This window comes from Lentzea sp. NPDC037011 (assembly GCF_055607425.1).
The window spans coordinates 282318-734633 of record NZ_JBVJRT010000002.1 but is presented as its reverse complement, the minus strand read 5'-3'; the positions used below and the strand labels follow the sequence as shown (position 1 = coordinate 734633).

Sequence of the window (452316 nt, the reverse complement as noted above, 5' to 3'; positions counted from 1 at the left end):
CAGCGGCGCGGCACCGGGCGGCAGCAGCGACCCCGTCCCCCGGCCCGTCGCACCGCGTCCGTGCGGCACCGTCGCCACAACCCACGCCGTGACGGCGACCGACACCACGGCGAACGCCGCCCAGGCGAGCCGCCAGTCGTCCAGCAGGACCAGCGCGACCGGTCCGGACAGCAGCACGCCCACGCCGGTGCCCGCGTTCACCACCGACTGCGCGCGGTCCTGGCGCGCCGCGTCGACCGTGCGGGCGATCGCCTCGGCCAGCGGCGGCGACGCCAGACCGGTGCTCACCCCGGCGACCAGGACACCGGCCGCGAGCAGCACGCCGTTCGCCGAGACGGCGACGAGCGCGGTGCCGGCGGCGGCGAACACCCCCGCGCCCACCGCCACCGGCCGCGGACCGTACCGGTTGGTCAGCAGGAACCCGGCGACGACCGCGATCCCGTAGCCGGCGTAGCTGCCCGCGCCGATGACGCCGAGCAGCGTGGAGCCCAGCGCGAACTGCTGCTGGAACGCGGGCGCGAACAGGCCGTAGGCGAACCTGGCGAACCCGTAGCACACCCCGACGAGTGCCGTGCCCGCACAGATCAACCCCACCTGCCGCCTGTCCACGATCCTCCCTTGGTAGAACGTCAGTTCTACTCCTAGACTAACGGCGTGGCCCCTTCAGCGCGAGAACGCATCCTCGTCGCCGCCTCCGAGCTGTTCTACGGCGACGGCATCGCGAACACCGGCGTGGACGCCGTGGTGGACCGCGCCGGGGTCGCGCTCGGCTCGGTGTACAAGAACTTCGGCGGCAAGGACGGCCTGGTCGAGGCCTACCTGCGCCGCCGGGACCACCTGTGGCGCGCGACCTGGGAACGGGTGGCCGCCGACGCCGCGACACCGCTGGACCGGGTGCTGTCGGTGTTCGACGCCCTGCTGCTGTGGTGCCGCGACCAGGGCGCCGACCAGGGCTGCGCGCACGTCGCCGGGCTGGTGCAGTTGCCGGCCGGACATCCGGCGGTCGAGGTGGCCCTCGCGCACAAGAACCACCTGGTGCGCCGCCTGGCCGAGCTGGCGGCGGGTCTTCCGGCGGTGGACGAGGTCGTCGCGGACGTGGCGATCGTCTACGAGGGCGTTCTCGTGCGGATGCAGCTCGGGGCCGATCCGGAGAAGGTCATCCCGCGGGCCCGGAAGCTGGCGGAGACGGCGATTCTTTCTCGTTAGAACTCTCGTTCTAGTTCGGGTCGGCGTAGTTGCAGATTTCCACGAGGTTGCCGTCCGGGTCGCGCACGTAGACGCTGCGCATCTGCCCGAGGGCCCCGTCGCGCTCCCCCGGCCCCTCCTCGACGGGAACGCCGTGGGCGGCGAGGGTCGCGAGCACCTCGTCGAGCGGGTCCTCGGTGACGAAGCACAGGTCGGCGCTGCCGGGCACGACGTGGCGGGCCTTGGGTTCGAACTCGTGGCCTGCCTCGTGCAGGTTGATCTTGCTGTGGCCGAAGGCGAGCGCCTTGCGGTCCTCGCCGAAGGTCATCTCCCGCATGCCGAGCACGGTCACGTAGAAGTCGAGCGTGGCCCGCAGGTCGGTGACGGTGAGGACGAGGTGGTCGAGCCGGTCGATGCGCATCACCCCAGTCTGCCGGTTCGCGGCGTTCAAGGAGGTCCTCGCCGAGGTCGCGCGGACCTGCCGCCACTGAGCGGGCGTTGCCGGCCCTGTGCCGGGTCAGGTGACCGCTCCGCCGGGAACAGCAGGGGGCGGCGGTGGTTGCGATAGGGGTTCGCGTCGTTGCGGTACGGGTTTCCCGGATCGGCGTACCGGTCTTTCCCGGTGCCCTCCACCGACGTGAAATTACGTGGTGGCCTGGACGGATGTCGTTCGTAGCGTGGTGAGAGCGCGGGTTGTCTCCGCGTTCTCCCCTGCGAATGAAGGACATGACAGCTCATGGCGAGATGGAAAACCTCAGCGGGTGTGATCGGCTGTGTGATCGCCGCGGCCGGGTCGGCTCTCGTGCTCGCGACGCCGGCGTCGTCGGCGCCTTCGGCCCCCGTCCTCAACGCCGGGTCCGCCGATGCGGTGCCCGGCAGGTACATCGTGGTGCTCAAGGGCACCGCGACCGCGCAGGGCACGGCCTCGGCTGCCTCGTCGGTGGTCCAACGGCACGGCGGTCGCACCCGGCACGTCTTCGACGCGGTGGTCGGTGGCTTCTCCGTGTCGATGTCGCCGGAGCAGGCCGCGCGCACGGCGGCGGACCCGGCCGTCGAGCGGGTGCAGCAGGTCGTGCGCATGCAGGTGCTCGACACCCAGCAGAGCCCGCCGAACTGGGGTGACGACCGCATCGACCAGCGCGACCTGCCGCTGGACAGCAAGTTCACCTATCCCGCCAACGGCGGGGAGGGCGTGCGCGTGTACGTCCTCGACTCCGGCATCAACGCGAACCACCAGGACTTCACCGGCCGGATCGCGGCGGGTTACGACTTCGTCGACAACGACTCCACGCCGCAGGACTGCAACGGTCACGGCACGCACGTCGCCGGCACGGCCGCCGGAACGCGGTACGGCGTGGCCAAGAAGGCCACGATCGTGCCGCTGAAGGTGCTCGACTGCGGTGGGAGCGCCTACGACGACGACCTCATCGCCGCCGCGAACTGGGTGGTGCGCAACGGGTCCGGGCCCGGCGTCGTCAACTACAGCATCGGCTGCCGTCAGCGGTGCCCCAGCAACCCCGCGCTCGAGAACGCCGTCACCGGTGTCGTCAACAGCGGCGTGCAGTGGGTCATGGCGGCGGGCAACTCCAACGACGACGCCTGCCAGTACAGCCCGCAGCACCTGCGGGCGCCGATCACCGTCGGCAACAGCAACCGTTCCGACGCCCGCCGTTCGGACAGCAACTACGGCACCTGCCTGGACATCTTCGCCCCGGGAACGGACATCGTGTCCGCGGCGTACAACAGCAACACCGGCTCCGCCACCATGTCCGGCACGTCGATGGCGTCGCCGCACGTGGCGGGCGTCGCGGCACTGCACCTCGCGCAGAACCCGTCGGCCACCCCGGCGCAGGTGCGCGATGCGCTGGTGAACAACGGTTCCACCGGCAAGCTCAGCGGCATCAACACGGGCTCGCCGAACGTGCTGCTGTACTCCGGCTACCTCAACGGCACCCAGCCCGGTGGGGTCACCGTGGCGAACCCCGGTGACAAGACCGCGACGGTCGGCCAGTCGTTCCAGCTGAACAACAGCGCGAGCGGCGGGTCCTCCCCGTACACCTGGTCGGCCACCGGTCTGCCCGCCGGCCTGTCGATCAGCTCGACGTCCGGTTCGATCACCGGCACGCCGACCACCGCCGGCACGGCGAACGTCACCGTGACCGCTCGCGACAGCGCGGGCAAGACCGGTTCGGCGTCGTTCCGCATCGTCGTCGGCACCACCGGCGGCGGTACCTGCCCGGCCGTGACCAACTCGAACAGCGGCCAGATCCTCGACTACTACACCACGCAGAGCGCCATCACGATCACCTGCTCCGGTGCGGCGTCGGCCACCTCGACGGTCGCGGTGGACATCACCCACACCTACATCGGTGACCTGCGGGTGTACCTGACCGCACCGGACGGCACCACCTACCAGCTGCACAACCAGACCGGTGGCGACACGGACAACCTGGTGCGCACCTACACGGCGAACCTGTCCAGCGAGTCCCGTGCGGGCCGCTGGCTGCTGAACGTCTACGACGGCGGTCCCGGCGACACCGGAACGCTCAACCGGTGGACCCTGACGCTCTGACCTGAGCGAACGGTCCCCGCGCAGGAACAGGGGTGCCCGGCGGTCACCACCGCCGGGTACCCCTGGCTTCGTCTCAGCCCCGGCCGATGAGGTGGTCGTTGTCCCGCAAGGACTGCCGGGTCACCCCCAGTTTGCGCAACACCTTGGCGACGTGTTGCTCGACCGTGCGCGGCGACAGGAAGAGGACGTCCGCTATCTCGTTGTTGCTGCTGCCCGCGGCCACCAGCCGGGCCACCTCGCGCTCACGAGGTGACAGGTCAGAGCCATAACCCCGGCGACCGGCACGCGAAGGGGTCGCCCTGACCCCGAACTCCCGCAGCAGGTGCCGGCAGCGGGCGGAGTCGTAGGTGGCGCCCAGTGCCTCGTAGTCGTCGATGGTCCGGGTGAACGCCCGCACCGCTGCCGCCGGGTCGCCGGCGAGCAGGGAGGTGTCGGCACGCTCCCGTGCCCCGACGGCCAAGTACGACGCACCCATCTCCTCGTACGCGCGCGCTGCAGCGGTGTGGTGCTCGATCGACGACCGACCGCCGTGGTCGGCGAGCGCGCCGTGACAACTGTGCAACGCGGCCACGGCGAGCGGCGCGTCCATCCCGCTCACCCCGTCCGTCAAGTCCCGCACGACGGCCTCGGCGTCGGCGACCCGGTCCGCCGCCAGGTAGGCGTCCACGGCAGAGGGTGCGACCTCTCCCGCCCACGCCCACACGCCCTTGCGGCGCAGCAGCGCCATGCCCGCGTCCGCCTCGATCCCCGCACGCTCCACGTCACCGTCGCGCAGCGCGATCCGGACCAGACCGGCGGCGCAGCCGAGCGCGACCGGCGCGAACGCGTTGCGCGGAGTGCGGACGTGGGTACCGGTGAAGTGAGCGACGGCCGCCGCCCGCTCGCCGCGGGCCAGCGCGTGCAGGCCGAGCACCATGTTCAGCTCGTCGGTGATCGCGGCGAGCTCGTGGTACTCGGCCAGCAGGGCCCGCGCCCTGGCCGCCAGACCGTCCCAGGCTCCCGTGAACCAGTCGAGGACCAGCGCGGTGCTCCGCGCTCCGCTCAGCACGTACAGGCTGCCGGTCTCCTCCGCCGCCCGGATTCCCGTCCGCAGGTACCGGCGGGCGTCGCCGAACATGCCGATCGTGGTCATCGCGTCGGCCAGGTTGCAGTGGACCCGGGCGACCTGGCGGTGTTCGGCCATCGTCCGGCCCGTCTCCGGCACCGCCGTCAACCGGTCGCGGACCCCGGCGTCGCCGATGACGACCAGCGAGCCGATCACGTTGGCCAGCAACGACATCCGCATCGCGGGGTCGGCGCTGCGGTCGATCGCCTCGTCGGCCTTGCGCAGCCACGGCCTGAGCTCGGTGAGCGGGGTGTCCCCGATGAACGGCTGGGACAGCATGCTCATCGCCCTGGCCGCGAGGTCCGGCCGGCCGGCGAGCTCACCGACGGCGATCTCCATCTGCGCGCGCGCCTTCGCGACACCTTCCTCCTGCTTGACGAAGAGCATCGCCAGCAGCATGCGCACCTCGCCGCGCGCACCCTCGGACAACCTCGGGTCGACCAGCAGCTTCTCCAGCGCCTCCGCCGGGCCGTACGAGTCGAGCCCGAGCGCCGAGACCTCACCGAGCTTCGTCCCCAGCCGGTCCACCTCGGCACCGGACAGCCACGGCTCGGCCAGCAGGCGCCGCAGCAGCGGGATCGCCGCGGACGCGTCGGACAGCACGAGCGCCTGGTCGGCGGCGGCCTCGCCGTAGCGCAGCCAGTCCTCGCGCCGCCCCACCCTCCTGCAGTGCTCGGCCAACTGCACCAACGGCGGCCGGTCGAGCCCGGCGAGCACCACCACCGCGCGCTCGTGCAGCTCGTACCGCTCCAGCACCCCCACCGCGCGGTAGACGGCCTGCCGGGCCAGCGTGTGCCGGAACTCCAGGACCCCGGCGCCGCCGTCGTGCAGCAACGTGCTCGCCAGCGCCTCGGTGGCGGCGGCACGTACCGCGCTCCCGTCCAGTCCGGCGACCTCGCCGATGAGGTGGACCGTCGCCGGCACGGCCAGGACGGCCGCCGCGCGCACGAACTGCCCGGCCTCCGCGGGCAACGCACCCAGCCGCTCCGCCGCGGACTCCAGCAACAGCGCCGGAACCTCGCCACCGCTCGTCAGCCGCCGCACGGCCGCGCTGTTCGCCACCACCTCGTCCGAGCCGCCGCGCAACGAGCGCAGGACCTCCTCGACGACGAGCGGCAGCCCCGCGGTGTGCCCGTGCAGCTCCGCGGTGAACTCATCGCTCACCTCGTCCGTCTCCAGCGCGGCCGCGGCGAGCGCGGCCACCTCGTCCACGGTCAGCGGGGCAGGCCTCACCAGTTCCGTCGTCACGCCCGGCCCAGGCCGGTACGCCGTGCCCAGCGGCATCGCGGTGGGCAGGTCCTCACGCCGGTAGGTCACCACCACCGCCAACCCCGCGGGCGGGTCGGCCATCAGGAACCGGAGCAGCTGCAGCGTCCCGTCGTCGGCCCAGTGCAGGTCTTCGACCACCAGCACGGTGTCCCCCAGCGCCACCAGCACCGCGCGGATCGCCCGGAACAGCAGGTGCCGGTCGAACGAGTGGCTGCCGTTCACTGTCACCGGCTCCGGCAGCACGTCGGCCAGTTCGGGCAGCGCCTCCCGCAGGGCCGCCGTCACCGGGCTCAGCGGCCCGCACCGCTCGATCCGCGCGCGGCACCGGCCGAGCGCCTCCAGCACCGGCCCCAGGATGAACGGCTCGCGCAACTGCTGGCAGTGTCCCGTCAGGACGGTGCGCCCAGCGGCCTCCTCCGACGCGAGCAGCTCACGCACGAGCCGGCTCTTGCCGATCCCCGCTTCCCCCTCCACCTGCACCAGCGCGGGCAGGTTGCGCAGCGCGCGGTCCATCACCTCGAGCTCGTCGCGGCGGCCGACGAACACCGAGCTGTCCCGCACGACCAGAGACCGGACCAGGACCCCGTCCCTCCTCTCGGCGGCGAAGACGGGCTCGCTGCCTTCGAATGGGCCAACAGGGTACGTGACGTGCGAAGAAGACGTAAGGGACGACTTCGAACCGGCGGCGGACCTCTCCTGCAGCGAGGAGTGAACTGGGCGGCGCCTGCTCACCGCGCCCGCGGTCGCGGTTGACGCCTGCGCTCAGGCGTCGAACGAACGGCGGGCCGCTTCGATCTCCCGCAGGTGCTTCGTCGTCCACGCGCACATGGCGTCGACGGTCTGGCGCAGCTCCCGGCCCGGTTCCGTCAGCGCGTAGTCGACCCGCGGCGGCACGGTCGGGTGCACGAACCGCGACACCAGCCCGTTGCGCTCCAGCAGCCGCAGGTTCTGCGTGAGCATCTTGTGGCTGATCCCGTCGACCAGGGCGCGCAGCTCCGTGAACCGCCGGGTCTCGTCACCGATCGCCTCGATGATCAGCAGCGCCCACTTGTTGGCGACGTCGGAGAAGATCTCGCGCGCCAGCGAGTCAGCGCGGGCCAGGTCCGCGTCCTGCGGCAGCGTGAACTGCTTGCTCACCTTTAGGTTCCCCAGTCACGATAAAGTGCGTTCTTCCAGGTCAGCGTTCACTCTCCTATGGTTTCCCAGTAACCACAAGAGAGCGAGAACCTGAACATGATCACCCTGGTCAACCCCGACGGCCTGCCGCAGATCGACGTCTACCACCAGGTGGCGGTGGCGAGCGGGAGGACGGTGCACGTCGCCGGGCAGGTCGCCTGGGACGCCGGGCCCGACCTGGCCGAGCAGGTCGCGCAGGCCTACCTCAACGTCCACACGGCGCTGCGGAGCGTCGGCGCGACGTTCGACGACCTCGTCAAGGTCACCGTGTACGTCGTGGACTGGACGCCGGACAAGATGCCGCAGCTGCTCGAAGGCATCGCGAGGGCGGCTGCGGAGGCGGGCAGCACGCCCCGGCCGCCGGCCACGCTCATCGGCGTCCAGGCGCTGGACGTGCCGGAGCACCTGGTCGAGATCGAGGCCACGGCGGTCATCGACTGATCCACCGGTGGTCACCGGCGGAGGGTGACCGCCAGCGCCACCGCGGCGGTCAGGGCGATGACCCCGCTCACCACCAGCTGGTTGAGCCACACGACGGAGTTCCAGTCGGAGTCGCGCAGCAGCGCCGCCACTACCAGGGCGAGGGCCAGTGCGATCGTGATCTGGCGCAGCAGCGGCACGTCCAGCGGCGCCATCGCGCGGACCATGCCGAGCAGCATGACCAGCACCGCGAGGCCCATGGACACCCAGTAGGGCTCGAAGGCGTTCACCGCCGCGTCGAAGTGCAGGACCGGTGGCGCCGCGATCAACCACACACCGGCCAGGAACGCGGTGACGCCTGCCCTGCTCTCGACGGTCCGCCCGCGCGCATCCCCCACGCGAACGATTCTCACCTCTTGGCGGCGCTGAGGGAATACCCGTGCGGGATGTGCAGGACCTGTGCAGGTTCGGTGAAAGGGCCGCGCACAACGGGCAACCGCGCGCCGGGCGCGTTCTACCGTCGGGCATGGACACCGTGGACGTGCTCGTCGTGGGCGCGGGACTGGCCGGTCTGCGCACCGCCCGCCTGCTCGCCGAGGCCGGGTTGGACGTGGCCGTGTGCGAACGGCGCGGCGACCTCGGCACCGGCATCCGCACCACCGGCATCTTCGTGCGGCGCACGCTGGAGGACTTCGACCTGCCGCACCTGGGGCCGGCGGTGCGCAGGGTGGTGCTGTACCCGCCGAGCCTGACCAGGCCGGTGGAGCTCGTCAGCGGTCGTGACGAGTTCCGCGTCGGGCACATGGAGGGCGTGTACGCGCAGGCGGTCGAGGACGCCCGGCGGGCCGGTGCGCAGGTCACCCTCAACGCCGGCTACCCGGCGAAGGCCGTGAAGGCGCGGTTCACGATCGGTGCGGACGGGGCGCGGTCGACGGTCGCGCGGCAGCTCGGGCTCGACGTCAACCGCACGATGATCACCGGTGTCGAGGAGGTCTACCCGGTCGCTCCCGGCGGGACGCCGACGTTCCACTGCGTGCTCGACCCGCGGCTCGCGCCCGGCTACCTGGCCTGGGTGATCGACGACGGCGAGCACGCCCACGTCGGGCTCGCCGGCCGCGCCGACCGGTTCACCGCGCCGCTGCCCCGGCTGCTGCGCAGGTTCAAGGACGGCTTTCCCACCCCCACACCCACCGGCCCGGTCCGGCGGCGCGGCGGGCCGATCCCGGTGGGCGGGGTGCTGCGCCGGATCGTCAGCACCGAGGGGTTGCTGGTCGGGGACGCGGCGGGGGCGGTGTCGCCGTTGACCGCGGGCGGGCTCGACCCGTGCATGCGGATGTCGGAGCTGGCGGCGTCGGTCACGGCCGACTACCTGCGCAGCGGCAACCGGTACGTGCTGGAGCACTATGACGGGGCGGGGCTGCGGCGCCGGTACGTGGCGCGCGGGGCCATGCGGCGGGGGTTGTCGCTGGTGCGGGCGCCCGGTGTGGCGGAGGCCGCGTTCAGCGGGCTGCGGACGTGGCTGGGACGGGCGGTGGCGGCCAGGATCATGTTCACCTGACCGCCACCGCCCCTGCCGTCAGGCCGTGAGCAGCGTCAGGCCGTAGACCCGCAGGATCTCGTTGACCGGCTGGAACCACGTGCGACCGCCGCTCGCGCAGTTGCCGTAGCCGCCGGACGTCACGCCCTGGGCCTGGTCACCGGTGATGAACGAGCCGCCGGAGTCGCCCGGCTCCGCGCACACCGACGTGCCGACCATCTCGTAGACCGCGCCCTGCTGGTAGTTCACGGTCTCGTTGCGGCCCTGCACCACACCGCAGTGCCAGTGCGTGGTCGAGCCAGAGCGGCACACGGACGTGCCGGGCGGGGCCTCCCACGAACCGCGCACCAGGGCGTCGCTCACCTGGCCCCAGCCGAGCACGACCGGCACGTTCCACCAGCCGCCGCCGGTGCGCACCCAGCCGTGGTCGTCGGTGGGGAACGACGAGCCGACGAACTCGCCCTGCCAGGAGCGGTCCCAGCCGTGGACGTTCCAGGCGCCGACGTTGCAGTGCCCGGCCGTCACGTAGCCGCCGTGCACGGAGAACCCGATCGAGCACCGGACGTTGCCGGTGTAGAACGGGTCACCGCCGACGGTTCCGGCGGCGAACGTCTGCGGCTGCCGGACGCCGTCGCGCTGGACCACGACGTCCTTCGGCAGTGCGGAGACGTCCGCAGCGGGCTCGGCCTCGACGACGACCGTGCCGCTCGGCACGTCGACCCTCCACGACGCGATGCCGGGCGGGATCTTGCCGGACTTCGACATCCGGTCGATGTCGTTCTTCACCGCGGTCAGCGACGCGAGCGACTTCGCCCGCAGCACCGGTGTCGCACCGGTGGCCCGCACGGCGTCGGCCTTCGCCGGGTCGGTGACGGCGACGTTCAGCTTGCCGTCGGCGAACCAGCTGCCGCCGTAGGCGTCACCGGCCGCCGCCTGCGCGGACGGGTCGATGCGCAGCGCGGTCTTCTCCTGGCCGATCCGCGTCACCGCCTCGGCCTTGCTGATGCCGAAGTCGCGGCTCATGGCGTCGACGACCTCGGCGGAGGCCACGGCGGCGGGGACGACGATGGTGCTGAGTACGAGAGCTGATACGGAAACAACGCGCAGCAACACTTTTCCTCCTAGGGTGCCCAGGGTGAGGTGGCGGCCCAGCTGACGTCCTCGGCATAACCTGCAGGGTTGTCGTAGACGTGTGCGCCGCCGCTCGATGCGACCCAAACCTCCTCTGCGTAGTGCCTGATGTTGGTGCCGAGCTCGTTGAACGACTCCAGTCGCACGCCGCCCCGCCCCGGCTGGGCGCAGAACGTCGCGTCGCGGCGGAACAGGTCGGTGTTGTCGTTCGTGCCGAGCTGGACGCGGAAGTCGGCGTGCCTCAGGAACTGGTTGGGGAAGTTGCGGGCCTCCAGCGAGTAGCACGACGGGTCGGCGAGACCGCGCCGGACCACGAACGTCGCGTCCGCCTTGAGCACCGCGTCGCTGCCGCCGGCGACGACGTCCGTGCGGGCCAGGCCGTCCCGGTGCCGCAGGTAGCGGTCGGTGAAGCCGGGCGTGGTCACCCGGAACGACCGGGCCTGGTCCAGCGGCAAGTCCGCGCCGCTGCGCCACAGCGCACCCGCCACCGCCCACGTGGTGTCCGCGGCGAACGAGCTCGCGGTGTCCCACGGGTTCGGGCCGCCGGAACGCGCCAGGTAGACGTTCTCGCCGTAGTGCCGGATGAACGCACCGCGCTGGTTGTACGACTCCAGCGCGGTGCCGCCGGAACCCGCGCGGGCGCAGAACGTCGCGTCGCCCGCGGCCGGGTTCGCCGCCGTGCCGATCCGCGCGCCGCTGTGCCGCAGGTACCGGCCGGGGAAGTTGCGCGACTCGAACGACAGGCACGAGGCGTCCGCGAGACCGGGCCGCGCGAAGAACGTGGCGTCCAGGCGGTCCAGGTCGGAGGACGGCACGTCGGTGCGCGCCAGGCCGTCGCGGTGGCGCAGGTAGCGGTCGGTGTGGCCGGAGGTGGTGACCCGCAACGAGACCACGTCGTCCGGGCCGACCGCCGTGCCGTTCGCGATCGCCAGGACGCGCAGGTTGATCTCGCGCACCCGTGCCTCGGTCATCTTCAGCACCTGGCGGTCGTAGGTGTAGAAGCCGTTGACCTCGTTCTCCACGTCGTACGGTTCGGTGTAGACCGAGCCGGACAGGCCGCGCGTGTGCACCATGCGGGCGACCTGCTTGGTGATCTCCACGTACCGCGTGGTCAGCGACGTCTCGTCCGGGTACAGGGCGCCGTAGGCGAACCCGCGGCCGGGCTGCCACTCGTGACCGGTGATCCGGCGGCCGAGACCGCCGAACTCGCCGAGCACCGCCACCCGGCGCGCGTCGGGTGTCCTGGTGGCCGTGGTGATCTGGTAGTGGTGGTCGTCGATGACGTCGCCGTTGCCGGGGTCCGGGTCGGAGACGCAGCAGTTGGCGCCGGAGTTGTGGTTGACGAGCCTGGTGCCGTCGATCGACCGCACCAGGTCGGTGATGCGGCCGGCGTCGTACTCGCCCCAGCCCTCGTTGAACGGCACCCACTGCACGATCGACGTGATGCCCTTGAGCTGGTCGATCACCCGGCGCAGCTCGGACTCGAACGCGGTGTGGCCGTTCGGGACCTCGTCGACGGCGTCGAGCGACGGCATGTCCTGCCACACCAGCAGGCCCAGCCGGTCGGCGTGGTAGAACCAGCGGGCCGGCTCGACCTTGATGTGCTTGCGGACCATGTTGAACCCCAGTGCCTTCTGGCGTTCGAGGTCCCACCGCAGGGCCGCGTCGGTCGGGGCGGTGTAGATGCCGTCGGGCCAGTAGCCCTGGTCGAGCGTGCCGAGCTGGAACACGAACTTCCCGTTGAGCAACGGCCGCATGACACCGCCGACCAGCGCCTTGCCGAGCGAGCGCATGCCGAAGTAGCCGGTGACCGCGTCACCGCTGCTCGACGTCACCCGCAGGTCGTAGAGGAACGGGTCGTCCGGCGACCACAGCCGCGCGTTCGGCACCGGGACCCGCAGGCGCGCACCGGTCTGCCCGGTCGCCGTGCCCACGACCTGACCGCCGCTGAGCACCTGGGCGGTCACGGTCTGGCCCGCGGTGCCCTGCACGACCAGGTCGAGCGCGCCGCCGGGCACGTCCGGTGTGGTGTCGAGGCGGGTGATGTGCTGCGCCCGCACGGGTTCCAGCCAGACGGTCTGCCAGATCCCGGACGCGGCGGTGTAGAAGATGCCGTCCGGGGTGCGGCGCTGCTTGCCGATCGGGTAGCGGCTGCCGTCGACCGGCGAGTGCACGCCGACGACGACCTCGTTGCTGCCCGCGCGCAGGGCGGGCGTGATGTCGAACGAGAACGCGTCGAAGCCACCGGTGTGCGTGCCGACCTGGGTGCCGTTGACCCAGACCCTGGTCTCCCAGGTGACCGCGCCGAAGTTGAGCTTCACCCTGCGACCGTCCCAGGTGGACGGAATGGCGAAGGTCCGGCGGTAGAACATGGTGTCCTCGTGCCGTTTGATGCCCGACAGGGCGGACTCGACCGGGTACGGCACGAGGACCCCTTCGGCCAGCGGCCTGCCGAAGGGCGGTGAGCTGAGGTCGGGAGCACCCGTGAACTCCCAGACCCCGTTGAGGTTCTGCCACTCCTGCCGGACCAGCTGCGGTCGCGGGTACTCGGGCAGGGCGTTGGCCGGTGACACCTGGCTGGTCCACGGTGTCGTGAGAGGTGCGGGTTTCGGTTGCCACTCGGCGGCCTGCGCGGCCGTCGGTGTGACGGTTGTTGCTGCGACGAGGAATCCGACCAATACGCCCAGGACGCGTCTGGTCATGGCTCTCCTATCTCCGGAGTGTTCGTTGCAGGACGACGACGATGAGCAGGAAGACGCCGCTGACGACGGACTGGAAGTTGCTGTCGAGCGTGCCGATCTGGTTGATGACGTTCTGGATCACCGTGCGCAGGCCGACACCGATCATGGTGCCGAGCACGGTGCCCGCGCCGCCGGTCAGCAGCGTGCCGCCGATGACGACCACGGAGATCGCGTCCAGCTCGGTGCCGACGCCGATGACCGTGACACCGGACTGCAGGTAGGCGGCGGTGAGCGCGCCGGCCAGACCCGACAGCACGCCGCTCATGGTGTAGACGAGGACCTTGGTGCGCGCGACGGGGACGCCCATCAAGATCGCCGAGGACTCCGCGCCGCCGGTGGCGAACACGTTCTGGCCGAAGTTGGTGCGGTTGAGCAGCAGACCGCCGAGCGCGGCCAGCACGAGCGCGATGAACACCGGGTGTCCGAAGCCGAACACCGTGCCGCGGCCCAGCTCGACGAACGCCGAGTCCGGTGCGATCCGGTAGGTCGTCGCCCCCTCGTCGGTGATCACCAGCAGCAGGCCGCGGGCGAACAGCAGCGAGGCCAGCGTGACGATGAACGGCGCCATGCTCGTGCGGGCGATGAGCAGGCCGTTGACCACGCCGATGAGCCCGCAGACCAGCAACGGCAGCAGCAGGGCGCCGAAGAAGCCCCACTGCGAGCCGTACGCCGCGAGCACGCCGCCCAGCGCGTAGAGCGAGCCGACGGACAGGTCGATGCCGCCGGTGATGATCACGAACGTCATGCCGATCGCGATCACCGCCAGGAACGAGCCCTGCAACGCGAGGTCGCGGACGTTGTCGAGGCTGCCGAAGCGCGGGAACACCAGCCACGCCACGACGACCATCAGCACGAGCGCGACGGCCGCGCCCTGGCGTTGCAGGACCTTCGTGCGGGCGGAGGCGAGGGTGGTCGTCATCGGCGCTCCCTCGCGACGTAGACGGCGGCCACGATGATCGCGGCCTGGATCATCTGCGCGATGGAGTCGGGCAGGTCGTGCTTGATCAGGGTGGCCCGCACGAGCTGCATCAGCACCACGCCCATGACCGTGCCGAGGACGCGGACCTTCCCGCCGGTCAACGGGGTTCCGCCGACGACGACGGCGGTGATCGCGGACAGCTCCATCAGCAGGCCGATGTCGGCGGGGTCGCTCGCGGCGAGCCGGGACGTGGCGAGCACGCCCGCGACGGCGGCGAGCACGCCGGTGATCGCGTAGACCCCGACCAGCACCCGGCTGACCGGCAGCCCCGCCAGGTGCGCGGCCCTGCGGTTGCCGCCGACCGCGACGAGCTGGCGCCCGAACGTGGTGCGGTTGACCAGTCCCGCCACGAGGACCGCGAGGACGACGGCGACGAGCACGCTGATCGGCAGGCCGAACACGTCGTCGGTGCCCAGCGCCAGGAACGCCGGGTCGTGCAGCTGGACCAGCTGACCGTTGGCGATCACCAGGGCGAGACCGCGCCCGGCGACCAGCAGCGCGAGCGTCGCCACGATGGGCTGGATGCCCACCCGTGCGACCAGGAAGCCGTTGAACCCGCCCGCCGCCAGGCCGACCGCGAGCGCGATCAGGACGGCGGGCACCGGGCCGTACCCCAGGTACAGCGGGATGAGCGCGGCGGCCAGTGCCATGACCGCGCCGACGGACAGGTCGACGCCCTCGGTGCCGATCACCAGTGCCATGCCCAGCGCGACGACCAGCACCGGCGCGGCCTGGACCAGCTGGGTGCGGAAGTTGCCCGCGGTCAGGAAGTTCGCCGTGAACAGCACGTTGAACAGCAGCAGGGCGGCAACGGCGACGTGGACACCGTTGTCCTGGAGCCAGCGCGTCCTAGTGGCGGTCAGCGTCATCGGTCACCTCCGCCGGTTCCGCCGCGATGGCCGCGAGGACGTGCTCGCGGGTCAGCTCACCGCCGGTCAGCTCGCCCGCGACGTGGCCGTCGCGCAGCACGACGAGCCGGTCGGCGCCGTCGAGCAGCTCGTCCAGCTCGGAGCTGATCAGCAGCACCGCGAGTCCCTCCTTCGCCAGCTCGTCGATCAGCGCCTGCACCTCGGCCTTGGCGCCGACGTCGATGCCGCGGGTGGGCTCGTCGAGCAGCAACACTCTCGGTTCCGCGCAGAGCCAGCGGGCCAGCAGCACCTTCTGCTGGTTGCCGCCGGACAGCTCGGCGACCCGCTGCTCCGGGCTGGAGACCTTGATGCGCAGCCGCGTGATGAACAGGTCCACGATCCGGTCCTGCTTCGCCCGGCTGACCAGGCCGAACCGGCTGAGTCCCGGCAGCGCGGCCAGCACGATGTTCTCCCGCACGGACAGGTGCGGGATGATCCCCTCGGCCTTGCGGTCCTCGGCGAGCATGCTGATGCCGGCGCGCATCGCGGCCTTGACGTTGCCGCGCGGCACGGGCTTCCCGCCGACGAGCACGGTGCCGTGCTGGGTGGGGATGGCGCCGATGATCGCCTTCGCGGTCTCCGTGCGGCCGGAGCCGAGCAACCCGGCCAGTCCCACCACCTCCCCCGGCCTGATGGTCACGTTCACCCCGTTGAGCCTGGGCCTGCTGGTCAGGTCGCTCGCCTCCAGGACGGGCTCCTTCCCGGCGTGGTGGTCCTCGCCGAACGCCGTCGTCCCACCCGCTCTGATGTCGCTGACCGATCGGCCGAGCATGAGCGACACCAGCTCGATCCTGGGCAGGTCGGCCAGTGGTCCGCTGTGGACCTTCCGGCCGTCGCGCAGCACCGTGACGGTGTCGCAGAGCCGGTACAGCTCGTCCATGCGGTGGCTGACGTAGACGATCGCGATGCCGCGCTCGTGCAGCCGTTCCACGACCGCGAACAGCGTCTCCACCTCGCGCGGCTCGAGCGACGACGTGGGCTCGTCCATGATCACGACGTCCGCGTCGGCCTCGACCGCGCGGGCCAGTGCGACCATCTGCTGCTCACCGACCGACAGCGAACCCAGCGGCTGCGCCACGTCGGCGGTGATCCCGTAACCGCTCAAGATCCGCCGCGCGTCGGCGATGGCCTTCGCGCGGTCGATCAGACCCAACCGCGTGCGCGGCTCGCGGCCGAGGAACAGGTTGCCGGCCACGCTCATCAGCGGGATGAGGTTGACCTCCTGGTAGATCGTGGAGATGCGACCGGCACGCCGGACCTCGCCGCCGTCGGGCTGGTGGATGCCGGTCAGCACCTTGATGAGCGTCGACTTGCCGGCGCCGTTCTCCCCCACCAGGGCGTGGATCGAGCCCCGGTGGAGGGTGAAGTCGACGCCGTCGAGCGCCTTGACGCCCGCGAACGCCTTCGTGACGCCCGCGACCTCGATGACGGGTTCAGTAGGCATTGGCGAGCTTCTGCGCGGCGTTGGTGGCGTCGTACTCGTCGTCGGAGATCACGATGTTCTGCGGGATCTCCTGGCCGGCCGCGAACTTCTCCAGCGTGTCGAACGCGAGCGGGCCGAAGCGCGGGTTGGACTCGACCACGGCGGTGTAGCTGCCGTCCGCGATGAGCTGCACGGCGGTGCGCGTGCCGTCGACCGACACGATCTTCACGTCCTTGCCCGGCTGCTTGCCCGCGGCCTTGAGCGCGGTCACGGCACCGACGCCCATCTCGTCGTTCTCCGCGTAGACGGCGGTGATGTCCGGGTTGCTCTGGATCAGCTGCTCCATCACGGCCTGGCCCTTGGAGCGGTCGAACTCACCGGTCTGCTCGGCGACGACGGTCAGCCCGGTGCCGGCGATGCCGTCCTTGAAGCCCTTGGTGCGGTCGACCGTGACGTTGTTGCCCGACGCGCCGAGCAGGATCGCGACCTTGCCGTTGCCGCCGGTCGCCTTGAGCATCGCCTGGGCCGCCCGCTTGCCCTGCTCGACGAAGTCGGAGCCGATGAACGTGAGGTAGTCGGTGCAGGGTTGCGACGTCACCTTGCGGTCGATCGTCACCACCGGCACCTTCTTGGCCTTCGCCGCGTCGAACGCGGGCTGCAGACCGTCGGAGTTCAGCGGTGCCACGATCAGCAGCTTCGCGCCGCGGTCCAGCAACGACTTGATGTCGCTGATCTGCTTGTTGAGGTCGCTCTGCGCGTTCGTGGTGAGCAGCTCGGCTCCGCGCTCGGCCGCCTCGTCCTTGATCGACTGGGTCTCGGCGGTGCGGAACGGGTTCGCCTCCTTCTCCGACTGCGAGAAGCCGACGACCGCGCCCTTGAGCTCGACCTGCGGGTACCCGGTCCTGTCCCGGCCGCAGCCGGGGCCGCCGCTCTGGTTCGCGGCGGCGCTCGCGGCCGGCCCACCGCTGGTCGTCGTCTGCTGGCCCTCCCTGGCCGTGCAGCTCGCGAGGAGCGCCACGGCGGCGAGGGCGATCGGCAGGGTGCGACTGAGGGACATCGTTGGCTCTCCTACGCGGTGCGGGTGCGTGGTCGCGCTCTCAGGGGCTAGATTTGCATCGTTGTTCCAACGATGTAAAGACCGCGGACTTCCCGGTACCTTTCCCGGTACCTCTTCAGGAGGCTGAGTTGGCCACGCTCAAGGACGTCGCGCGCCTGGCAGGCGTGTCGGTGAAGACCGTCTCGAACGTGGTCAACGGCTACTCGTTCGTCAAACCCGACAACCGCCGCCGGGTGGAGGAGGCGCTGGCCGCCACCGGCTACCGCCCCAACCTCGGCGCCCGCAACCTGCGCCGCGGCCGCACCGGCTTCATCGGCCTGGTGCTGCCGGAGCTCTCCATCCCCTACTTCGCCGAGCTCGCCGGCCTGGTGATCGCCGCCGCCCAGGAGCACGAGTGGAACGTGCTGATCGAGCAGACCTTCGGCACGCTGGCCGGCGAACGCGCGGCGCTGGAGGCACTGGGCCCGCACCTGGTCGACGCGGCGATCGTGAGCCCGGAGGCGGTCAGCGACTTCCAGCTGGAGGTCCCGACGGTGCTGCTCGGCGAGCACGAGGTGGACGTGCCGATCTCCCGCGTGGGCATCGACAACGTGCTCGCCGCCTCCACCGCCGTGCGGCACCTGATCTCGCTGGGCCGCACCCGCATCGCCGCGATCGGCGCCCACCCGCAGCGCGGCACGGCGGCGCTGCGCCTGGAGGGCTACCGGACCGCCCTGGAGGTGGAGGGCATCGAGTTCGACCCGGCCCTGGTCGTGCCGGCGTTGAACTACCACCGCGCGGACGGCGCGGCGGCGATGAACTCGTTGCTGGACCTGGAGAACCCGCCGGACGCGGTGTTCTGCTTCAACGACCTGCTGGCCGCCGGCGCCATGCGGGCCGCCGCGGAGCGGTTCGTGCGGGTGCCGCAGGACCTGGCCGTGGTCGGGTTCGACAACAACGAGGAGAGCGCTTACAGCTCGCCCTCGCTGACGTCGGTCGCACCGGACAAGGGCGCTATCGCCCGTGCCGCGGTGGACCTGCTGCACCGGCGGGTGGGTGCGGACGCCGTGACGGTCGAGAACGTGCAGACACCGTTCTCGTTGCGAGTGCGGGAGAGCACGGCGTCGTGAGGCCCGCCGTGCCGGTGCTCGCTACGGCCGCGCGTAGGCCTCGTAGGCCTTCCGGTCGAACAGCACGAACCGCACCAGCTCCACCGGCGCGTCCCTGACCGCCGCCAGCGCGATCTCCGCCGCCGACTCCACCGGCCAGCCGTAGATGCCCGTCGAGATCGCCGGGAACGCGACCGACACCGCCCCGAGCTCCGCCGCGACCCGCAGCGAGTTGCGGTGGCAGTCGGCGAGCAGCTCGGAGCGGTCCTCGGTGGCCGACCACACCGGGCCGACCGTGTGGACGACCCAGCGCGCGGGCAGGCGCCCCGCCGTGGTGGCCACCGCCTGACCGGTCTTGAGGCCGCCGCCGTAGTGGCCGGCGCGCAGTGCGCGGCACTCGGCGAGGATCTCCGGACCACCTCGGCGGTGGATCGCGCCGTCCACTCCCCCGCCGCCGAGCAGGGAGGAGTTGGCGGCGTTCACGACCACGTCGACGTGCTGTTCGGTGATGTCGCCCTGGACGAACTCGACGGTGCTCATCCTCAGATCATGACAGCGGGCACGTCGAGACGTCGGCCGGGCGCGGGAGGGTCGCCGAAGCGGGTGGCGTGACGCCGTCGAGCCAGCGTTCCAGCGCCACGAACGCCGAGCGGTGGCACGGGGCCAGCGGGCGCAGGCGGTCGGGGTAGGCGTCCACCAGGCCGTCGACGTGGGTGCCCTGCTCGACGCGGAAGTAGCGGTGCAGGCGGTCCGGGGTCATCGCGGCGTAGACGTCGGAGTCCTGGGAGATGGGCAGCAGCACGTCGTGGGTGCCGTGGACCGTGATCAGCGGGCGGTGGATCTTGCCGGTCAGGGCGACCGGGGCGATGGCGGGGCCGGCGATGCGCCGGCGTGCGGCGTAGTCGTAGTCGGCGTCGCAGGCCGGGGTGCCGGACGCGCAGAACGGGGTGCCCGCTTCGAGAGCGCCGTCGAAGGACGGGTCGAACTCCTCGCGGTAGATGCGCTGGGTCAGGTCCCAGTAGTAGCGGTGGTGGTAGTCCCACAGGAACTCCGTGCCCGCGGGGAAGCCCGCGGCGACGATGGCGGCGTGGGCCTGCGGGTCACCGGCCAGGTAGGCGGGATAGGCCCTCAGCACCGGCGGCAGGAACGTCAGCGGGTTCGGCCCCTTGACCGTCCACAGCGTGCCCTCCCAGTCGACGCCGCCGTCGTAGAGGTGCGGGCGGTTCTCCAGCTGCCAGCGCACGAGGTAGCCGCCGTTGGAGATGCCGGTGGCGATGGTGCGCCTGGCGGGGCGGCCGTACCGCTGCGCGACGACGGACTTGGCGGCGATGGTGAGCTGGGTGAGGCGGTGGTTCCACTCGGCCATGCCGTCGCGGTAGAACTGCGCGCCGGTGTTGCCCTTGTCGGTGGCGGCGAAGGCGTAGCCGCGGGCGAGGACCCAGTCGGAGATGGCCCTGTCGTTGGCGTACTGCTCCCGCACACCGGGTGAGCCGGCGACGACCAGGCCGCCGTTCCAGCGGTCGGGCAGCCTCACCACGAACTGCGAGTCGTGGTTCCAGCCGTGGTTGGTGTTGGTGCGCGAGCTGTCCGGGAAGTAGCCGTCGACCTGGATGCCGGCGACGGGGGTGGGAGCCGGCAGCGCGGCGCTGGTCAGACCTGCCCAGTCGGCGGGGTCGGTGATGCCCCCCGCCGTGCTGAGGTCGGCCAGCCTGACCAGTTGCTGGTGTTCGGCGCCGGGGACGTGCAGCGCCGGGGCCGGTACGAGCAGCGACGCGACGAGCGCCAGGGGCAGCAACATAGCTGGTCAAACTAGCTGCGGCCGGTCCTCGGCGACATGGTTGCCTCCCACACAAGCCCGGCTTTGAAAGTGGTGAAGCCGAACAGGTCGAGCACCCGCCGCACCCGCGGCTGGGCGCGGCGCAGGGTGAGGTCCTTGCCGTTGTGGTTCGCCGCGCACAACAGCAGGAGCAGGATGCGCAGCCCGCTGGCGGACAGGAACGTCACCTCGGCCAGGTCGATCGTCACGCTCTCCACGGCGCCGTCGGCGATCCCGGGCAGCACCGCGGCGAAGAACTCGTCACAGGTGGTCACGTCGACCTCGCCCCGGCAGGTCGCGACGAAGTGCGCGCCCGTGCGGCTGGTGCTGATCGCGAACGGGCTCGGTTCACAGGCTTCTGCGGACATCGGTCCTCCTCCCGCACCACTGCACCGCAGCGGCGGGTGCGGCGCTAGCAGCGGAAGCGAAGGCGCCGACTGCCAAAACGAAGGACGTCAGCCCGACCTCAGCGTCTGCGACGGCGACACCCCGTACGCGGACCGGTAGTGCGCCGCGAAGACACTCGGCCGTGCATACCCCCACCTGGCGGCGATCTCGGTGACCGTGCCCTGCCGCCGCTGCAGGTCGAGGTGGGCCTGCGCGAGCCGCACCCGCCGGACGTACGCCGTGGGCGTGGTGTCGAGGTGCCGCCGGAAGGCGAGCTGGATCGCCCGGAGCGACACGCGGGCCGCACGTGCGATGTCGGCGGCGGTGATGTCCTTCTCCGCCTCGGACTCGATGTACGCGATGGCGCGTTTCAGCGCGTGCGGACGGGGCTGGCCCGGCCCGTAGTCCACGAGGGAGACGTTCGGGAACGTCGCGAGGGTGGTCGCGATGAGCAGGCGTGTCGCGTTCTCCACGACGAGCGGTTCGTCCTCGAACGCCGGCAGCACCTCGTCGCGCAGGTGCACGCACGTCGACCGCCACGCCGCCGCGGCCCGCGCCGACACCGCCGTGCAGCTGGTGAACCGCACGCCACCGGCGAACCGGTCGACCACGGCCCGGTCCACGACCACGAGCGTGGCCTTCGGGTCCTCGGCCACGACGGAGTACGGGAACTCGGGCTGCCCGGTCAGCAGCAGGTGCCCCGGCAGCACGTTCTGGTAGTCACCGCTCGTGCGGTACCGCGCCCGCCCACCGTCGAGGTACCCGAAGATGTAGGCGTTCTGCGGCCCGCTGGTGGCCTCGAAGCCGATGGAGCTGTCGATGACGTCGAACCGGACCGGCCCGAACCGGCGGGAGCGCAACCGCAGCCACGACCGCCCATCGCCGCCGTGGATGCGCATCTTGCCGTAGGCGACGCTGAGGGCCGCCTGCATCTCGTCCAGATCTGTCAGCTCGACGACCTGTTCCACGCGCTGAACAATCCTCGCCCGCGCCGGTCGTGTCCATGACCCGCCCGGATGCCGGCGCTGGTGCTTCGAACGCAACGCCCGGCGACTGAACGGACCAGCGGGCGACGCGGTGCGCGACAGCGGCCGCGCTCAGGCGGCGGCGAGGACGGCTGCGATCTCGTTCAGCAGCACGGACTTCCGGCTGTTCGGCAGGAACGAGGCCAGCACGGCGTTCTCGGCCAGCCGCGCGACCTCCGCGCGATTGAGGTCCACTGTGGACGCCACGGCCAGGTGCTCGCCCTCCAGCGTGGCACCGAAGAACGGCGGGTCGTCGGTGTTGAGCGTGACCACGAGCCCGGCGTCGAGCATCCGCCGCACGGGGTGCCGGTCGATCGACGCGACCTGCCGCGTGCGCACGGTGGAGGTCGGGCACACCTCCAGCGGAATGCCCCTGCGCACCAGGTGCTCGACGAGGGCCGGGACCTCGACGCAGCTCGTGCCGTGCCCGATCCGCTCGGCCCTCAGGTCGCGCACGGCCGACCAGACCGTCTCCGGGCAGGTGGTCTCGCCGGCGTGCGGGACGCTGTGCGGCCCGGCTTCCACCGCGGCGGCGAAGAACGGCACGAACTGGGCGCGGCCGACACCGGCCTCGGGACCGCCGAGGCCGAACGACACGAGCCCCTCCGGCCGTTCCCCGAGCGCCACGGCCAGCGTCTCCCTGGCCGCGACGAGGCCCTTCTCGCCGGGGACGTCGAAGCACCAGGCCAGTTCCACGCCGAGCGCGGCGGCCTCGGCCCGGCCGGAGTCGAGCCCGGTGAGCAGCTCGTCCAGCGGCATGCCGTCCACCAGGTGGTTGTGGGGCGTGACGGTGACCTCGGCGTACGGGGCGTTCTGCGCCGCGAGCGACCGGGCCAGGCCGACGACGAGGGTGTGGACGTCGTGGCGGTCGGTCAGCATCGACTGGACGGCCCAGTAGACCTTCAGGAAGTGGTCGAAGTCGCGGAACGCGTAGAAGCGCTCCAGTTCGGCGCGCTCGGTGGGCACGCCGGCGGCCGGGTGGCGCCGGGCGAGCGCGAGGACGGTGTCGAGGTCGGCCGACCCGACGAGGTGGACGTGCAGCTCCACTTTGGGCAGGGCGTGGACGAACGAGCGCATGGCGAAGCTCCCCGGTGTGAGGTGAGAAGGGTGTCGGGAGAACGCGTGCGACTCAGGGAGCGAGGTCGCCGCGTTCGGTGTCAGCGCCGTAGAGCGGCAGCTTGAAGTCCGGCACGCGCTCCACGCCAGCGGATCACGCGGGAATCCGGTGGCCTCGCGACGACGCCGGCTGGCACGCTGGCCCGCGTGGAGATCGAGGACGTGCACGAGATCTTGGACGTGCTGCGCGGCCTTGACGTGTGGATCGGCGGCGGCTGGGGGATCGACGCGCTGGTCGGCCGGCGGACGCGGCCGCACGGCGACCTCGACCTGATGCACCGCGAGGAGCAGGAACCGGCCCTGCTCGCCGCGCTGACGGCGGCCGGGTTCGCCGAGACGCTGTCATGGCGCCCGGTGCGGTTCGTCGTGCGGGACGCGGCCGGCCGGGAGATCGACCTGCACCCGTTGCGGTTCAACGCCGACGGCAGTGCCACGCAGGCCTCGCTGACACCGGGCGAGCCGTTCCGCTACCCGGCGGGCTGCTTCGTCACCGGCTCGATCGGCGGGCGGGTGGTGCCGTGCCTGTCCGCTGCGCAGCAGGTGCACTTCCACAGGGGTTACGAGCCGCGCGAACGGGACCTGCACGACCTGGAGCTGCTCAGGGTGGCGTTCGGCGACGTCGGCTGAGACCGGAACACCACCGGGAGGTCCACATCAGACCGGACGGCGCTGGTCGCACGGGCCGGGACCGCCCTCGACGCGACCCGGCAGCTCACGCGGACATGGCCTCCGCTTTGATCTGCTCGAACTGCGCCGCCATGGCCGCGGACAGCGCCTGGGCCGCGGACAGCGGGCGGACCATGACGGTGAACTCGTCGATCAGGCCGTCGGCGTTGAGGTGCAGGAAGTCGCAGCCCTGGATCTCCCTGCCGTCGACTTCGGCGCGGAACACCAGCGCGGAGTTCTCGCCGTCGACGATCTCGCGTTCGTAGCGGAAGTTCTCGAAGACCCGCAGGACGCCGCGCAGGATCGCCGCGGTCAGCGGCTTGCCGGGGTACGGGGAGAACGCGACGGGGCTCGTGAACACCACGTCGTCGGCCAGGCAGGCCGCCATGGCGTCGGTGTCGCGGGCCTCGACGGCCGCTCGGAAAGCCTTCATGAACGGCACCGTACCCCGGACGGCGTGGTTCACGTGCGCGCACGGGCGAGTGAGGTTGAATCGAACGCATGAACGGGATGTCCGCGTTGCAGGAGGCATTGGCAGAGCCCGCGGCGCAGGCGCGCGACCGGTTCGCGGGACGGCTCAACGGTTATCTCGACGGATCCGGCGTGGTGCACGCGGTGCGGTTGCAGGGGTGGCTCGGGCTGGAGGTGCCCGGTCCCGGTTGTCACGTCGGGACCGGCAGCTGGGACTTCACCCGGTTCAAGCCGACCACCTCGCCGGTCTCGTGCGGGCGGTGCCGGTCGGCGGGGCTGCTCGCGAGCTCGTTCACCGGCGGGCCGCACCAGCAGGTGCTGGACCTGGACGGGATCTGAGCGGCGCGGGGCTCACCCGCAGGCGTCGCGGTTGCGCAGGATCATGCCGGTGACCGCGGTCATGCCGAGGCGTTCGTAGTACGGCCGCAGCTCCTCGTCGCAGACGAGGTCGATCGAGTACAGGTGCGCGCCCTCGGCCACGACCCGGCGCACCAGCTCGGCACCGATCCCCCGGCCCTGGTGCTGCGGCAGCACCTCCAGCCACGGGACGAACCCGGTCAGCACGCCGTCGCTGATCAGGTTCACGAAGCCGGCGACCTGCCGGTCCACGCGTGCGACGACGGCACGGTAGCTGCCGCGCAGCACCGCGAGGTGCTGCGCGGGGCTCGGCGGCTTCGGCCAGCCGGCGAAGAACCCCGTCAGGTCGGCTTCGGTCAGATCTTCGACGTCGGTGCTGTACGTGATCACGACAGCAGCCTGCCACCGCGCCGATCAGAAACGTTCACCCGATGCCGGTGGCTCGTGCGCGAATTCCACGCGAAAACCTTCGGAACAGGTCCGGTTTCTGCCCGTTCCGTCTTGATTGGCATACCTGCCCCGACGTGCCAGAAAACGGTTGCAGCCCGAATTCCGGATTACTGATCCCTTTAGGTCGTTATGGTCTCAAGCGGCAGTTTCGGTTCTTTGACATTTTTCTTTACACAGTCCTGAGCTGCAGATATGATGCAGAAAAGGGACGACAACCACCCGTCTGGCGGAATGATGAGCCGTTGGCGTACTGAGACACGTGCTAGCCGACTGACATTTGTCGTCCCTATCCTCTATTTGCACACGCCGCACCTGAGGTGATCTGCGCAGTCGGGGAGGAAGAGTGTGGAGCGTCGGATTCTCGAAGAGCTCGCGGACGGGGTGGCGCCGGACAGCGCAGGCCCCCAGTGGGCCCTGCACGGCCGGACGGCGGAGGTCGGCCGCGTCGAGCTGCTGATGCGCGAGAGCGCCGAGCAGCAGCGGGCGCACGTCGTCGTGCTGGAGTCCGGCGCGGGAACCGGCAAGACACGGCTGCTGCTGGAGCTGATGTCGGCCGCGGCCAGGCGCGGCTTCGCGGTCGTCAACGGTGCGGCGGAGCAGACCGGTCACGGCAGGGCCGTCACCCTGGTCAACGCGCGCGGCGGGCGGGCGGAGGAAGACCGGGTCGGCGTGCTCGCCGGGCGGTTCGAGGCCCAGCTCGCCGGTCACCTGCGGCGCGGACCGGTGCTGGTGGCCGTGGACGACGCGCAGTGGACCGACTCCACGCTGCTGCAGGCACTGGGGGCCGTGATGTCCAAACTGGACAAGGCGCCGGTGCTGTGGCTCTTCGCCGTGCACACCGACCACGCCGAGTCCCCCAACGGGGTCGCGTTGCGGGTGCTGGCGCGCAGGCACCGCACCGAGTGGCTCGGGCCGTTGCCGCCGCTGAGCGGTGCGGCGGTCGCGGGCATCGCGGGCGACCTGCTCGACGCGACGCCGAGCGACGACCTGGTGGCGTTGTGCGAGAGCGTCGGCGGCACCCCGCAGGCGGTCGTCGACCTGGTGCTCGACCTGCGCCGCGAGGGCTGCGTGGTGGCCGGCGACCACGTGGCGCGGCTCGTGGGCGGGCCGTGGGCGACAGGGGTCTCCGCGGCGGTCGAGGCCGAGCCGGACGCACCGCTGCCGCGGCCGTTCGTGCGGCTGGCGCAGGCGCGGCTGTGGGAGCTCTCCACCCGCGCGCAGGAGGTGCTGCAGGTCGCCGCCGTACTGGGCAGCAGGTTCACGCCGCAGGACCTGGCCGAGATGCTCGGCGAACGCCCCGCACAGCTCCTGGGGCCGTTGCAGGAGGCGCTGGCCGCGGGGCTGATCGGCAGCGAGGCCGACGAGTTCGTGTTCCACCGCGAGCCGGTGTGGCGCGCGGTCCTCGGCACCGTGCCCGAGCTGCTGCGCTCGATGCTGCACCACCAGGCCGCCACGATGCTGCTGGCCCGCCCGCGCGCCAGGGCCGAGGCGGCCGCGGTGCACCTGGTGCACTGCACGGTGCCCGGCGACACCGCGGCGATCGCCACGATCCGCGAGGCGGCGCACCGGATGCTCGCCTCCTCGCCGCAGGCGGCGTCGGCCCTCGCGACCCGCGGGCTGCGGATCGCGACCCCCGGCAGCGCCGACCACGCGGCGCTGGCCACCACCGCCACGGCCGCGCTGGTCCGGCTCGGGTGCCTGAGCGAAGCCGTGGACCTGGCCTGCGAGCAGCTGGGCGAGCACCTGCACGGCGGTCCCGAGTTCACCCGGCCGTTGCGGACCTGGCTCGCCACGGCGTTGCTGCTGCGCGGCGACACCACGGCCGCCTACGACCTGTCGAACCAGGCCGTGTCGGTCACCCGGCCGGGCACGGACCTGCGCGACCCCGCCACCGAGCCGTGCCCGGAGCTGCTGCTGCTCAACGCGTTGTCGCACAACGACCAGAGCAAGGTCACGCTCGTCGCGGACCGGGTGCTCGACCTGCCGGAGCCGCACAGCGACGACGTCCGGGCCGCCGCTCTCAACGTGCGGGCGATGTCGCGCTGGCGGGAGGGCCGGCTCGACGCGGCGATCAGCGCCGTCGACGAGGCGGTGCGGCTGCGCGGCCCGCTCACCCGCGCGTGGCAGTGCGATCCGCTGTGGACCAGGGCGTGGCTGCTCACCAGGGTCCGCAAGCTCGACGAGGCGCTCGCCGCCGCCGAGACCGCCCGCGCGGCCATCAACGCCGAGCACAACGGCGTGCTCAGCCCGGTCCCGCTCGCCCTGCGCGCCACGATCCTGCTCGCCAAGGGCGAGCTGGCGGCGGCGGAAGCGGACGCGCGCGCCGGGCTGGCGGCCTCCGAACGCGCGGAGATGCCGTTGTACCAACCGCAGCTGCGCGCGGTGCTGGTGATCTCGGCGCTGCGCCGCGGTGATCTGGCCATGGCGGCGGACAGCCTGCGGCGGCTGGAGGAACGCGCACCGGCCGAGCGCGCGCAACCGTGGACGGCGCTCATCCGCGTGCTCGCCGCCGTGGTCACCTCCGCACGCCGTGGCGCGCACGCCGCCATGGACGAGCTGCGCGGGGCGATCACGGACACCGAGCAGTGCCGCCAGATCCTGCTGGAGGACCCGTCGATGACGGCGTGGGCGGTCCGCACGGCGCTGTCCGCCGGTGAACGGCAGCTGGCCGGGAACGTCGTGACCGCCGCCGAGCGGATCGCGGCCGAGAACCCCGGCTTCGACACGGTCCTCGCGGCCGCACGGCACGGAAGAGCGTTGTACGACAACGATGTCAGCGCCCTGGCGGGTCTGGAGGACGGCTACGGCGACCCGTGGGCGGCGGCGTCGGTCATCGAGGACACCGGGACGTTGCTGCGCGAGCAGGACCGCGACCGCGCCATCGCCGGGCTGAACCGGGCGATGGCCGCCTACGACGAGCTGGGAGCGGAGTGGGACTCGGCCCGCGTGCGGCGCAAGCTGCGCAGGCTGGGCGTGCGGCGGCGGCACTGGAACCACGAGGCGCGGCCGGAGACGGGCTGGGACAGCCTCACCAGCACCGAGGCGAAGGTGGCCCGGCTGGTGGCGCAGGGGCTGACCAACCGGCAGGTGGCGAGCGAGATGTTCGTGTCGCCGCACACCGTCGGGTTCCACCTGCGGCAGATCTACCGCAAGCTCTCCATCCAGTCGCGCGTGGACCTCGCCCGCATCGCGCCCTAGAGGCGCCTGCGGGGGGTGTCGAAGCGTCGAATCCCACGCCGGCCACAGCCGGGTGGCCCGCGTCGAACGGGGCTTCGACACCGCGGTTGCCCTGATGGGGATACGGACGCGCAGGCGGTCCGGTTCACTGTGGACCGGTCCGTGTGCACGTTCTCACCTGGGGCCGATCGGAGGTCCTCCCCCCGCGTTCCGGCCACTATTCTGCCTGCATGGCCCTGCCTTCCGCTCCTCTGCGCCGTGCGCGCTGCGGAGCTGTCGGCGTGACCACGGGCGCCTTGGCCGTCCTCGCGCACTCCAGCGCCGATGGCCACCTGCCCGATGCCGGGCTGGTCTTCTCCCTCGTCGCGTTGCTGACGTGGGCGGTGGGCGGGCTGGCACGGCACGAGCTCACACCGGCGCGGCTGCTGGCGCTCGTCGGCGGCGGGCAGCTCGCGATGCACCTCGTGCTGGAGCTCGCCTCGTCCCGGCACGACCACGTCAGCGCCGGGTACGTCAGCGCCGAACGCATGACCGCGGCCCACGTCGTGGCCACGGCGGTCGTCGTCGGCGCGCTGGCGGTCGCCGAGCGCACGGTCCTCGGGCTGGCGCGCACGCTCGCATCGCTGCTGCCCCGCAAGCTGACGCCGTTCGTGGCGACGGCTCCCCTCTCCGTGCCCGTGTACCGGCACGTCCCGGCCGCCCCGGTGGTCCTGGACGTGCTGTCGTGGCGCGGTCCCCCGGCTGAACAGGCCTGACTCCCCCTCATCCCCGAGGCCGGCGCGCTCGTGCGCCGGCCGGTGCCTGTTCACGCCCACTTGGAGCTCTGCCATGTCCACCACGGAAACACCGCCGGCCACCGCGCCCGCGAACAGGACCTCGTTCGCCTGGCGCGGACTGTTCCTGCGCCTGCACTTCTACGCCGGCGTGCTCGTCGGCCCGTTCATCCTCGTCGCCGCGCTGACCGGTGTCCTCTACGCGCTGACCCCGCAGCTGGAGTCGTGGGTCTACTCGGACCAGCTGCGCGTTCCCGCGTCCGCGCAACAGCTCCCGTTGTCCGAACAGGTCAGCGCGGCGATGGCGACCGCGCCCGCCGGTGACCTCGTCGCGGTACGCCCGGCCGCCGAACCCGGTGACACGACCCGCGTGCTGTTCGCCGAGGAGGGCCTGGGCGAGTCCGAGCGCCGCGCCGTCTTCGTCGACCCCGGCACCGGGAAGGTGACCGGCGACCTCGTCGTCTACGGGTCCAGCGGCGTGCTGCCGTTGCGCACCACGCTCGACCAGCTGCACCGCAACCTGGCGCTCGGCGAGCCCGGCCGCCTCTACAGCGAGCTGGCCGCCTCCTGGCTGTGGGTGATCGCGCTGGGCGGTCTCGTCCTGTGGCTCACGCGGGCCCGCGGCAGCAAGCGCATCCGCAAGCACGGCCTGCTCGGCGTGTGGGTGCTGGCGGGCGCGCTGTTCCTGTCCGCGACCGGTCTCACCTGGTCGGCCTACGCCGGCGAGAACATCGGCACGCTGCGCGAGGCGTTCGGCTGGTCCACCCCGGCGTTGCAGGTCCCCGGCGGTGGTGAGCACTCCGGTCACGGCGAGCACACCGAGGCGCCGGCCGCCGACCCCGCGGACGTCGACGCCGTCCTGGCCACCGCGCGCGGGTGGGGCATCGACGCGGGCCAGGTCGAGATCGGGCTGCCCGCGGAGGGCGTGTGGAAGGTCACCGAGATCGAGAAGGGCCTCGCGAGCCACGGCGACGCGGTGGCCGTGCGGGACGGCTCGGTCGTGAGCTCGGTGCGGTTCGCCGACTTCCCGTTCATGGCGAAGATGACGCGGTGGGGCATCGATGCGCACATGGGCGTGCTGTTCGGCTGGCCCAACCAGCTGCTCCTGCTGCTGCTCGGCGGCGGGCTCGTCGCGCTGGTGGTCATGGGCTACCGGATGTGGTGGAAGCGCAGGCCGACCCGCGGGTTCGGCCGCCCGACGCCGCGCGGGCAGTGGCGCAAGGCGCCGCCGGTGGCACTCGTGGCGCTCGGCGTGGGCGCGGTCGTGGTCGGGTGGTTCGCGCCGTTGCTCGGGATCAGCCTCGTGGCGTTCCTCGTGGTGGACGCGCTGCTCGGGTTGCGGGGCGAGGAGAAGACCGCGGCGAGCTGACCCGCGGGACGGTGTGGTGCGCACCGGCACCACACCGTCCACAGTGGACAAGGCTTGCTTGATCTGGACATTTGCGGCATATTTGTCCCCAGGTGCGCCGGGAAGCCTGGTCGGCCCGCACGTCACAGCAGGTGGCGGCGGAGAGCTGACGAGGGGTGCGCACGATGACTCTGATCCCGCACGCCGTCCCCCTGAGCAACGACCCGCAGGTCGTGCGCGCGCTGGCCGGGCGCTGGCGGCGGACCCGGACGTTGCTGCTGTTCTCCGCGGGTGTGCTGCCCGCCGCGATCGGTGTCGTGTGCGTCGTGCTGGCCGGGATGACGTCGGCCGGGCAGCGGATCATGCCGTGGTGGTCGGCGATCCCGGCGGTGGCGGCGGCCGCGTGCGCCTGGGCGTTGCTGTCGTGGTTGCGGCGCAACGGGTTGAGCGACCCGCACTCGTGGTTGCCCGCGACCACGCTGATGACCGGGGCGCAGGTGGTGCTCGGCGTGCTGCCGGGGTCGGGGATCGCGTTGCGGCTCAGCCCTGGTGCGGCGGTCGCGGTGAAGGCGCTGTGCGCGGCGGGTGTGCTCGGGGCGGGCTCGGCCGGATGGCTGGCGCGGCTGGCGAAGCGGTCGTTGCTCGCGACACCGGTCGTGGAGCTCGGCGCGACGGCGTTCCCGCTCGTGCTGGCCGGTGGCGGGACGCGGGTCGTGATCGGCACCGACCGGGTCGACTGGCGGGCAGCGGGAGTCGACGCCGGAGTGGCGTTCGCCCGGATCGACGAGGTCACCGCGCGGGACGACGCGCTCGTGCTGCGGACGGCGTCCGGGACGTGGACGGTCCCGGTGCCGGACCCGGTGGGCGCGCGGGACCTGCTGCTGCGGCGGATGGCGTGGTGGCGGGAGCAGACCGAGGCGGCCGCGCAGCAGGAACGCGAGCGGTACCACGAGCTGTTGCGCGACCTCGGCGCGGTCGTCGGACGCGCGTCGACCGGACCCGTCAGCGTCACCGTGGACGCGAACGGTGTCACCACCGGCATCGCGCTCGACCCGGCCGCACGCGACCAGGACCCCGACGTGTTGTCGGCGTTGCTGATGGCGTGCATCGGCAAGGCACGCGCGGATGCCCGCAAACGGGTGCAGGACCTCGTGCTCGACCACGCCGCGTGACCCACCGGAAGTCGGTTGTCCTCCACGCCGGCGTCTCCGTACGTTCACGTCGACAACGGGAGATGGGGGCGACGCACCATGCGCAGACGTGACTTCCTCGCAGCGGCGGCCGGTGTTGCGGTCGTGGCGGCCAACCCGGCGAGCGCGTGGGCCGCGACGCGGCAGCGGCCGGGCGCCTCGCACCTGCCCGACCTCCACCTCGGCGACTTCCCCGTGGTGGCACAGGTCAAGGCCCGCAAGGCGCTCGAGCACCTGCGGGTGCTGAGCGACCGGATCGGCCCGCGCATCGGCGGCACCGCCTCCGAGCACCAGGCGCGCGACTACCTCGTGAAGGTGCTCAGGCAGCTGCGGTACCAGGTGACCACGCAGCCGTTCACCGTGCCGGACAAGTACCTCGCCGACGTCGTGGTGGACCGCGCGCGCTGGCAGGCGGGCGCGTCCCGGTTCGGCGCGCTCGGCGTCACGGTCACGGCACCGGTCGCCGACGTCGGCGACGGCAGCGCGTTGCCCGACCTGACCGGCAAGATCGCGCTGTTCGTCAACGCCCCCACCGGTTCCGCGCCGACGCTGGCCGCGATCGAGAAGGGCGCGGTCGCCGTCCTGCTCGGCCGCGTCTCGACGACCGCGAGCAAGCTGAGCGCGTTCTCCCCCACCCTCACCCAGAACGTCGCCGTGCCGGTGGTCGGTCTCGCCCAGGTGCACACCGAACGCCTGCGCGGCAGCACGGCCGAGCTGACGATCACCACGACCCACCACGCGAACCTGACGTCCTACAACGTGATCGCCGAACGCCCGGCCACGTTCCCGTGGCGCGACAACGGGGTCGTGATGGTCACCGCGCACTACGACAGCGTTCCGGGCTCGCCGGGCGCCAACGACGACGGCAGCGGCACGGTGCTGTGCCTGGAGCTCGCGCGGGTGCTGCGCCACCTGCCGACGAGCAGGACGCTGCGCTTCGCGTTGTGGGGCTCGGAGGAACAGGGCCTGCTCGGCTCCCGCCACTACGTCTCGCAGCTCACGCCGGAGGAGATCGCCCGCATCTCGGGCGTGTTCCAGAACGACATGGTCGCCACCAGCCACGACCCGGCCACGGCGTACTGGCTGCTGTCCGTCGACGGCGCCGACAACAACACCACGCGCGAGGTCCGCGCCGCCGCTCAGCGACTCGGCTACGACCCGCGCGTGCACGGCCCGGTGGCCCGCGGGTCCAGCGACCACGTGCCGTTCCACGAGAAGGGCATGGCGTCGGCGAACTTCAGCTGGCGCGGCGAGGGCGGTCCGCAGCTGCTGGAGCCGATCTACCACACGCCGGAGGACACGATCGCGGCCAACGTGAGCCTCGAACGCCTCCAGGTGTCGATGGAGCTGGTCGGCGCGGCGGCATACCGGCTCGCCACGCAGCGCTGAACGGTCCCGCCGCTGAGGCGGCACGGGGGCGCGCACCTCACGCCGGGGTGCGCGCCCGCGGTCATCCGCTCGGAACGGTCAGCCCGGTGGGCGTCCGCTCGCGCAGCCAGGCCGCGAACTCGTCGGCGGGCAGCGGGCGGCTCAGGCAGTAGCCCTGCACGATGTCGCACCCCAGCGCGGCCAGCGCGGACCAGGTCTCCTCGTCCTCCACGCCCTCGGCCACGACCTCGAGCTCCAGGTTGTGCGCGAGGCCGAGCAGCGAGCGGGTGATCGCCCCGCTGCTGGGGTCGGTGCGCATGTTCGTGGTGAACGACCGGTCGATCTTCATCTCGTGCACCGGCATCGTGCGCAGGTAGGCGATCGACGAGTAGCCGGTGCCGAAGTCGTCGATGGACAGCCGCACGCCGAGCTCGCGCAGCCGGCCGAGCACCTCGGTGGCGCGGTGCGGGTCGGCGATGATGGCGCTCTCGGTGATCTCCAGGGTGAGCGCGCCCGGCCGGCGGTCGTGCCGTGCGAGCAGGTCGAGGACCTGGTCGGGGAACGTGAGGTCGTGCAGGCACTGGGCGCCGACGTTGACCGAGACCGGCACCTCCTGCCCGGCCGCGTGCCACCGCCGGCACTGGTCGAGCGCGTGGTCGAGGACGTAGCGGGTGAGCGGTTCGATCAGGCCGGTCTCCTCGGCAGCGGGGATGAACCGGTCGGGGCCGAGCAGGCCCAGCCGCGGGTGCTGCCAGCGGCACAGCACCTCGGCGCCGCAGATCGTGCCGCTGCGCACGTCGGCCTTCGGCTGGTAGTGCAGCACCAGCTCGCGCTGGTCGATCGCCCGGCGCAGGTCGCTGATCACGGTCAGCTGGGCGGCGCTGTGCTCGTCCAGGCCCGGTTCGTAGGCCGTGGTGCCCAGGCGGTTGCGCTTGGCCGCGTACATGGCGATGTCAGCGTGTTTGAGCAGGTCGTGCGCGTCGGTCGAGTCGCTCGGGTACAGGGCGACGCCGATGCTGCAGCCGACCTCCACCGACAGGCCGTCGAGGTCGACGGCCTCCTCCAGGGCCCGGTGCACCTTGCCCGCCACGGCCAGCGCGTTCGCCGTGCTGCCGACGGCGGGCAGCAGCACCGCGAACTCGTCGCCGCCCAGCCGCGCCACGGTGTCGTCCCCGCGCACGGCGCTCGTCAGCCGGGTCGCGACGTGCTGGAGCAACCGGTCGCCGAACGCGTGGCCGAGGGTGTCGTTGATCGGTTTGAAGCGGTTGAGGTCGATCAGGAACAACCCGAGCGGGTCACCGGAGACCGCTGCCCTGCTGATCGCCTGTTCGGTCCGCTGCGTCAGCAACGTGCGGTTGGCGAGGCCGGTCAGCGCGTCGTGCGAGGCCTCGTGCTCGCTCTTCGCGGCCTGGCGCAGGATCTTGCGGCGGTGGCCGAGCAGCACGACCGCGCAGAGCGCGACCAGCCCCAGGTCGACCACGAACGCGACCAGCGCCGCGATCCGCAGCTGCCCGTTGTGGTGTTCGGCGTGCTTGAGGTACTCGGAGGTCTCCAGGCGCTTGAGCTGCACCACGGTCGAGAGCTGTTTGCGCAGCGAGACGACGGTGAGCTCGGCCTGGTCGGCCTTCAGCGCGGCACCGGTCGCGTCACCGCCGTCACCCAGGGCCACGACGTCGCGCAGCAGCGTCGTGTAGTCGCCGTACAGGTCGCCGACGATCCCGGCGGCGCGCACGTCGGCCGCGCCGCCGTTGTCGCCCAGCCACCGCAGGCTCTCCCCCGCCGCACCGGCCGCGCTGACCAGCGGCTGCCGCATCACCGGCGTGCCGGAGCGCAGGTAGTCGGACATGGCGTGGTCGGCCACGTCGACGTTCTGCACGACCTGGCCCCAGCGGTCGCTGGTCTCGTTGAGCTCGTGCAGGTGCGCGGCGGCGCGCTGGGCGCTCAGGCTCATCCACAGCGCGATCCCCGCGAGCGTGGCCAGGCCGATCACCAGGCTCACGACCGTCGTGTGCGCGGTCGTGCGGGCCTCGACCCAGGTGGACAGCATCACCGCGCCTCACGATCGGAACTCGTGCGAAGTGCTCATTGGTACGCAGCCAAAGGATGGCACGCAACCCGCGGACGGTGCTTTCCGGACCACTGGCGGTGATCGGCACCGACCCACTACCGTCTGGCGCTCGGCACACCCGACGATGGGGCTCACCAATGCTTTCGCCTGCCCGTGCCCTGCCGGCAGCGGTTCTCACCCTCGCACTGGTGGTGAGCGGGTGCACGACCGGGCAGACGTCCGATGATCCGCCGACCATCGGTTTCCTGTCGCAGAACACCTCGCGCGACTTCTCCCGCGAGATGAGCGACGGGTTCACCGCGGGCGCGCAGCTGGTCGGTGGCGTGCGGACCGAGACCACCGGCCCGGCCACGCACGACGGCCTGCGCCAGGTCGAGCTGCTCAGGGACCTCGCCACGCGGGCCAGGGGCGGCATCGGGGTGTCCGCGGTGGCACCGGAGCTGCTCGCGGGGCCGATGGCGCGGCTGGTCGAGCAGGACATCCCGGTGATCGCGGTCGCCGGCGGCCAGATCGCGCCGGGCGCCGACGTCGAGCTGCTCATCGAGAACGACAGCTACGACATGGGCCAGCTGCTCGCCGACGCCGCCGTGGAGCGGCTCCCGCCCGACGCCGCGGGCACCGTGGTGATCGGCAGCAACTCCCCCGCGATGCCCGCGCTGGACCAGCGGTCGGCCGGCATGCGGGCCCGGCTCACCGAACGGCTGCCGAAGCTGCGGGTGATGGGTCCGCTCGACACCGGCAGGGACGCGCAGGCGAACCTCGCGACCTGGCAGCGGGTCGTGGACGCGAACCCGGACGCGCTCGCGTTCCTCGGCGCCGGCGACGTCGACGCGGTGAACCTCGCCGCCGTTCACGCCGCCAGGGGCGCGCGGTGGCTGGCCGGTGCGTTCAGCGTGGACCCGAAGGCGCTGCAGGGCGTCAAGGACGGGCACCTGTTCGCGTCGGTGTCGGCGGAGCACTTCGTGAAGGGCGCGGTGGCCGGCTGGCTGCTCGCCGCGCACGCGAAGAACGGCCGCCCGCTGCCGGAAGGCTGGTTCGTGGCGCCGGGGCTGCTGGTGACGCGGGCCAACGTGGACCAGATCATCGCCCGCCAGTCGAGTCCCGAGGCGCGGCTCGACGCGGCACGGCCCCAGGTGGAGGCGTTGACCGCCCACGCCGAACGGCACATCCGGCCGCTGCACGAGGCTCGGTGAGCGGGGCACGCCGGCTGGACCAGGCGCGGTAAGCGCCTTCCACCGCCTGGTCCAGCGGCCGCGGCAGCACGGTGACAGGGGCGGAAGTCCCAGGTGAGCATGACTCGTCCGAGTCCCAGCCCTGGAGGTCCCATGATCAACCGCAGGACGCTCACCAAGTCCCTGGGTGCCGCACTCGCCATGTCCGCGACGGCTTCCGCGACGGGTTCCGCGACGGCAGCGGCCACCGAGCCGGCGACAACACCCGCCGGCCCCGGCCCGCACCGGGGCCGCCTGCTGATCAGGGGCGGCGCGGTGGTCACCGTCGACCCCGCGCTCGGCGTGCTGCCCCGCGGTGACGTGCTCGTCGAGAACGGCCGGATCGCCGCGGTCGGCCTCGGCCTGAAGGCACCGGACGCGCAGGTCGTCGACGCGACCGGCATGATCGTCGCGCCGGGGTTCGTCAACACCCACCACCACATGTGGAGCGCGCTGGGCCGCAACTTCGTGGCCGACGGCTTCCCGTACTTCGCGGCGAAGCGGGCCACGTCGGCGCTGTACGAACCGGCCGACCACTACCGCAGCGTGCTGCTCGGGCTCGCCGAGCTGGCGAACGCGGGCGTCACCACCGTCCACAACTGGTGCAACAACACGCGTTCCCCCGCGCACGCCGACGCCGAGCTGCGGGCGCACCGCGACGGGCTGCTGCGCGCTCGGTTCTCCTACGGCCACGTGGACCAGATGCCGCGGGACGTGCCGGTGGACCTGACCGACGTGGACCGCGTGCGGCAGCAGTACTTCGCGGGTGGCACCGCGTTCGACGGGCGCGTGCACCTCGGGGTCAGCGTGCGCGGGCTGTCGCAGAGCGATGAGAGCGCTTTCTTCGCCGACATGGACGCGGTGCTGGGCCGCGGGCTGCCGGTGTCGGTGCACGCGGGCCAGTCGCCGCCGCGGATCGTGGACGCCGCCGACTACGAGCGGCGCGGGTGGCTGGGGCCGAAGACGTTGCTGTGCCACTACGTCACGGCGCTCGACAGCGACATCGAGGTCCTGGTGCGCACCGCCACGCCGCTGAGCTGGGCGCCGCACTCGGAGTTCCGCCTCGGCGCGGCCGGTGACCCGAGGGCGGCGCTGCTGCGCATGAACGCGGCCGGGCTGCCGGTGTCGCTGTCGTCGGACGCCACGTCCATCGCGCCGCCGGACCCGTTCGAGACGATGCGGGTGGCCTGGACGACGGGAATCCCGTGGCAGGGCACGCCCACCGCGGACCTGCCGGAGATCGGGTTCCGCCGGGTGATCGAGATGGCGACGGTCAACGGCGCCCGCGCGCTGGGCCTGGGCGACGTCACCGGGTCGATCACCGTCGGCAAGCGCGCCGACCTCGTCCTGGTGCGCACCACCGACGTCAACATCGCGCCGGGTGGGCTGCCCGAGACCGCGCTCGTGCAGTCGGCCACACCCGCCAACGTGGACACCGTGCTCGTCGACGGGGAGTTCGTGAAGCGCGGCGGCCGGTTGGCCGGTTACGACGTGGACCGGATCGTGCGCGACGCCACGGCCTCGTCGCTGCGGATTCGCGCGGCGGCGGGCGGGGTGCTCACGCCTCCCGCCGGCTGACGCGGGGGCACGGAGGCGTTCACAGGGCGAGCACGGCGCGGGTGAACGCCTCCGGTGCGGACGTACCGAACCGCGGACCGATTCCGGTATGCGAACGGAATGAGCCATGAATAGCGAGAACGGTTTCCCCGCCGGACTCAGGAAGCCCGGCGGAGAAACCGTTCAGGTGTTCAGATTCGTGAAAAGGTCGGTCAGCGCTGCAGCGTCAGCACACCCGGCCGGTACGGCAGCTTGCCGTAGTCGCCACCCGAGCTCGGGTTGCGGCCCTGGTACAGCAGCTGCAGGTTGCAGGGGTCGATCGTCTTGGTCTGGTCGGGGTTGGTGCGGATCAGGTCACCGTGGCTGATGTCGTTGGTCCAGGTGGCACCGCTGTTCGCCTTGCCGGCGAACGGACGGCTCTCGGTGGCCGCCTGCGGCGTCCAGGAACCGCTGAGGCTGCTGGAGGTGAACGACCGGAAGTAGCGGCCGTTGGCACCGATCGCCTCGACGATCATCAGGTACTGGTTCTGGCCCTGGACCTTGTAGACCTCGGGCGCCTCGAACAGGTTGTTCGTCGTGTCGCTCATGACGGTCGTGTAGGAGGAGCCGAAGCTGCCGGGGAAGTTCCCGATGGGCATGACCTGGCGGTAGATCTTGCCGTTGTCGCCGGCGAAGAACAGGTACATGTTCTGGCCGTCACCGATGAGCGTCTGGTCGATGGGTCCCGTGCCGGAGCCGCTGATGCTCGCCGTGGAGAGCACCTGCGGCGACGACCACCCGTTCGGGTTGGTGGGGTCGCTCGACGTCCGGTAGGTGAACGCGGTGCCGCCCCACTGGTAGGCGAGCACCCAGATGTTCTTCGGGGCGAAGTAGATCAGCGTGGGCGCGACGGTGCCGGAGTTCATCGCGTTCTGGCTCGCCGACCCCATGTCCGACCAGTTGGTGAACGGGGTGAAGTTCATCGAGCCCCAGCTGGTCCCGGTGTCGTGCGTGGTGCTGTAGACCAAGTGCTTGCCGTTGATCATGACGTGGGTGAAGTCCTTGAGGGACACCCAGCCCTGCCGCGGCTGCGCCAGCGCGCCGGTCGAGGACCAGCGGTAGGTCGACGGCAGGGAGCACTGGCCGGGGTTGTTGCTCGTCGTGGTGGTGGGGCCGGTGTCGCCACCGACGCGCACGAGCTGCCACTGCTGGTTGGTGCCGCCCCAGTCGCTGTACTGCACGACGTTGCCGCCGTCGGCGGTGGAGGCGCCCTGGACCTCGACGGCCTTGCCGCTGTTGCGGTTGATCAGCCGCACGTGGCCGCCGTCGGAGTCCGCGAGGCGGAACTGCTGGTTGGTGCCGTTGAGGTCCGACCACTGGACGACGTTGCCGCCGTCCGCGGTCGAGAAGTTGTGGACGTCGAGCACCTTGCTCGACAGGCGGGACTTCACCCGGTAGTAGCCGTCGCCGGAGTCGACGAACTGCCACTGCTGCTGGTTGCCGTCGTTGCGGCTCCACTGGGTGATGCGCGCGCCGTCACCGGTGGCGAGGTTGTAGACGTCCAGCGCCTTGCCGCTGTTGCGGTTGACCAGCACGTACCAGGCGGTGGTGTCGACGGTCGCAGCCGACACGGGCGCCGCGTTGACCGCCACCAGCAACCCGCCGAGCAGCACGCCGATCACGGCGGTGACGCCGGCGGCACGGCGCCTGCGGGTCTGGGGAAGTGCGGTGGGCGGGTGATGGTCTGTCCTGACCACGGGCGTGCTCCTCTTCGTCGAGGTGTGGGCGAACTGCGGCACGGGCAACGTCCGAGCGACCTCTTGCGCCGAGTGGTCATCGCGCGCCCTGTGATGAAAGTGCCTCTATGTGAGCGTTCGACAATTCGACGACGACCCCGGAGACCGGGCTGTCTTCACCGCACATGTCGAACGCACACAGCAAACTCTGAGGCACGATCTGCGACTGGTCAAGAACCAATGTGAACGCTAACACGATCAAGCCCGCCACATCCTGCTGCTTTTAGCGGAAGCTAAAAGAACCCGCATTTCTTTAGCTTCCGTTAAAAGCGCGGAACCGCGAGGTGCGCGCAATTGCGCGGTGGCTACGCGCCCGCACCGCCGTCGACCGGCACCAGCGCACCGGTCACCATCGCGGCCCGGTCGCTCAGCAGCCACGCCGCCACCTCGGCGACCTCACGGGGCTGCGCCATCCGGCCCACCGGGATCGTGGCGGTGAGCTGCTCGACGACGCCGGGGGTCGCCGCCTCCCACTCGTCGATCATCGCCGTCTCGGTGCCACCGGGCGTGATGCCGTTGACCCGGATGCCCTCCCGGCCCCACGTCACGGCCGCGCTCTCGGTGAGGCTGTTGAGCGCGCGCTTCATGGCGCCGTAGGCGGGCAGCACGGGGTTCGCGCGGCGGCTGCCGATGCTGGAGGTGTTCACGATCGCGCCGCCGCCGTTCTTGCGCATGAGGGCGGCTTCGGCGGTCATCGCGGTCCAGTGGCCGCGGAAGTTGACCACGAACTGCTCGTCGATCGTCTCGTCGCTGGTCGTGTCGAGCGGGCCGGGCTGCTGCACCACCGCACCGTTGTTGAAGGCGCCGTCGAGCCGTCCGTGCAGCTGCTCGACCCGGTCGACGGCGGCGCGGATGCTGTCGCGGTCGGCGAGGTCCACCACGACCGCGTCGGCGACACCGCCCTCGGCGCGGATGCCGGTGACGACGCGGTCCAGGGCGTCGGCTCCGCGGGCGGCCAGCACGACGGCGGCACCCTCACGGGAGAACAGCCGGGCCGCTGCCTCGCCGATGCCGCGGCTGGCGCCGGTGATGAGCACGACCTTGCCGGTGAGCAGCCCGGCCGGAGTGGTGTCGGAGTTCGTCATGGCTCCAGCGTCGGGCCGCCCGCGCGCCGGAGGCAGGCACAGGCTGTACCACCCTGGGCCCGTTCGCGGCGCGGATACTCGGGGCATGGACAAGCAGCAGCTCGGCACGTTCCTGCGCAGCCGGCGCGCCCGGCTCCGGCCGCAGGACGTCGGTCTCCCGTCCGGCCCGCGCCGCAGGACCGCGGGCCTGCGGCGCGAGGAGGTGGCGGTGCTCGCGCACATCTCCACCGAGTACTACGTCCGCCTGGAGCAGGGACGGGCCCCGCGCCCGTCGGCCGAGGTGCTCGCCGGGATCGCGGGCGCGCTGCGGCTGACCGGCGCCGAGTCCGACCACCTGCACGTCCTCGCGGGCACCGCGCCCAGCCGCACGGCGGTGCACCGGCGCGACGTCCGGCCGAGCGTCCTCGCGTTGCTCGACCGGCTGCCGCAGACGGCCGGGATGGTGGTCTCGGCGGCGTTCGAGGTGCTCGCGTGCAACGACCTGATGGCCGCGCTGATGGAGGACTTCCGCGTCCTGGCCCCGCGGGACCGCAACCTCGCGCGCCGCGCGTTCCTCACACCGGGGCCCGCGCTGTACGGGGTCTCCGACGCGACGGAGTTCCGCCACCACGTCGTCATGCAGCTGCGCGCCACCCTCGCCCGGTACCCGGCCGACGTGGTGATCTCCGATCTGGTCGGTGAGCTGTGCGAGGGCAGCGCCGAGTTCGCGCGGCGGTGGGAACGCCACGACGTGCAGTCGCCGACCGTGCTCAGCAAGAGCTTCCGGCACCCGCTGGTCGGGAGGATCACCGTCGACTGCGACTCGCTGGCGCTCACCGACAGCGACCAGCACCTCGTGCTCTACAGCGCACCGGCCGGGTCACCCGACGCCGAGGCGCTGGCGCTGCTGAACGTGGTGGCGGCACAGGGTTTCGACACCAGCGACAGGGCCTGACCGGTCACAGCCTGCGGACCCGGCCGAGCCACGCCGCCAGCTCGACGGGCCCGTGCGCGGGCAGGCCGCGCTGCACGGCCACCGCGGAGATCTGCTCGGTGATGAACCCCTGGTAGCTCGCGGCCTCGACGCTCTCGACCACCCAGCCGTCGGTGAACGCCGCGGGGATCACGCCCTCGCCGATGCTGGAGCTCAGCCCCGGCGCGGCGTTGGAGTGGGCGAGGATGTGCACGAGCGCGCCGGGGTTCGTCAGCGAGTGCAGCACCTGTGCGTACGCCTGTGCGTGGTCCGAGTCGCCGTAGGCGCCGAACCCGTGGAACAGCGCCACGTCCACGACCGTGTCGAACCCGCCCGACAGGAACGGGTGGTCCTGCGGCCGCAGCATGTTCGCGACCTCGAACCGCGCCTCGGGCACGCCGCGTTCGGCCGCGGTGCGGCGGGCGTAGGCGATGGCGCTCGGGGACAGGTCGACGCCGAGGGAGTCGTAGCCGAGCTTCGTGAAGAGGGTGGTGTGCTCACCGGAGCCGCAGCCCGGTTCGAGGACGCGGCCGCGGACCAGGCCCTGCCGCTCCAGCTCGACGATCGCGGGCTGCGGCCCGCCGATGAGCCACGGCGCGGTCCCCTCGTCGTACATGAAGTTCCAGTACTCGGGGTCCGTGAAGCCGCGGGACTCGTCGGTCTTCTCGCTCTGTGTCATGGGCACAGTCTGATGAGCAGGACGGACCGGGAACACCAGGTGGAAACGATCCCACGCGGTTGCGCAGCATGGACCCCGCGCGGGGTCAGACCGCGGACCGCACGCGGGTCAGCACGGTGTCGAGGTGGTCCACCACGCCCTGCACCGACGACGGGTCCGCGACCGCGGCGACGTGCCCGTCCGGCCGGACCAGCACCAGCAGCGGGCCGTTCACCTGGTACCCGCGGTGGGCGGCCTCCTCCTCCGGCGGGATGACGTGGGTGGTGATCGCGGCGGTGTACCGGTCGTCGAGCCGTGCGGCCAGCCCGTCGGTGTCGAGGCCCTGCGCGCCGAACAGCAGCACGTGGTACCCGGCGCCGTGGGTCAGGTCCAGCACGCTGCTCGCCCCGTCCGGGGTGGGCCGGATCTCGGCGTACGGCGCGCGGTCGCCCGGCCGCAGCGGCCCGGTGCCGGGGCCGACCGCGGCCGAGCCCCGGTAGCTGATCCACAGCTGCGAGAACATGTGGAAGAACATCCGGCGGATCGGCGCCAGCCGGGACACCACGCCGACCACGCGGGTCGCCACGTGCGTGCGCATCCACACCGCCACCGCGCTGTTCCCGGTCTCCAGCTTGAACCCGAGGTCGGTGCGCTTGAGGACGGTCCGCGCGATGGGGCGGCGTTCCGACTCGTAGGTGTCGAGCAGCGACTCGGGCGCCTCGCCGTTGACGACCTGCGCGAGCTTCCAGGCGAGGTTGACCGCGTCGCCGACACCGAGGTTGAGGCCCTGGCCACCGGCCGGGTTGTGGATGTGCGCGGCGTCGCCCGCGAGGAACACGTTGCCGACGCGGAACTTCGAGGCGATCCGGCTGTGGAACCGGAACATCGACGCCCACACGACGTCCTTGAGCCGGGCGTCGACCTTGAAGTAGTTCTCGAACCACTGCTGCAGGTCCGCGGGCGGCAGCGGCGCGTAGGCCTCGTGCGTGGGGTTCTTCTGCGCAGGCGCCTGGCTCAGCTCCGGCGGCACCACGCCGAAGAGCCGGCAGCGCCCGGACGCCAGCGGCAGGATGCCGACGAAACCGCCGCGGGTCAGGTTGAGCCGCATCCCCCGCACGCCCAGGTCGACGTCGAGCGTGACGTCGGCGAGCATGCCCGCCTGGGCGTAGGTCTCGCCGTCGAACGACTGGCCGACGAGCCCGCGCACCACGCTGCTCGCCCCGTCCGCGCCGACCAGCCAGCGAGCCGTGATCGTGCGCCCCTGCACGGTGGTCACGGCGACCTCGGTGCCGGAGTCGGCCAGGTCCGCCACGGCGGTGTTCCACTCGACCTCGACGTGGTGCTCCTTCAACGCCTCCACGAGCACCCGCTCGGTCTCGAACTGCTCCAGCGCGAGCGCGTAGGGGAACCGGGTCTGGTCCGCGCTGCCCTCACCGGCGAGCGGCATGTCGCCCACGTGCCGGCCGGCCTCGTGGATCGCGACGTCGGTGATGGGCAGGCCGCGGGCGACGGCCGCCTCCGCGACCCCGAGCCGGTCGAAGTGCTCCAGGGTGCGGGCGTGCACGATCGCGGCACGCGCCTGTTCCACCGGGCCCGACCCGGCGTCGACCACCCGCACCCGCACGCCGTGCTGGGCGAGCATGAGGGCGGCGCAGAGACCGGTCGGTCCCGCGCCCGCCACCAGGACGTCGCAGTCGCGTTCGTCGCGCATCGGCTTCCTCGTTCACGTCGGCGAATGTGCGATCGCAGTATTGCGAGCTGCGCGGACGCACCACATCGCCCGCCGTGGAACGGGATCGGGGGGCCACCCTGCGCGAGCGCGCAGGTTCTCCGGCAGGTCCTTATCAGCGGACCGCCCGACGTCCGATGGTGGAGGCCGTCACGTCGTGGACCGCCGGAAGTCGAGGAACCTCAATGAGCGCCCCGGAAGCGTACTTTGATGACCTGGCCGAGCTCTACGAGCGGTTCACGGTGATCCGTGACGCCGCCACGAGCCCGGTGCGGTCGTGGCTCGTCGAGCAGCTGCCGGGAGGTCGCCGCGCGCTCGACGCCGGGTGCGGCAGCGGCAACAACTGCGGCCTGCTCGCGAGCCGGTACGACGAGGTGGTCGGCGTCGACCTGTCGCAGAAGATGCTCGACATCGCGGCCACCAAGCGGACGCGGGTGCCGGTGCGCTACGAGTGCCGCAACGCCGTCGACCTCACGCCCGAGCGCGACGGGCAGTTCGACCTGGTGATGTCGGTCAACGCGGTGTTCCACATGGGACCCGCCGACGAGGTGCTGCCCGTGCTGCGCGCCCTCGTCGCCCCCGGCGGCCGGCTCGTGGTGGTCGACGTGACCCAGCCCGACGGTGCCGCGGCGCCGAGCGAGCAGAGCGCCTACGCGTTCGAGACCGGCAAGATCATCTACGACGTGTCCGGTGACGTCGACGCCGCGTGCGACTCGGTGCGGATGATGCTGCACCCGCGCTGGCTGGAGATGAGCGCCGCCGCGATGCCGCTCACGGACACGGAGTTCCGCCTGCAGTACGAGAAGGCGCTGCCCGGCGTGCGGATCACGAAGGACCTCATCCCGACGATGAGCGCGGTCGTCTGGGACAACGCATGAGCGTCTTCGACCTGCCCCGCCTGCACTTCGCGGGCTCCGCCGTCACCCGCCTGCCCACCGGGCCGCGCGCGGGGTGGCTGGACTTGGAGAGCAACCGGGCCATCGACGCCGACGGCGTGTTCGACACCGACCGCCCGGTGCAGGACTACTACGACTTCCTGGGCGAGTCGAAGGGCCACAACTTCGAGGGCAACGGCCACTTCTGGGTCGACGCGGAGGTCGTCGGCACGGAGCTGGCCGCCGGTGAGGTGGGCGCGGACGACCTCGTCGTCGGCCGGCAGCTCGACTTCTGGGGCCACTTCTGCGACTACACGGCGGGCACGGCGAACCGCTCGCGGGTCTTCGACGTCGACCCCGCCTCCAACTGGACCACCACGCTGATGGTCGGCCAGCTCGCACTCGGCCGGTCGGGGCGCTCGCACGACGTCCCGTATCTGGTGACCGGTGACGTGAACGGCCTGTGCCCGCCGCGCTGGAACCAGTTCCACACCGTGCTGCACCAGTTCGTGGTGGACAAGACCGAGGGCCTGCACTGGCTCGACGGCGCAGCGGACTCCCCCGCGCTCGCCCGGTTGCGCGCGGTGGCCGAGGACGACGCCGACGGCCTCGTGGTGCAGTTCTCGATCACCGACATGAAGCCCACCGGGGTGGGCCAGCCGGACGTCTGGCGGCTGCGCGGGACGATCGCGCCCTGGCGCCGCCACGAGCTGCGCACCTCCCCCGCCGGACGGCTGCTCACCGCGCGCACCACCGGGTCCGCGCTGCCCAACGCCTCCGTGCACCTCACCGAATCGCACGTCACCGCGAATTTGGTCACCGCGTGGTCGCGGACCGGCCTGGAGGTGCGCACGGCGTCGGGCACGCTGCTCGCCACGATTCCCCCCGCCGAGGACGCGCGCACGTCCGGCGTGGTCGTGGTGTCCAGGGTGGACGGTGGCACCGGCGACCCGGCCGAGCCGCTGGTGCTCACCGCGCCCGACGGCACCGTCCTGTCCCGCGAGGAGGAGGTCGTCGTCGAGTCCGACGAGGCCGCGCTGTTCCTGGAGCACGAGAACACCGGGACCGGCGAGGACCACGCGGTCGAGATCCCGGTCCGCTCCTACGTGCGCGGCGCACCGGCCCGCGTCGACCGCATCCACGTCGAGCAGCACGTCAACCCGGCCGCGCTGCCGTTGGCGCAGGACCGCGACACCGCGCAGCTCGTCGCGTTCCTGCCGGCCGGCCAGTCCGAGTACCGGCCCGACCTGGTGCTCTCGACCGACGAGCACGGTCGCAGCACCATCACGCTCAAGGGCGTGCGCGGCGGTGCGACGAGGGTGCTGCTGCGCCCGGAGACCACGCCGGAACCGCGCGGCACCACGGCGGCCGAGCGCTACGACAACAACGACGAGCAGGGCTACTGGTCGGCGGTCGGGTCCGTGGCCGTGCGGGTGCTGCCGGACCACTGGCACCTCGACGACCTGCCCGACGAGGAGATCACCTTCCCCACGCTGTACCGGGAGGCGCTCGCCTACTACGAGCTGCAGTACTCGTTCATGCGCTCGGAGGTGCTGAGCCTCGCCGACGAGTTCAAGGTCGAGCCCTACGCCCGGCTGATCTGGCACGTGTCCGCGCCCGAGCACAAGGGCAAGACGTTCTACATGCCGCCGACGCGGGACATGAGCGCGCCGCAGATCCGCCTGATGCTGCGCTACCTGCTCGCCGACGACGACCGGCGGCAGACACCGCCGACCTTCGTACCCCAGCAGCGCAAGCTCGGCACCATCACGACCAAGGACCAGCTGCTGCACGCGCTCCACCAAGCCGCGGCGATCGAGCTGGCCACCATGGTCCAGTACCTCTACGCGGCCTACAGCGTGCCCACGCACGGTGCCGGCCGGAAGCTGGTCGAACGCGGTGAGTGGACCGAGGAGCACCTGCTCACCGCGTGCGGCGAGGGCACCGAGACGTGGAACAACGGCATCCGCGGCAGCCTGATGTCCGTCGCCCGCGAGGAGATGATGCACTTCCTCGCGATCAACAACATCCTGATGGCGATGGGCCGGCCGTTCCACCTGCCCAAGCTCGACTTCGGCACGTTCAACAGCCAGGTGTGCGTGCCGCTGGAGTTCTCGCTGGAGCCGTTGAACCTCGCGAGCGTGCAGCGGTTCGTGGCACTGGAACAGCCGCACGACCTGATCGACGACATCGAGGGCAACGACTCCGCGGTCCTGCGCGCGGACGGCGAGCCCTACCAGTACGGGTCGCTGAGCGAGCTGTACGCGGCGATCCGCGAGGGCGTCCAGGCCGTTCCCGGCGTGTTCCTGGTGAAGAAGGGCCGCGGCGGCGGTGCGCACCACCTGTTCATGCGCGAGTCGGTGAACGCGGTGCACCCGGACTACCAGCTGGAGGTCGACGACGTCGCGAGCGCCGTGTTCGCCATCGACTTCGTCACCGAGCACGGCGAGGGCGGGCACATCCCCTCGACGCTGCCGGAGGAGGAGTCGCACTTCGACACGTTCCTGCGGATCTCGGAGCTGCTGATCGCGGAACGCGCGAAGGGCCCCAACGGCCGCAAGATCCCGTGGAACCCGGCCTACCCGGTGATGCGCAACCCCACGCTGAAGCCCGGCAACCCGGCGATGGACCACATCACCCACGAGCCGGCCCGCATCGCGGTGAAGGCGTTCAACCGGTCGTACTTCCTCGCGATGCAGCTGATGGTGCAGCACTTCGGCTACAGCCCGGACAAGTCGCTGCGCCGCTCGCGGCTGATGAACTGGTCGCTGGACATCATGACCGGTGTGCTGCGGCCGCTGGGCGAGCTGGTCGTCACGCTGCCGTCCGGGCGGCCCGGCCGCACCGCGGGACCGTCGTTCGAGCTCGACTCCACCCCGGAGTACATCTCCCGGCCCGACGTCGCTGTCGAGTGGATGGCCCGCGAGTTCCACGAGGTGGCCGACCTCGCCCGCAAGTGCGTCGGCTTCGGCCTCACCCCGACCGTCGCCGACCTGCTCGCCTTCATCGGCGACTCGTTGCGCACCATGGACCTGAAGGACCTGTGATGGCCGAGACGACGACCGTGTGCATCGCGGGCGGAGGCCCGGCCGGTGCCGTGCTCGGGCTGCTGCTCGCCCGGTCCGGTGTGGACGTCGTGGTGCTGGAGAAGCACGCCGACTTCCACCGTGACTTCCGCGGTGACACCGTGCACCCCGCCACGTTGCAGATCCTCGACGAGCTCGGCCTGATCGAGAGGTTCCACGAGCTGCCGCACCAGAAGGTCAGCACGATCGGCGTGGTGCAGGACGGCAAGCGGATCGACATCGCCGACTTCCGCCGGCTCCGGGTCCCCTACCCGTACATGGCCTTCGTGCCGCAGTGGGACTTCCTGGACCTCATCACCGCAGAGGCCAAGCGGTACCCGGGGTTCCGGTTGCTGATGAAGACCGAGGCGCTGGGCGTGGTGCGGTGCGACGGCCGGGTGGCGGGCCTGCGCGTGCGCGGCCCCGAGGGCGAGCGGGAGATCCGCTCGACGCTCGTGGTCGCGGCCGACGGGCGGCACTCGGTGATCAGGCGGGACGCGGGGTTCGAGCCCACGCTGATCGGCCGCTCGCTCGACGTCATCTTCTTCCGGATCTCCCGCAGGGACACCGATCCGGACGAGGGCATCTGCGTGCGGATCGGCAACGGCAAGATCTTCGGCGCCACCGACCGCCGCACCTACTGGCAGATGTCCTACGAGACGTCCACCGGCGGCATGGACAGGGTGCGCCGCGAAGGCCTCGACAAGTTCCGCGCGGACCTCGCCGAGCTGGTGCCGTTCCTCGCCGACCGGGCGCACGAGGTGTCCTCCCTGGACCAGCTGAGCCCGCTGGAGGCGCGGATCGACCGGCTGGAGCGCTGGCACGAGCCCGGTCTGCTGTTCATCGGCGACGCCGCGCACGCCATGTCCCCGGTCGCGGGCTTCGGCGTGAACCTCGCCGTGCAGGACGCGGTCGCCACCGCCAACATCCTCACGGAGGCGTTGCTGCGCAAGCAGAACGGAGAGCCCTTCGACGACGGGCTGCTCGCGCGGGTGCGCAAACGACGCAAACGCGCCGTCGCGTTGTCGCAGGGACTGCAGCGCGCCACCCAGAAGTTCGGCATCGACGAGGCGCTCGACGGGTCGGGCCAGCCGCCCGCCCCGAAGGTCTTCGAGAAGCTCGGCGTCGCCCAATGGCTGATGAGCCGCGTCATCGGGCTCGGATTCCGGCCAGAACACGTTCGCACCCAAGCCGCAGCGCCGGAGGAGACCGCCCGATGACCGCACCGGGAATGCCACCGCAGGCACGGATGATGCAGATGATCACCGGGTACTGGGTCACCCAGATCGTGCACGCCGTCGCCGACCTCAAGCTCGCCGACCACCTCGCCGACGGTCCGCTGACCGGCGCGGAGATCGCGGAGCTGATCGGCGTCGACGCGGGCACGACCACCAGGTTGCTGCGCGCCTGCGCAGCACAGGGGCTCGTGACCTACGACAACGGGAAGTTCCTCAGCACCCCGTTGCTGGAGACGCTGCGCGAAGGGGCGCCGGGGTCGTTCCGCGACATCGCGATCGTGCACGGCTCACCGGGGCACTGGCTGTCCTGGGGCCGGTTCCCGGACGCCGTGCGCGCCGGCGAGCCGCAGACCGGTGCCGCGCTGGGCAGTGACATCTGGACCTACTTCCAGGCGAACCCGCGGGAGTGGGAACGGTTCTCCAGCTCCATGTCCGAGCTGACCGACGGGCTGTCGCGGGAGATCGGCGACCTGCTCGACACCACCGGTCTGACCACGGCGGTCGACGTCGGCGGCGCGAACGGCGCGTTGCTGCACCCGCTGCTGAGGGCGAACCCGGAGCTGCGGGGCGTCGTCTTCGACCTGCCGACGGTGGAGCCGACCGCGGTGGCCGAGGCGGAGAAGGCCGGTCTCGCCGACCGCTGCACGTTCGCCGGCGGCTCGTTCTTCGACGCCGTCCCGGAGGGCGACCTGTTCCTGCTCAAGGCCGTCCTGCACAACTGGGACGACGACGCGTGCGTCGAGATCCTCACCAACTGCCGCAGGGCGTTGCGCCCCGGCGGCCGGGTGGTCGTCGTCGAGATGCCGCTCGGGCCGATGGGCGAACCGGGCTTCGCCCCGCTGCTCGACCTCGGGATGCTCGCCGTCAACTCCGGCCGCGAGCGCGACCTCGACCACTACGACGCGTTGCTGCGGCGGTCGGGCCTGCGCCGGGTCGAGGTCACGCCGACCTCGTCACCGCAGAGCCTGATCCACGCCGTCGCCCAGTAACCACGAACCGGAGGACTGACCGAAGATGTTGAAGAACGTAGTTGTCGTCGGTGGCGGCACGGCCGGCTGGATGACCGCCTCCTACCTCACGGCCGCCTTCGGCGACCGGGTCGACGTCACGCTCGTCGAGTCGGCCCGCGTCGGCTCGATCGGCGTGGGCGAGGCGACGTTCAGCACGGTCCGGCACTTCTTCGAGTACCTCGGCCTGGAGGAGAAGGAGTGGATGCCCGCGTGCAACGCGACCTACAAGCTCGCCATCCGGTTCGAGAACTGGCGTGAGCCCGGACACCACTTCTACCACCCGTTCGAGCGGCAGCGCGTCGTGGACGGCTTCCCGCTGACGGACTGGTGGCTGCGCGAGCGGAAGTCGGACCGCTTCGACAAGGACTGCTTCCTGGTCGGCACGCTGTGCGACGACCTGAAGTCGCCGCGGCACCTCGACGGCGAGCTGTTCGAGGGCGGCTTGGGCGAGCGCAGCACGTACCGCACGACCCTTGCCGAGCAGACCACGCAGTTCCCGTACGCCTACCACTTCGACGCCACGCTGGTCGCGAACTACCTGCGCGACTACGCGGTCGCGCGGGGTGTGAAGCACGTGCTGGACGACGTGCAGGACGTGGCGCTGGACGACCGCGGCTGGATCAGCCACGTCGTCACCAGGGACAACGGGAACCTCACCGGCGACCTGTTCATCGACTGCACCGGTTTCCGCAGCCTGTTGCTGGGCAAGGCGTTGCAGGAGCCGTTCGAGTCCTACCAGTCCTCGCTGCCCAACGACAGCGCGGTCGCGTTGCGCGTGCCGCAGGACATGGAGAACCGCGGGCTGCGGCCGTGCACGACAGCCACCGCGCAGGAGGCGGGCTGGATCTGGACGATCCCGCTGTTCGACCGCATCGGCACGGGTTACGTCTACGCCAGCGACTACACCACGCCCGAGGAGGCCGAGCGGACGCTGCGCGCGTTCGTCGGCCCGGCCGCGCAGGACGCCGAGGCCAACCACATCAGGATGCGCATCGGCCGCAGCCGCCGCCACTGGGTGAACAACTGCGTCGCGATCGGGCTGTCCAGCGGGTTCGTCGAGCCGCTGGAGTCCACCGGCATCTTCTTCATCCAGCACGGCATCGAGCAGCTGGTGAAGCACTTCCCGGACGCGCGCTGGGACGACGGCCTGCGCACCGCCTACAACAGGCTGGTCAACAACGTGATGGACGGCGTGCGCGAGTTCCTCGTCGTGCACTACTACGCCGCCAAGCGCCAGGACAACCAGTACTGGAAGGACACCAAGACCCGGCCGCTGCCCGACGGGCTGGCCGAGCGGCTGGAGCGCTGGCAGACCCGGTTGCCGGACAACGAGTCCGTGTTCCCGCACTACCACGGGTTCGAGTCCTACTCCTACGTGTGCATGCTGCTCGGCCTGGGCGGGCTTCCGCTGAAGTCCTCCCCCGCGCTGGGCCTGATGGACCCGTCGTCGGCCCAGCACGAGCTCAAGCTCGTCGCGGAACAGGCCGCGGAGCTCGCACGGACGTTGCCCACGCAGTACGAGTACTTCGCGCAGCTGCACCAGGCGAGGTGACGGCGGTGGTGCAGAACGGGATCCACCTGCTCGTGCTGCTGGCCGCGGTGTTCGCGGTCGCGTGGCTGGGCCGACGCCTCGCGCGGCTGCTGCGGATGCCCACCGTGGTCGGGGAGATCGCGCTGAGCATCCTGCTCGGACCGGTGCTGCTGGCCGCGTTCGGCAGGGGCGTGTTCACCGCCGTGCTGCCCGCGGCCGTCACCGGTCCGCTGAAGCAGGTCGGTGAGGCGGGGCTGGTGCTGTTCCTCGTCGGCGTCGTGCACCACCTCGACCGGGGTGCGGGCGGGTGGCGCGGCCGGGCGCTGGGCCGGATCAGCCTCGGTGCGTTCGCGGTGCCGCTGCTGACCGGTCTCGTCTTCGCCGCCTGGGCGGTCTGGCTGGCACCAGCGGACGTGCGCGGCACCGCACCGGCCACCGCGCTGGTGATCATGCTCGCGGTCGCCATGTCCGTGACCGCGGTGCCGGTGCTGGCGCGCATCCTGGAGGAGCGCTCGGACCTGGGGCGTGCCTCGGCGCTGTCGATGATGGCGTCGGTGCTGATCGACACGCCGGCGTGGTTGCTGCTGACCGTCGCGCTCGGGCTCGCCGCCGGTGGTCTCGGCGGCGTGTGGCTCGCGTTCGCGACCATCGCCGCCGGCGGGCTCGTCGCGTGGGCCGGGCACCGGGCGCTCGGCTCGGCACCGGCCGAGGCGTTCGCCGCCGCACGGCCGCGCACGACCGCGCTCGTCCTCGCCGTCGTGGCGCTCGGTGCGGGAACGGCGGTGCACTCGCTCGGTCTCACGGCCATCTTCGGCGCGTTCCTCGTCGGTCTCACGGTGCCGGGGACCGAGGCGTGGTCGCGGGTCGTCACGCTGGTCAGCGGCGTGGGCCGGGCGTTCGTGCCGGTGTTCTTCGTGGTGGCCGGCGCGACGCTGTCCACCAGCGGGGTCTCCGCGTTCCCGTGGGTCGGCGTGGTGCTGGCGGTCGTGCTCGGCGTCGCGGGCAAGGTCGGCGGCGGGTACGCCGGTGCGCGCTGGGGCGGCGAGGACCGGGTCACCGCTCTGCGGGTGGGCGTGCTGGTGAACACCCGCGGGCTGACCGAGATCGTGGTGCTGCAGGTCGGTTTCACCGCCGGCCTGCTCACGCCCGGCCTGTTCGTCGCCCTGCTGGTGATGGCGCTGGTGACCACCGCGCTCACCGGCCCGCTGCTCGACCTCGTCACCCGGCGGGTCGGCGCGGCCCGAGAGGAGGTCCCGTTGTGAGCACCCAGTTCCGCTCGCTGATGGCGGCGTTCCCGACCGGTGTCGCGGTGGTGACCGCCTTCGACCGGGACGGCACGCCGTGGGGCATGACGGTGTCGTCGTTGTCGAGCGTGTCGCTGGACCCGCCGACGTTGCTGGTGTGTCTGCGGTACCTCAGCCCGACGCTGGACGCGTTGGTGCACAACGGTTCCTTCAGCGTGAACCTGCTGCACGACGGTGCCAGGCCGGCTGCGGAGCTGTTCTCGTCGGGCGACCCGTCGCGGTTCGAGCGGATCTCCTGGGAACGCCCGGAGTCCGTCGGCGGGCCGCACCTGGTCGACGACGCGCACGCCGCGGCGGACTGCGAGGTCGACCACATGCACCGCACCGGCACGCACGTGGTGGTGTTCGGCAGGGTGGCGCGGGTCGTGCACCGGTCGGCCGCGCAGCCGCTGCTCTACGGCCTGCGGCAGTACGCCTCCTGGCCGCAGATGGCGTGAGGAAGGGCCCCTGCCGCGGCAGGGGCCCTTCCTCGTCGTGCGTCAGTACGAGCCGAGCAGCCACTCCGCGGTCACCCGGATCGCCGGGGCCTGCCAGTGCGCGTCGACCGGCGGGCTGATCTCGACCAGCCGGCTCGGGCAGGTGAGCGCCTCCACCGCGGTGCGCGACGAGGACACCGGCACCGCGGTCGGGCCGGTGCCGTGCACGACGAGGGTCGGGGCGGTGACCACCGGCAGCACGCCGCGCGGCTGCAACCAGAAGACCTCGTTCAGCATCGCCCTGCCGACGACGAACGTGTCGGAGACCCGCAGGTGCCCGTCGGCGAGCAGCGCGCGTGCCGCCTCCTCGCCCAGGAAACCGCGCGACCACGCGGGGTGGGCGTCGGCGAAGTGCTCCTGGTAGTCGATGAGCGGGTTGTACAGCACGACCTTCGCGACCTCGTCACCGCGCCGTGCGGCGTACCCGGCGGCGACACCGCCGGTCAGACCGGTCGCGACGAGCGCGGCCGGACCCGCACCCACGTGGTCGCGCAGGTGTGCCAGCGCGGCGCTGATGACGTTGAGCAGACCGGACAGGCTGAGCTCCTGCTGGGTGCCCTCGCTGGCGCCGTGGCCGGGCAGGTCGACGCGCAGGGTGGCGACGCCGAGCTGGGCCAGTTCGGTGGCGAGCCGCAGGTAGAACCCGCCCTGGTCGCGGTCGGAGCCCTCGCCGTGCAGCAGCAGGGCCGTGCACCGCAGCTCTCCGGCGGGCAGGACGGTGGTCGCGGCCAACCGCAGGCCGTCGTGTCCGCGCACAGTGGTCGTGCGCTGGTCGAGATCAGCGGTGCGCACTGGCATGCCAGGCCTCCTCACGAGAGTTTGCCCCAGTGTCGGCGGTGGACGGAGCACCGCGCGCCCGTGACCGCGGAAACCGTTGTGTCGTGCGGTATGAACGGGTGAGGCCGGGGTGCGCTGGGGGATGTGGGGCCGTCCGCGGGAGCGCGACGATTCAGCCATGAGTCCGGTGCACACGAACGTACTGTCGGGCGTACCCCACTGGCAGCAGCGGCCCAAGCGCGTCACCGTGCTCGGCGCGGGGGTCGCCGGCCTGGTCGCGGCGCACGAGCTGGAGCGGCTGGGCCACAGCGTCCAGGTCCTGGAGGCACGGCTCGCGGTCGGCGGCCGGGTGCGCACGCACGGTTTCGTCGGCAGGGGCCCGCTCGCCGAGCTGGGTGCCATGCGCATCCCCGCCTCGCACCACCGGACCATGCAGTGGATCGACCTGCTCGGGTTGAGCGACCGGGTGCGGCAGTTCCGCACGCTGTTCTCCGACGACGCCAGCTACCTGGAGACCCGCTCCGGGCACTTCCGGGTGCGCGAGGCCACGAAGGTGCTGGTCGAGGAGTTCCGCGAGGGCCTGCCGCCCGGCGAGTACCGGGAGGAGTCCGTGCTCGCGGCGGCCTGGCTGACCGCCAGCGTCAACGCCGTCGCGCCCGGCGCGTTCCGCACCACCGTGCACAGCGACCTGAACCTCGAGCTGCTGGACCTGCTCGACGGCATCGACGTGCGGCCGTTCCTCGCGAGCACCGGCGGGGTGGAGCGGGTCGACGTCAACCGGTTCTTCGCGGGCAACCCGAAGTTCGCCGCGCGCAGCCGGCTCGCGCACTTCTTCGACGACATCACCGTCGAGACGTCCTCCGCGCTGTTCCGGCTGGAGGGCGGCATGGACCAGATCCCCGTGCGGCTGGCCGAACGCCTGCGCGGCCCGGTGCACCGCGGCCGCGAGGTGGTCGGCCTGCACGTGCGCCCGGACGGCGTGGTCGTGGAGACCCGGCGCGGCCTCGACGTCGTCGCGAGCCAGTGCGACTACGTGCTGTGCACCGTGCCGTTCTCGGTGGTGCGGCGGATGCGGCTGAGCGGGCTCGACGACGACAAGCTCGCGACCGTGCACGACATGCAGTACTGGCCGGCCACCAAGGTCGCCGTGCACTGCCGGGAACCGTTCTGGGAGAGCGACGGCATCAGCGGCGGCGGCTCGTTCACCGGCGGCCTGGTCCGCCAGACCTACTACCCGCCGGTCGAGAGCGACCCGCGGCTCGGCGCGGCCCTGCTCGCCAGCTACACCATCGGCCCTGACGCGGACGCGCTGGGGCAACTGCCCGCACAGCAACGCGAACGCGTGGTGCTGGACGAGCTGAGCCGCATCCACCCCGAGCTCAAGGCGCCGGGGATGGTGCTCGACGTGGTGACCCAGGCGTGGGGCGAGGACTTCTCCAGCATGGGCGCCGCGTCGGTGCGCTGGAGCAAGGACGTCGCGACCTCCGAGGAGGAACGGGCGCTGGCGGCCGCACCGCAGGGCACGCTGTTCTTCGCCGGTGAGCACTGCTCCACCTACCCGGCCTGGATCGAGGGCGCGATCGAGTCCGGTCTGGCCGCGGCGCAGGAGATCCACGCGGCCACCCCGCTCGAACGCCCGCTGGCGGCGTCCGGCTACCGCCGCATGCGCGGTGGTGCGGCATGAACGACGGCACGAGCCACGACGCGAACCGCGGCATGAACGACGGAACGGACCACGGCGTGAGCCGCGGCATGAACGACGGCACGAACCGCGGCGCGCACCACGGCATGAGCCACAGCACGAACATCGAGGAGAACACCGTGCTCGACACCGAGGTCGTCATCGTCGGCGGCGGTCCGACCGGCATGGCCACCGCGCTGGAGCTGCGGTCCCGCGGCGTGGACTTCGTCCTCGTGGAGGCCGGTGACGGCAGTGTCAGCCACCCCAAGGTCTCCAGCATCGGGCCGCGGTCCATGGAGTTCTTCCGCCGCTGGGGCATCGCCGACGACATCCGCCACTCGGGCTGGCCGGAGGACCACCCGCTGGACTGCGTGTGGACCACCCGCATCGGCGGCCACGAGCTGTTCCGGCTGGACCGCCACACGATGGGCACCCGCCCCGACTTCCGGCACACCCCGGAACCGGACGCGATCTGCCCGCAGCACTGGCTCGGTCCGTTGCTGCGCAAGGCGGTCGGCGTGCACCCGGACGGACCGGTGCGGATGAGCACGCGGCTGGAGTCGTTCACCCAGGACCCGGCCGGTGTGCTCGCGGTGCTGAGCGACGGCACCTCGGTGCGGTCGCGGTACCTGATCGCGTGCGACGGCGCGAGCTCGCCGATCCGCAAGCAGCTCGGGATCGCCGCCCCGCCGGTGCACGACACGCTCGTGTTCCGCAACATCCTGTTCCAGGCGCCGGAACTGCGTGAGCGGCTGGGGTCCGCGGTCGCGAACTTCTACTACCTGATGATCTCCTCGGCGCTGCGGTTCCCGGTCCGCGCGCTGGACGGGCGCGGGCTGTACCGGCTGACCGTCGGCCTGCAGGGGTCGCCGGAGTCGACGCAGGACGCCGAGACGCTGGTGCGCACGGCGATCGCGTTCGACACGCCGGTGGAGGTGTTGTCCGACAACGAATGGCACCTCGTGCACCGGGTGGCGGAGAACTTCCGCTCCGGGCGCGTCTTCCTCGTCGGCGACTCGGCGCACACGCTGTCGCCGTCGGGCGGTTTCGGCATGAACACCGGCATCTGCGGTGCCGCCGACCTCGGCTGGAAGCTCGCAGCGGAACTGCGCGGCTGGGCCGGACCGGGTCTGCTCGACAGCTACGCGCTGGAACGTCAGCCCGTGGCGTTCGAGGGACTGGAGGAGGCCAACCGCAACCTGGAACGGGCGATGCGGCGCGAGGTCCCGCCCTTCCTGAACGACGACACCCCGCAGGGCGCGGCGATGCGGGCGAAGATCAGCGAGGGCCTTCAGCGCGGCGGCGTGGCCCGCGAGTTCGACGCGCCGGAGATCCACCTCGGCTTCACCTACGCCGGGTCACCGCTCGTGATCGACGACCCCACGGCCGAGAACGTCGAGGACCGCAGGCCCAACACCCGGCCGGGTTCCCGCGCACCGCACGCGTGGGTGAAGGAGTCGATGTCCACATTGGACCTGTTCGGGGACGGGTTCGTGCTCGTGCACTTCGCAGACTCCGACCGGCTCGGCGAGTTCACGGCGGCGTTCGAGTCGCGCGGAATCCCGTTCAGCGCGGTGCGGCTGGACCAGCCGGAGATCGCGCAGGCCTACGAGCGGCCGTTCGTCCTGGTGCGGCCGGACGGGCACGTGGCGTGGCGCGGCACCGAGCTGCCCGCGGACGCCGGTTCCGTGGCGGACGTCGTGCGCGGAGGTGCGCGGTGAAGCCGTTCTCGTTGCGGGACTGGTCGGACGCCGACCTGCGCGACCCGTTCCCGGTGTTCGCGCGGTACCTGGCCGCCGGACCCGTGCACTTCGCGGACGGCACCTGCTACGTGTTCGGCCACGACGCCGCCGTGCAGGTGCTGACCTCCTCCGCGTTCGGCCGCCGGTCCCCCTCGGGCGGTGGCAGTCCGGTGACGCGGTCGTCGGCGTTGCGCACGATGGTCGAGAACTGGCTGGTGTTCCTCGACCCGCCGCGGCACACCGAGCTGAGGTCGGTGCTGACCAAGGAGTTCTCGCCCTCGGTCGTCACGAACCTCCGGCCGCGGATCGCCGCCATCGCCGAAGAGCTCCTGGCCGGCCTGCCGATGACGTTCGACCTGGTGGAGCGGTTCGCAGCCCCGCTGCCGATCCTGGTGATCTCCGAGCTGCTCGGCGTACCGCGCGCGGACTGGGGGTGGCTGCGCGCGATGGCCGTCGACCTCCAGCAGGCCAGCAGCGTCCGCGCGGCGGCCAACCCGGACGCGCACGCCGTCGCCGACCGCGCCGCCCAGGAGCTGCGCGACTACTTCCTGACACAGGTGGAGAAACGCCGGTCCGACCCCGGCGACGACCTGGTGTCGTTGATGGTGTCGGCCCAGACGCGCGGCGAACCGCTGTCGTCGGACGAGATCGTCGGCACCTGCGTGCACCTGATGACCGCCGGGCACGAGACGACGACCAACGTCCTGGCCAAGTCCGTGCTGGCACTGGCCGCCCGCCCGGCCGCGCTGGCCGAGCTGCGCCGCGGCGTGACCCCGGCGGCCGTCGAGGAGCTGGTCCGGTTCGACCCGCCCGTGCAGGCGGTCGGCCGCTGGGCCCACGAGGACGCCGTCGTCGCGGGCTACCCCATCCCCGCCGGCGCCAAGGTGATGGTGGTGCTCGGTGCGGCCAACCGCGACCCCGCACGGTTCACCGCACCCGACTCGCTGCTGTTCGACCGCCCCGGCGGCCGCAACACCGGCTTCGGCCTCGGCATCCACTACTGCCTCGGCGCCACCCTCGCCCGCGCCGAGCTGGAGATCGGCCTCGGCCTGCTCCTGCCCGCGCTGGGCGGCTTCAGCACGGGCGAGGTGGAGTTCCCACACGACATCGTGTTCCACGGCCCGCACCGCGTGGTCGTGACGCGGCGCGGCTGATCACCTCCTGCGGCCGGCGACCAGGGCGGCGCCGGCCAGCAGGGTCAGCACGCCGAAGGCGATGGTGACGGCGATGCCGAGGCCGAGGACCTGCGAGCCCACGTTGCCGATCAGGAAGAAGACGAGTGCGGTCCAGAGCAGGGCACGGGTCGCGCTGTTGTTCGTTCGGGTGTTCGTCATGCCGGAAACGCTAGTGACCAGGGGGTTCCGCGAGGATCCCGCCAGCTGCCGGGTTCGGGGTGGAGCAGGCTCCACCTCACCCCGGCTGCCGGAGCAACCTGCGCCCCCACACCACCCCGGCCGCCGCCAGCACCAGCCAGGCCGCCCCGGCAGCGACCGACCGCGGTGAGCCGAGGTCGAGCACGGCGTCACCGAGGAACGCGGCCACCAGCGTCGTGGGCACCAGCCCGATCGCGGTGCCCAGCCCGAACGACACCGGCCGCACCGCCGTGACGCCGGCGCCGTAGTTCGACGCGGCGAACGGCACGACGGGCAGCAGCCGCAGCACGACCGTGGCCGCGAGCCCGTTCGTGGCGAACACCTCGTCCAGCACCCGCAACCGCCCGCTGCCCAGCCTGCGCGCCACCGCCTCGCGTCCCAGCAGGCGACCGGCCCAGAAGGAGATCAGGGCACCCGCGGTGAACGCGACGACCGCCAGCGCCGCACCGGTGACGACCCCGAACAGCAGCCCGGACACCGTGGCCAGGACGGGTTTGGGGAAGAACAGCGGCGTGCCGAGTGCTCCGAACGCCAGGAACGCGAGCGGTGCCCACGGGCCCAGCGCCCGCATCGACGTGCGCAGCTCGGCCACGTCGGGCAGGTCGGTCAGCGCGGCGGTGACGACGAGGGCGACGACCAGGACCGCCAGCACCAGGGCACGCACGTCACGCATGGAGGCTCTTCTCACCCGGTGCCGATCTCCTCGTCGGTCAGCCCGGCCACCACGGCCTCGGCCGGCGCGACCAGCTGCTCCTGCCCGACCGGCGACATGGCCCAACTGTGTCAGAACGTCCAGACCGCGTGCCTGCCCGGGCCCACGACCAGCGTGGAGTTGCCGATGCGCTCCTCGTGCCGCGCGACGCCGCGGTTCAGCGCGAACTCGATCCGCTTGAGCCCGGTCTGGCCCATCCGCACCTTGTCGAACCGCATGGTGGTGCCGCCGCGCGACGCCGTGACGCCACCGGCGTCGGCCTTGAGCTTGAACCCGCCTGCCCGCAGCAGCGGCACGGTGCTCGCGAAGTCCCGTTCGGTGACGGCGAGCCGGACGAACGTGATGTCGCGCATCAGGCGGTCGCGGTAGTTGTCCGGCAGGTAGCGCTCGCGGCCGACGTCACCGGGGTAGCGGGCGGGCTGGGTCTGGCCGCGCGGGTCGGCGAAGTACTCGTCGCGGTACTCCATCGCCCACGCACCGAAGCGGTCGTACTGCTCGAAGCCGAGCACCGCGTCGAACCACGGCACCGGCACGTGGTCGCCGAAGTCGCGGGTCTGCACGAACTCGAACGGCGGCACACCGGAGGCGGCCAGGCGGGAGCGCACGGCCGTGATGTCGCCGTCGTGCTCGGTCGACAGGCCCAGGCCCGCCGAGCCGAGCAGGCCGTCCTGGCCGGGGACGTCGCCGACGCCGAAGATCTCCAGGTAGGTCTCGCGGCCGCGCAGGTAGCGGCCGGTCCACACCTCACCGCCCGCGCCGGTCGTGGTGCGGACCTCGAAGTCGGCGAACGCCCTCAGGTAGGCGGAGTGCTCGACCGCGTCGGCCGTGACGCGGTCGTAGGTGCCCCACGCGTGGTTGTAGAAGAGCAGCTGCCGCTCCCCCGCCTGTGCGGTCCCGCCGGACACCACCGCGAGCAGTGCGGCCAAGATCATGGATACCGTGCGCCGAATCCCCATGGTGGGATCGTAGGAAGACCCGCTCGACCCGGACTCAAGTCAAACCAAGGGGGAACAGTTGCCGGACGCCAGCTGGCCGGTCCTCGCTCCGCTGCTCCAGGCCGCGACCGCGGGACGTGACCTGCTCGACGACACCCTCCGCCGCCTCGGGCCGGACGCGGTCACCGCGGCGCTGCTGGCCGAGATCGGCGAGGTGGAGCACGACGTCCGCCTGGACCTGCACTTCGACGGCGTCACGACGAGCCACCTGCGCACCGGCGCCGACCTCGTCGTCTCCCTGGACCTCGCCGACGCCGTCCGCACCCTCTACGGCACCGAGCGGCGGTGGCCGAGCCTCGCGGTCAGCACCCCCTCCGCCGGGCTCGACGAGGGCGGCGTGGGCGCGTGGTTCCGCGGCCGCCGCGACTACCCGGCGGCCGTCGAGGCGGTGCTCACAGCGCTGCGCCCGCCGCAGGAGGACCTCGGCGCGCTGGCCGTGCGGTTCGGCTCGGACAAGTGGGGCGACCTGCACTGGTACACCCAGCACTACGAACGCCACTTCGCCCGCCTGCGCACCGAACCGGTGCGGGTGCTGGAGATCGGCATCGGCGGCTACGACGACCCGGACAGCGGCGGTGCCTCGCTGCGGATGTGGCAGCGCTACTTCCGGCGCGGCCTGGTCCACGGCCTCGACATCACGGCGAAACCCGGTGTGACCGGCCCGCGGATCACGACCGTGCAGGGCGACCAGTCCGACGCGGCGTTCCTCGACGCGCTGGGCACGCGGCTCGGCCCGTTCGACGTGGTGATCGACGACGGCAGCCACCTCAACGACCACGTGCGGACGTCGTTCCACGCCCTGTTCCCGCACGTGCGCGCCGGCGGGCTGTACGTGGTCGAGGACCTGCAGACCGCGTACTGGCCGAGCTGGGGCGGCGCTCCCGACGGCGGCGCCGGCACGTCGATCGGGATGCTGAAGTCCTTCGTGGACGGCCTGAACCTGGCCGAGGTGGCCGACCCGCGGGTGAACGGCGGGTACGTGCAGCGCAACATCAGCGGGATCTCGTTCCACCACAACATCGCGTTCGTCGAGAAAGGACTCAACGCGGAAGAGGGCGGTCCGGAGTTCCTGCGGACGCTCTGCTGACCGACGGCGGGTGCCACGCGCTTCGGCGTGCTCACCGGCGGGTGCCAGCGCCGGTCGGCCCGCAGCACCTGGTGCACCAGCACCACGTCCGGGCGGGCACGGGTGCGGCCCACCGGTGCTCCGGTTGCAGCGCCTCCACCACCCGGAGCACCCGCCAGGACAGGTCCTGGCGGGTGAGGTCCACCCCGGTGCCGGGTACGGCGTGCAGCCACACCGCCTGCCGGGCCACTCCTCCGCCGCCGCGTTCGGCGACGGTCCTGGCGAGCCGCTCCAGCCGGTCGACGAACAGCCCGCCGCCGTCCGTCAGCTGTCCCCGATGTGCCCTCAGCGCGATCCGGCGCGCCTTCGCGATCCCCACCGGGACAGTGAACCCCGGATCACGGGATCCAGTGGTTGCCGCTCACCGTGATCATCACCTGCAGCTGGATGCTCGCGCCGAAGTAGGTGTCGGTGTTGATCGGCGTGGCGAGCATCTTGGCCCACAGCGCGTCCAGCCACGCCTGGCTGCCGGGGTCCGTGGTGGCCGCGACCGCGAACGGCGCCACGAACGCCGCGTCGCTGCCGCTGTTGATCTGCGTGCCGTTGAGCTGGTAGCCGATCGCGATCCTGCCGGGGTCGCCACCGGTCTTGCTCTTGATCCACGAGTTGAGCTTGCGGGCCGCTGCCAGCGACTTCGCGTCACCGGTCAGCGCCGCGTCCGCGCCGATGCGCCACGGGTCGCGGCACGCGTTGTACCAGTACTTGCCGTCGGTCGCCGCCTCCTCCAGCATCTCGCCGACGGCGGGCTTGGCCGTGGAGTTCGTGTCCTGCACGAAGTCCGGCAGCAGACCGGTGCCCGCCGCGTAGTTGGCCTGCAGGTTCGCGATCAGGTCCTGGTGCTTCGCGCGGATCGTGTCCCACGCCGCGTCACCGGTCGCTTTGCGGAACGCCCGGAAGTGGTCACTCATCCAGTCCGACGACCGGGAGCCGTAGTACTGCCTGCTGTTGCCCGAGGTGGACCAGTCGCCCATGAGCAGCAGGTTCGTGTTCGGGTTGACCAGGCTCTTCTTGATGGCGCCGATGTTCTTCAGCGCGATCTGCCGGTAGTTGTAGGTGCCCGCGCTGCCCCACTGCCGATCGGCGAGCAGCAGGCCGTAGGCGGTGTCCATGTCGCCGTCGGTCGCGCTGTCGCTGCCGTTGACGCTGCGGCAGGCGGTGTCCTGTTCGGACGCGAGCAGGTCGGGGTTGTTCGCCGACGGGTGCGCGAGCTTGTACTTCAGCAGGCCGTCGAAGATCTTCTTCGCGTCCGGGTCGGCGCCGGCCATGGTCGCGGTGATGACCATGCCGTAGCCCTGGGCCTCGGCCACGTACGGGAACGCCGCGTCCGGCGAGATGACCTGGTACCAGCCGTTGCCGCAGTTCTGCTTCACGAACGCCGACTTCCAGCGCTGGTAGTAGTCGACGATCTTCGCGTCCAGCGCCGACGTGCTGCCGGAGGGCCGCAGCACCCCGGCCGCGTACGGGGTCTGCCTGCTGCCGAACGGGTAGCCGAGCCCGGACGACGGCGGTGACGTGGTGGTGGTGGTGGTCGGCGGTGTCGTCGGCGGGGTGGTGCCGTCCGCGCTGCCGTAGACCTCCAGCTCCCACAACGAGTAGCCGTACGCCGTGCCGCGGGCCGTGCCGTAGACCCGCACGTACCGGCCGGAGCCGGACACGGTCAGGTCGTCGGTGCCGCCGTCACCGGAGCTCGTCGAGTAGACGTCGCTCCACGCCGAGCCGTCCGGTGAGGTCTGCACGCGGTACGCCCTGGCGTACGCGGCCTCCCAGCTCAGCCTGACCCGGCTGATGGCGTGGGTGGAGCCGAGGTCGACCCGCAACCACTCCGGGTCGTGCCCCTCCACCGACGCCCAGCGGGTCGACGTGCTGCCGTCGACCGCCTTCGCCGCCTCGAACCCGGTCCCCTCGGTCGAGGAGGCCAGCACCGCCTTGCCGCGGGAGACCAGCGGGTCCGCCGCCGACGCACTGGTCACCCCCGCGATGAGGAGACCGAGCACGAGCCCGACCGCCCCGACTGCCGTCGTCGTCCTGCCGCCCACGACCGCCTCCAGCAAATGGTTAACAAAGCTGACAATGCGAGTGGTTGGCGACGCTAGGCAGGTCAGCGGCCTCGGACAAGGGTCGGGACCGGTTGTTGCGCGTTCGGACAGTGCTCAGCACCGGGCGCCCGGCCTCTGGTGCCCAAGTCCCAGACCCGCCGCCCTTCGACGCCCGGCCCCAGACGCCCGACCGCCGAGCAGCCGACTCCGAACGTCCGGCCCCGGACGCTCAGCCCGCCCAGACCGCCCGCACGGCTTCGGCGACCGACTCCGCCTGGGCGTACCCCGCCTCGGCCGCGGGTCGCCGCCGGGCCGGGTCCAGCAGGTTCTTCCCGATCGCCGCGAGCGCCGCGGCGTCGGGGCTGAGCACGATCGACGGCACGCCCAGCCGCTCGGCCTGCGCCTGCGGGGTCGCCGCCTTCGACATGGCCCGCGCCAGCGGCGCCACCACGACCACCCGCTCGCACCCGGCGGCGAGGTCCACGTTGGCCACCGACCGCATCCCGCCGTCCATGTACCGGCGGCCACCGATCGTGACCGGCGGCCACACCAGCGGCACCGCGCAGGAGGAGGCCACCGCGTCCACCAGCGGCACCCCGCTGTCCCGGTCGAAGGCGACGAACCGGCCGTCGGCGGTGTCCACGGCGGTCACCTTCAACGCGCGTTCGGGCCACTCCCTGGTGGACAGCCGGCTCTCGAACACCGCGCGCCGCGACTCCTCCGACGGCGTCGACGCGCGCAGCGCCGCCCTGCCCAGCCGGGCGCGTTTGACCGCGCCGGAACCGGGTAGCGCGTGGGAAAGCGCGTACCGCGCGATCATCCAGCCGGTCAGCCTCGCCGGCAGCTCCCCGTCCGGCGGCAGCAGCTGGCTCGCGTACAGCTCGTCCGGCGCGACCCCTCCGGCCAGCTGGGTGGCGACGACCGAACCGGCCGACGTCCCCACGAGCAGGTCCGCCGCCGCCAGGTCGATCCCCCGCTCGGCGAGGCCGTGCAGAAGTCCTGTCTCCCAAGCGATCCCGGTGACACCGCCACCGCCGAGCACCAACGCGCGTCCGCCAGTCATCCGACCATCTTATTTGGTGGGACGGTTTCCTGACCCGTGGTCGGCCACGGTAGACTTCCGGCGATGTCGAGAAGCGCTGCAACGGGCCTCGCGGCCTGCCACGCTCGGCGTCGAGTCACCACGCAACAAGGGCGCTTCCGACTACTCGGGAGCGCGCGTGAGTGATCTCAGGGCCCTGCTGAACCAGCGGATCGCAGTCCTCGACGGGGCCTGGGGCACGATGTTCCAGCAGGCGGGTCTCACGCCGGCGGACTACCGCGGCACCGAGTTCGGCGACCACCACATGGACGTCACCGGCGACCCGGACCTGCTCAACCTCACCCGCCCCGACCTGGTGCTCGACGTGCACCGGCAGTACCTCGCGGCGGGCGCGGACATCACGACGACGAACACGTTCACCGCCACCTCGATCGGCCAGGCCGACTACGGGCTGCAGGACCGGGTGCGCGACATGAACCTCGCCGGCGCCCGGCTCGCGCGGCAGGCGGCGGAGGAGTTCGGCGGGAGGTTCGTGGCCGGCTCGGTCGGCCCGCTCAACGTCACGCTCAGCCTGTCGCCCAAGGTCGAGGACCCCGCCTACCGGGCCGTCAGCTACCAGCAGGTCGAGGACTCCTACGCCGAGCAGATCGCGGCGCTGCGCGACGGCGGCGTCGACCTGCTGCTCATCGAGACGATCTTCGACACGCTCAACTGCAAGGCCGCCATCACCGCCGCCCGCAAGGTCGCCCCCGAGCTGCCGCTGTGGATCTCGGTGACGATCGTCGACCTGAGCGGCCGGACCCTGTCCGGGCAGACCGTCGAGGCGTTCTGGAGCTCGGTCGAGCACGCGGAGCCGCTGGTCGTGGGCGTGAACTGCTCGCTGGGCGCCGCCGAGATGCGCCCGCACGTGGCCGAGCTCGCGCAGAAGGCCGGCACGTTCGTGGCCTCGCACCCCAACGCCGGCCTGCCCAACGCGTTCGGCGGCTACGACGAGACGCCTGAGCAGACCGCGGCCCTGCTCGGCGAGTTCGCGCGGGCGGGCATCGTCAACGTCGTCGGCGGCTGCTGCGGCACCTCCCCCGACCACATCAGGGCCATCGCCGGCGCCGTGCGGGACCAGGCGCCGCGCGCGGTGCCCGAGGCGCGTCACACCACCCGCTTCAGCGGCCTGGAGACGTTCGAGATCGGCGCCGACACCGGGTTCGTCATGATCGGTGAGCGCACGAACGTCACCGGCTCGGCGAAGTTCCGCAGGCTGATCGAGGCCGACGACCACCAGTCGGCCCTCGCGGTGGCGCTGGACCAGGTCCGCGGCGGCGCGAACCTCCTCGACGTGAACATGGACGCCGACCTGCTCGACGGTGAGCAGGCGATGACGACGTTCCTGAACCTCATCGCCACCGAGCCGGAGATCGCGCGGATCCCGGTCATGATCGACAGCTCCCGCTGGGACGTGCTGCAGGCCGGTCTGCGGTGCGTGCAGGGCAAGGGCGTGGTCAACTCGATCAGCCTCAAGGAGGGCGAGGAGCCGTTCCTGGCGCAGGCCCGCGTCATCCGCGACTTCGGCGCCGGCGTCGTGGTCATGGCGTTCGACGAGCAGGGCCAGGCCGACACGACCGAGCGCAAGGTCGAGATCTGCGCCCGCGCCTACGACCTGCTCACCCGCGAGGCCGGCTTCCCAGCGCAGGACATCATCTTCGACCCGAACGTGCTCGCGGTCGCGACCGGCATCGAGGAGCACAACGGCTACGCCAGGGCGTTCATCGACGCCCTGCCGCTGATCAAGGAGCGCTGTCCGGGCGCGCGCACCAGCGGTGGCATCTCGAACCTGTCGTTCTCCTTCCGCGGCAACGACGTCGTCCGCGAGGCGATGCACTCCGCGTTCCTGTTCCACGCCGTCAAGGCGGGCCTGGACATGGGCATCGTCAACGCGGGCCAGCTCGTCGTCTACGAGGACATCCCCGCCGACCTGCTGGAGCTGGTCGAGGACGTCATCTTCAACCGCCGCGAGGACGCCACCGACCGGCTCGTCACGCACGCGGAGACGGTCAAGGGCCCCGGTCAGAAGCGCGTCGTCGACCTGTCGTGGCGCGAGGCCCCGGTCGCCAAGCGGCTGGAGCACGCGATCCTGCACGGCGTCGTCGACTTCGTCGAGGAGGACACCGAGGAGGCCCGCCAGGCCCTGCCCCGGCCGCTCGACGTGATCGAGGGCCCGCTGATGGACGGCATGAAGGTCGTCGGCGACCTGTTCGGCGCGGGCAAGATGTTCCTGCCGCAGGTGGTGAAGAGCGCGCGGGTGATGAAGCGCGCGGTCGCCTACCTGGAGCCGTTCATGGAGAACGAGCCGTCGTCGTCCGCGGGTGGCAATGGCAAGGTCGTGCTCGCCACCGTCAAGGGCGACGTGCACGACATCGGCAAGAACATCGTCGGAGTCGTGCTGGGCTGCAACAACTACGACGTCATCGACCTCGGCGTGATGGTGCCGGCCGCCAAGATCCTCGACACCGCGATCAAGGAGCACGCCGACGTCATCGGCCTGTCCGGGCTGATCACGCCGTCGCTGGACGAGATGGTCGCCGTGGCCGAGGAGATGCAGCGGCGCGGCATGAAGCTGCCGCTGCTGATCGGCGGCGCCACGACCTCCCGGCAGCACACCGCCGTGAAGATCGCCCCGGTCTACGACGAGCCGGTCGTGCACGTGCTGGACGCCTCACGGGTCGTCGGCGTGGTGTCCGACCTGCGCGACGACCGCCGCGGGCACGAGCTGAACCTCGCCAACCGCGCCGAGCAGGCCCGGTTGCGCGAGCAGCACGAGAACCGCAGGCAGGTGCCGCTGCTCGCCATCGCCGACGCGCGCGCCAACGCCGAGCGGGTCGACTTCTCCGAGCTGCCCGCCCCCGCGTTCACCGGCACCCGCGTGCTGACGCCGTCGGTGGCGGAGCTGCGCGAGTACGTCGACTGGACGTTCCTGTTCCTGGCCTGGGAGCTCAAGGGCAAGTTCCCGGCGATCCTGGAGCAGCCGGTCGCCCGCGAGCTCTACGACGACGCCACGGCGCTGCTCGACGAGATCATCGCGAACGACTCGTTCCAGCCGCGCGGTGTGCACGGCTTCTGGCCGGCGCACTCCGAGGGCGACGACATCGTCGTGGAGGTCGGCGCGGAGACCGTGACGTGGCCGATGCTGCGCCAGCAGACGCAGAAGCCGCTCTCCCGCCCGAACCGCTGCCTGGCCGACTACGTGGCGCCTCAGGGCGACCACGTCGGCGGGTTCGCGGTGACCGTGCTCGGCGCGGACGAGCTGGCCGCGACCTACGAGGCGAAGAACGACGACTACCGGGCGATCATGGTCAAGGCGCTGGCCGACCGGCTCGCCGAGGCGTTCGCCGAGTGGATCCACCTGCGGGCGCGCCGCGACTGGTTCGAGCCGGACGCGGCGCCCGAGCTCGCCGACCTGCACGCCGAGCGCTTCCGCGGCATCCGGCCCGCGCTGGGCTACCCGGCCTGCCCTGACCACACCGTCAAGCGCGAGCTGTTCGACCTGCTCGACGCCGGGCGGATCGGCGTGAGCCTCACCGAGTCGTTCGCCATGAACCCCGCCGCCAGCGTGAGCGGGATGATCTTCCAGCACCCGGAGGCGAAGTACTTCACCGTCGGGCGGCTGGGCCGCGACCAGGTCGAGGACTACGCACTGCGGCGCGGCCGGCCGGTGGCCGAGGTGGAGCAGTGGCTGCGCCCGAACCTGGGTTATGACCCGTCCTGACGGAAAGGCGCACCGGTAATGTGAAAGCGCTTCCCGTCCAGGAGTGCGCTGTCCCCATTTCACATCGGTCGAGGTAGCATCGGCCGCTCTGGAGATCAACCGTTCCGTCGGTCGAGCGAGCCCGAGGTCTGCGATGCGTACTGCGGGGCTGGTGGCGGGCCTGCTGGGCCTGGTGGCCGCCGGCACCGTCGCCACCACCGGCTGCGGTGCCGCCGCGAGCTCGTCGGCGTTGCCGCACGTCGGGTTCGTGGTCAAGCGCACGGGCGGGTCGTTCGCACAGGAGATGACCAGCGGGTTCCACGAGGGCGTCGGCCGGGTCGGCGGGGTGAGCGCGACCGTCACGGGACCCTCCGGCCACGACGGGCACAGGGAAGTCGAGTTGTTCCGGGATCTGTCACGGACGGCGAAAGGCGGTGTCGCCGTCGCCACGTCCGAACCCGCGCTGATGGCGCCGTCCATCACCGCGGCCTTGCGCGAACACCTCTCCGTCGTCGGTGTGGACATGCGACTCGGGTCGAGCTCCGGGGTGGGGCTCCACATCGGTAACGACAACTACGAGCTCGGCGAAAAGCTGGCTGACGAGTTGATGCGCCGATTGCCCTCGGACGCGACCGGTTCGGTGGTGCTGGGAAACGCCACTCCGGGACTGGCCGGGTTCGACGACCGGGCCGACGGAATCCGTGGGCGGTTCGCCGAGAAACTACCGGGAGTGCGGGTGCTGGGGCCGTTCGACACGCAGCGCGACGACGAGGCGAACCTCGACGCGTGGCGACGGCTCGCGGCGGCCAACCCCGGCGCACTGGCTTTCGTGGGGACCGGAGACTGCGACGGGTTCAACCTCGCCGCGATCAAGACCGAGAAGTCGGCGAGGTGGCTGGTGGGCGGGTTCGGGGTCGACCCTCGGACGTTGCAGGCGGTGCGGGACGGCGTCGTGGTGGCGTCGGTCTCGCCGGAGCACTACCTCAAGGGCGCGGTCGCCGGGTGGCTGCTCGCCCGGCAGGCCAGAGGCGGCGCGGAGTTACCCGAGGGGTGGGTGTTCACCCCGGGACTGGCGGTCACGACGGCGAACCTCGACGAGGTCCTGCACCGGCAGGAGTCGGAGCAGGCGCGCGAGCAGTGGTTCCGGCCCCAGCTCGACGCCTTCGTCGAGGACCCCGCGAGCTGGTTGCGACCGTTGGAGCAGGCACGGTGAGGCTTTGGGAGAGCCGCGCCACCGCACGGGTGGCGACGGTGGGGCTGACGGCCGGGCTGCTGGCACTGGCCGGGCTGGCGTTGTGGAGCAGCATCAGCGCGCAGATCACGACCGCGCAGGTGCGCCAGTTCAACGAGACCAGCGAGCGCTGGAGCCGGGTGCTCGAACACATCAACATCACCGACAACGCGCTGCGCGACCTGCAGCTCAAGCGCACCGAGCTGACCGTCGAGCCGTTGCGGAACTCGGTCGGCGCCGCCCGTGGCGAGCTGGAGTGGCTGCAGGCCAACGGCACCCCGTCGGACGTCGCGGTGGCCACGCGCCTGCTGCCGCTGTACGACACGACGACGGAGACGCTGCGCAAGGTGCTCGCCGGTGACGACCCCGCGCAGGTCGACCAGGCCGGGTTCGCGCACTCCTCGCTGCGCCGCCAGGTCTCCACGACGATCGGTGCCAAGCAGCTCGACACCACCGACTACCTGCGCGCGGCGGACGAGAAGAACACCCGGCTGCGGGTCGCGCAGATCGCGGCGTTCGCGCTGGACGCGTTCCTGGTGGGCCTGTTCGGCATGGTGCTGCTCGGCCACCGCCGCAAGATCCTGCGCCAGGCCGCGAAGAACGAGCACGAGGCGCACCACGACGCGTTGACCGGTCTCGCGAACCGGACGCTGCTCGCCCGCCGGATGGAGCAGGTCGTCGCCAAGGCGCACAAGAAGAACGAGCCGCTGGCGTTGCTGATCGTGGACCTCGACCGGTTCAAGGAGGTCAACGACTCGCTCGGGCACCACGTCGGTGACCTGCTGCTGCGCCAGGTGGCCAACCGGCTGTCGTGGGCGGTGCGCGACACCGACCTCGTGGCCCGCCTGGGCGGCGACGAGTTCGCGGTGCTGCTGCCCGGCGTCGGCTCGGCGGACAACGCGCGGATGGTCGCGGACAAGATCCTCACGGCGCTGGCGATGCCGGTGATCCTGGAGGGCCTGGAGCTGGAGATCGCGGGCAGCGTCGGCGTGGCGCTGTGCCCGAACGACTCCCTCGACGGCCACGAGCTGCTGCGGCACGCGGACATCGCGATGTACGCGGCCAAGCGCGACAAGTCCGGTGTGGCCGTGTACGACGCCCGCCTGCACGAGCGTGGCGCCTCGCAGCTCACGGCCGTGACGGAGCTGCGGCACGCGATCGACCGCGGTGAGCTGTTCCTGCACTACCAGCCCAAGGCGCTGGCCGACACGGGCGCGGTGTGCGGCGTCGAGGCGCTGGCGCGCTGGCAGCACCCGACCCGCGGCCTGGTGCGCCCGGACGAGTTCATCCCGGTCGCCGAGGAGAACGGCCTGATCGAGCCGCTGACCCGGTACGTGATCGACGCGGCGCTGCGCCAGTGCCGCACCTGGTCGGACGCGGGCTGGGAGGTGCCGGTGTCGGTGAACGTGGGCGCCGCCTGCCTGCTGCACACCGAGTTCCCCGGCGACGTGGCCGACCTGATCAAGCGCCACGGCCTGCCCGCACGGCTGCTGACGCTGGAGATCACCGAGTCTGCGATCATCTCCGACCCGGACCGCGCCGTGGACGTGCTGCGCGGCCTGACCGAGCTGGGCGTGCGGCTGTCGATCGACGACTTCGGCACCGGCTACTCGTCGATCTCCTACCTGCGCAGCATGCGGGTGCACGAGATGAAGCTCGACCGTTCGTTCGTCACGCACATGTGCACCGACGCCGGTGACTCGGCGATCGTGCACGCCCTGGTCGCCCTGGCCCGCAACTTCGGCCTGCAGGCCGTGGCGGAGGGCGTGGAGGACCAGGACACCTGGACGGCGCTGGCCGAGGCCGGCTGCGACGTGGTGCAGGGCTACTTCCTCAGCGAGCCGTTGCCCGCCGAGGACGTGGTGGCCTGGCTGGGCGACCGAGCCGCAGCCGCCCACGCTTAGCCCGCATCTGCGAGTATCACCAACTCAAGATCATCCAGCACTTTTCCACTACCAACCTGTTCGGTGTTCGACGAACGGGTTGGCAGTGGAAAAGTGCGGTTCGCGGGGTGGTTGGCGGTACTTGCAGATGCCGGTCAGGCGCGGGAGCGCCAGGTGTCGATCAACGGCTTCATGAAGTCGACGATCTGCGGCAGCTGCGGCGCGACCACGAGGTAGGCGACGGCGCGCAGAGCGGCGACGGCGTTGACGAACGCCAGCACGTCGGCGTCCAGCTCGCGGAGGCCGTGGGTGCGGGCGCCGCGGTTGTAGGCGGCTTCGAGGTCGGGGCCGAGGGAGGCGAGGTCCCACTCGACCGGCCCGTACGTGACGAGCTCGAAGTCGGAGAACAACGGGCCGGTCGTGCTCGCGAAGATGTTCGCGGGCGGGCAGTCGCCGTGGACCGGCTGCAGTTCTACGCCGGGAAAGCGCTTCTCGAACTCGGCCTGGGAACGCACCACCGGTTCGAGCTCCGCCCATTCACGCCGGGCGCGGTCGAGATCGGCCGCGTCGAGCAGGTCCGGGTGCTTTTCCAGGAGGCGGAGCGCATCGGTGATGAATGCGGGGTCCGTTGTTCCCAGGAATGGGAGCTCGCCCGGATATCCTTTCAGCGCCGCGTGCAGTTCGGCCGCCTTTTCCGAGTTCGCGACGTAATCCGGTTCGCCGCTCTTGTCCTCCGGGACGAACGGCCAGAACGTGATGGAGAACCCGTCGCGCTGCACGGGTTCGGCCGGCACGTCGGGGCTCGGCGGGATCACCGGGACGCCCTGGTCCGCGAGCCACCGCGCCACGTCCAGCTCGCGCCGCTGGCGGGCGCTGGTGGAGTCGAGGTCCTCGGTGTGCGGCAGGACGACCGGCACGCGGGCCACGACCGGGCTCGGTGCCAGGTGGACGACCACCGAGAACAGCTCGTAGAGCACCGCGGGCTCGGTCACGGTGAGGCCGAGGTCGCGCCCCGCCGCCACGGCCGCGTCCCTGGCCGCGGTGGTGCGCCGGGCGATGTCGTCGGGGGTCGCGAAGGCTGTCATGGCACGATCGTGTCACGACAGCCCGCGCGGCCGCAGATCATTTTCGCGTCCCTGGGAGGACCCGGTGCCCGACCGCCACCTGATCGACGTCCACGTCCTGCTGCTGCGCGCCGGGCAGGTCCTGCTCTCGCTGCGCAGGGACACCGACCCGCGCTTCGACGGGGTGTGGCACCTGCCGTCGGGCAAGCTCGACCGCGGCGAGTCGGTGCCGGCCGCCGCGGTCAGGGAGGCCCGCGAGGAGGTCGGTGTCGAGATCGACCCGGCCGACCTGCGGCACGTGCACACCGCGCACGTCACCGCGGCCGGTGTGGAACCGCGGCTAGGTCTGTTCTTCACGACCACGCGGTGGGCCGGGGAGCCGGTCAACCGCGAGCCCGGCAAGTGCTCGGCGCTGCGCTGGTTCGAGCTGGACGCGCTGCCGGAGGAGCTGATCGCCTACTCCGCCGCCGGAATCCGCGGTCACCTCGCCGGCACGCCGTTCAGCGTGCTCGGCTGGGATCAGTGACCGCAGCAGGCGTGGTCGGCCCACTCCGGTTCGTGCCACCAGTGCCTGTTCCGCGCTGACGGCAACGGCGGCAGCGCGTCGTCCGTCGCCGTCCGCTGCTGCGCCCGGTAGGGCTTGAGCAAGTCGGCGACGGTGTGCAGGCGCCCGCCCACCATCACCTGGCGCACGTCGGCCGCCGCCCTGATGTCCGCGAGCGGGTTGCCGGAGACGAACGCGATGTCGGCCGGGGCACCGGGCCGCAGCGACCCGATCGGCAGGCCCAGCCACGTCGCCGGGTTGCGGGTGGCGGTGATCAGCGCCTCCCGCGGTGTGAAGCCGAACTTGACCATGGCGCGCAGGTTCATGTGCGTGGCGGTGGCGGGCGCGTCGAGTGGCGCGTCGGTGCCGCAGATCACGAGGCCACCGCCGCGGTGCACGGCCAGCGCGAACTCGACCCAGCCGCGCAAGATGTGCAACGACGAGGAGGCACCACCGGTGTTCGCCTCGGCGAGGTAGCGCTCGTACTCCCACGGCGGGAACAGCACGCGGGTGCGTTCGTCCAGCACCAGCGACCTGTCCTCGGCGAACAGGGCGCGGTTGTGGAACAGGGTCGGGGTCATGGACATGCCGGTGCGGGTGAACAGCGCGACCACGTCCTGGTAGGCGCGGCCCTGCCGGGAGATCGTGTGCGAGTAGCCCAGGCGGTTGGTGGCGCCGACGTGCTCCATGCCGTTCATGCCGATGTTCGCGGCCGGGTAGAGGTAGTGCGACGACAACGGGACGCGGGACCGCTGCACGGCAGCGCGTTGCAGCTCGACGGGCAGCCGGACGTAGGTCTTGAGCATGTCGTAGTCGAGCTCGTGGGCGCGGCGCAGTTCGAGGTCGAGCTGGGCGCGCGACAGGGTCGGGCGCATGAAGTTGTAGTAGACGCGGGAACCGTCGACGGCCTCGCCGGTCGCGTAGAACCGGGGCCCGGTCAGGGTTCCTGCGGCGAGCGCCTCGCGGGTCTCGACCATCTGGTAGACCGGGTCACCGGGTGAGCGGACGGTGGTGATGCCGTAGGCGAGCCACACGTTGCCCTGGCGCGCTCCCCACGCCCGTCCGCGCAGGTGCCAGTGGTTGTGGGCGTCGATGAGGCCGGGGATGGCGGTCAGCGTGCTCGCGTCCACGTCGGCACGACCGCGGTGCGGGCGGACGTCCGCGATCCGGCCGTGGTCGACCACGAGGTCGACGTTCTCGCGCAGCTCGTGCGCCTCGCCGTCCCAGTAAGCCTTGACGTGCACGACTTCGCGCTCGGGTGAACGCTGCCTGCGCCAGGTGAGGCCGACCCGGACGGTGCTGGCCTTGCCGTCCAGTGTGGACTTCCGCAGGCGGCCGTTGTTGAGGTACACCAACGCGTCGTCACCGTGCCACGCCAGCGAGTCGGTGACCTCGCGGGTGACCTGCCGCGGCGTGCCGAGGAACCGGCCCTTGCCGTCGACGGCCACGACGAAGGCGAGGCTCTCGACGACGAACGCGAGGTGCCGGCCGTCGGGCGACCACACCGGGCCGTCGTCGCCGCGGGTCGCGATCGACCGGAACGGCATCGGCTCGGTGTACCGCAGCTCGCCGCTGACGAGGTCGACGGTGAGGACCTGGCTGGTGCCCTCGCGGAACCGCCGGGAGAACGGCTTCACCGCGGCCAGCGCGACCACCGTGCCGTCGGCGGACCAGGTGGGACGGCCGGGCTGGAACAGCGTCGGGGTGACCTGGCGGCGACCGGCCGCGTCGACCACCCACACCTGGCCGTCCTGGTCGACGTAGGCGACCTTGGTGCCGTCCGGGGAGAACCGGGGCGTGGTCTGCGCGTGCGGCGCGGGCGCGTGGGCCTCGTCGGCGCCGGTCCGCAGGTCCCGCACGCGCAGCTGGGCGATGCCGGTGCGGTCGCTCGCGTACAGCAGCCGGGTGCCGTCGGGCGAGAAGTCCGGGTCGGAGTCGAAGTACGCGCCGTCGGTCAGCTTCGTGGTGCGGCCGCCGGCCAGCAGGTGCAGCGCGTTCAGCGCCCGGAAGGCGATCTTCGTGCCGTCGCGCGACACGACCGGGCTCGCGATGCCCCTGACCTGGCCGCCGGTGGGGGTGCGCGCGCGGTGCTGCCGCGGGGTGCGCACGGGAACCGTTGCGCTGAAGGGGATGTCCTTCGTGGACCTGCCGTCGAACAGCCGGATCTTGCCGTCGGCGGTGTAGAGCACGCTGCCGCCGTCCCACAGCGGCGCGAACCCGAAGACGTCCTGCCCGGTGACGACGGCCCGGTCACCGAGCATCAGGTCGGCCTGGCCCGGTCGCATCAGCGTGTAGCTCGGCTGACCGCCCGGCCCGCAGCTCGCGCCGAACAGCTGCGCGCCCGCCGGTGCGGTGACCAGGCGTTCGCGGGTGCCGTCGAGCGCCACGGCGTCCACGGCCGCGTTGCCGACGGTGAAGACCAGCCGGCGGCCGTCGGGTGACCACTGCGGTGCGGCGGCCTCGTCCGGCAGGCCGGTGAGCTGGGTGACGGCACCGGAGGCGACGTCCAGCACGTGCACGCCGTAGCTGCCGCCCCTGTCGCTGGTGAACGCGATCTTCGTGCCGTCGGGCGAGAACGCGGGCTCGCGGTGGTCGTACCGGCCGCTGGTGAGCTGCCGGGGCGTGCTCCCGGCGAGGTCGGTGACGTAGAGGTGGTAGTTGCCGTCCCGGTAGGACTGGAACGCGATCCGGCCGCCCGGACCGAACGACGGCAGCGACGCGTCCTGCAGCTCGTCGGTCAGCCTGCGGGCGGTGCCACCGGTCGCGGGCAGCACCCAGATGGCGGTGACGAGGTCGATCGCGAGCCACCTGCCGTCCCGTGACCGGGTGACGGAGATGTTGGTGCCCTGGGTGAGCGTGACGACGGTGCCCGGTCCGGCCTGCGCCGCACCGGTGGTGGTGAGCGCGGGAGTGGCCGTGGCCAGGGCGGCGGCCTGGCCGGTGCGGGTCAGCAGCTCACGACGAGACAGGTCCATGCGTGGCACTCCCCCAGCGTTGACGCCCTGGAAGAACCACACTGCCACCGCACCGGGCCGGCACCATCCACCGATCGGCGGTCAGGCCACCGCCGTGTACACCAACGCGAGGATCGCGCTGGGGCAGCAGATCGTGACGAGACCGACCACCCCGTAGAACGGCTCCTTCTTGGTGATCATCGCCGCCAGCGCGGCGACCCCCACCCCGACAGTGATCAACAACAACGCCAGCACCAGGTACGACACGGTCCTCTTCCTTCGCAACGGGAGTTCGGGTCACAGGCACGCGGACGCGCGTGGCGGTGCCCGGCACGAAGGTGTGGCCGGTGTCGTGGAGGTCGTGGTGCCGCAGTCGACGTCGTCGCGCTGCGTCGGCGGTTCACCCGTCCCGCTGACGGCGGCGGGCCGCCACGCCCACCCGGTGTCCGGTGCGGCGGGCGTGGCGGTGGCACCGTGCGAGACCGACACCCTGCTGGGCAGGTGCCGGTCCCCCAGGTCCTGGTGCTCCCGCTGGGCGGGCAGCAGCGCCAGCAGCAGGGCGAGCAGCAGCGCCGGCGCGGCGCGGTTCACGGTGCGGTGGCCCCCGCCCGCCTGCGCGCGAAGAACTCCGCGACCGGCTCGACGTAGCGGGCCGCGATCGGGCCGATGACCGCCATCAGCAGCACGTACGCCGTGGACAGCGCCGCGAGCTGCGCGCTGACCATGCCGGAGGCCACCGCGAGACCGGCGATGACGATGGAGAACTCACCGCGGGCCACCAGTGCGGCACCCGCGCGGGCCCGGCCCATCGGCCCGACGCCCTGCCTGCGCGCCGCCCACCAGCCGGTCGCGAGCTTGGTCAGCGTCGTCACCACGGCCAGCGCCACGGCGACGCCGAGCACCGGCGGGATGGAGCGCGGGTCGGTGTTGAGGCCGAACACCACGAAGAACATGGCGGCGAAGAGGTCGCGCAACGGCTCCAGCAGGCGGGTGGCGTTCTCCGCGGTGGAGCCGGAGATCGCGATGCCGAGCAGGAACGCGCCGACCGCGGCCGACACCTGCAGCTGCGAGGCGACACCGGCGACGAGCAGCGCGGAGCCGAGCAGCTTGAGCAGGAACACCTCGTGGTCGGGGCTGTCGACGACGGCGGAGATGTAGCGCCCGTACTTCAGCGCCACGACGAGCACGACGGTGATGGCGAGCAACGAGATGCCGACGGAGGTGAGGCCGCCCAGGAAGCTGACACCGGCCAGCAGCGCCGTGAGCACCGGCAGGTAGACCGCCATGGCCAGGTCTTCGAAGACCAGCACCGACAGGACCACCGGTGTCTCGCGGTTGCCGAGCCGGCCGAGGTCGCCGAGGACCTTCGCGACGATGCCGGACGAGGAGATGTAGGTGACGCCGGCCATCGCGAGCGCGCCGACCGGTCCCCAGCCCAGCAGCAGCGCGACGACGGCGCCGGGGGTCGCGTTGAGGACGATGTCGAGCAGTCCGGCGGTCCAGGACTTCTTCAGCCCGGTCGTGAGCTCGGAGGCCGAGTACTCCAGCCCCAGGAACAACAACAGCAGCACCACGCCGATCTCACTGGCGAGGTGCGCGAACTCCTCGATGCCGTGCAGCGGGACGATGCCGCCCGCGCCGAACGCGAGGCCGCCGATCAGGTAGAGCGGGATGGGCGAGATGCCGAATCTCCAGGCCAGTCGCCCGAGCAGGCCCAGCCCGAAGAAGACCGCACCCAGTTCGATCAGCGCGATCGTGGTGTCGTGCACTGCGCTCAGCCGCCCGTCAGGATCTCGGCGGCGGTGTCGAGGCCGTCCGCGGTGCCCACGACGACAGCGAGGTCGCCGTTGGAGAACAGGAACTCCGGGCCCGGCGAGGGGTGCGCGGTGCCCTCCCGCACGACGGCGACGACCGACGCGCCGGTGCGGGTGCGCAGCGCGGTGTCGCCGAGCGTGCGGTGCGCGAACGCCGTGACCAGCAGCTGGCGCGTGGTGATGCCGGTGATGTCGCGGTGCTGCTTGCTCAGCTGCGTCACCAGCTGCGGCGCGCCGAGCAGCCCGGCGAGCGTGCCCGCCTCCTCCGGCGCGAGCGGGATCGAGGCGGCCGTCGCGTCCGGGTCGTCCTGTTTGGACAATATGAGCTCGAACTTGCCGTCGCGGTAGGAGATCACGCCGATCCGGCGGCCGGAGCGGATGCTGAAGTCCTGCCTGACCCCGATGCCGGGCAGGGGCGTCACTTCGACGTTCACTGGCGTGCTTCCTGACTTGGGTTCTTGGGTTTTCTAGGGTTCGATCAGCCCGGCGCGGATCGCGTACCGGGTGAGTTCGAGGCGGTCCTTGAGACCGAGCTTCTGCAGCAGGTTGGCGCGGTGGCGCTCGACCGTCTTGACGCTGATGAAGAGCAGGTCGCCGATCTCCTTCGACGAGTGGCCCTCCGCGACCAGCTTGAGGATCTCCTCCTCGCGGTCGGTGATCGCCCGCGACGGGATGCCGCCGCCGTCCTTGGCGCGGTCGAGGTAGTTGCGGATCAACGAGTTCACCGCGCCGGGGTAGAGGAACGGCTCGCCGCGCATCGCCGCCCGGCACGCCTCCACGAGGTCGCGGTCGGCCACCGACTTGAGCACGTACCCGGAGGCACCGGACTTGAGCGCCTCGAAGAAGTACTGCTCGTTGTCGTACATGGTGAGGATCAAGATCCGCAGGTCCGGCAGCAGCCGCGACAGCTCACGCGCGGCCTGCAACCCGGTGAGCCGCGGCATGGCGATGTCGAGGATCGCGAGGTCGGGCTTCTCGGCACGGGCCTTCGTGACGGCCTCCGCGCCGTCGCCGGCCTCGGCCACGACGGTCAGGTCGGGTTCGTTGTCCAGGATCAGCCGGACGCCGCGGCGCACCAGCGCGTGGTCGTCGGCCAGCAGGATGCGCGTCTTCACCTGGCCGGCACCACCAGACGCACCTCGGTGCCCCTGGCCAGGGCGGTGATCTCGACCTCGGCGTGCACGAGCAGCGCCCGCTCCCGCATGCCGCGGATGCCGGCGCCCTCCTCGGCGTCGCCGATGCCCCGCCCGTCGTCGCGGATGCGCAGCTCGACCCCGGCGGGGTGGTTCTGCAGCGCGAGCTCGACCGAGGTCGCGCCGGCGTGCCGGACGGTGTTGGTCAGCCCCTCCTGCGCCACCCGGTAGACCACCAGCTCGGTCTCGGCGTCGAGCTCGGGCAGGTCCTTCGCGAACCGCTTGGTGACCGTGAGCCCGGTGGTGATCTCCGCGGTCAACGCCTTGAGCGCGCTGACCAGCCCCAGCTCCTCCAGCACCCCCGGCCGCAGCCGCCGTGCGATGCGCCGGATCTCGTCGAGCGTGCTGCGGGTGGTCTCCTGCACCTGCCGCAGCTCCTCGCGCATGTGCGCGGGCGCCTGGTCGGCCACCCGCTTCAGCTCCAGCAGCACCACGGTCAACGACTGCCCCACCTCGTCGTGCAGTTCCTGCGCCACCCTCCTGCGTTCCGCCTCCTGCGCGCTGAGCGCCCGCGCCGAGCTGAACCCGCGTTCGGCCTCCAGCCGGTCGATCATCGCGTTGAACGTCGTGATCAGCTCCGCGATCTCCCCGTGCCCCTTGACGGTCAGTCGCGGCCCCGGTTTGAGCAGGTCGATCGTGGTCATGGCCTTGGTGAGCCGGTCCAGCGGCGCCAGCCCGACCCTGATCAGCACCGCGTTGGCGACCAGCATGGCCACGAGCCCGGCCCCGAGCACGACCATCTCCCCGGACACCGCCCGCGTCGACACCGTCACCGGGCTGAACGCCAGCACGGCCGTGGCGATGATCAGGACCAGGGCGTTGAGCAGGAAGATCCGCCCGAACAACGACACGCGCGCCGCCTTTCCGCGATCACTTCCCGCCACGCCTTGCGAGGCTGACGGGCGCACCCACCACGTGTCCATCCGTGGCAACACCCATGTTCGGCCTGCATGGGGGTCAGCGCTGGCCGGATCTGCGTGCCCGCCCGGATCGTTTTCCCCGGCAGCGCGGGAGAAGGTGGAGACGTCTCGACCGCACGGCGACGGGAGGCGGAGATGGAGACCACACGACGACCGCGCAGACCCGCACTGAAACGGGCCCCGAGGTGGACGCTGCTGGCCGTGGCGTTCTCGTCGGTGGCGACGGGGCTGGTGCTGCCGCACACGCTGCTGATCGCGGCCGGCCTGCTGCTGGCCGGGTGCGTGGCACTGCCCTAGCGGGCGCGCCGACACGAGGACCACGCCGGCGGAGGCCGCCGCTGTCAGGCAGAAGCTGACGGCGGCGGCCTGGTCTTCCCGGTCTCACCGGTTTTCCTGGTCTTGCTGGTCCGGGTCTATCCGGACGTGGGCTTGCTCAGAGGGCCAGCGCGCCTTCGATGCGCGCGAGCATCGCGTCCTCGGCGTCGACGACCACGCCGTCGGACTCGGCCACCTCGCGCGCGATCGTCAGCACCGCGGCGGGGAACGACCTCGCGTCCTCCGGCGAGCGCGTGGTGAGGATCTTCATCGAGCTGCGCAGCGCCTCGAGGACGACCGGCTCGACTTCCTCGTCGGTGCCGGCGGGCACGGACGGGCGGGCGGCGCCCATGACGAGGCGCAGGTCGGGCGACAGGTGCGACAGGGCGCGCAGGCCGGCGAACCGCTCCTCCAGGACGGGGCCGGGGTCGGCGTGGGAGACCAGCAGCATCGCGCCGTACACGGCGGTGCGCAGCGTGCGGCTCTCCTCGTCGGTGAAGAAGATCATGGCGTCCACTCCATGTCTTGTGATCAGGCGATTTCGGCGGTACTGGTACGAAGACTCGCCACCGCGCCGGTGGTTGCTCCCGGCGGCGAAACTGCGACGTGGCTCATCGGGCAGTTCTGCTCAGCGCGAAACCTCTCGTCACGCGGCGTACAAATGACACCTCCGGGCGTTGACATGAGTTGTCAGCCCAACCCCTGGAGGATCAGCGATGACGACCACCGTGGCCCGCCCCCGCATCACGGTACGGCGGGTGGTGTTCACGCTCGTCCTCCTCAGCGTCACGACGCTGCTGTTCTGGGTGCCGTTCGAGGGCCTGTTCGCGGCGTCGGCGCAGTGGCCGGGGCCGGTGCGGCCGATCGCGGCCGTCGTGTTCGCCGCGGCGGCGATCAGCATGATCGTGCTGTTCACCCGCAGGAACTCCGACCGCGCCGCGCGGATCTCGCACTTCCTGCTGGGGTTCGTGTGGATCGCGTTCGTCTGGACGCTGCTCACCGACGTGGTGCGGCTGGTGCTGGCGCTGGCCGGTGTGGAGAACCCGTTCCGCGCGCGGTTCATCGCCGTGCTGCTGGCGGTGCTCATCGTCGCCATGACGGCGTACGGCGTGCACGAGGCCATGCGGGTGCCGCGGGTCAAGCGCCAGGACGTGACGATCCCCCGCCTCGACCCGGCGTTCGACGGGCTGACCGTCGCCGTCGTCACCGACACCCACTACGGCGCGATCGACCGCGCGAAGTGGTCGCGGGGCATGGTCGACGCGGTCAACGAGCTGAACGCCGACGTGGCCGTGCACGTCGGTGACATCGCCGACGGCACCGCCGAGCAGCGCCTGGAGCAGGCGACGCCGCTGGGTGACGTCACGGCGGCGCACCGGTTCTACATCACCGGCAACCACGAGTACTACTCCAACGCCCAGGGCTGGATCGACCTCATGACCCGGCTGGGCTGGAAGGCGCTGCACAACGAGCACGTGGTGCTCGAACGCGGCGGTGCCCGCCTGGTGTTCGCGGGCATCGACGACATCACCGCCGACCACTCCGGCGAGCCCGGCCACGCCGCCGACCTCGCGCTCGCGTTGCGCGGCACCGAGGCCGGCGACCCGGTGGTGCTGCTCGCCCACCAGCCCTCCGAGATCCGCAAGGCCGTCGAGGCCGGCGTGGACCTGCAGCTGTCCGGTCACACCCACGGCGGGCAGATCTGGCCCTTCCACCACCTGGTGCGGTTGCAGCAGCCGGTGGTGGCGGGCCTGAGCCGGCACAGCGACCGCACGCAGCTCTACACCAGCCGCGGTGCCGGTTTCTGGGGCCCGCCGATGCGGGTGTTCGCACCGAGCGAGATCACCCTGCTGACGCTCAGGGCCGCATGAGGTGCCCGGTGTCGTTGAACCTGACCAGCCGCGGTGACCGGCCGGCCGTGTAGCGGATGACGGTGAGAGCGGCGTTGTCGTTGTCCAGCGTCAGCCACTGCTCGGGTGCGGCGTCGAGCGCGTCGCGGACGAGCCAGCTGATCAGGAACGCGTGCGTCACCACCAGCACCGGGCCGTCACCCGGCCGAGCGAAGCGGGTCTCGGCCTCGTGCGCGAGCGCGGGCCCGCGGGTGCGCTCGGACTCGGGGAACCGGTCGAAGAACTCGTCGTGGTCGGGGACGAAGTGCGGCACGAAGTCGTCGGCGGCCGCCTCGGCCCGGCAGGGCACCCCCAGCACCTCGGCGATGATCGACGCGGTTTCGGCTGCCCGCGGCAGCGGACCGTGGTGCACGGCGGCGAACCCGGTGCCCCGCAACCGTTCCGCGAGCAGCTCGGACTGCCTGCGCCCGTGCGCGGTGAGCCGCGTCTCGTCCTTCGTCGCCTCGCCGTGCCGGACCAGGTGGAGATCTCTCGTCACGACGTGCAGTGTGCCTTGACGGCACTTGCGGCGTGATGGGCGTATGTCGGTCCGCGGCGGTTCCAGTCCTGACCTCGGTTGAGGAGCTGCACCGTCAGGGTTCCGCTGCTCCGGAACCTGCCGGCGGTGACCCACTGCCCGCGCCGGTCGACCTGCTTGATCGCGAACGACGCGACCGGCGCGCCCCCGACCCCGTTGCGGTCATACACGAAGTACACGGTCGGGTTACCGCCGACGGCGGTCAGGTCCCCCTCGGGCACGTGCACCGACACCTCGCACGTGCCGGCGGCGGCGAACGTCCACATCGCGTAAGACGACGAGTCGTCCCGCCGCGCGTCACCCGACATCGGTACCGACACGAACGCCGACCCGCACCTGCCGTCGCCGTGTTCGACCCAGCCCCGCCGCCCGTCCCGGTAGGACCCGACGCTGCGGTAGCCCCCGCACCCCGGCCCCGACGTCACCGTCTTGGCACCGCTGGGCGCGCGCTCGACGGGAGGCGGCGGCGGAGCGGGCGGCGGCGTGGTCGTGGTCGGCACCAGCCCGAGCGCCGAGGAAGCGAACATCGGGTCCGTGCTCGCCGAGGACTCCACCGGCAGGTCCTCCGCGGGCGTGATCGCGCCGGGCAGGTAGCTGTGCGTGGGCATCGCCTCGGTCGGCGCACCGGGCTCGCTCAACCCCACGACCGCGATGCCGGCCACGACCAGCCCGGCGGCGGCGACGGCGATCACGACGAGCCGCCGCTTCACCGGCGGCGGCTTCTCCTCCGGCGCGGGCGCGGTCTCCTCCGCGAGGGCCCGACGTCCCTGTCCCCTTGCGCGAACAGCGGCGATCAACGCGGGATCGAGCATCACGTCGGTCGGGTCGTCGGGGTAGTCGGTCGGCACGCAGCGCAGTGTGCCAGCCGCACAACACCACCCGAACGCGTGGTTGTTTCACGAACGGGTCATTCGCGTTCAATCCACCGCACGCAGTAGCAGCCGCTCGCCGGTTCGGTCGACACGGTGTGCCGGGAGCGTTCCCGGCCGCTGTGCCGGGATCTTGGGCCGCGAGCCGTCCCACGTGCAGTCATCGGGTCGGCGAATCGCCGGGAAACGGTGGTGGGACGGGAGTCCGGTCACGGTCTGGACACACCTGAGGATCGCGCCGATCCCGCCGCGTTCCGCGGCAGGTCAGGTGTCGAGCGGCACCGGCGAGCAGTCGCGGAGCTCGCGGATCAACGCCGAAGCGACCACCCACCGGATCTCGTGGTCGTCGTAGGACAGGTTCACCGCTTTCACCGCCACAGGACCAGATGGGCCTGCCCGGTGCAAAGCGCCCCGGACACCGGCAACGGGAAAGGCACGCGCTCGAACAGCCACCGCGCCGCGCCGCAACGCCGGGCACAGCGAGAGCGAGGTCGAGACGCAGGGCACGCAGACGGGCGGGTCGACGCACGCGGCGCCGTCCGGCCAACCGGGCCAGTCGTCGCGGAAGTCCCGCAGCAGCCACAGGACGCCGTCGGCGTTCCGGTCCGCGGGCTCGCCGCACACCTGGCACAGCAGCATCCGCATCGCCCGCCGTTGCCGCAGCGGGTGCACCTTGCCGAACTCGGGCCGGCCCACCTCCCGGCGGAGTGCGGTGCGACCCCACAGCACGCCGCGGACATCGCGGTCGCCGATCAGCTCGTCCTGGTACCCGATGCCGCAACCGGGTCGTTCCACCACCCGGCACGGGAGGTCCGGCTCAGCGCTCCAGGCGGTGACGTACGGAACGATCATGGTCTTCACAGCGCCGAACGGTAGAGCTGCGCAGCGTGATCGGTTGTACAAAATGTGTGACCGCCGGCTCGCTACAGTGGCTGCCTGCGGAACCGACCCGGCGAGGTGGATGTGGAGCACATCGGTGCGCGTGTCCGGTACTGGCGGCTGAGGCGGCGGTTGGGGCGCAAGCAGTTCGCCGACATGGTCGGTCGTTCGGCGTCCTGGCTCGACAAGGTGGAGACGGGGGAACGCGGGCTGACCCGGCTCCCGGTGATCCAGCGCGTCGCCGAGGTGCTGGACCTCGACCCGGCCGTGCTGACCGACGACGTCCGCGACCGGCGTGCCCGGCGGTGCGTCGACGGTGGCGAGGTCCGCGCGATCCGCCAGGCCCTGGCGAACCACCCCGGGCTCCGCGGCCCGTCGGTGCCGGACCTGGCGGCGGTGGCGCGGCAGGCGACCTATCTCGACCACGCGTGGAGCATGTCCCGCTTCTCCGTCCTCTCCCGGCACCTGCCCGAGCTGATGGGCAGTGCCCAGGCGGCGGCGGACCTCGCGACCGGGGCCGACGAACCGGCCGCGCACCGGGTGCTGGTGACCGTGTACCGGTTGGCCTCGTCGATGCTGCTCAAGTTCGGCGACGACGACATCGCCTGGCTGGCCGCGGACCGCGCTCTGCACGTGGCGATGCGGACCGGGGACACCTGGTCGCTGGCCCGCGCGACCCGCAGCACCGCTCGTGCGATGACGGGTGTGCACGAGCAGGCGCAGGCGGTCGCGACGTTGCTGGCGATGGCGGACCGGATGCGCGGTGAGGTGAGCGCCGCCCCGGCGGACCTGTTGGCGCTGCACGGCATGCTGTACCTCGCTGCGTCGATCGTCGCGGCCGAGCGGGAGGACGCCGATCTTGCCCAGGACGTGCACGACGCCGCCCTGGCGGCCGCGCGGACGATGCGGCCGGAGCACAACGACCACGGGACGTGCTTCGGCGTGACCAACACGCAGATCCACCGCGTCTCGGCCCTGGTGCGGCTGCACGACTGCGGCCGAGCACTGGAGTTCGCCGCCACCATCAGCCCACGCGAGGTGAAGGCCTTGTCCGTCGAGCGCCAGGCCGGCTACCTGCTGGACCTCACCAGGGCGCACGCGGGTGTCGGGGACCACCGGCAGGCCGCGCGCCTGTTGGGCAAGGCCGAGCAGATCGCACCCGAAGAGGTCCGTTGCCGACCGTTGGCGCACGGCCTGCTCCGCGCACTGGTGAACCACACCTCGGGCGAACCGGCGAGGCTGGTGCGGCGGATGGCCGGCCGAGCGGGAGTCGAGGCATGAGCGCCCCGGTGCTCTACCTCGTGGTCTGCGGAGCCGGACCCGCTGACCACGTGGACCGCGTTGTCGAACTGGCGCAGGCCGAGGGGTGGGACGTGTGGTGCGTCGCCACACCGGCCGCCGTCGAGCACTTCCTCGACCTCGACGCCCTCGAAGCGTTGTGCGGCCACCCGGTGCGAACGGGTCACCAGCGGACAGGACAGCCGGCACTGCCCCCGGCGGCAGCGGTGGTCGTCGCTCCCGCCACCTACAACACGATCAACAAGTGGGCGAGCGGGATCGCGGACACCTACGTCCTCACCCAGCTCGCCGAGCTCACCGGTCTGGGCGTGCCGATCGCCGTGCTGCCGTTCGTGAACACGGCGCTCGCGAACAACCGCGCGTTCCACCGCAGCGTCGCGGAGCTGCGCGAGTCCGGCGTGACGGTGCTGTTCGGCGAGGGCGGCTTCGTGCCGCACCCGCCGCGAACCGGCGGCCAGGCCGTGGAGCGCTACCCGTGGAACGCGGCACTGGACGCGGTCAGGAGCGCACGTCACTCCTCATCCGCCCGGCCACCAGCAGCAACACCAGCCCGAGCACGCACATCCCGAGCGTGAACGCGTACACCGACCGGAACCCGATCCCCTGCGCCACCCCGAGCAGCGGCCCCGCGATCATGGTGCCCACGATCTGCGTGTTGCTGAACATCGTCGTGGTGTGACCGGGCCGGCCGGGGTCGAGGCTCTGGAAGTACGTGATCCCCACGCCCATGATCAGCGAGATGACCGTGGCGTGCAGCAGCTGCGCGGCCATCACCTGCCAGACGGAGTCAGCGACGAGCATGACTCCGTGGTAGCCCAACGAGATCGCGGCGCCGATGACGACCATCATGTGCAGCGACTTGCGGTTGGCCAGTGCGCCGAACCAGAGCATCATCGGGATCTCCAGCGCCGCGCACAGGCCCATCACCAGGCCCGCGTCGCCCGCGGTGCCCTCCAGGTTCGTGGTGACGAACAACGGCAGGCCGCTCACCGCCAGCGCGACGGAGCCCTGCAGGAACGTGAACGCCACCGAGACCACCGAGATGCGGCCGCGCGACGGGCCGGCGGGTGCCTCGTCCTCGACCACCTCCTGCGGGGTCTCGGCGGGCACGGGCAGGAACCAGGCGATCACGGCCACGCCGAGCTGCAGCGCGGCGGTCGAGGCGAACAGGCCGAACCAGCCGACCTTCGACACGAGCAGCGCGGCCACCGGCGGGCCGGCCACCCAGGCGACCGACAGCAGGGTGCGCAGGACGCTGACGACCATCGACGGGCCCTGCGAGACCGCGCGGCCGTAGGCGAACAGCTGTGGCAGCAGGGAGGAGGTGATCGCGATGAACAGCACCGAGGTGCCGAGCAGGAACCAGTAGTCGCGCGACACGGCGAACAGGCCGTAGCCGACCGCGCCCGCGACACCGCCCGCCACGAGCATGAACCGGCGCTGCACGCGGCCGTCGGACAGCCTGCCCATGACCGTGCTGGCGACCACCGACGCGATCGGTGAGGCCAGCAGGAAGAAGCCGAGCTGGAAGGGCGTGACCCCGATCTCGGAGGTCAGGAACAGCGAGCCGAACGGCAGCGCGAACGCCATCGACACACCGGTGACGACGCTGATCACCGCGAGCTGGAAGAAGGAACGGGACAGGAGCGGCGAGGGGGTTTTCTCGCTGATTGCCGTCACGAACGGATACTGCCTCCTGGCCGGTGAATCAGGAAACCAAATATCCCATTGTGCGGGCAACATCTCACACGACGACGACCGCGCCGTCGCGACGGTGATCTCCACCACCCCTGAGCAGGCCGGATCCGGTGCGCTGCACGACCTGGCAGCCGCCGAAGAACATGTTCGGCGCGCGGAAGAACGTCACCGGCAGTTCACTTTCCGGTCGAATTCCCGGTTCCACGTGGAGGTGGTCGCCGCTCAGGTGCAGGCGGGGTGCGTCGACCGCTTCCTGCGCGGGCATCCCGCGGTCCAGGACGTTCACGAGCACCTGCAGGATCGCGCCGCTGATGCGGCTGGACCCGGCGCTGCCGAGCACCAGTTCCACACCGTCGCGGCCGGTCACGACGGTCGGCGACATCATCGACGGCAGCCGGTCGCCGGGTGCGTGGCTGAAGAAGCCGTCGGGCGAGAGCTCCTCCTCGCCCATCATGTTGTTGAGGTGCACGCCGGCGATCGCGATGCCGGAGCCGGCGCCGTTCGTGGTCGTGACCGAGCACGCGGTGCCGTCGGCGTCCAGCACCGAGATGTGCGTGGTCGAGCCGAGCCGGTTGAGGGGCACCTTCGGCGTGGCCATCGCGCGGATCAGGTCGGCCTGCGACGGGTTGTCCGGCACCGTCTCCAGCATCTGCGCGAGCAACGCACCACCCGCGGCGGGCGGTGGGTTCGTGTGGACGTCACGGCCGCGGTGCCGCGCGTGCAACGGCTCGCGTTCGATGACCTCGTACGCCGCGAGGTCCGCCCTCGTGAGGTCACCGCCCGAGGAGCCGATGCGGTCGGCGATCGTGGCCGCGATGTCGCCGGTGTAGAACGGCTCGGCACCGTCCTGTCCCAGGCGCAGCAGGGACTCGGCGAGCTCGGGCTGCACGAGCAGCTCGCCTTCGGACAGCGCGGTGAGCCCCGCGCTGCGGGCCAGCGGCAACAGGATCGAGGTGACGTAGGCCTGGTAGCGGTTCACGCGGTGGCCCTCCCGCGCGTGCATCGCCGCCGTGGCCACGAGTTCGCTCAACGGCGCCGTGCCGTACCGGGCGGCGGCGGCCGCACCGGCGGGCATCCCGAACGCGGCGACCGACGACGGGCCGACGTGGAACTCCTGCTGGGCGTCGCCGAACCGGACCACGATCGGGTCGAGCGGCGCCCGCTCCGCCGTGGCGCCGCGACCGGGTGCCTGGGCGGAGAAGTCCAGCAGCACAGGGGGTTTCCCGGCCGGCGCGATCATCATGTACCCGGCCGCACCCAGACCCGTGAGCAGCGGCTCGGTCACGCACGACGTGAGCATCGCCGCGACGGCCGCGTCCACGGCGTTCCCACCGGCGCGCAGCAGCGCCGCACCTGCCTCTGCGGTGAGCGGGTGACCCGCCGCGATCGCTCCACGCACCGTTGTCGACCTCCACTGAAGAGACCGTCAACGGTAGCCCCGGTGGCGATCGCCGAGCCACCCGGCCCGGCGGGGCCGCTCACCGGATCGGTCGACGGGGTTGAAAGGCGGAGCAAAACGGGTAAATCGACAACCATGGACTGGATCACGAAGCTGATGGAGGCACTGGGCTCTCCCGGCGCGGGCCTCGCGGTCGCGCTGGAGAACGTCTTCCCGCCCGTGCCCAGCGAGGTGATCCTGCCGCTGGCCGGGTTCACCGCGGGGCAGGGCAAGATCTCGCTGGTCGCCGCGATCCTGTGGACCACGGCCGGCTCGGTCGTCGGCGCGCTCGTCCTCTACGGCCTGGGCGCGTGGCTCGGGCTGGAGCGGCTGCGCAAGGCGGCCGACAAGATCCCGTTCGTCACGGCGTCCGATGTGGACAAGTCCGACGCGTGGTTCGACAAGCACGGCAACAAGGCCGTGTTCCTCGGGCGCATGGTGCCGGTGGTGCGGAGCCTGGTCTCCATCCCGGCCGGGGTGTCCGGGATGCCGATCGTGAAGTTCACGGTCTACACGGCGGCGGGCAGCCTGCTGTGGAACACCGCCCTGATCCTCGCCGGGTACGCGCTGGGCGAGAACTACCAGCTCGTCGACCGCTACCTGGGGTGGGTGTCCACGGTGGTCATCGCGGCACTGGTCATCGCCATCGTGTGGTTCGTGGTCTCGCGGTCCAAGGCCCGCCGCTCGTAGAGCACCGACGCGACCGCGACCGCGAGGCCCGCCAGCGACAGCCCGACGCCGACCCACGCGGTGGACACGTAGCCCCAGCCCGCCGCGATGGCCAGGCCGCCGAGCCACGCGCCCGCGCCGTTCGCGACGTTGAGCGACGAGTGGTTGGACGACGAGGCCAGCACCGGCGCGTCCGGTGAGGCGTCCATCAGGCGGATCTGCAGGGCAGCGGCCAGGACCTGGATCACGAACCCGAGCAGGAACAGCAGCCCGAACAGGAACACCGGCATCGTCGCGGTGAAGCCGAACAGCACGAGGATCACGCAGACCGCGACCAGCCCGCCGAACACCGACCCCATCGCCGAGCGGTCCACGAACCGGCCGCCGAAGGTCGCGCCCAGGGTCATGCCCAGCCCGAACACCGCGAGCATCCACGGCACCACGCCCGCGGGCAGGCCCGCGACCTCGGTGGTCAGCGGCGCGACGTAGGAGTAGACGGCGAACATGCCGCCGAAGCCGATCATGCCGGTGAAGATCGCGAACCACACCGTCGGCCGGCGGAACGCCCTGACCTCGCCCTTCATCGACGCGCCCGCGTCCAGCGGCACCCGCGGCACCCACGCGGCGATCGCGAGCGCCGTCACCACGCCGATCACCGAGACCGACAGGTACGCGGTGCGCCAGCCGATCTGCTGGCCCGCCGCGGTGGCGAGCGGGACACCGACCAGGTTCGCCACGGTCAGCCCGACCATCACCCGTGCCACCGCCGTGCCGCGGCGTTCCGGTGCCACGAGCGTCGCGGCGACGACCGCCGCGATGCCGAAGAACGCGCCGTGCGGCAGTCCCGCGACGAAGCGGGAGAGCAGCAGCATGGTCTTGTCCTGCGCGACGACGGACAGGCCGTTGCCCAGCGCCACGGCGAGCATCAGGCCGATCAGCATGCCCTTGCGCGGCAGCTTGGCGCCGAGCACCGCGATCAGCGGTGCGCCGACCACGACACCGGCCGCGTACAGGCTGATGGCGTGCCCGGCCTCGTAGTCGGGGATGTCGAACGTGGCAGCGATCTGGGGCAGCAGCCCCATGGTCGCGAACTCGGTGGTGCCGATGCCGAACCCGCCGAGCGCGAGCGCGGTCATGGCGCGGGTGGTGTTCACATTCGCTCCTGATCAGGTGTCCGGTCGGCGCTGACGCAGGACGAATTAGTTAGCAGCAGGAACCATCCTACGGTTCTTCTGACGCGCTTCAGAAGCCTCGGGCCGGTGCCTCTGCTCACACGCGGCCCGCCTGCGGCGCGCAACCGAACGCGTCTGCCCGGTGTCCCTGTCCGCAGGGGAGATCACACCCGGGGGAAGACGAGATGAAGGCTCATTCGTGGCTGGACGCCGCGCCGGCGCCGACCAGCGACCGCCCGTTCACGGTGCGGCGCTCCAGCGCCATCGAGGTGACGGCGACCGCGAGACCGGCGACGGCGAGCAGCGCGCCGATCCAGTTCGGGGCGGTGTAGCCGAGCCCGCGTTCGATCGCGAGACCGCCGAGCCACGCACCACCGGCGTTGCCCAGGTTGAAGGCGGCGATGTTGGCCGCCGACGCGAGCGCGGGCGCGCCCCCGGCGGTCTGCATCACCCGCATCTGCAACGGCGGCACGGTGGCGAACCCGGCGGCACCGAACAGCACGATGGTGACCGCGGCGGCCCACTGCGAGTGCGCGGTGAACACGAACGCCGTCAGCACAGCGGCCAGCGCGACCAGGATGACCACCAGGCTCTTCAGCACCGACCGGTCCGCAGCCCGGCCGCCCAGCAGGTTGCCCGCGAACAGGCCGACGCCGAACAGCACCAGCAGCCACGTCACGGCACCGGAGGAGAACCCGGCCACCGACGTCATCATCGGTGCGATGTAGGTGAACGACGCGAACACGCCCGCGAACCCGAGCGCGGTCATCAGCAGCGCCAGCCAGACCTGCGGGTTGCGGAACACGGCCAGCTCACCGCGCAGGTCACCCGCCCGCGCCTGCTGCCGGGGCACCAGGAACGCGATCCCGAGCAGCCCGACCACGCCCAGCGCGGTGACCGCCCAGAACGTCGAGCGCCAGCCCAGCTCCTGCCCCAGCGCGGTGCCCAGCGGCACCCCCAGCACGTTCGCGACGGTCAGACCGGTGAACATCAACGCGATGGCGCTCGCCCTTCGGTGCGGTGCGACGAGGTCGGCGGCCACCACCGAGCCGACGCCGAAGAACGCGCCGTGCGCCAGCGCCGCCACCACCCGGCCGCTCATCAGCGCGCCGTAGCTCCCGGCCACCGCGGACAGCAGGTTGCCCGCGATGAACAGGACCATCAGCCCCAGCAGCATCTTCTTGCGCGGCAACCGGCCGCCCAGCACGGTCAGCAGCGGGGCGCCGACCACCACGCCGAGCGCGTAGCCGGAGATCAGCAGGCCCGCGGAGGGGATGGAGACGCCCAGGTCACCCGCCACCTCGGGCAGCAGCCCCATGATGACGAACTCGGTGGTGCCGATGGCGAAGGCGCTGATCGCGAGCGCGAGCAGAGCGACAGGCATGTCACACAGTCCTTGAAGTCGTAGGTTGTCCGCGTCAGCAATAGTTGCATACGCGGGCAATTGCAGGCGACTTCTGAACCGGTGAAGCCCATCACGCGACAAGGCCGGCCCTTGCGCGGGGACCGGCCTCGTCAGAGATGAGTTCAGATGCGCGGCACCTCGTTGAGCGTCCGGCCGTTCAGCGGCTGCACGGGACGGGCGTCACCCGCCGGGAACAGCGCCTGGAACCGGGCGATCGACGCGGCCGACACGGTCTGCTCGGCCGTGAGGTACCACTCGACGCCCTCGGTGAACGGCGCCGTGGTGAGCGAACCGGTGTAGTGCAGCGTGTGGTGGCTCGCGGGGAGCAACCGGTTGAGGTCGATCGGTGAGATGTCCACCGGCTCACCGCACTCCGGCGACAACGCCGACAGGACGGTGTCGACGGCCGAGCGTCCACCGGCCCGCAGCGGGACGCCGACGACGAGCAGCCTGCCCTCGGCACTGCGGTGCACCAGGTGCATCTCCAGCGGGTAGCGCCGGCCGGAGAACTGGTGCTCCGACGGCGTGTGGAAGTGGAACTGCACGAGGTCGTACCTCGTACCGGCGACGGTGACGTGACCGGCACCCGGCTCGACCCCCGCCTCCTCGGTCTCCTCGTGGTCGCGGACCGCACAGCCGTCCGCCTCGTCCGCGTCCTTGCGGACGTACTTCAACTCCAGCGCGGAGTGCCCGTAGGTCACGTCGAGCTTGGGCGCGTGCGGGTCGAGCCGGATCGCGCCGGGCGTGACGTTGACGGGACTCTGCCTCGGTGTCCCCGACTCGGCCGGGCCCGCCGCGAAGAACGACGTGGCGAGCACCAGCGACAGGAGAGCCGGAAGGGACCGTTTCAGGTTCATCGCGCCACAATTCACCCGATCGAGTGAAATGAGGAAGTGGAGTGTGTTCGCGCTCTCATTGAGACGTCTTTCGTTTTGGCGCAAAAATCGGACTTAACCCCCAATACGGGAGCATAACCGCAGGTGAACCGCTTCAGAAAGGCGCGGCAAACAATACAAAAGTCGGAATTCAAGAACTTCGGAGCTCCCGTTTACGGGCGCCCGTTTCGTTCCGATCGGGAGCAATTACCCAATGGTCACTATCGCCTACGACCGAACCAACGTCGACCGACTTTCTTTCAGTCAGCACTGAATCACTGAGCACATCGCTGTGAGCGAGGCGACCGGCTGGTCCCACCAGTACGCGCGCCGGGTCAGGGTGCGCTCTCGCGGGTGGCCGAGGCGTGCAGCGCGGGCACCACGTGCCGCAGCCGGTGCGGCGTGGCCGCACGCCATCAGTCCATCACCGGAACTCGTGCACCACTTCGATCTCGCCGACGATGTGCTCGTTGAACTCGGCCAGCTCCTCCGCGGGCACCCACAGCTCCAGGATCGTGCGCCCACCGGCCTGCTGCACCGGGTACCGCCGCAGGAAGCCGGTCTAGACGTGAAACCGGGTCACGTACCCGACCCCGCTGTGCGGCACGTTCCACTCGCGGGCGATCTTGACCGCGTACTCCTCGTTCAGCACGGGGTAGAAGATCGGCTGGTCGGGCAGGCGCGGCGGCCAGGCGCGCCAGCCGGACTCCCGGACGAGCTCCAGCTCCTCGGGTCCGGTCGGCCGCCACAGCGCAGTCGTGTTCACACCGGTGCGGCGGCACCGCGCCTCATCGGGTTCTCGGCAGGCGGACAGGTGTCCGCATCGTGCTCACCCCCACCGGGCACTACCCGCCGGCGCGGCAGTCGCCTGCCGGCCCCACCCGCAACCACCACGCGGCCAAGGCGCGCGCCTGTGCGGGAACACGGGTGTCGGCGTGCATCTCGCGGAGCAGGCACCGGTGCGCGTCCGTGCCGATGCTGTACACGAGACCGCGCAGGATGTCGTCGTCGAGCGGGGACGGCCGGTTCCGGAACAGCGCCGTCTGCGTCGCGACGATCGCCCGCCACACACCCTCGTCGAGCCGGCCGGGGCTGTGCGTGGAAGCCCATGCGGCGGCATGCCTGTTGCGGGCCGAGAGCGCGGGGTCGAGCAGCAGGGCGCGCACCAGGACGCGGTGGGTCGGCGCGCCCAGCTTGTTGAGCAGTCCCAAGCCCCGTTCGACCAGCAGCTCGTCGCGCAGGTCCCCTGCGGCGAGCCAGTCGGTGACCGCAGTGGCGAGCGGTTCCCGATAGGGCGTCGCGGTGATCAACGCGGTGGCGTAGAGCCGTGCGTCGGGGTTCTGGCGGAACATGGCCTCACCGACGAGCTCGGCCAGCACCTCGTCCACGCCGGGCTCCGCGGCCGCCGACCGGGCCTGGGCGGTGAGCGCGAGGTGGGCGCTGACCCGGTTGTCCACCACGGGCTCGGGGGTGTCGCGCAGTCGCAGCACGTGGCCGAGCTCCACGGCCATCGGGGTGACCAGCGGGTGGTCGTGCCCCTCGGCCAGCAGTGCGGTGGCCAGGTGCCGGAGCTCTGCGGTCTCGGTCACCGTGAAGTGCCCGCGCCGCACTTTGGCCACGGCCGCGAGCAACGCGCCGTGCAACGCCCGGACGCCGTCCGGGTCGCGCAGCTGGGCGAGCACGTACCGGCTCGCGCTCGGAAGAACGCTGTTGTCCAGCAACGAGATCGGCTCGATGCACACCGGCGTCGCCCGGTCGTCCGCCATGCCGGTGCAGATGTCGAGGGCGTGCGGTGCGCTCGCCCGGTGTTCGAGCAGTCGGCTCATGGCCTCCTGGCGGACGAGCCACTCCGTCTACTCCGCGATCACCAGTTCTCCCAGCAGGTTCTCGGCGATCGCGGCCCACAGGCGTGGCGGGTGCAGCAGCAGGTCCGGCCGGGCGGCGACCGCGCGGGTCAGGTCCCGCCAGTCCGTTCCCGCCATCGCGCCGGGGACGCACGCCCGGTCGAGGAGCTCGTTCAGTGCCGCGTCCGGCAGGTCACCACCTTCGGTGGTCGGCTGCTCGTCGTTCAGGAACCGGCGCGCTGCCTCGTTCGCCACGGTGAGCATCCGACCGGGAACCTGCAGAAGAGCTTCGTACCGGTGCAGGACCGTGCCGTCGGCGAAGGACTCGCCCTTCTCCCACCGGGTGATCTGCGACGGCGACAGCGCGCTTTTCCCGTCGGCGCGGAAAGCCCTGGCGAAGCTCCTCGCGGATCGGAACTCGTCCCGGCGGCCGAGAATTCTGTTCGTCCGCAGGAGCCACGCCTGTCTTCGTCGCGTGCGCCTACCGATCATTTCCGCAGTGTTGCACGGAAAATGCGTTCCACTCGGGGGAATCCGCCGGAAGACGCCGTGCCACCGGCCGGATCGCACCGGTGGCACGGCAGCGGCGAGATCAGCAGTGGCCCACCGACGGCTGGTGTGACACCACGCCCGAGCTCAGGTAGCCGACGTTCGCGCAGTAGGTCGCCTTGAACCACCGGTTGGACCCGAAACCGTTGGGACCACCGTCGATCCAGCAGTTGATGTCCACCCACTGGTCGTGGATCGTGACGATGAGTGCCGCGCCCAGGTTGGGGTCTTTGCGCAGGTTGCCCTCGTCGACGTACCCGCGCGCGGCGAGCGCCCCCGCGTCCGGGGTCGCCGACGCGACGCCCGCCGTGCCGCCGAGCAGTGCCGTCACCAGCAACGCCGAACCCAGCAGTTTTCCGATCATGTGTCCTCCCTCGTCCGGGCTTTGTCCGCCCGAGAACAAGTTATGAGGACCGCACGCCGGGAATGCCGACCGTTGCACGACAATTTCACCGTGCAACAGCAGCACTGGACAAAATCAAGTCACAAAGGCAAACAGAGGACAGATTCAGGACGTCACCTCAGCCGCGCATGCCCGCCGTCACCGGCTCGCCGAGCTCGTGTCCCAGCATCTCCTGCACCGCCAACGCGATCCGCTCCGACGGCGACCCGGTCCCGTACGGTGACGGGATCTCCCGCAGCGCCGCCCGGTGGGCCGGCACGTCGTCGAGCCACCGCAGCACCGACGTGCCGATGCGCGGACCCGGCGGCACGAGCGTGCCGAACGTGCCCTCGATCTCCGGGCGCTCGGTGCTGCGCCGCACCACGACCACGGGTCGCTTGAGGACGCTGACCTCCTCCTGGATGCCGCCCGAGTCCGACACGACGACCGCGGCGCCCTGGGCGAGGGCGAGGAACGCGCGGTACGGCTGCGGTTCCACGACGCGCAACGCGGGCAGCAGGCCGTCGAGGCCGAACGCGCCGATGCGCTGCGCGGTGCGCGGGTGCAGGGGCAGGACGACCGGCAGCGGCAGGCGACCCAGCTCGCGCAGGACGATCTCCAGGTTCGCGGCGTCGTCGACGTTCTCCGGGCGGTGGACCGTGGCCAGGACGTACCGGTCGCGCGTCACACCGGCGGTGGCCAGCGCGGTGCGCTCCTCCTCCGGTGACGGGAGTGCGTGGGCGAGGGCCTCGACGACGGTGTTGCCGGTGACGACGACCCGGCTGTCGGCCACGCCCTCGGCCAGCAGGTTGTGGCGGTTCAACGGGGTCGGGGCGCAGCACAGGTCGGAGAGGTGGTCGATGAGCACCCGGTTGTGCTCCTCGGGCATCGCGCGGTCGTAGCTGCGCAGGCCCGCCTCGACGTGCACCAGCGGCACGTCGCAGGCGTTGGCCGCCAACGCACCCGCCAGCGCGGAGGTCGTGTCGCCCTGCACCACCACGGCCGCGGGGCGCTGGCCGGCGAGCACCTCGTCGACGGCGGAGACCGCGCGGCCCAGCTGGTCACCGCGGCGCAGGCCGCCGAGGCACAGCTCGTGGAAGGCGCCCGGCTCCGGCACGTCCCGCCGGATCTGGGAGTACATCGAGCGGTCGTAGTGCTGACCGGTGTAGATCATGGTGCACGCGCTGCCGAGGTGGTCGACCAGTGGTGCCAGTTTGATCAGCTCTGGCCTGGTGCCGCACACGATCGTCACGGTGTTCGTTTCCCGCACGGCGGCAAAGTACTTCATCGATCTTGAAGAACTCGCCTCGTTCACCCGAAAGCGTTGCTTGGCGTATCGCTCGAAAGTGTTGCGGCACAGGGGTGTCTATTGTCGGCCCCCGTTCAGTGGCGTAACGCGTCTTCGCCGAAACCAACGGAGAGTCCTTCGTGTCCGGTCATCTGGCCCTTGCGGTGTCGACTGTGCTGTACGGGCTGGGGATAGTCGCCCAGACCGTCGCGGCGCGCAGGGCGGACCAGCGCGAGGGCACCGGCGTCGGGCTGCTCGCGCGGCTCGCCTCCGACCGCCTGTACCTGCTGGGGTTCACCGGTCAGGTGGGCGGGTTCCTGTTCGCGTTCCTGGCCCGCGCGGAGCTGCCGCTGTACCTGGTGCAGGCCGGGTCGTCGTGCGCGGTGGGGCTCGCGACGGTGATCGGCGTGCTGGCGCTGCGGTGGCGCATCAGGGCCGTGGAGGTCGCGGTGCTGGTGGTCATGGCGTGCGGCCTGCTGCTGCTCACGGGTGCGGCGGCGCCGTCGACGGCCCGCGAGCTCCCCCTGCTGCCCAGCGTCGTCGTGCTCGGGCTGCTCACGGTGGTGGTGCTGCCGCTGGCCCGCACGTGGAAGGCCGCGACGCCGGTGCTGGCCGGGCTCGCGTTCGCCGTGGTGGCGGTGGCGGCGCGGACCGTGGCCGGCAAGCCGGTGCTCGACGTGGTGCTGCACCCGTTGACGTGGGTGATGGTGCTGGCGGCGTTCGTGGGGCAGGCGTGCCTGGCGACGGCGTTGCAGCGCGGCTCGGCCACGTCCGCGGTGGCCTCGATGGACGCCACGACCGTGGTGCTCGGCTCCGTCGCCGGGCTCGCGCTCATGGGCGACCGGATCGCGCCGGGCCGGGAGTGGTGGGTCGGGCTTGGCGTGCTGCTGGTCGTCAGCGGTGTGCTGGTGCTCGGGTCCGCGGCACGCCCGGCGCCCGCGCTGGTCGGAGCCGAGCGGTGAAGCCCGTCGCCAGCGTGTCGCTGGACCTCGACAACCTCTGGGCGTACCTCAAGACCCACGGCGACCCGCGCTGGGAGCAGCGGCCCAGCTTCCTGCCCTCCGCGGTGCCCCGGCTGCTGGACGTCTTCGGCGAGCAGCGCCTGACCACCACCGTGTTCGTGGTCGGCGCGGACGCGGAACGCGAGGACGGCGCCGCGGCGGTCGCGGCGATCACGGCGGCGGGACACGAGGTCGCGAACCACTCCTTCCGGCACGAACCCTGGCTGCACCGCTACTCCCCCGCCGAGCTGGAGGCCGAGGTCGCGCGCGCGGAGGACGCGATCACGGCCGCCGGGGCACCGCGCCCGGTCGGCTTCCGCGGCCCCGGCTACAGCGTCACGCCGCAGCTGCTCGACCTGCTCGCCCGCCGCGGCTACCACTACGACGCGAGCGTGCTGCCCACGTGGATCGGACCGCTGGCGCGGGCGTACCACAACCGCACGGCGGGCTCGACCGACGGCGGCGCCGACCTGTTCGGCGGCTTCGGCCGGGTCAGGGCGCCGAACAAGGCCTACCGGTGGCGCGACGGGCTCGTCGAGCTGCCGGTGACGACGATGCCGTTGCTGCGCGTGCCGATCCACGGCGCGTACCTGTTGCAGCTGCACCAGCTCTCGCCACGGCTGGCGCGCGGTTACTTCCGCACCGCGCTGCGGTTGTGCCGTGCCCGCGGTGTGTCCCCGTCGTTGCTGCTGCACCCGACCGACGTGCTGACCGCCGCCGAGGCGCCGGGCATGGAGTTCTTCCCCGGCATGGCGGTGCCCGGCAGCGAGAAGGTCGCCCTGCTCGACTGGGTGCTGGCGTTGCTGCGCGAGCACTTCGACGTGGTCGGCACGGGTGAGCACGTCGCGCGCGTCGCGGCGACCGGGCTGCGGGAACGTGACCCGGTCGCATGCTGACCGTGCTGCTGCGGGTCCTGGCGTGCGGGACGGTGGCGCTCGCGCCGGTGGAGGGCTACCTGCTGCGGGTGCACGACCAGTCGGCCAAGGTGGTGCCCGCCGCGCTGATCGGCGTCTGGCTGGTCTCACTGGTGCGCGACCGGCGGCTGCCCGCACCGCACCCGCTGCACCTGCTGCTCGCGTTGCTGGCGGTGGTGCTGCTGGCGACGTCGGCGGTGCACGCGGCGGAGCCGTTCACGTTCGAGTACCTGGTGCGGTGGGCGCCTTTCCTGGTGGTCGCGGTGGTGCTCGCGGACGTCGCGGCGCGCGCGGTGCCGGTCAGGGAGCTGCTCGCCGCGGTCGTGGCCGGTGCGGTGGTGGCGGCGGCCGGCGGGCTGCTCAGCGTCGTGGGCGGCGAACTGCGGGCGACCGGGCCGCTGGAGGACCCCAACGACCTCGCGTTCTTCCTCGTGGCGGCGCTGCCGTTGCTGGTGGCGCTGCCGGCGGGGGGCCGGTTCCGGTTCGTGCCGCTCGTGCTGGGCGCGGTGCTCGCGGCCGGTGCGCTGGCGACGTTCTCCCGCGGTGGCGGCATCGCACTGGCCTGCGCGCTGGCATGGCTGGTGCTGCGGCGGGTGCTGCCGGTGCGCGCGGTCGTGGTCACCGCTGCCGTGACCGGCCTGGCGGCGCTGGTGTTCGCGCAGGTGGCGCACGCCGAGCTGGACCGGGCGTTGCAGGAGAAGAGCCACATCGCGGGCACGAACGCCGACACGCGGGTGCTGCGCTGGCAGGCGGCGGCGCGGATGCTCGCCGACGAGCCGGTGCTCGGCGTCGGACCCGGCGGGTTCCGCCAGCACTACGCGGCCGCGTCGCACAACGCGGAGATCGACGAGCAGACACCGGTGGCGCACAACCTCTTCCTCGAAGTGGCGGCCGAGCTGGGCCTGCCCGGGTTCGCGTTGCTCATCGCGGTGATCGCCGCCGGGTTCGTCGCGGCGGAACGCGCGGTACGGCTCGGCGCGGACCGGCGGCAGGTCGTGGCGGTGCAGGCGGCGCTGATCGCGGTGCTGGTCGCGTCGGTCTTCCTGTCCGAGCAGTACTACCTGCCGCTGTGGTCGCTGGTGGCGATCGCGGTGGCGCTGCACCAACGGGCTCGGGAGGGTCGATGCGCGTTCTCCACGTGATCAGCGAGATGGGCGCGGGCGGCGCGGAGGCGCTCGTGGCCGGGATGGCGGCGGCCGGACCGGACGTCGGCTGGGAGTCGGCGGTCGCGACCGCGGGCGGGTTCCGGGTGGCGGCGCTGTGCGACGCCGGTGTGCCGGTGTTCGACGTGCCACTGGCACGCCGGTCGGCGCTGGGCGTGGTGCGGGCGGCGTGGGCGGTCTCGGCGGCGGTGCGGCGGTTCCGGCCGGAGGTCGTGCTGGCGCACAACGTGTCCGCGAGCCTGGTGGCCCGGCTCGGTGCGCCGCGGACGCCGGTGGTGACGGTGTTCCACGGCGTGGCCGAGGCGGACGTCGCCGGTGCCGTGCGGGTGCTGCGGCGGGTGTCGGACCGGGTCGTCGCGGTGGCGGCGGCGTCGGCGGACCGGTTGCGCGCGGCCGGACTCGCCTCCGAGGTGGTCCCGAACGCGGTGTTCCCGTCGGCACCGGTCCACGACCGCGCCACCGTGCGCGCCGCGCTGGGCACCGCGCCGGACGTGCCGGTCGCCCTGTGCCCGGCCCGGCTGGAGCCGCAGAAGCGCCACGACGTGCTGCTCGACGCGTGGGCGTCGGTGGGCGGCGCGGCGGAGCTGTGGCTGGCCGGTGACGGCAGCCTGCGCGCCGAGCTGGAGGAGCACGCGGAGCGCGTCGGCGGCCGGGTGCGGTTCCTCGGCACCCGCACCGACGTGCGCGACCTGCTCGAAGCCGCCGACGTCACCGTGCTGACCAGCGACTGGGAGGGCATGCCGATCGCGCTGCTCGAGTCGCTGGCCGCGGGCCGGCCGGTGGTGGCGTCCGATGTGGACGGTGTGCGGGAGGTGCTGTCCGGCGGTGGCGGGGTCCTGGTGCCACGCCGCAGCCCGGCCGCGACCGCGAAGGCGCTGCGCGACCTGCTGCACTCCCCCCTCGCCCGCGAGGTCGCCACCGCGCGCGACGGGTCCGGTGACGCGCACGCGTTGATGAAGTCCTACGACGAGCTGCTTCGCACCGTGCTGGAGGCACGAAGAAGATGAGGGTTCCCCGAGCTGTTGTTGAAGGCGTGCTGGCCGCGGTCGTGGTCGGCGCACTCGTGTTCCTCGCCGTCGCCCTGCGCGACGGGGAGAGCGAGGGCAGGCTCGCCCTGCTCGCCACACCGTCCACTCCGGACAGCGCGCAGTTCGGCGAGGTCACCTCCCTGGCCACCCCCGCCGTCGTCCAGCTGGTCCGCAGCCCCTCCGTGCTGGACGCCGCGGCGCGCACGGCCGGTCTGCCCGCCGACCGCCTGGCCGGCGCGATCGCCGTCGAGCTGGTGCCCGCCTCCGGCGTCGTTCGCGTCTCGGTGCGCGCGGCGTCCCCGGAGCAGGCGGCGAAGGCGGTGTCGGCGGTCGCGCAGGCCGTGGTCGACGCGGACCTGCTGGCCCCCGCCGCCCGCTTCCGGCTGGTGGACCCGCGCCCGGAGACGACGGCGGTCACCCCGGACCTGCGGCTGGCCACGGGCCTGGCGCTGGTCGCCGCGGTGGTCGCGGGTGCCGCTGCGGCCGCGGTGCGGCGGTTGTGCGGGACCGGGAGCGTGGTGCGGCAGGTGCTCAGCACCGCCGGCGTGCGGCACCCGGTGGTGGTCGCGCACGACGGCGAGGCTGGTTTGACCGAACGTCTGACGGCGCTGTGCGTGGCGGCCGCACGGCCGGTGCGGGTGGTGCCGGTGGGCCCTGACCTGACCGCGCGCGCCGAGGAGCTGGCGCGGGCGTTGCCGGACAAGGCCTCCGAGCCCGCCGACGGCACGGCGGTGATCGCGGTGGCGGCGAACGACCGGATGCGCCGCGACGACCTCGCGACGGCGCTGGCGGTGCTGCCGGCGTCGGCCGTGGTGGTGGCGGTGGTGCTGGCGTGATGACGGTTCTGCGTCCGGGCCGCGCACCGGCCGTTCCGGCAGCCGGTGGTCGCGGCGCGGACCCGACGAAGCTGCCCGTGCACGCACCGGAGAACCCGGACGAGCCTCCCGGTCCCGGTGCGCGAGCGGGCCGGTTCGACACCCCTTCCACCACGGCGGTGCCCCAGTGATCACCACCACCAACCGGTCCGGCCTCGCCAAGACCGTCCTCGTCGCCCTGGTCGCACTGGCCGGCACAGCGAGCGCCGTCCGCGCACTCAGGCCCGCCTGGGAGGTCCCGCTCCCCACCGAGGCGAACCTGCCCGAAGAGCGCATGCAGGACTTCCGCGACGCGCTCTACTTCCCGATCCGGGAGTTCCTCGCCGGTGGCAACCCGTACGACCCGGCGGTGATGTTCGCGCACTGGCCGGTGCGGCAGAACTTCAACCTCTACCAGCCGTACCACCTGGTGCTGCACCTGCCGTTCGCGTTGCCGGACTACCGGGTCGGCGCGGTGGCGTTCGCGCTGGCGTGCCTGGTGCTGCTGGTCGGCCTCGCCGTCATGGCCGCCGGTCACGCCAGGCTCCCGCTGGTCGCGGGCACCGCGGTGGTCGCCACGCTGCTGGTCACGAGCCAGGTCGGCAAGGCGCAGATGTACGTCGGGCAGGTCAACCCGCTGATCGCCGTCGGCGCGGCCGGGGTGTTGCTGCTGCGCCGCTCCCACCCGTGCTGGGCCGCGGCGGCGCTCGCGCTGGCCTGGTTGAAGCCGCAGTTCGGGTTGCCGCTGGCACTGCTGGTGTTCGTGCGCGGGGACAGGAGGGTCGCGCTCACCGGTACCGCGGTCGCCGCCGCCGCCAGCCTTCCGGTCGCCACGCTCCTCGTGCTGCGGGACGGGCTCGGCGGGTTCCTCGACATCATCCAGCGCAACCTCGCGTGGGCCGGCAGCACCGGGTACGGCGCCGTCGACTCCGTGACAGCGCAGCGGATCGACCTGCCGGCGGTGTTCTTCCGCACCACGGGCTGGCTGCCGCCGGCGGCGGAGCTGGTCGCGCTCTGCGGGGTCCTCGCCGTCACGGCGGTGCTGGCGCGCAGGCTCGACCGGCGCGCGGACGGGGGTGCGGCAGCGGACGTGCTGACGTGCCTGGGGGTCGTCGTCGCACTGGTGCACCAGCCCGGTGACGTGCTCATCGCGGTTCCCGCGCTCGTCGCGCTCGCGGTCGTGTGCTGGCGGCGCAGGCAGGAGGCGCACTGGCGGTGGGCAGGGGCCGCGGCGCTGCTGCTCGCCGTGCCGTTCGCGCACCTGCACTTCGTCGACACCGCGGTCAAGGCCGCGCTCGGGGCACGGGCCGCCGTCACGCTCGACGGGGTCGCGGTGGTGGCCGCGTGGCTGGTGCTCGCGGTGTTCGCGGTCAGGCACACCCGGCGCGCGGCATGACCGACGTGGCGGTGCGGGGCTCGCTGTGGCTCTTCGCGGTCAACCTGGTGAGCAAGAGCAGCCAGGTCGTCGTCACGCTGGCGCTGGCGCTGTTCTTCAGCGAGGCGGAGCTGGGTGCGGTCGCGCTGGTCGTGTCGGTCGTCAACGTCGGCCAGGTGGTCCAGTCGATGGGCGTCTACGACATCATCAGCCGCACCGGACGCGACCCGCTCCTGACCGCGGGCACGGTGCTGACGATGAGCGTCGCGGCCGGGGCCGTCCTCGCCGTCACCGTCGTCGCCGCAGCCGACCCGATCGCCCGTGCGCTCGGCGCTCCGGAGGCGACCGGGATGCTGCGGCTCGCGGCGCTCACGCTGCCGTTCACGGCTGCGGGCGGTGTGCAGATGGCGTTGATGCACCGCGACCTCGACTTCCGCCGCCGCATGCTGCCGGACGCGGGGAGCATGCTGCTGGGCGCCGCGGTGACGGTCGCGCTGGCGGCACGGGGCACCGGGCCGAGCGCGTTCGTCCTCGGCCTGCTGTGCACCGCCGTCGCGCAACCCGTCCTCGCGGCCGTCGCCGGTGCCCGCATCCGGCCGGTCTGGGACGGCGCGGCGGCACGGGAGGCCGCGGGCTGGCTGGCGGTCGTGGGGCCCGGCGCGCTGATCGCCGTGCTGCTCGTCAACGTCGACTACCTCGCGATCGGGCACGTACTCGGTCAGGAGGCGGTCGGCGGGTACTCGCTCGCGTTCCGGATCGCCTGGGTGCCCTACATCGTGGTCGCGGTCGTGCTCGGCGGGGTGCTGTTCCCGATCTGCGCCGCGAAGGTCCGGAGTGGACGGTCCGGTGAGCTGCCGGAGGAGCTGCACCGGTTCACGACGGCGACGCTGGTGGTCACCGGCGGCCTCTACGTCGTGGTCGCCCTGAGCGCCGACGCGATCACGCTGCTCGGTGCGCAGTGGGCGGACGCCGCCGCGATCCTCGTCCTGCTCTGCGGCTACGGCCTCGGCCTCGGCCTGCTGCACGTCTGGTACCAGGTGGTCAGGGCCGCCGGGCACGCCCGCCAGTACCTCGCCCTCGAAGCCGCCCACCTCGGCACGCTGGTGACCGCGCTGGTCTTCACCACCCCGCACGGCCCGCAGGCCGTCGCCGTCACCCAGGTCGCCACGGTGTGGCTGCTGGTCCCCGCGACGTGGCTGGTGCTGCACCGCAACGGCCTCGCGGCCCCGCTCCCCCGGCTGGCCCGCACGGCCGCCGCGGTCGTCGCCGGCGCGCTCGTGAGCTTCGCGCTCAGCACCGTCCTGCCGGCCCCGGCGAGCGTCGCGGGCCTCGCCGCCACCGCCACCGCGCTGCTCGCCGGCTACTGCGCGGTGGTGCTGCCGTTGACCCGCACCGTCCTCATCGGACTCAAGGAGCGCACGTGAAGGTCGTCCACGTGACGCAGCCGGTCGAGGCCGGGGTCGCCGCCGTGGTGCTGGAGCTCGCCCGCGCCCAGCGCGACCGCGGCTGGGACGTCGGGATCGCCTGTCCCCCAGCCGGTTGGCTGGCCGACCAAGCCCACGCACACGGCATCCCGGTCCACTCGTGGCAGGCGACGCGACTGCCGGGTCCCGGTACCGCGCGGGAGCTGGTGTCCCTGCGCCGCACGCTCAACCGGCTCCGGCCGGACGCCGTCCACCTGCACAGCTCCAAGGCCGGGCTGGCCAGGCTGGTGCTGCGCGGCCGCGTCCCCACGCTGTTCCAGCCGCACCTGTGGTCCTTCCAGGTCGCCGGCGGGCTGCTGCGCACCGCGTGCCGCCGCTGGGAGGGGCTGGCGTCGCGCTGGACGGACCTCCTCGTCTGCGTCAGCGACGACGAGCTCGCCGCCGGTCGTGCCGCCGGGGTCACCGCACCGGCCGAGGTCGTGTGCAACGGCGTCGACACGCGGCGGCTGCACCCGCGCCACCACGACCACGACGTCCCGACCGCCGTGTGCGTCGGGCGCATCGCCCACCAGAAGGGGCAGGACCTGCTGCTGCGGGCCTGGCCGGAGGTGCTGCGGTCCGTTCCGGACGCCCGGTTGCTGCTCGTCGGCGACGGCCCGATGGCCGCCGGTCTGCGGGCCGCGCACCACCACCCGTCGGTGCACTGGCACGGCCACCGCGCCGTGGTCGCCGACTTCTACACCGAGGCTGACGTCGTCGTACTGCCCTCCCGTGCCGAGGGCATGGCCCTGGTGCCGCTGGAGGCCATGGCCTGCGGGCGTTCCGTCGTCGCGTTCGACGTCGAGGGTGTGCGGCAGAGCCTCGGTGACGCCGGGGAGGTCGTGCCCGCCGGGGACGTGGACGCACTGGCGCACGCGATTGCCCTGCGCCTCACCGACCGCGAGCTCGCCGCCGCGGAGGGGAAACGCGGCCGGGTCCGCGCCGAGAACCTGTTCGACCGCGAGCGCATGACCGACCGGATCGTGACGCTCACCGAGAAGCTGCTGTCCGGGAGAGGACGAGGATGACACGGATCGCCTACCTGCTCACACAGGACAGCGGTGGCCCGGTGGACGTGACGGTCCGGCTGGCCGCCGCGCTCGCCGGGTCCGGTGACGCGGAGGTCAGGGTGTTCGGACCGCGACCGCGGCGCGGCGCCGAGCTGGTCGACCCGCACTTCGAGGAGATCCTGGTCCCCAGCAAGGGGGACGTGCGCGCCGCACGGCAGGCGCGCGCCGCGATCAAGGCGTGGCGGCCGGACGTGGTGCACGCGCAGGACCGGCGGTCCGGGCTGGTGAGCGCGGGCCTCGCGACGGCGGGCACCAAGATCGTGCACACCTACCACGGGGTGCCCGACGACGTGGACGAGTCGTGGTTCCGGTGCGTGCGGGGCTCGACGCCGCCGTCGCACTACACCCGCGCCGTGCTCGCCGGTGACGCCGCGGTCGCGCGGGTCGTGCACCGGACGGTGGTGCCGGCCAGGGAGATGGGCCGGTTCCTGCGCGAACGCCTGTACGTGCCACCGCACCGCATGACCCACATCGACAACTGCGTCGACGTCGGTGAGGCGCACCCGCCGACGGCACCGGTGCGCAGGCTGATCTTCGTGGGGCTGCTGGTGGAGCGCAAGGGGCTGCTGACCCTGCTCGACGCGCTGGAGACCACCATGCCCGCCGACGCCACGCTCACGGTCGTCGGCGACGGTCCACAACGGACCCAGGCGGAGGGCCGGGTGACCCGGCGGGGGTTGCAGGACCGGGTGCGGTTCCTCGGTTTCCGCACGGACGTCCCCGACCTGCTGCGCGAGCACGACGCGCTGGTGCTGCCGTCCACGATGGAGCAGCAGCCGCTCGTCGTCGCCGAGGCGATGGCCGCGGGCAAGCCGGTGGTGGCCACGGACACCGGTGGTGTGGCGGACATGCTGGGCATCCCCGCCGTCGAGTGCCCGCGTCCCGGTGACGTGACCGCGTTGCAGCAGCGGCTCACCGAGCTGTTCGCCGACCCGGAGCCCGGCCGCACCGGCCAGGCCCTGGCCGCCAGGGCGCGCGAGCGGTTCACCGCCGAGGTGTGCGCCCGCCGCCACCTGGAGCTCTACCGCGGGCTCACCGCTTCTGCGCGTTGACGTAGACCGCCGCGTCCGCCGGAGGCAGGTCGATCTCCGGCGGCACCGGCTCGCCCCGCAGCGTCGCGAGGCCCTGCGGCGGGGTCATCCGCACCGCGGCCTTGGTCGGGTTCACCGCCACCCAGCCGTTGCTGAACCGGCGGGTCCACGCCCCGCTGGGCAACCGGTTCGCCGCTTCGACCGCCTCCCCCAGCCGCGCGTCCTGGTAGATCGACCAGTACGGGCTCTTGTAGCTGGGATCGGCCTGCGTCCAGCACGTGTGCGGGCTCGCGAGCAACGCGGCCGAGGCGTACCCGACGCGTTCCTCCTGGTCCGACTTCGTGTGCGTGATCAGCAGCAGCCACGACTCGCCGAGCGCGGCCTGGGCGCGCTGCTCCTTGAACTGGTTGCCCTTGAACGTGATCAGCTCGCCGGCGCCGTTGTCGCCGCGCAGGCCGAAGTTCTCCTCCATCGCACCGGCGTACCGGGAGTGCGCCGACCAGCGGCCGGGCGTCAGCTGCGACTCCGAGACGTTGGGCACCAGCATCTTCCCCGACTTCTCCAGCGCGGTGCCGGCGAGGTCGAGCAGACCGTCCAGGCCCTCGCGCAGCAACCGGTCAGTGGCCGCGGTGTCGGCCGTGCCCGCGATCACCGCGGGCGAGTAGTACCGCAGCGAGCTGAAGTCGTTGTCGGCCAGCACGCCGTCCCAGCCCTCGCGGGTCACCTCGGCGACGACCGCGTTCACCCAGGCCTGCTGGTACTCCCTGTTCCACACCGCCATCTGCCAGTGCTTGGGGTACCCGGCCCACTCGATGCGCTTGCCCGCCGTGTCGACCGCGAACCACGCGGGGTGCTGCTGCTGGGCGGCGTAGTACCCGATGCCGGTGGGCAGGTACTTGGAGTCGCGGTCGCCCTCCACCGCGCCGGGGTAGTTGCGGGTGCTGGCGAAGTCCTTGTAGACCAGCACCTTGATCTTCGGGTTGAGGTCGTGGAGGCGGCGCATGGCCGAGGTCTCCCACGCGTTGAGCACCACGACGTCGTAGTGCTTGGCCGCCTCGCGGATCTCCCAGGCGGCCGGCGAGTCGCCGATGCCGTACCACCAGGCGCACGGCGCGACCGGTTTCGGCGGCGGGCCGGTCGTGATCGGGTCGCTCGCCGCGGTCACCGAACAGGCCGTCGAGAACAGCACCAGCACAAGTGCGGTGAATCGGCGCATCAGCGATTTTTCCGGCAACACAACTCACCCGCCGTCATCAGTAGAATCCTCAGGTCGAGCCACAGCGACCAATTCGCGATGTAGTAGTTGTCGTATCGAGACCTGTCGGCGATCGAGGTGTCACCCCTCAACCCGTGAACCTGGGCAAGACCGGTGAGACCGGTCGGGACGCGGTGGCGCGCCCAATATAGCTCGTGAATGGCGGAGAACTCGCGAACGAAACCGGGACGCTCCGGGCGCGGCCCCACGACGCACATGTCGCCGCGCAGGACGTTCCACAGCTGGGGCAGCTCGTCGAGCGAGGTGCGGCGCAGGAACCGGCCGACCGGCCCGACCCGGGAGTCGCCCTCGACGGACCAGCGGACCTGGGAGTCGTCCTCACCGGACTGGCGGACGCTGCGGATCTTGTAGAGGACGAACGTCCGGTCGTCCATCCCCACCCTGACCTGCCGGAAGAACAGCGGGCGACCGCTTTCGACCAGCACGGCGAGCGCGCACAGGCCGATCACCGGGGACAGCACGACGAGCGCCACCGCGGCCAGCACGAGGTCGAGGACGCGCTTGACCCACCAGGTCGGGCGCCTGGTCGGGGACGTGCCCAGCCGCATCAGCGGGTAGCTGCGCAGCCGCTCGATGCCGGGGCCGTCGGGGTGCAGCTCGTACATCCGCGGCACCACGAGCGTGGAGCAGCCCAGCCGGTGGGCGGTGATGGCGGCCTCGACCAGGCGGGACTCGCGGGTGTGCGAGAACGCGAGGACGACCGTGCCCGCCCGCAGCCGCACGACGGCCTCCGCGAGGTCGCCGTCGATCACCTCCAGCGGCGGTCGCTGCTGGTCGGGGTCGGGACCCGCGTCGGCGAACGCGACCGGGCGCAGGCCGAACTGGGGGTGCTCCAGCATGGTCCTGGCGAGGTTCACGCCGACCGAGCCCGCGCCGACGATGATCGTGCGGTCGCAGCGGTCGAACCGCCGCCGGCACCACCGGCCGAACGCGAACACGCACCACCGCACCGGCTCGATGACCAGCGCGTACGTCATCATCGCCCACTGCGCGGCGCTGACGTCGGCCGCCGGTGCGGCACCGAGCAGACCGGCGCAGGTGAGCAGCGCGAAGGCCAGTGCCGTGCTCGCGGCGGAGCGGGGCAGGTCCTGCAGCCACGACAGCCACAGCCGCCTGCGGTAGAGCCGCCAGCCCGCCCTGATGCCCAGCACGGTCGCCGCGATGGCGGCGGTCCAGCGCCAGTCGACGCCGCGGTGCACGCACACCGCCGCCAGTGCCGTGCTGTCGGCCAGCACGAGCAGCACGGCCACCGCGTTCACCCGGCTGAGCAGGTCCCGCGAGCGGCGGCAGGGCGTTGCGGCCCGCCCCAGGGGCGGCCTTCCACGGTCAGCCGGCCGGACCTCGTCCGCCTGCGGTGGTGCGGCGGGAACGGCCACCGCCGAGAGTCGCCTCATGGAAGATCATCCGATCGATGGAGAGTGGACGGCACAGCGACACGAAAGAGTTAACGAGGGGCTTAAGTTCAGCTCTTCGGGTATCAAATTTCCCTCTTCGGTGTGCTGAGCGAATGCAATTGGTGAGCTTTCGGCGTACTACTGCCCTGGTCTACGCCAGGGGCGTCTCAAAAGCTTTAGCACGTCGTGTCAATAATTCATGGCACCAACCGCGAGCCACCGAAGTGGGGGCATTGAGTGAAAGTCGGCGAAAACGGCGTCCGGCAATCGGCCGGGCACGCGACGACGACCGTGCAGGTCGTGCAGCAGCCCGTCCGGCAGTCCGTGCAGACGGCCCAAGCCGCGCAGAACGACGCCCGGCCGTGCGGCGACGTGCACGTCGTGCTCCCCGCCTACAACGAGGCGGTCGCACTCCCGGCGCTGCTGCGGCGCATCGCCGGCGTCGAGCTGTCCGACCGGATCACGGTGTGGGTGGTCGACGACGGTTCCTCCGACGGCACCGGCGACTGCGTGGCGGGCGTCCGCGGCCTGGACGTCCGGCTGGTGCGCCACCCGGTGAACCTCGGCCTCGGCCAGGCCGTCCAGTCCGGGCTGCGTGCGGTGCTCGACGCGGCCGCGGCGGACGACGTCCTGGTCGTGATGGACGCCGACGACACGCACGACCCGCGACTGATCTCCCCGCTGCTCGGGGAGATCGCGGCCGGCGCGGACGTGGTGATCTGCTCGCGCTTCGTCGACGGCGGCGACGACTCGACCGCACCGCGCTTCCGCCGGTTCCTGTCCCGCGGCGCGCGCGTCGTGTTCGGCCGGGTGCTGCACTTCGACGGCATCCAGGACTTCACCAGCGGCTTCCGCGCCTACCGGGTGAGCCTGCTGCGCCGGGCCGCCGCGCACTGGGGCGAGCGGCTGGTCGAGGAACGCGGGTTCGCCTGCATGGTCGAGCTGCTGCTGAAGCTGCGCCACTGCGGGCCGGTGGTCAGCGAGATCCCGTTCCGGCTGCGCTACGACCGCAAGCCCGGCGCCAGCAAGCTCCGGCTCGGCCGGACGCTGACCCAGTACCTGTTGCTGCTCACGCGTGACCGCCTCGCGCCCGTGCCGTACCGGAAGCTCTGATGGCGACGCCAGTGCGCAACGTCGTCGTGATCGGCGGAGGCATCTGCGGCCTCGCCACCGCACACCGGCTCGTGCGGGCCGGCCTGCCGGTGACGGTGCTCGAGAGCAGCGACCAGCTCGGCGGGCTCGGCACGTTCTTCCCGTCGCGGGGCCGGTGGGTGGAACGCTTCTACCACTGCGTGATGCCGACCGACGACGCGTTGCTCGGCCTGTTGGACGACGTGGGCCTGCGCGAGAGCATCGGCTGGCGGCGCACCACCATGGGCATGGTCGTCGAGGGCGCGCACCACCCGTTCAACTCCGCGCTGGACCTGCTGCGGTTCCGGGCGCTGAGCCTGCCGGACCGGGTGCGCTTCGGCGTGGTCTCGCTGCTGCTGCGGCGGTTGGGCAAGGGCAAGGACCTCGACCGCCTGCGCACCGAGGACTGGCTGCGGGGGTTGTACGGCGACGCCGTGTGGAGCACGCTGCTCGCCCCGCTGTTCGGCGCCAAGTTCGGTTCGGCGTTCGGCGACGTGCCCGCGCTGTACCTGTGGCAGCGCCTGGGCCGGGAGAGCAACGACTCGGTGCGCGGCTACCCGGCCGGTGGCTACAAGAACGTGGTCGACGCGCTGCGCGGGTCCATTGAGGACGGTGGCGGTGTCGTGCGCACCTCGGCTCCCGTGGCCCGCGTGGAGACCAGGGGCGAGCGGGTGGTCGTGACGCTGGCCGACGGCGAGTCGCTGGTGGCGGACCACGCGGTCTCCACCGTTCCGCTGCCCGCGTTGCGCGGTATCGCCGACGAGGAGCTGGCCCGGCGGCTGCCCGACGTGCGGTTGCGCTACCAGGGCGTCGTGAACACGTTGTTCTTCCTGCGCAAGCCGTTGTCGGGGCACTACTGGGCGCCGGTGCTGCGCTCGGGCACCGACTTCGACGGCGTGATCGAGATGTCCGCGCTGGCGGGCACCGAACCCTACGACGGCCGCCACCTCGTGTACGTCATGCGCTACACCGACCGCGACTCCGCGCTGTACCGCGAGGACGAGACCTCGATCGCACGGCGGTGGACGGAGCAGCTGCTGGCCCTGCACCCCGGCCTGTCGCCGGCGGACGTCGACGAGGTGCGCACGTTCAAGGCGCCGTTCGTGGAACCGGTGTACCCGCTGGGCTACCTGACCGACCGGCCGGCCGTCGAGGTGCCCGGCACCCGGCTGCTGCTCGCCACAACCGCCCACGTCTACCCGAACGTCACCAGCTGGAACTCGAGCGTCGAGCTCGCGAACTCGGTGACCGACCGCCTCCTGCGCGCCGCCAGGAGGCCCACGCCCCAGGAGATCGACGCATGGTCAGCAGAATCGGCGCGGTGATCACCGCTCTCACGGTCACCGCAGCCACCCTCGTTTCCTCCCAGCAGGTCCACGCCGACTCCGCGCCGCTGCTGCCCGACCTGCGGCAGGCGCCGATCGGGTGCCCCGGCGGGTTCGCCGGCAACCCGGACACGTGCCGCGACTGGGACGTGTGCCTGGTCGAGGACGCCTCGAAGCCGCGCGGCAAGTGCGCTCGCGAGGGCGGCCGGATCGAGGCGGTGCGCCTGCGGTTCACCACGTCCATCGACAACGTCGGCGACGGTCCCCTGCTGCTGCACGCGCACCGCGACAGCACCGACGTGCCGACTATGAAGGTGCGCCAGTCGATCCAGTCCGGTGTGGATGGTTCGATCGCGCGCACGTACGCCGAGGCGCGGCGCGAGACCACCTCGAGCGCCTACTACGAACCGGCTGAGTCGCACCAGCACTGGCACCTGCTCAACTTCGAGTACTTCCAGCTGCGCAGGCCCGACGGCGGCGTGGTCGTGACCGACCGCAAGAACGGCTTCTGCATCGGCGACCGCTACGACGTCGTGGACGACCTGCCGCGGCGCCCGCTCGACCCGGCCACGCCGGAGGGCCAGCTGGCGGCCCGGCTCAACGGGCACATGTGCGAGCACCACAACCCGGCCGCGCAGGACGTCCTGTTCGGGATCTCCGTCGGCTCCGGCGACGACTACAAGCACCGGGTCGACTTCCAGTGGCTCGACCTCACGCACGTGCCGTCGGGTGTCTACGACGTGGTCAACGCCGCGAACTCCGACCGGGCGTTGCTGGAGAAGGACTACAGCAACAACACGTCGTCGATCGCGATCTCGCTGCAGTGGCCGCGCGGCGCGGTGCAGCCGCCCGCGACGATCACGTTCGCGCCGTCGGTGAAGCTGCTGCGCAGCTGTCCCGGCCGGGAGCGGTGCGCCGAGTCGAGGTAGTACCGGTTCGAATACCGAAACGGGGTGTCCGCGGTCGCGGGCACCCCGTTTCGCGTTTCTCGCGCGCTTTACCACACAACCAGTTAGCAGCGCAAACTACTCACTCTGCGAAACCGCGTTCACCACTAGCACATCGGCACTCCGAACACAATTCGCCAGTTCGCGCAACCGAACACTGTTCGAGAACTGCATTCGCGCTCACGTCAATAGTCCGAGCAGTGCAATTTTGATCACAGTGGAGAGTGCCACACGCAACCCCGTTGGACCTTGACCTGGGCATGTGGTGAGTTGAGAGAATTCACTTCGCATTCCACCCCGACCGGACTGTGCCCTGACCTGATTCCCCAGCCGATCAGGAGACCCTGTCTTGAGCACGGCAGACTTCACCCTGCGCGATTTCGCCGTTGGGCAACTGCAGAGCCTGTTGCGCGCTGTCGGATTAGCGGATTCGGCGCGCAGTTCGACGGCGTTGCTGGGTGACGCATTGGGACCCGGCGCACTGCGCCCGTTGTCCGCTGTTCCGTCGTGGCCGTCATCGGTCGCCGACGACCACACACCTGTTGAATTCTCGGTCGCTTTGGCCAGGAACGAACCGCCCGCGGTGCGGATGATCGTGGAGTCGCTCGCCGAACAGCCGGACAGCCGGGCCAACCTGACCGCGGCGCTGGCCGTGCTCGACCAGCTCGCCGCCCGGTACGACCTCGACCTGCGCCAGCTCGACCAGGTCCGCGACCTCTTCCTGCCGGAGGACCCGCAGGGCGCCTTCTCGTTCTGGTACTCGCTGATCGTCGGGGCCCACGCGGCACCGGCGATCAAGGTCTACCTCAACCCCGACGTGCGCGGCCCCGGACGCGGCACCGAGCTCGTCAGCGCGGCGCTGGACCGGCTCGGCCTCGGCCCCGCCTTCCCCGCCGTCGCCCGGCACGCCCTGCGCCGTGAGGGCCTGGACCGGTTCTCGTTCTTCGCCCTCGACCTGATGGACGACCACCGCGCGCGGGTGAAGACCTACGTCTCGCACGACTCCGCCGAGATCGCCGACGTCACGCACGCGGCGGCCGCGGTGCCCGGGGTGGACCTGGAGCTGCTGGCGGACGTCTGCGCGATCGCCGGTGCCGGCACCGGCCCGTTCACCCGGCGCCCGCTGATGTCGGCCTACAACTTCCTCGCCGGCGACACCGAACGGCCGGGCGGCTACTCGGTCTACATCCCGGTGCGCGACTACGTGCAGGACGACCTGGAAGCGTGCGAGCGGGTCCTCGCGATCATGACCAGGTGCGGCCTCGACCCGACGCCGTTCGTGCTGGCGCTGACGAGCATCGTGCGCAGGCCGCTGGGTGACGGCGTCGGCCTCATCGCCCACGTCTCGCTGCGCCTGGGTCGGCCGCGCCCCGGCGTCACGGTCTACCTGTCCTCCGAGGCGTACGACGTGACCCCTCCCCGAACCACAGCCATGTCGTCGTAGTGCCGCAGTACGAGGAAAGAAGGCAGTGTCGTGGAGCCGTACCGCATCAAGGTCGTCGAGCCCATCCCCATCACCACCCGCGACTACCGCGAGCGCCGCTACGCCGAGGCGGGGTACAACCAGTTCAACCTCACCGCCGACGACGTCACGATCGACCTGCTGAGCGACTCCGGCACCGGTGCGCTCTCGGCCGAGCAGCAGGCCGCGGGCATGCGTGGTGACGAGACCTACGCGGGCGCCCGGTCGTTCTTCCGGTTCCGCGAGGTGGCCGAGGAGCTGACCGGCTTCCCGCACATCTACCCGGTGCACCAGGGCCGTGCCGCCGAGCGGATCCTGTTCTCCGCGCTGCTCAAGCCCGGCCAGCTCTCCGTGGGCAACACCCACTTCGACACCACCCGCGCGAACGTGGAGCTCGTCGGCGGCGTGGTGCGCGACCTGCCCTGCCCGGCGGCGGCCGACCTCGACAGCGACGCGCCGTTCAAGGGCGACATCGACCTCGTCGCGCTGGAGGCGGTGCTGTCCGGGCCGGAGGACGTCGGCCTGGTGCTGATGACGATCACCAACAACGGCGGCGGCGGGCAGCCGGTGTCGATGGCGAACCTGGAGGCCGTCAGCGCGCTGTGCCGCCGGTTCGGGGTGCCGTTCTTCCTCGACGCGGCCCGGTTCGCCGAGAACGCGTGGCTGGTGACGCAGCGGGAGGAGAAGTACCGCGACCACAGCCCGCGCGACGTCGCGAAGCTCGCGTTCCGGCTCGCCGACGGGTGCGTGGTGAGCCTGAAGAAGGACGGCATCGTCCACATCGGAGGGATGCTCGCCCTCACCGACCCCGACCTGGCCGAGCAGTGCGAGCTGCTGCTGATCGCCACCGAGGGTTTCCGCACCTACGGCGGGCTTTCCGGTCGTGACCTGGACATGTGCGCGCAGGGCCTGATGGAGGTCACGCACCCGGCGTACCTCAAGGAGCGGGCCGAGGCCACCGCGTACCTGGCCGAGTGCGCGCGCCAGGCCGGTGTGGAGAGCGTGCGTCCCGCCGGTGTGCACGCGGTGTACCTCAACGCGGGCCGGTTGCTGCCGCACATCCCGTCGCACCGGTTCACCGGTCACGCGCTGGCCTCGGAGCTGTACCTGGCGGGCGGTGTGCGGTGCGCCGAGCTGGGGTCGCTGTACCTCGGTGAGATCGACGAGTCCGGTGAGCTGCTGACGCCGGCGCCGTTCGAGCTGGTGCGCCTCGCGATCCCGCGCCGCGTCTACACCCGCAGCCACCTGGAGTACGTCGCCGAGACGCTCGCCGGCATCGCCAAGGACCCCGAGTCGGTGCCCGGCTACCGCCTCACCGAGGCACCCGCCGTCCTGCGCCCGTTCCGCGCCCGCCTCGCCCAGGTCCGCTGACGCGAGAAGGCCCCTCGGGTCACCACCGAGGGGCCTTCCGGTCCTGCGCGAAGATCAGGCGGGCACGCCGATGCGGCTCATCGCGTGCTCGATCACCCGCACCAGCACCGCCTTCGACGACTCGCGGTCACGGGCGTCGCACAGCACCAACGGCACCGCGTCACCGACGTCGAGGGCGTGGCGCACCTCGGCCTCGGTGTAGGAGTAGCTGCCGTCGAAGCAGTTCACCGCGACCACGAACGGGATCTGGCGGCGTTCGAAGAAGTCGATCGCCGCGAACCCGGTCTCCAGCCTGCGGGTGTCGACCAGCACCACGGCACCGATCGCGCCGGAGGCCAGCTCGTCCCACATGAACCAGAACCGGTCCTGGCCCGGTGTGCCGAACAGGTACAGCACCAGCTCGGTGTTGATCGTGATGCGGCCGAAGTCCAGCGCGACCGTCGTCGTGTTCTTGCCCTCGACGCCGACGATGTCGTCGATCTCCTCACCCGCGGCGGTGAGGAGCTCCTCGGTGCGCAGCGGGGTGATCTCGCTGACCGACCCGACCAGCGTGGTCTTGCCCGCGCCGAACCCGCCGGCGACGACGATCTTGACGGCGACGGGGACGGCGAGGTCGTCGTCGCGCTGGTCAGATTGCACGGACACCATCCAGCACCTTCTGCAGTAGGTTCATGTCCATCGCGGTCGCCATCCGCGACGGGTCGCGGGTGATGACGTCTCCGCGCTGGATCAGGTCGCTCAGCAGCACCTTCACCACGACCAGCGGTGCGTGCAGGTACGCGGCGACCTCCGCGACGGACAACGGCTTGCGGCACAGCTTCATGATCTCGGTGTGCTCCACCGAGAGCGAGGCGGGGTCGTTCGAGGTGCGGATCGACCGCACCTGGGTCGTGAGGTGCAGATCGCCCCACACCGGCCGGGTGCGGCCGCTGACCAGCGCGTAGGGCCGGACGAGCGGGCCGGCCGCCTCGTCGTACCACCAGTCTCCCGAGTGGACGGTCATGACAACCCGAGTGCGCTGGGCAACGGGGTGCGCGGCGCGGTGGACAGGTAGCCGCCCACGCGCTTCACGAGCATGTTCATCTCGTAGGCGATCATGCCCATGTCCGCGTCCTCGTCACCGACGACGGCGAGGCAGGCGCCCTGCCCGGCCGCGGTGACGAACAGGTACGCGCGCTCCATCTCCACGATGGTCTGGCGCACCTGGCCGCCGCCGAAGTGCCGGCCGGTGCCGCGGGCGAGCGACTGGAACGCCGACGCCATGGCGGAGAGGTGGTCTGAGTCGTCCTTCGACAGCTCGGGCGAACGGGCCAGCAGCAGACCGTCAGCGGAGAGCACCACCGCGTGCCGAGCACCGACCACTCTGCTCACGAGGTCGTCCAGCAGCCAGTTGAGCTTGGCCTGCCCGCCGGTCATCTCTTCCATGGGAAATCGCCTTTCGCTTTCCGGAGTCCCAGTGCGCATCACGGTTCGAGGTCGTGGGGGTCCGCGGTCCTGGCGTCACGAGCGCCGCGCTGGAACGCGGACAGGCCGTCACGGGCGCGTTCGGCCCGTTCCTCGGCGTCGAACTCGGTGAAGTCGGGATCGGGACGCAGGTCGTCGGTCGCCAGCTGGGGCACGAGGTGCTGCTGCCGCTGCCGGCGCGGCAGCTGCGGCCGTTCGTCCTGGCGCACTTCGCCACCTCCCGCGGCGGTGTCGGTGTCGGTGGGCCAGCTCTCCGGCCGGGTGTGCGCGCGGGACAGCTCGGTGCCGTCGGTGCCGGTGACCGGCACGTGGCCCTTGGTCGAGGCGCCCGCCCAGAACTGGTCCAGCTCGGACCCCGACTCCGCCGGCGGGCGTGCCTGCGACGGCACGTGGGTCTCGGGGCGCACCTGCTGCACCTGCTGGCGGTAGGAGGGCCGGGGAAGCTGCGGCACGTCCGTGGTGTCGGCCGCGCCCGCGTCGCCCGCGAGCAGCTCGGCCGGGATGAGCACCAGCGCGATCGTGCCGCCGGAGGAGCACTCGCGCAGTTCGACCCGGATGCCGCGGCGCGCGGCGAGGCGTGCGACGACGAACAGGCCCAGGCGCGACTCACCACGCAGGCGCATCGCCTCGAAGTCGGGCGGCGCGGCCAGCATCTGGTTGTGCAGCTCGCGGTCCTCGGCCTTGATGCCCAGGCCTTGGTCCTCGATCTCCACGACGATGCCCTGCGGCACCTCGCTGGTGTGCACCTCGACCTGCGAGCGCGGCGGGGAGAACGAGGTGGCGTTGTCGACGAGCTCGGCGATCAGGTGGATCGTGTCGGCGACGGCGGCACCGGTGAGCGCCACCTCGGGCACCGGGTTCACCTTGACCCGCGCGTACTGCTCGGTCTCCGCGACGGCCGCGCGCACCACGTCGAGCATGCGCACGGGCTTGCGCCACTGCCGGCCCGGCTGCTCGCCGGTGAGGATGATCAGGTTCTCCGCGTTGCGGCGCGCGCGGGTGGCGAGGTGGTCGAGCTGGAAGAACGCGTCGAGCTGCTCGGGGTTCTCCTCCTCGTGCTGCAGCCGGTCCAGGATCTTCAGCTGGCGGTGCACCAGGCCCTGGTTGCGGCGCGCGATGTCGAGGAAGACCCGGTTGACGCCCTCACGGGTCTGGCTCTCCTTGACCGCCGCGGCGACGGCGGTGTACTGCGCGGCGTTGAACGCGTCGGCCACCTGGCCGATCTCGTCGTTGCCGTAGTCGAGCGAGGGGACCTCGGCGGCGACGTCGACGTGCTTGCCCTCGCGCAGCCGCTCGACGATGTCGGGCAGGCGCTCGTGGGCGAGCTTGAGCGAGTCGCTCTTCAGGCTGGTCAGGCGCACGATCAACGCCTTGTTGACCAGCCGGTTGGAGATGCGGACGGCGACGAAGATGCCGGCGATGACCGCGAGCAGGGCGACGAGGCTGCCGATGAGGACGGTGTTGAACTTGTTCTCGCCGTTCTCCAGCGCGACGTTCACGGCGCCGTTGGACTGCTCCTGCACCATCGTGGTGAGCTCGGTGGACACGGCGCGGCTGGCGGTCTCCCAGTCGGAGGCCCCGACGGAGTTGCCGATGGGCCGTTCCGCGTTCTGCAGCAGGCGGTTCTCCAGCGCGCCCAGCTGCTGCCAGGACGGGCTGGTGATCACGCGCTGGTAGTGGTCGCGCACCTCCTTCAGCGCGTTGGGCTCGATCGCGTTGAGCGACGAGCGGTACGCGCCGACGAGGTAGACGAACTCGCGGTGGTCCTCGGGCGTGAACCGGCCGGCGGTGAGCGCACCGGCGGCGACGGACCCGGCGCGCGACATCGAGTCGGCGGCCTGGAAGTACTGCACGGCGGCCAGGGCGCTCTGCACCGTGGGCGCGTCGGGGACGATGCGGGCCTGCGTGTTGTAGAGCGAGGCGCCCGCGTCGAGCACGCTGTTGTAGAAGCGGTAGACCTCGGCCTTGGACGCGGTGCCCGCCTCGATCACGGCACGCTGCTGCGGCAGCTGGTCCAGCAGCCCGTTGAGCCTGCCGATGCTGTCCACGACCTCCTGCGGCGCCTGGGCGGCGAGATCGGTGAACGCGGTCTTCATCGTGCTGAGGTCGGAGTCGGTTTCCAGCCACTGCTTCTGCAGTGCGGAACTACCCGAACCCGGCCGGCTCAGGTTCGTCATGCTGAGCTCGCGTTCCTTCTGCAGGGACGCGAACGACTGCACCGCCGGAATCGACGCGTCCCGCACACCCGAGGCGACCAGCCGCAGGTAGAGACCGTCGAACACGGTGTACGACGAGAACAGCACCCACATCACCAGAAGCACGATGCTGGGAACAACGACAACACCGGTGAGCCGGGACCGAATTGTCTTGTAATTTGTGTCAGGCACGTTCTTCAGCTTCACAACGCTCCACGACCACCTGAATTGGCGACGGAAAGATAGCACCGCGAGAACAGCACGACCAACCGTAGATGATCATGCATTGCGGTTGCCGAGCAGGGTACTCAGTCAACCGGCCACGGCGACACCCAGGTCCACGTGCGCATCTCAGCATACGGAGCAGCGCAAGGCTGGTCCGTCAGGAGCACGCCAAACACCGTTCGAGCAGAGAGAACGACACGAATTGCCGCGCCGCTTGACAGCGGGTTGACCGATTTGGATTCGCTGACAATGTGAACCGAATCACATGAACGAGCCTTCGGTTGTTTCGGAAATTCACAGCGCACATCTCGACGGCCGCACCGGTTTGTGCTAACCGAAGAACGCACCGCGGCCCGTTCGGGCAGCCCGCTGTCCGGTTGCACCGGGAAACCCGCGCGCACCAGCACCGGGACGCGCGCACACCGAGCAGGCACCGCTCGGCCTCGTCCCCAGGCAGCCGCGCGAGCACCGCGTCGTACAGCTCGGGCAGCACCGGCTCGGCAGCCGCGACCACTTCGCGCCCGAAGTCCCTCCGGCCCTCACCCGGCCCGGCGGTGGACCGAGACCGCGTAGTCGCCGCCGCGGAACTCGGCGCGGTCCCACGTCGCGTAGCGCTCGGCCAACTCCAGGCCCGCGTCCGCGCAGTGCCGGTCGTACTCGTCGGCCGAGTACCCGCGGTCGAGGCCGAACCCCGCGACGAGGACGGTGCCGACGTGCCGCGCGACCCCCGCGACCAGGGCGCCCTGCGTGCCGGGCGGGGTGAACAGCGGCACGTTGCCCGCCATCACCACCACGTCGAAGACCCGGCCGAGGTCCAGTGCGGCCAGATCGGACTCGACCCAGTCGATCTCCGGGGCCTTGGCGCGCGCCGTGGCCAGCATGGACGCGTCCACATCGGCACCGACGACCTCGATGCCGTGCCGGGCCAGCTCTATCCCGACCCGCCCGGTGCCGCACCCGGCGTCCAGCACGGACGTGGGCCCGTACGCCCGCACGAAGGTCGCTTCGCCGTGCACGTCCACTCCCGACGCGGCGAGCTCGTCGAACCTGGCCTGGTACTCCGCTCCGTTCCACACGGACCCGAGCCTAACCCTCGGATCGGCGGATACCGCGCGTGTGGGAGCGCTGCCAAGGTCGAGTGCATGACGCGCTTTCTGCTGGCAGTGGCGTTGGTCGTGGCCGCGGCCTCTCCCGCGCAGGCTGCTCCCGCCCGGTGGTTCGGGACCTGGGCCGCCGCACCGTCCTCCGCGGTCCCCGGCACGGAGAACGGCTACGCGAACCACTCGTTCCGCAACATCGTCCACGTGAGCGCGGGCGGTCGTGAGATCCGCGTGCGGCTGTCCAACGCCTACGGCCGCACACCGGTGCTGTTCGGGCAGGTCACCGTGGCGCTGGCGGCCGGACCGGACACCCCGTCCGCGCTGCCCGGCACCATGCGCACCCTCACGTGGGGCGGTGCGGCGTCCATCACCGCCCCGCCCGGTGCCGACGTGGTGAGCGACGGCGTGGCGCTGACCGTGCCCGCCGACTCCGACCTGCTGGTCTCGGTCTTCACGCCGGCGGCGGGCGGCCCGGTCACCCACCACCAGCTCACGATGCAGAACTCGTACCTGACCCGCGAGGGCAACCACACCGCCGCCGAGTCGGGCGCCGCCTACCGCGAGCGCACGACCGCCTGGCACTACGTCTCGGGCGTCGACGTGCGCTCGTCCACGTTGCGCGGCAGCGTGGTCGCACTGGGCGACTCCATCACCGACGGTGCGAACTCCACCTGGGGCGCCAACCTGCGCTGGCCCGACCAGCTCGCCGACCGCGTCAACACCCGCTACGGCATCGTGAACGCGGGCATCAGCGGCAACCGCCTGCTCCTCGACGGCGGCTCGGCCGGACCGAACGCCCTGGCCCGGCTGAACCGCGACGTGCTGACCCAGTCCGGCGTGCGCACGGTGATCGTGTTCGAGGGCATCAACGACATCCAGCAGACCCCGCACGAGACGAACCCGGAGAAGATCATCGCGGCCCTGCGGCAGATCGCCGCCCGCGCCCACGACCGCGGTCTGCGCGTGGTGGGCGCGACGATCACGCCGTTCAAGGGCTGGTACAGCTACACCCCCGAGCTCGAACAGGTGCGGCAGGCGGTCAACGCCCACATCCGCGGCAGCGCCGAGTTCGACGCGGTGGTGGACTTCGACGCGGTGGTCCGCGACCCGGCCGACCCGCAGCGGATCAGGCCGGAGTACGACGAGGGCGACCACCTGCACCCCGGTGACAAGGGGTTCGAGGCGATGGCACGGGCGGTGCGGGTGGCGGCGCTCTGAGCCACACGGCCCAGGGCGTGCTGATCTTCGACTGCTCGCGCACGGGGGTGGCTAAGCTCGCGGTGTGATCACTCCAGGGGGCCGTGAGCTGTGGGTGGACCTGAACGAGGTCGTCGCCCGTGACCACGGCGACGAGCGCACGGCGGCGTTGGAGGAGGTCGTGCGGCGCGCGGACGCCGCGGACGCACCGCGCGTGACCTTCCTGGCGCGCAGGGAGTTGGCGGCCGCGCACCAGACGGACGGGCGCTGGGACCTCGTGTACCCGTTGCTGGAGGAGTGCCTGCAGGAGCACGAGCACCGGCCGTGGCGGTTCGAGCGCGACGACGAGGCCGAGCTGCTGGAGTGGTACGCGTGGCTGGTCGAGGCCATGGTGGACTTCCCCGAGCGGGCGCTGTCGGAGATCCACGCGAGCGCGGCGGACCTGGAGCACCGGTTCCGGCAGCGGGACCTGCCGCTGGGCGACGTCTACCGGGCGCACCACGGGATCGCGGTGCACGTCGGCGACCTGGCGTGGGCGCGGGAGGCGTTCGCGCGGCAGGTCGCGGCGACCGCACCGGAGGACCCGTGGCTCGACGCCCACCAGATCGACCACCTGCTGGCGCTGGGTGACGAGGAGCAGGCGCTGCGGCTGGCTGAGCCGTTCCTGCGCGAGCCAGGGGTGTCCGACGAGCTGACGACGCGGGTGCGGCACCTGGTGCTGTTACCGCTGGCCCGTGCGGGCCGGTGGGAGGACGCGGCGCTCACGTTCCGGCGGCTCACGCGCGGGATGTCCGGCGAGTACTCGCGGTTGGAGGACCACGGCGGGATGGCGCAGTTCTGCGCGCTCACCGGCAACCTGAGCGAGGGCACGATCTGGCTCGGACCGGTGGAGGAGCTGGGCGAGCGCAAACGCCCACTGGCCACAATGGAGTACGCCGCCTCCGCCACCCTGCTCACCCGCCAGCTCGGCTGGATGGACACCGAACGCCGCCTGCGCGCGCTCGCGCAGGACCTGGCCGCGCGGTTCGACCGCCGCAACGCCACCACGGCGTGCGGCGACCGCGTCCGGCGCAAGCTCGAAGCAGAGCAGCTCGTCGACTTCCTGCCGCTGTACCCCACCAGCCGCCCGCCGCTCCCCGCGCCACCGCCGCGGCTGAGCGACGCCGAGCTGCTGCGCCGCTCCGAGCTGCACGACCTGCGCTGCGAACCCGACGAGGCGCGCGTGTGCCTGTCCCTGGTGGGCGACGACCTGCCGGAACCGCTGCGCGCCCAGCGCGACGAGCTCACCGCGAAGTTCTTCCAGAGCCCCGAGACCGGCACGGTCCTGCGCCGGGCCGCCCGCACGTACGAGGAGCACGGCGACCACCGGCGCGCGGAGCTCACCCGCTGCTGGATCGGCCTGTGGGTCGTGCACGAGGGCGACGTCGAGGGCGGGGTCGCCGCGGTGAGGGACGCCGTCGAGCGGCTCCACGAGGTGGGCGACGGCCAGGCGTGGGGCGAGTACTGGCTCGCGTACGTGCTGGCGGGCCAGAACGAGCACGAACAGGCGCTGGCCGCCGTCGAGCGGGGCAAGCGCCACGCCCACGACCCGCTCGCCCTGGGCACGCTGCAGGCCCTCGAAGCACAGCTCACCGGCCAGCCGCCGGTGGAGGCCTACGAGACGTTCGTGCGCAACGACGTGCCGGAGAAGGCCCTGGAGGCGCTGTACCTGCTGCCGGAGGACATCACGCGCACGGCACCGGAGCACCCCCGCGTCGCCGGCCACCTGAGCTACCTGCGGGCGCTGCGCACGATCAACGCCGGCATGCCGGAGCTCGCCGTCGACGACCTCAACGAGGCCGTGGGACAGGCCCAGCGCCGCAACAACGCCACCGTCGAGCAGTGGTTCCACCTGACGCACGCGAACTACGCCGCACGCCGCTACGAGGACGCCGTCGACGCCGGGCTCAAGGCCGTGGCGTGGCTCGACCACCTCAAGACCGAGGACGCGAGCTGGGAGCAGGCCGCCGACGAGACCCGGTTCCTGGTCGCACAGTGCTACCAGCTGCTCGGCGACCAGCCGGCCGCGGTCCGGGAGTACCGCGTGCTCGCGGCCGGTGACGGGCCGATGGCGGCGGCCGCGTTCGTGGCGGCCACCGCCTTGCTGGAGGCTTAAGGCCTGGGTCGAGGTCCGTGTTCGCGACAGCCGGGCGCTCGACACAGGCCCTAGCGCGCCATCCGGCGGTGCTGCAGGGCCACCTCCCCCGGTCGCGCGGCCCGGTCCAGGAACATCAGGCCGTCCATCCGGCAGGTGCAGGCGTTGCCCTCGCGGTCGTTCTGCGGGTAGCTGCCGCCGACCTTGAGGCCGCGCGGGTCGGTGGCCGACGCGACGTCCGGTTCGGGTTCGCCCTCCAGCCGCCACGGGTCGTCGGCCGTCACGTACCGACCGGCCAGCGGCTTCCCGTTGCGGTACAACGCCATCTCGCCGGTGTCGAAGTCGAACGTCGCCGCCAGGAACACCCATTCGCCCACGGGCAGCAGCTCCCGCCAGTCCGCCGACGCCGCGAACGTCTGCGAGGCACCGCCGTCGAGCCGGCGGGCCAGTGCGACCAGCTTCAGGGAGCCGTCCACGCTGATGAGCTCCAGCAACGCGCGCACCGCGTGGCCGTTCGAGTCACCGGACAGCACACCGGCGAGACCGATGGCGTCGTAGAGGTCGTCCGGGTCGGGGGTGTTCGAGTTCGGGGCCGGGTTCTGGCCCGTCATCTTCACCCAGCCCAGGATCGACGCCTCGCGGGCGCCGTTGAACGCCCGCAGCGACGGCACGCCGGACGCGCTGTAGAGGCCTGCCTTCCAGTCGTCGTTGCCGGCGGTCGCGGGGTTGACCTGCTTGAGCTGCACCGAGGTGCGCGAGCCGCGGTACGCCCCGTCGCGCACCCGCATGTCCGCGCCGCCGTTGACCAGCGACAGCGCGGTGCCCGAACGGCCGCGGTCCTGTTCCAGGGCAGCGTTCCCAGGTACCGGGTGCTCGAAGTCGTAGTGCGCCACCAGGTTCGGCGCCAGCGCGGGCAGCACGGACGGCGCAGCGGACGAGGCGGGTGCGGCGAGACCGGCCGCGAACACCGCCGCCACCACCAGGGTGAGCAGCCGCATCACCGCACCCCCTGACCGCGCACCAGGAGGTCGCGCAGCCGGCCGACGTTGTCGAAGGAGCCGAACCCGACCCGGCCGGACGTGAACGTCCGGTCCACAGCGGTCATCAGCGGGTACCGCGACCCGTCCAGGTACACCGCGATCTCCCCCGAGCCGGCGCAGTGCCGGACGCGGACGCGGTGCCACGCCGTGTCGGTGACCGCCGGGGCCGCGCCGACCGAACGCACGGCGTCCCACTGGTGGTCCAGGCGCACCCGGTCGGCGTTGTTCACCACGAAGATCCCGTTGTGCGGGTAGGTCCTGTTGTCCGACGACAGGTGTGCGTAGTAGAACTCCGTGTCCGAGCGGTACCCGAACACGATGACCACGTCCCGGTTCGGCTCCGCCACCGGCGTGTCCAGCCGCACGGAGGCGTCGACCTGCACCGAGCCGAACTCCGGTCCCCTGCTCAGCACCGCGTACTCGAACGGCCGCCGCGGACCGGGTCGCGCCGTGCCGGCCTGCGCCAGCACGACCTCGCGGCCGGGGAACTGCCACAGCGACGACGTCACCGGTGCCCACGAGTGCTCCGAGGTGGCGCCGGCGACGAGGTCGTGGCCGGTGGAGCAGGCGGCGAACGTGCGCGCGCCGGTCACCTTCCAGACCTTGCCGTTCGCCTTGGCCAGCACGTACAGCTCACCGGCCGCGTCCTGCCCGAACCGCAGGTCGACGCGGGGGTCACCGGCCAGCGCCTGCAACGTGGTCCGCTGCCCGCCGGAGTACACCGCCAGCTCGCGCGACTCGGCGAACGGCCGCCCTGCGCTCAACGCGCGTTCGTCGGCGGTGAACAGCAGGCCCTTCACGCCTTCGCCGTAGACGTACTTGCCGCGCAACGAGGGGATCTTCGCGCCGCGGTAGACGAACCCGCCCATCAACGCGTTGCCGCTGTCCGCGCACGGGCGCGTGGTGGAGGACCGGTTGTGGTCGAACCCGGTGACCGGGTAGGTGTAGCCGAACCGCGCGTCGTCGGCGGGCAGCGGGAACACGCCGCACGACGGGTCGCCGCGGCGGAACACCCACTGCGCCTCGCGTTCGCTCCAGCCGAGGTTCGCGCCCTTGCGGACCTCGTAGACGGCGTCGACGGCTTTTTCGCCGATGTGGCCCATGAACATCTTGTGCGTGCCGCCCGCGTCCCAGCTGAAGCGGTACGGGTCGCGCATGCCGTAGGCGTAGATCTCGCCCAGCGCGCCCGCCTTGCCCACGAACGGGTTCGAGCGCGGGATGCCGTAACGGCCGTTCGCGCCGTCGGTGCCGGCGGGGTCGATGCGCAGGATCTTGCCCTGCGGCAGCGAGAGGTCCTGCGGCACCGTCGTGGTGAAACCGATCCCGCCGTCACCGGAGGCCAGGTAGAGCAACCCGAAGTCCTCGTCCCGCGGGCGGGCGGTCGGGTTGAAGCCGATCTCCTGGAAGCCGTGGATGAACGAGGCGTAGCCGACCCGCAGGACCTCGCGGCGGGTGCCGGAGAAGACGTCGGCGCTCGGGTCCACCGCGGTCCACTCGGTGACCACGCCGTGGACCTGCGTCTCGCCGGAGGACGGCAGGTCGGGCTTCTTGCCGGTGAGCGCGGACCCGGTCTCGGTGTGCACGGTGAAGAACCTGCCGGTGCGCCGGAAGTCCGGGTGGAACGCGGCGAACCCGAACCCGCTGCCCAGGCCGCGGTGGTTGTGGAAGTCGGGTCCGACCGCGGCGGCCAGGTCCAGGTAGGCGTGCCGGGTGCCGCCGTCGAGCAGGTACAGCGTGCCGTTCATGTCCGGCACGAACAACCGGCCGGACCCGTCCGGCACCTCGCCGAGGTAGTTGATCCGGTTGTAGCGCTGCAACCGCGAGTCCGTCGGCGGCGGCACCGGTTGCGACGCGGGCAGCCGCGCGACCTCGGTGAGCTCCAGGCCGATCCCGGACTGGCCGGGCGTCGGCAGCGGGTCGGCGATCGGGGCGTCCTGGGCGGACGCGGTCGGGACGAGGAGCGATGACAGCAGGATCATCGGTGCGGCCAGCCGGAACAAGCGTCGGTACATCCCCACCACCCTGTGGGCCAGGCCGTGCCAGCACGGCGCGGAAAGCGCTTTCCAAGCAGTGCCTCCGGAATGTACCCAGCTAATAATGCCGGTACAACCCTCCTTCGGACCGGCTCGGTTCAGTCGTGTCCCGTCACAGCTCCCAGCAGCTCCCGGATGTGCGCGGTCGCCGACGCGAACTCCGGCCGGGCCATCGTGGCCGCGTAGTCCCGTTCGGCGGGCAGGCCGACCTCGACCACCTCCCGCACCAGCGCGGGCCGCCGCGTCAGCACGACCACCCGGTTCGCCAGGTACACCGCCTCGGCGATCGAGTGCGTCACCAGCAGCACCGTCGTCCCGGTCTCGCGCCACACCCGGTGCAGCTCCACGTTCATCTGCTCGCGGGTCAACGCGTCCAGCGCACCGAACGGTTCGTCCATCAGCAGCACGCGCGGCTGGTGCAGCAGAGCGCGGCACAACGCCACGCGCTGCTGCATGCCGCCGGACAGCTCGTGCGGGAGGGCGTTCTCGAAGCCGGTGAGACCGGTCATCTCGATCAGCTCGTCGGCCCGGCGACCGGCCTCCGCCGAACCCATGCCGCGCATCTCGGCCTGCAACAGGATGTTCCTGCGCGCGGACCGCCACTCCAGCAGCGCGGCCCGCTGGAACACGAACCCGATGTCGTGCCGGGGCCCGCGCACCTCCTCCCCCAGCAGCCGCACCGAGCCGGACGACGGCCGCAGCAGCCCCGAGACGAGCTTCAGCAGCGTCGACTTGCCGCAGCCGGACGGGCCGGCGATGGACACGAACTCGCCCGGTGCCACGTCGAGCGAGACCTGGTCGACCGCGGTGGTCTCCGCGCGCTTCGAGCGGAAGCGCACGGACACGGCGTTGATCGCGACGGCGCTCGTGGCGTTCAAGGTGGTGCTCATCCCTTCGGTGCCACGCTTTCCTCCCAGTACGCCGAGGGTTCCGACGCCTTGCCGATGATGCCGGTCTGCTGGAAGGTGTCGATGGTCTTCTTCCAGTCCTCCGCGGTGTTGACGCCCGGAGCCTTGCCCTTCGTGGCGTCGGTGTGCAGCAACGTCAGCGTGGTCTTGAACTGCTCCAGCACGACCGTCGGCGACGGCAGCTGCTCGGCGGCGCCCTTCATCGAGTCGGCGGCGGCCTGCGGGTCCTTCTCCGCGGCGGTCCACGCCTCCTGGGTGGCCTGGACCATCCTGCGCACCAGGTCGGAATCCTTGGCCAGCACCGACTTCGACGTGATCAGGCCGTTGCTGAAGTAGTTCAGGCCGAAGTCGGAGAACCGCAGGTAGGACACGTCCTTGCCGGCCTTCTCCCTGATCGTCGGACCCTGGTCGGAGGCGAACCCGAGCAGCACGTCGGTGCGGCCGGAGATGACCGCGGCCATCTTGCCAGCGGGGTCGATGTTCTGGATGGAGACGTCGGACTCCTGCAGGCCGTTCCGCTGGAGGAACGCGGGGAACGTCTTGGTCAGCGCGTCACCGGCGGTCGTCGCGACGGACCTGCCCCTGAGGTCGGCCGGCCCGCTGATGTTCTTCTCCGTGAAGAACTGCACCGAGGCGGGCGTGGTCTGCAGGTACACGCCGATGCTCCTGGCCGGCACGCCGTTCTCGACGGCGGTGGCGAGCGCCGAGGTGTCCGCCCAGCCGAAGTCGGTCTGCCCGGCGCCGGTGGCCTGCACGGTCTTGCCGGATCCCTGGCCCGCCTGGATCTTCAGCTTGATGCCGTGCTTCTCGAAGATCCCCTGCTGGAGCCCGTAGTAGAACGGCGCGTGCTCGCCGTAGGGGTACCAGTTGAGGGTCAGCGTGACCTCCTCCGCGCCACCACCGGCGGCGGAGTCGCCGCCACCGCCGCAGCCGGCCACCAGCAGCACCGCGGGAAGTAGGCCTGCGAGCACTTTCCTCATCGGTCAGCCTTTCGCGAGAAGGGTTGTGGTGACGGTGGAACCGCGCCGGCTGGCGTGCCACGGCAGCACCAGCCTCTCGGCGAGGTCGAGCAGGGCGAACAGCAGCACGCCGACGACCGACATCACGATCAGCCCCGCGAAGAGCATCGGGGTGTCCATGTTGCCGTTGGCCTGCAGGATCACGTAGCCGAGACCCTCGTTGGCGCCGACGAACTCGCCGACCACCGCGCCGGTGACGGCGAGCGTGATCGCGACCTTCAGCCCGGCGAACAGGTGCGGCAGCGCCGCCGGGAAGCGGATCTTCGCGAACGTCTTGAGCGGCCCGCCGCCCATGGTCGCGGCGAGCTCCAGCATCTCGATGTCGACGGACTTCAGGCCGGTGACCATCGAGATCACCACCGGGAAGAACGCCATCAGCACGGCCACGACCACCTTGGGCCCGAAGCCGAAACCGAGCCACACCACGAACAGCGGCGCGATCGCGATCTTCGGGATGACCTGCGCGAACAGCAGCACCGGGTAGACCGTGTTCTCGACGGTCCGCGAGTACACCATCGCCACGGCGACCAGCACGCCGACGACCGCGGCGATGACGAAGCCGGCGAGCGTCTCCCAGGTCGTGGTCAGCGTGTGCGGCCACAGGTAGGACCACCTGTCGACCAGCACCTCGGCCGTTCTGCCCGGTGAGGGCACGAGGTAGGGCTCGACCAGCTCCGCGGCGGTGACGAGCTGCCAGAGGAGCACGAAGGCCGCGATGAGCGCGACCGGGCGCCAGGCCCGCTCGACCACCCCACCCCGCCTGCGGTCCGCCGAAACCGTGTCCACGAGGCCTCCTAGGTCGGAAAGCGCTTTCCAGTACGCTATGGCCGGTTCGCGGACCGGTCAAGGTGGAGGTTCGACGAAGCTGAGCGACCCGCTGGCCGGACATGGCAGCCGGTCTGGGCGCCGAACGAGCCGGTGGTGCGCGCATCGGCGGCCGGCGTCCTGGCGCAGCAGGCCGGTCTCCCTGTCGTAGCGCGGACACCACACCGGAGACGGTCCATCACGGCGATCCGTTCGCGGTGCAGCTTCTTGAGGAACGTCCTGGCTTCCAGCCGCAGTCGTGCGTCCAAGTTGGACAACGGTTCGTCCGTCAGCAGCACCTCGGCCGACGCCGCCACCGCCCGTGCCGGTGCGGCCCGTTGCCGCCGGCCGCCGGAGCACGGCGGCCACGAGGTCCCGACAGGTGTCTCAGCGCCCTCTCAGCGGGCGGCTGCAAGGCTGCCGCTCGAAGGGGGTAGATCAACTGTGCAACTGCTGCTCGCGGCCGTCCTGGCCGCATCGACCCTGGTGACACCGCAGGTCACCGGCCCGTTCCCGGTGGGCGTGTTCGACGCCCACCTCACCGACACCCGCGCTGATCCGTGGCACCCGGACCAGCGCAGGGAGCTCATGGTCACGGTCACCTACCCGGCCCGCGCGAAGGGCGAGCGGGCGCCGTTCCTGTCCCCCGCCGTCGCTGCGGCGGCCGACCCGGTGCTCTCCAGCCCCGGCTACCTCGACGTCCCGGCGGGCACGGTCGACTGGGCCGGCACGCTGCGGCAGGCCAGGACGCGGGCGCCCGCGCTCCCCGGCCGGTTCCCGGTGGTGCTGTTCTCGCCGGGACTGCAGTCGCCGCGCGAGTTCTACGCGGGTGCCGCGGAGGACCTGGCCAGCCGCGGGTACGTCGTCGTCACGGTCTCGCACACGCACGAGTCGCTGGTCGTCGAGTTCCCGGACGGCCGCCTGGTGCCGAGCGAGGTCGGCGACGCCCGGCCGGAGACCATGAGGAAGGCGATCGACGCACGGGTCGCGGACATGCGGTTCGTGCTCAGCCGGCTGCCCGGCCTGCACCGGGGCGCGGACCTCGGCCGGGTCGGGATCGCCGGGCACTCCTACGGCGGCTACACGGCCGGCGAGACGATGGTGCGCGACCGCAGGTTCGACGCGGGCATCAACATCGACGGCGCCATGGAGCACAGCGGGTCGGGCCCGTACGCGCCGGGCGAGATCGTCACGAGGGGCGTCGACCGGCCGTTCCTGCTCTTCGGCGGTGACCTGCGCGAGCGCGAGCTCTCGCACGTCGACACGAGCCTGACCCGGTCGTGGGCGGACTTCTGGCCGAACCAGCGCGGCTGGAAGCGGGACGTGCACCTCGACGACGGCGCGCACCTCGGGTTCAGCGACCTGCAGTGGGCGGTTCCGCAGGTCGGGGCGGTCACGGCGGAGCGCAGGGCCGACCTGATCGGCACGATCGATCCCCGGGACTCGCTGAAGGCGCAGCGCGACCACGTGGCCGCGTTCTTCGACCTGCACCTGAAACACCGCGCCACCACGCTGTTCGACCGCGTGCGCCACCCGGGAGTCCGCCTCGTGGGCTGACGGCGGCGGTATGGTCTGGTCCAATGGCTGTCGAGTTCGCCGTCCTCGGACCACTGCTGGTCCGCGTCGACGGCAGGGAGCTTCCGCTGGGCGGGTTCACCCGCCGGGCGGTGCTCGGCTTCCTGCTGCTCAACGTCGGCCGGGTCGTGTCGGTCAGCGAGCTGACCGGGGCGCTGTGGCCGGACGACCCCCCGCCGACGGCGCGCGGGATCGTGCTGAACGCCGTGTCGGCGTTGCGCAAGGCGGGCCTGGACCTCGTCACCCGCAAGCCCGGCTACCTGCTGCGCGCGGAACCGGACCGCGTCGACCTGCACCGGTTCCGCGCCCTGCTGGGCGGCGCCGCCACCGCCGCGACACCGGAACGCGCTGCGACGCTGCTGCGCGACGCGCTGGCGCTGTGGCGCGGGCCGGTGCTCGCCGACCTGGTGGCGGACGGCGTCACCTGGCCCGCGCTGGTGGAGATCGCCCAGCTGCGCGAGGTCGCGGTGGAGGACCGGATCGACGCGGAGATCGCGTGCGGGCGGCACCGCGAGGTGGTCGCGGAGCTCGAGGCGCTGGTGCGCGACCACCCGCTGCGGGAACGGGTGCACGGCCTGCTGATGCTGGCCCTTTACCGCTCCGGCCGCCAGGCCGACGCGCTCGCCGTGTTCCGCCGGGCCCGCGACCGGTTCGCCGCGGAGCTCGGCATCGACCCGGGACCCGACCTGGTGGCGCTGGAGCAGGCGGTCCTCACGCAGGACCCGGCGCTCGCGCTGATCCCGGCCCCGGCGCCGGTCGTGCTGGAGCGCAAGAAGGTCAGCGTCCTGGTGACCCGGTTGGAGCTCGGCACCGACGAGGCGGCCGATGAACAGCTGGAGGTCCGCGGCGCCGACGTCCGCGACCTGGTCGAGGCCCTCGGCGGGGTCGTGGTGACGACGCTCGGGTCGACCCTCTGCGCCACCTTCGGCGCACCCGCCGGGAGTGAGGACGACGCGGCACGGGCGGTGCGCGCGGCGTTCGAGGTCGTCGGACGCCACCCCGCGGCCGCTGCCGTGTGCACCGGTCCCGCGCTGGTGACGTCGGGCGACCGGCTGGAGGTCAGCGGCACGTTGCTCGACGCGGGGCTCCGGCTGGTCGCCCTGGCCGCGGCGGGCGAGGTGCGGACCTGTCCCGCCACCGACCGGGCGCTCACCCCCGCGGGCGACGACGCGCCGTTCGTCGGGCGGTCGGCCGAGCTCGCGCGGTTGTGCGAGGCGTTCGACGAGGTGACGCGGACCCGGCGGCCCCGGCTCGTGACGCTGGTCGGCGAACCCGGTGCGGGCAAGTCGCGGCTGGTGCGCGAGTTCACGGCGGGGCGCCCCGCGCTGACCGGCCGCACGCCGCCGGTCAGCCACAACGACCCGCTGGCACCGCTCGCGGAGGTCGTGCGCGCCCACGCCGGCGTGTACGACACCGACTCGGCGGAGGCGGTCACCGCGAAGATCAGGACGATCAGCTCCGAACCGTGGCTCGTCGCGCAGCTGTCGGCGTTGCTCGGTGTCGGCCCGCAGGGCAGCGATGTGCTGATGGCGTGGCGCAGGCTGGTCGAACAGCTCGCGGCCGACCCGCTCGTGGTGGTCGTGGAGGACGCGCACCGGGCCGACGACCTGCTGCTGGACTTCCTGCACGGCCTGGCCGACACCGCCGACGACGTGCCGCTGCTGGTGCTCGTGACGGCCCGGCCGGAGCTGCTGGCCCGTCGCCCGTCCTGGGGCGGCGTCACGACGCTGGCCCCACTGTCCGAAGAGGACACCACGCTGCTGCTGAAGGTGCTGATGACCCGGCACGACGTGACGGCGGACCTGGACGAGCTGCTGCACCGGTCGGCGGGCAACCCGCTGTTCGCCGGGGAGTACGTGCGGATGCTGCGCGACGGCGCCGGGGACGCGTTGCCGGACACGGTGCAGACGGTGATCGGCGCGCGGCTGGACTCGTTGCCGCCGTTGGAGAAGGTCGTGCTGCAGGACGCGGCGGTGCTCGGTGCGACGGTGTGGCCGGGCGCCGTCGCCGCGGTCGCCGAACGCGCTGTAGAGGAGGTCACGCGGTCGCTGGAGGTGTTGCGGCAGCGGGATTTCCTGCACCGGCTGCCGGTCAGCAACGTCGTGGGCGAGGCCGAGTACGCGTTCAGCCACGTGCTGGTGCGCGACGTCGCCTACGACCGGGTGCCGCGCGGGTCCAAGGCGATGAAGCACTACCGCGCCGCGGAGTGGGTGCGCGCACTGCCGCTGGAGCACGTTCCGCTGCTGGCGCACCACTTCCAGGAGGCGGTGTGGCTGGCCGAGGCCTCCGGGCGGCCGTGCGACATCCTCGGCCGGCACGCGCGGGAGGCGTTGACCGAGACCGGTCGCAAGGCGGCGGCGCTCGCGGCCCGCGCCACGGCGACGCGGTGCTTCGAGGCCGCGCTCGCCGTCTGCCCGCCGGGCCACGGCGACCGCGCGGAACTGCTGACGTTGCTGGGAACCAGCCTGTCCGGGGACGGCGCCGGCACGGCGGAGCTCGCCGAGGCGGTCGAGCTGCACGTGGCCGCCGGCGACCTCGCCGGTGCCGCGGACGCGTCCAGGGCGGCGTGGCAGGCGTGCTGGAACCGCGGCGAGCACCGCGAGGCCGTGCGGCACCTGGACCGGGCGCTGGAGCTCCTGGCCGCGGCTGAGCCCGGTGAACGGGTGTGCGCCGTGCTGGCCCAGGCCGCGCACGCGCTCACGCTGGTGGGCCGCACCGACGAGGCGATCACCGCGGCACGGGCGGCGTTGACCGGGGCCACCGGCACCGAGCGCGCCATCGCGTGGGAGACGCTGGGGTTGTCGCGGGTGAAGAAGGGGGACGCGGCGGGGATCGACGACATGCGCCAGGCCGTGGCCGAACGGCAGGCGGCCGGTGTCTCCGCGAGCCTGTGCCTGTTCACCATGGGCACCGCGTACGCGATGCTCGGCGATGCGCGCGCACGACGTGCCGTGCGCGCGGAGGCACGGGCGGCGGCGTTGCGCCACGGCGACCGGCACACCCTGGCCTGGCTGGAGTCGTCGCGGTACGTCGAGCTGTTCTGGGACGGCGACCACGAGGCGGCGCTCGCGAACCTCGGCGAGTCGATCGCGGCCAGGCCGACCGAGCCGTTCTACCACGCGATCCGCGCGCGAATCCGGTTGCTGACCGGCGACCTGCCCGGTGCCCGCGCCGACGCCGCCCACGCGCTCGACCTGGCCCGCCGCAAGAACCACCCCGGCGAGCTGCAGCACCCGCTCGTGCTGGCCGCACGGCTCGCGCTGCTCGACGGCCGGCCCGCCGGAAAGTGGGTGGACGAGCTGCTCACCGTGCTGCCCGGCCACCAGATCACCGGGCCCATCGGCGCCGGTCTGCCGCTCGTGCTCGCCGCCACCGGGCACGGGCCGGAAAGCCTCGCCGGAGTCTCGTGGTCGCGGTGGCGCGACGCGGCGGAGGCGTTCCTGCGCGGCGACCGGGCCGCGGCGGTGCGCGAGTACGAGCGGATCGGCTCGGTGCCCGACGTCCGCGAACTGCGATGAGCCGCTGGTTATCGCACGGAAATAGCGTCCGGGTGTGCCCTTCACGCCGCGCTACTACCAGGCCAAGACCCAGCTGGTCGACCTGCTCGCCGAGCTGCCGGACGGCACACCGTTCCCGCCGGAGCGCGAGCTGGCGGAGCTCTACGGCATGTCGCGCACCACGATCCGCAAGGCGCTGGACGAACTGGTGCTGGAGGGCCGGCTCATCCGCAGGGCCGGCCGGCAGGGCACGGAGGTGGCGCCGCGCAGGCCGTTGCACCGGGTGAGCCTCGACGCGCTGGTCAACGACCTGGCGGCGCGCGAGTCGGTGGCGGTGCGCACGATCGGCGCGCAGGACGTGGTCAACGTCGAGGCGGTGCTGGTGCGCGGGGACGAGCCGATCGGGGTGCGATCGACGTTCCTGCGCGCCTCCCAGTACCCCGGTCTCGCCGAGCGCTACGACCACGAGGTGCCGCTGCGGCGGTTCCTCGCCGACCACTACCGCGTTCGGTTCGGCGACCTGCACCCGTGGTGCACGACCGCTCTCGCGACCCCGCGCGTCGCCGGTCTGCTCGGCGTGCGGTCGGCGACACCGCTGCTGTCGGTCGCGTGGATGGCGCACGACGTCCACGGCCGCGCCGTCGAACGGTCCTGGGTGGTGCTGCGCAGCGACCGGGCGCACCTGACGATGCACCTGCCGCGCACCGACCACGTGGTGCGCAGGTCGACGGCGTGACCCTCGTCAGCGCACGGTCGTGATGTCCGCCCACACCGTCTTGAACTCGGGGAACCGGTTGTGCCCCCACACCTGCGCCAGCCCGTTGACCAGCAACAAACCGCGTTGCCGCCGCCCGAGGAACCCCATCCGCCCCAGCTGCGGGAAGCGGCCGGGCGTGCCGTCCTCGACCTCCACCCGCACGACCTCGCGCTCGGGCAGGGACATGACCCGGACCCGGCGCGGTGGCGCTGCGTGGTGGTAGGCGTTGCTGACGAGCTCGGTGGCCACGACCATCACGTCGACCACCACGTTCTCATGCATCCCCAGAAGGAGGCGACGGACCTGCGCGCGCACGTCGGCGAGCGGCATCATCCCCTCCGGCAGGACGAGGTCCACGTGCTCGCTGGACCGTCCGATGACACCCATCAGCCTCTCCCCGCGCCCTGTTGCTTCAAGGCAGCGGGATCCGTACCCAAAGGCGCGACGATCGAAACCCACCGAACCGAACTCACTTCTCTTCCCTCGGGAGGTCGGCCCACACGACGGTGCCGCCGTGCGCCCTGTCCACACCCCACCGGTCGGACAACCGGGCCACCAGCACCAGGCCGTAGCCCCGCTGCGGCCGGCTGACCTTCCGCAACGGCGGCCGGGCCTGCGCGTCGTGGGTGATCTCGACCCGGATCTTGCCCGGTGAGAGGACGACCCGCAGGAACGACGGCTCGGAGGTGTACCGGTAGGCGTTGCTCACCAGCTCGTTCACGACCAGCAGCACGTCACCGACGCAGTTCTGGTCCTCGCCCATGAGCTCCAGCCGCACCCAGCGCCGAACGGTCGCGAGCGAGGGCCGCTGCCTGCCCAGCGGCAGGTGCGACACGTCGTCCGCTCGTGCTGCCTGGTCGTGCGCCAAACCGCTCCCCAAGGGTCACGTTGATCAGTTCTGCGCGGGTTACCCAAGTGCATCGGCGACCAAACCAGTGACTTGCACCCGATCTTCGAGGGTGCCGCCGGGACCGTTCCCACCACTACTCTGCGCACGTGATCCGTTACCTCATCGCGTTCGTGCTGGTCCTGCTCGCCGCGACGGGCACCGCCGGACCCGCGTCGGCCCACGCCGAACTCAAGAGCAGCACCCCGGCGGCGGGCGCCACGCTCGACGCCGCGCCCAAGCAGGTGGAGCTCGTCTTCAGCGACACCGTGAGCCTGCCGGAGGGCGACGCGGTCGTCATCACCGGACCGGACGGCGCAACGTGGCCGGTCACGCGGGCGGCCGCGGTCGGCAGCACCATCACCGCGACGGTCGACCCGGCCGCGGCGAAGTCCGGGGCGCACACCCTCACGTGGGCGGCGCAGGCCGACGACGGCGACGTCGTCCGGGGCACGGTCGCGTTCACGTTGAACGTCGTCGCGGTCACGACCTCGGCACCGGTCACGACCACCACGTCGGCCGCGGCGGCGTCGACCGCTCCCCCGGCGGCCTCGGCCGAGCAGGGCTCAGACGGGCTGCCCGCCTGGGTGTGGGTCGTGCTCGGGCTGGTCGTGGTGGTCGGCGCGCTCCTGCTGGTCCGCCGCCGCAAGCAGGCGTGAGCGCAGGAGGTCGCGTTCGGCCGGGTGCACGGCCAGGTCGAGCGCGGCCTCCAGCGCGGGACGCGGGTCGGCGCCCAGGCGGCCGAGCAGGTCCGCGCGCACCGCGTGGAACAGGTGGTACCGCTCCAGCCCCAGCTCGTCGACCAGCCGCAGCCCTTCCGCCGGGCCGGCGACCTCGGCGACCGCCACCGCGCGGTTCAGCGCCACCACCGGGCTCGGTGCGAGTGCCATCAGCTGGTCGTAGAGGGCCACGACCTGGGTCCAGTCGGTCGGCGGGTCGCTGTGCACGGCGTTGATGGCGGCCTGGACCTGGTACGAGCCTGGCTGGTTCCGGCGCAGGCACCGGCGCACGAGGTCCTGCCCCTCGTTGACCATGTCCGCGTCCCAGCGGGACCGGTCCTGGTCGGCCAGCAGCACCAGCCTGCCGTCCGCCAGCCTGGCCGCGCGCCGTGACCGGACCAGCAGCATCAACGCGAGCAGGCCCTGCGCCTCCGGCTCGTCCGGCATCAGCGAAGCCAGCACCCGGCAGAGCCGGACCGCCTCGTCGGCCAGCGCGCCCTCGCCGAGGTACCCCTCGGTGAAGACGAGGTAGAGGACGGCGAGCACGGCCGCGAGCCGTTCGGGCAGGTCGGCGTCGCGCGGCACCCGGTAGGGGATGCGGGCGGCGCGGATCTTGCCCTTCGCGCGCACGATCCGCTGCGCCATCGTGGTTTCCGGCACCAGGAACGCCCTGGCGATCTCACCGGTCGACAACCCGCCGAGCAGCTTCAGCGTCAGCGCCACCCGCGCCGGCAGGGCGAGCGACGGGTGGCAGCAGGTGAAGATCAGCCGCAGCCGGTCGTCGGGCACGGCACCCACGTCCTCCACCTCCGGTTCCCGCGGCACCAGTGCCGACTGCTTCTCCCGGCCCTTGGCCTCGCGGCGCAGCCGGTCGACGGCGCGGTTGCGGGCCGTGGTGATGATCCAGCCGGCCGGTGCGGGCGGCACGCCGTCGACCGGCCAGCGCGCGGCGGCCGTCGCGAAGGCGTCCTGCACCGCCTCCTCAGCGAGGTCGAGGTCGCCGAGGAACCGGGTCAGGACGGACACGGCGCGGCCGTACTCCGCGCGGAAGACCTCCTCGATCATCCGGACGCGACGGGCCGCACCTCGACCGCCAGCGGGCTCAGCACGGTGGCGAGCCGGCGCCCCCACTCCAGCGCCTCGTCCAGGTCGGCGGCGCTGATGACGGTGAACCCGCCGATGTGCTCCCTGCCCTCGGCGAACGGCCCGTCGGTCAGCAGCACGTCACCGTCCTTCGCCCGCAGCACGGTCGCGGTCGTCGGCGGGTGCAGACCGGCGGCGAACACCCACGCCCCGCGCGCCTTCATCTCCTCGTTGAGCGCGCCGAGGTCCCGCATGATCGACTGAAGCACCTCGGGGGGCGGGACCTCACCGTCGGGCTGGTAGATGCTGAGCAGGTACTGCTGCGTCATGGTGGACTCCTCTCGCCCTCCACACGAACGCGGGCGGCCCGATTCGACAGGGTGAGCCCATGATCCCCGCTCGACGCCCCGGACGGGGTGGTCACGGCGTGAGGGCCGCGACGCGCTCGTCGAGCTGCTCCTCGGTGGGCGCGCCGATGAGGAGCTCGACGGACCCGTCACCGCGGACGAACGCGAAGGTGGGCTGCGCGGTCACCCCGAACCGCTTCCACACCGCCCCGTCGAGGTCGGCGAGGTGCGGGAACCCGTCGAGCCGGTGGCCGGACACGAACTCCTTCATCGCGTCGAGCCGGTCCTCGGCCGCGACACCGACGAACTGCACCTCGTGGTGCTTGCCCGCGACCTTCGCGACGGTCGGCGCCTCGGCGTTGCAGGACGGGCACCACGGCGTCCAGAACCACAGCACCGCGGGGTTCCCGACGAGCTTGTCGCCGCGGAACTCGGCGCCCTCCAGCGTCGTGGCCGTGAACTGGAACTTCTCCGGCGCGGGCGGCGGCTGCGCGCAGCCCGCGAGCACCAGCACCGCGAGCAGGACTCCAAGGACGCGCACGGTCCTCACCTCCTGCCTGGGCCTACGGCCTCGCACCTCCTGCGGTTCAGCGGCAGGCCGCACGGAAAGCGGCGAATGTTGAAACGGACGAACAGCTCAGATGCCGATTGCGGCGATGTCGCGGAGGCAGCCCCGTTCCGGCACCGGGGATAGAGTTGCGAGGTGCCGGTCGAACAGTGGCTCGAAGCCATCCCTCCTCTGCTCGTGTACGCCATCGTGGGCCTCGTGATCGGCTTCGAGTCGCTCGGCATCCCGCTCCCCGGCGAGATCGTGCTGGTCACCGCGTCCCTGCTGGCCTCGCAGCACGATGAGCTGAGCCCGCTGTGGATCGGCGTGTGGGCGAGCGCGGGCGCCATCATCGGCGACAACTTCGGCTACCTCATCGGCCGCCGCGGCGGTCCGCGCCTGTTCGCGTGGATGGGCCGCAAGTTCCCCAAGCACTTCGGCGAGGCACAGCTCACCCACGCCCGCCGCGTGTTCCACAAACGCGGTGCCTGGGCGGTGTTCTTCGGTCGTTTCGTGGCACTGCTGCGCATTCTCGCCGGCCCGCTGGCCGGTTCCATGCACATGCCCTACGGGAAGTTCCTCGTCGCCAACGCCCTCGGCGGCGTCGTCTGGGCCGGCGGCACCACGGCGGCCGTGTACTACCTCGGCGTGGTGGCCGAGAAGTGGTTGAAGGGCTTCTCGTACGCGGGCCTGGCCATTGCCGTGGTGGCCGGCGTGGTGGGCACCGTCGTGATCAAGCGCCGCCTGGCCCGTGCCGCGGAGGAGCCCGCGGAAGAGGTCACCTCCGCCTGAGCCGTCCCCGGACGGCGCTCACCCGGTCTCCGCGTCCGGTTCGACCACGGTGCCCTCCAGGACCTCCGTTCCGTCCTCCCCCTCCGGCCACGCCTCGGGCGCCGGTCCGAAGGCCCGCCGCGCGGCTCGAACGGCCAGTGCGGCGACGGCGGCGTTGGCACCGCCGCCGATCACCGCGCCGATGCCGAACGGCGCCGCCCGGCCGAGCACGATGATCCCCTGCTTCGTGCCGTACTTGGTGACGAAGTTCTTGCCCAGCACCTTGTTGATCCGCAGCAGCGTCGCCGCCGGCACCTTGCCGACGAGCTGGCGCGCCCAGTGCTGACCGGTGCGCTCGGCGACCTTGCCGATCGTCTTCGACCCGGACTCGCCGAGCAGGACCCCCAGCACGAGCGTCCGGCGCCGTTCGACCTCCTCGACGCGCACCCCGTGCACCTCCGCGACGGAGAGCACGAACAGGGCGCTCAGCTCCAGCGACGAGAACGCCTCCCCCGCCGACAGCGCGATCGCGACCCCGGTCCCCACGGCGGGAGCGGCGGCGGCACCCCCGACCGCAGCACCGGTTCCGGCGAGGGCGCTGACGTACATCCGTTCCAGGGTGCGGACCACCTCCGCCGGGGTGGCCTCCGGGTTTCGCTGGCGGGCCCTGGCGATGTTCTTGCGCACCAGCGGTGCCTGCAGGCCGATGGCCTTGTCGAGCAGGCCGAGCACCGGGTTGCCCCGCTCGCCGGGGTCGGGAACCGGTCCTTCCGGGACGTCAGCGGACACGCCGAACTCCTTCACCTCGTCACGTTCGCGGGCAGTCTCGCACCGGCGCGGCCGGAACCGGTGCGGCACCGGAGGGCGACCTGCGGGTTCCCGGGAAACTGTCCAGAACCGGCGTCGAACAGGACACGGGCCGGGGTCTCGGCCGGGTTCGCCGGCCGATCCGCACGAACCTGGCGGAGCATCAGCTCGCCGACCTGCAGCCCGCCAGGTGGACCTGGACATCCATCCCTGCCGTTGTCCGGACCTGGTTGGCGGTTTCGGCGCTCTGGGACGGCGGAGCGGCATCGTGGGTGTCGAGGTCGTCGAGCTGTTGTCGGACGCGGTCGGCGTCGGCGTGACGGCCTTGGTCCCGGTACAGCTCCAGTGCCTCCCGCCACACCGTGCGGGCCTGCCCCTACCGGCCGAGGACGGCGTGGGGCTGGCCCACGTGGTCGAGGGTGTTCGCGACCTCGCAGGCGTCGCCGAGGCGGCGGCGCAGGGTGAGGGCGTGGTGGATCTTGGTCGACGGGCCGCCGCGTGACCGGCCGATAGCATGATCATCTGGTTCGGTCTGCCCGCCACACGACCCGCTCGCCCCCTGTGCGCGCAGGCGTGCGGCGGCGGGCACCGGCCGTGTGCTGATGGGCGCGCACGATGCTGGAGCCGACCGAGACCTCCCGGTCCAGCTCGTCGACCGCCTCCGCGATCACCCGCACCTTCGACACCGGCATCGTCAGGATGCCGTTGCGCGAGCACCGCCAGAACCGGTTGCACACCGTCTTCCACGGCCCGTACCGCTCCGGCAGATCACGCCACGACACAAGGTCAAAGCACGTCAGAGCAACCAGCTTTGAGGACGGGCCCCGGCACCCGTCTTCCCAGGGACTCCGTTTCGAGGGACCAGGATGTGCGCGCCAGGTGACGAACCGATCGGCGGCCTCCGCCGCGCCGCGGTGTGAGCCGCGCGTCCAGGTCACTCGGGCAGGAGCGCCAACTCCGCTTCGACGCGTTCTCGCATCGACTGGTTGACCGGTCCGTCCAACCGGGCGTGGGCAAACGTCAAGCACCTGCGTGCGCGGTCGACGTCGCCCACGTTGCGCCACGCGACGCCCTCGCTGAACGCCAGTTCTGCCTCACTCCGGTAGCGGGCCTGGTCGATGCCCGGCTGTGACCGCGCCGCGTGGTAGGACTCCGCCGCCTCTTCCCAGCGGTTCAGCCCGGCGAAGGAGTCACCCGTCAGCGCGAGCAGGTGCGCTTCCATCTTCGACACGAGGCCGTGGTTCGTCTGATCACTGCGATCCCTCGTTTCGACGAGCAACGCGCTGTGCAGCTCCAGAGCCTCCTGGAACTCACCCGCCGCCAGAAGCGACGTGCCGAACGACAGCGTCGCCCACAGGCGCTCCTCGAAGAAACCGAGGTCCTTCGACACGAGGTAGGCCTGTCTGCTGTGTTCGACGGCTTCGGCCGGCCGCCCCAGCGCTGCCGAGGTGAGCCCCAGTGCTGAATGCGACGCCAGGACCATCCTCCGGTGGTCGATCTCCCGGGAGAGAGCCAGTGCTTCGTGGAGCACGTTGAGCGCGCGGTCGCTTTCACCGGCGGACGCGTGCAGCGTCCAGCCCATCAGTGCGAGCATCTCGGCTTCTTTGACGCGGTCCCGGAGCGCTTGCGCCGCCTGGAGTCCGCACTCGAAGATCTTGTTCCAGCCGTACCCGTACTCCCGGCCGGGCATGTAGGTGTGCAACGACCAGACGAAGTCGTACACCTGTTCGTGCCAGCCCAGCTGCACGGCTTCCCTGCACACTTCGGACCACGTCGTGACGTTCTCCTCCAGCCAGTCCTCCGCTTCCCGCTGCGACCGGAACGGACAGTCTTCCGAGATCTCCCGCACGGTCGGGAGGAAGAGCCGGCCGGCGGCGGTGCCCAGGCTGAGGACATGGGCGTACAGCTCGTCGCGGAGCCGGTCTCGCTCCTCCTCCGGTTCCTCGTCGAGCCAGCACTCGTACGCGAACAGCCGGACCAGGTCGTGGAACTGAAGTCGAACGGGATCGCCGATGACGTTGATCAGCGACATCTCGACCAGCGAGTCCAGCACCGCGCCGATCTCGTCCGCCGGTGTGCCGGTCGCGACCGCGGCGAGGTCGTCGTCGAAGTGAGCGCCGGGAATGATGGCGAGACGCCGGAAAGCGGAGCGCTCACCTTCTCCCAGCCACTGGAGCGACGTCGCGAAAGCCGCCCGCACGTGCAGATCGCCCACCGACAACGAGTTCAGCCTCTTCCGCTGGTCCCGCATCTGTCCGACCAGGTAGGCGATCGACGAGAACCGCCGGGTGGCCAGTCGGTTGCCCACGATCCGCACGGCCAGCGGCAGGTTCCCGCAGAGGGAGACGAGCTCATCCGCTGCCTCCGGTTCGGATCGGACCACGTCATCGCCCACGATCGACGCGAGCAGGTCCACCGCGTTCGCCGTGGTCAGCATGTCGATCGGCAGCCGGTGCGCCGACTCCAGGCCCGCCAGGGCACGACGGCAGGTCACGATGGTCAAACTGTGCTCGCCGCTGGCCAGCAACGGCTTGACCTGAGCTTCGTCCATCGCGTTGTCCAGGATCAGCAGCACGCTTCGATCCCGCAACAAGGTGTGGAAGAGCGAGCTGCGTTCGCCTTGCGTCGGGGGTATGCGGCCCGGCGGCACCCCCAGCGACGTCAGCACGCGTTCAAGAGCGACGCTGGAGCTCATCGGCTGGTTGCCGACGCCACGCAGGTCCAGGGCAAGGGTGCCGTCCGAGAACCGGGACATCAGGTAGTCCGCGGCCGCGACCGCCAACGTGGTCTTGCCCACGCCCGGCGGGCCGGCGATCACCACGACGCCGCCCGCATCGGCCATCGTGGACAGGCTGCGGAGCTCGTCCTCTCTGCCCACCACGTTCGGCGTGACGGGCAACGCGTACAGCATCGCCCTGTTCTCCCCGTGCGCGGAGCGACGGCGCTTCTGCGTCGCCAGCACCACGAAGGACACCCGCTCGTCACCGGTCAGTCCGAGGGCGTCCGCCAGCAGTTCGGTCGAACGCTCCTGCGCGGCGGCCGCCCTTCCGTGCTCCAGGTCCCTCAGTGCCCGAACGCTCATGCCCGAAGCCAGGGCCAGCGCCGCTTGCGACAGTCCGGCTGCCGTCCGGTGGCGCAGGAGCGTCTGACCGAAGGTGGATTTCGACTGCGGACCGTGCGGTTCGCTCATGCGTGACAGTGCACCCCCGACCTCCGCCGGTGGCAAGCGTGCTCGCCGTGGAGCGACCACTTCGTTGCCGAGGCGGCGAGTGGGCGTTGAATCGCTCAACGCCCACCCGTCGGATCACGCCGTGTTCCACCGGCCCACCCGGATCCGGGCTCCACGCGGCTTCTGGAGCCGCTTCCCGCACGTGCTCGGGCAGGGTGGTGTGGGCGGTGTCCCTGGCGTAGCGGCGGATCAGGTCGTGCATGGCGTAGCGGCCGCCCGGCCGCCGTTGCAGCAGCGAGGCGTTCTCCAGCCCGTTCGGTGAGCCAGCGCAGGGACCAGGACAGCACGGTGGGCCCGGCGGTGCGCGCGGTGATCGACAACGCCAGCGGGTGGCCCCGCACAGCCCGATCAGCTCGTCCACCGCCTCGGGTTCGGCGACGACGCGGTCGGCGCCCGGGCGGGCGGCCAGCAGGGCGCGGGCCTCCTCGTGGGCAGGGCACCGAGGGGCAGGTGGCGGGCACCGTGCCGGTCGATCAGCGAGGCCAGCTTCTGGCGGCCGGTGACCAGCACGGTGCAGGTCGGCGAGCCGGGCAACAGGGGGTGACCTGGTCTCTGGTGGCGGCGTTGTCCAGCACGGTGAGCATCCGCCGCCTGGCCACCAGACTGCGGTAGAGCGCGGCTTGGGCGTGGAGGTCGGTGGGGATGCGGTTCGGGTCGACGTCCAGGGCGTCGAGGAACCCGCGCACCGCCACCGCCGGCTGCATCGGCTCGCCGGCGGGGCTGAAGCCGTGCAGGTCGACGAACAGCTGCCCGTCGGGAAACCGCTCCAGGTGCCGATATGCCCACGCCAGCGCGAGCCAGGTCTTGCCGATGCCCCCGGCCCCGCCGATCGCCGACACCACCAACACCTCTGCCGAGGGGGCCAGGGCCGCGGTCAGTTGGTCAAGCTCGGCGGCGCGTCCGACGAACCCCGAGGGAACGGCGGGCAACTGCCGCGGCATCGGCTGCCCCGGAACAGCAGGGTGAGGTGGTGGACGCCGCCGGTAACCGTGTGGGCCTGCCCTGCGCTCGAAACCGAGGTCGCGACCACCGTGTTCCGCACCTCGACGACGGGTGGCTGCTCACCCGGCGGGCCTGCCTCGCCGATGTCGTCTTCGTGTTGGTCCCGGACCGTCATGCCCCACCCCGGCACCACCTGGAAGACCCACGACGCCATGGACGATCATCCCGTCCGGTCTGGGATACCGGGACGGCACCACCCCTCGAACGCACCCGCCATGTACTTCCCAACTCCGCCACCACCTCCGCTGACCAGGTCCGAACACCGCCGTCTTCGCCCGGACAGGACAGTTCGCCAGCCGATCCGCAGGCACACCTTGTGGCTCCTTCGTCACTCGCGGTATGGTCTAGACCTTCACCGCCGCCGCGATGTAACGCACAACCCGCAACATCAAGGCAAAGGAAGTCACATGAAAATTCGACGCAGGGTCGCGGCCGCTGTGGCCGGTGTGGTCGCTGCACCGTTGCTCGTCGTGGCTCTCCCCACCGGCACGGCGTTCGCGCACGGGTACGTGTCCTCGCCCGCCAGCCGTCAGGCCCAGTGCGCCAGTGGCGTGGTCTCCTGCGGCAACATCAAGTACGAGCCGCAGTCGGTCGAGGGCCCGAAGGGGCTGCAGAGCTGCCACGCCAACCTGCCGCAGTTCGCCGAACTGAGCAACGACAGCAAGGGCTGGAAGGTGCACCAGACCGGTCGTTCGGTGACGTTCAACTGGACGTTCACCGCGCGGCACCGCACGCGGGACTACGACTACTTCGTGGACGGTCGCAAGGTGGCCACGTTCAGCGGCAACAACCAGCAGCCGCCGGCGAGCGTGCAGCACACGGTGAACGTGGGGTCGGCGGGCCGGCACAAGGTCCTCGCGGTGTGGAACATCGGCGACACCGCGATGGCGTTCTACTCCTGCATCGACATCAACGCGAGCTGAGCTAGTCGGTACGTGAGGTCCCCTTCCGCTCACGTACCAGCTTTTCGACGTTGAACGGCATCAGGTTCAAAGGCGGACCGGACAACGGTTTGCGCAGTGCGTCGAGGATGCGCGTGTTGATCGCTTCGATGATCGCGCGCGCGTCCTCGTCGGTGGGAGCCGTGAGCGCGCGTTCCTTCGCGCTCTCGGCTTCCTTGCGCAGCACGAGGGAAGGCGGCAGGCCCGCTGTCCCCTCCTCCTCGCGCACCTTCCGCTTGATCCACCAGTCCTCGTCGAGCGGTTCCCCCGCGCCGGGCAGCGGTTTGCCGGCGCTGGGCAGGCCGTCGAACTCGCCGCGCTCCTGGGCCTCGCGGATCTGGCGGTCGATCCACGACTCGAAGTCCATGCCGTGCGGTTTCCGTTGCGTCATGGGGAGAACCTCCTCGCTGCGGCCTCGATGGCGGCGACGAACGCGGGACTGCCCTTGTGGCCGCTGTCGTCCACGACGGTCAGCGTCGCATCCGGCCACGCCTCCGCCAACCGCCAGGCCGTGTCGGGTGGGCAGCTCAGGTCGCGGCGGCCGTGGATGATCTCACCGGGGATGCCGGTGAGCCGGTGCGCGTCGCCCAGCAGGTCGCCGACGAAGCCGTGGTTCGCGTAGTAGTGCGCGCAGATCCGCACCAGCGCGAGCATCTCGTCGGAGGGGCGGCCGGTCCAGCTGCCCTGCTTGCCGAAGTTCTCCAGCGACAGCACGGTGTCCTCCCACCGCGACCACTCGATCGCCGCCCGTTCCCGCACCGCGCGGTCGGGGTGCTCCATCAGGTCCGCGTAGGCGCGCACGACGTCCGGCGGATCGCCCGCGTGCGCGCTGAAGCGGGCCCACGCCTCCGGGAAGAACCGGGACGCGCCCCGGTACAGCCAGTCCAGCTCGCGCTGCGAGGACAGGCTCACCGCCACGAGGATCAGCTCGCTGACCCGGTCCGGGTGGCGCTGCGCGTAGGCGACGGCCAGCGTCACACCCCAGGAACCGCCGAACACCAGCCACTTCTCGATGCCGAGGTGCTCGCGCAGCCGTTCGACGTCGGCGATCAGGTGGTCGGTGGTGTTGACGCTCAGGTCCGTCGCCGGATCGCTCGCGTTCGGCGTGCTGCGGCCGCAACCGCGCTGGTCGAACAGGACCGTCTTGTAGTTGCCCGCGCTCAACACCTTGCGCGCGCCGACCGAGCAGCCCGACCCCGGTCCGCCGTGCAGGTACACGGCGGGTTTGGCGTCCGGCTCGCCGACGACCTCCCAGTAGAGCCGGTTGCCGTCGCCGACGTCGAGCAGGCCGTGGTCGAGGAGGTCCATGATCACGAGGCTACCGAGCCGTGCCGGCGCAGGGCGACCGCGACCCAGACCGCCACGAGCACGCCCGCGCCACCGGCCACGACGAACGTCAGCCGGGGTCCGGCCGCGTCGAGCAGCAGGCCGCCGCCGACGTACGACAGCGCCGCGGCGACGCCGATCCCGCCGTAGAAGTTGCCGAACACCCGGCCCGTCCGGTCGGCGGGCACCAGCCGTTGCAGCAGCGTGCTGTGCGCGACGTCCATGCCCGCGATGCCCAGCCCGCGCACCGCCTGCAGCGCGAACGCCGACGCGACGCCCCACGCCAGACCGGTGAGCAGGTTGCCCGCGCTGCTCAGCACGAACCCGGTGACGAGCAGCGCGACCATGCCCAGCCGCGCGGACCCCTTGGCGAGCAACGCGTACCCGGCGAGCAAGCCGGCGCCGACCGCGGCCAGCACCACGCTCGCCGCGCTGTCGGAGCTCCCGAAGACGTCCTTGGTGAGCTGGATGACCGCCACGTCGTCGATCGCGGTGCACGCCACGACTCCGCAGAAGCCCAGGAACACGATCCGCACCGTGCGGTTGTGCCAGATCTCGCGCAGCCCGGCACGGGCGTCGCCGAGGACCGTCTCCCCCGGTTCCGCCGGCACCACCAGCCGCGGCAGCCGCAGCAGCAACACCGCGGCCAGTGCGAAGGAGGCGGCGTCCACGAGCAGCACACCGCGGGTGTCGAGGAACGTCAGCAGCACGGCGGCGAGCAGCGGCCCGAGCACGTCCGCGCTGTTGGTGCCGAAGCCCAGCGCGGTGTTCGCGGGCCCGAGGTCCTCCTCCGCGACCAGGCTCGGCACCGCCGCCCGCGACGCCGGCAGGAAGACCTGCCCCAGCAGCGCCCGCAGCCCGACGAGCGCGAGCAGGACCGGCAACGGCGGCAGGGTGAACGCGATGACCGCCAGCAGCACGCACTGCGCGGCCTCGCAGCCGACCATGACCGTGCGCCGGTCGAAGCGGTCGCTCACGAGGCCGGTGAACGGGCTGAGCAACGACGGCGCGAAGTCCCCGACGAGCAGCAGGGCGGCGACCGCCAGCGCCTGCCCCAGCGCCGACTGGACGTGCAGCATCAGCGTGACCAGGCTCAGCGCGTCCCCGACAACGGAAACGACCCGTGCGGTGGTGAGCACGCGCAACGGGCCGTTGTCCTTCAAAAGCGTCAGCACATGGTCATCGTGCCAAGGCCGCGTCCAACTGGTCAGCCAATTTGTTCATGATCCCGGCGTAGGAGGTGTAGCTCAGCGGGGCGACCGCGTTCCACTCCACGAACCGGCCGGCCTGCACGGCGGGCAGTGCCTGGAAGACCGGGTGGCCCTCCTTCATCTTCTCCGGGTCGAGCACGTGCTGGCGGGTGTCCCACATGATCACGTGTTCCTTGTACGTGCCGACGTTCTCCCACGACAGCGACTGGAAGTAGCCGCCGCCCTCGGCGTCGGGCGTGGCCGGCGTGAGCAGCGGCAGGCCGAGCTCCTTCGCGTACCAGTCGAGATCGGGGTTGCGGGCCGGCACCGCGACGTAGAAGAGCTTCGGGTCGGCGCCGACCACCTGGATCTTCTGGTTCGCGGCCGTCATCTTGGCGCCGATGGCCTTCAACCGCTCGGCGGCCTTGGTGAACGCCTGCTCGTCGGCCTTCACCTTGGCCGAGTCGACGTCGGCGCCGAGGGACTGGGCCAGGTCGCGGAAGCGCTTGATGCCGTCCGGCAGCTGGATCTTCGACTGGCCGATGCCGACGGTCGGGGCGATCTTCGCGACCTTCTCCTCGAACTCGGCCGTGAGGTGCCAGAGCCCGCTGACCTCGGGGTAGTAGCCGGCGACGACGAGGTCGGCGTTCAGCGCGGCGAACTTCTCGATGTCGATCTCGCCGTAGCCGGGGCCGGTGATGTCGGTGACCTGGCTCGGGTCGATGCTGCCCGCCTCGGGGTCGGTGGTGCCGTCCGCGCGCTTGAGCGGGCCGAACGTGCCGACCACGTTGACGCCGTAGTCCTTCAGCGCGCCCGCGGCGGACACCTGTGCGACCACGCGCTCCGGCCGCTTCTCGGCGGTGACCTCCTTGCCCCGGTCGTCCTTGAACGACCACTGGCCCTGCTGCTGCTGCTGCTGCTCCGCGGGGGTGGTCCCACCACACCCGGCCACCAGTCCGAGCAAGAGCACCGCGGCGACTGTCCTGCGCACCTGTCCACCTCCTGAGTTTAGGCTTGCCTAACCTATCAAGCGCCCATGGAACCCGCGCAGGGGTGCCTGATCGGGTGGTGTTGGCGCCGAACCCGGCGCGTGGTGCCGGATCGGAGGGCGAGCACCTCTAGGTTGCGCGTCGTGTCCAAATACTCACGTATCGCAACCTCTGTTCTCGCGGCCGCCGGTGCCGCACTCGCGGCCGCGTCCCCCGCACTGGCCGACCCCGGTTCGATGTTCGGCCCGGACGTGCAGGTGCCCGAGAACCCCTGGAACCACAGCGCCGTGGCCGTGTGCGCGACGGACGTCCTGACCGCACCCGTGTTCGGCAGCTCGGTCGGAGAGGTGCTGAACCACTGCGGCAACGGCGCGGTCGTCGCCGAGATGCTGGATCACGCCCAGGGCTGAACCCGGTCGGCCCACCGGCCGTACGCCTCCTCAGAAGTTGTTCCCGACTCCTGAGGAGGCCGCGTGTCCGGCCGACGTGCTGCAAGGACCGCGAGGACGGCCGCTCTCGCCGCGGTGGTGGCCGCGACGGTGGTGTCGACGCCCTCCGCGCACGCCCAACCGGTCGCCGACGCGCTGAAGGCCTACACCGAGCTGACCCACCACGCCGAGGAGCTCACCCAGGACCACCTCAAGGCGCAGGTCGACCTGGCGGCGGCGAACACGCGGCTCGGCACCGCCACCGAGACCGAGAAGCAGGCGCTGACCGCGTCCGAGCAGTTCCGCGGCCAGGTGGACCTGCTGACCGAGGCGTCGTTCCAGGGAGCGCGGTTCAGCGACATCTCCGCGCTGCTGACCAGCACGTCCCAGCAGGACTTCCTGGAGCGCATGCAGGCCCTCAACATTCTCGCCGCGGAGAACAACGAGGCGGTGGCCCGGCTCGACGCCACGCTGACGGCGGCCGCGAAGGCCAGGGCCGGCGCGGCCTCGGCGGCCGAGGCGGCGACCGAGCTCGTCGCGGACGTGGCGGCCCGCAAGACCGCGATGGACCAGCAGGTGGCGACCGCGCGGGCCAAGTACCAGTCGCTGTCGAGGCCGCAGCAGGCGACGCTGGCCACCAAGGGTGACACCTCGGCGGTGCCGGTGCCCGCGGGTGCGGCCGGCACGGCGCTGAACTTCGCGCTGGCGCAGCGCGGCGAGCCGTACGTGTTCGGCGCAAACGGCCCCGACCAGTGGGACTGCTCCTCGCTGGTGCAGGCCGCCTACCGGGCCGCGAACGTCTCGATCCCGCGGGTCACCTACGACCAGGCGAAGGTGGGCCGCGCGGTGACGCGGGCGACCATCGCGCCGGGCGACCTCATCATCTACTACGCAGGTCAGTCGCACGTGGCGATGGCCGTGGACAGCGTCCGCGCGGTGCACGCGTCCACCGAGGGCGTTCCGGTCAAAATCGCCGACATCGACTCGATCGGTCCCATTTCGGTGATTCGCCGCGTCGTCGGGTGACGCGTCTCTCCACCCCGCGATAAGCCGACGTAGACGACTGTGAGAGCGTGCGTTCGCCGAACTGGTGAGGATCCGGTGGTAGACGAACACAAGGTCATTCCGTAACCTGTCCGAGACCTTCGGCCCAGCAGTTAACCCACTCGGGGCACACGCCAAGGTTGCCGCCTCACGCGCAGTAGTTCTCAGCGTGGCGGCTGCCAGGAAAAAGGAGGACCCGCGACGTGGTGTCGCAACCCTCACGCCGTACCGTGCGTGGAGCGATCGTGGCGGCTGCTGTCGTCGCCGCCGCACTGCCCACGGCCCCGGCCACCGCACAACCGACGGCCGCTGACGCGCTCAAGAAGTACAACGAGCTCAACGAGCAGGCGTCGCAGATCAACCAGGACCAGCTCAAGGCCCAGGACGACCTGAAGGCCAAGCAGGGCGAGCTGGACAAGGCGAAGAACGACCTCGTCGTCGCCAAGCAGGCGGAGGAAACCCTCCGCGGCCAGGTCGACCTGCTCACCGAGGCCTCGTTCGGCGGAGCCCGCTTCAACCAGCTCTCCGCGCTGCTCGTGAGCAACTCGCAGCAGGACTTCCTCAACCGCATGACGGCCATCAACATCCTGGCCACGGACAACGCGGAAGCCCTCAAGAAGCTCACCGACGCCGTCGAGGCCGCGGACGCCGCCACCAGGACGGCCAACGAGGCCACCGAGGCGTCGAAGAAGCTGCTCGCGGACATCGAGCAGAAGAAGGCCGCGCTCGCGAAGCAGATCGAGGAAGTGCGGGCTCAGTACAACCAGCTGAACACCGCGACCCAGAACGCCCTGAAGAGCAAGGGCGACATGTCGACCATCCTGGTCCCGGCCGGCACCGCCGGCAAGGCCCTGGAGTTCGCCCTCGCCCAGCGCGGTGAGCCCTACGTCTACGGCTCCAACGGCCCGGACTCGTGGGACTGCTCCTCGCTGATCCAGAAGGCCTACGCCTACGCGGGCGTGTCCATCGGCCGCACCAGCTACGCCCAGGCGGCAGCCGGTCGCCCGGTCTCGCGCAGCGAGGTCAAGGCGGGCGACATCATCGTCTACTACTCCAGCCAGTCCCACGTGGCCATGGCGATCGACAACGTGCGCGCCGTGCACGCGTCGACGGAGGGCCAGCCGGTGAAGATCGCCGACATCAACTCGATCGGCCCGGTCACCGGGATGCGCCGCATCGAGGGCTGACCAGGTTCTCCTCAACGCCCCCGTCCCGCTGCCCCGGGACGGGGGCGTTGTGCGTCCATCACCGCATCGGGTGCAGGAGCCGCGCTGACCCTGCGGTCCCGGCCGCACCGCACTACGGTCCGGGTGGCCGCCCGGACCCGGCGGCCTTCGCGTGCGAAGTGGAGCGTCGATGAACACTCTGGAAGCCGGCCAGGAGCTCACCACCGGCCAGCAGCTCACCACTGCCAACGGCTACTCCCTGACCCTCCAGTCCGACGGCAACCTGGTGCTGACGGAGAACAACGGCACCGTCTGGGCCAGCGGCACCAACGGCAGGGGCGCCGTGCGCGCCGCGCTGCAGGACGACGGCAACTTCGTGCTCTACAACGGTGACAACAACCCGGTGTGGGCCACCGACACCGCCGGCAACACCGGCTCGCGCCTCGTGCTGCAGGACGACCGCAACCTCGTCGTGGTCGGCGGCGACGGCAGCGCCAAGTGGGCCAGCGGCACGAACACCGACACGCCGCAGTCCACCCCGGCCGCCGCAGAGCCCGCCCCCGCCGCACCGGCCCCGGCCGAACAGGCCCCGCCGGCACCGGAGGTGCTCACCTACACCGTGCAGCCCGGCGACTCGCTGTGGGCGATCGCCGAGAGCTGGTACCGCGACGGCAACCGCTACACCGACGTCGCGGCCGCCAACGGCATCGAGAACCCCGACCTGATCCACCCCGGCCAGGTCCTGCGCATGCCCTGAGCTCCCGCGCACACGCGAACGGGCCGGTCCTCTCCTCGGAGGACCGGCCCGTTCGCGCACGTGGCGTCTACACGGAGGCGACCCCGTCCTCGGGCGCCTGGCGGGCAATCGCGAAGGCCGGGTTGCCCTCCTCGTCCTGCCGCACGTCGAGGACCTTGTCGTCCAGGAACTCCGCGGCGGCCGGCTCCATGATGACCTTGGCACCCGCGTCGGCGGTCACCACCTGGTCACCGTCCACCGGCTCGCTGAGGGAGAGCTCGAGCGCCGCCTGGCTGTCCTGCTCGGTGGCGAGAGCGAACCTCAGGCCGACGTCGTCGTTGGTGGTGGACTGTGAAGTCAGCTCGTTGATGACTTCCGCAGCCACCGGCGTCACTTCGAGCATGTCGGCCCCTTTGTCTGGAAACAACGAACGCGCCCCGTGTTCCCGGTGAGCACCTGCCTCAACCATCGGATGCCGATGGATGTGGAGAACGCGCAGGTAGAAGGCCCGAGATCGGTGGCGGGGCCAGGGCGGACGGGGCGAACGGGCGGATCGCCGGGCTCGGTGGGGCAATCGAGCGGATCAACCGCCAGGGTCCGGTGGACGGGCTCCGACGCGGACCGGTCGCAGCGGACAGCGCGGCCACCCGCGCCCAGCGCCCGCAGCACGGCACCCGCGCTCAACACTCCCCACGCGCCCAGCGCCCGCAGCACGGCACCCGCGCTCAACACTCCCCACGCGCCCAGCGTCCGAGCACGGCACCCGTACCCGGAACGCGCCGCCCGCGTCCCAGCACGTCGCCCGCAACCCGAACCCCGGCACGCCCACGCCCGCTCCCACCGCCCGCACCGGGCAGCCCAAGAGCCGAAACAGGCCCCTAAGCCACCCGGTGCGTCGCGGGACGAGCTGTCTCCTGCCGCACGTGGCCGCAGGCGGAGCAGACCCGCGGCACCGGCACGAGCTCGGCGACCAGCCGCCACGAGTCGGCGAAGCTCGGTGCCTGCACGCCCGGCACCAGGAGGCTGTCCAGCGACTCCTGGCGGCGGCGGCCCTTCTCGCGGCTGCGTTCCACGGGGTCGCGGCGGTGGGCCAGGGCGCGGGAGGCCGCGCGGGCGCGTTCGCCTTCCGTGCCCAGTTCGCGGGCGCGGCGCGGGGTGTTGAGCAGGGCGTTGCGGCGGTTCACGCGGAACCACTCGCCCAGCGTCATGCCCGGTAACGGCGGGCGGGCCAGGGTGCCGTCCGCCGTCCACGAGCGCAGGCGGGCGCGCAGGAACTCGTGCGCCACCTGCGAGCGGGAGCGGGGGCGGCCCTGGCGGGTGCCGTCGGGGTGCGTGTCGATCGCGGCGAGCACGGCGTCGACGGACCAGCCGGCGGCGAACCAGGGTTCGAGGGTGCGGCGGACCCAGTGGCGGTTCGCGTCGGGCCAGGAGGCGCGCACGCACAGCGACTCGACGGCGGTGGCCACGTCGGCGTCGGTGGCGGGGACCACGCGGCCGGGCCAGCGGCTGGGTTCGATCTGCATCTGGACTGACCTCCTGGAAGCACCGTGACGAACATCTGTTCGACAGTGTGCCACCGGGGTCTGACAAAAAACGACGTCCAACCGGTTGACCTGGGCAAACACCGGTCGACGCACGCCTGAACAGTGCACGATAGCCTGCGGAAATGACGCATCACGAGCCCCACGACGACGTCAGCGGCAACCGGATGAACTGGCTGCGCGCCGGGGTCCTGGGCGCGAACGACGGCATCGTCTCCACCGCCAGCCTGGTCGTGGGCGTCGCGGGCGCCACCGCGGACAGGACCCAGATCCTCGTCGCTGGCCTCGCCGGGCTGTTCGCGGGCGCGATGTCGATGGCCAGCGGCGAGTACGTCAGCGTCAGCAGCCAGCGCGACGCCGAACGCGCGTTGATCGCGCAGGAGAAGCGCGAGCTGCGGGACACGCCCGACGAGGAGCTGAAGGAGCTCGCGGGCATCTACCGGGACAAGGGCCTCGACGCCGAGACCGCCCGGCAGGTCGCCGAGCAGCTCACCGAGCACGACGCGCTGGCCGCGCACGCCGACGTCGAGCTCAAGATCGACCCCGACAACCTCACCAACCCGTGGACCGCCGCCATCGCCAGCTTCGTGAGCTTCACCATCGGCGCGCTGCTCCCCCTCATCGCCATCGCCACCACCTCACCGTCGCTGCGCGTGCCTGTGACGGTCATCGCCGCGATAGCCACCCTCGCGCTGACCGGCTACGTCAGCGCGCGCCTGAGCAACGCGCCGAAGCAGCGCGCTGTCCTGCGCAACGTCGTGGGCGGCCTGATCGCCATGGGCATCACCTACGCGGTCGGGGCGCTCGTGGGCCAAAGCATCGGATAGACCGAATGCGGGTACAGGTGCGCCATGAGTGAAGACAGGGGTAGCTACGCACCCGCCGACACCGACGACTTCGAGGCCCTCGACGAGGACAACCTCCAGAAGGACCCGCTGGAGGAGGGCATGGACCCGCCGGAGGGCTGGGCGGGGGCCGACCGGTACGGGACGACCGAGTACGAGCAGGCCCACCCCCGGCCGCTCGACGAACGCCTTCAAGAGGAACGGCGCGAGAACGACGAGACGGGTGCATGATCACAACATGAGCCTCGGCATCCCGGACCGGATCACGGCGTTGCTGTTCGACCTCGACGGTGTGCTCACGAGCACCGCGGTCCTGCACCGCAAGGCGTGGCGGCAGACCTTCGAGGACATGGGTCAGCCGTTCAGCGAGCAGGACTACCTCTCCTACGTGGACGGCAAGCCGCGCTACGACGGCGTCAGGAGCTTCCTGGCCTCGCGCGGGCTCACGCCGCCGGAGGAGGAGGTCCGCCGCATCGGTGACCGCAAGAACGACCTGGTGAACCACATCATCGACGAGGAGGGCATCACGCCCTACCCCGGTTCGGTGCGCTACCTGCAGAAGGCGCGCGAGGCCGGGCTGCCGATCGGGGTGGTCACGTCCTCGGCGAACGCCATGCGCGTGCTGCGCTCGGGCAACCTGCTGGACTACGTCGACGCGCTGGTGGACGGCAACGTCATCGCGGCGGACAACCTGCGCGGCAAACCGGAACCCGACTCCTTCGTCGAGGGCGCGAAGAGGTTGAAGACGGCACCGGAGCACGCCGCCGTCTTCGAGGACGCGCTCGCCGGTGTCGCGGCCGGGCGCAAGGGCGGGTTCGGGTTCGTCGTCGGCGTCGACCGCGGCAACCAGCGCGACGCCCTGCGCGAACACGGTGCCGACCAGGTGGTCGACGAGCTCGACGAGCTGCTGTCATGAGCTACGCGATCGAACCGTGGCAGTTGCGCTGGCAGGGCCTCGCGGTCGACCAGCTGCACCGGACCGAGTCGACGTTCGCCCTGGCCAACGGGCACATCGGCTTCCGGGGCACCCTCGACGAGGGTGAGCCGCGCGGTCTGCCGGGCACCTACCTCAACGGCTTCTACGAGGAGCACCCGCTGCCCTACGGCGAGGGCGGCTACGGCTACCCGGAGGCGGGCCAGACGGTCGTCAACGTCACCGACGGCAAGATCATCCGGTTGCTGGTCGAGGACGAGCCGCTGGACATGCGCTACGGCACCGCGCTGGAGCACGAGCGGACGCTGGACTTCCGCTCCGGCACGCTGCGCCGCCGCACGGTGTGGGAGTCCCCGACCGGCCGGAGGGTGGTGGTGCGCAGCGAGCGGCTGGTGTCGTTCACGCAACGCGCGGTCGCCGCCATCCGCTACGAGGTCGAGCCGGTGGACGACGTGCAGCTCGTCGTGCAGTCCGACCTGCTGGTCAACGAGCCCATCGAGAAGCGCACCAACGACCCCCGCGTCGCGGCCGCGCTGAACGCACCGCTGGTCGCGGACTTCGTCACGGCCGAGAAGGCCAGGGCGGTGCTCTGCCACCACACCAGGGAGTCCGGGCTGCGGATGGCCGCGGCGATGGACCACGAGGTCGACGCGGGCGGTGTGGACCCGCGCACGGACATCCGCGCCGAGGACGACCTGGCCCGGTTCACCGTCGCGGTCGACGTGGCCGGGGGCAGCAGCCTCAAGCTCACCAAGTACCTCGGCTACGGCTGGTCGGCGCAGCGGTCGACGCCCTCGCTGCGGGCGCAGGTCGAGGCCGCGCTCGCCGGTGCGCTGCAGACCGGCTGGACCGGGCTGCTGGCCGAGCAGAGGGCGTTCCTGGACGACTTCTGGGAGGTCGCCGACATCGAGCTCGACGGTGACGACGAGCTGCAGCAGGCGATCCGGTTCTCGCTGTTCCACATCCTGCAGGCCGGTGCCCGCGGGGAGACCCGCGCGATCCCGGGGAAGGGGCTGACCGGTCCCGGCTACGACGGGCACGCGTTCTGGGACACCGAGACGTTCGTGCTGCCGGTGCTCACCTACACCGTCCCGGACGCGGCCCGCGACGCCCTGCGGTGGCGACACTCCACGCTGGACAAGGCCCGCGACCGCGCGAAGGTGCTGGGGCTCGGAGGTGCCGCGTTCCCGTGGCGGTCCATCAACGGTGCCGAGTGCAGCGCGTACTGGCCGGCGGGCACGGCCGCGTTCCACGTCTCCGGCGACGTCGCCTACGCCACCCAGCAGTACCTCAACGCGACGAACGACGAGGACTTCGACCGGGAGGAGGCCGTCGAGATCCTCACCGAGACCGCACGGCTGTGGACCTCGCTCGGCCACCACGACCCGCACGACGGGTTCCGCATCGACGGCGTCACCGGTCCGGACGAGTACTCGGCGATCGTGGACAACAACGTCTACACGAACCTGATCGCCCAGCAGAACCTGCGTGCCGCCGCCGACGCCGCCGAACGGCACCCGGACCGGGCGGGGGCGAGCGAGGAGGAGATCGCCGAGTGGCGCAGGGCCGCGGACAAGATGGCGCTGCCCTACGACGAGATGCTCCAGGTCCACCCGCAGGCGGACAACTTCACCAAGCACGCCGAGTGGGACTTCGAGGGCACGCCGCAGGAGAAGTACCCGCTGCTGCTGCACTACCCGTACTTCGACCTGTACCGCAAGCAGGTGGTGAAGCAGGCGGACCTCGTGCTGGCGATGCACCTGCGCGGTGACGCGTTCACCGCGGAGGAGAAGGCCCGCAACTTCGCCTACTACGAGGCGCGGACCGTGCGGGACTCATCGCTGTCGGCCGGGACGCAGGCGGTGATCGCGGCCGAGGTCGGGCACCTGGACCTGGCGTTCGACTACCTGGTCGAGGCCGCGTTCACCGACCTGCACGACCTGCACGACAACGTCCACAACGGACTGCACATGGCCTCGCTGGCCGGTGCGTGGATGGCGCTGGTGGCTGGGTTCGGCGGCATGCGCGACCACGGCGGTGAATTGACGTTCGCACCGCGGATGCCCGCCGCGCTGCGCCGGTTCTCGTTCCGGATGTCGTTCCGGGGCACCAGGATCGGGGTCGAGGTGACCGAGACGGAGGCGACCTACCGGATCGTCGACGGCACCGAGCTGACGACGAGGCACCACGGGGAGCGGATCACGATCACCGAGGGCAACCCGGTGACGATGCCGCTCCCGCCGGCGCCGGAGCTGGAACGGCCGAAGGGCCCGTACGGCCGGGAGCCGCGCAGGGCGGCTCCCGGACAGCCGGGCACGGAGCGCTAGGGCAGTGGGGAGACCTGGTAGTGCGTGATCAGGTCTCCCCGCACCAGCACGCTCAGGTTCACCGCGACCGCCGGCCGGTCGGCGAACGAGAAGTCGACCGCGAGATAGCCGAGCGTCAGGTTCTCCGCCAGTTCTCGCGTTTCGAGGACCTCGTACTCGGCTTTCAGGCCGATCGGCTGGGAGTCGTAGTAGGCGGCGACCGCCTCACGTCCCACCCCGTAGGGCTTGAGGCCCTGGAAGATCGCGTCCTCGGTGAACAGCTCCGCCACGCGCTGCGGTTCGTGCGCGTCCACGGCGGCCTTCCACCGGTCCATGACGTCGATGAGGGCCATGTCAGTGCCCCGCGCTCTGACCGCCGTCGACGTGCAGGACCTCGCCGGTGACGAACCCGGCCTGTTCGAGGAACAGCACCGCGTCGACCACCTCGTCGACCTCGCCGATCCGCTTGACCGGGTGCAGCGAGGCCAGCGCCTCGTGGGTCTCCGGGGCGTGCATCGGCGTGCGGATGATGCCGAGCGCGACCGTGTTGAAGCGGATGTCGCGGGTGGCGTACTCGACCGCGAGCGACCTGGTGACGGCGTTGATGCCACCCTTGGTCAGCGACGCGAGTGCCGACGGCACGGCGGAAAGAGCGTGGTCGACCAGGGCGGTCGACACGTTCAGGACGTGCCCGCCGGTGGTTTCCATAGCGCTCACCGCGCTGCGCGTGATGTCGAAGAACCCGCGCAGGTTCGTGCCGAGCACGGTCTCGTAGTCCTCGTCGGTGTACTCGGTGAACGGCTTGGCGACGAAGACGCCCGCGTTGTTCACCAGGGTGTCGACGCGGCCGAACCGCGCCAGCGCTTCCCCGACGACCCGCGCGCCCTCCCCGGGTACCGCGAGGTCGGCGCGCACGGCCAGCACCTCGGGGTCGTCGGAGGCCTCGACGGACCGCGACACCGCGACCACCGAGTAGCCGAGCTTGCGATAAGCGGTCACCAACGCCGCACCGATTCCCTGCGACGCGCCCGTGATCACTGCGACCTTGCCGGTCATGTCCTCGCCCTTTCGCAGCGTGAGTGGAACTGACCAGCACAACAGCGGTTCCCGGCGGGCAATTTCGGCTTGGTGCGACCTGTTCCCTCTTGCCTGAGAGGCTCAGCCTACGAGCGTTCCGCGACGGTGGCGGAGTTGTTCTCAGTCCAGCTCCAGCACCACCTTGACGTCGCCGGGGCGTGACTCGAAGGCCTCCGCGCAGGACTCCAGCGGCACCCGCCTGGTGATCATCGCCGAGAGCCAGGCGTCGTCCGCCCGGTCGAGCACCGCGGAGGCCTCGCGGTAGTGCCGGACGTTCGAGTTGACCGTCCCGAACGTGATCCCGTTGCGCAGCACCAGGTCCCGGTTCGCCTGACCGAGGTCGACCGGTACCACCTCGGTCGAGGGCACCCCGGTCAGGCACACCAGCCGCCGTCCGAGCAACTGCGCCACCAGCTGCGGCGCACCGGTCGCCTCGATCACGACCTCGTGGTCGGGCAGCGTCCGGTGGTAGGTGGCGCCCAGCGACTCGACGAGGTCCGGCTTCGGGCCGTCCGAGGCGACGTCGAACACGTGCACGTCCAGCCCGCGCTGCACGCCGATCATGGCCGCCAGCAGCCCGATCGGACCGGCACCGGTGACCAGCACGCTGTCGAAGTCGAAGAACGCGAACCGCTCCAGCCGCTCCCACGCCTTGACCACCACCGACGCGGGTTCGAGCAGCACACCGGCCCGTGAGCTGACACCGACGGCGTACTGCGCCGGCACCGTCCACAAAGTAGCGCCGTAGCCGTCGATGCCGGTGATCCCGCGCTCGGTGTACCGGCCGTTGAGGCACATGTCGAACTCCCCGCGCGCACAGGGCGCGCACGGCACCGGGTCCGGCCTGCGCACCACGCCCACGACCAGCGAGCCGGGCGCGAAGCCGGGACCGCTGATCACCCTGCCCAGCGACTCGTGCCCGATCACCAGTTCGCCACCGGTGCCGAACTCGCCGCGGACGATCTCGCGGTCGGTCCCGCAGATCCCGATCGCCAGACCCTCGACCAGCAGCTCGTCCGGTCCCGGCACCGGGTCGGGGAGTTCGGTCAGCGACAGGGAGCCGGCTCGTGCGGGATCTACCGTGAGTGCGCGCATGAGATCCATTCTTGACATGCCGACCCGATCGCGCTGACCATGGGAGCGCTCTCACGCAACCCTGTCTGTGAGGAGATAGTCGATGCGCAAGCTCCTGCTGCTGGCGACATCGGCCCTGGTCGGGCTGACAACGTTGTCTGCACCTGCTCAAGCCGCTCCACCGAGCCTGCTCCCGCTCACCGTCCAGAACACCTCCGGTCGCGGCGACGCCGTGCACCTGTACGTGTTCGGCGAGATGGGCGGCCGGCTCGGGTACGTGAACGCGAACGGCCAGTTCACGGCCTGGTCCGGCGGGAGCATCCCGCCCTCGCCCGCGCCGGACGTCTCGATCCCCGGCCCCGCCAACGGGGCCAGCAAGACCCTGCAGATCCCGCTCAACCTCGCGGGCGGCCGGCTCTACATGTCCTTCCGCGACAAGCTCAAGTTCTCGCTGGTGCCGGGCGGCCTCGTGCAGCCGGCGCCGTGGGCGGCGGGTGACCCGAACCGCGACATCCTGTTCGACTGGAGCGAGTTCACCTACAACGGCGGCGGGCTGTGGCTCAACAGCTCGCAGGTGGACATGTTCAGCGTCCCGCACGCGGTCGAGGCGACCTCGCAGGCCGGCGCGACCAAGCGCACCGGCGTGCTGGTCAGCGGCGGCCGCAACCGGATCTTCGACCAGCACCAGCAGATGGGCGGTGACTGGTCGCGGTTGGTCCACACGCGGTCGGACGGCACCCGGCTGCGCGTGCTGAACCCGAGCAAGGGCCTCGACGCGGGCCTGTTCTCCAGCTCCTACTACGCGGGCTACGTCAGCAGCGCCTGGTCGACGTACCAGAACACGCCGCTGACCGTGGTGCCGTACCGGAACGAGCCGAACCGGAAGTTCACCGGCCGCACCAGCGGCGGGGTCCTGCGGTTCACGAACACCGCCGGCCAGCAGGTGGCGTCGTTCGAGCAGCCCTCGACGCGGGACGTCCTCAACTGCGACGGCCGGCTCGCCGCGCCCAACAACGACGTCGGCGCGATCTCCCGGTCGCTGTGCGCCGCGCTCAACCGCTCGACGCTCGGGTACCTGCACACCCAGCCGACCTACGACGCCGCCGAGTTCTACACCCGCGCGACGGCCAACCACTTCTCGAAGATCGTGCACCGGAACATGGTCGACGGGAAGGCCTACGGGTTCGCCTTCGACGACGTCGGCGCGTTCGAGTCGCTCGTTCACGAACCGAACCCGCGATCGGCCAAAATCACCCTGACAGCATTTTAAACCAAAGCTTTCTTGCTTTTGATCGACTTTCACTCCACTGTGTGAGGCGCCGTCGCCGCGGCTCTCACACAGTGGAGTCGTCGTGTGCGTACGGGTCCTGCTGGTCGAAGACGACGAGCGAATCCGCCAGGCGTTGCGCCTTGCGCTGGGAGACGAGGGATTCACCGTCGACGAGGCGTGTTCCGGCGAGGTGGCGTTGCGGCGCCTGGAATCCGAGTCGTTCGACGTGGTGCTGGTCGACCTGACCCTGCCCGGGGTGGACGGGCTGGAGGTCGTGCGCACCCTCCGCGGGCGCGGTGACCTGCCGATAATCGTCGTCACCGCGCGGACGGACGCCTGCGACGTGGTCGCCGGACTGGAGGCGGGCGCCGACGACTACGTGACGAAACCGTTGATGGGCGGCGTTCTCGCGGCCCGCATCCGCGCGTTGTTGCGGCGCCGCGGACCGGGGCGCGACACAGTTCGGGTGGGCGATCTGGAAATCCGTCCGCAGGAAGGTCTCGTGCACCGGGCGGGGGAACGCGTTCACCTCACGAGAACGGAATTCCGGCTGCTGCTGGAACTCGCTGGTGCGGCCGGCCGAATCGTCACCAGGGAACAGCTGCTGCACCGGGTGTGGGGATATGACTACTTCGGCGACACCCGCTTGCTCGACGTGCACATAAGGCGGTTGCGGCGCAAGGTCGAGGCGACCCCGGACGACCCGGCCCTGGTGCTCACGGTGCGCGGCGCCGGGTACCGGCTCCGTTCGTGAGGCTCACGCTGCGGTGGCGGGTGGCGCTGGCGTTCGGCTTCGGGCTGCTCGCGGTCACGAGCGTGCTCGCGTTCGCCACCTGGAACCTCGCCTGCGGCTACATGATGCGCCAGCGCGAGGCCTCCGCGACCCGCCAGGCCGAGGTGAACGTGCGGCTGGTCGAGCGCTCGCTCGCCTCCCCCGGCCTCGACGAGCTGCTGACCGGGCTCACCACCGGCCCCGACTCGACGATCCTGGTGATCACGCCGGGCGGTCTGGTGACCGCGGGCCGGCCGGTCGACCCCGGCCTGCTGCCGGTCGGGCTGGTGCGGCACCCGCCCGGTGGCGGGCGGATCACCGTGGACGGCCAGCCGATGCTCGCCGTGGTCCGCCCGGTCGCGGGCAACGCCGTGTACGTGGAGCTGTTCGGGCTGGAGCAGCTCGACCGCGCGTCCCGGTTCCTCAGCGCGGTGCTGATCGGCGGCACGGTCGCCTCGGCGCTGCTGGGGGCGGCGCTGGGGTCGTGGGCGTCGAAGCGGGCGCTCCGGCCGCTGGCGGAGCTCAGTTCGGCCGCGGGGCGGATCGCCGGTGGCGACCTCGGTGCCCGGTTGCCGGTGCGGGACGACCCGGACCTCGCGGCGCTGGCGGCGAAGTTCAACTCGACGGCGCACGCGCTGGAGCAGCGGGCGTTGCGGGACGCCCGGTTCGCCTCCGACGTGTCGCACGAGCTGCGGTCGCCGCTCACGACGATGGTGAACGCCGGTGCGGTGCTGCGACGGCGGCGCGAGCACCTGCCGGGCACGGCCGGGACGGCGCTGGAGCTGCTGACCTCGGAGGTGGACCGGTTCGCCCGGATGGTGGTGGACCTGCTGGAGATCTCGCGGGCCGACCAGACCGACGACCCGCGGCACGAGGAGATCGCGCTCGACGCGCTGGTGCGCAACGTGGCCGCGACGCGGGCCCCGGTGCCGGTGGAGCTCGAACCGGCGGTCGTGCTGGGTGACCGGCGGCGGCTCGACCGGGTGCTGACCAACCTGCTGGACAACGCGGACCGGCACGCGGGCGGAGCGGTGCTGGTGTCGGTGCGGCGGCACGGCGGGCACGTCCGGCTCGCCGTGGAGGACGAGGGGCCCGGTGTGCCGGAGCCGTTGCGCGAGCAGGTGTTCGAACGGTTCGCGCGAGGTGTGATGGCGGGCAGCAGGGGTGACGACACCGGCAGCGGGCTGGGGCTCGCGCTGGTCCGCGAGCACGTGCACCGGCTGGGCGGGCGGGTGTGGGTGGAGGACCGCGTGCCGGTCGGTGCGCGGTTCGTGGTGGAGCTGGTCTTACGGAGTTCTGACGGCTGACCGTTCGGGGCCGCCCGGACCCCCTGGCGGCCCTACCGTCGACACATGCGAGTACTGATCACCGGCGGGGCCGGGTTCATCGGGTCGCACGTCGCCGACGAGCTCACCTCCCAGGGCCACGACTGCGTCCTGCTGGACGCCCTGCTGCCCGAAGCGCACGGAGCCGCACCGGTGCTGGACCACGAGCTGGTCGTCGGCGACGTCGCCGACCCGGACGTGCTGCGACCACTGCTGTCCACAGTGGACGCGGTCTGCCACCAGGCCGCGATGGTCGGGCACGGGGTCGACCCGTTCGACGCGCCCTCCTACGCCCGGCACAACGACCTGGGCACGGCGGTGCTGCTGGCCGAGATGCACCGGGCCGGGGTGTCGCGGCTGGTGCTGGCGTCGTCGATGGTCGTCTACGGCGAGGGCCGGTACCGCTGCCTGACGCACGGGATCGTGCGCGGGGAGCGGTCGCCCGCCGACCTCGCCGCAGGCCGGTACGAGCCGAGGTGCGCCTGCGGTGACTTCCTGGTGCCCGAGCTGGTGCCGGAGGACGCGCCGCTGGACCCGCGCAGCACGTACGCGGCGACCAAGCTGGCCCAGGAGCACCTGGCGGCGGCGTGGGCGCGGCAGACCGGCGGCAGCGTGTGGGCGTTGCGCTACCACAACGTCTACGGCCCGCGGATGCCGCGCGACACCCCCTACGCCGGGGTGGCGTCGATCTTCCGGTCCGCGCTGCAGAACGGCCGCGCGCCGCGGGTGATGGAGGACGGCCGGCAGCGCAGGGACTTCGTGCACGTGACCGACGTGGCACGGGCGAACGTGCTGGCGCTCTCGTCGGCACGGCCGGGGTTCGAGGCCGTGAACGTCTGCTCGGGCACCATGCACACGATCGGCGACCTGGCGTTCGCGCTGGCCGACGCGTGCGACGGACCCGCCCCGCAGATCGTCGGTGGTGCCCGGCCCGGCGACGTGCGGCACGTCGTCGCCTCACCCGCGAAGGCGGCCGACGTGCTGGGGTTCGAGGCGTCCGTGCGGTTCGAGGACGGGGTGCGGGCGTTCGCTGCGGACCCGTTGCGGGCGGCGGTCACCAGTTCGTGAGCACGAGGTGGTTCACCGCGAGGGCCGTCAACGCCTGCGCGGTGAGCCACCTCCTGCGGTGGTCCAGCCTGGCCGCGCCGACCATGAGCCAGACGGCGAACGGCAGCCAGATGCGTTCGGTCTCGGCCTTGCTCAGCCCGGACAGGTCGGCGGCCAGGACCGCGATGCCGGCGGCGACGACCCACCTGTCCCTGCGCAGCCCCTGGATGCCGGCGGGGCCGAGCACGAGTGCGAGCGCGGCCAGGTTCGCCCAGACCCAGTACCAGTACGGCCGGACGTCGCCGATGCCCTGGTAGTAGCGGAGCTTGACGAGCTCGTAGCCGTCGAGCCACCAGAACCCGGCGAGCGCGAACGCCGCCACGACCGCGAGTGCGCCCGCGACCGCCCAGCCGATCCTGCGCCCTGCCGCCACGATCGCCAGCGGGGCGAGCAGCACCAGGCCGTAGGACAGGAACACGCACCAGCCGAGCACGACCCCGCCGAGCAGCGGCCACCGGGTGAGCAGGTAGAGGCCGACCGCGGCGACGCCCATGAACATGCCGTCCGCGGACGCGCCGACCCACACCGCACCGGGGAACAGCACGAGGTACGGCAGCACCGCGGTGTCGCCGAGGGCCTTGGGGATCGCGACGACGGCGAGCGAGCCGACGAGGACGCAGAAGAGGGAGGCGGCCGCTCCCCCGCCGAGCCCGATGCGGTCCAGCGCGACGAACGTGAGCAACGCGCCCGGTGGGTGGCCGGAGACGTGCGTGGTCCACGAGTCGGGCTGGAAGTCGGGGATGCGGTGGGCGAACTCGCGCACCATCGCCGGGACGTCCGTGATCTGGGGAACCTCGTGCAGGTACTCGTCCTCGGTGGTGAGCCGGGTGGTGAAGTGGTCCCAGCCGTCGACCATGGCCAGCGAGAGGGTGAACGCCACCGACGTCGCGTAGGCGATCGGGAGGGCGTGCCGGTGCCGGGCCAGCTCGGGTCCCTTCGCCACCACGAGGAAGGCGAGGAGGACCGCGGCGGGCGTGCCGGGTCCGACGTGGGGCCGCCAGTCGCCGAAGAGCGGCGCGGCGGAGGCGAAGAGCAGACCGGGGTGGTTCAGGTTGACCAGCAGTCCGGTGACGACGGCGGCGACGACGAGCAACCCGGCGACGAGGAGGCGCACCGCTCCCAACCTAGGGGGTCCCGGGCGGTGTCCGCCAAGGGCGCAAGACAACCGTAAGAACTCCTCCGCGCGTCACAATTCCGTAAGCACCACAACACTTTCCGCCGGTCCAGGATGGACCGCATGGATGTCGTCCTGCCCTGCCTCGACGAGGCCGCCGCACTGCCCGCCGTGCTGAGCTCCCTGCCTCCCGGACACCGCGCGATCGTCGTGGACAACGGCTCCGGTGACGGGTCTCCCGCCGTGGCCCGCGAGCTCGGCGCCCTGGTCGTGCACGAGCCCCGCCGCGGTTACGGGGCCGCCGTGCACACCGGGCTGCTGGCCGCCACCTCCGACCTCGTCGCGTTCGCCGACTGCGACGGCTCGCTGGACCTCGCCGAACTGCCGGCGATGGCCGCCCTGCTGCCGTCCTGCGATCTCGTCGTCGGCCGCCGGGTACCGGTGTCGGCGGGCGTGTGGCCGTGGCACGCCCGCGCCGGCAACGCCGTGATCGCCTCCCTGCTGCGCCGCCGCGGCCTCGCCGTGCACGACATCGCACCCCTGCGGGTGGTCAGGCGGGAAGCGTTGCTGGCGCTGGACGTGCGGGACCGCGCGTTCGGCTACCCACTGGAGCTCCTGGTCCGCGCGGCCGCCGCCGGGTGGCGGGTGCGCGAGGTCGACGTCGCCTACCGGCCGCGCGCCGCGGGGACGCGGTCGAAGGTGTCCGGCTCGGTGCGCGGCACGCTGCGGGCTGCGCGGGACATGGCGGGGGTGCTGCGATGAGGTTCTGCCTGCTGGTCATGGCGAAGTCCCCGGTGCCCGGCCAGGTCAAGACGCGCCTGTGCCCGCCGCTGACGCCCGAGCAGGCCGCGGAGGTGGCAGCGGCGGCGTTGCTCGACACGATCGACGCGGCCCTGGCGACTCCCGGCGCGGTGCCGGTGGTGGCGCTGGCCGGGGTGGTGCGGCGGGAGGACGTGCGGGACGCCCTGGGCGGGTGCGTGGTGGTCCCGCAACGCGGCCGGAGCTTCAACGAGAGGTTGGTGAACGCGCACGCGGACGTCGCGCGGTTCGAGCTGCCGGTGCTGCAGATCGGCATGGACACACCGCAGGTGACGCCGTCGTTGCTGGCGTCCGCGGCGGAGTTCGACGAGGCGGCGCTCGGATTCGCGCTCGACGGCGGCTGGTGGGCGCTGGGGTTGCGGGACCCGCTGCGGGCCTCGGTCCTGCTGGACGTGCCGATGTCACGGGACGACACCGGGGCGCGGACGCTGGAAGCGTTGCGGGGGATGAAGGTCGGCGCGCTGCCGCCGTTGTCCGATGTGGACACCGTGGCGGACGCGCTGACGGTGGCGGCGCAGGTGCCGGGGTCGCGGTTCGCGCGGGTCCTGGGGCGTCTCGGCGCGGCGTCGGCCTCGCGCGGCGCGGTGGTGGCGCGATGATGTTCGACCAGGCCCTCGACGGCCACCCCGGCTGGCTCGACCTGGCAGGCACCGCCCCGCGCCCGCTGCCGGTCGCCCGCTGGCACGCCGACGCGGACGACGGCGACGACGTCCTGCTCGACGCGTGCACCGGGCCCACCCTCGACGTCGGCTGCGGCCCCGGCCGGCTCGTCGCGGCACTGCTCGCGCGCAACGTCCAGGCGCTCGGCGTCGACGTGTCGCCCGTGGCCGTCCGGCGCACCACCGACCGCGGCGGTCTCGCCCTGCGGCGCGACGTGTTCGACCTGCTGCCCGGCGAGGGCCGCTGGCAGCACGTGCTGCTCGCCGACGGCAACATCGGCATCGGCGGCGACCCGGCCGCGCTCCTGCGGCGGGTCCGGCAGTTGCTGCGGACCGGCGGAACCGTCGTCGCCGAGGTCGAGACGCCCGGTTCCGGCCTCGCGCGGGGGCAGGCGCGGGTGCGGGCCGGCGGCGAGCCCGACCCGTGGTTCCCGTGGGCGTGGAGCGACGCCGACTCGGTGCCCGCGGACGGGTTCTTCCGGTTGTGGCACCGGGAACGGGCCGGCCGCTGGTTCGCCTGCTGGGAGCGGCTGTGAGGACCCCCGCCTTCCGGTCGCCCGCGCACCACACCGGTGTCACCAGCCGCGTCGGCACGTGGCTGGGCATCACGTTCGGCCTGTGCTTCGTCACCGGTCTGCTCAGCCACGGCGTGCAGCACGACTGGCCGTGGCCGACCCGCCCGGTCGACCTCTACCGGGTCACGCAGGGCGTGCACGTGCTGTCCGGCGTGGCCTCGATCCCGTTGCTGCTGGCCAAGCTGTGGTCGGTGTACCCGAAGCTGTTCGAGCGGCCGCTGGTCGCATCCGTGCCGCACGCGCTGGAGCGCGGCTCGATCCTCGTGCTGGTCGCGGCGTCGTTCTTCGAGGTCGTCACCGGGTTGTTCAACGCGGCGCAGAACTACCCGTGGTCGTTCTACTTCCCGGCCGCCCACTACGCGGTGGCGTGGATCGTGATCGGCTCGCTGCTCGTGCACATCGCGGTGAAGATTCCTCTCATCCGGCGTTCGCTCGAACCCGCTTCCGAGCACAGGACCGTCTTGTCCCGCCGGGCTTTCCTGCGCACGACCGCGCTCACCACCGGTGTCGCCGTGGTCGCGACAGCGGGTGTCACGGTGCCGTGGCTGCGCAAGGTCTCCGTGCTGGCTTGGCGTTCCGACGGCACGCTGCCGGTGAACCGGACCGCGCGGGCCGCGAACATCGTGGTGCCACCGGACTGGAAGCTCGAAGTCGGTGACCGCGCCTACTCGCTCGCCGAGCTGCGGGCCATGCCGCAGACCACCGTCGAGCTGCCCATCGCGTGTGTGGAGGGCTGGAGCCAGACCGCGACCTGGACCGGTGTCCGGGTGCGCGACCTGATCAGCGGCGGTGACGTCCGCGTCGAGTCGCTGGAGGAAGACGGGCTCTACCGGGCGACGACGCTGCCGGAGGCGTTCGCGCGGGACCCGCTGACCCTCCTCGCGTTGCGGCTCGACGGCGAGGAGCTCAGCCCCGACCACGGGTTCCCGTGCCGGCTCATCGCGCCCAACCGGCCGGGCGTGCTGCAGACCAAGTGGGTCACGTCCCTGGAGGTCCGGTGAGGACCGCGCTCGCCCTCGCCGGCATCGGACTCGGCGCGTGGGGTGCGTGGCTGCTGCTCCCCCAGGTCACCGCGGAGCTGCTCGCGTGGCTCGGCGGCGGTGTCGTGCTGCACGACCTCGTGATCGCCCCGCTGGTCGGTGCGTCCGGTCTCGTCGTCAAGCGCGCGTCGGTCGGCATCGGCCTGACGGTCTCCGGTGTGGTGCTGCTGATCGCGGTCCCGGTGCTGTGGCGGGAGCACAGCGGGCCGGTGAACCCGGGGCTGCACGACCGCGACTACCCCCTCGGAGTCGCGGTCGTGCTGGGCCTGGTCTGGGCGGCGGTGGCGCTACACGAGGTCTCGGCGCACCTTCAGCAGCGTTGCCGTGCCCGCGAAGAACACGACGTAGCCGGCGAGGAGCAGCGCGGCGGTGGGTCCGCCCAGGTCGGTCAGCACGCCGGGGGCACCGGTGCCGCCGACCGCACCGGCCAGGTTGCCGGCCGAGCCGCCGGGCAGGACCTCGGTCAGGTCGCCGACCGGGCCGAGCAGCGACCCGACGCCGCGCAGCAGGTTCTCGACGACGATCGCCCACATCAGCCCGAGCCCGACGGCCAGCGCGGGTCCCCTGGTGAGCACGCCGAGGAACACGCCGAAGGCCGTCCACATCGCGGCGATCAGCAGTGACGCGCCCAGCGCCTCCAGGGCACCGGTGCCCGGCAGGTTCCAGTCCCAGCCCTCCAGCGACGCCACGGTGACGGCCGCGCCGAGGTCGACGACGAACGTCAGCGCCACCAGGACGACCACGACGATCCCCAGCGCGCCCAGGGTGCCCGCCATCGCGGACACCCGGCGCGGACCGGCGGTCAGCGTGGTCTTCCAGGTGCCCCAGCCGTACCCGGAGCCGACCGCGAGCGCCGCCAGCACCAGGATGATCGCGCCGCCGAACATCGGCAGGCCGCGCACGACGGCGGCACCGACGTTCTCCGGCTGCATCGCGCTGACCAGCTGCTGCTGGGTGAGGTCGCGGGTGGTGGAGCCGCCGTTGAGGGCGAGGTAGTTGAACACGTAGCCGAACGTCAACGTCAGCACCAGCCAGAGGCCGACCAGCACCCACGTCGCCGGCCACTTCCACAGCCGCAGCAGCTCCGCCTTCACGCTGCCCATCACGCCGCTCCCGTCATCTCGAAGAAGACCTCTTCCAACGTCCGGCGCAGCGGCCGGACCTCCTGCACGTCCACGTCGGCGTGCACGAGCGCGCGCACCAGCGCCCCGGCGTCCGGCTCCCGCACGTGCAGCACGTCGCCGCGCAGCTCGCTGCCCTCGATGAGCACGTGCGCCTTCTCGATCGGGTCGGCCTTGACCAGCAGCACGCTGTCGCCGCGCAGCTGCTCGACCGTGCTCTCGGCGACGAGCTTGCCGTTCGCGATCACGCCGACCCGGTCGCAGATCTCCTCGACCTCGCCGAGCAGGTGGCTCGACAGCAGCACGGTCTGGCCCTGCGCGGACAGCGCGCGCACCAGGTCGCGCATGTCGGCCATGCCCGCCGGGTCCAGGCCGTTGGTGGGCTCGTCGAGGACCAGCAGTTCCGGCCGGCCGAGCAGGGCCGCGGCGACGCCGAGCCGTTGTTTCATGCCCAGCGAGTAGCGGCGGAACTTCTCGTTCGCGGCCGTGGTGAGGTCGACCTGGTCGAGTGCGGCCTCGACGTCGGCCCGGCTGGCTCCCCGGCGGGCCGCGTGCACCCGCAGGTTGTCGCGGCCGGACAGGTACGGGTAGAAACCCGGCCCCTCGATCAGCGACCCCACCTTCAGCAACGCCGCCGGGTCGCCCGGTGGCCGCCCGAGCACGGTCGCGGTGCCGCTCGTCGGCCGCACCAGGCCCAGCAGCATGCGGATCGTGGTCGTCTTGCCCGCGCCGTTGGGGCCGAGGAACCCGTAGACCTCGCCCCGCCGCACGGACAGACCGACCTCGTCCACCACGGCGCGGTCGCCGTAGCGCTTCGTCAGCTTCTCCGTCGTCACGATCATGCGGCCAAGCCTGTGCCTGGCAGAGACTCCGGTCGTCCGCTCCGGAGCGGCAGGAAGATACGCACATCTGCGTACGTCCCCGGTCGTATCGTCGGCGGCATGCGCATCAAGTGGCAGGACATCGCGCTGACCGCGGCGCTGGTGTTCTTCGGACTGGGCGGCACGCGGTTCGCCGCGCGGTGGCAGACCGGCTCGTTCGAGGTGGACGTCCTCGCGTACGTGCTGATCACCGTCGCGGCCGCCGGTCTGCTGCTCCGCTCGACCCGTCCGCTGTGGACGGTGGGGATCACCACCGCGGCCATCACGGCGTACCTGGCGATGGGGTACCCGTTCGGGCCGGTGCTGGTGAGCGGGGTCGCCGCGATGTACGCGGTGGCGGTGTACGCGCGGATCGAACTGGCCGCCGCGAGCGTCCTGGTGTACGCGCTGGCGATCCTGCCGTGGTGGAACGACTCGGTGACGTCGTGGATCACCTGGTCGGCGGGCTGGATCCTGCTGCCCGCCGCGGCCGGTGTGCTGATGCGGCTGCGCCGGCGGTCCGCTGTGGACGTTCGCGAGCGGGCCGTGATCTCGGAACGGCTGCGCCTGGCCCAGGAGGTGCACGACGTCGTGGGCCACGGCCTGTCGGTGATCGCGATGCAGGCCGGGGTGGCGCTGTACGTGCTGGACAGGGACCCGGTGAAGGCCCGCGCGTCGCTGGAGGCGATCCGCGCCACCTCGAAGGAGGCGCTGGAGGGCCTGCGGTCCGAACTGGACACCCTGCGCGGCTCGGCACCGTTGCGGCCCACCACCTCGCTGGCCGACCTGCCGGCGCTCGCGTCCCGGATGCGCGAGGCGGGCCTGGAGGTGTCGGTGGAGGCCGACGGGGTCGCCGTGCCCGGCACCTACGAGCTGGCCGCGTACCGGATCGTGCAGGAGTCGCTGACGAACGTGCTGCGGCACGCCTCCCCCGGCGTCACGGCCGCGGTGAAGGTGTACGAGGCGCGCGGTGTGCTCGTGGTCGAGGTGAGCGACACCGGCACGCCGGGACCGGTCGAGGAGGGCCACGGCATCACCGGAATGCGGTCGCGGGCCGAGGCGCTGGGTGGCACGCTGGAGATCCGCACGACGCACGGCTTCACGGTCGTCGCACGGATACCGTTGCCCGCATGATTCGCGTGGTGGTGGCCGACGACCAGGCCTTGGTGCGGATGGGGTTGCGGACGCTCATCGAGACCGAGGACGGCGTCCAGCTCGTCGGCGAGGCCGCGGACGGCCGCGAGGCGCTGGGGCTGATCCGGTCGCTCAAGCCGGACGTGGTGTTCCTCGACATCCGCATGCCGCTGATGGACGGCCTGGAGGTGCTGCGCCGTGTCTCCTCCGACCCCGCACTGGCCGAGGTCAAGATCGTCATGCTCACGACGTTCGACCTCGACGAGTACGTGTTCGAGGCGCTGCGCACCGGCGCGTCCGGGTTCCTCGTGAAGGACTCCGACCCCGCCGACCTGCTGCGCGCCGTGCACGTGGTCGCCGACGGCGGCTCGCTGCTGTCCCCGTCGGTCACGCGCAGGGTGATCGACCGGTTCGCCTCGGGCGCGAGCGCGCGACCCGTGCCGCACCTGGACAAGCTGACCGACCGCGAACGCGAGATCATGCGGCACGTCGCGTCCGGGGCGTCCAACGACGAGATCGCGGCTGTGCTGGTGATCTCCCCCGCAACGGTGCGCACGCACGTGTCGCGGGCGATGGTGAAGCTGGGGGCCCGTGACCGGGCCCAGCTCGTCGTGTTCGCCGTGCAGTCCGGCCTGACTTGAGCAGATTTCCAGCTGTTGTGCCTGTGACGCCCCAAGTCCCCGCCCCCTGCTTTGCCGGCGTCTGCAAGGAGGGGGCGGGCAAGGCTTCCGGCCCAAGTGCTCAGACGGCCGGTGGGCGGTCCTCGTACGGAGTGGACAGCACGACCGTCGTGCGGGTCGACACGTTCGCCGACTCGCGGATCTTCTGCAGCAGCTCCTCCAGCGCCACCGGCGAGGCCACCCGGACGCGCAGGACGTACGAGGCGTCCCCCGCGACCGAGTAGCAGGCCTCGATCTCCGGCAGGTGCTCCAGCCGCCTCGGGTAGTCGTCCGGCTCGGAGGGGTTGATCGGGAAGAGCGAGATGAACGCGGACATCGGCAACCCGACCTCCGCGCCGTCCAGCCGGGCCGCGTAGCCCTTCACGATGCCGCGCTGCTCCAGCCGCTTCACCCGCTGGTGCACCGCCGACACGCTCAGGCCGACGCGTTCGGCCAGGTCGGTGAAGCTGCAACGGCCGTCGGCCGCGAGCTCCTTCAGGATCGCTCTGTCGATCTGCTCGAGGGTCAAAGCACCACCAGCTCGTGAGGTCGGTTGTTGAAGGACTCCACGCCGTCCTCCGTCGCGACGACGATGTCCTCGATGCGGGCACCCCAGCGGCCGGGCAGGTAGATGCCGGGCTCGACGCTGAAGGCCATGCCCGCTTCGAGCGGCAGCGCGTTGCCGCTGACGATGTAGGGCTCCTCGTGCACGTCCAGGCCGATGCCGTGGCCGGTGCGGTGCACGAAGTACTCGCCGAAGCCCGCGTCGGTGATGACCTGGCGGGCCACGTCGTCGATCTGCTCGCAGGTCACACCCGGCTTGACCGCCTCGACGGCGGCCTTCTGCGCGGCCTGGAGGACGGCGTAGGTGTCCCACACGTCGTCGTGCTTCGGCTCACCCATGACGTACGTGCGGGTGGAGTCGGAGTTGTAGCCCTCGGCGACCGGGCCGCCGATGTCGATGACCACGACCTCGCCCGCTTCAATCACGCGGTCGGAGTCGCGGTGGTGCGGTGACGCGCCGTTCGGGCCGGAGCCGACGATCACGAAGTCCGCGACCGTGTGGCCCTCCTCCACGATGGCGGCGGCGATGTCCTTGGCCACCTCGCGCTCGGTGCGGCCGACGCGCAGGAACTCGCCCATGCGCGCATGCACCCGGTCGATCGCCTGACCGGCCTTGCGCAGCGCGGCGACCTCGCTCGCGTCCTTGCGCATGCGCAGCTCGCGGATGATCGGGCCGGCCAGCGACTGGGGCCCGCCGATGGCGTTGCCGAGCTTGATGGTGTGCAGGGCGGGCATCATGTCCGCCACGGCCGTGCGGTTGCCCTTGACCGCGGCCTTGACCAGCGCGTACGGGTCCTCGCCGTCGACCCAGGTGACGACCTCGACGCCGAGCTCGTCGGTCGGGATGCCCGCGTAGCCGGGCTGCTCCAGCTTCGGCACCACGAGCGTGGGCGTGCCGTCGACCGGCAGCGCGAGGCACGTGAGCCGCTCGAACGAGTCGCCACCGGCACCGATCAGGTACCGCAGGTCCGAGCCGGGCGAGATGAGGAGGGCGTCCACGCCCGCCTGCCGCGCGGCGGCGGAAGCGCGGTCGAGCCGCGCACGCAGCGCGGACACGTCGATGGGCCCGGTGATCGTTGCCATGGGCCGAAGCCTAGTAGCTTGTCGGGTTGTGAGCTCTCCCCTGGTGCTGCTCGACTCCGCGAGCCTCTACTTCCGGTCGTTCTACGCGCTGCCGGACTCGATGACCGCGCCCGACGGCACGCCGGTGAACGCCGTGCGCGGCTTCGTCGACACGATCGCCCGTGTCATCACCGACCGCGGCGCCGCCCGCCTGGTCGCGTGCCTGGACGCCGACTGGCGCCCGGAGTTCCGGGTGAAGGCGCTGCCCTCCTACAAGGCCCACCGCGTCGCTTCCGATGCCGGCGACGGGTCCGAGGAGGTGCCGGACATCCTCACGCCGCAGATCCCGATCATCCTCGACGTGCTGGACGCGGCCGGCATCTGCACCGGCGAGGCCACTGGCTACGAGGCCGACGACGTGATCGGCGCCCTCGCGCACCACGAGAAGAAGTCACCCGTCGAGGTCGTCACGGGCGACCGCGACATGTTCCAGGTCGTGCGTTCCGAACCGACGCCCGTGCACGTGCTGTACGTGGGCCGCGGCTGGAACAAGGTCGAGGTTCTCGGCCCCGAGGAGCTGGCCGCCAAGTACTCGCTGCCGGTCGAGAACGCCGGCTCCGCCTACGCCGACATGGCCGTGCTGCGCGGCGACCCCTCCGACGGCCTGCCGGGCGTGGCGGGCATCGGCGAGAAGACCGCGGCGAAGCTCATCACCGAGTTCGGCTCGCTCGACGCCGTCCTGAAGGCCGTGGCCGACCCGATGGACCGCAAGCTCACCACCAAGGCCCGCAACGCCCTGATCGCCGCCGAGGAGTACCTGGCGGCGGCACCGGTGGTCGTGCGCACGGCCCTGGACGCACCGGTGGTGCTGGACCGGTCCGACGAGGTGCCGCGGGTGCCCGCCGACCCCGAGCGGTTGCGGGAGCTGACGCAGCGCTGGGGCCTCGGCTCGTCGGTGCCGCGCCTGGTGAACGCGATGGAGCGGCGCGCCTAGAAGAACGTGCCGCAGTACGGGGCCCGCGCGACGGCGAACAGCGCGTCGGCCTCGGCCAGCTTCGTCCCGGTGAGCCAGCCCGTCGCGGCGAGCTGCGAGAACGTCGTGTCCCCGAAGTAGCACGCCCCCAGCAGGTCGACCGGCACCGTGACGTCCGCGGCCACGTCGACCCGCTCCACGCCGTCGGGCGTCACCCGGTAGCGGCCGTCGTTGGCGGGCAGCAGCCTGTCCCGCACCTCGACGACCACCGGGTCGGCGTGGCCGTACGTGCGGACGGCGAGCATGCGCGGCACGTCGGTCAGCCGCAGCCAGACCTCGTCGAACACGTCCTTGGTCCGCACCACGCGCGGGTCCTCGAACAGCCACGTCACCGGCTCGTCGAGCGGCACCTCGCACTCGATGTGGTCGACCAGGTCCAGCCGTGCCGCGTAGCGCCACAGGTCGCGCCACGCCGCGGGGGTGGCCGCCACGAAGTCGTGGATGGACAGCCGGTGCTTGAACTCCTCCTCCGTCTTCACGACGTAGGTCAGGAAACCGTCGTCACCGCCGGGTCCGGTGTGGACGACGGTGACCGAGTTCTCCGCGTCGCCCTTGCGGTCGCGGGCACGGGCCCACCAGCCGGTCCAGCGGCCGATCTGGCCGGGGCGGGTGAGGCCGAGGGTGGCGTGCAGCTCGGGCAGCAGCTCGTCGGCGGTGTCCTGGTCGAGCATCCGCACGCGACCGGTCGGCGTGCCGGGGACGACGGCTTTCCGCGCGTCGATCTCGACGAGGCGGACGCGACCGGCCAGGCCGTAGCCGAAGCGGCCGTAGATGCGTCCCTCGGAGGCGCGCAGGGTGGCGACGGGGTCGGGCAGCGTGGCGAGTTGTTCGCGCATCAACGCCGTCAGCACGCCACGGCGCGTGTGGTCGGCACGCACGCCCACGCGTGACACGGCGGCATGCGGGACCACGGCGCCGCCGGGCACCACGAGAGAGGAGCCGAACGACTGCGTGGTGCCGACCATCTCGTCACCGTCGAACGCGGCGAGCACGCGACCGGGCTCGTAGGACGCCTTGATGACCTCCCACTGCTCGTCGGTGGGCGGGCCCCAGTGCATGGCGCGGCGGAACACGCCGCTGTGGGTGCGGAACTGCGCTTCGTCGGTGAGCACACGGATCTCGGTCACGACCGCGATCGTGACCCAGCACGACCGCGGACGCACCTCAGTTTCCGCACCGGCCGCCGTGAACGCGGACCAACGCGAAGAAGACCTTCCCCCGGCAACGCCGTGGGAAGGTCTTCCGGAAACTTCCGCAGGTCAGCCGGTGGGCTGGCCGACCTCGTACTCGCCGTCCTCGGTCTTGACGACGATCTTGACCTTCTTGTCCTTGCCGCCGACCTGCACCTTGCACTCGAACGAGGTGTTGGGCTTGACCTCGTTCTCACCCGAGCAGGTCGCGCTGCCGACGTCGGAGATCTTGTACTCGTCCTTGAGGATCTGGACGATGCCGTTCTGCACCGAGGTGTTGTCGAAGACCTTCTTCTTGAAGAACGCCGGCGACACGAACCCGGTGAACAGCACACCGCCGACGATCAGCACGACGACGACCGCCGCGACCCAGATGGCCGCGCTGGACTTCTTCTTCTGCTGCACCGGCGGGCCGTAACCCGGCTGCTGGCCGTACGGGTTGGGCTGCTGACCGTACTGCTGCGCCTGCTGGCCGTACGGGTCCTGCGCCGGGTTGCCGTAGGGGTTCGACTGCGGGGCCCCCTGCGGCACGCCGTACTGCTGCGTCTGCTGCTGCGACGGGTCGAACCCGGGGTACGGCTGCTGCGGCTGGCCCTGCTGGGGCTGCTGCGGCTGGCCGTACGGGTTCTGAGCCGGGAAGCCGCCGGACGGGGTGCCGGGAGGGAAACCGCCACCGTAGGGCTGCTGCGGCTGCTGCGGCTGGCCCCAGGGCTGCTGCGGATCGTTCCCTCCGGACGGTCCGTACGGGCTGCTCATCTGTCGACCTCCGTGTGTACGACGTTGCGGCGCGATCCAACCACACCGTTGTGGTCAGTCTTCACTCCGACTCGCAAAACCTTTGTCAGGCGAACGTCACATCATCGCCACGACACCGCGCCGCAGCGCGTCGACCGCCTTCGAGGCGGCCGCCCCGACCGGGTCGCCCTTGCCGGACACGTCGCGGATCTGGTCGAGCAGGTCGATGACCTGCCGGCACCAGCGCACGAAGTCACCGGCGCCGAGCTCGTTGCCGCCCGCCTCCGCGGCGCTCAGCACCTTCTCCAGCGACTCGCCGCGCGCCCACCGGTACACCGGCCACGCGAAGCCGGGGTCCGGCTGGCGGGTGATGCGTTCGAGCTTGAGGCGGCGCTCGTCGTCCTCGATCTCCGCCCACAGCCGCACGGTCTTGAGCATCGCGTCCGCGACCGGGCCCTGCGGCAGCCGGGCCTCGACCGGACCGTCCCGCCGCGCCTCGTAGACCAGCGACGACACCACCGCCGCCAGCTCCTCTGGCTTGAGACCCTTCCACAGACCGTGGCGCAGGCACTCGGCGGCCAGCAGGTCCGACTCGCTGTAGAGCCTGGTCAGGCGCTTGCCGGCGGCCGTGACCTCGTCGACCTCGCTGAGGTAGCCGCGCTCGCGCAGCAACGCCCTGATCCGGTCGAACTGGCGGGCCAGCGAGTGCGTGGTCGCCGCGACCTTGCGCTCCAGCTGCTCGGTCTCGGCCAGCAGCCGGTGGTAGCGCTCCCCCCACCGGGCGTGGTCCTCGCGCTGGTCGCAGCCGTGGCACGGGTGCGCGCGCAGGGCCCGGCGCAGCGTCGCGAGCTCGGGGTCGTCGTCCGCGGTGGTCTTGCGGCGGCCGCGCGAGGGCACCGTGATGCCCGTGTTGCGGATCGTCGCGGCCAGGTCGCGCCGCGACTTCGGCGACCGCACGTCCACCTGCCTGGGCAGCCTCACGTGCCCCAGCACCTCGACCGGTGCCGGGAAGTCCGCCGACGTGAGCCGGCCCGACCAGCGGTCCTCGGTGACGACCAGCGGCCGCGCCTCGCCCAGCGGCTCGATGCCGGGGTCGATGACGACCGCGAGACCGGACCTGCGCCCCGACGGCACCGCGATCACATCGCCCTTGCGCAACGTCTCCAGCGACTTCGCCGTCTCGATCCGCCGCGCGTTCGTGTTCTGCTTCGCGAGCTGCTTCTCCCGGTCCGCGACCCGCCTGCGCAGCCCCGCGTACTCCGCGAAGTCGCCCAGGTGGCACGTCATGGACTCCGAGTAGCCCGCCAGCGCCTCCTTGTTGCGCTCGATCCGCCGCGCCAGGCCCACCACCGAGCGGTCGGCCTGGAACTGCGCGAACGACTGCTCCAGGATCTCGCGCGCGGCCGAGGCGCCTAGCTGCGACACCAGGTTGACGGCCATGTTGTAGCCGGGCCGGAACGACGAGCGCAGCGGGTACGTGCGCGTGGAGGCGAGCCCGCCGACCGCCTTCGGGTCGATGCCCGGCTGCCACACGACGACCGCGTGGCCCTCGACGTCGATGCCGCGGCGGCCCGCCCGGCCGGTCAGCTGCGTGTACTCGCCCGGCGTGAGGTCGACGTGCGCCTCGCCGTTGTACTTCACCAGCTTCTCGAGCACGACCGTGCGCGCCGGCATGTTGATGCCCAGCGCCAGCGTCTCGGTGGCGAACACGACCTTCACCAGGCCGCGGACGAACAGCTCCTCGACGGTCTCCTTGAACGCGGGCAGCAACCCGGCGTGGTGCGACGCGATGCCCCGCTCCAGCGCCTCCCGCCACTCCCAGAACCCGAGCACCATCAGGTCGGCCTCTGGCAGGTCGCGGGTCTTCTCGTCGATGATCCGGCGGACCTCCTCGGTCTCCTCCGGCGTGTTGAGCCGCAACCCGGCCCGCGCGGTCTGCGCGACCGCCGCGTCACACCCGGCCCGGCTGAACACGAACACGATCGCGGGCAGCAGGCTCGCGTTGTCGAGCCGTTGGATCATGTCGATGCGCGAGGGCGGCTTGAACCCGCTGCCGCGCGCCGGCCTGCCGGGACCACCGCCGCCACCGCGGTTGCGGCCGCGGCTGAACGGCACGTGGTAGCGCGCCAGCTCCTCGGTCTTGCGCAGCACCTGCGAGTTGATCCGCGCGTGCGTCTCGTCGCCCTCGAACAGGTCGAGCATCTGGTTGCCCACCAGCATGTGCTGCCACAGCGGCACCGGCCGGTGCTCGTCGACCACCACCGCCGTGTCGCCGCGCACCTCGACCAGCCACTCGCCGAACTCCTCGGCGTTGCTGACCGTCGCGGACAGGCCGACCACCTGCACGTGCTCCGGCAGGTGCAGGATGACCTCCTCCCACACCGGGCCGCGGAACCGGTCGGCGAGGTAGTGCACCTCGTCCATCACCACGTACGCGAGGCCGTCCAGAGTGGACGAACCCGAGTACAGCATGTTCCGCAGCACCTCCGTGGTCATCACCACGATCGGCGCGCCACCGTTGATGCTCGTGTCGCCCGTCAGCAGGCCGATGTTCTTCGCGCCGTAGCGCGCCGTGAGGTCGGCGAACTTCTGGTTCGACAGCGCCTTGATCGGGGTGGTGTAGAAGCACTTGCGGCCCTCGGTCAGCGCGAGGTGCACCGCGAACTCGCCCACGACGGTCTTGCCGGCACCGGTCGGGGCGCAGACGAGCACTCCGTGACCGTCCTCGAGGGCCTCGCAGGCCTGGCGCTGGAACGGGTCCAGCTCGAAGGAGATGACGGAGCCGAAGTCGGTCAGCTTGGGCCGCTGAGCGTTACGCCGTGACTGGGCGTAGGCCTCGGCCGGGGACCGCGAAGCACGTGACACCCCTCCAGGCTGTCACACACCACCGACAATTGCCGCCGAGATAGATTAACTTCAGCCCTCACTGAACCCATAAACCCCACTCCCTTCGCCAAGCCCACCGCAGTTCTTCCTGTCACGCGGGGGCCCCGCGTTCCCCTGTGGGTAACGCGGGGCCCCCGCGTGCGCCAGGAGAGTACGAAAGCTCCCCGCGTGCACTCAGAACGTGCGCTGGACGCGGTCGGCCACCAGCTTCACGAAGCGAGACGGGTCGGCCAGCTCGCCGCCCTCGGCCAGCAGGGCCAGGCCGTGCAGCAGCTCGGCCGTGTCGGTCAGCGAGTCGCGTTCACCCGCGGCGAACGCCCGGTGCAGGCCCTCGACCAGCGGGTGGGACGGGTTCAGCTCCAGGATCCGCTTGATCTTCGGCAGCTCCTGCCCCATCGCCTTGTACATCTTCTCCAGCGTGGGCGTGATGTCGTGCGCGTCGCCGACCACGCACGCCGGCGAGGTCGTGAGGCGCGAGGAGAGCCGGACCTCCTTGACGCTGTCCTCCAGCAGGCCCTGCAGCCACGTGAGCAGGTCGCCGAACTCCTCGGCCTTGGCCGCGGCCGCCGACTTCTCCTCCTCCGTCTCCAGGTCCACCTGGCCCTTGGCGACGGACTGGAACGGCTTGCCGTCGAAGGAGGGCACCGACTCCGGCCACATCTCGTCGATGCCGTCGGTGAGGATCAGCACCTCGTAGCCCTTGGCGCGCAACGCCTCCATGTGCGGCGAGTGCTCCACGGCGGCGCGGGACTCACCGTTCATGTAGTAGATGTGCTCCTGGCCCTCCTTCATCCGCGACACGTAGTCGGCGAGCGTGGTGGGCGCGTCGGCCGAGTGCGTGGACGCGAACGAGCAGATCTCCAGGATCGCGTCGCGGTTGTCGGCGTCGGCGAGCAGGCCCTCCTTGAGCGCCGCGCCGACCTCGCCCCACAGCTTGGCGTAGTCGTCGGGGCGGTTGCCCTGCAACGCCTTGATCGAGGACAGCACCTTCTTCACGAGCCGGCGGCGCATCAGCTGGATCTGGCGGTCCTGCTGCAGGATCTCCCGCGAGACGTTCAGCGACAGGTCCGCCGCGTCGACGACGCCCTTCACGAACCGCAGGTACTCGGGCATGAGCTCGCGGCAGTCGTCCATGATGAAGACGCGCTTGACGTAGAGCTGCACACCGCGCCTGGCGTCGCGCATGAACAGGTCCATCGGGGCCTGCGCGGGCAGGAACAGCAGCGCCTGGTACTCGAACGTGCCCTCCGCCTGCATGCGGATGGTCTCGAGCGGCGCGTTCCAGTCGTGGCTGATGTGCCGGTAGAACTCGGCGTACTCCTCCTCGGTCACCTCGGAGGCCGGGCGCGCCCACAGCGCCTTGCGGGAGTTGATCTCCTCACCGCCCAGGCGCACCGGCCAGGTGATGAAGTCGGAGTAGCGCTTGACGATCTCGCGGATCTTCGCCGGCTCGGTGTAGTCCGGCAGCTGGTCCTCGTCGTCGGACGGCTTCAGGTGCAACGTGACGGAGGTGCCCTGCGGCGCGTCGTCGACCTCGTCGATCGTGTAAGTGCTCTCGCCGGTCGACTCCCAGCGCACGCCCTTCTCGGCGTGCGGGTGCTTCGTCACCAGCGTGACCTTGTCGGCCACCATGAACGACGAGTAGAAGCCGATGCCGAACTGGCCGATCAGGTCCGAGGCGTTGCCGGACTGCTGTTCCTTGAGCTTGCCCAGGAACTCGGCGGTGCCGGACTTCGCGATCGTGCCGATCAACCGGACGACGTCCTCGCGCGTCATGCCGATGCCGTTGTCGCGCACGGTCAGCGTGCGCTCGGCGGGATCGGACTCGATGACGATGTGCAGGTCGTCGGTGTCGGCGACCATGTCCTTGTCGCGGAAGGACTCCAGCCGGAGCTTGTCCAGCGCGTCCGAGGCGTTCGACACCAGCTCGCGCAGGAACGTGTCCTTGTTCGAGTAGATCGAGTGGATCATCAGCTGCAGCAGCTGGCGAGCCTCGCTCTGGAACTCCAGGGTTTCCATACATCCCTACCGAAAAGATCAAAGCGGACCGAACAGCCCTATAAGTTAGCGACCCACGACGGTGAGCGCGTCGGGAACCGTCCGAACGGAGATGGGCAACGCCTCTTGACGCTCGCCGTCGGCGTACGCGACCCAGCCGTTGCCCCCGGCCAACGAGACCTCACGGGCGCGGAACGTGCGCACCGCCGGATGGTCGGTGTGCCGGCCCGTGCGCAACGTGGGCAGCATCCGCACCAGCATCGAGCGGCTCGCGCGTTCCACGACGGTCACGTCGAACAAGCCGTCGGCGGCGTCGGCGTCGGGGCACACCGGGATGCCGCCGCCGTAGTTCGGCGTGTTGCCCACCGCGACCAGCGTCGCGTCCAGCGAGAACGTCTCGGACTCGGTCGTGACCAGCAGCGGAGCCGACCGCAGTGACGCGAGCTCGGCCAGCACGGCGAGGTCGTAGCGGCGCGGGCCGGCGGGCCAGCGCATCACGTTCGCCCGCTCGTTCACCGCGGAGTCGAAGCCCGCGCACAGGACCGTGGCGAACCACTGGCCGGTGGACAGCCGACCGAGGTCGAGAGTCTTCTTCGTGCCGTGGACGACGTCCTCGACCGACCGGGACCCGATGGCGTTGGCCAGGTCGTTGCCGGTGCCCGCCGGGACGATCCCCAGTGCCGTGGACGTGCCCGCGCACGCCTGGATGCCCAGGTGGGCGGCACCGTCACCGCCCAGCACGACCAGCAGGTCGACGCCGTCGGCGACGGCTTGGCGCGCCAGCGCGAGCGTGCCCCCGGCGTCGTGGGCGACGAGCTGGCGCAGCTCGGAGACGTGCGGTCGCAACGCGGCGGCGGTAGACCCGGCGATCCGGGCCGCCCGCCCCTTGCCCGACGCGGGGCAGACCAGCAGGGCCGCCCGTGTCACGTGGCGTCGTCGTAGTTCACGCGCTTCGCGGGTTCCGAAGCGACCGCCTTCTGCCCGGCGCCCTTGTCGTCGGCGTCGTTGCCGTCGGCGTCGGACGGCGTGTAGTGGAACGGGGCCGCCTCGTTGTCGTCCAGCGCGTCCCAGCCGTCGGCCGCGCGCAGCCTGGCGGCGCGCCGGTCGTGGATCCTGGCGATCTGGATGGCCATCTCGAACAGCAGCGACAACGCGATCGCCAGCGCGATCATGGAGATCGGGTCGGTGCCCGGCGTCGCGATCGCGGCGAACACGAACAGGCCCATGAGCAGGCCGCGCCGCCACTTCGAGAGCGCCTCGTAGGTGATCACGCCCGCCCGGTTCAGCATCACGACCACGAGCGGCAGCTCGAAGCTGACGCCGAAGATGAAGAGCATCGTGATGATGAACGAGATGTACTTCTCACCGGTCAGCGCGGTGATGAAGTTGTCGCCACCGAAGCTGATCAGCACCTGCAGGCCCTGCGGCACGACCCAGTACGCGAGCACCGCGCCCGCCGCGAACAGCACGGCGGCGAACGAGACGAAGGTGCGCGCGAAGTTGCGCTCCTTCGCGTACAGGCCGGGCGTGATGAACGCCCAGAACTGGTAGAGCCAGAACGGGCTGAGCAGCACCGCACCCGCCGCCGCACCGACCTTGAGCCGGATCATGAAGACCTCGAACGGCTCGGTCTGCAGCAGCTTGCAGCCCTCCTCGCCGGGGAACTTGACCCGGTAGGGCTCGAGGTCGGGCTGGCAGTAGGGGCCGGTCATGATCTCGCCCAGCGACGGGACCGGCCCCAGCCGCACGTCGAACCAGATCCAGCCGAAGATGGCACCGATCGCGATGATCAGCATCGCCAGGCCGAGCCGGTGCCTCAGCTCGTACAGGTGATCCTTGAGCGACATGGTGCCGTCGGCGTTGGCTCGACGGCGCTTGGCGCGTTCCCGGCGCTCCGCGAACCACCGGAACGGACTTGCCACCTCGGTGACCGTCCTTACGAAGTCGGAGACCGGGGGAGGTCAGTTGATGTTGTTGGCCTTGTTCTGCGCGGTCTGCTCGATCGGGGGCGCCACCTGCGGCTGCTGCACGACGGGCTGAACGGGCTGAACGGGCTGCTGCACCTGCGGCTGGGCCGGCGGCAGCTGCTGGACGGGCTGCTGCACCACGGGCTGCTGCTGGACCGGCGTGTCGTCCGCGTCCTGGTCGCGCAGGCCCTTGGTCTCCGCCTTGAAGATCTTGGCCGACTTGCCGAGCGAACGGGCCATGTCGGGAAGCTTCTTCGCACCGAACAGCAGAATGATCACCACTGCGATGATGATCAGCTCGGTGGGTCCGAGGTTACCCATTGGTGATCCTCCTGTCTCCCCCGCCACGACGATCGTACGCGGGGTCGTCCCTGGTGGGGACCTGTTCCGTGCGCCGCCGCTCGGCGAGGGCCACCTTCAGCGCTGCTGATCGCGCCTTGAGCAGGCCCACTCCGTCGCCGACCCTGTCCCCCACCAGAGTGCGGGCACTGGCGAATCGACGCAAGGATCGGAGGACCAGCCTGCCGATCACGACGAGCACGATCAGGCCGAGGACGAGCAGCGCCAGGGTCGGTGTGTACGGCACGACCCCACGTTATACGGCTCAGGTGGACAGCAGGTGATCTGCCCGGCGCAATGCCTCCTCTGCCCGCCGGACCACCTCGGCCGCGAGCTCCGGCGGCTGTTCGACGTGCACGTCACCGCCCAGCCCGAGGAGCAGGCGAACCATCCACGACGGGTCGTCGTAGCGCATGAGGACACGCGTGCGGCCGTCGGAGATCTCCGCCGCGTGGTCCACCGGGTAGTACTCCGCCACCCAGTGCGCGTCCGGTTCGAGCAGGAGGACCGCGATCTTCTGGTTGTCCCTCGGCTGGAACAACCCCTCCGATGTGTCGGTGTGCTTGGCGTGCGGCGGTGGCACGCTCGCCTCGTCCAGGACCTCGACCCCGTCGATGCGGTCGAGCCGGAACAACCGCACGCCGAGCGCGGACCGGCACCACGCTTCGAGGTAGCCGCGGCCTTCCAGCAGCAACAGGCGCATCGGATCGACCACACGGTCGCTCATCGCGTCGTGCGACTGCGAGTAGTAACGGATGCGCACGGCCCGTTCGCGCTTCACGGCGTCCTGCACGGCCGCGCGGATCTCGGCGGTCTCCTCGCGCTCGAACGCCGCGAGCCCCACGACCATGCCCGCGGGCTGGGCCTTGCCGACCGCCGACTCGATCTTGGCCAGCGCCCGCTGCACGGCGTCGGTGTCGACGACGCCCGGGGTGTCCGCGAGCGCCCGCAGCGCCACGAGCAGCGACGACGCCTCCGCCGCGGTGAGCCGCAGCGGCCGGTTCATGCCCGCGTCGAAGCTGACGGTGATCGTCTCGCCCTCGAAGCTGAGGTCGATGAGGTCGCCGGGGCCGTAGCCGGGCAGCCCGCACATCCACAGCAGCTCGAGGTCCTTGCGCAGCTGCTTCGGGGTGATCCCGAAGTCGGCGGCGGCCTCCTTGACGGTGATCGCCGGCCGGTTGAGCAGGTACGGCACGAGTGCGAGCAGCCGCGGCAGCCGTTCGTTGGACGCGGTCACCGCGCTCCCTCCAGTGCACCCTGCAGCCGGTCGCGGACGCTCTTGGCGAGCACCTCGGGTTCCAGCACGACGACGTCGGGCCCGAACCCGGCCAGCCACTTGGCCGCCGAGTCGGGGAACTTCAGGTCGATCTCGACGACGTCGCCGCCGTCGCGGTGCTCCACGACCTTCGCGTGCCTGCGCACGCCCTGCGCCCTGCCCTTCGCGACCCAGATCCTGGCCGGCGCCGTCTCGTGCGGGTCGGCCTGGGTGCGGGCGATGAGGCTCATCAGGTCGGTGCCCTCCGGCACGGTGAACGCGCCGGGCCTGCCGACGGTCCTGACCTGCCCGACCACCCGTGACAGGCGGAAGCAGCGGGTGTCGCGGCGTTCGCGGTCCCAGCCGACGAGGTACCACTTGCCGCGCCACGCGACCACGCCCCACGGTTCGACCGTGCGCTCCTTCTGCCCGCCCGGCGGTGGCTTGCGGTAGTCGAACGCGACGGCCTGCCCCGCCTGCACCGCCTGCAGCAGCGGCGGGAACGCGGGCTCGTTGGCCCTGACCTTGGGCTCGACGGCCGCGGGCGCGTCCTGGTCGACGTCCACACCGGCCGCGCGCAGCTTGATCAGCGCACCGTGCACGGCACCCGTGAGCTGCGGTGAGTCCCACAGCCGTGCAGCCAGCGCGACGGCGGCGGCCTCGTCGGGTTCGAGGTCGATGTCGCCGAGCTCGTAGTCGCGGCGCGCGATCCGGTAGCCGTCCTCCGCGCCCTCGACGTTCGACTGGCGGCCCACCTCCAGCGGCACGCCCAGGTCCCGCAGCTCGGACTTGTCGCGTTCGAACATGCGGAAGAACGCCTCGTCCGTCGGCGCTTCGTGATAGCCGGGGACGATGGCGCGGATGCGCTCCGCTGTCAGGTACTGGCGGGTCGACAGCAGGCACAGCACCAGGTTGACAAGGCGTTCGGCGCGTGCGATGGCCACGGCAGTAACCCTAACCTCGCGCGTGCTGAAACCTAATCACCACCTGTCGTGAACGGTCCGCTCAGCACACTGCGCGCGTTGACCCGCACGTCACAGCAGTGTGCGCAACTCTCTTACGAGCTCGTCCGGCGCTTCCTCGGCCACGTGGTGCCCGGAGTCGATGGGCCGCACACGGACGTCGTCGGCCCATTCGCTCCAGATGCCCGGCAGGTCGTCGTAGAGGTCGCCCAGGTCGTCCTTGGTCGACCACAGCGCGAGCACCGGGCACGCGATCTTGCGCCCGTTGGCGAGGTCCTCGTCGTCGTGCGCGCGGTCGACCTCCAGCCCGGCCCGGTAGTCGCCGCACATGGCGTGCACGGTGTCGCGGTCGTTGATCGCGCGCTGGTAGTCCGCCCAGTTCTCGACCCCCATGGCCGCGGGCGTGTCCCGGTACCGCCCGCCGTACCAGAGGCCGGGGTCCTGGCTGATCATCGCGGCCGCGATGTCCTGCTGTGCGAGGAAGAACCAGTGGTACCAGGCCTGCGCGAACCGCGCGTCGCACCGCGCCAGGTGCGCCCCGACCGGCAGCCCGTCGAGCACCGCGAGCCGCGTGACCCGTTCGGGGTGGTCGAGCGCGAGCCGGATGGCCGCGGCCGCACCCCGGTCGTGCCCGACGACGGCGAACCGCTCGTGGCCGAGTTCGCGCATGAGCCGCACGAAGTCGCGGGCCATCGCCCGCTTCGAGTAGTCGCCGGGCTTGCTGGACTCGCCGTAGCCGCGCAGGTCCGGGCACACCACGGTGTGGTCGGCCGCGAGCTGCGGCGCGACCCGGTGCCACGTCGTGTGCGTGCGAGGGTGGCCGTGCAGCAGGAGGACCGGCGGCCCTGCACCACCGGTCCTCACCCGCAGCACTGCCTCGCCGACATCGATGCGGCGCAACGAGAATCCCTCGAACACGCGCCCTGGTTACCCCACCGCACCGCAAGCGGAAACTAGTTCCGCCCCACCCGTCCCTTCTCCCCCGCGGCCCAGCAGGCCCCGCCGACGCAGTCGACCGTGTCGAAGCTGCCCGCGTCGGCCACCCGCCAGCTCTTCCCGTCCCCGGACACGTCCGTCCCCGACGGACCGACCGCGACGAGCCCGTTGCCCCGGTAGGCGATCCCGGACCGGTACCCGACCGGAGCCGTCGTCCCGGCCTTCCAGCCGCGTCCGTCGTTGGTGGCGAACGCCGGCGTCGGATCCGTCGGCTTGAGGTAGTCGCCGCCGATCGCCACGCCCCGCCACGGCGTCTTGAACGCCACCGCGAACACCCCGGCCGCCTCCCCCGCCGGCAGCGGCACCTCATCCGCTCGCCACGACCTGCCGCCGTCGCGCGACTCCAGCACCCGTGCCTGCGCACCGCCGCCGGTGGCGATCCAGGCGTGGTTGCCCGCCGTCGTCACGCACTGCCCGGACGCGGCGAACGCGAACTCGCCCGGCAATGCGTCCGGCATGCCCTTGGGGTCGTTGACGTGCCACGACCGGCCGCCGTCCCACGTCCTGAGGACCCGGAACTTCCCGTCCACCGGGTCGCTCAACGCCAGCCCGCGGAACCGGTCGAAGAACGCCATGCAGTCGTAGAACGCCTTGGGGTCGGTGTTGCGGAACTCCTCCTGCCACGTCTTGCCGCCGTCGCTCGTGCGGTAGATCCGCGACGTCTCCCCTTCACCGATCGACAACGCCACCGCGGTGCGCGCGTCGAAGGCCTCGATGTCGCGGAAGTCCAGCGCGGCGGTGCCCGGCGGCGCGACGGACTCCCACGTCCGCCCGCCGTTCGTGGTGCGCAGGACGGTGCCCTTCGACCCGCTGACCCACGCGACCTGGCCGTTCACGGCGGACAGGCCGCGCAGCCGCACGTCGGTGCCGGTGGGGGTCAGCTTCCAGTAGGAGTCCGGGGCCGCTGCCGCGACCCCGGGCAGGAGCAGAAAAGCAGCGAGTGCCGCCGCGATGATCCTCATGCGACGGCACTCTGCCAGTTCTCACAACGCTGCTAAAGCGACGAGATGAGCCTTTCCACCCGCTCGTCCACCGCGCGGAACGGGTCCTTGCACAGCACGGTCCGCTGCGCCTGGTCGTTCAGCTTCAGGTGCACCCAGTCCACGGTGAAGTCACGTCCGGCGGCCTGCGCCGCGGCGATGAAGTCGCCGCGCAGCTTCGCGCGGGTGGTCTGCGGCGGGGTGTCCTTCGCGGCCTCGATCTCGCCGTCGTCGGTCACGCGTTCGACCTGGCCCTTGCGCTGGAGCAGGTCGAAGACGCCGCGGCCGCGCCGGATGTCGTGGTAGGCGAGGTCGAGCTGGGCGATGCGGGGGTTGGACAGGTCCATGTCGTGCTTGGCCATGTACCGCTCCATCAGGCGGTTCTTGATGGCCCAGTCGATCTCGCGGTCGATCTTGGAGAGGTCCTGCGACTCGACGGCGTCGAGGGTGCGGCCCCACAGTTCGAGGACGCGCTGCGCCATCGGGTCGGGAGAGCGCTTGGCGACGTGTTCGACGGCCTTCTCGTAGTACTCGCGCTGGATGTCGAGCGCGGAGGCCTCCTTGCCGCCGGCCAGGCGGACGGTGCGGCGGCCGGTCAGGTCGTGGGAGATCTCGCGGATGGCGCGGATCGGGTTGTCCAGGGAGAAGTCGCGGAACTGGACGCCCTGCTCGATCATCTCCAGCACCAGGTTGGCGCTGCCGACCTTGAGCAGCGTGGTGACCTCGGACATGTTCGAGTCGCCGACGATGACGTGCAGGCGCCGGTAGCGCTCGGCGTCGGCGTGCGGCTCGTCGCGGGTGTTGATGATCGGGCGGGACCGCGTGGTCGCGGACGACACGCCCTCCCAGATGTGCTCGGCGCGCTGCGAGAGGCAGTACACGGCGCCGCGCGGGGTCTGCAGGACCTTGCCGGCGCCGCAGATCAGCTGGCGGGTGACCAGGAACGGCAGCAGCACGTCCGCGATGCGGGAGAACTCGCCGGCCCGTGCGACCAGGTAGTTCTCGTGGCAGCCGTAGGAGTTGCCCGCCGAGTCGGTGTTGTTCTTGAACAGGAAGATGTCGCCGCCGATGCCCTCGTCGGCGAGCCTGCGCTCGGCGTCGACGAGCAGGTCCTCGAGGATCCGCTCCCCCGCCTTGTCGTGCGTGACGAGCTGGGCCAGGTCGTCGCACTCGGCCGTGGCGTACTCGGGGTGCGAGCCGACGTCGAGGTAGAGCCGGGAGCCGTTGCGCAGGAAGACGTTGGACGAACGCCCCCAGGACACGACCCGGCGGAACAAGTACCGCGCGACCTCGTCCGGGGACAGTCGACGCTGCCCGTGGAAGGTGCAGGTCACCCCGAACTCTGTCTCAATGCCGAAGATCCGCCGCTGCATCCCTCAACAGTAGGCGACGCGCAGGCGGAGGTGGGTGATCCGTTCGGGCGGCACGCCGGTTGCGGTTTAGTGTCAACAGCGTGTGGAAACGGGTCAGCGCTCTCGACAAGAAGCTCATGAGCTCCTCGGCCGGACTGCCTCCGAGCAGGCTCGACAGGGGTTTGAAGAGGCTTTCCAAAGCCGCGAACCACAGCCTGCTGTGGTTCGTCGTCGCGGGGATCCTGGCCACGGGCAAAGGGCCGCTCCGGCGTGGCGCGTTGCGCGGTCTCGCGGCCATCGCCGGCGCCTCTGCCAGCGCGAACTTGGTCGGGAAGTCACTTTTTCCGCGTCGCAGGCCCGCCGCTGACCTGATCTCGTTCGAACGCCGCCTGGCCAAACGGCCGACGTCGTCGTCCTTTCCTTCCGGGCACTCCGCGTCGGCGGCCGCTTTCGCCACCGCGGTGGCCCTGGAATCGCCCAAAGCAGGCGCGGTGGTGGCTCCGATCGCGGCGGCCGTGGCCTATTCACGCGTCCACACCGGCGTGCATTGGCCGACCGACGTCGTGGCCGGTGCGGCGGTCGGCGTGGGGGCCGCGTACCTGACGCGCCGCTGGTGGCCGCTCGGGATGAACGAGCCCGCGTCGGCCTACGAGCACGCCGACCTGACGTCGTTGCAGGAGGGCGACGGGCTGGTCGTCGTGGTCAACCCGCACTCGGGGGTCGGCCCCGACCCGACGCCGCAGATCACGGAGGAGTGGCCGAAGGCGCGGATCGTGGCGGTCGAGGAGCTCGACGACCTGCCGGACGCCAAGGCGCTGGGCGTGGCCGGGGGCGACGGGACGGTGGCCGCCGTGGCCGCGGTCGCCGCCGAGCGCGACCTGCCGATGGTGCTCATCCCCTCCGGCACGCTCAACCACTTCGCCCGCGACGTGGGCATCACCGGGCTGCACGACACGGCGCAGGCGGTGGCCGACGGCGTGGGCGTGCGGGTCGACCTGGCGCAGGTCAACGGCCAGTGGTTCGTGAACACGGCCTCGCTGGGTGGTTACCCGGACATGGTGCGGATCCGCGAGAAGACGGAGAAGCGCTGGGGCAAGTGGCCCGCGGCCGGCATGGCGCTGTTCCGCGTGCTGCAACGGGCCAAGCCGCTCGACATCACCATCAACGGCGAGGACCACCTCGTCTGGCTGCTGTTCGTGGGCAACGGCCCGTACCGGCCGAAGGGCTTCGCGCCCACGATGCGCCCGCGGCTGGACGACGGGCTGCTCGACGTCCGCTACGTCCGCGCGGACCGGAAGTACTCGCGGACCAGGTTCTTCCTGGGCGCCCTGCTCGGGGCGTTGGAGCACTCGCGCGTGTACAAGCACTTCGAGGTGGCGTCGTTGACCGTCGAGGTGCACGGCGCGCCCATCTCGATCGCGACGGACGGCGAGGTGCGCGAGCGGGCCAACCGCTTCGAGTTCCGCTCACGTCCGGCCGCACTGGGCATCTACCGCCCCTGATGTTCGACATTGTCGAACGCCCGCAGGTAGAGTGGGGTGCGTGCCCGGACCCATCCAGTCCATCCAGCGCGCGGCGGAGGTCCTCAAGCTGCTCGCCCACGGCGGCGCGCACCAGCTGAGCGTCGCGGAGATCTCGCGCGCGCTGGACCTCGCGAAACCGACGGTGCACGGCATCCTGCGGACGTTGCACGAGGTCGGGTTCGTCGAGCAGGAGGTCGAGGGCGGCAAGTACCGCCTGGGGGCCGCGCTGTTCCAGATCGGCACCTCCTACCTCGACGGCAACGAGCTGCGCGCCAAGGCGCTGAACTGGTCGGACACGCTGGCGATGCGAGCGCGCGAGGCGGTGCGCATCGGCGTGCCGCACGGCAGGCACGTGCTGGTCGTGCACCACGTGTTCCGCCCGGACAACAGCCGGCAGGCGCTCGACACCGGTGCGTTGCTGCCGTGGCACGCGACGGCGCTCGGCAAGGCGCTGGTGGCCTTCGGCGAGCGGCCGGAGGGTGAGCTGCAGCGGTTCACCCGGCACACGCTGGACGAGGAGGCGCTGTCCGCGGCACTGGAGCTGGTCCGCGACCGCGACTGGGCCTACGACCTGCACGAACTGGTCGAGGGCGAGGCGTCGGTGGCGGCCCCGATCCGCGACCGGCGCGGGGTGGTCGTCGGCGCGATCGGCGTGTCGGGACCGGTGGAGCGGCTGTGCGAGTCACCTGACCAGCCACCCCGCCTGGAGCTCGTGTCCTACGTACGTGAGGCAGCTCGCAGCGTGTCCAGGGAGCTGGGTGGCCTCTCCTGGTAGTACTGTGGAAGCGTTCGACAATGTCGAATGGTTCACACAGAGGAGTGTGCAACGTGGCTCACATCGCGGCGATCGACCAGGGCACGACGTCGTCCCGGTGCATCGTGTTCGACCAGTCCGGCGGGATCGTGTCGGTCGCCCAGCGCGAGCACCGGCAGATCTTCCCCAGGCCGGGCTGGGTGGAGCACGACGCGGCCGAGATCTGGGCGAACGTGCAGGCCGTCGTCCGCGACGCCCTCGCGCAGGCCTCCCTCACGCACTCCGACATCGTCGCCTTCGGCATCACGAACCAGCGCGAGACCACGGTCGTCTGGGACAGGGCGACCGGCGAGCCCGTGCACAACGCCGTCGTCTGGCAGGACACCCGCACGGACGCGCTGGTCAAGCGCCTCGGCGATCACGACCGGTTCCGCGAGCGCTCCGGTCTGCCGCCGGCCACCTACTTCTCCGGGCCGAAGCTGCGCTGGCTGCTCGACAACGTCGACGGCCTGCGCGGGAGGGCCGAGCGGGGCGAGGTCCTGTTCGGCACCATGGACACCTGGCTGATCTGGAACCTGACCGGCCACCACGTCACCGACGTGACGAACGCGTCGCGCACCATGCTGATGAACCTGGAGACCCTCGACTGGGACCCGGAGCTCGTCGCCGCGATGGACGTCCCGCGCGCGATGCTCCCGGAGATCCGGTCCTCCTCCGAGGTCTACGGCACCTACGAGGGCGTGCCCGTCGCGTCCGCGCTCGGCGACCAGCAGGCGGCGTTGTTCGGCCAGACCTGCTTCGCGCCCGGCGAGGGCAAGTGCACGTACGGCACGGGCGCGTTCCTGCTGCTCAACACCGGCGACGAGCCGGTGCGCAGCCAGAACGGCCTGCTGACCACGGTCGGCTACAAGATCGGCGCCGAACCGGCCGTGTACGCGCTGGAGGGCGCGGTCGCGGTGACCGGCGCGCTGGTGCAGTGGTTCCGCGACAAGGTCGGGCTGATCTCGTCGGCGGCGGAGATCGAGACGCTGGCGCGCACGGTGGACGACAACGGCGGCGCGTACTTCGTGCCCGCGTTCTCCGGGCTGTTCGCGCCGCACTGGCGTTCCGACGCGCGCGGTGTCATCGCCGGGCTGACGGGCTACATCTCGCGCGGGCACCTCGCACGCGCCGTGCTCGAAGCCTCGGCGTGGCAGACCCGCGAGGTCGTGGACGCGATGAACGCCGACTCCGGCGTGGACCTCACGACGTTGCGGGTCGACGGCGGCATGACGGCGAACAACCTGCTCATGCAGTTCCTCTCGGACGTGCTCGACGTGCCGGTGGTGCGCCCGATCGTCGCGGAGACGACGTGCCTGGGCGCGGCGTACGCGGCCGGTCTGGCCGTCGGCTACTGGAACAGCACCGACGAGCTGAGGGCCAACTGGCACAAGGCGGCCGAATGGGAGCCGTCGATGGAACCGGCGGCGCGGGACCGCGGCTACCGGAAGTGGAAGAAGGCGGTCGAGCGGACCGTCGGGTGGATGGACGAGGACGATGACTGACTCAACACAGCGGGCACGCGCCCGCGAAGAGCTGCAGCACGGCAAGTTCGACGTCGTCGTGATCGGCGGCGGCATCCTGGGCATCGCCACGACGTGGGCCGCGGCCCGCTCCGGCCTGCGCGTCGCCCTGGTGGAGAGCGGCGACTTCGCCGGCGCCACCTCGTCGGCTTCCTCCAAGCTCGTGCACGGCGGCCTGCGCTACCTCGCGATGGGCCCGTCGGCCGTGCCGATGGTGCACGAGAACCACAGGGAACGGCGTGCGCTGGGTGACCACCTCGCCCCGCACCTGGTGCGCCCGCTGCCGTTCCTCGTCCCCGTCTACAAGGGCGGCCCGCACAGCCGGTTCGTGCTGGGTGCGGGCGTCACGCTGTACTCCGCGCTGTCGGGCTTCGGCGACGGCATGGGGAAGGTGCTGTCGGCGCGCAGGGCAGCTGAGTGGGTGCCTGACCTGCGCGCCGACGGTCTGCGCGGCGCGGCGATGTACTACGACCACCAGATGAACGACAGCCGCGTGGCGATCACCGCCGCGCGCGCCGCCGCCGAGGCCGGTGCCGTGCTGCTCAACCACATCTCGGTCGTGGGCCTGCGCAAGACCGGCGCGAAGGTCACCGGTGTGGACCTGCGCGACCCGCTCGGTGAGTTCGGGGTGGACGCGAAGGTCGTCGTGAACGCGACCGGCCCGTGGCTCGACGTGCTGCGGCGCATGGAGGACCCCTCCGCCGACCCGTCGATCCGCCTGTCCAAGGGCTCGCACCTGGTGCTGAGGCAGACGTCGGAGTGGAAGGCCGCGCTGACGATCCCGGTCGACGACGTGCGCGTGTCGTTCGCGATCCCGTGGGAGGGCCACCTCCTGCTCGGCACGACCGACGAGGCCTACGAGGGCGACCCGGCGGCGGTCGCGTGCACCGACGCCGACGTCGACCAGATCCTCGGCGAGGCGGGCACCGCGGTCACGGGCCTGGACCGCTCGCGGATCGCGTACACGTTCGCGGGCCTGCGGGTCCTGCCCGGCGGTCCGGGCGACACCTCGCACGCCAAGCGCGAGACCGTGATCACCGCGGGGTCCGGCGGCATGATCAGCGTGGCCGGCGGCAAGTGGACGACGTTCCGCAAGATCGGCGCGACGGTCCTGGCCCGCGTGAACTCCGAACTGGGCCGCACCTTCGACGGCCCGCTGGACGGCGTGGCGCTGCCCGGTTCGGCATCACCGGAGACCGTCGGCTCGGTGCTGAACCACGCGTTCGACGCACTGCCCGACGACGTGGTCCGCCACCTCGCCACGCACTACGGCACGACGTCGCACGAGGTCGTCGCGCTCGGCCTGGAAAACCCGGCCCTGCTGGAGCGCGTGCACCCGGACGGCCCGGACATCTGGGCCCAGGTCGAGCACGCCCGCCGCACCGAGTGGGCCACCGAGGTCGACGACGTGCTGCGCCGCCGCACCACCGTGATGGTCCGCGGGCTCGACTCGCCGGAGGTCCGCACGCGGGTGTCGGAGCTGCTCGCCTCCTGAAGTCGCCGCGTCGCGTTCCACCCGGCCGTTCGAGTGCCGGGTGGAACGCGCCGGCATCACGGCTTGAGCGCGCGCACCACTCTGCGGCAGACGTGGACGCGCTCGAACCGCTGCCGCAGCTCGGCCTCCCGTTCGATCCGGGCGTGCAGGAACGCCCCGGCCGGCACCAGGCCGTGCCGCGCGGTCACCACCGTGCCGACCTCGTCCGCCGACGCGTGCACGTGCAGGTACCGGCTCGTCTCGGTGAAACCGTTGCGCGCGAACCACCTCAGCGCGGGTTCGTCCGACCGCGTCCACGCGTCCACCTCGGTGGCACCGCAGCGCACCAGCCGGCGCACCGCCTCGTCGAGCAGCGCGGTCGCGATTCCGCGGCCCCGGTGGTCCGGGTGCACCACGACCAGGTCGATCGTCGCCTCCGCGCCCTGCACCGACACGTCCAGCGCGCCGATGACGACGTTGTCGGAGCACACGACGAGCTCCAGGTCGGCACGTCTGCGCGCCGGCCACACGTCGTCGTAGTAGCTCGTGTCCAGCAGCCCCAGCACACGGCAGCGCAACCACGACGCCTCATCGGCGGGCTCGTAGTCCCGAACGCGCACACCTGGCTTAGTCGCGGGCTTGATAGGCGCCCCCAGCAACCTCACCACCCCAGGATTCCGGATGCGCGACCCGCGCGCACGTGAGTTTCGAGGTCACCGTTTGCCAGGGACATACCCGGTATGCACACTCGGTACGCATGTCGGTGAAACACGGTCTGCTGGCGTTGCTCGAACGCGGGCCCATGTACGGCTACCAGCTCCGGGCGGCGTTCGACTCCACCACCGGTGGCACGTGGCCCCTGAACATCGGGCAGGTCTACACGACGTTGTCCCGCCTGGAACGCGACGACCTGGTCGCCGCGCTGCCGGAGAACGACGGCCAGCGGCCGTACGAGCTCACCGCGCAGGGCCGCGACGAGGTGCGGCGGTGGTTCGGCACGCCGGTGCGGCGGGGTGACCGGCCGCGCGACGAGATGGCGATCAAGCTCGCGCTCGCGATCACCACGCCCGGCGTCGACGTGGCCGCGGTCGTCACGACCCAGCGCACCGCGACCACGCGCACGCTGCAGGAGTACACGCGGCTCAAGACGGGGCCGGGCGAGCTGCCGTGGCTGCTGGTGCTCGACGCGATGATCTTCCAGGCCGAAGCGGAGCTGCGCTGGCTCGACCACTGCGAGGCGAGCCTGCTCCGCTACCGGCCCCGGCCCGTGGCCGAGCCTGCGGACGTCGAGGTGCCGCGATGAGCATCCCTGAACGTGGGCTGCACCCGCACGTGGCCGAGCCCGCCCTGCTCGTCGTCCCGGCGTGCGCGGTGCTGGCCGCGGCCCTGTTCACGCGTTCCCGCCTGCCGGTCGAACACCGCGCCTAGGCTGCACCGATGACGACCTTCGCGATCGTGCACGGCGCGGGCGACGTGGGCTGGTCGTGGCACCTGGTGGCGCGAGCGCTCCAGGTCAGGGGCCACACCACCACCGCCCCCGACCTCCCCACCGAGGACGGGACGAAGGACCTGACGGATTGGGCCGCCGTCGTCACCGCCTCGGTGAGAGCGGCTCAGTCCGGTCCGGTCACGTCGGCCGCTTCGGACGTGGTGGTCGTCGGGCACTCCTTCGGCGGCCTGGTGGCCCCGCTGGTCGCAGCCGAGATCCACGCCCGAGCCCTCGTCCTGGTCACGGCGATGCTGCCGAAGCCCGGCGAGACCCCCGGCGACTGGTGGGCGAACACCGGGTACGCCGACAGCGGCCTGGACGACCAGTTCTGGCACGACGTCCCCACCCACCTGGCGCAGGAGTCACAACGGCGGGCCCGCGGCATGTCCGAGCACGCCATGGGCAAGCCGTGGCCGTCGGACGGCCTGCCGAGCATCCCCACGCACTTCGTGCTGTGCACCGAGGACCGGTTCTTCACGCCGGACTTCATGCGCAAGGTGGTCGCTGACCGGTTGGGGGCCGAGCCGGTGGAGTTGGCCGCGGGGCACTGCGCGCAGTTGAGCAAGCCGGAGGAGTTGGCCGGGTTGCTGGTGGAGCTGAGCGAGGCTTCGACCGCCTGACAACGCGGGTGTCGACGACGCAACGCTCGGCTCCAACCCCCGGTAGCACCGCGACGAGCAACGCACGCACCCCGATCTGGGCGCCATCGCCACAGCGCCGCCAGCAGGCGCCACCGTCAACCGCGCCCCCACCCCGCCCACAGCGAGAAGGCCCCCGGCGTCACCCGCCGGAGGCCTTCCACACCAAGCGAACCGCGGGGCTACTTCGGCTCGTCGTCCGACGAGGGCAGCTCCACGTCCGTCACGTCCTTGCCGTCCTTGGTCGGTGCCGGCATCAGCTGGTCCAGGGCCGGGCCCGCGATGCGGCGGAAGGCGCGGCGGGGGCGGGCGCGTTCCAGCACCGCCACCTCCAGCTTGGCCGCGGGGAGGACCTCGGCGGCGCCGTTGCCGGTGGACGAGGAGCCCGCCGACAGGGCCTTCACCGCCACGGGAACGGCTTCGGCCAGCGTCAGGCCGTCGGCGAACGACTCCTTCAACGCCGTGTTGGCGGCGTCGACCGTGCCGCCCATCACGATGTACTGCGGCTCGTCCACGATCGAACCGTCGTAGGTCAACCGGTACAGCGTGTCGGAGTCGGCGGAGTCGCCCACCTCCGCCACGCAGATCTCCACCTCGAAGGGCTTGATCTGCTCGGTGAAGTAGGTGCCGAGGGTCGTCGCGTAGACGTTCGCGAGGGACCGGGACGTCACGTCCCGCGGGTCGTTCTGGTACCCGCGCACGTCAGCGAACCGGATGCCCGCCTGGCGGAGGTTCTCGAACTCGCTGTACCGCCCGACGGCCGCGAAACCGATGCGGTCGTAGATCTCCGAGACCTTGTGCAGCGTGCTGGAGGGGTTCTCCGCGACGAACAGAATGCCGTCCGCGTACTTCAGCACGATGACGCTGCGACCCCTGGCGATGCCCTTGCGGGCGTACTCGGAGCGGTCGCGCATCACCTGCTCTGCCGATGCGTACAGCGGCATCGTCATGGGTGGTGCTCCTGACGTCGAACCTGATGGGGACTCAGCCTGCTGGGCGGGACCGGCGGCCTTCGACGACCGCGTCGGCGATCGTCTGGACCTGCGACTCCGGTACCTCGACGGCACCGTCGACACCGTTGATCGTGACCACGACCGGGTAGAGGCGGCGGACCGGGTCGGGGCCGCCGGTGGCCGAGTCGTCGTCGGCCGCGTCGTAGAGCGCCTCGATGACCACGCGGATAGCGCCGTCGACGTCCGCGTCCGGGTCGTAGAGCTTCTTCAGCGACGACTTCGCGAACAGCGAGCCGGAACCGACCGCCTGGTAGCCCTGCGACTCCTCGTAGCGGCCGCCGGTGACGTCGTAGGACACGATCCGGCCCGCGCGGTCAAGGTCGGTCGACGAGGTGTCGTACCCGGCGAACAGGGGCACCACGGCGAGGCCGGCCATGGCCGCGTCGAGGTTGCCCCTGATCATCGCCGAGAGGCGGTTCGCCTTGCCGTCGAGCGACAGCGGAACGCCTTCGATCTTCTCGTAGTGCCGCAGCTCGACCGTGTACAGCCGCACGATCTCGATCGCGATGCCCGCCGTGCCGGCGATGCCGACGGCGGAGTGGTCGTCGGTGACGAAGACCTTCTTCATGTCGCGCTGGGCGATCACGTTGCCCATCGTCGCGCGCCGGTCACCGGCGATCACGACGCCACCCTTGTAGGTGACGGCGACGATCGTCGTCCCGTGCGGGGCCTGGACGGTCCCCTCCGGGAGCTTCCTGGCGGAAGGCAGCATGTCCGGTGCCTGCGCCCGCAGGAAGTCCGTGAACGACGACGAGCCCGGCGTCAGGTACGCCGAAGGCAGCGCCGCGGCCGGGTAACGCCCGGTCGAGCTGTGGTCCATGTGTTGGTTGTTCTCCCGTCCCCGAGGTGGTCAACAGGCCGCGACGGCCTACTGACCGCCCTTCTGCACGTATGCGCGGACGAAGTCCTCCGCGTTCTCCTCCAGCACGTCGTCGATCTCGTCGAGGATCGCGTCCACGTCCTCGCCGAGCTTCTCGCGACGCTCCTGGCCGGCTCCTGCGGCGTCACCGGCGCCGTCGTCGCCGTCGCCACCGCCCTGGCGCTGCTTCTGTTCCTGGGACATCTCGGCCTCCCACTGACTCGCCTGACAAGAACACTACCCAGCGGCACCGACAAAAACTCTCAGCCACTCGGGTAGACGATCACCCGCGGGTCAGTGCATCGACCAGCTGCTCGGCGGTGTCCGAGGCCTCCAGGAGGGCTCCGACGTGCGCTTTCGTCCCGCGCAGCGGTTCGAGCGTCGGAATCCGCACGAGTGATTCGCGACCGAGGTCGAAGATCACCGAGTCCCACGACGCGGCCGCGACCGAGGTCGGGTAGCGCTCCAGGCACCGGCCGCGGAAGTACGCACGCGTGTCCTCCGGCGGCGTCGTGATGGCCGCGCGCACCTCCTCCTCGCTGACCAGGCGCTTCATCGAGCCGCGCGCGACCAGGCGGTTGTAGAGGCCCTTGTCCAGGCGCACGTCCGAGTACTGCAGGTCGACGAGGTTCAGCCGCGCGGAGCCCCAGGCGAGGCCGTCGCGCTGCCGGTAGCCCTCGAGCAGCCGCAGCTTGGCCACCCAGTCGAGCCGGTCGGCGCACAGCGACGGGTCCTTGGCCAGGTCGTTGAGGACCTCGCCCCAGATCCGCAGGACGTCGCGGTCGCCGGTGCCCTCCTTCTCGACGAACGCCGTCGCGCGCTCGAGGTAGGCGAACTGCAGGTCCAGGCCGGTGACCTTGCGGCCGCCGGTCAGCTCGACCTTCGTCTTGAGCGTCGGGTCGTGGCTGATCTGGTGCACCGCGCGCACCGGGTCGACCAGGCGCAGGTCGTCGAACCGCTGCCCGGCCTCGATCATGTCGAGCACCAGCGAGGTGGTGCCGCACTTGAGGTACGTGGAGTACTCGGCGAGGTTCGCGTCGCCGATGATGACGTGCAGGCGCCGGTACTTGTCCGCGTCGGCGTGCGGCTCGTCGCGGGTGTTGATGATGCCGCGCTTGAGCGTGGTCTCCAGGCCGACCTCGACCTCGATGTAGTCGGCGCGCTGGGAGAGCTGGTAGCCGGCCTCCTCGCCGGCGGCACCGATGCCGACGCGCCCGGACCCGGTCACGACCTGGCGCGACACGAAGAACGGCGTGAGGCCCGCGATGACGGCCGTGAACGGCGTCGAGCGCTGCATCAGGTAGTTCTCGTGCGTGCCGTACGACGCGCCCTTGCCGTCGACGTTGTTCTTGTACAGCTGCAGGCGGGGCTGACCGGGCACGGAGGCGGCCTTGATCGCGGCCTCCTCCATCACCCGCTCCCCCGCCTTGTCCCAGATCACCGCGTCGCGCGCGTTGGTGACCTCGGGCGCGGAGTACTCGGGGTGCGCGTGGTCCACGTAGAGCCGCGCACCGTTGGTGAGGATGACGTTCGCCGCGCCCAGGTCCTCGACGTCGGAGTCGGCCGGGTGGCCGCCCGGCGAGCCCAGGTCGAACCCGCGGGCGTCGCGCAGCGGCGACTCCACCTCGTAGTCCCAGCGCGCGCGCCTGGACCGCGGTATGTCCGCCGCCGCCGCGTACGCGAGCACCACCTGTGTCGAAGTGAGCACCGGGTTCGCGGTCGCGTCTCCCGGCACCGCGATGCCGTACTCGACCTCGGTTCCCATGATCCGCCGCATGCGCAACACCTTATGACCTGATCCCCGACAACAGCGTGAGGGGAGCTTCGCGTTGAAGCTCCCCCCAGCCTATTCACCCGGACGCCAATCCGGCGGCAGGTCGGATCCGCGAAGCGCCCCTGGACGGTCCGAACGCGGCCACGACGGCGAGCACGACTACCGCCAGCGCGCCGATGACCAGCGGCAACACCACGGACGCGGTCGGCAGGACGAGGGGAATCCCGATGGCCAGGATCGCGATCACCGCGTACCCGAACCCGAGCACGCCCCCTCCGACGACCCCGACGAGGGCCAGCACGACCGCTTCGGCGATCACCCCGCCCTGCAGTCCGCCGCGAGTGACGCCCAAGGCGCGCCGCAGTGCGAGCTCCTTGCGGCGCTCCTGGACGGAGATCGTGAGCGCGGTGCCGATGCCCGTCACGGCGACCGCCACGGACAGCCCGAGCAGCACCATCATCAGCACCGTGCCGAGGTGCATGTACCGGTCGGCCTCCGCGCGCTCGTCGGCGTCGGTCTGCACGATGACGGTCGGGTGGTCCGGCAGCGCGGCCTGCAGACCCGCCCGGAACTGCGCGGGGTCGGTGCCCGGCCGCAGCGCGACCAGCACCTTCTCCGCCGGTCCCGAGGTCAGGCCGCCGAGGACGGGCGTGTACCCGGTGAGCGTGCCGGGAACGGTCCCGACCACCTCGTAGCGCTTGCCGCCGGACTCGACGAACGGCCGGTCCTCCCAGTGCGGCGGCACGATCGCGGTGCCCGCGGTGAACCGCTCGGCACCGGGCACGTTCTGCGCCTTCAGCCACGCCTTGAACTCCTCCGGGTCGGCGCCGGACCCGTTCTCGGCCTTGTGCAGCACGACGTCGGCGGCCACGCCGTCCTGCGCGGGGATCGCCGGCAGCGGCCGCTCCCCCGCGTCGACCACGGTGGCGTCCGGCCGTTCCTCGTTGGCGAACGAGTAGGTCATCTCCTGCGCGGTGCCCAGCAGGACCAGGAAGAACGTCACCATCGAACTGGCCAGCAGCAACGGCAGCGCCACCGACGCCGACCGCTGCGGCATCCTGCGCACCTCGGCCCCGGCGAGCTTCCACTGCGTCCACCGCGCACCGCCGGCCTTGCCGAACAGTCGCGCGATGAACGGCACCGTGACCGGCCCGAGGATCCAGAACAGGCCCGTCACCGCGGCGATCGCGGAGAACGTGACAGCGAGGGGCGCCGCGGCCGTGCCCTTGGCCGCGATGGCCGCCAGCGCGAGGAACGCGGCACCACCGGTGAACAGAAGACCGAACACGAGCCGAAGCCGGCGCACGGACCGTGTCGGCATCTCGTTGTCGGCGTCGCGCAACGCGGCGAGGGGCGACACGCGGGCGGCGTTGATCGCGGGGCGGACGGCGGCGGCGACCGAGAGCACGGCGGCGACGACGACCCCGAGGACCACGTACCCGAGCGACGGCAGCAGCTCCGGGCTGAGCTCGACCGCGCCGAACAGCACGGAGATGCCGGTGACGTCGAACGTCCGCGCGAGCACCCACGCCATCGGCCCGCCCAGCAGCGCACCGCCGATGCCGGCCACCGCACCCGTCAGCAGCGCCTCGACCAGGCTCCTGCGCACCAGCGGCCCGCGCTGGGCGCCGATGCACCGCAGCAACGCCGTCTGCCGCTGGCGTTGCGCGTAGACCGCGCGGAACGTGGCGGCGGCGACGAACACGGCCGTCGCGAGGGCCAGGACGCTGAACGGCAGCAGGATGAACGTCAGGTCGTTGCCGATCTTGTCGGCGTCGGGTTCCGGGTCCCACACGGCGTAGGAGGCGCCGGCGGCGGTCTTGACGGCGTCGCGCGCCCCGCCGATGACCCACACCTGCTTGGTCAACGGCTGCGGGTCGAGCTGGCGCGCGAGGTCGGGACCGGCGACCAGGACGGGCCGCGCGTCGATCCCGCCCTTCTTCAGGACACCGCTGACGGTGACCTGGAGCGGTGTGCCGTCGGCGGCGGCCAGCGAGACCTCGTCACCGGGCTTCAGACCGCGCTCGTAGGCGGTGATCTTGTCGACGGCGACCTCGCCGCCGGCGGCGGGCTGCCTCCCCTCCGCCAGCGGCCAGCGCACCAGGTCCGGTTGCTGGACGTGCACCTCGGCCCGGTGCTGCCCGGCGCGGCCGTTCGCGTCCAGCAGGTCGGCCTGCGCCACCTGCACGGGGACCGCCCTGCCGACGGCGGAGAGCTTGGTCAGCAGGGCGTCGTCGAGCTTCGGGCGGTCCGCCTCGGCGACCGGGGTGGCGTCGTAGGGCTGCTGCCTGACCTCGACCACGTGCCCGACCGAGGACGGTGTGCCGGGTGCCCCCTCGTCGACCGACCTGGTGAGCGCGTCGCTCAGCACCAGGGCGGCCAGCAGGCAGGCCACGCCGACGACGAGCGCGACTCCGGGCAGCAGCGCGCGGCCCGGCCGGGCGCGGAACTCGGCGACGCCGAGCCGCAGGGAAGTGGACACGGATCCTCCTCGGTGACAACTGACGGTCACGAAGGTAGGAAGGGGGCCGATCAGCGGGCGTCGGACTGCGGTAGCAAGCTGGCGTACGACCACAGGAGGACACGGGGATGATCACCCTCTACGACGAGGACGCCAACCCGGTCGGGGAGGTCTCCCGCGCGCGGATGCGGGCGGAGAACCTCTGGCACGGCTGCGTCCTGATCTTCGTCCGCTCGCTCGACGGCTCCCGCGTGTACGTGCACCGCCGCACCGACACCAAGGACATCTTCCCCGGCCTGTACGACTGCTCGGCCGGCGGCGTGATCGACGCGGGCGAGGCGCCCGGCCCGGCCGCGGAACGCGAGCTCGCCGAGGAGCTCGGCGTCTCCGGCGTGCCGCTGAAGGAGCTCTTCCGCACCCGGTACGTCGACGACCGGACGCGCTACCACGCGTGGGTGTACGAGGTGAGCACCGACGGGCCGTTCACCCACCAGCCGGAGGAGGTGGCGTCGGGCGGGTGGATGGACCTCGGCGAGCTGCGCCGCAGGATCGACGACCCGGACTGGCCGCTGGTGCCCGACGCGCGGGCGATCAGCCGGGAGTGGCTGCGGACGCTAGTGCCAGGGGAGGGCTGAGCGGGTCGCCCAGTACTGCTCGGCCGGTTCGGACAGGTCGGGCAGCACGACCTCCACGGACATGGCCCTGGCGTTGGAGCGCAGCTGCTCCGGGCTCGCCGCACCGGACAGCACCACGTCCACCCACGGCTGCTGGGCGACCGCGGCCAGCGCCACGGCGTCCGTGCCGATGCCGAGCTCCTTCGCCTGCGCGACAACGGGTCCGGGTGCCTGCACGGCGAGCCGGCCGTTGGCCATGCCCTCCTTGATGACGACCTTGAGCCCGGCGGCGTGCGCTTCGCCCAGAGCGGCCGCCGCCGAGGTCTCCAGCACGTTCCAGGTGGACTGGACGGACGTGAAGATGCCGAGGTCGAGCGCCTTGCGGATGGCCTCGGCCTGGTTCGGTCCCGACGTGGAGAACCCGAGCGGGACACCGGTCGCGACCATCGCCTCCTGCAACGCCCGGTCGTCGAACAACGGGCTGTCGGCGGTCAGCGAGTGCACCTGGTAGAGGTCCACACGCGACAGCAGCGCGCGGGTCTCCTGCCACTGCTGGGAGAAGCGGGCGAGCGAGTGCTCCTTGACCTCGTGCACCTCGGCGTCGGCCCGCCAGTCCGCGGTGTAGGCATAGCCCCACTTGCTGGAGACGGTCACGTCGTCGTGGCCGGGCAGCCACTCGCTCAGGAACTGCTCGGACAGGCCGTAGGAGCGGGCCGCGTCGACCCACCTGATGCCGATCTCGTACGCCGCGTCGAGCACGAGGTGGCACTGCGCTCGCATGGCGTCCACGTCCCGCACCCGCGGCAGAGCGTCCTCACGACCGATGTTGATGTAGGCGGGACGACCGAGGGACGCGAGACCGAGTGCCAGCTGTGCCATGCCGACTACCGTAAAACGACCCCTGTCACGGCGAACGGCGGCCCCTGGGGACCGCCGTTCACCTGACCCGCCGGGGCCGGTCGAGCTCCGCCGATCAGAAGTCGTCGGCCGTGCGGAGGTGGTTGCGCACCCACTTGCCGGAGTCCTTCAGCGGCCCCTCGCCGGAGAAGCCGCTGCCCGAGCACGTGCCGCTCTTGAACACCGCGCCCGTGCGGTGGTCGTCGGAGAAGTTCCAGTTCGTCCAGGAGATCTTGGCCTCCTTCATGAACGCGATGAACTTGTTCGCCATGGTGAAGTCGTTGGGACCGTCACCGGAGGCCTCCTGCGAACCGAACTCGGTGACGAAGACCGGCACCTGGCTCGAGACCGTGCGCAACGCGTTGAGGTACGAGTCGCGGTGGTCCTTCGCGTAGAAGTGGAACGTGTACATCAGGTTCGAGGCGTTGACCTTGTTGCGGCTGACCTCGTTGATGTCGCGGCCGTCGGACAGGCCGAACGTCGACCAGCCGTGCGTGCCCACGAGCACGAGGCTGTCCGGGTCCTCCGCGCGGATCGTCGGGATGACGGCCTCCGCGTAGGACTTCACCCGCGACCACGTGACGCCGTTCGGCTCGTTCGCGATGTCGTAGATGATGTTCGTCTTGTCCTTGTGGCGCTGGGCGATCTCCTTGAAGAACGTCTTGGCGCGCGCGGTGTTGTGGTTCGGGTCGCCCGGCGAGAGCTGGTGCCAGTCGACCAGCGCGTAGAGGCCGCGCTTGGTGGCCTCCTCGATGTAGCCGTGCACCAGGTCGGTGAACTTCCGGGGGTTCGACTCGTAGCCGCCCTCCTGGACGTACATCGAGATGCGGAGGACGTCGGCCTTCCAGTCGTTGGCGAGCGCGTCCAGCGACGCGGTCTTGACGCACTGGGAGTACCACTGGATGCCGTGCGTGCTCATGCCGCGCAACTGGATCTGCTTGCCGTTCTTGTTGCACAGCTTGACGCCGCACACCTTCAGCTGGCCGTTGACCGCCGCGGGCGAGCCCGCGGGCAGCGCGGCGGCGGAAACGTCGGCGGCGGCCGAACTGCCCGCCGTCACACCGGTCAGGGGGAGCACGACTGCCGCGGCGAGCGCCACCACAGACTTCTGCCAAGCCATTCAGCGTCTCCTCTCGGACGGGCGGCGATTAGTTAGGTAAGTTTCCTTACCGATTAAAGGTATAGATGACCTTAAAGCCGCCCCAAGAGTGCGTCAAGCATCTTGTCGCAGAAGAGTCACAGTTCCGGTACCGAGAGTCACCAGTGCGTAAAGCACCAAAACTGCGACGGCGGCCGGCGCACTCAGCGGCGCGTCCTCGACGACACCCGCCACCTCCCACACCAGGTACGGCACCATCACCGCCGAAGCGTCGACGTTCCACGGCGGCGGCAGCATCGGCGTGATCGCGGGAATGCCCCAGAGCAGCACGCCGACGACCACGACCGCGACGGCCGTGGACCGCACGGCGAGTCCCAGACCGAGGCCGACCAGCCCCGTGACCAGGATCGACAGCACCGCCGCGCCCGCCCACGGCAGCACGTCGCCGAGGTCCTCCCACGGCGCGATCGGCGGCGGCCGGTCCCCCATGAACAACCGGCTGCTGCCGATGCTCAGCGCGAGCGCCGCGGTGCCGAGGACCACGGCCGCGGTGGCGACGAGGGCGGTCTTGGCGGCCAGCAGGCGCTTCCGGTCCGGCACGGCGGTCAGCGCGGTGAGCCGCGGGTCGGACGTCGCGACCAGGGCGCCGAGCGCGGCGACCAGGAACTGCGCGACCGGCGTGATCACCACGCTGCTGTCGGCGGAGGCGAACTTCGCCTGTTCCGCGGCCGGCGAGGCGTCGTAGTCCTGCACGATCAGCCACGACAGCACCGCCCCCGCGGCCAGCACCAGACCGAGCGCGATGACCAGCCCGTGCGACGACCTGACCGTCCGGAGCTTGATCCACTCGGCGGCGAACGCGTTCCTCACAGTCCCCTCCCGGAGGTGAGGTCGAGGTAGGCGTCCTCCAGCGAACCGTTGCGGGTCAACGCCTCCATCGGTGTCTCCGCCACCAGCCGTCCTCGTGCGACGATCACGACGTGGTCGGCGGTCAGCGCCATCTCGCTCATCAGGTGGCTGGAGACGAAGACCGTGCGGCCCTGCTCCGCGAGCGACCGCATGAGCTCGCGGATCCACCGCACGCCCTCGGGGTCGAGGCCGTTGACCGGCTCGTCGAACATCAGGACCTGCGGGTCGCCCAGCAACGCCGCCGCGACGCCGAGCCGTTGCTTCATGCCGAGCGACAGCGCCCGGATCCGCCTGTGCCGCACGCCGCCAAGGCCGACCTGCTCGACCAGCTCCTCGGCGCGGCGGTGGGGAATGCCGTTGCTCGCGGCGATCCAGCGCAGGTGGTCGAGCGCCCTGCGGCCGTGGTGGACCGCGGCCGGGTCGAGCAGCACGCCGACGTGCCGCAGCGGCCGGTCCAGCTCCGCGTACCTCCTGCCGCAGACCAGCGCCTCGCCCCTCGTGGGCCGGTCCAGGCCGACGACCATGCGCATGGCCGTGGACTTGCCGGCGCCGTTCGGGCCGAGGAAGCCCGTCACCAGTCCCGGCCGGACGGTGAACGACAGGTCGTCGACCGCCGTGGTGCCGCCGTATCTCTTCGTCAGGTTCCGCACCTCGATCATGCGGAGAAGAGTCGGCGGTCGCGCGCTCCACCGGATCGGACCGTGCTCCGATCTCCCGAATCGGACCGTGGTCCGAGGCGTGCGGTCCCGCGGGTCGTTACCTTCGGTCCCGTGATGGCGAAGCTGCACCTCTACCTGGTCGACGCGGCGGCCGCGCTGGTGATCTGGGTCCTCGTCGCCTACGCGATCCTCGAACCGCACCAGCACCCGTCGCCGTGGGTCGCGGTACCGGTGGCCGGGCTGGTCGCCGCTCCGGTGGCCGTGCGCCGGTGGTGGCCGGAGCTGTCACTGGCGGTGAGCACCGCGGCGATGGTGTTCTCGGTCATCAGCCGGGTGCTGCCGATCCCGGCGCTCGGCGCGCCGCTGGGCGCGGTCTGCTTCTGCCTGTACACGATGGCGGTCGACCGCGACCGGGTCTGGTCGCTGGGCGCGTTCCTGGTGGCGATCACCGCCACCGCCGTCGTCTCCGGCGGTGAGCCCGAGAACGTCCTGGTCGCGTTCGCCGCCCTGGGCGCGGTGTGGGCAATTGGCTACACCACCCGCCTGCGACGTTCGATGATCGAGCGGGAGGCGTCCCGGCAGGCCGAGCAGGCACTCGCCGACGAACGCCTGCGCATCGCCCGCGAGCTGCACGACGTGGTGGCGCACAACCTCTCGCTGATCGCCGTGCAGGCCGGCAACGCCGCACACGTGCGTTCACCCGAGCACGCGTACAGCGCGTTGCAGGTCATCTCCGAGACGAGCCGTGCGGCCCTGACCGAGATGCGGGGGCTGCTGGGCGTGCTGCGCTCCGACGCCGACCTGGCGCCCTCCCCCGGCCTCGACGGGCTGGCCGAGCTCGCCGACCGCGCCTCGCTCGCCGGGGTGCGCGTCGCGCTGGAGGTGACGGGCGGGACGGTCGTGCCGGAGGGGATCGCGCTGTCGGCGTACCGGATCGTGCAGGAGGCGCTGACCAACGTGGTGAAGCACGCGGCACCCGCGGCGTGCACGGTGCTGGTGCGGATCACGGCGGAGGCCGTGGTGGTCGACGTGGCCGACGACGGTCCCGGGGTGCGGGAGCTGGGGACAGGGCACGGGTTGGTCGGGATGAGGGAACGCGTGGCGGTGTACGGCGGGACGTTCAGCGCGGGACAACGCGAGGGTGGCGGGTTCCGGGTCCACGTGGAGCTGCCGATCCGATGACCAGCGTGCTGATCGTCGACGACCAGGCGTTGCTGCGCGCGAGCTTCCGGCTGCTCGTCGACAACGAACCCGGCCTGACCGCGGTGGGCGAGGCCGGCACCGGAGCCGAGGCCGTGGCGCTGGCCGCGTCCCTGCGACCGGACGTGGTGCTGATGGACATCCGCATGCCGGAGATGGACGGCATCGAGGCCACGCGGCTGCTGGACGGCCCGCGCGTGCTGGTGCTGACCACGTTCGACCTCGACGAGTACGTGTTCGGCGCCCTGCGCGCCGGTGCCTCGGGTTTCCTGCTGAAGGACACACCACCGGCCGAGCTGCTGGCAGCGATCCGCGTGGTGGCCTCCGGCGAGGCGCTGCTGTCGCCGTCTGTCACCCGGCAGCTGATCTCCGAGTTCGTGCGGCGGCCCTCGGCGCCACCGGTGCGCGGGCTGGAGGTGCTGACCGAACGCGAGAAGGAGGTGCTGCGGCTGATCGCGCGCGGGCTGTCGAACGCGGAGATCATGGCCGAGCTGCACGTCAGCACCGGCACGGTGAAGACGCACATCGGAAACCTGCTGGCGAAGCTGCACGCGCGGGACCGCGCGCAGCTGGTGATCGCGGCCTACGAGTCCGGCCTGGCCCGCTGACCTCTGCGATCCCTGCCTGGTTCGACTGGCGGCGAACAGGTTGGTGGTGGTCAACGGCGATTCGATCATGTGTTGGTGGTACTTGCAGATGCCTGAGCAGACAAGCGGGGAGGGGGTACCGGCACGTGGAAACGCCCCGGTCGCGAGGAGCGACCGGGGCGGTTCGGTTCGAAGCGGTGTTACAGGTACGTGCCGGTGTTCGTGGCCGTGTCGATCGCGCGGCCGGCGTCCTGGTTCTTCCCGGTGACGAGCGTGCGGATGTAGACGATCCGCTCGCCCTTCTTGCCCGAGATGCGCGCCCAGTCGTCCGGGTTCGTCGTGTTCGGCAGGTCCTCGTTCTCGGCGAACTCGTCGAGGATGGCGGCCTGCAGGTGCCGGACGGAGAGCCCGGGCTGCTTGGTGTCCAGCAGCGACTTGATCGCCGCCTTCTTCGCCCTGTCGACGATGTTCTGGATCATGGCGCCGGAGTTGAAGTCCCGGAAGTACAGGACCTCCTTGTCACCGTTGGCGTAGGTGACCTCCAGGAACCGGTTGTCCTCGGACTCCTCGTACATGCGCTCCACGGTGTGCTGCACCATGCCCTCGATGCAGGCCTTCGGGTCCCCGCCGAACTCGGCGAGGTCGTCGGCGTGCAGCGGGAGGTTCGGCGTCAGGTACTTGTTGAAGATGTCCTTCGCGCCCTCGGCGTCCGGCCGCTCGATCTTGATCTTCACATCGAGGCGGCCGGGGCGGAGGATCGCCGGGTCGATCATGTCCTCGCGGTTGGAGGCGCCGATGACGATGACGTTCTCCAGGCCCTCGACGCCGTCGATCTCGGCGAGGAGCTGGGGCACGATCGTCGTCTCGACGTCGGACGACACACCGGAACCGCGGGTGCGGAAGATCGAGTCCATCTCGTCGAAGAACACGATCACCGGGGTGCCGTCGGAGGCCTTCTCCCGAGCCCGCTGGAAGATCAGGCGGATGTGCCGCTCGGTCTCACCGACGAACTTGTTGAGGAGCTCCGGGCCCTTGATGTTGAGGAAGTACGACTTCGCCTGCTTGTCGGTCTCCCCGCGGATCTCGCGCACCTTCTTGGCGAGCGAGTTCGCGACGGCCTTGGCGATGAGCGTCTTGCCGCAGCCGGGAGGGCCGTAGAGCAGCACGCCCTTGGGCGGGCGCAGCTCGTACTCGCGGAACAGGTCGGCGTGCAGGAACGGCAGCTCCACCGCGTCGCGGATCTGCTCGATCTGCCGCGACAGACCGCCGATGTCGCTGTAGTCGATGTCCGGGACCTCTTCGAGCACGAGGTCCTCGACCTCGGCCTTGGGCACCCGCTCGTAGGCGAAGCCCGCCTTCGAGTCGACGAGCAGCGAGTCGCCGGGCTTGAGCGGCGCGTCGAGCAGCGGCTGGGCGAGCCAGACCACCCTCTCCTCGTCCGCGTGCCCCACGACCAGCGCCCGTGCGATCTGGTCCTCCCCGTCCTCGGAGAGCACCTCCCGCAGCGCGCAGACCTCACCCGACCGCTCGAACCCACCGGCCTCGACGACCGTGAGCGCCTCGTTGAGGCGCACCGACTGGCCGAAGGAGAGCTTCTCCGGCTCGACCGCCGGGGACACGGCGACCCGCATCCGGCGGCCGGACGTGAAGACGTCCACCGTCCCGTCGTCGAACCGCGCCATGAAGACGCCGTACCCGCTGGGCGGTTGCGCCAGCCGGTCGACCTCCTCACGCAGCGCGAGCAGTTGGCTTCGTGCTTCGCGGAGGGTGTCTATGAGCTTCGTGTTTCGCTCGGTCAGTTGGCTGACGCGTTCGGTCGCCTCCGCCAGCCGCTGCTCCAGCAGCCGCGCGTGGCGGGGGGACTCGGTCAGCTTGCGGCGCAACGACGCGATCTCGTCCTCGAGGAACCTGATCTGCGCGTTCAGCTCAGCAGAGTTGTTGCCATGGTTCAGCTCGCCACCCTCATCGGGTTGGCTGCCGGGATGACCGTGCTGCATGTCGGCACCCTCCTCCCGTGTACGTACCGATTACGGTACCGGCGATCACCGACAAAATGGGGTACTCACAACATCATCTTCGCTCGTGTGACGCAACGGTCCCGCCTCCAACAGAGGTCAACTGCTCCATCCCGGTGCCCGGTTCGCCCGGCTTCCCACTACCGTGCGTCCCGAAAACCAGCACCGGCCTTTCGTGTCGCGACACGCCCGCCGACCTGCGAGAAGTCCGACGGGGGGATGATCGGGACACCGACTCGGCTGCCCCATCCCCACGATGCGCGACCACCCTCAGACATTCGCAGGCACGCTTGGTACGGTTCACAGTTCGGCGACGAGCACGAACGTGTCGCGATCCCACCAGGTGGACCACGACGTGCCCCGTTCGGCGGTCACGCACCGCTACCCACCTCGTTCCCGTTCGTCGGAGGACCCCGCTCGAGCAGGGCTCCGGTGTGTTCAGCGGGCCTGCGGCCAACCGGGTGGTCTTGCCGGCGCAACCGGCGCATCACCCGACAGCGCAGTGCATCGCACTCGATTCCCGCCGGAGTGCCGCAATCGTTATCAGCCAGAACCTCCGCGTCACCCCGTCGCAACAGCGGGTGGCAGGGCTCCATGACGACGGACCGGTTCGCCGACGTGGCCTGTCCCGGCTTCCTCAAGGAGGGCGAGGGCGCGAGGCAACCCGCTCAGACCGCGCCCGGTGTGACCGTCGGCGAGGTGGCCGTGTCGGGTGAGACGGGTACCTTCGACCTGCGCATGGACGACCTGGTGAACGCCGAGGGTGAGAAGGGCTTCATCCTGTACGGCATGACGCTGCAGAAGAAGGACTCCGGCTGGCTCGTGTGCGGCAGGTCCGCGGTGGAGGAAAGCCGCTCCACCGGCTGACGCGTCGAACCCAGATTTCCACCTCAGCACCACATCATCCAGTTCGGGGGAGTTTCCGATGACCTACCCGCCGCAGCAGCCCGGTCCGTACGGGCAGCAGCCGCCGCAGCAGCCGGGTTACGGCCAGCAGCCGCAGCCCGGATACGGCCAGCCCCAGCCCGGCTACGGCCAGCAGCCCCCTCAGCCGGGCTACGGCGCGCCGCAGCCCGGTTACGGCCAGCCGCAGCAGGACCCGTTCGGCCCGCCCAGCGGCGGTTTCCAGCAGGGCCCCTACGGCCAGCAGCCCGGCCCGTACGGGCAGCAGCCCCAGCCCGGTTTCGGTGGCCCCGGCTACGGCGGCCCGCCGCCCAAGAAGAGCAAGACCGGCCTGATCATCGGCGTGGTCGCCGCGGTCGTCGTCGTGCTCGGCGGTGGCATCACGGCCGCCGTCCTGCTCTCCGGCAACGACTCGGACAACAACGCCAGCAGCACGTCCGACCCCGGCAGCAGCGACGGCAAGTCCGGTGACGACGACGCCGACGTCAAGAAGGTCGCCGAGGAGTACATCGCCGCGGCCAGCACCCGCAACGAGAGCAAGGCCAAGTCCTTGACCTGCAAGGCGGTGCTCGACGAGGCGGCGGCGCTGGAGAAGAACCTCACCGAGGAGCAGAAGAAGCTCGCGGAGGAGCTCAAGAAGCTGCCGGTGCCCAAGCTCACCTACAAGGGCGCCGACGTGTCCGGCGACACCGCGAAGGTGAAGATCAACAGCGTCTCGTCCTACAGCGGCCAGACGCAGGACCTGGACATCGACTACACGTTCAAGAAGGAGTCTGGCAAGTGGAAGTACTGCCAGCTCGTCAAGGACCTGAAGCTCCCCACGGCGCCGACCAAGTGACGTCGTGAGCGAAAGGGGGTCCCTCCGGCCGGAGGGACCCCCTTTCCGCTGTTCTCAGCCCTTGCTGGGGCGGCGCTGCGGCTTCGGCGCGGTCACGCCCTCCGCGAGCCGGCGGGTGGTCAGCAGGAACGCGGTGTGCGCGATCATCCGGTGCTCGGGGCGCACGGCGAGGCCCACGACGTGCCACGGCCGCACGAGCGTCTCCCACGCGTGCGGCTCGGTCCAGCACGTCATCTCGCGCAGCGCCTCGGTGATCACGGACAGCTGCGTCGTCGTCGCCACGTAGACGACCAGGACACCGCCCGGGATGAGGTTCTTCGCGACCGTGGGCAGGACCTCCCACGGCGACAGCATGTCGAGGATGACCCGGTCGACCTCGCCCTCGTGGTTCTTCACGTCGTCGACGGTGATCGACCAGTTGCCGGGCCGTTCGCCGAAGAACGTCTCCACGTTGCGGATGGCGTGGACCGCGTGGTCGTCGCGCACCTCGTAGGACTGAACGCTGCCCTTCTCCCCCACCGCGCGCAGCAGCGAGCACGACAGCGCGCCGGAACCCGCGCCCGCCTCCAGCACGCGCGCGCCCGGGAAGATGTCGCCGTACATGCAGATCTGCGCGGCGTCCTTCGGGTAGATGACCTGCGCCCCGCGCGGCATCGACAGCACGTAGTCCGGCAGCAGCGGGCGCAGCGCCAGGAAGTTCGTGCCGCCCACGGACTGCACGACCGACCCCTCCGGCTGCCCGATGAGCAGGTCGTGCGGGATGGCGCCGCGGTGGGTGTGGTACTCCTTGCCGGGTTCGAGGACGACCGTGTAGTGCCGCCCCTTGGGGTCGGTCAGCTGAACCCGGTCACCCGGCTGGAACGGTCCACTTGCGCTAATCACCGCGCAATGGTGTCAAACGCCCTTCTCAATGGCCGCACGCAGGTCCTCCCTGCGCAGCACACCGGCCGGGCGGCCCTCCAGGTCGACGACGAGGAACTGCCACGCTGCGGTGCCCTGGACGCGTTCCACGATCTCCTCGCCGGGCTCGTCGGCCAGCAGCACCGTCTCCGGCAGGATCGGCTCCGCCGCCTGCTCCGCGGGGGCGAACGGGCTCGCGGCGGCCAGCTTGCGCGCGGCTTCCGCGTCGAGCAGCCCGGCCGCGACGCCGTCGGCCCGCACCAGCACCACGCCCCGTCCTGCGCTGGTGCTCAGCGCGTCCGCCACCGGGCTCTCGGCCGGCAGCTGCAGCACCGGCAGGATCAGGTCGTCGAGGGTGACGCCGGCGGGCCAGGTGCGGCGCCGTTCGCCGGCGAGCTCGCTGCGTGCGCCAGCGACGACGACCCACGCCGTGAGCGCGCACACTCCGAAGCGCAGCCACCGGTCCTCCGCGCCTTCCGCGATGCCGTAGACCGCCCACAGGACGAGCGCGAACGCCACGACGAACCCGCCGACGACGGCGACCCGCGTGCCCGTCGCGCGCTGACCGGTCACGGCCCACACGCCCGCCCGCACGATCCGGCCGCCGTCGAGCGGGAGCCCCGGCAGGAGGTTGAACACGGCCACCGCGACGTTGGCGGCGGCGATCTGGGCCACCAGCAGCCAGATGACGTTGCTGGGCTCCATGACGAACGCGCCGATGCCGAAGAGCACGGCCAGCACGACCGACACGGCCGGGCCCGCCCCCGCGACAATGCCCTCGTGGCCGGGTTTGCCGGGGCTGCGCATGATCTCCGACAACCCGCCCAGCAGGTACAGCCGCAGCCTCCTGACGGGCAGGCCCAGTCGCAGTGCCGCGACGCAGTGGCCCAGCTCGTGTGCGAGCACGCTGAGGCCGAGGAAGATCGCGAAGAGCGTGGCGAGCAGCAGCCCGACCGCCGGGGGCGTGCCGGGGGCGAGGTCGTCCACGAGCGGCGCGTAGAACGCCACCACGATCGCCGAGCCGACCCACCACGACGGCGCGAGCAGCACCGGGATGCCCGCCACCCGGAACAGCAGCAGGCCGCCCTCCTTCTCGCTGATCCGCGCGGCCACGGGTGCACTGTAGAGGCAGCGGTGTGATCTCGCGGTGTACCGCGCCGGGGGGCGGCTGACCAGGGGGTGCCCGGAATTGTCAGACCCCTGTCCTAGGGTCAGGACCATGAGCACCACGTTGCGCAGGCCCGCGTTGTCGCCGTCGCGGGCAGGGGACTTCAAGCAGTGCCCGCTGCTCTACCGCTTCCGCGCGGTCGACCGCCTGCCGGAGCGGCCGACCAAGGCGCAGGTGCGCGGCACGGTCGTGCACGCGGTGCTGGAGGACCTGTTCGCACTGCCCGCCGCCGAGCGGGTGCCCGACCGCGCGCGGTCGATGATCGCGCCGGCGTGGGACCGGGTGAAGGCCGAGCGGCCCGAGTTCGCCACGCTCTTCGAGGTCCCCGGTGGTGAGGAGGAGGTGGAGTGGCTGGCGTCGGCCACGAAGCTGCTGGACGGCTACTTCGGCCTGGAGGACCCGCGCCGCCTGGAGCCGGAGTCGCGCGAGCTGCTGGTCGAGTCCGAGCTGCCCTCCGGCGTGCTGCTGCGCGGGTACATCGACCGGGTGGACGTGGCGCCGACGGGCGAGATCCGGGTGGTGGACTACAAGACCGGCGCAGCGCCGCGCGAGATCGGCGAGGCCAAGGCGTTGTTCCAGATGAAGTTCTACGCCCTGGTGCTGTGGCGGCTGCGCGGTGTGGTCCCCCGCCAGCTGCGCCTGATGTACCTCGCCGACCGCCAGGCCCTGGCCTACACGCCGGACGAGTCGGAGCTGGCCCGCTTCGAACGCACGCTGGAAGCCATCTGGCAGGCCATCATGCGCGCCGCGCCGACCGGCGACTTCCGCCCGTCGCCGAGCCGCCTGTGCGACTACTGCGACCACAAGGCGTTCTGCCCCGCGTTCGACGGCACCCCGCCGCCCTACCCCGGCTGGCCGGAGCCCGACGACACCGAACCCCTCCAGGACCGCGACTGATGCCCGCCTTCTACCTCCCGCTGGACGAGCACACCTACCGCTCGACCCCGCACACCGTCGGCCCGTGGGGCCCGGACAGCCAGCACCTCGGCCCGCCGTCCGCACTGCTCGTGCGGTCCCTGTCGGACACCGACCGGCTGCTGGCCCGCGTGACGTTCGAGGTCCTCGGCCCGGTCCCGGTGGCCGACCTCACCGTCACCACGGCGGTCGAGCGGCCCGGCCGCTCCGTGGAGCTGGCCTCCGCCACCCTGTCCCACAACGGCCGCGCGGCCCTCGTCGCCCGCGCCTGGCGCATCTCGACCTCCGACACCACCCCGGTGGCCGGCGGTTCCGGCGTCCCGCTGCCCCCGCCGTCGGCAGCGGTGCCGATGGAGGTCCCCGAGCACTGGGGCGGCGGCTACCTCTCCGCCGTCGAGTGGCTCTCCCTGTCCGGCGGCATCTTCACCCCCGGCGACGCCCTGGTGTGGGCCCGCCCCCTGGTCGACGTGGTCGAGGGCTCCCCCATCACCCCGCTGGAACGGCTGTTCGCCGTCGTCGACTCCTCCAGCGGTGTCTCGTCCCGCGTGGACATCCGCAAGTGGTACGCCATCAACACCGACCTGACCGTGCACCTGCACCGCCGTCCCGTCGGCGAGTGGGTCGGCCTGGACGCGCGCACCACGATCGGGCCGGACGGCGTCGGGGTGGCGACGAGCACCGTGCACGACGTGGAAGGGCCGGTGGGGGCGACGGCGCAGGCCCTGTTCGTGCGCGAACGCTGACTCGGCACGCAGTCTGCTGTGGACATCCCGAGGGCGTTGCTCTCGATACCCAGCGTGCGGATCTGCGTCTCGCTGGTGAGGGCCGGCACGAGCGCGACCAGGACGAGTGCGGCCGCCTTTCCCAGGTGGCGCAGACCAGAAGGCGCTCAGAAGTCGTCCCAACACACCGCGCCGTTGCACCAGGTGAAGTAGCTGCCAGCGGCTTTACGCCGTTCGTGCGTGCCGCGGGAACGGGGACGGGGCGTAGCGTCGGCGGGACTGTGAAGAGGTTCGCGAACCGGCGGGAGGCGGGCCGCGCCCTGGCCGCGCAGCTTGCGGAGCACACCTGGCACGACCCGCTCGTGCTGGGGCTGCCGCGCGGCGGTGTGCCGGTGGCGGCGGAGGTCGCGGACGTCCTCGGGGCCGAGCTGGACGTGGTGGTGGCGCGCAAGATCGGCGCGCCGGGGCACCCCGAGTACGGGGTCGGCGCGGTCGCGGTGGACAGCGCGCCGATCTACGACGCCGCGGTGCTCAGAGCGCTCGGGCTCACCGAGGAGCAGCTGGCCGCCGACTGCGACCGCGAACGGGCCGAGGCCGCGCGCAGGACCGCGCTGTACCGGCGGGACCGGCCGCCGCTCGTGGTCGAGGGGCGGGACGTGGTCGTGGTCGACGACGGGCTGGCCACCGGTGTCACCGCGCGGGCCGCCCTGCACTGGCTGGAGCGACGAGGGCCGAACCGCCTGGTGCTGGCCGTGCCGGTCGCCGCGAGGCAGTCGGTGCGCACGTTCAGCACGCCCGTGGTGGCGGTGCTCCTGCCGCGGCACCTCGGTGCGGTGAGCCGGTGGTACGACCGCTTCGAGCAGACCTCAGACGCCGAGGTCCTCGAAGTGCTGGACCACCGGGAACGGTGAGTAGAACCGGTGCAGCAGCTCCGACCATCGGGCGTAGGACGGGCCCTGGCGGAACCCGACCGTGTGCGCCTCGACCGACTCCCACTGCACCAGCAGCAGGTACCGGTTCGGGTCCTCCAGGCACCGCGACAGCCGCAGGCCGAGGAAGCCCGGCGAGGCGGAGATCAGCTCCCGCGCCTCGCCGAAGACCTCCTCGAACTCCGCCGCACGTCCGGGCAGGACGTCCAGCACGGCGTGCTCCAGGATCACAGGCGGCAGAACCGGATGTCCGAGGCCAGGATCGCCTTGGCGCCGATCGCGGCCAGCTCGTCCATGACCCGGTTCGCGTCGCGGCGGCGGACCATCGCCCGCACCGCGACCCAGTTCTCGTCGGCCAGCGGCGCGACCGTCGGCGACTCCAGGCCCGGCGTGAGGCTGATCGCCTCGTCCAGCAGCGTGCGCGGGCAGTCGTAGTCCAGCATCAGGTACTGCTGGGCGAACACGACGCCCTGCAGGCGGGCCTGCAGCTGCTTCTTGGCCGGCGAGAGCTCCGAGCCCGCGCGGTGCACGAGGACCGCCTCCGACTCGCAGATCGGCTCGCCGAACGCCACCAGGTCGTGCTGGCGCAGCGTGCGGCCGGAGCCCACGACGTCGGCGATCAGGTCGGCCACGCCGAGCTGGATGGAGATCTCGACCGCGCCGTCGAGGCGGATCACCGTGGCGTTGATGCCGCGGCGTTTGAGGTCGCGGCCGACCAGCTTCGGGTAGGCGGTGGCGAGCCGCTTGCCCTCCAGGTCCTCGACCGTCCAGTCGGTGCCCCGCGGGCCCGCGTAGCGGAAGGTGGACCCGCCGAAGCCCAGTGCCAGCAGCTCCTCGACGGAGGAGCCGTTGTCATCGGCGCCCGAGTCGGCGGCCAGGTCGCGGCCGGTGATGCCCAGGTCGAGGTCACCGGACGCCACGTAGATCGCGATGTCCTTGGGGCGCAAGAAGAAGAACTCGACCTCGTTGTTCGGGTCGAGCACGGTCAGGTCGCGCGGCTCGTGCCGCTGCCGGTAACCGGCCTCGGTCAGCATCGCGGAGGCGCGTTCGGCGAGCGCGCCCTTGTTCGGGACTGCTACGCGCAGCATCGGTCAGCTCTCCGTCAGAGGTACTTGTAGACGTCGTCGAGGGTCAGGCCGCGGCCCAGCATGATCACCTGGAGGCGGTACAGCAGCTGCGAGATCTCTTCCGCGAGCTTCTCGTCGGACTCGTACTCGGCGGCGATCCAGACCTCGCCCGCTTCCTCCAGGACCTTCTTGCCCTGCGCATGGACGCCGGCCTCAAGCGCAGCCACGGTGCCGGAACCCTCCGGCTTGGTGCGGGCTCGTTCGGTCAGTTCGGCGAACAGCGAGTCGAAGGTCTTCACGGGGGCACATCCTCCCACCTCCGGACGGGTGGTCCACACCGCGGTCACCTCTGTTCCAGCCCGTGGACGTGATCTGTCCTGCATGGACACCCAGTAGCGTGAATCTGTGTCGGAGTTCGCCGAAGTCCTCGCAGCGCTGCGCCAGGTGCGCGGCATCAACCCGTTCTTCGCGCTGGACGTGGGCCGTCCGGACGACTCGTGGCTGCCGGGGACGGCACTGCTCGAAGGCCCCGCCCTCAGGGAGACCATCGACGCGATCGCGGCCCGCTACAACGCCGCCGAGCCCCGCGTCGCCGCCAGCCTGTTCTTCCTCAGCTACACCGCGCGGCTGCTCAGCCCGCTCACCGCGACGGACCTGCCGATCGACGTGCGCCCGGAGAACCTGTGGTGGCAGCACCACCGCCGCAACGGCCTGAGCGTCCGCATCGACACCCCGCGGCTCGGCCCGCGCCCGGCGGAGGCGCTCGCACCGGTCGTGGAGGCGGTCCACGCGGTCGTGCCCGTGGCACGCGGTCTGCTGTGGGGCAACGCGATGTCGAACATCGCGGGCGCGCTGAAAATGGTGGTGCGAGCGGGTGCGCTGAGTGCGGAGGAAGCGGAGGAACGCGGCAACCGGCTCATGGCAGCGCCACCGTTCGAAGGTGCCGGGGAATTCGTCACCCTGCCCGACGAGGTCGCGTTCCTGCGCCGGTCGTGCTGCCTTTACTACCGCGTTGCCGCAGGTGGGAAGTGCGGGGACTGCCCTCTTGTGAAGTGATGAAGACGACAACTCTTATGGCCGGTTGTGCGTGAACCGCCGTTCACCTTACGGTGCACGCGCCGCAGTGACGGGAAGCCGGTGGAAATCCGGCGCGGTCCTCGCCACTGTGACCGGGAAGCGATCCCCGCCGAGCACGTCACTGGTCCCGCGAGGGGCTGGGAAGACGCGGGGGCAGCGTTGATCCGGGAGTCAGGAGACCGGCTGCGGCGCCGTAAGGAGTTTCACCTTCCACGAGGTATGGAGGAGCCCGTCATGACGAGCCCCGCAGCAAGCCTGTCCGCCGTCCGCGTGCCCAAGTGGGCCTTCGCCGTCTCACTGTTCGGCCTGATCGTCACCTACCTGGTCCTGCAGGAGAACGGCCTCGCTCTCGGTGCGAGCTCGGAGCTGCTGCACGAGTTCTTCCACGACGGCCGCCACGCCCTCGGCGTTCCCTGCCACTGATCCGCTGATCACGCAGATGACGACCACGTACAGGTCGATCGCACTGCGCGGACTCGCGGCCGGCGCCATCGCCGGTACCGCCTCCGCGCTCGTGCAGCTCCTGGTCACCGAGATCCCCATCCGCGCAGCACTGGCGGTCGAGGAGGCCCGCGCCCCCGCCGGTGACGGCCACTCCCACTCGCACGGCGAGGAGGGGCTGGTCAGCCGCGGCGTCCAGATCGCGGGCGGCATGCTCGGCGTGGTGATCGTCGGCATCGCCGTCGGCCTGGTGTTCGCCACGGCCTACGCGCTGTCGAAGCGCTGGTTCGCCGACCGCACGCCGTTCACCCGCAGCACCGCGTTCGGAGTCGCCGTGTTCGGTGCGGTGGCGCTGCTGCCGTGGCTGAAGTACCCGGCGAACCCGCCCGCGGTGGGCGACCCGGACACGGTGAACTACCGCACCGCGCTGTACCTGGGCGTGGTGGTGGCCGGTCTGGCGATCGTCTGGGGAGCGAGCTGGCTCGCCTCGGCACTGGCCGCGCAGCCGCACCCGGTCCGCGTGACCGCGGTGCTGCTCGCGGTCGTGGCGGCGGTGGCGGTGGTGCTGGTGGCGTTCCCCGCGCCGCCGGACACGATCCCGGCGGACATGCCGGTGGCCGTGCTGTGGCAGTTCCGCCTCAGCTCACTCGCCCAGCTGGCCACGCTCCACGTCGGTCTCGGCGTGGTGTTCGGCCTGCTGGTCGATCCGGCGACACGCCGGGCGAAGGCACCCGTCGCGGCTCTCTAAAGAGCGCGCAGCACTTCGAGGTCGACGCCGACGAGGGAGTCGCGGAACACCCGCCGCTCCCCCGCCGGCACCTCGACGTCACACGGCACGACCAGCACGGTGCACCCGGCCGCCACCGCAGAGGCGACACCGGTCGGCGAGTCCTCGACCGCCACGCACCCGGCCGCGTCCACGCCGAGCAACCGCGCCGCCTTCAGGTACGGCTCCGGCAGCGGCTTGTTCAGACCGTCCACCTCGTCGCCGCACACCGTCACGTCGAACAGGTCGCGGCCGATGGTGTCGAGCGCGACCTCGGTCAGCGACCGTTCGGTGGAGGTCACCAGCGCCATCGGCACGCCGGACGACCGCACCGCGCGCAGCGCCTCGGCAGCGCCCGGACGCCACGGCAGACCGGTGCGGAAGACCTCCTCGGTGCGGCGGGAGATCCACGCGGCGCCGTCGGCCATGTCGGCGTCGGTCGGTTCGATGCCGACGTCGGCGAACAGCAGGCGCATCGTCGTGGGGACGTTGCTGCCGACCATGCGTTCGCGGGTCTCCAGCGACAGGATCCCGCCGAGCTTCTCGGCGTACTCGTAGAGCGGGATGTCCCACAGCTTCTCGGAGTCCAGCAGCGTGCCGTCCATGTCCCACAGGACAGCTTGCGGGTCAGACATTGAAGTACTTCGCCTCCGGGTGGTGCGCCACGAAGGCGTCGGTGGACTGTTCCGGGTGGAGCTGGAGTTCCTCGGACAGCGTGACGCCGATGCGGGCCGGGTCGAGCAGGTCGACGACGCGCCGGCGGTCTTCCATCTCGGGGCAGGCGCCGTAGCCGAACGAGTACCGCGCGCCGCGGTAGCCGAGCTTGAAGTACTCCTCGACGGCGGCGGGGTCTTCCTGGGCCACTGACCCGCCCGCCGGCCACACGAGCTCCTCGCGCACGCGCTTGTGCCAGTACTCGGCCAGCGCTTCGGTGAGCTGGACCCCCAGTCCGTGGACCTCCAGGTACTCACGATACGCGTTCTTGCCGAACAGCTCGTTGGCGTAGTCGGCGATCGGCTGGCCCATCGTCACGAGGTGGAACGCGATGACGTCGACCTCACCCGACGAGCGGGCGCGCCAGAAGTCGGCCAGGCAGAGGCGCCGATCCCTCTTCTGGCGCGGAAAGCGGAACCGGAAGCGCTCCGGCGCGTCCGGGGAGGGCTCGGTCAGGATGACCAGGTCGTTGCCCTCGGACACGCACGGGAAGTAGCCGTAGACGACCGCGGCGTGGGCAAGAACACCTTCTGTCGCAAGGCGTTCCATCCAGTACCGCAGCCGTGGCCTGCCCTCGGTCTCGACGAGCTCCTCGTAGGTCGGGCCGCCGCCGCGCGTGCCTTTGAGGCCCCACTGGCCCATGAACGTCGCGCGCTCGTCCAGCAGCGCGCTGTAGTCCGCGACGGGAATGCCCTTCACCACGCGGCTGCCCCAGAACGGCGGCACCGGCACCGGGTTGTCGGTGGCCACGTCGGAACGACCGGTTCCCGCTTCTTCCTCTCCTGGCGCGGCTTTGCGGGCCGCGGCGATGCGCAGCGCACGTTCGCGGCGGGCCTTGCGCTCGGCGGCCTTCGCCTGGGCCTCCGGGTCGACCAGAGGGGTCTCTCCGCGTTTCGCCGCCATGATCGCGTCCATCAGGCGCAGGCCCTCGAACGCGTCGCGGGCGTAGCGGACGTCGCCCAGGTACATCTCGGTCAGGTCGTTCTCGACGTAGGCGCGGGTCAGCGCGGCGCCGCCGAGCAGCACCGGCCAGCGGGCCGCGACGCCCCTGGAGTTCATCTCCTCCAGGTTCTCCTTCATGACCACGGTCGACTTGACCAGCAGGCCGGACATGCCGATCGCGTCCGCGCGGTGCTGCTGCGCGGCCTCCAGGATGGCGTTGATCGGCTGCTTGATGCCGATGTTCACGACCTCGTAGCCGTTGTTGGACAGGATGATGTCGACGAGGTTCTTGCCGATGTCGTGCACGTCGCCCTTGACCGTGGCGAGCACGATGCGGCCCTTGCCGCCGTCGTCGGACCGTTCCATGTGCGGTTCGAGGTGCGCGACGGCGGTCTTCATGACCTCGGCGGACTGCAGCACGAACGGCAGCTGCATCTGGCCGGAGCCGAACAGCTCGCCGACGGTTTTCATGCCCGCCAGCAGCGTGTCGTTGATGATCTGCAACGCCGGGCGTTCGTCCAGTGCGAGGTCCAGGTCCGCTTCCAGGCCGTTGCGCTCGCCGTCGACGATCCGGCGCTCCAGCCGTTCGAACAACGGCAGCGCGGCCAGCTCCTCGGCGCGCGACGCGGAGTTCGACTTGGTGGTGACGCCCTCGAACAGCTCCATCAGCTTCTGCAGCGGGTCGTAGCCCTCGCGGCGGCGGTCGTGGACCAGGTCCAGCGCCACCGCGCGCTGCTCGTCGGGGATGCGCGCCATCGGCACGATCTTCGACGCGTGCACGATCGCCGTGTCGAGGCCCGCCTGCACGCACTCGTGCAGGAACACCGAGTTCAGCACCTGGCGCGCGGCCGGGTTGAGTCCGAAGGAGACGTTCGACAGGCCCAGCGTCGTCTGCACGTCCGGGTAGCGGCGCTTGAGCTCGCGGATCGCCTCGATCGTCTCGACCGCGTCGCGGCGGACCTCCTCCTGGCCGGTGGAGATCGGGAACGTCAGGCAGTCGACGATGATGTCGGAGCGGCGCAGGCCCCAGTTCGTCGTCAGGTCCTCGATCAACCGGGTGGCGACGCGGACCTTCCAGTCCCTGGTGCGCGCCTGGCCCTCCTCGTCGATGCACAGCGCCACGACCGCGGCACCGTGCTCGGACACCAGCCGCATGATCTTCTGGAACCGCGAGTCGGGCCCGTCGCCGTCCTCGTAGTTCACCGAGTTCACCGCGCACCGGCCGCCCAGGCACTCCAGGCCCGCTCGCAGCACGTCCGGCTCGGTGGAGTCGAGCACGACCGGCAACGTCGACGCGGTGGCCAGGCGGGACGCGAGCGCCCGCATGTCCGCCTCGCCGTCGCGGCCGACGTAGTCGACGCACAGGTCGATGAGGTGCGCGCCCTCGCGGGTCTGGTCTCGCGCGATCTCGATGCAGTCGTCCCACTTCTGGGCGAGCATCGCCTCCCGGAACGCCTTGGAGCCGTTGGCGTTCGTGCGCTCGCCGATCATCAGCACCGAGGCGTCCTGCTTGAACGGGACGGACTGGTACAGGGAGGACACCCCGGGCTCGGGACGCGGCCGGCGCGCGGGCGGGCCGAGGTCGCGCACGGCGGCGGCGACCTGGCGCAGGTGCTCCGCGGTCGTGCCGCAGCAGCCGCCCACGAGCCGGGTGCCGAACTCGGTGACGAACCCGGCCAGCGCACGGGCCAGCTCCTCCGGGGAGAGCGGGTAGACGGCGCCGTTCGGGCCGAGCTCGGGCAGGCCGGCGTTCGGCATCACCGACAGCGGGATGCGGGCGTGCTTGGCCAGCGTGCGCAGGTGCTCGCTCATCTCGGCGGGGCCGGTCGCGCAGTTGAGGCCGATCAGGTCGATGCCGAGCGGTTCCAGCGCGGTCAGCGCGGCACCGATCTCCGAGCCCAGCAGCATCGTGCCGGTCGTCTCGACGGTGACCTGGGCGATGATCGGGACCGTGCGGCCCTCCGCGGTCATCGCGCGCTTGGCGCCGACGACCGACGCCTTCGTCTGCAGCAGGTCCTGCGAGGTCTCGACGATGATCGCGTCCACGCCGCCGGCGAGCAGGCCGCGGCACTGCTCCACGTAGGCGTCGCGCAGCGTGGCGTACGGGGCGTGGCCCAGCGTCGGCAGCTTGGTGCCGGGGCCGACCGAGCCGAGCACGAACCGCGGCCGGTCGGGGGTGCTGAACTCGTCGGCCACCTCGCGGGCCAGTGCCGCGCCGCGTTCGGACAGGTGGTGGATCTGATCGGCGATGTCGTACTCGGCCAGGTTCGCGAGGTTCGCCCCGAACGTGTTGGTCTCGACGGCGTCCACGCCGACCTCGAGATAACCGCGGTGGACGGCCTTCACGACGTCCGGCCGGGTGACGTTCAAGATCTCGTTGCAGCCCTCGAGACCGGAGAAGTCGTCGAGCGAGAGGTCGGCGGCCTGGAGCATCGTGCCCATGGCGCCGTCGGCGACCACAACCCGGTTCACCAGCGCTTCGAGGAACGGCGAGGATCCACGATCAGGCATGGGCCAAGCCTACGATGACTTGGCTGGGGGAGGCCGTAGTCTGGCGCCGTGAACGATCCGTCCCAGGACTCCCCGACCCCCGCGAACCCGCGCGAACCGCTCACGAGCCCGATCATGGTCTGCGCTTTCGAGGGGTGGAACGACGCCGGCGATGCCGCGAGCACCGCCGTCGAGCACCTGCAACTCACCTGGGACGCCACCCCGCTCGCCGAGATCGACCCGGACGACTACTACGACTTCCAGGTGACGCGGCCCACGGTCCGCATGGTGGACGGTGTCACCCGAAGGGTCGACTGGCCGACGACGCGGCTCTCGGTGTGCCGGCCGCCCGGTTCTTCCGTCGACGTGGTCCTCGTGCACGGCATCGAGCCGAACATGAGGTGGCGCAAGTTCGCGGACGAGCTCCTCGGCCACATCGAGGTGCTCGGGGTGACGACCGTGGTGACGCTCGGCGCCCTGCTCATGGACACGCCGCACACCCGCCCCGTCCCGGTCACCGGAACCGCCTACGACGCGGACGCCGCCGAGAAGTTCGGCCTGGAGCACTCGAAGTACGAGGGCCCGACCGGCATCGTCGGCGTGTTCCAGGACGCGTGCGTGCGGGCCGGCATCCCGGCCATCTCGTTCTGGGCCGCCGTGCCGCACTACGTGTCGCAGCCGCCCTCCCCCAAGGCCACGCTCGCGCTGCTGCACCGGGTGGAGGAGGTCCTCGACATCGAGGTCCCGCTCGGCGCGCTGCCCGAACAGGCGGAGGAGTGGGAGCGGACCGTCTCCGAGATGGCCGACGAGGACGAGGACGTGCGCAACTACGTGCGTGCGCTGGAGGAGCGCGGCGACGCGGCCATGCAGATCACCGAGGCCTCCGGTGACGACATCGCGGCCGAGTTCGAGCGCTACCTGCGCCGTCGTGGCCGCGGCCCCGGCTGGCCGTCGACCGGTCCACGCTGACCTTCCGGGCGTCTGCAAGTACCACCAGCAGGGTGGTTGGTGGTACTTGCAGATGCCCTCAGCCGGGACGGCGGGGAAAGTTAGCACCCGGCAAGCATCTGTGCCGCCGGCCCGATTAGGGTGAACGGCGGAGGTGTCCGTGGGACGGTTGGCACGCGCCGGGTTGTACGCGGGCGCACTGATCGGGCCGTTCGGCGGCGCCGTCACCACGTCGGTCCTGCCCGAGATCGGCGGCAGCTTCGGCCGCTCGCCGGGTGCGGCGGCCTCGACGCTCACCTACTACCTCGTGCCGTTCGCGGTGCTGATGCTGGTGTCCGGCACGCTCGCGCAGCGCTGGGGACCGCAGCGCACGGTCCGGATCGCGTACGTCGCCTACGCCGTCACGTCCCTGCTGGCCGCGAGCGCGTGGACGTTCGAGGTGCTGCTGGCCTCGCGGGCGTTGCAGGGTGCGGCGAACTCGTTCACCACGCCGGTGCTGCTGGCCGTGATCGCCGCCTCGACCCCCAAGGAGAAGCTCGGGCGCGCGCTCGGCCTGTTCGGGTCGATGCAGGCGGCCGGGCAGACGTCGGCGCCGCTGGTGGGCGGGCTCAGCGCGGAGGTCGACTGGCGGCTGGCGTTCGTGGTGATCGCGGTCGTGGCGGCCGGGCTCGCCGTGCTGGGAGTGCCGCAGACCGACGCCGAACCGGAGCGGGACGCGAGCCTGCGCAGCGCGTTCGTGCCGAGCACGCTGCGGCCGGCGCTGATCGCGTTCATCGGCTGGGGTTGTCTGGGCGGGCTGTCGTTCCTCGTGGCGTTCCGGCTGGACGACGTGTTCGGGCTCGGCGCCGGTGAACGCGGGTTGTTGCTCACCGGGTTCGGCGTCGTCGGGTTCCTGACCGCCCGGCACATCGGCAGGGCGATCGACCGGTTCGGCGCGACCACCACCGTCGTCGTCGGCGCGACGCTCGGCGGTGGTCTCGTCGCCGCGGTCGGCACGGCCCCGCTGGCGGCGCTCGTGGTGGTCGCGTGGGCGCTGACCGGTGCGGCGGCGCAGGGCGTGCTGGTCAGCATCAACGCGCTGGTGCTGCAGAGCGACAACGCCAACAGGGGCGGCAGCGTCAGCGTCGTGCAGTCGCTGCGCTTCATGGGTGCCGCCGCGGCCCCGCTGGCGTTCGTCCCGCTCTACCAGGCCCACCCGCTCGCGGGCTTCCTCGTGCCCGCCGCGCTGCTGGTCGTCGTGCCCGCGGTCGTCACGTGGTCAGGTCGCGGCGCCGGAAGCCGGCGAAGCCCGCGGCCAGGAGCACCACCGCGACCGCGGTGAGCCACCCGAGCGGCTCGAAGGTGATGTCCGGGTACTTCGGGACGTGGGTGAACGGCGCGAGGTCGATCACCCACTGGTCGAGCCGCAGGGCCGGGCCGAGCAGCGTGAGCACCAGCGACACCGACACCACCGCCCAGCTCACGCCGGTGAGCTGCGGGAACACCCCGAACAGCGCCAGCGCCACGCCCGCGACCACCCAGGCCGCCGGGAGCTGGACCAGCGCGGTGCCGACCATGCGCGGCAGCACACCGCCCAGGTCGTCGGTCTGCACTCCGTAGACCAGGCCAAGCCCCAGGCCCGCCGCCACCAGCACGACCGCGCCGCCCACCAGGGCGAACACCGCGTGCGAGGCGACCCAGCCCGAGCGCGACACCGGGGTGGCGAGCAGTGGCTCCGCCCGGAGCGAGGTCTCCTCCGACCGCAGCCGCAGCACCGCCTGGACCAGGTAGATCGACGTGATCAGGCCCAGCAGCTGCGTGACGGTCGCGAAGAACGCGTCCACCATCGCGTCGGCACCGCCGATCTGCTGCACGACCTGCCCGAGCGCGGGGTTGTCCTGCACCATCTGCCCGACCGCCTGCGCGACGCTGCCGTAGATCACGCCCACGCCGGACAACGCGATCGACCAGCCGATCAGCGAGCCCCTCTGCAGCCGCCAGGCCAGGCCGAACGGGCTGCCGATCGTGCCGTGCGCCGGGCCGGGCCGCGCGGCCAGCAGGCCGAGCCCGACGTCGCGGCGGGTCACGACGTAGCTCGACAGGCCCACGAGCAGGACGAACGCCGCCAGCGGGAGCAGCAGCACCCAGAACCGGTCGTCGCCGAACGACCGCACGTGCTCGGTCCAGCCGATCGGCGAGAGCCAGGTCAGCCACTGCGGGCCCGACTCCCCCGCGGCGTCGCCGGCCGCGCGGAACAGGTAGGTGACGCCGAGGAAGCCGCCCGCGACCGCGTTCGACACGCGCGAGTTCTCCGACAGCTGGGCGGTCAGGGCGCTGACGCCGGTGAACACGAGGCCCACCGAAGCCGTCGACAGGCCGAACGCGAACGAGCCGGCCGCGTCGAGGTCCTTGCCGATCAGCGCGAGCGCTTGCAGGAGCCCGATCAGCAGGCTCGTGCCGCCCGCGACGACCACCGCGGCGGCCAGGGGCGCGTGCCGGCCGACGACCGTGGCGGCGATGAGCTCCGTGCGGCCTGCCTCTTCTTCTGCGCGCGTGTGGCGGGTGACGACCAGCATGGCCATGATCGCGACGAACAGGCCGGAGAACACGCCCCAGCGCCACACCACCAGGCCGCCCAGCGACGACCAGTCGTGCAACGGGCCGAGCATCGCGAGGAACGCGGAGTTGGCGTTCGCGGTGGCGCCGAGCAGCGCCCGCGACTCCTGCGAGGAGTACAGCTCCTCCAGCGCGGTGGTCGTCGAGTAGGTGACGCCGACCAGGAACAGCACCCAGACCGGCAGCAGCACCCGGTCGCGGCGCAACGCCAGCCGCACGAGCTGCCAGGTGCCGATCATTTGGCGTCCTCGTAGTGGCGCAGGAACAGCTCCTCCAGCGTGGGCGGCTGCGAGGTCAGGGTGCGCACGCCGGTGGACACCAGCTGCTTGAGGGCGAGGTCGAGCTTGTCCGAGTCGACCTCGAACCTCACCCGGTTGCCCTCGGCGACCAGGTCGTGCACGCCGTCGAGGTGCGCCAGGCCGTCGGGCGGGCCGGCGAGCTCCGCGGAGATCGAGGTGCGGGTCAGGTGCCGCAGGTCGGCGAGCGTGCCGGTCTCGACGACGTGCCCGTTGCGGATGATGCTCACCCGGTCGCACAGCGCCTCGACCTCGGCGAGGATGTGGCTCGACAGCAGCACGGTGCGGCCGCGCGCGCGTTCGTCGTTGATGCAGTCCTGGAAGACGGCCTCCATCAGCGGGTCGAGGCCCGAGGTCGGCTCGTCCAGGATCAGCAGCTCCACGTCGCTCGACAGCGCGGCGACCAGCGCGACCTTCTGCCGGTTGCCCTTGGAATAGGTGCGGCCCTTCTTGCGCGGGTCCAGCTCGAAGCGCTCCAGCAGCTCGGCGCGGCGGGCGGGGTTCAGCCCGCCGCGCAGGCGTCCGAGCAGGTCGATGACCTCGCCGCCGGTCAGGTTGGGCCAGAGGTTCACGTCGCCGGGGACGTAGGCGAGGCGGCGGTGCAGGGACGCGGTGTCCTTCCACGGGTCGCCGCCGAGCAGCCGCGCGGTGCCGGAATCGGCCCGCAGCAGGCCGAGGAGGATCCGGATCGTCGTCGACTTGCCGGAACCGTTGGGTCCCAGGAAGCCGTGCACCTCACCGGTCCGGACGTCCAGGTTCAGATCGTCCAGTGCACGCGTCGGGCCGAAGGTCTTCACCAGGCCCGACACGGATATCGCAGATGTCATGGCCGGTAAGCTACGCTTGTTTCACAACTTCGTGAAGTCCGTAAATTTTGCCCGATCGGCTGACGGAAGGGGATGATGCCGCGGTGACCAGGGTGACCCAGCGTGACCAGCAGGCGGTGAGCCAGTTCGTCGAACGGTTCGGCGCGATCCTGTCGGACACGGGCATGGCCCGCATGCCCGCACGGATACTCGCGGCGTTGCTCACGACCGACTCCGGCAAGCTCACCTCGGCCGAGATCGCCGACCTGCTGCAGATCAGCCCGGCGGCGGTGTCGGGCGCGGTGCGCTACCTGACCCAGGTCCGGATCGTGAGCCGCGAACGGGAGCCCGGCTCGCGCCGGGACGTGTACCGGATGCGCGACGACGTCTGGTACGAGGCGACGTTCCGCAAGGACCAGATGCTCGGGATGATCGACGAGGTGCTGTCGGAGGGCGTCACGGCGCTGGGCACGCACACCGACGCCGGGGCGCGGCTGGACGAGACCCGCGAGTTCTTCCGGTTCTGCCACGGCGAGCTCGGGTCGATGATCGAGCGCTGGAAGGCGCACCGCGAGAAGTGGATCGCCGACCGCGAGTCGTGAACGCGGAACGCCCGCGGGGACAGGGACCCGCGGGCGTTCTCAGCCGTGTGCCGGACGTCAGCCCGTGACCAGCGTCAGGTTGTACGCCGAGAGGATCTCGTTGACCGGCTGGAAGTAGGTCGTGCCGCCACTGGTGCAGTTGCCGGAGCCACCCGAGGTGACGCCCTGCGCCTGCGTGCCGCTGACCCACGAGCCACCCGAGTCACCGGGCTCCGCGCACACGTCGGTGCGCGTGAGGCCGCTGACCGAGCCCTCCTGGTAGTTCACCGTCTGGTTCTTGGCCGAGACCGTGCCGCAGTGCCAGCCCGTGGTGGAGCCGGAACGGCAGATCGACGCGCCGACCGCGGCCTCGGTGCTGCCGGAGACGACGACGTCGGCGCCGCCGTAGTGGTTCACCTTGGCCGTGGGCGTCCAGGACGAGTTGGCCTTGACCCACCCGTAGTCGTTGCCCGGGAAGGACGAGCCTTCGAACGCGCCGAGCGCGGTGCGGTCGGCACCGGCCACGGAGTCACCGGACGAGCCGCAGTGACCGGCGGTGACGAACCCGCCCTGCACCGCGAAGCCCACCGAGCAGCGACCGGCGTTGTTGATGTAGTACGCGTCACCGCCGCGGATGTCCTTGAGCAACCGCGGTGCCTCGTCGGTCTCGACGACCTTCGCGAGCGCGCCCGCCTTGGCCGCGAACGCCTGTGCGGCCTGCGCCTGGCCGCGCTTCGCGGTGACCGTGACGACGTTGGCCCTCGTGTCGACGAACCAGCCGGTGACCTCGGCCGGGGCCTTCTCCGCGTCCAGCTTCGCCTTGGCCGAGTCGAGGTCGCCGGCCGAGTTGGCCACCGTCCTCGGTTCGGCACCGAGCCGGCGCAGCCGCTGCGACTTGACCTCGTCGGTCACGCCCACGACGAGCTTGCCGGTGGCCGCGTCGAACCACGCGCCACCGAAGTCGTCACCGGCGAGACCCCGTGCGACGTGCTGCAGGACCGCGGCCGCGCTCTCCTGGCGCAGCCGATCCGCCGCCTGCCCAGCGGTGAGGCCGAGGTCGCGCTGCATCGCGGCCAAGAGGTCCGCCGACGGTTCCGGCGCGGCAACAGCGGCAGGGGATGCCGTCGCCGCGAAGGCACCCGCCAGGACGGCGACCGCCGCGAAGGCAATGCGCTTCATAGGCACTTCTCCTCATCTTTCGATCTCGTGCAGGGCCGGGAGTAACACCGGACCGGGCAGCGGCGATGAGGGGGATGGCTGTGCTGCAACACAGCTCGCACGACACCGGATGCATGGCGTCCCCAGGCGGCGAACTGCCCGATCAGTTCGTTCCTCCGTCCGGGTGACGCTATGTCGTGCTGCCTACCGGCCGGTAGGGCCGATCGACGGGTTGGACTTCGGCGGTCGAGTTGGTATAGGGAATTCAAATGCGCTCTCTCGGTCTATTTCCGTGACTGCGGGTGAGCGATTCGTCCGTTGACATGCACACGCAAAAACGTCAACAGTTGCGTCGTACCGGTCTATCCCTCTGACCTGCGGGTTTGGTCTAGCGTGCAGGACACCCTGTTCCCTGCACGAGGGAGAACCCTGCAATGCGAAGAGTCTTGGGTGCGGGACTCGCCGCCGCCGCTGCCGCATGTCTGGCCGCCGCCGTGGTTCCCACCGCTTCAGCTCAGGAAATCACCGGCACGATTCTCGGCGCCGACCGCGCCGACGTCGTCCAGGACAGCTACATCGTCTCGCTGAAGGCCGGCACGGCGTCGAGGGCCGCCGCTCCGGACCTGGCCGGTCGCTACGGCGGCAAGGTGCGCGACGTCTGGCAGCACGCGCTCAACGGCTTCTCGGTGAACATGACCGCGAAGCAGGCGGCACGCCTGGCAGCCGACCCGCGCGTCGCCTACGTCCAGCAGGACGCCCAGGTGCACATGCTCGACGTCCAGCAGAACCCGCCGTCATGGGGTCTGGACCGCGTCGACCAGCGCGACCTGCCGCTGAGCAACAGCTACCAGTACGACACCACCGCGTCGAACGTGACGGCGTACGTCATCGACACCGGTGTCCGCACCACCCACGCCACGTTCGGCGGCCGTGCCACCTGGGGCACCAACACCTCCGGTGACGGCAACAACAGCGACTGCAACGGCCACGGCACGCACGTCGCCGGCACCATCGCGGGCTCGCAGTACGGCCTCGCGAAGGCCGCCAAGGTCGTCGCCGTGAAGGTGCTCAACTGCCAGGGCTCCGGCACCACCGCCGGTGTCGTCAGCGGCATCGACTGGGTGACGGCGAACGCGGTGAAGCCCGCGGTCGCGAACATGTCGCTCGGCGGCGGCGCCGACTCCACCCTGGACGCGGCCGTGCGCCGTTCCATCGCTTCCGGCGTGACCTACGCGATCGCGTCCGGCAACTCGAACACCGACGCCTGCAGCACCTCGCCCGCCCGCGTCACCGAGGCGATCACGGTCAACGCGTCGACCAACACCGACGCGCGCGCCTCGTTCTCGAACTACGGCTCCTGCACGGACATCTACGCGCCGGGCCAGAACATCGTGTCGTCGTGGAACACCAACGACACCGCCACGAACAACATCTCCGGCACCTCGATGGCCACCCCGCACGTCGCGGGCGCGGTGGCCCTGTGGCTCGCCACGCACCCGACCGACTCCCCCGCCGCCGTCTGGGCGGGCCTGGACGCGGCCTCGACCCCCAACAAGATCACCAACGTCGGCGCCAACACCCCGAACAAGCTGCTCTACACGCTGTGGGGCGGCGGCCAGCCCGGCAACCCGGCGGTGACCAACCCCGGTGCGCAGACCTCCACGGTCGGCACCCCGGTGTCGCTGCAGCTCTCGGCCTCCGGCGGCACCCCGCCGTACACCTGGTCCGTGACCGGTCTCCCGGCCGGCCTGTCGGCGTCCTCCTCCGGCGCCATCTCCGGCACGCCGACCACCGCGGGCACCTCCTCGGTCACCGCGACCGTGACCGACTCGACCGGCAAGACCGGCTCGGCCACCTTCTCCTGGACCGTCAACGCCGTGGGCGGCAGCTGTGACGCCCGCACCAACTCCACCCCGGCCGCGATCCCGGACCTCGGCACGGTGACCAGCACCATCGTGGTCTCCGGCTGCGCGGGCAACGCCTCGGCCGGCTCGACCGTCAAGGTCGCCATCACCCACACCTACAAGGGCGACCTGGTCGTCGACCTGGTGGCGCCGGACGGCACCGTCGTGAACCTGCACAACCGCAGCGGCGGCTCGGCCGACAACATCAACGAGACCTACACCAAGGACCTGTCCGGTGAGGCCGCCAACGGCACCTGGACGCTGCGCGTGCGTGACGCGGCGTTCCTGGACACGGGCACGTTGACCAGCTGGACGCTCGACGTCTGAGCCTCGGCTGTGCGTTGAGGACCGCCTCCGGCATCCGTGCCGGGGGCGGTTCCTCGTTGCTGTGCCTTGCGCGAAGTCGGACGCTTCCGTGAAAGATGTGGGGTGCCCGTTCTCCGGGCACCCCACATCGCGTTGACGGCTCCCACAAGCGGCAGCAAGGGGGCTGTCGACCGAACTCGTCTGGACCGCAGCGAGACTCGGTGCCTTCGCCCGCGAAGGTGACCCCATCTTGACACCGCGCGACGCGCGAAGCGCAGTCGAGATCGTGGCCAAATCCGCGTCAAATCCTGGTCAGTCCGCCCACAGCTCGACCAGCGGGCTGATCAGTGCACATGGCGACGATCTGAGCGGTGGGCCCGGCCGGTGGGTCCAGAGCCGAAGAACACCGGGTCCCCGTGGGCTCCGCACCGAACATCGCCGCGCATCTTCGGTGAACAGCCCGAATGCCTTGCCGCGCGCTTCGGGCCAGCGGTACCAATCGAGCGGCATCCGGGAGACGGCAGCTCCCGGACGCCAGTTACGCCGATTCGTCCGGACCGCAACCCGAGAGAGTTGATTCGGTGATTCCCATCATCTGCGCGGTACCCCCGCCATTGCAGTCAGTGCTGCTCCGCGTCCGTCCCCCGGAGGTGCGGGACGCCGAGGCGGAAACGCGCCTCGTGCTCTCCCTGGCCCTCCTCGTCGCCATCACGGCCACGACCGCGATCTTCATCGAGAGGTCGTCGAAGGGCCGGGTGAGGTGAGTGGGCCAGAAGCGGCTGAAGCCGATCCGCGACGAGCACAGCCCGGCCGGCGTGGTGGCCGGGTTCCTGCGCGGCCTCTACACCGGCAACGCCGACCTGACGCTGACCCGGCTCGCGGCGGACACCGGCTATTCGCAGGCGTCGTTGTCCGAAGCCCTCAGCGGGAAGGTCATGCCCTCGCTCGATCTGGTCATCGCCTTCGTCGAGGGGTGCGGGCGGGACGACGCCGTGGTCGAGGCGGGGCACGTGTGGCGCCGGGAGAAGGCGCGCAGCCAGGGATCGACCCGGCCGCCGCGCCCGGAACGCGCCGACTCGTGGGAGAGCCTGCACGACGAGGTGGTGCTGCTGGCGCACGAGTCCGGCGTGTTCAGGGCCAAGGCGCTGTGCGACGCGGCAGCGGCGGCCGGGCACCCGATGACGCACACGTCCGCTCATCGCTGGCTGACGACGGCACGTCCACTCAGGCTGGACAGCCTGGACACGATCCTCAACGCCTGCAAGGTGCCGATGCGGCAGCGGGAACCGTGGGTGCGTGCGCACGACCGTGCCGCGGACAACGCGGGTGCGGTCCGGGCGTCCTTCCAGGGGACGGCCTGTCTTCCGGCCGGCTCGCTCAGCCACGAGGCGCTGGCCGAGGAGTTGCGGAGGATGCGGCGCGGGGCCGGTGTGCACGCACCCGACTTGAAGGACGCGGTCGGCCCGGTGCTGCGCGAGCTCTGCGACCTCACCGACTTCGACGGTGCGGAAGTGGTGCGCCGCAAGGTCGGCGAGTGGGTCCACTCAGTGGCGGGTGGGCTACCGGCCGACGTCCGCGTCACCGTCCTCACCGCCCTCGGTCTCAACCCGGACGCCCCGCACCGGGTGTTCCGGGAACGGGTCGAGTGGCTCGCGGCGCAGCAGGACCGCAGCCCCGGGACGTCCCGGCGCAGGATCGACGAGGCGCTGACCCGGATGGCCGAGGCCGCGGTCGCGGCGCCCCGGCCGGCGCTGATGACCTCCCGCGAGCACGCCTGGCACGTGCGCGCGTTCGAGGCCGTGCTCAGCCTGGACGGCACCACTCCGCGCTGCACCGAGAGCAGGACGATCGTGGCCGACCGCGACGGGCTGGACCGGATCACCTGGTCGCTCACGCTGCCGCGCAACGGTGACGACAGCCCCGGGGAGCTGGACGTGACGGTGCTGCACGGGGCACAGCTGTTGTCGAAGGAGCGGCCGTCGCCGCGGCGGTTCGTGCTGGGGCTCGGTCTGCCCCGCCGGCTGCGGTCCGGCGAGGTGCACGACTTCGTGTTGCAGGTCAGCGTGCCGAACGGCCGGCTGAGCCCCAGGTACGTGTTCTGGCCGGAGCGGAGGTGCGAGCGCTTCCGGCTCGTATCGCGGTTCGGCAGCCGGAAGCCCGCGGCCGTGTGGCGGGTCGACCACGTGTTCCACCGGGACGCCGACGAGATCGAGACCGGGCGGGACTACGTCTCCGTGGACGACGGCGGCGAGGTGCGGGCCGCTTTCGCCGAGCTGCAGGCGGGCCACGGTTACGGCATCAGGTGGGCCTGGTGAGGTGAGGGAAGACCGCACCGGACCACGGCCGTGCGGAACGAGCCGGTCATCGACCCTGGAGCCCAGGGCCGATGACCGGCTCGTCCGGCTAGAGCTCCACGCCCAGCAACGCATCCACGGCGGTGCGGATCTGCGACGGTCCGTGTGAGTCCGACCCGCCAACGGACAGCGCCTCGTCGGCCCACGCGTCGATGGCGGCCAACGCGCGCGGGGTGTCGAGGTCGTTGCCCAGGTGGTCGCGCAACCGGGTCACGGTGTCCACAGCGGACGGACCGGAGGACAGCGACACCGCGCTGCGCCACTTGTCGACACGGGCCAGGGCCTCGTCGAGCAGTGCGGAGGTCCACGGGCGGTCGGCGCGGTAGTGGCCGGCGAGCAGGGCCAGCCGGATCGCGTTCGGGTCGACCTTCTCCGCGCGCAGCTTGGAGACGAAGACCAGGTTGCCGCGGGACTTCGACATCTTCTCGCCGTCGAGGCCGATCATGCCCGCGTGCACGTAGTGGCGGGCGAACGGGTGCTCGCCGGTCTGGGCCTCCGCGTGCGCGGCCGAGTACTCGTGGTGCGGGTAGATCAGGTCGGAACCGCCGCCCTGCACGTCGATGCCCATGCCGAGGCGGTTGTGGGCGATGGCGCTGCACTCGATGTGCCAGCCGGGGCGGCCCTCGCCCAGCTCGGACGGCCAAGAGGGCTCGCCCTCGCGCTTCATCCGCCACAGCAGGGCGTCGAGGGGGTGCTTCTTGCCGGGGCGGTCCGGGTCGCCGCCGCGTTCGGCGAACAGCGCCCGCATCGTGTCCTCGGAGTAGTTCGACTCGTAGCCGAACCGGCCGGTGGCGTTGTGCTCGAAGTAGATGTCCGGGTACTCGTCGTCGTCCACGCGGTAGGCGTGGCCGTCGGCCACCAGCTTCGCGACGACCTCGACGATCTCCGGGATGGCTTCGACGATGCCGACGTAGTCCTGCGGCGGCAGGACGCGCAGGGCCTCCATGTCCTCGCGGAACAGGGCCGTCTCGCGCATGGCAAGGACGACCCAGTCGTCCTTGTCGCGCAGCGCGCGCTCCAGCAACGGGTCGTCGACGTCGGTGACGTTCTGGACGTAGTGCACGTTGTGGCCGTTGTCGAGCCAGATCCGGTGCACGAGGTCGAACGCCAGGTAGGTGGCGGCGTGGCCGAGGTGCGTCGCGTCGTACGGCGTGATGCCGCAGACGTACAACCTGGCGGTGTCTCCTGGCGCCGTCGGGCGCACTTCGCCCGTAGCCGTGTCGTACAGCCGCAGCGGGCGGGGGTCCCCCGGAACCCGCGGCACAGGAATGGATGACCAGGTTTGCATGCTTCCGACACTAACGCGTGCCGACGGGTGGAGTGCACTTTCCGGGTGTTGGGACGAGCACCCCGAACGGACCAGCACGGCCGGTCCGCCGCGACCGTGACCTGCGCCTAGGGGCGTACCGTGGGAGATCGGGGAATTCGCCGATGAGTGGAGGCGGGGTCTCATGGTCATCTTCGAAGTCCTCGGCGGACTCGTCACGCTCGGCGCCATCGGCCTCGCCATGAGCGCGCGCGTGATCAAGCAGTTCGAGCAGGGGCTCGTGTTCCGGTTCGGCCGGCTCCGGGAGGGCGTGCGCGGGCCGGGGCTGACGATGCTGGTGCCGGGCGTGGACCAGCTGCGCAAGGTCAACATGCAGATCGTCACGCTGCCCGTGCCCGCTCAGGACGGCATCACCCGCGACAACGTGACCGTGCGCGTGGACGCCGTCGTCTACTTCAAGGTGCAGGACCCGGCCAAGGCCGTCATCAACGTCGAGGACTACCGGTTCGCGATGCTGCAGGTCGCGCAGACGTCGCTGCGGTCGATCATCGGCAAGAGCGAGCTCGACGACCTGCTGTCCAACCGGGAGAACCTCAACCAGGGCCTGGAGCTGATGATCGACACGCCCGCGCTGTCGTGGGGCATCGACATCGACCGGGTCGAGATCAAGGACGTGGCGCTGCCGGAGAGCATGAAGCGCTCGATGTCGCGGCAGGCGGAGGCCGAACGCGAACGGCGGGCCCGCGTCATCACCGCGGACGGCGAGCTGCAGGCGTCGAAGAAGCTGTCCGAGGCCGCCGGCCGCATGCAGGAGACACCGGCGGCGCTCCAGCTGCGCCTGCTGCAGACCATCGTCGAGGTGGCCGCGGAGAAGAACTCCACGCTCGTGCTGCCGTTCCCCGTGGAGCTGCTGCGGTTCCTGGAGAAGAACACCGGCGAACCGCTCCCCCGCCGTTCGCCCGAGTGAGTTAACGGCGTAACGCCGCTGTCCCGCGAACGACGTCCGGGCAGGGGGTACGACCGACATGCGGGAGAAGGCCAGGGGCAGGTTCGTCGGCATCGGTGTCAGCTCCTACGAGCTGTTGCAGCCGTTGCAGCACGCCGTGAGCGACGTGCTGGAGCTGCGCGCGCTCCTGAAGGGCTACGAGGGCGAGCCGCTGGCGGACCCGACCGAGGCCGAGGTCCGCGCGCACATGCAGGCGGTGCGGCGCACCCCGCAGGACGGTGGCGCCCTGGTGGCGTTGTTCAGCGGCCACGCGGTGCCGGTCGCGGGCAAGCTCAGGCTGCTGGCCCGCGACAACGACGGCGGCGCCGACGGCATCGCGGTCGAGGACTTCGTGCTGTGGTGTGCGGCGTCGGGCGCGCACCAGGTGCTGGTGGTCGTCGACGCCTGCTACTCGGGCACCCAGCTGGACGAGGCGCTCGGCACGATCGCGGACATGCAGGAGCAGCTGCTCACCGGGCAGATGCACTGGGCGGGCGTGCTGGTGTCGTGCTCCGGCGTGGAGACGGCCCGCGACGGGCTGTTCGGCGGCCGGCTGCGCAGGCTGCTGCGCGGGGGCCCGAGCGCGGACTCCGACGTGTGGCGGTGGAGCGACCGCACGTCGCTCGTGGACGGCGGCACGGTGGGCACGGCGCTGCTGAACGCGTGGGACAGCGACGTGCAACGGCCGCGGTTCGTGCAGTACGGCTCGGCGCAGCCGATGCTCCCCAACCCCCTCTACGCGCCGAACACCGTGGTCAAGCACCTGCTGCTGGCCGCGCGCGGCGGTGACTCGGCCGACCACCGGTCGTGGTTCGCCGGCCGCACCGCCGAGGTCGACCGGGTCGTCGGCTGGGTCCGGTCGGGCGTGCCGGGGCTGCGGGTGGTCACCGGGTCGCCCGGCAGCGGCAAGTCGGCGGTCGTGGGCCGGGTCGTGAGCCTGTCCAACGCCGCCGAACGCGACCTGCTGCTCTCCGGCGGGCCGCCGTTCCGGCACGCCGACCCCGGTCAGGACTCGATCGACGCCGCCGTGCACGCCCGCGCGATGGACGCGGACCGGGTCGCCGACCTGCTCAGCCGCCAACTGGTCGCCGCGGGCCTGGTCCCGGCGCCCGAGGGACCGCGGCGCGGTGCCGCCGAGCTGGTGGGCGTGGTCAGCGCGCTCCCGGAGCCGCCGGTGCTCGTCGTCGACGGCCTGGACGAGGCGCGCGGCGAGTCGTTCTCGATCGCCACGTCGCTGCTGACCAAGCTCGCGCAGCACGCCGTCGTGGTGGTGTCGACGCGGCAGGCGCACCGGGTCGTGGGCGGCGCGCCGCTGCTGACCGAGCTGTCACCGGTGGAGGTGCTGGACCTCGACGACGCCGGCAGCGCCGCGGACGTCCGCGAGTACGTGCTGGCCCGGCTCGGTCCCACCGCTCCGCAGTCCACCGTGGACGAGCTGGCGCGGCTCCCGTTCCTGACCGCGTGGATGATCACCGACCAGCTGCTGTCCGACGGCGGCGCTGACCTCAGGCTGTCGCTGGTCGCCGCGTTCGACCGCGAGCTCGCGAAGGTCCCCGCCGCACGGCCGCTGCTGACGGCGCTGACGTGGAGCTACGGTGCCGGGTTCCCCGAGGAGGAGTGGCGCGCGGTCGCGGAGGCGTTGTCGGGCGAGCGGTTCGGCCGCGACGACATCACCGCGGTGCTCACCGAGCTGGGCCGCCACATCGTGCAGGACGGCGAGGAGGGTACGGCCGTCTTCAAGCTCACGCACCAGACGTTCGCCGACCACCTGCGGCCGCAGTTCACCCCCGGCCACGACCGGGTGTTCGCGCCGGGGGCGGAGAAGGTGGCGTGCGCGCTGATCCGGTTGTACCGGCAGCGGCTGGAGGCGGGCGTGCCGCCGGACGTGCCCGGCTACCTGTGGAAGTACGCGTGGCGGCACTGCGGGCACGCCGGCAACGAGGCGTTGAGCGCACTGCGCGAGCTGGCGACTGCGAACCGGATGCTGTTGCCGGACATCGCACTCGCGGCGACGGCGGCGGCGAACGAGCTGGCGCACTGGGGCCGCGGCGACGAGGCGGTCGAACCGCTGGAGGAGGCCGCGGCGCACTTCCGCGCGCTCGTGCCGGCGGCGCGGATGTACCTGGCAGACCTGGCGTTCGTGCTGAACCGGCTCGGCACCCGGTTCCGCGAGGCCGGCCGGCTGCAACAGGCCGTGGCGCCCGCCGAGGAGGCCGTGGTGCGCTACCGGGAGCTGGTCGCGGCGACCCCGACCACCGCGGAGACCCTGACGCACAAACGCCTCGCGCAGCGCATCGCGAAGACGACACCCCATCCCGGCGAGAACCAGACGTACGCGGCGCACCTCAGCGGTGCGCTGGTCGACCTGAGCGAGGTCTACGCGATGCTCGGGCGCCGCCACGAGGCGCTGTCGACCGCGCGCGACGCCGTGGCGGCGGTGGACGCGGACGCCCCGCTGGCGCGCGCGATGGTGTGCCTCGCGGCGCGGTGCAGCGACACCGGGCGGCGCTACGAGGCGATGCAGCGCTCCCGGCAGGCCGTCGAGCTGTACTGCGCGCTGGCGCAGACGAACCCGCTGCACCTGGCGGACCTGGTGACCGCGCTGGTGGAGCTGAGCCGCGACTACCTGTCGCTGGGCCGGCTGTCCGACGCCGACCGCACCACCCAGCAGGCGGCGGACATCAACGGCACGCTCGGCCGGCACGCGGCGTTCGAACCGCAGCTCGCCGACGCCGCGCTCGCGTTGAGCGTCGCCTACAGCATGGTCGGCCGCACCGAGGAGGCGCTGAGCTCGGCCCGCAAGGCCGCCGACCTCGCCGACGGGCTGCGCGTCCACGGCCAGGCCCTGCACAACCTGATGCGCCGCCAGCGCGACGCCGAGAAACCGCGCGAGGCGCTGGTGACCGGGCTGCGGACGGTCGAGGTGTGCCTGCTGCCCGAGCACGAGCACCGGCTGTCGACGCTCGCGGCGGCGCTGTTCACGCTCGACGTGGTCTGCGCGCGGCTGGGCCGGCCGGAGATCGTCGAGGAGGCCTGGGAACGGGTCGTGGCGCGGTTCACCGGACCGCACCTGGCGACGTTGCTGATGCTGCGCGCGGCAGCCACCACGGCGGGCGACCCGGCGGCGGCGACGTGGCTGTGCCAGGCGCTCACGCACGTCGGCCAGTCCCGGCAGGCGCTGCACGACGTGCACGACATCGCCCGCCGCCACCACGACTCCGCCCGCGCCTGCGGGCAGCCGTGGCCGTGGGACACGGCACCGGACTGGCTGACGGTGGACCGCGAGCTGCTCGCGACCGCCCGCCGGTGGGTGTTCGCGCGGTCGTACGCCGAGGAGCGCGCGGTCCTGCAGGCGCACCCCGAGCTGCTGTCGCCCGGCGCGGACGTCGCCGTCACCGAGGCGCTGTACGGCACCAGCCTGATCGAGGCGCAGGTAATCCAGTCGCGGCGGAGGACCGCGCAGGCGCAGGGCGTGGCACCGGCGTACCGGCCGTGGCTGCTCGCGAGCCTCGCCGACGAGTTCACCGACGCCGGCCCTGCCCGCCGCCGCGAGCTGCTCGCGACCCGGCGCGACGAGCTGCTCGACAAGGAGGTCCTGCGCACCGTGCGGGACAACCGGCCGGCGCACGCGTTGCTGCTGCTGGCGAGTGAGGACACCGAGGTGCTCGACCCCGTGCTGACCGCGCTGGAGGACCCGGCGCGGGTGGCGGAGGTCCTGCGCGGGCTGGCCGCGAGTGCGTCCCCGCAGGCGCTCACCCAGGCCGTCGTCGCGCTGGGGCCGCACCCGCTGGCCGCGCTCTACCGGGTGGTCGCGCGGGCCAGGGCCGGTGACGACCGGCTCGCGCTGCCCTCCCCGGACCGGCGCCTGGCGTGGATCCACGAGCTGACCTACCTGGTGCCCGCCGACCCGGCCCTGCTCACCCTCATCCGCAAGCTCGCCGAGGAGTCATCATGAGCGATCTCGTCGTCGTCCTGCCCGGCATCCTCGGCAGCACCCTGCGGGACGAGGACGGCATGGTCTGGGAGGTCTCCGGCAGGGCCGCGTTGCGCGCCGTGCTGTCGCTCGGCCGCAGCCTGCGGCGGCTGACGCTGCCGGAGGGGATCGGCGACGAGCACCCCGGCGACGGCGTGGAGCCGGTCGCGCTGATGGCCGACCTGCACGTCGTCCCCGGCATCTGGACGCCGTTGAAGGGCTACGACCGGCTCACGCGGCGCCTCGGCTCGCTCGGTCACACGGTCGAGAAGGGCACCCTGCTGCTCTTCGCCTACGACTGGCGGCTGTCGAACCGGTACAACGGCGCGCTGCTCGCCCGGCGCGTGGACGAGGCGCTGGACCGGCTCGGACCGGACGCGAAGGTCACCTTCGTGTGCCACTCGATGGGCGGGCTCGTCGCGCGGTGGTGCGTCGAGCAGTGCGGCCTGGCCGAGCGGACCGCGAAGCTGATCACCATCGGCACGCCCTACCGCGGCGCGGCGATGGCACTGGAACAGCTGGTCAACGGCGTGCGCAAGGGTCTCGGGCCGCTGGCGGCCGACCTGACCGGGTTCGCGCGGTCGTTGCCGTCGCTGCACCAGCTGCTGCCCGAGTACGCGTGCATCGAGTCGCCGGACGGCCTGCTCAAGACCACTGAGCTGACGTTGCCCGAGGTCGACACCAAGATGGTCGCGGACGCGATGGCGTTCCACGGCGCGTTGACCGACTCGTTCGCCGACAAGACGTACGCGATCCTCGGTGGCAAACAGCCCACGGCCACGACGGTGAAGATCGCCGACGGCAAGGTGACCTGCCTTCGGACCTATGAGGGCGAGGAGCTCTACGGCGACGCGACCGTGCCGATGGTCGGGGCCGCGCGCAAGGGGCTGGCGTTGTCGTCGAACACGCTGCACCGGGTGACCGAGCAGCACACGTCGTTGCAGGACAACGCGGCCGTGCTGGACATGGTGGAGTCGTTCCTGACCTCGAAGACGATCGTCCCCAGGAACGTGGTGGCCACCGAACCGCAGGTCAGCGTGCCAGACCTGGCATTGGTCGGCGAGGACCTGGAGGTCACCGTCGAGCTGCGCGACACGCCGGCCAGGGCGGTGAAGGTGGCGCTGCTGGACGAGAACGGCAAACAGGTCGAAGCACGCGTTCCGGCGATCTCCGAGACCATGACCGCGAAATTCGGTGAATTGGCCCCCGGCGCCTACTACGTGCAGGTCAGCGGCACCGCGGTGGGTGCTCCGGTGGTGCCGGTGACCTCGGCGGTGCTCGTCGCGGATTGCCGGGACGTCTGACCGGGAGGACGATTGTCCGGTCACGGAGGAGGCGCGATGACCACGATCAAGCCAACACCGGTAGTGCCCCATCCGGGTGCCGCGCGCGCCCGGCCGAAGGGGTCCTACTTCCTGTCGCTCTTCCGGACCACCGATCCCAAGCAGATCGGGATCATGTACCTGACCACGTCGTTCGTGTTCTTCCTGATCGGCGGCCTGATGGCGCTGCTGATGCGCGCCGAGCTGGGCCGGCCGGGACTGCAGTTCCTGTCGAACGAGCAGTACAACCAGCTGTTCACCATGCACGGCACGATCATGCTGCTGCTGTACGCGACGCCGATCCTGTTCGGGTTCGCGAACTTCATCCTGCCGCTGCAGATCGGCTCGCCGGACGTCGCGTTCCCGCGGCTGAACGCCTTCTCGTACTGGCTGTACCTGTTCGGCGGCATCATCGTGGTGCTCGGGTTCGTCACACCCGGTGGCGCGGCGGACTTCGGCTGGTTCGCCTACACGCCGCTGTCCTCGGCCGTGCACTCGCCGGGCGTCGGCGCTGACATGTGGATCATGGGTCTGGCGGTGTCCGGCCTGGGCACGATCCTCGGCGCGGTCAACATGACCACGACCGTGGTGTGCCTGCGGGCGCCGGGCATGACGATGTTCCGGATGCCGATCTTCACCTGGAACATCCTGGTGACGTCCGTGCTGATCCTGCTGGCGTTCCCGATCCTCACCGCGGCGCTGATGGGCCTGGCCGCCGACCGCCACCTCGGCGCGCACGTGTTCGACCCGGCCAACGGCGGCGTCATCCTGTGGCAGCACCTGTTCTGGTTCTTCGGCCACCCCGAGGTCTACATCGTCGCGCTGCCGTTCTTCGGGATCGTGACCGAGATCTTCCCGGTGTTCAGCCGCAAACCGCTGTTCGGCTACAAGGGCCTGGTGTTCGCGACGCTGGCCATCGCGATGCTGTCCGTGGCCGTGTGGGCGCACCACATGTACGCCACCGGTGCGGTGCTGCTGCCGTTCTTCGCGCTGATGACGTTCCTCATCGCGGTGCCGACCGGCATCAAGTTCTTCAACTGGGCGGGCACGATGTGGAAGGGGCAGCTGACGTTCGAGTCGCCGATGCTGTTCGGCATCGGGTTCCTCATCACGTTCCTGTTCGGCGGGCTGACCGGCGTGCTGCTGGCCTCACCGCCGATCGACTTCCACGTGTCCGACACGTACTTCGTGGTGGCGCACTTCCACTACGTGCTGTTCGGCACCATCGTGTTCGCCACCTACGCGGGCATCTACTTCTGGTTCCCGAAGATGACCGGGCGGATGCTCAACGAGTCGCTGGGCAAGCTGCACTTCTGGACGACGTTCCTCGGCTTCCACGGCACGTTCCTGGTGCAGCACTGGCTGGGCAACGAGGGCATGCCGCGCCGGTACGCCGACTACCTGCCGTCCGACGGCTTCACGTTCCTCAACACGTTCTCGACCATCAGCTCGTTCGTGCTCGGCGCGTCCGTGCTGCCGTTCGTGTGGAACGTCTTCCGCTCCTACCGCTACGGCGACCCGGCCCCGCAGGACGACCCGTGGGGCTACGGCAACTCGCTGGAGTGGGCCACGACCTCACCGCCGCCGCGGCACAACTTCACGGAGCTGCCGCGCATCCGTTCGGAGCGGCCCGCGTTCGAGCTGCACTACCCGCACATGGTCGAGCGGATGCGGGAGGAGGCGCACTTCTCGCTGACCCACCCGGGAAAGCACCGGGTGGGCCAGGACGAGGTGACCGAGAAGACGCTCGCCTCCACCCACCGCGAGGACGAGACCGGCTGATCAGCGCCGGCCGGGCAGCAGACCGGCCTCCAGGACGGCCTTGCCCAGCGGTGCGCCGAGCTCGACGTACCGCTGCCGTTCCGCGTCACCGAGCACGTCGTAGGCGGGTGCGTTCATGCGGTCGGTGTTGTCCTCGACGCGCTGGCGCAGCTCACGCCCCGCGTCGGTGAGCGCCTGCTCGGCCGTGACGAGCCCGCGCTCCCGCAGGACCTCCGCGGTCTGCGCCCACTGCTCCTGCGACCAGCCGCGGGTCTTGCGCAACGCCTCCCCCGACACCTCCCCCGACGCCGCGTGCAGCACCAGCGCCTCCAAACCAGTGAGCCCCTCCTGCAGCAGCGCCGCGAGGTGCCCGTCACCGCGGAACTCGCGCAGCAACGTCTGGGCGTGCCACAGCTGCAACAACGTGTCCTCCGGCCACGGCAGGCTCGCGTGCGCCGCGAACAACGTGCGCCCGAACGGCATCTCCGCCGACCGCTCGGCAGCCCGCCGGGCCAGCGCGGTGATCTCCGTGAGGTCCTCCGGCAGCACCGGCCGCAACGCCTCCTCCACGGCCTCCGTGCGCAGCTCGATCATCCGCGCCGGCGTGACCTTCTCCCACACCGCCGGGACGCAGGCCCGCACGAGCTCGGGGTTGAAGTTGTAGAAGGTGGCGATCACGACCTCGGCCGGCACGGGCCCGAGCGCCGCGGCCCGCGACGCGAAGTACCCGCCGGGCCGGTCGAGCCCGGCCTCGGTGTACCGCCGGGCCGCCTGGGGGGCGAAGTAGATCATCGCGTGCACGGCTTCGAGCGAGCGCCAGAGGTTCCTGATCATCCTCTCAACCTAGCCGCACGACGTGGAATTCCGGCGGGTGAGTTCGCGCTCACCGGACGGGGGTGGACGTGGCCCAGTGGGGGCTGGGCCGGTCGGGGCGGGGCCGGTCGGGGCTGGGCTGGGCCGGTCGGGGCAGGCCCGCTCGGCTGGCCCGGTCGGGGCGGGGCCGGTCGGGGCGGGGCCGGTCGGGGCGGGGCCGGTCGGGGCGGGGCCGGTCGGGGCGGGGCCGGTCGGGGCCGGTCGGGGCGGGGCCGCTCCGCTGGCCCGGTCCGCTGGCCCGCTCGGCTGGCCCGCTCGGCTGGGCCGGTCGGCTGGCCAGCGGCCGCCTAGCGGTGCCCAGTCGGCAGCGCAGCGGCAACCCGGCAGCTGCCCTGCGGCCGTCCGAAATTGTCAGACCCCTCTGCCAAGCTCAGCGACGTGGACCTCAAGACCTTCTGGCAGCTGATCGCCGACGCCCGCGCCGACGTGCCCGACCCGTCCGACTGCTGCGCCGTGGTCGCCGCCGCCAAGACGCGCCTGGCCGCACTCCCGCCCGCCGAGATCGTGTCGGCGCAGCAGGCGCTGTGGGACGTGATGGCCTTGTCGTACCGGAACCCCCTGTGGGCCGCGGCCTACGTGATCAACGGCGGCTGTTCCGACGACGGCTTCGACTACTTCCGCGGCTGGCTGCTCACCCAGGGCGAGGACGTCTACCACGCCGCCGCCACCTCCCCGGAGACCCTGGCCGACCTGCCCACCGTGGTCGCGGCCGCCGGGTCGGGCGACGAGTTCGAGTGCGAGGGCGCCCTGAGCATCGCCTGGGACGCCCACCTCACCGCCACCGGCATGCGCCTGCCGCAGGACGCGTTCACGATCCGCTACCCGGAGCTCGACCCGGACTGGTCGTTCGACTTCGACGACGAGGCCGAGATCGCCCGCCGCCTGCCCCGCCTGACGGCCCTCTACGGCTACTGACGACTGCTGAGCTCGCTGCGGGGTGCAGCGCCGACGATCAGGCGCCCACGCGGACACCACGAGGTGCACGACCTCGGCGCGCGCAGGCTCGGCGCGCGCGGGCTCGGCGCGCGCGGGCTCGGCCCGCGCGGGCATGGCGGCTGGCTTGCCGGGACGGTCAAACTCGGACCCGGTCGGCTGGCCTCAGCACCCCGGCTGGGCAGTCCGCGAAGCGCGACCGGTTCGGCTTCGACGGCCCGCCACGGCACCAACCCGGCCCACCACGGCACCACCCCGGCTCGGCGGCTCGGCGACTCAGCGGCCCGCCGCGTACCACGGCTTCGAGCAGCCCGCCGCAGCGTGCCGCGCGCCGTCGGTCTCGGCGGACGCAGCAGCGCCGCCGAGGCTCAGGTGGACTGCGTCCTGCCGTCGATGCCGCACGCGGTCGTGTGCGGCCTCGACGGCGGACCGTTCAGCGTCGGCGGCGGGAGGTCAGGTAGTCGCTGACCACCGCGGCGCCCAGGCCGTCCTCGTCGGCGGACACCACGCGGCCGCCGCCGCGGCGGGCCACGATGTCCACGAAGGCGGCCAGGCGGGGGTCGTCGCCCAGTTTGAAGACCGAGATCGTGGCGCCCAGGCGGGCCAGGGAGTCGACCTCGTTCAGGGTCTTCGTGAGGGTGCGGGGCAGGGGCGGGTAGTTGAACTCCGCGTCGCCCTCGGGTTCGAGGTGGGCGGTGGGTTCGCCGTCGGTCACCACCAGGACCACCGGCTGGGCGTCGGGGTGGCGGCGGACGTGGCGGCCCGCGAGCAGCAGGGCGTGGTGCAGGTTGGTGCCCTGTTCCCACACGCCTTCCAGCGCCGTGAGCTGGCCGATGTCGACGGCCTCCGCGTAGCGGCCGAACGTGACCAGTTGCAGGGCGTCCGTGCGGAAGCGGGTCTGGATCAGGTGGTGCAGGGCCAGTGCCGTGCGCTTCATCGGCACCCAGCGGCCGTCCTGCACCATCGACCAGGACGTGTCCACGCACAACGCGACCGCGGCACGGGAGCGGTGCTCGGTCTCGGCGACCTCCAGGTCCACCACGTCCAGCTTCATGGAGCCGGAGCGCAGCACGGAGTTGCGCAGCGTGCGCGGCACGTCCCACGGTTCGGTGTCGCCGAACTGCCACGGGCGGGTCGAGCCGATCAGCTCGCCCGCGGCGCCGGCGGACACCGTCTCGCGGGAGCCCTGGGAGGAGCGCAGCTGGTCGACGACGCCGCGCAGGGCGGTCTCGCCGAGGCGGCGCAGCGCCTTCGGGGTGAGCCGCAGGGAGCCGTCCGGGGCGCGTTCGAGGATGTTCTGCTGGCGCAGGGCCTTCTCCAGCTCGGCGAGCCGGCGGGCGTCGACGGAGGCCTCGGGGCCCAGCTGGCGTTCCAGCGCCTCCAGGTCGATGTCCTCCAGGCGGGCACCGGGGTAGGACTGGGCCAGCTGCTCGGCCAGCGCGTCCAGCTCGGCCAGGTCCGCCATCGCCTGCGCGCCCTCGCCGAGGCCGAGCGGGTCCTGGCCGCGGAACCGGGCGGAGGACGTCCAGTCCTCACCGGGGCGCAGGCGTTGCAGCAGCGAGTCCAGGGTGGACAGCTGCGAGCCGATGCCGCCGAAGGCCTGCTGGGACAACGCGGACAGCTCGGCGCGCTGCTCGTCGGTCATCGAGTTCATCATGCGCTGCGCGGCGGCGGACCGGGCGGCCAGCGCGTCGACCAGCTCGTCGACGGTGCGCGGGTTCTCCGGGAAGAAGTCGCCGTGCTTGCGCATGAACTCGTCGAACAGCCGCGGCGTGTCCGGTGAGCTCGCGGCGTGCGCGGTCAGCAGCTCGTTCAGGTCGCGCAACATGCGCTGGATGCGGCGCACGTCCTCCGAGTCGACGTTGGACAGCGCCTCCTTCATGCCGCGGAAGCGCTGGTCCAGCAGCTCGCGGCCGAGCAGGTCGCGGATCTGCTCGAACGCCTCGCGCGCCTCCTGGGAGCGCCAGTCGTAGTTCGACAGCTCCTGCACGGCCGCGGCGGTGCCCTGCGGCAGCGCGTCGAGCTGGGCCTCGCGGAACCGGGCGTCGTCGGACGGGTCGGGGAACAACGCCCGCCGCTCCGCCTCCAGCGCCTCGTCCAGCAGCCGCCGGACCTCCTGCAGCGTGCCGTCCAGCCGGTGCCGGCGCTGGATCGACGACCGCCGCTGCCACAGCCGCGACGTCATGTCGTCCAGGCCGCGGGTGCCGTCGACGCCGCGCCGCAGCAGCTCGCGCAGGGCGGCGTTGGGCGAGGCGCCCTCCATGATCTCGCGGCCGAGCTCGTCCACGGCCGCGCGCAGGTCCACGGGCGGCGCCAGCGGGTCCGCGCCGCCGCCCCAGCGTCCGTAGCGGTACCTCATCCGTACACCGAACGGTCGTCGTCGGAGGACGTGTCCTTGGACAGGTGCCGCGTCAGGTAGAGCGACTCGAGCGCCAGCTCCACGGCCGAGGCGATGCGGCCGGGCGGGTCCTTCGGGCCGGCGCCCAGCCGGGCGGCCACCTCGTGCAGCACCGGCAGCTCGGGCAGCGCCGCCAGCAGGTCGCCGGCGTGCACGCGGTCACCGGTGGCCACCGGGTGCCCGTCGGACACGGCCTCGGCCAGCGTCCGCAGGTTCAGCCCGGCCAGCCGGGCCCGCGCGGTGTCGGCGATCGAGCGGCGCAGCAGGTGGACCAGGACCTCGTCCTCCCGGCCCTCCTCCCCCGCCTCGAACTCCAGCTTGCCGCGCAGCACGTCCGGCACCGACTCCAGGTCGATCGGCCGGGCGATGGCCGGGGTCTCGCCGATCAGCGCGGACCGGCGCAGCGCGGAGGCCGCGACGGTCTCCGCCGCCGCGATGGCGAACCGCGCCGACACGCCGGAGCGCTGGTCGATCGACGACGACTCGCGCAGGTGCCGCACGAACCGGGCGATGATCTCCAGCAGGTGGTCTCCCACCTCGGCGACCAGCTCGGCCTCCTGGCGGACCATGTCGACCTCGGCGTCGACCTCCAGCGGGTAGTGCGTGCGCACCTCGGCGCCGAAGCGGTCCTTCAGCGGCGTGATGATGCGGCCGCGGTTGGTGTAGTCCTCCGGGTTCGCGGTGGCCACGAGCAGCACGTCCAGCGGCAGCCGCAGCGTGTAGCCGCGGACCTGGATGTCGCGCTCCTCCATGACGTTCAGCAGCGCGACCTGGATGCGTTCGGCCAGGTCGGGCAGCTCGTTGATGGCGATGATGCCGCGGTGGGCGCGCGGCAGCAGGCCGTAGTGGATCGTCTCCGGGTCGCCGAGCGACCGGCCCTCGGCCACCTTCACCGGGTCGACGTCGCCGACCAGGTCGCCGACCGAGGTGTCCGGCGTGGCGAGCTTCTCCGCGTACCGCTCGTCGCGGTGCCGCCACACCACCGGCAGGTCGTCACCGAGCTCGGCGGCCCGGCGGCGCGACTCCGGCGTGATCGGGTCGAGCGGGTGCTCGCCCAGCTCGGAGCCCTCGATCACGGGCGTCCACTCGTCCAGCAGCGACACGATCGTGCGCAGCAGGCGGGTCTTGCCCTGGCCGCGCTCGCCGAGCAGGACGACGTCGTGCCCGGCGAGCAGCGCCCGCTCCAGCTGCGGGAGCACCGTGCGGTCGAACCCGACGATGCCGGGCCACGGGTTGCGCCCCTCGCGCAGGGCGGCGAGCAGGTTCTCGCGGATCTCGGTCTTGACGCCGCGCGGCCGGTGCCCGGCGGCGCGCAGCTCGCCCGCCGTGCGGGCCTGGTTCTGGGTCACCCCGATGACGCTACGCAGCCCCACCGACAATTTCGACGTGGAGCGACTCCAGCCCCCTGCCGCACCGCCGCCTCCACGGCGTTGCGGGGGATGCGCGCCGGCGCCGGGTCGTGCGCCAGGGCTCCGTTGGAGCACAAGGAACCCGTGCCGAACACCCGTCCCCGTCCGGCTTCGGCAGGACCACCGGCTCAGCCCCGTGACCGTGGTCAGGTAAGCCCTGGGCGAACGCGACGGCATCCGGTGCCTGCGCGCGACTCCGCTGTTTTCCGAATCCTCCGGGTCCACGGCGCCGTCGTGCAGGAGAATGCGGGGCGCTATGAGCAACTGTGTCGATTTCAAGTGGGCCCCGTCCCCCGCCGACTGGCGGGCGAGCCTGCGCACGATGGTGCCGATGTTCCGGTGGGCGCCGTGGTTCGCGGTCGCGCTCGGCGGCTTCTCGCTGGTCCTGCTGTTCTTCTACGACGGGCTGGTGCCGGCCGCGGTCTTCGGCCTGGTGTGCGCGCTGGTGATCGGGTTCATGGAGCCGGTCGCGGTGTGGTGGCGGTTCTCGTCGGACGAGATGATCAGCAGGACCGTGGTGGGCAGCGCCGACGACCAGTCGTTCCGGATGGCCGTGGGCACCGCCGTGCGCGAGGAGCTCGACTGGGCGGAGCTGCCCGGCTGGACCGAGACGCGGCAGGGGTTCGTGCTGGAGACGCTCGACGAGGGGTCGGCGTCGCTGTCGGTGCCGCACCGGGCGTTCGCGTCCACGCAAGACGCCCAGTCGTTCCGCGACCTGCTCGAACAGCACATCGGACCCGCGAACTAGCCGAACCCGATCCGAGACCGGCTGCAGCGGACGGCGCCGGGCCACGTAATCTCGTCGCGTGTCCTGTGCAAGTGCCACGCTGGTCGTGTGGACGTCGGGATGGCTGCACGGTCTGGCCGCCGCCGACGACGTCCTCGACGCCCTGCACACGTGGGCCGAGCAGCACGAGGTGGTGGCCGACGACGACGGCACCGCCACGGCGCTCGACCTCCCCGGTCCCGACGAGGCCCCCGTGGGCCCCGCCCTGCTGCTGGCCTCCCTGCGGCGCGCGGGTGCGACCTCGGCGCGGCTCGTGCTGCCGGTGCCCGGTGACGTGCGCGGCCTGGGCGGCAAGGGGCCCCTCGCGATGTGCGCGCTGCGTTCCGGTGAGGCGCTCGTGATCCCGTCCGTGCACGTCGGGCTGGTGCCGAAGATCGTCGCGGACGGCGTGATGCGCTGGACGGTGTTCGACCTGCCCTCCTCCACGGGCCTGGAGCACATCCCGATCGGCGAGGCCGAGCAGGGGCTGGGCACGGCGCTGCGCGAGGCGACGGCGGCGCTGGCCGCGCTGGACGTCGCGAAGCACCGGCCGAACGTGCGCGAGGAGATCGCGGACCTGTCCGCCGCGAACTCCGCGCTGCCGTGGCCGGACGCGATGCCGCCGCGCTCGTTGCGGGTGCTGCAACGGGCCGCCGAAGTCGACGCGATCGTGTCGGTGGCCCGCTCGGACTCACCCGGTGGTGCGGTGTCGGCGTCGGCGATGACCGCGCGGACCGAGGCGTTGCGGCCGGTGTCCGAAGCGGTGCGGCGCGCGCGGTGCGCTGCCGTGGACGAAGCGGTGCGCGTGCTGGCCGACTCGGGCGCCGGGCGGCACTGACCCCGTTCCCCGTGCCTGCCCCCGCCACCGGTGCGAGGATGCGACGGGGGCGATGCGGGTGGACGCAGCACGACGAGTCGTGATCATCGCGTACAACGACGCGCAGATCCTCGACGTGGCGTGCCCGAGCGGCACGTTCGAGATCGCGAACGGCCACGGGGCCGCGCCGCCGTACCGGATCGAGCTGGCCACGGTGACGGGGCGGGACGTGCGCAGCTCGTCGGGGATCGCGCTGACCGGCGCACGGCGGCTGGCCTCGGTGACCGGGCGGATCGACACGATGCTGGTCGTCGGCGGGCACGGGACCCGCGACGCGATGGCCGACGACGGGATGCTGACGCAGGTGCGGCGCCTCGCACGGCACAGCCGGCGGGTCGCGTCGGTGTGCACCGGCGCGTTCGTGCTGGCCGCGGCCGGGCTGCTGGACGGCAGGAAGGTGACCACGCACTGGGCGTACGGCGACATCCTGGTCGAGCACTTCCCGCAGGTCACGGTGGACCTGGCACCGCTCTACGTCCAGGACGGCAACGTCTACACCTCCGCCGGGGTCACCAGCGCGCTGGACCTGACGCTCGCGCTGGTCGAGGACGACAACGGCCCCACCGTCGCCCGCCGGGTCGCCCGCGAACTGGTGACCTACCTCCAGCGCCCGGCCGACCAGGCTCAGCTCAGCATGTTCCTCGCCGCGCCCCCGCCGGGCGACCGGCTGGTGCGCGACCTGCTCGGGCACATCGCCGCGCACCCCGGGGAGGACCTGAGCCCGGCCGCGCTCGCGGCACGGGCCCAGATCAGCACACGGCACCTCACCAGGCTGTTCGCCACCCACGTCGGCACCACCCCCGCCCGCGCCGTGCGGGCCGCCCGCACCGAGGCCGCCGCCCACCTGGTGCGGGGCAGCGACCTGTCGCTGGCCGCGGTCGCGCGCCGGTGCGGGTTCGGGTCGGCGGAGGTGCTGCGGCAGGCGTTCCTCGACCACTACGGGATGACCGGGGACAGGATTCGCAGGATCGCGGACATGCCCGGCCCGCTCGACCGTGGTTCTCCCCAGACTCCTGAGCACGGAACCACGTGAGATCGAGGGGGAAACACCATGTTCGACAGGAAAGCGGCGGCCGTGCTCGGGATGGCGCTGATCAGCCTGCTGGGAACGACGGTGGCGAGCGTCCCGGCGTCGGCGGCGCCGTGCCGCAAACCGGTGAGCTCCGTGTCGGTGCACGGTCGCACGATCCACCTGTGGGTGTGCGACAACGGCTGGCACGGTCAGATCACCGGTGGGGCCACGGGTGACCCGGTCTGGCTGGACAGCGCCCGCAACACGGTGACGGGCTACCGGACCATCCCGTCCGGCGCCACGTCGGTGAACACCGGCACGGTCGGGCAGTACGGCGGACCGTGGCGGGCCTGCGGGCGCGCGTTCAACCGCCCGGAGATCGTCTGCACCGCACGCAACTGAACCGGGTCTCCGGCCGGTCCGAGGAGGGCCGGCCGGAGTCCGGCACTACTGGGCCTTGACGGGCCTCTTCGCCGGCTCGCAGCACAACGGCGCGCACGGGGCACCGTTCACCGTGCAGCCGGCTGAGGTGAACGACGACAGCTTGCGCACGGGAGCACCGGAGGTGTGCTCGGCCACCAGCTCCACGACGAGCTCGGCGAAGCGAGGGTCGGCGTTCGGGGTCGCCGCGCGGGCGAACTCCACGCCGAGCTCGGCGGCGCGGTCACGGGCCTCGGTGTCGAGGTCCCACACCACTTCGAGGTGGTCGGACACGAACCCGATCGGGCACACCACGACGCCGGTGACGCCCTTGGCGTGCAACGCGTCGATGTGGTCGACGATGTCGGGCTCCAGCCACGGGATCTGCGGCGGGCCGGACCGCGACTGCCACACCACGTCGTACTCGGTGACGCCCAGCTCGGCCGCGACCAGCCGGGACGCCTCGACGACCTGGCGGGAGTAGCGGTAGCCGCCCTCGGACGGCGGACCGGCGGCCTTGTCCGCGGACACCGGCACCGAGTGCGCGGTGAAGACGAGCCGGTACGGGCCGGTCAGCGACTCGGCGGCCGCGCGGACGCCGTCGGCGAAGGCGGAGATGAAGAGCGGGTGGTCGAAGAACTGGCGCAGCTTCACCAGTTCGGGGCCGTCCGGCACGGCCGCCAGTGCCCGCACGATGTCCTCGTCGTACTGGCGGCACGCGGAGTAGCCGCCGTACGCGCTCGTCGGGAACACCAGCGCACGCTGGACGCCGTCGGCCTTCATCTGCGCGACGGTGTCCTCGACCATCGGGTGCCAGTTGCGGTTGCCGAAGTAGATCGGCAGCTCGAAACCGGTGGCGCGCACGGCGTCGATCGCGTCGAGGTTCAGGCGGTTGATCGGTGACACGCCGCCGAAGTGCTGGTAGTGGGCCTCGACCTCGTCCAGCCGCTCCGGCGGCACGCCACGTCCGCGCACCACGTTCTCCAGGAAGGGACGGACGTCCTCAGGACCTTCCGGTCCGCCGAAGGAAAGCCAGAGCAGCGCATCGAAACTCACCGCTCCATCCAATCAGACGCCCGAACCCCCCACACGACGAGCAGCTGTGACGTCAGAGGCCGAGGAAGTGCACGCCGCCGTCGACGAACACCATCGAGCCCGTGGTGGCCGGGAACCAGTCGGACAGCAGGCCGCAGACCGACTTCGCGACGGGCGTCGGGTCGTCGACGTCCCACGACAGCGGCGCCTTCTCGCCCCACATCTTCTCCAGCTCGCCGAAGCCCGGGATGGACTTCGCGGCCATGGTGCGGACCGGGCCGGCGGAGATCAGGTTCACGCGGATGCCGTCCGGGCCGAGGTCCCGCGCCATGTAGCGGTTGATCGACTCGAACGCCGCCTTCGCCGCGCCCATCCAGTTGTAGGCGGGCCACGCCTGGCGGGCGTCGAAGTCGAGGCCGACGACCGACGAGCCGTGCGACAGCATCGGGCGCACGGCCTGCACCAGCGCCTTGTAGGAGTACGCCGAGACGTGCATCGCGACGGAGACGTCCTCCCACGGCGCGTCCATGAACGGCGCGCCGAGGCAGCTCTGCGGGGCGAACCCGATGGCGTGCACGACGCCGTCGAGGCCGTCGACGTGCTCACCGACGCGCTCGGCCAGCGTGTCGAGGTGCTCCTGGTTCTGCACGTCCAGCTCCACGACGGGCGCGGGCTTGGGCAGGCGCTGGGCGATGCGCTGCACGAGGCTCATCCGGCCGAACCCGGTCAGCACGACCTCGGCGCCCTGCTCCTGGGCGACGCGTGCGACGTGGAAGGCGATCGACGCGTCGGTGATCACACCGGTGATCAGCAGTCGCTTGCCTTCGAGCAGTCCGGTCACTTGATCCAACCCTTTCGCAGAAAGAAGAGAACGAAGAACGTCAGTGGCCCATGCCGAGGCCGCCGTCGACCGGCAGCACGGCACCGTTGATGTAGCCGGACTCGTTCGCGGCGAGGAACGTCACCGCGCGGGCGATCTCGTCGACGGCGCCGTAGCGACCGGCCGGGATCTGCTTGAGCGCCGCCTCGCGCACCGCCTCGGGCAGCTCGGCGGTCATGTCGGTGGTGATGAAGCCGGGGGCGATGACGTTCGCGGTGATGTTGCGCGAACCGAGCTCCAGCGCGATCGAGCGCGCCATGCCCACCATGCCCGCCTTGGACGCGGCGTAGTTGACCTGGCCCGCGCCGCCGGTGAGGCCCACGACCGACGAGATGAAGACGATGCGGCCGAACTTCTTGCGCAGCATGCCGCGCGAGGCGCGCTGGGCGAAGCGGAACGCGCCGGTGAGGTTGGCGTCGACGACGCTGGTGAACTGCTCCTCGCTCATGCGCAGCAACAGCGTGTCCTGGGTGATGCCGGCGTTGCAGACGAGCACCTCGACCGGACCGTGGGCGGCCTCGACCTCGGAGAACGCCGCGTCGATCTCCTCGGCGTTGGTCACGTCGCACTTCACGCCGAGCAGACCCTCGGGTGCGCCGGAGCCGCGGTGCGTGACGGCGACCTTGTCGCCCTGCGCCGCGAACGCCTGCGCGATGGCGAGGCCGATGCCGCGATTGCCCCCGGTGACCAGAACGGACCGACTCACTAGCTCTCCCTGCAATCGCCGCTGGTTGACCGGCTGAGGTTATCGGCTACCCGCAGGTAGCCCGGCATCGGCGGTTGAACCTCACACCACGGCGGGGCCGATCGGGGGCATGATCAGGTGATGCGGGCCTTCCTCGACCAACTGCGCCGCCACGTCGAGGGCGACGTGCTCGACGACCCGGCGAGCCGCGCCCTGTACTCGGCCGACGCGTCGAACTACCGCCACGTGCCGCGGGTGGTGGTCCGTCCGCGGACGACGGACGCCGTGGTCGCGGCCGTCGGGATCGCCGCGGAGCACCGCGTCCCGATCACCAGCCGCGGCGCGGGGACCTCGGTCGCGGGCAACGCCTGCGGTACCGGCCTGGTGATCGACTTCAGCCGCTACCTGAACGCCTTCGAGATCTCCGGCGACCGGGCGTTCGCGCAGCCGGGCGCGGTGCTCGACAAGATCAACGCGAGCGCCGGCGACCACCTGTTCGGCCCCGACCCGTCCACGCACTCGCGCTGCACGATCGGCGGGATGATCGGCAACAACGCCTGCGGCGCACACTCGGTGAAGTGGGGCAAGACCAGCGAGAACGTCCTGGACCTCGACGTGCTGACCGTCGACGGCCGCCGGTTCCGCAGCACGGACCCGCCCGCGCTCGCGCTGCCGTCGCACGACCCGGCGTGGTTCCCGCGGCTCAGCCGCCGGGTCAGCGGGTACGCGCTGGACGCGCCGACGCTCACCGGCCAGCTCGTCGGCACGGAGGGCACCTGCGTGGTGCTGCTCGGTGCGGAACTCAAGCTGGTCCGCCGCCCGGAGCGCCGGGTCCTCGTCGTGCTCGGCTTCGCGGACACCTACGAGGCCGCCGACCAGGTCACGCAGATCGAGGACGCGCTCGCGGTCGAGGGCCTGAACGAGGCACTGGTGAACAGCGTCCGCACCCGCCCCGACCTGCCGGAAGGCCGCAGCTGGCTGTTCGTCGAGGTCGAGGACCACCCCGAACGGGTCGCCGCGCTCACGAGGAGCTCGATGGTCGTCCACGACCCGGCGCACCAGCGGGCGCTGTGGCGCATCCGCGAGGACGGCGCCGGTCTCGCCACCCGCATGGCCGACGGCAGCGAGGCCTGGTCGGGCTGGGAGGACTCGGCCGTCCCGCCGGAACGCCTCGGCGCCTACCTGCGCGACCTCGACGCGTTGCTGACCGGGTACGGGCGGCGCGGCACCACCTACGGCCACTACGGCGAGGGCTGCATCCACGTCCGCATCGACTTCGACCTGGCCCGCGGCTACCGCGAGTTCCTCCAGGACGCCGCGGACCTGGTCGTGAGCCACGGCGGCAGCCTGTCCGGCGAGCACGGCGACGGCCAGGCCCGCTCCGAGCTGCTCTCCCGCATGTACCCGCCGGCGGCGATCCGGGCGTTCCGGGAGTTCAAGCACGCCTTCGACCCCGGCAACCTGCTCAACCCCGGCCGGATCGTGGAGCCGCTGAAGCTCGACGACGACCTGCGCGTCCTCGTCGCTCCCCCGCGCATCCCGACGCGCGCGGAGTTCGCGAGCGACACCCGCCGCTGCGTCGGCGTGGGCAAGTGCCTGAACACCAAGGGCGGCGTGATGTGCCCGAGCTACCGCGTCACCAGGGAGGAGAAGCACTCCACGCGCGGCCGCGCGCACCTGCTGTTCGAGATGCTCAACGGTGACGTGGTCAAGGGCGGCTGGCGGTCGCCGGAGGTGGCCGAGGCGCTGGACCTGTGCCTGGGCTGCAAGGGCTGCAAGCGCGACTGCCCGGTCGACGTGGACATGGCGAGCTACAAGGCGGAGTTCCTGCACGAGCACTACAGGGGCCGCCCGCGCCCGCGGTCGCACTACGCGATGGGCTGGTTGCCGACGTGGCTGCGGTACGGGCTGGTCAACCGGTTCACGGCGCGGTTCGGCCGGTTCGCGGGCCTCACCCCGGAACGCGAGCTGCCCACACCCACCACCCCCCTGCTGCGCAGGCTGCGCCCGCTCGGCGAGGGCGAGCCGGTGCTGCTGTTCCCCGACACGTTCACGAACTTCTTCGAGCCGGACATCGGCATCGACGCCGCGAACGTGCTGGCGCACCTGGGAAACCGGGTCGAGCTGCCGCCCTCGACCGTCTGCTGTGGACTGACCTGGCACTCGACCGGCCAGCTGCCGAAGGCCCGCAGGGTCGTCGAACGCACGGCACGCGCGCTGCACCCGTGGACGAGCCGCGGCGTCCCGGTGATCGGCCTGGAACCGAGCTGCACGGCGTTCCTCAAGGCCGAAGCCCCGAAGCTGTCGGACACCGAGGAGGTGCGCGCCCTCGCCGACGCCACCCGCACGTTCGCCGAGCACGTCGCACCGGCGCTGCCCGACCTGCCCGGCGACCGCGAGGCGGTCGTGCAGACCCACTGCCACCAGTACGCGGAGCTGGGTTTCGGACCGGACCGCACGGCGATGGAGAAGGCCGGGCTGCGACCCCGGGTCGTGGAGGGCTGCTGCGGCCTGGCCGGCAACTTCGGCTTCGAGCAGGGCCACTACGACGTGTCGATCGCCTGCGCCGAACAGGACCTGCTGCCCGCGCTGCGCGCGAACGAGGACGCGCTGGTGCTCGCGGACGGCTTCAGCTGCCGCACGCAGATCCGGCACACGACCGACCGCGAGCCGGTCCACCTCGCCACCGCGCTCGCGACCCGGCTGGGGCTCCGAGCGCTTCTCCACGGTCACTGAAAAGCATCGACATGCCCGCGAAACGGCCATCCCGGGCGATACTGCTCCCATGCGGGTGCTGTTGGTCGAGGACGACGACGGTGTCGCCGACGCCCTGGTGGAGGCACTGCGGGCGAACGGCCACCGGCCTGCCCGCGTGCGCAGGGGGTCCGACGCGCTGATCGCGCACCGCGACGCGGACGTGGTGCTGCTCGACCTCGGCCTGCCCGACCAGGACGGCCTGGAGGTGCTGCGCAAGCTCCGCAGGATCGACCCGGTGCCGGTGCTGGTGCTGACCGCGCGCGGGGACGAGCGGACCGTGGTGCGCGGGTTGCGGCTGGGCGCGGACGACTACCTGGTCAAGCCGGTGCGGCTGGCCGAGCTGCTGGCCCGCATCGACGCGGTGGCGCGGCGCAGTGCGGCGCGGTCGCAGGAGCAGGGCGACCTGGTGCGGGTGTCCGATGTGGAGATCGACCTGCAGAGCCGCCAGGTCGTGGTCGGCGGGCGGGAGATCTCGTTGACCACCAAGGAGTTCGACGTGCTGGCGGTGCTCGCGCGGCGGCCGGGCACGGCGGTGAGCCGCCAGCAGCTGATGGACGAGGTGTGGGGCAACGCGTTCGTGGCGGTGTCGCGGACGCTGGACGTGCACCTCACGCAGCTGCGCGCCAAGCTCGACCGGCCGGGGCTGCTGCACACCATCCGCGGTTTCGGCTACCGGCTCGGTGAGTAGATGCGGCAACGGCTGCTGGTGGTGCTGCTGCTGTTCTCGCTGTCGGCGGTGACCGCGTTCGCCGTACCGCTGCTGATGAGCACGGCCAGCGAGCGCACCCAGCGGTTCGTGATCGGCCGGACCGCCGACCTGGACCGGTTCGCGACCCTGCCGAACGACCTGGTGGTCGCGGAGGCGTTGCGCTACACCGAGGTCTACGGCGAGGAGGTCGTGGTCGTCGACGCCGCCGGGCGGCCGCTCGTCGAGTCCGGCATGGCGGTGGCCGACGTGTCCAGCCAGATCGACGCCGCGCTGCGCAACCAGCCGGCCGCGCCGGTGCGGACGGTGCTGCCCTGGAACGGCGGTGACGTGCTGTTCGCGCGACCGGTCGGCACCGGCACGAAGGTGGCGGGCGCGGTGGTGGTGCGCGCGTCCACCAGGGTGGCCGCGGCGGATGTCGCGCAGCGGTGGGCGCTGGTGCTCGCGGGGGCGTTGCTGGCGGCCTGCGCGTGCGTGTTGCTGGCGCTGGTCGTGGCGCGGTGGCTGCTGCGGCCGTTGAAGGAGCTCGACCGGGGTGTGCGGGCGGTCGCGGAGGGGCAGCGGCGCGCGCACGTCGCCGACACCGCGGGCCCGGCCGAGCTGCGGGCGTTGTCGGAGTCGTTCAACCGGATGTCCGACGCGGTGGCCGAGGCCGCCGACCAGCAGCGCCGGCTCATCGCGGACGCCTCGCACCAGCTGCGCAACCCGATGGCGGCGCTGCGGCTGCGGGTGGACATGCTGCCGGACAACGGTTCCCTGCTCACCGAGGTCGAGCGGCTGGAGTCGTTGCTGGACGGCCTGCTCGCGCTCGCGTCGGCCGAGAGCACCGCCACCGAACGGGCGGCGGGCGGGGTCGAGCCCGAGCTGGCCGACCTGCGGGCCGTGGCGCACGACCGGGTCGACGCGTGGCGGGCGGCGGCCGGGGCGGCGGGCGTGACGATCACCGTGGACGACCGCGCGCCGGGCCTGGTGCGGTGTGCCGTCTCGGACCTGGCGCAGGTGCTGGACGTGCTGCTGGACAACGCCATCAGGTACGGCGGCACCGAGGTGGCCGTGGTGTGCGACCGCGCGACTCTCACCGTGCGCGACAACGGTCCCGGTCTGTCCGAGGAGGACATCGAGCACGCGACCGAGCGGTTCTGGCGTGGTGGCGGCCCGCAGCGCGGCACCGGCCTCGGCCTGGCCATCGCCGAACGCATCGTGACCGCCCACGGCGGGGAGCTGCGGCTGCACACCGACGGTGGCCTGGTCGCGACCGTGGAGCTGCCGAAGGAGCCGCTGCTGTGAAGCGCCGGACCCTCCTGCTGGGCGCGCTGGCCCTCACCGCGTGCGGGACGAGCGAACCCAGCGGCACCATCCGCGTCGCGGGCGGCGAGCCCGGCGGGTTCTACAACGACTTCGCCGCCCTGCTGTCCCGCCTCGCCACCGGCTCGCTGACGATCACGCCGATCGAGACCGGCGGCAGCGCCGACAACCTGCGGCACCTGCGCGAGGGCACCGCCGACCTCGCGCTGACCCTGAGCGACAGCGCCCACCTGGAGCCCGGCCTGGTCGCGGTGGGCCGCGTCTACGAGAACTACCTCCAGCTCGTCGTGCTCGCCGACTCGCCGTACCGCAGCGCGGCCGACCTCGCCGGCCGGCCCGTGTCGCTGGGCGCCGCCGGGTCCGGCGCGGCGCTGCAGGGCGAACGGCTCGCGCTGGGCGTGCGGGAGGAGCACTACCCGCTGCGCAACGCCGTGGACGCGCTGAAGGCGGGCGAGATCGCGGCGCTGCTGTGGTCGGGCGGCGTGCCGACCCCGGAGCTCGACCGTGCGGAGGGGATCAGGCTGCTGCCGCTCGACGGGTTCCTGCCCCGGCTGCGGCAGAACCACGGCAAGGTCTACGAACGCGTGGACGTGCGCACGGGCGTCTACGACTCCCCCGTCGACATCCCGACGATCGGCACGCCGAACCTGCTGGTGTGCCGGCCCGACCTCGGCGCCGACCTCGCGGGGGCGGTGGTGCGGCTGCTGGTCGCGAACGCGGCGCGGCTGGTGCCGCAGCAGGCGCTCGGCACCCAGTACCTCGACGTGCGCAGTCTCATCGACACGGGCACGGTGCCGCTGCACGCCGGTGCCGCGGCGGAGTACCGGAGGATTCACGGATGATCATCACGATGGCGTCGGTCTCGCTGGACGGCTTCATGGAGGGACCCGGCCACGACATCAGCTGGCACCGGGTCGACGAGGAGCTGCACGGGCACTTCAACACCGAGCTGGCACGGATGAGCCGGTTCATCGACGGCCGCCGCAACCACGAGACGATGCTCGCGGCGTGGCCGCACACCGGCGAGCACCCCGAGTGGGCGCCGTCGATGCACGAGTTCGGCCGGATCTGGCGGGAGATGCCCAAGATCGTGTACTCGCGGACGCTCGACACCACCGCGTGGAACACCGTGGTGCGGCGGGAGGTCGACCCGGACGAGATCAGGGCGCTGCCCGGGGACAGCGTGGTCGGCGGCGCGCAGCTCGTGGGGACGTTCTTCGAGCACGACCTGGTCGACGAGGTCCGCCTGTACGTCAACCCGGTCGCGCTCGGCGCGGGCACGCCGTTCTTCACACGGCCGAAGACCCTGGCGCTCAAGAGCACCAGGGCCTTCGGGAACGGTGTGGTGGAGCTGGTCTACGGCCGGGGCTAGGGCAGTCTCTGGCCCAGCAGCAACGCCGCGGCGGCCGCGACCATCGCCGTCAGCGTGCCGAGCACCAGCCACGGCTTGGACGCGTCCGCCTGCTTCTTCTCGTAGCCGATCTGCTCGCCGAGCGTGTCGTACACCCGGCGCAGCTCCTCGGCGGAGGCGGCCTTGAAGAACTCGCCGCCGGAGATCTTCGCGATCTCCTTCATCGAGTCGTCGTCGACCGGCACGGCCTGCTGGCGGCCCTCGATGTCGACCACGCCGTCCTCGGTGCCGAACGAGATCGTGGAGATCGGGATACCGGCCTTCTTCGCGTCGTCCGCCGCGTCGAACGCCTTGCGGGTGCCGACCGTCTCCTTGCCGTCCGTCATCAGCACGATGCGGGCCGGAGGGGGCCCCTCGGCGCCTCCGACGACCTTGCCGAACGAGTCGATGGACGCCATCGCGGCGACCAGCGCGTCACCGGTCGCGGTCGACTGGGCGAGCTTGAGCCCGTCGATCGACTGCGACACGGCCGCGCGGTCGGTGGTGGGCGCGACCAGCACCGTCGCCGAGCCCGCGAACGAGATCAGGCCCAGGTTGATGCCCGGCGTGAGGCCTTCGGCGAACGACTTGGCCGCCACCTGCGCGGCCTCCAGCCGGGACGGCTTCACGTCGGTGGCCTTCATCGACAGCGACACGTCGACCACGAGCATCACGGTCGCCCGGTTGCGCGGGACCCGCTGCTCCGACGTCGGCCCGGCCAGCGCGACGGTCAGCAGCGCGAGCGCCGCCAGCAGGAACGCCGCCGGGACGTGCCGCGACCAGCGTTCCCGCTTGGGCGCGACCTTCTCCAGCAGCTCCAGGTTCGTGAACCGCAGCACGCGCTTGCGGCGCATGCGCTGGGCGAGCACGTACCCGGCCGCGAGCACACCGACGGCGACGAGCAGCAGGAACCACCACGGGGCGACGAAGTTCGAAAAGCTCATGCGACACCCCCAGACCAACGGCGCTTGCGCGCCACCACGAAGCGGACCGTGTCCGCGATCCAGTCGGAGTCGGTCCGCAGCACCAGGTGCCCGGCGCCCGCGCGGCGCAGCCCGGCGGCGACCTCGGCCCGGTGCTCGGCAGCCGCGGCGTTGAACTCCTTGCGCAGCAACGCCGACGCGGTCACCTCGCGCTGCCGGCCGGTCTCCGGGTCGGACAGCACGACGGTGCCGACCTCGGGCAGGTCGACGTCGCGCGGGTCGACGACCTCGATGGCCACCAGCTCGTGCCGTGCCGACAGCGCGCGCAGCGGCCGTTGCCACTCCATGCCGCCGAGGAAGTCGGAGATCACCACGATCAGCCCGCGCCGGCGCGGCGGGCGGCGCAGCTGCTCCAGCAACGCCGCCAGGTCGCCGCGGGTGCCCTCACTCGCACGCGGCGTCTCGGCGATCTTGCGGATCATGCCGCGGGCGTGCGCCAGGCCACCGCGCGCCGGGATGCGCACGTTCTCCGCACCCGTCGAGATCGCAGCACCGATCCGGTTGCCGCCACCGCGGGTCAGGTGCGCCACGGCGGCTGTCGCGGCAATCGCCAGGTCGCGCTTCTCGCAGGCCGCGGTGCCGAAGTCGAGCGACGGCGACAGGTCGACCGCCACCCACGTCTCCAGCTCGCGGTCGGCGACCGTCTCGCGGATGTGCGGCACGGTGGTGCGGGCGGTGACCGCCCAGTCCATCCGGCGCACGTCGTCACCGGGCTGGTAGGTCCGCGCCTCGCCCGGCTCGGTGCCCGGTCCCGGCACGAGACCGAGGTGGTTGCCCTGCAGCAGGCCGTCCAGGCGGCGCCGCACGTCGAGCTCCAGCATGCGCAGCGCGGCCTCCATGCGGCCGCCGTGCAGGACCGGGGGCGCCCACGAGGGGCGCTCGGCGGTGGCCTTGTCCTTGCTCACGGCCTACCAGCCGGAACCGGCTGCTGCGGGCGCGCGGACACCTGCGGCAGCGGCACGATCTGCAGCACGCGGGTGATGATGTGGTCGATCGGCACGCCGTCGGCCAGCGCGTCGTAGGACAGCACGAGGCGGTGGCGCAGCACGTCCGGCACGACGTCCACGACGTCCTGCGGCAGCACGTAGTCACGGCCGCGCACGAGCGCGAGGCCACGGGCGGCGGCGATGATGCCCAGCGACGCACGCGGCGAGGCACCGTAGGCGACCCAGCCGGCGACGTCGGTCAGGCCGTGCTCGGCCGGTGCGCGGGTCGCGATCACCAAGCGCACCACGTAGTCGACCAGTGCGTGGTGGACGAAGACGCGCGACGCCACGCCCTGCAGGCGCACCAGCTCCTCCGGCGAGAGGACCTGGTTCGGCGTGGGCGCCTCGACACCCATGCGGTAGACGATCTCGCGCTCTTCCTCGGCCGTGGGGTACTCGACCTGGATCTTGAACAGGAACCGGTCGCGCTGCGCCTCCGGCAGCGGGTACACGCCCTCGTTCTCGATCGGGTTCTGCGTCGCCAGCACCAGGAACGGGTTCGGCATCGGGAAGGTCTTGCCGCCGATGGACACGTGCCGCTCGGCCATGACCTCCAGCATCGCCGACTGGACCTTGGCCGGCGCGCGGTTGATCTCGTCGGCCAGCACGAAGTTGGCGACCACGGGGCCGAGCTCGACGTCAAACGCCTCGCTGGACTGGCGGTAGATGCGGGTGCCGAGGATGTCGGCGGGCACCAGGTCGGGCGTGAACTGCACCCGGCTGAACGAGCCGCCGACCACGCGCGCGAACGTCTCGACGGCGAGCGTCTTCGCGACACCCGGCACACCTTCGAGCAGCAGGTGGCCCTTGGCCAGCAGACCCACGAGCATCCGCTCGACGAGCCGGTCCTGGCCGACGATGACCCGCTTCACCTCGAACACGGTGCGTTCGAGCAGCTGGGCGTCACGAGCCGGGGTGACGGGCGCCGGTGCGTTCGGCGTTGCCTCGGCGGCGGGCTCGGTCACGGTGCGGGCCTCCATGTGGAACAGGGTTTTCCGATCGTGAGCAGTCTTGCTCACGGGCTGTTCATTGGGTGTGAAGGGTGTCCAGGTCATCGGGTGTGTCGACGTCACGCGCCTCACCGGGCAAAGCGGACACTTCCACCGGCGCGAGCTTGCGCAACGTCCGGCGCAGCGGCTGGTCGCGCGGGTCCTCCGGCAGGACTTCGCGCAGCTCGGCGGCGTTCCAGAAGCCGATCAGCCACTGCACGCGGTCGTCGGCGAGCACGGCGTTGCCGCCCGCCGCGCGCAGCCTGGCGATCGTGCCGGCGGTGAGGCCGGGCTGGTCGACGGCGAGCACGGCGACCCACTCCTCGGTCACGTGCGCGAGACCGGCGGCAAGCCCGGCCAGCGGCCCTCCGCCGGGTGGGTCCTCCCGGGCCCAGACGACGCCGGGCCGGTCTTTCTCCGGGCCCACAACGACGACCCGCGTCGCGTCGTCCACAACGGACAGCACGTGGTCGAGCAGTGTGGCGTCCCGGTAGGACAGCCCGGCCTTGTCGACGCCGCCGAGCCGTTCGCCCGTGCCGCCGGTGAGGATGATCGCCGCGTACGTCACGCGCGCCTCGCGATGTGCGCGGCGACGCCGTCCAGGAACAACCGCAGGCCGAAGTCGAAGTCGGCCCCGATGTCGTCGCCGTGGGCCACGTCGAACGCGCCGGCCTCGATGACCTCGGTGAGCGCGGGCATGGTGCGTGGGTCGACCACCGCGCGCAGCGCCTGCCCGTACTGGTCGGGGTTGCTCTGGAAGCCCTGGGACGGGGTGGTGGTCAGCCGCGCCTCGCCCTGCACGAACGTCGACAGGCCCATCACGACGCCGACCTTCTCCCCCGGCTCCAGCGGCGTGCCCCCGAGGGCGGTGAGCGCGCTGTCGAGCCAGGCGAGGTTCCCCGGGCCGACCGGCGGGCCGCTGATCGGGATCCGCAGGAACCACGGGCGCCTGCGGATCGCCCGGAGCAGCGCCCGTGCCCAGACCCCGAGCCTGTCGCGCCACTCGCCGTCGGGCAGCGGCGGCGGGTCCTCCATCGCCGCGTCCCACATCAGCGCGAGCAGCTCGTCCTTGCTCTTCACGTGGCGGTAGAGCGCCATCGTCGCGTTGCCCATCTCCTGCGCGACGCGCGCCATGGACACGGCGGCCAGCCCCTCGGCGTCCGCGATCGCGATGGCGGCTCGCGTGATGTCGGCGGCGTCGATGGTCGGCTTCCGCCCCCTCTTCATGCCCCTAGTCAAACAGATGCGTACGCCATACGCTCATTCAGGTTTTGCCGCACAGCGGCCGCGGTGTCGCGAACGGCTCGCGCCGAGGCCGATCCGGTTCACGATGAGGTCACCCGGTCGCCACGTCACCCCCGCCACTGTGCCAGCCTTGGCACCCGTGGAACTGTTCACGCTCGACGAGGCCCGTGCCGAGCTCACCCGCCTGCTGCCGGTGCTCGACGAGATCGTCCGGCTGCGCGCCGACGCGGCCGAGCTCGCGTCCGGCACCACGTCCCTGGGCGGTCTGCCGGAGTTCAAGGCGGCGCAGGCCCGGCTCGACGAGCTGATGGAGTCCGTGCAGCAGACCGGCGCCGAACTGAAGGGCTTCGCGCCGCTGCTGGTCGACTTCCCCTCGCAGCTCGACGGCGTGCCGGTGCTGCTGTGCTGGCTGGAGGGCGACCGGACGCTCGACTGGTACCACCGCGCCGACCTCGGGTTCGCCGGCCGCCGCCGACTCTGACCCCTGCTGGCCAAGGCATCTGCACGGGGCTGCGTGGTGACCGGATCGGTCCGCAGTGCGGCCGGGTCGTGCCTGGTTCGGCTGTGGCGGTCCGACGAGGCTGGTGGCATGAAGCGCGCATTGATCGTCATCGACGTCCAGGAGTCGTTCCGCCGGCGTCCCAGCTGGGCCGAGGTGTCCAACCCCGGCGTCGTGGGCCAGGTGAACCGGCTGGTCGACCTCGCCCGCGACTCCGGCGACCTGGTGGTGTGGGTGCTGCACTCCGAACCGGGCAGCGGTGACGTGTTCGACCCGGCGCTGGGGCACGTGCGGCTGATGGACGGGCTGAAGCCGCTCGACGACGAGCCGCTGCTGACCAAGACCTCGCACAACGCGTTCACCACGACCAACCTGCAGCAGACGCTGACCGCGCGGGGTGTGCGGGAGCTGCTGGTCAGCGGCATCCGCACCGAGCAGTGCTGCGAGACGACCACGCGGGTCGGCTCGGACCTCGGGTTCGACATGACGTTCGTGACGGACGCGACCGCGACCACGCCGTTGCCGCACTGGCGCACCGGGGCGGTGCTCGGCGTGCAGGAGGTCATCGAGCGCACCGAGTACGTCCTGGCGGGCCGGTTCGCGCGGATCTCGGACGTCGCTACGCTGACCGGATCGTGACCAGAGTCGTCTTCCTGCTCGTACCGGGAGTGCACCTGCTCGACCTCGCGGGGCCGGCGCAGGTGTTCTCCAGCGCGGCCGACTTCGGTGCCGGCTACGCACTGTCGTACGTCGGCGACTCGGTGTCGGTGCCGAGCCACCAGGGCGTGCCGCTGGGGGCGTCGACCGAGCTGCCCCCGCTGGGGGCGGACGACCTCCTGGTCGTGCCGGGATGGCGGTCGTCGACGTTGGTGGGCACCGGAGCGTTGAGTGCGCGCGCTCTGGCGTGGGTGCGCGCGCACCACGACAGCGGCGGCATGGTGGCGAGTGTGTGTGCCGGAGCCGATGCGCTCGGCCGTGCCGGACTGCTCGACGGCCGTCGTTGCACCACCCACCACGAACTGCAGGACGAGCTCGAACGCCGCTACCCCGCCGCACGGGTCGTGCGCGACGTTCTGTACGTGGAGGACAGTCGGGTCGTGACGTCGGCCGGCATCGCGAGCGGCATCGACCTCGCGCTGCACCTTGTCGCCGTGCGCAACGGTCCTTCCGTGGCCGCCGCCGTCGCACGCACGATGGTGGTTTACGCGCGCAGGAACGGCGACGACCACCAGGCGAGCGTGCTGCTGCGGTACCGATCCCACGTCAACGAGACCGTGCACCGCATCCAGGACGTCATCGAGACGCGTCTCGCCGATCGCCTTTCGTTGGCAGAACTGGCATTGCTGGCCGGATGCAGCGAACGGACGGTCACGCGCCTGTTCGGCCGCGCGACCGGCATGACCCCGTTGAAGTATCAACAGGCGTTGCGCGTCGAACGCGCCGAACACCTCATCGGCAAGGGCGCCACCGTGGAGGTCGCCGCGCGTTCGGTCGGCTTCGAGGACGCCCGGATGTTGCGCCGCCTGCGTTCGCGCTGAGCCGCACGCGTGCGCCCCGCCGAGGGTCGACAACCCCGCCTCACCTGGGCATAGTCTGCCGCCGTGACCACTCTCGCGAACCGCCCCAACACCGCGTTGCTCGTGATCGACGTGCAGAACGGCGTCGTGAACCACGCCCACGACCGCGACACGGTGGTGGGCAACGTGGCCACCCTCGTGGCCAAGGCCCGCGCGGCCGGCGTCGACGTGGTCTGGGTGCAGCACAGCAACCCCGAGCACATGTCGAAGGGCTCCGACGGCTGGCGGTTCGTCGCCGAGCTGGAGGTCGCCGACGGCGAACCGGTGGTGCACAAGGCCTACGCCGACTCGTTCGAGGCGACCGACCTCGAAGAGGTGTTGGCGGCCAAGGGGATCGGCCACGTGTTCGTGTCCGGCGCGCAGACCGACGAGTGCATCCGCTCCACCCTGCACGGCGCCCTGGTCCGCGGCTACGACGCCACCCTCGTGAGCGACGCCCACACCACCGAGGACCTGTCCGAGTGGGGCGCGCCCACACCGGACCTGGTCATCGCGCACACGAACCTCTACTGGGCCAACCACACCGCGCCGGGCCGCACAGCGGGCACGGTGAAGACCGAGGACGCGTTCACGTCGGCGTGAGCAGGTGGGAGCTCGGGCTGTAGTCGATCTTCCAGTCCTCGTACACGCCGCACTGGCCGCACGCGAGGCACCGCAGCCCGACGCTCACCCACCGCACCTCGCCGTCCGCCCGGCACGCCGCCCCGAGCACGGCGGCGAACTTCTCGCCGCCGCACGGGCACGCGCACTCCTGCGCCTCGTCGTCCTCCCAGTACTCCGCCGAGTCGGCCAGGAACGCCGCCGTGCCGCAGCCCAGGCACGTCCGCCGCACCGCGCACTCCTCGGTCAGCTGCACGCCGAACGCCCGGCCGCCGCACGCGCCGCACACCGACTCGACCACGTGCGTGACCTCGTACCCGCCCGCACGGAAGTCCCGGACGTACTCGTCGAGGGTCATGCCGCGAGCCGGTTGATCTCGTCGCTGCGCAGCACCCGCGTGGCCGGCCGCACGCCCTTCGCGAGCGCCACCAGCGCGCGCCCCAGCTGCTCGGTCGACGTCACGTGCTTCGGCGCGACCCTGGCCAGCACCGGGAACAACCACGAGGACCACGAGTAGACGTACCGGTAGATGCGCGTGCGCGAGGTGATCCCGTGGCGCGGCTGGATGAACCCCGGCCGCACCACGAACACCGGCCGGTCCAGCGCCAGCAGCTCGTTCTCGGTCCGGCCCTTCACCCGTGCCCACATCGTCTTGCTGCCGGCGTCCGCGCCTTCACCCGACACGTACACATACGTGCCACCAACAACACGGGCCGCCTCAAGCGCGTAGTCGTGCGTCACGGGCGTGTACTCCGCTTCGCTCAACCCGGCCGACGTCACACCCACGCAGTAGAAGCACGCGTCGGCGTCGGCCAGTTCGCCGGCGATCGGCGTGAGGTCGGCGAAGTCCGCGTGCACGACGTGCCGCAGCTTCGGTGACGCCACGTCCAACGGCGAGCGCCCGACCGTGACGACCTCACGCACCTCGGGGTCGAGGAGGCACTCCCGCAGCGCTCCCTGCCCCACCATCCCGGAACCGCCGAACACCACGATCTTCACGACGACAACCTAGCCCCGCACCGCCCTCACCGAGAAGCCGGCGAAGATCAGAGCAGCCGGGTCACGTACGGCATGATCCCGCCGTACCGCACCGGCGAGATCCGCACCACCGCACCGGAGTGCGGCGCCTCCACCATCATCCCGCCGCCGAGGTACAACGCCACGTGCGTGCCGCCGCCGGGTCCCCAGAAGATCATGTCGCCAGGAGCCATCTGCGACAGCGGCACCTTGCGGCCGGAGTTGTACTGGTAACCGCTGTAGTGCGGCAGGTACACGCCCGCGCCGGCGAAGGCGTACATCATCAGGCCGGAGCAGTCGAAGCCGATCTTGCGGTAGTCGCCGAAGGAGTCGGCCACGCCGCCGTCACGGACGCCGTAGGTGGGGCCGTAGTGGTTGCCGCCGCCCCACGCGTAAATGACGCCGCGTTGGGCCAATGCGCGGTTGATGACGGTTTGCACGCGTGAGACCGAGGGTGCGGCAACGGCAGCAGGGCGTGGTGCGGCGGCAGGGGCCGGAGCGGCAACGGCCGCGGCGGCAGCGGCTGCGGCGCGGCGGGCGTTCTCCTCCTCCTCGCGGTGCTTGGCGTCGATCCACTGGTCGTACTGGCGGCGCTGGGCTTCGAGGCCGGTGACCTCGCCGCGGGCGGCGAGCAGCTCGCGTTCGACGGCGTCCTTGTCGGACTGCAGCTCGGTGGTCGCGGTGGCCTGGGCCTCGTGCGCGGCCACGGCTTCCTGCTGGGCGGCCTCGGCCACGCGCTTGGCCTCGTCGGCGGCCGCCTGCTTCTCCTCGGCCTTGCGCAGGGCGGCGCGGGCGGTGGAGTCGAGGTTCGCCGCGGTGCCCTGGTCGCGCATGACCTGGTCGAGGGCGTTCAGGGAGGACGAGGAGACCGCTTCGAGCATCTGCGCACGGGCGAGGAGGTCCTCGGGGGACTTGGCGCCGAAGTACGCGGAGATCGAGCCGACCGTGCTGCGCTGCGCGTACGAGGCGGCGACGAACTCGTCGAGGGCGCGGCGCGAGTCCTCGACGGCGCGGGAGGCGGCGTCGGCCTGGGTGCGGGCGGAGGTGGCCTCGCGGCGGGCGGCCTCGGCCTCGGAGACGGCGGTCTCCAGGTCGACGCGGGCCTTGTTGGCGAGCTCGCGCTTGTAGGAGACCTGGTCGAGCAGCTCCTGCAGGCGGGCTTCCGCCTGGGTCAGGCGGCCGGTCAGCTCGCCGACCCGTGCCGCCTTCGCATCCGCCTGTGCGCGCGAGGCCGAGATCTCCGCGTCGCTCGGGTTCGGCGGAGGCGGGGGAACAGCGGCGGCCGTCCCCGTGAGGACGGCCGTCATCAGCACCGCGGCGGCGGAGAGTCGCGTCAGCATCCGGACATCACCTCCGACCGAATTAGACCAATCAGTCCCGGGTGGCGCATCTGGAACCGATGCACCGTCAGCCACTCGTGTCACAGTTGACCACGCAAGCGGTCCAATGGGGACGATCGGTTTGTCGGCGTGTCGTCAGTTCACGCCGCGGTCGCGCCCGGTCCAGTACGGTTCGCGGAGCTTGAACTTCTGGATCTTGCCGGTGGCCGTGCGCGGGATCGAGTCGCGGAACTCGACCGAGGTGGGGGCCTTGTAGCCGGCCAGGCGCTCCTTGCAGTGCCGGATCAGCTCGGCTTCGGTCACCTCCGCGGACCGCACGACGAGCGCCTTGATCGTTTCACCCCACCTCTCGTCGGGCACGCCGATCACGGCGACCTCGGCGACGGCCGGGTGGGAGAACAGGCAGTCCTCGACCTCGATCGACGACACGTTCTCGCCGCCGGTGATGATCACGTCCTTCTTGCGGTCGGAGATCGTCAGGTGGCCCTCGTCGTCGAAGTGGCCGCCGTCACCGGTGTGGAACCAGCCGTCCTCGATCGCCGCGGCGGTCGCGTCCGGGTTCTCCCAGTAGCCCTCCATGACCACATTGGACCGTGCGAGCACCTCGCCGGTGCCGGAGATCCGCAGCCGCGCGCCCAGCGCGGGCGCACCCGCCCGTGACTGCTTCTTCGCCTTCTCCTCGCCCTCCGGACCCGGCTGGGCGCGGTTGAACGTGAGCAGCGGCGCCGTCTCGGTCAGGCCGTAGATCTGCAGGAACTCCCAGCCGAGCTCCTCGGTCACCCGCTGGATCGTGCGCGACGGCGGCGGTGCGCCCGCGCAGACGATCCGCACGCGGTCACGGCCGGGGATCTCGCCGTCCCACGACGCCGCGGCGTCCAGCACGGCGTTCCACACGGCCGGCGCGCCGCACATCAGCGTGACGCCGTGGTCGCGGACCCGGCGCAGGATCTCCGCGCCGTCGACCTTGCGCAGCACGACCTGCGGCACGCCCAGGCCGGCCAGCCCGAACGGCATGCCCCAGCCGTTGCAGTGGAACATCGGCAGCACGTGCATGTACACGTCGCCTTCCCACGCACGGGTGTGCATGGCGAACGTGACGGCGTTCAGCCAGATGTTGCGATGGGTCAGCTGCACGCCCTTGGGCCGCGCGGTCGTGCCGGAGGTGTAGTTGATCGTGGCGGTCGCGTCCTCCGAGGGCGCGCTCCACGGCCGTGGCTCCACATCGAACCGCAGCAGCGACTCCGACTCCTCGCCGAGCGTGAACCGGTGCCGCGCGACCACGTCGTCCAGCTCCAGCTCGGGGTCGACGAACAACGCCGACGCGCCGCTGTGCTCGACGATGTACCTGACCTCGTCGGGGTGCAGGCGGAAGTTGACCGGCACGCAGATGCGGCCGCTGCCGGGCACCGCGTGCAGCAGCTCCAGCAGCCGCGCCGAGTTGTGGCTGACGACGGCGACGCGTTCGCCCTCGCCGACGCCCAGCTCGTCGAGCCCCGCCTGCCACGCGCGCACACGGGCCGCCATCCGTGCGTACGTCGTCGTCTCGACCGGTCCGGCCGGCTGGTCCGGCTCGTCGACGGTCGCCGTCGTGGCCCCGAACGCGAACGACGCCCGGTCCAGGAAGTCCGTCGTGATCAGCGGTACGCGCATGGTCCCGACCCTACGACCAGGTGCTCGGATCTCCCCAGGACGAGAACCGGCCTCCCCCGGATGGAGGAACGGAGCTGAGGTCGGGCAGCACCTCGCCGACCGGTTCGCGCACGACGACGGCGGCGAGGGAGTCGTACGGAGTCGGTTCGTCGTTGCAGATGACGACCCGCGCCCCGGCCTTCGCCGCGAGCGCCACCAGTCCCGCGGCGGGCTGCACGGACAGGGAGGTGCCGGCCACCAGCAGCAGGTCGCAGTCCAGTGCGGCGAGCCGGGCCCTGCGCAGCACCTCGCCGTCGAGCTCCTGCCCGAACGAGACGGTGGCGGACTTGAGGACTCCGCCGCAGCGCACGCACGCCGGTTCGGCCTCGCCGTCGGCGACGCGCTTCAACGCGTCGCGCATCGGGCCGGTGGCGCCGCAGTCGAGGCACACCGTGGCGTGCAGCGTGCCGTGCAGCTCCAGCACCCGGTGCGGGTCGGAGCCGGCTTTCTGGTGCAGGCCGTCGACGTTCTGCGTGACCACGGTGCGCAACCGGCCGGACCGTTCCAGTTCGACCAGCGCGCGGTGCGCGGCGTTCGGTGTGGCCGTCCACACGGGATGGTCGAGCCGCGAGCGCCACGTCCGCCTGCGCACCTCGGCGTCGGCGAGGTAGGAGGAGAGGGTGGCGCCCCGACCGGCGTCCGCGTCGCGCGCCCACACCCCGCCGGGATCGCGGAAGTCGGGGATGCCCGAGTCCGTGGAGACCCCGGCACCGGTCAGCACCGTGATCCGGTGGGCGGACGCGACCAGCGCCCGTGCCGCACTGCACGCGTCGGAGGCCATCGGGTCACACTAGTCCCGTGCGCAGCGCTGTGGGAGCCGCGATCGCGGCAGTGGGCTTGGTCACTCAGATCACCGGAACGTTCTTGCCCTGGCTCAAGTCGGGATCGACCACGAGGGACAGTTACCAGGTGCTCTCGCTCCGTGATCTCGCCGGGTTGGACGGGGTGGCGGGCGGCGTCGTGACGGGGGTGTGGGTCGGGCTGACCCCGCTGGCCGTACTGGCGATCGCCCTGCACGTGGTCCGATTTCGTCGAATCGCCGCATGCGCGGCGCTCCTCTTTGGCACGATCGGGGGAACCGTGGCCCTGGTTGCCACGGTCCAAGGGGACAGCAAGGGCGCATTGGTCGGCATCAGCACGACCGGACCCGTCGTCACCCTTGCCGGTGCTGTGCTGACGATCGTGGGGGCGATCACGGTGCTCACCTCGACCAGGCGCAGCGCAGTGATGACCTCAGGAGGGAACCGTGAGCTACCCGGGTAGCGGCGGACAGTGGCAGCCGCAGAACGATCCGTACGGGCAGCAGCACCAGCAGGGTGGTCATCCGCAGACCGGCCCGCAGGGCTACCCGCAACAGCAGCCGCAGCAGGGCGGTTTTCCGCAGACCGGGCCGCAGGGGTTCCCGCAGCAGGGCTACCCGCAGCAGCAGAACTTCCCGCAGCAGGGCTTTCCCCAGCAGGGTTTTCCCCAGCAGGGCTTCGACCAGCAGCCCTACGGCTACGCGCCGATGGGTGGCGAGCCGCCGAAGAAGAAGCGCACCGGCCTGGTGATCACGGCCGTGGTCGCGGTGCTGCTGCTCGTCGGCGGTGGCGTCACGTTCTTCGCGCTGCAGAAGTCGAACCCCGCGGCGAACGCGGGCAAGGACACGCCGGAGGTCGCGGCGAAGAACCTCGTCGAGCAGCTCGGCAGCGGTGACGTCGTCGGCATCATGGCCTCGCTCGCGCCCGCGGAGGCCGCGCTGTCGAAGGACTACCTGGACTCGATGACGAAGGAGATGAAGCGCCTCGAGATCCTCAAGCCCGACGCGGACCCGAACAAGATGTCGGGCGTCGAGTTCAAGAGCGAGAACATCAAGTTCGACGAGGCGGCGGCCGAGAAGGTCAACGACCACCTCACGATCAACAAACTGACCGAGGGCAAGATCACCATCACCTCGGACATCTCCAAGGTCCCGCTGACCGACAAGCTGATGGACGCCATCGGCGACAAGGTCAGCATGACCAAGTCGGAGACCAAGACCTACGACATCTCGGCCGAGGTCAAGAAGCGCGGCAAGCCGATCGGCATCGCGTCGATCAAGGTCGATGACAAGTGGTACCCGAGCGCCTTCTACACGATCGCCAACGCGGTCCTGGAGGAGGAGAAGCTCACCTGGCCGGCCAAGGGCATCGCGGCGCAGGGCGCGGGCTCGCCGGAGGACGCGGCGAAGCAGCTGGTCACCGCGGCGCTGGACGGCGACATGGAGAAGGTCATCGCCACGCTGCCGCCGGACGAGGCCGGTGTGCTGCACGACCTCGGCCCGGTGCTGCTGGACCAGATCGGCAGCGTGGACAAGACCGGCGCCAAGCTGAACGCGCTGGAGACCGACGTGAAGGACGTGGCCGGCGGCAAGCAGGTCACCGTCAAGAAGCTGTCGGTGACGGCGGAGGGCGAGACGCTCACCATCACGCGCGAGGGCGACTGCTACTCGGTCGACGTGCCCAAGCAGGGTGAGCAGAAGCTGTGCGCCGACCAGGTCACGGAGCTGCTGGAGCAGCAGGGCGGCGGCAAGAGCAAGATCCCGGCCGAGGCGGTCGAGGTCATCGGGCGCGTCGCCACGTCGGTCATGAAGACCGGTGTCGGCGTGGTGTCCACCGAGGTCGACGGCAAGTGGTACGTCAGCCCGGTCCGCTCGTACTACGAGGTGCTGCTGACGCTGTTCCGCGGCTTCGAGCCCAAGGACGTCGACGCGCTGATCGCGCTCATGAAGAAGTAGTTCCCGCTGGTCCGCCACGGCCCTGTCACGCGCAACAGCGACGTGACAGGGCCGTGGCAGTTCACGGGCCGAGTGTGGTCGCCATGGACACTCAGGTTCTGATCATCGGCGCCGGCCCGACCGGCCTCACCCTGGCACTCGACCTCGCCCGCCGCGGCGTCGGGTTCCGCATCGTCGACGCCTCCCCCGCACCGTTCGCGGGCTCCCGCGGCAAGGGCCTGCAGCCGCGGTCGATGGAGGTCTTCCACGACCTGGGCGTCATCGAGCCGATCCTCGCCGCCGGTCGGCTGCACATGACCATGCGCGCCTACAACGGCCGCGAGGTGCTGCGCGAGTGGGACGTCCACGAGGGCCGCCACCCGACGGCCGAACGCCCGTACGCGCGCACCATGCTCATCGCCCAGTTCCGGGTCGAGCAGGCGCTGCGCGAGGCCCTTCCCCAGGCGGTCGAGTACGGCACGGCGCTGACGTCGTTCACCCAGGACGACTCCGGTGTCACCGCGGTCGTCGGGTCGGAGACCGTGCGGGCCAGGTACCTCGTCGGGTGCGACGGCGGGAAGTCGTTCGTGCGCAAGCAACTCGGCGTGTCGTTCGTCGGCGAGACGCACGAGGACCAGCGGATGCTCGTGGGCGACGTCCGGCTCTCCGGCCTGGACCGCGACCACTGGCACAGCTGGGGCGGGCGCGCGGACAGGTGGCTCGCGCTGTGCCCGTTGCCCGACACCGACCTCTTCCAGTTCCAGGCCACCGGTGACGGCGAGCCGTCGCTGGAGCTGTACCGGCAGATCGTCCGCGAGCGCACCGGCCTGGACGACGTGGTGCTGCACGAGGCGACGTGGATGTCGTTGTACCGCACCAACATCCGCATGGTCGACCGGTTCCGCGTCGGCCGGGTGTTCCTCGCGGGCGACGCGGCGCACGTGCACTCCCCCGCCGGTGCGCAGGGCATGAACACCGGCATCCAGGACGCCTACAACCTGGGCTGGAAGCTCGGGATGGAGACGTTGCTCGACACCTACGAGTCCGAGCGCAAGCCGGTCGCGGAGTGGCTGCTCGGCATGACGACCAGGATCATGACGTCGGGCAACCCGTTCGAGCGCCGCGACGACGAGACGCTGCAGCTGTCGCTGTCGTACCGCACGACCGACGGCGAGGGACTGCAGGCCGGTGACCGGATGCCCGACGGGATGACCGACCAGGGCCGGATCTTCGACCTGCTGCGCGGCCCCGACTTCGTGACGCTGGACTTCCCCGGCGGCCCGGTGCTGGTGCGCCCAGACGGGTACGTCGCCGCGGTCGGGCGGTCAGCGGTCGACGCGTACTTCGGCGCGCACCCGGTCACGCAGCTGCACCACCGCCGGGTCGCTGCTCGGGCCGCCGCGTAGCCGTTCGGCCTCGGTCAGGGCGTCCGCCGCGGAACGGGCGTCGCCCTGGGCCAGCAGCCAGCCCGCGTACGTCTCCAGCACGCTGGCCCGCGCGGGCCCGTCCGCGCTGCCGCTGACCGTGTCGACCGCCCTCGCGTAGTGCTCACCCGCCTGGTCCAGGTGACCGAGGCGGGTGAGCGCCAGCCCGAGCCCGGCGTGGACGGTGGCGCGGAACTGGACCGCGTGCGCGTCGCCGGTGGCGGCCAGTGCCCTCCGGTAGAGCCGCACCGCCTCCTCGAAGTCGCCGCCGAAGAACGCCACCTCGCCGTGCGCCTGCGCGACCCGTCCCCGGTCGAGGTCGTGCACCGGGTGCACCTGCGCGAGGTCCTCCCGCGCACCGGCCAGGTCACCGATCCGCACCTTCAGCCGCGCCGTCTGCACCAGCACCGACATCGGCACCAGCACGCTCTCCGGGTCCCCCAGCTCGGCCGCCACCCGCCGCGCCTCCGACACCGCCTGGAACCCCTCGGCGTGCGCACCGCGGTTGATCAGCACCATGACCAGGCACGACAACCCGAACACGACCGCCCACCGGTCCCCCACGGCGCGGAACAGCCGCAACGCCTCCCGGTAGGCCCGCTCCGCCTCCGGCGCCGCACCCTCGCTGAACTCCCCGGCCACCACACCGCGGACGAGCGCGGAGAACGCCCGCATCCACTCGTCACCGGACCGCTCCAGCCGGTCCGCGAGCGCCGACATCCGCCCGCCCAGCTCCGCCTGCCCCCACACCTGTCCGCTGGTGAGCATCAACGCGCACAGCGCCGTCGGCACGTCCTGCTGCCACAACCGCTCGGCCGCGAGCGCCGCCTCCGGCGTGCCCAGTGCCGCGAGCACCTCCGACAGCGGGTCGCCGGGCACCAGCGGCGCCCACCGCCGGATCTCCTCGAACCGCTTGGTCATCACCAGCCAGTGCCAGGTGCGGGCGGCCACCATCCGCCGCGCCAGCCCCTGGTCGTGCCCGACCGCCCACGCCAGTGCCGCGTCGAGGTTGGCCCGTTCGGCGTCGAACACCTCCAGTGCCTCCAGCTGGCGCGGGCCGCGGAACAGCGGCTCGGTGCGCTCGGCCAGCTCGACGTAGTGGCGCGCGTGGGCGGCCTGGTCGGCCAGGCCCTGCTCCAGCGCGTACTCGCGGACGGTCTCCAGCAGCCGGTAGCGCTCGCCGGAGCGGACGACCAGCGACTTCTCGACGAGGGCGGACAGCAGGTCCTCGGTCGCCCAGAGGTCGCCTTCCGCCGAGCAGACCTCGTGCACCGCCGCGGCCGTCGCCCCGCCCACGAACACCGCGACCCGCGCCAGCAGCTCCCGCTCGTCCGGGTCCAGCAGCTCCCAGCTCCAGTCGACGACCGCCCGCAGCGTCCGGTGCCGCACCGGACCGGTCCGCGTCCCGCGGTCCAGCAGCCGCAGCCGGCTCCCGACGCGTGCCTCCAGCTGCCGGGCCGACAGCGACCGCGCCCGTGCCGCCGCCAGTTCCAGCGCCAGCGGGATTCCTTCCAGCGCAACGCACACACGCCGCACCACGGCCTGGTCCAGCGCCGCTCCGACCCGTGCCGAGAACAGCCGCACGGAGTGGTCGAGGTCCAGCGGTGCCACCGGGTGCACCACCTCGCCGGGGATGCCCAGCGGTTCCCGCGACGTCGCCAGCACCCGCACCCCCGGTGCCTCCGCCAGCAACCGCGCACACAGCGAAGCCGCCGCGTCCACCACGTGCTCGCAGTTGTCCAGCACCACCAGCGACGTGCCCAGCCGGTCGAACACCGGCATCGCCAGCGGGTTCGGGCCCAGCGCCGCGTCGAGTGCGGCCAGCGGGTCGGCCGTCGAGTCCAGCTCCACGAACCACGCCGAGGCGCAGGACGAAGCGTGTGCCAATGCGAGCCGCGTCTTGCCGACCCCGCCGAACCCGGTCAGCGTCACCAGCCGGTTCGCCGCCAGCAGCCCGCCGAGCGCGTCCAGGTCCTCGCCCCGGCCCACGAACGACCCCACCGGTGCCGGCAGGTTGCCGCGCACGCCGCGGTCCCGCAGCACCGCGAGGTGGGCCGCCGCCAGCGCTTCGCCGGGGTCCACGCCCAGCTCCTCCGCCAGCGCGGCGCGGACCCGTTCGTGCACGGCCAGCGCGTCCGAGCGCCGGCCCGCGGCGTGCAGGGCCAGCATCAGCCGCGCCTGCACGTCCTCGCGCAGCGGGTGAGCCGCCGCCAGCGCCTCCAGCCCGGTCAGGTCGTCGCGCAGCAACGCGAGCCGCACCGCCTCGTCGACCGCGAACGGCGCGTCCTCGAACGGGGCACCGCGCCACAGCGCCGCGTCGCGCGTGCGGAGGAACTCCTCGACGTCGGTGTCCGCTTCAAGCCGGTAGCCGCCCGCGTGCGAGGAGATCACGGACGCGCCGACCGCCCGCCGCAGCCGGGACACCAGCGACTGCAACGCGGCGGCGCCGTCGGCCGGTGGCTCGTCCGGCCACAGGTCCGCGATCAGCTGCTCGGCGGTGACCACCCGGCCCGGCTGCATCGCGAGCCGGATCAGCAGCCACCGCAACCGCTTGCCGCGCACCTCCACCGGCCCGTCGCCGCGGACGACGAGCGGTCCCAGCACGTCGACGCGCGTCACGCCCGCCGCACTCCCAGCGCGACCGCGCCCGCCACCAGCACCGCGCCGACCGCTCCCGCCCACAGCACCGACAGCGACACCTGGTTGTGCCCCAGCGCGTCGAGCACCCAGCCGAGCGGCGTGCCGCGGCCCAGCGGGTAGGTCAGGACGACCACGGTGAACACCGCGAGCACCGTCCGCCCGATCGCGTCGAACACCGGCCGCGCGAACATCAGGCCCACGCCGACGCCGAGCAACGCGACCGCCGTGTGCGCGCCGAGTCCCACCAGGAACTCGCCGACCGTGTACGGGTGCGGGTTCGTGACCACCGGCCACACCGCCGCCAGCACCGCCATCGCCACCGCGAACAGCACGGCCACCACCGCGACCGCGCCGAGCACCCGCGACCAGCCGCCGGCCGACACCACGGTGATCTCGCGCCGCACCACGTCCTCCGACGTAGCCACGACGACCGCCATCCACGCGCAGACGGGGTACAGCAACGCCGACGACCCCGAGTACGCCTCCAGCGGCTGCCCGGCGTCCGAGGAGAACAGCATCCCCATGACGCCGAGGAACACCAGCACCGGGGCCAGGAACCGCTGTCCCCGCAGCACGTCCGCCGCGAGGTACCGCACCAGCGAGGTCATCGCACGCTCCGCACCGAGCACCCGAGCCTCAGCGCCTCCGCCAGCACCGAGTCACTGCGGTCCGGTGCCACGACCACGCGCGCCGACGTCCCGCGCGACAGCACCGACCGCACGCCCTCCAGCGCCTCCAGCGCGGCCAGCCCCACGACCCGGCTCAGCTCGATCGTCACGTGGCCGCCCGCGAGGTCCACCCGCGTCGCGTCCGCGAGGTGTCCCTCGTGGTCGGACACCAGTGCCGTCCGCCCCCGCAGCAACTCCACCAGCTCCGCCGACGCCGCCGGGTCCAGGCCGCTCCACGGCTCGTCGAGCACCAGCACGTCGGAGGCGAGGAACGCCTGCGCGAGCGCCACCTTCTGCGCGTTGCCCTTCGACAGCGCGGACATCGGCGCGGTCAGCGAGCCGACGAACCCCAGCCGCTCCAGCACGTCGTTGGCCGCGGAACGCCGGACCCGTCCCATGTGCGCGAGGTAGGACGAGGCGGACATCCGGACGTCGGACGGGAACCGCTCCGGCACGTACCCGACCGACGCGGGCCGCACGACCCGTCCCGACGTCGGCCGCAGCACCCCCGCCGCGATCTTGAGCAGGGTGGACTTGCCGGTGCCGTTCGCGCCGGTCAGCACCACCAGCTCGGACACCTCCAGCGTGAGGTCGCGCAGCACCCAGGGCCCGCGCCCGTACCGCTGGGAAACCTGATCGAGGAGCACCACGCCAAGATAGCCACAGCCGGCACGGCGGCGTCGCCCTCCGCGCCGCGCGGGTGAGTTAGGACAACCTGGGTTGAAGCGGCTTACAGGACAAGCGTACTGTTTGGGGTCGAGGGGCAGTGGTCGACCGGTTGAGGAAGACTCTCCCCGTACCCGAACTGACCACCGCGCTGTCACCAGATGGAGTTGCACGTGACCAACAGCCTGGACAGCTTCGGCGCCCGCGGCACGCTCAACGTCGGCGACGCCTCGTACGAGGTGTTCCGGCTGAGCGCCGTGGAGGGCGCGGAGCGTCTGCCGTTCAGCCTGAAGATCCTGCTGGAGAACCTGCTGCGGACCGAGGACGGCGCGAACATCACCGCCGACCACGTGCGCGCTCTCGCCAACTGGGACCCCACCGCGGAGCCCGACACCGAGATCCAGTTCACGCCCGCGCGCGTCGTGATGCAGGACTTCACCGGCGTCCCCTGCGTCGTCGACCTCGCCACCATGCGCGAGGCCGTCACCCTTCTCGGCGGCGACGCCGAGAAGGTGAACCCGCTCGCGCCCGCCGAGCTCGTGATCGACCACTCGGTCATCGCCGACATCTTCGGCCGCCCGGACGCGTTCGAGCTGAACGTCGACCTGGAGTACGAGCGCAACCGCGAGCGCTACCAGTTCCTGCGCTGGGGCCAGACCGCGTTCGACGAGTTCAAGGTCGTCCCGCCCGGCACCGGCATCGTCCACCAGGTCAACATCGAGCACCTCGCTCGCGTCGTCATGGTCCGGGGCGGCCAGGCGTACCCGGACACGCTGGTCGGCACCGACTCGCACACCACGATGGTCAACGGCATCGGCGTGCTGGGCTGGGGCGTCGGCGGCATCGAGGCCGAGGCCGCGATGCTCGGCCAGCCGGTCTCCATGCTGATCCCGCGGGTCGTGGGCTTCAAGCTCTCCGGTGAGCTGCCCCCCGGCGCCACCGCCACCGACCTCGTGCTCACGATCACCGAGATGCTGCGCAAGCAGGGCGTCGTCGGCAAGTTCGTCGAGTTCTACGGCGAGGGCGTCGGCGCGGTGCCGCTCGCGAACCGCGCCACCATCGGCAACATGTCGCCGGAGTTCGGTTCCACGGTCGGCATCTTCCCGATCGACGGCGAGACCATCGACTACCTGCGCCTGACCGGCCGGTCCGAGGAGCAGATCGCGCTCGTCGAGGCCTACGCCAAGGAGCAGGGCCTCTGGCACGACCCGTCCCGCGAGCCGGTGTTCTCCGAGACGCTGGAGCTCGACCTGGCGACGGTCGTCCCGTCCATCGCCGGCCCGAAGCGCCCGCAGGACCGCATCGAGCTGACCTCCGCCAAGGAGGCGTTCCGCCAGGCACTGGGCGCCTACGTCGCGCACACCGACGGCCAGGAGCTGTCCGGCGTGGACGAGGCCGTCGACGACACGTTCCCGGCCAGCGACCCGATCGCCGTCCACGAGGGCGAGAACGGCTCCGGCACGCCGAAGGTGGTCCACACCGCCGCGGAGGGCGCCACCGGCCGGGTGTCGAACCCGGTCAAGGTCTCCCTCGACGGCAACGAGTTCGAGCTGGACCACGGCGCCGTCGCGATCGCCGCGATCACGTCGTGCACCAACACCTCGAACCCGTCCGTGATGCTCGGCGCGGCCCTGCTCGCGAAGAAGGCCGTCGAGCGCGGCCTCGAGCGCAAGCCGTGGGTCAAGACGACCCTGGCGCCGGGCTCGAAGGTCGTCATGGACTACTACGAGCGCGCCGGCCTCATGCCGTACCTGGAGAAGCTCGGCTTCCACCTGGTCGGCTACGGCTGCACCACCTGCATCGGCAACTCGGGCCCGCTGCAGGACGAGATCTCGGCGGGTGTGCAGGAGGGCGACCTCGCGGTCGTCTCGGTGCTGTCGGGCAACCGCAACTTCGAGGGCCGGATCAACCCGGACATCAAGATGAACTACCTCGCGTCGCCGCCGCTGGTCGTGGCGTACGCGCTGGCCGGTTCGATGGACAAGGACATCACCACCGAGCCGCTGGGCACGGACACCGAGGGCAAGCCGGTGTACCTGTCGGAGATCTGGCCGTCGCCGGCCGAGATCGCCGAGGTCATCTCGACCTCGATCTCCGCGGAGGGCTACACCAAGGGCTACACCAACGTGTTCTCCGGTGACGAGCGCTGGCAGTCGCTGCCCACGCCGACCGGCAACACGTTCGAGTGGGACGCCGAGTCCACCTACGTGCGCAAGCCCCCGTACTTCGAGGGCATGGAGATGGAGCCGAAGCCGGTCACCGACGTCGCGGGCGCCCGCGTCCTCGCGCTGCTGGGCGACTCGGTCACCACCGACCACATCTCCCCCGCCGGTTCGATCAAGGCCGACTCGCCCGCGGGCAAGTACCTGACCGAGCACGGCGTGGAGCGCAAGGACTTCAACTCCTACGGCTCCCGCCGCGGCAACCACGAGGTGATGATCCGCGGCACGTTCGCGAACATCCGTCTGCGCAACCTCCTGCTCGACGACGTCCAGGGCGGCTTCACCCGCAACTTCCTGGAGGCCGACGCCCCGCAGACCACCATCTACGACGCGTCGGTGGCCTACGCGGAGGCGGGCGTCCCGCTGGTCGTGCTGGCGGGCAAGGAGTACGGCTCCGGTTCGTCGCGCGACTGGGCGGCCAAGGGCACCTCGCTGCTCGGCGTCCGCACCGTCATCGCCGAGTCCTACGAGCGCATCCACCGCTCGAACCTGATCGGCATGGGCGTCCTGCCGCTGCAGTTCCCGGCCGGCGAGACCGCCGCGTCGCTGGGCCTCGACGGCACCGAGACGTTCGACTTCACCGGCATCACGGAGCTGAACAACGGCACCACGCCGTCGACGGTGCACGTGACCGCCACGAAGGCCGACGGCGCGAAGGTGGAGTTCGACGCGGTCGTCCGCATCGACACGCCCGGTGAGGCGGACTACTACCGCAACGGCGGCATCATGCAGTACGTGCTGCGCAAGATGGTCCGCAGCTAGGTTCTGCCGCCGGACCAAGACCGAAGGGCCGTTCACACCCCGGTGTGGGCGGCCCTTCGGTGTGCCGCCCGGACCGCACAGCGGTAACGGTGGCGCCCGGGAGTGCGATGCCAAGACACCCTGACACCCGCGGGAGACCTCACATGAGCCTGAGCGTGCTCGGCGACCTCAACTGGTTCGCCGTCGTCGTCGCCACCGTCGCGTACTACGGGCTGGGCGCGATCTGGTACGCCGAGTTCGCCTTCGGCAGGGCCTGGCGGCGGTCGCTGGGCTGGGACCTCACCCCGCCCGAGCGCATCGGCTCCAGCGTCTACACGATCCCGCTGGCCACCTGTTTCGCCGCGACGCTGGCGGTCGCGATGGTCGCCGCCGCGTCCGGTACCGACGACGTGCTGGAGGGCTTGCTGCTCGGCCTGGTCGTGGGTGTCGGTGTCGCGTTCCCGGTGATGTTCGTGGGCGGGGTGTTCGACACGACGAAGCCCGCCCCGAAGGCCTCGGTGGCCATCGGGGCGGGCTTCCACGTCATCGGCCTCGGGCTCGTCGGAGCGATCCTGGGCCTGTGGCGTTAGCGGCGCCAGAACAGGTGGTGCACCACACCGCTCGGGCTGGGCACCACGTCCAGGTGGTAGCGGTCGAGCAGCTCGTCGGGCGAGTCCCACAGCCGCAGCCCGTCCCCCAGGCTCACCGGGGACACGGCGACGTGCAGCGTGTCGACGAGACCCGCGTCGAGGAACCGGCGGATGGTCGTGACGCCGCCGCCGAGCCGGACGTCCTTGCCCTGTGCGGCCTCCCGCGCCTGCTCCAGCACCGCCGCCGGGTCACCGCCGACGAAGTGGAACGTGGTGTCCGAGAGCGTGATGGACGGCCGTTCGTGGTGGGTCAGGACGAACACCGGGGTGTGGAACGGCGGCTCGTCGCCCCACCAGCCCTGCCACTCGTGGTCGGTCCACGGTCCGCGCTGGTACCCGAACTTGTTGCGGCCCATGATCTCCGCGCCGATGTTGTTCGTGAAGTCGCGGGTGAGGTAGTCGTCCAGGCCGCGGCTGCCACCGGGCTCGGTGCGGTTGGGCCAGCTCGCCGTGGCGCCGGCCCAGCCGAACAGCTTCCCCGCGTCGGGTAGGCCGAACGGGTTGTCGAAGCTCTGGTGCTCACCGGCGGCGACCCCGTCGCTGGTGACGTTGAAGTTCTGCACTCGCAGCAGCTGTGCCACGTGTTCCTCCGAGTTGTGCCGACGTCGACCGGGTTGACTCGCCGAGCCGGCAGAACTCATCGCCTCGGGCGCTACCGACCGGCCTTGTGCAGCTCGCGCAACGCGCGCACGGACGTGACGGCGTAGTCGCGGTCCACGGCCTGCACGGCCATGATCGAGATGTACTCGTCCTCCGGCAGCTCCAGCCGGGCCCACGCGGCACCGTCGGGGAAGCTGATCGCCAGCACGTCACCCCACGCGAAGCGGTGCGACGTCACGACGTTGCGGATCTCGATGCCGGTGGCGTCGGCCCTGACCCGCGGCCGGGTCAGCAGCAGCACACCGCCGGCGAGCAAGAAGCCGAGCACGATCATGGCGACCTGGTCGGAGGTCCGGAAGATCACGCCGGTCGGGGTGTTGCCCAGCAGCAGGCCCACGACGGTGAACACGACCACCAGGCCGACCGCGCACGCCCACGCGACCTTGCGGATCTTCTTCGGGCGCAGCACCACGTCGGTCGCGGTCATCATTCGAAACCCCGCTCGGTCCAGGGCTGGCGCAGGCCGCGCAGCACCAGCGCGGTGTCGATCGCCGCCACGGTCGCCTCGTACCCCTTGTCCTCCACCGAGTCCGGCAGCCCGGCACGGGCCAGCGCCTGCTCCTCGGTGTCCGTCGTCAGCACGCCGTTGCCCACCGGCGTCGACTCGTCGAGCGCGACGCGGGTGAGCCCGTCGGTCACCGAGTCGCACACGTACTCGAAGTGCGGGGTGCCGCCGCGGATGACCACGCCCAGCGCGACCACCGCGTCGTGGTGGCGGGCCAGCTCCTGCACCACGACGGGGAGCTCGATCGCCCCCGCCACGCGCACGACGGTCGTGTCGGCGCAGCCCGCGTCCTCGGCGGCCCTGAGGGCGCGCTCGACGAGCTGGTCGGTGATCTTCGTGTGCCAGCGCGTCGCCGCGATCGCGACGCTCAGGCCCCTGCCGTCGAGCTTCGTCTGCTCAGGACGGCCCTCGCCGCTCATTCCTGGTCCTCCGTAGCGGAAACAACGGCCTCGTACTGCTCCAGCTGGGTCAGTTCGTGGCCCATCCGGTCGCGCTTGGTGCGCAGGTACCGCAGGTTCTCCGGGTTCGGGGAGATCGGCAGCGGCACCCGGTCGAGCACGCGCAGACCGTATCCGGCCTCCAGCCCGACGCGCTTGGCCGGGTTGTTCGTCAGCAGCCGCATGGACTTGATGCCGAGGTCCACGAGGATCTGCGCGCCCGTGCCGTAGTCGCGGGCGTCGGCGGGCAGGCCCTGCGCGAGGTTCGCGTCCACGGTGTCCGCACCCTGGTCCTGCAGCTGGTAGGCCTGCAGCTTGTGCATCAGGCCGATGCCGCGGCCCTCGTGCCCGCGCATGTACAACACGACACCGCGGCCCTGTGCGGCCACGGCCTCCATCGCCGCGTCGAGCTGCGGGCCGCAGTCGCAGCGCAGCGAGCCGAGCACGTCGCCGGTGAGGCACTCGGAGTGCACGCGCACCAGCACGTCCTCGCCGTCACCGATCTCGCCGTAGACGAGCGCGACGTGCTCGATGCCGTCGAGCAGGCTGTCGTAGCCGAAGGCGGTGAACACGCCGTGCGCGGTCGGGATGCGGGCCTCGGCGGCGCGCACGACCTGGGTCTCGACCCGGCGGCGGTACGCGATCAGGTCCGCGATGGTGATGATCGCCAGGTCGTGGTCGGCGGCGAAGACCTCGAGCTCGTCGCGGCGGGCCATGTCGCCCTCGTCCTTCTGCGACACGATCTCGCAGAGCACGCCCGCGGGAGAGAGCCCGGCCAGGCGTGCCAGGTCGACGGCGGCCTCGGTGTGACCGGGACGGCGCAGCACGCCACCGGCCTTGGCGCGCAACGGGACCACGTGGCCGGGCCGGTTGAAGTCGGTGGCCTTCGAGGTCGGGTCGGCGAGCAACCGGATCGTGCGGGCGCGGTCCGCGGCCGAGATGCCGGTGCTGACGCCCTCACGCGCGTCGACCGTGACCGTGTAGGCGGTGCCGCGCGCGTCCTGGTTCGTGTGGAACATCGGCGGCAGGTCGAGGCGTTCGCAGTCCTCCTCGGTCAGCGGCACGCAGATGTAGCCGGAGGTGTAGCGGACCATGAACGCGAGCAGCTCCGGCGTCGCCTTCTCGGCGGCGAAGATCAGGTCGCCCTCGTTCTCGCGGTCCTCGTCGTCCACGACGACCACGGGGCGGCCCGCCTTGACGTCGGCGACCGCCCGTTCGATGTCAGCGAAGTCGGTGTTCACTGGGTCTCCTCGCCCGCGATGGCCCGCAGGTGCGGGACGGCCAGTCGTTCAACGTACTTCGCCAGCACGTCGACCTCCAGGTTCACGGTGGAACCCGGCGACCGGTGCCCGAGCGTGGTCAGCTCCAGCGTGGTGGGGATGAGGCTCACCGTGAACTCGTCCTCGGCGACCGTGACGACGGTCAGCGACACGCCGTCGACCGTGATCGAGCCCTTCTCCACGACGTAGCGGGCGAGCTGGGGCGGCAGTCCGATGTGGACGACCTCCCAGTGCTCCGCCTTCTCCCGCGCGAGGATCGTGCCCGTGCCGTCGACGTGGCCCTGCACGATGTGGCCACCGAGGCGCTGGCCGACGGCGGCCGCGCGCTCCAGGTTGACCCGGTCGCCCTCTGCGACCTTCGCGAGGCTGCTGCGCACGAGGGTCTCGCGCATCACGTCGGCGGTGAACGTGCCGTTCTCCACCTCCACGACGGTGAGGCACACGCCGTTCACCGCGATGGAGTCGCCGTGCTTCGCGTCGCTCGTGACGATCGGCCCGGAGACGCGGATCCGCGCCGCGTCTGGCAGGTCCTGAACCGCGACCACGTGGCCGAGTTCCTCGACGATCCCGGTGAACACCGCTCCTCCTAAGTCTGCGGAACCGCGCTGATCCGCAAGTCTGGTCCGCTCATGGTGACGTCTTCCACGGTCAACCGGACAGCGTCCGTGATGGTCGACACGCCCGCGTCCACCACGGCCGCGGGCCCGCTGCCCAGCAGCGCGGGTGCGACGTAGGCGAGCACGCGGTCGACCCGCCCGGCGCGCAGGAACGCCCCCGCCACGGTCGGACCGCCCTCCAGCAGCACGTCCACCACACCCCTCGCCGCCAGCGCGCCCAGCACCTCGTCCGGGTCGTGCGTGCGCAGGTGCAGCGCGGTGTGCCGGAGCGCGGCACCGGCCGGCAGGTCGCTCATGCCCACGACCACCGGCAACGGCTGGTGGGGCAACAACATTCCGTCGGCGTCGCGAGCGGTCAGCGCGGGGTCGTCCGTGCGGACCGTGGTGGTGCCGACGACGATCGCGTCGAGCTTCGCGCGCAGGTCGTGGACCTCCTTGCGGGAGGTCTCGGAGCTGATCCAGCGGCTGGTGCCGTCCTGGGCGGCGATCCGGCCGTCCAGCGATGCCGCGTACTTCCACGTGACGTGCGGACGGCCCGTGCGCGCGTAGTGCAACCACGCGCGCAGCGGGCCCTTGCTGACCTCGTCGGCGAGAAGGCCGCTCTCGACCGTGACGCCGGCCTCGCGCAGCCGTTCCGCACCGCCCGCGGCCCTCGGGTTCGGGTCGGTGACGGCGTGGACGACGTGCTTGATGCCCGCCTCCAGCAGCGCTTCCGTGCACGGACCGGTGCGGCCGTGGTGTGCGCACGGTTCGAGTGTGACGACTGCGGTGCCACCGCGCGCCCTGGTTCCCGCGTCCTTGAGCGCCATCACCTCGGCGTGCGGTCCCCCGGCGGGTTGCGTGCCGCCGAACCCGACCGCCTTGCCGTGCTCGTCGAGCACGACGCAGCCCACGGGCGGGTTGGGGCTGGTGGTACCCCGCACCCGCTCGCTCTCCGCGACGGCGAGCGCCATCGCGTCCTCCGGCGTCACCGGACGCCGGCTGCCTGGGCGCGCAGTGCCTCGACGGCCTTGCCGGGGTCGGCGGCGTCGTACACGGCGGAACCCGCGACGAAGCAGTCCACACCGGCCTGCGCGGCCTGCTCGATGGTGTCGGCGTTGATGCCGCCGTCGATCTCCACGACCAGCTTCAGGTGGCCGGTGTCGACGAGCCGGCGCGCGGTCCTGACCTTGTCGAGGACCTCCGCCATGAACTTCTGGCCGCCGAAGCCGGGCTCGACCGACATGACCAGCAGCGTGTCGTAGTGCTTGAGGACCTCGACATAGGGCTCCAGCGGGGTGCCCGGCTTGATGCTCAGGCCTGCCTTGGCGCCGGCGGCCCTGAGGTTCTTGGCGAGCGCGACCGGGTCGGCGGCGGCCTCGACGTGGACGGTCACGTTGTGGGCGCCCGCCTCGGCGTACCCGATGGCCCAGCGGTCCGGGTCCTCGATCATCAGGTGGCAGTCGACCGGGATGTCGGTGACCTTCAGCAGCGACTTGACCACGGGCAGGCCCAGGGTCAGGTTCGGCACGAAGTGGTTGTCCATGACGTCGACGTGGATCCAGTCCGACGTGGGCACCGCGGCGAGCTCGTCGGCGAGCCGGGCGAAGTCGGCGGACAGGATGCTGGGGGCGATCATCGGCGTGTGGACCACGAGGGTGGAGTCTAGGTGTCCAGCAGGTCGAGCAACCTGCCGGGCGGCTCGTCTGAGACGACCACGACACCCGCTCGCGTGAGGGTGGTGACGTGCGTCTCCCACATCGGGTGACGGCGCTTGTCGGCGTTGGCCTGCGGCATGACGACGACCTTGCAGCCCTCGACGCCCATGGCCTCGTTCACCGCGGTCAGCGCCTGGTTGTCGCCGATGCCGAGGGCCAGCTTCGCCACCGAGTTCGCGCTGGCGGGGGCGAACACGAACGCGTCGGGCGTGGGGTAGGGCTTGGGCTGGCCGGGCAGCCGCGGGTGCCACCTGACCTCCAGGTCGGTGAGCTCCTGGAGCTTGCCGAGCTCCCCCGCCTCCTCGAACCACGGGACCACCGCCGGGGTGAACGTGATGGCGAGCCGCCAGCCCCGTGCGACCGCCGGTTCGGCGAGCCCGGTGCGGAACCAGGACTCCACACCACCGCAGGCGGAGGCGACCAGACCGAGCAACCCGCGTGTCGTCACGACCGCGATGGTAGGCGAGGCCCGGTCTGCCGGCGGCGGGCCAGCCGGGCCTGTCCCCTCGCCGCTGCAGGTGCGGGCGCCGGGTGTGCGCGGTGGGCAACCGGTTCGGCTCGCCGGCGCGGTTGCACGTGCTGAGGGCCTGAGGGCCCAAGGCCTGCCGGGGGCTTTCACTCGAACCGGTGAACCTCTGCTCGGTGCGCCCTCATGCCGGTCGACGGGGTCCGGAACTGTCGGACCCCGTCGCTAACGTCGTTCCCGAGCGCTCAGACAGGACGTCGCAGCACCGCGCAGAACATCGCGTCCGTTCCGTGCAGGTGCGGCCAGAGCTGGACGTGCGGCCCGTCCCCGAGATCCGGCATCTCGGGGAAGAGCGTCCGGGTGTCGAGCTGTTCCGCTCCGGTCCGCCGGGCGACGTCCGCCACCACCCCCACGGTCTCCGAGAGATGAGGTGAGCACACGACATAAGCCACGACTCCGCCAGGACGCACCAGCCGCAACGCCTCGGTGAGGAGCTCGCGCTGCAGTTTCGTGAGCTGGCCGACGTCGGCGGGCTGGCGCCGCCACCGCGCCTCCGGGCGCCGGCGCAGGGCACCGAGACCGGTGCAGGGCGCGTCGACGAGCACGCGGTCGAACGCCCCTTCGACGAAGTCGGTCTCGCGGCCGTCGGCCACCTCCACGGTGATCGGCAGGCCTGAGGTGATCTTGCGCACCAGCTCCGCGCGGTGGGGTGCCTTCTCGACGGCGATGAGCTCACCGCCTTCCAGGCCGACCAGTGCCGCGAGCAGCGCTGCCTTCCCTCCCGGGCCGGCACACAGGTCGAGCCACCGGTCGTCGGTGCCTTCCAGCGGCGCACGCGTCAGGGCCAGTGCGCAGAGCTGGCTGCCCTCGTCCTGCACGTTCGCCAGACGCTCGCGAACGGGTTCGAGGTCAGCCGGGTCTCCGGCCCCCGGCTCCAGGTGCACGCCGTAGGGCGAGTAGGGCGCCACGTCGCCGCCGGTGATGGCGGCGAGCTCGTCGGCGCTCACCTCGCCGGGGCGTGCCACCAGGTGCACGGCGGGCCGGGCGTCATCGGCCTCCAGCGCGCGCCGCAGGGAGTCGTCGCGGCTGCCCAGCGCCTCGGCGAAGGCCTGCGCGATCCACCGCGGGTGGGCGTGCGTGAACGCCAGGTTGCCGATCGGGTCGGTGTCCGGGTCGGGTGCGAGCTCGTCGACCCACGCCTGTTCGTCCTGCTCGGCAATCCGGCGCAGCACGGCGTTGACGAAGCCCGCGACGCCGGAGCCCAGCTCGGCGCGGACGAGGTCGACGGTGGACGCCACGGCCGCGTGCGACGGGATGCGCGTGCGCAGCAGCTGGTACGCGCCCAGCCGCAACGCGTCGAGCGCCGACCCGTCCACTTCGGACAGCGGCCGATCTGAGCACGCCTCGATGACGGCGTCGAGCAACCCGCGCGCCCGCGAGGCGCCGTAGGTGAGCTCGGTGGCCAGCGCCGCGTCGCGCCCGGTGATCCGCCGCTCCCGCAGGAGCTGCGGCAGCACCAGGTTCGCGTACGCGTCCCGCTGCCGCACCGCGCGCAACGTCTCCAGCGCCGCCAGCCGCGCCGGGTCCTCCACCGGCGGCCGCGCCGGTCCGGTGCGCCGCCGCGGCGGGTGCGGCCTGCGCGGCCCCGACGGCTTGGACGCTCCTCGCGAGTAGCCGGTCATGCGCTGCGCTCCATCAGTCCGGGCCTCATCACTTCGACTTCCCCTGCTCCGGCACGACCACCGCGCCGGCTTTCCGTGCCGACCCACAACCGATCGGACACACCACCAAACCCAAACCCCGCGGCACTTCCGGGTGTCAACGGACCCGCTGCACCGCGACGAACCGCTCCAGCCACGCCCCGCGCGGTCCACGCTCCGCGACCATCCGCCCCGCGCTCGCTCGCAACGCCGACGCGCCGCAGCCCCACGACGGCCGACGACCGCGCCCCGGCCGCCTCGACCCGCGCGGCAGAACCACCCGCGGCCTCCGCAGTCCGTTGCCCCGCACCGCGCCTGCTCTCCACATCGTGTCCGCTCACCACACCGCGCCGCGCGCTCATGCGATGCGCTCCCCGGCCTCGATGCGCACGCCGCGGGCCCAGTCGGTCGCCGCCATGCGCTTCTTGCCCTGCGCCTGCACCTCGCCCAGTGCCACGGCGGTGGTCGCGGTGCCAACGAGCACCCGCTTGCGTTCGACGACGATCTCGCCGGCGGGCAGCGTGACGTCGTCCACGGGCGTGACGGGTCCGAGCTTGAGCCGCTCGCCGCGGAACTCCGCCCACGGGCCGGGTTCGGGTGTGACCGCGCGGGCGAGCCGGTCCAGGGCTGCCGCAGGGGTGGTGAAGTCGAGGCGCGCGTCCTCGACGGTGATCTTCGGGGCGTACGTCACGCCGTCGGCGGGCTGCTCGACGGCGCGCAGGGTGCCGTCCTCGATGCCGTCCACTGTGGACAGCAGCAGGTGGGCGCCGGAGACGGAGAGCCGGCCCAGCAGGTCGCCGGAGGTGTCGCGGGGCTTGACCTTCTCGGTCACCACGCCGAAGACGGGGCCCGCGTCGAGCTCCTTGACGATGCGGAAGGTGGTGGCTCCGGTGATGTCGTCGCCGTTGCGCACGGCGGCCTGCACCGGGGCGGCACCGCGCCAGGCGGGCAGCACGGAGAAGTGGAGGTTGACCCAGCCGAGGCGCGGGACGTCGAGGGTGCGCTGCGGCAGCAGGGCGCCGTAGGCCACGACCGGGCAGAGGTCGGGTTCCAGCGCGCGCAGGCGGTCGAGGAAGTCGGGGTCGCCCGCCTTGGCCGGTGTCAGGACCTCGATGCCGTGCTCGTCGGCGAGGGCGCCGACCGGGGAGCGTTCCATCCGTCGGCCGCGGCCGACGGGGGCGTCCGGGCGGGTGACGACGGCGACGACGTCGTGGCGGGAGGAGTCGATGAAGGCGCGCAGCGAGGGAAGTGCCACCTCGGGCGTGCCTGCGAACACGAGGCGCATGGTCAGTTGGCCTTGCCGAAGAAGGGGTGCGGGCTCTGCTTCAGGGTGGGGACCGCGCCGTCGAACCACTCGGCCTGGCGGATCTCCCGCATCGCCTGCTTGCGGGTCTCGGCGTCGAGGCGGTCGAGGAACAGCACGCCGTCGAGGTGGTCGGTCTCGTGCTGGATGCAGCGGGCCAGGGTCTCGGTGCCCTCGACCTCGACCGGCTCACCGTGCATGTTCCAGCCCTTGGCCACGACGTGCAGGTGCCGGGTGCAGTTCCACGACATGCCGGGGATGGACAGGCAGCCCTCGTTGCCCTCCTGCAGCTCCTCGCCGACCACTTCCCAGGTGGGGTTGACGAGGTGGCCCGCGAAGCCGTCGCAGTGGTAGGTGAACACGCGCAGTCCCACACCGAGCTGCGGCGCGGCGAGCCCTGCTCCGCCCGCGTTCTGCATCGAGTCCCACAGGTCCTTGACCAGGGTGCGCAGTTCCTTGTCGAAGTCGGTGACCTCGACGGCGGGGGTGCGCAGCACGGGGTCGCCGAACAGACGGATGGGTTGGACGGTCACGCGGTGCTCCTCGTGGTGGACTGGCGGTCAGTCTACGAGGAACGCGGTCAGTGCTCGGCGGCGCTGCCGAGGAAGATCACGCCCACCAGCGCCACCAGGAGGTGGCCGGTGAACCGCAGCGCCGTCAGCACAGGACGGATCAGCGCCCTGAGGTCGAGGTGGGCCGCGATGGCGGTCGGGCGGTGGTGCACGGTGGTCGTCGTCATGGTGTCCACTGTGCCGTTCGCCCAGGTCAGCGGACATCGGCTGGCGGTATCGAGCCTTCCTCAGCCTGCGGTAGGAAGATCGGCGGCGACACTCGGCCGGGAGGTGGACACCTCCAGGTCATGAGGCTGATGCACCAGCGCTGCGAGGGGACGGCCGCGGTGGTCCGGGACGCGGACACCTCGGTTCTCCACCCGGACCCGCTCAGGTGATCATGGCTCCATGACCTGGACGGCACCCGAAGTCGAGATCCCGGCCGAACCCGTGCTCGGCCCCGAGCGAGCGGTGCTGGAGGCGGTCCTGGACCGCCACCGGGCGACGTTCCTGGCCAAGTGCGCGGGCCTCGCCGGCGCCGAGCTGGCCACGGCGTCGGCGCCGCCCTCGACGCTCACCCTGCTGGGGCTCATCCGGCACCTGACCGACGTCGAACGCGTCTGGTGCCGGGTCAGGGCCGACGGCCAGGACCTGGGCCCCCGCTACGCCTCGCAGGCCAACCCGGACGCCGCGTTCGACGACCTCGACCCGGAGCGCGCCGAGGCCGAGCACGCCGCGCTCGTCGAGGAGGTGGGGCTGGCCCGCCGGGCGGTCGCCGGCAAGGACCTCGACCACGTCTTCGTCCACGAGCGCCGGGGCGAGATGTCACTGCGCTGGCTGTACCTGCACCTCGTCGAGGAGTACGCGCAGCACAACGGCCACGCCGACCTGCTGCGCGAACGCATCGACGGCAGCACCTCGGAGTAGGTCCCGGGGTGCTGCCGTCGCGGGTGGAGCCGGTCAGCCGACCTTGACCACCCGAGCGGCACCACCGCCGCGGCGGGTCGGTTCGGCGACCGCGCGCCAGCGGCCGTCGGCGGCCCGTTCGACCGCCGTGGCCGCGCCGATCTCGGCGTTCTGGCTGAACCGGTGGCCGATGGCCTGCAGCCCCTGGGCGGGTGCGGCCGCGATGAACGCGGCCTCGGCGGGCGTCACGGCCGCGTTGCGCTGCGAGGCGCGCGGGGCGGCGACGGCGTCGAGCAGGGACAGCTTGCGGTCCAGCCGCGCGGTCAGGACCTGCGTGACCGTGGTGATGATCGTCGAACCACCGGGTGAGCCGACGGCGAGCACGACGCGGCCGTGGTCGAGCACGATGGTCGGCGCCATCGAGGACCGCGGGCGCTTGCCGGGGCCGGGCAGGTTCGGGTGCGGCACGCCGGGGGTCGGCGCGACGAACTCGAAGTCGGTGAGCTCGTTGTTCAGCAGGAACCCGCGGCCGGGCACGACGATGCCGCTGCCGCCCTCCGCCTCGATGGTGAGGGTGTAGGCGACGACGTTGCCCCAGCGGTCGGCGACGGTGAGGTGCGTGGTGCGCTCGGCGTCGTCGCGCAGGTCCGCGAGGCCCGCCGTGGCCTCGCACGGGGCGGGGTTGCGCGGGTCGGCGGCGGGCTGCGGTGCGGGCAGCACGGCGTCGGGCTTGATCAGGCACGCGCGCGAGTCGGCGAACCTCTGCGAGAGCAGGCCCTCGGTCGGCACGCGGGAGAACTTCGGGTCGCCGACCCAGCGCAGCCGGTCGGCGAACGCGAGCTTGGTCGACTCGATGAACCGGTGCAGGTACTCGACGTCCGAGGCCTTCGCGAGGTCCGTGGACTCCAGGATGTTCAGCGCCTCACCGACGGTCGTGCCACCGGACGACGGCGCGGCCATGCCGTAGACGTCGAGGCCGCGGTAGCGCGTGTGCGTGGGGTCGCGGCGTTCGACCTGGTAGCGGGTCAGGTCGGAGAGCTCCATGGCGCCGGCGCGGACGGTGCGGGTCGAGCCGGGCACGACCGGCGGCTGGCGCACGGCCTTGACCAGGTCACGGCCGACCGCGCCGCCGTAGAGGGAGGCGAGCTCGGTGCGGGCGAGCTCCCGGTAGGTGTCGGCGAGCTGCGGGTTGCGGAACGTCGACCCGACCGCCGGCGGCTGACCGCCGGGCAGGTAGAGGTCGCGCGTGGAGGTGAAGTCGGCGAACCGCGCCGCGTTGGAGGTGATCTGCTGGTTGAAGGTGCGGTCGACGACGAACCCGCGCCGGGCCAGCGCCTCCGCGGGCGCCATGGCCTCGCGCAGGTTCAGCGTGCCCCACCGGCGCAGCGCCTGCTGCCAGGTCTTGGGCGTCCCCGGCACGCCGACGGACAGGCCGCTGGTCATGGCCTCGGCGAACGGCAGCGGTGCGCCGTTCTCGACGAAGAGCTGGTCGGTGGCGGCACGCGGCGCGGTCTCACGTCCGTCCAAGGTGGACACCCGGCCGGTGCGCGCGTCGTAGTGGACGAAGAAACCACCGCCGCCGATGCCCGCGGAGAACGGGTCGGTCACACCGAGCGCGGCCGCGGTGGCGACGGCGGCGTCCACGGCGTTGCCGCCGCGGCGCAGCACGTCGACGCCGATCTGGGAGGCGTCCGGGTCGACGCTGGACACCGCGCCACCCCACCCCACCTGTTCTGGCACCCGCGGGGCGGGGTCCGCCGGGCCCGCGGCGAGTGCCGGTGCGGGCGCGACCAGCACGACGGAGAGCGATAGTGCGGCAACCGTTCGCAACATGCGCACTCTTCTACTCCGTTCCGGCCGGATGGCAACACCTTTTGAGAAAGGCCTAGGGTGCGGTGGTGTCGATCGACCTTGACCGCTTGCGAACCGATTTCACGACCGCCGACCTGGACGAGGCCGACCGCGAGGAGGCGCTGCGCCTCCTGCTGCGCGACCACCGGCCCCAGGACGCCGACCTGCTGCGCCACCTGCTCGTCCAGGAGACCGCCGCGCACCGCGAGGGCTGGGGCGTGAGCGAGGCCATGGGCCTGGCCGCGCTGCTGCTCGCCGAGTGCGGCCGCGAGGAGGACGTCTGGGCGCTGTGGGAGGCCAAGAACGCCTCCTTCGACACCATGGCGGGCCTGGACGGGTTCCTGCTGTTCCCGGCGGGCATCGCGGGCACGACCGCGCACGTGATCGCGTCCGAGGAGCACCCGGAGCGGCACGACCTGATGGCGTACATGTCCGAGTACCTGCAGTACGAGAAGCTGACCGACGAGGACGTCCGCGAGCACCTCGCCGGCCTGCGCTCCTACCACGAGGGCTGACCGCCGCGGTCCGCCGCGGTCCGCGGCAGACCGGTCAGAGCACCTCGATCGGGTCGAGCTTGATCCGCACCAGCTCCTGCTCCTTGCGGGCCGTCCGCACCGCCTGCGCCTTCGCGAGCACCGAGGCCAGCTCCCGCCCCTCGGCACGCGCGACCCGCACGAGCGCGCGTTCCTTCGTCTCGTCGTCGCCCAGCGGCACCGGTCCGAGCACCTCGCCGCTGGGCGGCAGCCTGAGCTCGTCCAGCAGCGCGTTCACCGCGTCCGGTGTGCCGTCGACCGTCGCCATCCGCACCGCCGGCGGGAAGCCCAGCTCGGCACGGGCGGCCAGCTCGGTCGACGCGTGCCACACCGGGTCCCACCGCACCAGCGCCTGCACCGGCGTCAACGCCGAGTCCGCGATCACCACCACCCGGCCGTTGCCCGGCCGCACCAGTCCCGCGGCCGTCATCCAGCGCCGCAGCGCCTCCTCCGACGCCCGCAGGTCGGCCCGGCCCAGCAACGCCCATCCGTCGAGCAGCAGCACCGCCCCGTAGCCGCCCTCGGCCACCGGCTCGGCCCCCGGCGTGGACACCACCAGCGACGGCCGTGACGGCACCGTGGCGAGCACCTCGTCCGCACCGCTCGTGCGCACCGGGTACCCCGGGAACGCCCGCCCGAGCTCCTCCGCCGTGCGCCTGGCCCCGATCACCTGTCCGCGCAACCGGCGGGACCCGCACGTCGGGCACCGGAACCCGGCCTCCGTCGCCGCGCACCACCGGCAGTAGGCGGGCCTGGGCTGCCCGTCGTGCGTGCCCCCCGGCAACGCCAGCGGCCCCGCGCACTTGCGGCACCGCGCCGGCCCCCGGCACTGCCCGCACGCCAGCGCCGGCACGTACCCCCGGCGCGGCACCTGGATGAGCACCGGCGAGTCGGCCAGCGCGAACCGGGCCGCCTCGAACGCGATGGACGGCAACCGCGCCGTGCGCGCCGCCGGGTCCTTCACGTCCTGCCAGTCGTTGTCGCCGACCGACACCACCCGCGGCGCGATGGCCCGCAACGTCTCCCGCGACGCCACGATCTCGTGCGCCCACCCGGTCTCCACCAGCAGCTGCGCCTCGGCCGTGCGGGCGAACCCGCCGATCAGCAACGCCGCGCCGGTCATGTGCGCGCGCTGCACCAGCACGTCCCGCACGTTCGGGTACGGCGCGCGCGGCTCGGTGTGCAGGTCGTCCCCGTCGTCCCACACCACCAGCAACCCGGGGTCGGCCACCGGCGCGAACGCCGTGGCCCGCGTGCCCACCACGACCCGCGCGACCCCCCGCCGCACCGCCAGCCACCGCTTGTACCGCTCCGACGGCCCCAGGTCCGCCGACAGCGTCACCACGCCCTCGATCAGCGCGCTGCACGCCTCGAACACCCGCGCCACGTCCCGGTGGTCCGGCACCACGATCACCACGCCGCGCCCGGTCGACGCCACCGACGCCGCCGCCTCGGCCAGCCGGGCCGGCCAGTCCTCCGACGGCAGCGCCTGCCACACCGCGTGCGCCGGCAACCCGCTGCGCAACGCCTCCAGGTACTTCGGCCCGCGCGGGTAGCGCGCCCACGCGTCGGCGGGCACCGGTGGCAGCGTGGACCGGACGGGCGCCGGGCGGGGGTGGTCGACCGGCTCGGCGTCGGGCTCGGTGGGCTGGGCGCCGGCGGATTGGGCACCGGTGGATTGGGCACCGGTCGGCTCAGGAGTCGTCGGCTCAGTTTCGGCGGCCTCGGCTTCGGCGGCCTCGGGACCAGCGGACTCGGTTTCGGCGGCATCGGTACCAGCGGACTCGGCTTCGGCGGCCTCGGACTGGGTGGGCTGGGAGCCGGCGGCCACGGAGCCCGCGTCCTCGGAGCCCGCGTCCTCGGAGCCCGCGTCCTCGGAGCCGGCGGGACGCTCGCCGGTGGCGTCAGCGGCAGCCGCCTCGGGGCCGTCGGGCTGATCGCCTTCAGCGACCGTCCCCACCCACGCCGGGTCCTGCGGCGACGGTGCCGGTTCCCCGGACGGCGCTGCCTCCGCGCGGGCGTGCCGGGGCGGGATCGCGAGCCGCAGCACGTCGATCATGCCGCCCGCGTACCGGTCGGCGACGGCGCGGGCCAGTGCCGCGATCTCAGGCGCCAGCACCGGTTCCGGCGAGATGACCTTCTCGATGAAGGCGAGCTTCTTCTCGTACTCGGTGCTGTCGACTCGCTCCAGCAGGTACCCGTCGACCACCTGCCCGGCGAACCGCACGCGCACACGACAGCCGGGGACCGCGGTGGTGTCCAGATCGGACGGAACCGCGTAGTCGAAGGGGCGGTCGAGGTGCGCCAGCGGCACGTCCACGACGATGCGCGCAACCGGCAGCGTGTCGGCGGGGACGCGCTCCCCGCGGCGTGCTCCGGTCTTCGTGCTCATGTCCACTGGTGTATCAGACGGGTCCGACACTCACGAACAGGGTGGCGAACGCCCGGGCGAGGACCTGCGCCGAGCTCAGCCGGAGATCGACTCCTGGCCGTTCTCGATGTGACCGCACAGCCGCCGGCGGAACCGCGGCTCCTCCTCCACCGCGACGGTCAGGTCGTACCAGCCGGAGTTCAGCGCGGTCAGCCACGGGATCACGTGCCGGTGACCGGGGCGCACGACGACCCGCCGTCGGCCCAGCACGAACGTCAGCCGCGAGCGCCCGGTGTTCTCGAACGTCAGCGTGAGCACACGGCTGTACCCGCGCACCGACGACGACACGCGCGCGGTGTCGGACGCAGCTCCGGTGAACTCGCGGCGGAACCCGTTCGGGCCCAGCAGCACCAGGTCGTGGTCTCCCGCCAGCTCCACCGACTCCGAGCGGGCGACGTCGAAGTGCTGCGGCAGCGCGAACTGGCCGGAGTACGGGTACAGCGCGAAGTGCACCGACGCCGTGCCCGCGTTCGACATCTCCAGCCGTGACCCGCGCAGTGATGCATCGGGCTGATACGGCAACGCGCGCGCACGGCGACGTCCTGCCTCCTGTTCCGGCATCTTCTGCTCGGACGGCGGCGCCGGCCGCCAGCGCGGTGTCGCGGGCGAGACCGGCGCGGGTTCGCCGACCTCCGGCCACGTCCGCCGCCGGTCGAAGTCGAACGCCGAGGTCAGGTCACCGGTCACGGTCCGGCGCCAGGCGGAGACCTCCTCCGAGCGCACCCCGGTCCACTTCTCCAGGAACTGCGTCATCGAGGTGTGGTCGAACACCTGCGAGCACACGTACCCGCCGACCGACCACGGCGAGACGACGGTCATCGGCACACGGGCGCCCAGTCCGAGCGGTTTGTCGCCCACGTACTCGTCGGTGACCGACAACGGCGGGCGCGGCGGCGGCACGTGGTCGAAGAAGCCGTCGTTCTCGTCGTAGGTGATGAACAGCACCGTCGACTCCCACACGTCCTGGTTCGACGCCAGCGCGTCCAGGACCTGGTAGGTGATCGAGGCCGACGCGGCGGGCGAGGACGCGCCGGGGTGTTCGGAGTCCACTGAGGACGGCACCAGGTACGACACCGCGGGCAACCGGCCGGAGCTCACGTCCGCGCGGAACGCCTCCCCCAGCCCGCCGGGCCGCACCCGCCGCAGTCCCCTGTCGTACAACGACTTCTCCGCCGGGGTCAGCTTCGACAGGTCGATCGCGCCGATCAGCGCGGGGTCGCCGGTGCCGTAGAGCTTGTCGAGCGACTTGAACCCCGCGGGCAGCACCTTGCGCGCGATCTCCTTGAACCGCGCGAAGAACTCCAGGTTGTTGTCCTGGAAGTTGTCGTGCTCCTGGTACACCCGCCACGACTTCCCCGCCGCCTCCAGGCGTTCCGGGTAGGTCGTCCACGTGTAGCCGGCGTGCGTGTCCTCGCTGTAGGCCGCGTTCCCGGTGGCGCGCGTGCCGTTCGGCTCGAAGCCGGTGTAGCCGGACATCCAGTAGTTGCGGTTCGGCGAGGTCGAGGACGGCACCGAGCAGTGGTAGGCGTCGCACAGCGTGAACGTGTCGGCGAGCTCGTAGTGGAACGGGATGTCCTGGCGCGTGTAGAACGCCATGGTGGCGCCGGTCTTGGCGGGCACCCAGTTGTCGTTCCAGCCGCCGCGCAGCGCCGAGTGGCCGCCGTTCCAGCTGTGGTCGAGGTCGCCGATGTACTGGACGTCGCGCCCGGAGGCGGCCTCGCGGACCGGGAACGGCAGCACCCCGCTCTGGTCGAACACGCCCTTCAGCGCGTTGCGGTCGGAGAACCCGCGCACGCCCCGCAGCGACCCGTAGTAGTGGTCGAACGAGCGGTTCTCCTGCATGAGCAGGACGACGTGCTTGATCGCCCGCAGCCCTCCCGAACGGGGTTCGCGGGCGAGCGCGGCGTACACCGACGGCGGCAGCAGCGTTCCGGAGGCGGCGGCGACGGCGGCGGCCATGAACCCGCGACGAGAGAGCGACATGAACGCAGTTTGTAGCTTCCCGACGTGAAGCGGAACCGTCCCGTACATGAACAACGCCGCCGCGGCCGCCGGTCACCACGCCGAGGCAGCCCGGCCGGGAGGCGGAAGTGTGCCCGAACGGGAACGGCCCGCTTCCCCTGAGGGCAGCGGGCCGTGCTCCGTTGGACGGCTCAGGCGCCGGCGGCGGCGCGCAGGGCCTCGGCGCGGTCGGTCGACTCCCAGGGGAGGTCGACGTCGGTGCGGCCGAAGTGGCCGTACGCGGCGGTCGGGGCGTAGATCGGGCGCAGCAGGTCGAGGTCGCGGATGATCGCGGCCGGGCGCAGGTCGAAGACCTCGGTGATGGCCTGCTGGATCTTCTGCGGGTCGACGGTCTCGGTGCCGAAGGTCTCCACGAACAGGCCCACCGGGGCGGCCTTGCCGATCGCGTAGGCGACCTGGACCTCCACGCGCGTGGCCAGGCCCGCGGCGACGGTGTTCTTCGCGACCCAGCGCATGGCGTAGGCGGCGGAGCGGTCGACCTTCGACGGGTCCTTGCCGGAGAACGCGCCACCACCGTGCCGCGCCATGCCGCCGTAGGTGTCGACGATGATCTTGCGGCCGGTCAGGCCCGCGTCACCCATCGGGCCGCCGATGACGAAGCGACCGGTCGGGTTCGTCAGCAGCCGCACGTCGGCGGTGTCGATGCCCAGCTCGGCGACCTCCGGCGCGACCACGTGAGTGCGCAGGTCGACACCCAGCAGCTTCTCCAGGTCGATGCCGTCGGCGTGCTGCGTGGAGATGACCACCGTGTCCAGGCGCACCGGCTGGTCACCGGCGTACTCGATGGTGACCTGCGTCTTGCCGTCCGGGCGCAGGTACGGAACCGTGCCGTCCTTGCGGACCGCGGTCAGCCGGCGCGACAGGCGGTGCGCCAGCGCGATCGGCAGCGGCATCAGCTCCGGGGTGTCGGTGCAGGCGTAGCCGAACATCAGGCCCTGGTCGCCCGCGCCCTGCTTGTCGATCTCGTCCGCGGCGCCCTCGACGCGCTCCTCGAACGCCGTGTCCACGCCCTGCGCGATGTCCGGGGACTGCGCGCCGATCGCCACGTTCACGCCGCACGAGTGGCCGTCGAAGCCCTTCGCCGAGGAGTCGTAGCCGATCTCCAGGATCTTCTCCCGCACGATCGTCGGGATGTCCGCGTAAGCCTCGGTCGTGACCTCACCCGCGACGTGCACCTGACCCGTCGTCACCAGCGTCTCCACCGCGACGCGGGACCGGGGGTCCTTGGCCAGCAACGCGTCCAGGATCGAGTCGCTGATCGCGTCGCAGATCTTGTCGGGGTGTCCCTCGGTCACCGACTCACTCGTGAACAGCCTGCTGCTGTGCTGGCTCACGGACACTCCTTCGTTGCGGGTTCGACTCCGGGAAATACTACTGAGACTCAGTCAAGCGAGCGCTAACCGCGTCCCACACCGTGGCAGCCACTTGCGCTTTCGGCCCGTGCGGGATAGGCGTCTCCGCGCCCTCGGCGGAGAGCAGCCACCCGGCGTTGTCGTCCTGCTCGAACGCCTTGCCGTCGCCGACCGCGTTCACCACCAGCAGGTCGCAGCCCTTGCGCCGCAGCTTGGCCCGGCCGTAGTCGAGCACGGACGTCGTCCCGTCACCGGTCTCCGCGGCGAACCCGACGATCACCTGGCCGTCCCGACGTGCGGAAACGAGCTCCACGAGGATGTCGGGGTTCTTCGCCAGCGAGATCGGGTCCGGGTCCGCGTCGGTTTTCTTGATCTTGTGTCCGGTCAGCGCGGCCGGGCGGAAGTCGGCGACCGCGGCGGCCATGACGACCACGTCCGCGTCACCGGCGATCTTGTGCATGGCGTCGCGCAGCTCCACGGCGGAGCCGACCCGGACCAGGTCGACACCGGCCGGGGTGGTCAGGTCCGCGGTGTTGCCGGCGACCAACGTCACTCGCGCACCGCGTTGCGCCGCCACCCGTGCGAGCGCGTAGCCCTGCTTGCCCGACGAGCGGTTGCCGATGAACCGCACCGGGTCGAGTGGTTCGCGGGTGCCACCGGCCGAGATCGCGACGTGCACGCCCTCCAGCGTCCGCCGCAGGGCGTCGCGCCGGGTGAGCAGCAGGCGGGCCAGCTCGACGATCTCCGCGGGGTCGGGCAGCCTGCCCTTGCCGGTGTCCTTGCCGGTGAGGCGGCCGCTCGCCGGTTCCGCGACGACGACACCGCGGCTGCGCAGCAGCGCCACGTTGTGCTGGGTGGCCGGGTGCTCCCACATCTCGGTGTGCATCGCGGGGACCAGCAGGACCGGGCAGCGCGCGGTCAGCAGGGTGTTCGTCAGCAGGTCGTCGGCCAGGCCGTGGGCTGCCTTCGCGATCAGGTTCGCCGTGGCGGGGGCCACGACCACCAGGTCGGCGTTCTGGCCGAGCTTGACGTGCGGCACCTCGTGCACGTCGTCGAACGGGTCCGCGGACACGACCTGCCCGGACAGCGCCTCGAACGTGGCGGCGCCGACGAACTTCAGCGCCCCCTCGGTGGGCACCACGCGCACGGAGTGCCCCGACTCGGTGAGCCGGCGCAGCACCTCACAGGCCTTGTACGCAGCGATGCCCCCGCCAACCCCGAGAACGATCCGGGGCTTTGCGGGGGCATCAGAGCCATTCACAGCGGAAGTCAAAAGCTCTCCTGAGAGGAACGACCGAGGAGGTCACGCCTCACGACGGAGGGACCCCGCTGGGGGTCCGGGGCGCAGCCCCGGCTGGGGTGTGGGGGCTCGGCCCCCACAAGACACTTCGAAGCGCGACGGCCTGCGCTTTCCGCAGGCACGCATCACCCCAGCGTCTTCGAACTCACTCGCCTTCGGTGTGCTCGAGCAAGCCGGCGTGGATCTCGCGGAGCGCGATCGACAGCGGCTTCTCACGCGGGCCCGGCTCGACGAGCGGGCCGACGTACTCGAGCAGGCCCTCGCCGAGCTGCGCGTAGTAGTCGTTGATCTGGCGGGCACGCTTCGCTGCGTAGATCACCAACGCGTACTTCGAGCTCACCTGCTCCAGCAGGTCGTCGATCGGCGGGTTGGTGATGCCCTCCGGGGAACCGGTCAGGTGACCGAGCTCGGTGTGGGTGATCACTCGTCAAACTCCTGAGATTCGTGGTCCGACCATCAAGGATAGCAAGTCGGCCGCGGCCGATTGCACGTCGGCGTTCACGACGACCTCGTCGAACTCTTTTTCGGCCGCCAGCTCCTCGCGGGCGATGGCCAGCCTGCGCTCGACGACCTCCGGGTGCTCGGTGCCCCGGCCGGTGAGCCGGTCCACCAGGTGCTCCCACGAAGGCGGGGCGAGCATCACGAGCTGGGCTTCCGGCATGGCCGCGCGGACCTGCCGCGCGCCCTGCAGTTCGATCTCCAGCAGGGCCGGTCGTCCGGCGGCCAGGGCCTCCTCGACCGGCTTGCGAAGCGTTCCGTAGCAGTTGCCGGCGAACTCCGCGTGTTCGAGGAACTCACCCGCGTCGACCATCTGCTGGAACTTCTCGCGGTCGACGAAGTGGTAGTGCACCCCGTCGGTCTCGCCCGGCCTCGGCTTCCTGGTGGTCGCCGAGACGCTGAAGTAGATGTCGGGCTGCTGCCTGCGCAGCTCCGCCAGGACGCTGGACTTGCCGACGCCCGACGGCCCGGACAAGACGGTGAGCCGGGGACGGGCAACGCCCGTCCCCGGCTCGAGGCCACTCACTCGCCGCTGAACTCGGTGAGGAGCGCCTTGCGCTGGCGGTCGCCCAGGCCACGCAGACGACGGCTCGGAGCGATCTCGAGACGCTCCATGATCTGCTGCGCACGCACCTTGCCGACGCCCGGGAGGGCCTCCAGCAGGGCGGACACCTTCATCTTGCCCAGGACCTCGTCGCTCTCGGCGGCCTTGAGCACGTCCGTCAGGGTCGTGCCGCCGCGCTTGAGGCGCTCCTTGAGCTCAGCCCGAGCGCGACGAGCGGCAGCAGCCTTCTCCAGCGCTGCGGCCCGCTGCTCCTCGGTAAGCTGGGGAAGAGCCACGATTTCCTCCGTGGTGTGGATTCTTTTCGGATCGGTGCCGCGACCGTACCGACCGCAATTGCCTGAGTACAACGTGACCCAGTCAGGTAAATCTTCAGCGGCCATCTGTGATGCGGCGGGTGGTAGTAGTACCAACACCCCCCGGCCGCCTGATCACCGCCACCGGCAACTCGTCGCACACCCACAGTGTGCTATGAGGCCGGTGACCAGCGGGGCAGCCGGTGGGCTGGACCCTACCAACACAAGTTTCCCCAGGTGAGCGCGCCACACCCCAAAAGACGTGGCGCGCCCCTCCTCAGAGGCTGTCCTGGACCCTCCGCACGGCGCTGACCAGCGACGATACGTCGGGTCCATGCTTGAGAACATCTCGTGAAGAAGTCGGCAGAACGCCGCGCATGTCGGACCCGAAGAGCCGTTTTAGATCAGCGACCGAGCCGCCCTGAGCACCGAAACCGGGTGCCAGAACCGGGCCGTTGAACCCGGAGAGGTCCACGTCCGTTTCACCGATCGTGGCACCCACGACGAGACCCACATCGCCGCACGGAGAAATGCCGGAATTCCGAGCCGTGGCGAAATCGATGATCGTCTGCGCCACCGTTCGCCCGTCCGGAGCAACCGCGCGCTGGACCTGTGCACCCTCCGGGTTCGAGGTGAGCGCCAGCACGAACACGCCCCGGTCGTTCGCCCGTGCCGTGTCGAGCGCCGGCTGCAGCGAGCCGAAGCCGAGGAACGGCGACACCGTCACCGCGTCCCCGGCCAGCGGCGAGCCCTCGGCCAGGTACGCCTCGGCGTACGCGGCCATGGTGGAGCCGATGTCGCCGCGCTTCGCGTCGACGAGCACCAGCGTGCCCGAGTCGCGCAGCTCGGCGATCACGCGCTCCAGCACGGCCACCCCGCGCGACCCGCAGGCCTCGAAGAACGCCGCCTGGGGCTTGACCACCGCCACCCGCCCGCCGAAGGCCTCGACGGCCGTCAGGGCGAACCGTTCGAGGCCCTCCGCCGACCGCGAGAGGCCCCACGCGTCGAGCAGCGCCGGGTGCGGGTCGATGCCCACGCACAGCGGCCCGTGCGCCTCGACGGCCTTCGTGAGCCGTTCGCCGAAGGTCATTTCCCACCCCGCAGCGACGCCTGGAGCGCCTGCAGGGGCTGGACCCCGATGTCACCGCGGATGAGCGCCTCGATGCCGTGCACGGCCGCGGCGGCGCCCTGGATCGTGGTGACGCACGGGATGTCCTTGGCCACGGCGGCGGTGCGGATCTCGTAGCCGTCGACGCGGGGACCGCTGTTGCCGTACGGCGTGTTGAAGATCATGTCGATCTCGCCGTTGAGGATCATGTCGACGACGTTGCCCTCGCCCTCGAAGTGCTTGCGCACCTCGGTGCACGGGATCCCGTTGCGCTTCAGCACCTCCGCGGTGCCGGCCGTGGCGAGGATCTGGAAGCCCAGGTCCGCCAGGCGCTTCACCGGGAAGATCATCGCGCGCTTGTCGCGGTTGGCGAACGACACGAAGACCTTGCCCGCGGTGGGGAGGGAGCCGTAGGAGGCCGTCTGCGACTTCGCGAACGCCTTGCCGAACGACGAGTCGATGCCCATGACCTCGCCGGTGGACTTCATCTCCGGGCCCAGCAACGAGTCCACGCCGTGGCCCTCGGGGGTGCGGAAGCGGTGGAACTGCATGACCGCCTCCTTCACCGCGACCGGTGCGTGCTCAGGCAGCCGGGCGCCGTCACCGGTGGCCGGCAGGATGCCCTCCTCGCGCAGCTCCGCGATCGTGGCGCCGAGCATGACCCGCGACGCGGCCTTGGCCATCGACACGGCGGTCGCCTTGGACACGAACGGCACCGTGCGCGACGCGCGCGGGTTCGCCTCCAGCACGTACAGCACGTCGTCCTTGAGCGCGTACTGGACGTTCAGCAGGCCGCGCACGCCGATGCCGCGGGCGATGGCCTCGGTGGAGCGGCGGACGTTCTCGATGTCGGAGGCGCCCAGGGTGATCGGCGGCAGCGCGCAGGAGGAGTCACCGGAGTGCACGCCGGCCTCCTCGATGTGCTCCATCACACCGCCGATGAACACCTCGTCGCCGTCGCACAGCGCGTCGACGTCGATCTCGATGGCGTCGTCGAGGAACCGGTCGACCAGCACCGGGTGCTCTGGCGTCACCTCGGTCGCGCGGGCGATGTAGCCCGACAGCGACTCCTCGTCGTAGACGATCTCCATGCCGCGGCCGCCGAGCACGTAGGAGGGGCGCACGAGGACCGGGTAGCCGATCTCGTCCGCGATCTCCTTGGCCTCGGCGAACGACGTGGCGGTGCCGAACTTCGGCGCGGGCAGGCCGGCCTCGGTCAGCACCTTGCCGAACTGGCCGCGGTCCTCCGCGAGGTGGATCGCCTCCGGCGTGGTGCCCACGACCGGCACACCGGCGTCGGCCAGGCGCTTCGCGAGGCCCAGCGGCGTCTGGCCGCCCAGCTGCACGATCACGCCGGCGACCTCGCCGGAGCGCTGCTCGGAGTGCACGACCTCCAGCACGTCCTCGAACGTCAGCGGCTCGAAGTAGAGGCGGTCGGAGGTGTCGTAGTCGGTCGACACCGTCTCCGGGTTGCAGTTGACCATCACGGTCTCGTACCCGGCCGCCCGCAGCGCCATCGCCGCGTGCACGCAGGAGTAGTCGAACTCGATGCCCTGGCCGATGCGGTTCGGGCCGGAGCCCAGGATCAGCACCTTGGGCTTCTCGCGCTGCTCGGCGACCTCGGACTCGGCGTCCGGGTCCAGCTCGTAGGCGCTGTAGTGGTACGGCGTCTCCGACTTGAACTCGGCCGCGCACGTGTCGACCGTCTTGTAGACCGGGCGCACGCCCAGACGGTGCCGCAGCGCGCGCACGCCGTCCTCACCGGCCAGCTCCGGCCGCAGCACGGAGATCTGCCGGTCCGACAGACCGGCGCGCTTCGCCTTGCGCAGCAACGACTCGTCGAGCACCGGTGCGTCGAGCAGCTCCTGGCGCAGCGTGCCGAGCCACGCGATCTGCTCGACGAACCAGGGGTCGATGCCCGACGCCCTGTGCACGTCCTCAATGGACGCACCGAGCCGCAGCGCGCGTTCGACGGTGTAGAGCCGGCCGTCGTGACCGCGCTCCAGCTGCTTGAGCGTGGAGTCGAGCGTGACGCCCTCGGGGTCGGGCTGGGTCCAGAAACCGACGGACTTGGTCTCCAGCGACCGCAGCGCCTTGCCCAGCGCCTCCACGAAGTTCCGGCCGATCGACATGGCCTCGCCGACGGACTTCATCGTCGTGGTCAGCGTCGGGTCGGCGCCGGGGAACTTCTCGAAGGCGAACCGCGGCGCCTTGACGACGACGTAGTCGAGCGTGGGCTCGAACGACGCCGGGGTCTCGCCGGTGATGTCGTTGGTGATCTCGTCGAGGGTGTAGCCGATGGCGAGCTTCGCGGCGATCTTGGCGATCGGGAAGCCGGTGGCCTTCGACGCCAGCGCCGAGGACCGCGACACGCGCGGGTTCATCTCGATGACGACCATGCGGCCGTTCTCGGGGTGGATGGCGAACTGGATGTTGCAGCCGCCGGTGTCGACGCCGACCTCGCGGATGACCTGGATGCCGACGTCGCGCATGTGCTGGTACTCGCGGTCGGTCAGCGTCATCGCGGGCGCGACCGTCACCGAGTCACCGGTGTGCACGCCCATCGGGTCGATGTTCTCGATCGAGCAGATGACCACGACGTTGTCGTTGCGGTCGCGCATGAGCTCGAGCTCGTACTCCTTCCACCCGAGCACGCTCTCCTCGATCAGCACCTCGGTGACCGGGGACTCCTCCAGGCCGATGGCCGCGAGGCGCTCCAGCTCCTCCGCGGTGTAGGCCATGCCGGAGCCCAGGCCGCCCATGGTGAACGACGGCCGGATGACGACCGGCAGGCCCAGCTCGGCGACGGTCTTGCGGACCTCGTCCATCGTGGTGCAGACGGCCGAGCGCGGGACCTCGGCGCCGATCTTGCGCACCAGGTCCTTGAAGATCTGCCGGTCCTCGCCGCGCTGGATGGCGTCGACGTTCGCGCCGATCAGCTCGACGTTGTACTTCTCCAGCACGCCGCGCTCGTGCAGCGCGATCGCCGTGTTCAGCGCGGTCTGGCCGCCCAGCGTCGCGAGGATCGCGTCCGGGCGTTCCTGCGCGATGACCTTCTCCACGAACTCGGCCGTGATCGGCTCGATGTAGGTGGCGTCGGCGAACTCGGGGTCGGTCATGATCGTCGCCGGGTTGGAGTTCACCAGGCTGACCCTGATGCCCTCCTCCCGCAGCACCCGGCACGCCTGGGTGCCGGAGTAGTCGAACTCGCAGGCCTGGCCGATGACGATCGGGCCGGAGCCGATGACCAGGATGTGCTTGAGATCAGTCCTCTTGGGCATGTCAGCGGCCGCCGTTCATCATGGTCACGAACTCGTCGAACAGGGGCGCGGCGTCGTGCGGACCGGCCGCGGCCTCGGGGTGGTACTGCACGGAGAACGCCGGTGCGTCGAGCAGCCGGACGCCCTCGACGGTGCCGTCGTTCGGGCAGTAGTGCGACAGCACGGCGCGGCCGAACTCCGAGGAGAACTCCTCGCCCGGCGTGCCCTCCAGCGCGAACCCGTGGTTCTGCGAGGTGATGGCGACCTTGCCGGTGGCCACGTCGATCACCGGGATGTTGATGCCGCGGTGGCCGTAGCGCATCTTGTAGGTCCCGCGGCCGACGGCGCGGCCGAGGATCTGGTTGCCGAAGCAGATGCCGAACAGCGGCAGCTCGCGGCCGAGCGCCTCCTTGGTCAGGGCGATGGCGTGGTCCTGCGTCGCCGGGTCGCCGGGGCCGTTGGAGAGGAAGAGACCGTCCGGGCTGACCTTGAGGATGTCCTCGAACGTGCTGGTCAGCGGCAGGACGTGCACCTCGATGCCGCGTGCGGCCATCATCCGCGGGGTGTTGGACTTGATGCCCAGGTCGAGCGCGGCGACGGTGAACTTCTTCTCGCCGATCGCCTCGACCACGTACGGCTTGTCGGTGGTGACGTCGACCGCGAGGTTCGCGCCGACCATCTGCGCGCTCGCCTTGACCTGCTCGACCATCGACGTGTCGTCGGTCAGCGCCGAGCCGGAGAACACACCGGCGCGCATCGCGCCCTGCTCGCGGATGTGGCGGGTCAGGGTGCGGGTGTCGAGGCCCGCGATGCCGACGACGCCCTGGTTCGCGAGCTCCTCGTCGAGACCGCGCCGGGAGCGCCAGTTCGACGGGGTGCGCGCGGGGTCGCGGACCACGTAGCCGGCCACCCAGATCTTCGTGGACTCGTCGTCCTCGTCGTTCCAGCCGGTGTTGCCGATCTGCGGCGCGGTCTGCACCACGATCTGGCGGTGGTAGGAGGGGTCGGTCAGGGTTTCCTGGTACCCGGTCATGGCCGTGGAGAACACGACCTCGCCGAGCGAGACGCCGGTCGCTCCGTACGCCTCACCGCGGAAGACGCGACCGTCTTCCAGCACCAATGCCGCGTTCGTCACGCCTTGCCCTCCGTGTTGATGGGGTCGTGGCCCAGAGCCGCGACCCACTCGTCGTAAACGTCCTTGTCGTCACCGCGGAACCCGGTGTCGAAGAGGTGGCCCTCGTTCTCCCACCGCAGCACCAGCAGGCCCTGCTCGCTGAACATGACCTTCCCGGCCAGTCCGCGGTCGGTGCGCGCGTCCCGGACGGACGCGGCGGGGATGAACAGCGGTGTGGCGCCGGTGCGTTCGATCGCGACGCCTTCCGGCACCAGGCTCAGCACGGCCTCCGCGCGGTGGCCGATGTCGCCGACCTGGATGCGGTCCTGCCAGTTGCCGGCGTTCGTCGTTCCGACGTAGACGCCCGTGGTCGTGAGCCTCGGCGTGCCGAGGGCCTGCGGCAGGGCGGGGAACGCGGGCAGGCCGGCCTGCTGGCGCTGGCGGCGCTTCCAGCCGTGCCACATGCCGTACACGCACAGCGCGAAGAACACGAGGACCGCCACGGAGAGGAGCACGCGGGTCATGGCGCAATCCTCCCCGCGAGTGCGGTCACGCGGCCACGCAAGATGGTGGCCGTCACCGCGCCGGGCAGCTCCATGCCCTCGAACGGGGTGTTGCCCGCGATGCTCGCGAGCTCCGCCCCGGTCACGGTCCACGTCGCGTCCGGGTCGACCAGCACCAGGTTCGCGGGCTCGCCGACCTCGATCGGACGGCCCTGGTCGGTCAGCCCGGCGATCTCGGCGGGCTTCTCGCTCATCACCCGCGCGACCCCGCGCCAGTCCAGCAGGCCGGTCTTCACCATCGTCTCGACGACGATGCCGAGCGCGGTCTGCAGGCCGAGCATGCCGGGGCGGGCGGCGGACCACTCGCAGTCCTTGTCCTGCACGGCGTGCGGGGCGTGGTCGGTGGCGACGCAGTCGATCGTGCCGTCGGCCAGCGCCTGGCGCAGCGCGTCCACGTCCGCCTGGGTGCGCAGCGGCGGGTTGACCTTGTTGACCGGGTCGTAGGTGCTCAGCCGGTCGTCGGTGAGGATCAGGTGGTGCGGGGTGACCTCGGCGCTGACCCTGGTGCCGCGGGCCTTGGCCCACTTCAGCACGTCGGCGGTGCCGGTGGTGCTGACGTGGCAGACGTGCAGCCTCGCGCCGACCTGCTGCGCGAGGATGCAGTCGCGCGCCACGATCGACTCCTCGGCGGCGGCGGGCCAGCCCTGCAGGCCGAGCCTGCTCGCGTTCTCGCCCTCGTGCGCCTGCGCGCCGACGGTGAGCTTCGGCTCCTCGGCGTGCTGGGCGATGACGGCACCGAGCGCCTTCGAGTACTCCAGCGCCCTGCGCATGATCAGCGGGTCGTGCACGCAGTGGCCGTCGTCGGAGAAGACGCGGACGTTCGCCTTGGACTTGGCCATCGTGCCGAGCTCGGCGAGCTTCTCGCCCCTGAGGCCGACGGTGACGGCGCCGACCGGGTGGACGTCGACCAGGCCGACCTCCTGGCCGCGGCGGGCGACGTGCTCGACGATGACGGCGTTGTCGGCGACCGGGTCGGTGTTGGCCATGGCGAAGACCGCCGTGTAGCCACCGAGAGCGGCGGCCCTGGAGCCCGTCTCGATGGTCTCGGTGTCCTCGCGGCCGGGTTCGCGCAGGTGGGTGTGCAGGTCGACGAAGCCGGGCAGCAGGACGGCGCCGTTGCCTTCGACGACCTCCGCGTTCTCGTCCGTGCCCTCGGCGATGACACCGTCACGGATCAAGATGTCACGCGGTTCCCCCTCGCCGTAGGGACGCACTCCCTTGAGCAGCAGGGGTTTCACGCGGTTTCCTCCTCGTGGGCAAGCAGGTGGTACAGCACGGCCATGCGCACGTGGACACCGTTGCGGACCTGCTCGGTGATGGCGGCCTGCGGGCTGTCGGCGACGACGGAGGCGATCTCCATGCCGCGCAGCATCGGGCCGGGGTGCAGCACGACGGCGTGCTCGGGCAGCAGCTTCAGGCGCCGCTCGTTGAGGCCGTAGGCGATCGAGTACTCGCGGGAGCTCGGGAAGAACCCGCCGGTCATGCGTTCGGCCTGCACGCGCAGCAGCATCACGGCGTCCTGCGAGGGCAGCTCGGCGTCGATCTCGTGCGACACCGCGACCGGCCACTTCTCCACGCCCGTGGGCAGCAGCGTGGGCGGGGCGACCAGCGTGACCTCGGCGCCGAGCGTGGTGAGCAGGTGCACGTTCGAGCGGGCGACCCGGCTGTGCAGCACGTCGCCGACGATCGCGACCCGGCGGCCGTCGAGGCTGCCGAGGCGGTCGCGCAACGTCGCCGCGTCGAGCAGCGCCTGCGTCGGGTGCTCGTGCATGCCGTCGCCGGCGTTCACCACGGACGTGCCGGTGTGCTTGAGCCAGCCCGCGAGCCGGTGCGCCGCGCCGGAGGCCGGGTGCCGCACGATCACGCAGTCGGCGCCCGCGGCCTGCAACGTCAGGGCGGTGTCGCGCAACGACTCGCCCTTGTTGACGCTGGAGCCGGAGCTGCTGACGTTGATCACGTCGGCGGACATCCACTTGCCGGCGATCTCGAAGCTCACGCGGGTGCGGGTGCTGTTCTCGTAGAACATCGTGATCACGGTGCGGCCGCGCAGCGTCGGCAGCTTGCGGACCTCGCGGCCGAGCAGCGCCTGCTTCAGCCGGTCCGCGGTGTCGAGGATCGCGATCGCCTGGTCGCGGTCGAGGCCGTCGGTGGAGAGCAGGTGCTTCACTTCAGCACCACTCCGTCGCGGCCGTCGAACTCCTCGAGCATCACGACGACGTCCTCGGTCTTCGACGTGGGCAGGTTCTTGCCGACGTAGTCCGCCCGGATCGGCAGCTCGCGGTGGCCGCGGTCGACCAGCACGGCGAGCTGCACCGCACGGGGACGGCCGTGGTCGCGCAGGGCGTCGAGCGCGGCGCGGATGGTGCGGCCGGAGAACAGGACGTCGTCCACGAGCACGACGAGCTTGTCGTCGATGCCGCCGTCGGGCAGCTTCGTCGTCTCCAGCGGCCGCGTGGGGCCGCGGCGCAGGTCGTCGCGGTAGAGCGTGATGTCGAGGGTGCCCTCGCCGACCGACTTGCCGCAGAACTCGGTGATCTTGGCGGCCAGCCGACGGGCGAGAGGGGCTCCCCTGGAGGGAATACCCATCAAGACGACATCGGGTGCGCTGGGTGCATCGAGAGCGGTCTTCTCGATGATCTGATGGGCCATTCGGGCGACAGTGCGCGCGACATCACCGGCCGAAAGGATCTCGCGATCCCCGGCCGGATCCGTCGCGCCACGTTGACGTGACGCCACGGCTGGACCTCCTTCCCCGCCTCACTGGACGGGTCCTTAAAGGACGTCGGACACCTAGTGACAACTAGGCTGACCTGCACCGTATCACCTGTGGACGGTCAACCATCCGAGTGGTGTCGCACGCGTGGCGAGCGTCTCGTCCTGAGATCAGCTTGACCTGCCGACCACGGCGAGTAATCATTACTCTGCGTATCGATCTAAGCCTCCCCGCAGCACCGCCGTACTGCTGACGGGGCGAATGAACGGAGAACCGCCACATGGGCGACTACGCCAAGGCGCTGGGGGCCAAGCTCCGCGCTATCCGCCAGCAGCAGGGTCTGTCCCTGCACGGCGTCGAGCAGAAGTCCGGCGGTCGCTGGAAGGCCGTGGTCGTCGGCTCCTACGAGCGCGGTGACCGCGCGGTGACCGTGCAGAAGCTGGCCGAGCTGGCCGACTTCTACGGGGTCCCCGTCGCCGAGCTCCTGCCGGAGGGCCGCGTGCCCTCGGGTGCCGAGCCGGCCACCAAGATCGTGATCAACCTCGAACGGCTGCAGCAGCTGCCGGTCGAGAAGGTCGGCCCGCTGGCCCGCTACGCCGCGACGATCCAGTCGCAGCGCGGCGACTACAACGGCAAGGTCCTCTCGATCCGCACCGAGGACCTCCGCTCGCTGGCGATCATCTACGACATGACCCCCGGCGAGCTCACCGAGCAGCTCATCGACTGGGGCGTGCTGCCTCCCGAGGCCCGTCCGGCCAAGGAAGACTGAGCACCCCAGGTCTTCACGCACAGTGGCTCCCGTGCCGTCCTGCTGGTCGCCCTCAGGACGGCGCGGGAGCCACTGCCGTTACTCCATCACTCGTTCGGGTGACAACGGCACCCGGTTCCGTCTCCGGTGCGTGATCACGCCGGGGGCACCAGCGCGGCGAGCTGCGCGCGGTCCTGGATGACGTGGATCGCGACGATCCGGTCGCCCTGGACCGTGAAGGCCATGAGCGAGAACAGCTCGCCGTCCACCACGTCGCGAAGCCGGCCTCGCCGCCGATGAGCACCTCGCGGATTCGCGCGGTGGCCGCGAGCCTGCGGAACGCGCTCGCCCGTCCCGCCACGGCACGCGCGCCGACCACGTCGAGACGGCCGGCCCGCAGCGTGACCTCGGGGTGCAGCACCGCGATCAGGCCTTCGAGGTCCCCCTCCGACGACGCCCGCAGGAACGCGTTCACGACCTCGCGCTGCCTGGGCACGTCGACGTCGGGCCGCGGCTTGCCCTGCACGCGCTTGCGCGCCCTGCTCGCCAGCTGCCGCGTGGCGGCGGGCGTCTTGCCGATCAACGGCGCGATGTCGTCGAACGGCACCGCGAACATGTCGTGCAGCACGAACGCGAGCCGTTCGTCGGGCTTGAGGGTGTCCAGCACGATCAGCATCGCGAGCCCGACCTGGTCCTTCGCGACCGCCCGCTGCTCCGGCTCCTCGGCGGCGTCGACCACCGGGTCCGGCATCTCGTGCGCGTGCTCGCGGCGGTCCCGCAGCATGTTCAGGCACACGCGGGCGACGACCGTGGTGAGCCAGCCCTGCGGGTTCTCGACCTCGGCGGTGTCGGCCCGCTGCACGCGCAGCCACGCCTCCTGCACCGCGTCGTCGGCCTCGGCGAACGACCCCAGCACCCGGTGGGCGACGGCGCGCAGCCGGGCGCGCTCCTGCTCGAACTGCGCGATCACGACTTCCCCCTGTGGCCGGTCCCCCGAGCGTAGTCCGGAAGATCCTCCCGGCGGGGCCCGTCCCGGCCGATGACATGCTGGTCCGGTGACCGCCGCTGACGCAGACCTCCTCACCGACCGCACGCCGCTGCCGGAAGGCCTCGACGCCCGGCTGCGCGACCACCTCACGTTCCTCGTCGAGGTGGACCGGCTGAAGACGGTGCTGCGCGCCTCCCCGCTCGCCGCGGCGGACCGGCGCGAGAACGACGCCGAGCACTCCTGGCACCTCGCGCTCATGGTGTTGGTGCTCGCCGAGTACGCCGACGAGCCGATCGACGTCGGGCACACGATCAAGCTCGTGGTGGTGCACGACCTCGTCGAGGTCTACGCGGGCGACACCCCGCTCTACGACACGGCGGCGGGCACCACCCAGGTCGAACGCGAGGAGGCCGCCGCCGACCGCCTGTTCGGCCTGCTGCCGGCGGACACGGGCACGGCGCTGCGGGCGTTGTGGGACGAGTTCGAGGCGCGGGCGACCCCGGAGACCCGGTTCGCGAAGGCCATGGACCGACTCCAACCCCTGTTGCTGAACTGGATGGCGCGGGGCGGCACCTGGCGCACCCCCGGCGTCACGGCGGACGACGTCCGGGCGCGCAAGGCGGTCATCGGTGAGGCGTCGACGGCGCTGTGGGACGCGGGGAAGCACATGATCGACGAGGGCGAGCGGCGCGGGTGGGCGCGCCGCAGCTCATGACGAGACGGCCGCCACGAACGCGCGCCAGGCCGAGGTGCTGAACGCCAGCACCTCGTCGGCGACGTTCTTCGAGTCGCGTATGCGCGCGTCGTGGGCGAACGAGACCTCCACGCACGCCCCCTCCGGCGTGCCGTTGCTGTAGGTGCTCTTACGCCAGGAGCGGTCCTGAGCCATCGAAGTCCCCTCGCGGTCGGCTGACGTACTCCGCCAGCTTGCTCCGCGATTGTTCCGCATCCAAGGCGACCTTTCCCAGGCGGTGGAAGGTGAGCCTGGTCCGGGCGATGGCAGCCGGGTCCTGGACGAACAGCTGCGCGAGATCGGTCTCGTTGTAGGCGAGCGGCGTGGCCTTCTCGAACTCGAACAGCCAGAGCCCCGCCGAGTTGGCCAGCACCTCCTCCGGCACGATCCGGATCAGCTGCGCGTTGAAGAGGAGCTGCAGGTACTGGTCCTCCATGACCTGGTCGTCGCCGACCTGCTGCTTCAACGCCAATTCATGGATGTAGAACATGCAAGTCGGCCGATCGTGGCGGCGCAGGACCGTCTGCCTGTCCTGTCGCACCTGCACGAGCCCGGCGATCTGCTGCTCGGTCGCGATCCCGGTCGCCCGGTACAGGTGCTCGGAGTAGGCCTCGGTCTGCAGAAGCCCCGGAACCGTCAGCAGGTCATAGGTGGTGATCGCGGTGGCCATCGCCTCCGCCATCGCGACCGTGCGCAGGTTCTCCGGCACTTGCACGATGTACTCGTCGAAGGCCGTGCGATAGCGCCGTTTGAAGTCCTCGTAGAAGTCGACGTCCTTGCGGCACAGCGTGAGGAACTGGACCAGGTCGATCTCGCTGGGCCGCGACTTGCCGTGCTCGATGGTGGACACCTTGCTGGGGTCCCAGCCGAGGCGCACGGCGAACGCGGCGGCGTTCAGCTTCGTCGAGGACTCGCGCAGCCGGCGCAGCTCGTCACCGAGGTCCCTGCTGTACGCGGTGGAAGTGGTGCTGTAAGCCATGCCGGGGACGCTATGGCGTGTTTTCCGGCCACGAAACTGGCTCGTTCGGGTGGAAATGAACGGCCGTCCTCGGGAGGACGGCCGTTCGCACGACTGCGAGTCCTAGAGAACCGCGCGCAACTGGTCGGCGATGACCGCGATCCGGCCGAGCACGCCGTTCACGAACCGCGGCGAGTCGTCGGTGGACAGGCCCTTGGCGAGCTCGACGGCCTCGTCGATCGCCACCGCGTCCGGCACGTCGGCCGCCCACAGCAGCTCGTACAGGCCGATCCGCAGCACCGCGCGGTCGACGGCGGGCATGCGCTGCAGCGTCCAGCCCTCGGCGTGTTCCGAGATCAGGTCGTCGATGCGCGTCCGGTGGGCGGTGACGCCCTCGACGAGCGTGACCGTGTAGTCGTTGACCGGGGGGACGTCCGGTGAGCCGACGCGTTCGGCCAGCAGCGTCACCGGGTCGGTGCCCAGCAGGTCGGCTTCGTAGAGGAAGTCGACCGCGCGCTTGCGGGCCTTGCTCCGAGCACCCATCAGGACTTGTCGCTGATGCGGCCGAGGTAGCGGCCGTCGCGGGTGTCGACCTTGATCTTCTCGCCGGTCGTGACGAACAGCGGGACCTGGATCTCGGCGCCGGTCTCCAGGCGAGCGGGCTTGGTGCCGCCGGTGGAGCGGTCGCCCTGCAGGCCGGGGTCGGTGTGCTCGATGACGAGCTCGACCGAGGTCGGGAGCTCGATGAACAGCGGCACGCCCTCGTGGACGGCCACGACCGCCTCCTGGTTCTCCAGCAGGAAGTCGGCGGCGTCGCCCACCGTCTCAGCCGGGACCGGGATCTGGTCGTAGGTGTCACCGTCCATGAAGATGAAGTCGGTGCCCTCCTTGTACAGGTAGGTCATGCCGCGCTTGTCCACGGTGGCCGTGTCGACCTTCGTGCCCGCGTTGAAGGTCTTGTCGACGACCTTCCCGGTCAGCACGTGCTTGAGGGTCGTGCGCACGAAGGCGCCACCCTTGCCGGGCTTGACGTGCTGGAACGCGGTGACGGTCCAGAGCTGGCCGTCGAGGTTCAGCACCAGGCCGTTCTTCAGGTCGTTCGTGGTGGCCACGGTGGGATTTCTCCTGTGTTGGGCTGGGCGTCAGACGACCACGAGTTCCTTCGTGGTCAGGGTGAGGAGCTCCGGTCCGCTTTCGCGCACCACGAGGGTGTCCTCGATGCGGACCCCGCCCTTCCCCGGCAAGTAGACGCCAGGCTCGACGGTGACCGCCATACCGGCCGAAAGTGTACCGGCACCCACCTTCGACAACGCCGGTGCCTCGTGGATCTCCAGCCCGACGCCGTGCCCGAGGCCGTGCAGGAAGTCCTCCCCGTGCCCGGCCTTCTCGATGACCTCCCGCGACGCGTGGTCGACCTCGCTGACCTCCGCACCCGGCTTGAGCGCGGTGCGCCCGGCCGCCTGCGAGCGCGCGACCAGGTCGTACAGGTCGCGCTGCCAGTCGGCGGGCTTGCCGAGCACCAGGGTGCGGGTCATGTCCGAGTGGTAGCCGTCGACGAGCGCGCCGAAGTCGAGCTTGATGAAGTCGCCCACGTGCAGCGTCGCGTCCGTCGGCGAGTGGTGCGGCACCGCCGAGTTCGCGCCGAACGCCACGATCGACGAGAACGACGGCCCCTCCGCACCGTGGTCGAGCATGCGGCTCTCCAGCTCACGCGCGACGTCGCGCTCGGTCCGCCCGGCCCGCAGCCCGCCGTGCCCGATCAACGCCGCCAGCGCCCGGTCCGCCGCCGCGCACGCCATCCGCAGCGCCTCGACCTCGGCGTCGTCCTTGACCAGCCGCAGCTTCTCGACCAGCCCGCCCGCCTTGACGAGCTCCGCCTTCTCCGCCGCCTGCGCGAGCCCGTCCAGCCCGTCGACCGTGACGTGGTGGCTCTCGAACCCGAGCCTGCCCTTCGCCCGCTTCGCGAGCGCGAGGTCGCACGGCCGTTCGGTCGACCGCTCCAGGTCCGGCACCTGCTTCGCCGACTGCGTGAGATAACGCCCATCGGTGCAGAAGACGGTCTTGTCGTCGCCGCTCGCGTCGACCAGGAGGGCGGCGTTCGACCCGGTGAACCCCGTCAGGTAGCGGACGTTGAGCAGGTTCGTCACGAGGAGCGCGTCCAGCTCCGCGTCCTGGAGCTGTCGGCGCAGTGCGGTTCGGCGAGCGGCGTAGGACGACATGCCTCGCAGCGTACGGCCAGTCCTAAGCTGTCCGCATGCGTCCTTGGATCGCCCGTGCGTTGTGGATGGGTCTGCTGCACGGAGCCGTGCAGACCGGCGTCGCCGCCGTCGCGGTCCGCAGCCCCGAGGCGACGGCGGTGGGCCCGATCGCCCTCGGTCTCCTGATCGTCGCGGCGGTCCTGTGGGGCGCGGTCGACGCGCTGCGCGAGCTCCCTTCACCCGGCATGCAGTGGTTCATCGCGGCACTGGTCGCCGGGCCGTTCGCCGGTGCCCTGGGCGTGATCGGGTCGGCGGTGCTGGTCGACCAGACCGGGCAGGAGGCGCTGTGGGTGGCGCTGACGGGTGGCGCCGCCTTCACGGCGCTGCTGATCCTGGCGCCGGCCGGGCTCGGGATGCTGCTGGGCGGGGTGCTGGCGCGGCGGTCCTCAGTCAGCGACTAGCTCGACCTCGAAGCCGTCCGCGTTTTCGAGGAACGCCGCGTAGTGGCCGGGTCCGCCGGCGTGGGGGTGCCGGTCCTCGAACAGGAGGTGCCAGCCGTGGTGCCGGGCTTCCTCGGTGAGGCGGTCGACGTTCGCCCTGTCACCCGCGTGCAGGGCCAGGTGGTTGAGGCCGGCTTTCATCCGATCGTGTGGCCCGGTGAGGGCCGGGGACTGCTCGGTGACCACGTAGGTGCGGCCGAGTTTCCAGCTCACGCCCGCTGACCAGCGTTGGTGCTCGGTCCAGCCGAGCTGCTGGAGGAGCCACCCGATCGTGGACTCGGCGCGGGCCAGATCAGGGACCCAGAGCTCGACGTGGTGCAGCATCGGTGGTCCTTCCGGGATCATGTGGACACATGCGCAACGACGTCACGGGCGATGTCCGCGACAACGGCGTGGTCTTGCAGGTTCGCGATGTCGGCGGGGACATCTTCATCGGTGTGCGCCGGCCGCGCCGGAGGCGGGTCGCGTGGGCGCAGGTGCTGCTGGTGATCTTGCTGGTCGCCGGGGAGCAGTACGCGTGGCAGGCCGCCGCCGACACGACGTTCCTCGCGGGAGAGGACATCCGGCCGCCCTGGGCTGCTGACGACCTGGTCTTCTCGCTGGTCGCGGACAAGCTCGCGACGTGCGCGGAAGAGGTGGTGGCCCGGCCGGCGAACTGCCCGCAACGCTCTGCCGCACCGATCACCGGCACCGTGGTGTGGACGCTGGTCGGCGACCCCCGCGACGGGATGCGGACCGTCTGGCACGACGGCGTGCTGAAGGTCTTCGGTGCCGCCGTGATGACGCTGTGGTTCCACGACGACCTGGACGTGGTGACCGTCGACTTCGTCACCGAGGTGCGCTGGCGTGGACGCGAGACCACGGCCGAGGACGTGGGACCGGTCGAGCCGGGCGTGTCCCCGGTCCCGCCCAGGCACGGGTTCGAGCTGGAACGCGGGCAGGTCGTCGCCGCCGTCGGGCGCAAGTTCGACCTGTGCACGGCCCCGCGGACCCTGCCGATGGAGGTGACCTGCCCCCGCGCAGCCGGCCCGACCCGCACACCGCCGCGCCACGACATCAGGTGGGTGCGCAACTCCGACCCCGTGGACAACGTGGACGTCCGCTACGACCACAGGTTCGGCCTCGTGATCGCGACGGGCGACTACTCCCTCTCCGCGCTGCCCCGCGACCTCGCCGGGCAGGCCGATCCCCAGCTCCCGCAGCTGCACAGCGGGAACTACGTGGCCTACCTGATGCGTGGACCTGACGGCACGGCGGTGGTGCTCGACCTGGAGCACCAGCCGTGAGCGGTCACCCCTGCTTGAGCGACAGCCAGCGCAGGGCCAGCAGGTAGCCCTCCACGCCGAGGCCCGCGATCACGCCGTTCGCCACCGCCGAGACCACGCTGTGGTGGCGGAACTCCTCGCGCTGGTGGATGTTCGAGATGTGCACCTCGACCAGGGGTGCGGTGAGCTGGGAGCAGGCGTCGCGGAGCGCGATGGAGTAGTGGGTCCAGGCGGCGCCGTTGAGGACGACCGGGGTGGCGGCGTCGGCGGCCTCGTGGAGCCACTCGACCATCTGGCCCTCGTGGTTGGTCTGGCGGACCTCGACGTCGAGGCCGAGGGTCTTGCCCTCGGTCTCGCACATCTCCACCAGGTCGGCGTGGGTGGTGCTGCCGTAGATCAGCGGCTCGCGGGTGCCCAGGCGGTTGAGGTTCGGGCCGTTGAGGACGAGGACCTTCACAGCAGCACCGTTCCGCCGGACTTGGGCTTCGGTTCCGCGGCGACCGCGGAGTAGGCGGCGGCGATCAGGGCCGGGTCCGGGCCTTCGAGGCGGCCGGGTTTCGCGAGGCCGTCGAGGACGACGAAGCGCAGGACGCCGGCCTTGTTCTTCTTGTCGACCTTCATGCCCTCCATGAGCTGCGGGAGGGCGTCGGGGTCGTAGGAGGTCGGGAGGCCGAGGGACTGCAGCACGGCGCGGTGGCGGTCGGCGGTCGCGTCGTCGAGGCGGCCGGCCAGGCGGGCCAGTTCGGCGGCGAAGACGAGGCCCACGCTGATGGCGGCGCCGTGGCGCCAGCGGTAGCGCTCGCGGCGTTCGATGGCGTGGCCGAGGGTGTGGCCGTAGTTCAGGATCTCGCGCAGGGAGGACTCGTGCAGGTCCGCGGAGACGACGTCGGCCTTGATCTGGATCTTGCGGCGGATCAGCTCGGCCAGCACGTCGCCGGTGGGGTCCAGGGCGGCCTGCGGGTCGGCCTCGATCAGGTCGAGGATGACCGGGTCGGCGATGAAGCCGCCCTTCACGATCTCGGCCATGCCCGCGATGAGCTCGTTGCGCGGCAACGTCTCCAGGGTGGCCAGGTCGACGAAGACGACCTCGGGCTCGTAGAACGTGCCCACCAGGTTCTTGCCGGCGTCGGTGTTGATGCCGGTCTTGCCGCCGACGGCGGCGTCGACCATGCCCAGCAGGGTGGTCGGGATGTTCACCAGACGCACGCCGCGCATCCACGTGGAGGCGACGAAGCCCGCGAGGTCGGTGACGGCGCCGCCGCCGAGGCCGACCACGACGTCGTTGCGGGACAGGCCGATCTTGCCCAGCACGTCCCAGCAGAAGCCGGCGACGGCGAGGTCCTTGCCGTCCTCGGCGTCAGGTACCTCGACGCGGTGCGCGTCGATGCCGGTCGCCTTCAGCTCGTCGACCAGCACTTCGGCCGTGGCGGCGAGGGTCGGCTGGTGCACGATCGCGACCTTGGCGGTGCCCTCCAGGTGCACGACGATCTCGCCCAGCAGACCGCGGCCGATCACCACGAGGTACGGCTTCTCGGCGTTGACCTCGACGGTCAGCGGCTCGGTCATTCCCCAACTCCCTTGATCACCGCGTCGGCCACCTGCTCCGGGTCGAGGGCGTCGGTGGCCACCTCGATCGTCGCGACCTCGCGGTACAGCGGCAGGCGCGCGTCGAGCAGCGCTTTGAACGTCGCGCGCGGGTTCACGCCGGACAGCAGCGGCCGCGCGGACGACAGCCCGGTGCGGCGCACCCCCTCGGCCATGCCCACGTTCAGGAACACGACGGTGTGCTCGCGCAGCCGCTCGCGGGTCGTGGCGGACAGCACCGCTCCCCCGCCCAGCGCCAGCACGCCCTCGTGCTCGGCCAGCGCCTTGGCGACCGCTTCCTCTTCGAGCGCGCGGAAGACGGGCTCGCCGTCGTCGGTGAAGATGTCCGAGATCGGCTTGCCGGCCGAGGCCACGACGTCGGCGTCGACGTCGCGGAACGGCAGGCCCAGCCGGGCAGCGAGCAGCTCGCTGATCGTGGTCTTGCCGGCTCCTGGCGGCCCGACCACGACGAACCTCGGGCTCACATGCCCTCCCAGCGGGCTTCCAGCGCCTTGAGGTAGGCGTGCGCGTTGCGGCGCGTCTCGTCGAGCGAGTCGCCGCCGAACTTCTCCAGCGCGGCCTCGGCCAGCACGAGCGCCATCACGGACTCCAGCACGACACCGGCCCGCGGCACCGCGCACACGTCCGAGCGCTGGTGGATCGCGACGGCGGGCTCACCGGTCCGCACGTCCACGGTGGACAGTGCACGCGGGACGGTCGAGATCGGCTTCATGGCCACGCGCGCCCGCAGGACCTCGCCGTTGGTGATGCCGCCTTCGAGGCCACCGGCCCGGTTCGACCGCCGCGTGACGCCGACCGGTCCGCTGCCGCGGTCGATCTCGTCGTGCGCCTGCGACCCCCAGCGGCGGGCGGAGGTGAAGCCGTCGCCGATCTCCACGCCCTTCATGGCCTGCACGCCCATCAGCGCGGCGGCGAGCCGCGCGTCGAGGCGGCGGTCCCAGTGCACGTGCGAGCCCAGGCCGGGTGGCAACCCGTACGCGAGCACCTCGATGACGCCGCCGACGGTGTCACCGGCCTCCTTGACGGCCTCGACCTCGGCCACCATCGCCTCGGTCCCGCGCGGGTCGAAGCACCGCGTCGGCGACTCGTCGATCGCCGCCAGGTCGTCCGGCGTCGGCAGCGCCGCGTCCGCGGGCGTCTCGGCCGTGCCGATGGACACCACGTGGCTGAGGATCTGCACGCCCAGCAGCTGCTGCAGGAACTGCCGCGCCACCGTGCCGAGCGCCGTGCGCGCCGCGGTCTCCCGCGCGCTCGCCCGCTCCAGCACCGGCCGGGCCTCGTCGAAGCCGAACTTCTGCATGCCGGGCAGGTCCGCGTGCCCCGGCCGCGGCCGGGTCAGGGCCTCGTTGCGGCCGGTGGGCTTGAGCAGGCTCTGGTCGACGGGGTCCGGGGACATGACCGTCTGCCACTTGGGCCACTCGGTGTTGCCGATGGTGACGGCGATCGGCCCGCCCTGGGTCCTGCCGTGGCGCACGCCGCCGAGGATCTCGACCTCGTCCTGCTCGAACCCCATCCGCGGCGAGCGACCGAACCCGAGCCTGCGCCGGCCCAGCTGGGCGACGAGGTCCTCGGTGGTCACCTCCACCCCGGCGGGCATGCCCTCCAGCACGGCGACGAGGGCGGGGCCGTGTGACTCTCCAGCGGTGATCCAGCGCAGCACGTTCACAATCCTTTCACAGCGTCGTCAACACCCAGGTGGCAGCCAGCAGTCCGGGCCCGTGCGGCACCCACCGGCTGCGGCGCACCGCCGCGAGCCCGAGCGTGATCGCGCAGGCCAGGATCGCCGCAGGTAAGAGCCCCGCCGGGCCGAGGGCCGCCCCGAGCCCGAACGCGAGCTTGACGTCGCCGCCGCCCATCACCGCCGGGCGCAGCCGCCGCACCGCGAGATGAGCGCCACCGAAGAGCACCGCTCCGAGCGCCGCCGCTCCCAGCCCGTGGAACTGCAGGGCGAGCAACGCGACGGCGAGCGGCACCGTCAGCACGTCCGGCAGCCGCTGACACCTGAGGTCGACCGCCGCGAGCACGACGCCGAACGCCGCGAGGACGTACGACGCGGGCGGCGCGTCGCTGAGATCGGCGACCGTCCACAGCACCCCGAGGACGAACGCGAGCAGGACCGTGGTCATGAGTCCACGGTCCTGCTCGTACGACCCGGCACCAAATCACGCCCGTCGTGAACGGTCCATCCACACCCCTGTTCTCAGGTCACGCGGGGGAGGTCAGCGGGACCAGTCGAACAGGGTGTCGTTCTCCACCACGTCGACGTCCACCGCCGGGTCGCCCAGCGCTTCCGCCGCCGCGTCCAGCGCGATGACCGGGCAGATCGGCGCGAACCCGGCGGCCTCGACCTCCGCCGGGTTCCACGTCACGATCCGCTGGCCGGCCCGCACCTGCTCGCCCTTGACGACGTGCAGCTCGAAGCCCTCGCCCTTGCGCTTGACGGTGTCGATCCCGAGGTGCACCAGCACCGCGGCACCGTCCGCACCGGCGACGACGAACGCGTGCGGGTGCAGCGTCACGACGGTGCCGTCGAGGGGTGACACGACGTCCGCGACACCGCGGACCGGTTCGACGGCCACGCCGGGGCCGACCATCGCCTGCGAGAAGACCGGGTCGGGGACGGCGGAGAGCGCGACCACGCGACCGGCGACGGGGCTGCCGACGCGGACGCTCACAGGAGGTCCTCGATGTCCGACGCGATGGTGTCCGCCTCGGGGCCGACGATGACCTGGACGACGTCGCCGGACTTGATCACGCCGTGGGCGCCGGTGGCCTTCAGGGCCGCCTCGTCGACGAGGGACCCGTCTTTGACCTCACAGCGGAGCCGGGTGATGCAGGGCTCGATCTCGATGATGTTGTCGGCTCCGCCCAGTGCGGCAAGGATCGCTTCCGGCCTGTTGTCAGCCACGTTCGTACCTCTCGTTCCCGTAACAGCGGTTGACACCAACTCTGTGCGCGGAGCATTCTCCCGCACCAACTGGTCTAGACCGGAAAGTACCACTAGCGAGGAGGTGAGCGGGTGCACGAGATCGTGGACGGGCCCAAGCCCAAGCACGCACAGCTGCGCGAGATCCTGCGTCGCCTCGCCGAGCACGACCTCGCGCCGGGCTCGCCCATCCCGTCCGAGCGCGACCTCGCCGACCGGTTCGGGGTCTCCCGCATCACGGTGCGGGCCGCGGTGGGGCAGCTGGTCGCGGAAGGCCTGCTCACGCGGGCGAAGGGGCGCGGCACGTTCACCGCTCAGCGGCGCTACGACCTGCAGCTGCACCTGACCTCGTTCACCTCGGACATGGTCACGCGCGGGCTGGAGCCGAGCACCGAGGTCATCAGCTGCGGTGAGGGCGTGCCCGGTGGCAAGGCGGCGCTCGGGCTCGACGCCGACGAGACCGCCTACCGGATCGTCCGGCTCCGCAGGGCCGACGGGGCGCCGCTGGCGCTCGAACGCGGCTGGTACAGCCCGCACGTGCTGCCCGAGCTCGACCGGTGCGACCTGTCCGGGTCGCTCTACGAGATCATCGCGGCCCGCTACGGGGTCCAGCTCGACCACGCGCGGCAGACCGTGTGGGCCGAGACCGCCGACGGGGACACCGCGAAGGCGCTCGAGGTCCGCAAGGGCAGCCCGCTGCTCGTGTTCCGCAGGGTCGCCAGCTCGCAGGGCCGGCCGACCGAAGACGTGACGTCCTGGTACCGGGGCGATCTCTACCAGGTGACCATGCAACTGGACCGGACCGTCCCGGGTTCCGGACCGAACTCCGCCAAGGGAGGTACCACATGAGCGCCAGCGCCCCAGAGGCGACCGGCGGTCGCGGGATCAAGGGCCTGGCGGGTGTGCAACGGTTCGGTCGCAGCCTCATGCTGCCGATCGCCTCGCTGCCCGCCGCCGCACTTCTCCTGCGTCTCGGCCAGCCCGACCTGCTCGGCAAGGACGGTCTGGGCTGGAACCAGGTCGCCGCCGTGATCGGCAACGCGGGCGACGCCCTGTTCGCCAACCTGCCGCTGCTGTTCGCGGTGGGTGTCGCCATCGGGTTCGCCCGTCGTGGTGACGGTTCGACCGCGCTCGCCGCCGTCGTCGGCTTCGTGGTCACCCAGGCCGTCTTCAAGGCGATGTCGCCGTTGGTGCTGGAGGTCGCGGCAGACCCCGCCAAGCAGCAGCAGATCAACTACTCGGTGCTGACCGGCATCGTGGTCGGTCTGATCTCCGCCGTGCTGTGGCAGAAGTACCACCGCATCAAGCTGCCCCCGTACCTCGCGTTCTTCGGTGGCCGCCGGTTCGTGCCGATCATCGTCGCGGGCGTCATGATCCCGGTCGCGGTCGTCATGGGCCTCATCTACCCGTGGTTCAACAAGGGCTTGCTCGCCATCGGCGAGTTCGTCTCCGGCAGCACGATCGTCGGTGCCGGCATCTACGGCACGGTCAACCGCCTGCTGATCCCGCTGGGCCTGCACCACATCCCGAACACGTTCGTGTGGCAGGTCTTCGGCGAGTACAAGGTCGGCGACGCCACCAAGACCGGTGACATCCAGCGGTTCTTCGCCGGTGACCCGACCGCGGGCACGTTCATGTCCGGCTTCTTCCCGATCTTCATGTTCGCGCTCCCCGCCGCGGCGCTGGCGATCATCCACACCGCACGGCCGTCGCAGAAGAAGATCATCGCCGGCATCATGGGCTCCGCGGCCCTCACCTCGTTCATCACGGGTGTCACCGAGCCGCTCGAGTTCGCGTTCATGTTCGTCGCCTGGCCGCTGTACGTCATCCACGCGGTCCTCACGGGCACCTCGCTCGCGATCACCAACGCGCTGGGTGTGAAGGACGGCTTCGGCTTCTCCGCCGGTGCGATCGACTACCTGCTCAACTTCAACATCGCGACGAGGCCGTTGCTGATCATCCCGATCGGTCTCGTGTACGCGGCGATCTACTACTTCCTGTTCCGGTGGGTCATCACCAAGTGGAACCTGAAGACGCCGGGACGCGATGATGACGAGTCGCCGGAGGCCGACGAGAGCGTCGTCGGCGGCAGCGGCGACACCGCGGTGCGCGAGAACGCGGCGGTGCGCGAGAGTGCGGCGGCGCGGGAGAACGCGGCGGCGCGGGAGAGCACGGCGGTGCGCGAGAAGCGCGCCCAGCGCGAGCAGTAACCAGGACAACCAGCTCTACCGGGAGGAACCATCATGGCCGAGCGACGGGTCACCGTGGCCAGCAAGGTCGGACTGCACGCCCGACCGGCCGCCCTGCTGGCGAAGGCCGCCGCCGACCAGCCGGTGCCGGTCACCATCCGCAAGGACGGCGGCGAAGCCGTGGAAGCGGCGAGTGTGCTGGGACTCATGACCCTCGGCGCCATGCACGGTGACGAGGTGGTGCTCAGCGCCGAGGGGGACGGAGCGGACGCTGCTCTGGACGCCATCGCGGAGCTGATCGCCACCGACCACGACGACTGAGCCGGCCGCGTCGGCCAGGTCGGAGGACCCGGGCCGTGAGCGGTCTGCCGGCAGCACCGGCAGGCCGCTCACGGCCCATCCGAAGTGCAGCACCACGAGCGCGGTGACCACGCCCGAGAGCGTCGAGGGCGTGGCCGCCGTCGCCACCAGCAGCCAGGCCCCGCCCGCGGCGACGGCGGGCGGCACGAGCAGTCCCGCGGTCCACCTGCGCAGCACCAGGAAGCCCAGGGTCGTGACCAGCAGCGTCGCACCGAGCGTGTCGCTGAACCGGTGCCAGCCCAGCGACACCGTCTCCGCGGCCACCGCTCCCGCGCCCAGCGCTCCCGGCACCGCCACGAGCAGCGCGAACCTCTTCGGCACCGCGAGCACGACCGCGACCACCGCCGCCACCGCCGCCGTCGTGTGCCCGCTCGGGAAGCTGTTGTGCACCAGCACCGCCTCGTCGTCCAGCGGCGGCCTGACCAGCACGTGCAGCTTCAGCACCTGCGCCAGCAGCACCGACCCGCCCAGCACGAGCAGCGGCGGGAACGACCTCCTGCGGGCGACGAGCACCACGAGCACGGCGGCCACGACGATCGCGATGTCCACGTCGGACGCCCACGACCGCTGCAGCGACAGTTCGGGCAACGCCGCGTTCTCCGCCTTCTGCCCGGACGACGTCCACACGAGCGCGAAGTACGTGATGAGGAATCCCAGCAAACTTCCGGCCATGCGTCCGATGCTGCGCAGGCCGGGCGATGGGAACGTCCCCGCAATGTCATGGTTGCGCTACAGAAGCGGCGCGGAACCCCCTGACCCGCGGATAATGGCGTCCGTGGCGATGGTCTTGCTGGTCGAGGACGACCCCGCGGTGCGCGAAGGGCTCGGTTTGGCGCTGCGCCGCCAGGGACACGACGTCCGCGCGGCCGTTACGGGCGAGGAGGGCGTGGAACGGCTCCGCGAGACCCGCCCCGACATCGTGGTCCTCGACATCATGCTGCCGGGCATCGACGGCTTCGAGACGTGCCGCCGGATGCGCGGCCAGGCCGAGGTCCCGATCATCGTGCTCACCGCGCGCGGCGACGACTTCGACGTGGTCGCGGGCCTGGAGGCGGGTGCGGACGACTACGTCGTGAAACCGGTCGAGCCGCGGGTGCTGGAGGCGCGGATCCGGGCGGTGCTGCGGCGGACGGTCTCCGAGCCGGCCAACGCCGAACGGCACGGCTCGCTGGTGATCGATCGGGCAGGCCTGGAGGTGCGCAAGGACGACGTGAAGGTCGCGCTGACGCCCACCGAGCTGAAGCTGGTGCTGGAGCTGTCCCGCACGCCCGGCCGGGTGCTGACCCGCCAGCAGATCCTCGAAGCCGTCTGGGAGCACGACTACCTCGGTGACTCGCGGCTGGTCGACGCGTGCGTGCAGCGGGTCAGGGCCAAGATCGAGGACGTGCCCTCCGAGCCCGCCTACATCCACACCGTCCGCGGCTTCGGCTACCGCTTCGGCCCTCGTTGACGTCGTGCGCGTGAAGTTCCTCCGCGGCCTCAAACCGCGCTTGATGGCCGCGTTCGCACTGCTGACGCTGCTGGGTGCGGTCGCCGCCGCCGGGTTGTCGTACGCCAACGCCCGCAGCCTGCTGCTCTCGGACGCGCAGGACGGGTTCATGAACCCGCTGGTCGAGGAGGTCCGCGACTACGCGCCCCGCGTGGCCGTGCCGCCGACCCAGCAGGACCTCGACGACATGGCGACGTACCTGCGCAGCTCCTCCGTGGTCGTGTACCAGGGGATGCGGTCGCGGTCCGGGAGCGCGCTGGACTTCGTGCCCGCCGAGCTGCGCGAGACGCTCAAGACCAGCAGGACCGTGCAGTGGCAACGGCGGACGGACCGCGCCGACCCGTACGTGGTGATCGGCATCCCGCTGCTGCAACCGTCCGGCGAACCCACGGGGGTCGAGGTGTGGGCGTACAGCTCGCTGGGCGGCCCGGCACGCGCGATCGACAGCTTCGCCCAGGCGGCGTGGCTCGGCGTGGCCCTGGTGCTGCCGCTGGCGCTCGGCCTGGCCCTGCTGACCGCCCAGGGGGTGCTGCGGCCGGTGCGGCGGCTGGGCGCGGCGGCACGGGCCCTGGGCGCGGGGCGGCTGGACACGCGCGTCGAGGAACGCGGCGCCGACGAGCTGACCGAGCTCGCGCGGACGTTCAACAGGGCAGCCGAACAGCTGGAGGCTTCCCAGGCGGCGTCCCGGCGGTTCGTGGCGGACGTGTCGCACGAGCTGCGCACACCGCTGACCGCGATGAACGCCGTGACGGGCGTGCTCGACGAGGACGCCGACGCGCTGCCGGAGGACACGGCGGTCGCGGCGCGGCTGGTGTCCGCGGAGACCCGCAAGCTGACCAGGCTGGTCAACGACCTGATGGAGATCTCCCGCTTCGACGAGGGCCGCAACGTGCTGGAGCTCGACGAGTGGGACATCGGCACCGCCGTCTCCGACAGCCTGGCCGCACGGGGCTGGACCTCGTCGGTGGAGGCGTCGCTGCCCGCCGGCGTGACGGGACGGGTGGACCGCCGTCGGCTCGACGTCGTCGTGGCCAACCTCGTCGGCAACGCCCTCAGGCACGGCAGCGCCCCCGTGACGGTGTCCGTGCGCCCCGGCGTGATCGAGGTGGCCGACAGCGGCCCCGGCATCCCACCGGATGCACTCCCCCACATCTTCGACCGCTTCTACAAGGCAGACACGGCCCGCTCCCGTTCCGAGGGCAGCGGGCTGGGATTGGCGATCGCATGGGAGAACGCGCGCCTGCACGGCGGCACGATCGAGGCCGCCAACGCGCCGTCCGGTGGCGCGGTCTTCACGTTGCGGCTGCCCTGGTGACGCTGGCCGGGTGCGGGGTGCGGCCGACGCCGGTGCTGCCGGGCCCGGCGGCACCGACGGTGTCCGTGCGCGAGATGACGGTCTACTTCGTGTCCTCCGACGGCACGGACCTGGTGCGGCGCACGCGGTCGCACACCGGGCACGTGGACAACACGACGGCGATCACGACGCTGATCGCGGGGCTGACCGACGAGGAGGCGAAGCTCGGGCTGCGGACGGAGGTGCCGAAGACGGCGCAGCCGGTGCTGACCGTCTCGAACCTCATCCTGCTGCCCACCGACATGCTGCCGTTGACGAGGCTGGCGGCCTACCAGCTGTTCTGCACGGCGTACGCGAACGGGGCGTCGGTGAACGGGCTGCCCAGCGGGTTCGACTGCCCCTAGGACCTAGGTCAGGTGGCCGTCGTACGGACCGGCCTTGGTGACCTCGGTGCCGCCGCGGAACACCAGCTGCAGGCCGTGCTCCGGTTCCCAGGCGCACTCGGCCTCGATCGACACGTACACCGGCCCGTCCTCGTCGTCGCGCAGCACGGTCGGCACGCTCCGGCTGAGGTCGACGTGCGCCCAGACGTCCGCGGGCTCGTCGATCGGCAGCAGGTCCTCCTCGGCCACGGCCTCGGCCCGCTCCCGGTAGTACTCGAACACCGCCGCTGCCGCCGCGTCCCTGGCGCGCTCGTCCAGTGCGAGGAAGGCGCGGACGGCCGCGTGCCACTCGTCCTTGCCGGGGTCGTCCTCGTACCACCCGTCGAGCCGCACCGGCGCCGTCGTTCCCAGCACCCGCACCGCGACCGGTGCGCTGATCAGGCCGTAGCCTTCGGTGTCCGCGGTGACCGGACCGAGACCGGGGATGTCCACCCCGTCGATGCTAGCGGTCAGGAACGGGCCGCGAGCTCCGCTGCCAGCGCCTTGCGCATCACGTCCCGCGGCGCCACCTCGCCGGTGAACTGCTCCACCTGCCCGAAGGCCTGGTGCAGCAACATGTCCAGGCCCGTCGCCAACGCCGTTCCGGCCCGTTCCACGGCCACCGCGACGGGCGTCGGCCACGGGTGGTAGATCACGTCCAGCACGAACGGCGCCTGTGCCAGCTCCGCCGCCAGCGCCGCGGTCGCCTCGGCCGGCACCGTCGACACCAGCACGTCCGACGCCGCCGCCAGCCCGCCCAGGTCCACTTCGGACAGCCGCAGCACGTCGACCGCCACACCGAGCCGGGCGGCGCACGCGACGGCCTCCCCCGCACGCGAAGGATCGCGCACCACCAGGGAGACCGACCGCACGCCCAGGTCGGACAGGCCCGCCAGCGCGGCCGTGGCCGTGCCGCCTGCACCGAGCACGACACCGCGCGTGCCGCCGGGGAAACCCTTCTCCCGCAACGCTCCCACGACACCGTCCACGTCGGTGCAGTCGGCGTGCCAGCCGGAGCCGGTGCGCACCAGCGTGTTCGCGGCACCGACGGCCACCGCGCGGTCGGTCACCGAGGACGCGAAGGCCAGCGCCGCGCGCTTCGTCGGCATCGTGCACGACAGGCCCACCCACTCCGGGCCCAGCGAGGACACCAGCGCGGGCACCCCGGCCTCGTCGCACTCGACACGGCCGTACTCCAGGTCGAGCCCGAGGAACGCATACGCCGCGTTGTGCAGGACCGGGGACAGCGAGTGGGTGATCGGAGACCCGATCACGGCCGCCCTGCGCACTAGTAGACGCCCTCTGCTCGCGCCTTCTGGTCCTTCACCTGGTGCTCCTGGTAGGTGACCGAGAAGCACGAGTCACCGTTCTTGTCGCACTTCACGAAGTACTCGAAGTTGCCGGGCTCCGGCTTGATCGCCGCCTGGACCGCCTCGACGCTCGGCGAGCCGATCGGGGTCGGCGGCAGACCGGGCGTGACGTAGGTGTTGTACGGGCCCGAGGCGTTGCGGTCGGAGTCCGACGTGCGGATGTGCGGCTGGTTGAGCTTGTAGTTGACCGTCGAGTCGAACTGCAGGGGCATCGGCTTCTTCAGCCGGTTGTAGATCACCTGCGACACCTTGCCGAAGTCCTTCTCGATGGCTTCCTTCTCGATCAGGGAGGCCATGACCAGCACCTGGTACGGGCGGAAGCCGGTGTTGACGGTGCCGCCGGGGATGCCGATGCTCTGGAGCTTCTGGGCGGAGGCGACGACGACGCTGCGGATCAGCTCGACCGCGGACGAACCGGGCTTGACCTGGTAGACGCCGCGCATGATCAGGCCTTCGAGGCGGAAGGCGGGCTCCGCGCGCTTCACATCGGTGACCGCCCAGTCGGGCACGCCCAGCGCGACCGGGTCGGTGGTCTCGGCGGCGGCGCGGATCTCCTCGGGCGTGAGGCACTTCTTCACGCCGTCCTTCTCCGTGCAGCTCGCGTCGGCGAGCTGGGAGAAGATGCCCTTGACGGTCTTGTCGCCGACCTTGATGTCCGCGAGCTTCACGCCGCCGATGATCTGCACGGCGGGCACGCGGGTCTTCGGGTCGATCATCTTCGCGACCGCGGTGGCGCCCGACATCTTCGTCTTCATCAGGTAGAAGCCGGGCTGGATGGTCGTCACGCGGGCGTCGTTCTTGCTGGCCTCGGTGAACGCGCGCGGCGAGGCGACGACGCCGCCCTCGTAGAGGCTCGTGGCGATGACGCTCACCACGTCACCGTCCTTCACCTCGACGATGGCGTCGGCCTCACCCGCGCCGGGGTAGTCCTCGAACGAGCCGATGCCGCGCAGCTCCCTGTAGCCGTAGTAGGCACCGCCCATGCCCACGGCGAGGATCAGCGCGACGACCAGCCACAGCACGGTCTTCTTGCGCTTCTTCGCCTTGCGGGCTGCGCTGTTGTCCCTCTTCGCGGCACGTCGTTCGTCGACGTCGCGATCGAACAACCCGAGATCGTCGCTCACGCCTCATCCTTTCGGGCGGATACCGCTCGTGCCCGTGCGTCCAGCCAAGACTGCAGGATCTCGACCGCGGCGGCCTGGTCGACCACGGCACGCTGCTTCTTGCCCTTCACACCGCGCTGCGCCAGCACCCGGCTCACCACGACGGTCGTCAGCCGTTCGTCGCTCAACCGGACCGGCACCGGGGCCACGCGCGCGGCCAAGGCGGCAGCGTACGCGGTCGCCGCCTCGGCTGCCGGACCGTGCCGACCGGCGAGGGTCTTCGGCAGGCCGACCACGACCTCGACCACGTCATGCTCGGCCACGAGACGTACGAGCTCCGTGAGGTCGGAGCCGCGCTTCTCGTCCCGCTGCAGGGTGACCAGCGGAGTCGCCAGGAACGCACCCGGATCGCTCAGGGACACTCCCACGCGAACCGATCCGACGTCGACGCCGAGCCTGCGACCCAGGCCCGGATCGTCGACGCCGGCGACGTCAGCGCTGCTCAAGCACCTTGTCCAGTTCGCCGGTGAGGGCCGCGATGGCCTCCTGGACGCCGGCCGGGTTCGTGCCGCCGCCCTGGGCGAGGTCCGGCTTGCCGCCACCGCGGGCGGCGATGGCCGGGCCGAACACCGGGACGAGCTTGCCGGCGGCCAGCCCCAGGTCGCGGGCGGCGGCCGTCGTGGCCACCACGAAGCTGACCTTGTCGCCGTCGACCGAGAACAGGGCCACCACACCGGGCTTGGCGCCCAGCCGGTTGCGGACCTCGCCACCGAGGGTGCGCAGGTCGTTGCCCGACACGCCCTCCAGGCCGAGGGCCACCAGCGACAGCCCGCGCACGTCGAGGGCCTTGTCGGCCAGCGACCCGGCGTTGCCGAGCAGCTGGGCGGCGCGCACCTTCTCGAGCTCCTTCTCGGCGGTCTTCAGCCGCTCGACCAGGGACTCGATCCGCTCGGGCAGGCCGTCGGAGCCGACCTTCAGCATGTCGGCGAGGTTCTGCACGATGGCGCGTTCCTTGGCCAGGAACCGCATGGCCTCGATGCCGACGTAGGCCTCCAGGCGGCGCACGCCGGACCCGACCGAGGACTCGCCCAGCAGGGTGATCGGGCCGATCTGCGACGAGTGCTCGACGTGGGTGCCACCGCACAGCTCGCGCGACCAGGGGCCGCCGATCTCGACGACGCGGACCGTCTCGTCGTAGGTCTCGCCGAACAGGGCCACGGCACCCATGTCCTGGGCGCCCTGCATGTCGGTGTAGACCACGGCGACGGGCAGATCCTTGCGCACGGCGAGGTTCGAGACCTCCTCGATCTCGCTGCGGGCCTCGGCGGACAGGCCACCGGTCCAGGCGAAGTCCAGGCGCAGGTAGCCGGGCTTGTTGTACGAACCGCTCTGCAGGGCCGACGGGCCGAGCACCTGGCGCAGGGCGGCGTGCACGACGTGCGTGCCCGAGTGGCCCTGGCGGGCACCGACGCGCCACTCCGGGTCGACGCGGGCCTCGACGTGCTCGCCCTCGCTGACCTCGCCGTTCACGACGCGCACCTGGTGCACCCACAGCTTGCGGGCGACCTTCTGCACGTCGAGCACCTCGAGCTCGGCGTTGCCGGTGACGATCGTGCCGGCGTCGGACTCCTGGCCACCGGACTCGGCGTAGAGCGGCGTGCGGTCGAGGACGACCTCGACGATGTCGCCCTCCTTGGCGCTCTTGACCCGCTGGCCGTTGAGGACGATGCCGCGCAGCGTGGCCTCGGAGGCCAGCTCGGAGTAGCCGGTGAACTCGGTCGGGCCCTGTTCCAGCAGCTCGCGGTACACCGTCTGGTCGCCGTGGCCGGTCTTCTTGCCGGCGGCGTCGGCCTTGGCGCGGGCGCGCTGCTCGGCCATCAGCTTGCGGAACCCGTCCTCGTCCACGGACAGGCCGGCCTCGGCGGCCATCTCCAGGGTGAGGTCGATCGGGAAGCCGTACGTGTCGTGCAGCTGGAAGGCGCGGTCGCCGGGCAGCGTGGCGCGGCCGTCGGACTTCACCTCGGCGGCGGCGTTCTCGAAGATCCGCGAGCCGGCGTCGAGGGTGCGCAGGAACGTGTCCTCCTCGGCCTTCACCACCTGCTGGATGCGGGCGAACCCGCTGACCAGCTCGGGGTAGGCCGGGCCCATCGAGTCGCGGACGACCTCGGCGTACTGCTGCAGCACCGGCTCCGTGACGCCGAGGAGCCGGCTGCTGCGGATGATGCGGCGCAGCAGGCGGCGCAGCACGTAGCCGCGGGCCTCGTTGCCGGGCGTGACGCCGTCGCCGACCAGCAGCACACCGCTGCGGGCGTGGTCGGCGATGACGCGGAAGCGCACGTCGTCGACCTCGTTGGCACCGTATTTGCGGCCCGACAGCTCCTCGGCCTTGTTGATGACGGCGCGCACGAGGTCGGTCTCGTAGACGTTGTCGACGCCCTGCAGCAGGTAGGCGACGCGCTCGACGCCCATGCCGGTGTCGATGTTCTTGTTCGGCAGCGACCCGACCGGCTTGTGGCCCTCCTTGGGGCTCAGCTCGCCGCGGACGTCCTGCATGAAGACCAGGTTCCAGATCTCCAGGTAGCGGTCCTCGTCGACGACGGGCCCGCCCTCCTGCCCGTACTCGGGACCGCGGTCGAAGTAGATCTCCGAGCAGGGGCCGCCGGGACCGGGCACGCCCATGTCCCAGTAGTTGTCCTTGCCGTCACGGCGCTGGATGCGCTCGGTCGGCAGGCCGGCGATCTTCTGCCACAGCTCGATGGCCTCGTCGTCGTCCTGGTAGACCGTGACCCAGATGCGCTCGGGGTCGAAGCCGTAGCCGCCCTCGTCGACCGAGCCGGTGACGAGGGTCCAGGCGAGGCGGATGGCCTCTTCCTTGAAGTAGTCGGCGATCGAGAAGTTGCCGGCCATCTGGAAGAACGTCAGGTGGCGCGTGGTCTTGCCGACCTCGTCGATGTCCGGCGTGCGCACGCACTTCTGGATGCTCGTCATCCGCGAGGCGGGCGGCGGGGCCTCGCCGAGGAAGTACGGCTTGAACGGCACCATGCCGGCGTTGACGAACAGCAGGTTCGGGTCGTCGAGCAGCAGCGATGACGACGGGATGTACTTGTGCCCGTTGCGTTCGAAGTGCTCGCGGAAACGCTTGATGATCTCGTGGGTCTGCACGGGAGTTCCTCGGTGTGTCGCGGGGAGTGGTCAGGGCGCGCTTCGGAGGCGAACGGTCAGTGCTTCCCGTTCGCCCTGGGCGCTCGACGCCCCGGCGTGAACCCCGTCTGCCGCTCCACGGTCTCCTGCAACTCCTGCTCCCGTTCGGCCATGCCCGCCCGCACCTCGGCCCCGAAGGACCCGATGGCGCCGGCGAGCTCGCGCAGGCCTTCACCCACGTTAGCCCCGATACCAGCGGGAGTCGCCTGCTTTGTGACCTCGGCGGCCTTCTTCGCGGCGAAGAGCCCGGCCGCGGCACCCAGCCCGAACCAGAAGAGGCGGCTCACCTCGCACCTCGCTTCAGGCGGCGCTTGGTGTGCTTGTTCGGCTGCTCGGCGGCCCGGCGGCGCGCCTTGACGGCCTTGCTCACGCCGTAGGACAGCGCAGCGGCCTTGACCAGCGGACCGCCCAGCGTGGCGGTGAACAGGCTGGTGAGCGCCGAGACGTTGCCGGTGACCGCGCGGGCGTTGGCCGTGATCCCGTCGACCCGCTCCAGCTGCGTGTTCACGTGCGTCAACGTCGTGTTGGCCTCGGTGAACAACGGGTCGGTGTTCTCGTGCGCCTTGCGCATCGCGACCGTGGCCTCGTCGAAGAACCGCGCTGCCTTGACCGCCACGATCGCCAGCACGAGCACGAGCAGCACGAACGCACCGGCGGCGACCAGCGCTGCGATCTGCCCTGGCGACACGGATCCTCCTGGTGACCGGCGTTTGGCTTGGTTGGCGAGGAGATTACCGGGTGGGTCCGACACCTGATCGGGCGGCACCTTTTGTTGATCTTCATGGGGTGGCGGGGAGAAGGGGCGGGCGAGGCGGACCGCGGGCAGGAGCGGCGCGGCGTCCACGGTCGGTTCGACCCAAATGAGATGCTGGGACCACATTGACGCGCGCCGTCACTGCCTGTGAAATTGCGGTCACACAGGGCTTGACACGGCGACCCTGCGCGGATGAAGTAAGGCAACCCTTAGTTGGTTATCGCTGGAGGCCCTGTGAAGCCGGTGTCCCACCTCGACTCGTACCGGCGGCAGGCCACGGCGGGCGCGCCGCCGGTTCCCGGGCTGAGCGCGCCCTGGGAGGTGCGGCTCGTCCGGCCCGACGGGTACGACCTGCACCTCGTGCACCGCTGGCACCAGGCGCCGCACGTGGCGGCCTACTGGCGCAAGGCGTGGTCGTTGCCGGGGTGGGAGGAGGAGCTGCGCGGGCAGCTCGCCGGGGACGACGTGCGGCCCGTGCTGGTCGGGTGGCACGGGCGGCCGGTGATCTACGCGGAGGTCTACCGCGCGGCGCGGGACGTGGTGGGCGGCTGCTACCCGGTGCGGCCGCACGACCTCGGGTTGCGGCTGGCGGTGGGAGAGCTCGCGATGACCGACCGCGGGCTCGTGCGCGCGTTGCTCCCCCACCTGGCCGATGCGTTGTTCGAGGCCGATCCGCACTGCACGCGCATCGTGATGGAGCCGGACATCAGCAACACGCGTGCCATCCGCTCGTTCGAGGCCGGCGGGTTCGTCGTCAAGGACGAGGTCATGATGCCGAACAAGGTCGCGGTGCTGATGGTGTGCAAGCGCTGAGCACCTGTCCAGCAGTCTCGCCCGCCCCCTCCTTGCTGTTCAGGCGCCTGCAAGTACCACCAACACATGATCGAATCGCCGCTGACTACCACCAACCTGTTCGCCATCCGTCGAACCAACTCCAGGTCCGCGGACGGCTGGCGGCGCTGTTGGCAGTAGAAAAGTGCTTGTTGATGTTGAGTTGGTGGTACTTGCAGACGCCAGTAGAGCCAGGGGCGGGACCTCGGGGCGTTGAAGGCACAGCATCGGGCAACCTGCTCAGAACGCGGTGATGTCCTGCGGAGCACGTTCCCCGCGGCTGAACGCGCGCACGATGTCGATGCCCCTGTGGCGGTTCAGGGCCAGGCGCGACAACAGGTCGATGACGGTCTCGTGCACGTGGCGCGGGAACTCCGGGGTGTCCACGCCGACGCTCACGGCCAAGTCGTCCGCGTGCACGACGAACTCCATCACGCGGCTGGGCAGGTAGTCGTCCAGCAGCACGGCCCACGGGCCCCAGTGCGGCATGCGGACGGGGCGGTTGCCGGCCGCCGCCAGCAGTTCCGGCAGTGCCGCCACGGTCTGCTCGAAGCGGTCGCACAGGTCGGCGTGGCCGCCGGAGGCCACGTGCTCGCCGCCGTCGCGGATGCGCGTGTGGAACTCGGAGTCGACGTCGAGCTCGGTCCAGCCCGCGCGCGCGTAGTGCTCCATCAGCGGGACGGTGGGCACGTCCTCCGCCGGCGCCTCCAGCATGCCCGGCAACGGCAGGACCTGGTAAGCGATGTGGCCGGCGAGACCGCTGACGCCGAACTCCGGCAGCGCGCTCGGGTCGTCCCAGTGGTCGGCGACCTGAGGGGTGCGCAGCAACGTCAGCACCTGGCGCGCGGTGGCCAGGAAGTCGTCGGTGATCGTCATGCGTCCGACGCTACCGCCGGATCCCGTTGGCGGGCACCGGTTCCGCCGCACTCGCGGATCACCCGCCCCGCACGACCCTGCGCAGCTTGGGCAGGCGGTCGGCGACGGCGCGTTCGGCGCCGCGGCCGGTCGGCTCGTAGTAGTCGCGGCCCACCAGGTCGTCCGGCGCGTACTGCTGCTGGAGCACGCCTTCCGGCACGTCGTGGGGGTAGCGGTAGCCCTGGGCGTTGCCGAGCTTGGCCGCACCCGCGTAGTGGCCGTCGCGCAGGTGCGCGGGCACCGCACCGGTGGCGCCCTTGCGAACGTCCTCGATCGCGGCGTAGATCGCGGTGGTCACGGCGTTGGACTTCGGCGCGGTCGCCAGGTGGATGGTGGCCTGGGCGAGGTTCAGCGCGCACTCGGGCAGGCCGATCAGCTGCACGGCCTGGGCGGCGGCGACGCACGTCTGCAGTGCGGTCGGGTCGGCCATGCCGACGTCCTCGCTGGCGTGGATCACCAGGCGGCGCGCGATGAACCGCGGGTCCTCGCCCGCCTCGATCATGCGGGCCAGGTAGTGCAGCGCGGCGTCCACGTCCGAGCCGCGGATCGACTTGATGAACGCCGACGTCACGTCGTAGTGCTGGTCGCCGTCGCGGTCGTAGCGCACCGCAGCTTTGTCCACAGTGGACTCCAGCAGCGACAGGGTGATCACGCCGTCGTTGGACGCGAGCGCCGAGTCCGCCGCGGCCTCCAGCGCGGTCAGCGACCGGCGGGCGTCACCGCCGGCCAGCCGGACCAGGTGTGCCAGCGCGTCGGGTTCCACGACGACCGAACCGCCCAGGCCGCGTTCATCGGCCACCGCGCGTTCCACGACCGTGCGCACGTGCTCGTCGGTCAGCGACCTGAGCTGCAGCACCAGCGACCGCGACAGCAGCGGGGACACCACGGAGAAGAACGGGTTCTCGGTGGTGGCCGCGACGAGCAGCACGATCCGGTCCTCGACCGCGCCGAGCAGGGCGTCCTGCTGGGTCTTGGAGAACCGGTGCACCTCGTCGATGAACAGCACGGTCGACTCGCGCGAGCGGACCAGCCGGCGCCGGGCCTCGTCGATGACCGCGCGGACCTCCTTCACGCCCGCGGACAACGCCGACAGCGCGACGAACCGGCGGCCGGTCGCCCTCGACACCAGCGTGGCGAGCGTCGTCTTGCCGGTGCCGGGCGGGCCGTAGAGCATCACCGACGCGGGCGTGGCGCCCTCGACCAGGCGGCGCAGCGGCGCGCCGGGACCGAGCAGGTGGTCCTGTCCGACGACCTCGTCGAGTGAGGCGGGGCGCATCCGCACGGCCAGCGGGGCGTTGGCCGCGATGCGCTCGGCCTTCTCCTCGTCGGTCGCGCCGAACAGGCCCTCGTCGAACAGACCTTCGCTCATGCGTTCGAGCCTAACCCGTGTGCGAGGATTGCCCCTCGTGCCCATCCCAGTGCCCGCTCCCAGGGCCGTCCTGCTGGCCGGCCCGTCCGGCTCCGGCAAGTCGACGCTGGCCGCCCACCTCGGCTGGCCGGTGCTGCGCCTCGACGACTTCTACCGCGACGGCGACGACCCGCTGCTCCCCCGCGACGACCACGGCCGTGCCGACTGGGACGACGTCGGGTCGTGGAACGCCGGCGCCGCACTGGCCGCCGTGGTCGAGCTCTCCACGACCGGCACGGTCCAGGCGCCGGTGTACTCCATCGGCGAGGACCGCAGAACGGGCTGGCAGATGATCGAGTTGGGCGACGCGCCCGCGTTCGTCGCGGAAGGACTGTTCGCCGACCTGCTGGTCGACGGCGCGCGGAAGGCCGGGGTGCTCAGGGACGCGATCGTGCTCGCGCCCAGCGCGCCGGTGACGTTCGCCCGGCGGTTCGCCAGGGACGTGGCCGAGGCCCGCAAGCCGGTGCCGGTGCTGGTCCGCCGCGGGTTGCGGCTCCTGCGTCAACAACCGGTGGTGGTGCGCCGTTGCACTGACGCGGGCATGCGCGCGATGAGCCCTCACCGCGCCCGTGCCGAGCTCGGGACCACTGCCAATTCGTGATCGACTCGCTCCGCGGTCCGCCTGTACCGCGAGCGCGCTTCTGGCAGGATTCCGCCAACACCACGACCGGGGGTAAGCCGCGATGTCCGACACGCCCGGCTGGTCTTCACCCGACCAGCCCCACCAGCAACCGCACCAGCCTCCGCACGGCTACAACGCGCCGCCGCCGCCGGGCGCGCAGCCGTCGATGAAGCCCGGTGTGATCCCGCTGCGCCCGCTCGCGATCGGCGAGATCGTCGACGGTGCCGTCAGCACCATGCGCAAGCACCCGAAGCTCATCATCGGCGCGGCCGTCGTCGTCGCCGCTGTGACGCAGGTCCTCGGCCTGCTGGTGCAGCTGCCGTTCCTCGACGACCTCACCTCGGTCGCCACGCTCGACCCGAACACCATGACCCAGCAGGAGGCGGTGGACCAGCTCACCAGCGGTCTCGTCGGCTTCTTCACCGGCACGCTGCTCAGCGTGCTGCTGCTGGTGGTCGGCACGGTGTTCCTCTCCGGCTTCGTGACCGTGGTCGTCGGCCGCGCCGTGCTGGGCCAGCCGGTCACGTTCGCCGAGGCCTGGGACGAGTTCAAGCCGCGGCTGCTGCCGTTGCTGGGCGCGACGCTGCTCTACGGCCTGGCCGTCACCGCCGGCGCGATCCTCTGCGTCGTCCCCGGCGTCTGGCTGTGGGTGCTGTTCGGCCTCGTCACCCCGGCGCTGGTGCTGGAGCGCTGCGGCGTGGGCACCGCGTTCGGCCGCTCGCGGACCCTCGTGCGGGGCGCGTGGTGGCGGACGTTCGGCGTCCTGCTGCTCGCCGCGCTGATCAGCGCGATCATCAACTGGATCATCAGCATCCCGTTCACCCTGCTCGGGTCGGCCACGACCGGTTTCTCCGGCGACCCCACGGCCGCGCTGAGCATCGGGTCGCTGGTGTTCACGACCATCGGCGCGATCATCGCCTCGACGATCACGCTGCCGTTCACCGCGGCGGTGACCGTGCTGGTCTACGTCGACCGGCGGATGCGCGCCGAGGGCATGGACATCGAGCTCCAGCGGGCCGCGGGGCATGGCGGTCTCTGACGTACCCGTCGACCTCGACCGCGACGAGGCCCGCGAGGCCGCCGTCCGGGAGCTGAGCGACCCGGCGTACGTCTCCGACGACCCGAACCCGGTCGAACGCGCCCTGCGGTGGGTGCTGGAGCAGCTGGACGAGCTGTTCGCGGGTGCCGGCGGCATGAGCGGCATCACCGCCGTCACGATCATCGTGGCGGTGGTGGTGCTCGTCGTGGTCGTCGTCCGGTTGCGCACCGGGCGCACCGGCCGCGCGCTGCGGTCGGGTGCGCAGGTCTTCGGCGACGCGGTCATGACCGCGGCCGAGCACCGGGCCGCGGCCGACCGCGCGGCCGCCGCCGGTGACCTGGCCGAGGCGGTCCGCGAACGGTTCCGCGCCGTGGTGCGGGAGCTGGAACAACGGGGAGTGCTCGACGCGCGGGCCGGTCGCACCGTCGCCGAGGTGGCCGCCGAGGCGGGTCGCTCGCTGCCGGGCCTCGCCGACGACCTGCGCGGCGCGGCAGTGCAGTTCGACGACGTCCGGTACGGCGGCCGGACCGCCACGGACCAGGGCTACCGGCAGCTGGTCTCCGTCGACGACCGGGTGCGCGGATGACGGCGGTCTCCCCCGACGCGGGGCGGATCTGGTCCGCTGCCAGAGGACCGCTGCTCATCGGCGTGATCATCCTCGCGACGGCGGTCGTGATCACGGTGCTGCGCGGCAGCGGCGAGGGCGGCTCGCTCGACCCCCGCTCGTTCCAGCCGCAGGGCAGCCACGCGCTGGCGGAGCTGTTGCGGCAGAACGGGGTGCGCGTCGAGCTCACCGACGACGTGTCCACGGTGGACGGTGCGACGCTGTTCGTCGCGCAGCCGAACCTGATCGACCCGGCACGGCTGGCCGGCCTGAGCGAGGCGGCCGCGGCGACCGTGCTCGTGGCACCGGCGAGCGACCTGGGCCGCGTGGAGGTCGAGACCCGCCAGCCGGGTTGCCCGCTCGCGGACCGGGCCGGTGCGGTCACGACCGGCGGGTTCACCTACACCGGCGAGCAGAGCTGCTACGACTCGACGCTGGTGCGCACCGGCACGGTCACGATGATCGGGTTCGGCGGCGTCTTCACCAACGACGACCTCGACGAGGAGGGCAACGCCGCGCTCGCGCTCGCGTTGCTCGGCCAGCACGAACGGCTGGTCTGGTACCTGCCGGCCGCGGCGGACCGCTCGCAGCAGAAGGCGCTGTCCGACCTCGTCCCGGCCGGATGGCTGTTCGCGGCGCTGCAGCTGGGGATCGCGGCCGTGGTGGTCGCGCTGTGGCGGGCCCGCAGGCTCGGCCGGGTGGTGCCAGAACGGCTGCCGGTCGTGGTGCGCGCCGCCGAGACCGTGGAGGGCAGGGCCCGGCTGTACCGGTCCTCGCACGCGGCGGGCCACGCGGCGGCGGTGCTGCGGCAGGCAACCCGCGACCGGCTGGCACCGCTGCTGGGCGTGCCGGTGGGTGCGGACCCGTCCGAGGAGATCGCCCGCAGGACTTCGCGTCCGGTGCCGCAGGTGCGGACGCTGCTCTACGACGACGGGCCGGTGGACGACCGGGGGCTGGTCGCGCTGGCCGACGAGCTGGACGCTTTGGAGAACGAGGTGCGCAAGGGATGACGGCAGTGGTCACCACCGAGGAAGCACGCACGGCGCTGGTGGCGTTGCGCACGGAGATCGGCAAGGCCGTGGTGGGCAACGACGCCGCGGTGACGTCGCTGATCCTCGCGTTGCTGTGCAGGGGGCACGTGCTGCTCGAAGGCGTGCCCGGCGTGGCGAAGACGCTGCTCGTGCGGGCCATGGCGAAGGCACTGGACCTGGAGACGACGCGGGTGCAGTTCACGCCGGACCTGATGCCGGGCGACCTGACCGGGTCGCTGGTCCACGACGCGCACAACGCCACGTTCTCGTTCCGCGAGGGCCCGGTGTTCACGAACCTGCTGCTGGCCGACGAGATCAACCGCACGCCGCCGAAGACGCAGTCGGCGCTGCTGGAGGCGATGGAGGAACGGCAGGTGTCCGCGGACGGCAAGACCCGGCCGCTGCCGGCGCCGTTCATCGTCGTGGCCACCCAGAACCCGGTGGAGTACGAGGGCACCTACCCGTTGCCCGAGGCGCAGCTCGACCGGTTCCTGCTCAAGGTCACCATGCCGGTGCCGGGGCGGGAGCAGGAGATCGACGTGCTGACCCGGCACGCGTCCGGGTTCGACCCGCGCGACCTCTCGCACCTGTCGGCGGTGGCCGGAGCGGAGCACCTGGAGGCTGGTTCCGCGGCCGTGCGCGCGTTGACCGTCGCGCCCGAGGTGATCGCGTACGTCGTGGACGTGTGCCGTGCGACGCGCCAGTCCCCTGCGGTGCGCCTGGGCGTTTCTCCGCGTGGCGCAACGGCTCTGCTCGCTGCCGCACGGGCGTGGGCGTGGTTGTCCGGACGTGACTACGTGACGCCGGACGACGTGAAGTCGCTGGCGAGGCCCGCGTTGCGGCACCGGCTGGAGCTGCGCCCGGAGGCCGAGCTGGAGGGCGTGACGGCGGACGGCGTGCTGGACGGCGTGCTCGGGGCCGTTCCGGTGCCGCGCTGACGTGGCGCTCACGGGCCGCGCGGCGCTGCTCGCGCTCATCGGGGTGTTCGTCGTCGGGCTGGTCTTGCCGTCGTGGCAAGGAATTCTCGTCGTGCTCGCGGTGCTGGTCGTGTGTGTGGCGGCCGATCTCGTGCTGGCGGCGGGCGTCCGGCGGTTGACGTTCTCACGCGCGGGAGCGACGTCTGTGCGCACGGGCGAGCTGTGCTCGGTGCAGTTGACGGTGCACAACCCCGGTCGTCGGTTGCGCGGTGTTCTCCGGGACGCGTGGGTGCCTTCGGCGGGGGTGGTGGCCGACCGGATGGCCGTGGACGTGCCCGCCGGCGGGTCGCGGACGCTGACGTTCGAGCTGCGCCCGGTGCGCCGAGGGGACCGCACGGCGGATCGCGTGACCGTGCGTTCTCCGGGGCCGCTGGGGATCGCGGCCCGGCAGGGGTCGCACGAGGTGCCGTGGACCGTGCGCGCGTTGCCGCCGTTCCACAGCCGCAAGCACCTGCCGCCGTTGCTGGAACGCCTGCGGGAGCTCGACGGCCGCCGGGCGTCGCTGATCCGCGGCGCGGGCACGGAGTTCGACTCGCTGCGGACCTACGTGATCGGCGACGACGTGCGGTCGATCGACTGGCGTGCGTCGGCGCGGTCATCGGACGTCGTGGTGCGCACGTGGCGGCCGGAACGCGACCGGCAGGTGCTGATCGTGCTGGACACCGCGCGCACGGCGGCCGGTCGGGTCGAGGGCTCGCTGGGTGGCCTGCCCCGGCTGGACACGGCCATGGACGCGGCGCTGCTGTTGTCCGCGCTCGCCGTTCAGGCGCGCGACCAGGTCGGCTTCCTGGCCCACAGCGGCAAGGTGCGGGCCTCGGTGCCGCGCGCGACGCTGCCGGCCCTGGTCGCCGCGATGGCGCCGCTGGAGGCCGAGCTGGTCGAGTTCGACGCCCGCGGCGCGGTCGCGGAGGTGCTGCGGCGTGCCGCGCGCCGGTCGCTGGTCGTGCTGCTCACTTCGCTGGAACCGTCGATCGAGCACGGCCTGCTGCCGCTGCTGCCGGCTCTGGCCGCGCGGCACCGGTTGCTCATCGCGTCGGTGTCCGACCCGGCGGTGCACGCGATGGCCGCCGGACGCGGTGACCTGGAAGCCGTCTACAACGCCGCCGCCGCGGAACGCACGTTGGCCGAACGCCGCCGTCTCACCGCTTTGCTCGCACGGCACGGTGTCGAGGTCGTGGACGCGTTGCCCGACGACCTGCCTCGCGCGCTCGCGGACCGCTACCTGTCGCTGAAGGCGGCGGGCAAGCTCTAGGCAAGCAAGATTCAGACGGACGTGGGCACGACGTCCTCGCGCTCGCCCGCGTCCACGTCCCCGGTCTCACCCTCCAGCGCCGCCCGCCGCCCGATCACGAAGACGTACAGCAGGAACAGCACCTCGGCGGCCACGCCGATGCCGACCCGCGCCCACGTCGGCCACCCCGACGGCGTCACGAACCCCTCCAGCACACCGGACACCAGCAGCACCACGACCAGCCCGAGCGCCACGGCCACCACCGCGCGGCCCTCGGTGGCGAGCGCGGCGGCACGGGTGCGCGGGCCGGGGTCGATGACCTGCCAGCCCAGCCGCATGCCGATGCCCGCCGCGACGAACACCGCCGTCAGCTCCAGCAGGCCGTGCGGTGCCAGCAGTCCCAGGAACACCTCACCGCGGCCGGCGCCGAACATCAGGCCGACGCCGACGGCGAGGTTCACGGCGTTGGTGAAGAGCAGGTAGACCGGCGGGAGTGCGAACAGCACGCCGAGCAGCAGGCACGCGGCGGCCACCCAGGCGTTGTTCGTCCACACCTTGGCCGCGAACGAGCCCGCCGGGTCGCTGGAGTAGTAGGCCTCGTAACCGCCGCCGGCCCTGGTCATCTCGCGCAGCTCGTCGGGTGCGGCGATCAGCGCCTGCACGTCCGGGTTCGTCGCGATCCAGGCCGCCATGACACCGGTGAGCAGGTAGAACGCCACCCCGGCCGGAACCCACCAGCGCCATCCGCGGTAGACGGCGGCCGGGAACCGGTGTGTGAAGAAACGGGTGAAGATGCGCCATGCGGGCGTGTGCGTGCCCGTCACCGCAGCGCGCGCACGCGCGACCAAAGTGGAGAGACGTTCCACGGTGGCCACGTCCGGTGTCTGGCTGCGCACGGTCGACAGGTGTGTGGTGACGCGCTGGTAGAGCTCGATCAGCTCGTCGGCCTCGGGCCCGGTCAACCGGCCGGACCTGCCGACCAGCTGGTCGAGCCGCTCCCACGACGCGCGGTTGCGCTCGATGAACACGTCCAGATCCACGATGGGTCACACTATCCGCGTGGGGGATCTCGTCACCGGTGAAGCGGTAGTTCTGGACCTGCGCGTGGCGCGGCTGGCCAGCAGGGCGGTCGCGTTCGCGTTCGACGTGCTCGTGCAGTTCCTGTTGTTGCTCGGCGTGTTCCTGTTGTCGCCGATCGGCTTCGACGACGCGCTGCAGTCGGCGCTCGCGTTGTCGCTCACGATCGCCGTGCTGGTCGGGTACCCGGCCGCGGTGGAGTCGTTGACGCGCGGCCGGTCGCTGGGCAAGCTCGTCATGGGACTGCGGGTGGTGCGCGACGACGGCGGCTCGATCCGCTTCCGCCACGCCCTGGTGCGCGCGCTCACCGGGTTCTTCGTCGACTTCTGGGCGCTGGGCCTCGGCGGCGCGGTGGCGTTGTTCGTGTCGCTGTTCTCCGCGCAGGGCAAGCGGGTCGGCGACTACCTCGCGGGCACCGTCGTGGTGCACACGCGGGTGCCGGAGCAGGCGGTGACGCCGGTGGAGATGCCGGCACCGCTGGCCGAGTGGGCCCGGGGCCTCGACCTGTCGCAGCTGCCGGAGGAGCTGGTGCTCGCGGCGCGGCAGTACCTGGGCCGCTACCACGAGCTCGGCGAGAGGGCGCAGCTGGAGCTCGGGGCGCGGCTCGCGGACGACGTGGGTGCCGCCGTCCGGTCGCCGCGCGCCGAGCACGTCCACCCGTACCCGTACCTGGCCGCCGTGCTGGCCGAGCGGCGCGGCCGGGCGTCAGGCGCCCAGCAGCTCGGTCAGCAGTAGCGGGTTCATGTAGTCGTCGTAGCGGGCGATCTCGCCGTCGCGCAGGTGGATGACCGCGATGGCGGTGAAGGTGTAGTGGTCCTGCTTCACCTTCGACCACCCCCTGTGCGTGATCTCGGCGACGACCACGTCCGGGTCGTCGGTGAGCCGGGTGATCGCCTCGACGTGCTGGACCTCGATCTTCTCGCGGACCCGCGCGCCCCTCATCTTGTCGAAGTAAGCGCGGATCTCGTTGCGGCCCTTGATCTCCGGCTGCTGGAACGACGCCGGGAACCGGTAGGCCATCACGCCGTCCTCGGTGAACAGGTCCGCGAACGAGTCGTGGCCCTGCTCCCCCGCGACCTGCCTGCGGACGTGCTCGACGATCTCCGCCGGTGTGCGTGCCATCTGTCCTGCCCCCATCTCTAGAATCGGAACGGTGACCCCGGTTATGACGATACGGAACGCACGCCCCGGTTGGCAACGATGAGGGCCGACGCGGCGCGGAACCGCGAGAAGGTGCTGGCGGCAGCACGGGAGCTGTTCGCGTCGAAGGGCATCGACGTGCCGCTCGACGAGATCGCCGCGCACGCCGGGGTCGGGCCCGGCACCGTCTACCGGCACTTCCCGACCAAGCAGGCGCTGTTCCAGGCCGTCACGGACGCGCGCGTCTCGGCGATGGTCGAGTCGGCCGCCGCCCCCGCCGGCGATCCGGGCGCGGCGCTGTTCGCGTTCCTCGGGCGGATGGCCGACGAGGCGGCGGCGAAGCGGGACCTGTCCGACGCGATCACCGTGCCGTCCGAGCTGCGGGACCGGCTGCACGCGGCGCTCGGCGGGCTGCTGGAACGGGCTCAGGCCGCCGGTGCGGTGCGCGCGGACGTGACGACGAAGGACCTGGTGGCACTGATGAAGGGGATGCTGCAGAGCCTGCACGAGGGGGCAAACCCCGCGCTGCTGCTGGAGATCGTGACCAGCGGACTTCAGTCGAGCCGGAAGCCGTAGGGCAGTTCGAGGCGGTGGCGGGCGAGCAGGTCGGCGTCGGCGAGGAGCTCGCGGGTGGGTCCGTCCGCGACGACCACGCCGTCGTCGACCAGGACGCTGCGCGGGCAGGTCTGCAGCGCGAACGGCAGGTCGTGGGTGACCACGAGCATCGTGCGGCCCAGGCCGAGCAGCAGTTCGGCGAGCTCGCGGCGGGCCACGGGTTCCAGGTTCGCGGACGGCTCGTCCAGCACCAGGACCTCCGGGTCGCACGCGAGCACCGTGGCGAGCGCGACGCGGCGGCGCTGACCGCCGGACAGGTGCAGGGGTGAGCGGTCGGCGACCGCCTCCATCCCGACCGCCCGCAACGCCCTCAGCACCCGTTCGTCCACATCGGACATGCCGAAGTTCTGCGGGCCGAACGCGACGTCCTCGCGCACGGTCGGGCAGAACAGCTGGTCGTCCGGGTCCTGGAAGACCAGGCCGACGCGGCGGCGGATCTCGCGCAGGTTCGCCCTGCTGACCTCGAGGCCCGCGATCGCAACCGTGCCGGAGCCGCCGGAGTGGACGCCGTTGAGGTGCAGCGCCAGCGTGGTCTTGCCGGCGCCGTTCGGGCCGAGCACCGCGACCCGTTCGCCGCGCTCGACCCGCAGGTTCACGCCGAAGAGCGCCTGGTGGCCGTCCGGGTAGGCGAAGGCGAGCTTGGAGACCTGCACCGCCGCGGCGGCCGGGGTCTCGGGGACGATCGTGGCCGAACCTCCCGGCCGGCCGGTCCAGCCGCGCGACACCATGGCGAGGTGCACCCTCTCTCCGCGTTCGTAGGACCGGATGAACAGCGTGCCGACCGAGCGGGCCAGCGCACCGGCCTGCCACAGGAACCGCGGGTCGTCGCCGCGGGAGATGCGGGCGACGCGCATCCGCTTCGCCTCGCCGGCCACGACCTCGCCGTAGCGCAGCATCAGCGTGGCGATCATGATCATCGACGCGGGCACGCGCAACCGCTGCAGGCCCTTGAGCAGGTCACCGGGCGCGGTGGTGGCGGCCAGCGTGAGGCTGACCAGCACGCCGAGCGTGCCCTTGGCCAGGATGTTCCACCCGGCGAGCGCGCCCTCGACCGAGACCGAGACGCCGAGGAGGTCGGTGCGCGGGCCCGTGCCGAAGATCGGCAGCAGGAACGCGAGCACCACGAACGGCACCTCGATCACCGCGCGCTTGAGGAACCACCACGGCGAGACGCGTGCCACCGCCCAAACGGCGACGAGCACGAGGAGGTAGAGCCCGAAGGCGGGGAACCACGTGCGCGGGGTGGCCACGACGCCCAGCACCGCCGCGAACGCCACGAGGATCTTCACGTGGGGTGCGAGGCGGTGCACCGGTGAGTCACCGGCGTGGTGCAGGACGTGGTGGCTCCCGCTCATGCCTTCGTCTTCTTGCGCAGCAGCCAGAACAGCCCGAACGACAGCCCGAGCACGACCACCACGCCGAGCACGCCCGCGAGGCCGGTGAACCGGTCGTCACCGCCGAGCGCGTAGTCGGCGAAGGCGCTGCCCGCGAACGGGTGCTCCTGCGCGTGCTCGGCGATGCCGGTGTCCTCGACCGTCTTGTCCAGGCCGTCCGGGTCGCCGGAGGCGAAGTACGACAGCACGCCCGCGATCAGCAGCGACACCACCGCGAACCCGAGGAAGAACCTCTTCACGACCGGACCTCCAGCGGCGAGCGGGTGCCCTTGAGCAGGTGCACGAGGTCAGGGCGGATCGCGGCGACCGACGTGACGGTCGCGGCGGTGATCAGACCCTCACCGACGCCGATCAGCGCGTGGAAGCCGAGCATGAGAAGTGCGACCTGGCCGATCTCCACCCCGCCCTGCCCTCCGATCGCGTACTCGACGACGAACCCCGTCGCGGCGAGCAGCGTGTTGACCAGCGCCGACACGAACGCGACGACCGCGAGCCCGCCCTTGCCCCGGTTCGCGAGCCCCCGCAGCGCCACCGCCACCGCGAACCCGGCCGCGGTGCCGATCAGGGCCATGTTGGTGACGTTGGTGCCCAGCGCCGTGAGCCCGCCGTCGGCGAACAGCAGCGCCTGCACCACCAGCACGATCGTCACGCACAGCGCACCGACCCAGGGGCCGACCAGGATCGCCGCGAGCGCACCGCCGAGCAGGTGCCCGGACGCACCCGGCAGGATCGGGAAATTGATCATCTGGACGGCGAAGATGAAGGTCGCGACGAGTCCGGCCATCGGGGCGGTCCGGTCGTCCAGGTCGGCGCGGGCCTTCACCAGCGCGACCCCGACGCCCACCGCGGCGACGACCAGGAACGCGACCGACGTCGGCGCGTTCAGCAGGCCGTCGCTCATGTGCATGGCAATGGCTGACATGTGCGGTCACGCTAATTGCCGGACCTCTGCTGTGGCTAGGACTGTGCAACAACGATTTGGGGGCAACAGCGCGGTGATCGTCACAGCGTCGCTAGTCATCGGATGACTTCTGCGGTTAGATCCGTTCCGCCGCCGCCACGGCACGGAGGGACCAACAGTGACAGAGCTGTCGCGTAGAACCTTTCTGTACGGAACAGGCGCAGCCGTGGGTGCGTCGGCACTGGGCTCGGGCACCTCGGTCGCAGCGCCGACCGCCCCTGAGACATCGGGTCACAACGTCCACCGGGACGTGGTCCGCGACGCCCGGATGGAGTGGCGGCGGCTGCCGCAGAACTGGGGCGACAGCCCGTTCCTCGCGAACGGCTTCCTGGGCGTGCAGGTCTACGCCGGGCGCACGCCGGACGAGCTGAAGCTGATGCTCAGCCACTCCGAGGTGCAGGACCAGCGCGAGCACTGGGAGGCCGCGATCGGGCTGTCCCGATTGCCGATCGGGTACCTGACGCTGCGGTTCGCCGGCGCGATCACGGCCGTGGACTGGACGCTCGACCTGTGGAACGCGGAGCTGACCGGCTCGGTGACCACCACGCAGGGCAGTGCCACCTTCACGATGCTGGTGCACAACGCGCGCAGCACGTTCCTCGCGTCCGTGCGCGGTGACGTGACCTGGGGGTTCCAGCCGCTGGAGTCCTCGACGACCCGCCAGGTCCGCAGGCCGGCCGACTACACCGCGAACCCCGCGCCGGCGCTGGGCACCGCGAACGGCGTCTCGTACGCCGCGCAGCCGTTGCACGCGGGCGGTGGCTACACGACGGCCTGGTCGGCCCGCGGCGGCCGGTTCGCGGCCCATGTGGCGTACACGCATCCCGCGGACACGCACACGTCTGACGCGATCCGTGAGGTGCGCACGGCGCTGGCGATCCCGTTCGAGGTACTGCTGCTGCAGCACCGCCGTTGGTGGAACGCGTACTTCGCCAAGTCGCTGGTGTCGGTGCCGGACAAGCTCGTGCAGCGCTTCTACTGGTTGCAGCTCTACAAGATGGCCGCCGCCACCCGCGCCGACGCGCCGGTCATCAGCGAGTGGGGGCCGTGGTTCCCCGAGCAGGGCAACAGCTGGACGGCCGTGTGGTGGAACCTCAACGTCCAGATCTCGTACCCGCTGGTCAACGGCTCGAACCACCACGAGCTCGACGCCGTGACGACCACGTTGAAGCGCTACGAGCACAACCTCGAACGCAACATCAACCCCGCCTACCGGGACGGGGACTCGTACGCGATCTGCCACCCCGGCGACCGCACGTTGCGCTCCGGGCCGCGCTACTGCGGTGTGCCCGGCGTGGCGCCGAATGACCACACGGGCAATCTTCTGTGGGCGTGCCACAACGTGTGGCTGGGCTACCGGCACACGATGGACGAGAAGATCCTCAGGGACGTCCTCTTCCCGATCCTCACCAAGGCCGTCAACTACTACGCGCGGTTCCTCGTCGAGGGCACCGACGGCAGGCTGCACCTGCCGGAGACGCGGTCACCGGAGTACGCCAACGCCACGGACACGACCTACGACCTCTCGCTGATCCGCTGGGGCGTGCGCACGCTGCTGTCGATCGAGGAGAACCCGCGCTGGCGGGACGTGCTGACCCGGCTCGTGCCCTACCATTTGGGTCCGGACGGCGCGTTGATCGGCAAGGACGTGGCGCTCACCGACTCGCACCGGCACTTCTCGCACCTGCTGTGGTTCTACCCGCTGCGCGAGCTCACGTGGGACGTGGCCGAGCACCGCGACCTGATCGCGCGGACGTTCGACCACTGGGTGTCGCGCCGCGAGGCCTGGGCCGGCTACAGCTACGGCGCCGCGTCCGCGATGGCCTCGGCGATGGGGCGGCCGGAGGAGGCGCTGGCGTTCCTGCGCCACTTCCTCGACCGCAAGCCGGTCGGGTCCAACGCGGTGCTCACCGAGAACTCCTTCTACCGCGAGGGCAGCAACCTCGCGATCGAGTCGCCGCTCATGTCCGGCCAGGCCGTGCTGGAGATGATGGTCCAGTCGCACAACAACGTCGTGCGCGTCTTCCCGTCCGTCTCGCAGACGTGGGCCGACGCGTCCATCTCGTCGTTGCGCACCCAGGGCGCGTTCCTGGTCGACGCGTCACGGTCGGGCGGGCGCACCGACTGGGTGCGGGTGCACTCGGAGGCCGGTTCGCCGCTGGTGCTCGACCACGGCATCACCGGTGACATCGACGTGCGCGACCCGTGGGGCCGGCGACTGAACCACAAGCAGCAGGGTTCGGCCATCGTCGTGCCGTTGCGGCGTGGGCAGACGGCCATCGTCAGTCGCAAGGGCACTCGTCCGAACGTCGTAGCGCGCGATGTGACGGCCAACGGCTCGTCTTCGCGCTGGGGTCTGCCGTAACGTCCGAATTCGAACAACCGGATCGGACGAGTGGGGTGTGCGGTGGATCTTCAGCACTGGCTCAACGAGGCGCTGACCAACCACGAGAAGTGGACCGCCGAGTACGGCACCTTCACACCCCACCCGTCCGTCGAGGTCGACCCGGCGCTCTTCGGGTCGGCGCTCGCCGAGCTGCAGGACCGGCTGCGCGACAACTACCCGTTCTTCCACCCGCGCTACGCGGGCCAGATGCTGAAACCGCCGCACCCGGCCGCCGTCGTCGGCTACCTGTCGGCGATGCTGATCAACCCGAACAACCACGCGCTGGACGGCGGCCCGGCGACCGCGGCGATGGAACGCGAGGTCGTGGCCGGTCTCGCGGGGATGTTCGGCTACGGCGAGCAGCACCTCGGCCACCTCACCTCCAGCGGCACGATCGCCAACCTGGAGGCGTTGTTCGTCGCCCGGTCGCTGCATCCGGGCCGTGGCGTCGCGTACTCCTCCGAGGCGCACTACACACACTCGCGCATGTGCGGTGTGCTCGGTGTCGAGGGGTTCCCCGTGCCCGTGGACAGTCGCGGGCGCATGGACTTGGACGCTCTCGAAGCGCTCCTGCGCGGCGGCAAGGTCGGAACGGTCGTGGTCACGCCGGGAACCACCGCTTTGGGTGCCATCGAACCGGTGCATCTCGTGCTGGACATCGCACGGCGTTACGACGTGCGGGTGCACGTGGACGGTGCGTACGGCGGGTTCTTCGCGTTGCTCGCGGGCACGGACCTGGCGCCGGAGCCGTGGGAGGCCATCGGATCGTGTGACTCCGTCGTGGTCGATCCGCACAAGCACGGTCTTCAGCCCTACGGCTGTGGTGCGGTGTTGTTCCGCGACCCGTCCGTGGGCCGCTTCTACCTGCACGATTCGCCCTACACGTACTTCACGTCCGACGAGCTGCACCTCGGTGAGATCAGCCTGGAGTGCTCCCGTGCCGGTGCGGCCGCCGCAGGGCTGTGGCTGACGCTGAAGCTGCTCCCGCTGACCCGCGAAGGCCTGGGCGAGGTGCTGGCGGCCGGACGGCGCGCGGCCGTGCGGTGGGCGGGGCTGATCCGCGAGTCGGAGCAGCTGGAGCTCTACCAGGAGCCCGAGCTCGACATCGTCACGTACTTCCCGCGGACCAGCCCGCTGACGCTCTCGGCCGTGGACGCGGCGGCGCACCGGGTGATGCAGACCGGCATGAACGCCGCCGTCGACCCGGTGTTCCTGAGCGTGGCACGGGCGTCGAAGGAGGCGTTCGCAGCACGGCACCCCGGCGTGGCGGCGGACGCGGACGGGGCGCGGGTGCTGCGCAGCGTGCTGATGAAGCCGGAGTCCGAGGAGTACCTCGACACGCTGCACGCGCGGGTGCTCAGCCTGCTCTGACGGTGCAGGTCAAGCGGCCTGCGCTCCGGGTCGGACAGCGGGGGAACGCCGAAGTGGGCGACTCACCCCCGGTGAGTCGCCCAACGGGCGCGCAGGTCCTCAGCCGTGCTTGGCGCGGCGGCCGGAGCGGCGCGGCGGCAACGGCGTGTCGCCGCGCAGGTCGAGCCGGCGCTGCTCGCCGTTGGCCTCCAGGTGCGTCACCATCCGGCGCAGCATCTCGGCCAGCGACTGCGCCTCCGACGACTCCAGCGGGTCGGAGACGAAGACCTCCTCCTCGTTGAACTTGGGGAAGAGGTCGGCCATCAGTTCTTCACCCTCAGGGGTGAGGCGCAGGACCGCGAGGCGCCCGTCGGTCGGGTGGCCCATGCGCTCCAGCAGGCCCCGCGACTGCAGCGTCTTGGCGACGCCGGTCAGGGTGCCCTTGGAGATGCCGGCCTCCTCGGCGACGTACCGCGTCTCCATCTCGCCCCAGATCCACACGACCCAGAGCACGACGAAGCCGGTCCAGGTCAGATCGCTGGTGCGCAGCACCGAGTTCTCGAGGTGCTGCCGGATCGCGGTCGCGGCGCGGTGGATGTTCGACACCGCCGCCATCTGCTCGCGACGCAGTGGCACCGCACCGAGCTTGGCTTGGACGGCCTTCTCGGTCTCGGCAATCGTGTGGTGACCAGACAACTCAAAGTCTCCCGTGCTCGAGCTCAGGTGTTCCCGGCACAATACTTGCGGTTCCGAAGTATGTCTTCGACCTGGTGGTTTCGATCCGGCACGAGTCTGCTCGCGCTGTGATCACGATGTCACATCGCGCATGGTCCCGTGACGGTCGTCACCCGTCCAGTTACGGACTGTTGCCCAGTGGTGGACGATGAGTGCGGAGCCCCCAGCTGAGACCGAGCACGGTCTGCGCTCCACGGACGGGTCGACAGCGCTCGCACCTCGAACGTTGTCCCCTTCCGCGCCAGCGACGCACTGGGCCAGGAAAGGTAGTTCGACGTGGTCGGTGAACAGGTGACACGGGAGCTCGCGGCAAGACTCGGCGACGACGGCATCGACGTGGTGCGCGTCGTCTTCCCCGACCTGCTCGGCACGGACCGGGGGCGCGACGTCCTCGTCGAACACCTACCTGCGGTGACGCAGCGCGGGCTGTCGTTCTGCCGGGCCGTCTACAGCACCACGCCGGGCGGCAAGACCACCGAGAACGGCGGGGTGCTCGACGCGGGGCTGCCCGACGTGATCGTGGTGCCCGACCTCGACACGCTGCTGCCGATCCCCTGGGAGCCGGGGGTCGCGTGGTGCATCGGCGACGCGCTCAGCCCGGCCGACGAGCGACCCGTCGACGAGTCACCCCGCCAGGTGCTGCGCAGGGCGCTGGAGGTGTTCGAGACCACGGGTCTCTCGCCGGTGGTCGGGCCGGAGCTGGAGTACTTCCTCTGCGAACCCGACGAAGACCGCCCGAACGGGTGGCGGCCGTACTGCGACGAGCCGGGCAACGTGTACGCGACCGGCCGCCGCGGAGACTCGGACGGTCACCTGCTGAGAACTCTCCGGACGTTGAGCTCGGCGGGCCTGCAGACCACCGGCGGCAACCACGAGTACGCCGGCGGGCAGTTCGAGATCAACCTCGTGCACTCCCCCGCGATGGACGCGGCCGACCGGGCGTTCCGGTTCAAGACCTCGGTGAAGGAGCTCGCCCGGCGCGAGGGGCGGCTGGCGACGTTCATGGCCAAACCGTTCAACGACGGCGGCGGCTCCGGCTTCCACCTGCACCTGTCGTGCCACGAGAAGGACGGCCGCAACGCGTTCCAGGCGGCGGGCACCTCGCACGGCCTGTCGGACGAGGCGCGCTGGGCGATCGGCGGCATCCTCACCCACGCACCGGCGCTGGCCGCGCTGCTCAACCCGACGGTCAACTCCTACAAGCGGTTCGGCCCGGACTCGCTCGCCCCGTGGCTGATCGACTGGGGCCTCGACAACCGCAGCTCGATGCTGCGGGTCCCGGCCGAGCGGGGCGAGACCACCCGGCTGGAGCTGCGCCTGGGCGACGCGAGCGCGAACCCGTACCTGGGCATCGCGGGCCTCATCGCCGCCACCTACCTGGGCATCCGCGACCGGATCGACCCGCCGCGCCCCTCGGCGGGCTACGGCTACGACCCGTCCAAGGCCCCGACGCTGCCCGCCACGCTGCCGGACGCCCTCGCCTACCTGGAGGAGGACACGGCGATGGTCGAGGTGCTGGGCAAGGACTTCGTCCGGTCCTATGTGGACTTCAAGTGGGAGGAGGTGGCCCGCTTCCAGCGGTTCGTGACCGACTGGGAGTTCACCGAGTACGCGTACCACCTATAGTTCACCCGCGATGACTGCACTCACGGACCGGCTCACCTCGATCGCCGACGAAGACGAACTGTTCGACACCTTCTCCGGGTGGGCCGCCGAACGCGGCCTGGCGCTGTACCCCGCGCAGGAGGAGGCGGTCATCGAGCTGGTCTCGGGGGCGAACGTCATCCTCAGCACGCCCACCGGGTCGGGCAAGAGCCTGGTGGCCATCGGTGCCCACCTGGTCGCGATGGCGGGCAACCAGCGCAGCTTCTACACCGCGCCGATCAAGGCGCTGGTCTCGGAGAAGTTCTTCGCGCTGTGCGAGGTGTTCGGGCCGGAGAACGTCGGCATGATGACCGGCGACGCCTCGGTGAACGACCAGGCGCCCATCATCTGCTGCACCGCGGAGATCCTCGCGAACATCGCGCTGCGCGACGGGACGGCCGCGGACGTCGGCCAGGTCGTGATGGACGAGTTTCACTTCTACTCCGAGCCCGACCGCGGCTGGGCGTGGCAGGTGCCGCTGATCGAGCTGCCCCAGGCCCAGTTCCTGCTGATGTCGGCGACGCTGGGCGACGTCGCGTTCTTCGAGAAGGACCTGACCCGGCGCACCGGCCGCCCGACCGCGGTGGTCCGTTCGGCGCAGCGCCCGGTGCCGCTGAACTTCCAGTACGTCCTCACGCCGTTGCACGAGACGATCGAGGACCTGCTGCACGGCCGCGAGGCGCCGATCTACGTCGTGCACTTCACCCAGGCCGCCGCGCTGGAACGCGCGCAGTCGCTGATGAGCGTCAACGTGGCGACCAAGCAGGAGAAGGAAGCCATCGCCGACCTCATCGGCAACTTCCGGTTCTCCTCCGGCTTCGGCAAGACGCTCTCGCGGCTGGTGCGGCACGGCATCGGCGTGCACCACGCGGGCATGCTGCCCAAGTACCGGCGGCTGGTCGAACAGCTCGCCCAGGCCGGTCTGCTCAAGGTCATCTGCGGCACGGACACCCTCGGCGTCGGCATCAACGTGCCGATCCGCACGGTCGTGTTCACGGCGCTGGCGAAGTACGACGGCACCCGCACCCGCATCCTCAAGGCCCGCGAGTTCCACCAGATCGCCGGCCGGGCCGGTCGCGCCGGCTACGACACGGTCGGCACGGTCGTGGTGCAGGCGCCCGAGCACGAGGTCGAGAACCGCAAGGCGCTGCTGAAGGCGGGCGACGACCCGAAGAAGAAGCGCAAGGTCGTCCGCAAGAAGGCGCCCGACGGGTTCGTGTCGTGGAGCGAGTCGACGTTCGAACGGCTCGTGGGCGCCGAGCCGGAGCCGCTGACGTCGTCGTTCCAGGTCTCGCACGCGATGCTGCTGAACGTGATCGGCCGCCCGGCCGGTGGCGCGTTCCAGGCGATGCGGCACCTGCTGGAGGACAACCACGAGGACCGCCCGAAGCAGCTCAAGCACATCAAGCGCGCCCTGGCGATGTACCGGGCCCTGGTCGCGGCCGGTGTCGTGGAACGCTCCGGCGGCGACTTCCGGCTCACGATGGACCTGCAGTTCAACTTCGCGCTGAACCAGCCGCTGTCGCCGTTCGCGCTCGCGGCGATCGAGCTGCTCGACCGGGAGGCCCCCGGCTACGCGCTGGACGTGCTGTCGGTGATCGAGTCCACGCTGGACGACCCGAGGCAGATCCTGGGCGCGCAGGAGCACAAGGCCCGCGGCGAGGCCATCGGCGCCATGAAGGCCGAGGGCATCGAGTACGACGAGCGCATGGAGCTGCTGGAGGACGTCACCTACCCGAAGCCGCTGGAGGAGCTGCTGGAGGCGGCGTTCCTCACCTACCGCCGCGGCCACCCGTGGGTCGGCGACTACCACCTGTCCCCCAAGGCCGTCGTGCGCGACATGTACGAGCGCGCGATGACGTTCACCGAGTACGTCTCGTTCTACGGCCTGGCCCGCTCGGAGGGCCTCGTGCTGCGCTACCTGGCCGACGGCTACAAGGCCCTGTCGCAGACGGTGCCGGAGGAGGCCAAGACCGAGGAGCTGCAGGACCTGATCTCGTGGCTGGGCGAGCTCGTCCGCCAGGTCGACTCGTCGCTGATCGACGAGTGGGAGAAGCTCACCAACCCCGACGGCACGGTGCAGGAGGTCCGCGTGGACCAGCCGCCCGCCGTCACCCGCAACACCCGCGCGTTCCGGGTGCTCGTGCGCAACGCCCTGTTCCGCCGCGTCGAGCTCGCCGCCAAGCGCGACTGGTACTCGCTGGGCGAGCTGGACCACGAGTCCGGCTGGACGGCCAAGGAGTGGATGGACGCCCTGGAGCCGTACTTCGAGGAGCACTCGGACATCGGCACCGGCCCCAACGCGCGCGGCCCGGCGTTCCTGATCATCAACGTCGAGCAGGAGCGCTGGGTGTGCCGGCAGATCTTCGAGGACCCGGCAGGCGACAAGGACTGGGGCTTCAACGCCGAGGTCGACCTGGCCGAGTCCGACGAGCTGGGCGAGGCGGCGCTGACCATCACCGACGTCGGCCGGCTCTGAGGCCGTCCCCGCGCCCCGGTCGCGGAACCGGGCCGCGGACCGTTTCGCGAATCCCGTACGAATTCGAACGACTCTTCGTCGTTCTCCGGCCTGGGTGCGCGCGACAGCGGCCACGACAAAAGCGTTAATGCGCAGAATCCGGGGTTACCTGGATTCTGCACCCGCTAAACGTTGAAACCCGATGCATTTCAGCGATCGGGCATAACCGCTGGCCAGTTGAGACGACGGCTCCACCGGGACGCTATGACGGCTTGATTGGCCGGGTGGTCCGGTCGGGGCAACATCATTGCGCCGCACCTCCGCGGTCGAGATATGGTGTTGCCCATGGGGGAATTAGTTCGCGCTCGTTCTCGGCAGCCGCAGCCGCCCACTGGCGCACCACCACGGGAGGAGTGAAGTGGACCCGGCACTGGACTCGCTGCGCGACCGGCTGGCGGAGATCGTCGCGTCGCCGCCGGACAACACCGAAGCCCTCGTCGACACGCTGAGCGGACTGGCCAAGCTCTCGAACCAGTGGTCCGAGGCGATCCAGGCGTTGCGCGCGCCCACCCGCAGACTCGTCGGGCCGGCCGCTGCCGCCTCGGTGAGCGTGGCGGCGCGGCGTGCGGAGGAGTCGTTCATCGAGCTGGAGATCACGCTGGGTGACGCGCTGGCGGCTCAGCCGAGGGCGATCCGGCAGTCCTGAGGCCGCCGCTCGCGTGACCAGGCAACTGCACGGTGGGTGACGACGGCGCCGATGACAGGGGCCAGACGCACCCGTTCGGAGGGTTCCCGTACCTCCTCGACCTGTCGGATGATGCGCCAATTGGGCTTTCTGGGGTCGAGGGGGTGCTTGCCGTGCGCACGACGGGCAACCGGACCCCCGCGGCGACTCACCCTCCGTGAGGAGGCATGATCGCGTATCCGACGCCCTCGGCTCACCAGGCGCGCGTTGACCGAGCGTGGTCCAGTCGCGCCACGTGAGGATCGGCCGTACACAGTTTGGACTCGATCTCGAATGACCTCAGGTCTGCCGTGCCCCCTGTGCGAGGGACCGGATCGACGTGGCAGCCTCGAACGGTCCCTGCGGGTGCTCGCCGTCGACGACGAGGCACCCGCGCTGGAGGACCTCACCTACCTGTTGCGCTCGGACCCGCGCATCGCGCACGTCGAAGCCGTCACCGACGCCACGAAGGCGCTGCGGGTGCTGCACCGGGCGATGGACGCGGGCCAGCCGCTCGACGCGGTGTTCCTCGACATCCGCATGCCGGGGCTGGACGGTCTCGACCTCGCCCGCGTGCTGTCGAGGTTCGCGCAGCCGCCACCGGTCGTGTTCGTGACCGCGCACCAGCAGCCCGCCGTCGAGGCGTTCGAGCTCAAGGCGCTCGACTACCTGCTCAAGCCGGTGCGCCAGGAGCGGCTGGCCGAGTCGGTGCACCGGATCGTGCACGAGGTCTGGGACTCGAAGAACCCCGCGGAAGCCGCTCCGCCCGCGGCCGCGCAACCGGCCAACGCCACCCCGCCCGAGGTCGGTGACGAGGTCATCCCGGTCGAGCTCGGAGGCGTCACCCGCTTCATCCGGCTCGCTGACATCCGGTACGTGGAGGCGCACGGCGACTACGCCCGGCTGCACACCGCGACCGGCAGCGGGCTGGTCCGCGCCGCGCTCAACGGGCTCGAGGAGCGCTGGCGCAGCGCCGGGTTCGTGCGCATCCACCGCAGCCACCTCGTCTCCCTCGGCCACATCGACGAGCTGCGGCTGGAGGAGGGGCACCTCAGCGTCACGATCGGCGGCGCGGTGCTGCCGGTGAGCCGCCGGCACGCCCGGCACCTGCGGCAGCTGCTCGTGCGCCGCGCCCGGCCGGCGCCGGTGTCCGGTCAGGCCGCGCCCGCGGCCACCGCGCACCCGCGCAACGGGCTGGGGTCGTGACGACACCGCCACCGGGGCAGCCGCCCCCGCGGCCGGTCCAGCGCGTGGTGGTGACGAGTCCCCGCACCAGGGCGCCGCGGGCCCGGCGGCCGTACCCGGGCACCAGGGAGATCAACGAGCAGAGCGAGCTCGGCGCTGTCTACATGCGCACCCTGATCCGCGCCCAGCGCAGGCTGGGCCTGTCGGTGTGCTTCGTGGTGTGCGGGACGCTGGGACTGCTGCCGCTGCTGTTCGCGATCGAGCCGCAGATCGGCAAGATGCGGATCTTCGGGCTCGGGCTGCCGTGGTTCCTGCTGTGCGTGGCGACGGGCCCGATGCTGCTGCTGGCCGGCTGGTTCTACGTGCGGCAGGCCGAACGCAGCGAGCGCGAGTTCGCGGAGCTGGTCGAACGGCCATGACGAGCGGGTACGCCGTCGTGGCGGTGCTGGTCGTCGCACTGGGCACGATCCTGGTCGGCACGTACGGGCTGCGCGTCTCCCGCACCACGTCGGACTTCTACGTCGCGTCGCGCACGGTGTCGCCGTGGTGGAACGCCTCGGCGATCGGCGGCGAGTACCTGTCGGCGGCGTCGTTCGTGGGCATCGCCGGGCTGATCTTCGCCTACGGGCCGGACATGCTGTGGTTCCCGGTCGGCTACACCGCCGGGTACCTGGTGCTGCTGACGATGGTCGCCGCACCGCTGCGCCGCTCCGGCGCGTACACGCTGCCGGACTTCGCCGAGGCCCGCTTCCGCTCGCGCGGCGTGCGCGGGGTCGCGTCGGCGCTGGCGCTCGCGATCGGCTGGCTGTACCTGTTGCCGCAGCTCGAAGGCGCGGGGCTGACGCTGAACACGGTGACCGGGGCGCCGGACTGGGTGGGCGCGCTGGTCGTCGCGGCGGTCGTGACGGTCAACGTGATGTCCGGCGGGATGCGGTCGATCACGTTCGTGCAGGCGTTCCAGTACTGGCTCAAGCTCACCGCGATCACCGTGCCGGTCGTGTTCCTGGTCGTCGCGTGGCAGGTGCACGGCGCCCAGTCGCTGACCGCACCGGAGTTCCCGTCGTTCCGGCAGGACACCGAGGTCGTGTTCCGGAACGAGACGGTGGTGCACGCCGAGCAGGCCGTCACCGTCCGGGGCTCCGGCGAGGTCGACGGGCAGCGCGTGGAGGGCGGCGGGCACGTGCTGACCGCCGGCCACCACCGCGTCGGACAGGGCTCGAAGCTCACGTTCCCGCAGGGCTCGACCGTGCCGCACGTGTCCACGATGGGGCACAACACCAACGAGACGTGGTCGCTGCCGGAGTCGAGCGGGCAGCAGTTCCCGCTGTACGCGGCCTACTCGCTGATCATCGCGACGTTCCTGGGGACCATGGGGCTGCCGCACGTGATCGTGCGCTTCTACACCAACCCGAACGGCACGGCCGCGCGCCGCACGACGTTGATCGTGCTGGGCCTGCTGTCGGTGTTCTACCTGATGCCACCGGTGTACGGGGCGCTCGGCCGGCTGTACACGCCCGAGCTGCTGATGACCGGGCAGACCGACGCCGTGGTGCTCGTGCTGCCGACGCGGATGATCGACGGTCTCGGCGGCGAGCTGCTCGGCGCGCTGGTGGCCGGTGGCGCGTTCGCGGCGTTCCTGTCGACGTCCTCGGGGCTGGTGGTGTCGCTGGCGGGTGTCCTGTCGCAGGACGTGCTGCGGCTCGGCGGCGTGCGCGGGTTCCGGATCTCGACGGTGCTCGCGGGCATCGTGCCGCTGGCGATGACGTTCGTGTCGACGGGCATGCCGGTGGCGGACATGGTGGGCCTGGCGTTCGCGGTGGCGGCGTCGTCGCTGTGCCCGTTGCTGATGCTGGGGATCTGGTCGACCCGGATCACGACCGCCGGCGCCATCGCGGGCATGCTCGCGGGCGGCCTGCCCGCCCTGACCGCGGGGCTGGTCACGATGTTCACCGACACCGGCGACGCCCGGTACGAGACGCTCCTGTCCCGTCCGGCGGCGTGGACGGTGCCGCTGGGCTTCGGGGTCATGTACGTGGTCTCCCTGCTCACCCAGCGGCACGTGCCGCCGGGGGTGCAGCGCACGATGGTCAAGCTCCACGCGCCCGAGAACCTCGGGCTGGACGGCTCAGGTTCGTCTTCCCACGGCGACGAGCGAAGCTAGAGGTGAACTGAGATGCACGACCTCCTCACCGCCGCGGCGATCCTGATCGTCGGCGGGGCGGCGGTGCTCGTGCTGTGGCGGGGCACGCGCAGCCGGCAGTCGCTGTCGACCGAGGCCCAGCGCGTGACCTACGAGACCCTGCACACCGCCTGGTCCGCCGCTCCCCCGCTGCGCGCGGGCCTGGTCCCGGACGCGGCGAAGAGGTCCGCGCGCCACCTGCGCACCCTGCTCGACACCCCCGCGCTCGCGCTGACCGACGAAACCGAGGTCGTCGCGTGGGAGGGCGTGTCCGAGCACCACGCCGCGGAGGCGATGGCGCAGGCGCAGGACGTGTTCCTGACCGGCCGCACCCAGGCGTTCGACATCGGCTGCACCGAACCGAACTGCCCGATCAACTGCGCGGTCGTCGCCCCGCTGACCGTCGAGGGCCGCGTGGTCGGGACCCTGGCCGCCTACTCCCGCGAGGCCTCCGCGGGCCTGGTCCGCGCGACGAACCAGGTGGCCCGGTGGGCGGCGGGGCAGCTGGAGCTGGCCGAGCTCGACCGCTCGCGGACGCGCCTGGTGGAGGCCGAGGTGCGCGCACTCCGCGCCCAGATCTCACCGCACTTCATCTACAACTCGTTGTCCGCCATCGCTTCGTACGTCCGCACCAACCCGGAGCGCGCGCGTACGTTGCTCCTCGACTTCGCGGACTTCACCCGCTACTCGTTCCGGCGGCACGGCGACTTCACGACGCTGGCCGAGGAGCTGCGTTCGATCGACCAGTACCTCGCCCTCGAACGCGCCCGCTTCGGCGAACGCCTGAGGGTGACGTTGCAGGTGGCGCCCGAGGTGCTGCCGGTGACCGTGCCGTTCCTGTGCCTGCAGCCGCTCGTCGAGAACGCCGTGCGGCACGGCATGGAGGGCAAGGTCGAGCCGGGCCACATCCAGATCTACGCGAACGACAGCGGTGCCGAGGCCGAGATCACCATCGAGGACGACGGCATCGGCATGGACCCCGACGAGCTGCGGCGGACGCTCGCCGGGCAGGTCGACGAATCCGCGGGGATCGGGCTCGGGAACATCGACGAGCGGTTGCGGCGGGTGTACGGGGACGAGTACGGGCTCGTGGTGGAGACGGCGTGCGGGCTGGGCACGAAGATCACCGTGCGGGTGCCGAAGTACCAAGCGGGCATCAACGGCATGTGACACGGGGCGCGGTGAAGTGGCGCGGGCGCGGCCATGAGTGCGATGAGCGGTCGTGGTGCGATGAGCGGTCACGGGTGCGATGAGCGGTCAGTGCTCGGCAGGGCGCACGAACCGGGCGAGCGCAACACAACGCCGGAGCCACCCTTCCTCAGGGTGACCCCGGCGCGAGCAGGGGGACGGCGCCTCAGCCGGCCGCCTTCGCCGACCGGCGGTCCGCCGCGTCGAGCACCGCGCGGATCCAGTCGACCTCGTCGGTGCCGCAGGCGCCCTCGGCCACGGCGCGGCGCAGGCGGGTCCACAGGCCCAGGTCGGTCCACTCCTGGAAGCGGCGGTGCACGGTCGGCACGGTCACGCCGAAGGACGCGGGCAGGTGCCGCCACGCGCAGCCGGAGGAGAGCACGAAGACGATGGCGGTGAAGACCGTGCGGTTGCAGACCCGGCCGCGGCCACCGCCCTGGCGGCGGACCTTCGCGGGTGGGATGAGGGGTTCGACGACGGCCCACAGGTTGGGGCTGACCAGGCGGGACGAGAGCTGTTCGATGACGTCGCCGCGACCGGGGTCGGCGGTCTGCTCCGGCCACACGCCGGCGCGCATCCAGGAGTCCTGGCGCGGGACGGAGGTGTCGGCGGAACGGGTGTCCTGGCGGGCGGACTCGGCGCGCTGGCGGGAGCGCAGCAGGGTGGCCAGCGCGGTCTCCTCGGCCGTGCTGCGGCGCGAGGGGACGGCGTAGGCCTGGTGCTGCTGGGCGTGGCGGGCGATCTCGGCGCCGACGGTGCGGCGGAACGACGGTGCGGCGGCCAGGCGCGGGTCGACCGGCTGGCCGTAGCGGGGCACCTGGCCCTGGCGCGGCGGCAGCGGGCGCTGGGGCAGCTGACCCTGGGGGGCCTGGCGCGCGGGCACCGGGCGCGCGGGGACCTGACCCTGGGGGACCTGCCGCTGCGGGACTCCGCGCGCGAGTCGCGGGTCCGGCGTGCGGGCGAACTGGGAGTCGGTCATGGTGTGGTCCTCCGCCAGGACTTTTCCGTCAGGTGACAGCGCTCACGGTAGGAACGGTGCAGGTGGACAGGTAAGTGCGCGGGCCGTCGGCAGCGATGAGCGGGGCAAGGTCGGCGACTTGCGGCTCGCCCTGTTGAGACGAGTGGCGCACTGTCTGCGACGAACGGATAACCGGTCGTGTTACTCACGACACGAACGAGTGGTCTCTTCGGTTCAGGTTGATCTCCTCGCGTTGACGCCACGGCTACCGTCGAGGTGTGAAGCTCTTGGCCACCAGCGACCTGCACGTCTCCTACCAGGACAACCGCGACGTGGTGGCGGCGATCACCGCACCGGACCCGGCCGACTGGCTGATCGTCGCCGGGGACGTGGGTGAGAAGTTCGGCGACATCGAGTGGACCCTGCGGACGCTGCGCCCCCGGTTCGGCCGGGTCATCTGGTCCCCGGGCAACCACGAGCTCTGGACCACGAAGGACGACGAGAACCAGGCGCGCGGCGAGGTGCGCTACAAGCAGCTCGTCGAACTCTGCCGCAGCCTCGACGTGCTCACCCCGGAGGACCCGTACGCGGTCTTCGACGGCGACGGCGGGCCGGTCACCGTCTGTCCCCTCTTCATCGGCTACGACTACTCGTTCAGGCCACCGGGTGCCACGGACGTGCAGTCCGCCCTCGCCATCGCGCACGAGGCGGGCGTCGTGTGCACCGACGAGTACTTCCTGCACCCCGACCCCTACCCGTCGCGCGAGGCCTGGTGCCGGGCGCGGGTGGAGGAGACGGCGCGACGGCTCGCCGAGGTGAGCGGGCCGACCGTGCTGATCAACCACTACCCGCTCGTGCGCGACCCCACGTTCGTGCTGCGCTACCCCGAGTTCGCGCTGTGGTGCGGCACCACGGCGACGGCCGACTGGCACACGCGGTTCAACGCCGTCGAGATGGTCTACGGCCATCTGCACATCCCCCGCACGACCGTCTACGACGGCGTGCGCTTCGACGAGGTCTCCCTCGGCTACCCGCGCGAGTGGCGACCGCGCGGCGTGACCGGGGCCAAGTTGCACGACGTGTTGCGGGAGTCATAGGTGCTGGAACAACTCCTCCCCCCGCCGATCGCGGCGGTGGAACGGTTCGACGACGAGCAGCCGGCCGGCCTCTTCCCCGAGGAGGAGGCGCTGCTGGGCAACGCGGTGCCCAAGCGCCGCGCGGAGTTCGGCACCGCGCGCTGGTGCGCGCGCCAGGCCATGGCGCGGCTCGGTGTCGCGCCCGCGCCGGTGCTGCCGGGGCCCAAGCGCGAGCCGCTGTGGCCGGAGGGCGTCGTCGGCAGCCTCACGCACTGCCTGGGCTACCGGGCGGCCGCGCTGGCGAGCACGGCGGACTTCCTGACGATCGGCATCGACGCCGAACCGCACGGGCCCGCGCCGGACGGGGTGCTGGGGGCCATCGCGGTGCCGGCCGAGCTGGACCGGATGGCCGGGCTGCGGGCGGAGGACCCGAAGATCTGCTGGGACCGGCTGCTGTTCAGCGCGAAGGAGACCACGTACAAGGCGTGGTTCCCGGTCACGCGGCGGTGGCTCGGGTTCGAGGACGCGGACATCACGCTCGACCCGGACGGCACGTTCCACTCGCGGATCCTGCTGCCCGACACCCCGATCGCGGACTTCCGCGGCCGCTGGCTGGTGCAGGGCGACGTCCTGGTCACCGCGATCGCGGTGCCCGCCGTGTAGGGCTCGTGTAGGGGCGGCCACCAGGCTGCCGGTCATGGTGGCTCCACTCCCCCACGTCCCGCACGAGCGGCACGAGATCGCGCTCGACGTCGACGTGCTCTTCGGCGCTGTGCCCACCCGCGACGTCGACGCGTCCATCGAGGCCGTGGGTGAGCAGCTCTCTCGTCACGGCATCGCGCGCGGGTTGGTGTGCTCGTTGCGGGGCGGGTTGTTCGACGCGTGCTCGGGCAACGACGAGATGCGCAAGGCGATCGAACAGACGGGTCATGTCCCCGTGGGCACAGTGGACATCCGTGACGCGCTGACGGCCGAGACGGAGATAGCGCGCCTTGCGGCCGAGGGTGTGCGGCTGCTGCGGGTGTTCCCGCCGGAGCAATGGGTGGAGCCGGAGTCACCGGGTCTGCAGCACGTCGTCGGCCTCGCGTCGGCCCACGGCATGGTGCTGCTGACGAGCGGCGACATCAGCCGCTACTGGCCCGCGTTCAGCGGCACGCGGGTGTGCTTCCTGGACGTGCACGCCTACAAGGTGGCGGACTTCGTCGTGCTGGCGCGCCGCGAGCCGGGGTTCGTGGCCTCGACCCGGATGCTGGTCGGACCCGACTCGATCGAGCGGATCGCGGGCGAGGTCGGGGCGCACCACCTCGCGTACGGCTCGCGGGCGCCGGTGCACGACGTCATGCCGTCGGCGTTGCGTCTGCGCATGTCCGGCCTCGGCACCGAGGAGTGGCACCAGGTGGCCGGGGGCACGGCCACGGCGTGGCTGGAGGACGCCCGATGATCATCGACGTGCACGGGCACGCGGGACCGTGGTTCTTCTCGACGGACGTGGGCGCCGTCGACGTCAACATCAAGCTCATGGACCGCTACGGCATCGACCGGCAGATCGTGTCCGCGTCCGAGGCGGTCACCTACGACATGGTGAGCGGCAACAGGTGGATGGCCGAGGCATTGGCCGAACAACCGCGTCTGCTCGGATACGTCGTCATCAACCCCAACCAGCTCGACGAGGCCGCACGCGAGCTGGAGCGCTACACCCCGGCGAAGCGGTTCGTGGGCGTGAAGATCCACACCACCTACCCCGCGCTGCCGCTCACGTCCACGCCGACGCGGGAGGCGCTGCGGATGGCCGCTGCCGCCGGGCTGCCGGTGCTGGTGCACACCTGGGACGACAGCGTGCTGGGTCTCGTGGACGTGCTGGAGGAGGTGCCGGGGCTGCGGGTGATCGCGGGGCACATGGGCGGGCCGGCGTGGCGGACGGCGGTCGAAGCGGCGGTCCGCAGCGACCGGCTCTACCTCGAACCGTGCTGCTCGATCACCGACCGCGACCGCTTCCGCTACGCCCTGGACCGCGTGCCGGTGGAGCAGGTGCTCTTCGGCACCGACAGCACGCTGGTCGACCCGGCGATCGCGCTCGGCGTGGTCGTGGACGCGGGCCTGAGCGAACGCGAGCACGAGCACGTGATGTGGCGCAACGCCGCCGGCCTGTTCGGGATTCCGGCGTGAGGCGCCTGCTCGCCGCGGCGCTGGCGTTCGCCCTCACGGCCTGCGGCGCACCGGTGACCGGCCGGACGGTGACCGTGTGGCTGTACCCGGTCATCGACGACGAGACCGCGAGCAGGGCGTTCTGGCAGGAGGTCGAGCGCGGCTTCGAGTCGTCGCACGACATCGACCTGCGGATTCAGCTGCAACCGTGGGCCGGCCGGCAGGAGAAGATCGGCACGGCGCTGCTGTCGGGCAGCGGACCGGACGTGGTGCTGCTGCAGCCGGACATGATCCCGCAGTACGCCGCCCAGCGTGCGCTCCAGCCGGTCGGCGACGTGGTGGCGGCGAGTGGGACGGCGTTCCGGCCGTCGGCGGTCTCGGCGCTGACGGTGAACGGCGAGGTCTACGGCGTGCCGCTGTACCAGACCGTCACGACGACGGTCTACAACCGCGCGTTGTTCGCGCAGGCGGGGATCACGGAACTGCCGCGGACGTGGGACGAGGTCAGGGCGGCCGCGCCGCGGCTCGCGGCCAGGGGCGTGCCGGTGCTCGACTACGCCGGGTCGGCCGAGGAGACGCTCAACATCACCTTCTACCCGCTGCTGTGGCAGGCGGGCGGCACGGTGTTCAGCCCGGACGGCCGGCGCAGCGCGTTCTCCTCCCCGGAGGGCGTCGCGGCGCTGCGGTTCCTCGTCGACCTCGCGGCGGCGGGCGGCCTGCCCGCGGACGTCACGACCCGCAAGAGCGACATCAGGGACGACCCGGTGGCGCTGGGGAAGGCGGCGATGAGCCACGTGACGACCGCCGCGGAGGCCCGCGCCATCGCGGCGGGCATCGGAGCGGACAACACCGCGGTCGGCCCGCCGTTGCAGGGCCGGGTGCGGGCGACGTTCGGCCAGCCCGGCGCGTTGGCGCTGGTGCGCACCGCGAAGGACACCGCGGCGGCCAGGACCGTGCTCGCCCACCTGAGCTCGCGGGAGGTCGTCGACGCGCTGTGCGCCCGGTCGGACTTCTTCGCGCCGTGGGCCGAGGTGGCGCCGCCGCAGGACGCCCTGGCGAGGAGCTTCCTCGACGCGCTGCCCTACGCGTCGGCCGGTGACCCGCACCCGCAGGCGCGCAGGGTGATGGGCCTGCTGGCCCCGCACCTGCAGGCCGCGCTGCTGGGCAGGAGCACCCCGGAGCAGGCGCTCGCCGACGCCGCCGCCGAGGTCGACGGGCTGCTCGGCCGCTGATGCGCGGCGCGGTCACGACCCTGCTCTTCCTGCTGCCGGTGCTGGTGCTCTTCGGCCTGTTCCGGGTCGTCCCGGTGCTGGGGGCGGCCGGGCTGAGCCTCACCGACCACGACGCGGGCGGCGGCTGGACGTTCGTCGGGCTGGCGAACTACCGCGACCTGGCCGCGAGCCGGACGTTCACGGCCAGCCTGCGCACCACGCTCGGCTACGTCGCGCTGTGCGTGCCGCTGACCGTGCTGGTGGCGCTGGGAACGGCGGTGCTGCTCGACCGGGTCACGTGGGCGCGCGGCTGGTTCCGCGCCGCCCTGCTCGCCCCGTACGCCACCAGCCCGGTGCTCGCCGCCGTGGTGTGGCGGTGGCTGTTCGAGCCGCTGGGGGTGCTGTCCCACCCGTCGCTGGTGCTGCCCGCGCTCGCCGTCGTGAGCGTGTGGAAGGGGTCCGGCTACGCGGTGCTGGTGCTCTTCGCCGGTCTGCAGGACGTGCCGTCCGACTGCCTGGACGCGGCCAGGGTGGACGGGGCGACCGCGTGGCAACGGGTGTGGCACGTGCTGCTGCCGTTCCTGCGCCCGGTGTTGTTCTTCGTGGTGGTGGTCGAGACGATCGGCGCGTTCCAGGTCTTCGACACCGTTTTCGTGCTGACCGAGGGAGGGCCGATGCGGGCCAGCCAGGTGCTGGCGTACGTGGTGTACGAGTACGGGTTCCGGTTGTTCGACCTCGGGCACGCGGCGGCGGCCGGGGTCGTGCTGTGGGCCGTGGTGCTGCTGGTGGCGCTGACCCAGCGGCGGGTGTTCGGCGGGGACCCGTGAGGCGCTCGCGGTGGCCGGTCGTGGTGCTGGCGGTGGTCACGCTGCTCGCGCTGGGACCGTTCGCCGTGATGGTCGTGGTCGCGCTGTCACCACCCGGTTCCCCGACGCTGCCGCACGCCCTGCCGGAGTCGCTGACGCTGCGGAACTTCGCCGTGGTGCTCGCGGCCGAGGACTTCGTGCGGTGGACGCTCAACACGCTGGTCTACGCGCTGGTGTCGGTGGTGGTGGTCCTGCTGTCCGCGTCGATGGCCGCGTACGTGTTCGCCCGCAAGCGCTTCCGCGGCCGGGACCTGCTGCTGTGGACGATCGTGTCGACGTTCATGGTGCCGTTCCACGCCGTGCTGGTGCCGTTGCTGCTGCTGGTCGCGTCGCTGGGGTGGGTGGACACCTGGTGGGGACTGGTGGTGCCGACGCTCGCCAACGCCCAGGCGGTGCTGGTGCTGCGGCAGTTCATCCGCGCGCTGCCGGGCGAGGTGTTCGACGCCGTGCGGGTCGACGGCGCCGGCGACTGGCGGATCTACTGGCACATCGTGCTGCCGTTGTGCCGTCCGGTGCTCGCCACGCTCGCGGTGTTCGTGTTCCTGTGGCACTGGAACGACTTCCTGTGGCCGTTGGTGGTCACGAACTCCACGGACATGCGCACGCTCACCCTCGGTCTGTCCATGATGGACTCCACACGGCTGGACATCGCCGAGCTGATGGCCGCCGCGACCGCCACGGCGCTGCCGTGCCTGGTGGTGTTCTGGTTGCTGCAACGGCACCTGGTCAGCGCGCTCACCGGCCGGGGCCGGTGAGGCCCGTGCTGTGCAGCGCGGCACGGGTGCGGACCTGGTGCAGCGGCATGTCGAACCGTTCGAACAGCCGCAACGCCCGCGTGAAGCACTCCTGCGCCTCGGTGAAGCGGCGGTCGCGGTGGGCGACCCAGCCGAGGCTGTAGAGGGTCTCGGCCTTGCCGACGCTCTCGTCCTGCGGCGAGAACGCGGCCTGCGACCGGGCCATCAGCGCCGCCGCGCGATCGGCGTCACCGCGCTGGGCGTGGATGGCGGCGAACACGTGCAGCGCCAGCGCCTCGTCGCGCGGACAGGACGCCGCGCGGAACAGGCCGACGGCCGCCGGCATCGCGTGCTCGGTGGCGGCGAGGTCGCCGCGGGCGTTGTGCAGCAGGCCGTAGCTGAACAGCACGCACGCCCGCCCGTAGTCCGAGTCGAGCTCGGCGAAGGCGGCCAGCGCGCGGTCGAGGAACGCCGCGGCCTCGTCGAGGCGGCCCTGGTTGCGCCGCACCACCCCGAGCCCCTGCAGGGCGAAGGCACCGCCGAACGCGTCGGCGCACCGGTGGAAGCCGGCCCTGGCGCGCGCGAGCAGGGCGGCGGCCTCGTCGTGGCGGCCGTGGAACAGGTCGACGCTGCCCAGGCCCAGGTTGGCGTAGGCCTGCCCCGGCACCTCGCCGAGGTCGTGGAACAGGTGCTGCGCCCGCGTGAAGTGCGTGCGCGCCTCGCCGAAGCGGTCGCGGTAGAACGCCAGCGCGCCGAGCCCCTGGTGCAGGACCGCGGTGCGCCGGGCGTCGCCGCTCTCCTGCGCGGCCGCCAGGACCAGCTCGTGCGTGTGCCGCCACAGGTCGTAGTGGCTGCGCAGGTCGAACAACGTCGTCAGCACCCCGGCGGTGTCGGCGGCGAGCGCGGTCAGGCCCAGCGCGAGCGCCTGCTCGACGACGGCGACCAGCGCGTCGCGTTCGGCCTCCAGGAACGCCAGCGGGTCGGCGAGCAGCCGGGCGGTGACGTCCCCCGGCAGGCGCGCGTCCCGCACCTCCAGCCGCACCTTGAGGAACCGGCTCGGCAGCCCGGACTCGGCGCGCGCGGCCAGGTCGAGCCAGGCGGTGAACGCGCGGGTGAGCGCCGCGGTGCGGCCGGGGTCGTCCTGCTGCGCGCGTTCGCGGCCGAAGACCCGCAGCAGGTCGTGGAACCGGTAGCGGCCGTGGCCCGCTGGTTCGAGCAGGTGCGCGTCGGCGAGGCCGTCGACGAGCTCCTCGGCGTCCGCGACGGGGACGTCGAGCAGCGGCCCCGCGACCCAGGCGGGGAAGTCCGGCACGTCGAGCAGGCTCAGCAACCGGAACGCGCGTCGCTGGGCGGGTCCGAGCGCCTCGTAGCTCAGCGCGAGGCTGGCGCGCGCCTCCAGGTCGTCGATGCACAGCTCGTTGAGGCGGGTGCCCTCGTCGGCCAGCCGTTCCGCGAGCCGCCCGACCGTCCAGTGCGCCCTGCGGGCCAGCCGGGAGCCCGCGATCCGCAGCGCCAGCGGGAGGTTGCCGCAGTAGCGGGCCACCGCCCTGGCGGCGTCGGGTTCCGCGGCGAGCCGGGACCGACCGGCGATCGAGGCGAGCACCCGCACCGCGTCCTCCGTGCTGAGCACGTCGAGGTGCACGGTGTGCGCGGTGTCGACGTCGACCAGCTGCGCCCGGCTCGTGATCAGCACCGCCGACCCCGCCGTGCCCGGCAGCAACGGCCGCACCTGCGCCATGTTCGCGGCGTCGTCGAGCACGACCAGCACGGGCCGCGCCGCGAGCTGCGACCGGTAGAGCGCGGCGCGGGCCTCCCGGTCCTCCGGAACGGCGTGCGGGTGCACCCCGCACGCGATCAGCAGCTCGGCCAGCACGGTCGCCGGGTCGCGCGGCGCGTGCGTGCCGCCCAGCCGCACGTAGAGCTGTCCGCCGGTGAAGTGCCCGGCCACCTCGTGCGCGACCCGCACCGCCAGCGTCGTCTTGCCCACGCCCGCCTTGCCGGTGATCGCGGCGACCGCACCGGCCCGCCCGGTCAGCAACCGGCGCAGCCGCGCGGTCTGGGTGGCGCGCCCGGTGACGTCCTGCGCGCCGGGCGGCAGCTGCATCGGTCGCACCACCACGGGTCCCTCGCCGCGCAGGACCTCCCGGTGCAGCTCCCGGATCTCCGCGCACGGTTCCACGCCGAGCGCCTCGACCAGCACCTCCCGCACCGCCCGGTACGTCTCCAGCGCCTCGGCGCGGCGCCCGGCCCGGTGCTGCGCGAGCATCAGCCGCCGCCACAGCCCCTCCCGCAGCGGCTGCTCCCGCACGAGCGCCGACAGCTCGGTGACGAGCGCCCGGTACTGCCCGGCCGCGAGCCGCGCGTCCGCGCAGTCCTCCCGCGCGGCGGCCGCCAGCTCCTCCAGCCGCACGACCTCGGTCTCGAGCCACCCGGCCCGCGGCACGTCCTCCAGCACCGCGCCCCGCCAGCAGTCCCACGCCTCCTGCCAGAGCTCGACCGCCTTCAGCGCGTCCCCGGCGCGCAGTGCGCTCCGGGCCTGCCCGGCAGAGGCCTCGAACCGCGCGCTGTCGAGCTGGTCCGGCTCCACCAGCAACCGGTACCCGCTGCCGTCGGTGACGAGCAGCCCGTCCAGCCCGACGTCCTTCAACGCGCTCCTGAGCCGGTTCACGTGCGTGTGCACGTTCGCCACCGCGCTCGCCGGCGGGTTCTCCCCCCACAGCGCGTCCACGATGCCGCTCAGCCCCACCGGTTTGCCCGCCCGCACCAGCAACGCGGCGAGCAACGTCCGCTGCCGAGGTCCCCCCAGTTTCACGGCCCTGCCGTTCCGCGTGACGCACAACGGTCCCAAAATGCCGAACCTCGCGATGTTCCCCAAGGCTCCCCACCCGGCTCTCGTCGCTGACTTCGCACGGTAGCACCGCCGACACGGTGCGAGGACAGCCCACAAAAGGGTCAAAAAGTGGACAACTCGCAACCAGGTAAGGGGCCGAATGAAAATGGGCGCCTGAACGACCGCCGGCTTTCTCCGCGGACCGCCGGGAAATCCACCCCGGAATTCGGGACAATGGAAGGCTGGTCATCGGGGCCGCGACACGGCGGGCGTCCGGCGTCCCACCTGGTGCGCGGGAACGCTCCCCTGAGTGTCGGATTGATCAACCATGGTGCAGAGTGGTGAGGTGTTCCCTCGACCGCCGGGAGGCCACCATGGGCGAGGACGTCGCGAAGCAGGAGTTCACGCGCGAGGACCGCACGCGGTACCGGACGAAGGTCCGGCGGTGCCTCGACGTGTTCGCGCGGATGCTGCGCGAGGCGCGGTTCGACTTCGAGCGGCCGATGACCGGCCTCGAGATCGAGATCAACCTGATCGACGAGCAGGGTGATCCCGCGATGAAGAACCACGAGGCGCTGGAGGTCATCGACGACCCGGACTTCGTGACCGAGCTGGGCCAGTGGAACATCGAGATCAACGTGGCGCCGCGGCGGCTGGCCGGCGGGGGCATCACGGCGTTCGAGGAGACGGTGCGCCGCAGCCTCAACGACGCCGAGGAGAAGGCCCGCCGGGTCGGCGCGCACATGGTCGTCAACGGCATCCTGCCGACGTTGCGGTCCCGGCACATCACGCCGGACCTGCTGTCGGGCAACCCGCGCTACGCGCTGCTGAACGAGCAGGTGCTGGCGGCGAGGGGCGAGGACCTGCAGATCTCCATCGACGGCGTCGAGCGGCTGCACCTCACGTCCAGCTCGATCGTGCCGGAGGCGGCGTGCACGAGCACGCAGCTGCACCTGCAGGTGAGCCCCGAGCAGTTCCCCGCCTACTGGAACGCCGCGCAGGCCATCGCCGGCGTGCAGGTGGCGGTGGGCGCGAACTCGCCGTTCTTCCTCGGCAAGGAGCTGTGGCGGGAGACGCGGATCGCGTTGTTCCAGCAGGCGACCGACACGCGCGGCGACGAGCTCAAGGCGCAGGGCGTGCGGCCGCGGGTGTGGTTCGGCGAGCGGTGGATCAACTCGATCTTCGACCTGTTCGAGGAGAACGTCCGCTACTTCCCCGCGCTGCTGCCGATCTGCGACGACGAGGACCCGCTCGCGGTGCTCGACAAGGGCGACACGCCCTCGTTGAGCGAGCTGAAGCTGCACAACGGCACGATCTACCGGTGGAACCGGCCGGTGTACGACGTGGTGCGGGACCGGCCGCACCTGCGCGTGGAGAACCGGGTGCTGCCCGCGGGTCCGACCATCGTGGACACCCTGGCGAACGCGGCGCTGTACTTCGGCCTCGTGCGCGCGCTGGCCGAGGACGAGCGTCCGCTGTGGTCGCAGATGAGCTTCCAGGCGGCGGAGGAGAACTTCAACGCCGCCGCGCGCAACGGCATGGACGCGCAGATGTACTGGCCCGGCGTCGGCACCGTGCCGGTGGTCGAGCTGGTGCTGCGCCGGCTGCTGCCGCTCGCCCACGAGGGGCTGATCCGGTGGGGCGTCGACTCGGCCGAGCGCGACCGCCTGCTGGGTGTGATCGAGCAGCGGTGCCTGAGCGGTGTGAACGGCGCGACCTGGCAGGCCAGGGAGTTCCACCGGCACTACGACCACTCGCACCTGGACCGGGCGGACGCGCTGCGCACGATGCTGCGGACCTACGTGGACCTCATGCACGCCAACGAACCCGTCCACACCTGGCCGTTGTCGTCGTGAAGGGGGCGTGGCACCGGCCACGCCCCCTCACTCACCTCACCGGGATCAGCTCGTCCGGCATCAGCTCGTCGGGAAGTCGTCGGGCGTCCGGATGCGGTCCCGCACCCACACCCCGGCCGGCTTCAGCACACCGGTGCCCGCGAACGTGGTGCCCGAGCAGGTGCCGGTCTTGAACACCGCGCCCGTCAGGCCGTCGTCGGAGTAGTTCCAGTTGGCCCAGGAGATCTTCTTGCGGGCCATGAGGTCGACGTACCTCTGCGACATGGTGAAGTCGTTGCTGCCGCCACCGGACGCGGCCTGCGTGCCGAACTCGGTCACGAACACCGGGACCTGGCTCGACACCTGGTCCAGGACGCTGAGGTACGAGTCCTGGTGCGCCTGCGCGTAGAAGTGGAACGAGTACATGAAGTTCGTGGCGTTGACCCGGTTGTTCAGCACCTCGGACGGGCTGTCGCCGTCGGAATGGCCGAACGTCGACCAGCCGTTCGTGCCCGAGACGATGAGGCTGTCCGGGTCGATGTCGCGGATGACCGGGATCATCTGCTCGGCGTAGGACTTCACCCGCGCCCACGAGACGTTGTTCGGCTCGTTGGCGATGTCGTAGATGATGTTGGTCTTGTCCCTGTGCCTGGTCGCGATCTCGGTGAAGAACGTCTTGGCGCGGGACAGGTTGTAGTTCGGGTCACCGGGGTCGAGCTGGTGCCAGTCCACGAGGACGTAGATGCCGCGGCGGGTGGCTTCCTCGATGTAGCCGTGCACCAGGTCGGTGAACTTGCGGGGGTCGGTCTCGTAGCCGTCCTCCTGGACGTACATGGCGACGCGGAGGAAGTCCGCGTTCCAGTCGTTGACCAGCGCGTCCCACCACTGGGACTTGGAGCACCGGTGGTACCACTGGATGCCGTGCGTGCTCATGCCGCGCAGCTGGACCGGCTTGCCGTACTGGTTGCACAGCTGCACGCCGCACACGCGCAGCAGCCCGTTGACGTCGTGCGGCCGGGTGCCGCCGGGGGTTCCGGGCTGCGTGCGCACCGTGACGGCACCGGAGGCGCCGGACAGGTTGCCCGCCGCGTCCCGCGCCCGCACGGTGAAGGTGTACGAGGTGTCCGGCGTCAGGCCGCTCACGGTGTGGGTGGTGCCGGTCGCGGTCTGCCCGTTCGACAGCACGTAGCCGGTCACGCCCACGTTGTCGGTGGACGCGTCCCACGCGAGCGACACCGAGGTCGCCGTGGTGCCGGTCGAGCGCAGGCCGCCGGGGACCGACGGGGCCGTGGTGTCCGGCGTGCCGGACTGCTGGTCGACGTCGACGCGGTCCAGGTTCGGGCCGCCGTTGGACGTGGTCGCGACGGTCTTGATCTTGTTGGTGCCCGCGGTGAGGGTCACGGCGGTGGAGCGGGTCGTCCAGGACGTCCACGCGCCCGTGCTCGGGAACGCGAGCTCGTCCGCGACCAGTGCGCCGTTCACCGAGATGTCCATCGGGCGGTCGGCCGTCTGGCCGTTGGCGAACCGGAAGGTCAGGGTCGCCGGGCCGGCAGCGGCGGCGGTCACGGTGAACTCCACCGAGCTGCCGACCTCGTTGTCGTAGTTGACGAAGCCCGAGCCGGTGAAGCCGGCGTGGTTGGACTCCACCACGCCGTGGGTGATCGTCGCGTTCTCCGCCTGGTGCTGGACCGGGGCGGCGACCGCGACGGCGGGGACGCTGAGCGCCAGTGCGGCTGGGACGACCAAGAACAGGGATCTGGCCACAGGTGCCTCCTGTGCAGGGGTACAGGGCGCGGCGGCGATTTAGTTAAGAAGGTTTCCTGTATGTTGTGCGTTGAATCACAGCACCGGACCACCGCCGCTGTCAACAAATTCGGGCGACCGGAACCGCGCGGGTGGGGCATCCTCGACCCCTGATGCGAACCACGGCCACGGCGGCGTCCTGATGGAGATCGCCTGCGACGAGTCGGGCTCCGAGGGCGAGAAGCTCGTCGGCGGGGTCACGGCGGTCTTCGCGCACGCGGCCGTGCGGCTGTCCCGCGAGGAGGCCGGCGCGTGCGTCGCCGAGCTGCGGTCGATGATCAGGTCGCCGGCCCTGGAGTACAAGGCGAACCACCTGCTGCGGCAGAAGAACCGGTGGGTGCTGCTGTGGTTCCTGGACCCGTCTGGCCCGCTGGCCGGCCGGGCGCGCGTGCAGCTGGTGGACAAGCGGCGGTTCCTGGCCGCACGGGTGCGCGCGGAGTTCGGGCCGGTCACCGGCCCGCTGGAGCACTACAACGACCTGCTGCGCGCCCGCGGGCCGCGCGGCGCCCTGGACCCGCTGTTCCCGGCGATCCTGCGGGCCGTGGCGCAGTGGCGCGGCCCGGTGTCGATCGTGCACGACCAGCAGCTGTCGCTGACCGAGGACCGCATCCGGCGGCTGAAGGAGGCTGCGCCGCGGCTGGCGGAGCTGACCCTGGCCGACTCGCAGCACGACGCACGGGTGCAGGTCGCGGACTTCCTCGCCGGGATCGCCCGGCGGGTGGCGGAGGACGAGCTGAACGGGCGGCCGGACCACGAGCTGATCGCGCTGCTCCGCCCGTTCGTGACGGGGAACGAGGACGCGAGATGCCCGACCTGATCTTCTCCGACCCGCGCCTGGCGGCCGTCTACGACGCGTTCGACGGCCGGCGCACCGACCTGGACCTCTACCTGGCGGTCGCGGCCGAGCTCGGCGCGGCGAGCGTGCTCGACGTCGGGTGCGGCACCGGGTGCCTCGGGGTGCTGCTGGCCGAGGCAGGACTCGACGTGGTCGGGGTGGACCCGGCCCTCGCGTCACTGGAGCTGGCGCGCGCCAAGGACCCGCGGGTGACGTGGCTGCACGGCGACGCGACCTCGCTGCCGCCGCTGCGGGTGGACCTCGCGGTCATGACGGGCAACGTGGCGCAGGTGTTCCTCGGCACCGACTGGGAGGCGGCGCTGCGCGGCGTCCACGCGGCCCTGCGCCCCGGCGGGCACCTCGTGTTCGAGACGCGCAGGCCGGAGTCCCGGGCCTGGGAGGAGTGGGCGGACCGGCCGGACCGCGCGGTCGGCGGCGTGACCGAGCGGCTGGAGGTGCTGGAGGTGCGGCTGCCGTTCGTGTCGTTCCGGCACACCTACCGGTTCCCCGACGGGACCGAGCTCGCCTCGGACTCCACGCTGCGGTTCCGGTCGCACGACGAGGTCGTGGACAGCCTGATGGGGTGCGGGTTCCGGGTGGCGGACGTGCGGGACGCGCCCGACCGGCCTGGGCGCGAGCACGTGTTCGTGGCGCAGCGGACCTAGGCCGGGCGGGGTCTTGTCGCGTCCGGACGCGACCCGCGGCGCGGGCGGTCACGGCGAGGGGTGGCGTGGCCGTGCTGTCCGGCCAGTCGATCGCACCGGGCCAGGCTGGACGCACCCGGCCGGTCGATCGCACCCGGCCAGGCTGGACGCGCTGCGGCGGACCGGCACCCTCGGCACGGACGGGCACGCCGGCGCGGACGCTCCCCCGGTGCACCACCGACGGGTGACCCAGCGGGCCCGGCCGCGCTCACGCAGGGGTACCCCCGAGTCGGGATCCCCTGCGTCTCACCGTACTCAGCGGGTCCGACAAGATCGGGACTAGCCGACCAGCGCGGGTTGCTTCCAGGCCTGCACCAGCCACGGCAGCACGCGCGGCATCCGGTCGGCCACGACGTCGTGCAGCACCAGCACGATCCGCCCCGACCGCTCGGGTCCGGCGTCCAGCCACACGGCCTGCATCAGCACACCCGCCCGCAGGTCGAGCCCCGCCTCCGCTTCGGCCAGTGCGGCGGCCGTGGCGGCGGCGGGGTCGGTGACCTCGTGGTGCGCGAAGCCCGAACGGCACAGCTCGGGGTGCAGTTCCACCAGGGAAGCCAGTGCGGCGGCCAGGCGTCCGACGCCGAGCCCCGCCCGAACCTGCACCGTCATCGCTCTCACGTTAGGGGAGCCTAACCTACTTTCCAGGCGGGGTCGCGGCCACTGAGTCCCAGGACACGGTCCAGCAGCGGCGCGGTCGAGCCGACCTCCACCACGGCTCCGAACAGCGAGCCGTCGCGGTTGCCGGGACCGACCGACGACACGAAGCCGTGCACGACCTGGAGCAGGTCCTCGTCGACCTCGAACGGCTGCCCGGTGGCACGTGCGAGGTCCCAGCCGTGCAGCACGACCTCGTCCAGCGCCACGGCCGCGGCCACCTCGCCGGGCAGGTCGACGCCGGCCGCCGCGGTCATGCCCTCCCACGCCTGCGGTGCGCGCCAGGCCTGCGCGAGCTCGGCCAGGCGGGCCGGCACCGACTCGCGGAAGTCCAGCGGCAGCCGCGCCACGTCGCCGGAGGGGGTGCCCCGCAGCGGTGTCTTGCGCGCCGCCATCGTGAACGCCACGGCCAGGCCGTTGACGTGGTCGAGCAGGTCGCCGACCGCGTACTCCGGGCACGGCGTCGGTGCCGACAGGTGGCGGTCGGTCACCCCGCGCACCACCTCCGCCAGGCGGTCGGTGGCAGGTGCCAGGTCGAACATCAGTAGCCGTCCCCTCCCCAGAACTGCTCCTCCAGCGTGTCCGCCGTGCCGGCGAGCAGGTGCAGCGGGTCGGTGAACTCGTGGATGTCGAGGTCCTTGAGCGGCAACGAGTGCCGGACCACGACGTGCTCCCCCATGATCGCGAGGCCGCAGGCGACGGTGGAGTTGCCCACCTCCTCCAGCACGCGGCGGAGGTCCACCTGCGCGGCCAGCCCGCACGGGGAGGCGATCTGCACCCATTCGTGCATGTTGTCGAGCACTTCCCGGACGATGATCACGACCTGCGTGCGGTCGTCGTCGCCCTCCTCCACGTCCCCGAAGGTGAAGAGGATCCTCAGTTCCTCGCCCTGGTCGCTGATGACGTCGTACTCGGCGCGGACGTAATCCGCGAGGTCTCCCCAACTCGCCATGGCGCAACCCTACTGGCCGAGATCGCCCACAGCCCGACGACCAGCACGGCCAGGACCTCGGCGGCGAGCAAGATCCTCTCGATGTAGCCCAACGGGAACACGTTCCACCACCGGACGTCCGACACCGCACCCAGCACAATGGCGTAGAGCAGCGGCATGAATGCGACAACGCTCAACAAACCCGACGCCATCGTCCACCTGGCGTGTCGCCCCCAGACGTGGTCGCGCAGCCACGGCCGGGCCAGCAGGACGACCGCGACGGGCAGGCTCACGAACGCGACCATGCTGCCGAACCGGTGGATGCTGCCGCTGAGCTGGTTGGTGCCCATCGCCCAGTTCGTCTTCGGGAACACGACCACGAGCAGCAGGCCGAACGACCACAGCAGCAACGCGACCGAGCCCGCCGACCGCCACCGGGTCAGTCCTTTGTGGACCAGCGCGGTGAGGATGCCGGCCGAGCCCGCGACCAGCAGCAGCACGGCCACGTCGAACACCGGGCGGTAGTCGCCCAGGGCGTACTCGCTGATCGTGCGGTGCAGAGCGCCGACGGTCAGGTCGAGCAGGCCCACCATGGCGACGGTCGCGACGACCGCGAGCGAACCGCCGGTGGCGGCGAGGCGAGGAATCAGCACAAACCGGTCAACGAGCGGGTGAACCCCTGGGGTTCCTGGGTTCAGGAAGCCGACAGGATGCTCTCAGGCGCCGGACAGGTTCCCGGCCGGGAGCACGAGCCCGGTTCGGCGGCGCGTCGCCCCACCCCGGGGACTCAGCGCAGCGCCTGCGCGGCTTCGGCCATCACCGCCTCGGCCACGGCGGTGAGTGCGGGCGAGTCGAGCTTCCACTGCTGCCAGTACAGCGGGACGCTGACCGTGCGGCCGGGAGCGAGGTCGACCAGGCCGTCGAGCACCTGCTGCGGCGGCACCATGCCCCAGCCCAGGCCGGTGGCGACGGCGCGCACGTAGACCTCGGACGACGGGACGTGGTGGCGGTGCTCGGACGCGCCGCGGCCCCGCGTCAGGGTGCGGACGAAGCGGTCCTGGAGGTCGTCGTTGCGGTCGAACACCACGACCGGGGCATCCGGCAGCCACGACTTCAACGGCCCGGCCGCATGCCGGTTCACGAAGGACTCGGCGGCCATCGCGGCGTAGCGGATGTGGCCGAGCTTGCGCACCGAGCAGCCGGCGACGGGGTCGCGCGACGACGTCACCGCCGCCATCACCGCTCCCTGCCGCAGCAACGCCGTCGTGTGGTCCTGGTCCTCGCGGTGCAGGTCGAACGAGATCCGCAGCTCGGGCGGCACGCGGTGCAGCGCGGGCAGGAACCAGGTGGCGAGCGAGTCGGCGTTCACCGCGATCGGCACCCGCACGACCGCGTCCTCGCCGAGCGCCGCCCCGAGGTCCTGGTCGAGCGCCAGCAGTTGCCGACCGTAGCGGACGATCACCTCACCGGACGGCGTGAGCCGCACCGGGCGGGCGCGGACCAGCAGGACCCGGCCCGTGCGCTGTTCGAGCGCCTTGATGCGTTGCGAGACAGCGGAAGGCGTGACGTGCAACGCGGTGGCGGCGGCGTCGAACGTGCCGCTGTCCACCACCGCGAGCAGCGTGCGCACCAGGTCGAGGTCCATCACGAGCGCTAATGGTACGTAAGAATCTTCAGCTGGCCTCATCAAGAACGCGTCAATAGCGTGGACCGCGTGACAGACCTGCTGCTCGGCTTCGGCACCATGATGACCCTGATCGTCGCGATCGGCGCCCAGAACGCTTTCGTGCTGCGCCAAGGACTTCGCCGCGAGGCGGTGGCGAAGGTGGTCGCCGTGTGCGCCGTGTCGGACGCGGTCCTGGTCGCCGTGGGCGTCGCCGGGTTCGGCGCGATCGTCACCCGGTGGCCGCAGGCGGTCACCGTCGCCGCGGTCGTGGGCGGGCTCTTCCTGCTGGGGTACGGGTTCCTGGCCGCGCGGCGCGCACTGCGCCCGCAGGCCCTGCACGCCGACACCGGCGCCCGGCACCGGCCCGTGCTCACCGCGATCGCGCTGACGTGGCTCAACCCGCACGTCTACCTCGACACCGTGCTGCTGCTCGGGTCGATCGCCGCCGGCCGCTGGCTCTTCGGCGTCGGCGCGGTGACGGCGAGCATCACCTGGTTCGCCGCGCTCGGGTTCGGCGCCCGGCTGCTCAGCCCGCTGTTCGCGAAGCCGCGCGCGTGGCGCGTGCTGGACGGCGTGATCGCCGCCGTGATGATCAGCCTCGGGGTCGCGCTGATCGCCGGGACGTGACCAGCGCGGCGACCGCGCAGCCGGCCAGCACGCCGCTCGTCACCGGCGCCGCGGCTCCCGCGAACAGCGACGCGGAGGCGAGCCCCGCACTGAGCAGAGCACCGTAGAAGACCCGCGGCCGAACCTCACCCACGCCGACCACCCTACCCAGGGGACACGCATGTTGGGTGGTGATCAAGGACCCACCACCACATGTAGTATCTGCCGCACTGGTGGTTCACCGGCCCGGACAACGGGCCGGTGAGGCAAGAGGGAACCCGGTGCGAGTCCGGGACTGCCCCGCAGCGGTGAGTGGGAACGAAAGCCGTCAACGAAGCACTGGGTCGCGAGACCTGGGAAGCGACGGCCGGTAGGCGCGAGTTCGACGCCCACGAGTCCGAAGACCTGCCACCGGGGTGCGCGCAAGCCTGCGCGCACGACACGGTGCCCCGAGGGAGGGCGGCTGTGTGCACCGGTGAACGGTGCGCGCATGCGCTTTTCCTCCTGGGCCCAGCTCGCGAGGAGAGAGCGTGCCCGACCGCCTTTCAGTGGTCATCGAGGAAGCCTGTGCCGATCTTCCGAACGCATCGGCCGAGGCGGTGCTGACCGAGACCAAGCGGAACCTGTACCACGGCATCACCGACGCCGAGCTCGCCCTGGCGCCGATCATGGCCGCCCGCGCGATGGTCGAGCAGGACCCGGACTACTCCTGCGTCAGCGCCCGCCTGCTGCTGGATCGGCTGCGCACCGAGGCGTGCGGCGTCCCGCTGTCGCACGCCGAGATGACCGAGCGCTACCCGTCGTACTTCGCCTCGTTCGTGCGGCACGGCGTCGACTGCGGCCAGCTCGACCCCCGGCTGACCTCGTTCGACCTGGCCCGCCTGGGATCGGCGCTGGACCCGTCCCGTGACCTCCGGTTCCAGTTCCTGGGCCTGCAAACCCTGTACGACCGCTACTTCCTGCACCGCGACGGCCGCCGCTACGAGCTGCCGCAGGCGTTCTTCATGCGCGTGGCCATGGGCCTCGCCCTGGAGGAGGACGACCCCGACGCCCGCGCGGTCGAGTTCTACGAGCTGCTGTCGTCGTTCGACTTCATGTGCTCGACACCGACGCTGTTCAACTCCGGGACGACCCGGCCGCAGCTGTCGTCGTGCTTCCTGACCACCGTGGCCGACGACCTCGGCGGCATCTTCCACGGCATCAGCAACAACGCGCTGCTCTCGAAGTTCGCGGGCGGCCTGGGCAACGACTGGACGCCGGTGCGCGGCATCGGCGCGCACATCAGGGGCACCAACGGCACGTCGCAGGGCGTGGTGCCGTTCCTGAAGATCGCGAACGACACGGCCGTGGCCGTGAACCAGTGCTTCGCACCGGACACCGGCGTCCACACCGCCGACGGCGTCAAGGCGATCAGGGACGTCGTGGCCGGCGACCTCGTGCTCGGGGTGAGCGGCACCTACCGCGAGGTCACCGACGTCATGCTCTACGACCAGGTCGACCCGATGGTCGAGGTGGAGGTCGAGCACTCCGCCGCACCCCTCAGGGTCACCGCCGGACACCCGTTGTACGCCGTCAGGGGCGTGCCGCTCGGCCAGGAGAACGCGCGGACGCTCAAGCAGCTCGCCGGCGACGAGGTGCGGCCGGAGTGGGTGGACGCCGGTCGGCTGGAGAAGGGTGACCTCGTCGCCAGGGTGGTTCCGCGGGAGGTCGTGCCCGTCGCCGGTTTCAGCGAGGACGATGCTCGTCTGTACGGCGTCCTGCTCGGTGGCGGGCACCTGTCGGAGGACGGGGTGCGGTGGGGTGTCTCCGGGAAACCCGGGCTGGACGCGCACCTGGACTTCGTCCGCGAGCACCTGTCGGCGCGCGGTGTCCCCTTCCGGGAGAACGGCCGCGACGACACCCACGTGTGGATCCACTGGGCCTCCGAACCCGAGGTGGGTGCCTCCGCGTTCCCGTTCACGCCTGAGGACCTCTACGACGACGACCGCCGGAAGCGGATCGCCCGCAGGTTCTCCCACCTGCCGCACGCCCAGACCCGGAAGCTCCTGCAAGGCCTGCTGGAGTCGAGCGGCGGTGCCTCCCGCGGCGTCGAGGTCCACTTCACCACGACGTCGCGGTCGCTCGCCGCGGGTGCCCGCTACCAGCTGCTGCGCCTCGGCATCCCCTCTGCCGGCGAGGACCTCGACGTCGGGGTTCCCGCCGTCGAGGGCATCGCCGAACTCGCCGGCTGCCGCCCGACCACCGAGCCAGACTGGGTCGAGCACCGGGGCATGGTGTTCTCGCGCGTCCGCGACGTGCGGGAGACCGAGGTGGTCCCCGAGGTGTTCGACCTCGAGGTCGAGACCGACGAGTCCTACCTGACCACGGCCGGCCTCGCCCACAACGGCGGGAAGCGCAAGGGCGCGGTCTGCGCCTACCTCGAAACCTGGCACATCGACGTCGAGGAGTTCCTCGACCTGCGCAAGAACACCGGCGACGAACGCCGCCGCACCCACGACATGAACACCGCGAACTGGGTGCCGGACGAGTTCCTGCGCCGGGTCCGCGCGGGCGGCACGTGGACGCTGTTCTCCCCCGACGAGGTGCCGGACCTGCACGACGCGTTCGGCGCCGAGTTCGCCGAGAAGTACCGCGCCTACGAGGCCAAGGCCGACGATGGCGGGATCAAGGTCTTCCGCCGGGTCCAGGCCGTGGACCTGTGGCGGCGCATGCTCACGATGCTGTTCGAGACCGGCCACCCGTGGATCACGTTCAAGGACCCGTGCAACCTGCGGTCACCGCAGCAGCACAGCGGCGTGGTGCACTCGTCGAACCTGTGCACCGAGATCACCCTGAACACCGCGGTCGACGAGGTCGCGGTGTGCAACCTGGGGTCGGTCAACCTCGCCCGGCACGTCACCGAGGACGGCATCGACCACGCCCGGCTCCGCAAGACGGTGCGCACGGCCGTGCGGATGCTCGACAACGTGATCGACGTGAACTACTACACGATCCCGGAAGCCAGGAACTCCAACCTGCGGCACCGGCCGGTCGGTCTCGGGCTGATGGGGTTCCAGGACGCGCTGTTCACGCTCGGCACGCCGATGGCGTCGCAGGAGGCCGTGGAGTTCGCGGACCGCAGCATGGAGGAGATCAGCTACTACGCCATCGAGGCGTCCGCCGACCTGGCCCGGGAACGCGGCGCGTACCGGTCGTTCGACGGGTCGCTGTGGTCGCGGGGCGTCCTGCCGATCGACTCGGTCGAGATCCTCGCGCGGCACCGCGCCGCGGACGAGCTGGAGCAGGACCGCGGGTCCACGATGGACTGGGCCGCACTGCGGGCCAAGGTGCGGCAGGGCATGCGGAACTCGAACGTCATGGCCATCGCGCCGACCGCGACCATCGCGAACATCGCCGGCGTGAACCAGTCGATCGAGCCGCTGTACCGCAACCTCTACGTGAAGTCGAACATGTCCGGCGACTTCACCGTCGTCAACCCCCACCTGGTGCGGGCGCTCAAGCAGCGCGGGCTGTGGGACGAGCAGATGGTCTCCGACCTCAAGCTGCACGACGGCAGCCTCGGCGCGATCGACCGGGTGCCGCCCTACCTGAAGGCCCTGTACGCCACGGCGTTCGAGGTCGACAGCGCCTGGCTGGTCGAGGCGGGCTCGCGCCGGCAGAAGTGGATCGACCAGGCGCAGTCGCTCAACCTCTACCTGGCCGCGCCGAGCGGCCGCAAGCTCGACGAGCTCTACCGGCTGGCGTGGCTGCGCGGGCTCAAGACCACGTACTACCTGCGGACGCAGAGCGCGACGCACGTGGAGAAGTCCACGTTGCAGGGCACCGACGGCAAGCTCAACGCCGTCTCCCCCGTCGCCTGCTCCACCACCGACACCGACTGCGAGGCCTGCCAGTGACCGACCACATCATCGACGCCGGTGCCGCGCGGGTCGGCGTGGACGACAAGGCGATGATCAACTGCCGTGCGGACGTCAACCAGCTGCTGCCGCTCAAGTACCACTGGGCGTGGGAGAAGTACCTGGCCGGCTGCAACAACGCGTGGATGCCGACCGAGGTGTCCATGCAGGCCGACATCGGCCTGTGGAAGTCGAAGGACGGCCTCACCGCGGACGAGCGCCTGATGATCAAGCGCAACCTCGGCTTCTTCGCCACGTCGGAGTCGTTGGTGGCCAACAACATCGTGCTCGCCGTGTACCGGCACCTGACCAACCCCGAGTGCCGGCAGTACCTGCTGCGCCAGGCGTTCGAGGAGGCCGTGCACACCCACACGTTCCAGTACGTCTGCACCTCGCTCGGCCTCGACGAGGGCGAGCTGTTCAACATGTACCGGGAGATCCCGTCCATCACGGACAAGGCCGCGTGGGCGTTGCAGTTCACCCGGCACCTGGAGGACCCGGGGTTCCGCACCGGCACACCCGACCGCGACCGGGCGTTCCTCAAGGACCTCGTCGCGTTCTACGTGGTGTTCGAGGGCATGTGGTTCTACACCGGGTTCGCGCAGATCCTGTCCCTGGGGCGGCGCAACAAGATGGTCGGCGTCGCCGAGCAGTACCAGTACATCCTGCGCGACGAGTCGATCCACCTGAACTTCGGCATCGACGCGATCAACCAGATCAAGCTCGAGAACCCGCACCTGTGGGACGACGCGTTCCAGGCGGAGGTGCGCACCATGCTCGCGGAGGGCTGCGAGCTGGAGATCGCCTACGGCCGCGACACCATGCCGAACGGCATCCTGGGGCTGAACTCCGAGCTGTGCGAGCAGTACATGCGGTTCATCACGAACCGCCGCTGCGCACAGCTCGGGCTCGAGCCCGTGTGGGAGCCGGCGGAGAACCCGTTCCCGTGGATGTCGGAGATGATGGACCTCAAGAAGGAGAAGAACTTCTTCGAGACCCGCGTCATCGAGTACCAGAACGGCGGCTCACTGCAGTGGTGACAGCACCACGGCCTTAGGCAGCCCGGCCCGGTCCGCCACCGGCCACGCGAGCGGATCGGGCCCGAGCTCCACGAGCTCGGCGACCTGCAGGCGGGACCACGGCGACACCGGCCGGGTCCCGTCCAGGACGCTCGAGGCGTACACGCTCCACGGCACGCGCTCGGTCGAGTCGACCTCGTCGGGGTTCGGCACCGGCTCGGCGTCGGACAGCACCCGGAACACCGGGCACATCTCGTTCTCGACGACACCGTCCATCTCCGCCCGGTAGCGGAATGCCGGCAGGACCAGCTCGGGCACGCCGACGTCCATGCCGAGCTCGTCGCGCAGCCGCCGCCGCACCGCCTCGGCCATGTCCTCCTCCGGCAGGGGGTGGCCGCAGCACGTGTTGGTCCACAGGCCGGGGAACGTCTTCTTGTGCAACGCCCGGCGGGTGAGCACCGTGTTGCCGGCCGAGTCGAAGACGTAGCTGGAGAACGCCAGGTGCAGCGGCGTGTCCGCGTGGTGCACGACAGCCTTGTCCTCGACGCCGATCGCCGAACCGTCCTCGCCGAGCAGGACCACCTGTTCCACAGTCACGACCACACGTAACCACACTCGGGCGGGGCACCGGAACCTGGGCGCCGACATCGTTGTCGTCGAGGGCCGGTGGGTGGCTCGCGGGCGGCAGGGCAACGCGGCGCGCAGCAGTGTGGCACGCCGACACCCGGTGGCCGTGAGGACTCCGCGCAGCGGCAACCCGGCGGCGACTTGAGCGCGCGCCGAGCGCCGCCCGAGGTGGTCCACGTCACCCTGGACGCATGACCCCGTTCGCTTCGGCTCACACCATGTTCCTGGTGCTGGTCAGCCCGGCGGGCCAGTACTCGATCTGGCCGGCGGTGCTGCAGGTGCCCGCCGGCTGGCAGGTCGTGCACGGCGTGGCCGGCCGGCAGTCCTGCGAGGACCTCGTCGCCGTGCTCCGCGCCGATCTGCCGATGGCCGCCTAGTCGCACCCGCGACCCTGATGTGGTCCACGTCACCACCCGGCGTGCCGGACACCGTGACGACCACCTGCGGGTGGACCGATCAGCGCCCGTCGTAGGAGCGCGGCAGGTACCAGGCCAGTGCGGCGCGCAGCTCGGCGACCTCGCGGTCACGGCGGCGGCGCGAGCGCTCGTGGGCGATCGGGAACACCCGCACCCCGCCGTGGTGGGCGCCGAAGAACCGGCGTGGCGCCGGGTCCTTGAGCCAGACCACGACCCACGGGCGCTTCTTGTGCGGCACCACCCGCACGCGCGCCAGCTCGTACCACCAGTACTGGTGGAACTTGCCGTTGCGGGTGGTGGCGATGCCCTCGCGACTGATCTCCACGACCACCTTGCGGCGTGCGGACGCGCCGAAGAACCGCGCGGCCCGCACCACCAGCACGCAGAACGCGGCCAGCGCCAGCAGCTGCGTCGCCCCGTTCGCCTGGGCGGCCGGGTCGGCGATGGCGGCGGCGAGCAGCGCGGCGGCCAGGTTCACCACGCCCCAGCTGAACGGCACGATCCGCGACGTCGAGAACGTGGCGGCGGCCGGGGTCATCGGGGCGGGCAGCTTCGTCGTCGGCGGCTTCGCGACCTGCGCCAGCAGCCGGGTGACCTCGGTGGGCTCCGGGCGCTTGGCCGGGTCGCGGTGCATGCACCGCTGCACCAGCGGCCGCAACGACTTGGGCAGCCCGTCGAGGTCCGGCTCGCCGTGCGCGGCCCGGTAGAGCAGCGTCGCCGTCGGGCCCTCGCCGAACGGTCCCCTGCCGGTGGCCGCGTAGACCAGCACCGCGCCCAGCGCGAACACGTCGCTGGGGCAGCCGACCTCCTGGCCGGTGATCTGCTCCGGCGACAGGAACCCCGGCGTGCCGAAGACCATGCCGGTCTCGGTCAGCGCCGTGTGCTCCATCGCGCGGGAGATGCCGAAGTCGATGACCCGCGGGCCGTCCGCGCCGAGCAGCACGTTCGCCGGCTTGAGGTCGCGGTGCACGAGCCCGGCGCCGTGGATCGCGGTGAGCGCGTCGGCCAGGCCCTCGGCGAGTCGTCTCAGGTGGTGCTCCGGCAGCGGCCCGTGCCGTTCGACTGCCTCCTGCAGCGTCGGGCCGGGCACGTACTCGGTCGCCATCCACGGCCGCGGTGCCCGTGTGTCGGCGTCGAGCACGGCCGCCGTTCCGGTACCGCCCACCGCCCGCGCCATCTGCACCTCGCGCCGGAACCGCTCGCGGAACCGCGGGTCGTCAGCGAGCTCTGCCCGCGCGACCTTGACCGCGACCTGCCTTCCGTCACTGCTCTGGCCCAGGTAGACGGTTCCCATGGCGCCACGACCGAGCCTGCCCAGCAGCAGGTAGTCGCCGATGCGCTGAGGTTGGTCCACCTTCACCGGTTCGAGGGTAGCGGGAACTCGGGCCGGAACCTCACATCTGAGCGGATCTACGTATCGTTGTCACCCATGGGCCGGACCCGCTTGTACCGCAACGGCGAACTGGTCGACCAGGACTTCCCGGTCGCCGACGTCGCACACCTGCTGGAAGATCCCTCGGCCGTGGTGTGGTTCGACCTGTGCGCGCCCTCGGAGCCCGACGTCCGCCTGCTGCGCGACGAGCTGGGCCTGCACGACCTGGCGATCGAGGACGCCCTCGCCGAGCGCCAGCGCCCGAAGGTCGACCGCTACCCCACCCACCTGTTCCTCGCGATGCACGCCGTCACCTACGCCGAGCACGAGGTCAGGACCACCGAGGTCGACGTGTTCGTGCTCCCGCGGGTCCTGGTCACCGTCCGGGAAGACGAGTCCTACCCGCTCGACGGCGTGCTGCGCCGCTGGGACGCGGGCGCCGACCTCGCCTCCGCCGGGGTCAGCTTCCTGCTGCACGGCCTGCTCGACGACGTGGTCGACGGCCACCACGCCGCCGCGCAGGAGCTGGAGGACCACGTCGAGGACGTCGAGGACAGCATCTACGCGGAACGCCCCCACCAGGGCCGCAAGATCCTCAAGCTGCGCCGCGCCCTGGTCCAGCTGCGCCGCGTGGCCCTGCCGATGCGCGAGATCCTCGGCTCGCTCGTCCACCGCGAGCACGCGCTGGTCTCCGACGAGCTGATGCCGTACTACCTGGACGTGAAGGACCACACCCTGTTCACCGCGGAGCTGACCGAGTCGCTGCGCGAGCTCGTGACGAACCTGCGCGAGGCCGAGGTGGCCGTCCAGGGCAACCGCCTGAACTCGATCATGAAGAAGGTCACGAGCTGGGCCGCGATCATCGCCGTCCCGACCGCCATCTCCGGCTACTACGGCATGAACGTCCCGTACCCCGGCTACGACCAGCGGTGGGGCTTCTGGGTGGCCACCGCGGGCATCCTGGCCCTCTCCTACTACCTGTACCTGATGTTCAAACGCCGCGACTGGCTGTGAGGCTGCACCCGTGAAGATCCACCTGACCCGTCAGCACGAGCTCGCGATCATCACGATCGACGCACCCCCGCTCAACCTCTACACCCTGGAGCTGGACGCCGAGTTCCACGACGCCCTCGACGAACTGGGCGACGCCCGCTGCCTGCTGGTCAACGCGGCCGGCAGGGTCGTCTCCGGCGGCGTGGACGTCTCCCTGTTCGCCGCCCAGGAGTACCGCTCCGACGCCCAGGCCCTGTTCGACCGCATGATGCTGCTCCCCCAGCGCCTGGCCGCGCTGCCGATCCCCACCGTCTTCGCCGCCCACTCCCTGTGCCTCACCTGGGCCTTCGAGCTGGCGGTGGCCTGCGACCTGGTCCTCGCCGCAGAGAGCGCCCGCTTCGGCCTGGTCGAGAAGGTCGTCGGCCTCACCCCGACGATGGGCGGCACCCAGCGCCTGGCCGCCCGCGCCGGTGTCGGCCGCGCCAAGGAGCTCGTCATGACCGGCGACCTGTACTCCGCCGAGACGCTGGAGCGCTGGAACGTCGTCAACCGCGTCCTGCCCGACGAGGGCTTCGCGCTGGCCGCCGAACGGTTCGCGCACGGCCTGGCCGTGGGCCCGACCCAGGCGCACGCGGCGACGAAGCAGGTGCTCGCCCACTTCGAACACGGCGGCGTCCCGGAGGCCGACGCGCACGTGACGACGATCGCGGCGGCCCTGTTCGACACCGAGGACTTGCCGAACGCCGTGCACAGCTTCCTGACCGACGGGCCGGGCAGGGCGACGTTCATCGGCCGCTGACGCGGGTCGCGGTGGAGCCGGAGTCCGGGCAGGGCCCCGGGGAACAGCGCTCCAGCGCGGCGACCGGGCCACGACCCGGTCCTCGGGTACGTTCCCCGGCGTGCACTTACCCGTACCGCGCACCCTCCTCGTCCTGCACGCCCACCCCGGTGACGAGTCGGCGACCACCGGCGGCGCGCTGGCGCTGTACTCCCGCCAGGGCGTCCGCACGGTCCTGGTCACCTGCACCGGCCCTGCGCAGAACCCGGAGCTGCAGGCCGCTGCCGACGTACTGGGCGTCACGGACCTGGAGGCGCTCGGCTACCTCGACTCCGGTGAGGACGGTGAGGTGGGGCAGGGCGGGTTCTGCGCCATCCCGGTGAACATCGCCGCCGGCCGGGTCGCGGCGCTGGTCGAGCGCTACCGGCCGCAGGTCGTGGTCACGCACCACGGCGCTCACCGCGACCACGTGCACGCGGTCCGGGTGGCGAAGTCGGCGGTCTACCGCACCGGCATCCCCGCCAAGCTCTACCTCACCGCCGACGGGGGTGCGACGACGATCGACATCGACGACGTGGCCGACGTGAAGCGCAAGGCCGTGCAGTGCTACCCGGGGCGGTACGCGGAAGGGGCGTTCGCGGTCCAGGAGCACTACTTCCGCGACCTGGACACCACGAACGCCCCGCTGCCGGAGACCGACCTGTTCGCCGGCGTGACGAACTGCGGGCCGGACCTGCCGCGCTGAGGTCCGGGGCGGACCTCAGCGGCGGCCGAGGGACGTGCAGGTGAAGCCCGCCCTGCGGATGACGTCCGGGTCGAGGATGTTGCGGGTGTCGACGACCACCGGCTGGCGGACCGTCTCGGCGAGGCGGGCCCAGTCGAGCGAGCGGAAGTCCGGCCACTCGGTGAGCACCACGAGCGCGTCGACGTCCTTCGCCGCCTGGTAGGCGTCGTCCACAACGGACACCGCACCGAGGTCGGTGCCGCCGCTCAGTGCCGGGTCGTAGCCCACGAGCTCGGCACCGGCCTGCTTGAGCAGCGCCGCCACGGCCAGGGCAGGCGAGTCGCGCAGGTCGTCGGTGCCCGCCTTGAACGTGAGTCCGAGCAGACCGAGGCGGACGTGCGAGAGGGAGCCGCCGCGCTTGCCGGTGACCGCCAGGCGGACCTTCTCGACCATCCGGGTGCGCTGGCGCTCGTTGGTGTCGATCGTGGCGCGCAGCAGCCGGAACTCGAAGTCGGCGGCGTCCGCGGCCTGGAGCATCGCGTGCGTGTCCTTGGGCAGGCAGGAGCCGCCCCAGCCGGGACCGGGCGAGAGGAACGACTGGCCGATGCGCTTGTCGTAGCCCATGCCCTCGGTCACGTCGGTGATGTTCGCGCCAAGCCGTTCGCACAGCTCCGCGACCGCGTTGACGTACGAGAGCTTCATCGCGAGGAAGCAGTTCGCCGCGTACTTGACCAGCTCGGCGGAGGCCGCGTCGGTCAGCACGGTCGGCGCACCCAGGCGGGCGTACAGGGCGGCCACGCGCTCGGCCGCGTCCTGCTGGTCGCAGCCGACGACGATGCGGTCCGGGTTCAGGAAGTCGTGCACGGCGGAGCCCTCGCGCAGGAACTCCGGGTTCGACACGACGGCCACGTCATCGCGGCGCAGCAGCTCGGCCGTGCGGACCGCGGTGCCCACCGGCACCGTCGACTTGTTCACGATCACGCAGCCCGACGGCAGCAGGTCGCGGGTCTCGTCCACAACGGACTCGACGGCCTGCAGGTCCGCGATGCCGCCCACGCCCATCGGCGTCGGCACGCAGAGGAACACGACCTCGGCGTCGGCCACCGCGGCCGACGCGCCGACGACGAACGAGAGCCGGCCAGAGGCCAGGCCGCCGCTCACCAGGTCCGCGAGACCGGGTTCGAGGATGTCGACCTCGCCGCGCGAGAGCCGTTCGACCTTGGCCTCGTCGACGTCCGCGCACACCACGCGGTGCCCCAGTGACGCGAGACACGCACCGGTGGTCAGGCCGACGTAGCCGGTGCCGACGACAGCGATCCTTCTGACGAACATCATTCTCCCGTTCGGTTCACGGCGAACGCGCGGAGAACGGCGTCGTCGCTCACGTCGATCATCTTGTTGCCCCACTGGTCGGTACCGGCGGCCAGGTCAGGTCTACCGTCCGGGAAGGGCCCGCGCGACACGAATCCGGTGAGTCCGTCGAAGACCGAGACGTACGCCTCAGCCTGCGGGCGCCAGTCGAGCTCGGCCTCGCAGCGGCGGCGGCCCTCGAAGCCGAGCCGGCCGCGGCGCTCCGCGTCGTCGAGCAGGTCGAGCAGCGCCGACGTGAACGCCTCCACGTCACCCGGCTCGACGTAAACGGCGCAGTCGCCCGCCGACACCACGGTCTCGGTCAGCCGGTAGGACAGCACCGGCAGCGCGTAGGCCATGTACTCCATGGTCTTGTTCATGGTGGACACGTCGTTCAGCGGCGACAACGGGTCCGGCCCCAGTCCCACGGCGGCCGTGGACAGGTAGCGGGTGATCTGCTCGGGACCGACCCGGCCGGTGAACTCGACGTACGGGTCGAGACCCCAGGCCGCGGACTGCTTCCGCAGGTCCTCCAGGCAGTCGCCGAAGCCGAGCAGGGCGAACCGGACGTCGCTGCGGCCGTGGTCGAACACGACCCTGCGGGCCACCTCCAGCACGCCGTCGACACCGTCCTGCGGGCCCATGATGCCCAGGTAGGCGACCAGGTGCTTGCCGCCGCGGCGCAGCTCGTCCACGCCCTCGACCGGCCGCATGACCGTCGTGTCCGGGCCCGAACGCACCACCGTCGTGCGCTCGGGCGGCACGTCACCGCGGGTCCACGCGATCTTCTGGTACGAGGTGTTGGTCGAGGTCACCCGGTCGGCCGTGCGGAACGTGCGCCGCTCCAGCCACTTCAGGACCCGGTACTGCAGCTTGCCTGCGAACCCGGCCGGCTCGCCGAAGCGGGACAGGAAGACCTCGGGGTTGAGGTCGTGGTGGTCGAAGACGAACTTCACGCCACCGAGCCGCCACAGCAGCGCGAGCGCCCAGTACGTGTCCGGCGGGTTGCACGCCTGCATCACGTCGAACCGGCGGCGCATGCGCACCTTCACGCTCAGCACCGCGGTGCGCACCCAGCAGTAGAGGAACTCCCAGGCGTAGCCGAGAGCACCCTCCGCCTGCGGTGGCGGGGCGTACTTGTGGAGGTGCACCCCGTCGAGGAGCTGGTAGGCGGGGTCACCCGGTCCCTTGGGGCAGATGACCGACACCTCGTAGCCGGCCGCTGTCAGCGCACGGCATTCGAGCCACACCCGCCGATCCAACGGCACGGGCAGGTTCTGCACGATGATCAACACGTGCGGTGCGCTCACAGCTAAGACCTCTCACCGGGGGACCGGGCCAACGCTCAGGTAGTCGTTCCACCAACGGGTGTGCGTTACCTCGTGGTGCGGTCGGTGGACCATTCGCCGGTCACACCGGTCAGGTGGCGCCAGCGGGCGAGCACCTTCTCCACGGCGAGCACCGACAGGAAGCACAGCGCGTCGAGTCGTGCGACCTCGCGCGACCGGACCAGGCCGCGCAGCTGCCCCAGGGCGAGCGGCGGCTCGTGGCCGGTGTGACCGAGCGCGTCCAGCTGCCGGTTGCCCAGCCGCACCCTGGCCCGGCGGCGCACCAGCGCCCCCACCGTCCTGGCCGGGCGCACGACCGCACGCGCCGACGGGACGATCTTCTTCTCCGCCAAGGAGAACCTGCGCTGCACGTACCCGTCGTCGTTGACGACGTCGGGCATCGGGAAGATCCGGGCGTGACCGCGTTCGGTGACCATGTAGGCGCCGGTGCCGGACAGCCCGCGGCGCTGGGCGAGCAGCCGCGCGATGGTGCGGTGGAAACCCGCGGCGACGCGGGAGCAGCCGGTGAGGTCGAGCTCGGGCACCGGCGCGCACGCGAGGGCCGTGTCGTCGGAGGTGAGCTCGAACACCATGGCGCGCAACGACTCGGCGGTCAGGTCGACGTCCGCGTCCAGGTACACCCGCGGGAACGTGGCGCACACCTCGTCACCCAGGGCGAGCGCGTGCACCTTGCCCGCCACCGGGGTCTCCACGACCTTCACGCCCGCCGCGCGGGCCACGTCGGCGGTGGCGTCGGTGCACGCGTTGGCCACGACGACGACGTCGAACTCCCCGCCCAGCAAGGACAGGGACCGCGCGATGCCGCGTTCCTCGTTGTGCGCCGGGATGACCACACCGGCGACCGGCCGCGTCACGCGGACCCCGCCACGTCGGTGCGGGCGCCCCAGCCGCCGGCCCATTCCGCGCGGCGGCGCCACACCTCGCTCCAGCGCGGACCCCTGCGCAGCACCCGTTCGGCCGCGGCGCGCAACGCCACGCCTGCCCGCAGCGCGAAGAGCCCGTACCGCCGCGCCGGCACGTGGCGCTGCACGACCGTCGCCCGGCCGGTGAGCACCAGCACGTCGCGGTTCACCCGGTGCGCGGAGGAGGCGCCGACGGCGTGCTCGAACTCCGCGGCCGGTGCGATGCACGGCGAGAAGCCGAGTGCGGCGGCGCGCAGGCAGAGGTCCTGGTCCTCGCCGTAGATCCGGTAGGTCTCGTCGAACCCGCCGAGCCGTTCCCAGGTCTCGCGGGAGATCAGCAGGAACCCGCCGCTGATGACGTCGACCGGGCGCTGGTCGTCGCGCTGCCAGCCGCCCAGCGACTCGGGGTCGAAGAACGCGGAGCCGCGGAAGGCGCTGGACAGGCCGAGCATGCCGCTCGTGAGGCTCCAGGCGGTGATGCGGCCGAAGCAGCTGCGCGGGTCGAGCTCCCCGTCGGGTGTGACGCAGCGCCCACCGACGATGCCCGTGCGCGGCCGTGCCCGCAGCACCGCCAGCGCCGCGTCGATCGCGCCCGGCCTCGGGTGCGCGTCCGGGTTCAGCAACAGGAAGTAGTCGCCCCTGGCGCGTTTCGCCGTGCGGTTGACCGCGAAGCCGAAGCCGGTGTTGCGGTGCATGCGCTCGACCGCGCCGGTGCCCAGCAACCGCTCGGCCACCTCGGCCGCGCCGTCCGCGGAACCGTTGTCCGTCACCAGGACCTCGAACGGGTCCGACGGCGCCGCAGACCCCTGCAGCGAACGCAACGTGGCTTCGAGGTGGTCGGCGGCGTTGTAGGACACCATCAAGATCGACAGACTCACCAGGTCGGAGCCACTCGTCATGTCAACTGGATCGAGAGCCCGTCTGGAGTCGTTACAGTGACGGCATGATCCGTCGCCTCGCCCGGCGCCTCGTCCTGCCGCTCACTGCTCCGATCGGCTCAGTGCGACAGGTCTCTTCGCCGCAACCGCACGTCGTGCTCACCTACGACGACGGGCCGCAGCCGGGCGCGACCGAACGGGTGCTGGAATCCTTGGCGAACTCCGGTTGCACGGCAACGTTCTTCGTGTTGACGGGCCGGGCGCGCAAGCACCCGGGACTGCTCGCCGAGGTGCAGGCCGCTGGCCACGAGATCGCGCTGCACGGCGTCGACCACGTGCGCCTCACCACACTGGCACCCAAGGAGGTGCGCGCCCGCACGGCCGACGGCAAGCACTTCCTGGAGGACGTCCTCGGCACCGAGGTGCGCTGGTTCCGCCCCCCGTACGGCGCGCAGCGGCCGGCGACGTACGCGGCGATCCGCGCCACCGGCATGGACTCCGTGGTGTGGGACGTGGCGGCGTTCGACTGGGAGGACGACCCGGCCGCCACGATCGCCGAGCGGACGCTGCGGGAGGTCCACAGTGGAGCGGTCGTGCTGATGCACGACGGCTACGCGGGACCGGAGGACGGCGTCGACGACGGGCCCGCTCCGACGTTCGACCGCGGCGAGCTCGCCCGGCTGGTGTGCGCCGGCCTGGCCGAGCGCGGCCTGAAGGGCGTCTCGCTGCGCGACGCCCTCGCGCACGGCCGGCCGGTGAAGCGGGCCTGGTTCCGCTCCTGACGGTGAACCTCACCGCCGAGGGCGCCAGGGGCTACCGCACGGGCACCGGGGACGCGGCGGCGGTGATCAGCACCTTCGGCGCGGTGGAACCGTCGGCGCGCACCTCGTAGATCGACGAGCGCTTCTCGTCACCGTTCGTCGCGGCGTAGGCCAGGGTGTCGCCGTCCAGCCACGTGGCCTGGTCGTCGATGCCGGTCGTGCCCTCGATGACGGTCTCGGCGTTCGTGCGCAGGTCGGCCACCGCGAGCCGCCACGGCCCGGTGCGCGAGGTCCGCTTCTTGTAGGCGACCTTCGTGCCGTCCGGTGACAGCGACGGGCACTCGGCGGTCTGCCGGACGTCGGCCATCGTCCGCGCGACCAGGTCGCCCTTCATCAGCCACGTGCGGCCGGCCGTGGCCATCGTCGCGTAGAACGTGCGGTCGTCCTGGGCGACCGTGACGCCCCAGAAGTTGATGTCCGCGGCGGTCATGACCTGGCCGCCGACGGTGGACCGGAAGGTCTCCAGCGACTCGACGAGCGTGCCGGAGGCCAGGTCCAGCACACCGGTCCTGGTGGAGAAGCCGCCCGGCACGGAGTAGGAGTCGCCGGTGACGAACGTCGTCCAGGAGACCACCTTGCCCGACTGGGAGACCCGCGCCCGGCTCGGCGTGCCCGGCAGCGCGACCGTGCGGAGCACCTCGCCGTCCGCGTCCAGGACGGCGGCCTCGTAGGACGGCCCGATGCCCGCGAGCCGCAGGCAGACCGTCGTCCCCGCGGCCACGTAGACCCGCTGGCACCGCAGCGCGGTCGGGGTGCGCTTGCCGCCGGGGTCGGCGAGCGCGACCTGGTCGACCTGGCCGTCGTAGCTCTCCAGGTCGACGAACAGCAGTCCGCCCTGCACCGGCGGCGCGGCGCTCGCCCGCGCGTCGTCGCGCTTGGCCACGGTCCAGGCGACGAACCCGCCGCCGCCGAGCAGCACCAGCACGATGGCGGCGATGCCGATGGCGACGCGGTGCCGGGCGAGCGCGGTCACGCCGCCACCTCCGCGTCGGCGCCGGTGCGGCCGCGGCCGGTGAGGACCAGCACGGTCCCGAGTGCGGCGAGGAGCGCGACGGCGGCCACGAGCACGGCCCAGCGCATGTCGAGGAAGGTCAACAACACTCCGAAGAGGACGGACGAGAGCAGCCGGGCGACGGCCTGGCCGGTCTGCAGGATCGCGAGCCCGCTCGCCCTGATCGACTCGGGCACCAGCTCCGCTCCGTGCGCCATCAGCACACCGTCGGTAGCGGCGTAGAAGAGGCCGTGCAGCAGCAGGACCAGGCACACCACCGCGATTCCGCGACCGCCGAGGACGAGCAGCGCGTACACGCCCAGCAACGCGACGTGGCCGACGGCGAACATCCGCCAGCGGCCGAACCGGTCGGCCACGCGCCCCAGCGGCAGCGCGGCCAGCAGGAACACCAGCGCGGTGCCCAGCGGCAGCAACGGCAGCAGGCTCGTCGGCACCCCGGCGGTCTTCTGCAGCACGACGAAGACGAACGCGTCGCTGATCGTGGCGAACCCGAGCACGGTGGCCGCGACCGACGCGCCGCGGAACCTCTTGCCGCGCAACAGGTGCAGGCCATCACGCCAGCGGATCTCCGGCCGGGGCGCGGCGACGGCGGTGCGCGGCGGGCCGGGCACGAACGTCACCAGCACGATCACGCCGACCAGCGCGAAGCAGAAGCTCACGCCGAAGACCAGGCTCGGGTCGGCGCCGAGCTGGATCATGATGAGGAACGTCACCAGCGGGCCGAGCATCGCGCCGAACGTGTCCATCGCCCGGTGCAGGCCGAACGCCCTGCCCAGCACGGGCGCCGGGGTGGCCAGGGAGATCAGCGCGTCGCGCGGCGCGGTGCGCAGGCCCTTGCCCGCGCGGTCCGTGGCCACGACGGCACCGATCGCGGCGGTCGAGGCGCCGGCGAACGGGAAGAGCAGTTTGGACAGTGCCGAGATCCCGTACCCCGCCAGCGCCACCGCCCGGTACTTGCCCAGCCGGTCACCCAGGTGGCCGCCGACCAACCGGAGAAGGACGGTGGCACCGCTGTACAAACCGTCGAGCAGTCCGAACTGGACATACCCGAGCTGCAGGACGTAGAGCACGTAAACCGGCATGAACGCGGTGACCATCTCCGCGGACACGTCGGTGAGGAGGCTCACAGCGCCCAGTGCGACGACCGTGCCGGGCACCTTCCCGGCGACGCCGGTGCCGCCGGCCGCCTCGACCGGCTTGGTGCGCGCGGAGGCCAGGTACATCGAGCGTCTCTCCTCCGCTGCGGGAACCTAGGTGCGGACCACCTGCCGCGCGACCGCGACAACCTCGTCAGCTGCGCGTTCCCACGAGTAGTGCTCGCGAACGGCAGCCGCCTCGGCGGCCGTTCGAGTGAACACGGTGTCATCCGCGAGCAGGCGTGCGACAGCGCCAGCCAGCTCTGCTGGGTCATCGGTTGCGACGAGGGCGCCGTTACGGCCGTCCTCCACGATCTCGGGCATGGCGAAGGCCTTGCGGGCCACGCACGGCAGGCCGCGGGCCAGCGCCTCGACGAGCGCGATGCCGAAGCCCTCGAAGCGCGACGGCATGACGAACACGTCGTGGTCGTCGTAGATGCCCGCCATCGCGTCGATCGGCTGGCGCCCGAGGAACGTCACACCCGGCGGGACCTCCCCCGGCAGCGGCCACTGGGCGGGGCCGACGACCGTGAGCGTGATCCCGGGGTCGACCTCGGCCCGCAGCCGGGCGACGGCGCCGAGAACCTGCGGGCCGTTCTTGGTGAAGAAGTCCTTGCCGACCAGGAGAAGCCGCCGCCGTGGTCCGTCGACCCGGCGCTGCCGCACCTCCGCGGGCACCTCCTGACCGGTCCACGCGGCCGACGCGCCGGGGTTCACGACGTGCACCCGTTCACGTGGCACACCCGAGACGTTCACCAGGTGGTCGGCGAACCACCGGCTCATCGCCACGACCCCGGCGGCGCGCTCGTACATCCCGCGCTGGCGGTCGCGAAGCCGTTCCAGGTCACCGCGCTCCAGCGACGGGAAGTGGACAAGTCGCCCGTTCTCGTCCATGTGGTCGAAAAGCACGTCGTAGCTCAGGTCCTGGAGGATGAGGAACGGCGCGCTGACCGGTGCGAGGTCCTGGATCTGCAGCACCACGTCGCACGGGTTGGCGCGCAGGCTCCGGTCGAGGCTCCGCTCCCCGTAACGGCGTGCGAGAGCGGAGTGCTTCCACATCGACACCCAGCGGCCGTCGACGCGCCGGGCGTTGACGGCCTTGAAGGCGGCGCGCACCGCCCCGGGGTAGGTCAACCCGACGTCGACGACCTCGATACGCTGGCGCAACGCGTTTCTGAGGTTCCAGGGGGTGTGCGACCACGTCCCTTCCGGACGGGGGTCCCACGCGCAGGCGAATCCGAGGCGCATGGGGCACACCATAGCGGCGGGTAACGGGGAGCCGGGGCGACGCGATTACCGTTTCGTACAGGCGACTGCCCCGCGACTTGAGGTGAGCATGGATTTCTGGAAGACCATCAAGGTCCTCCTCCGCCGGTGGTACGTCGCTCTGCCCGTGCTGTTGCTGTCCCTCGGTGGTGCGGGGGTCGTGTTCGCATCGGTGCCACCGGAGTACGAGTCGACCGGCACGGACCTGCTGACGGTGCCGAAGGCCGGCGCCACGCTCGACCCGTCGAAGCCCTCCGGGATCATCAACCCGTTGCTGGCGTTCGACGCGAGCCTCACGACCACGGCGCAGCTGCTGACCCAGGTGCTGCTCGACCCGGCGGTCTACGCGCAGCTGACCCGGAACAACCCGGACATCGAGTGCGAGGCGGGCGACGGCGGTCTGCGCGGTCCCTTCGTCCAGGTCGTCTGCAAGGCGCCGACCCCGGAGGCCGCGCGCGCCACCGTGGACGGGGCGTTCAAGCGGCTGAGCCAGGAGCTCGTCGAGCGGCAGCGCAAGCTCGGCGCGCCGGAGTCGACGTTCATCAACGTCGAGACCGTCGTCGCGCCGACCGAGGCGACACTGCTCGTCGGCGGCAAGCTGCGGGCGGCGGGCGCGGCACTCGCGCTGGGCCTCGCGGCGAGCCTCACATCGGCGTACATGATCGAGAGCTTCATGCTGCGCCGCAAGAAGCCCGAGGCGCGCAAACCGGAGCCCAGGAAGCCGGACGACCCGAAGTGGCCGTCCGACGAGGGCGAGCGGCGCGCCACCCCGGCCGCGCCCCAGCACCACAAGCTCTCCAACGAGGCGAACCCGACGGTGCGCATCGCCCGGCCGGGCTGAGCCGATGCCGAGAACACCCGTCCACCCCCGCACGCTCACCCGCACCGACGGCGCCACCCTCTCGGTGGTCTACATCGCCGTGCTGGTGCTCGTGCCGTCCCGGCTGGTGCTCGCCGGCATCCCGCTCGACATCCGGCCGTCGATGCTGCTGGGCTTCGGCCTCGGCATGTGCTGGCTGTGCGCGCAGATGGTCGACAACCTCGGCATGGCGAAGGGGCGCAGCGGTGTCCGCACCGCGATCTTCCTCTTCGCCTCGTCGCAGATCGCGACCTACGGGTACGTGACCCTGCGGCACATGCCCTACGACGAGCTGAAGTCGGCCGACCTGAGCTTCGTCACGATCGTCTCGCTGATGGCGGCCGGTCTGCTGATCATCGACGGCGTCCGCACCCTGGACCGCCTCGACAGGGTGCTGAAGTTCGTGGTGATCGCCTGCACGATCATGGCGGTCATCGGCATGATGCAGTTCTTCACCGGCTTCGACCTCACCAAGTACATGGCGATGGTGCCGGGCCTGCGCTCGGTCGGCACCGGTGAGGCCGTGCTGGCCCGTGCCGCGTTCCGCCGCCCCGGCGGCACGGCGGGCCACCCCATCGAGTTCGGCGTCGTGTGCGGTCTCGCCGTGCCGCTGGCCGCGCACTACGCGTTCCGCACGAAGAAGCGCAGGCAACCCAGCCGCCGCTGGTGGTTCTGCGTGCTGATGCTCGCGATGGGCGCGGTCGTGTCGCTGTCCCGCTCGGCGATCCTGGGCCTGCTGGTGGCGGGCATCATCCTGCTGCCGACGTGGCCCGCCAAGCAGCAGCTGCACACGATCCTCGCCGCACTGGGCTTCCTGACGGTGCTGCGCGCGTTCGTGCCCGGCCTGGTCGGCACGCTGCTGAGCCTGTTCCGCAACATCTCCAACGACCCGAGCATCCAGGGCCGCACCGACGACTACGCGAGCACCGAGGCCACGATCGAGCAGAACCTGTGGCTGGGCCGCGGGTTCGGCACCTACCTGCCCACCAGGTACGGGCCGATCGACAACCAGTACCTCGGCTCGCTGGTGGAGAACGGCCTCGTCGGCATGCTCGCGTTCCTGTTCCTGTTCATCGCCGGCATCTACGCGGCAGCGGCGGCCCGGCGGCTGAGCACCGACCCGCACGTGCGGGACCTGTGCCAGTCGCTGCTCGCCTGCATCGCGATGCTCGGCGTCTCCAGCGCCACGTACGACACGTTCGCGTTCAAGATCGCGAGCGGGCTGATGTTCGTGCTGCTCGGGTGCGCCGGCGCGCTGCTGCGGATGCAGAAGGCCGCAGCCGCGACGATGGCCTCGGCGCCGGTGCCTCCGCTGCCGCTCACGGCGACGTCCCCTTCCCGCGCTGTGCGGGAGGGGACGTCGCCGTGAGCGCTGCCGCGAGCCGGTCAGTTCTTGACGGCCGACCCGTCCTCGTAGGTGTTGTTCACCCACTCGACCTGGCCGTCGAGCCGGGCAGGGCCGTAGACGAAGCCCTTCGTGAAGACGTTGTCGCGGATGACCCGGTTGGTGCCCTTGGGGTCGAGGTAGATCGTGTAGTTGCCGCCGTTGAGGAAGTTGTTCGCGATCAGGATGTTCGACGGCGAGCCGAACTCACCGCCGACGAGGATCGCCGACGTCTGGTTCTTCGGGTTCTCGATCCGGTTGTGGCGGATGGTGATGTTGGAGCCACCGGTGATCTGGATGCCGTCGTTGTGGTCGCCGGGACCCTTGCTCAGGTCGTGGATCCACGAGTCGACCAGGCTCGCGCCGGTGTCCATCTTCACGCCGTCCGAGCAGCCGCTGATGTTGATGCGCACCGAGGTGACGCCCCCGTAGCCGACGCCGTACTCGCAGTCGTCGGAGCCGATGATCTCGACGTCCTGCACGGTGAGCCGGGTGAACTTGTCCACGAGGTAGACGCCCCACTGGCCGGTCGCCCTGACCTGGCTGCGGGTGATCTTGACGTCGTTCGCGGTGACGCGCACCGAGCAGGGGATCTGCTTGCCGTCGATGACCGTGCCGGCCTTGTCGATCAGGTACTCGCCGCCCTTGCAGGGCAGTGGGGCGAGCTTGACGCCGGTGTGCGCCCAGCCGGTGTTGTCGGGACCGGGCCAGCCCCCTGCGGCGGGCGGTGTGGGGGTCGACGGGGGCTTGGGCGTCGTGGTCGTCGGCAGCGGCGGCGCGACCGACGACTGGGTGCTGCTGGGTGCGGCGCTGCTGGAGCTGGCCGGGGCCGGCGAGGACGTCTCGGTGGACGTCGGCGCGGCACCGGTGGGGTCGCCCTCCTCCGCTCCCGCTCCGGCCTTGCAGCCAGCGAGCGCCAGCGCGGCCGCGATCACCACAACAACGGACAACCGTGCCGGCCGACCATTGTTCCCACAGGTCACGGCCCTATCACGGGCAGTTCTCATGAAGAATTCCTTCGCGTGATCATTGTGCAGTACACGGCGGACACCGACCAATGTCACCCACGTCCGTCCAACCGCGACTTCGCGGCAGCACGGCACTTCTTACCCCATGGCCCGGCGGTTGCCAAACCCCCGCAACCAATTTCCCGAGCCATAGGAATAATTGATGACCCGTTGCGCGGGGAGTACGCATGACCGGCGAAGAACCGATCACCACCACAAAAGACGCCGACCACCTGGCGAAATCCACTTCAGGCGGAAAGGTCCGCCGCGCACTCGGCTTGAGCTTCCTGAACACGGTGTTCGGCAAAATTGGAACGCTGCTCACAGGAATCCTCCTCGCGCGGGTTCTCGTGCCGGAGGACTTCGGTGTCTTCGCGGTCGCGCTGGTCGCTCTCGGGGCTCTGCTCGCGATCAACGAGCTCGGCGTCAGCCTGGCACTGGTGCGCTGGCCCGGCGACCCGAGGGAGATCGCGCCGACCGTCACGACGATCTCCATCGCGTCCAGCGGCCTGCTCTACGCCCTGTGCTGGTTCGCCGCGCCCGCGTTCTCCGAGGCGCTGGGGGCACCCGACGCGACCGGTGTGGTGCGGCTGCTGTGCCTGTCGGTGCTGATCGACGGCGCGACGGCCGCGGCCACGCAGTTCACCAACCGCGAGTTCCGCCAGGGCGCCCGGCTCGCGGTCGACATGTCGAACCTGGTGCTCACGACCGGGGTGACCGTGGCGCTGGCGCTGGCCGACCACGGGGCGTGGAGCCTCGCGTGGGGCAGGCTCGTCGGCAACGCGCTGTCGGCCATCCTGTTGTTCCGGCTCGTCGCGCTGTGGCCGAAGCCCGGTTTCGACCGCAGGCAGGCCCGTGAGCTGATGACGTTCGGCCTGCCGCTGGCCGGGGCGAGCCTGCTCGTGTTCGCGATGCTGAACGTGCACTTCGTGATCACCGGCTCGCTGCTCGGCGCGGTGGCGCTGGGCCTGTACCTGCAGGCGTTCAACCTGTCGAGCTGGCCGGTGAACATGTTCTCGGTGGTGATCCGCCGGGTGTCGCTGGCCGCGTTCGCCCGCGTGCAGGACTCGCCGGCCGAACGCGAGGCGCTGCTGGCCAGGTTCACGACGCTGCTGATGGCCGGCGCGTTGCCGGTGTGCGCGCTGCTGGGCCTGCTGGCGCTGCCGACGGTGACGACGCTGTACGGGCACAACTGGGCCGGGTCGGCCGCCGCGTTGCAGTTCCTGGTGGTGCTCGCGATCGTGCGGGTGGTCACCGAGCTCGCCTACGACTACCTCGTCGCGCTGAACCTGCCCTCCCGCACGATGTGGTTGCAGGCGGGCTGGCTCGTGGTGCTGGTCGCGCTGCTGCCGCTGGGGGCGATGTGGGACGGCATCCGCGGGGTGTCGGCGATGCACGCGCTGATCGCGGTGTTCCTGGTGCTGCCCGCGTACACGCTCGCCGTGACCCGCACCGGCGTGCGCCTGCGCGTGCTGCTCGCGGCGGTCGCACGGCCGGCGCTCGGCTGCGCGCTGCTGGCCGCGGTGGTGCTGGTCGTCCGGTGGCTCACCGAACCGTCGGTCCTCCAGCTGCTGCTCGGCGCGGGCCTCGGCGGTGCCGTCCACCTGGCCGTCGTGTGGCCGCTGCGCAACCTCGTCAAACACCTCGGCTGACCGCTCCCGACCGCGTTGCGCGCGGTAATCCGGTGGAGGGCGCTGGCTAGGATGATCTTCATGGCTGGGAGGTCACCGGTTCCCGAGTGGGAGTCCCTGCTCGTCCGGCGGCTTCCCGGCACGTGGGAGCCCGTCACGGGTGGGGAGTCGGGCGCTCGTGTCCTGCGCAGTGCCGACGGCTCGCGGTACGCCAAGTGCGTACCCGCAGAGCAGCAGGACCTCCTGGCACGGGAACGGGACCGGGTCGACTGGCTCAGCAGCAGCGGTGTCCCGGGCCCGGTGGTGCTCGAATGGGTCGCCGACGCCGACGCCGCCTGCCTGGTGACCAGCGCTGTCCGCGGGGTGCCCGCCGACAGCATGCCGGCCGACGCGCTTCGGCGGGCGTGGCCGTCCATCGCGGAGGCCGTGCGCGGGTTGCACGCGTTGCCCGCAGGCGACTGCCCGTTCACCCGGGACCTGGGGCAGATGTTCGCCGTCGCCCGGGACGTCGTCGCGCGGGGTGCGGTCAACCCGGAGTTCTTGCCGGTCGAGCAGCAGCAGGCGGCTCCCGCAGAGCTGCTCGCGAGGCTTGCCGTGCAGGTCGACCGCCGCCTTGAGCAGGAAGCCGCCGACACCGTCGTCTGCCACGGCGACCTGTGCCTGCCCAACATCATCCTCGACCCCGGCACGGCCGGCGTCGCGGGCTTCATCGACCTCGGACGCCTCGGCCGGGCAGACCGGTACGCCGACATCGCCCTGCTGCTCGCCAACGCCAGGGAGACGTGGGAGGACGAGGACCAGGCCATCGCCGCCGACGACGCCTTCGCCGATGGCTACGGCATCGCGCTCGATGTCGACCGGCAACGGTTCTACCTCCACCTGGACCCGCTCACCTGGGGGTAGCCCGCGGTCCGGTCAGCGGCGGGTCGCGGCCGCGTTGGCGTCGTCCACGGCGACGCGGCCGCGCAACCGTTCGACCTTGCGGCGCACCTTGTACGCCGCCAGACCGCTCGTGGAGCGCACGACGTCCAGCAGGTCGGTGCCGGCCGTGCGCGCGGCGATCTCGTACTCCTGCTCCTGCAGCTCGGCGGCACGGCGCAGGCTGAACCGGTCGACCACGAGCTTGCGCCCGAACTCCCCCAGCTCGGCGCGCAGCCGCGGTGACTCGACGAGCCGCCGCAGAGCAGCCGTCAGCGACGGCACCCCGTCCCCGCCGAAACCCCACCAGCCGCCCGACAGGAACCCCGGCAGGCTCTCCTCGGTGACCAGCTCGCTGAACCCGTCGAGCCCCAGCACCACCAACGGCTTGCCGAACGACAGCGCGCGCAGCGCAGAGCCGCCCATGCCGGCCGCGATGTCGGCGGCGGCGTACGCGGGCCGGGGGTCGGCGAGCTGACCGGTCAACACGACCGCACGACGGCCCGCGCGCGCGTTGGCCTTCTCCGCGCGTTCGGCGATCTCGGACCGCGCCGGACCGTCGCCGACGATGGCCAGCTGGGCGTCGTCGAGCTCCGCCACCGCGTCGCACGCGGCCAGCAGGCCCGGCAGCTTCAGGTCCGGCACGAGCCGCGACACCGCCACGACCAGCGGCGCGTCGGTGAGCCCGTGCCGGGCGCGGAACCCGCCGTCGGCGAACCCCGGGTGGTCGCCGTCGGTGTCGACGGGCGGCTCCAGCAGCGTCACGCGGTGGTGCCCGGCGGCCACGGCCTCCTGGCGGATCTGCTCGGTGCCCACGATCAACGGGATCGAGCGCGGGAAGAACGGCACCACCGACATCGACATCACGGTCGCGATCGGCGCGGCCGTGCGGCGGATCCCGGCGCCGTACAGGGCCTCGAACGCGGGCGGCCACTCGTAGCCGTGCACGACGTCGATGCCGCGCGAGCGCACCAGCCGGTTGATCGTCGAGACCACCCGGCGGTCGGGGCGCTTGCGCCGCAACGGGATCTCGACGTGCTCCAGGCCGTGCGCGGCGACCAGCGGCACCAGCTCCCCCGGTTCGGACACCACGACCACCTCGTGCCCGCGGTCGCGCACGGCCGCGGCGAGCTGGAGCGCGTTCAGCTGGGAGCCCCCGAGCTCCATGCTGTGGGGGTAGACGACGACCCGCATGCTCACCTCTGCCGGGAACCTTCCGCGACGCGCAGGCCGATGGCGCCTGCCACCACCGCCGCGCGGGCCTGCCACGAGTGCTGCTCGGCGAAGCGCTGCCGGCGCGCGGGGTCCTGCGGCGCCCTGAGCGCGGTCAGCACCGCGCGGGCGAGCTCGACCGGGTCCCCCACCGCCACCACGTCGGGCGACTCGGCAGCGAGCCGGAGCGTCGCGGGCAGTGCGCTGCCGACGACAGCGCGCCCGGCAGCGAGGTACTCCAGCGTCTTCAACGGGAACGAGGCGCGGTTGAACGCCGTGTCCGCGTACGTGGTGAGCCCGACGTCCATGCGCCGCAACCACTTCGGCAGCTCGGCGAACGGGACCGCGCCGGGGTGGTGCACGTTCGGGCGGGCGACGAGGGCGGGGAACCGCTCCGGCTCCCACGCCGGGTCGCGCGGTCCGACGAGCAGCAGCCCGATCCCGGTGTCCGCCACGGCTTCGAGGTACCGGATGTCGATCCGGTCGGTCAGCTGCCCGACCACACCGGCGACCTCGTCCGGGAACCCGTCGGGCAGGCCGGCGGGGACGACGGACTCGATGCCGCGGTAGGCCGCCGTGTCGCAGCCGTTCGGCACGACCACGGGGTCCGCGCCGAGCTCACGCCAGCGCGCGGCCAGCTCCGGTGTCACCGCGAGCACCACGTCCGTGCGGGCCAGTGCCGCCTTCTCCTGCGCGCGCAGCCGGGACGCGTCCTGGTTCATCAACGCGGCACCGGAGACCCAGTCGTCGGTGCCGTACAACACGTTCAGCGCGTCCCAGCGGCCGAGCACGTCGTCGAAGGAGCACGCGATGACGGCGTGCGGCCTGCGCGGGAGGTGCTGCTTCACCTGGGCCCGCACCAGCGGCCACGTGGTCGCGCGGATGCCGGGCCTGGTGAGGCCCGGCAGCGCGATCGGGGTCAGGCGCGTGACGCCGGGGAGGGCCTCGCGCACGGAGGGACGCCACGACCGGCGGGTGCTGCCGATGCCCCGGTACCGCTGGGGCGTCACGGGTGAGACCGGCGGGTCCACCCACAGCACGTCCGCGTGGGCCGTGAGAGCTTCGGTGAGCTGGCGTTCGGAACCCCGAACGCCGTCCCACGTCACTCCCGAGAACAGCACGACCAGCGGTCGTGGCGTCACTCAGATCAACTCCTGTGTCAGCTTCCCGGGGTGAACACGACGTCCACCCAGTAGTTCGCACCGCCGAAGGTGTCACCGGGGAAGCCCGTGCCACCGCGGAACACACCGTTCGGAGATGCTGCCGCGGCCAGCGGCGGACTGCTGACCGCCGACCGGTTGAAGTACCCGGCGTCGGCGGAGTAGCGGCCGACGGTCGTCGTGTACGAGGCCACGTACGTCTGGCCGGCGGTGATCGGCACCGGGGTGTCGAACACGAGCGTCTGCCAGCCGGTCGCCGTCTCGTTCACGAACGTGCCCGTCGCGAGGCTGGTGCCGTTCGACGCCCACAGCGACCCGGTGTGCGTGCCGGTGTTGCCCGCGCCCTTGTAGAACTTGACGCCGGCCACCTGGCCGTTGACCGCCGCGGTGAACCGCACGCCCAGCTCGTAGGCGTTGTTGTCGTTGGACGACGTCACCGCGGGCAGGGCGGCGGCGCTGAACAACGAGCACGGGCAGGTCGCGGCTGAGGTCGTCGTGAACGACCACGTGGCCGGGCTGGTCGTGGCGTTGCCGTTGACGTCCAGGATCCGCAGCTCGGCCGCGTACTGCGTACCCGGTGCGAGCGGGGCGTCCGGCGTCCAGGTCACCGTCTTGCCGTCACCGGAGACGGCGAACGCGCCGGAGGTGCCGGCCCCACCGGGGTCCTTGAGCGAGAGCTGCGCCGACGCCACGTCGACCGGCTCGTTGAAGGTGGCGGTGACGGTGGTGTTCAGCGCGACACCGGTGGCTCCCGGCGCGGGCGTCCTGGCGGTCAGGATCGGCGGCGTGCTGTCGCCGTTCGCGCCGTTGCGCCAGATCACGTCGACCCAGTAGTTCGTCGAGTTGTACGTGCCGGTGGGGAAACCACCGCCGGTGCCGTAGCGGTACACGCCGTTCGGGCCGTCCACACCGGACTTCAGCGCGTGCAGCGAGTAGTAGTCGTGGCTGGAGTTGAAGCTGCCGTTGGTGGCGGAGTAGCGGCCGTTCGGCGCGTAGTAGGACACCACGTAGGTGGTGTTCGCCTGCACGTCGACGGGCTGGTCGAACGTCAGCGTCTGCCAGCCGCTCGCCGTCTCGCCGTTGAACGTGCCGGTCGCGAGCCGCTGCCCGCTCGAGGACCACAGCGAACCGGTGTGCGTGCCGGAGTTGCCGAAGCCCTTGTAGAACCGGACGCCCAGCACCTGGCCGCGGCCGTCGAAGCGGATCTTGGTGCCCACCTCGACCGCGCCCGTGTCGCTCACCGCGTTGACGGCGGGCGCCGCGAAGTCGTCCCACACCGTGCACGGGCACGTGGCGCCGCGCGGGGTACCGGTGGTGAAGGACCACAGCGTCGGGCTCGGCGTGTTGCCGGACAGGTCGGTCGCCTTCCCGGACACGTCGTAGGTCGTGCCCGGCAACAGCGGGTTGTTCGGCGTGAAGGTGGCCTTCATGCTGTTGGCCGCCACCGAGATCGTGCCGGACACACCGCCGTTGGGGCCGTTGACGAGGATCTGCGCCGAGCTCGGCGTCACCGGCTCGTCGAAGGTGATGCTGACCGCCGGGGTCAGCGAGACGCTGCCCTGCTGGTTCAGCGGGTCCGTGGACAGCGTGCCGGGGGCGCGGGTGTCCGGACCGGGGTCGAGCGCGAAGATCGGGTCGACCCAGTAGTTGGCGTTGCGGTAGCTGTCGGTCGGGAAGCCGGACGACCCGCCGCGGAACACGCCGTTCGGGTTGCCGGAGACGCCCTTGGCCGCCGACAGCGGTTCCAGGCCCACCGCCGCGCTCGTGAAGTAGTCGGCGTCACCGGCGTAGCGGCCGTTGGGCGCGAAGTACGACGCGACGTAGGTGGTGTTCGCCGAGACCTGCACGGCGGTCGGGAACGTCAGCGTCTGCCAGCCGGTCGCCGTCTCCGCGCCGAACGTGCCGGTGGCCAGCCGCTCACCGCCGGCCGACCACAGCGAGCCGGTGTGCACGCCGGTGTTGCCGGTGCCCTTGTAGAACCGGACACCGCGGACGTACCCGTTCACGCTGGACTGGAACTTCACGCCGAGCTCGATCGCGCCGCCGTCGTTGGTCGACGGCACCGCCGGGGTGGCGTTCTCCGTCCAGATGGTGCACGGGCAGTCGCGGGCGAGCACGGTGACGTCGCGGCTCACCGCGGCCGAGAGGTTCGCGGAGTCGTCGACCGCGCGGACCTTCAGCGTCTTGGGACCGGCGGCCGAGAAGGTGTGCGTGTAGTTCCACGACGCCGTGCCCGCGGTCCAGTTGGCCGGGTGCCAGGTGGCGCCGTTGTCGACCGAGACCTCGACGCCGGCGACGCGGCCCGACGAGTCGATCACGGTGCCGTTGAACGTGTAGCCGGTGCCGACGGTCGGCGAGTTCGTGGTGCCGAACGCGACCGACGGCGGTGCGGTGTCGGTGCTCGCGGTCGTGGCGAAGAGGTTCGGCTCCAGCGTGGTGGGCTGGACGCCCATGTCCGCCAGCAGGTTCACCGTCGCCTGCTTGATCCGGACGTCCGAGGTCGGCTCGTCGGTGCGGAACGCGTGCTCGTCCTCCAGGCCCCACGCCCACTGCACGGTGCCCGCGCCGAAGACCAGCGCGCCGGAGGAGTGCCTGTACAGCGTCAACGCGTGCGTCTTCGTGCCGCTCCTGTAGAGGTCACCGTGGTTCTGCAGGACGTACTGGCCGTCCATCGTCACCGTCGTGCGCGACAGCTGCGCCACGCCCGGCGGCTGGAAGCCGTTGTCCTCGACGGAGTCCCACTCGTAGCCCAGGGTGCCCGGCTTGAAGGAGTAGGCGCCGGTCGTCATGGACGCGAGCGGGGTGTTGCGCCACAGCCGCATCTTGCCGTAGGCGGCGGGGACGACCAGGGAGTCGTCGCGGCGGCCGTTGACCGTGAAGATCTGGCCCAGCAGGGCGTTCTCCGGGTTCGCGCCGTTGGGCGAGGTGGTGAACCGCGGGTCGCGCCAGGTGCCGGTCCACTCCGGGCTCGGGTCGATCTTGGCGCTGGCCTTGGTCTCCTTGTAGGTCACCACGGTCCGCCAGTCCGTCGGCGAGGAGCCGAGGCTGGGGGCCCAGCGGTGCTTCCAGAAGACCTCGTTGCCGGTCATGAACGCGAGGTGCACGCCGGCGGCCCGTGCGTTCTCCACGGCGGTGCGCTGTTCCCTCGACCAGTACTCGTCGTGGCCGACGGCCATGAACACCTTGTGGTTGAGGATCAGGTTGCCGCGGCGAGCGGTGTCGGCGTTCGTGGTGTAGCTGACGTCGTAGCCGTTCTTCTCCAGCCAGGTCAGCATCGGCACCTCGGCGTTGAAGATGAAGTTCTCGTCACCGGTGTTCGCGATCGGGCGGTTGTAGCTCACCGCGTAGGCCGAGCCGCCGTCACCGGGACCGGAGCCGTAGTAGAGGCTGTTGCCGCCGTAGCGGTTGTAGGCGTGCCAGGTGGCGTCGGAGGTCTGGAAGAAGATCTTCGACCGGCTGGAGTCGTCGCGGATGACGAACGCGATCTCGTTCTCACCGCCGGTGTCGTTGCGGTGCAGCACGGCGTAGTAGAGGCCGGACACGGTGTCGGAGGGCACGTCCCAGGTGAGGGAGACGGCCCAGTTGCCGCAGTCGACCAGCGCGACGGCCGAGTCGGGCAGGCAGTCGACCGGCTGGCTCTGCGGGGTGGTGCGGTCGAGCTGCTTGACCAGGCGGGCGCCGGCACCGCCGTAGTAGCCGAGGCGGAAGATGTCGATCCGGTAGGACAACGCGTCCGTCTTGACCTTGAACTTGACCTGTCCGCCAGGAGTCGAGCTGATGTCGGTCGTGTAGCCGACGATCGAGTCGTCGAGCGAGTTGAGCGACCAGTTCGCGTCACCGGTCCTGGTGTTCTCGCACGCGACCTTGTTCACCACCGGTGCGTCGCACGGCGCTGCCTGCGCGGCCGGGGCGAGCACCACGGCCGGCACGACCACAGCGGTGGCCAGCACCGCTGCGGCTGTCACTTTCGCACCCATTGATCTCAGGCGACTCCTGGGATCGGACAAGGACATGGGCGTCTACCTCTTCTTCCTGCTTGCTGCCCCAGACGATGGTTGCCACGAGCACACCGCCGCCGCACCTCCAACCGGCTCTCCCACCAGCCCAGGGCGACTCTCCACAGTGAACTTCGGGACGATACCTGCGTTCGTTACAAGGAATTCCGCTGAGCGGCCCAACGGTCGCGATTAGTCCGATCAGCGGAATCACTTGTGTCACAACGCATTGACGGGGAGCGATCAACTACCGGCAGCTGACCAGGACCAGGCTGACGACTGTGCACTGTGTACTCGCGGCGTCATTGCCCGTGTTCGGGTCGATCGGGTCCGAACCAGTGCGGGCCGCGCGGAACTCGTAGTCCAGCCCGATGTTCAGCAGCCGCACCGGGACCGAGAACGCGAGCTTCGTGCTCGCACCGGGTTCGAGGCGCGGCACCGGGCAGGCCACCGTGTTGCCACTGGCGGTGCACGTGCCGTTCACCCCGGTGATGCCCGGCGGCAACGTCGTGGTCACCACGCCGCTGAGCAACGCGTTCGGGCCGTGGTTGGTCACGTCGACGGTGAAGTCGATGCGCGGCACCAGGATTCCGAGCCGGGGCGTACCGGTGACCTTGGCCACCTGCAGGTCCGCTTCCGTGTGGACGGTCAACTGTGGACCGTCCACGGGGAACGTCGCGTAGTTGCTGCCGGACAGCTGCGCCTGGAGCGTGCCGGTACCGCCGACCGCGTCCTGCTTCACCGCGAGGGTGAACGTGACGGTCGCGGACTGGTAGCCGCCGAGCGCCTCGGCCAGTGCCGCGCGGTAGCCCGTCGGGCCACTGGGTCCGGTCAGCGTCGTGCAGCTGGCCGCACCGGTGCAGCCCACCAGGGTCGTGTACTCCGCGATGGCCCGCGGGGCGCCGAACAACCTGGCAGAGGGCTGCAGGACCGTGAAACCGTTGATGTTGGTGAGCTTCACCGTCACCGTGAACTGCTCGCCCGGTCGCACCACGGCCGCGCTCGAGGTCAGTTCCACCTCGGGCGGGGCCGCCGTGGCCGGCACCGCCGCAGCGGCGCCGAGCAGTCCGGCGATCGTCGTGATCGCCAGCGTTCGCCGAAACATCGTTCTCCTCCGGCTCGTCGTTGTTCCAGACCGATCCACTCCCCTCCCCCTGGAGGCCTTGGGCACCTCAGTACGCGCCGTGGCCGCCGAAGACGGCCCGGAACGTCTTCCACAGGATCACCGCGTCCAGGGCGAGGGACCAGTCCTCGACGTAGCGCAGGTCCAACCGCACCGACTCCTCCCAGGAGAGGTCGCTGCGCCCGCTCACCTGCCACAGCCCGGTCAGCCCCGGCTTGACGAGCAGCCGGCGCCGCACGTCGGAGGAGTACCTCGCGCTCTCCTCCGGCAACGGCGGGCGGGGGCCGACCAGCGACATGGCGCCGGTGAGCACGTTGAGCAGCTGCGGCAGCTCGTCGATCGAGTAGCGCCGCAGGAACGAGCCCACCTTGGTGATGCGCGGGTCCTTCTTCATCTTGAACAGCAGTCCGTGGCCCTCGTTGGCCGCGGCGAGCCTGGTGCGCAACGCGTCGGCGTCGGTGACCATCGTGCGGAACTTGATGATCGTGAACGGGACGCCGTCCTTGCCGACGCGCTTCTGGCGGTAGAACACCGGACCGCGGCTGTCGATCATCACGAACGCCGCGACCGCGAACATCAGCGGTGCGAGCAGGAGCAGCAGGAGGAACGCGCCGACCTTGTCGACGACGCCCTTGACGAGGCGGCGGAACCCGGTCAGCGCCGGTTCGCTCACCCGGAGCAGCGGCATGCCGAGCACGGCGCTCATGTGCAGGCGAGGACCGGCGACCTCCATCAGGCCCGGCGAGACGACCATCTCGGTGCCGGAACCCTCCAGCGCCCAGGCGAGCTGCTGCAGCCTGCGCGGAGTCCAGTAGGCGTCGGGGGTGACGGCGACGATGCGGTAGCCGCCGCGGCGGACCTGGTCGGCGAGCTCGCGCAGCTGGCCCACGACGGGCACGCCGTCGACGTCGGGACCGACGCGGCCGCGGCCGTCGAGCGTGCAGACCGCGTCCACGCGCCAGCCCAGGTGGGCCATGCGGCGGGTGCGGTGGATGAGGTCCTCGACCGTTTCCAGGTTGCCCGCGGCCAGGACGGAGAGCATGAACCTGCCTTCACCGCGACCGCTGTGCAGCGGCCGGCGCAGGAGGTAGCGCAGGGGGAAGGCCACCAGGGCGATGGCGGGCACCACGACGAACACCCACAGGCGGGCGCCGGGGATGTCGACGGCGAGCGCACCCAGACCGAGTGCGACCACCGCCCCGAACAAGCCCCGGCCGAGTCGCCGGAACTCCTCGGCCCCCTGACCGAGCACGGCCGGCGTCCAGACCCGGTTGAGGGTGAGCGAGCCGACCACGACGACTACTGTGAGTATGTCCAGCAGGGCAAGGGAAAGCGGGCCGAAGGCGGCGTGCCGCGAGTGCATGACGGCGCCCACCGCCACGACGACCAGCACCGTCGTCAGCACGTCGGCCGTGATGACGGCGTAGCGGTAGCGCGTCTCCCACCGTGCGATCGGCGGGTGCGTCTGTCTGTGTTCGTGGCTGCGTTCAGGACTGAGCGTCGAGCCCCGCCCGTGCACAGCGTCACGGGCAGAGCGGACCTGCTCACTCATCGTTGTGATCTCCCCGGCTCAGCGGTGATTCCGGACGTGCAGGTGCGCAGGTCACCCCGAGGACCTTTGGTGCTCCGCGCAGACCGCACAGCCCCTCCCACAGGGCGGTGCCGGAAATCCCGGAGCTTGCAAACCGTGATTCGCCCGCTCCGGCGTCCGCGTTACAGGCTGTGGAAAAAAGTTTCCTCCGCGCCCGAATGGCGGACGTGACGTGCGTCTCACCATCTGGAAACCGAGCAGCCACAAGACGATTGGCGAAGTCCACAACGGACACAAATGTCACGCGCGGTATGAGCCGATGGTCGGAAAAAGGTCTTCAGACTCTGGTGCTTCGACCTGTTTTGAGCGTTGTATTACCGCCGAACGGAGCAATCACCTACGGCCGAACGGAAATGCGCACCTCTTCCCGGCCGACCACCACCACGTCACCCGCGCGCAGCTGCGCACCCCTGCGCAGCTCCACGGCACCGTTGACGTGGACCTCTCCGTCCTCGATGAGCTCCTTCGCGTGCGCGCCGTCGTCCGCGAGCTGGGCCAGCTTGAGGAACTGCCCTAGCCTGATCGGCTCTTCCGAGATCTCCACCGTCCGCATGAGCCGCATCATCCCAGTAGGGCCGTCCCCACTGCTCGCTCGGGGGCGCGCACCAGGGCGAACGGGTGACGTCGTTGACAGGCTCACGGTCATGAAAACTTCGTGGGGGTACACCGCCTGGTTGGCGGTGTCGGGACTGGTCGCGGTGGGCATCACGGCGTTCGCCGCGAGCGCCTACGTCACCCTGGACGTGGCGCAGGCGCGGCCGGAACTGCACGGGCCGGTGCATTACGGCCTGCTTGTCGCGCACATCTTCACCGGAACGGTCGCGGTCCTCGCGGGCGTCTCGCAGTTCTGGCCGCGGCTGCGGGCCAGGCACCCGCGGGTGCACCGGGTGCTGGGCCGCGTGTACTTCGGCGCGGTCCTGCCGTCGTCGTTGCTGGGCGTCGTGTGCGCGCAGCTGTCGTTCTACGGGCTGGCGTCCTCGGGGCCGCTGGCGCTGCTGTCCGTCCTGTGGTTCGCGAGCGCCGTCCTGGGCCTGCGGACGGCACGGCGGCGCCAGTTCGGCGCTCACCGCATCTGGATGATCCGCGGGTTCGCGCTGACGGGCGCCGCCGTGACCGGCAGGCTGTGGGGACTGCTGCTCGGCGGCCTGCTGCCCGAGGCGGACGGGCTGCTGGTCTTCGCCACCGCGAACTGGCTGTCGTTCGTGGTGAACCTGCTGGTCGCCGAGTGGTGGATCCAGTCGCGGGGCTACACCCGCGCCTTGCCCTCCACGGCCGACAGGCCGAGCATCTCGAGCAGGTCGGCGCAGTCCAGGGCGTCGGTCGCGTGACACGCCACGGTGCGCGCGGCCTTGCTGTTCTGGATCGTGCTGTGCTCCTTCTCCGCAGCCTTGGCCTCGGCGAAGGTGCCGGTGTCAGGCTCAGCCAAAGGGGTACGCGCCCAAGTCATGTCGTGCCTGCTTCCGCATCGGGGGATGTGGTCATCATGACAACGGGATCACCGAAACACCAGAACTAGTGCTTTCCGTAATCGATCGTCCACGGAGCGTGCAAAACGCGAAAACGCTTTCCGCGGCTGTTTTTGATCAATTACCGGGAATCAGCGCCCGTACCTGAGCACGGACTCCACTTCGGTCACGAATGCGACGAGGCGCTCGTCGTCCACGTCGTCGGGCGTGGGACCGTCCACGGCGAGCCGTTGCAGCGCAACGGATGCCGCGGCGTTCTCCCGCGCCAGCCGGCGGAAGCCGAACGTCGCCTCGTACGCGGTGACCGCGGTGGCAAGTGCCGCAAGGGTTGTGGCCGCGAAGCCCCACACCGCGCGGCGCGGTCCGTCCGCCATCCCGGCCGCGGCCGCCGCGGCGGCCGCGATGAACAGCGCGGCGGCGATCGCCACCGTCCACGTGCGAGCGCTGGAGTACCGCCTGCGACCGCGTTCGAAGTGGTCGAGGCGGTCGGAGAACCGGTGCCGCAGGTACGCCTCGACGAACTGGGCCTGGCGCTGCTCGTCGCTCATGTCCGCACCACCTCGTGCTTGCGGTCGCTGACCGCGGCCTCCAGGTCCGCCACCCGGTCCTGCCGCTCCTCCTGCGTGCCGGGAGCGGGAGCGGCGAGGTGGGCGAAGTACAGCGCCCGCAACCGTTCCGCGCGGGCACGGGCGGTCAGGTACCTGTCGAGCGACTCCCGCTTGCGCGCCACGATCGTGATCGCCGCGGCGAACGCGCCACCGGCGACCACGAGCACACCGGGCCACGGCGTCTCGTTCAGCCACGTCTGCAGCGCGCCGAACACCGTGGTCGTGAGCCCGCCGGCGATCGCGAGGACCGCGAGCAGCCGGTACCGGTTCTGCTCGGACTCCGCCTCCGCGTCGAGCTCGTGGAACACCGGCGCCACGACCTGGTTCGCGTCGTGGATGGCGTCGGCGAGCAGCGGGTAGGCGACCACGAAACCGGGGTCGACGAGCGGGCGCGGTTCCGGTGCCCGGTAGCGGACCCGCGGCCAGATCCGCGGCGGCATGACGGGCTTCTCCTCGCCCAGCAACCGTTCCAGTGCGGTGACGACCTTGCCGGGTCCCTCGTCGGCGTGGACGACGGAGACCTTGCCGCTGCGCACCAGCACGGCGAGGTCGCCGGTCAGGTCACCGGTCGCGATCCGGTCGGCCAGCCCGCCGGTGCCCGCGACGACGAGCAGCGGGTGGTCGCCGCTGAGGTGCTCGACGACCTCCTGCTCGCTCTCGCCGCCGACGACGAGCGCGACGGTGGCCTTCTTGCCGCGGATCGCGTCCACCACGCGGAACAGCACCGGTGTGGCGTCCGTCCACTCCGAACCGGGGACGACGACGGCGACGCCGTGGTTGGGTTCCAGCGCGACCTGGTCACCGGTGGGGGTCTCGGTGCGGTCGTGCACCTTGCTGGAGGGTGCGACGCCGACCACGACGGGCCAGCGCCCCTCACAGGCCTGCAGGGCCAGGCCCAGCAGGTGGACCACACCCCTGTCGGTGCCTTCGGTGACGAACACGGCGCCGTTGCGCGCCGCGATCACCACCACGGATCTGAGCACCGGCAACAGCTTCGCGGCGAGATCCGTCTCGATGTCCGCTGTGGAGCCGAACACGGGGATCACCGCGCGGCCTCGGGGCAGACCGAGGGAACGGGGCCTTATGTCGGCGTCCGGCTGGGACAGCCGGGTGACCGTCGGGCCGCCTGCATTGGGCATGCCGCGCACCATAACGTCGTGATCGACCGCGGACCAGGGCCGTTCAGACGTCCTCGTCGAGCGGGACCTCGCGCTCGGCGTCGAGCGGCGCCGGCTCGACCGGCTCCTGGGGCACCACGTCCTGCTGCTGTTCGGCGCTGTCGGCTTCAGGCACTTCGGGGTTCATGCGGTGCGGGTTCCCCCGTCCAGGCCGGACCACACGTGCCGGCGCACCCGGTCGAGGTCGCTCAGGTCGTCGAGCACGGTCGTGGCACCGGCCGCGGCGAGCTGCGCGGCGGTGCTGCGCCCGGTGGCGACCGCGACGAGCCGCACCCCCGAGTCCAGCGCGGCGCGCACGTCGTGCGGCGTGTCGCCGATCAGCACGACCTCGTCGTCGGCGAACCGGCGGACGTGCCGGGCCCGGTCGCGGGCGAACGCCACCAGCTCGGCCCGGTCGGCGTGATCGTCGCCATAGGCGCTGACGTCCCAGTCGACCAGGTGCGCGAGCCCGAACTCCTCCAGCTTCACCCGCGCGACGCTGCCCAGGTTGGCCGTCAGCACGCCCTGGTGCACCCGCGGGTCGGCGGCGAACGCCTCCAGCGCCTCCCGCGCGCCCGGCAGCACCTCGCCGTGCCCGGTCAGGTCGCCGCGACGGGCCTCGAAGCAGCCGGCCAGCGCCGCCGCGAGCCGCGCGGAGGACTCCGGCGTGTGCTCGATGCCGTGCTGCCGCAGGCACTCGGCGATGATGTCCAGCTCGGTGCGTCCGCCCAGGTCGACGGGGCCGGCGAGGTCCCGCCCGAACGCGGTGCGGAACGCCTCCCGGTACATCAGCCCGCCGAAGCCCCTGGCCGAGATCAGCGTGTTGTCGATGTCCCACAGGACCAGCACGTCGGGACCCGTCACCGGACCGCCACCTCTCCACCCGTAAAATGCCTGCTCATGACCTCGATCGACCCCGCAGAGCTGGAAGTCTGCCTGCGCGTGCTGGCACAGGTCGAGGACCTGCCCGCGGAACACGACGACGCGGTGCGCGTCCGCCTGGCCACCGCCAAGATCTTCAAGGCCGCGAAGAAGCACCGGAAGTCCGAGCGCAGGGCCGCCATCACCGCGAACGACCGCGCGGTGACCTCGCTCACCGCGACCGGCTCACCGGACCGCATCGACGACGAGACCCAGGGCCTGCCGCTGGTCTCGACCGCCGCCGGTGCCACCGCGGGCACCCTGCTGCGCGCCCGGTCCTGCTACACCTGCCGCAAGCGGTTCGTCGAGGTCGACGCCTTCTACCACCAGCTCTGCCCCGACTGCGCCCGGTTCAACCACGGCAAGCGCGACGCGCGGACGGACCTCACCGGCCGCCGCGCGCTGCTCACCGGCGGCCGCGCGAAGATCGGCATGTACATCGCGCTGCGGCTGCTGCGTGACGGTGCCCACACCACGATCACGACCCGGTTCCCCAAGGACGCCGCGCGCCGGTTCGCGCAGATGCCCGACGCCGGCGAGTGGATCGACCGGCTGCGCATCGTCGGCATCGACCTGCGCGACCCCGCCCAGGTGCTCGGGCTCGCCGACTCGGTGGCCGACCAGGGGCCGCTCGACATCCTGATCAACAACGCGGCGCAGACCGTGCGCCGCTCCCCCGGCGCCTACGCGCCGCTGGCCGCCGCCGAGCACGAGGCGCTGACCGGCGACGCCCGCCGCCCCGAGCTGATCACGTTCGGCGGGCACGGCCAGCTGGCCCTGCCCGGCACCGCGGTGCCGGAGGCGCACTCGGTCACGACGCTCGCGCTGATGGCGGGTGGCAAGGAGATCGACGCGGGCGGTCTCGTACCGGACACGGCGGCGACGAACTCGTGGATCCAGAACGTCGACGAGGTCGACCCGGTGGAGCTGCTGGAGGTGCAGCTGTGCAACTCCACGGCGCCGTTCCTGCTGATCTCCCGGCTGCGCGCGTCGATGGCGAAGTCGTCGTACCGGCGCAAGTACGTGGTGAACGTGTCGGCCATGGAGGGCCAGTTCTCCCGCGTGTACAAGGGTTCCGGCCACCCGCACACGAACATGGCCAAGGCAGCGCTGAACATGTTGACGCGCACCAGCGCCGAGGAGATGCTGCAGGCCGACGGCATCCTGATGACCGCCGTCGACACCGGGTGGATCACCGACGAGCGCCCGCACCCGATGAAGATGCGCCTGGCCGACGAGGGCTTCCACGCCCCGCTGGACCTGGTCGACGGCGCGGCCAGGGTGTACGACCCGATCGTGCGCGGCGAGGCCGGCGAGGACCTGTACGGGTGCTTCCTGAAGGACTACGCGCCCTCGGCGTGGTGACGCACGTGTCCGAGGTACCCGTCGGACGCACCCGAACGAGCTGTTTCGTCAGGTCATAGCGGTATTTGAACACCTGTTCGAGTACTCATTTGTCATGAGGACTGTGTGGCGGGGAGCACTTCGGTTCGGCATGACGACGATGGCGGTGCGGCTGGTGTCCGCGGCGTCCGAGCACCGCGGCAGGGTGCACCTCGTGCACCGCGAGGACAGCGGCCGCGTGCGGCACCAGCAGGTGTGCGGCGAGTGCTCGCTGCACCTGACACCCGACGACATCGGCCGCGGCTACGAGCTCGACGACGGCCGCATCGTGCAGGTGGACCCGCGGGAGCTGCCGGCACCCGAGGAGGGGGTCATCGACGTCCAGCAGTTCGCGCCGGTCGCGGACGTCGACCCGATCTCGTTGCACCGCAGCTACTACGTCGAGCCCGACGACCTGTCGGTGCGCTCGTACGTGCTGCTGCGCGAGACGCTGGAACGCACGAAGACCGCCGCGATCGTGAAGTTCGGGCTGCGCGGCAAGGACACGCTGGCGGCGATCCGGCAGCAGGCGGGTGTGCTCGTGCTGCACACGCTGCTGTGGCCGGACGAGGTGCGCGAGCCGCACTTCGCGTTCCTGCACCGCGACACCGAGGTGCGCACCGGTGAGCTGGCCGCGGCGGCCGCTCTGGTGCGGGCGCAGACCCGGCCGTTCCGGCCGCACGACTACCCGAACTCCCACCACGAGGCGCTGCTCAGGCTGGTCGAGGCAGCCGTCTAGTCAGCGGGCGGACGGGCCGCGTACCGGGGATGGACGCGGGCCGTCCGCCCGTGTCCGCCGGGTGGCGTTGCCGGGGTCCGCCGGTGCCGGCGGCTAGCATCGGCGGTCATGCTCGCCAGTCCGTCGGACCTCGTCGACCTGCTCGAGTGCGAGCACCGCAGCTTCCTGGGGCGTTCGGAGCGGCGGGGTGACCCGGAGGAGCTGCACCGCGCGGCCTCCCGCACGGCCGCCGACGTGCGCGCGGGTGCGGAGATCGTCGAGAACGCCGTCTTCTTCGACGGCGCCTTCCACTGCGCGGTGCCGAGCCTGGTGCGGGTCGGCACCGGCTACGAGCCGTGCTTCGACGGCTCTGAGGCAACTCCCCTGGCCGTGCTGAACCTGACGGCGGCCGCTCTGGCGTTGGGTGCCGAACGCGCGCACCTGCTGGTCAACGGCCGGCGGACGACGTTCCGGGTGGCCGACTTCGCACCGTTGCTGAGCCGTCTGCGGACGCGGCTGGCGAAGCCGGGACCGGCTCCGGCGCGCTCGTGGGGTGACGTGCGGGCGGCCTGCACCGGGTGCCGGTTCGCCCGTCATTGCGCCTCCGGGCGGGAGGAGGCCCGTGACCTGTCGCTCGTGGCCGGACTGCGCGCCGACCAACGGCGGAAGCTGGTTTCGGTTGGCATTGAAACAATCGATGCGCTAGCGGCGACCGAGGAGCGGCCACCCGCCCTGTCCCCCGCGAGCTTCGCCGCGCTGGCCGCGCAGGCCCGGTTGCAGGTGCGGCAGGAGCGCACCGGCGTGACCACCTACGAGGTCGTGGCCCCCGAGGCGTTGCAGACCCTGCCGGAACCGGCGGAGGACGACGTGTTCCTGGAGGTCGAGGGCGACACGTTCCGCACGCCGGGCTGGGAGGGCACGTTCGCGGAGTTCGTCGACCGCACGCCGACCGGCCGGGTCTACCACTTCACGCCGCACGACCTCGCCGGGCGTGCGGCGCGCACCGCGACCAGGGAGTCCGAGGTGGACGAGCTGGTGCGGCGCTGCGTCGACCTGGGTGCGTTGACCCGCCGGGTGCTGCGGGTGTCCACAAGGGAGTACACGCTGCCCGCGCTGCGCCCGTTGCTCGCGGACGACAACCCGACGCGCGGGGTGCGGGACCTGCTGGAGAAGGTGAAGCGGGAGCACGGCGTGCAGACCGCCGTGCGCGACGAGGAGCTGGACGAGGCGGCACGGGAGAAGGCCGCCGAGCGGGCCCGCAGGATGGCGGCGCTGACCGAGCCGCTGCTCGCGGAGGGCCACGCGCTGTTCGCGGCGACCGTCGGCTACCACCGGCGGGAGGCGAGCCCGGCGTGGGGCGACTTCTTCCGGCAGGCCGCGGCGCCGATCTCGGACCTGGAGACGGACTCGAACTGCGCGGTGCCGATCACGCTGCGGGCCGAGGACTGGGTGCCGCCGAGCGGGCGGGTGCGGACGTCGAAGCGGCAGGTGCGCGCGCGGATCGACCCGGAGCGGCCGCACCCGTTCGGCGCGGGCGAGCAGGTCAGGCTGCTCTACCCCGGCAACGTCACGCGCCCGGCCGTGGTGTCCGACGACAACCCGCACGAGCTGGTGCTGATCGAGAGCGCGGCGGCCGAGCACACCGAGCTGCCGCTGGCGGTGCTGCCCGGCAGCCCGGTGCCGGCGAAGCCGAAGGACGAGGCGGTCGCCGAGCTCGCGCAGCAGGCCGTGGAGCTGTTGCCGTTGCTGCCGCGCAGCCCCGGCATCGACCTGATGCTGCGCACGCCGCCCGCGCAGCCGCTGCCGCGCGACGAGGACACGGTGCGGGCGGTGATCAGGGCGGTCGACCAGCTCGACGGCGGCACGCTCGCGGTGCAGGGCCCGCCCGGCGCGGGCAAGACGTACCTCGCGACGAAGCTCGTGGCGCACCTGGTCGACCAGGGCAAGACGGTCGCGGTGACCTCGACGTCGCACAAGGCCGTGGAGAACGTGCTGCGGTCGTGTTCCGGTGACGTGCCGATGGCCAAGCGGCCCAAGGGGAAGCCGGAGGAGGACGTGCCGTGGGACCAGCCGAAGGACAACGGTGCGCTGGCCCGCTGGCGCGAGGAGCACCCGGCCGGGCACCTGGTCGGCGGCACGGCGTGGACGTTCTCCAACGCGGTGATCAAGGCGCAGCCGTTCGACGTGATGATCATCGACGAGGCCGGCCAGTTCGCGCTGGCGGACGCGGTGGCGGTGGGAACGGCGGCCCGCAACCTCGTGCTGCTCGGCGACCCGCAGCAGCTGCCGCAGGTCGTCCAGGGAGTGCACCCGCCGGGGTCGGACGCGTCCGCGCTGGGCCACCTGCTCGGCTCGGCGGACGTCATCCCCGGCCACCTCGGGTACTTCCTCGCGGAGACCAGGAGGATGCACCCCGCGGTGTGCCGCCCGGTGTCCGAGCTGTCGTACTCCGGCCTGCTCCACTCGCACCCGGTGGCGGCGCAGCGGTGGATCGAGGGCGTCGAACCCGGCATCTACCTGCGCGAGGTCGACCACCGGCACAACATCACGTCCTCGGCTGAGGAGGCCGACGCCGTGGTGGACACCGTGCGGTCGCTCGTCGGTCGCACGTGGACGGACAACGGCGAGACGCGCGAACTGACCGACGCGGACGTCCTCGTCGTGGCGCCGTACAACCTCCAGGTGCGGGTGATCCGCCGGCGGCTGGCCGACGCGGGGTTCGACGGGACGCGGGTCGGCACCGTCGACCGGTTCCAGGGCCAGGAGGCACCGGCCGTGGTGATGTCGATGACGTCGTCGTCCACCGTGGACCTGCCGCGCGGCCTGGACTTCCTGCTGTCGCGCAACCGGTTGAACGTGGCGCTGTCCCGCGCGCAGGCGGTGGCCGTGGTGGTCTGCTCACCGCGCCTGCTGGACGCCGACGTGCGCGGGGTGGAGCAGATGCGGCTGGTGGCGGGGTTCATCGCCCTAGCGGAAAACATGAAGGTTTGTTCGTGGTGACACCTCACCGTTGTCAGACGGTGACCTTTCGACTGCCGTCGGTTGCTAGCGTGGCGCGGTTCACCCGGTCGGGTGATTTGTGTTTTGAATGGTTTTCCCGCCACGCATCAACCCTGAGCAGGAGTTTCCGTTGGCAAGACGAGTTCTCGGCGCGTTCGCGGTGACCGCCACCGCGGCTCTGGCGTCAGTGGCGCTGGCCACGCCTGCCTCCGCACACACCGACGTCGTGGACGCCGGGTGCAACGAGAAGGCCGGCAAGTCCTTCCTGAGCGTCGAGCTCACGAAGTACAACGGCCAGGCCGACAACTTCTTGACGATCACCGTCGACGGCAAGGAGCAGCCCGCTCAGCCGTTCCGCGAGTCGTTCAAGCAGACCTGGACGTTCCCCGCCGACGTCAAGCACGACTTCAAGATCAAGGTCGCCGCGCACGACGATCCCAACAACAAGCACGGCTACTCGAAGACCTACGACCGGTCAAGCACGGCGTGCGTCAAGTACGTCCCGCCGACGACCACCACGACCACGACGCCGCCGGTGACGACCACCACCACGGAGGCGCCCTCGTCCTCCGCCGAGGTGCCGCCGTCGACGACCTCCGCCGCCCCGGCCCCCGGTGGCAGCACCCCCGAGCCGCCGCTCGCCGCGACCGGCGCGTCCCCGACCTGGCTGCTGCTGTCCGGCCTGGGCCTCGTGGGCGCCGGTGCCGCCGCGCTCCTGGTCGTCCGCCGCCGCCGCGCGTGACCCGCTGAGGGGGCGGCCCGCACGTGGCGGGCCGCCCCTTCACGTTCCCAGGCGTCTGCAAGTACCAGTACTTGCAGACGCCTGTGCAGCAAGGGGGGCGGGCGGTTAGAGGGCGAGGGTCTTTTCGGGGCCGTGGCCCGCGCGGATGAAGTACTCCGTGCCGAACGCGTGCGCGAAAGTCTCGTCGTCCAGCGACAGGAAGAACGACTGCTCGGGGATCTGCGAGGCGTGTGCCCGCATCGCGGCCCGCTTCACCCCGAGGTACTCCGCGACGTCCACCTCGGTCGTGATCTCCGACTCCGGCACGGCTCCCTCCATGAGCGGCGGCTCCTCCGCCCCCGACCGCTTCATCGCCTCCCGGAACCGCGTCTCGCTCACCATCGCCTGGTACACGGCGGGCGTGCCGGCGATCTCCGCGGCCCGCATGCCCACCCGGTGCACCTGGATGTGGTCGGGGTGCCCGTACCCGCCGAAGCTGTCGTAGGTGGTGAACGCCTTCGCGTCCTCCTCCCGCAGGATCGCGGCCAGCTTGTGCGCCGCCTCCTCGACGTCCGCGGTCCAGAACGAACCGGGCCGGTCGTTGAGCTCGTCCCCCATCATCCCGGAGTCGCGGTAGCCCAGGAACTCGACGCGGTGCACCCCCAGCAGCTCGGCGGCGGCGTGCGTCTCCCGCACCCGGCGCTCCCACAGCTCCTCGCCCTCGTCGAGGAAGTCGGGAACCTCGCCGCTCTCACCGCGGGTGGCGACGACGAGCACGACCCGGTGGCCCTCGTCGGACGCCTTCCGCATCACACCTCCCGTGACGATGCACTCGTCGTCGGGATGGGCGTGGAACGTCACCAGTGTTGCCATGGGTAGGACGTTACCCGCGGCGGGCGGCGGTGCTCCCAGGCACGTGAAAGGGCGGCGCCCCCCGGAATCCGGTGGGAGGCGCCGCCCTCGGCGAACACGTGGAGCTATCGCAGGGTCAGGTTCCAGGAGTTGATGTACCCGGTGTCACCGGAGTACACGTCCTGGACCCGCAGCTTCCACGTGCCCGCCGCGACCTCGGACGAGGCGTTGACCGTGTAGGTCGCCACCACGTTGTCGGCGCTGTCCGAAGTGGACGAGTTCTTGAGTCGGTAGGCGGTGCCGTCCGGGGCGACCAGGTCGACGACCAGGTCTCCGCGGTAGGTGTGGACGATGTCCACGCCGACCTTGGTGGTGGCGGAGGCGTTGCCCGTCAGCGAGGACGTGATCGAGGACGTGACGGCGGTGCCGCGGTCCGGGATGGCCACGTCGGTGGTGTTCTCCAGGCCGCCCGACGGGGGCTGCGTGGAGTCGACGGCGTTGACCGTCTTGGTGGCGTCGGCGAGGCCGGCGCCGCAGCCGCCCGAGCAGGTGCCGGGCAACGGGCGGACGTTGGCCTTGATCAGGTCCTTGACCTGGGCCGGGGTCAGCGACGGCTTCTTCGCGACCAGCAGCGCGGCGAGGCCCGCGATGTGCGGGGCGGCCATCGAGGTGCCCTGGTACGGCTTGTAGTTCTCCGCGCCGGGAACGGTGGTGCCCGCGTTCAGGGTGGACCAGATGCCGTTCTCCGGCGTGGTGATGGTGCCGGGGGTGTCGGTGCCGCGGCGGGTCTCGCCGCCGGGGGCCGCCACGTCGATGCGGGTGCCGTAGTTCGAGTAGAACGCCTTGTTGCCCTCGCGCGAGGTGGCGGCGACGGTGATGACGCCGGTGCAGTTCGCGGGGGTGAAGTTCGCGACGTTCATGTTCGAGTTGCCGGCCGCGACGACGACGGTGGTGCCGCGGTTGATCGCGCCGTTGATGGCGTTCTGGTAGGTCGTCGAGCAGGACGACTGACCGCCCAGCGACATGTTGATGACCTTGGCGGGCGTCTGGTTCGCCGGGACGCCGGTCACGGTGCCGCCGGACGCCCAGGTGATGGCGTCGGCGATGTCGGAGGTGGCGCCACCGCACTTGGCGAGCACGCGCAACGGCTGGATCTTCGCGTCGTAGGCGATGCCCGCGACGCCCTTGCCGTTGTTGGTGGACGCGGCGATGGTGCCGGCGACGTGCGTGCCGTGCCAGGACGAACCCTGGTCCGCGGCGGGCACCGGGCTGCCGTTGGCGTCGGTGCCGCACTCGCCGCGGGCGACCCAGTCGCCCTCGTCGGCCGGGTTGGAGTCGCGGCCGTTGTTGTCACGGGCGCGCGCCGAGTCCGACACGAAGTCGTAGCCCGCGACGACCCGTGCCGACAGGTCGCTGTGCGCGACGTAGCCGGTGTCGATCACGGCGACGGTGACGCCCGCGCCGGTGCTGCTGGCCCACGCACCGGGCACGTTCATGCCCGCGGTGGCCTCGAAGAGGTCCCACTGCCGGGAGTACTCGGTGTCGTTCGGGTCGGCGAACGGCTGCATCAGCAGGTCCGGCTCGACGTACGCGACGTCGGGGTCGTTCCTGAACGCCTGGATGGTGTTCTCGGCGTTGGCGGTCTTCTCACCCAGGTTGACGACGACGGCACCGCTCGACATGCGGCGGTGCACGGACTTGCCCTTCTTCCGCACGTCGTCCGAGGCGGCGGTGTCGGACGTGGCCTCGGCGGTGCCCGGCTTGTAGCCGACGATCAGCCGCTCGAAGGGGCGGTTCACCTGTGTCGAGTCCGGCTGGGACTGGATGGGGGCAGCGGTCGCCGACGGGGCGACAACGCTGAGCACGGCGGCGGACACTGCCGCGGCGCACACGCTCGTGCGTCGCAATCCGTTCACGTGAGGTCCTTCCACGCAGGGCCTTCGCGTGCCGTTGAGGGCGTCAGGGTTCTGAACCGGCTGCGGAGGTGGGGAGGACCGTAAGTCGGGTCGCAGCGGGGAGAACAGGTCTGGCGGAGTCCGAATGACGACACTGGCGTGTTCACGACAGGGCCGCTACCCCGAATGGCGCACAATGTGGCCGTGTTCGGACACTTGGGCGTCGCACCGGAGCTCTCCGCGGTCTACGAGCTGCTGGTCACGGGTGGCAGCCGCACCACGGAGGAGACCGGCGCCTCCCCCGCTGCGCTGGAGCGGATGCGCGAGCTCGGCCTGGTCAGGCACCTGCCCGGCGACGTGTGGCAGGCCGTCGCGCCCGACCTCGCCGTCGAGGCGCTGATCGCCGCGCGCGAGGAGGCCAACCGCAGGGCGCGCGCCGACGTCGGCCCGTTGATGGAGCTGTACCTGCGCAACCGCGACGAGGAGCAGGCCGACAACGCGTTCGTCGAGGTGGTGTCCGGGGTGGACGCCGTCCGCGAGCTGTGGCACGCCCTGCTGCGCGGCGCCCGCGAGGAGGTGTGCGTGCTCGACCAGCCACCGTACGTGACGCCGCTGGGCCAGCACGTGGCGCTGGAGGACGAGACCCGCGAACGCGACGTGCAGTGGCGCGTCGTCTACGACCGCTCCGCCGTCGACATCCCCGGCCGCGTCGTGGAGATCATCGACCTGGTCGCGGCCGGCGAACGCGCCCGCGTCACCCCGACGCTGCCGTTCAAGCTCGCGGTGATCGACACGCACGCGGCGGTGCTGCCCGTCGTGAACGGCGACGTGGTCGACGAGGTGCTGCTGATCCGGCCGTCGGCGTTGCTGGACGTGCTGCGCTCGACGTTCGAGCTCTACTGGGACAAGGGCATCCCGTTCAGCCCCGGCGGGATCTACGCCGCGGCGGCCGACGTGGACCCGAACCTGCTGGGCCTGCTGGCCGCCGGGCTCACCGACTCCTCGATCGCGCGGCAGCTAGGGCTGGCGCCGCGGACCGTGCAGCGGCGGGTGCGGCAGCTGATGGACCGGTGCGGGGCGCAGACGCGGTTCCAGGCGGGGGTGCAGGCGATGCGGCGCGGCTGGTTGTGACGACAGCACGGCCCCGGTGCGGTGACCGCGCGGCCGAAACGGGCGCTTCCGGTCATGGCGTCACCGGAAGCGCCCGTTCGATCAACTGGTGACCTTGCGCGCGGCCACCAGCCGTCCGTCCGCGAACCCCTCGACGCGCACCTCGCTGCCGGACGTGGTGAGCGGCACGGTGTGCGCGCCGTCGGTCACGTCGATCGAGGTGGCGGGGCGGCCGTCGACGTAGACGTCCACCCGGTCGAGGTTCACGGTGTCCAGTGAGGCGGTCGTGCCCGCGACCGCCACCCCGAGCCGGCGCACGGGCTGCTCGGCCAGCAGCTCGGCCGCGCGGTTCAGCAGGTCCACGTTGCCCTGCAACAGGTCCGCGCGCGTGAGCTGGTGCCGGTGCGTCGGGCGCACGCCCAGGTCCTCCACCGGGGTGCCGGCGAGCTTGCCGACGCGCAGGGTGCGGCGGATGGAGACGCGCATGTTCGCCTTGCCGGGCAACGGCTTGTACGGCGTGTCCGGGTCTCCGGGCGCCGGGATGCTCAGCAGGGTGGACAGCAGGCCGTGCGTCCACACGTTCGCGCCGCCCGCGCCGGTGTTGTCGTCCACGCCGAGGATCGGGCCCAGCGCGTGGTCGGCCCAGCCCGCGGCGAAGATGTCGGTCGCGGAGTAGCAGCGGGCGTCGGTGACCAGCACGACCGGGCCGTGGTAGGTCTGGCCAACGGAGTTCGCGCCGTCGACGGGTGTGATCGTGTGGGCGCAGGAGAACGCCTGGCCGGTCTCGGTCGAGGAGTCGAGCGAGGGGAACCACGGGCCGAGGTTGATCTGCCCGGTCGGGTCTTCCGCGTGGCGGCGGCAGATGCGCAGGTTCAGCGGCGTGCTGAGGAACTGCACGGGTTCTGGCTCGACGCGGCGCGGGGTCATCGTCTGCAGCAGGAACTCCGCGGCGAAGATGTGGCCGCCGCCGTTGTCGCGGACGTCGACGATCAGGCCGTTCTGCGGCAGCAGGGCCGCGAGCCGCACGAACTCCCGCAGGAACGCCTCCGGGTCGTCCACGCTGAACGTGAAGATCCGCAGGTGCCCGAACGTACCGGACGGCGTGGTGACCGGGCGGGCGCGGAACACGCCGGGCAGGGTCGTCGGCACGTCCTGCTCGCTCATCGCGACGGCACCGCCCGCGGCCTCGGCGGCCACGACCTTGGGCGCGTGCAACAACTTCTTGGCGCGGGCCTTCTCGTCGGAGTCGAGGTCGACGCCCTGCGCGGCGGCGGCCGGCGAGAGCGCGTCGACGTCGGTCATCGGCGGCAGGTTGTCGGTCACCTGCCAGTCCACCCGGACGTCCTCGCTCGTGCCGCCGGCGGTGCGGTGGGTCACGACGACCCAGTCCTCGTCCGGCGGGAGCTGGATCACCAGGGGGCGCAACGTGAGCGACTCCAGGCCGCGGGCGAGGTTCGCGGCGGTGTTGCTGCCCGCGAAGATCGCGCCGTTCACCGCGACGGCGCGCGCGATCGCGGTGCCGTTCCAGTGCACCACCTCGTCGCCGACGGCCAGGCCGGTGAACCCGGCGACCGTGCGGGCCACGAGGTAGCGCTCGGTGCCGTCCGGGTCGAAGCAGCGCTCCAGCTGGAACGGCAGGAACGCGATCTTGCCGGCGAACGGGGCCGGCAGCAGGTAGTTGGTGTGCAGGTCGCGCACCGAGTGGAAGGTGCTCGACAGCTCGCGGTGGAACTGCCACTCGGGCTCGGCCGTGGCGTCGGTCTGCCGTTCGAGCCTGGCTCTGAGCACCCTGAGCCGTTGCACCGGGTTCACCGCGTGCATGGCGACCTTCAACGGCAGGTGTGCGTAGTTCTGCTCCAGCAGGATCAGCGCCTGGTCCACGATGAGCTTGCGCTGGGCGAGCGTGAGGGTGCCCGCGGTGGCGAGGAACTCGGCCAGGCCGATCGAGTTCGCGACGTTCGGGTGAGCGGTTGCGGTCATGGTGGGGCCTCCTTGCCAAGTAGAGGCTTCCCGAGGTGCCGGGATACACCCTTTTCACCCGGATGGCCGCTAACTGGAGCAGTTTCAGGGACGACAACTGGAGTAGAGGGAGGCTGCCATGCGTCCACGGGCCTTGGAACTGCGCATCCACGGGGTCAACAACACGCCCCCGGCCGCCGTGCTGGCGCTGCCCGAGCACGCCGTCGAGCAGTTCCGCGGCGACCGCTTCGGCAGCTTCTGGCGCCCGGTCGCCGAAAAGCTCGACGACCTGCCGGCGAACGACCCCGGCCGGCCCCGCGCCGACGTCGAGCGCGAGGCCTACTCGTGGGGCGGCATGGCGCGCAGCACACCGGGTGCGCCGGGCAGCGGGGTGGCGTCGGTGGTGGCGAACGTGGCCGGGCGCATCGGGTGGGCGTTGCTGCTGCCGTTCGGGCTCGCGAACGTCGCGTACTGGAGCCGGGAGATCCCCAGGACGTGGACGGAGGACGACGAGCTGACGGACGCCGAGAAGGCAGCCGGGGGCAGTGCAGCGGAAGCGGCGAAGGGCACGTGGTGGAACGCCGGTCGCGGCGCCGCCAGCACCCGGCTGTTCGGGCTCGGCCTGACGGTGCTGCTGGTGCTGTCGGTGGGCGTGGCGGTCGTCGACCTGTACGCGGTCCAGTGCTCGTTGGCCGACACGACCTGCCGCCGGCTGCCGGAGTGGCTCGACCTGCTCGGCGACCCCGCGCAGCACGTCCGGGTGCTCGCCGCCTCCGCGGTGCCGGTGGCGCTGCTGTTCGGGTTGCTGCTGCTGACCTCGTTGTCCCGCAGCAGGTACGAGTCGGCGGCCACCGGTGACCGGCAGCCGTTCCGGGCGGGTGTGCTGCTCAGCAGGAGGTCGATGTGGCGGGGCAGCCCGCGGCTGCGCAGGCTGACCCGGCTGCACCTGGCCGCCGGGTTCTGCGTGGTGGTGTTGCTGACCGGCGCGGAACTCTGGTCGCAGGCCGCGGTTTTCCTGGTCACGACGGTGCTCGCCGGGGTGTTGCTGGCGCTCGTCGCGTACCGGGTCGTGCACACGGCGGCGGACTGCCCGGACGCGCCCAGGACCGAGAAGGGCGGCCTGTGGTCGTGGGCCCTCCTGGTGGCCACCGGTGTGGTGCTGGCGGTGCACGGGTTCGCGATCCTCTACGCCGAACCCGCTTTCAGCCGGTCGCTGTGGCTGGCGCGGTGGGGGCCACCCGCGGTGACGGCCTGCCTGCTGGGCATCGCGCTGTCGGGGTGGTCGTGGCGCAAGCGGGAGAAGCGCGTGCCGTGGCTGGCGGGCCTGGCGTTCGCCGCGGGACTCGTCCTCACCGCGGTGTGGCAGCCGCTCGGACTCGTCGCCGTCGTGGCCGGTGCGCTGCTGGTCGGGTACGCGGTGCGGGACAACCGGGAGTGGGAGGCGTGGGGCGGCACCGGACCCGGTGTGCTGCTGGGGTTGTCGCTCACCACGTCGCTGCTGCTCGCGACGGTGCTGGTGCTGACGGTGCGCGGCTGGCTGGCCGGTTCGGAGCCGCTGCGGAAGGTGCCGCAGGCGCCCTGGTTCTCCTGGTGGGCGAGCGGTGCGTTCACGGCGGCGCTCGCGGTGGTGGCGGGCCTGGTCGTGGTGCTGGTGGTGCTGCTCGGGCTGCGGGTGCGCGGGCCCGCCGACTTCGAGCGGGACACCAGCCTGGCGATCCCGGCCGGGCAGGAGGAGCTCGTCATGCGGTGGCGGCACGTGATCGCGAACGCGCACCGGGCCGAGGTCGTGGTGGGCGTGCTGTCCGCGGTGAGCACCGCGGCGGTCGTGCTGGCGGTGCACGTGGCGTTCGCGCGACCGTCCTGGGTGGACTGGGAGGTGCCGGCGTGGGTGTTCGAGCAGGGCGTCACGTACACCGGGCTCGCCGGGGTGGCGCTGGTCGGGTCGTTCGTCGGCGCCGGGGTGCTCGCCAACCGCAGACCGCTGGGGCTGCTGTGGGACCTGATGTGCTTCCTGCCGCGCACCGCCCACCCGTTCGCCCCGCCCTGCTACGCGGAGCGGGCCGTGCCGGAGATCGCCGAACGCGTGCGCGACTGGCTGGACCGGCACCCCGACGAGGACCTGCCGCCGCAGGAGCGCTCGGTCGTCGTGCTCTCCGCGCACAGCCTCGGCGCGGTGCTCGCCGTCGCCGCCGTCTACCAGCTTCCGGAGAAGCACCTCGCCCGCGTCAAGCTGCTCACGTACGGCGTGCAGCTGCGGCCGTACTTCGGGCGGATCTTCCCGGAACTGCTGGGCCCCGGTGTGCTCGGCACCGCGCGCAGCCGCAGGGGCGCGCTGTGGGCGCTGAACCCGTGGCACCGGCAGGACGACGACGAGCCGCGGGCGGAACCCGTGGTCGACGAGGCCGACACGCTGCGGGTGCTGCTGGCGGACCGGTGGGTGAACCTGTGGCGGCGCACCGACCACCTCGGGTTCCCCGTCATCGGGTACGGGCGGCCGGACGGCACGTCGGTCGACCAGTGGGCGGACGAGACCGGCGGCGGTCCCGGCGAGGTGGAAACCCACTCCGGCTACCACCGTTGTGCCGCCTACGCGTCGGCGTTCGAGCGGCTCGTCCCGGCCGACGTGCGCCGGTCACCCGATCGTGGTCAGGTAGGAGGTGGGAACCTGGACCGCAGCTGATCTGAGGAGAAACATGCGCACGACTGTGGCGGCCCTCGTGGGTGCCGCTCTGCTCACCGGCGGACTCGCGGCCTGCTCGGGCGGCACCGACACCGGCTCGACCGGCTCGACCAGCTCGACAGGGGCTTCCAGCACCACGTCCCCCGCACCGACGCCCGTCGCCGAGGCCGTTCTCGCCGCGCCGGCGGAGTCCGGCGACCAGCCGAAGGGCATCACCTACACCGTCGCACGGGTGCCGCTGGGCGCGAAGCTCTCCACCTCGTCGTCCGTCGCGAATGGACGGACGACCGTGGAGCTGAAGGTGTCCGGGCTGCTGCCGGACACCCAGTACGGCTCGCACGTGCACACCAAGCCGTGCGGCGCCAAGCCGGCCGACTCCGGGCCGCACTACCAGAACGAGAAGGACCCGGTCACGCCGAGCGTGGACCCGAAGTACGCCAACGCGCAGAACGAGATCTGGCTCGACTTCACGACCGACGCGCAGGGTGCCGCCACGGCCAGCTCGGCGGTGGACTGGGAGTTCCGCAAGGGCGAGGCGAACGCCATCGTCATCCACGCCGCGCACACCAGCACCGAGCACGGCAAGGCGGGCACCGCCGGCGACCGCCTCGCGTGCCTGACCGCGGCGTTCTGACCCCGGCACCCTGACCCCCGGCGCCCTGACCGCAGCGTCCTGATCCGGCGTCTGCAAGTACTGCCAACTCGCAGTTGGCAGTACTTGCAGACGCGTGCTCAGCAGGGCCAGGTCAGGGTTACGCCGCCGGTCAGCTGAGGTCCTGACACCGGTTCCAGCACCGCCGCGCGGACGAGGTTGAGCACCTCGTACCGGGGCCCGGTGCGGCGGACCAGCCCGCGGACGCTCAGCGCGTGCACGGCGTCCTCGTCCTCCCAGCCGATCCGGTCGACCATCCGCACCAGCACCTCGCGCTCACCGGCGTCCAGAGTGGACAACGAGCGGCGCAGCGAGTCGCGCAGGTGCGCCGAGGTGGGGTCGAGCGGGTTGGTGCGCAGCCGCTCCAGCAGGTGCTGCGGCGAGTACACCATGAACCACCCGGCGGCGAACTCCAGCGCCGACGGCAGGCCGTCCAGCTCGTGCACCAGCCCCATCAGCGCGGCGTGGTTCGCGGGCTCCGGCCGGAACCCGGGCCGCACCCGGCGCACGTGCGTCACGAGCAGCTGCACCGCGGCGTCGTCGGCCAGCGGTGCCAGCGGGAACACGTGCTCGCCCGGCAGCCCGGTGGGCGCGAGCGCGGTGACGACGATCCGCAGCCGCGGGTGCAGCTCCAGCAGCCGCGGGTCGGGCACGTGGTCGGTGACGAGCAGGGTGTCCGTGCCCGCGTCGATCGCCGGCATGCGCGCGGCCGGCAGCCACAGCACCGACCAGCCGAGCCGGAAGTGCAGCTCGCCCGCGACCTCCAGGGCGAGCCGGGTCTTGCCCACCCCGCTGACACCGGTGACGGTGACCAGCCGGGTGCCCCCGACGAGCAGGTCCGCCAGCGCGCCCGCCTCCGCCTCACGGCCGACGATCGCCGACGACGGCGCGGGTGGCGCCACCGACACCTTGCGGGCCGGCCGTCCGCCCGCCTGCTGGAGATCTGCCCGGCTGGTGTCGTCCAGCCGCAGGCCGTCCGCGAGCAGGCGCACCGTCTCGGCGCGCGGCGACCGGGTGCGGCCGCATTCCAGGTCCCGGATGGCCCGCACGCTGAGCATCGCGAAGTCAGCCAGCTGCTGCTGGGTGAGGCCGGCGTGGATGCGGTGCGTGCGCAGTAGTTCCCCGAACTCCTTCATGGTCCGTTCCTCCCTCTCCCGAGTGAGTTTCAGACCTCGCGCGCCTCGGAACATGGGTGCCGGTCCCCCATTTTCCCGTCGCGGGCGAATCTGGGTACTCGGCCCCCATGTGTTCTCCACCCGCACGTGCGAGGTTCGGCCTCGTGACCCCTGCAGCGGCGGAGTTCCTGGAACGCGCCACGGCCGCGTCCCGCCCCGGCGCCCCCTCCGACGACAGCTGGACCGCCGCGTTCGCGCACGCGCTGCGGCCCCTGGTCGACGCCGCGCGCACCGAGGTGGCGCCGCCGTTCGACGCCGCTTTCGCGCAGCAGCTCGGCCAGCGGCTGGTCCGGATCGCGGCCCGCACGCTCGTGCTGGAGCTGAACCAGGCCCGCGGCACGCTGGCAGGTCAGACACCGCAGGAGCGGTTCCTGTCCTTCACCCGCACGCTGGACCTCACGGCGTTGTTCGGCCGCTACCCGGTGCTGGCGCGGATGCTCGCGCAGGCGTGCGAGCAGGCGGTCGCGGCACACCACGAGCTGTCTTCGCGGTTCACCCGCGACCGCGCGGACGTGGTGCGGACGGTGTTCGGCGGGATCGACCCCGGTGCGCTGACGACGATCGAGACCGGGCAGGGCGACCCGCACCAGCAGGGCAGGACGGTGGCGGTGCTGACGTTCGCCTCGGGCGCGCGGCTGGTGTACCGCCCGCGCCCGGTCGAGCTGCACGCGCACTTCACCGCGCAGGTGGCGTGGTTCGCGCGGCGCACCGGCATCCTGTTCCGCTCGCCGCGGCTGCTGGTGCGCGACGGGTACGGGTGGCTGGAGCACGTCGAGCACCAGCCGTGCGCGGACGTCGCCGGGGTGGCGGAGTTCTACCGGCGGCTCGGGGCGCTGCTGGCGCTGCTCTACGCCGTCGACGGCACGGACATGCACTACGAGAACCTGATCGCGTGCGGCGACCAGCCGGTGCTGGTGGACGTGGAGACGCTGTTCCACCCGACGCTCACCATCGCGAGCGACCCGGCCGCGCTCGCGATGGCGCGCTCGGTGCACCGCACCGCGCTGCTGCCGCACATGCTGCTGGGCGACAACGGCATCGTCGACGTCTCCGGCGTGGGCGGCGACCGGGGCGTGCCCTCACCGCTGGACGTCGTGGACTGGGCCGACGCCGGAACGGACCGGATGCGCCTCGTGCGGCGCCCCAGCACGTCCACGGGGGCGTTGAACCGGCCGGTGCTGGGTGATGTGCCCGCCGAGCCCGCCGACTACCAGGACTCGCTGCTGGCGGGCTTCCGCGCGGGCTACGACGCGATTGCCGCCCATCGCGACGAGCTGCTGCGGCTGGTGCGGGAGTGCGCCGAGGACGAGGTGCGGTTCGTGGCCCGCCCGACGCGTCTGTACGGGACGCTGCTGGACGAGTCCACGCACCCGGCGGTGCTGCGCGACGCGCTGGACCGGGACATGGCGTTCGGCGTGCTGGTGGTCGACGACCCGCTGCTGGACGCGCTGGTGCCGCACGAGGTCGTGGAACTCTGGCGCGGCGACGTGCCGTTGTTCGTCTGCAGGCCGGGTTCGCGGGACCTGTGGACCGGGTCCGGGCTCCGGCTGCCGGGGATGCTGCCGGAGCCCGGACTGCACGCCGTGGAACGCAAGATCGCCGGGCTCAGCGAGGTCGACCGGCACGACCAGCAGTGGGTCATCTCCGCCTCGCTGGCCTCACGCCCGCGCCCGGTGTCGCACCGCAGCGGCGCCACCGTCTCCGGCCACGTCGCACCGGTCGACCCGGACCCGGCGCGGCTGCTGGTGGCGGCGTGCGGCATCGCCGACCAGATCCTGGCGCAGGCGGCGACCGGGCCGGACCGGGTGAACTGGCTGGGCCTGGAGCTGGTCGACGACCGGCACTGGACCGTGCTGCCGATGGGCGCGGGCCTGACCAACGGCTACACGGGGGTGGCGCTGTTCCTGGCGGAGCTGGGCGCGCTGACCGGTGCCGCGCGGTACGTCGACTTCGCCTCGGCCGCGCTGCGCCCGTTGCCGGCGCTGCTGGAGTCGTTCGCCGCGTCCCCGGAGCTGGTGCTGGCGGCGGGCGGCGGGCTGCACGGCCTGGGCGGTGTCTGCTACGGCCTGTCCCGGCTGGTGCCGCTGCTCGGGCTCGACCCGGCGCTGCTCTCCCTGGCCGTGTCGCTGATGCCGCTGACCGACACGTCGTTCACGGTCGCCGACGGCGTTGCCGGCTCCCTCGCGGCGATGCTCGCGGTCGGCACGCCTGACTCCCTCGTGCTCGCCGATCACTACGCGACCGTCCTACGTGCCGCGATTTGCCCCGCCAATGGGTTCGCCCGCGGCCATGCGGGAATCGGATGGGCCCTGCGGCGTTACGCGGCAGCGGTGGGCGACGAGTTATCTGATGTGGCAGGACGGACCTTCCTGGAGAGCGACACGACCGACCCGGCCGACACCGGCTGGTGCTCGGGCGTGGCCGGCGTGGCGCTGGCACGGCACGACGAACGCGTGGCCGGTGCGCTGGCCACGCGGGAACCGTTGCGGGACATGAGCCTGTGCCACGGCGAGCTGGGCGTGGTCGAGGCGCTGACGCCCCACCACCCGAACCTCGCGACCCGGCGCACCGCGCTGCTGCTCGGCAGGCTCGACGAACACGGCCCGCAGTGCGCCACCCCCGGTGGCGTCCCGTCGCCGGGGCTGCTGACCGGTCTCGCCGGCATCGGCCACGGTCTGCTGCGGCAGGGTTTCCCGGTGCCCTCCGTCCTGCTGCTCGAACCGCATCACCACACCGGATCGACCGACAACGAGGAGTCCACCAGATGAACGAGTCCCTGCACCGCCCGGCCGACCAGCCCGTGCCGGTCGAGCACGTGATCGGGGAGATGGAGCTCTCGCCGCGGTCGCGGGCGGGTGCGCGAGCGCGTGCGCTGGCCGGCGTGACGCTGGCGGTGGGCGCGTTCGCCGCGATCACGCCGGCGCTGTCGGACACGACGGTGAGCGTGGTCTGAGCCGGGGGTCGCGGGGGCCGGGCCCTGTCCGGGGTCCGGCCCCCGCGCCGTTCCCGGGGCCGGGCACGGCCGGTTCCGGCCGAACTTCCGAGGGCCGCACCCCCTCGCCCACCCGCTCACGCGACGCCTGCCGCGCCTGGCCGCGAGTGATCGCGGAAAGGTCCTTTCCTGATCACCGGGAATTGCTCCACTCCCCCAGGCCGAATACGCCTGAGCAGCCGTTACGGACCACACCACGCGGACGTTAGGGTCCAGCCATGCAGACCCGAGCGCCCCAGGTGGTCGGCCGCGACCGGGAGGTCGAGGCCGTCTCCACGGCACTCGAACGCACCCGCCGCGGGCAGGGTGGCGCTGTGTTCCTCACCGGAGAGGCGGGGATCGGCAAGTCGCGGCTCGCCCGGCTGGCCGCGGGGCAGGCGTTCGACGAGAGCATGCGGGTGCTCAAGGGGCGGGGGACGACGATCGGGCCGATGGTGCCGTTCCGGCCCATCGCGGAGGCGTTGCTGGGGTTGTTCCGGCACGAGCCGCCCGACGACAGCGCGCTGGGCCCCTACAAGCCGGTGCTGGGGACGCTGATCCCCGAGTGGCACGACCGGCAGTCGACCACGGAGTCCGTCGTCGTGCTGGCGGAGGCGGTGCTGCGGCTGCTGACGTCGGTGGCGCGCAAGACGCCCTGCCTGCTGGTGCTGGAGGACCTGCACGACGCGGACGCGGAGACGCTGGCGGTCGTCGAGTACCTGGCGGACAACCTGGAGGAGCAGCCGGTGCTGCTGCTCGCCACCATCCGCAACGACCCCGGCAACGCGCTGGAGCTCGTGCACCAGATCGTGCAGCGCGGGGCCGGGTCGCAGCTGGAGCTCAAGCGGCTCGACCGGCGGCAGGTGCGGGCGATGACGGCGGCGTGCCTGGAGAGCGAGCAGGTACCGGACGAGCTCTGCGATCGCCTGTGGACGGACAGCGCCGGGAACCCGTTCGTGGTCGAGGAGCTGTTGCACGGCATGGTGAGCGGCGGGTTGCTCGTGGCCGGCGCGCGCGGGTGGCAGGTGCTCGGGGAGCTGAAGCTGCCGGTGCCGGCGGCGTTCGTGCGCAGCGTCGCGCACCGCACGGACCGGCTGGGGCCGCAGGGGCGCGAGGTGCTGTCGGTGGCGGCGGTGCTGGGGCACCGGTTCCCGCTGTCAGTGGTGCAGAAGGTGACCGGGCACGACGACCGGGCGCTGCTGAGCCACCTGCACGCGGGGGTCGCGGCGCAGCTGGTCACGCCGGACGAGCCGGCACCGGACTGGTACGCGTTCCGGCACCCGCTGACGGCGGACGCGTTGCTGGCGCAGCTGACGCCGGCGGAGCGCGGGACGTTGTCGGAGCGGACCGCGGACGCGGTCGAGGAGCTGCACCCCGGGCTGCCCGGCGACTGGTGCCCGCTGGTGGCCAAGCTGCGGTTCGACGCGGGTGAACCGGCGGACGCGGGGCTGCTGTTCGCCGAGGCCGGCCGGCGCGCGCTGGGCAACGGCGCCACGAGCTCCGCCGTCAAGCTGCTCGACCGGGCCCACCGGCTGCTCACCGAGTCGGCCGCGCGGGCCGACGTGCTGGACGTGCTGCTGCCCGCGCTGGCCGAGGCCGGGGAGTTCGAGAGGGCGTTCCAGCTCGGCGGTGCGCTCAGCGAGCTGCGCGGGCTGGACGGGCCGCGGCGGGCCAAGCTGCACACCCGCCTCGCGCGCGTCGCCTACCTCGCGGGGCGGTTCGCCGACGGCGCGGAGCAGGTGCGGGCCGCGCGCACGCTGCTGGGGCCGGGCGCACCGGACGAGCTGACGGCGCCGCTGGACGTGAACTCCGCCTTCCTCACGCTGAACATCCCGAGCCCCGACCGGATCTCCTCCGCGGCCCGGCTCGCGCACCGGGCGGCGGACGCGGCGGCACGGGCGCGGCTGCCGATGGTCGGGTGCGAGGCGTGGCAGCTGCTCGGGATCATCGCGCGCGAGCAGGACCTCGACGAGGCCAACGCGTGCTTCGACAAGGCGCGAGCGCTTGCGGACGCCCACCGGCTGCCGATCCAGCACATCTACGCGCTCGTGCGCATGGCGGGCAACGACTGGCTCGCCACCGGCAGCACCGCCTCCCTCGACAGCGCGCACGACGAGGCGTGCCGGGCCGGCGCGATCACGGTGGCCTACAACGTCGACGCCATCGTGGCGCTGCAGTCGGTGCTGACCGGCCGGTACACCGAGGCGAGCGAGCAGGTCGACCGCTGCCTGCAGGCCACGGCCCGGTTGCACCTCAGCGCCCTCACCCGCTACCTGCTCATGGTGCGGGCGACGCTGCACGCGCACCAGGGCAACCGGCCGGCGACCGACCTCGCGGTGCAGGCGTTCGAGCAGAGCGCCAAGGGCGGTGCCCAGGAGGTGCCGCTGTGCTCGGGGCTCGCCAAGGCGTTCTGCGCGCTGCTGGAGGAGGACCGCGCGCTGGCGGTGCGGGAGCTCGACCGGGCGGCCGCGCAGGAGTCGCAGAACCCCACCACGTTCCACCTCTCCGGCACGCACGGCATGCGCGTGCTGCTGGGCGTGCTCGACGGCCGGTTCGGCTGGCCGGAGTACCACGCGCTGGCCGGCGCCTCCCCCGCGCGCATGCGGTGGAACAAGCAGTTCGCCGACCTCGCCCACGCCGTCCTGCTCGGCCGCGACGGCAGGTGTGCCGACGCGGCCGTGGCGTTCGACGAGGCCCAGGACGCCGCCGCGCCGTACCCGATGGCGCGGCACCTGGGGTTGCGGCTGGTCGCGGCCGAGGCGCGGCGGTGGGGCGACCCGGTGACGTGGCTGCGCTCCGCGGAGGAGCACTTCCACCAGGCGGGCAACACCGCCGTCGCCTCGGCGTGCCGCGGGCTGCTGCGCCAAGCCGGTGCGCCCGTGCAGCAACGCCGCAACGGCACCGACCAGGTGCCCAAACAGCTGCGCGGGCACGGGGTGACGGTGCGCGAGTTCGAGGTGTTCGTGCTGCTGGCCGACCGGATGGGCAACAAGGCCATCGCGACGCGCCTGCACATCTCACCGCGCACCGTGGAGAAGCACGTGGCGTCGCTGATCGCGAAGACCGGTCAGCCCGACCGGGAGTCCTTGTCGGCGTACGCGGCGGCGCTGAACCGCTGACGGTCGCGCTTGAGCCGGGCCTCCAGCTCGTGCCGCTTGCCGCCGGCCAGGTCGGTGCGGGCGGCGCGTTCGACGTCGCGGAACACGTCGTAGTACATGTCGTCGTACTCCTCGACGACCTGGAACGTCCACCGTCCCGGCAGGACGTTGCGCCCGACGAGCTCGCGCTGCACCCGGTCGGCGTGCTCGTGGTGGCCCGCCTTGCGCAGCAGCTCGATCGCCTCGTCGAGCATGAAGTCGGCGGTGCCGGTGAGCTGGTGGAAGGAGTAGAGGTGGCCGCGGGCGCGTTCGGTGGTCTCCAACGCGGCGCTGAGCTTGCCGAGCGCCTCAACCGTCTGGTCGTCCATGCCGCACCGGATACCCCGCACGCGTTTGCCTCTACCTTCGCCGGGTAGTCGCTCACTGACCGTGTCCACACAGAGCGAGGTGACCCCGATGGTCGACGTAAGGACACGAACGACCGTGCAGCAGGCCGCATTAGCGGTCGCAGCGGTGTTCGCGCTGGTCGGTGTGCTGGGCTTCATCCCCGGCATCACCACGAACTACGACACGATGACGTTCGCCGGGCACCACTCGGAGGCGATGCTGCTCGGCGTCTTCGCCGTCTCGGTGCTGCACAACATCGTCCACCTGCTGTTCGGCGTGGCGGGCTTCCTGGCCGCGCGCACGGCGAGTGGCGCGAAGGCGTACCTCATCGGCGGCGGTGCCGTGTACCTGGTGCTGTGGCTGTACGGGCTCGTCATCGACAAGACGAGCCAGGCGAACTTCGTCCCGCTGAACACCGCGGACGACTGGCTGCACTTCGTCCTCGGCGTTGGCATGATCGGACTGGGAGTGGCGCTTGGCCGGCGTGCCGCAGTGCGCTGACACAGTTGGCGTAGAAGAAGAGTTCCTGCTCGTCGACGCGGCGTCCGGACGCACCTCGGTGCGTGCCGACGCCGTGTTGGCGCGCCTGCGGGACACGGAGCTGACGAAGTTCCACGCCGAGCTCGCCGGCACGCAGGTGGAGGCGGCGACCGGGCCGTGCACGGACATGACCGCGCTCGGTGCGGCGCTCCAGCAGGCCCGTGACGCCGTCACCGCCGCGGCGCGCGAGGTGGGCGTGGACGTGGTGTCGCGCGGCACCCCGGTCAAGGCGTCGGTTCACCCGGTCGTGGCCGACGGGCCGCGGTTCCGGCAGGTGCTCGACCTGTACGCGGGGGTCGTGGACACGTACGAGGCCTCCGGCTGCCACGTGCACGTGGGCGTGCCGGACCGGGAGACCGCGGTCGTGGTCCTCAACCGGGTGCGGCCCTGGCTGCCGACGCTGCTCGCGCTGGCGGCGAACTCGGCGGACCACGGCTACGCGAGCTGGCGGATGGTGCTCCAGTCGCGGTTCCCCGGCTCCGGCGTGCCGCCGGTGTTCACCGGTACGGCCGACTACGACGCGCAGGTGGCCCGGCTGGTCGCCTGCGGGACGCTCGTCGACGCGGCCCAGACGTTCTGGCTGGCCCGGCTGTCGCCGAAGCTGCCGACCATCGAGTTCCGCGCGGCCGACGCGGCGGCGACCGTGCCCGACGCGGTGCTGCAGGCCGCGCTCTGCCGCGCGCTCGTGCAGACGGCCGCGGTGGTGGAGACACCGCCGGTGCGCGACGACGTCTGCGCCGCGGCGGTGTGGACGGCCTCCCGGTACGGGCTGGACGGTCCCGCGGTGGACCCGTGGCGGGCCTGCCGGGTGCCCGCGACGGCGGTGCTGGACGACCTCGTGAAGCACGTGGCGCCGGCGTTGGAGGAGCGCGGTGAGTTCGCGCTCGTGCAAGACCTGATCGCTCGACGGAATGAGACGTGATGCTGCTCCCCTCTGCCCGCGGACCGCTGTCCGAGACCGTCGTCGCCGCGCTGCGCGGTGCTCCGGGCGGCGGCCCGATCCCGTTCACCGACGCCGACCCGTACGGCGAGGACCTCACGATCGCGCTGTACACGTTGTACGAGCTGCACTACGGCGGTTTCGACGGCGTGGACCCCGCCTGGGAGTGGGACCCGGAGCTGCTGAGACTGCGGGCGCAGGTCGAACGGGTGTTCCTGGACGCGTTGCGGTCCGATGTGGACATGACCGACCTCGACACGGCGCTCGGCGCGTTGCTGGTCGAGCAGGTCCCCGGCAGCGGTGTGTCGCACTTCCTGCGCGACGACGGGACCTGGGAGCAGATGTGCGAGTACTTCGCGCACCGCTCGGTGTACCACCACAAGGAGGCCGACCCGCACGCGTGGGTGATCCCGCGGCTGCGCGGGCGGGCGAAGGCGGCGCTGGTGGCCGTGGAGTTCGACGAGTTCGGCGGCGGGCGGGCCGACCGGATGCACTCGCAGCTGTACGCGGACCTGCTCGAAGGCGCCGGGATGTCCGCGGAGTACCTGCACTACCTCGACGACGTGCCCGCGCCGGCGATCGCGATCGTCAACATGATGTCGCTGTTCGGGCTGCACCGGTCGCTGCGCGGCGCGCTGGTCGGCCACTTCGCCGCCGCGGAGATCACCACGGCCCCGAGCGCCCAGCGCATGGCGCAGGCGTTGCAGCGGCTCGGCGCCGACCCGAGGTGCGCGGAGTTCTTCACCGAGCACATCGAGGCCGACGCCGTGCACGAGCAGATCATGCGCCGCGACGTCATCGGGTCATTGCTGGAGCAGGACCCCGGCCTGACCGATGACGTCGCGTTCGGCATCCAGGCCACGGAGCTCCTGGAGGGCCGGCTGGCCGATCACCTGCTGTCGGCCTGGGGCGCGGGCGAGTCGTCGCTGCGCACGCGCTTGCGGTGGCTGGTGTCGCAGAACGGGTAGCGCTTGCTGCGCCGGCAGGCGCACACCGCGACCACGAACCGGTCGCTGGTGTGCGTCTGCCCGTCCACCTCCAGGCTCACCGGCCCCTCAACGAGCACCGGGCCGTTCGGCACCACCGTCACCCTGCGCACGTTCGGGTCGGTCACCTCGGATCACCACCAGTTCCTCGTCCTGCTGACCGGGTTCGATCAGGCCGTGCTCTTCCAGGAAGCCGACGCGCCCGCGCATCACCGGTCCGAACGGCACCCAGCGGCGCTGCACGACCGACGCCTTCAACCCGTTGTCGCGCAACTGCTGCAACGTGGTCTCCACGCCGCACAGCGCGGAGTGGACCATCAGCGTCATGCCGCCGGGCACGAGCAGGTCGAACATGCGCGCGCACAACGGGTCCAGCAGCTGCCGCCCGTCGAGGCCCGCGTCCCACGCCCGTGCGGGGCCCCTGGCTGCGCCGTCCCGCTCGGCCGGCACGTACGGCGGGTTGGCGAGCACCAGGTCGAACCGCTCACCGGCGACGACCTCCAGCGCGTTGCCCAGCCGCACCCGCAGCGGAAGCCGTTGCAGGGCAGCGTTCATCCGCGCCGTCCACACCGCACGGCGGGAAACGTCCACACCGGTCACCTCGGCGGCACCGGCGCGCAGAGCGGCCAGTGCCAGCGCTCCCGTGCCGGTACCGATGTCCAGGACGCGCGCGCCCGTGGGTATCGCCGCCGCGTTCATCGCGTCGACCAACAGCTCGGTGTCGTCCTGCGGCGCGTACACGCCCGGTGCTCTGAGCAGCCTCACGCGGGTGGAGTTGCCATGAGGAATAGCTTGAAACACCGTGTTTTCCCGCGGTTTTCGCGGGTAGACCAGGGTGTGCTGACGACTGCATTCCGCCTGCTCGCCCGTGCGCGGCGCGCTCGTGCGGTCCACCCGCGGGGCGTGCTGATGACCGGTGAGCTCACCGGTTCCGCGCCGTTCCCGGCCTCCGCCACCGTGATTGCCCGGCTGTCCAAGGGGGCCGGAACCGGGCGCGGCCTGCCGGACGTGCTCGGCCTCGCGCTGCGGATTCCCACCGGATCGGGTGACTGGGACCTGCTGCTGTCCACCACGGGCACCGGCCGGTTCTCCCGGTTGCTGCCGACGCCGGCGACCGGCTGGCAGCGCGCCCGGCTCGGTACGATCCTGCCGTACCGCCACCGGGGCGCGCTGCTGTGGCTCATGGCCGTTCCCCTCGACCCCACCGCGAGCGCACCGGGACGGCCGCCGACGCGGTTCAGCCTGCACGCGAGCGGAACGGCCGCGGACTGGCGGCGGGTGGGCGAGGTGCGGTTGCGCGACCTGCGCCACGACGAGCCGGTGCCGTTCGACCCGGTGCTCAACCGGCCGCGGGAGCTGGAGCTGGCGCCGCGCTGGCTCGCCGCGCTGCGCGAACAGGCGTACGCGGGGAGCCGGCGCGGCCGCCGGGTGTCATGACTTGAGCTTGTCGTAGAGCACGTTCAGCACGTCCGACGCCGCCACGGCGGTGAGCGCGGTTGACACCAGCCGGGTGAGCCGCGGTGCGAAGACCAGGCCCGCGGTCAGCCCGCTGGCCGCCCAGACGCCGATGCAGAACGGGCACGTGAGCAGCTCGCCGATCGCGTGCTGCGCGGCGTTGTGCGCCCGCACGGACTCCTTGAGCTCCGCGTGCCCAGCAGGTTCCTCGTAGCGCGTGAAAGGCGCCCGCAGCGGGCTCGTCACGGCCTCCTTGGTCAGCAGCCTGCTCAGCTTGTGCGTCGCGATGGACACCAGCGCCGTGTCCGCGAGGGAGAACCGCTCCGGCAGGCGGACCCCGGCGCGGTGTCCCGCGGCGGAGACGGCACCGACGACGGCGGCATAGGTGCCCATGGCGAGGAGGTAGCCGGACAGTGGCCGGCTCGCCCCGTACTGCTGCCTGATCCCACCCACGTCCTCGGAGCTCCCGCTGCGGCGGTGTTCGGACAGATCCGGTCGACTCATGAGGCGCGTGTACCCCTCAGGAGTCCGCTGAACCGGGTTCGGTCATCGACCGCATCACCTTGGCCTTGACCGGGTCCGGCGCGACGCGTCCGGCGACCGCCTGCACCTTGTTCCTCACCGACCCGGCCACGACGTGGTCGTCGCCCTTCATGAGCGCGTCGAAGCCCTGCTGGGCGACCTCGGCCGGGTCGTCCTTGTCCCCCGTCGCGACCTTCGTGTCCTGCATCCCGGCGCGGTCGAAGAACTCGGTGTCGGTCGGTCCCGGCATCAGCGTCGTGACGGTCACGCCGGTGTCGCGCAGCTCCTCGCGCAGCCCCTGGGCGAACGAGGCCAGGAAGGCCTTCGAGGCCGCGTAGACCGAGTGGAACGGGCCGGGGGCGGTCGCCGCGATCGAGGACGTGTACAGGACCTTGCCCTGCCCGCGGGCGGCCATGTCGCCGACCAGCCGGTGCGAGAGGTGCACGGCCGAGCGGACGTTGAGGTCCACGATCTCCAGGTTGTCGTCCAGGGAGGTGTCGCGCACGAAGTCGCCGCCGACGCCCACACCGGCGTTCACGGCGAGCACCTCGACCGGCCGGCCCAGTGCGCGCACCCGTGACACGAGCGACTCCACGCCCTCGAAGGTCGAGAGGTCGGCCCGCACCGGTTCGACGTGCACACCGCCGCTGCGCAGGGCGAGCTGTGCGGCCGTGTCGGTGATCCGCTCGTCCTCGGCGGCGACCACGACGTCGAAGCCGTTGTCCGCGAGCACCTTCGCGAGCTCGTAGCCGATTCCACTCGACGCACCGGTCACCACGGCAAGCGCATTCACAGTTTCCTCCAGGTCGTCGAAACGCGTTGAAATGCGTCGTCA

General features: G+C 71.6%; 425 protein-coding genes, 6 pseudogenes and 3 riboswitches (1 of these 434 cut by a window edge). Of the genes and pseudogenes, 193 read left to right on the top strand and 238 right to left on the bottom strand.

The features are described 5' to 3' along the window. Window positions 1-609 carry the 5' portion of an MFS transporter gene (locus ACZ7CH_RS08250; RefSeq protein WP_470373430.1) on the bottom strand. Its footprint begins 525 nt before the window's first position, so 609 of the gene's 1134 nt are visible here — the first part of the coding sequence; it begins with the start codon at window positions 607-609; the stop codon falls past the left edge of the window. 45 nt (window positions 610-654) lie between these two features. On the opposite strand from ACZ7CH_RS08250, the gene ACZ7CH_RS08245 reads away from it, so the two are divergent. Then, a complete protein-coding gene (locus ACZ7CH_RS08245; protein ID WP_470373429.1) occupies window positions 655-1206 on the top strand; it encodes a TetR/AcrR family transcriptional regulator in 552 nt (183 codons plus the stop codon). A 10-nt stretch (window positions 1207-1216) separates the two neighbouring features. Here the strand turns inward: ACZ7CH_RS08245 and ACZ7CH_RS08240 are convergent, their stop codons facing one another. Next, window positions 1217-1606 carry a VOC family protein gene (locus ACZ7CH_RS08240; RefSeq protein ID WP_360387786.1) on the bottom strand — a complete coding sequence of 130 codons (390 nt, stop codon included), beginning with the start codon at window positions 1604-1606 and terminating at the stop codon, window positions 1217-1219. 315 nt (window positions 1607-1921) lie between these two features. Between ACZ7CH_RS08240 and ACZ7CH_RS08235 the strand changes: the two genes are divergently transcribed. After that, entirely contained in the window at window positions 1922-3757 is a 1836-nt protein-coding gene (locus ACZ7CH_RS08235; RefSeq protein WP_458433155.1) for a S8 family serine peptidase, read from the top strand. Between the two features lie 73 nt (window positions 3758-3830). Here the strand turns inward: ACZ7CH_RS08235 and ACZ7CH_RS08230 are convergent, their stop codons facing one another. Further along, the gene (locus ACZ7CH_RS08230; RefSeq protein WP_470373428.1) at window positions 3831-6692 is read right to left on the bottom strand and encodes a helix-turn-helix transcriptional regulator; all 2862 of its coding nucleotides are present in this window, start codon (window positions 6690-6692) and stop codon (window positions 3831-3833) included. A 201-nt stretch (window positions 6693-6893) separates the two neighbouring features. Further along, window positions 6894-7268: a winged helix-turn-helix transcriptional regulator gene (locus tag ACZ7CH_RS08225; RefSeq protein ID WP_360387778.1), complete on the bottom strand. Its 375-nt coding sequence runs from the start codon at window positions 7266-7268 to the stop codon at window positions 6894-6896. Between the two features lie 96 nt (window positions 7269-7364). Here ACZ7CH_RS08225 and ACZ7CH_RS08220 point away from each other — a divergent pair, with 96 nt between their 5' ends. Next, window positions 7365-7748, top strand: coding sequence for a RidA family protein (locus tag ACZ7CH_RS08220; protein ID WP_360387775.1), 384 nt, complete (start codon window positions 7365-7367; stop codon window positions 7746-7748). A gap of 11 nt (window positions 7749-7759) precedes the next feature. Here ACZ7CH_RS08220 and ACZ7CH_RS08215 read toward each other — a convergent pair whose 3' ends face one another. Next, entirely contained in the window at window positions 7760-8125 is a 366-nt protein-coding gene (locus tag ACZ7CH_RS08215; RefSeq protein ID WP_360387772.1) for a hypothetical protein, read from the bottom strand. A 128-nt stretch (window positions 8126-8253) separates the two neighbouring features. On the opposite strand from ACZ7CH_RS08215, the gene ACZ7CH_RS08210 reads away from it, so the two are divergent. Beyond that, window positions 8254-9285 (top strand): FAD-dependent oxidoreductase, encoded by a 1032-nt coding sequence (locus tag ACZ7CH_RS08210; RefSeq protein ID WP_470373427.1) that lies wholly within the window; start codon window positions 8254-8256, stop codon window positions 9283-9285. A gap of 18 nt (window positions 9286-9303) precedes the next feature. On the opposite strand, the gene ACZ7CH_RS08205 is transcribed toward ACZ7CH_RS08210, so the two are convergent. Genes ACZ7CH_RS08205 through ACZ7CH_RS08180 form a run of 6 tightly spaced genes read right to left on the bottom strand, consistent with a single transcriptional unit; the run spans window position 9304 to window position 17503 of the window. Next, window positions 9304-10377 (bottom strand): S1 family peptidase, encoded by a 1074-nt coding sequence (locus ACZ7CH_RS08205; protein WP_360387766.1) that lies wholly within the window; start codon window positions 10375-10377, stop codon window positions 9304-9306. 8 nt (window positions 10378-10385) lie between these two features. Further along, window positions 10386-13097 carry an AbfB domain-containing protein gene (locus tag ACZ7CH_RS08200; protein WP_470373426.1) on the bottom strand — a complete coding sequence of 904 codons (2712 nt, stop codon included), beginning with the start codon at window positions 13095-13097 and terminating at the stop codon, window positions 10386-10388. Between the two features lie 7 nt (window positions 13098-13104). Next, a complete protein-coding gene (locus ACZ7CH_RS08195) occupies window positions 13105-14055 on the bottom strand; it encodes an ABC transporter permease (protein ID WP_360387761.1) in 951 nt (316 codons plus the stop codon). Then, a complete protein-coding gene (locus ACZ7CH_RS08190; RefSeq protein WP_360387758.1) occupies window positions 14052-14984 on the bottom strand; it encodes an ABC transporter permease in 933 nt (310 codons plus the stop codon). The genes ACZ7CH_RS08195 and ACZ7CH_RS08190 overlap by 4 nt, the downstream gene beginning before the upstream one ends. Next, the gene (locus ACZ7CH_RS08185; RefSeq protein ID WP_470373425.1) at window positions 14965-16467 is read right to left on the bottom strand and encodes a sugar ABC transporter ATP-binding protein; all 1503 of its coding nucleotides are present in this window, start codon (window positions 16465-16467) and stop codon (window positions 14965-14967) included. Before ACZ7CH_RS08185 ends, ACZ7CH_RS08190 begins: the two co-directional genes overlap by 20 nt. Further along, complete coding sequence (locus ACZ7CH_RS08180) at window positions 16457-17503, bottom strand: ABC transporter substrate-binding protein (protein ID WP_470373424.1); 1047 nt, start codon at window positions 17501-17503, stop codon at window positions 16457-16459. Before ACZ7CH_RS08180 ends, ACZ7CH_RS08185 begins: the two co-directional genes overlap by 11 nt. Before the next feature lie 128 nt (window positions 17504-17631). Here ACZ7CH_RS08180 and ACZ7CH_RS08175 point away from each other — a divergent pair, with 128 nt between their 5' ends. Further along, entirely contained in the window at window positions 17632-18612 is a 981-nt protein-coding gene (locus ACZ7CH_RS08175) for a LacI family DNA-binding transcriptional regulator (RefSeq protein WP_470368476.1), read from the top strand. A gap of 21 nt (window positions 18613-18633) precedes the next feature. Here ACZ7CH_RS08175 and ACZ7CH_RS08170 read toward each other — a convergent pair whose 3' ends face one another. From ACZ7CH_RS08170 to add, 5 genes are all read right to left on the bottom strand, one after another. Continuing rightward, window positions 18634-19131 carry an O-acetyl-ADP-ribose deacetylase gene (locus tag ACZ7CH_RS08170; RefSeq protein ID WP_470368477.1) on the bottom strand — a complete coding sequence of 166 codons (498 nt, stop codon included), beginning with the start codon at window positions 19129-19131 and terminating at the stop codon, window positions 18634-18636. Window positions 19132-19138: 7 nt separating this feature from the next. Further along, entirely contained in the window at window positions 19139-20389 is a 1251-nt protein-coding gene (locus tag ACZ7CH_RS08165; protein ID WP_470373423.1) for a prolyl oligopeptidase family serine peptidase, read from the bottom strand. 11 nt (window positions 20390-20400) lie between these two features. Then, window positions 20401-20775, bottom strand: a complete 375-nt coding sequence (locus ACZ7CH_RS08160; protein WP_360387743.1) for an STAS domain-containing protein — start codon at window positions 20773-20775, stop codon at window positions 20401-20403. Window positions 20776-20862: 87 nt separating this feature from the next. Further along, entirely contained in the window at window positions 20863-21762 is a 900-nt protein-coding gene (locus tag ACZ7CH_RS08155) for a helix-turn-helix transcriptional regulator (protein WP_470373422.1), read from the bottom strand. A 129-nt stretch (window positions 21763-21891) separates the two neighbouring features. After that, the gene (gene add / locus ACZ7CH_RS08150; protein ID WP_470373421.1) at window positions 21892-22896 is read right to left on the bottom strand and encodes an adenosine deaminase; all 1005 of its coding nucleotides are present in this window, start codon (window positions 22894-22896) and stop codon (window positions 21892-21894) included. Window positions 22897-23082: 186 nt separating this feature from the next. Between add and ACZ7CH_RS08145 the strand changes: the two genes are divergently transcribed. After that, window positions 23083-23562, top strand: coding sequence for a nucleotidyltransferase domain-containing protein (locus tag ACZ7CH_RS08145; RefSeq protein ID WP_470373420.1), 480 nt, complete (start codon window positions 23083-23085; stop codon window positions 23560-23562). Between the two features lie 85 nt (window positions 23563-23647). Here ACZ7CH_RS08145 and ACZ7CH_RS08140 read toward each other — a convergent pair whose 3' ends face one another. Further along, on the bottom strand, window positions 23648-24034 hold the full coding sequence (locus ACZ7CH_RS08140; RefSeq protein ID WP_360387736.1) for a nuclear transport factor 2 family protein: 387 nt from the start codon (window positions 24032-24034) through the stop codon (window positions 23648-23650). Window positions 24035-24102: 68 nt separating this feature from the next. Between ACZ7CH_RS08140 and ACZ7CH_RS08135 the strand changes: the two genes are divergently transcribed. Continuing rightward, window positions 24103-24411 (top strand): hypothetical protein, encoded by a 309-nt coding sequence (locus ACZ7CH_RS08135; RefSeq protein ID WP_360387734.1) that lies wholly within the window; start codon window positions 24103-24105, stop codon window positions 24409-24411. Between the two features lie 12 nt (window positions 24412-24423). Here ACZ7CH_RS08135 and ACZ7CH_RS08130 read toward each other — a convergent pair whose 3' ends face one another. Continuing rightward, complete coding sequence (locus ACZ7CH_RS08130) at window positions 24424-24819, bottom strand: GNAT family N-acetyltransferase (RefSeq protein ID WP_360387731.1); 396 nt, start codon at window positions 24817-24819, stop codon at window positions 24424-24426. 405 nt (window positions 24820-25224) lie between these two features. On the opposite strand from ACZ7CH_RS08130, the gene ACZ7CH_RS08125 reads away from it, so the two are divergent. From ACZ7CH_RS08125 to ACZ7CH_RS08105, 5 genes are all read left to right on the top strand, one after another. Next, the gene (locus tag ACZ7CH_RS08125) at window positions 25225-28077 is read left to right on the top strand and encodes a helix-turn-helix transcriptional regulator (RefSeq protein WP_470373419.1); all 2853 of its coding nucleotides are present in this window, start codon (window positions 25225-25227) and stop codon (window positions 28075-28077) included. Window positions 28078-28337: 260 nt separating this feature from the next. Then, on the top strand, window positions 28338-28811 hold the full coding sequence (locus ACZ7CH_RS08120; RefSeq protein WP_470373418.1) for a hypothetical protein: 474 nt from the start codon (window positions 28338-28340) through the stop codon (window positions 28809-28811). Between the two features lie 73 nt (window positions 28812-28884). Further along, a complete protein-coding gene (locus ACZ7CH_RS08115) occupies window positions 28885-30198 on the top strand; it encodes a PepSY-associated TM helix domain-containing protein (RefSeq protein WP_470373417.1) in 1314 nt (437 codons plus the stop codon). A 164-nt stretch (window positions 30199-30362) separates the two neighbouring features. Continuing rightward, window positions 30363-31349, top strand: coding sequence for a YbaB/EbfC family nucleoid-associated protein (locus ACZ7CH_RS08110; RefSeq protein WP_360387720.1), 987 nt, complete (start codon window positions 30363-30365; stop codon window positions 31347-31349). Between the two features lie 78 nt (window positions 31350-31427). Continuing rightward, entirely contained in the window at window positions 31428-32756 is a 1329-nt protein-coding gene (locus ACZ7CH_RS08105; protein WP_360387717.1) for a M28 family peptidase, read from the top strand. A 61-nt stretch (window positions 32757-32817) separates the two neighbouring features. Here the strand turns inward: ACZ7CH_RS08105 and ACZ7CH_RS08100 are convergent, their stop codons facing one another. Further along, window positions 32818-34782 (bottom strand): putative bifunctional diguanylate cyclase/phosphodiesterase, encoded by a 1965-nt coding sequence (locus ACZ7CH_RS08100; protein WP_360388371.1) that lies wholly within the window; start codon window positions 34780-34782, stop codon window positions 32818-32820. A 209-nt stretch (window positions 34783-34991) separates the two neighbouring features. Between ACZ7CH_RS08100 and ACZ7CH_RS08095 the strand changes: the two genes are divergently transcribed. Both ACZ7CH_RS08095 and ACZ7CH_RS08090 read left to right on the top strand, forming a co-directional pair. Further along, window positions 34992-35996: a sugar ABC transporter substrate-binding protein gene (locus ACZ7CH_RS08095; protein WP_360387714.1), complete on the top strand. Its 1005-nt coding sequence runs from the start codon at window positions 34992-34994 to the stop codon at window positions 35994-35996. A gap of 132 nt (window positions 35997-36128) precedes the next feature. After that, window positions 36129-37592 carry an amidohydrolase family protein gene (locus ACZ7CH_RS08090; RefSeq protein WP_360387712.1) on the top strand — a complete coding sequence of 488 codons (1464 nt, stop codon included), beginning with the start codon at window positions 36129-36131 and terminating at the stop codon, window positions 37590-37592. A gap of 191 nt (window positions 37593-37783) precedes the next feature. On the opposite strand, the gene ACZ7CH_RS08085 is transcribed toward ACZ7CH_RS08090, so the two are convergent. Then, on the bottom strand, window positions 37784-39307 hold the full coding sequence (locus ACZ7CH_RS08085) for a non-reducing end alpha-L-arabinofuranosidase family hydrolase (protein ID WP_458433176.1): 1524 nt from the start codon (window positions 39305-39307) through the stop codon (window positions 37784-37786). 344 nt (window positions 39308-39651) lie between these two features. Next, the gene (locus ACZ7CH_RS08080) at window positions 39652-40431 is read right to left on the bottom strand and encodes an SDR family NAD(P)-dependent oxidoreductase (RefSeq protein WP_360387709.1); all 780 of its coding nucleotides are present in this window, start codon (window positions 40429-40431) and stop codon (window positions 39652-39654) included. Window positions 40432-40516: 85 nt separating this feature from the next. On the opposite strand from ACZ7CH_RS08080, the gene ACZ7CH_RS08075 reads away from it, so the two are divergent. Next, window positions 40517-41365: a helix-turn-helix transcriptional regulator gene (locus tag ACZ7CH_RS08075; protein WP_458433177.1), complete on the top strand. Its 849-nt coding sequence runs from the start codon at window positions 40517-40519 to the stop codon at window positions 41363-41365. A gap of 4 nt (window positions 41366-41369) precedes the next feature. Here the strand turns inward: ACZ7CH_RS08075 and ACZ7CH_RS08070 are convergent, their stop codons facing one another. Together ACZ7CH_RS08070 and ACZ7CH_RS08065 are read right to left on the bottom strand one after the other, a co-directional pair. Next, window positions 41370-42062 (bottom strand): class I SAM-dependent methyltransferase, encoded by a 693-nt coding sequence (locus ACZ7CH_RS08070; protein ID WP_458433178.1) that lies wholly within the window; start codon window positions 42060-42062, stop codon window positions 41370-41372. Between the two features lie 85 nt (window positions 42063-42147). Further along, window positions 42148-43752 carry an FAD-dependent monooxygenase gene (locus ACZ7CH_RS08065; RefSeq protein ID WP_360387702.1) on the bottom strand — a complete coding sequence of 535 codons (1605 nt, stop codon included), beginning with the start codon at window positions 43750-43752 and terminating at the stop codon, window positions 42148-42150. Window positions 43753-43955: 203 nt separating this feature from the next. Here ACZ7CH_RS08065 and ACZ7CH_RS08060 point away from each other — a divergent pair, with 203 nt between their 5' ends. From ACZ7CH_RS08060 to ACZ7CH_RS08030, 7 genes are read left to right on the top strand one after another with little or no spacing between them, the layout of a single operon-like run. After that, complete coding sequence (locus ACZ7CH_RS08060) at window positions 43956-44648, top strand: class I SAM-dependent methyltransferase (protein ID WP_360387699.1); 693 nt, start codon at window positions 43956-43958, stop codon at window positions 44646-44648. Beyond that, on the top strand, window positions 44645-47692 hold the full coding sequence (locus tag ACZ7CH_RS08055) for a ferritin-like domain-containing protein (RefSeq protein WP_470373416.1): 3048 nt from the start codon (window positions 44645-44647) through the stop codon (window positions 47690-47692). Before ACZ7CH_RS08060 ends, ACZ7CH_RS08055 begins: the two co-directional genes overlap by 4 nt. Then, window positions 47692-48930: an FAD-dependent oxidoreductase gene (locus ACZ7CH_RS08050; protein WP_470373415.1), complete on the top strand. Its 1239-nt coding sequence runs from the start codon at window positions 47692-47694 to the stop codon at window positions 48928-48930. The genes ACZ7CH_RS08055 and ACZ7CH_RS08050 overlap by 1 nt, the downstream gene beginning before the upstream one ends. Beyond that, the gene (locus tag ACZ7CH_RS08045; protein WP_470368488.1) at window positions 48927-49937 is read left to right on the top strand and encodes a methyltransferase; all 1011 of its coding nucleotides are present in this window, start codon (window positions 48927-48929) and stop codon (window positions 49935-49937) included. Before ACZ7CH_RS08050 ends, ACZ7CH_RS08045 begins: the two co-directional genes overlap by 4 nt. A 25-nt stretch (window positions 49938-49962) precedes the next feature. Further along, on the top strand, window positions 49963-51510 hold the full coding sequence (locus ACZ7CH_RS08040) for a tryptophan halogenase family protein (protein WP_360387689.1): 1548 nt from the start codon (window positions 49963-49965) through the stop codon (window positions 51508-51510). A gap of 5 nt (window positions 51511-51515) precedes the next feature. Further along, the gene (locus ACZ7CH_RS08035; RefSeq protein ID WP_458433183.1) at window positions 51516-52751 is read left to right on the top strand and encodes a cation:proton antiporter; all 1236 of its coding nucleotides are present in this window, start codon (window positions 51516-51518) and stop codon (window positions 52749-52751) included. Continuing rightward, window positions 52748-53230, top strand: a complete 483-nt coding sequence (locus ACZ7CH_RS08030) for a flavin reductase family protein (RefSeq protein ID WP_360387684.1) — start codon at window positions 52748-52750, stop codon at window positions 53228-53230. Before ACZ7CH_RS08035 ends, ACZ7CH_RS08030 begins: the two co-directional genes overlap by 4 nt. A gap of 42 nt (window positions 53231-53272) precedes the next feature. On the opposite strand, the gene ACZ7CH_RS08025 is transcribed toward ACZ7CH_RS08030, so the two are convergent. Continuing rightward, window positions 53273-54067: an alpha/beta hydrolase gene (locus ACZ7CH_RS08025; RefSeq protein ID WP_470373414.1), complete on the bottom strand. Its 795-nt coding sequence runs from the start codon at window positions 54065-54067 to the stop codon at window positions 53273-53275. 166 nt (window positions 54068-54233) lie between these two features. Here ACZ7CH_RS08025 and ACZ7CH_RS08020 point away from each other — a divergent pair, with 166 nt between their 5' ends. Genes ACZ7CH_RS08020 through ACZ7CH_RS08010 form a run of 3 tightly spaced genes read left to right on the top strand, consistent with a single transcriptional unit; the run spans window position 54234 to window position 58623 of the window. Beyond that, complete coding sequence (locus tag ACZ7CH_RS08020; RefSeq protein WP_360387679.1) at window positions 54234-55730, top strand: flavin monoamine oxidase family protein; 1497 nt, start codon at window positions 54234-54236, stop codon at window positions 55728-55730. Next, window positions 55727-57448: an FAD-dependent monooxygenase gene (locus ACZ7CH_RS08015; protein ID WP_470373413.1), complete on the top strand. Its 1722-nt coding sequence runs from the start codon at window positions 55727-55729 to the stop codon at window positions 57446-57448. The genes ACZ7CH_RS08020 and ACZ7CH_RS08015 overlap by 4 nt, the downstream gene beginning before the upstream one ends. Continuing rightward, window positions 57445-58623, top strand: coding sequence for a cytochrome P450 (locus ACZ7CH_RS08010; protein ID WP_470373412.1), 1179 nt, complete (start codon window positions 57445-57447; stop codon window positions 58621-58623). Before ACZ7CH_RS08015 ends, ACZ7CH_RS08010 begins: the two co-directional genes overlap by 4 nt. On the opposite strand, the gene ACZ7CH_RS08005 is transcribed toward ACZ7CH_RS08010, so the two are convergent. The 3 genes from ACZ7CH_RS08005 to ACZ7CH_RS07995 all read right to left on the bottom strand — a co-directional run bounded on the left by ACZ7CH_RS08005 (window position 58624) and on the right by ACZ7CH_RS07995 (window position 60510). Further along, entirely contained in the window at window positions 58624-58803 is a 180-nt protein-coding gene (locus ACZ7CH_RS08005) for a hypothetical protein (protein ID WP_360387671.1), read from the bottom strand. 76 nt (window positions 58804-58879) lie between these two features. After that, window positions 58880-59515 (bottom strand): TVP38/TMEM64 family protein, encoded by a 636-nt coding sequence (locus ACZ7CH_RS08000; protein WP_470373411.1) that lies wholly within the window; start codon window positions 59513-59515, stop codon window positions 58880-58882. Window positions 59516-59625: 110 nt separating this feature from the next. Beyond that, window positions 59626-60510: a DUF5829 family protein gene (locus ACZ7CH_RS07995; RefSeq protein ID WP_470373410.1), complete on the bottom strand. Its 885-nt coding sequence runs from the start codon at window positions 60508-60510 to the stop codon at window positions 59626-59628. A gap of 58 nt (window positions 60511-60568) precedes the next feature. Here ACZ7CH_RS07995 and ACZ7CH_RS07990 point away from each other — a divergent pair, with 58 nt between their 5' ends. After that, complete coding sequence (locus ACZ7CH_RS07990; protein ID WP_458433189.1) at window positions 60569-61636, top strand: methyltransferase domain-containing protein; 1068 nt, start codon at window positions 60569-60571, stop codon at window positions 61634-61636. A gap of 31 nt (window positions 61637-61667) precedes the next feature. Here the strand turns inward: ACZ7CH_RS07990 and ACZ7CH_RS07985 are convergent, their stop codons facing one another. The 3 genes from ACZ7CH_RS07985 to ACZ7CH_RS07975 all read right to left on the bottom strand — a co-directional run bounded on the left by ACZ7CH_RS07985 (window position 61668) and on the right by ACZ7CH_RS07975 (window position 64774). Beyond that, a complete protein-coding gene (locus ACZ7CH_RS07985; protein WP_470368495.1) occupies window positions 61668-61994 on the bottom strand; it encodes a hypothetical protein in 327 nt (108 codons plus the stop codon). A 19-nt stretch (window positions 61995-62013) separates the two neighbouring features. Next, window positions 62014-63711: a glycosyl hydrolase family 8 gene (locus tag ACZ7CH_RS07980; protein WP_470373409.1), complete on the bottom strand. Its 1698-nt coding sequence runs from the start codon at window positions 63709-63711 to the stop codon at window positions 62014-62016. Between the two features lie 229 nt (window positions 63712-63940). Then, the gene (locus ACZ7CH_RS07975; protein ID WP_470368497.1) at window positions 63941-64774 is read right to left on the bottom strand and encodes a patatin-like phospholipase family protein; all 834 of its coding nucleotides are present in this window, start codon (window positions 64772-64774) and stop codon (window positions 63941-63943) included. Between the two features lie 62 nt (window positions 64775-64836). After that, a riboswitch (S-adenosyl-L-homocysteine riboswitch) is annotated at window positions 64837-64918 on the top strand. 13 nt (window positions 64919-64931) lie between these two features. On the opposite strand from ACZ7CH_RS07975, the gene metH (ACZ7CH_RS07970) reads away from it, so the two are divergent. The 3 genes from metH (ACZ7CH_RS07970) (at window position 64932) to ACZ7CH_RS07960 (ending at window position 71627) form a co-directional block, all read left to right on the top strand. After that, window positions 64932-68513 carry a methionine synthase gene (gene metH, locus ACZ7CH_RS07970; RefSeq protein ID WP_470368498.1) on the top strand — a complete coding sequence of 1194 codons (3582 nt, stop codon included), beginning with the start codon at window positions 64932-64934 and terminating at the stop codon, window positions 68511-68513. Window positions 68514-68646: 133 nt separating this feature from the next. Then, on the top strand, window positions 68647-69705 hold the full coding sequence (locus ACZ7CH_RS07965) for a sugar ABC transporter substrate-binding protein (RefSeq protein ID WP_470368499.1): 1059 nt from the start codon (window positions 68647-68649) through the stop codon (window positions 69703-69705). Beyond that, the gene (locus ACZ7CH_RS07960) at window positions 69702-71627 is read left to right on the top strand and encodes a putative bifunctional diguanylate cyclase/phosphodiesterase (RefSeq protein WP_470373408.1); all 1926 of its coding nucleotides are present in this window, start codon (window positions 69702-69704) and stop codon (window positions 71625-71627) included. The genes ACZ7CH_RS07965 and ACZ7CH_RS07960 overlap by 4 nt, the downstream gene beginning before the upstream one ends. Before the next feature lie 134 nt (window positions 71628-71761). Here the strand turns inward: ACZ7CH_RS07960 and ACZ7CH_RS07955 are convergent, their stop codons facing one another. Beyond that, window positions 71762-72691: a phosphotransferase gene (locus tag ACZ7CH_RS07955; protein WP_470373407.1), complete on the bottom strand. Its 930-nt coding sequence runs from the start codon at window positions 72689-72691 to the stop codon at window positions 71762-71764. A gap of 64 nt (window positions 72692-72755) precedes the next feature. Here ACZ7CH_RS07955 and ACZ7CH_RS07950 point away from each other — a divergent pair, with 64 nt between their 5' ends. Beyond that, on the top strand, window positions 72756-73196 hold the full coding sequence (locus tag ACZ7CH_RS07950) for an NUDIX hydrolase (protein ID WP_458433195.1): 441 nt from the start codon (window positions 72756-72758) through the stop codon (window positions 73194-73196). Here the strand turns inward: ACZ7CH_RS07950 and ACZ7CH_RS07945 are convergent. The 7 genes from ACZ7CH_RS07945 to ACZ7CH_RS07915 form a co-directional block, all read right to left on the bottom strand. Beyond that, window positions 73190-76189 carry a DPP IV N-terminal domain-containing protein gene (locus tag ACZ7CH_RS07945; protein WP_470373406.1) on the bottom strand — a complete coding sequence of 1000 codons (3000 nt, stop codon included), beginning with the start codon at window positions 76187-76189 and terminating at the stop codon, window positions 73190-73192. The genes ACZ7CH_RS07950 and ACZ7CH_RS07945 overlap by 7 nt on opposite strands. An 81-nt stretch (window positions 76190-76270) precedes the next feature. Next, a complete protein-coding gene (locus ACZ7CH_RS07940) occupies window positions 76271-76435 on the bottom strand; it encodes a hypothetical protein (protein ID WP_360387640.1) in 165 nt (54 codons plus the stop codon). A gap of 30 nt (window positions 76436-76465) precedes the next feature. Next, window positions 76466-76759 carry a hypothetical protein gene (locus tag ACZ7CH_RS07935; protein ID WP_360387638.1) on the bottom strand — a complete coding sequence of 98 codons (294 nt, stop codon included), beginning with the start codon at window positions 76757-76759 and terminating at the stop codon, window positions 76466-76468. Beyond that, the gene (locus ACZ7CH_RS07930; RefSeq protein WP_360387635.1) at window positions 76756-77937 is read right to left on the bottom strand and encodes a cation:proton antiporter; all 1182 of its coding nucleotides are present in this window, start codon (window positions 77935-77937) and stop codon (window positions 76756-76758) included. The genes ACZ7CH_RS07935 and ACZ7CH_RS07930 overlap by 4 nt, the downstream gene beginning before the upstream one ends. Window positions 77938-77942: 5 nt before the next feature. Continuing rightward, on the bottom strand, window positions 77943-78416 hold the full coding sequence (locus tag ACZ7CH_RS07925; RefSeq protein ID WP_360387633.1) for a cation:proton antiporter regulatory subunit: 474 nt from the start codon (window positions 78414-78416) through the stop codon (window positions 77943-77945). A 33-nt stretch (window positions 78417-78449) separates the two neighbouring features. Beyond that, window positions 78450-79097 carry a response regulator transcription factor gene (locus tag ACZ7CH_RS07920; protein ID WP_360387631.1) on the bottom strand — a complete coding sequence of 216 codons (648 nt, stop codon included), beginning with the start codon at window positions 79095-79097 and terminating at the stop codon, window positions 78450-78452. Beyond that, window positions 79094-80059, bottom strand: a complete 966-nt coding sequence (locus tag ACZ7CH_RS07915) for a HAMP domain-containing sensor histidine kinase (protein ID WP_470373405.1) — start codon at window positions 80057-80059, stop codon at window positions 79094-79096. The genes ACZ7CH_RS07920 and ACZ7CH_RS07915 overlap by 4 nt, the downstream gene beginning before the upstream one ends. Before the next feature lie 66 nt (window positions 80060-80125). On the opposite strand from ACZ7CH_RS07915, the gene ACZ7CH_RS07910 reads away from it, so the two are divergent. Continuing rightward, complete coding sequence (locus ACZ7CH_RS07910; protein WP_470373404.1) at window positions 80126-80392, top strand: hypothetical protein; 267 nt, start codon at window positions 80126-80128, stop codon at window positions 80390-80392. 136 nt (window positions 80393-80528) lie between these two features. Here ACZ7CH_RS07910 and ACZ7CH_RS07905 read toward each other — a convergent pair whose 3' ends face one another. Beyond that, a complete protein-coding gene (locus ACZ7CH_RS07905; RefSeq protein ID WP_470373403.1) occupies window positions 80529-80918 on the bottom strand; it encodes a hypothetical protein in 390 nt (129 codons plus the stop codon). 208 nt (window positions 80919-81126) lie between these two features. Here ACZ7CH_RS07905 and ACZ7CH_RS07900 point away from each other — a divergent pair, with 208 nt between their 5' ends. Next, the gene (locus ACZ7CH_RS07900) at window positions 81127-82281 is read left to right on the top strand and encodes a metallophosphoesterase (RefSeq protein ID WP_470373402.1); all 1155 of its coding nucleotides are present in this window, start codon (window positions 81127-81129) and stop codon (window positions 82279-82281) included. Here ACZ7CH_RS07900 and ACZ7CH_RS07895 read toward each other — a convergent pair. The 3 genes from ACZ7CH_RS07895 to ACZ7CH_RS07885 form a co-directional block, all read right to left on the bottom strand. Continuing rightward, a complete protein-coding gene (locus ACZ7CH_RS07895) occupies window positions 82268-82798 on the bottom strand; it encodes a histidine phosphatase family protein (protein WP_360387618.1) in 531 nt (176 codons plus the stop codon). The two genes, ACZ7CH_RS07900 and ACZ7CH_RS07895, sit on opposite strands and share 14 nt — an antisense overlap. Next, window positions 82795-83685 carry a hypothetical protein gene (locus tag ACZ7CH_RS07890; protein WP_470373401.1) on the bottom strand — a complete coding sequence of 297 codons (891 nt, stop codon included), beginning with the start codon at window positions 83683-83685 and terminating at the stop codon, window positions 82795-82797. Before ACZ7CH_RS07890 ends, ACZ7CH_RS07895 begins: the two co-directional genes overlap by 4 nt. 285 nt (window positions 83686-83970) lie before the next feature. After that, complete coding sequence (locus ACZ7CH_RS07885) at window positions 83971-84567, bottom strand: hypothetical protein (protein ID WP_470373400.1); 597 nt, start codon at window positions 84565-84567, stop codon at window positions 83971-83973. 96 nt (window positions 84568-84663) lie between these two features. On the opposite strand from ACZ7CH_RS07885, the gene ACZ7CH_RS07880 reads away from it, so the two are divergent. Further along, a complete protein-coding gene (locus ACZ7CH_RS07880) occupies window positions 84664-85866 on the top strand; it encodes a helix-turn-helix domain-containing protein (RefSeq protein ID WP_470373399.1) in 1203 nt (400 codons plus the stop codon). After that, window positions 85863-86459: a flavoprotein gene (locus ACZ7CH_RS07875; protein WP_470373398.1), complete on the top strand. Its 597-nt coding sequence runs from the start codon at window positions 85863-85865 to the stop codon at window positions 86457-86459. Before ACZ7CH_RS07880 ends, ACZ7CH_RS07875 begins: the two co-directional genes overlap by 4 nt. Here the strand turns inward: ACZ7CH_RS07875 and ACZ7CH_RS07870 are convergent. Together ACZ7CH_RS07870 and ACZ7CH_RS07865 are read right to left on the bottom strand one after the other, a co-directional pair. Then, on the bottom strand, window positions 86383-87564 hold the full coding sequence (locus ACZ7CH_RS07870; RefSeq protein WP_470373397.1) for a sugar efflux transporter: 1182 nt from the start codon (window positions 87562-87564) through the stop codon (window positions 86383-86385). The two genes, ACZ7CH_RS07875 and ACZ7CH_RS07870, sit on opposite strands and share 77 nt — an antisense overlap. A 64-nt stretch (window positions 87565-87628) precedes the next feature. Next, entirely contained in the window at window positions 87629-88981 is a 1353-nt protein-coding gene (locus ACZ7CH_RS07865; protein WP_360387601.1) for a gamma-glutamyltransferase, read from the bottom strand. Window positions 88982-89116: 135 nt separating this feature from the next. Between ACZ7CH_RS07865 and ACZ7CH_RS07860 the strand changes: the two genes are divergently transcribed. Beyond that, window positions 89117-89710, top strand: a complete 594-nt coding sequence (locus tag ACZ7CH_RS07860) for a DedA family protein (RefSeq protein ID WP_360387598.1) — start codon at window positions 89117-89119, stop codon at window positions 89708-89710. On the opposite strand, the gene ACZ7CH_RS07855 is transcribed toward ACZ7CH_RS07860, so the two are convergent. From ACZ7CH_RS07855 to wecB, 8 genes are all read right to left on the bottom strand, one after another. Continuing rightward, entirely contained in the window at window positions 89617-90843 is a 1227-nt protein-coding gene (locus ACZ7CH_RS07855; RefSeq protein ID WP_470373396.1) for an MFS transporter, read from the bottom strand. The two genes, ACZ7CH_RS07860 and ACZ7CH_RS07855, sit on opposite strands and share 94 nt — an antisense overlap. A gap of 211 nt (window positions 90844-91054) precedes the next feature. Further along, window positions 91055-92245, bottom strand: a complete 1191-nt coding sequence (locus ACZ7CH_RS07850; RefSeq protein WP_360387592.1) for an MFS transporter — start codon at window positions 92243-92245, stop codon at window positions 91055-91057. A gap of 143 nt (window positions 92246-92388) precedes the next feature. Continuing rightward, on the bottom strand, window positions 92389-93123 hold the full coding sequence (locus tag ACZ7CH_RS07845; RefSeq protein WP_470373395.1) for a carbonic anhydrase family protein: 735 nt from the start codon (window positions 93121-93123) through the stop codon (window positions 92389-92391). Window positions 93124-93703: 580 nt separating this feature from the next. Continuing rightward, the gene (locus ACZ7CH_RS07840) at window positions 93704-93907 is read right to left on the bottom strand and encodes a hypothetical protein (protein ID WP_470368510.1); all 204 of its coding nucleotides are present in this window, start codon (window positions 93905-93907) and stop codon (window positions 93704-93706) included. Between the two features lie 79 nt (window positions 93908-93986). After that, window positions 93987-94967 (bottom strand): hypothetical protein, encoded by a 981-nt coding sequence (locus ACZ7CH_RS07835; protein WP_470373394.1) that lies wholly within the window; start codon window positions 94965-94967, stop codon window positions 93987-93989. Window positions 94968-94994: 27 nt separating this feature from the next. After that, window positions 94995-95477, bottom strand: coding sequence for a hypothetical protein (locus tag ACZ7CH_RS07830; RefSeq protein ID WP_470373393.1), 483 nt, complete (start codon window positions 95475-95477; stop codon window positions 94995-94997). Between the two features lie 100 nt (window positions 95478-95577). Continuing rightward, window positions 95578-95898 carry a hypothetical protein gene (locus ACZ7CH_RS07825; protein WP_360387580.1) on the bottom strand — a complete coding sequence of 107 codons (321 nt, stop codon included), beginning with the start codon at window positions 95896-95898 and terminating at the stop codon, window positions 95578-95580. Window positions 95899-96055: 157 nt separating this feature from the next. Next, window positions 96056-97186, bottom strand: a complete 1131-nt coding sequence (gene wecB, locus ACZ7CH_RS07820; protein WP_470373392.1) for a non-hydrolyzing UDP-N-acetylglucosamine 2-epimerase — start codon at window positions 97184-97186, stop codon at window positions 96056-96058. Window positions 97187-97344: 158 nt separating this feature from the next. Here wecB and ACZ7CH_RS07815 point away from each other — a divergent pair, with 158 nt between their 5' ends. From ACZ7CH_RS07815 to ACZ7CH_RS07770, 10 genes are read left to right on the top strand one after another with little or no spacing between them, the layout of a single operon-like run. Continuing rightward, window positions 97345-98166 (top strand): hypothetical protein, encoded by an 822-nt coding sequence (locus ACZ7CH_RS07815; RefSeq protein WP_360387574.1) that lies wholly within the window; start codon window positions 97345-97347, stop codon window positions 98164-98166. After that, window positions 98163-99101 carry a polysaccharide deacetylase family protein gene (locus tag ACZ7CH_RS07810; RefSeq protein WP_470373391.1) on the top strand — a complete coding sequence of 313 codons (939 nt, stop codon included), beginning with the start codon at window positions 98163-98165 and terminating at the stop codon, window positions 99099-99101. The genes ACZ7CH_RS07815 and ACZ7CH_RS07810 overlap by 4 nt, the downstream gene beginning before the upstream one ends. After that, window positions 99095-100261 (top strand): O-antigen ligase family protein, encoded by a 1167-nt coding sequence (locus ACZ7CH_RS07805; protein ID WP_470373390.1) that lies wholly within the window; start codon window positions 99095-99097, stop codon window positions 100259-100261. The genes ACZ7CH_RS07810 and ACZ7CH_RS07805 overlap by 7 nt, the downstream gene beginning before the upstream one ends. Further along, entirely contained in the window at window positions 100243-101289 is a 1047-nt protein-coding gene (locus ACZ7CH_RS07800) for a glycosyltransferase (protein ID WP_470373389.1), read from the top strand. The genes ACZ7CH_RS07805 and ACZ7CH_RS07800 overlap by 19 nt, the downstream gene beginning before the upstream one ends. Beyond that, window positions 101286-102146, top strand: a complete 861-nt coding sequence (locus ACZ7CH_RS07795; RefSeq protein WP_470373388.1) for a hypothetical protein — start codon at window positions 101286-101288, stop codon at window positions 102144-102146. Before ACZ7CH_RS07800 ends, ACZ7CH_RS07795 begins: the two co-directional genes overlap by 4 nt. Continuing rightward, the gene (locus tag ACZ7CH_RS07790) at window positions 102146-102316 is read left to right on the top strand and encodes a hypothetical protein (RefSeq protein WP_360387559.1); all 171 of its coding nucleotides are present in this window, start codon (window positions 102146-102148) and stop codon (window positions 102314-102316) included. Before ACZ7CH_RS07795 ends, ACZ7CH_RS07790 begins: the two co-directional genes overlap by 1 nt. Next, entirely contained in the window at window positions 102313-103560 is a 1248-nt protein-coding gene (locus tag ACZ7CH_RS07785) for a glycosyltransferase family 87 protein (RefSeq protein WP_470373387.1), read from the top strand. Before ACZ7CH_RS07790 ends, ACZ7CH_RS07785 begins: the two co-directional genes overlap by 4 nt. Beyond that, a complete protein-coding gene (locus ACZ7CH_RS07780) occupies window positions 103509-104963 on the top strand; it encodes an oligosaccharide flippase family protein (RefSeq protein WP_470373386.1) in 1455 nt (484 codons plus the stop codon). The genes ACZ7CH_RS07785 and ACZ7CH_RS07780 overlap by 52 nt, the downstream gene beginning before the upstream one ends. Further along, window positions 104960-106030 (top strand): glycosyltransferase, encoded by a 1071-nt coding sequence (locus ACZ7CH_RS07775; RefSeq protein ID WP_470373385.1) that lies wholly within the window; start codon window positions 104960-104962, stop codon window positions 106028-106030. The genes ACZ7CH_RS07780 and ACZ7CH_RS07775 overlap by 4 nt, the downstream gene beginning before the upstream one ends. Next, complete coding sequence (locus ACZ7CH_RS07770; protein WP_360387547.1) at window positions 106027-107124, top strand: glycosyltransferase family 4 protein; 1098 nt, start codon at window positions 106027-106029, stop codon at window positions 107122-107124. The genes ACZ7CH_RS07775 and ACZ7CH_RS07770 overlap by 4 nt, the downstream gene beginning before the upstream one ends. Here the strand turns inward: ACZ7CH_RS07770 and ACZ7CH_RS07765 are convergent. Continuing rightward, the gene (locus ACZ7CH_RS07765; RefSeq protein WP_360387545.1) at window positions 107105-108319 is read right to left on the bottom strand and encodes a putative glycoside hydrolase family 15 protein; all 1215 of its coding nucleotides are present in this window, start codon (window positions 108317-108319) and stop codon (window positions 107105-107107) included. The two genes, ACZ7CH_RS07770 and ACZ7CH_RS07765, sit on opposite strands and share 20 nt — an antisense overlap. Next, window positions 108319-109773 (bottom strand): sugar transferase, encoded by a 1455-nt coding sequence (locus ACZ7CH_RS07760; protein ID WP_470373384.1) that lies wholly within the window; start codon window positions 109771-109773, stop codon window positions 108319-108321. The genes ACZ7CH_RS07765 and ACZ7CH_RS07760 overlap by 1 nt, the downstream gene beginning before the upstream one ends. A gap of 237 nt (window positions 109774-110010) precedes the next feature. On the opposite strand from ACZ7CH_RS07760, the gene ACZ7CH_RS07755 reads away from it, so the two are divergent. The 5 genes from ACZ7CH_RS07755 (at window position 110011) to ACZ7CH_RS07735 (ending at window position 116009) form a co-directional block, all read left to right on the top strand. Then, window positions 110011-110886 carry a glycosyltransferase gene (locus tag ACZ7CH_RS07755; RefSeq protein WP_360387539.1) on the top strand — a complete coding sequence of 292 codons (876 nt, stop codon included), beginning with the start codon at window positions 110011-110013 and terminating at the stop codon, window positions 110884-110886. Beyond that, window positions 110886-112229, top strand: a complete 1344-nt coding sequence (locus ACZ7CH_RS07750; RefSeq protein WP_458433222.1) for an FAD-dependent oxidoreductase — start codon at window positions 110886-110888, stop codon at window positions 112227-112229. Before ACZ7CH_RS07755 ends, ACZ7CH_RS07750 begins: the two co-directional genes overlap by 1 nt. Then, a complete protein-coding gene (locus tag ACZ7CH_RS07745; RefSeq protein WP_470368519.1) occupies window positions 112205-113158 on the top strand; it encodes a lysyl oxidase family protein in 954 nt (317 codons plus the stop codon). The genes ACZ7CH_RS07750 and ACZ7CH_RS07745 overlap by 25 nt, the downstream gene beginning before the upstream one ends. Before the next feature lie 367 nt (window positions 113159-113525). After that, on the top strand, window positions 113526-114620 hold the full coding sequence (locus tag ACZ7CH_RS07740) for a tryptophan dimethylallyltransferase family protein (protein ID WP_470373383.1): 1095 nt from the start codon (window positions 113526-113528) through the stop codon (window positions 114618-114620). Window positions 114621-114650: 30 nt separating this feature from the next. After that, window positions 114651-116009 carry a tryptophanase gene (locus ACZ7CH_RS07735; protein ID WP_360387528.1) on the top strand — a complete coding sequence of 453 codons (1359 nt, stop codon included), beginning with the start codon at window positions 114651-114653 and terminating at the stop codon, window positions 116007-116009. A gap of 54 nt (window positions 116010-116063) precedes the next feature. Here the strand turns inward: ACZ7CH_RS07735 and ACZ7CH_RS07730 are convergent, their stop codons facing one another. From ACZ7CH_RS07730 to ACZ7CH_RS07710, 5 genes are all read right to left on the bottom strand, one after another. Continuing rightward, window positions 116064-116657, bottom strand: a complete 594-nt coding sequence (locus ACZ7CH_RS07730; protein ID WP_360387526.1) for a GTP-binding protein — start codon at window positions 116655-116657, stop codon at window positions 116064-116066. Continuing rightward, window positions 116638-117012, bottom strand: coding sequence for a DUF742 domain-containing protein (locus ACZ7CH_RS07725; RefSeq protein ID WP_360387523.1), 375 nt, complete (start codon window positions 117010-117012; stop codon window positions 116638-116640). The genes ACZ7CH_RS07730 and ACZ7CH_RS07725 overlap by 20 nt, the downstream gene beginning before the upstream one ends. Then, window positions 117009-117434 (bottom strand): roadblock/LC7 domain-containing protein, encoded by a 426-nt coding sequence (locus tag ACZ7CH_RS07720; protein WP_360387520.1) that lies wholly within the window; start codon window positions 117432-117434, stop codon window positions 117009-117011. The genes ACZ7CH_RS07725 and ACZ7CH_RS07720 overlap by 4 nt, the downstream gene beginning before the upstream one ends. Before the next feature lie 38 nt (window positions 117435-117472). Continuing rightward, complete coding sequence (locus ACZ7CH_RS07715) at window positions 117473-119782, bottom strand: sensor histidine kinase (protein WP_360388365.1); 2310 nt, start codon at window positions 119780-119782, stop codon at window positions 117473-117475. A gap of 650 nt (window positions 119783-120432) precedes the next feature. Beyond that, the gene (locus ACZ7CH_RS07710; protein WP_458433223.1) at window positions 120433-120969 is read right to left on the bottom strand and encodes a class I SAM-dependent DNA methyltransferase; all 537 of its coding nucleotides are present in this window, start codon (window positions 120967-120969) and stop codon (window positions 120433-120435) included. Window positions 120970-121035: 66 nt separating this feature from the next. Here ACZ7CH_RS07710 and ACZ7CH_RS07705 point away from each other — a divergent pair, with 66 nt between their 5' ends. Continuing rightward, window positions 121036-122211 carry an SGNH/GDSL hydrolase family protein gene (locus ACZ7CH_RS07705; RefSeq protein ID WP_470373382.1) on the top strand — a complete coding sequence of 392 codons (1176 nt, stop codon included), beginning with the start codon at window positions 121036-121038 and terminating at the stop codon, window positions 122209-122211. 64 nt (window positions 122212-122275) lie between these two features. Further along, entirely contained in the window at window positions 122276-124345 is a 2070-nt protein-coding gene (locus tag ACZ7CH_RS07700; protein ID WP_470373381.1) for a hypothetical protein, read from the top strand. Between the two features lie 50 nt (window positions 124346-124395). Here ACZ7CH_RS07700 and ACZ7CH_RS07695 read toward each other — a convergent pair whose 3' ends face one another. The 5 genes from ACZ7CH_RS07695 to ACZ7CH_RS07675 form a co-directional block, all read right to left on the bottom strand. Further along, window positions 124396-125322, bottom strand: coding sequence for a LamG-like jellyroll fold domain-containing protein (locus tag ACZ7CH_RS07695; RefSeq protein WP_470373380.1), 927 nt, complete (start codon window positions 125320-125322; stop codon window positions 124396-124398). After that, window positions 125322-127376 (bottom strand): PQQ-dependent sugar dehydrogenase, encoded by a 2055-nt coding sequence (locus tag ACZ7CH_RS07690; RefSeq protein ID WP_470373379.1) that lies wholly within the window; start codon window positions 127374-127376, stop codon window positions 125322-125324. The genes ACZ7CH_RS07695 and ACZ7CH_RS07690 overlap by 1 nt, the downstream gene beginning before the upstream one ends. 119 nt (window positions 127377-127495) lie before the next feature. Beyond that, a complete protein-coding gene (locus tag ACZ7CH_RS07685) occupies window positions 127496-128287 on the bottom strand; it encodes an ABC transporter ATP-binding protein (protein ID WP_458433228.1) in 792 nt (263 codons plus the stop codon). Further along, entirely contained in the window at window positions 128284-129285 is a 1002-nt protein-coding gene (locus ACZ7CH_RS07680; RefSeq protein ID WP_458433229.1) for an ABC transporter substrate-binding protein, read from the bottom strand. Before ACZ7CH_RS07680 ends, ACZ7CH_RS07685 begins: the two co-directional genes overlap by 4 nt. Window positions 129286-129288: 3 nt before the next feature. Beyond that, window positions 129289-130110 carry an ABC transporter permease gene (locus ACZ7CH_RS07675; RefSeq protein ID WP_470373378.1) on the bottom strand — a complete coding sequence of 274 codons (822 nt, stop codon included), beginning with the start codon at window positions 130108-130110 and terminating at the stop codon, window positions 129289-129291. Between the two features lie 462 nt (window positions 130111-130572). On the opposite strand from ACZ7CH_RS07675, the gene ACZ7CH_RS07670 reads away from it, so the two are divergent. Genes ACZ7CH_RS07670 through ACZ7CH_RS07660 form a run of 3 tightly spaced genes read left to right on the top strand, consistent with a single transcriptional unit; the run spans window position 130573 to window position 135936 of the window. Beyond that, window positions 130573-131685, top strand: a complete 1113-nt coding sequence (locus ACZ7CH_RS07670) for an alpha/beta hydrolase family protein (protein WP_360387496.1) — start codon at window positions 130573-130575, stop codon at window positions 131683-131685. A 23-nt stretch (window positions 131686-131708) separates the two neighbouring features. Then, window positions 131709-135221 carry a BTAD domain-containing putative transcriptional regulator gene (locus ACZ7CH_RS07665; RefSeq protein WP_470373377.1) on the top strand — a complete coding sequence of 1171 codons (3513 nt, stop codon included), beginning with the start codon at window positions 131709-131711 and terminating at the stop codon, window positions 135219-135221. A 34-nt stretch (window positions 135222-135255) separates the two neighbouring features. Beyond that, the gene (locus ACZ7CH_RS07660) at window positions 135256-135936 is read left to right on the top strand and encodes a GntR family transcriptional regulator (protein ID WP_470373376.1); all 681 of its coding nucleotides are present in this window, start codon (window positions 135256-135258) and stop codon (window positions 135934-135936) included. Between the two features lie 6 nt (window positions 135937-135942). Here ACZ7CH_RS07660 and ACZ7CH_RS07655 read toward each other — a convergent pair whose 3' ends face one another. Together ACZ7CH_RS07655 and ACZ7CH_RS07650 are read right to left on the bottom strand one after the other, a co-directional pair. After that, window positions 135943-136344 (bottom strand): ATP-binding protein, encoded by a 402-nt coding sequence (locus tag ACZ7CH_RS07655; RefSeq protein ID WP_360387488.1) that lies wholly within the window; start codon window positions 136342-136344, stop codon window positions 135943-135945. Between the two features lie 82 nt (window positions 136345-136426). After that, window positions 136427-136837: an ATP-binding protein gene (locus ACZ7CH_RS07650; RefSeq protein WP_360387485.1), complete on the bottom strand. Its 411-nt coding sequence runs from the start codon at window positions 136835-136837 to the stop codon at window positions 136427-136429. A gap of 116 nt (window positions 136838-136953) precedes the next feature. Here ACZ7CH_RS07650 and ACZ7CH_RS07645 point away from each other — a divergent pair, with 116 nt between their 5' ends. After that, window positions 136954-137502: a copper resistance CopC family protein gene (locus ACZ7CH_RS07645; RefSeq protein WP_360387482.1), complete on the top strand. Its 549-nt coding sequence runs from the start codon at window positions 136954-136956 to the stop codon at window positions 137500-137502. Here the strand turns inward: ACZ7CH_RS07645 and ACZ7CH_RS07640 are convergent. From ACZ7CH_RS07640 to ACZ7CH_RS07630, 3 genes are all read right to left on the bottom strand, one after another. Further along, window positions 137410-138627 carry an RNA polymerase sigma factor gene (locus ACZ7CH_RS07640; RefSeq protein ID WP_470373375.1) on the bottom strand — a complete coding sequence of 406 codons (1218 nt, stop codon included), beginning with the start codon at window positions 138625-138627 and terminating at the stop codon, window positions 137410-137412. The two genes, ACZ7CH_RS07645 and ACZ7CH_RS07640, sit on opposite strands and share 93 nt — an antisense overlap. Next, complete coding sequence (locus ACZ7CH_RS07635; protein WP_470373374.1) at window positions 138624-138974, bottom strand: YciI family protein; 351 nt, start codon at window positions 138972-138974, stop codon at window positions 138624-138626. The genes ACZ7CH_RS07640 and ACZ7CH_RS07635 overlap by 4 nt, the downstream gene beginning before the upstream one ends. A gap of 91 nt (window positions 138975-139065) precedes the next feature. Continuing rightward, window positions 139066-139533, bottom strand: coding sequence for a redoxin domain-containing protein (locus ACZ7CH_RS07630; protein ID WP_360387474.1), 468 nt, complete (start codon window positions 139531-139533; stop codon window positions 139066-139068). A gap of 162 nt (window positions 139534-139695) precedes the next feature. Between ACZ7CH_RS07630 and ACZ7CH_RS07625 the strand changes: the two genes are divergently transcribed. Further along, entirely contained in the window at window positions 139696-140331 is a 636-nt protein-coding gene (locus tag ACZ7CH_RS07625) for a DedA family protein (RefSeq protein ID WP_360387471.1), read from the top strand. A gap of 18 nt (window positions 140332-140349) precedes the next feature. On the opposite strand, the gene ACZ7CH_RS07620 is transcribed toward ACZ7CH_RS07625, so the two are convergent. Continuing rightward, complete coding sequence (locus ACZ7CH_RS07620; protein ID WP_360387468.1) at window positions 140350-141099, bottom strand: hypothetical protein; 750 nt, start codon at window positions 141097-141099, stop codon at window positions 140350-140352. A gap of 208 nt (window positions 141100-141307) precedes the next feature. Here ACZ7CH_RS07620 and ACZ7CH_RS07615 point away from each other — a divergent pair, with 208 nt between their 5' ends. Then, a complete protein-coding gene (locus ACZ7CH_RS07615) occupies window positions 141308-141619 on the top strand; it encodes a hypothetical protein (protein WP_470373373.1) in 312 nt (103 codons plus the stop codon). Between the two features lie 16 nt (window positions 141620-141635). Here ACZ7CH_RS07615 and ACZ7CH_RS07610 read toward each other — a convergent pair whose 3' ends face one another. The 4 genes from ACZ7CH_RS07610 to ACZ7CH_RS07595 all read right to left on the bottom strand — a co-directional run bounded on the left by ACZ7CH_RS07610 (window position 141636) and on the right by ACZ7CH_RS07595 (window position 145502). Continuing rightward, on the bottom strand, window positions 141636-141899 hold the full coding sequence (locus tag ACZ7CH_RS07610) for a hypothetical protein (RefSeq protein WP_458433238.1): 264 nt from the start codon (window positions 141897-141899) through the stop codon (window positions 141636-141638). 152 nt (window positions 141900-142051) lie between these two features. Then, entirely contained in the window at window positions 142052-144307 is a 2256-nt protein-coding gene (locus ACZ7CH_RS07605) for an ATP-binding protein (RefSeq protein WP_470373372.1), read from the bottom strand. A gap of 512 nt (window positions 144308-144819) precedes the next feature. Then, the gene (locus tag ACZ7CH_RS07600) at window positions 144820-145185 is read right to left on the bottom strand and encodes a hypothetical protein (protein ID WP_470368531.1); all 366 of its coding nucleotides are present in this window, start codon (window positions 145183-145185) and stop codon (window positions 144820-144822) included. Between the two features lie 35 nt (window positions 145186-145220). Continuing rightward, on the bottom strand, window positions 145221-145502 hold the full coding sequence (locus ACZ7CH_RS07595; protein WP_470373371.1) for a hypothetical protein: 282 nt from the start codon (window positions 145500-145502) through the stop codon (window positions 145221-145223). 253 nt (window positions 145503-145755) lie between these two features. Between ACZ7CH_RS07595 and ACZ7CH_RS07590 the strand changes: the two genes are divergently transcribed. Next, window positions 145756-146271 (top strand): lytic polysaccharide monooxygenase auxiliary activity family 9 protein, encoded by a 516-nt coding sequence (locus tag ACZ7CH_RS07590; protein ID WP_360387458.1) that lies wholly within the window; start codon window positions 145756-145758, stop codon window positions 146269-146271. Window position 146272: 1 nt separating this feature from the next. Here the strand turns inward: ACZ7CH_RS07590 and ACZ7CH_RS07585 are convergent, their stop codons facing one another. The 4 genes from ACZ7CH_RS07585 to ACZ7CH_RS07570 are packed head-to-tail and all read right to left on the bottom strand — an operon-like array spanning window position 146273 to window position 149796. After that, window positions 146273-146680: a DnaJ family domain-containing protein gene (locus ACZ7CH_RS07585; RefSeq protein ID WP_360387456.1), complete on the bottom strand. Its 408-nt coding sequence runs from the start codon at window positions 146678-146680 to the stop codon at window positions 146273-146275. Beyond that, window positions 146677-147597 carry a prolyl aminopeptidase gene (gene pip / locus ACZ7CH_RS07580; RefSeq protein WP_470373370.1) on the bottom strand — a complete coding sequence of 307 codons (921 nt, stop codon included), beginning with the start codon at window positions 147595-147597 and terminating at the stop codon, window positions 146677-146679. The genes ACZ7CH_RS07585 and pip overlap by 4 nt, the downstream gene beginning before the upstream one ends. A gap of 2 nt (window positions 147598-147599) precedes the next feature. Next, window positions 147600-148790, bottom strand: a complete 1191-nt coding sequence (locus ACZ7CH_RS07575; RefSeq protein WP_360387452.1) for an MFS transporter — start codon at window positions 148788-148790, stop codon at window positions 147600-147602. A 4-nt stretch (window positions 148791-148794) separates the two neighbouring features. Then, the gene (locus tag ACZ7CH_RS07570) at window positions 148795-149796 is read right to left on the bottom strand and encodes an ABC transporter substrate-binding protein (protein ID WP_470373369.1); all 1002 of its coding nucleotides are present in this window, start codon (window positions 149794-149796) and stop codon (window positions 148795-148797) included. A gap of 141 nt (window positions 149797-149937) precedes the next feature. Between ACZ7CH_RS07570 and ACZ7CH_RS07565 the strand changes: the two genes are divergently transcribed. From ACZ7CH_RS07565 to ACZ7CH_RS07550, 4 genes are all read left to right on the top strand, one after another. Further along, a complete protein-coding gene (locus ACZ7CH_RS07565; protein WP_458433252.1) occupies window positions 149938-150204 on the top strand; it encodes a hypothetical protein in 267 nt (88 codons plus the stop codon). A 63-nt stretch (window positions 150205-150267) separates the two neighbouring features. Next, window positions 150268-151248, top strand: coding sequence for a C40 family peptidase (locus ACZ7CH_RS07560; RefSeq protein WP_470373368.1), 981 nt, complete (start codon window positions 150268-150270; stop codon window positions 151246-151248). A 263-nt stretch (window positions 151249-151511) separates the two neighbouring features. After that, window positions 151512-152453 (top strand): C40 family peptidase, encoded by a 942-nt coding sequence (locus ACZ7CH_RS07555; protein ID WP_360387444.1) that lies wholly within the window; start codon window positions 151512-151514, stop codon window positions 152451-152453. Window positions 152454-152622: 169 nt separating this feature from the next. Continuing rightward, window positions 152623-153189 (top strand): LysM peptidoglycan-binding domain-containing protein, encoded by a 567-nt coding sequence (locus tag ACZ7CH_RS07550; RefSeq protein WP_360387442.1) that lies wholly within the window; start codon window positions 152623-152625, stop codon window positions 153187-153189. A 67-nt stretch (window positions 153190-153256) separates the two neighbouring features. Here the strand turns inward: ACZ7CH_RS07550 and ACZ7CH_RS07545 are convergent, their stop codons facing one another. Both ACZ7CH_RS07545 and ACZ7CH_RS07540 read right to left on the bottom strand, forming a co-directional pair. After that, window positions 153257-153553: an iron-sulfur cluster biosynthesis protein gene (locus ACZ7CH_RS07545; protein WP_470373367.1), complete on the bottom strand. Its 297-nt coding sequence runs from the start codon at window positions 153551-153553 to the stop codon at window positions 153257-153259. Between the two features lie 493 nt (window positions 153554-154046). After that, on the bottom strand, window positions 154047-154691 hold the full coding sequence (locus ACZ7CH_RS07540; RefSeq protein WP_360387436.1) for a hypothetical protein: 645 nt from the start codon (window positions 154689-154691) through the stop codon (window positions 154047-154049). A 143-nt stretch (window positions 154692-154834) separates the two neighbouring features. Here ACZ7CH_RS07540 and ACZ7CH_RS07535 point away from each other — a divergent pair, with 143 nt between their 5' ends. From ACZ7CH_RS07535 to ACZ7CH_RS07520, 4 genes are read left to right on the top strand one after another with little or no spacing between them, the layout of a single operon-like run. Beyond that, window positions 154835-155536 (top strand): VIT1/CCC1 transporter family protein, encoded by a 702-nt coding sequence (locus tag ACZ7CH_RS07535; RefSeq protein WP_470373366.1) that lies wholly within the window; start codon window positions 154835-154837, stop codon window positions 155534-155536. Between the two features lie 24 nt (window positions 155537-155560). Further along, a complete protein-coding gene (locus ACZ7CH_RS07530; RefSeq protein ID WP_360387430.1) occupies window positions 155561-155785 on the top strand; it encodes a hypothetical protein in 225 nt (74 codons plus the stop codon). Window positions 155786-155792: 7 nt separating this feature from the next. Beyond that, window positions 155793-156470, top strand: a complete 678-nt coding sequence (locus ACZ7CH_RS07525) for an HAD family hydrolase (protein WP_458433262.1) — start codon at window positions 155793-155795, stop codon at window positions 156468-156470. Beyond that, entirely contained in the window at window positions 156467-158815 is a 2349-nt protein-coding gene (locus ACZ7CH_RS07520; protein WP_470373365.1) for a glycoside hydrolase family 65 protein, read from the top strand. Before ACZ7CH_RS07525 ends, ACZ7CH_RS07520 begins: the two co-directional genes overlap by 4 nt. Here the strand turns inward: ACZ7CH_RS07520 and ACZ7CH_RS07515 are convergent. The 3 genes from ACZ7CH_RS07515 to ACZ7CH_RS07505 all read right to left on the bottom strand — a co-directional run bounded on the left by ACZ7CH_RS07515 (window position 158812) and on the right by ACZ7CH_RS07505 (window position 160966). Beyond that, on the bottom strand, window positions 158812-159147 hold the full coding sequence (locus tag ACZ7CH_RS07515; RefSeq protein WP_360387423.1) for a nuclear transport factor 2 family protein: 336 nt from the start codon (window positions 159145-159147) through the stop codon (window positions 158812-158814). The two genes, ACZ7CH_RS07520 and ACZ7CH_RS07515, sit on opposite strands and share 4 nt — an antisense overlap. Before the next feature lies 1 nt (window position 159148). Next, window positions 159149-159850, bottom strand: coding sequence for an SDR family NAD(P)-dependent oxidoreductase (locus ACZ7CH_RS07510; protein ID WP_360387421.1), 702 nt, complete (start codon window positions 159848-159850; stop codon window positions 159149-159151). A 141-nt stretch (window positions 159851-159991) separates the two neighbouring features. After that, window positions 159992-160966: an alcohol dehydrogenase catalytic domain-containing protein gene (locus tag ACZ7CH_RS07505; protein ID WP_360387419.1), complete on the bottom strand. Its 975-nt coding sequence runs from the start codon at window positions 160964-160966 to the stop codon at window positions 159992-159994. 82 nt (window positions 160967-161048) lie between these two features. Here ACZ7CH_RS07505 and ACZ7CH_RS07500 point away from each other — a divergent pair, with 82 nt between their 5' ends. The 4 genes from ACZ7CH_RS07500 to ACZ7CH_RS07485 all read left to right on the top strand — a co-directional run bounded on the left by ACZ7CH_RS07500 (window position 161049) and on the right by ACZ7CH_RS07485 (window position 165380). Beyond that, window positions 161049-162215, top strand: coding sequence for a beta-1,3-glucanase family protein (locus ACZ7CH_RS07500; RefSeq protein ID WP_470373364.1), 1167 nt, complete (start codon window positions 161049-161051; stop codon window positions 162213-162215). Window positions 162216-162297: 82 nt separating this feature from the next. Beyond that, window positions 162298-162969 (top strand): response regulator transcription factor, encoded by a 672-nt coding sequence (locus ACZ7CH_RS07495; protein WP_470373363.1) that lies wholly within the window; start codon window positions 162298-162300, stop codon window positions 162967-162969. After that, the gene (locus ACZ7CH_RS07490; protein ID WP_470373362.1) at window positions 162966-164294 is read left to right on the top strand and encodes a HAMP domain-containing sensor histidine kinase; all 1329 of its coding nucleotides are present in this window, start codon (window positions 162966-162968) and stop codon (window positions 164292-164294) included. Before ACZ7CH_RS07495 ends, ACZ7CH_RS07490 begins: the two co-directional genes overlap by 4 nt. 45 nt (window positions 164295-164339) lie before the next feature. Continuing rightward, entirely contained in the window at window positions 164340-165380 is a 1041-nt protein-coding gene (locus ACZ7CH_RS07485; RefSeq protein ID WP_470373361.1) for an NAD-dependent epimerase/dehydratase family protein, read from the top strand. Here ACZ7CH_RS07485 and ACZ7CH_RS07480 read toward each other — a convergent pair. Then, window positions 165367-166533 carry a hypothetical protein gene (locus tag ACZ7CH_RS07480; protein ID WP_360387405.1) on the bottom strand — a complete coding sequence of 389 codons (1167 nt, stop codon included), beginning with the start codon at window positions 166531-166533 and terminating at the stop codon, window positions 165367-165369. The two genes, ACZ7CH_RS07485 and ACZ7CH_RS07480, sit on opposite strands and share 14 nt — an antisense overlap. A 123-nt stretch (window positions 166534-166656) precedes the next feature. On the opposite strand from ACZ7CH_RS07480, the gene ACZ7CH_RS07475 reads away from it, so the two are divergent. The 4 genes from ACZ7CH_RS07475 to ACZ7CH_RS07460 are packed head-to-tail and all read left to right on the top strand — an operon-like array spanning window position 166657 to window position 169587. Further along, window positions 166657-167295, top strand: a complete 639-nt coding sequence (locus ACZ7CH_RS07475) for a glycosyltransferase family 2 protein (RefSeq protein ID WP_360387402.1) — start codon at window positions 166657-166659, stop codon at window positions 167293-167295. Continuing rightward, window positions 167292-167951, top strand: a complete 660-nt coding sequence (locus ACZ7CH_RS07470) for a TIGR04282 family arsenosugar biosynthesis glycosyltransferase (RefSeq protein WP_470373360.1) — start codon at window positions 167292-167294, stop codon at window positions 167949-167951. Before ACZ7CH_RS07475 ends, ACZ7CH_RS07470 begins: the two co-directional genes overlap by 4 nt. Further along, window positions 167948-168547, top strand: a complete 600-nt coding sequence (locus ACZ7CH_RS07465) for a methyltransferase (RefSeq protein WP_470373359.1) — start codon at window positions 167948-167950, stop codon at window positions 168545-168547. The genes ACZ7CH_RS07470 and ACZ7CH_RS07465 overlap by 4 nt, the downstream gene beginning before the upstream one ends. Next, on the top strand, window positions 168544-169587 hold the full coding sequence (locus tag ACZ7CH_RS07460) for a molybdopterin-dependent oxidoreductase (protein WP_470368544.1): 1044 nt from the start codon (window positions 168544-168546) through the stop codon (window positions 169585-169587). The genes ACZ7CH_RS07465 and ACZ7CH_RS07460 overlap by 4 nt, the downstream gene beginning before the upstream one ends. Window positions 169588-169913: 326 nt before the next feature. Here ACZ7CH_RS07460 and ACZ7CH_RS07455 read toward each other — a convergent pair whose 3' ends face one another. Further along, a complete protein-coding gene (locus ACZ7CH_RS07455; protein ID WP_458433275.1) occupies window positions 169914-170729 on the bottom strand; it encodes an ABC transporter permease in 816 nt (271 codons plus the stop codon). Further along, window positions 170729-171589: an ABC transporter ATP-binding protein gene (locus ACZ7CH_RS07450; protein ID WP_360387387.1), complete on the bottom strand. Its 861-nt coding sequence runs from the start codon at window positions 171587-171589 to the stop codon at window positions 170729-170731. The genes ACZ7CH_RS07455 and ACZ7CH_RS07450 overlap by 1 nt, the downstream gene beginning before the upstream one ends. A 99-nt stretch (window positions 171590-171688) precedes the next feature. Here ACZ7CH_RS07450 and ACZ7CH_RS07445 point away from each other — a divergent pair, with 99 nt between their 5' ends. Both ACZ7CH_RS07445 and ACZ7CH_RS07440 read left to right on the top strand, forming a co-directional pair. After that, the gene (locus ACZ7CH_RS07445) at window positions 171689-172741 is read left to right on the top strand and encodes a sensor histidine kinase (RefSeq protein ID WP_360387384.1); all 1053 of its coding nucleotides are present in this window, start codon (window positions 171689-171691) and stop codon (window positions 172739-172741) included. Further along, a complete protein-coding gene (locus ACZ7CH_RS07440; RefSeq protein ID WP_470368547.1) occupies window positions 172738-173382 on the top strand; it encodes a response regulator in 645 nt (214 codons plus the stop codon). Before ACZ7CH_RS07445 ends, ACZ7CH_RS07440 begins: the two co-directional genes overlap by 4 nt. 100 nt (window positions 173383-173482) lie before the next feature. Here the strand turns inward: ACZ7CH_RS07440 and ACZ7CH_RS07435 are convergent, their stop codons facing one another. Then, complete coding sequence (locus tag ACZ7CH_RS07435) at window positions 173483-173929, bottom strand: Lrp/AsnC family transcriptional regulator (RefSeq protein ID WP_360387378.1); 447 nt, start codon at window positions 173927-173929, stop codon at window positions 173483-173485. Then, on the bottom strand, window positions 173926-175047 hold the full coding sequence (locus ACZ7CH_RS07430) for a M24 family metallopeptidase (RefSeq protein ID WP_360387375.1): 1122 nt from the start codon (window positions 175045-175047) through the stop codon (window positions 173926-173928). Before ACZ7CH_RS07430 ends, ACZ7CH_RS07435 begins: the two co-directional genes overlap by 4 nt. A gap of 28 nt (window positions 175048-175075) precedes the next feature. Here ACZ7CH_RS07430 and ACZ7CH_RS07425 point away from each other — a divergent pair, with 28 nt between their 5' ends. Continuing rightward, on the top strand, window positions 175076-176020 hold the full coding sequence (locus ACZ7CH_RS07425; RefSeq protein WP_470368548.1) for a 5'-3' exonuclease: 945 nt from the start codon (window positions 175076-175078) through the stop codon (window positions 176018-176020). On the opposite strand, the gene ACZ7CH_RS07420 is transcribed toward ACZ7CH_RS07425, so the two are convergent. From ACZ7CH_RS07420 to pafA, 13 genes are all read right to left on the bottom strand, one after another. Further along, window positions 176017-177186: a GNAT family N-acetyltransferase gene (locus ACZ7CH_RS07420; protein ID WP_470373358.1), complete on the bottom strand. Its 1170-nt coding sequence runs from the start codon at window positions 177184-177186 to the stop codon at window positions 176017-176019. The genes ACZ7CH_RS07425 and ACZ7CH_RS07420 overlap by 4 nt on opposite strands. A gap of 132 nt (window positions 177187-177318) precedes the next feature. After that, window positions 177319-178005 (bottom strand): DUF4333 domain-containing protein, encoded by a 687-nt coding sequence (locus ACZ7CH_RS07415; RefSeq protein WP_360387366.1) that lies wholly within the window; start codon window positions 178003-178005, stop codon window positions 177319-177321. 96 nt (window positions 178006-178101) lie between these two features. Next, on the bottom strand, window positions 178102-180849 hold the full coding sequence (locus tag ACZ7CH_RS07410; RefSeq protein WP_360387363.1) for a DEAD/DEAH box helicase: 2748 nt from the start codon (window positions 180847-180849) through the stop codon (window positions 178102-178104). A gap of 195 nt (window positions 180850-181044) precedes the next feature. Next, on the bottom strand, window positions 181045-182889 hold the full coding sequence (htpG, locus tag ACZ7CH_RS07405) for a molecular chaperone HtpG (protein WP_360387360.1): 1845 nt from the start codon (window positions 182887-182889) through the stop codon (window positions 181045-181047). 45 nt (window positions 182890-182934) lie between these two features. After that, window positions 182935-183795, bottom strand: a complete 861-nt coding sequence (locus ACZ7CH_RS07400) for a diacylglycerol/lipid kinase family protein (RefSeq protein ID WP_458433281.1) — start codon at window positions 183793-183795, stop codon at window positions 182935-182937. Beyond that, window positions 183792-184715 carry a twin-arginine translocase subunit TatC gene (tatC, locus tag ACZ7CH_RS07395; RefSeq protein WP_360388362.1) on the bottom strand — a complete coding sequence of 308 codons (924 nt, stop codon included), beginning with the start codon at window positions 184713-184715 and terminating at the stop codon, window positions 183792-183794. The genes ACZ7CH_RS07400 and tatC overlap by 4 nt, the downstream gene beginning before the upstream one ends. Window positions 184716-184829: 114 nt before the next feature. Next, window positions 184830-185156: a Sec-independent protein translocase subunit TatA gene (gene tatA / locus ACZ7CH_RS07390; RefSeq protein WP_360387355.1), complete on the bottom strand. Its 327-nt coding sequence runs from the start codon at window positions 185154-185156 to the stop codon at window positions 184830-184832. Then, window positions 185149-185421: a bacteriophage holin gene (locus ACZ7CH_RS07385; RefSeq protein ID WP_360387352.1), complete on the bottom strand. Its 273-nt coding sequence runs from the start codon at window positions 185419-185421 to the stop codon at window positions 185149-185151. The genes tatA and ACZ7CH_RS07385 overlap by 8 nt, the downstream gene beginning before the upstream one ends. An 18-nt stretch (window positions 185422-185439) precedes the next feature. Beyond that, window positions 185440-186411, bottom strand: coding sequence for a helix-turn-helix transcriptional regulator (locus ACZ7CH_RS07380; RefSeq protein ID WP_360387349.1), 972 nt, complete (start codon window positions 186409-186411; stop codon window positions 185440-185442). Further along, on the bottom strand, window positions 186408-187373 hold the full coding sequence (locus tag ACZ7CH_RS07375; RefSeq protein ID WP_360387347.1) for a helix-turn-helix transcriptional regulator: 966 nt from the start codon (window positions 187371-187373) through the stop codon (window positions 186408-186410). Before ACZ7CH_RS07375 ends, ACZ7CH_RS07380 begins: the two co-directional genes overlap by 4 nt. A gap of 90 nt (window positions 187374-187463) precedes the next feature. Then, entirely contained in the window at window positions 187464-188309 is an 846-nt protein-coding gene (locus ACZ7CH_RS07370) for an alpha/beta fold hydrolase (protein ID WP_458433282.1), read from the bottom strand. Window positions 188310-188344: 35 nt separating this feature from the next. Further along, a complete protein-coding gene (locus ACZ7CH_RS07365) occupies window positions 188345-189349 on the bottom strand; it encodes a YCF48-related protein (protein WP_470373357.1) in 1005 nt (334 codons plus the stop codon). A gap of 32 nt (window positions 189350-189381) precedes the next feature. Beyond that, window positions 189382-190740: a Pup--protein ligase gene (gene pafA, locus ACZ7CH_RS07360; protein WP_089955448.1), complete on the bottom strand. Its 1359-nt coding sequence runs from the start codon at window positions 190738-190740 to the stop codon at window positions 189382-189384. A gap of 116 nt (window positions 190741-190856) precedes the next feature. On the opposite strand from pafA, the gene ACZ7CH_RS07355 reads away from it, so the two are divergent. Genes ACZ7CH_RS07355 through ACZ7CH_RS07340 form a run of 4 tightly spaced genes read left to right on the top strand, consistent with a single transcriptional unit; the run spans window position 190857 to window position 196053 of the window. Then, the gene (locus ACZ7CH_RS07355) at window positions 190857-192221 is read left to right on the top strand and encodes a phosphatase PAP2 family protein (RefSeq protein WP_470373465.1); all 1365 of its coding nucleotides are present in this window, start codon (window positions 190857-190859) and stop codon (window positions 192219-192221) included. Between the two features lie 40 nt (window positions 192222-192261). After that, a complete protein-coding gene (locus ACZ7CH_RS07350; RefSeq protein ID WP_360387339.1) occupies window positions 192262-193017 on the top strand; it encodes an IclR family transcriptional regulator in 756 nt (251 codons plus the stop codon). A 53-nt stretch (window positions 193018-193070) separates the two neighbouring features. Continuing rightward, entirely contained in the window at window positions 193071-194540 is a 1470-nt protein-coding gene (gene glpK / locus ACZ7CH_RS07345) for a glycerol kinase GlpK (protein WP_360387337.1), read from the top strand. After that, window positions 194533-196053: a glycerol-3-phosphate dehydrogenase/oxidase gene (locus ACZ7CH_RS07340; RefSeq protein ID WP_360387334.1), complete on the top strand. Its 1521-nt coding sequence runs from the start codon at window positions 194533-194535 to the stop codon at window positions 196051-196053. Before glpK ends, ACZ7CH_RS07340 begins: the two co-directional genes overlap by 8 nt. Window positions 196054-196109: 56 nt before the next feature. Here the strand turns inward: ACZ7CH_RS07340 and ACZ7CH_RS07335 are convergent, their stop codons facing one another. Then, window positions 196110-196652, bottom strand: a complete 543-nt coding sequence (locus tag ACZ7CH_RS07335) for a GNAT family N-acetyltransferase (RefSeq protein ID WP_470373356.1) — start codon at window positions 196650-196652, stop codon at window positions 196110-196112. Window positions 196653-196789: 137 nt separating this feature from the next. Between ACZ7CH_RS07335 and ACZ7CH_RS07330 the strand changes: the two genes are divergently transcribed. From ACZ7CH_RS07330 to ACZ7CH_RS07320, 3 genes are read left to right on the top strand one after another with little or no spacing between them, the layout of a single operon-like run. After that, complete coding sequence (locus tag ACZ7CH_RS07330) at window positions 196790-197335, top strand: PadR family transcriptional regulator (protein ID WP_458433286.1); 546 nt, start codon at window positions 196790-196792, stop codon at window positions 197333-197335. Next, window positions 197332-197460, top strand: a complete 129-nt coding sequence (locus ACZ7CH_RS07325; protein ID WP_470373355.1) for a hypothetical protein — start codon at window positions 197332-197334, stop codon at window positions 197458-197460. The genes ACZ7CH_RS07330 and ACZ7CH_RS07325 overlap by 4 nt, the downstream gene beginning before the upstream one ends. Before the next feature lie 9 nt (window positions 197461-197469). Then, window positions 197470-198141 carry an alpha/beta fold hydrolase gene (locus ACZ7CH_RS07320; RefSeq protein ID WP_470373354.1) on the top strand — a complete coding sequence of 224 codons (672 nt, stop codon included), beginning with the start codon at window positions 197470-197472 and terminating at the stop codon, window positions 198139-198141. Between the two features lie 200 nt (window positions 198142-198341). Here ACZ7CH_RS07320 and prcA read toward each other — a convergent pair whose 3' ends face one another. From prcA to ACZ7CH_RS07295, 5 genes are all read right to left on the bottom strand, one after another. Continuing rightward, window positions 198342-199109: a proteasome subunit alpha gene (prcA, locus tag ACZ7CH_RS07315; protein WP_360387324.1), complete on the bottom strand. Its 768-nt coding sequence runs from the start codon at window positions 199107-199109 to the stop codon at window positions 198342-198344. Between the two features lie 34 nt (window positions 199110-199143). Continuing rightward, entirely contained in the window at window positions 199144-199992 is an 849-nt protein-coding gene (prcB, locus tag ACZ7CH_RS07310; RefSeq protein WP_470368556.1) for a proteasome subunit beta, read from the bottom strand. A 48-nt stretch (window positions 199993-200040) separates the two neighbouring features. Further along, a complete protein-coding gene (locus tag ACZ7CH_RS07305) occupies window positions 200041-200235 on the bottom strand; it encodes a ubiquitin-like protein Pup (RefSeq protein ID WP_360387319.1) in 195 nt (64 codons plus the stop codon). 79 nt (window positions 200236-200314) lie between these two features. Continuing rightward, on the bottom strand, window positions 200315-201808 hold the full coding sequence (gene dop, locus ACZ7CH_RS07300) for a depupylase/deamidase Dop (protein WP_360387317.1): 1494 nt from the start codon (window positions 201806-201808) through the stop codon (window positions 200315-200317). Between the two features lie 73 nt (window positions 201809-201881). Then, the gene (locus ACZ7CH_RS07295) at window positions 201882-204287 is read right to left on the bottom strand and encodes an FtsX-like permease family protein (protein ID WP_470373353.1); all 2406 of its coding nucleotides are present in this window, start codon (window positions 204285-204287) and stop codon (window positions 201882-201884) included. 107 nt (window positions 204288-204394) lie between these two features. Between ACZ7CH_RS07295 and ACZ7CH_RS07290 the strand changes: the two genes are divergently transcribed. Beyond that, entirely contained in the window at window positions 204395-204901 is a 507-nt protein-coding gene (locus tag ACZ7CH_RS07290) for an NUDIX hydrolase (RefSeq protein ID WP_360387311.1), read from the top strand. On the opposite strand, the gene ACZ7CH_RS07285 is transcribed toward ACZ7CH_RS07290, so the two are convergent. From ACZ7CH_RS07285 to ACZ7CH_RS07270, 4 genes and pseudogenes are all read right to left on the bottom strand, one after another. Further along, entirely contained in the window at window positions 204881-205759 is an 879-nt protein-coding gene (locus ACZ7CH_RS07285) for an aldo/keto reductase (RefSeq protein WP_360387309.1), read from the bottom strand. The two genes, ACZ7CH_RS07290 and ACZ7CH_RS07285, sit on opposite strands and share 21 nt — an antisense overlap. A 94-nt stretch (window positions 205760-205853) precedes the next feature. Continuing rightward, the gene (locus tag ACZ7CH_RS07280; protein ID WP_470373352.1) at window positions 205854-206897 is read right to left on the bottom strand and encodes a glycoside hydrolase family 5 protein; all 1044 of its coding nucleotides are present in this window, start codon (window positions 206895-206897) and stop codon (window positions 205854-205856) included. 93 nt (window positions 206898-206990) lie between these two features. Further along, entirely contained in the window at window positions 206991-207746 is a 756-nt protein-coding gene (locus ACZ7CH_RS07275) for an ABC transporter permease (RefSeq protein WP_470373351.1), read from the bottom strand. A 53-nt stretch (window positions 207747-207799) separates the two neighbouring features. Continuing rightward, window positions 207800-208444, bottom strand: a pseudogene (locus ACZ7CH_RS07270) (ABC transporter ATP-binding protein); the annotation flags it as partial. A gap of 114 nt (window positions 208445-208558) precedes the next feature. Here ACZ7CH_RS07270 and ACZ7CH_RS07265 point away from each other — a divergent pair. Both ACZ7CH_RS07265 and ACZ7CH_RS07260 read left to right on the top strand, forming a co-directional pair. Continuing rightward, window positions 208559-209626 (top strand): sensor histidine kinase, encoded by a 1068-nt coding sequence (locus ACZ7CH_RS07265; protein ID WP_470373464.1) that lies wholly within the window; start codon window positions 208559-208561, stop codon window positions 209624-209626. Beyond that, window positions 209623-210252: a response regulator transcription factor gene (locus ACZ7CH_RS07260; protein ID WP_360387302.1), complete on the top strand. Its 630-nt coding sequence runs from the start codon at window positions 209623-209625 to the stop codon at window positions 210250-210252. Before ACZ7CH_RS07265 ends, ACZ7CH_RS07260 begins: the two co-directional genes overlap by 4 nt. A gap of 179 nt (window positions 210253-210431) precedes the next feature. On the opposite strand, the gene arc is transcribed toward ACZ7CH_RS07260, so the two are convergent. After that, window positions 210432-212228, bottom strand: coding sequence for a proteasome ATPase (arc, locus tag ACZ7CH_RS07255; protein ID WP_360387299.1), 1797 nt, complete (start codon window positions 212226-212228; stop codon window positions 210432-210434). 612 nt (window positions 212229-212840) lie between these two features. Here arc and ACZ7CH_RS07250 point away from each other — a divergent pair. Together ACZ7CH_RS07250 and ACZ7CH_RS07245 are read left to right on the top strand one after the other, a co-directional pair. Then, window positions 212841-213113, top strand: coding sequence for a hypothetical protein (locus ACZ7CH_RS07250; protein WP_470373350.1), 273 nt, complete (start codon window positions 212841-212843; stop codon window positions 213111-213113). A 58-nt stretch (window positions 213114-213171) separates the two neighbouring features. After that, entirely contained in the window at window positions 213172-213987 is an 816-nt protein-coding gene (locus ACZ7CH_RS07245; RefSeq protein ID WP_470373349.1) for an Rv0361 family membrane protein, read from the top strand. 54 nt (window positions 213988-214041) lie between these two features. Here the strand turns inward: ACZ7CH_RS07245 and ACZ7CH_RS07240 are convergent, their stop codons facing one another. Both ACZ7CH_RS07240 and ACZ7CH_RS07235 read right to left on the bottom strand, forming a co-directional pair. Then, window positions 214042-214869 carry a tRNA (adenine-N1)-methyltransferase gene (locus tag ACZ7CH_RS07240; RefSeq protein WP_458433292.1) on the bottom strand — a complete coding sequence of 276 codons (828 nt, stop codon included), beginning with the start codon at window positions 214867-214869 and terminating at the stop codon, window positions 214042-214044. 12 nt (window positions 214870-214881) lie between these two features. Continuing rightward, window positions 214882-216000, bottom strand: coding sequence for a site-2 protease family protein (locus ACZ7CH_RS07235; protein ID WP_360387289.1), 1119 nt, complete (start codon window positions 215998-216000; stop codon window positions 214882-214884). A gap of 106 nt (window positions 216001-216106) precedes the next feature. Between ACZ7CH_RS07235 and ACZ7CH_RS07230 the strand changes: the two genes are divergently transcribed. From ACZ7CH_RS07230 to ACZ7CH_RS07220, 3 genes are all read left to right on the top strand, one after another. Beyond that, complete coding sequence (locus ACZ7CH_RS07230) at window positions 216107-216952, top strand: RecB family exonuclease (RefSeq protein WP_360387286.1); 846 nt, start codon at window positions 216107-216109, stop codon at window positions 216950-216952. Continuing rightward, window positions 216952-217713 (top strand): thioesterase family protein, encoded by a 762-nt coding sequence (locus tag ACZ7CH_RS07225; RefSeq protein WP_470368561.1) that lies wholly within the window; start codon window positions 216952-216954, stop codon window positions 217711-217713. Before ACZ7CH_RS07230 ends, ACZ7CH_RS07225 begins: the two co-directional genes overlap by 1 nt. 260 nt (window positions 217714-217973) lie before the next feature. Continuing rightward, window positions 217974-218603 carry a phosphoribosyltransferase gene (locus ACZ7CH_RS07220; protein ID WP_470373348.1) on the top strand — a complete coding sequence of 210 codons (630 nt, stop codon included), beginning with the start codon at window positions 217974-217976 and terminating at the stop codon, window positions 218601-218603. Here the strand turns inward: ACZ7CH_RS07220 and ACZ7CH_RS07215 are convergent. The 3 genes from ACZ7CH_RS07215 to ACZ7CH_RS07205 are packed head-to-tail and all read right to left on the bottom strand — an operon-like array spanning window position 218559 to window position 219987. Beyond that, entirely contained in the window at window positions 218559-218852 is a 294-nt protein-coding gene (locus tag ACZ7CH_RS07215) for an antibiotic biosynthesis monooxygenase family protein (RefSeq protein WP_360387281.1), read from the bottom strand. The genes ACZ7CH_RS07220 and ACZ7CH_RS07215 overlap by 45 nt on opposite strands. Then, complete coding sequence (gene hisG / locus ACZ7CH_RS07210; protein ID WP_360387278.1) at window positions 218849-219709, bottom strand: ATP phosphoribosyltransferase; 861 nt, start codon at window positions 219707-219709, stop codon at window positions 218849-218851. The genes ACZ7CH_RS07215 and hisG overlap by 4 nt, the downstream gene beginning before the upstream one ends. Window positions 219710-219723: 14 nt before the next feature. Then, window positions 219724-219987 (bottom strand): phosphoribosyl-ATP diphosphatase, encoded by a 264-nt coding sequence (locus ACZ7CH_RS07205; protein ID WP_065920430.1) that lies wholly within the window; start codon window positions 219985-219987, stop codon window positions 219724-219726. Between the two features lie 106 nt (window positions 219988-220093). Here ACZ7CH_RS07205 and ACZ7CH_RS07200 point away from each other — a divergent pair, with 106 nt between their 5' ends. The 3 genes from ACZ7CH_RS07200 (at window position 220094) to ACZ7CH_RS07190 (ending at window position 221954) form a co-directional block, all read left to right on the top strand. Next, a complete protein-coding gene (locus ACZ7CH_RS07200; RefSeq protein WP_470373347.1) occupies window positions 220094-220744 on the top strand; it encodes a (2Fe-2S)-binding protein in 651 nt (216 codons plus the stop codon). Window positions 220745-220792: 48 nt separating this feature from the next. Further along, window positions 220793-220967, top strand: a riboswitch (cobalamin riboswitch). A gap of 32 nt (window positions 220968-220999) precedes the next feature. After that, window positions 221000-221188 carry a CbtB domain-containing protein gene (locus ACZ7CH_RS07195; protein WP_470373346.1) on the top strand — a complete coding sequence of 63 codons (189 nt, stop codon included), beginning with the start codon at window positions 221000-221002 and terminating at the stop codon, window positions 221186-221188. Between the two features lie 16 nt (window positions 221189-221204). Further along, window positions 221205-221954 (top strand): CbtA family protein, encoded by a 750-nt coding sequence (locus ACZ7CH_RS07190; RefSeq protein WP_470373345.1) that lies wholly within the window; start codon window positions 221205-221207, stop codon window positions 221952-221954. On the opposite strand, the gene ACZ7CH_RS07185 is transcribed toward ACZ7CH_RS07190, so the two are convergent. Then, window positions 221951-222607 carry an HAD family hydrolase gene (locus ACZ7CH_RS07185; protein ID WP_470373344.1) on the bottom strand — a complete coding sequence of 219 codons (657 nt, stop codon included), beginning with the start codon at window positions 222605-222607 and terminating at the stop codon, window positions 221951-221953. The two genes, ACZ7CH_RS07190 and ACZ7CH_RS07185, sit on opposite strands and share 4 nt — an antisense overlap. Further along, the gene (gene metH, locus ACZ7CH_RS07180) at window positions 222600-226139 is read right to left on the bottom strand and encodes a methionine synthase (RefSeq protein ID WP_470373343.1); all 3540 of its coding nucleotides are present in this window, start codon (window positions 226137-226139) and stop codon (window positions 222600-222602) included. Before metH (ACZ7CH_RS07180) ends, ACZ7CH_RS07185 begins: the two co-directional genes overlap by 8 nt. Window positions 226140-226253: 114 nt before the next feature. Between metH (ACZ7CH_RS07180) and ACZ7CH_RS07175 the strand changes: the two genes are divergently transcribed. Next, window positions 226254-227087, top strand: coding sequence for a PAC2 family protein (locus ACZ7CH_RS07175; RefSeq protein ID WP_458434437.1), 834 nt, complete (start codon window positions 226254-226256; stop codon window positions 227085-227087). 139 nt (window positions 227088-227226) lie between these two features. Continuing rightward, window positions 227227-228387, top strand: coding sequence for an MFS transporter (locus ACZ7CH_RS07170; RefSeq protein WP_458433303.1), 1161 nt, complete (start codon window positions 227227-227229; stop codon window positions 228385-228387). On the opposite strand, the gene ACZ7CH_RS07165 is transcribed toward ACZ7CH_RS07170, so the two are convergent. Together ACZ7CH_RS07165 and ACZ7CH_RS07160 are read right to left on the bottom strand one after the other, a co-directional pair. Then, window positions 228317-229900 (bottom strand): ABC transporter permease, encoded by a 1584-nt coding sequence (locus tag ACZ7CH_RS07165; RefSeq protein ID WP_470373342.1) that lies wholly within the window; start codon window positions 229898-229900, stop codon window positions 228317-228319. The genes ACZ7CH_RS07170 and ACZ7CH_RS07165 overlap by 71 nt on opposite strands. Next, window positions 229897-230784 (bottom strand): ABC transporter ATP-binding protein, encoded by an 888-nt coding sequence (locus ACZ7CH_RS07160; RefSeq protein WP_360387258.1) that lies wholly within the window; start codon window positions 230782-230784, stop codon window positions 229897-229899. Before ACZ7CH_RS07160 ends, ACZ7CH_RS07165 begins: the two co-directional genes overlap by 4 nt. Window positions 230785-230876: 92 nt before the next feature. On the opposite strand from ACZ7CH_RS07160, the gene ACZ7CH_RS07155 reads away from it, so the two are divergent. Then, window positions 230877-231365, top strand: coding sequence for a GbsR/MarR family transcriptional regulator (locus tag ACZ7CH_RS07155; protein WP_360387255.1), 489 nt, complete (start codon window positions 230877-230879; stop codon window positions 231363-231365). Between the two features lie 57 nt (window positions 231366-231422). On the opposite strand, the gene ACZ7CH_RS07150 is transcribed toward ACZ7CH_RS07155, so the two are convergent. Further along, window positions 231423-232523 (bottom strand): S1 family peptidase, encoded by a 1101-nt coding sequence (locus tag ACZ7CH_RS07150; RefSeq protein WP_470373341.1) that lies wholly within the window; start codon window positions 232521-232523, stop codon window positions 231423-231425. A 413-nt stretch (window positions 232524-232936) separates the two neighbouring features. On the opposite strand from ACZ7CH_RS07150, the gene ACZ7CH_RS07145 reads away from it, so the two are divergent. The 3 genes from ACZ7CH_RS07145 to ACZ7CH_RS07135 all read left to right on the top strand — a co-directional run bounded on the left by ACZ7CH_RS07145 (window position 232937) and on the right by ACZ7CH_RS07135 (window position 237027). After that, complete coding sequence (locus ACZ7CH_RS07145; RefSeq protein WP_458433306.1) at window positions 232937-234733, top strand: S8 family peptidase; 1797 nt, start codon at window positions 232937-232939, stop codon at window positions 234731-234733. Between the two features lie 602 nt (window positions 234734-235335). Continuing rightward, window positions 235336-235476, top strand: a complete 141-nt coding sequence (locus tag ACZ7CH_RS07140) for a hypothetical protein (RefSeq protein ID WP_360387246.1) — start codon at window positions 235336-235338, stop codon at window positions 235474-235476. After that, window positions 235477-237027 (top strand): helix-turn-helix domain-containing protein, encoded by a 1551-nt coding sequence (locus tag ACZ7CH_RS07135; RefSeq protein WP_470368572.1) that lies wholly within the window; start codon window positions 235477-235479, stop codon window positions 237025-237027. A gap of 88 nt (window positions 237028-237115) precedes the next feature. On the opposite strand, the gene mshC is transcribed toward ACZ7CH_RS07135, so the two are convergent. Next, window positions 237116-238354 (bottom strand): cysteine--1-D-myo-inosityl 2-amino-2-deoxy-alpha-D-glucopyranoside ligase, encoded by a 1239-nt coding sequence (mshC, locus tag ACZ7CH_RS07130; RefSeq protein WP_470368573.1) that lies wholly within the window; start codon window positions 238352-238354, stop codon window positions 237116-237118. A 163-nt stretch (window positions 238355-238517) separates the two neighbouring features. On the opposite strand from mshC, the gene ACZ7CH_RS07125 reads away from it, so the two are divergent. From ACZ7CH_RS07125 to ctaD, 4 genes are read left to right on the top strand one after another with little or no spacing between them, the layout of a single operon-like run. Beyond that, window positions 238518-239300, top strand: a complete 783-nt coding sequence (locus tag ACZ7CH_RS07125; protein ID WP_360387239.1) for a slipin family protein — start codon at window positions 238518-238520, stop codon at window positions 239298-239300. A gap of 58 nt (window positions 239301-239358) precedes the next feature. After that, a complete protein-coding gene (locus tag ACZ7CH_RS07120) occupies window positions 239359-243273 on the top strand; it encodes an AAA family ATPase (protein ID WP_470373340.1) in 3915 nt (1304 codons plus the stop codon). Next, window positions 243270-244595, top strand: coding sequence for an esterase/lipase family protein (locus ACZ7CH_RS07115; RefSeq protein ID WP_470373339.1), 1326 nt, complete (start codon window positions 243270-243272; stop codon window positions 244593-244595). The genes ACZ7CH_RS07120 and ACZ7CH_RS07115 overlap by 4 nt, the downstream gene beginning before the upstream one ends. Before the next feature lie 36 nt (window positions 244596-244631). Continuing rightward, the gene (gene ctaD / locus ACZ7CH_RS07110; RefSeq protein ID WP_470368576.1) at window positions 244632-246395 is read left to right on the top strand and encodes an aa3-type cytochrome oxidase subunit I; all 1764 of its coding nucleotides are present in this window, start codon (window positions 244632-244634) and stop codon (window positions 246393-246395) included. On the opposite strand, the gene ACZ7CH_RS07105 is transcribed toward ctaD, so the two are convergent. After that, complete coding sequence (locus ACZ7CH_RS07105; RefSeq protein ID WP_458433310.1) at window positions 246396-247208, bottom strand: SCO6745 family protein; 813 nt, start codon at window positions 247206-247208, stop codon at window positions 246396-246398. A 417-nt stretch (window positions 247209-247625) separates the two neighbouring features. Here ACZ7CH_RS07105 and ACZ7CH_RS07100 point away from each other — a divergent pair, with 417 nt between their 5' ends. Together ACZ7CH_RS07100 and ACZ7CH_RS07095 are read left to right on the top strand one after the other, a co-directional pair. Then, a complete protein-coding gene (locus ACZ7CH_RS07100; RefSeq protein ID WP_470373338.1) occupies window positions 247626-248162 on the top strand; it encodes a DUF4240 domain-containing protein in 537 nt (178 codons plus the stop codon). Between the two features lie 63 nt (window positions 248163-248225). After that, window positions 248226-248648, top strand: coding sequence for a hypothetical protein (locus ACZ7CH_RS07095; protein WP_470373337.1), 423 nt, complete (start codon window positions 248226-248228; stop codon window positions 248646-248648). Here ACZ7CH_RS07095 and ACZ7CH_RS07090 read toward each other — a convergent pair. Together ACZ7CH_RS07090 and ACZ7CH_RS07085 are read right to left on the bottom strand one after the other, a co-directional pair. Beyond that, on the bottom strand, window positions 248614-250539 hold the full coding sequence (locus tag ACZ7CH_RS07090; protein ID WP_470368578.1) for a vWA domain-containing protein: 1926 nt from the start codon (window positions 250537-250539) through the stop codon (window positions 248614-248616). The two genes, ACZ7CH_RS07095 and ACZ7CH_RS07090, sit on opposite strands and share 35 nt — an antisense overlap. Continuing rightward, the gene (locus ACZ7CH_RS07085; RefSeq protein ID WP_458433313.1) at window positions 250536-251927 is read right to left on the bottom strand and encodes a sigma 54-interacting transcriptional regulator; all 1392 of its coding nucleotides are present in this window, start codon (window positions 251925-251927) and stop codon (window positions 250536-250538) included. Before ACZ7CH_RS07085 ends, ACZ7CH_RS07090 begins: the two co-directional genes overlap by 4 nt. A 316-nt stretch (window positions 251928-252243) precedes the next feature. Between ACZ7CH_RS07085 and ACZ7CH_RS07080 the strand changes: the two genes are divergently transcribed. Genes ACZ7CH_RS07080 through ACZ7CH_RS07065 form a run of 4 tightly spaced genes read left to right on the top strand, consistent with a single transcriptional unit; the run spans window position 252244 to window position 255044 of the window. After that, entirely contained in the window at window positions 252244-252735 is a 492-nt protein-coding gene (locus ACZ7CH_RS07080; RefSeq protein WP_360387219.1) for a YcxB family protein, read from the top strand. Between the two features lie 58 nt (window positions 252736-252793). Then, window positions 252794-253591: a hypothetical protein gene (locus tag ACZ7CH_RS07075; RefSeq protein WP_360387216.1), complete on the top strand. Its 798-nt coding sequence runs from the start codon at window positions 252794-252796 to the stop codon at window positions 253589-253591. A 52-nt stretch (window positions 253592-253643) separates the two neighbouring features. After that, on the top strand, window positions 253644-254663 hold the full coding sequence (locus tag ACZ7CH_RS07070) for a GlxA family transcriptional regulator (RefSeq protein WP_470373336.1): 1020 nt from the start codon (window positions 253644-253646) through the stop codon (window positions 254661-254663). Window positions 254664-254681: 18 nt separating this feature from the next. Then, the gene (locus ACZ7CH_RS07065) at window positions 254682-255044 is read left to right on the top strand and encodes a hypothetical protein (RefSeq protein ID WP_360387210.1); all 363 of its coding nucleotides are present in this window, start codon (window positions 254682-254684) and stop codon (window positions 255042-255044) included. 45 nt (window positions 255045-255089) lie between these two features. On the opposite strand, the gene ACZ7CH_RS07060 is transcribed toward ACZ7CH_RS07065, so the two are convergent. From ACZ7CH_RS07060 to ACZ7CH_RS07050, 3 genes are read right to left on the bottom strand one after another with little or no spacing between them, the layout of a single operon-like run. Continuing rightward, window positions 255090-256118, bottom strand: coding sequence for a ferrochelatase (locus ACZ7CH_RS07060; protein WP_360387207.1), 1029 nt, complete (start codon window positions 256116-256118; stop codon window positions 255090-255092). A gap of 52 nt (window positions 256119-256170) precedes the next feature. Continuing rightward, window positions 256171-256938: an enoyl-ACP reductase FabI gene (fabI, locus tag ACZ7CH_RS07055; protein WP_360387204.1), complete on the bottom strand. Its 768-nt coding sequence runs from the start codon at window positions 256936-256938 to the stop codon at window positions 256171-256173. Window positions 256939-256978: 40 nt separating this feature from the next. Beyond that, window positions 256979-257683, bottom strand: coding sequence for a beta-ketoacyl-ACP reductase (locus tag ACZ7CH_RS07050; protein WP_360387201.1), 705 nt, complete (start codon window positions 257681-257683; stop codon window positions 256979-256981). 120 nt (window positions 257684-257803) lie between these two features. On the opposite strand from ACZ7CH_RS07050, the gene ACZ7CH_RS07045 reads away from it, so the two are divergent. The 5 genes from ACZ7CH_RS07045 to ACZ7CH_RS07025 are packed head-to-tail and all read left to right on the top strand — an operon-like array spanning window position 257804 to window position 263802. Beyond that, entirely contained in the window at window positions 257804-260398 is a 2595-nt protein-coding gene (locus ACZ7CH_RS07045; RefSeq protein WP_470373335.1) for an FAD-binding and (Fe-S)-binding domain-containing protein, read from the top strand. Window positions 260399-260447: 49 nt separating this feature from the next. Next, window positions 260448-261107: a response regulator transcription factor gene (locus ACZ7CH_RS07040; protein ID WP_360387195.1), complete on the top strand. Its 660-nt coding sequence runs from the start codon at window positions 260448-260450 to the stop codon at window positions 261105-261107. After that, on the top strand, window positions 261108-262412 hold the full coding sequence (locus ACZ7CH_RS07035) for a sensor histidine kinase (protein WP_360387193.1): 1305 nt from the start codon (window positions 261108-261110) through the stop codon (window positions 262410-262412). Continuing rightward, the gene (locus tag ACZ7CH_RS07030; protein WP_360387191.1) at window positions 262409-263272 is read left to right on the top strand and encodes a TAXI family TRAP transporter solute-binding subunit; all 864 of its coding nucleotides are present in this window, start codon (window positions 262409-262411) and stop codon (window positions 263270-263272) included. Before ACZ7CH_RS07035 ends, ACZ7CH_RS07030 begins: the two co-directional genes overlap by 4 nt. Further along, window positions 263269-263802, top strand: coding sequence for a dihydrofolate reductase family protein (locus ACZ7CH_RS07025; protein WP_470373334.1), 534 nt, complete (start codon window positions 263269-263271; stop codon window positions 263800-263802). The genes ACZ7CH_RS07030 and ACZ7CH_RS07025 overlap by 4 nt, the downstream gene beginning before the upstream one ends. Here the strand turns inward: ACZ7CH_RS07025 and ACZ7CH_RS07020 are convergent. The 5 genes from ACZ7CH_RS07020 to ACZ7CH_RS07000 all read right to left on the bottom strand — a co-directional run bounded on the left by ACZ7CH_RS07020 (window position 263799) and on the right by ACZ7CH_RS07000 (window position 268005). Beyond that, on the bottom strand, window positions 263799-264764 hold the full coding sequence (locus ACZ7CH_RS07020; RefSeq protein ID WP_360387186.1) for a VWA domain-containing protein: 966 nt from the start codon (window positions 264762-264764) through the stop codon (window positions 263799-263801). The genes ACZ7CH_RS07025 and ACZ7CH_RS07020 overlap by 4 nt on opposite strands. Further along, entirely contained in the window at window positions 264761-265642 is an 882-nt protein-coding gene (locus tag ACZ7CH_RS07015; protein ID WP_458434438.1) for a DUF58 domain-containing protein, read from the bottom strand. The genes ACZ7CH_RS07020 and ACZ7CH_RS07015 overlap by 4 nt, the downstream gene beginning before the upstream one ends. Before the next feature lie 62 nt (window positions 265643-265704). Next, window positions 265705-266769 carry an AAA family ATPase gene (locus ACZ7CH_RS07010; protein ID WP_458433319.1) on the bottom strand — a complete coding sequence of 355 codons (1065 nt, stop codon included), beginning with the start codon at window positions 266767-266769 and terminating at the stop codon, window positions 265705-265707. Window positions 266770-266815: 46 nt separating this feature from the next. After that, window positions 266816-267346, bottom strand: a complete 531-nt coding sequence (gene mobA, locus ACZ7CH_RS07005; protein ID WP_470373333.1) for a molybdenum cofactor guanylyltransferase — start codon at window positions 267344-267346, stop codon at window positions 266816-266818. Next, a complete protein-coding gene (locus tag ACZ7CH_RS07000) occupies window positions 267343-268005 on the bottom strand; it encodes a TetR/AcrR family transcriptional regulator (protein WP_360387179.1) in 663 nt (220 codons plus the stop codon). The genes mobA and ACZ7CH_RS07000 overlap by 4 nt, the downstream gene beginning before the upstream one ends. A 157-nt stretch (window positions 268006-268162) precedes the next feature. Here ACZ7CH_RS07000 and ACZ7CH_RS06995 point away from each other — a divergent pair, with 157 nt between their 5' ends. The 4 genes from ACZ7CH_RS06995 (at window position 268163) to ACZ7CH_RS06980 (ending at window position 270681) form a co-directional block, all read left to right on the top strand. Further along, window positions 268163-268504 carry a DUF2203 domain-containing protein gene (locus ACZ7CH_RS06995; RefSeq protein WP_360387176.1) on the top strand — a complete coding sequence of 114 codons (342 nt, stop codon included), beginning with the start codon at window positions 268163-268165 and terminating at the stop codon, window positions 268502-268504. Between the two features lie 108 nt (window positions 268505-268612). Continuing rightward, window positions 268613-269161 carry a cysteine hydrolase family protein gene (locus tag ACZ7CH_RS06990; protein WP_458433321.1) on the top strand — a complete coding sequence of 183 codons (549 nt, stop codon included), beginning with the start codon at window positions 268613-268615 and terminating at the stop codon, window positions 269159-269161. Beyond that, window positions 269158-270060 (top strand): GlxA family transcriptional regulator, encoded by a 903-nt coding sequence (locus ACZ7CH_RS06985; RefSeq protein WP_360387172.1) that lies wholly within the window; start codon window positions 269158-269160, stop codon window positions 270058-270060. The genes ACZ7CH_RS06990 and ACZ7CH_RS06985 overlap by 4 nt, the downstream gene beginning before the upstream one ends. A 63-nt stretch (window positions 270061-270123) precedes the next feature. Beyond that, window positions 270124-270681 (top strand): cysteine hydrolase family protein, encoded by a 558-nt coding sequence (locus tag ACZ7CH_RS06980; protein ID WP_470373332.1) that lies wholly within the window; start codon window positions 270124-270126, stop codon window positions 270679-270681. On the opposite strand, the gene ACZ7CH_RS06975 is transcribed toward ACZ7CH_RS06980, so the two are convergent. The 5 genes from ACZ7CH_RS06975 to ACZ7CH_RS06955 all read right to left on the bottom strand — a co-directional run bounded on the left by ACZ7CH_RS06975 (window position 270668) and on the right by ACZ7CH_RS06955 (window position 275526). Beyond that, on the bottom strand, window positions 270668-271057 hold the full coding sequence (locus tag ACZ7CH_RS06975; RefSeq protein ID WP_470373331.1) for a hypothetical protein: 390 nt from the start codon (window positions 271055-271057) through the stop codon (window positions 270668-270670). The genes ACZ7CH_RS06980 and ACZ7CH_RS06975 overlap by 14 nt on opposite strands. Further along, entirely contained in the window at window positions 271054-271698 is a 645-nt protein-coding gene (locus ACZ7CH_RS06970) for a Rossmann-fold NAD(P)-binding domain-containing protein (protein WP_470373330.1), read from the bottom strand. Before ACZ7CH_RS06970 ends, ACZ7CH_RS06975 begins: the two co-directional genes overlap by 4 nt. A gap of 47 nt (window positions 271699-271745) precedes the next feature. Then, window positions 271746-273056 carry an NlpC/P60 family protein gene (locus ACZ7CH_RS06965; RefSeq protein WP_470373329.1) on the bottom strand — a complete coding sequence of 437 codons (1311 nt, stop codon included), beginning with the start codon at window positions 273054-273056 and terminating at the stop codon, window positions 271746-271748. A 135-nt stretch (window positions 273057-273191) separates the two neighbouring features. Further along, window positions 273192-274706 carry a class I adenylate-forming enzyme family protein gene (locus ACZ7CH_RS06960; protein ID WP_470373328.1) on the bottom strand — a complete coding sequence of 505 codons (1515 nt, stop codon included), beginning with the start codon at window positions 274704-274706 and terminating at the stop codon, window positions 273192-273194. A gap of 10 nt (window positions 274707-274716) precedes the next feature. Continuing rightward, window positions 274717-275526: an SIR2 family NAD-dependent protein deacylase gene (locus tag ACZ7CH_RS06955; RefSeq protein WP_360387157.1), complete on the bottom strand. Its 810-nt coding sequence runs from the start codon at window positions 275524-275526 to the stop codon at window positions 274717-274719. 17 nt (window positions 275527-275543) lie between these two features. Here ACZ7CH_RS06955 and ACZ7CH_RS06950 point away from each other — a divergent pair, with 17 nt between their 5' ends. The 3 genes from ACZ7CH_RS06950 to ACZ7CH_RS06940 all read left to right on the top strand — a co-directional run bounded on the left by ACZ7CH_RS06950 (window position 275544) and on the right by ACZ7CH_RS06940 (window position 278885). Next, on the top strand, window positions 275544-276008 hold the full coding sequence (locus ACZ7CH_RS06950) for a hypothetical protein (RefSeq protein WP_360387154.1): 465 nt from the start codon (window positions 275544-275546) through the stop codon (window positions 276006-276008). Continuing rightward, window positions 275992-277500 (top strand): flagellar basal body protein FliL, encoded by a 1509-nt coding sequence (locus ACZ7CH_RS06945; protein ID WP_458433329.1) that lies wholly within the window; start codon window positions 275992-275994, stop codon window positions 277498-277500. The genes ACZ7CH_RS06950 and ACZ7CH_RS06945 overlap by 17 nt, the downstream gene beginning before the upstream one ends. Before the next feature lie 83 nt (window positions 277501-277583). Then, the gene (locus ACZ7CH_RS06940) at window positions 277584-278885 is read left to right on the top strand and encodes an FAD-dependent monooxygenase (RefSeq protein ID WP_458433330.1); all 1302 of its coding nucleotides are present in this window, start codon (window positions 277584-277586) and stop codon (window positions 278883-278885) included. Here the strand turns inward: ACZ7CH_RS06940 and ACZ7CH_RS06935 are convergent. Genes ACZ7CH_RS06935 through ACZ7CH_RS06925 form a run of 3 tightly spaced genes read right to left on the bottom strand, consistent with a single transcriptional unit; the run spans window position 278805 to window position 282858 of the window. Continuing rightward, window positions 278805-281522: a BTAD domain-containing putative transcriptional regulator gene (locus ACZ7CH_RS06935; RefSeq protein WP_470373327.1), complete on the bottom strand. Its 2718-nt coding sequence runs from the start codon at window positions 281520-281522 to the stop codon at window positions 278805-278807. The two genes, ACZ7CH_RS06940 and ACZ7CH_RS06935, sit on opposite strands and share 81 nt — an antisense overlap. Continuing rightward, a complete protein-coding gene (locus tag ACZ7CH_RS06930; protein ID WP_360387143.1) occupies window positions 281519-282151 on the bottom strand; it encodes a hypothetical protein in 633 nt (210 codons plus the stop codon). The genes ACZ7CH_RS06935 and ACZ7CH_RS06930 overlap by 4 nt, the downstream gene beginning before the upstream one ends. Beyond that, on the bottom strand, window positions 282148-282858 hold the full coding sequence (locus tag ACZ7CH_RS06925; protein WP_470373326.1) for an ATP-binding cassette domain-containing protein: 711 nt from the start codon (window positions 282856-282858) through the stop codon (window positions 282148-282150). Before ACZ7CH_RS06925 ends, ACZ7CH_RS06930 begins: the two co-directional genes overlap by 4 nt. A gap of 192 nt (window positions 282859-283050) precedes the next feature. Between ACZ7CH_RS06925 and acnA the strand changes: the two genes are divergently transcribed. Together acnA and ACZ7CH_RS06915 are read left to right on the top strand one after the other, a co-directional pair. Continuing rightward, window positions 283051-285861 (top strand): aconitate hydratase AcnA, encoded by a 2811-nt coding sequence (gene acnA / locus ACZ7CH_RS06920; RefSeq protein ID WP_470373325.1) that lies wholly within the window; start codon window positions 283051-283053, stop codon window positions 285859-285861. Window positions 285862-286004: 143 nt separating this feature from the next. Further along, complete coding sequence (locus ACZ7CH_RS06915; protein ID WP_360387135.1) at window positions 286005-286430, top strand: DUF1761 domain-containing protein; 426 nt, start codon at window positions 286005-286007, stop codon at window positions 286428-286430. Here ACZ7CH_RS06915 and ACZ7CH_RS06910 read toward each other — a convergent pair. The 12 genes from ACZ7CH_RS06910 to ACZ7CH_RS06855 all read right to left on the bottom strand — a co-directional run bounded on the left by ACZ7CH_RS06910 (window position 286427) and on the right by ACZ7CH_RS06855 (window position 295894). Next, window positions 286427-287071 carry a dihydrofolate reductase family protein gene (locus ACZ7CH_RS06910; RefSeq protein WP_360387133.1) on the bottom strand — a complete coding sequence of 215 codons (645 nt, stop codon included), beginning with the start codon at window positions 287069-287071 and terminating at the stop codon, window positions 286427-286429. The genes ACZ7CH_RS06915 and ACZ7CH_RS06910 overlap by 4 nt on opposite strands. Window positions 287072-287142: 71 nt before the next feature. Further along, complete coding sequence (locus ACZ7CH_RS06905) at window positions 287143-287580, bottom strand: PH domain-containing protein (protein ID WP_458433334.1); 438 nt, start codon at window positions 287578-287580, stop codon at window positions 287143-287145. Then, entirely contained in the window at window positions 287577-288074 is a 498-nt protein-coding gene (ribH, locus tag ACZ7CH_RS06900) for a 6,7-dimethyl-8-ribityllumazine synthase (protein WP_360387128.1), read from the bottom strand. The genes ACZ7CH_RS06905 and ribH overlap by 4 nt, the downstream gene beginning before the upstream one ends. Beyond that, on the bottom strand, window positions 288071-289333 hold the full coding sequence (locus ACZ7CH_RS06895; RefSeq protein WP_360387125.1) for a bifunctional 3,4-dihydroxy-2-butanone-4-phosphate synthase/GTP cyclohydrolase II: 1263 nt from the start codon (window positions 289331-289333) through the stop codon (window positions 288071-288073). Before ACZ7CH_RS06895 ends, ribH begins: the two co-directional genes overlap by 4 nt. After that, window positions 289330-289950 carry a riboflavin synthase gene (locus ACZ7CH_RS06890; RefSeq protein WP_458433335.1) on the bottom strand — a complete coding sequence of 207 codons (621 nt, stop codon included), beginning with the start codon at window positions 289948-289950 and terminating at the stop codon, window positions 289330-289332. The genes ACZ7CH_RS06895 and ACZ7CH_RS06890 overlap by 4 nt, the downstream gene beginning before the upstream one ends. 8 nt (window positions 289951-289958) lie before the next feature. Further along, window positions 289959-290942: a bifunctional diaminohydroxyphosphoribosylaminopyrimidine deaminase/5-amino-6-(5-phosphoribosylamino)uracil reductase RibD gene (gene ribD / locus ACZ7CH_RS06885; RefSeq protein WP_360388348.1), complete on the bottom strand. Its 984-nt coding sequence runs from the start codon at window positions 290940-290942 to the stop codon at window positions 289959-289961. Window positions 290943-290956: 14 nt separating this feature from the next. Continuing rightward, window positions 290957-291607: a ribulose-phosphate 3-epimerase gene (gene rpe, locus ACZ7CH_RS06880; RefSeq protein ID WP_470373463.1), complete on the bottom strand. Its 651-nt coding sequence runs from the start codon at window positions 291605-291607 to the stop codon at window positions 290957-290959. A 26-nt stretch (window positions 291608-291633) separates the two neighbouring features. After that, complete coding sequence (locus tag ACZ7CH_RS06875) at window positions 291634-292134, bottom strand: flavoprotein (RefSeq protein ID WP_360387119.1); 501 nt, start codon at window positions 292132-292134, stop codon at window positions 291634-291636. A gap of 263 nt (window positions 292135-292397) precedes the next feature. After that, complete coding sequence (locus ACZ7CH_RS06870; RefSeq protein WP_470373324.1) at window positions 292398-293834, bottom strand: RsmB/NOP family class I SAM-dependent RNA methyltransferase; 1437 nt, start codon at window positions 293832-293834, stop codon at window positions 292398-292400. Window positions 293835-294210: 376 nt separating this feature from the next. Continuing rightward, a complete protein-coding gene (gene fmt / locus ACZ7CH_RS06865) occupies window positions 294211-295137 on the bottom strand; it encodes a methionyl-tRNA formyltransferase (protein ID WP_470373323.1) in 927 nt (308 codons plus the stop codon). Between the two features lie 2 nt (window positions 295138-295139). Continuing rightward, a complete protein-coding gene (def, locus tag ACZ7CH_RS06860) occupies window positions 295140-295688 on the bottom strand; it encodes a peptide deformylase (protein ID WP_360387111.1) in 549 nt (182 codons plus the stop codon). A gap of 47 nt (window positions 295689-295735) precedes the next feature. Then, window positions 295736-295894: a hypothetical protein gene (locus ACZ7CH_RS06855; RefSeq protein WP_360387109.1), complete on the bottom strand. Its 159-nt coding sequence runs from the start codon at window positions 295892-295894 to the stop codon at window positions 295736-295738. Between the two features lie 220 nt (window positions 295895-296114). On the opposite strand from ACZ7CH_RS06855, the gene ACZ7CH_RS06850 reads away from it, so the two are divergent. Next, window positions 296115-296633, top strand: a complete 519-nt coding sequence (locus tag ACZ7CH_RS06850) for a DinB family protein (protein WP_470373322.1) — start codon at window positions 296115-296117, stop codon at window positions 296631-296633. A gap of 33 nt (window positions 296634-296666) precedes the next feature. Here the strand turns inward: ACZ7CH_RS06850 and ggt are convergent, their stop codons facing one another. Next, a complete protein-coding gene (gene ggt, locus ACZ7CH_RS06845; protein ID WP_360387104.1) occupies window positions 296667-298445 on the bottom strand; it encodes a gamma-glutamyltransferase in 1779 nt (592 codons plus the stop codon). An 86-nt stretch (window positions 298446-298531) separates the two neighbouring features. Here ggt and ACZ7CH_RS06840 point away from each other — a divergent pair, with 86 nt between their 5' ends. Then, a complete protein-coding gene (locus ACZ7CH_RS06840) occupies window positions 298532-298978 on the top strand; it encodes a hypothetical protein (protein ID WP_360387101.1) in 447 nt (148 codons plus the stop codon). A gap of 34 nt (window positions 298979-299012) precedes the next feature. Here the strand turns inward: ACZ7CH_RS06840 and ACZ7CH_RS06835 are convergent, their stop codons facing one another. The 14 genes from ACZ7CH_RS06835 to pyrR form a co-directional block, all read right to left on the bottom strand. Beyond that, a complete protein-coding gene (locus tag ACZ7CH_RS06835; protein WP_470373321.1) occupies window positions 299013-301388 on the bottom strand; it encodes a primosomal protein N' in 2376 nt (791 codons plus the stop codon). Window positions 301389-301463: 75 nt separating this feature from the next. Continuing rightward, window positions 301464-303410, bottom strand: coding sequence for a phosphocholine-specific phospholipase C (locus ACZ7CH_RS06830; RefSeq protein ID WP_470373320.1), 1947 nt, complete (start codon window positions 303408-303410; stop codon window positions 301464-301466). A 170-nt stretch (window positions 303411-303580) separates the two neighbouring features. Further along, window positions 303581-304783: a methionine adenosyltransferase gene (metK, locus tag ACZ7CH_RS06825; RefSeq protein ID WP_360387093.1), complete on the bottom strand. Its 1203-nt coding sequence runs from the start codon at window positions 304781-304783 to the stop codon at window positions 303581-303583. Window positions 304784-304820: 37 nt separating this feature from the next. Then, window positions 304821-306074: a bifunctional phosphopantothenoylcysteine decarboxylase/phosphopantothenate--cysteine ligase CoaBC gene (coaBC, locus tag ACZ7CH_RS06820; protein WP_470368599.1), complete on the bottom strand. Its 1254-nt coding sequence runs from the start codon at window positions 306072-306074 to the stop codon at window positions 304821-304823. Window positions 306075-306246: 172 nt separating this feature from the next. Continuing rightward, a complete protein-coding gene (gene rpoZ, locus ACZ7CH_RS06815) occupies window positions 306247-306525 on the bottom strand; it encodes a DNA-directed RNA polymerase subunit omega (RefSeq protein WP_045313812.1) in 279 nt (92 codons plus the stop codon). Between the two features lie 3 nt (window positions 306526-306528). After that, entirely contained in the window at window positions 306529-307125 is a 597-nt protein-coding gene (gene gmk, locus ACZ7CH_RS06810) for a guanylate kinase (RefSeq protein ID WP_470373319.1), read from the bottom strand. Continuing rightward, entirely contained in the window at window positions 307122-307439 is a 318-nt protein-coding gene (gene mihF, locus ACZ7CH_RS06805; RefSeq protein WP_053733390.1) for an integration host factor, actinobacterial type, read from the bottom strand. Before mihF ends, gmk begins: the two co-directional genes overlap by 4 nt. A 295-nt stretch (window positions 307440-307734) precedes the next feature. Next, window positions 307735-308547 (bottom strand): orotidine-5'-phosphate decarboxylase, encoded by an 813-nt coding sequence (gene pyrF / locus ACZ7CH_RS06800; RefSeq protein ID WP_360387085.1) that lies wholly within the window; start codon window positions 308545-308547, stop codon window positions 307735-307737. Next, on the bottom strand, window positions 308544-311846 hold the full coding sequence (gene carB, locus ACZ7CH_RS06795) for a carbamoyl-phosphate synthase large subunit (protein WP_458433340.1): 3303 nt from the start codon (window positions 311844-311846) through the stop codon (window positions 308544-308546). Before carB ends, pyrF begins: the two co-directional genes overlap by 4 nt. 1 nt (window position 311847) lies before the next feature. Beyond that, a complete protein-coding gene (gene carA, locus ACZ7CH_RS06790) occupies window positions 311848-312960 on the bottom strand; it encodes a glutamine-hydrolyzing carbamoyl-phosphate synthase small subunit (protein WP_360387079.1) in 1113 nt (370 codons plus the stop codon). Next, window positions 312957-313463, bottom strand: a complete 507-nt coding sequence (locus ACZ7CH_RS06785) for a PH-like domain-containing protein (protein ID WP_470373318.1) — start codon at window positions 313461-313463, stop codon at window positions 312957-312959. The genes carA and ACZ7CH_RS06785 overlap by 4 nt, the downstream gene beginning before the upstream one ends. Then, window positions 313460-314740, bottom strand: coding sequence for a dihydroorotase (locus ACZ7CH_RS06780; protein ID WP_360387073.1), 1281 nt, complete (start codon window positions 314738-314740; stop codon window positions 313460-313462). The genes ACZ7CH_RS06785 and ACZ7CH_RS06780 overlap by 4 nt, the downstream gene beginning before the upstream one ends. Then, window positions 314737-315669: an aspartate carbamoyltransferase catalytic subunit gene (locus tag ACZ7CH_RS06775; RefSeq protein ID WP_360387070.1), complete on the bottom strand. Its 933-nt coding sequence runs from the start codon at window positions 315667-315669 to the stop codon at window positions 314737-314739. Before ACZ7CH_RS06775 ends, ACZ7CH_RS06780 begins: the two co-directional genes overlap by 4 nt. After that, window positions 315666-316238: a bifunctional pyr operon transcriptional regulator/uracil phosphoribosyltransferase PyrR gene (gene pyrR, locus ACZ7CH_RS06770; protein WP_360387067.1), complete on the bottom strand. Its 573-nt coding sequence runs from the start codon at window positions 316236-316238 to the stop codon at window positions 315666-315668. Before pyrR ends, ACZ7CH_RS06775 begins: the two co-directional genes overlap by 4 nt. Window positions 316239-316495: 257 nt before the next feature. Between pyrR and bldD the strand changes: the two genes are divergently transcribed. After that, entirely contained in the window at window positions 316496-316984 is a 489-nt protein-coding gene (gene bldD / locus ACZ7CH_RS06765) for a transcriptional regulator BldD (RefSeq protein WP_030471611.1), read from the top strand. Between the two features lie 134 nt (window positions 316985-317118). Here the strand turns inward: bldD and ACZ7CH_RS06760 are convergent. After that, window positions 317119-317933, bottom strand: a pseudogene (locus ACZ7CH_RS06760) (sigma-70 family RNA polymerase sigma factor). 85 nt (window positions 317934-318018) lie between these two features. On the opposite strand from ACZ7CH_RS06760, the gene ACZ7CH_RS06755 reads away from it, so the two are divergent. Further along, a complete protein-coding gene (locus tag ACZ7CH_RS06755) occupies window positions 318019-318666 on the top strand; it encodes an HD domain-containing protein (RefSeq protein WP_470373317.1) in 648 nt (215 codons plus the stop codon). Here ACZ7CH_RS06755 and ACZ7CH_RS06750 read toward each other — a convergent pair. The 5 genes from ACZ7CH_RS06750 to ACZ7CH_RS06730 all read right to left on the bottom strand — a co-directional run bounded on the left by ACZ7CH_RS06750 (window position 318661) and on the right by ACZ7CH_RS06730 (window position 321861). Further along, window positions 318661-318840 carry a DUF397 domain-containing protein gene (locus ACZ7CH_RS06750; protein ID WP_470368601.1) on the bottom strand — a complete coding sequence of 60 codons (180 nt, stop codon included), beginning with the start codon at window positions 318838-318840 and terminating at the stop codon, window positions 318661-318663. The genes ACZ7CH_RS06755 and ACZ7CH_RS06750 overlap by 6 nt on opposite strands. Next, window positions 318815-319663 (bottom strand): helix-turn-helix domain-containing protein, encoded by an 849-nt coding sequence (locus ACZ7CH_RS06745; protein WP_360387056.1) that lies wholly within the window; start codon window positions 319661-319663, stop codon window positions 318815-318817. The genes ACZ7CH_RS06750 and ACZ7CH_RS06745 overlap by 26 nt, the downstream gene beginning before the upstream one ends. Window positions 319664-319765: 102 nt before the next feature. Next, on the bottom strand, window positions 319766-320185 hold the full coding sequence (gene nusB / locus ACZ7CH_RS06740) for a transcription antitermination factor NusB (RefSeq protein ID WP_360387054.1): 420 nt from the start codon (window positions 320183-320185) through the stop codon (window positions 319766-319768). After that, window positions 320185-320754, bottom strand: a complete 570-nt coding sequence (efp, locus tag ACZ7CH_RS06735; protein ID WP_360387052.1) for an elongation factor P — start codon at window positions 320752-320754, stop codon at window positions 320185-320187. The genes nusB and efp overlap by 1 nt, the downstream gene beginning before the upstream one ends. A 30-nt stretch (window positions 320755-320784) precedes the next feature. After that, window positions 320785-321861 (bottom strand): M24 family metallopeptidase, encoded by a 1077-nt coding sequence (locus tag ACZ7CH_RS06730; RefSeq protein WP_470368602.1) that lies wholly within the window; start codon window positions 321859-321861, stop codon window positions 320785-320787. 35 nt (window positions 321862-321896) lie between these two features. On the opposite strand from ACZ7CH_RS06730, the gene ACZ7CH_RS06725 reads away from it, so the two are divergent. Beyond that, window positions 321897-322301 (top strand): B-4DMT family transporter, encoded by a 405-nt coding sequence (locus ACZ7CH_RS06725; RefSeq protein ID WP_458433346.1) that lies wholly within the window; start codon window positions 321897-321899, stop codon window positions 322299-322301. Here ACZ7CH_RS06725 and ACZ7CH_RS06720 read toward each other — a convergent pair. After that, a complete protein-coding gene (locus tag ACZ7CH_RS06720; protein WP_458433347.1) occupies window positions 322287-322664 on the bottom strand; it encodes a VOC family protein in 378 nt (125 codons plus the stop codon). The genes ACZ7CH_RS06725 and ACZ7CH_RS06720 overlap by 15 nt on opposite strands. Before the next feature lie 29 nt (window positions 322665-322693). Between ACZ7CH_RS06720 and ACZ7CH_RS06715 the strand changes: the two genes are divergently transcribed. Further along, on the top strand, window positions 322694-323626 hold the full coding sequence (locus ACZ7CH_RS06715; protein WP_360387042.1) for a hypothetical protein: 933 nt from the start codon (window positions 322694-322696) through the stop codon (window positions 323624-323626). Between the two features lie 4 nt (window positions 323627-323630). On the opposite strand, the gene aroQ is transcribed toward ACZ7CH_RS06715, so the two are convergent. The 7 genes and pseudogenes from aroQ to ACZ7CH_RS06680 form a co-directional block, all read right to left on the bottom strand. Beyond that, window positions 323631-324062 carry a type II 3-dehydroquinate dehydratase gene (gene aroQ, locus ACZ7CH_RS06710; protein ID WP_360387040.1) on the bottom strand — a complete coding sequence of 144 codons (432 nt, stop codon included), beginning with the start codon at window positions 324060-324062 and terminating at the stop codon, window positions 323631-323633. Next, a complete protein-coding gene (aroB, locus tag ACZ7CH_RS06705; RefSeq protein ID WP_470373462.1) occupies window positions 324059-325120 on the bottom strand; it encodes a 3-dehydroquinate synthase in 1062 nt (353 codons plus the stop codon). The genes aroQ and aroB overlap by 4 nt, the downstream gene beginning before the upstream one ends. A gap of 28 nt (window positions 325121-325148) precedes the next feature. After that, window positions 325149-325674 (bottom strand): annotated as a pseudogene (locus ACZ7CH_RS06700) (shikimate kinase); the annotation flags it as partial. Next, window positions 325671-326870, bottom strand: a complete 1200-nt coding sequence (gene aroC / locus ACZ7CH_RS06695; RefSeq protein ID WP_360387031.1) for a chorismate synthase — start codon at window positions 326868-326870, stop codon at window positions 325671-325673. The pseudogene ACZ7CH_RS06700 and the gene aroC, both read right to left, overlap by 4 nt. Window positions 326871-326883: 13 nt before the next feature. Beyond that, window positions 326884-327336 (bottom strand): A24 family peptidase, encoded by a 453-nt coding sequence (locus ACZ7CH_RS06690; RefSeq protein WP_360387028.1) that lies wholly within the window; start codon window positions 327334-327336, stop codon window positions 326884-326886. A 93-nt stretch (window positions 327337-327429) separates the two neighbouring features. After that, complete coding sequence (locus ACZ7CH_RS06685; protein ID WP_470368607.1) at window positions 327430-327885, bottom strand: PTS sugar transporter subunit IIA; 456 nt, start codon at window positions 327883-327885, stop codon at window positions 327430-327432. Next, the gene (locus ACZ7CH_RS06680; protein ID WP_360387022.1) at window positions 327882-328118 is read right to left on the bottom strand and encodes a PTS sugar transporter subunit IIB; all 237 of its coding nucleotides are present in this window, start codon (window positions 328116-328118) and stop codon (window positions 327882-327884) included. Before ACZ7CH_RS06680 ends, ACZ7CH_RS06685 begins: the two co-directional genes overlap by 4 nt. Window positions 328119-328229: 111 nt before the next feature. Between ACZ7CH_RS06680 and ACZ7CH_RS06675 the strand changes: the two genes are divergently transcribed. Genes ACZ7CH_RS06675 through ACZ7CH_RS06665 form a run of 3 tightly spaced genes read left to right on the top strand, consistent with a single transcriptional unit; the run spans window position 328230 to window position 330646 of the window. After that, window positions 328230-328985, top strand: coding sequence for a GntR family transcriptional regulator (locus tag ACZ7CH_RS06675; RefSeq protein ID WP_470368608.1), 756 nt, complete (start codon window positions 328230-328232; stop codon window positions 328983-328985). Beyond that, complete coding sequence (locus tag ACZ7CH_RS06670) at window positions 328982-330346, top strand: PTS transporter subunit EIIC (RefSeq protein WP_458433352.1); 1365 nt, start codon at window positions 328982-328984, stop codon at window positions 330344-330346. Before ACZ7CH_RS06675 ends, ACZ7CH_RS06670 begins: the two co-directional genes overlap by 4 nt. A 33-nt stretch (window positions 330347-330379) precedes the next feature. Then, on the top strand, window positions 330380-330646 hold the full coding sequence (locus ACZ7CH_RS06665; protein ID WP_360388343.1) for an HPr family phosphocarrier protein: 267 nt from the start codon (window positions 330380-330382) through the stop codon (window positions 330644-330646). A 219-nt stretch (window positions 330647-330865) separates the two neighbouring features. On the opposite strand, the pseudogene ACZ7CH_RS06660 reads toward ACZ7CH_RS06665, so the two are convergent. Next, window positions 330866-331357 (bottom strand): annotated as a pseudogene (locus ACZ7CH_RS06660) (phosphatase PAP2 family protein); the annotation flags it as partial. 103 nt (window positions 331358-331460) lie between these two features. Between ACZ7CH_RS06660 and ACZ7CH_RS06655 the strand changes: the two are divergent. Genes ACZ7CH_RS06655 through ACZ7CH_RS06645 form a run of 3 tightly spaced genes read left to right on the top strand, consistent with a single transcriptional unit; the run spans window position 331461 to window position 333872 of the window. Further along, window positions 331461-332135: a response regulator transcription factor gene (locus ACZ7CH_RS06655; protein WP_458433353.1), complete on the top strand. Its 675-nt coding sequence runs from the start codon at window positions 331461-331463 to the stop codon at window positions 332133-332135. Window positions 332136-332145: 10 nt separating this feature from the next. After that, window positions 332146-333489, top strand: coding sequence for a sensor histidine kinase (locus ACZ7CH_RS06650; RefSeq protein ID WP_470368609.1), 1344 nt, complete (start codon window positions 332146-332148; stop codon window positions 333487-333489). Continuing rightward, window positions 333486-333872, top strand: coding sequence for a hypothetical protein (locus tag ACZ7CH_RS06645; RefSeq protein WP_360387007.1), 387 nt, complete (start codon window positions 333486-333488; stop codon window positions 333870-333872). The genes ACZ7CH_RS06650 and ACZ7CH_RS06645 overlap by 4 nt, the downstream gene beginning before the upstream one ends. A 3-nt stretch (window positions 333873-333875) precedes the next feature. On the opposite strand, the gene ACZ7CH_RS06640 is transcribed toward ACZ7CH_RS06645, so the two are convergent. The 7 genes from ACZ7CH_RS06640 to ACZ7CH_RS06610 are packed head-to-tail and all read right to left on the bottom strand — an operon-like array spanning window position 333876 to window position 340252. After that, window positions 333876-334343: a DUF6985 domain-containing protein gene (locus ACZ7CH_RS06640; RefSeq protein WP_458433355.1), complete on the bottom strand. Its 468-nt coding sequence runs from the start codon at window positions 334341-334343 to the stop codon at window positions 333876-333878. Window positions 334344-334360: 17 nt separating this feature from the next. Next, window positions 334361-335179 (bottom strand): shikimate dehydrogenase, encoded by an 819-nt coding sequence (locus ACZ7CH_RS06635; protein WP_470368610.1) that lies wholly within the window; start codon window positions 335177-335179, stop codon window positions 334361-334363. Beyond that, the gene (gene mltG, locus ACZ7CH_RS06630; RefSeq protein ID WP_360386998.1) at window positions 335179-336384 is read right to left on the bottom strand and encodes an endolytic transglycosylase MltG; all 1206 of its coding nucleotides are present in this window, start codon (window positions 336382-336384) and stop codon (window positions 335179-335181) included. Before mltG ends, ACZ7CH_RS06635 begins: the two co-directional genes overlap by 1 nt. Continuing rightward, window positions 336381-336869 (bottom strand): Holliday junction resolvase RuvX, encoded by a 489-nt coding sequence (ruvX, locus tag ACZ7CH_RS06625; RefSeq protein ID WP_458433357.1) that lies wholly within the window; start codon window positions 336867-336869, stop codon window positions 336381-336383. Before ruvX ends, mltG begins: the two co-directional genes overlap by 4 nt. Beyond that, window positions 336856-339525 carry an alanine--tRNA ligase gene (alaS, locus tag ACZ7CH_RS06620; protein ID WP_360386992.1) on the bottom strand — a complete coding sequence of 890 codons (2670 nt, stop codon included), beginning with the start codon at window positions 339523-339525 and terminating at the stop codon, window positions 336856-336858. Before alaS ends, ruvX begins: the two co-directional genes overlap by 14 nt. A gap of 56 nt (window positions 339526-339581) precedes the next feature. Next, a complete protein-coding gene (locus ACZ7CH_RS06615; RefSeq protein WP_166046713.1) occupies window positions 339582-339851 on the bottom strand; it encodes a hypothetical protein in 270 nt (89 codons plus the stop codon). After that, window positions 339848-340252, bottom strand: coding sequence for a DUF948 domain-containing protein (locus ACZ7CH_RS06610; RefSeq protein WP_360386989.1), 405 nt, complete (start codon window positions 340250-340252; stop codon window positions 339848-339850). Before ACZ7CH_RS06610 ends, ACZ7CH_RS06615 begins: the two co-directional genes overlap by 4 nt. Window positions 340253-340552: 300 nt before the next feature. Here ACZ7CH_RS06610 and ACZ7CH_RS06605 point away from each other — a divergent pair, with 300 nt between their 5' ends. Then, the gene (locus tag ACZ7CH_RS06605; protein ID WP_470373316.1) at window positions 340553-341131 is read left to right on the top strand and encodes a GNAT family N-acetyltransferase; all 579 of its coding nucleotides are present in this window, start codon (window positions 340553-340555) and stop codon (window positions 341129-341131) included. 258 nt (window positions 341132-341389) lie between these two features. Here the strand turns inward: ACZ7CH_RS06605 and ACZ7CH_RS06600 are convergent, their stop codons facing one another. Further along, complete coding sequence (locus ACZ7CH_RS06600) at window positions 341390-342025, bottom strand: maleylpyruvate isomerase N-terminal domain-containing protein (protein ID WP_470373315.1); 636 nt, start codon at window positions 342023-342025, stop codon at window positions 341390-341392. A gap of 58 nt (window positions 342026-342083) precedes the next feature. Continuing rightward, entirely contained in the window at window positions 342084-343433 is a 1350-nt protein-coding gene (locus ACZ7CH_RS06595; RefSeq protein WP_360386981.1) for a replication-associated recombination protein A, read from the bottom strand. Window positions 343434-343470: 37 nt separating this feature from the next. On the opposite strand from ACZ7CH_RS06595, the gene ACZ7CH_RS06590 reads away from it, so the two are divergent. The 6 genes from ACZ7CH_RS06590 (at window position 343471) to ACZ7CH_RS06565 (ending at window position 348997) form a co-directional block, all read left to right on the top strand. Then, the gene (locus tag ACZ7CH_RS06590) at window positions 343471-344073 is read left to right on the top strand and encodes a uridine kinase family protein (RefSeq protein ID WP_470373314.1); all 603 of its coding nucleotides are present in this window, start codon (window positions 343471-343473) and stop codon (window positions 344071-344073) included. Window positions 344074-344155: 82 nt separating this feature from the next. Then, a complete protein-coding gene (locus tag ACZ7CH_RS06585; RefSeq protein WP_470368613.1) occupies window positions 344156-345133 on the top strand; it encodes a DUF7847 domain-containing protein in 978 nt (325 codons plus the stop codon). Continuing rightward, a complete protein-coding gene (locus tag ACZ7CH_RS06580; RefSeq protein WP_360386973.1) occupies window positions 345120-345719 on the top strand; it encodes a DUF4129 domain-containing protein in 600 nt (199 codons plus the stop codon). Before ACZ7CH_RS06585 ends, ACZ7CH_RS06580 begins: the two co-directional genes overlap by 14 nt. Continuing rightward, window positions 345716-346747 (top strand): DUF4350 domain-containing protein, encoded by a 1032-nt coding sequence (locus ACZ7CH_RS06575; RefSeq protein ID WP_470368614.1) that lies wholly within the window; start codon window positions 345716-345718, stop codon window positions 346745-346747. The genes ACZ7CH_RS06580 and ACZ7CH_RS06575 overlap by 4 nt, the downstream gene beginning before the upstream one ends. After that, on the top strand, window positions 346744-347706 hold the full coding sequence (locus ACZ7CH_RS06570) for an AAA family ATPase (RefSeq protein ID WP_458433363.1): 963 nt from the start codon (window positions 346744-346746) through the stop codon (window positions 347704-347706). The genes ACZ7CH_RS06575 and ACZ7CH_RS06570 overlap by 4 nt, the downstream gene beginning before the upstream one ends. A 1-nt stretch (window position 347707) precedes the next feature. Further along, window positions 347708-348997 (top strand): DUF58 domain-containing protein, encoded by a 1290-nt coding sequence (locus ACZ7CH_RS06565; RefSeq protein ID WP_470373313.1) that lies wholly within the window; start codon window positions 347708-347710, stop codon window positions 348995-348997. A gap of 11 nt (window positions 348998-349008) precedes the next feature. On the opposite strand, the gene ACZ7CH_RS06560 is transcribed toward ACZ7CH_RS06565, so the two are convergent. Beyond that, on the bottom strand, window positions 349009-350016 hold the full coding sequence (locus tag ACZ7CH_RS06560; protein WP_360386962.1) for a stage II sporulation protein M: 1008 nt from the start codon (window positions 350014-350016) through the stop codon (window positions 349009-349011). A 19-nt stretch (window positions 350017-350035) separates the two neighbouring features. Between ACZ7CH_RS06560 and ACZ7CH_RS06555 the strand changes: the two genes are divergently transcribed. Next, window positions 350036-350788 carry an RDD family protein gene (locus ACZ7CH_RS06555; RefSeq protein ID WP_470373312.1) on the top strand — a complete coding sequence of 251 codons (753 nt, stop codon included), beginning with the start codon at window positions 350036-350038 and terminating at the stop codon, window positions 350786-350788. Here the strand turns inward: ACZ7CH_RS06555 and ACZ7CH_RS06550 are convergent. Continuing rightward, entirely contained in the window at window positions 350759-351175 is a 417-nt protein-coding gene (locus ACZ7CH_RS06550; protein WP_360386956.1) for a nuclear transport factor 2 family protein, read from the bottom strand. The two genes, ACZ7CH_RS06555 and ACZ7CH_RS06550, sit on opposite strands and share 30 nt — an antisense overlap. Window positions 351176-351253: 78 nt before the next feature. Here ACZ7CH_RS06550 and ACZ7CH_RS06545 point away from each other — a divergent pair, with 78 nt between their 5' ends. Beyond that, window positions 351254-351769, top strand: a complete 516-nt coding sequence (locus ACZ7CH_RS06545) for a TetR/AcrR family transcriptional regulator (protein ID WP_360386953.1) — start codon at window positions 351254-351256, stop codon at window positions 351767-351769. Here the strand turns inward: ACZ7CH_RS06545 and ACZ7CH_RS06540 are convergent. From ACZ7CH_RS06540 to ACZ7CH_RS06525, 4 genes and pseudogenes are all read right to left on the bottom strand, one after another. Next, on the bottom strand, window positions 351748-352536 hold the full coding sequence (locus tag ACZ7CH_RS06540; RefSeq protein WP_470373461.1) for an energy-coupling factor ABC transporter ATP-binding protein: 789 nt from the start codon (window positions 352534-352536) through the stop codon (window positions 351748-351750). The genes ACZ7CH_RS06545 and ACZ7CH_RS06540 overlap by 22 nt on opposite strands. Next, a pseudogene (cbiQ, locus tag ACZ7CH_RS06535) lies at window positions 352525-353163 on the bottom strand (cobalt ECF transporter T component CbiQ); the annotation flags it as partial. The gene ACZ7CH_RS06540 and the pseudogene cbiQ, both read right to left, overlap by 12 nt. Beyond that, on the bottom strand, window positions 353160-353441 hold the full coding sequence (locus ACZ7CH_RS06530; RefSeq protein ID WP_360386950.1) for a PDGLE domain-containing protein: 282 nt from the start codon (window positions 353439-353441) through the stop codon (window positions 353160-353162). The pseudogene cbiQ and the gene ACZ7CH_RS06530, both read right to left, overlap by 4 nt. Beyond that, window positions 353438-354124, bottom strand: a complete 687-nt coding sequence (locus tag ACZ7CH_RS06525; protein WP_360386948.1) for an energy-coupling factor ABC transporter permease — start codon at window positions 354122-354124, stop codon at window positions 353438-353440. The genes ACZ7CH_RS06530 and ACZ7CH_RS06525 overlap by 4 nt, the downstream gene beginning before the upstream one ends. A gap of 289 nt (window positions 354125-354413) precedes the next feature. On the opposite strand from ACZ7CH_RS06525, the gene ACZ7CH_RS06520 reads away from it, so the two are divergent. Beyond that, entirely contained in the window at window positions 354414-356528 is a 2115-nt protein-coding gene (locus ACZ7CH_RS06520) for a glycosyl hydrolase family 95 catalytic domain-containing protein (protein ID WP_470373311.1), read from the top strand. A gap of 42 nt (window positions 356529-356570) precedes the next feature. Further along, window positions 356571-357920 carry a pyridoxal phosphate-dependent decarboxylase family protein gene (locus ACZ7CH_RS06515; protein ID WP_470373310.1) on the top strand — a complete coding sequence of 450 codons (1350 nt, stop codon included), beginning with the start codon at window positions 356571-356573 and terminating at the stop codon, window positions 357918-357920. A gap of 99 nt (window positions 357921-358019) precedes the next feature. Here the strand turns inward: ACZ7CH_RS06515 and ACZ7CH_RS06510 are convergent, their stop codons facing one another. After that, window positions 358020-358535 (bottom strand): MarR family winged helix-turn-helix transcriptional regulator, encoded by a 516-nt coding sequence (locus tag ACZ7CH_RS06510; RefSeq protein WP_245816540.1) that lies wholly within the window; start codon window positions 358533-358535, stop codon window positions 358020-358022. Between the two features lie 375 nt (window positions 358536-358910). Between ACZ7CH_RS06510 and ACZ7CH_RS06505 the strand changes: the two genes are divergently transcribed. From ACZ7CH_RS06505 to ACZ7CH_RS06475, 7 genes are all read left to right on the top strand, one after another. After that, entirely contained in the window at window positions 358911-360260 is a 1350-nt protein-coding gene (locus ACZ7CH_RS06505) for a glutamine synthetase family protein (RefSeq protein WP_360386938.1), read from the top strand. 10 nt (window positions 360261-360270) lie between these two features. Beyond that, the gene (locus ACZ7CH_RS06500; RefSeq protein WP_360386935.1) at window positions 360271-362757 is read left to right on the top strand and encodes a DEAD/DEAH box helicase; all 2487 of its coding nucleotides are present in this window, start codon (window positions 360271-360273) and stop codon (window positions 362755-362757) included. A 397-nt stretch (window positions 362758-363154) separates the two neighbouring features. Beyond that, window positions 363155-363442, top strand: coding sequence for a hypothetical protein (locus ACZ7CH_RS06495; RefSeq protein WP_360386932.1), 288 nt, complete (start codon window positions 363155-363157; stop codon window positions 363440-363442). A gap of 312 nt (window positions 363443-363754) precedes the next feature. Continuing rightward, on the top strand, window positions 363755-364666 hold the full coding sequence (locus ACZ7CH_RS06490; protein ID WP_360386929.1) for a LytR/AlgR family response regulator transcription factor: 912 nt from the start codon (window positions 363755-363757) through the stop codon (window positions 364664-364666). After that, window positions 364663-365064: a DUF485 domain-containing protein gene (locus tag ACZ7CH_RS06485; RefSeq protein ID WP_360386926.1), complete on the top strand. Its 402-nt coding sequence runs from the start codon at window positions 364663-364665 to the stop codon at window positions 365062-365064. The genes ACZ7CH_RS06490 and ACZ7CH_RS06485 overlap by 4 nt, the downstream gene beginning before the upstream one ends. Continuing rightward, window positions 365061-366806 carry a sodium/solute symporter gene (locus tag ACZ7CH_RS06480; RefSeq protein WP_458433371.1) on the top strand — a complete coding sequence of 582 codons (1746 nt, stop codon included), beginning with the start codon at window positions 365061-365063 and terminating at the stop codon, window positions 366804-366806. The genes ACZ7CH_RS06485 and ACZ7CH_RS06480 overlap by 4 nt, the downstream gene beginning before the upstream one ends. 12 nt (window positions 366807-366818) lie before the next feature. Beyond that, on the top strand, window positions 366819-367994 hold the full coding sequence (locus ACZ7CH_RS06475; RefSeq protein ID WP_360386920.1) for a histidine kinase: 1176 nt from the start codon (window positions 366819-366821) through the stop codon (window positions 367992-367994). A 196-nt stretch (window positions 367995-368190) separates the two neighbouring features. On the opposite strand, the pseudogene ACZ7CH_RS06470 reads toward ACZ7CH_RS06475, so the two are convergent. Then, window positions 368191-368589 (bottom strand): annotated as a pseudogene (locus tag ACZ7CH_RS06470) (transposase); the annotation flags it as partial. A 659-nt stretch (window positions 368590-369248) separates the two neighbouring features. On the opposite strand from ACZ7CH_RS06470, the gene ACZ7CH_RS06465 reads away from it, so the two are divergent. From ACZ7CH_RS06465 to ACZ7CH_RS06435, 7 genes are read left to right on the top strand one after another with little or no spacing between them, the layout of a single operon-like run. Continuing rightward, window positions 369249-370067 carry a metallophosphoesterase family protein gene (locus ACZ7CH_RS06465; RefSeq protein ID WP_360386917.1) on the top strand — a complete coding sequence of 273 codons (819 nt, stop codon included), beginning with the start codon at window positions 369249-369251 and terminating at the stop codon, window positions 370065-370067. Beyond that, window positions 370068-370709 (top strand): 4'-phosphopantetheinyl transferase family protein, encoded by a 642-nt coding sequence (locus tag ACZ7CH_RS06460; protein WP_360386914.1) that lies wholly within the window; start codon window positions 370068-370070, stop codon window positions 370707-370709. Between the two features lie 34 nt (window positions 370710-370743). Then, window positions 370744-371487: an amidohydrolase family protein gene (locus ACZ7CH_RS06455; protein WP_360386911.1), complete on the top strand. Its 744-nt coding sequence runs from the start codon at window positions 370744-370746 to the stop codon at window positions 371485-371487. Next, complete coding sequence (locus tag ACZ7CH_RS06450; RefSeq protein WP_360386909.1) at window positions 371484-372212, top strand: amidohydrolase family protein; 729 nt, start codon at window positions 371484-371486, stop codon at window positions 372210-372212. The genes ACZ7CH_RS06455 and ACZ7CH_RS06450 overlap by 4 nt, the downstream gene beginning before the upstream one ends. Next, complete coding sequence (locus ACZ7CH_RS06445) at window positions 372209-373423, top strand: ABC transporter substrate-binding protein (RefSeq protein WP_360386907.1); 1215 nt, start codon at window positions 372209-372211, stop codon at window positions 373421-373423. Before ACZ7CH_RS06450 ends, ACZ7CH_RS06445 begins: the two co-directional genes overlap by 4 nt. Continuing rightward, window positions 373423-374229 carry a carbohydrate ABC transporter permease gene (locus ACZ7CH_RS06440; RefSeq protein WP_360386904.1) on the top strand — a complete coding sequence of 269 codons (807 nt, stop codon included), beginning with the start codon at window positions 373423-373425 and terminating at the stop codon, window positions 374227-374229. Before ACZ7CH_RS06445 ends, ACZ7CH_RS06440 begins: the two co-directional genes overlap by 1 nt. Continuing rightward, complete coding sequence (locus tag ACZ7CH_RS06435; protein WP_470373309.1) at window positions 374226-375023, top strand: carbohydrate ABC transporter permease; 798 nt, start codon at window positions 374226-374228, stop codon at window positions 375021-375023. Before ACZ7CH_RS06440 ends, ACZ7CH_RS06435 begins: the two co-directional genes overlap by 4 nt. Here the strand turns inward: ACZ7CH_RS06435 and ACZ7CH_RS06430 are convergent. After that, window positions 375004-377814 carry an AfsR/SARP family transcriptional regulator gene (locus ACZ7CH_RS06430; protein WP_470368624.1) on the bottom strand — a complete coding sequence of 937 codons (2811 nt, stop codon included), beginning with the start codon at window positions 377812-377814 and terminating at the stop codon, window positions 375004-375006. The genes ACZ7CH_RS06435 and ACZ7CH_RS06430 overlap by 20 nt on opposite strands. A 392-nt stretch (window positions 377815-378206) precedes the next feature. Here ACZ7CH_RS06430 and ACZ7CH_RS06425 point away from each other — a divergent pair, with 392 nt between their 5' ends. Next, on the top strand, window positions 378207-379688 hold the full coding sequence (locus ACZ7CH_RS06425) for a glutamate-cysteine ligase family protein (RefSeq protein WP_360388337.1): 1482 nt from the start codon (window positions 378207-378209) through the stop codon (window positions 379686-379688). A 60-nt stretch (window positions 379689-379748) separates the two neighbouring features. On the opposite strand, the gene ACZ7CH_RS06420 is transcribed toward ACZ7CH_RS06425, so the two are convergent. Next, entirely contained in the window at window positions 379749-381431 is a 1683-nt protein-coding gene (locus ACZ7CH_RS06420) for a cellulase family glycosylhydrolase (protein ID WP_470373308.1), read from the bottom strand. Between the two features lie 181 nt (window positions 381432-381612). Here ACZ7CH_RS06420 and ACZ7CH_RS06415 point away from each other — a divergent pair, with 181 nt between their 5' ends. Both ACZ7CH_RS06415 and ACZ7CH_RS06410 read left to right on the top strand, forming a co-directional pair. Further along, window positions 381613-382287, top strand: a complete 675-nt coding sequence (locus ACZ7CH_RS06415; protein WP_360386894.1) for an NAD-dependent protein deacetylase of SIR2 family — start codon at window positions 381613-381615, stop codon at window positions 382285-382287. Continuing rightward, complete coding sequence (locus ACZ7CH_RS06410; RefSeq protein ID WP_470373307.1) at window positions 382275-382970, top strand: class I SAM-dependent methyltransferase; 696 nt, start codon at window positions 382275-382277, stop codon at window positions 382968-382970. Before ACZ7CH_RS06415 ends, ACZ7CH_RS06410 begins: the two co-directional genes overlap by 13 nt. A 318-nt stretch (window positions 382971-383288) precedes the next feature. On the opposite strand, the gene ACZ7CH_RS06405 is transcribed toward ACZ7CH_RS06410, so the two are convergent. The 5 genes from ACZ7CH_RS06405 to ACZ7CH_RS06385 all read right to left on the bottom strand — a co-directional run bounded on the left by ACZ7CH_RS06405 (window position 383289) and on the right by ACZ7CH_RS06385 (window position 386239). After that, window positions 383289-383618, bottom strand: coding sequence for a condensation domain-containing protein (locus ACZ7CH_RS06405; protein WP_360386889.1), 330 nt, complete (start codon window positions 383616-383618; stop codon window positions 383289-383291). A gap of 20 nt (window positions 383619-383638) precedes the next feature. Then, a complete protein-coding gene (locus ACZ7CH_RS06400; RefSeq protein ID WP_458433376.1) occupies window positions 383639-384205 on the bottom strand; it encodes a TIGR03086 family metal-binding protein in 567 nt (188 codons plus the stop codon). Beyond that, a complete protein-coding gene (locus tag ACZ7CH_RS06395) occupies window positions 384205-384615 on the bottom strand; it encodes a type III secretion system chaperone family protein (RefSeq protein ID WP_360386884.1) in 411 nt (136 codons plus the stop codon). Before ACZ7CH_RS06395 ends, ACZ7CH_RS06400 begins: the two co-directional genes overlap by 1 nt. After that, window positions 384540-385247 carry a DUF998 domain-containing protein gene (locus ACZ7CH_RS06390; RefSeq protein ID WP_360386882.1) on the bottom strand — a complete coding sequence of 236 codons (708 nt, stop codon included), beginning with the start codon at window positions 385245-385247 and terminating at the stop codon, window positions 384540-384542. The genes ACZ7CH_RS06395 and ACZ7CH_RS06390 overlap by 76 nt, the downstream gene beginning before the upstream one ends. Before the next feature lie 134 nt (window positions 385248-385381). After that, complete coding sequence (locus ACZ7CH_RS06385; protein WP_470373460.1) at window positions 385382-386239, bottom strand: LysR family transcriptional regulator ArgP; 858 nt, start codon at window positions 386237-386239, stop codon at window positions 385382-385384. 99 nt (window positions 386240-386338) lie between these two features. On the opposite strand from ACZ7CH_RS06385, the gene ACZ7CH_RS06380 reads away from it, so the two are divergent. Continuing rightward, the gene (locus ACZ7CH_RS06380) at window positions 386339-386887 is read left to right on the top strand and encodes a LysE/ArgO family amino acid transporter (RefSeq protein WP_360388331.1); all 549 of its coding nucleotides are present in this window, start codon (window positions 386339-386341) and stop codon (window positions 386885-386887) included. Here the strand turns inward: ACZ7CH_RS06380 and ACZ7CH_RS06375 are convergent. After that, window positions 386853-387020, bottom strand: a complete 168-nt coding sequence (locus ACZ7CH_RS06375; RefSeq protein WP_360386879.1) for a hypothetical protein — start codon at window positions 387018-387020, stop codon at window positions 386853-386855. The two genes, ACZ7CH_RS06380 and ACZ7CH_RS06375, sit on opposite strands and share 35 nt — an antisense overlap. A 63-nt stretch (window positions 387021-387083) precedes the next feature. After that, window positions 387084-387293: riboswitch (cobalamin riboswitch) on the top strand. A 103-nt stretch (window positions 387294-387396) separates the two neighbouring features. Here ACZ7CH_RS06375 and ACZ7CH_RS06370 point away from each other — a divergent pair. Beyond that, window positions 387397-390762 (top strand): ribonucleoside-diphosphate reductase subunit alpha, encoded by a 3366-nt coding sequence (locus ACZ7CH_RS06370; protein ID WP_470373306.1) that lies wholly within the window; start codon window positions 387397-387399, stop codon window positions 390760-390762. A 53-nt stretch (window positions 390763-390815) separates the two neighbouring features. Beyond that, the gene (locus ACZ7CH_RS06365) at window positions 390816-391802 is read left to right on the top strand and encodes a ribonucleotide-diphosphate reductase subunit beta (protein WP_470368888.1); all 987 of its coding nucleotides are present in this window, start codon (window positions 390816-390818) and stop codon (window positions 391800-391802) included. On the opposite strand, the gene idi is transcribed toward ACZ7CH_RS06365, so the two are convergent. After that, window positions 391788-392372 carry an isopentenyl-diphosphate Delta-isomerase gene (gene idi / locus ACZ7CH_RS06360; RefSeq protein WP_360388326.1) on the bottom strand — a complete coding sequence of 195 codons (585 nt, stop codon included), beginning with the start codon at window positions 392370-392372 and terminating at the stop codon, window positions 391788-391790. The genes ACZ7CH_RS06365 and idi overlap by 15 nt on opposite strands. Window positions 392373-392599: 227 nt before the next feature. Between idi and ACZ7CH_RS06355 the strand changes: the two genes are divergently transcribed. Next, entirely contained in the window at window positions 392600-392785 is a 186-nt protein-coding gene (locus ACZ7CH_RS06355) for an MbtH family NRPS accessory protein (protein WP_360386874.1), read from the top strand. 79 nt (window positions 392786-392864) lie between these two features. On the opposite strand, the gene ACZ7CH_RS06350 is transcribed toward ACZ7CH_RS06355, so the two are convergent. Beyond that, window positions 392865-394184 (bottom strand): serine/threonine-protein kinase, encoded by a 1320-nt coding sequence (locus ACZ7CH_RS06350; RefSeq protein ID WP_360386871.1) that lies wholly within the window; start codon window positions 394182-394184, stop codon window positions 392865-392867. A 69-nt stretch (window positions 394185-394253) separates the two neighbouring features. Here ACZ7CH_RS06350 and ACZ7CH_RS06345 point away from each other — a divergent pair, with 69 nt between their 5' ends. From ACZ7CH_RS06345 to ACZ7CH_RS06335, 3 genes are all read left to right on the top strand, one after another. Continuing rightward, a complete protein-coding gene (locus ACZ7CH_RS06345; protein ID WP_360386868.1) occupies window positions 394254-395210 on the top strand; it encodes a magnesium transporter CorA family protein in 957 nt (318 codons plus the stop codon). Between the two features lie 10 nt (window positions 395211-395220). Further along, a complete protein-coding gene (locus ACZ7CH_RS06340; protein WP_360386865.1) occupies window positions 395221-395988 on the top strand; it encodes an enoyl-CoA hydratase/isomerase family protein in 768 nt (255 codons plus the stop codon). Window positions 395989-396088: 100 nt separating this feature from the next. Continuing rightward, complete coding sequence (locus ACZ7CH_RS06335; RefSeq protein WP_470373305.1) at window positions 396089-396712, top strand: PIG-L deacetylase family protein; 624 nt, start codon at window positions 396089-396091, stop codon at window positions 396710-396712. 15 nt (window positions 396713-396727) lie between these two features. Here ACZ7CH_RS06335 and ACZ7CH_RS06330 read toward each other — a convergent pair whose 3' ends face one another. The 4 genes from ACZ7CH_RS06330 to ACZ7CH_RS06315 form a co-directional block, all read right to left on the bottom strand. Further along, window positions 396728-398023: a UDP-glucose dehydrogenase family protein gene (locus ACZ7CH_RS06330; RefSeq protein WP_360386859.1), complete on the bottom strand. Its 1296-nt coding sequence runs from the start codon at window positions 398021-398023 to the stop codon at window positions 396728-396730. Next, a complete protein-coding gene (locus ACZ7CH_RS06325; RefSeq protein WP_360386857.1) occupies window positions 398023-399351 on the bottom strand; it encodes a glycosyltransferase family 4 protein in 1329 nt (442 codons plus the stop codon). Before ACZ7CH_RS06325 ends, ACZ7CH_RS06330 begins: the two co-directional genes overlap by 1 nt. A 65-nt stretch (window positions 399352-399416) precedes the next feature. Beyond that, window positions 399417-400244 carry a glycosyltransferase gene (locus ACZ7CH_RS06320; protein ID WP_458433381.1) on the bottom strand — a complete coding sequence of 276 codons (828 nt, stop codon included), beginning with the start codon at window positions 400242-400244 and terminating at the stop codon, window positions 399417-399419. Then, window positions 400241-401191, bottom strand: coding sequence for a glycosyltransferase family 2 protein (locus ACZ7CH_RS06315; protein WP_458433382.1), 951 nt, complete (start codon window positions 401189-401191; stop codon window positions 400241-400243). The genes ACZ7CH_RS06320 and ACZ7CH_RS06315 overlap by 4 nt, the downstream gene beginning before the upstream one ends. Window positions 401192-401235: 44 nt before the next feature. On the opposite strand from ACZ7CH_RS06315, the gene ACZ7CH_RS06310 reads away from it, so the two are divergent. Next, window positions 401236-401952 carry a polysaccharide deacetylase family protein gene (locus ACZ7CH_RS06310; protein ID WP_360386850.1) on the top strand — a complete coding sequence of 239 codons (717 nt, stop codon included), beginning with the start codon at window positions 401236-401238 and terminating at the stop codon, window positions 401950-401952. Between the two features lie 31 nt (window positions 401953-401983). Here ACZ7CH_RS06310 and ACZ7CH_RS06305 read toward each other — a convergent pair whose 3' ends face one another. The 3 genes from ACZ7CH_RS06305 to ACZ7CH_RS06295 are packed head-to-tail and all read right to left on the bottom strand — an operon-like array spanning window position 401984 to window position 405387. After that, window positions 401984-402964, bottom strand: a complete 981-nt coding sequence (locus tag ACZ7CH_RS06305; protein WP_360386847.1) for a TolB family protein — start codon at window positions 402962-402964, stop codon at window positions 401984-401986. Then, window positions 402961-404226 (bottom strand): MFS transporter, encoded by a 1266-nt coding sequence (locus ACZ7CH_RS06300; RefSeq protein WP_470373304.1) that lies wholly within the window; start codon window positions 404224-404226, stop codon window positions 402961-402963. Before ACZ7CH_RS06300 ends, ACZ7CH_RS06305 begins: the two co-directional genes overlap by 4 nt. A 27-nt stretch (window positions 404227-404253) precedes the next feature. Further along, a complete protein-coding gene (locus ACZ7CH_RS06295; RefSeq protein ID WP_470373303.1) occupies window positions 404254-405387 on the bottom strand; it encodes a glycosyltransferase family 4 protein in 1134 nt (377 codons plus the stop codon). 88 nt (window positions 405388-405475) lie between these two features. On the opposite strand from ACZ7CH_RS06295, the gene ACZ7CH_RS06290 reads away from it, so the two are divergent. Together ACZ7CH_RS06290 and ACZ7CH_RS06285 are read left to right on the top strand one after the other, a co-directional pair. Continuing rightward, entirely contained in the window at window positions 405476-406246 is a 771-nt protein-coding gene (locus ACZ7CH_RS06290) for a GumC domain-containing protein (protein ID WP_360386839.1), read from the top strand. A gap of 4 nt (window positions 406247-406250) precedes the next feature. Next, window positions 406251-407633, top strand: coding sequence for an O-antigen ligase family protein (locus tag ACZ7CH_RS06285; RefSeq protein WP_470373302.1), 1383 nt, complete (start codon window positions 406251-406253; stop codon window positions 407631-407633). A gap of 17 nt (window positions 407634-407650) precedes the next feature. Here ACZ7CH_RS06285 and ACZ7CH_RS06280 read toward each other — a convergent pair whose 3' ends face one another. After that, on the bottom strand, window positions 407651-408598 hold the full coding sequence (locus tag ACZ7CH_RS06280; protein WP_360386834.1) for a right-handed parallel beta-helix repeat-containing protein: 948 nt from the start codon (window positions 408596-408598) through the stop codon (window positions 407651-407653). A gap of 245 nt (window positions 408599-408843) precedes the next feature. Between ACZ7CH_RS06280 and ACZ7CH_RS06275 the strand changes: the two genes are divergently transcribed. Continuing rightward, window positions 408844-410307 carry an oligosaccharide flippase family protein gene (locus ACZ7CH_RS06275; protein WP_470373301.1) on the top strand — a complete coding sequence of 488 codons (1464 nt, stop codon included), beginning with the start codon at window positions 408844-408846 and terminating at the stop codon, window positions 410305-410307. A gap of 60 nt (window positions 410308-410367) precedes the next feature. Next, entirely contained in the window at window positions 410368-411189 is an 822-nt protein-coding gene (locus ACZ7CH_RS06270; RefSeq protein ID WP_470373300.1) for an APH(3'') family aminoglycoside O-phosphotransferase, read from the top strand. Window positions 411190-411201: 12 nt separating this feature from the next. Here ACZ7CH_RS06270 and ACZ7CH_RS06265 read toward each other — a convergent pair whose 3' ends face one another. From ACZ7CH_RS06265 to ACZ7CH_RS06240, 6 genes are all read right to left on the bottom strand, one after another. Next, window positions 411202-412398 carry a glycosyltransferase family 4 protein gene (locus ACZ7CH_RS06265; RefSeq protein WP_458434445.1) on the bottom strand — a complete coding sequence of 399 codons (1197 nt, stop codon included), beginning with the start codon at window positions 412396-412398 and terminating at the stop codon, window positions 411202-411204. 2 nt (window positions 412399-412400) lie between these two features. Next, entirely contained in the window at window positions 412401-413558 is a 1158-nt protein-coding gene (locus ACZ7CH_RS06260; RefSeq protein ID WP_470373299.1) for a glycosyltransferase family protein, read from the bottom strand. Window positions 413559-413575: 17 nt separating this feature from the next. Beyond that, window positions 413576-417541, bottom strand: coding sequence for a DUF4082 domain-containing protein (locus tag ACZ7CH_RS06255; protein ID WP_470373298.1), 3966 nt, complete (start codon window positions 417539-417541; stop codon window positions 413576-413578). Window positions 417542-417818: 277 nt separating this feature from the next. After that, a complete protein-coding gene (locus ACZ7CH_RS06250) occupies window positions 417819-418676 on the bottom strand; it encodes a COG1361 family protein (protein ID WP_360386821.1) in 858 nt (285 codons plus the stop codon). A gap of 67 nt (window positions 418677-418743) precedes the next feature. Beyond that, window positions 418744-420246: a sugar transferase gene (locus tag ACZ7CH_RS06245; protein WP_360386819.1), complete on the bottom strand. Its 1503-nt coding sequence runs from the start codon at window positions 420244-420246 to the stop codon at window positions 418744-418746. A 376-nt stretch (window positions 420247-420622) separates the two neighbouring features. Continuing rightward, complete coding sequence (locus tag ACZ7CH_RS06240; protein ID WP_360386817.1) at window positions 420623-420838, bottom strand: RNA-binding S4 domain-containing protein; 216 nt, start codon at window positions 420836-420838, stop codon at window positions 420623-420625. 91 nt (window positions 420839-420929) lie between these two features. Between ACZ7CH_RS06240 and ACZ7CH_RS06235 the strand changes: the two genes are divergently transcribed. Then, complete coding sequence (locus tag ACZ7CH_RS06235; protein WP_470373297.1) at window positions 420930-421613, top strand: DUF2306 domain-containing protein; 684 nt, start codon at window positions 420930-420932, stop codon at window positions 421611-421613. Between the two features lie 269 nt (window positions 421614-421882). Here ACZ7CH_RS06235 and ACZ7CH_RS06230 read toward each other — a convergent pair whose 3' ends face one another. Genes ACZ7CH_RS06230 through ACZ7CH_RS06215 form a run of 4 tightly spaced genes read right to left on the bottom strand, consistent with a single transcriptional unit; the run spans window position 421883 to window position 424380 of the window. After that, entirely contained in the window at window positions 421883-422299 is a 417-nt protein-coding gene (locus ACZ7CH_RS06230) for an SLATT domain-containing protein (RefSeq protein WP_360386813.1), read from the bottom strand. Continuing rightward, entirely contained in the window at window positions 422296-423498 is a 1203-nt protein-coding gene (locus tag ACZ7CH_RS06225; RefSeq protein ID WP_360386810.1) for a DUF4231 domain-containing protein, read from the bottom strand. Before ACZ7CH_RS06225 ends, ACZ7CH_RS06230 begins: the two co-directional genes overlap by 4 nt. A 43-nt stretch (window positions 423499-423541) precedes the next feature. Continuing rightward, entirely contained in the window at window positions 423542-423664 is a 123-nt protein-coding gene (locus ACZ7CH_RS06220) for a hypothetical protein (RefSeq protein WP_360386808.1), read from the bottom strand. After that, window positions 423661-424380, bottom strand: a complete 720-nt coding sequence (locus ACZ7CH_RS06215) for a haloacid dehalogenase-like hydrolase (RefSeq protein ID WP_470373296.1) — start codon at window positions 424378-424380, stop codon at window positions 423661-423663. The genes ACZ7CH_RS06220 and ACZ7CH_RS06215 overlap by 4 nt, the downstream gene beginning before the upstream one ends. A gap of 36 nt (window positions 424381-424416) precedes the next feature. On the opposite strand from ACZ7CH_RS06215, the gene ACZ7CH_RS06210 reads away from it, so the two are divergent. The 4 genes from ACZ7CH_RS06210 (at window position 424417) to ACZ7CH_RS06195 (ending at window position 430280) form a co-directional block, all read left to right on the top strand. After that, window positions 424417-425802: an SDR family NAD(P)-dependent oxidoreductase gene (locus ACZ7CH_RS06210; RefSeq protein ID WP_360386802.1), complete on the top strand. Its 1386-nt coding sequence runs from the start codon at window positions 424417-424419 to the stop codon at window positions 425800-425802. A gap of 94 nt (window positions 425803-425896) precedes the next feature. Further along, complete coding sequence (gene ku / locus ACZ7CH_RS06205) at window positions 425897-426559, top strand: non-homologous end joining protein Ku (protein ID WP_470373295.1); 663 nt, start codon at window positions 425897-425899, stop codon at window positions 426557-426559. A 108-nt stretch (window positions 426560-426667) separates the two neighbouring features. Continuing rightward, on the top strand, window positions 426668-429538 hold the full coding sequence (locus ACZ7CH_RS06200) for a DEAD/DEAH box helicase (protein ID WP_470373294.1): 2871 nt from the start codon (window positions 426668-426670) through the stop codon (window positions 429536-429538). Between the two features lie 130 nt (window positions 429539-429668). Further along, on the top strand, window positions 429669-430280 hold the full coding sequence (locus tag ACZ7CH_RS06195; RefSeq protein ID WP_360386794.1) for an LPXTG cell wall anchor domain-containing protein: 612 nt from the start codon (window positions 429669-429671) through the stop codon (window positions 430278-430280). Window positions 430281-430385: 105 nt separating this feature from the next. On the opposite strand, the gene ACZ7CH_RS06190 is transcribed toward ACZ7CH_RS06195, so the two are convergent. Together ACZ7CH_RS06190 and ACZ7CH_RS06185 are read right to left on the bottom strand one after the other, a co-directional pair. After that, window positions 430386-431132: a PIG-L family deacetylase gene (locus tag ACZ7CH_RS06190; protein WP_470368639.1), complete on the bottom strand. Its 747-nt coding sequence runs from the start codon at window positions 431130-431132 to the stop codon at window positions 430386-430388. A 104-nt stretch (window positions 431133-431236) separates the two neighbouring features. Beyond that, window positions 431237-433027 (bottom strand): S8 family serine peptidase, encoded by a 1791-nt coding sequence (locus tag ACZ7CH_RS06185; RefSeq protein ID WP_470373293.1) that lies wholly within the window; start codon window positions 433025-433027, stop codon window positions 431237-431239. Window positions 433028-433210: 183 nt separating this feature from the next. On the opposite strand from ACZ7CH_RS06185, the gene ACZ7CH_RS06180 reads away from it, so the two are divergent. Continuing rightward, on the top strand, window positions 433211-434137 hold the full coding sequence (locus tag ACZ7CH_RS06180) for a LuxR C-terminal-related transcriptional regulator (protein WP_360386786.1): 927 nt from the start codon (window positions 433211-433213) through the stop codon (window positions 434135-434137). Between the two features lie 81 nt (window positions 434138-434218). On the opposite strand, the gene ACZ7CH_RS06175 is transcribed toward ACZ7CH_RS06180, so the two are convergent. Continuing rightward, the gene (locus tag ACZ7CH_RS06175) at window positions 434219-436096 is read right to left on the bottom strand and encodes a S41 family peptidase (protein WP_470373292.1); all 1878 of its coding nucleotides are present in this window, start codon (window positions 436094-436096) and stop codon (window positions 434219-434221) included. 118 nt (window positions 436097-436214) lie between these two features. Between ACZ7CH_RS06175 and ACZ7CH_RS06170 the strand changes: the two genes are divergently transcribed. Next, on the top strand, window positions 436215-438755 hold the full coding sequence (locus tag ACZ7CH_RS06170; protein ID WP_470373291.1) for a hypothetical protein: 2541 nt from the start codon (window positions 436215-436217) through the stop codon (window positions 438753-438755). A 13-nt stretch (window positions 438756-438768) separates the two neighbouring features. Further along, on the top strand, window positions 438769-439389 hold the full coding sequence (locus ACZ7CH_RS06165) for a superoxide dismutase family protein (protein ID WP_470373290.1): 621 nt from the start codon (window positions 438769-438771) through the stop codon (window positions 439387-439389). Between the two features lie 98 nt (window positions 439390-439487). On the opposite strand, the gene ACZ7CH_RS06160 is transcribed toward ACZ7CH_RS06165, so the two are convergent. Further along, complete coding sequence (locus ACZ7CH_RS06160) at window positions 439488-440543, bottom strand: helix-turn-helix domain-containing protein (protein WP_360386775.1); 1056 nt, start codon at window positions 440541-440543, stop codon at window positions 439488-439490. Window positions 440544-440686: 143 nt separating this feature from the next. Here ACZ7CH_RS06160 and ACZ7CH_RS06155 point away from each other — a divergent pair, with 143 nt between their 5' ends. From ACZ7CH_RS06155 to ACZ7CH_RS06145, 3 genes are all read left to right on the top strand, one after another. Beyond that, window positions 440687-443350, top strand: a complete 2664-nt coding sequence (locus tag ACZ7CH_RS06155) for a type 2 lanthipeptide synthetase LanM family protein (protein ID WP_360386772.1) — start codon at window positions 440687-440689, stop codon at window positions 443348-443350. Next, window positions 443347-443535: a hypothetical protein gene (locus tag ACZ7CH_RS06150; RefSeq protein WP_360386770.1), complete on the top strand. Its 189-nt coding sequence runs from the start codon at window positions 443347-443349 to the stop codon at window positions 443533-443535. Before ACZ7CH_RS06155 ends, ACZ7CH_RS06150 begins: the two co-directional genes overlap by 4 nt. Before the next feature lie 257 nt (window positions 443536-443792). Continuing rightward, window positions 443793-446672 carry an ATP-binding protein gene (locus tag ACZ7CH_RS06145; protein WP_470373289.1) on the top strand — a complete coding sequence of 960 codons (2880 nt, stop codon included), beginning with the start codon at window positions 443793-443795 and terminating at the stop codon, window positions 446670-446672. Here ACZ7CH_RS06145 and ACZ7CH_RS06140 read toward each other — a convergent pair. After that, complete coding sequence (locus tag ACZ7CH_RS06140) at window positions 446621-447019, bottom strand: hypothetical protein (protein WP_360386765.1); 399 nt, start codon at window positions 447017-447019, stop codon at window positions 446621-446623. The genes ACZ7CH_RS06145 and ACZ7CH_RS06140 overlap by 52 nt on opposite strands. Window positions 447020-447107: 88 nt before the next feature. On the opposite strand from ACZ7CH_RS06140, the gene ACZ7CH_RS06135 reads away from it, so the two are divergent. Genes ACZ7CH_RS06135 through ACZ7CH_RS06125 form a run of 3 tightly spaced genes read left to right on the top strand, consistent with a single transcriptional unit; the run spans window position 447108 to window position 449486 of the window. Continuing rightward, complete coding sequence (locus ACZ7CH_RS06135) at window positions 447108-447539, top strand: DUF4383 domain-containing protein (protein ID WP_360386763.1); 432 nt, start codon at window positions 447108-447110, stop codon at window positions 447537-447539. Continuing rightward, window positions 447523-448500 (top strand): carboxylate-amine ligase, encoded by a 978-nt coding sequence (locus tag ACZ7CH_RS06130; RefSeq protein ID WP_458434446.1) that lies wholly within the window; start codon window positions 447523-447525, stop codon window positions 448498-448500. Before ACZ7CH_RS06135 ends, ACZ7CH_RS06130 begins: the two co-directional genes overlap by 17 nt. After that, window positions 448500-449486, top strand: a complete 987-nt coding sequence (locus ACZ7CH_RS06125) for an iron-containing redox enzyme family protein (RefSeq protein WP_470373288.1) — start codon at window positions 448500-448502, stop codon at window positions 449484-449486. The genes ACZ7CH_RS06130 and ACZ7CH_RS06125 overlap by 1 nt, the downstream gene beginning before the upstream one ends. Here ACZ7CH_RS06125 and ACZ7CH_RS06120 read toward each other — a convergent pair. Continuing rightward, a complete protein-coding gene (locus ACZ7CH_RS06120; protein WP_458433403.1) occupies window positions 449408-449632 on the bottom strand; it encodes a CDGSH iron-sulfur domain-containing protein in 225 nt (74 codons plus the stop codon). The genes ACZ7CH_RS06125 and ACZ7CH_RS06120 overlap by 79 nt on opposite strands. After that, the gene (locus tag ACZ7CH_RS06115; RefSeq protein WP_458433404.1) at window positions 449574-450269 is read right to left on the bottom strand and encodes a HemK2/MTQ2 family protein methyltransferase; all 696 of its coding nucleotides are present in this window, start codon (window positions 450267-450269) and stop codon (window positions 449574-449576) included. The genes ACZ7CH_RS06120 and ACZ7CH_RS06115 overlap by 59 nt, the downstream gene beginning before the upstream one ends. A gap of 72 nt (window positions 450270-450341) precedes the next feature. Between ACZ7CH_RS06115 and ACZ7CH_RS06110 the strand changes: the two genes are divergently transcribed. Further along, window positions 450342-450941: a hypothetical protein gene (locus ACZ7CH_RS06110; protein WP_470373287.1), complete on the top strand. Its 600-nt coding sequence runs from the start codon at window positions 450342-450344 to the stop codon at window positions 450939-450941. Here ACZ7CH_RS06110 and ACZ7CH_RS06105 read toward each other — a convergent pair. Together ACZ7CH_RS06105 and ACZ7CH_RS06100 are read right to left on the bottom strand one after the other, a co-directional pair. Next, entirely contained in the window at window positions 450936-451463 is a 528-nt protein-coding gene (locus tag ACZ7CH_RS06105; protein ID WP_470373286.1) for a DUF1360 domain-containing protein, read from the bottom strand. The genes ACZ7CH_RS06110 and ACZ7CH_RS06105 overlap by 6 nt on opposite strands. Window positions 451464-451479: 16 nt before the next feature. Then, a complete protein-coding gene (locus ACZ7CH_RS06100; protein WP_470373285.1) occupies window positions 451480-452274 on the bottom strand; it encodes an SDR family NAD(P)-dependent oxidoreductase in 795 nt (264 codons plus the stop codon). Between the last annotated feature and the right edge of the window lie 42 nt (window positions 452275-452316).

Excerpts from the sequence above, each read along its gene's own strand:
- ACZ7CH_RS08240 (WP_360387786.1), bottom strand. The coding sequence starts at position 1,606 with ATGCGCATCGACCGGCTCGACCACCTCGTCCTCACCGTCACCGACCTG.
- ACZ7CH_RS08235 (WP_458433155.1), top strand. The coding sequence starts at position 1,922 with ATGGCGAGATGGAAAACCTCAGCGGGTGTGATCGGCTGTGTGATCGCC.
- ACZ7CH_RS08220 (WP_360387775.1), top strand. The coding sequence starts at position 7,365 with ATGATCACCCTGGTCAACCCCGACGGCCTGCCGCAGATCGACGTCTAC.
- ACZ7CH_RS08210 (WP_470373427.1), top strand. The coding sequence starts at position 8,254 with ATGGACACCGTGGACGTGCTCGTCGTGGGCGCGGGACTGGCCGGTCTG.
- ACZ7CH_RS08200 (WP_470373426.1), bottom strand. The coding sequence starts at position 13,097 with ATGACCAGACGCGTCCTGGGCGTATTGGTCGGATTCCTCGTCGCAGCA.
- ACZ7CH_RS08195 (WP_360387761.1), bottom strand. The coding sequence starts at position 14,055 with ATGACGACCACCCTCGCCTCCGCCCGCACGAAGGTCCTGCAACGCCAG.
- ACZ7CH_RS08190 (WP_360387758.1), bottom strand. The coding sequence starts at position 14,984 with ATGACGCTGACCGCCACTAGGACGCGCTGGCTCCAGGACAACGGTGTC.
- ACZ7CH_RS08185 (WP_470373425.1), bottom strand. The coding sequence starts at position 16,467 with ATGCCTACTGAACCCGTCATCGAGGTCGCGGGCGTCACGAAGGCGTTC.
- ACZ7CH_RS08180 (WP_470373424.1), bottom strand. The coding sequence starts at position 17,503 with ATGTCCCTCAGTCGCACCCTGCCGATCGCCCTCGCCGCCGTGGCGCTC.
- ACZ7CH_RS08170 (WP_470368477.1), bottom strand. The coding sequence starts at position 19,131 with ATGAGCACCGTCGAGTTCGTCCAGGGCGACATCACCGAACAGCACGTC.
- ACZ7CH_RS08165 (WP_470373423.1), bottom strand. The coding sequence starts at position 20,389 with ATGTTGCTGCCCCTGGCGCTCGTCGCGTCGCTGCTCGTACCGGCCCCG.
- ACZ7CH_RS08160 (WP_360387743.1), bottom strand. The coding sequence starts at position 20,775 with ATGTCCGCAGAAGCCTGTGAACCGAGCCCGTTCGCGATCAGCACCAGC.
- add (WP_470373421.1), bottom strand. The coding sequence starts at position 22,896 with ATGCGCTCGTTCGTCCACGCCCTGCCCAAAGTGGAGCTGCACGTCCAC.
- ACZ7CH_RS08140 (WP_360387736.1), bottom strand. The coding sequence starts at position 24,034 with ATGAAGGCTTTCCGAGCGGCCGTCGAGGCCCGCGACACCGACGCCATG.
- ACZ7CH_RS08135 (WP_360387734.1), top strand. The coding sequence starts at position 24,103 with ATGAACGGGATGTCCGCGTTGCAGGAGGCATTGGCAGAGCCCGCGGCG.
- ACZ7CH_RS08115 (WP_470373417.1), top strand. The coding sequence starts at position 28,885 with ATGTCCACCACGGAAACACCGCCGGCCACCGCGCCCGCGAACAGGACC.
- ACZ7CH_RS08110 (WP_360387720.1), top strand. The coding sequence starts at position 30,363 with ATGACTCTGATCCCGCACGCCGTCCCCCTGAGCAACGACCCGCAGGTC.
- ACZ7CH_RS08105 (WP_360387717.1), top strand. The coding sequence starts at position 31,428 with ATGCGCAGACGTGACTTCCTCGCAGCGGCGGCCGGTGTTGCGGTCGTG.
- ACZ7CH_RS08100 (WP_360388371.1), bottom strand. The coding sequence starts at position 34,782 with ATGCTGTCCACCTGGGTCGAGGCCCGCACGACCGCGCACACGACGGTC.
- ACZ7CH_RS08090 (WP_360387712.1), top strand. The coding sequence starts at position 36,129 with ATGATCAACCGCAGGACGCTCACCAAGTCCCTGGGTGCCGCACTCGCC.
- ACZ7CH_RS08080 (WP_360387709.1), bottom strand. The coding sequence starts at position 40,431 with ATGACGAACTCCGACACCACTCCGGCCGGGCTGCTCACCGGCAAGGTC.
- ACZ7CH_RS08075 (WP_458433177.1), top strand. The coding sequence starts at position 40,517 with ATGGACAAGCAGCAGCTCGGCACGTTCCTGCGCAGCCGGCGCGCCCGG.
- ACZ7CH_RS08070 (WP_458433178.1), bottom strand. The coding sequence starts at position 42,062 with ATGACACAGAGCGAGAAGACCGACGAGTCCCGCGGCTTCACGGACCCC.
- ACZ7CH_RS08065 (WP_360387702.1), bottom strand. The coding sequence starts at position 43,752 with ATGCGCGACGAACGCGACTGCGACGTCCTGGTGGCGGGCGCGGGACCG.
- ACZ7CH_RS08060 (WP_360387699.1), top strand. The coding sequence starts at position 43,956 with ATGAGCGCCCCGGAAGCGTACTTTGATGACCTGGCCGAGCTCTACGAG.
- ACZ7CH_RS08055 (WP_470373416.1), top strand. The coding sequence starts at position 44,645 with ATGAGCGTCTTCGACCTGCCCCGCCTGCACTTCGCGGGCTCCGCCGTC.
- ACZ7CH_RS08050 (WP_470373415.1), top strand. The coding sequence starts at position 47,692 with ATGGCCGAGACGACGACCGTGTGCATCGCGGGCGGAGGCCCGGCCGGT.
- ACZ7CH_RS08045 (WP_470368488.1), top strand. The coding sequence starts at position 48,927 with ATGACCGCACCGGGAATGCCACCGCAGGCACGGATGATGCAGATGATC.
- ACZ7CH_RS08040 (WP_360387689.1), top strand. The coding sequence starts at position 49,963 with ATGTTGAAGAACGTAGTTGTCGTCGGTGGCGGCACGGCCGGCTGGATG.
- ACZ7CH_RS08025 (WP_470373414.1), bottom strand. The coding sequence starts at position 54,067 with ATGCCAGTGCGCACCGCTGATCTCGACCAGCGCACGACCACTGTGCGC.
- ACZ7CH_RS08015 (WP_470373413.1), top strand. The coding sequence starts at position 55,727 with ATGAACGACGGCACGAGCCACGACGCGAACCGCGGCATGAACGACGGA.
- ACZ7CH_RS08005 (WP_360387671.1), bottom strand. The coding sequence starts at position 58,803 with ATGACGAACACCCGAACGAACAACAGCGCGACCCGTGCCCTGCTCTGG.
- ACZ7CH_RS08000 (WP_470373411.1), bottom strand. The coding sequence starts at position 59,515 with ATGCGTGACGTGCGTGCCCTGGTGCTGGCGGTCCTGGTCGTCGCCCTC.
- ACZ7CH_RS07995 (WP_470373410.1), bottom strand. The coding sequence starts at position 60,510 with ATGGGGATTCGGCGCACGGTATCCATGATCTTGGCCGCACTGCTCGCG.
- ACZ7CH_RS07975 (WP_470368497.1), bottom strand. The coding sequence starts at position 64,774 with ATGACTGGCGGACGCGCGTTGGTGCTCGGCGGTGGCGGTGTCACCGGG.
- ACZ7CH_RS07965 (WP_470368499.1), top strand. The coding sequence starts at position 68,647 with ATGCGTACTGCGGGGCTGGTGGCGGGCCTGCTGGGCCTGGTGGCCGCC.
- ACZ7CH_RS07955 (WP_470373407.1), bottom strand. The coding sequence starts at position 72,691 with ATGACAGCCTTCGCGACCCCCGACGACATCGCCCGGCGCACCACCGCG.
- ACZ7CH_RS07945 (WP_470373406.1), bottom strand. The coding sequence starts at position 76,189 with ATGGACCTGTCTCGTCGTGAGCTGCTGACCCGCACCGGCCAGGCCGCC.
- ACZ7CH_RS07910 (WP_470373404.1), top strand. The coding sequence starts at position 80,126 with ATGGGGGTCAGCGCTGGCCGGATCTGCGTGCCCGCCCGGATCGTTTTC.
- ACZ7CH_RS07905 (WP_470373403.1), bottom strand. The coding sequence starts at position 80,918 with ATGATCTTCTTCACCGACGAGGAGAGCCGCACGCTGCGCACCGCCGTG.
- ACZ7CH_RS07900 (WP_470373402.1), top strand. The coding sequence starts at position 81,127 with ATGACGACCACCGTGGCCCGCCCCCGCATCACGGTACGGCGGGTGGTG.
- ACZ7CH_RS07875 (WP_470373398.1), top strand. The coding sequence starts at position 85,863 with ATGAGCGCCCCGGTGCTCTACCTCGTGGTCTGCGGAGCCGGACCCGCT.
- ACZ7CH_RS07860 (WP_360387598.1), top strand. The coding sequence starts at position 89,117 with ATGGACTGGATCACGAAGCTGATGGAGGCACTGGGCTCTCCCGGCGCG.
- ACZ7CH_RS07850 (WP_360387592.1), bottom strand. The coding sequence starts at position 92,245 with ATGCCTGTCGCTCTGCTCGCGCTCGCGATCAGCGCCTTCGCCATCGGC.
- ACZ7CH_RS07845 (WP_470373395.1), bottom strand. The coding sequence starts at position 93,123 with ATGAACCTGAAACGGTCCCTTCCGGCTCTCCTGTCGCTGGTGCTCGCC.
- ACZ7CH_RS07835 (WP_470373394.1), bottom strand. The coding sequence starts at position 94,967 with ATGAGCCGACTGCTCGAACACCGGGCGAGCGCACCGCACGCCCTCGAC.
- ACZ7CH_RS07830 (WP_470373393.1), bottom strand. The coding sequence starts at position 95,477 with ATGATCGGTAGGCGCACGCGACGAAGACAGGCGTGGCTCCTGCGGACG.
- ACZ7CH_RS07825 (WP_360387580.1), bottom strand. The coding sequence starts at position 95,898 with ATGATCGGAAAACTGCTGGGTTCGGCGTTGCTGGTGACGGCACTGCTC.
- ACZ7CH_RS07805 (WP_470373390.1), top strand. The coding sequence starts at position 99,095 with ATGCTGACCGTGCTGCTGCGGGTCCTGGCGTGCGGGACGGTGGCGCTC.
- ACZ7CH_RS07800 (WP_470373389.1), top strand. The coding sequence starts at position 100,243 with ATGCGCGTTCTCCACGTGATCAGCGAGATGGGCGCGGGCGGCGCGGAG.
- ACZ7CH_RS07795 (WP_470373388.1), top strand. The coding sequence starts at position 101,286 with ATGAGGGTTCCCCGAGCTGTTGTTGAAGGCGTGCTGGCCGCGGTCGTG.
- ACZ7CH_RS07790 (WP_360387559.1), top strand. The coding sequence starts at position 102,146 with ATGACGGTTCTGCGTCCGGGCCGCGCACCGGCCGTTCCGGCAGCCGGT.
- ACZ7CH_RS07770 (WP_360387547.1), top strand. The coding sequence starts at position 106,027 with ATGACACGGATCGCCTACCTGCTCACACAGGACAGCGGTGGCCCGGTG.
- ACZ7CH_RS07765 (WP_360387545.1), bottom strand. The coding sequence starts at position 108,319 with ATGCGCCGATTCACCGCACTTGTGCTGGTGCTGTTCTCGACGGCCTGT.
- ACZ7CH_RS07760 (WP_470373384.1), bottom strand. The coding sequence starts at position 109,773 with ATGAGGCGACTCTCGGCGGTGGCCGTTCCCGCCGCACCACCGCAGGCG.
- ACZ7CH_RS07750 (WP_458433222.1), top strand. The coding sequence starts at position 110,886 with ATGGCGACGCCAGTGCGCAACGTCGTCGTGATCGGCGGAGGCATCTGC.
- ACZ7CH_RS07745 (WP_470368519.1), top strand. The coding sequence starts at position 112,205 with ATGGTCAGCAGAATCGGCGCGGTGATCACCGCTCTCACGGTCACCGCA.
- ACZ7CH_RS07730 (WP_360387526.1), bottom strand. The coding sequence starts at position 116,657 with ATGGTGTCCGTGCAATCTGACCAGCGCGACGACGACCTCGCCGTCCCC.
- ACZ7CH_RS07725 (WP_360387523.1), bottom strand. The coding sequence starts at position 117,012 with ATGACCGTCCACTCGGGAGACTGGTGGTACGACGAGGCGGCCGGCCCG.
- ACZ7CH_RS07720 (WP_360387520.1), bottom strand. The coding sequence starts at position 117,434 with ATGGAAGAGATGACCGGCGGGCAGGCCAAGCTCAACTGGCTGCTGGAC.
- ACZ7CH_RS07715 (WP_360388365.1), bottom strand. The coding sequence starts at position 119,782 with ATGTGGGTGCTGTTCTCGTCGTACACCGTGTTCGACGGTCTCTACCTG.
- ACZ7CH_RS07705 (WP_470373382.1), top strand. The coding sequence starts at position 121,036 with ATGACGCGCTTTCTGCTGGCAGTGGCGTTGGTCGTGGCCGCGGCCTCT.
- ACZ7CH_RS07695 (WP_470373380.1), bottom strand. The coding sequence starts at position 125,322 with ATGCGGCTGCTCACCCTGGTGGTGGCGGCGGTGTTCGCGGCCGGTCTC.
- ACZ7CH_RS07690 (WP_470373379.1), bottom strand. The coding sequence starts at position 127,376 with ATGTACCGACGCTTGTTCCGGCTGGCCGCACCGATGATCCTGCTGTCA.
- ACZ7CH_RS07685 (WP_458433228.1), bottom strand. The coding sequence starts at position 128,287 with ATGAGCACCACCTTGAACGCCACGAGCGCCGTCGCGATCAACGCCGTG.
- ACZ7CH_RS07680 (WP_458433229.1), bottom strand. The coding sequence starts at position 129,285 with ATGAGGAAAGTGCTCGCAGGCCTACTTCCCGCGGTGCTGCTGGTGGCC.
- ACZ7CH_RS07665 (WP_470373377.1), top strand. The coding sequence starts at position 131,709 with ATGGCTGTCGAGTTCGCCGTCCTCGGACCACTGCTGGTCCGCGTCGAC.
- ACZ7CH_RS07655 (WP_360387488.1), bottom strand. The coding sequence starts at position 136,344 with ATGGGTGTCATCGGACGGTCCAGCGAGCACGTGGACCTCGTCCTGCCG.
- ACZ7CH_RS07640 (WP_470373375.1), bottom strand. The coding sequence starts at position 138,627 with ATGATCGAGGAGGTCTTCCGCGCGGAGTACGGCCGCGCCGTGTCCGTC.
- ACZ7CH_RS07635 (WP_470373374.1), bottom strand. The coding sequence starts at position 138,974 with ATGACGCAGCAGTACCTGCTCAGCATCTACCAGCCCGACGGTGAGGTC.
- ACZ7CH_RS07605 (WP_470373372.1), bottom strand. The coding sequence starts at position 144,307 with ATGAGCGAACCGCACGGTCCGCAGTCGAAATCCACCTTCGGTCAGACG.
- ACZ7CH_RS07595 (WP_470373371.1), bottom strand. The coding sequence starts at position 145,502 with ATGGCGTCGTGGGTCTTCCAGGTGGTGCCGGGGTGGGGCATGACGGTC.
- ACZ7CH_RS07590 (WP_360387458.1), top strand. The coding sequence starts at position 145,756 with ATGAAAATTCGACGCAGGGTCGCGGCCGCTGTGGCCGGTGTGGTCGCT.
- ACZ7CH_RS07585 (WP_360387456.1), bottom strand. The coding sequence starts at position 146,680 with ATGACGCAACGGAAACCGCACGGCATGGACTTCGAGTCGTGGATCGAC.
- pip (WP_470373370.1), bottom strand. The coding sequence starts at position 147,597 with ATGGACCTCCTCGACCACGGCCTGCTCGACGTCGGCGACGGCAACCGG.
- ACZ7CH_RS07550 (WP_360387442.1), top strand. The coding sequence starts at position 152,623 with ATGAACACTCTGGAAGCCGGCCAGGAGCTCACCACCGGCCAGCAGCTC.
- ACZ7CH_RS07540 (WP_360387436.1), bottom strand. The coding sequence starts at position 154,691 with ATGCAGATCGAACCCAGCCGCTGGCCCGGCCGCGTGGTCCCCGCCACC.
- ACZ7CH_RS07535 (WP_470373366.1), top strand. The coding sequence starts at position 154,835 with ATGACGCATCACGAGCCCCACGACGACGTCAGCGGCAACCGGATGAAC.
- ACZ7CH_RS07530 (WP_360387430.1), top strand. The coding sequence starts at position 155,561 with ATGAGTGAAGACAGGGGTAGCTACGCACCCGCCGACACCGACGACTTC.
- ACZ7CH_RS07525 (WP_458433262.1), top strand. The coding sequence starts at position 155,793 with ATGAGCCTCGGCATCCCGGACCGGATCACGGCGTTGCTGTTCGACCTC.
- ACZ7CH_RS07520 (WP_470373365.1), top strand. The coding sequence starts at position 156,467 with ATGAGCTACGCGATCGAACCGTGGCAGTTGCGCTGGCAGGGCCTCGCG.
- ACZ7CH_RS07515 (WP_360387423.1), bottom strand. The coding sequence starts at position 159,147 with ATGGCCCTCATCGACGTCATGGACCGGTGGAAGGCCGCCGTGGACGCG.
- ACZ7CH_RS07510 (WP_360387421.1), bottom strand. The coding sequence starts at position 159,850 with ATGACCGGCAAGGTCGCAGTGATCACGGGCGCGTCGCAGGGAATCGGT.
- ACZ7CH_RS07505 (WP_360387419.1), bottom strand. The coding sequence starts at position 160,966 with ATGCGCGCACTCACGGTAGATCCCGCACGAGCCGGCTCCCTGTCGCTG.
- ACZ7CH_RS07500 (WP_470373364.1), top strand. The coding sequence starts at position 161,049 with ATGCGCAAGCTCCTGCTGCTGGCGACATCGGCCCTGGTCGGGCTGACA.
- ACZ7CH_RS07485 (WP_470373361.1), top strand. The coding sequence starts at position 164,340 with ATGCGAGTACTGATCACCGGCGGGGCCGGGTTCATCGGGTCGCACGTC.
- ACZ7CH_RS07475 (WP_360387402.1), top strand. The coding sequence starts at position 166,657 with ATGGATGTCGTCCTGCCCTGCCTCGACGAGGCCGCCGCACTGCCCGCC.
- ACZ7CH_RS07470 (WP_470373360.1), top strand. The coding sequence starts at position 167,292 with ATGAGGTTCTGCCTGCTGGTCATGGCGAAGTCCCCGGTGCCCGGCCAG.
- ACZ7CH_RS07465 (WP_470373359.1), top strand. The coding sequence starts at position 167,948 with ATGATGTTCGACCAGGCCCTCGACGGCCACCCCGGCTGGCTCGACCTG.
- ACZ7CH_RS07455 (WP_458433275.1), bottom strand. The coding sequence starts at position 170,729 with ATGGGCAGCGTGAAGGCGGAGCTGCTGCGGCTGTGGAAGTGGCCGGCG.
- ACZ7CH_RS07450 (WP_360387387.1), bottom strand. The coding sequence starts at position 171,589 with ATGATCGTGACGACGGAGAAGCTGACGAAGCGCTACGGCGACCGCGCC.
- ACZ7CH_RS07445 (WP_360387384.1), top strand. The coding sequence starts at position 171,689 with ATGCGCATCAAGTGGCAGGACATCGCGCTGACCGCGGCGCTGGTGTTC.
- ACZ7CH_RS07440 (WP_470368547.1), top strand. The coding sequence starts at position 172,738 with ATGATTCGCGTGGTGGTGGCCGACGACCAGGCCTTGGTGCGGATGGGG.
- ACZ7CH_RS07430 (WP_360387375.1), bottom strand. The coding sequence starts at position 175,047 with ATGGCAACGATCACCGGGCCCATCGACGTGTCCGCGCTGCGTGCGCGG.
- ACZ7CH_RS07415 (WP_360387366.1), bottom strand. The coding sequence starts at position 178,005 with ATGAGCAGCCCGTACGGACCGTCCGGAGGGAACGATCCGCAGCAGCCC.
- htpG (WP_360387360.1), bottom strand. The coding sequence starts at position 182,889 with ATGGAAACCCTGGAGTTCCAGAGCGAGGCTCGCCAGCTGCTGCAGCTG.
- tatC (WP_360388362.1), bottom strand. The coding sequence starts at position 184,715 with ATGTCGCTCAAGGATCACCTGTACGAGCTGAGGCACCGGCTCGGCCTG.
- tatA (WP_360387355.1), bottom strand. The coding sequence starts at position 185,156 with ATGGGTAACCTCGGACCCACCGAGCTGATCATCATCGCAGTGGTGATC.
- ACZ7CH_RS07365 (WP_470373357.1), bottom strand. The coding sequence starts at position 189,349 with ATGAGGATCATCGCGGCGGCACTCGCTGCTTTTCTGCTCCTGCCCGGG.
- pafA (WP_089955448.1), bottom strand. The coding sequence starts at position 190,740 with ATGCAGCGGCGGATCTTCGGCATTGAGACAGAGTTCGGGGTGACCTGC.
- ACZ7CH_RS07355 (WP_470373465.1), top strand. The coding sequence starts at position 190,857 with ATGAGCTCCTCGGCCGGACTGCCTCCGAGCAGGCTCGACAGGGGTTTG.
- ACZ7CH_RS07340 (WP_360387334.1), top strand. The coding sequence starts at position 194,533 with ATGACTGACTCAACACAGCGGGCACGCGCCCGCGAAGAGCTGCAGCAC.
- ACZ7CH_RS07330 (WP_458433286.1), top strand. The coding sequence starts at position 196,790 with ATGTCGGTGAAACACGGTCTGCTGGCGTTGCTCGAACGCGGGCCCATG.
- ACZ7CH_RS07325 (WP_470373355.1), top strand. The coding sequence starts at position 197,332 with ATGAGCATCCCTGAACGTGGGCTGCACCCGCACGTGGCCGAGCCCGCC.
- ACZ7CH_RS07320 (WP_470373354.1), top strand. The coding sequence starts at position 197,470 with ATGACGACCTTCGCGATCGTGCACGGCGCGGGCGACGTGGGCTGGTCG.
- prcA (WP_360387324.1), bottom strand. The coding sequence starts at position 199,109 with ATGACGATGCCGCTGTACGCATCGGCAGAGCAGGTGATGCGCGACCGC.
- prcB (WP_470368556.1), bottom strand. The coding sequence starts at position 199,992 with ATGGACCACAGCTCGACCGGGCGTTACCCGGCCGCGGCGCTGCCTTCG.
- ACZ7CH_RS07305 (WP_360387319.1), bottom strand. The coding sequence starts at position 200,235 with ATGTCCCAGGAACAGAAGCAGCGCCAGGGCGGTGGCGACGGCGACGAC.
- dop (WP_360387317.1), bottom strand. The coding sequence starts at position 201,808 with ATGCGGCGGATCATGGGAACCGAGGTCGAGTACGGCATCGCGGTGCCG.
- ACZ7CH_RS07290 (WP_360387311.1), top strand. The coding sequence starts at position 204,395 with ATGATCACCCTCTACGACGAGGACGCCAACCCGGTCGGGGAGGTCTCC.
- ACZ7CH_RS07285 (WP_360387309.1), bottom strand. The coding sequence starts at position 205,759 with ATGGCACAGCTGGCACTCGGTCTCGCGTCCCTCGGTCGTCCCGCCTAC.
- ACZ7CH_RS07280 (WP_470373352.1), bottom strand. The coding sequence starts at position 206,897 with ATGGCTTGGCAGAAGTCTGTGGTGGCGCTCGCCGCGGCAGTCGTGCTC.
- ACZ7CH_RS07265 (WP_470373464.1), top strand. The coding sequence starts at position 208,559 with ATGGCGAAGCTGCACCTCTACCTGGTCGACGCGGCGGCCGCGCTGGTG.
- ACZ7CH_RS07260 (WP_360387302.1), top strand. The coding sequence starts at position 209,623 with ATGACCAGCGTGCTGATCGTCGACGACCAGGCGTTGCTGCGCGCGAGC.
- arc (WP_360387299.1), bottom strand. The coding sequence starts at position 212,228 with ATGCAGCACGGTCATCCCGGCAGCCAACCCGATGAGGGTGGCGAGCTG.
- ACZ7CH_RS07250 (WP_470373350.1), top strand. The coding sequence starts at position 212,841 with ATGACGACGGACCGGTTCGCCGACGTGGCCTGTCCCGGCTTCCTCAAG.
- ACZ7CH_RS07245 (WP_470373349.1), top strand. The coding sequence starts at position 213,172 with ATGACCTACCCGCCGCAGCAGCCCGGTCCGTACGGGCAGCAGCCGCCG.
- ACZ7CH_RS07230 (WP_360387286.1), top strand. The coding sequence starts at position 216,107 with ATGAGCACCACGTTGCGCAGGCCCGCGTTGTCGCCGTCGCGGGCAGGG.
- ACZ7CH_RS07225 (WP_470368561.1), top strand. The coding sequence starts at position 216,952 with ATGCCCGCCTTCTACCTCCCGCTGGACGAGCACACCTACCGCTCGACC.
- hisG (WP_360387278.1), bottom strand. The coding sequence starts at position 219,709 with ATGCTGCGCGTAGCAGTCCCGAACAAGGGCGCGCTCGCCGAACGCGCC.
- ACZ7CH_RS07195 (WP_470373346.1), top strand. The coding sequence starts at position 221,000 with ATGACGAGCCCCGCAGCAAGCCTGTCCGCCGTCCGCGTGCCCAAGTGG.
- ACZ7CH_RS07190 (WP_470373345.1), top strand. The coding sequence starts at position 221,205 with ATGACGACCACGTACAGGTCGATCGCACTGCGCGGACTCGCGGCCGGC.
- ACZ7CH_RS07185 (WP_470373344.1), bottom strand. The coding sequence starts at position 222,607 with ATGTCTGACCCGCAAGCTGTCCTGTGGGACATGGACGGCACGCTGCTG.
- metH (WP_470373343.1), bottom strand. The coding sequence starts at position 226,139 with ATGCCTGATCGTGGATCCTCGCCGTTCCTCGAAGCGCTGGTGAACCGG.
- ACZ7CH_RS07175 (WP_458434437.1), top strand. The coding sequence starts at position 226,254 with ATGGTCTGCGCTTTCGAGGGGTGGAACGACGCCGGCGATGCCGCGAGC.
- ACZ7CH_RS07165 (WP_470373342.1), bottom strand. The coding sequence starts at position 229,900 with ATGATCGGCACCTGGCAGCTCGTGCGGCTGGCGTTGCGCCGCGACCGG.
- ACZ7CH_RS07160 (WP_360387258.1), bottom strand. The coding sequence starts at position 230,784 with ATGACATCTGCGATATCCGTGTCGGGCCTGGTGAAGACCTTCGGCCCG.
- ACZ7CH_RS07150 (WP_470373341.1), bottom strand. The coding sequence starts at position 232,523 with ATGAAGCGCATTGCCTTCGCGGCGGTCGCCGTCCTGGCGGGTGCCTTC.
- ACZ7CH_RS07145 (WP_458433306.1), top strand. The coding sequence starts at position 232,937 with ATGCGAAGAGTCTTGGGTGCGGGACTCGCCGCCGCCGCTGCCGCATGT.
- mshC (WP_470368573.1), bottom strand. The coding sequence starts at position 238,354 with ATGCAAACCTGGTCATCCATTCCTGTGCCGCGGGTTCCGGGGGACCCC.
- ACZ7CH_RS07125 (WP_360387239.1), top strand. The coding sequence starts at position 238,518 with ATGGTCATCTTCGAAGTCCTCGGCGGACTCGTCACGCTCGGCGCCATC.
- ACZ7CH_RS07120 (WP_470373340.1), top strand. The coding sequence starts at position 239,359 with ATGCGGGAGAAGGCCAGGGGCAGGTTCGTCGGCATCGGTGTCAGCTCC.
- ACZ7CH_RS07115 (WP_470373339.1), top strand. The coding sequence starts at position 243,270 with ATGAGCGATCTCGTCGTCGTCCTGCCCGGCATCCTCGGCAGCACCCTG.
- ctaD (WP_470368576.1), top strand. The coding sequence starts at position 244,632 with ATGACCACGATCAAGCCAACACCGGTAGTGCCCCATCCGGGTGCCGCG.
- ACZ7CH_RS07105 (WP_458433310.1), bottom strand. The coding sequence starts at position 247,208 with ATGATCAGGAACCTCTGGCGCTCGCTCGAAGCCGTGCACGCGATGATC.
- ACZ7CH_RS07090 (WP_470368578.1), bottom strand. The coding sequence starts at position 250,539 with ATGAGGTACCGCTACGGACGCTGGGGCGGCGGCGCGGACCCGCTGGCG.
- ACZ7CH_RS07080 (WP_360387219.1), top strand. The coding sequence starts at position 252,244 with ATGAGCAACTGTGTCGATTTCAAGTGGGCCCCGTCCCCCGCCGACTGG.
- ACZ7CH_RS07070 (WP_470373336.1), top strand. The coding sequence starts at position 253,644 with ATGCGGGTGGACGCAGCACGACGAGTCGTGATCATCGCGTACAACGAC.
- ACZ7CH_RS07065 (WP_360387210.1), top strand. The coding sequence starts at position 254,682 with ATGTTCGACAGGAAAGCGGCGGCCGTGCTCGGGATGGCGCTGATCAGC.
- ACZ7CH_RS07045 (WP_470373335.1), top strand. The coding sequence starts at position 257,804 with ATGCGGGCCTTCCTCGACCAACTGCGCCGCCACGTCGAGGGCGACGTG.
- ACZ7CH_RS07040 (WP_360387195.1), top strand. The coding sequence starts at position 260,448 with ATGCGGGTGCTGTTGGTCGAGGACGACGACGGTGTCGCCGACGCCCTG.
- ACZ7CH_RS07035 (WP_360387193.1), top strand. The coding sequence starts at position 261,108 with ATGCGGCAACGGCTGCTGGTGGTGCTGCTGCTGTTCTCGCTGTCGGCG.
- ACZ7CH_RS07025 (WP_470373334.1), top strand. The coding sequence starts at position 263,269 with ATGATCATCACGATGGCGTCGGTCTCGCTGGACGGCTTCATGGAGGGA.
- ACZ7CH_RS07020 (WP_360387186.1), bottom strand. The coding sequence starts at position 264,764 with ATGAGCTTTTCGAACTTCGTCGCCCCGTGGTGGTTCCTGCTGCTCGTC.
- ACZ7CH_RS07015 (WP_458434438.1), bottom strand. The coding sequence starts at position 265,642 with ATGGAGGCCGCGCTGCGCATGCTGGAGCTCGACGTGCGGCGCCGCCTG.
- ACZ7CH_RS07010 (WP_458433319.1), bottom strand. The coding sequence starts at position 266,769 with ATGGAGGCCCGCACCGTGACCGAGCCCGCCGCCGAGGCAACGCCGAAC.
- ACZ7CH_RS07000 (WP_360387179.1), bottom strand. The coding sequence starts at position 268,005 with ATGAAGAGGGGGCGGAAGCCGACCATCGACGCCGCCGACATCACGCGA.
- ACZ7CH_RS06990 (WP_458433321.1), top strand. The coding sequence starts at position 268,613 with ATGAAGCGCGCATTGATCGTCATCGACGTCCAGGAGTCGTTCCGCCGG.
- ACZ7CH_RS06975 (WP_470373331.1), bottom strand. The coding sequence starts at position 271,057 with ATGACCCTCGACGAGTACGTCCGGGACTTCCGTGCGGGCGGGTACGAG.
- ACZ7CH_RS06965 (WP_470373329.1), bottom strand. The coding sequence starts at position 273,056 with ATGCTGACGCGACTCTCCGCCGCCGCGGTGCTGATGACGGCCGTCCTC.
- ACZ7CH_RS06960 (WP_470373328.1), bottom strand. The coding sequence starts at position 274,706 with ATGCGCGTACCGCTGATCACGACGGACTTCCTGGACCGGGCGTCGTTC.
- ACZ7CH_RS06955 (WP_360387157.1), bottom strand. The coding sequence starts at position 275,526 with ATGGCCTCCGACGCGTGCAGTGCGGCACGGGCGCTGGTCGCGTCCGCC.
- ACZ7CH_RS06940 (WP_458433330.1), top strand. The coding sequence starts at position 277,584 with ATGGACACTCAGGTTCTGATCATCGGCGCCGGCCCGACCGGCCTCACC.
- ACZ7CH_RS06930 (WP_360387143.1), bottom strand. The coding sequence starts at position 282,151 with ATGACCTCGCTGGTGCGGTACCTCGCGGCGGACGTGCTGCGGGGACAG.
- ACZ7CH_RS06915 (WP_360387135.1), top strand. The coding sequence starts at position 286,005 with ATGAGCCTGAGCGTGCTCGGCGACCTCAACTGGTTCGCCGTCGTCGTC.
- ACZ7CH_RS06905 (WP_458433334.1), bottom strand. The coding sequence starts at position 287,580 with ATGATGACCGCGACCGACGTGGTGCTGCGCCCGAAGAAGATCCGCAAG.
- ribH (WP_360387128.1), bottom strand. The coding sequence starts at position 288,074 with ATGAGCGGCGAGGGCCGTCCTGAGCAGACGAAGCTCGACGGCAGGGGC.
- ribD (WP_360388348.1), bottom strand. The coding sequence starts at position 290,942 with ATGGCGCTCGCCGTCGCGGAGAGCGAGCGGGTGCGGGGTACCACCAGC.
- rpe (WP_470373463.1), bottom strand. The coding sequence starts at position 291,607 with ATGATCGCCCCCAGCATCCTGTCCGCCGACTTCGCCCGGCTCGCCGAC.
- ACZ7CH_RS06870 (WP_470373324.1), bottom strand. The coding sequence starts at position 293,834 with ATGACCGGCTACTCGCGAGGAGCGTCCAAGCCGTCGGGGCCGCGCAGG.
- fmt (WP_470373323.1), bottom strand. The coding sequence starts at position 295,137 with ATGCGCCTCGTGTTCGCAGGCACGCCCGAGGTGGCACTTCCCTCGCTG.
- ACZ7CH_RS06855 (WP_360387109.1), bottom strand. The coding sequence starts at position 295,894 with ATGACGACGACCACCGTGCACCACCGCCCGACCGCCATCGCGGCCCAC.
- ACZ7CH_RS06850 (WP_470373322.1), top strand. The coding sequence starts at position 296,115 with ATGACCTGGACGGCACCCGAAGTCGAGATCCCGGCCGAACCCGTGCTC.
- ggt (WP_360387104.1), bottom strand. The coding sequence starts at position 298,445 with ATGTTGCGAACGGTTGCCGCACTATCGCTCTCCGTCGTGCTGGTCGCG.
- ACZ7CH_RS06835 (WP_470373321.1), bottom strand. The coding sequence starts at position 301,388 with ATGAGCACGAAGACCGGAGCACGCCGCGGGGAGCGCGTCCCCGCCGAC.
- ACZ7CH_RS06830 (WP_470373320.1), bottom strand. The coding sequence starts at position 303,410 with ATGTCGCTCTCTCGTCGCGGGTTCATGGCCGCCGCCGTCGCCGCCGCC.
- pyrF (WP_360387085.1), bottom strand. The coding sequence starts at position 308,547 with ATGACCTTCGGCGAACGGCTCACGAAGGCCGTCGAGGCGCACGGGCCG.
- carB (WP_458433340.1), bottom strand. The coding sequence starts at position 311,846 with ATGCCCAAGAGGACTGATCTCAAGCACATCCTGGTCATCGGCTCCGGC.
- ACZ7CH_RS06785 (WP_470373318.1), bottom strand. The coding sequence starts at position 313,463 with ATGACCCGCGTGCTCCTCTCCGTGGCGGTCCTCGTGTTCTTCGCGCTG.
- bldD (WP_030471611.1), top strand. The coding sequence starts at position 316,496 with ATGGGCGACTACGCCAAGGCGCTGGGGGCCAAGCTCCGCGCTATCCGC.
- ACZ7CH_RS06750 (WP_470368601.1), bottom strand. The coding sequence starts at position 318,840 with ATGGCTCAGGACCGCTCCTGGCGTAAGAGCACCTACAGCAACGGCACG.
- ACZ7CH_RS06745 (WP_360387056.1), bottom strand. The coding sequence starts at position 319,663 with ATGGCTTACAGCACCACTTCCACCGCGTACAGCAGGGACCTCGGTGAC.
- nusB (WP_360387054.1), bottom strand. The coding sequence starts at position 320,185 with ATGGGTGCTCGGAGCAAGGCCCGCAAGCGCGCGGTCGACTTCCTCTAC.
- ACZ7CH_RS06730 (WP_470368602.1), bottom strand. The coding sequence starts at position 321,861 with ATGTCGTCCTACGCCGCTCGCCGAACCGCACTGCGCCGACAGCTCCAG.
- ACZ7CH_RS06725 (WP_458433346.1), top strand. The coding sequence starts at position 321,897 with ATGCGTCCTTGGATCGCCCGTGCGTTGTGGATGGGTCTGCTGCACGGA.
- ACZ7CH_RS06720 (WP_458433347.1), bottom strand. The coding sequence starts at position 322,664 with ATGCTGCACCACGTCGAGCTCTGGGTCCCTGATCTGGCCCGCGCCGAG.
- ACZ7CH_RS06715 (WP_360387042.1), top strand. The coding sequence starts at position 322,694 with ATGCGCAACGACGTCACGGGCGATGTCCGCGACAACGGCGTGGTCTTG.
- ACZ7CH_RS06690 (WP_360387028.1), bottom strand. The coding sequence starts at position 327,336 with ATGACCACGGTCCTGCTCGCGTTCGTCCTCGGGGTGCTGTGGACGGTC.
- ACZ7CH_RS06670 (WP_458433352.1), top strand. The coding sequence starts at position 328,982 with ATGAGCGCCAGCGCCCCAGAGGCGACCGGCGGTCGCGGGATCAAGGGC.
- ACZ7CH_RS06665 (WP_360388343.1), top strand. The coding sequence starts at position 330,380 with ATGGCCGAGCGACGGGTCACCGTGGCCAGCAAGGTCGGACTGCACGCC.
- ACZ7CH_RS06600 (WP_470373315.1), bottom strand. The coding sequence starts at position 342,025 with ATGACGATCACCGACGACTTCCTGGCCACCGCGCGCCAGGTGCTGACG.
- ACZ7CH_RS06595 (WP_360386981.1), bottom strand. The coding sequence starts at position 343,433 with ATGAGCGAAGGTCTGTTCGACGAGGGCCTGTTCGGCGCGACCGACGAG.
- ACZ7CH_RS06585 (WP_470368613.1), top strand. The coding sequence starts at position 344,156 with ATGTCCGACACGCCCGGCTGGTCTTCACCCGACCAGCCCCACCAGCAA.
- ACZ7CH_RS06580 (WP_360386973.1), top strand. The coding sequence starts at position 345,120 with ATGGCGGTCTCTGACGTACCCGTCGACCTCGACCGCGACGAGGCCCGC.
- ACZ7CH_RS06575 (WP_470368614.1), top strand. The coding sequence starts at position 345,716 with ATGACGGCGGTCTCCCCCGACGCGGGGCGGATCTGGTCCGCTGCCAGA.
- ACZ7CH_RS06570 (WP_458433363.1), top strand. The coding sequence starts at position 346,744 with ATGACGGCAGTGGTCACCACCGAGGAAGCACGCACGGCGCTGGTGGCG.
- ACZ7CH_RS06550 (WP_360386956.1), bottom strand. The coding sequence starts at position 351,175 with ATGGCACGCACACCGGCGGAGATCGTCGAGCACGTCCGCAGGCAGGTC.
- ACZ7CH_RS06545 (WP_360386953.1), top strand. The coding sequence starts at position 351,254 with ATGAGGGCCGACGCGGCGCGGAACCGCGAGAAGGTGCTGGCGGCAGCA.
- ACZ7CH_RS06540 (WP_470373461.1), bottom strand. The coding sequence starts at position 352,536 with ATGGTGTCGCGCGGCTGGACCGGCCGGCCGGGAGGTTCGGCCACGATC.
- ACZ7CH_RS06525 (WP_360386948.1), bottom strand. The coding sequence starts at position 354,124 with ATGTCAGCCATTGCCATGCACATGAGCGACGGCCTGCTGAACGCGCCG.
- ACZ7CH_RS06500 (WP_360386935.1), top strand. The coding sequence starts at position 360,271 with ATGACTGCACTCACGGACCGGCTCACCTCGATCGCCGACGAAGACGAA.
- ACZ7CH_RS06490 (WP_360386929.1), top strand. The coding sequence starts at position 363,755 with ATGACCTCAGGTCTGCCGTGCCCCCTGTGCGAGGGACCGGATCGACGT.
- ACZ7CH_RS06480 (WP_458433371.1), top strand. The coding sequence starts at position 365,061 with ATGACGAGCGGGTACGCCGTCGTGGCGGTGCTGGTCGTCGCACTGGGC.
- ACZ7CH_RS06475 (WP_360386920.1), top strand. The coding sequence starts at position 366,819 with ATGCACGACCTCCTCACCGCCGCGGCGATCCTGATCGTCGGCGGGGCG.
- ACZ7CH_RS06455 (WP_360386911.1), top strand. The coding sequence starts at position 370,744 with ATGGTGGCTCCACTCCCCCACGTCCCGCACGAGCGGCACGAGATCGCG.
- ACZ7CH_RS06450 (WP_360386909.1), top strand. The coding sequence starts at position 371,484 with ATGATCATCGACGTGCACGGGCACGCGGGACCGTGGTTCTTCTCGACG.
- ACZ7CH_RS06440 (WP_360386904.1), top strand. The coding sequence starts at position 373,423 with ATGCGCGGCGCGGTCACGACCCTGCTCTTCCTGCTGCCGGTGCTGGTG.
- ACZ7CH_RS06425 (WP_360388337.1), top strand. The coding sequence starts at position 378,207 with ATGGGCGAGGACGTCGCGAAGCAGGAGTTCACGCGCGAGGACCGCACG.
- ACZ7CH_RS06415 (WP_360386894.1), top strand. The coding sequence starts at position 381,613 with ATGGAGATCGCCTGCGACGAGTCGGGCTCCGAGGGCGAGAAGCTCGTC.
- ACZ7CH_RS06410 (WP_470373307.1), top strand. The coding sequence starts at position 382,275 with ATGCCCGACCTGATCTTCTCCGACCCGCGCCTGGCGGCCGTCTACGAC.
- ACZ7CH_RS06405 (WP_360386889.1), bottom strand. The coding sequence starts at position 383,618 with ATGACGGTGCAGGTTCGGGCGGGGCTCGGCGTCGGACGCCTGGCCGCC.
- ACZ7CH_RS06400 (WP_458433376.1), bottom strand. The coding sequence starts at position 384,205 with ATGTTCGACCTGGCACCTGCCACCGACCGCCTGGCGGAGGTGGTGCGC.
- ACZ7CH_RS06395 (WP_360386884.1), bottom strand. The coding sequence starts at position 384,615 with ATGGCGAGTTGGGGAGACCTCGCGGATTACGTCCGCGCCGAGTACGAC.
- ACZ7CH_RS06385 (WP_470373460.1), bottom strand. The coding sequence starts at position 386,239 with ATGGACCTCGACCTGGTGCGCACGCTGCTCGCGGTGGTGGACAGCGGC.
- ACZ7CH_RS06380 (WP_360388331.1), top strand. The coding sequence starts at position 386,339 with ATGATGACCCTGATCGTCGCGATCGGCGCCCAGAACGCTTTCGTGCTG.
- ACZ7CH_RS06365 (WP_470368888.1), top strand. The coding sequence starts at position 390,816 with ATGATCAACTGCCGTGCGGACGTCAACCAGCTGCTGCCGCTCAAGTAC.
- ACZ7CH_RS06355 (WP_360386874.1), top strand. The coding sequence starts at position 392,600 with ATGACCCCGTTCGCTTCGGCTCACACCATGTTCCTGGTGCTGGTCAGC.
- ACZ7CH_RS06345 (WP_360386868.1), top strand. The coding sequence starts at position 394,254 with ATGGGCCGGACCCGCTTGTACCGCAACGGCGAACTGGTCGACCAGGAC.
- ACZ7CH_RS06330 (WP_360386859.1), bottom strand. The coding sequence starts at position 398,023 with ATGTTCGTCAGAAGGATCGCTGTCGTCGGCACCGGCTACGTCGGCCTG.
- ACZ7CH_RS06315 (WP_458433382.1), bottom strand. The coding sequence starts at position 401,191 with ATGACGAGTGGCTCCGACCTGGTGAGTCTGTCGATCTTGATGGTGTCC.
- ACZ7CH_RS06310 (WP_360386850.1), top strand. The coding sequence starts at position 401,236 with ATGATCCGTCGCCTCGCCCGGCGCCTCGTCCTGCCGCTCACTGCTCCG.
- ACZ7CH_RS06300 (WP_470373304.1), bottom strand. The coding sequence starts at position 404,226 with ATGTACCTGGCCTCCGCGCGCACCAAGCCGGTCGAGGCGGCCGGCGGC.
- ACZ7CH_RS06295 (WP_470373303.1), bottom strand. The coding sequence starts at position 405,387 with ATGCGCCTCGGATTCGCCTGCGCGTGGGACCCCCGTCCGGAAGGGACG.
- ACZ7CH_RS06290 (WP_360386839.1), top strand. The coding sequence starts at position 405,476 with ATGGATTTCTGGAAGACCATCAAGGTCCTCCTCCGCCGGTGGTACGTC.
- ACZ7CH_RS06285 (WP_470373302.1), top strand. The coding sequence starts at position 406,251 with ATGCCGAGAACACCCGTCCACCCCCGCACGCTCACCCGCACCGACGGC.
- ACZ7CH_RS06275 (WP_470373301.1), top strand. The coding sequence starts at position 408,844 with ATGACCGGCGAAGAACCGATCACCACCACAAAAGACGCCGACCACCTG.
- ACZ7CH_RS06270 (WP_470373300.1), top strand. The coding sequence starts at position 410,368 with ATGGCTGGGAGGTCACCGGTTCCCGAGTGGGAGTCCCTGCTCGTCCGG.
- ACZ7CH_RS06265 (WP_458434445.1), bottom strand. The coding sequence starts at position 412,398 with ATGCGGGTCGTCGTCTACCCCCACAGCATGGAGCTCGGGGGCTCCCAG.
- ACZ7CH_RS06250 (WP_360386821.1), bottom strand. The coding sequence starts at position 418,676 with ATGTTTCGGCGAACGCTGGCGATCACGACGATCGCCGGACTGCTCGGC.
- ACZ7CH_RS06245 (WP_360386819.1), bottom strand. The coding sequence starts at position 420,246 with ATGAGTGAGCAGGTCCGCTCTGCCCGTGACGCTGTGCACGGGCGGGGC.
- ACZ7CH_RS06240 (WP_360386817.1), bottom strand. The coding sequence starts at position 420,838 with ATGCGGACGGTGGAGATCTCGGAAGAGCCGATCAGGCTAGGGCAGTTC.
- ACZ7CH_RS06235 (WP_470373297.1), top strand. The coding sequence starts at position 420,930 with ATGAAAACTTCGTGGGGGTACACCGCCTGGTTGGCGGTGTCGGGACTG.
- ACZ7CH_RS06230 (WP_360386813.1), bottom strand. The coding sequence starts at position 422,299 with ATGAGCGACGAGCAGCGCCAGGCCCAGTTCGTCGAGGCGTACCTGCGG.
- ACZ7CH_RS06225 (WP_360386810.1), bottom strand. The coding sequence starts at position 423,498 with ATGCCCAATGCAGGCGGCCCGACGGTCACCCGGCTGTCCCAGCCGGAC.
- ACZ7CH_RS06220 (WP_360386808.1), bottom strand. The coding sequence starts at position 423,664 with ATGAACCCCGAAGTGCCTGAAGCCGACAGCGCCGAACAGCAGCAGGAC.
- ACZ7CH_RS06210 (WP_360386802.1), top strand. The coding sequence starts at position 424,417 with ATGACCTCGATCGACCCCGCAGAGCTGGAAGTCTGCCTGCGCGTGCTG.
- ku (WP_470373295.1), top strand. The coding sequence starts at position 425,897 with ATGAGGACTGTGTGGCGGGGAGCACTTCGGTTCGGCATGACGACGATG.
- ACZ7CH_RS06200 (WP_470373294.1), top strand. The coding sequence starts at position 426,668 with ATGCTCGCCAGTCCGTCGGACCTCGTCGACCTGCTCGAGTGCGAGCAC.
- ACZ7CH_RS06190 (WP_470368639.1), bottom strand. The coding sequence starts at position 431,132 with ATGGCAACACTGGTGACGTTCCACGCCCATCCCGACGACGAGTGCATC.
- ACZ7CH_RS06175 (WP_470373292.1), bottom strand. The coding sequence starts at position 436,096 with ATGACCGCAACCGCTCACCCGAACGTCGCGAACTCGATCGGCCTGGCC.
- ACZ7CH_RS06170 (WP_470373291.1), top strand. The coding sequence starts at position 436,215 with ATGCGTCCACGGGCCTTGGAACTGCGCATCCACGGGGTCAACAACACG.
- ACZ7CH_RS06165 (WP_470373290.1), top strand. The coding sequence starts at position 438,769 with ATGCGCACGACTGTGGCGGCCCTCGTGGGTGCCGCTCTGCTCACCGGC.
- ACZ7CH_RS06160 (WP_360386775.1), bottom strand. The coding sequence starts at position 440,543 with ATGAAGGAGTTCGGGGAACTACTGCGCACGCACCGCATCCACGCCGGC.
- ACZ7CH_RS06150 (WP_360386770.1), top strand. The coding sequence starts at position 443,347 with ATGAACGAGTCCCTGCACCGCCCGGCCGACCAGCCCGTGCCGGTCGAG.
- ACZ7CH_RS06145 (WP_470373289.1), top strand. The coding sequence starts at position 443,793 with ATGCAGACCCGAGCGCCCCAGGTGGTCGGCCGCGACCGGGAGGTCGAG.
- ACZ7CH_RS06140 (WP_360386765.1), bottom strand. The coding sequence starts at position 447,019 with ATGGACGACCAGACGGTTGAGGCGCTCGGCAAGCTCAGCGCCGCGTTG.
- ACZ7CH_RS06135 (WP_360386763.1), top strand. The coding sequence starts at position 447,108 with ATGGTCGACGTAAGGACACGAACGACCGTGCAGCAGGCCGCATTAGCG.
- ACZ7CH_RS06125 (WP_470373288.1), top strand. The coding sequence starts at position 448,500 with ATGCTGCTCCCCTCTGCCCGCGGACCGCTGTCCGAGACCGTCGTCGCC.
- ACZ7CH_RS06105 (WP_470373286.1), bottom strand. The coding sequence starts at position 451,463 with ATGAGTCGACCGGATCTGTCCGAACACCGCCGCAGCGGGAGCTCCGAG.